The organism is Sphingomonas sp. H160509 (assembly GCF_024124765.2).
Lineage (GTDB): Bacteria > Pseudomonadota > Alphaproteobacteria > Sphingomonadales > Sphingomonadaceae > Sphingomonas.
Genome location: NZ_JAMXSR020000002.1, coordinates 254,712 through 716,084 on the forward strand (window position 1 = coordinate 254,712; position 461,373 = coordinate 716,084).

Genomic DNA, 461,373 nt, shown 5'->3' on the forward strand with positions numbered 1-461,373 from the left:
GAAGAGCTTCGACACGTTCGACTTCAACGCCATTCCCAGTCTGAACAAGATGATGGTGGTCGAGCTCGCACGGTCCGAATACATCATGCGCCGCGAGAACGTCATCGCGCTCGGCAACAGCGGTACGGGCAAGACGCACGTGGCCCTCGCACTCGGCCTGGCGGCTTGCCAGAAGGGCTTCACGGTCGCCTTCACTACCGCGGCCTCGCTGGTGAACCAGCTGATGGAGGCACGAGACGAGCGACGCCTGCTCAAGCTCCAGCGTGAGATGGCGGCGGTGAAGCTGCTCGTAGTCGACGAACTCGGCTACGTTCCGTTGTCCCCGACTGGCGCCGAACTGCTCTTCGAGGTGCTGTCGCAGCGTTACGAGCGCGGCTCGACCATCATCACCTCGAACCTGCCATTCGAAGACTGGACGCAAGTGCTCGCCTCCGAGCGTCTGACCGGCGCGCTGCTCGACCGGTTGACCCACCACGCCACCATCCTGACGATGAATGGCGACAGCTACCGTCTCAAGCAGTCTACCGGACGCCGACGCCGCGGGGCGGAGCAAAACCAGGCCAGCGTCCTGTCCGACCCGGACACCGGCAAGATACTATCGTCCTGACCGCCTTACCGAGAACGGCAACGATATGAAAAGGGCCCCGATCGGGGCCCTTTTCATATCGTCAGCACGGGCCTCAAGTGGCCTGCTTTTACTCCGCCCCGCTGGCCTACTTTTTGCTCCGCCGTTGACAGTCAGCCCCGTAGCATAGGCAAGCGTGGCACCGTCGAACGGATCGAACGCCAGACCGGCGATCCAGCCGCCAAACCCGCCCTTGTCGAGCCGGAGCCAGGGCACCGGCGAGAGATCGCGTGAACTCCGCTCCCGCAGGCTCGACCAGTGCGCGCCACTGTCGGACGACAGCCAGACGGTATCGCGATGGTTCCAGCGATCGACCGTCGACACCGCCAGCCGGCCGGGATGGAGCCGATCGAGGCTGAGCCCCATGTAGCCGCCCTCGGCCTCGTCACCGCGCGCAGGCGTGATGTTCGTCCATCCGCCCGACCTCGGGTCGAGCTTCCAGACCTCCCCTAGTGCGACCCCGTTCGGACCGATGTCGGAGCAGTAATCGATGTAGAGCATGCCCTGTTGGTCTACTGCCGCCTTGACGGGCAGCATGGTCGAGGCCGGACCTCCGGCGACGGCGCTCCAGCTTCGACCGGCGTCGGTCGAGCGGTACAGGTGTTGCACCGTTGCGTCTGCGACGCCGGCATACATGGCGCGCGACCGGCCAAGGGCAGTTTCGCCCGGCGGGCCGAAGACGACGAAGGAGACGCCGCCATGGGTGTGGTTCGCGGCGGGACGGCCAAACCCCTTCCACGGGAAGCTCTCGACCTTGTGCCACGTCCGGCCGCTGTCCTTACTGTCCCAAAGACCGTCGTGCCGCGATCCGAAGAACAGGTGCGTCCGCCGATCCGGATCGATCGCGAGGCGCTCGCCCAGACCGCGACCGTCCTCGTTGCCGCCCATGCTGAAGGGAACCGGCGTTATCTGCCAGGAAGCGCCGCGATCGGCGCTCCGCATGATCGCCGCAGGCTGGCCGGCAGTACATGCCTGCGGCGAGGTAAATGATGTCTGGGTCTACCGGGTCCGGCGCGATGCTTTCGACGCCCATGTAGCTGTTCTGCGCTTGGCCGTCCTGAAGCGCAATCCAGCGCTGCGTAAGGGCATCCCAGCGATAGGCGCCACCCACATCGGTGCGCAAATATGCAAGGTTCCTTTCAGCGACGCTGAACACGATGGCGGGCGAGAACCCGCCGCCACCAATCACGACATTGTTCCATTGGTACGGCAGTTGGGAGGGAACAGGCAAAGTGGGAGCGGCAGCGAGCGAAGCCGCCGCGAGTCCAAGAAGCCGGATAACAAGTCTCACGCGGTCACCCTCTCCGATGTGACCATGTTAGCGAAGCAGGATCGGAACGGATAGTCGAGTCGTCTCACATATCGGCCTAGCCCCGCCAGAAACGCTACACTTGGTTCAGGTGCTGATTCGTGGTTCGAAAACAACTGTGAACTGGTTCGTATCGTCGGATTAACGTCCGTCCGTTTTTGGGCGCGGTACGATCGATCACGAACGGCCGTATGTGGGTCTACCCGGAAGCCGGAGGGCAGCGCGTGTTTCGTCAGCTATCGATCATCCATTAGGTGCTTCCCTGTCCCAACTTCGGCAGTTTGTTCTTTTCGCTTCATAATGGCAGAGCGCGATCAAGTTCAGCCATTTGAACGGATCAAATTGGTTGATCCACGTCGTTACCGCATCGCGCATAGTTTGGCGCTGTGAGACATGCGCGTTCGCTGGCCGCCAGCAGGCAGGCACCACCGTCGGAACGGCGGATAGCAGGTCCATACTGCCTGCTCGGCAGTTGACAGATAACTCTACTTAGGTTGAGTAGGAGCATGGGCCGTAATCGTCGACCATCGAAGCAAATGCTGATCTTGTTGGAAGCGCTGGCGGCGCATACGCAGCAGTGGCGCCACGGCTACGATCTGATGAAAGAAACGGGGCTTCTGTCTGGAACGCTGTACCCGCTACTGATCCGCATGACCGACCAGGGGCTTGTCGAGGCCGAATGGCGCGAACCGGAACAACCCGGCCGTCCTGCTCGACATGCGTACCGTTTGACGAATGCTGGAGTGGCATTTGCGCGGACGGCAACATTCGCCGGCCCAATGACCTTCACCAAGTCCGCGTTCGCGTGACAGCAGCTGTGTCGCGGGCTTTGCTGGCATTGGCCAGTCGGTCTCTCGGCTCGAATCGCCGAACCTGGGCGATGGCCATGGAAGCGGAGTTCGAAGCCGCGGTCGAGGATCGGCGTCCATTCCTGTTCGCTCTCGGCTGTCTGTTTACGGCGTGGCGCGAGATCGGGAAGCACAGCGAAGGGCGCCTGATCCTTGCGAACTACGCGCTTGCCCTAGGGTTACTCATCCCGGTGGCAGCTCTGCAATTCCAGCAGGCAATCGGCTTCCTGTCCTTAGCAGAGGGTCCGCCTTTTGGCATCCCAAGCGCCGGCGACGGACCGAATCTCTATCTGATTTGGTCTCAGAACAGCGCCATCCCGATCTTGCTGGTCACGTGGCTTCTGCTCGGTATAGCGCACCTTTGTCTTGCGTGGATGCTCGTGGAGGGGGATTGGCCGCGCATCGTGAAGTGCGGCACGCTGATCGGAGCGGCAACGATTACGCTGTCGCTATTCATGGGCGTATTGATGCTCGATTTGTCATCCTTGAGGGCGCAAGTCGCGGAGCTGGCGATCGAATTTGTGGCGGTAGTATCTATTTCGCGGTGGCATATGCGAGTTCTTGCAGGCGCCTCGCGCGATTTGCTTGCCTGGTAGCTTGTAGGCCCCGCAACGACCCACGCGACTGGCTGAGCCTCTGAAGACCTACTTGACTGATAAATCTACATATGTTGTGGTGTGTCTCGCACAAGGAGCGTGAGGCCCAAAGTGGAGGGGCGACGAATTGCCGAGGCCGTGTACGGGCCGAGAGGAAAGAGCGTCCGACACGCAAAGGGGAAGCGAAGATGAGACGTGTAATTAGCATAGGTGTCGTTGCAACCGGTACTGTATTGCTTGTTGCTTTATTTCTTTATCTTCGTAAGCCTGTTGTTGATGCCAGCGCGAACGGCTTGTTCGCAAACGACTTCTGCGGCACGATAAAGCTCGTCGACGGCGAGATGCTGCTGAACAATCGGCAAACCATATCATACATTGTCGGTAGAGATGCAGAGGGGCCGTACATCCTCCCACGCTTTGACGTCGGCGCCGTATCCGATCAGGGGCTCGACGTGGACGGAACGCGCTCGGTGCGCAAGCTGCGGCTCGACAGGCTACCTTCAGCGACAAAGCTTACGCTTCATGAGGGTTTGACACCCTATGTCTTTAAAAGGCTGGCGTCTGTTAATTCGCATGAATGATCTGGTCCCAACCAACATAGTTTGACTCTTAAATCTACATATGTTCCGATAGCGCGGAGCGAGGGCTGCCGAATGCCACCAGCGGTAGTTCGGCAGCGAACGGTGGAAAGACTTCGGCATGGCATACCGGCGTGCTGCACAGTGAGGAGGTGGAGCAACGATGAAAGCCATGACTGATATGTTCTGGGTGTCCCCCATACGGCTATTAACAGCCCTGCTTTTGCTTCCCGCGACAGCCATCGTGGGCGGCATAGACGCCCAGTCACAGGCAGCTGTCGGCAAACCTTCACCGAACCGCCTTGGCTTGGCTGTGCCCGGGCCGATGGCCATCAATGTTCGCATTTCATCCGAACCGGACGTTGTTCTGGCGGGAACGCTGTACCTCCCGGCAGGCCACGGGAAAGGTCCCTATCCCTTGGCCGTGATGATTCAGGGGAATGGACCCAATAAACGTGGCGGCTTCTCCGAGCTAATCAAGCGACTTTCGGCCGACGGTATAGCTGCTCTGGAATATGACAAGCGCGGGGTCGGGCAGTCGACCGGCACCTGTGAGGAGGATCCCGAGCGGCTGACCGCAGACGCTGCCGCCGCTGTTGCGGCGATGCGCCATCGCGCAGATATCGCTGGCAGCCGCATTGCATTGGTCGGCCATAGCGGGGGGCGGTGTAATCGCGCCCGCGGCGGCGGCTGCCGATCCAAACATTGCGGCCGTGGTGACGCTCGCGGGCAATGTTGGCGACGGGCTGCCTTACGTTAGGAAGGGGCTTTACAGGCAGATGATGAAGATGGTTGTCGGCGGCCGTGACACCCTCGTCGGCCCGGCGGCGGATGCGGCTATGACTTTGCTCCAGGCTCGCGTGGACAGCAGAGATGCGACTACGATCTCACGCCTTCGCGCAAACGCTATCGACCGGTTCGAGGCAGCGGGGTTCCCGCGGGCGCAGGCGGAACAAGCGCTCACGATGATCGACGTTCCAGATGCCTGGAAAGGGAGCAAATTACGCTCGGCCTCTGATCTCAAGGCTCTGCATATACCCGTTCTAGCGGTCTACGGGACCAAGGATACGGTGGTGGATGACGCACCTGCGGCACGTGCCGCTTTGGCGAGCAACCACCTCGCTCGAGTTGTGATGCTGGACGGACTCGGGCACTCGTTCCAGGAAGGCGCAGTCACAGGCGCGCCGGATGAGGCGTCGAAGTTAGGCCCGTACCTCGGATCACCTCGCGTTGTGGCAGTCGTTGGCGACTGGCTTCGAGATGCGCTGTCGTCGAAAAGTCCCAGGGGGATGGGAAAAGCGCGATAACGCGCACCTTCTCGCCGCTCGACGACTAATCGCCTGCTGCTTCTGGGCGCCGGTTCTCAGCCTTTTAAGGGCGCTTGACGGCGCTAAATCGCCATCCGCTCTACACGAACGATCATCGGCTATTGTGCCTATTCTGACTCGAACAGCAGGCGGTTTGCTTTCCTATCCCATTGCGACAGTCGCGAGCGGATAACCGGGTGTTAAAATCTGTCATTCGTAAAGATGAACCAGCGTCGGAAGTTGGGAAGCGAAGGAAGAGGCGTTAGCGTCCGTTTGGGGGTCTTCCCGGGGGTTAGACCTAGGCGGGTGGGCACGGTCCGTACAAAGTATCGATTTGGGCGGCGTTTTGCTTGAGCGACCCGAGTTTTGCCTTCGCGCGCAAAGCGTCAGTGACCGCATTAGTGTTCGCCAGTGGTAGCGGCACGCGGTTGCCGCGGTTGCAGGACCATTGCGTACCGTATCGCTGTTTACCGGAGAGCTTGAGCTCGACGCGGTCCGTTAACATCGCAAAGTTGCGCGGATCAATCTCGTCTTCAGAGGCCAGCGGTGCCATGAGACGCAAGGCAGTCAGCTGGAAGGCTGGATTGGCATCCGCGTGTTGGACAAGCAGCCAAGCCGCGCTGGATGCGTCGTCACCCACCTTTGAACGCGTTGGCCAGCCTTCATGAGCCACCTTGGTCGAAAGCCATGCCGTATTACCTTGATCGCGGTCGTCTAGGGCACGCAGAAGAATGCCTTCGTACACGATCCGTTCGAGCGACGAATAAGCTGCAGTTTGCCCCTCATGACGCTGGCTTTCGACCCATGCGAAACGCAAGGTCTGCTCGCCAAGTGGTCGGGTGCGCAGTTGCTCGGCATAGTTGCCTTGATCGATCACCTGCTGCTCTTGAAGCGCAGTCGCACGAATAATGCCGAGTGCATATGGCCGGACGCGATCGAGCGCAGCGGAAAACGCTGGCCATGTCACATCCGCTGGTATGGGGAGCTGTACGAACTGACGGCACGGTGCAGGCCGCGTATAGACGTCCTTACCAGGATCAAAACTTTGGCCCATCGTGGCCAGCAGGCCTTTCATCGCCGTACGCGACTGGTTCTCACACTTTTCATTCCACTCCAAAGCAGCGATGAATACCTGCTTGTCCACAGCTGTCGCATCAGCAAACCGCCCGCGTAACCATCGGTAGTCGCCGGGTTCGACGATGTCGTTGTGCAAGAAAGAGGTGAGGGCGGTTGGGACACCGGGGACACTCTGCGGCTGAGTCCTCGCACTGGCGGAAGCCGATCCGAGGAGTATGGCACTCAAACCCAGTTGGAATGCCCGCACCGATATTCTCCGTCAGCATCAAGTGATTGATGCGACGGGCCGCTTGAAAAGACAACAGCGGCAATGATGTTCGATCTCAGTTCCGGCGTGCCCTCGGAAGGTAGCTCCGCTGGGTTCTCCGACTTATACTATCCAGCTAGCAAATCCCTTTCGAAACCGGTCTTTGACCGATTAACGAATGATCCAATCTGAAAAGCTTAAACAAGGCTGCGAATTTCTGGAATTGGGGCTCGCACTCCAAGCCGTGGCCGTGCGCGTGTAGCAATTCCCTGTCTTAGGAGATTGAGCGAAGTCTCGAGGCAGTTGAAAGACGCAACCGCTTCTCGGCGCGTGAGCGGTTGCATCTCATGAGGTAAGCTTGTCGGTCTGCCACTTGTAAGATCAGGGGAGGGGGTGTGCTCGGCGGCGCGATGAACCCTCCGGCCATTCTTCCATTCGCGTCTAGGAAAGCAGACATCAATACTCCACCGTTGGCGAAGACCAGATTGTAGACGTCGTCTCCCATTCTACCCTTTCCTTTGTAAGTGACCGATCTCAACTCGCCCATGGATTTGAACATAGGTTGTGACATCGGCATATCGCTCCGCACCAAATCACCGAATTTGGGGGCAAGTTTGTCGTAATCTGGCGAGCCACTCGCCAGGCCAGCAACAAGGTGCCTCACTGCAGCCTCAGTGCCAGGTGATGGCATCTCTGCAGAAGGGATGCGGTTGCCTGGTTGCATTATGCCGCCCGCCATTCTGCCCTCGGAATCGAGCGCGGCCGACATCAGCACCTGACCGTTGGTGAAGACGAGGTTGTAGATGTCATCATTCTTCATGCCGCGTGAGCGAAACGTCACAGATCTCAGCTCTCCGAGGGCCTTGAACATGGGGTGTGTCATGGGGAGATCGCGTTGAACGACCTTAGCGAACCCAGGCGAAAGTTTTCCGTAATCGGGTGAGCCGCTCGCGAGGCCGGCGACAAGCTGACGCAGCATAGCTTCGGTGCCTGGGCTTGGTGCTGCGTTCGATGATGTTGCTAGCGCCGCATCGGCAACGGCGGGTGGAATTGCATGTTGGCCGCCAGTGCCAGGGGCCTGGAGCCAGAGGGTAAGGGCGGCTGCCGAGACTAAAATCATAAGGAACGCTCCTGAAATCACGTAGATGGAGGGTCGCCGCTCACCTCGCGTGGTCAACAGGTGCGGAATGGCGGCAGCGACATCCTCAACGATCGCGTTGGTTCCCGAAAGTCCGGACGTTTGGGGTACTAGTCGGTTGACCTCTTCGGCTGCTTCCACCAGCTTTGCCGCCTCAAGCGAGGACGTCACGCCCAGCGTGGCACGCGCCATCTTAAGACGCTTTTCGACAGCGTGAGGAGAGACGCCAAGATCCAGCGCCATCTCCTTGGCCGTCTGATGACCCAGACAACGCTTCAAGCATTCCCGCTCACCTATCGTAAGGCGCAGGATCGCGGCCTGCATGCTGTCGTCTATCTCGTCTTTCTTCATGCCAGCCATGGTAGCGCTTAAGGAGAAAGTACCAACTATGCCGTCTGGTACCGCTCTAGTACTCCGATTGGGTACCAACCCGTTCCGGCGGCGTTCCGAGTCCGCATTTTGGCGAGATCGATTAGCTGATCGGCATTCGAGAGCCGATGATAGGTCGGTGTCGTGCTGCAAAACCAACCGTTCCGATAAACCTGGGCAGTCGTAGCTCTCCGTGTTGATAAACGGAGCCTAAGGTACGTAACTTGACACGTAACCTGTTACCGAACATCCTTTGAAGATGGCCGACTTTATCGAGTCACATGGAAGCGCATTCCTAGCGCATCGACTGCGCCGCTCGTCGGATCGTATCGTCGATCAGATAAGCGGTGTTCTTCTCCAGCTAGGCCTCGACGTCCCACCGCGCGGCGCTTCAATGCTGTTGCTGATCGTTGAGCACCAACAGATCGGGGTAGTAGAAATCGCGCGACGCCTGCGATTGTCTCACCCGCTTATCGTTCGCATGGCACGGGAGTTCGAAGAGCGCGGCTTGGTCGAAGTCAACGCTGATCCGTCCGATGGCCGGCGACGGGTCTTAAGCCCGACGGACAAGGCACGTTACGAGGCTGCCGCGCTCAGCGCTTTCAACGCGGACCTCAACGCCCTGTTTGATGGCCTGTTTGCGGACATCGACGCTTCTCTGATCTCAGTTCTCGATCGCTTTGACGCCCAGCTTGATGCGTCATCGATCCCAATGCGCCTCGTCGCTCTCAAGTTGACCAAGGAGTAATCGATGTCCCCCCGTCGCCATGCCCTCGTGATGCTCCTCCCTCTGTTAGCTTTGACCGTGCCACCGTCTGCCGGCGCTCAAACGGCTACGGCTTCGGCCACGCCTGCACGGACTTCGAACCTCGACGCGGCCGCTCGCACAGCTATTGTGGCACAACTGGCGGCCGAGTTGCGCAGCCGATACGTATACCCCGAAGTTGGCGAGCGGGGCGCCACCGCGATTACCGCCGCCGCAACGTCGGGCGCCTACGATCGGATTGTGGATCTGCCCGCACTCGCCACGCGACTGACCGAGGACCTCCGCGGCGTCATGGCCGACAAACATCTGATGGTGTTCGATACATCCAACCGGCCAGCGCCGGGCGTCGCATCGATGCCATCCGGCGAGGCCGGGATCGTCCGCGCTGATCGGCTGCCCGGCGGGATCGGCTACCTCCAGATCGATGGGTTCGCTAATCCCTGGGCGTTCAAACCCGCGCTCGACCGCGCGATGGCGGGGTTGAAAGGCAGTCGCGCCTTGATCCTCGACGTGCGCGGCAACGGTGGCGGCGATCCCGCGTCGGTAAGCTACCTGGTCAGCTATCTCGTGCCTGCGGGCAAGCGAACCGAGATCAACAGGATTGTCGAGCGTAAAACAGCGACCACCGAGTTCAAGCGCGATTCCTTCTTCAGCGAGCCGACCCCGGTCAGCTTCGCCGGTGTGCCTGCCTATGTCCTTACGAGCGGCAATACCTTTTCGGGCGGCGAGGAGCTCGCCTACGACATGCAGACGCTGAAGCTTGGCACCGTTGTCGGAGAGGTGACCGGTGGCGGCGCGAACCCCGGGGAGCGTGTTTCCATTGGACACGGTGTCATGGCGTTTATCCCGACTGGTCGCGCGGAGAGCCCCGTTACCGGATCAAACTGGGAAGGACGTGGCGTCCAGCCCGATCTCAAGATCCCCGCCGCGGATGCATTCGCCACGACGCTGCGCCGCCTAGGCCAAATGCCTGCTGCCGCCACGATCGAGGCGGCGTCCCCCGTCTCGGTCTTCGCGCCGCGGACTGTAGCGCTCAAGGGCGGGGAGGCGATGCTGCGCCGCCTCTTTGCCGGCCGTGCTGCGTCCGAGCCTGATTACACGTTGATGAAACCGGACGCCTCAGAGGCAGGCCGCGCAGCGCTTGCGGCCACGCACCGCCGCTTGCAACCACTCGGCATTCCGCAGGCCATCCGCTTTCGACGGCCCGATGGGTTCGGGTTCGACGAGTTTACGCTCGTCTATCCCGATCGCACCCTTCTCATCGGAATCATGCTCGACTCAGACGGCAAGTTTATTGACCTCATCGGCCCTGATCCCAGCAAGTGAGTTTCGCGCTGTGCCTTTTCTCAAAAGGGAAGCGCAGACCGTGCGAGAACTCGCCGTCACATGAGCACGGACGTCTTTTGTTAAACGGTGGAGCTGGGCGCAAATATTTTTGAGTTACTGCCGTGGTGGCGCTCTGGTGGCGCTGTGGTGGCTTCAAGGGGAAGCCATTGAGCGCTGCGCAGCAGATTTGGCGAGCTTGATCAGGCCTGTACGGCCCTGATCAACCCCGGCACGCCGATGAGGGTAATGGCTCTTCTTAGATTGTAGGCGAGCGCGGTCAGACTGAACTCGGCGCGAACCTTCTCCAGCCCGCGCATCAGGAATGCGCCCTGGTTCATCCATTGCTTGATCGAGCCGAACGGGTGTTCGACCGTCTCGCGGCGAACGGCAAGAATATCAGGGCGCGCAACCAAGCGCGCCGCCATGCGGTCCAGCACCGCCTCGTTTTCCCAACGGTTGATGCGCCGCCAGCGACTGCTGGTACAGTTCAACTTGATTGCGCAGTCCGAACAGGCGGCGGGGTTGGAATATTGGATGTTGGCGTGGCCGCGCGTCACCGCGCGATAGCTGATGTCGAGGGTCCGGCCACCCGGGCAGTGGTACGCGTCCGCCTCGGCATCGTAACGAAAGAGATCCTTAGAGAAACGGCCATTGGCGATGGCGCTGCCCCGTCTCGGCCGGGCGACGAAGGGTGTGATACCATTCGCCTCGCATGCTTCGATGTCCTCGCCTTTGTAATAACCCATGTCGGCGACCACATCGATCTGCTCGACGTCTAGCGCGTCTTTCGCCGCCCCAGCAGTGGGTGCCAGCAGACCCATGTCGGTGCCGGCGTTGGTAACGTGCTGCTCGACGATCAGCTTGTGTTTCGCATCCACCGCTACCTGCGCGTTGTAGCCGACCGTGGTCTTTCGACCCGTGACCATCGCGCGCGCATCGGGGTCGGTTAGCGATATCTGGCTCTCGCCGCTGGCGTTCAGCTCGTGCAGCATCGCCTCCTGGGCCTGACGCCGCTCGCGCACCCTGGCGATCTTCGCGGCCAGTGCCCCGCTGCGGCCAGGCGCATGGCCATCCTCGCCGCGGTCGATGGCGTCCATCTCGGCAATATACCCCTCAAGCCGCTCGTCGGCCGCGGCAATATACCTGGCCAGCTTGTCACGGGAGAAGTTGCGTGCCGGGTTGTTCACCGCCTTCAGCCGCGTGCCGTCCACCGCCAGCAGCTCGCGCCCGAACAGGTCGAGCTTGCGGCATAGGACGACGAAGGCGCGGAACACTGCCTTGAAGGCGCTCCGGTTGTCGCGCCGAAAGTCAGCGATGGTCTTGTAGTCTGGCCGAAGCCCACGCAGCAGCCAGATCAGCTCGAGGTTGCGTGCCGCCTCGGCTTCCAGCCGTCGGCTCGACCGCACCCGGTTGAGATAGCCGTACAGGTACAGCTTGAGCATGTCGCCCGGGTCATAGCCTGGGCGCCCCGTCGCCTTCGGCCGCGACCGATGAAAACCGGCCTCGCCCAGATCGAGGTCATCAACGAACGCGTCTATGAACCGAACCGGACTATCCGCTGCCACATAATCCTCTACCGATGCCGGCAGCAGCAGCGCCTGGTCGCGCGCATGACCCTCGATATATGCCATGATTACAGCATACGCCCGTCAGCAACCTTGTGGAATCACCCAGCGAGTTTTCGCACGGTCTGGAAGCGATGATTGGGAATGGAGGGGTGGATTGCGAACGACATAGACCACTGCTTTTCCCCCGCCAGCCATGTTGTTGTCCAAATAATGTGAAAATTGAACCGGCACGGTCGCCATTGGAGCGGCCGATAAGTATTACCTTGGCAGGAGATGAAGCTGTGCTCGTACGGAATGCTTCATGGTAATGGCCGCAGCTGTGGCTGCCTTTTTTGCAGCGTCTGGTGCTCAGACTACCATCACGCCGCGGATGGCCGAATTCGATCTTGAGAAGGTTCATCATAAAGAAGCGACATGCGCAGACCGCAGCCCGGCCGATGAAATAATAGTTTGCGCTCCCAAGAACATGAACATCTGGATTTCTGACGCGGATAAGGCAAAATTTGCCCCGAAGCCGCTACGCGGTGAGTTCACCGGGCCGCTTAACGCAGAAACGAAGCTTCATGTCATTCAAAGTCAAAACCCTGCAGTTGTAACACCCGCTGCGGTCGTAACCCTTAAGTGGCGCTTCTAGCCCTTTTTGCCCCCCGCTTTTACGTGAACGAACGACCGGTTTCAGTACAATGGGAAGAGGCTGTCAGTGTCTGCTCGTGGGTCTGATCGGAAGCAGGGGCAATTACTTCCGCCCCGTGACTGACGTGCTTAGCTAAGCTCCCTTAGTGGCTTGGGCCCCCATCTAGCAGCAAGCATCGCTTGCAAAAGATCAACGTAGCTCCAGCCCTTGGCGCGGGCGGCGATCGCGGAGAGGCAATCTTGATCTTCGCGCCCCGGGCGGCCCGGCCCCGTCATGTTGGGCTTCATGTTGAGGTCGAACAATTTAAACAGACCATCACGATCGGCCCGGCAATCGATCCGGATCGCGGTGCGGGCGTCGACCAGCGCGGCTGCCGTTACGCAGCTGTCGATCATCGCCACGATGGCTAGTTCGAGTAGCCGCTCGGGAGCGATTGCGACGCTGTTGGCGGTGACCGGAACGTCGCCGTTATACGGTGCTACTCCGCCGCGCTGATCGAAGCGGTACACGGGTGGCAACGCCCAGTGCGTCGGTGCACGCGAACCGTCCGGACGCGGGGACGCGGGCGGCATGACGGTGACCGTCATCTCGTCACCATCGAGAAACTCCTCCACCATCAGCATGTCGCCGAAGGTGGCGGCTTCGATCAACGTAGTCGCGGCATCGCGCAGGTCGCCGAGGCTTTCCACCAGGGTGACGCCTTGGCTGCCACGTCCGCGCACCGGCTTGACGATCATCGGCAAGGACATGTCGCGGGACGCGCAAGCGTGCTCGACATCGGCCAGTGCGCAGACGTTCTCCTTCGCCGTGCCGGACAGCAGAAACGACCGCGCTACCGGCAGGCCAGCCTCGGCCAGGATTTGGTTGGTCTCGAACTTGTCGTCGAACGCCTGCATTGCCGCGGGAAGCTGCCCGACGATGTCGAAATCGGCCATGGCCGTCTCGAGCGGATGTCCTTCGAACAGGACCGTGTTCGCCCACAGGACCGCTGCGCCGGCTTCGCCTGCGCTACGGATGCCCTCGGCCGTGTCCGGAAAGACCCAGTCGAGTGCCTTGGCAGGGTCTGGCGAGGAGGTGGGCGTGACCACATTCACCCCGGCCGTCCGCAAGGCGAAAGCAATGTCGGCGCCGCCATCTGAATATCCGCCCGGTTTTGCGTCCTTTCGTAGTCCGTCGATCAACGGTGGTGGAAGCGCTTGGTAGAGCAGGGCGACCGGCGCAATTTTCATGAATAATCTCCTACGCACCGCGCCTTAGCCTGGCGCGGCGCGCGCGTGAAAGGGCATAGATTGCGGTCATGCGGCAGTGATACCTCCTGCATCGGCTTGATCCTGACGGTGGCGCCATTTGCGCTGGGGTACCCTGATGGATCGGACCGGCTAACACCCGGCAATCCGCTCGACGATGGTCTTGATCGCATCGCGCTCGAGGGGGGCGCGATCGATTGAATTGTGGATGCCGATACCCTCGATCAGCGCGTCAAGCGCGCGCGCCGTGAGCGGGTCGAAGAAGCGGCCTAGGGCGCCTCTGCTGTTGTCCATCCAATTTTGCATGACCGCGCTGACCGGTGGGTGCCGGGCCGCGAAGGCATAGAGTTCGTAGCTCAACAACAGGGTGCGCGGGTCCGCCCAAATCTGGTTCGCGATGATGTCGATGACTGCCGTACACGCCGCTGTCCTGTCGGTCGCAGCGTCCAGGCGGGCGCGGAAGGCAGCCGAGGATTCCGCGGCCAGTTGCAGGAAGGCCGCCGTGAGCAGGTCCTCCAGCGTCGCGAAATAATAGGTTACCGAACCGAGCGGCACCTGTGCCGCCTCGGCGATGCGGCGATGGGTCGTTGCGGCGGTTCCATGATCCGCAACGACCACCAGAGTCGCATCGATAATGCGCTGCCGCCGTGCCGGATCGTTGCGCCGGGACTGTTGGGTCATCGCCTCTTTACCTCGATCTCGGTATGTGTACATATGTACATAACATCGCGAATGGTGGAAAGGCAGCGGTTATGACGGAGGATCGGGTGACCAGGCGGACGGTGATCGGTGGTGCTGCGGCGCTGACGATCGTGCGCAGTGCCGGCGTCGCAACGGCGCAAGGCTCGGGAACCTCAGCGCTTGGGCGCCGTGACGGTCGCTGGCTGAATGCGCCCAACTCCTGGAAGGTCGCACCCGGCGGAGACCTGACGCTTGTCACCGACAAGGGCAGCGATTTCTGGCGCGAGACACATTACGGCTTCACCCGGGACAGCGGTCATTTCCTCGGCTTCACCGCGCCTGCAGCGTTTACCGCCCAGTTGCGCATTCGCGGCCAGTATCAGAAACTCTACGATCAGGCCGGCATCATGGTGCGGGTCGACGAACGACGCTGGGTCAAGGCGGGGATCGAATTGTCCGACGGGCGCGCCATGCTGAGCAGCGTGCTGACCGACGGAAAGTCCGACTGGGCCACCGGCCCCTATGAGCATGGCGCGCAGGATTTCTGGATGCGGGCGACGGTCGCCAAGGGCGTTTTGCGGTTGCAGGTCTCGGCGGACGGCAATACGTGGCCGCTGGTCAGATTGGCTCCCTTTCCAATCGCCCCCCGCCTATCAGGTTGGACCGATGGCCTGCACGCCCGAGCGTGCCGGGCTGGACGTGCACTTTTCAGACCTGAGCATCACCGCCCCGTTGGGCAAGGACCTCCACGACCTGAGTTGACGGCGATGACACAGAAGGAGCGGATGCTGGCGGGCCAGCTCTACGTCGCCGACGATCCGGAACTCGTCGCGGACGCGGCGCGCGCCGCGGCGTGGCTCGACCGCTACAACCGCGCATCGACAGCTACCGGGGCGGAGCGTCATGCGCTTTTGGTAGAAGGGCTTGGTCACGCGGGGCTCGGTGCGACGATCCGACCGCAGTTTCACTGTGACTATGGCTATAACATTCATCTGGGCGAGGGGCGCGTTTCTCAATTTTGGATGCACGGTGCTCGACGTAGTGTCGGTGCAGATCGGTGCGGGCACGCAAGTCGGTCCGGGCGTGCAGATCCTCACCGCCGATCATCCGCGCGATCCGGTCCAGCGTGGCCGGATGCTTGAGTTCGGTCGGCCGGTCATCATCGGCCGCAATGTCTGGATAGGCGGTGGTGCGCTGATCCTGCCCGGCATCACCGTCGGCGACAATGCGATCGTCGGCGCAGGCAGTGTCGTGACGCGCGATGTTCGCGCTGGTGCGACCGTGGCGGGAAATCCTGCTCGCCTGAGATAGTGGCAGATCACTCAAATACGCCGGACTTCGGAGGGACATGAATGAATGTCCGAAGTTCGGAAGGTCGGAAGCGGCCGCGAACGTCCGGAACTGGGTCAGGTTAGATCGGCAGACAAAAAGGGGACGACTTAGGAGCACTAAGTTCGCTGGACTAAACGACGAGTTCCAGGATGCCATCGTGCGCTAGGAGGGGGTCGTGACGCGGTACAATTCGCGGTGCAAGCGCTGACATCTCTTCCGTGTGAACCTCAAAGCGGATGAGCCGCGCCCAGCCAAAAGCGGTGGTAAGGGCGGTATCAGCTGCGTCGCGGCCCACTGCCATCAAGATGCGGCCGGTACGCGGGATGCGATGCCGTGCATCGTATGCATGCCAGGAATTGCCGAGATAAACCTCGAACCAGGCATGGAAATCCATTGCGGCGTCGACGGGCGGTACGCCGATGTCGCCGAGGTAGCCGCTGCAGTAGCGCGCCGGGATATTCATGCAGCGGCACAAGGCGACTGCTAGATGGGCGAAGTCGCGACAGACGCCAACCCGTTCCCCATACGCCTCGTAAACGGTCCGTGTAGCGCGAGCGTAGCAGTACCCGTAGGTGATATGCTGATGAACGAAGTCGACGATCGCGCGGACGCGCGAAGCCCCTGGTGTGGTTCCGCCGAACAGGCGCCAGGCCTCCGTCGTCAGGCGGTCGGTGTCGCAGTAGCGACTGCCCAATAGATATGTAAGTATCTCCGCCGGGAGTTCCTCAACCGGTTGTTGGTCAGCGGGATACTGAGGATCGGGTTTGCCGCTATCCTCAATGACGAAGTCGCAGGACAGCGTCGTCACGCCGGTTGGCAGCATCAGGCGGGTGCAAATATTACCGAACGCGTCACGGTAGTCTTCCCGATCCGTCGCCGCGCCGATGGACATTTCGTACGGTGATCGCAGATCGACCAGTCGCGAAGGGTGAAGATTGAGCATGGCGATGACCGGCGTCGGGGCATTGCAGTCGAAGGTCAGGGTATAGCCAGCGTGGATGAGCATAGTGCCTCGTCGAGAAAGCACCCGCGATGAACCGGACCGGCCGCCGATGATGTTTACTATAAACCAGCAGCGGGCTTGGTGGTTGCCTGTTCCCGCGTAATGAGCCTGTGCTCCCACAACGTTTCCCCCGCGAGAGGTGCACGATCTGGAGCCCGCCTGGTTTTGGCCACGGAAAACACCGCAGCGAAGTTCGCCCTTCTTAGGCCATCCTCGCACCAGGAAGGAACCAGTAGTCAAACCCATTCGCTCCGGGCGCTACCACTGAGGAAACAGCGATGGATGAGTTTGCGCGCATGATGAGTATGGAGGGTGTGCGTCCTCTCAACACCCTGAAAGAAAACCCCAGCCGTATTGTCAAACAGCCGTCGCCAGTCCCCAGCCAACCCCAAGTAACGCCGCTGGAATTGGGTTCGGGCGGATATGCATGGGTTACAGGAAAACGTGCGCGCACTGCGCTCGAGACGGCCTTGGAGCGCCTTGCTAACGAGATCCGCAATGGCCGCCGTGGCTGGGCAACCGGTATTCTACAGGATGGCAGGACGGTCACATTGCCGGCTTCGTCAGGAGCGGCATCGCTGCTTGGCACCGCAGATCGTCAATCGCTGCGCCTTATGATCGTCGGCGGCGACGGCTGGACCTTCGTCATGCATCCGTTGATGGGGGTCGCTACGCTCGATGACGATCCTGCCGAGTCCGAACGAGTGTCCAAAGTTGGGAGGCGGGTAGAGGCACGTGGATGACCGTTTATGGGTCCAACGGCCCGCCGGTCGCCAAGCTTAAATCCTCGGTATGAAAGCAAACGCTATCACGGCAAGAAGGACACCGTCGTCATAATCGAGCATTTCGCACCTGACGCTTATGGCCTCCTTATTCTAGCACCTGAGATTGCGCTTGGCAGTGGCTGGCTTGGCGGCGACAGGGTCGTCGGTCGCGCAGCCATCCGTGACCTTTTAAAGAAGGCCGATCGTTTTCACCAAGACGAACGGCAGAGACTAACTATCCATTTGCCCAGCAGAGCGCTCACGCTCCGGTTGGATGAGGTCGAACGATACTACGGAGCGTAACACTGCTCCGCGATGGCAGCTGAATGGATGCTCGGGTCCGAATAGCACTTTAGTAGGCTAAGCGGCCGCATTTCGGTCAAGGGCGGCGGAGGGCAGGGTAGCCATTGGTAATTGGGTCGTGTCTGTTCAAAGCAGTGGGGCGCCAGCCGCCCGATCGCGCCGTAGACCAATGATCACGCTCCACCTAGAAGCTGGACTTGTAGCTTGGGGGGCGAAGATGCAGGCGATGAAAAGCACACTGTCTGACCGACAGGCTGTCTGGGCCTTCGTGTTGGGCTGTCTCGCCGTGACTGCGGGCGTGGCCGCGCATTTGCCAATGTTCGCGATGGCGCAGTCGATGCACTATCATCTGGCCGGCATGCCGATGGACACCATGATGGTGGCCGGTATGGCGCTGATCGTGCTGGGTACTCTGGTGGCGGCCTATGGTCTGCTGCCGCGCGATGTGGCGGCCCGGCGCGCGGCAGCGGCTGGCATCGTGATCGCGGCGCCGGAAGACGCGGCGCTCAGGCCAGCGCATTGGGGTTTGATGGCGGTGTTGGTCATTGCGCTCGTGATCGACGTGATGAAGCCCGCTTCGCTCGGATTTACCGTGCCCGGTATGATCAGCGAATACGGCGTGCCCAAGAAGACGGTGTCGCTGGTGCCGTTCTTCGCGCTGGCCGGAACGGTGACTGGATCGGTGCTCTGGGGCTGGATCGCCGACATCTACGGCCGCAAGGCTTCGATCCTGTTGTCGGCGGTAATGTTCGTCGGCACGTCGATCTGCGGCGCGATGCCAAGCCTCGCCTGGAACATCGCCATGTGTTTCATGATGGGTGCCGCGGCGGGCGGCATGTTGCCAGTGACCTATGCACTGCTTGCCGAGATGATGCCGAGTCGCCACCGCGGCTGGAGCCTTGTCCTGGTCGGTGGGCTGGGCGCCGTCGGCGGATATTTCGCGGCGAGCGGCTTGTCGGCGGTGCTGCAGCCTATCTTCGGCTGGCGCATCCTTTGGCTCGCCAATCTTCCTACTGGGCTGACCCTGGTCGTCCTCGGCGCGTTCATACCCGAATCCGCCAAGTTCCTGCTCGCGCGCGGGCGGGTCGACGAGGCTGAGGCGGTGATGCGACGGTTCGGCGCGCAGGCGCAGCGACCTAGCACGGGGGTCATCGCTGAAAAGCGTACCTCGCATGCGCCGATCGGCGTGAAGCTCTACGGCAAGCTGGCCGCCCTTAGCCTATGCGCCCTGTCGTGGGGACTGATCAACTTTGGGCTGCTGCTCTGGCTTCCGGCCGATCTGGTCGCCAAGGGCTATTCCGTGGGCCTCTCAAGCAGGCTGCTCGCGGAAAGCGCGCTCATCGCCTTTCCTACCGTCTTCGTCGCGGCCTTTCTGTACAGCCGATGGAGCACGAAATGGGCGCTGGCGACGATGATCGCGGTGACCCTAGCGGGCTTGCTGCTGGTACTGCGTTTGGAATTTGCAGGTAGTGGCAGCCCCGTGCTGCCAGTGGCGCTGCTGATTGTCGGGACCAACGGCATGATTGCGACCGTGCTACCGTATGCGGCGGAGAGCTTTCCGCTGCGAGTTCGCGGGCGCGCCACCGGCTGGGTCGCGGCCTGCACGAAGGGTGGCGGACTGCTGGCCCAGGGACTGACGATCAGCGGCATCGTCCTGTCGATGGGTATATCATCGTTGCTGGTGATGGTGCCGACCGCGCTTTCCCTGATGCTGATCGCGTGGTTCGGCCACGAAACGCGCGGCCGCGATCTGCGCGATCTTGATGCCGACAGCGGTCAACTTGGTCACGCAGCGTTATAGGTCTCCCGAATTGCAGCGATTGACGTCTGCTTCGCTGTACCTTGACGGCTCAAGGGGCAATTGCTTGCCCGTTCCCATAGCCGTTCCGTGGTCAGCCTGCCCCACAAAGCGGTTTCGCCTTCAACATGAACAAATGGCAGAAGTTGAGAAACGAAAAACGCGCCGCAAATGGCCGGGTATGGGTCGGCGCGGATGTCGACTGATTCGGTAATCAGACGATCCACCTATCGAGATGCGCGCAGCCCTGCGATACCGCCAAAAACGGCGATCACGGTTCATCCCCGTTCAGCGCTCGTAATGAGATGTTGAGGACGGACGGCTATCGATTGGCTATGGCGTGTCGTTCATCAAAACCCCAACCGTCTAGGCTGGCGTAGGACGAGCGAACGGACGTTCGCATTGCCGTTGATTGAGCTATGACAATCACCGCGGGCAAGTTTGGCAACAAAACTGGTCGGGTCAAAACTGCACGAGTTTGGGGTGCGGAATTGAAACGCGCCTTGGGGTGACCATCGGCACATTCGTACACATTGCAATCCCATATTTTGCCGACGTTTCCGGCTGGGTCGCCTGGAGCAGTCTGGAAGCAATTGATATCGATTTTTGCAATCCGATACCGACTCGTGTTCTCGAATATATCGTTGATCAGAACATCGCAAATTTCGCGTAACAGTAACACGGCTCAGACTGCGTCATTCGATATCTGCACTGGCGTCATCCATACGCTACTCAAAACAGGAGCGCCGCTTACGTACGCCCCTGTTTTGTAACAGTCCGGACTTTAGAACGCGAAAGTAGCACCTGCACGGAAGGTGCGACCTACCACGCCTGCGTAGTGCCAGCTTGGCAGATAGTTGACGCCCGAGTAAGACGCAGGTGCAAGTGGGGGCTTTCTCGTTGGTGAAGTTGCCGACGTTGACGTAGAACGAGAAGTCTTCATTTACTTTCACCGTAGCATTAAGATCGGCATAGATGAACCGCTTTACGTTGCAGTACTTAGCCTGCGACTCAGCTGTCGGATATGCATAAAGACTTCCAGCCGCCGTAGCGCACGAAAGATCAATGTTGCCGTTGGCATCCGCCGCCTCTTCGTCCGCTGCGACCTGGCGGATCTTTGAGACGTAATAGGCCGTTGCGGTGAGCGAAAGCGGCCCCAGCTCCAACGTGTTCTGCCAGTTGCCACGCCACTTCGGAGTACCTGCACCCGACGACAGCTCGTACGGTCCAAGCGTCCCGACGTACTTGCGGACGACGCCATCGCCAAAGTCGACGTTAAACTTCAGCACCTGGGTCACGTCCAAGCGACTGGTGAACTTGACGTCGTCGTTGATGGGTATAGCCGCGGTCGCGGAGTAGTCGATTCCCTGCGTCTTGAAGTAGCCTGCGTTGACGTATGGACCGTTGATCACGAGCACGCGGGGCAGCGCGTTCGGGAACAATGGATCTATCGCATCGACGGCACCCACCGAGTAGCCCGGAATGGCGGCGACGGCCGCGGTCGCAGCAGCAAGGTTGGTCTGGGAGTAGTACGCGGCACGTGCGTCACCGGCGTTCGGGCCCGCCACGATCACATCCGACTTTTTGACGTTGTAGTAGTCAACCGTGAGGCTGAACACGCGGTTCGGTGCGAACACTAGCCCGCCGGTAAAGCTGCGCGACTTTTCAGGCTTCAGGTCTGGGTTGCCCGAGAAGCCACCACCCACGCTGTAGGACTGAGCATAGGGATTGGAGCTGCCGCCATGCGCGAGCACGAATGAAGCTGGCGGTGCGAAGGTTACGAAACCCGGATAGCTCGAACGCGGGTTGCTTTCGGCGAAGGTGGGCGCGCGGAAACCGTTGGAGTAGGTACCACGGACGGAAAGCTGTTCGATCGGCGTGAACTTTGCACCAATCTTCGGCGAGAAGTGGCTGAAGCCTTCAGAATAATGATCGTAACGTCCGGACGCGTTGACTTCGAACTGCTTGACGATCGGCGCGTTCAGCTCGAAATATCCGGCTGAGACGGTATGCTTGCCGAACGCGGCAGCGGTGTTGCTGTAATTCAACAGGTCCGGGTTGGTGCCGGGGTTGTCCAGCGTCTCGCGACGCACCTGTCCGCCGACTGCAAGCTGCAACGGACCGCCTGGCAACTGGAACAGTTCCTTGCTGACCGATGCGTCGAGCGACGCAAGCGAGGTGGACGAACGCGCCAGGATGTTTGGCGCAACCAGCTGCCGGACTGCCTCGGTGTTCAGTTCCGGATTCACGAAATTGTACGCACCCGTGTTCACGGCCTGCTGCAGGCCGGCAATGCTTGGCGTGCCAAACTGCTCGATCTTCAGGTTGTCGCGTGCGCCGACGGCCTCGACACGCCAGTCCCAGCCGCCGTCGAAGGTGCCGTTGAAGCCGATCGCGCCACGGATGACCTCGTTGCCGCGGTTGGATCCGGTCAGCAGGTCACCGAACAGGTAGTAGATGCGTGCCGCACTGCCCTCGGCGGCGAACGGGTTGTTGGGGTTCAGCGTACGGGTCGCCGACGTCGCGCAGTTAATGCCCGATGCGCAGATGTACTGCGGCAGGACGATGCCGGGATTGTTCGATGCGGTCAGCGGCGATGCGCCGTAGGGCTGGCGCTGGCGGATCGCGCTCGGCGAGCTGGTCGGGTAGATGATGTTGACCTGGCTATGGGAATAGCTTCCCAATACGTAGGCTTCGACGTTGTCGCTGATCTTCAGGCTGAGACGGCTGGTGAAGGAGAACTTCTCCTGCAGCGGCTGAACCTGGCTGTAGTCGCTTGTGATGTTGCGCGAGCAGCCGGTACCACGATTGGTGCCGGTGGTCAGGGGTGTAGGTGCCGTTCGGGCAGTTCGCGTTCAGCAGTTGGAAGTTGTAGAACGGGTTACCGTTAGCCTGCAGGCCACTCGGGGTGTTCGCGATCGAGCCTGCGAGCGGATTGTTCAGGTCGGTCTGCCCTGCGCGTACCACCACCGCGTTGGTTGTTGCGGTAGTCAGCGAACTGTCGGCCGCGTTGTTATCGGCCAAGCCGAGCGAGGACAGGTCGTTGGTATTGTACGGGAAGCCCACGTCACGACCGGAGATGCGTCCGTCGCGCTGATACTCGCCGTTGACGTAGAAGTTAAAGTTCTGCGTATCGTAATCACCGACGCCGGCGGTCATGTTCGCGCGGTAGCGCGAGCCATAGCCGTGCTCGGCGATGCCGCCTTCAACAGTACCGGTGACGCCCGTGAACCGCTTCTTCAGGATGACGTTGACCACGCCGCCGATCGCGTCCGCGCCATAGGTCGACGAGGCACCGTCCTTGAGCACTTCGACGCGCTCCACCGCGCTAAAGGGAATGGAATTCAGATCGGTGTACGAATTGTGCCCATCGTCGTTGATAGGGAACGCGGACGAGCGGAGGCCGTCGATCAGGATCAACGTCGAGGACACGCCGAGACCGCGGAGCGAAACGGCCGACCCGCCAGCCGAAAACCCGCCCTGGAAACCTGTTGGGATCGAGCCGGCGCTGTCGGCGGAGACCGAGCGGAGAGCATCGGCGATCGTCGTTACACCTGCACGTTGCAGCGTCTGGCTTGTCAGGACCGTGACCGGCGAAGGGGTCTCGGTGTCGGTGCGGCGGAACAGCGAACCAGTGACAACGATCTCGTCGCCGGCCGTCTGCGCGGCCGCGGGATCAGTCTGGTCGGTAGTGGCGTTCACCGCGTTTTGAACGGGAGTAGCGGCCGGCGATTCTTGCGCCGGCGCGGACGCCGTCGCGTCCTGCGCAAACGCTGCCGTCCCTGCGAATGCAAACGGCGTAGCCGCAGCAAGCAGAAGTGCTTTGGTCGTGAGCGAAATGCTTTTCATCGTTATCCCCTACCTGAACCAGTTGACCGCACTGCGATCCCCGGATGCACCGCCCATTTTCATCACGCCTAAGCGCGACCCCTGAAGGACGCATCGAAAGGTAGGTGAGACTGTCGCAATTTGTAAAGATCGTAAAAATGCAGGCTGACTTTGGCAGCAGGCTGTTACTCAAATGACACGCCGAAAGTTGGGAACGTATATTTGCGGCAAAGCCTATGGCGTTAACCGGACGCAGACGGCTGGAGTTTGGCGCCTAAAACGCCTCACACATTCAAATGCAGATGCGGGTTGCACTAATGGGGCAGTTAACTTAACCTAATCTCTGCGTGTCGTTAGTCCCTTTTCGACAGCGTACCCTCGGGCGGCTTCGGTCGCCCTTTTTTGTACCGGCTGGTGTCACGTGAGCTCCGTGGTCCCTCCTACTGAGACCCTCGCGCACCGAGGAACTCCAGCGCTGAAGCGGAAGTCGGCGCTGAAGTAGCCTGTTCTGCCGTTGCCGTAATGATCACCACGCCGCAGTTGGAAGCTGGCGGGGCAGCGGGCAGTGCCAAGGCTCTGAACCTTCTCCGCGGGAAAACTGAACGGATGGCAAAAGTTGGGGAGCCAGAAAGAGGCCGCGAATGACTGCAAGTGGGTCTGCATGCTTGGGGCGTTGCTCGCACATAAACGACACGGGGATTGCGGCGGGGCAACCTTGCGGCGCTACAGATTGAAGCGTATATGGGTCGGGCTACGATGTTCTATGTCTATAGGTCATCCCCTGAGCCCCGAGCGTTCCAGCGTTCGGGGCTCAAACTTTTAAGGACGCCCCAGCGTTCCAGCGCCGGGACGTCCCCAACTCGGCCTAGTGGCGCGACAGCTCGATGATTTTCACTACCAAGCTGAGGAGCGCGACGACGAGCGTCGCGACGCCGAGTACCAGTGCTACGATTGTTGCGGTGTCTATATGTATCACCTCCCTTGACCGCCCGGGTTGGGCGGCCACGGGCCGGATAGGCTCTCTGGCATTGATAGACTAGCCTTCCGACGCGGAGAAGGTGGCAACCCTAGGCGACGATCATCAATGATCTACAGCTCGGAAGTGATCTGCGGCAACGCGAGTGAGTGCGAGAATCCGTGCGCCCGGACATCGAAGAGCAACTGAACAAACGGCCGAAGTTGAGGAGGGAGAAGAGGACCGTGAATGTCTGCTTCTGGGTCGCTTTGCCGCCGACTGTCTGATCGGAGCCGTCTGCCGTATGCCAACGCCGCCAATTTCGAGAGGTTGAGCCGCTGTCGGTAGAGCAGTCGCATACCAGCGTCGCTCGCCCACAAAGGTCTGGCTGGCGCTGGCTTGTTCCCGCGCTACAAGAACATGAGCTGTTGGGAGGAGTACACGATGAAGGCCGTTGTTCGGGTAATTGCCGCCCTATTTTGCCTCGTTATGCCTTCCACAAGCTGGGCCGAGGATCAGTTCAAGCTGCTCGTGATCGCGACACCCAGCAAGTACCATTACGAGTATATACCTGTGGCGCGGGAAAACCTCGAGCGTTTGGCGAGGCTCCACTCGTTCGGGGTCACTTGGACGAGTGACCCTGCCGTCTTCGACGACGACCTGCATCAGTATGCAGCGGTGCTCTTCCTCAACACACCAGCAGAGCAGTTGAGCCAGGCGCAGCGCAGCCATTTCGAGCAGTATATGCGGTCGGGTGGGAATGCCATGGTAGTGCACCGGGCAGCGATCATTCCGCCCAATGCCTGGCCGTGGTACGAGAAGTTAATCGGCCGCTCCTTCATCAACCATCCGATGGTCCAGACTGCGGTCGTCACCATTGCGGACAACGGATTTCCCGCGACATTTGGCTTGCCGGACCGCTGGATTTGGAGCGACGAATTCTACGTCACCAGCAACCCATATAGCATCACGATCAATCCCGTGCTGAAAGTGGACGAGGCTAGCTACGATCCGACCAGGATCTGGCCTGGCCAAGTGGGCAAACGGATGGGCGGGGACCATCCAGAGGCGTGGTTCCAGCAGTACGAGAAAGGGCGCGTGTTCGTCACCCTGCTCGGGCACAATGTCGAGATGTACCGGGACGAGCGGTATCTACAGCACCTGCTAGGCGGCATATACTGGACGGCTACGGGGTTAGGGCGACGGGGTTGACCCGTCAGCGATACGGCGTTGAAGCCTGTCGAACGTAAGATCTGAAGCCGACCGAACGGCTGGTGAACAAACGACCGTTTACGGGTGTCCTTGATCGGCTGCGGACGTCCGCCTCTGGGTCACCACGCTAATCGTTCGATCAACTGGTCGAAGGCGAGAGAAAAAGCGGCAGCGGCTTCCGATTAGGCACGGTTCACTCCGCGCACATGCTCCCAGACGTTGGAAATGACGACTGATCCTTCTCCTACCGAGGACGACACGCGTTTCACCGACCCGGCGCGGACGTCGCCGACGGCATAGATGCCTGCGCACGACGTGGCGAAGGGCGACATCGCGCCAGCCGCCTCGCCGGTGAGCACGAAGCCCTTGCCGTCGAGAGCGACCAGTTCTGAGAGCCAGCCCGTATTGGGTGCCGCACCGACCATCACGAAAACGGCGCAGCTTGCCACGGTGCGGTCGCCGTCTCCGTTGCGGATCGTCACCGCCTCCAGCCTGTCCCCGCCATGGAGTTCGACGGCATGGGTGCCGTATTCGATAGTGATCGCAGGGTCCGCCTCGAGCCTGCTCGACAGATAGCTGGACATGGACGAGGCCAGAGTGTCGCCGCGTACCAGCAGGCGAACGTGCCGCGCCGTACGGCTGAGGAACATCGCGGCTTGCCCGGCCGAATTACCGCCGCCGATGACCAACACCTCCGTATCCCGGCAGAAGCGCGCCTCATTCTCGGTCGCCGCATAATAGATGCCCGTGCCCTCGAACTCGGCAAGGCGTGCGATCGGCAGGCGTCTGTACTGGACCCCGGTGGCAACGACGACAGAGGCGGCGAGTACGCGCCGACCATTGGCGAAGGTCGCACAGAAGGCGCCATTGTCGAGCTGGTCCAGCGACTCGATCCGCCGGGGCATGACGAAGCGCGTGCCGAATTTCATCGCCTGCACCTCGCCGCGCCACACAAGATCGGCGCCTGAGATGCCGGTGGGAAAGCCCATATAGTTTTCGATCCGGCTGGACGTGCCGGCTTGGCCGCCGATCGCGGTCTCGTCGACCACCAGCGCGCGCAACCCTTCGGCTCCCGCATAGACGCCCGCCGACACGCCGGCGGGGCCGGCCCCGACGATGAGCACGTCGAATGCCTCGTCCTCGGGAACATCCTGATCGAGTCCGAGCAGCCTTGCCACCTTCTCCGGCGTCGGATCGCTCACCACCACGTCGCGGCCGAACACGACGACGGGCTCCAGCGGTGCGGTTCCGCAACTGCTGGCGACATGCGCGGCCTCGTCGCTGCCAAGCGGGTAGGAGCGGTAGGGCAGGCGGTTGCGCGCGGCGAACTCGGCCACTCGTCTGACGGCCTTGTCCCCCCTCTTCGCCAACCAAGACCAGCATGCCATCGCCGGCATCCAGCTGCCGCCGACGGCGTGCCGCCAGCACCGTGATGACGATGTCTGACATCTCCGGTATCGCCGCCATCAGGCGAAGCATTGCGGATCGCGGGACTTCGACCACGGTCGTGTCGCTCGCGGCGCGCATCGGTAGCGACCATGTGCCGCCGGACAGCAGCGAGATCTCGCTCATGAACTGGTTGGGGCCAAGCGTCGAAGGCACCAGTCGATCGCCCGTGAACGGGTTGACGACCTCGATCTCCCCATCCTCGACATAGACGAAGCGGTCGGCCGGCGCGCCGATCTCGGCCAGCATCGTTCCCTTGCAATACTGCGTGCGTGTTCCCGCCGCTAGGATCGCGGCAATATGCGCAGGCTGCAGTGGAACCCGCTGCATTTCCCGCAGGTCACGGCCAATCGTTTCCATGAACGCTTTCCCCTATGCACCCCGACATTAGCCCGTCCAACGCGGCGACGGCAATCGCCCAGGAACGGTGTAGCCGGAATACGGGCGCTACCCGATACGCGCCCCGATCGCATTGACGCCGTTCGGGACAGATTGCAGGACCATCGGACGGGCAGGAAAAGGGACGGCTTTGTGCATCCAGCGGCGAACTTCGAGCTGATCATCCTGATGTTCCTGGTGGTGCTGGCGCTTCACTATCTGGCTCGCCGTCTGTCGCTGCCACCAGCAGCGGCGCTGATCGTCGGCGGGTGCGCGGTGGCCTTCGTACCGGGTGTGCAAGGGATCGCGATCGATCCGGAGCTGGTGCTTGTCCTGTTTCTCCCACCCCTGCTGATGGACGGCGCGTGGTTCACCGCGGTTGCACCGTTCCGGAGGCACATGGCCGGCATTCTCTCGCTGGCGGTCGGCGCCGTCTTCTTCACCACGGCGGTCGTGGCGATCGTGACCAGGCTGCTGATGCCGCAGCTGCCCTGGGCCGCCTGCGTCGCGCTGGGCGCGATCCTGTCGCCGCCCGACGCGGTATCCGCCCGCGCCGTGTTGCAGCGCGTGAAACTCCCGCGCAGGCTAACCACGCTGCTCGAAGGCGAAAGCCTGCTGAATGATGCCGCGGGTCTCGTGCTGTTCCGTTTCGCGGTGGCGGCGGTGCTGACCGGCAGCTTCCATCTGGGGGGCGGCGACCGGAACGTTTTTCGTGCTGGTGGCGGGCGGCATCGCGGTCGGCGCGGCGATCGGCGGGCTCTGGGTAGTTCTGCTACGCCGGCTCGGCGATGATACGCTGATGATCGCAGCAACCGTGCTGGTCTGCTGGAGCGCCTATATCGCGGGCGAATTGCTGCACGTGTCCGGCGTCATTGCCGTCGTCACCGCGGGCCTTGTCTGCGGCTGGTATCAGCATGTCGTCTTCACCGCCCGCGTGCGCATCCGGGCGATGGCATTCTGGCAGGTGCTGGTGTTCCTTCTCGAAGCCACCGTATTCCTGCTCATCGGCCTGTCCTTGCGGGGACTGCTGGACCGGGTCGGCGGGCTCGACATCGTCGTAGACACGATGGCGCGGCCCGTGCTGCTCATCGTCCTCGCGGTCGTCGCTGCGCGGTTCCTGTGGATATTCGCCGTCGATGCCGGCGTCGCGACCGGTCGCCGCATCGGGTGGACGCGACAGCAACCGCTCCGGAACGCGGGCGGCGGTGGTGATGAGCTGGGCCGGGATGCGCGGCGTGGTGACGCTTGCGGTTGCGCTCTCGCTGCCCGAGGCGATGCCAGCGCGGGATCTGATGCTCGTCACCGCCTTCGTCGTGATCCTCGTTACCGTCCTGGTGCAGGGCACCTCGCTCGGCTGGGTTATCCGGGCCGTGAAGCCGCATGATGACGGCAGCGCGCGACCGCCGCTCGATCTGCACGCCGCCGAGATGATACTGTTCCAGGCGCAGTTGGCGCTTGTCGAGCGCGAGGCGGTGGCGGTCGATGGCACGGTCATCCACCCGCAGCTCCTGCGGCGCTACCGCACCCGGGCAACGGCAGCCGATGCGTTTGACGGTACGGTGGAGGAGCGCAACGTGGCGATCGCGAGCCATTTCGACGTCATCATCGCCGCGGTCGCGGCCGGCCGTGCCGAGCTGGTTCGCCTGCACCGTGGGGGCCGCATCGATGACGAGACGCTCCACGATCTCGAGCACGATCTCGACCTCGAGGAACTGGCCGCAGCGGCAGCGAAGGGGTGAACGCGCTCGGTTACTCGGCGCCGCGATGAAGACGCGCGGACGGCGGCCGGATCAATAAGGCGGGTCGAGCCGCTCGCGCTGGGCGCGGGCGGCCTGCGTCCACCAGCCGAGATCATCGGCGAAACGCGGGAAGGCGCGGGTGAGGGGCGGCACCGCCGTCGCCCGCCGGTTCTCCGGTCGCATCGAAGGCATGGCCGATCCCACCCACCGCGATCGTGCTCGACACCACCACCATGCCCATCTCGGACAGGATGCCGTGCCATGCGAGGCCGGCGCGGGCACCGGCGAAACGTCCGGCCGAATAGCTGACGATCGCTGCGGGTCGCCAGTACCATTCCTCGAGGAAATGGTCGGTGAGGTTCTTGAGCCCGGGCTGCACGCCCCAGTTATATTCGCCGGTCACGAAGACGAAGGCGTCGGCCGTCCTGATTTTTTCTGCGAGTGCCTCAAGCGCGGGCGGCGCCTCGCCGCTGGGATGCTCCTTGTACATGCGGTCGAGCATGGGGAGGTCGACCGCCCTCGCGTCGATGAGCTCGGCCGATGCTCCGCGCTCGGCAAAGGCGCGGACGAGCCACTCGGCGAGGCGAATGCCCTGTCGGTCGGAGCGATAGGAGCCGTAGAAGATCAGGACCCGATCGGGCATCGCGGCAATTCCTCGTTAAGCGTGTCGTGCAGAAGCACGGAGCGCCCCATCGCTCCGTGCCCTGCCATGGATCAGCCTTCGATGAAGGCGAGCAGATCGGCGTTGATCCGATCGGCATTGGTAACCGGCATGCCATGGGGAAAGCCGGGGTAGGAGATGAGCCTGGCGTCCTTCACGATTTCGGCTGACATCTTGCCCGTGGTCGCGAACGGAACCACCTGGTCGTCCTCGCCGTGAAGGACCAGCGTCGGCACGTCGATCGCCTTGAGGTCGTCGGTGAAGTCCGTCTCGGAGAAGGCCTTGATGCCGAGCGTATGGGCAAGCGCCGAGCCCATCATGCCCTGGCGCCACCAGTTGAGCCGCACCGCGTCCTTCACCTCGGCGCCGTCGCGGTTGTACCCGAAGAAGGGGAGCGTGAAGTCATAGTAGAATTGCGAACGGTTCGTGGCCGTCTGCTCGCGCACCATGTCGAATACGTCCATCGGCACGCCGTCGGGGTTGGCGTCGGCCCTGACCATGATCGGCGCGACCGCACTGACCAGCACCGCCTTCTTGACCCGGCCCGGCTTGGCGCGCGCGACATAGCGGGCGACCTCGCCACCGCCGGTCGAGTGGCCGACATGGACTGCATCGCGCAGATCGAGCGCGTCGGTCAGCGCGATGACGTCGGCGACATAGGTGTCCATGTCGTGACCATTCGCCGACTGCGTCGAACGACCATGCCCGCGGCGATCATGCGCGATGACACGGTAGCCCTTCTGGACGAAGAACATCATTTGCGCATCCCAGTCGTCCGAGCTGAGCGGCCAGCCGTGGTGGAACATGACGACGGGTGCATCCGTGCTGCCCCAGTCCTTGTAGAAGATTTCGGTCTCGTCGGCGGTGGTGATGAAGGGCATTCGAGGTCTCCTCGGGCTTGGTTGGGTACGCAGCACGCTACGGGTCGAAGGTGACAATCAGGCGGCGTCGACGAGGACGATCTCTGCGTCTTCGATGGCGGTCACGCGCAGCACGGCCTCGTCGGCGATGGCGGCGCCGTCTCGCGTCTCCAGGCGGGTGCCGTTGACCTCGATCGTGCCGATCGCCGGCACGAGATAGCCGTGGCGGTCGGCCCCGAGCGGATATTCGGCGGTTTCTCCGGCCTTCAGCGTGGCGGCGACGATGCGGGCATCGGTACGGATCGGCAGAGCGTCGCCATCGTCTGCAAAGCCACTGGCGAGCGTGACGAACTGGCCCGACCGGTCGCCTTTGGGAAATGGCTTGGCCCCCATGACGGCGCTTCGCCGCGCGTCTTCGGTTCGATCCAGATCTGGAAGATGCGGGTGGTGCCCGGCTCCCTATTGTATTCGGAGTGGCGGACGCCCGACCCCGCACTCATGACCTGCACATCGCCCGCCTCGGTACGGCCGACATTGCCGAGCGAGTCCTGATGCGTGATCGCACCTTCGCGGACATAGGTGATGATCTCCATATCGTTGTGCGGATGCGGGGGGAAACCGGTACCGGCCGCGATCGTATCATCGTTCCACACGCGAATCCCACCCCAACCCATCCGCGCTGGATCATAGTAGCTCGCAAACGAGAAGTGATGCTTGGCATCGAGCCAGCCATGGTTGGCACCACCAAGGCTGTCGAAGGGGCGACGGTCGATCATGTTCGGTCTCCTGGGGAGCGCTGCTGCTCCGATGACCTAAAGATGCGCCATGATGGGGCTTGACGAAACGGCAAGATTGGCATTTCAATCTTGCCGAAAATGACGAAGCGCCTTCCCGATCTCGAAGCCTGGGCGATCTTCGCCATGGTCGCCAAACATGGCTCCTTCTCGCGTGCAGCACGCGAGATGGGCATGTCCGATCCCACCGTCTCCAAGGCGATCGCGCGACTTGAGGCGCGCCTGGGCCTGACGCTGATTGCCCGAACGTCGCGGCGCGTAGCGCTCACCGATGCCGGCCGCGCCGCGTTGGCGCGCGCATCGCGCATCCTGAGCGAGGGCGAGGCCGTAGAGGACGAGGCTGGCGAGCAATCGACCGTGCCCCGCGGACGCGTGCGGATCAGCGCGCCCTTGTCGTTCGGCATCGCGTATCTCGGTGCGGTGCTGCCGGCTTTCTTGCAGGCCTATCCCGAAATCACCGTCGATTTCGCGCTGAGTGACCGCAAGGTCGATCTGGTGTCAGAAGGGTTCGACCTGGCGCTCAGGATCGCAAGCCTGAACGACTCCTCACTGCTGTCGCGTCGGCTCTGTACTGTCCGGTTGCTGCTGGTAGCGTCGCCCAACTATCTCGAACGCCAGGGCATGCCGACGCACCCGGCCGAGCTGAGCCGGCATTGTGCGCTGGCCTATACGGGGGTGCATCCAGAGCGTGGCGTTTCACGCATCCGACGTTCGGGGAGGGAGGCAATCGAACCGCCGGTGCGCGTCTGGACCGACAATGCCGATCTTCTGAATCCGGCGCTTGTTGCGGGGCAGGGGCTTGCGATCCAACCCGAGTTCCTGGTCTGGCGGGAACTGCGCGACGGCAAACTGATGGTGGCGATGCCGGAATGGTCGGTGACCCCGTTGGGGCTACACCTCGTCATGCCGCCAAGCCCGCTGCGACCACTTCGGGTCCAGGCTCTCATTGATTATCTTGCCCGCGAATTGGCGAACGCGCCTTGGGGCGGCGGGTAAGAGGGGGGGTAAAATAGCAAATACTTCCTTTCGACAGGTGAGCTTCGGACCGGAACGAAGACCCAAGTTGGGATTAACGAACGGCAGAAGTTCGGAAGCCCAAAAAACGTCGTGAATGACTGCAAATGGGTCCCCTTCAAGGCCCACGTCCGTCGCAATCGAGGTCTGACACACCAGAAGGCACAACGCTGGTGCTAGATCGGCGCTAAGTGCATCACCTTGGCGGCCCCGCCGGGTAAAGCAGGGGTGAAACGTTCGATCCAGCCTTGCCGTTGACGACAGCATAATAACCAGCAAGCCCAACACCGCTCGAAGCGACCAAGCCGATCGTGAGCTGGATACCGGAGATGGCCGCAGACCCCCCACCACCAGGCCGGATGCACTTGGCCGTTGCGGCGCCGATCAGCGGCCATGCCGACAACAGGAAAGATCATGACCGCTGCGAACACCGCCCAGGAAGCCCAGGGGATCAGCAGCGGCAGCGGAAGCAAGCGCCCGAATGCCGGCCCGGTCAGGATGGCCATCCCGCAGATCAAGAGGCGGCGGTGCCATGCGGTCCGTCGGCGCATTACGATGGCCGCGGCCGTCAGGCCCCCGAAGCCGATGACCGTCAGCGAGTTCATGTATAGGAAGTAGGATGGTGTGAAGAAGAACGGAGCGGCGCCTCGACCGACCATCATCACCGTCGTGTAGAGCCCGAGCATCACGACGGCTGTGGCCCAGACCGCTCCCACCCACCCCAGGCGCTTGTGAATGCGTGCAGACGAACGGCCGACCAGCGCGGTCTGTACCACGAAGAGTACGGTCCAGCCGAAGAAAACCAGTGCGTGAAGATGCAGCATGAAAGGCACGGCAAAGGTCGACCGGCCCATCGCCAGCTGAGTGGAGAAGCCGAGGACGATAACAATGGCCATCGCGATCGCCGTCTTCATGAAAAAGCCGTGATCAGGCTTGGGTGGCGCGGTGTAGATGGTGGCCATTTGCCAGTCCCCTTATGCTCAAGCACTACATCTCATAGCTGACATCGTCGCGCCAGATGGTGGAATCGCGACGGTATATCTGTCCACTGATGTGGACAGAGCCGACATGAAGCAAAAACAATTATAGAGGGACCTGCGCCTGCAGGTCAGCGATGCGATTTAGCCGACCAAACTACGGCTAGGCTGCGATGAATAAGCGTCCGCTTTCGAGAACCAGCTAATAGCGTTTGAGTGGCCGGAAGTGGGTCGCCGCAGCCGCAGCTGCTGAATGTCACGTTGTTGAGCCGACGTCCGATACTGGAATGGGGAGAGCACGCTAGCTAAGCCCCAGCTTAAATCGTTGCGACGATTGCAGATCCTGTACGGTCCGGATCGCTTTGCAAGCGGCTGTCCCTTCCAGCTAAGCTGTGCCAGCCCGTCGCTGACTAGCTCGTCGATAGCTTCGTGGACTGTAGGCATTGCGCTGCGCCAATCTTGTGCAATCGAACGGGCCACTTCGCTTGGGCATATCGTCGCCCCCGGTGCGCGGCGTTCGAGCAGGGAAAGTGTGACTGTCTTCGGATCCGTCATTTAGACTGCGTCGACCGCGCACTTTTGCTGGTCAAGCTGCTGTTGGCATTAGGTGCCTTACTCAAGCAGCTCCGTCCTACGCGATTGTCAGGTGGATAAGCAGGGACGCGGGACCACTTGAATGACGGCCCGCTTATCAAAATCGTCAATATCGGTTTGTACGGCATTTTTGGGGTCACCGCTGATCATCGATAGCCCGCAGCCTGAAGCTCGAACAGTTCGGCATAGCGGCCTCCGGCAGCGAGGAGATCGTAATGGGTACCCGATGCCTCCACCCTGCCGTCGCTGAGCACCAGGATGCGGTCCGCCATGCGCACGCTGGAGAAGCGGTGCGAGATCAGCACCGCCGAACGTCCCGCACTCAGTTCCCGGAAGCGCTGGAACACCTCGTACTCGGCACGCGCGTCCAGCGCGGCCGTGGGTTCGTCGAGGATCAACACCTGGGCATCGCGCATATAGGCGCGAGCGATCGCCATCTTCTGCCATTCGCCACCCGACAGGTCGACGCCGTTCCTGAACCGCTTGCCGATCATCTGGTCATAGCCATTCGGCAGCTTGGCGACGACGCCGTCGGCGAGCGCTGCCGACGCTGCCGCCTCGATCCGCCCGCGATCGCCACGCGCCTCGATGCGACCGACCGCGATGTTGTCCGCAGCAGGCAGGTTGTAGCGCACGAAATCCTGGAAGATCACGCCGATCGCGGCGCGCAGGCCGTCGAGATCGTATTCGCGCAGGTCGCGTCCATCGAGCAGGACCCGGCCCTCTACCGGATCGTACAGTCGGGCCAGCAGCTTCACGAGCGTGGTCTTGCCTGCGCCGTTCTCGCCGACCAGCGCCACCACCTCGCCCGGCGCGAGCGTGAAGGACAGGTGCCGCACCGCCCAATGCTCGGCGCCCGGATACCGAAAGCCTACATCCTCGAAGACGAAGCCTTGCCGGACGGGATTTGGGAACGGCAGTGCTTCGTCGGGTGAGCGGATGCCGGGTTCGGTCCGGAAGAAGGAGAACAGATCGTCGATGTACAAGGCCTGGCCAGCGGTCGACGAAAAGCCGGTGAGCAGTCCTTCCAGCAGCCCGCGGAGCCGCAGGAACGAGGCCGCCAGGAAGGTGAGGTCGCCGATGGAGATCGATCCGGTTACCGCGCGCCAGGCGATGTAGGCGTAGGCCGCGTAATAGGCGATCGTGCCGAGAGCTGCGAAGCCCGAGCCCCAAATCGCCCGGCGCAGCGCCAACCGTCGGCTCGCGCTATAGGTGTCGCGTGAGATGGTGCGATAGCGGTCGATCAGGAACGGGCTGAGGCCGAAGATCTTGACTTCTTTGGCCGTGTCCGCGCTGGCGGCGACTTGGCGGACGTAATCTAGTTCGCGCCGCTGCGGCGTGCGCATGTAGCTGAGCGCATAGCTCAGCGCGTTGAAGTGCGCTTCGCCGAGGAACGAGGGCACCAGGGCGACGGCCAGCAGCACGATCAGCCACGGCGCGTAAATGACCAGGCCCGCGGCGAAGGTCACGACCGTGATGATGTCCTGGGCCTGGCCGAACAGCTGCCCCATCAGCGACATACGGCCGCTCGCCTGCATGCGCGCGCGATCCATGCGATCCTGGAAGGCCGCGTCCTCAAAGTCCGCGAGATCCAGGGTGGCCGCGTGCTCCATCAGCCTTACGCTCGCGTCGTTGCTGACACGGTCGGAGAGAAGCCCGTCGACTAGCGACACTATCCGGCCAAGAAGGTCGGAGGCGACCGCCAAGGCGAACTCGGCCAGCAGCAGTGCCTCCAGCCGATCGAGCAAGCCGGAGCCCAGCCATCCCGTGAGTCCAGCCGGACGGGCCGTTAAATGAGTGAGGTGGACGACTTCGTCGATGATGAGCTTGCCCACGAACAGCGTGACCACAGGCAGAAGCGCTCGCACCAGCCGCACGGCGACCGTCGTGGCCGTAAGACTCCGGCTGCTACCCCATACCATGGCGAGGAAGGGTGGTAGATTGCGCAGGGCGCCCAGCCGTTCGCGCCAAGTGGTTGGACGGCCGGGTACGCCGCCGCGCCCTTGTCTCACGCCGTCTGCCATTCAGCTGCTCCGAGGTGACAGGCTGTCGCCCGTTTCGGACCTGAGGGCTGGAGGTGATGAGGTCAGCTGCATGACCCCCGATACACAGTCGGTGGTATCAGGGGTACTCGCGGTTTCGTCTCAACGTTGCGAACTGAGCTGTGGTCGTACCTGGCGGATGAATGAGTGTCTGAAGTTGGGAAACGGGGAAGGGCGCGCCAATGGCCGACTATGGGTCTGTGTCCTGTGGTTCGCGTAAATTCGCGATCGTGTCGTGGCGCGGTGTGATCAATCGCAACACCGCCAAGACGGCGTTGATGATTGCGTGAGCCAACGCGCTAGTTGGTAGCTCGGACCTGCTTGAACAGGATCGGTAATTTTGGGAACCGATACCTTTTTTGGTACGAGGAACGTGATATGTGGTAATTTATGTCCTGGTGATTTGATACAATTGTTGGATTAAAAGTACGGGTAGGCGGGGCATGGTGTTCAGCCAAAAAGCGGCATCGGGAATTTCACGTTGTTGTGTTAGCTCAGGACGGCGAAGAGTTCTTCTAAGGGTAAGTTAAATGACCTCGGATGCGCTCTTCAGAGGTGAAGGTTGACATAGGCAAACCTGCGGCATTGTAGAGGCTGCCGGGTACAACGTTGCTCCAATTGTAGCGAACGTAGCTGGGCTTCGATACCGCACCAGTTACGACCACGCTCTCGCCATCGATCCGCGCTGTAGCCGTAACAAATCTTCGATCGGGCCCGGCGATTTCGAAGCCCACGACGGCTGCGCCCCGGCTCGTCAGGCCTTCAGCATGATCGAACCAGATGCGCTTTCCACCCGGTTCGCCACTTACTTGGCGGAACAGCGGGCTTTGATATGCGACGCGCTCGCCATACGCGACGCTGCGGGCCGCGAGTGCAAGTCGGGCGGCGACTGTCTGCTTGTCGCCCGGATGGACGTTGCCGGGATCGCCGACGTCGGTCGTCACCACCATGGCGGTGTCGGTCAGCACAAGCGCACGACGTTGCGCATCGCGTACCAAACCCCATTCTTCCTCGGGTGAGTTAAATGAAGAGATCTGTGCAAAGAGGAATGGGAAAGCACCTTGCGCGAAATTGTGTCGCCAGTCGGTGATTAGTCCTCGGAAGAGGTCGGCATAATATGGCGCCCGCGCGACATTGCTGTTCGTCTCGCCCTGGTACCAGATGACGCCCTTGATGCCGTAGCCGGTGAACGGCGCAACCATTGCGTTGTACAGCGATGACGGCCGGTACGCATCCTCGGGGGGTGCCAAGGGTGTGGGGGAGGCTTGCCGCCCGACGCAACGATGGCAGCATCCTCGCGCGCTTCGGCAATGGTGGCGAGGTCGGCGTCGGTCTGGTCCTGCTGGAATCGAGCACGGGCGTCGACGGCCGGCGCCAGCGCTGCGTCGGACGCGAGCGCGTCGGTCGACACCCAGCTGTCAGCAGGTGTGCCGCCCCAGGTCGAGTCGATGACGCCTACCGTCACGTGTTCTCGCGCCGCGATCTCGCGCGCAAAGAAATAGCCGATCGCCGAGAAGTCGATGGCGGTCGCGGGCGTGGTGGTCGTCCAGTTTGCATCGATGTCACGTAGCGGGATGGAGCTGCTCTTGTGCTCGATCCGGAGAAGCCGAACTTGCGGGTCGGTCGCTGCCGCGATCTCCGCAGCGGCATTCTTTAGCGGCGCGCCGTCGAAGCCCTTGAGCGGGAACTCCATATTCGACTGGCCCGAGGCGAACCAAACGTCGCCGAGCATCACATCCTGTACCTGGACCTTACCCTCTGCCGTGCCTCCATCGACGACGAGGACATAGGGTCCGCCAGCAGCTTCGGGCTTCAACCACGCATTCCATCGACCGAGGCGGTCGGCGACTGCCACTACGCGTTGGTTATGCAGCGACACGGCAACGTTCGCGTCCGCACGCGCCCAGCCCCAGACGTGCAGTGGCCTGTCACGCTGCAACACGCTGTGGTCGCTGAACAGACGAGGCAGCTTAAGCTGTGCGGCCGCAGGTGACGTTGCCGTGGCAGCGAGGAGGGCGGTGTAGAGCAAAAAGCTTCATGATCGGCATTATCCCTGACGTGCGGCGCTGACTGTCGCGACGTCTTAGCCACAGAATATCATCAAAGAAGCGCATGACCAGTTGGCATGAAGCTAGCAGTCGCACCTGCCCTGATGCGGTGGCAACGGCGTGACGCTTCGGCAACCGTGACATGCGTATTGTCGCAGCGAACGGTCTTCAGCTTCGAGGGAACCGACGCTAGAAGGCGGCGAGGAGAGCCGGTTATGACGATTCACGCCAAGGTCGATGAAATCGGCCCGGTCGATGCGGCCCAGTTCGCAGACGAAATCGCAACGCGGGACCGGCCTATCGTATTGCGCGGTCAGGCGAAACGGTGGCCTGCCATTGCGGCTGGGCTTCGATCCGACGAGGTACTGGTCGATTACATGAAGGCGATGGACCGCGGACGGCCGGCCGAAGTGCTGATCGGTCCCCCGGAGATCGATGGTCGCTTCTTCTACGATGCGTCGATGCAGGCCTGCAATTTCCAAAAGCGGTTCGGCTCGCTCAGCGGACTTCTCGACAAGCTGCTGTCGCTTCGTGGAGAAAAGGAGCCCGTTGCGTTATATGCCGGCGCTGCTGCCGCGGACGATCACCTGTCCGCCTGGATCGCAGACAATCCCCTGTCGTTCGATTTGCCGGGTGCCAAGCCGCGGATTTGGGTCGGCAATCGCACGCATGTTGCGACGCATTTCGACGAGGCGAGCAACGTCGCGGTGGTCGTGGCGGGCCGGCGGCGTTTCACGCTGTTCCCGCCTGAACAGGTCGGCAACCTTTATGTCGGCCCGTTCCACTTCACGATCGCAGGGCCGCCGGTCAGCATGGTGGATCTCGATGACCCGGACCTTGAACGCTATCCCAAATTCGCAGACGCCATGGGCCACGGGCTCGTGGCCGATCTCGACCCCGGCGATGCGCTCTTCATTCCGCCGATCTGGTGGCATAGCGTGAGGGCGACCACCGCGTTCAACGTGATGGTCAATTACTGGTGGGCCGAGCCGCATGCGCTTTCGCCGATGGGCGCGCTGAGCCATGCCGTCCTAGCGATCCGCGATCTCGCGCCCGCCCAGCGTTTGGCCTGGCGGCGCTGGTTCGACCATTACGTGTTCGACGACGCGGCGCCGGACGCCGGCAATCACCTCCCGGCGCATGCGCTGGGCGTACTCGCGCCGCCGTCCGAAATGCGGAATGCCCACTTTACGGCGCAGATCGCCGAGGCGCTAAGTCCGTCGCCAACGCCCGCAGCGCGCAAAACCCGCTAACGCGCGCTATTAGCCAGGCCGCCGATGGGTTGACCCAGCGTGCGAGGTCGGCGCAACCGAGGTTGCGCCGACAGGTCGCTATTGCGTCTTCCCGGTACCGCCGTTTTGGGGGAGAGCGTGATGAAGCGATTCGACTGCGCGACGTTCCATCCGCGCAGCGTCAGCGCGGCCGCCGTCTGGCCGGTGGCTTTGGGATAGCGAATTTCGATGCGCTTTTCCTCGCCGGGCAGGAGCGCGACGTAATTATCGCTGTAGAAGGCCGGCAGGACACGTTTGCCCTGTGCATCGACCAGCGTCAGCTTGGCGTTCAGCGCGGGAACCGCGGTTCGATTGGCCAGCGTCACCGTCACGACGTTGTCCGCGCCGTCGACCGCCTGAGCTACGACGGAGCCGGTCAGCGCGACGCTCTGCAGCGTGTTCAGCGTCCGGTAGGCGGCTTCGTCTTTCCCGCGCCAGTAGAAATTGTCGGCAACCGTCTTGCCCGCTCGATCGATCAATTCGAGCTTGACCAGGAGCATCGCGTTCGACGCGAACAACCGGTCGAGCGGCACCGCTGCAAGCGGCGTCGCCATGTTGGCACCCGCATCGACGAGATCCTCACGCTTGAAGAGTTCGGCGTTGTCGAGCCCGACGACACGCGTGCGGACTTTTAGTCCAGGTTGCGCCTCGCGAGTCGTATTGAGCACGACCAGTTCGTTGCCCGGCAGGTTGAGCTGAACGTGAAGCGGTTCCGCAGCCTTCTTCGCACCGTAATAGGAGGCTTGGGTGTCGTAGTCCCAGCTGTAGATCTGCCACGTATTCGACGGCCATGCCGGATGCGTCATCCACAACAGTCGACCAGAGTTCTTAGTCCACAAATGACCGAGAAACCCTTCGTACATCGCCTTGTGGGTCTCAAGGTTCATCATCTGCGCCTTGCGCTCGAAATCGGCGAAGCTGGTCCCCGCCCCGAACATGGTGTCGAGCGTGGTCATGAACGTCTTGGTGTCGCCGTTCCCCGCAAAATGCCAGTCGTGATAGGCCAGCGTGTCGCTGAGCGGCCAGGTTTCGCTGTCAGGCATGTTGGCGCGTACAGATTCGAACGTGGAGAGCGACGGCGTTCCCGTCTCCACCGAGAAACCGGTGGCGAGGCCGGTGAAATAGCCGACCGGTGGACGATAGTTGTACGGTCCCGACCCCTGCAGGTTGACGACGTTGGAGCTGCCCGTGAACCAACGCGTGCCATCTTCGCGCGCGATCAGGTCGTCGAGGCCTTCGTTCAAGGCTGGGTAGGGCACCCCCTCATTGCGACCGAACCACAGGATGATCGACGGGTGGTTGCGGTAGCGGCGAACCACGTCGTCGGCGTTCTTCAGGAACAGCGCCGGATCTTCCGGCTCGACCTGGAAATTCTGCGTGGATTGCCAGAAGTCGTTGAGGATCATCATGCCGTTCTCATCGGCCAGGTCGTAAAACTCCTCTTCGGTATTGTTGCCCATCCAGTTGCGGATGACGTTCATGTGCGCCTCCTTCTGGAGACGGAAATAGGGAGCGAGGCGTGCGCGTCCGATGCGCTTCATCGCATCGTCCATGCCCCAATTGCCCCCGCGCGCGGCGATCTGCACGCCGTTCACCCGGATCGTCATATGCGGTTCGGGCATCGTCGCTTCGACCGATGTTACCGCCGGGGAACGTTCGCCCCTGCAATGTCAGCGATTCCGCCCAGCCATTGGGCGACTGCTTGATGGCCTGATGGCGAACATCGATCAGTCGCTCTCCGCGCAGGCTGCCATCCGTGAACTGGAGGTTGACCCGGCGCAGGGCCCCTGCCGCATCGAATAGCGACAGGTCGTAGCTGACTTCGCGAATACCGAACTTGTCGGTGCGCGTATCCGAGATCTGGCCGTCAGCCAGCGCTTCGAGCGACAGTTGGTAGAGAGCCTGCTCGCCATAGCCGTTCGGCCACCAAAGTTTTGGATTGGCGACGTGAAGCTGCGCGAACTCCTTAGGGTTGAAGACGACCTTCGTCTCACCGGGCGGCGCGATGACCGTCTTCTCCACTCGGACGCCGCCAAACGCTGCACGCACGGTCACGCTTGCAGCTGTCGCACCAGCGTTATGGACCGGTACGGTGATATAGACGTCAGCACTGTCAGTACGCGGCAGAGGGAGATCGGTAACGATCTTGGGATCGAGCAGCCGCACGGTCCCATGCGCGAGTAGTTCCACTGGCCGCCACAGCCCCGTGTTACGGTCCCGAATACCCGGTATCCAGTCCCAGCCTTCGGTTGCGACGAAGGTTGGGCCGTCGATCGCGAGCTGGCCCCCGTTCTCGCCGACGCCGCCGCTGATCGACTGCTCGTGCGGGATGCCGGGATGGGGAGGCGGCGAAACGCGGACCGCGACCACATTCTCGCCGGCGATAGGTACGAGATCGAACTGGCCGCGGATGAAGGCGCCGTGGGTGTCGCCCAGCTTGCGGCCGTTTGCCCAGACGTCAGCGGCGTAGTTGATGCCGCCGAAGACCAACGTCAGGCGCTTGCCCGCGGCGGCTGCCGGCACCGTAAAGCTGGTGCGGTACCAATAGTCCTGACGTGCCAGACTCTCAGGAATCTTGAGGTTGTTGAGCCCGTAATAGGGATCGGGATAGACGCCGCGGTCGACCAGCGTCGTCAAGACGGTGCCCGGCACGGTCGCCGCACGCCACGTGCCCGTGGCAGGGCCCGGACGCGACAGGGTCGCGGCATCTTCGCGGACCTCGGGAGCTGCGGCGAGCTGCCAGCCATTGACCAGCCAGCGACCGTCGCTTTCGCGCGCCAGTCCCGTCGGGGGCAGGGGCAAGTGCGCGATCGGCGCCGTGGTCGCGCTCACGCGCGCCTTCGGCAAGGTCCAGGCATCCTGCTGCTGGGTGAGGCCGATATTGGCCTGCTTCTGGAACGGCCAGCCGACGCCGACCTGCCAGAATTGCACGAGATCGAAATCCGGCCGCGCTCGGATGGCAGCCGTGATCTCGCTGGCGCTCAGCGCCGCGCCGTTGAACTGCGCCGCAACCAGCGATCCGCCAAAATGGCGCTGCACTTTAGTGCCGTTCGTCACCGGTGCGACGGCGAGGCGAGCGACGACTTCGCTCGGGCGGCTCGCGGCGGACGCGACGACGCGACCATCGACATAGAGGGTCAGTGTCCGTCCGTTCGCCACAGCGGCGACATGCGTCCACTTGCCTGCCGCCAACGCGGGGCCGCCGGTTATTCGTGTCGCTCCATCCACGGCGGTTGCACGCCCATTGGTAAGGTCGAGGCAGCGACAGGTTTGCAGCGGATTACCGATGGCCAGCAGTAAACCGTCCGCCCCGGCTTTGCTTGGGCGAATCCACGTGGACAGCGTCCAGGGGGGAATCGGCTTGGATAGCTGCGTCGGCGCCGGTCAGATCACGCTCCACTCCGGTCCCGCCTTCTAAGACGGCAACATTGTAGGGGCCGGCATTCGCGATTGCCGGCCGCATGGTCGGCACCACGGCTTGTGCAGCCAGCGAGGAGGAAAATGCTGCACCGAGCAGCAGCGCGGCTGTTAGTGGAAACGATCGCATGGATAGATCTCTCCTGAGTTCCTGGCTCGATATTCTACCGGCCGGTTGGTTCTTATGTTTATCGTGCCAGACCTTGGGTCGGTCAGGCGTCCCTCGTCCATAGTCGTGCAGCACCACGCACACCGGATGCATCGCCCCAGCGCGCGGGCACGATACGACCCTCCCATAGGTCCGAGAAGGCATGGCGACGGACGATAGCGGGAAGTTCTTCATAGATCTCGGCGACGTTCGACATGCCTCCGCCCAATACGACGACTTCGGGATCGAGAAGGTTGGCAACCATGGCCAGTACGCGTCCCAGACGGTCAATATACGCATCCAGTGCAACTCGGGCGGCGGGATTTCCGGCGCGGGCGGCTGCAACGATCTCGGGGGCGCTGAGCGACAGACCATGTTCTGTCCTGGCCGCACGCGCGAGACCCGTGCCGGAAACCCAGCTTTCGATACACCCCGTCAGGCCGCACCAGCATGGCGGCGGAGACAGTTCGTCGCTGCGCGGCCAGGGTAGAGGTAAGTGCCCAATCTCGCCGGCAATGCCGTGGGCGCCGTCGAGACACGCACCCGAGAGTACGATGCCGCCACCGACGCCCGTACCGATCACCAGCGCGAACACGCTGCTCGCACCGGTCGCTGCGCCATCGGTGGCCTCGGACAGCGCGAGGCAGTTCGCGTCGTTTACCAGCCGCACCGGTCGGCCGAGAACAGCGGTGAGGTCTTCGGAGAACGATCGACCGTTCAGGTAAAGAGAGTTGCTGTTGCGCATCACGCCGGTACGTGGCGACGGCGATCCGGGTGCGCCGATACCGACGGTACATGCCGTGCCCCCCCGCGATGTCGGCAGCCACGACGAACTCGGCGATAGTGGCTACCGCGGTATCATACGTGCCGGGATTGGGGACCCGCTGCTGCCACAGCGTCTCACCGTTTGCGCCTAGCAAGACGGCCTCGATCTTGGTGCCACCAAAGTCGATACCTAAAGCCGGTAGAGGTGCTGGCTGCGGCTCGATAGCCCGAGCAGCGATACTGTTTTGCAAGGCAATCTTCCTCTCTTAAGTCGCGTGACCGCTGCCCGGCCATCGTCAAGCAAACATGCCAGCGATTGTTATAAACGCAAATTGATTTTGTTATTGACCGGATCCACCGGACCATTAAACACGCGATGTCGAGACAACGGAAAGTTGCGACTGGCAGGCAGGAGAGGGTGGGGCGATGAGTCGCCGATCGGCTCGATCTTAGCATGCTAAAACGTTCGCCAGTTTCTGGCGATTTCGGGTGCTGAGGGAGACGGTCGAAATGTTGCGTGCACGTTCCAAGAATATGTTGATGGTCGCGGCCTCCGTGACGGCGCTGGTGAGCAGTGGCACCGCACTCGCCCAGCAAACGTCCACGACGCAGGGGGTGCTGCAGAACGCACCTACCGATCAAGCCGCATCGCCGTCAGCGGCTGCTGCCGATCAGACAAGCGAAGCGCAGTCCCCAACCACTCCCGCTAGCGACGCCGCTGCTGAAACGCAGGACATCGTCGTTACCGGCATTCGCGGATCGCAGCAGCGTGCGGTCAACCTCAAGCGGGATGCCGCGTCGGTCACCGACTCCATCTCGGCCGAAGACATCGGCAAGCTGCCCGATGTGACGATCTCGGACTCGCTTCAGCGTATCCCCGGCGTGCAAATCCGCCGTGATGCCGGTGAGGGCGCGGCAATCAACATTCGTGGCCTGCCGCAGGTTACGACGTTGCTCAACGGCGAGGCCTATCTTGGCGCTCAGTCGATCACGACGATCCAGCCGAACTTCAACGATATCCCGTCGCAGTTGTTCGCGGGCGCGGACGTCATCAAGTCGAGCACGGCCGATCTGCTCAACGCGGGCATCACCGGCACCGTAAACTTGCGCACGCGCCGTCCGTTCGATCTGAAGAAGGGCTTCACCGTCGCTGCCGCTGCCGAGGGCGCTTATGGCGACAAGACCAAGGAGTTCGATCCGAACCTGAACGGGCTGTTCGGCTTCCGGGGCGAGAAGTTCGGGTTCCTGGTGTCGGGCGCCTATTCGAACCTGCATCTTTCGAACTCCCACAACGGGATTCAGGAAGGCTACGGGGCCGCGCTGCACAACGAGCAGTTCAATACTGCGGCCAACCCGACTGGCGACGTCAACCTCAGCAACGGCTTCTCACCCGCGAATCGTCCCAAGGGGACGATCGTGGGGACGGGCCGCGACGTAAATGGTGACGGCGATGCCAACGATGCTTTCATCGTTCCTCAGGGCTTCACCGCCTGGGACAAGGTCAACCAGCGCGAGCGGATCGGCATCAATGCCTCGGCGCAGTGGGAGATCAGCGACGCCCTGACGCTGAATGCCGATGCATTCTTCACGCGCCAGAACGAGAATGATCGCACCGCCGGCATCCAGATGCAGAACGTCAACTGGCAGGCCGGTGAATTCGTGCCAGGTCAGTCGCGTAACACCGGCTCGACCGTGTCGCTTAGCAACGGTGGCGTGACGCGCGATTATGATCTGAACACAACGCAGGTCTATAATTATGACCTGGGAAATTTCGATTCCTACGCACAGAATGACAAGTTCAAGTCTCAGTCGCAGAACTACAATGCAGAACTGAAGTACGACAATGGCGGCCGGTTCAAAGCCAGCCTGCGCGGTGTCTACGGCAAGGCCTATTCGAACTACGATCAGAGCTATCTGCAGTTCAGCCCATCGAACGGCGCGCAGTGGCAGCCGGGCGGGATCGGTCATTATCCGACCGGCGACGTCGCGTTCAATCCGGGTGGTTATGCGGTCAACACGATCGCGGGTACGGCATCGTTGCCAGCGACGGTCGACTTCACCGGGAACCAGCCGGTGTTCACCCTGCCGTCGCAGCTAACGACATCACTTGGCAACATCGACAACTACGCGATGAAGACCACGTCTTCGGAGGGTAACTATCGCCGTAAGGGCGACTTGAAGATCATCCGAGGTGACGTTTCGTACGAGGCCAACGACAATGTCAGCCTGAGCGCCGGTGGCCGGTACAGCGAGCGCACGGTCGATGACTTCGAGTTCGATCGGGCGGCACCGCTGTATGCAGGGCAAGCGTCGCAGCCGGGCGGTTGCCTGGTCAAGTGGAAGGCGTTCGACGTGCCTTTGAGTGATAAATCCTGCTACGCCGGCTCCGGCACATTCGATACCCCAGGCTTCAGGCCCTACACATCGGGCGTGGTCCGCAAGGCCAGCGACCCGATCTTTAACGGCCAGGTAAAGCAGTTCAATCTGCCGGGGGCCGGGCTGCCGCCAATCTACGTGCTTGATCCCAAGGTCATGGACAACGCGCTGGCGTTCCAGAACAGCTTCTACCCTGGCAATGTCGAGATTCAAAACCCGGGTGCGTCCTTCAACGTCGGCGTAAAGCAGATTTCGGGCTACGCACAGCTCAACGTCAAGGGTGACGTGTTCGGCATCCCCGTATCCGGCAACGCCGGCCTCAAGGTCATCAACACCAAACTCGACATCACCCAGTTCGTGACCGGTTCGCCGCGCCCCCTACGGCGTCGCAAACACGGTCAACGGCACGGTCGAGACCAAGCGGAGCTTCACCGACTTCCTGCCGGCATTCAACCTGGCGTTCAGCTTTGCCGACAACCTGAAGCTGCGCCTCGCCTACTCCAAGACGATGACGCTGTTGGATCTCAACCAATGGGGTGGCGGGCTCAATCCGAACTACGCGATCGACACAAGCAACCCGGGATCGCCCGTCTTCCGCGTCACTGGCGGCAGTTCGAACGGCAATCCGCAGCTCGATCCCTGGCGCGCCACGAACGTTGAAGGCTCGCTCGAATATTATATCGGACGCAGCAGCCTGCTGAGCGTGGGCGCCTTCTACATCGACGTCGCCAGCTTCATCCAGTCTGGAAACATCGTCCGAACCGACCTGCCGGACAATGACGGCGTGGTTCGCAACCGGACCGTGTCGATCAGCACCCCGGTTCAGGGTGACGGCGGTACGCTCAAGGGTGTCGAAGCCGGTGCAAAGCTGTCGTTCAACGACTTCGGCTTCATTCCGACAGTTCTCTCCAACTTCGGCATTGACGCGAACATCACCTATTCGCCTTCCGATTCAGGCGCGGTCGATTTGAAGGGCGACTCGATCCCGTTCCAGGACAATTCGAAGATCCAGACCAATCTTGCCGGCTTCTACCAGGACAATCACTTCCAGGCTCGCGTCGCCTGGAATTACCGTTCGAAGCGCGCGGTCCAGCAGGATTTCGGCGGCATCCGGGGCCTCGAACTGTATCAGCAGCCGACGAATTATATCGATGCATCGATCAGCTACGACTTCACGCCGAATCTGACGCTGTACGCGCAAGGGTCGAACCTGACCGGCGAGTATGAGAAATACTATCTGACCTTCCCGGATGAGAAAGCGTACAACAACATCTATGAACGCCGGTTCATGGCGGGCGCGCGTTTCAAGTTCTGATCTGCAGGTGAGACTGTAAGCGCCCGCCACCCTGTTGCGGGGTGGCGGGTGTTTGCATGACAACGCACGGGATGGGTAGTCGAGCGTGACAGATGGAGCAGGAACAACGCGTAACTCAGGACCGCTACGCTCGATCGTGATTGTGGGCGGCGGCACTGCGGGGTGGATGGCAGCGACGCTCCTCGCGCGCAGGCTCGATCGTCAGTCCGTGACAATCACGGTCGTCGAATCCAGCGATATCCGCACGGTGGGGGTCGGTGAGGCGACCGTTCCCGGCATTCGGGATTTCTTTAGGGAGATCGGCGTCACCGAGCAGGACGTCATGGCGGCTGCGCAGGGCACAGTGAAGCTCGGGATCGAGTTCGTCGACTGGAAGCGCGAGGGTGAGCGATTTTTCCACCCATTTGGTCTGTACGGGATGCGATCGCGAGGGGTGGCGTTCCATCATTACTGGCGCAAACTGAATGCAGCGGGGCGACCTACGCCGTTGTCCGAATTCTGTCTAGCAACCGCGCTTGCCGAGCGAAACCTGTTCATGCGACCGACCGACAGTCCGGTGCATGACCTGCTGTTCTTCGACTGGGCCGTACATTTCGACGCAGGCCTGTTTGCCAAGTTTTTGGCAAAAAAGGCGGGCGAATGGGGCGTCAAGCACATCGACGCCACGATCACCGATGTTCTTGTCGATCAATCTACGGGATTCATATCCAGCGTCGATACCGAGTGTGGCAAAACGATCGCGGGCGACTTCTTCATCGATTGCTCGGGCTTTAGGTCGCTATTGCTCGGCGACGCGCTGGGCGTACCGTACGAGGATTGGACGAACCTGCTTCCGTGCGATCGCGCGGTCGCTATGCCGTGCGAACGAGCAGAACCGCTTACCCCATATACGCGCAGCACGGCACTGACTGCCGGATGGCAATGGCGGATTCCGCTGCAGCACCGGGTCGGTAACGGCTATGTCTATGCGAGCCGCCACATTTCGGATGACGAGGCCGTTGCGACTTTGAAAGGTCGGCTCGAAGGCGAAGCGCTGGCCGAGCCTAATATGATTCGTTTCCGTACCGGTCGTCGGACCGCATTCTGGCAAGGGAACTGTGTCGCACTCGGACTCGCCGCGGGATTTATGGAACCCCTGGAATCGACGAGCATCACGCTCATCCAGACCGGCTTGGAGAAGTTACTCGCCTTGCTGCCTGATAGGAGTTTTGATCCGGCGCTGGCGGATGAGTATAATCGGACCACGGGCCTCGAATATGCGCGGATCCGCGATTTCCTGGTCCTGCACTATTTTGCCAATGGTCGGCAGGGTGAGCCGATGTGGGATCGCTGCCGAGGCACCGCGCTCCCAGAGCAGCTGGAGCGCAAGCTGAAATTGTTCAAGGCTCGTGGACACCTCGTGCGCTATGAATGGGAATCGTTTCAGGACCCAAGTTGGCTCTCCATGTATGCCGGATTTGGCATTGATGCCGCTGCGCATGACCCGCTGGCGGATCATTTCTCCCTGTCAGATCTCGAGGCAGCGTTCGAACGGATGAAGGGTTCGATACGTGACGCCGTTGCGCTTGCCGAACCGCACGAGACGTTTCTCAAGTCCTTTGCCCCCGCGTCAGCTCCTCCCGCATCCCGGTCAATGAACTTTGCCGCGAATGGATAAGCCCTCGAATTTCAAAGTTTCAGGAAGATCGGCTAGCGGCAGCGTTACCGCAGACGACCGATCTGTCAGGCTTGGGCCAAGCCTGTCGGGCACAAACCTGGAACGTGCGGGTGACTATAATCAGCGCGTCGTCACGCAGATCATTCGGCGTAATCCTGACATCACGCGAAACGAAATCGCGGTGATGACCAATTTAACCGCGCCGACGATCGCCAACATCGTAGGGCGATTATTCGAGAACGAACTCGTGATCGATGCCGGACGACGCTTGGGCGGTCGAGGGCAACCGGCGACCCGCCTCCGGATAAATCCGGAAGGGGGGCTTCGCCATTGGCCTCAACATTGATCGCGATCATGTTACGTTGGTATCACTCGATCTAGCTGGCACGGTGCGCTCTCGATTTACCCAGCAGATCGCATTCGCGTCGCCCGACGACGTCGTACGGGTCGTCGAAAAGGGGATCGCGGCAATCGTTGGTACCGATGCGATACGCTTGGATCGGGTGCTTGGGATGGGTGTGGCACTTCCCGACGACCTCGGGCGTGTCGACCTGCCGCATCGCCCGGCCGGGTACGAGCAGTGGAGCGATGTCGATATCCAGGCGATGCTCGCACCTATCGTCCCCTGGTCGATACACATCGACAACGATGCCGCGGCAGCAGCCATCGGCGAGGCACAGTTCGGCGACGGGCACCATGCGAACTTTTTCTATATTCTCGTCAGCGCGGGGCTAGGCGGTGGAGTCGTGATCGACGGCGCCTATTATCGCGGGGCAAACGCCCGCGGCGGGGAAATCGGGTTCTTGCCGCTCGCCAGGGGATCCAAACAAGATCCTGCAGGACGTCGTCTCCCTGTCGGCTTTGTCGAGCTATCTGGAGACTGCAGGACTGGACCCGGCGGGTATGGATCCAACGCAACCGTTTCCCGCAGCGTTCAAGCCGCACGTTGCCGCTTGGCTCGACGACGCATCGGACGCGCTCGTGCCAGCGCTGACGGCCGTGAACTGCCTAGTCAATCCAGCGATTGTTCTCGTTGGAGGGCGGCTGCCGGACGATATCCTCGATCAGCTCGCTACGGATACCTACCGAAAACTGCGAACGGCAGCACCCAATATCCCTATAATTGCGCCGATCGCTCGGGCGAGTCTCTCGCGAGATAGTCCGGCAATAGGCGCCGCGATCCTTCCTTTTCTCGACCGCATCCTGCCGTCGGACGGGATACTCATCAAGACGCAATCGGCATAGCCAAACGAATGATCTGACGTATTGCTCTAATTAGGAAGTACTTTTGAAAAAGCTGGCGCATCTAGTTGTACTTGCCTTTCTGCCGTTTGCGGTCGGCGTGGCGCGCGCCCAGGATCAGTTTGTCGATCCAAACACGCTGCGTCCTTCGTTGGACCCGAACCGCAAGGCCAATGGGTTGGCACGAACGCCGCAGATGGGATGGAACAGCTGGAACAAGTTCGGCTGCAACATCGATGAGAAGACGGTGCGTCGCATCGCCGACACCATGGCGACGAATGGCATGCGCGATGCGGGGTACGAGTATGTCGTCATCGACGACTGCTGGCACGGTGAGCGCGATGCCACCGGCTTCATCACGGAAAGTCGAGAAAAGTTTCCATCGGGCATGAAGGCACTGGCCGATTACGTCCACGCTCGCGGCCTCAAGTTCGGGATATACTCCGATGCCGGCGCCAAGACCTGTGGCGGAAAACCCGGCAGCTTGGGACATGAATATCAGGACGCGCTTACATACGCTCGGTGGGGCGTTGACTACCTAAAGTATGACTGGTGCTCGACTGGCACGTTGAATGCCGAGAGCGCCTACGCGCTCATGTCGGATGCCCTCAAAGCCACGGGGCGGCCGGTTCTTCTGGCGATGTGCGAATGGGGCAACAATCGTCCGTGGGAATGGGGCAAGAAGATCGGCAACTCGTGGCGCACGACCAGCGATATCCGCGATGCCTGGAAGGGGCGGGACAAATGGTCGATCGGTATGGTCGACATCGTTGACGCGAACGAGCCGCTTTATCCGTATGCGGGGCCCGGGCACTGGAACGATGCCGACATGCTCGAGGTCGGCAACGGCGGAATGTCCGATACCGAGTACCGCTCCCATTTTAGTCTGTGGGCGATGATGACTTCACCACTGATTGCCGGCAACGATATCACCAACATGAGTGCAGCAACGCGCGACATTTTGTTGAACAAGGAGGTAATCGCGGTCAATCAGGACCCTCTGGGTCAGCAGGGTCGTCGTATACGCGATGATGGCGATCTGGAGGTCTGGTCGAAGCCGTTGAGCGATGGAAGCCGGGCCGTGATACTATTCAACCGCTCCGAAAGTCCTTCCAAGATCGAGGTCAATTGGCCGGAAATAGGTCTGACCCGCTCGGTCCGTGCAGACGTACGCGACGTGTGGAGCCATCGCTCGATAGGCAAGGTTACTGACCGATACGCCGCACTGGTGCCAGCGCATGGGGTGATCATGGTTAAGGTTACCCCCTGATCGCGCCACCGGGTTCTATCACGCGTCGTCGGGCAGACGAACACCGGATGCTAGTTTGCGGCGAATCTGCCGTTCGAGAGGTTGCGTTAAGCCCAGCAGCAAAGCCGTCAGTTTGACCGTTTATTAGCGTTGCTGGGCAGTTGCGAACCATGAACGAATGTCCGAACTTGGGAAGCACAAGAAGGACGCTGAGCGTCCGCTTCTCTATCGCGGCCTGAGTCAACAGGCGCAGACCACTCTCCGCCGCCGCGAGTGCGCCGGTTTGAGGAATTGGTAGGCGACGAAAATACAAATACTGTTTTTCTACCGGGCTTGAGATCGCCACACGGGGTTCGTGCTTCTCTCCGGGGTCGGCACGTAGCCGCCCCATGATGGGGTAAGAGAAAGCGGTGTGGATCAATCTTTTGGACGCCCTTGTCGCTGGCGACAGGGCTGCGGACGCTACGATCTCATACCACCTTCGTCCCCGTGAGGACCTCTTCCTGCCGAGGCAGAACCGTGAAAGCTCCTTTCTGAGATCGTATCAGGCGACCGCGATCGCGGTGCCGGGTTCGCTTCCCCAGCGGAAGTCGGTGCCGTCCGTCCACATGCGGTGGAGGACGACGGCCAGGCGGCGCGCAACGGCAACAATGGCGCGCCGCATACCCCGGCGCTGGGCGACCTTCATCCCCCAGGCCTTAAGCCACGACCAATGCCGGCTCTGGGTCATCAGAATCTGCGCCGCTTCGTACAGCATCGTTCGCAGCATGGTGTCGCCGGACTTGGAGATGCCGCCGTCATAGTCGACCTCGCCCGACTGATGTCGCCGGGGCGTCAACCCGAGATGGGCGCCGACCGCTCTGGAATGAACGAAGCGCTGAGGTTGGTCGATCGAGGCACGGTAGGTGAGAGCCACCACCGGGCCGACGCCGGGCGCGGTCATCAACCGTTTGCAGACCGGATCATGCCGGACCGTGTCGAGCAGCATCTTGTGGAGGGTGGCCAGTTGCTGGCGCATCACCCGCCGCACCGTCAGCAACGGCTCGACGATCACCGCCAGTCTCGGAAAGCTCTCGACCAGCTGACGAATCCGGGCCTCGTAACCGATCGTACTGACGACACCGACCTTGAGGCCGAAGTTGCGCAACGTGCCGCGCATGTCGGACTCGATGTCGATCAGCTTGCGCTGCACCAGCTTGCGGCTGGTCAGCAGCATCCGCTGTTCCTGCGCGGCCAGCGTCTTCACGTGCACCGGCTTGAACAGGCCGACCCGCATCATCTGGGCGATCCCGCGGGCATCGTTGCGATCGGATTTGTTGATCTGCTGCGCCTGCAACAGCGCCTTCATGTGGCGGGTCTCGACGCAGATAACCGGCAGCCCCGCCTCGCTAAGGCCATTGACCAACCACTGCGACAGCGGCCCGGCCTCGATCCCGACCCGAACATAATCGCCACCGACCGACGTCAACAGCACGGCAATGTCATCGGGTTCGGTCGGTACCTTGCGCTCGCACACCACCTTGCCCGCATCGTCTACCACGCACACCGACGTCTCCTTCACCGAGACGTCCAGACCCACGAAATGCGTCATCGCTCTCACTCCTTCCCTCGATGCACGAGGTCAGGTCGACCCCGATCCAGGCATCGTACGTGAAGGGGCTGCAAATCTCATCTGCTGTCGAAATGCAGCCGCCGCGATACACCATCTTTAGCTCGTGATGCTGGCAGCGCGTGCTGTATCATGGGCCATTGGCGTTCGATTGCCTCTCGCTGATATTCTTCTCCGCAGGGGGTAGGCACAAAGATTAACGGTTGACGCGATAGGTGCGGATGTCGGTCAAAAAGCGGGTTGCGGCGTCAGTGGCGATTTCCGCTTGGTCCTTCGCGATATCGATGCCGTGCGCCGCTTCATTCAGGCTCCTTACGATCGCCATGAAGGCCTCGGTAGAGGGTAGAGCGCGCACTGCTTCGCTCGCGCGGACAAGCTCCTTCAGCTCCAACGGGTGGTCGTTTGGAAAACTGTCCTCGTCGGCGAGCGCTCGGAGTTCCCGCTCGATGTCGATCCGAAGCTTCACAAGTGACATCAAAGGAAATTCACGGGCCAGATCCTCAGCGGTCGGCAAAGCCGCCTGTAGTGGAGCCGGGAGAGCCGTGGAAAGAGTGTATCCGGCGACAGCCATCGGCTTTACAGAGTCTCGGAGTGCATATTCGACTACCACCGCATTCTTGCCTTGGCAGAGGATGATCCCGATCGTTGGAGCGTCGTCGGTATGGCGCAACAGATCATCGACTGCCGATAGGTAAAAGTTCATTTTGCCAGCAAACTCGGGCTTGAACTCTTCGATCTTAAGCTCGACGACGACGAAGCAGCGCAGCTGGAGGTGATAGAAGAGTAGGTCGAGATAATAATCCTGCCCCGCGACCTCAAGGTGGTATTGGCTGCCGACGAACGCAAAGCCCTTGCCCAGCTCGAGGATCAGGGATCGCAGATGATCTAGCAGGCTGCGTTCCAACTCGCGCTCCAAAACGTCGGGGCCGAGCCCCAGAAAGTCGAAGCTGTAGGGGTCTTTGATAAGCGCCTGCGCCAGATCCGATTGAGGGGTGGGCAGGGTGCGTTCGAAATTGGTAAGAGCCTTGCCTTGGCGCGCGAATAGGTCACTACCGATCTGGAACGCGAGAACCTTGCGGCTCCAGCCATGCTCTCGCGCCTGCTTGCCATACCAGATACGCTGGGTTCGATCCTTGACTGCCTCAACCAGCGTGATGGCATGCCCCCAAGGCAATTGTGCAATGACCTGTTGCACGATTTCGCGGTTGGGAAAGGCCTCGGCCAGCGCCCGCATATATTTGAGATTCCGCGGCGAAAAGCCTGTCATCTCTGGGAAGTCGTGTTTCAGGTCCGTTGAAAGTCGGTCGACGATCTTGGCGCCCCACCCAGCGCTGTCCTGCCTGTCCAGGATGTCGCGGCCGATTTCCCAGTATAGCAGGATCAGTTCCTCGTTGACTGCCAACGCCGCTCGCAGCCGAGATGTCCGGATCCGCTCCTTCAACGTATCGAGAAGCTGGACGTAATCGTTCGAATCAGAAGGCGGTACGAGGTTCATCGCGACAGCGTGTAGCATCGCGCGACGGCTGTGACAGGTAGAGACGAACCGAAGGTAGGTGAAGGTCTTCCCGATAACCGATTGCCGCGAGGCCGATGAACGGCCAGCATGATCCGATGAAGGGTATTTTCGAGATCAGCGGCGCGTCGCGCTATGACGACCTTATCGCCGAGCGATACCATTTTCCGCGGATCTATCTGCGCGCAGCGGAGGCGTGTATCGGCGACTGGATTGTCTACCGCGAGACCGGCTCGGGAGGCGGCCGCATGGCTTACATTGGAGTGGGCCGCGTACGTGAGATTGATGCGGATCCCGCTGACAGTCGTCTCTTTTATGCGCGTATAGATGACTTTCTCGAGTTTGATCGTCCCGTGCCATATCGAGATCCGGACGGCCGCTTTCTGGAGCGCATGCTGCGTGAGCTGGACAGCCCTGCGATTGCTGGGCGGGCTCTGCGGGGGAGATCGGTTCGCGCCCTCGACGACACCGACTTCGCGATCATCGTGGACCGGGGCCTAACTGACACGTTGTCCCCGGAGGCTGCCGTGAGGCTAGAGCTGGATTCGCGATATCTCGATGAATCGACAGCGGCCTTGCTTGCCGAGCCGCCCGGGGAGCGTCGGATTGCGCAGCTTCTCGTGAACCGCAAGGTGCGTGATGCCGCCTTCCGAGGTCACGTGTTGGACGCCTATGACAGCCGTTGCGCCGTTACAGGCTTGCGAATGGTCAATGGCGGCGGGAAGGCCGAGGCGCAGGCTGCGCATATTTGGAGCGTTGCCGAAGGCGGTCCCGACGTCGTTCAAAACGGCCTCGCGCTTTCCGCAACCGCCCACTGGTTGTTCGATCGCCATCTCATCAGCCTGGATAATGAGTATCGGTTGCTGGTCTCGCACAACAAAGTGCCTTCCGAGCTGATCCGGCTATTCCCTGCTCCAGGAGAGCGCGTGCACCTGCCTACGGATCCACGCCTGCATCCGCGCCAGGATTACATTGCGCGGCATCGCGCACGCTTTGCCGGACTTGATTGATGGCGGCAGGGACCGATGTGATATCCAACTACGACGAGCATGCAGATGCATTGGCGGAGCGCTATGAGGCAGTATCGTCCGAAGCGATGTTGGCCGACGTGCTTTCGACCTTGCCTCGACCCGCGGAAGGTCGGATCGCCCTTGATATTGGCGCAGGTACCGGACGCGATGCCGCTTGGCTCGGTGAGCTAGGCTATCAAGTGGTAGCAGCCGAACCCGCAGCTGGCATGAGGCGGTTTGCCGCGGAGCGACACGGTGATGCCGGTATCCGCTGGGTCGACGACGCGTTGCCCGGGCTTGAGCGGACGCATGCGCTCGGGCTTTCCTTTGACCTCGTCCTGCTGTCGGCTGTCTGGCAACACGTTGGGCCTGCAGACCGGACCCGTGCCTTTCGCAAGATATCTACTCTGATGAAGCCTGGCGGAACGCTCATCATGACGCTTCGCAACGGGCCGGCACCGACGGGCATGGAGATGCACCCTACCTCGACGACGGAGGTTGAAGGCCTTGCACGATCGTACGGGCTGGAGGTGCTGCGTGTGTCGCGATCAGCGGACCAGGGCGGCAGGCCCGAGGTAATATGGGACGTTATGGCAATGCGCATGCCGGACGACGGCACGGGCGCACTGCCACTTGTCCGCGGCATCGTGCTGTCGGATGGGAAGTCGTCGACCTACAAACTGGCTCTGCTCCGCGCGGTCACTCGTGTTGCCGAGTACGCCCCCGCCGCGGCGACGCCAGCGCCGGACGGCCGGGACGCTGTCGAGGTGCCGCTTGGCCTCGTGGCACTAAACTGGATCCGAATGTATCTTCCGCTCGTGCGTGGCGGATTCCCTCAAGCACCGGGTAACCGCGGTACGGTCGGCCTGAGCTTCGCCAAGGATGGCTTTGAAGCATTGTTGGCGCGCAACGCTGCTCAAGCGGATTTACGCGTGGGCGCGACGTTCGACGCGGAAGGGGCGCTCGCGGTGATGTCTGCGATATCGCACGCAGCTGACACGATCGCGAAGATGCCCGCCAACTTCACGCGCTATCCAAATGGCGGTGCGCCTGTGTTCGGTGTGACCAAGGCGCGTCCGGGGCGAACGGTCTCGACAATACTCGACCTTGAAACGCTGCGTGGATGGGGACTGCTCGAGATCCCCGGGCATCTCTGGCGCGCGATGTCTCGTTTTTCGTCATGGATCGATCCGATGCTAGTTGCCGAATGGAGCCGGCTTACGCGCAGTTACGGCGATCGGATGGGCTTGGAAGTCGGTCCAGGGGCGGTCGAGGGGGCATTGGCCTGGATCGAACCGGGGCGGACGACAACCTTCGGTCGAGACCTTGTGCGCAAGCTTATTGAGCAGGGCAAGAGTGTCCGCTGTGTCTGGACCGCTGAGCGATTGCGTATCCGTGGCTACGACGTTGATCATTGCCTGCCGTGGGCAGTCTGGCCGTGTGGGGACCTATGGAACCTCATGCCAGCCCAGCCGCGGATCAACCGCCATGAAAAGCGGGACCGGCTACCGTCCGCGGCCGCGATGAGAGGTGCGCGCGCAAGCATCATCGGATGGTGGGAAATGGCATACCTCGAGAATGAAGCGTTGCGATCGCGGTTCCTTCGCGAGGCGGCCTCTGCGCTTCCAGTAGCCGGAGAAACCAGCGCAGCTGCGGTGTATGATGCGCTAGATTGGCGGCGACTTCGGCTTCGCCAAGACCAGCAAGTTCCGGAGTGGACGCCTTCGACGACGAGCCGTGCGTCAGTGATCGCAGAATAGTCGTAAGACGTCTATTCGCAGCCGATTCCATCACCGTCGCGGTCGAGCCTTGGACTATAGCCGGGATCGCCAGCGCGGACTGGCGCAGCGCCTGCAGCTCGTGCTGCGCTGCAGTTGGCGTATGCCCTTCCGCTTCCGCCGCTGGACAAGAGTCCGAGCGAACGCCGCGGAGTTCCGCTTCCGCTCGGCGATGGTCCGCGGTGGCAGTGATAGCCTGTCCCGCCTTTACGGTCATTGTGGCACCCCTGGGCGTTCAATCCGCCGGATGTCGCGTAGCCGGTCGACGTCGCGCTAATCCCGAGTAGTACAGCGAGTGCCGCTCCGAGTTTCATGTTCAAGACCGTTCCCCCTAGAATGACGCTATCGGTCGTACAGCGAAGGGCAACAGCGACTGGGATCATTCTCGATCATTGTAAAAATGGTTCGTCATAAATGCGCCAGCGTGGGCCGAGGCCCGCATCAGTCGCAGTCGAGTTACCTGACGCTTGCCGTGTCGCTCGCTATAGAAGTTTTGTCCGGATCAGGGCCAATGGCCTGAGAATGTGGGCTGCCGTTGACGTTGTTCGTTACCGTTGTGGCGCTCACGGTCTCGAACATTAGGCCGGCGATAACTACCAACCATATCGTAGATCCAGGCATTCATATCTATGTATTTATCAAGCATACGATTGGAGTGCGTAGGACACAGGCGCGCATCACGTCTCAGTCTACGATAGCCGTTTCATTCATTTTGGACATGTATTTGTCGTTGACCGCGAGTGACTTGGGCGACAGGCTTCGACGATCGGCCTGGGGAGGTCGAATCAGGAGGGGGTTATCTTATGAAATTTACAATTGGCGCGCTCGCGTGCGCGCTTACTTTCGCTGCGCCTACGGTTCAGGCGCAGACTGGTCCAATCGCGACCGCTGCTACCACGTCCGGAACGCTTCGTGCTGGAACCTCGGTTCCGCTGAAGATGGCCGAAGGACTGACCACGAAGGGCAAGAAGCTCAAGGTAGGCCAGCGTTTCCAGATGGAGACCGCCGAAGCCGTCATGATCGACGGTAACGTCGTTATCCCGGCCGGCAGTCCTGCCACGGGCGAGATCACCGAAGTGCGCAACAAAGGCATGTGGGGCAAGTCCGGCCGCATCAACGGACGCGTCCTGTATGTACGCGCTAATGGCCGGCAGATCCGCATGAGCGGTTCAATCGACGACAAGGGCAAGACTGGGACCGCCGGCGTCGTCGGCGCCGCAGTGCTGATCCCGGTCGCTGGTTTCTTCATGACCGGAACGAGTGCCGACATTCCGCTCGGCTCGCCGGTGACCGCATTTATCGACGAGGACGTATCGGTGGCCGTCGTTCCAGCTGCGGCGCCAATGGTCGTTGTGGCCCCGGCTGCAAACGCGCTGGTCCCGACCAAAAGGTAAGTCTGAGGCGCCGGCCGCCCAGCCGGCGCACCATCAGCAAGAGCGTGGACGACAGACGGATTGAGGAGGAACTTCGCTGTGACGCGCTCAAGCGAGAAACTGGCGGGAGATTGGGAAGCGCGGATCGCCGCCGCTGCCCCCCGATCGATTGGCATAGGATCGCACGGCGAGCCGCTATCCTGGGCCTTCTAACGTTAGTCGCGGGGACCGCACTATTCGGTTTCGGTTGAAGGCTTCCCGGCTCATCAATGCGTAGCGCGGCTCTCGTATGAAACGGTGGGCTTGACGGAGGTAAGTCGAGTGAGCGCTCCGTCAAGTTGAATGCCGACGTCGGACAGGCCTAGCTCATCGGCCAAGGTCAGTGCTCGTGAGACCGCATTTTCCAGTTCTGATCGCTTTGCAGCATGATGCTCTTCAAGTGTCATGTGCAGTCCCAGAACACCTTGTACCTTATCAAACCATGAACATCGATGCGCTCAAATCGCTAACCCCCGGCAGCGGGAATGTCTCCGGCTCGTCAAAAAAAGACATGTCGACGAAGGAGATTGCACGAGAACTGGGGATCAGCCCTCAAACCGTAAGCAATCACCTCAAGGCAGCGATGGGGGCGCTCGGCATCAGCTCCCGGTTCGTTGCCGCCCGAGCGTTGCGAGAGTTTGAGCTACCTGACCTGATAGAGGCTAGCCCCCCGCAGGCTATGGTTCCCGATCTGGAATACCGCTTCTTCACCCCCATACCGGTCGACGGTGTGCAGGAGGAACGTGGGATCTATGAACCGCGTCAGGCACCTCGATCGGTAGGGGAGGACTTACATCGCTATCCACTAACGGTCATCCAACGCTTGCTGTGCATAGCGCTGCTCACCGCGACAACCGCGGTCATTGCAGTTGCGGCACTGCCGATGTCGGACTCCGTGCAGCGCTTGGCGAATTGGCTCGAACCGACCGTCCACCGTTAACGCCGCGCGCCCTGACCGCCCGGTGAGGAAACGATCATGCTGAACGAACGTCGTCTAGCCGTCGAAACGGTTGCTGCCGCATTTCTTCCCACGGAGCACGCTGCCGAACAGACGGCGATTCTGGGAGCTCGGTGCATTGCCGCAATGATCGAGCAACGCGTCGCGGCTGGGCTACCGCTTGACACCGGGGCCGAAGCCTTCGCGCTAGTTACCGATGCCACCTTTCACGCGCTGAAGGCCAGAGCTGCTTTGATAAACGCGCACCAACTGCTCGCTACAATCCCCGCGTCGATCGGCATCAAGTCCTATGGCGGTGACGAATGTCCTCCGAACGAGCCATTTACGAGCGCCGTATTAAAGTCGGTTGCTTGACCATCATCCATCAGAATGTTCAATTTGGCGATGCAGTGGAAGCTTGCAATATTCTGGCTACTTCTGATCACGGCTTGTGTCTGCGCGCGCTGGCGAGGCGGCTTGCCCGAAAAGCAAGCCGCATTGTCTCTGCTCGTGGCGGCACTCCCTCACTATCGCATATCGTTCGAACGCAGCGGTGAGGTACTCTTCGCTGGATATCGGCGTCGTACTTATCGACGTCGGCCTCCTTTCTGCTTTGGCCATCATCGCTGTACGAGCGGATCGAGGTTGGCCCATTCCGCTTGCAGCGCTTCAAGCAATCACCGTGCTCGGGCACTTCTGCAAGCTGGTAAATCCTGACTTATGGCGGTTGGGATACGCCCTGATCACAACCGCACCGGCCTACCCAGGCCTGGTGATCCTGCTCGTCGGAATTTATCGGCATCGTCATCGGGAGCAACGGGCCGCTGCCGGTGCCTGCTAGAACGCATTCTCGAGCCGTTGAGCGACGAGCATGTCTTGCAGGCAAGCGCGTTGATGGAAGAATTCGGCTCTCTTTAAGCTGCGCTCTCGGGCGGTCGTGTCCGTCAACTACGTGCAGTTGGCGGGGATCAGCGGGTTGTCCGTCACCTGCAGACGATAAGAGCAGTGACGCTTCACGTCTTGAAGGTGCAAGCTATGTCCGGGCCGCTGTTCGCAAATTGGTCCAGCGTACTCGACTACCTTCGCATCGACATCGGCTACGACACGACCGAACAGTTCCGCGCTCTATACCTGAACACGCGAAACAGTCTGATTCGCGACGAGATCCTATGGCGGGGAACCGTCGACAACACGCAGGTCCACGTCCGGGAGGTTATTGCCCGCGCGATTGAGTTGGGCGCTGCGGCGATGATCTTGGTGCACAACCATCCTAGCGGCGACGCTGAACCGAGCGCCGCGGACCTCGCCCTTACGAGATCGATATGTCGCGCCGCTGCGCCAATGCAGATTGCCGTCCACGATCATGTGATCGTTTCGAAGGCAGGGTGTGTCAGCATGCGCTCGGCCGGGTTGATCTGATGGCTTCCCGTTCGCTCCTTCGACCATCGACCACGCTTTCGGACATACGGGAGCTGATCCTTCAACTGCCGCGCTCCGCATTGATTGACCTGGTCGAGGCTATTATCGATCACCTCGATGCTCTTGATGGAGAGGACGATCTTGAACCGGAAGAAGACGTCCAAGCTGAGGATTATGGCGGCGCGTTGTAGGTCCAGAGCCGCGCCGCCATTGGATTCAGACGGGCTTCGCGCCCGGCGTTCCGCACTTCGCGAACTTGCCGTTGGCAGCCTTGCACCGAACGGTCTTAGACGGTGCTTTCGGGGGGGCATTTGGTGAAGCGCCCCTTGGCGTCCTTGCACGGTGCGGCCGTCGAGGGGCGCCCCGACGAGCAAGGACAGCGAAGCGGCAGCGAACATCAGTTTACGCATCTGGCATTCTCCTACCCGGGGGCCGGGCTGCGTGAAACTGCGGCGTCCTATGCCGCTCGTCAACGGTTGCTTCATGCCGCCCGTTGAAAGTGAATTCGCTGGTCGGTGCGGGTGAGGCGGGACAGCTCCCCCTAAGCCAAGCACTGATTTACAAAGGGCTGGTCGATGCTCGCCGCCACCACGCCCTCGCAGCTTTGTGCTTGGGCTGCTCTAGTATCAGCTGTAGCCCCTCACAGCGCTGTGGATCAGATCGGCGTTCGTTTCTGCCATCTTGTGGGCGATGTAGGGCGCGCGCGGTTGAGCCTTTGCCCCTTCGCGTGCTTCGCCGTTGGCAAGGTGGCCACATGCTCACCGCCGGGCTAATCACGCTCCACCTCATCACAGCTGTCGTGATCTCACTGGTGCTGAGGTTTCAAAAGCCGCCAGTCGGCTCTCCTCTCAGTTCTGAAAAGGTCGCGCCCCATCTTTGGACTGAAACGCGATCAGTTTGGCACATTAACGAATGGCGGAAGTTGGGAAGCCGATAGTCGCACGGGAATGACCGGTTGTTGGTCAATGCGCCGACATTCGTCAGGCCTTCGCGAATCCCTCCTCGGCCACATGCGATCTACAGGTCGTTTTGCCCGCGCTGGAGAGCTGGTCTCGCCAACGCGGGTTATCTTCCGACCCGCAGGGTCGCCACTGGCTTCGTGTCATCTTCGTTGTCCCGATCCCGCCCGTTCTGGAACGATAGGTCGAGATCGACCAGTTCCTGCGCCTCGCTAGCGCGCGCGAAGTTGCGTTGCAGGCGGATCAGCACGTGACCGGGGCCGTTCGGATTGATCCGGTCGGCGTCGTAGCCATTGATGCGCACCCGGTACGGACCGGCCGGGGCGCGGCGGATGGCGTATTCCTCCGGCCCATAGCCGTCGGTCATGTCGTTGGATATCTGTCCACCGGCGCTGCTCCGCTTGTTCGAATACATGACGCGCTCGCCATTGGGCTCGTCGATCCAAAGGTCGATGTCGGCGTCGTCGGCTGTCCATTCGATCACGATGCGCGCATCGGTGTCGGTCAGGCCGACGAGGCGCTTATCGAGCGTCCAGCGCCCGCCTGCTGCCTTGATCGGCACGACCAGCGCGTTCGCCTCCATCAGAGCGATCACCTCTATTCCGTCGAAGTCGCCCGACGCGGGGGTTCAGGGCGGTGTCGACCAAAAGCTGGAATGCGCGCTCCAGGTCGCCTCGTCCCGCTCGGCCGGCAGCCCGGCCACGGGCAGCGAGCGCCAGCGCGAGGTCGCGGTCCGGCTGGGGCCGGAACTCCGCATTGGCGGCGGCGAGCTGCTCCGTGAGCTCGACGGCGCGATCGAAGGCACGGTCGCGCTCGAGGCGGAAGGCAACGATCTGACGCGTCTCGTCGTCGCTGCTTGGCAGTTCCAGGGCGGACAGCAGCAGCAACGCGGCGGTGGCCGCATCGCCCTTCAGCCGGAACCACTCTGCCGTATCGAGGTAGAAAGTCGGCACGGAACCGTACTGACGTTCCTGCTCGAGGAGCACGGCAAATCGCTCGGCGGGGGGCGCCATTGTCGAGCGCAGCGATATAGGGGCGCCTAGCAATCAGGTCCGCCATGTCGAGCTTTATCGCAACGGGAGGCGGCTCCTGCGCGGTCGAAAGCAGATCCTGGCGGACGGCGCTGGTGACGACGATGTTGCCTGATCCGCTTTTCTCGGCGACAGGCGGGGCGGGTGCCGCGATCATGCGCGGCGGCGTCATGACAGCCGGCTGGCCCGGTTCGGACGTGGGCGAAGGAGGCGACGGTGCTGGCGGCGGAGGCGGCGGAGGCGGGGGGCGGAGGAGGGGGCCATATCGCCTACCTCGTCGCGGCGCATGCGTTTCGCCTGATCGCGGGAGGCCGGCACGAAGCGTGTGTTCCACCAGGCGCGTCGGTCGCGCCACTGGCCGAGTACGAAGTCGAGCCGCGCTTGCCGGGCATCGCGACGCGCGTTGTCCCGACCCCGCTTGGCCTCACCATATTGCGCCAGCCATTCCTTGCTGAAGCCGTCCGGCGGGGTCAGGTCGGCGCGCAGATACTGGTCGGGGCGCTCCAGCACCAGAAACGACATGCCGGGGCCGGCGACCTGATAACGGCGTGCAGTGTTCGCCATGGCGGGGTGTTGTGCAGGGTCGTCCGCGAGCTCTGCGACACGCGCCGCGGCCCAGAGCGCCGCGGGTCCCTCGGTGGCGATCGATGCAGCCCCGACACTGTAACGCCGCTCGCCACCGCCGCTGAGCCGCACCACCACGTCCCCCGCAGCCGGCATTAGCCCCACGAGAAGCCATTGGCCCGGACCAGTCGGCATGGCGCGTGCGTCGATCCGCCGTCCAGCCGCGTCGCGGACAGAGACGGGAGTCGCTTCGCCCGCGCTGAGGCTGTCCAGGGCCTTGTCCTCGCCGCCGGCGGCCAGGCGGACGACGGCGCCGCCCGTGCGCTGTGTTAGCCGCCCGAGCCGTGCGCCGTTTGCGCTTGGTGCGGCGGTAAGGGCTGCGAGCCGACAATCGGGCACAAAGGTGGCGCCGCGATCGATCGTGACCTCTCCGTCGGACACCAGCACGCATCGCGTCGCCGCGGGCAGTGCCAGCGCATCGAGCTTGGCGAGCGAGGTGCCGCCGCGATAGGTGACGCGAGCAAGCGCCGCCCGCAGAGCCGCAGCGTTCGCGATCGTTGCGACCTGCGGCCGGTCGCTCGCGAAAGTGATGAGGTCGATGGCAGCGGGCGCGGTCCGTTCGGCAAGGCGCACCAGCACGTCGACCTCCAGATCGGTCCGGGCCGCGCGGTGGGAGAGCGAGCGGTCCCAATAGACGCGCAGCCGTCCGCCACGCGCCGACGGCTTAGGCTCGCCCGTTGCGCGGTCGGCGATCGCGAAAAAAGCCTGCCCGCCCGGATGGTGCGTGACAACCATCGGTGCGGTAACCGTGCCGCCGGTAATCGTCAGCCCCTCACGCACCACCGCACGGCCGAGCATAGCTTCCCCCCGCCAGCTCTCACCGCTCCGCGTCAGGCCGAGTGGCTGGCCGGCGAAGCGGACGGAGGGCGCAGTGGCATAACGGTCGGCATTGACCGCCACCGTTACCCGCCCGATCGCCGTGTCGCGCGCGAACGGCAACACCAGCCCCACGGCCGGGTCGAACGCCGCGACGAAGGTCAGTCGGAAGCGGCGGGAATGCGCAGCGTCCACGGGAAAGATGCGCGTGGTGAATCGGTTGCCGACGACCTCCGCCAGCCCGGGATCAATGCCCGCACGCACCTCGTCCTCATAGACGTTGCGTGCCTTCGGCGCCTCGAGCAACTGGCCGGGGATCATCCTGCCGCCGACGTCGAGCGCATAGCCGGTAACGACAGCATCGGCGGGAAGCGTCAGTGCGAGGTTCGCCTCATGCCCGTCCGCGTCGTCCGAGCCGATTAGCATCTCGACCGAAACGTCGGCGATGCGGCCGACGAGGTGCGTGCGCACGTCGAGTGCGTCAATGCGCAGGTGGACCGCCGGTCCATCGTCGCGCCGGATACCGCGCTCCGCCTCGCTCAGCGTCGGATTGCTCTGTGCCCAGGATGCAGAGGGACAGGGTGGCGATGGCGACCGCCAGCATCATGAAACGAGACACGGTGCTGCTCTCCCTCAACCTAACAGCGAGACTGGCAAGCTTTGCACCTGGGAGCAACCAGGTGAGCAGTTAAACTGAACGGCTGGACATGAACGAGTGTCTGAAGCTGGGAACGCTGCAGCCGTCGCCGAACGACCGCTTCTGGGTCTGGCCGGAAGGTCTCAGGCGGGGCACGTTCGCCCAATCATGGACGTTGACACCGCACTTCTAACTGCCCGATAACGGACGTTGATCGTGTGTCCGGTGACGCACACCGTCAGTGCAGGGAGATTGTCGTGAAGCGTCGACTTATCTTAGCCGCCTGTACTTCGATGATGTTCGCGCCGTTCGCAGCTAACATCTATCTCATGGAAAACCGTCCGGTGGTGGCCGTAGGCCCCCGTTGGCGGCCATTCCTGCCGATTGGCTTTGCGGGCGCGTGTATTCGGGACCTTACTGCGTCGAAATAACCGAACGCGACAGGCATCTCGAAAGGTGGTCAATCCTGTTGTTGGTCCTTTTGGGTTTGCCCGCCCTTCTTTGTCAGATACCCGACGTGTTGAAACGACAAAGATCGAGCGCGGCATCTCACGCGTCGGAACGTCGGATTTTCAAACAATAGGCGGCCATTCCGTTATTCTTCCCACATCACGACATTCGCGAGCGGATAGCCGGGCTTTAAAACCGGTTATTCGCAAGATGAACCAACGTCCGAAGTTGGGAAGCGCGGGAAGAGGTATGAGTGTCCACTTGTGGGTCTGGCCGGAAGCCGGAAGGCAGGGTGCCTTCGCTCAAAAGCTGTCGTTCGATGAGCAAACCCAAAGCCAGAAGGTGCCGTTCGTTCAGCTCGAACGCTGATGTGGCAGTCGTAGTCGCTCGACTGCCACGCCCATTTTATATCGAGAGAACCTTTAGAGCCCTCCCGATAACAGATCAGACAATCACGACGATCTTGCCGATCTGCTCGTTGGACTCGAGGAAGCGGGTCGCTTCCCTGAATCTGGTCGAACGGGAATGTCCGCGAGACCAGTGGGTCCAGCTTGCCGCTTTCTAGACCCTCGGTGATAAACGCCTTTGCTCGCGCAAGCGCGTCGTCATCGCCGACAATCTCGGTGTAGAGGTAGCCCTTGATCGTCAGGCTCTTGCCCAGCACTGCGAATTGCGGAAACGGCCCGTCGTCCGGGCTTAGGGCACCGTATTCCAGCAGAATGCCACCCACGGCCATGACCTCGGCGAATTGGGCGATGGCAGGACCCCCGATCGGATCGAACACCACGCGGGCACCCTTTCCGCCGGTGATCTCCTTTACACGCGCTGCGAGGTCGCCGTCGGCGGTGGCGATCACATGATGAGCACCGGCATCAGTCAGCGCCTGCGCCTTGGCGTTCGTACGGGTAGTCGCAATCACCGTCGCCTTGACGCTGCGAGCCACCTGGATCGCCGCGATGCCAACGCTACTCGATGCGGCTGACACGATGACGAATTCCTCTGCGGTGACCTTCGCCTGATCGATAAGCGCACCCCAGGCGGTGACATACTGCATCCAGGAGGCTGCTGCCTTCTCGAATGAGAGGGCGGCGGGGTGCTTGACGACGTAGCGCGCCGGGATGTTGATGATCTCGCCGTAGGTCGACCAGCGCGACATATCGAGCGTCGGGATGACGCTGACGGCGTCACCCTCCGCGAAACCAGACACGTCGCTGCCAATGGCCTTGACCGTGCCTGCGGCCTCGTAGCCCAGCCGCGAGGGGAACTCCGCTTCTTGCAGGTAAGCGCCGTTGCGGAACATTACCTCTGCGCGGTTCAAGCCGATCGCTCTGACTGCGATCTGCACCTCATCAGCGGCAGGTGCAGGAACCTCGATGTCATCGATGCGCAGCACGTCTGCGGGGCCGTATTCGTGAAAGCGTACAACGCGGGTCATGGTCTGATCCTCTGGTAGATGATGGCTATTGAAATGAAGCGGTTCGGCCGGCGTTTACATGTTGATGGCGCGGACGAGGCGAACGCCCCAGTCCTCGTCAGGGTTCGTGGTTCCGTCACCCAAGCGCTCTTGCATCACCGCGACCGCCAGGTCCCGGCGCTTGGGGAGCCTGTCCTTCTCCGCAGCGTCGAGAGCCGCAGGAATCTCGGCAAGGGTCAGGTCGGTGCAATAGACTGGCGCGCCGGCTTGCTGACGCCACGAGGCCGCCAGCGAGCCGGCATCGAAGGCATCCAGGCCGGTATCGCTGACCAACTCCATCGTGACCTGCCGATCGCGCTCACGATCCGCTGCAACGGGGATGGCGATCCGATCCGGTGTCCCTGCCGACTTGCCCTTCTTGGCAAGAGAGGCGGAGCCGATCGCATTCCATGCCTTTGCGATCGGGCGGCCAAGTTGCTCAGCCACCCACAGGCTTTCGACCTGTCCGTCCTCGATCGCCTGGATCTTGGAGTCCCGGAACGGGTAATAGTTGGAGGTGTCGATCACGACCGTCTCGTCAGGCAGGCGAGCCACCAACGGTGCAATTGCGGCAATACGGTTGAGAGGTATCGAGAGGATGACGACCTCGACATCGGTCAGCGCATCCTCCGTCGTTACGGCGCGGGCGCCGGCTGACAGGAGCTCGGGATCGATCGTCTCGGGCCCGCGAGAGTTGGCCACCTTCACCTCATGGCCCGCCTCGCTCAACCTCGTGACGAGTGTCTTGCCGATATGCCCTGTCCCAAGAATGCCAATCTTCAAGTGTCGTTCCTCTGCGATCATTGCCTCGCACCGGAAATTATGGTCAGGTACCAGAAGCGACAAGAACCTACCGAAAGGTGGGTTACCCACCAAAAAGGTAAGTGGCCTATGCAGCGTGACTGGCAATGCGAGGACCCACAGCAGCAGCTTGTCTGGGCTGCGGCGACCAGCGAGGCCCTCCGCGTCCTGGAGGGAAAGTGGAAGATGGTGATCATCTTCCAACTGTTTGCTGCACGGGCCCCTTTGCGCTTCTCCGAGCTGGAACGACGTGTCGAAGGCGTGAATCAGAAGATGCTTATTCAACAGCTAAAAGAACTTGAGAAGGACGGGATCGTCACCCGGACGATCTATCCCCAGGTTCCACCCAGGGTCGAATATGCGCTGAGCGAGATCGGCCTGGCACTCGGGCCGTCTATTGAAGCCCTGATTGATTGGACGTTCATGCGACGTGAGGCCGAGACGTCGGCTAAATCGGGAGAACAAGGATAAGTGTAGCTTAGACGGCTGCTAATTCGATTGAAGCACTAAAAGCGGATGGCCGCTTTCCTCTCCCATCACGACATTCGCGAGCGGATAGCCGCCCTCCGAAATCGGTCATTCGCAAAGATGAACCAGCGTCCGAAGTTGGGAAGCAAGGGGAGGGGGCGTGAGCGTACGATTGTGGGTCTGCATCAAGATCGCCGCTAGGGATCGAGCGCTAAACTATGATCGCGGGCACGCTTAGGCACGAAGCTTAAGCCTTTTGTTCAAGACTCGACGGCACCGCCTGTGCGGTAATTCAGCGGCCCGCCAGATAATGCGCCAGCGGATCGATCATATCCTCGGGGATGCGGCGGGCGATGACCGGCATCGTCGACTGGGACTTCCGCGCGTCGACCACCGTCTCGTCGCCGCGCCAGTTGCGGAGGCGTTGGGCGATGTAGCTGGCGCGCTGGCCGGCGAGGACGGGGTAGGGCTTGCCGGGAGAATGGCAGCTTGCGCAGGCGGGGGAGCTGCACCTTCGGCAACCCCTCGCGGTTGATCTTCGCGGCATCAGCCGAGCCCAACGGCGTTGCGCGGCCGATGCCTGGCATCGCGGCGAAGTGATCGGCGAGCCGCGTCATGTCCTCGGGCGTCAGCGTCGCGGCGGCGTTTGCCATCACCGCGCTCTGGCGCTTGCCGGTTGCGTAGGCCTCCAGTGCGGCGCGCAGATATGCCGGGCTCTGCCCGCCGAGCACGGGCATGTCGGACTGGCCGCGGCCACGTCCGTCGGCACCGTGACAGCCGGCGCAGGTCGCGATCCTGGCATCGGTGACGCCCGACACTTCGGTCAGCGAGCGATAGGTCGCAGGCGTCATTTCGGGGAGCATGCGGACGAAGGCGACCATGCGGCGGAGTTCGTCGTCGCGGTCCTTGGCGGCCCAGCCGGGCATGCCGGTGTATTTTACGCCGTGCTTGAGGATCCAGAAGATCTGCTTGTCGGTCCACTCGCGTGCGTTGACCGACAGGTCTGGGGCGGGCGGGGTCGCGGCCTGCATTACGGGGAGCGGGCGGACGCCGGGGGCGCCGTGGCACGAGGCGCAGCTTGCCTTGAACAGGCCGGCGGCACTGACGAGACCCTCGTTCGCCTTGGGATCGTCGGGGGCGGTGACGGCGGCGTAGGTGCGGACCGAGTTGCGCATCGTCCAGTGGAGGAACCAGTCGGTGATCTTCCAATGGCCCGACGACGCGGCGATGTTGAACACGCCCGACCAGGCGAACAACAGCCCGGCAAGCGCCAGTCCGACGATGGCGGCGGCGGCGCGCGCCCAGGTAATCCGGATCGTCATGCGGTCGCGCTCCGTGTCTTCAACAGTCCGCCGAGCATTGCGAGCCCGCCGATGAAATAACTCGCCGCGCCGACCATCAGCATGACGACGCCGCCGAGCTGCTGGTCTTCGAGCGCGTCGAGGCCGTGTGTTGCCGGGTGCATGGCCATCATTGCGTAGAGCGGTCGCGGGGCGAGGCCGATCAGCGCTCCGAGCAGGGTCATGTGCATCGATGTCAGCAGCAACGCGGCAACCCCCGACGCGCGACGGTCGGTGGCGCCGCCAATGCGGGTGCCGAGCACTGCGCTCCAGAGAAGGACGCCGGCGATGAGGAAGCTCGCCTGTTCGATGAGTAGCGCGAGCGGCTGCATGTCGACGCGGAGCCTCAGCGCGGGGAGGTGCCAGAGCCAGACGATAACGAGTTCGACGAGCGACATCGCGAGCGGGGTCACCACCGCGGGCCAGCGCTCGGCGGGATCGAAGTTGCTCCCGGCAACCCCGTACGTCAGGAACGGCGCGGTGACGGCGACCGCGATCATGTGACCCGCCATGTGGCCGACCATCCCGAGCGGCGCCGCGGCGAATGCCCAGCCGAGCGGGACTAGCGCGGCGCCCAGGACGAGGCTCGCACGCCTCATCGACAATCGCCGAACATGATGACGGGCAGCGCCGTGAAGATCACCGCGACGAAGCTCAGCCCGGCCAGCAACCGCGTCGATAGCGCGAGGAAACGGAGGCGGTCGATCGCCGTGCCCTGTTCGTGCGGGGCCGGATCGCCCGGCGTCTCCGACTGGACGCGCGCGATATAGCCCGCCGCGACGATCCCCAGCAGCGCGAAGATCGTCGCGATCAGCGTCGCAAGCGGGAAGCCGGTCAATGCCGTTCCCGGGGTCGGCGATTTCGCGCAGGTCACTGCCACCCACAGGTAACAGAAGAGGAAATGCACGGCCCAGATCGTCGGCGGGACGATCAGCGTCCACAGCGTCACCTTCAGATCGCGCGCCCAGTGCTTCCGGTCAGACTTGGGCTCTGTCATGCGACACCCGGGAACAGGCCGATCGTGCAGAACGTCACGATGCCCGTCAGCGCGAGGAAATGGTGGTACACGGTGATGTTGCGCAGGTCCGCGTCATAGACCGGCGTCATCTTCCCCGCGAGGCTGCGCGCCAGCGTATAGGCCTGCATGATGACTCCGATCGCGGCATGCACCGCGGTCCAGATCGCCAGCGTCCAGACAATCGCGGGATAGACGTGAAGTTCGGGATCAAGGTCCGAATACCACGGCCCGGCGAGCCCGGCGAACAAGCTCGACAGCGTCGCGACGATCCCGACCACCAGCAGCGCGCGGCCCGCACCGACGTTGCCCCGCCGATGCACTTCGCGCGCGCCGACAGTGGCGGCCCAACCGGCAAGCGTCAGCGCCAGCGCGACCATCGGCCAGAACACGCCCGGCCCGTTGAGCCCGACTCCACTCGGCGGGAAATCATTGTGGATCGTCCAGAAGAAGAAATAGCCGAACACCAATCCTGAGAACGCGGTCGCGTCCGCCATCATCGTGATGAACATCGCCCACCAGCCCGGCGCCGACGGCCCCGACGTGTAGAGCGGCACCTCGATGCCGTGGCCGATATGCTTGGTCGGCTTTTCGGGGGATCTCGGCGGTGCCGGTCCATAGCCACCACAGCACGCAGGCAAGCGTCGCGACGCCGCTGACCGCCGACCAGATATACTGATGGTAGGTCGTCAGGATGAAGACGCCCGCGAGCGCGACCGCGGTCATCATCGGCTTCACGCTCGGCGTGCCGAGACGGATCACCTGCACCGGACGTGCGTCGAGCACGGTGGTGATGATCGACTCGCGCCGCATCTCCTCCGCGTCGGGCAGGAAGAAGCGTCCCTCGTCGACCTTCTGGACGAAGTTCTTCTGGTCCCAGATCGGATAGCGGCTCTCGATCAGCGGCACCGATCGGATACCCCAATCCTCGTCGTCCGGATGCGCGAGCCACTCCAGCGTGCCCGCGTTCCACGGATTGCGCGGCGCCTTCGGGCGACGCGGTGACAGCGCGAGGTCGATGCAGACGATCAGCACGCCAGCTGCGAACATGTACGAGCCCGCGGTCGAGGCGAGGTTGAGCCCGCCGATGCCGAGCTCTTCCGGATAGGTGAACACGCGGCGCGGCATGCCGAGCAGGCCCGACAGATGCATCGGGAAGAAGGTCAGGTTCATGCCCACGAACATGATCCAGAACGCGATCCGCCCAAGCCGGTCAGACAGCTTCTTCCCCGTGACCAACGGCCAGTAATAATACAGCCCGGCGAACAGCGGCAGCAGCGTGCCGCCGATCAGCACGTAGTGGAGATGCGCGACGATGAAATAGGTGTCGTGCGCCTGCCAATCGAACGGCGCGACCGCGACCATCACGCCCGTCAGGCCGCCGATCACGAACACGGCCAGGCTGCCGGACGCATAGAGCAGCGGTGTCGATTTCTTGACGTTGCCCGCCCAGAGCGTCGCGATGAACACGAAGATCTGCACCCCGGTCGGGATCGCCACCGCTTCCGACGCTGCGGCGAAGAAGGCGAGGCTGATCTTCGGCAGCCCGGTCGTGAACATGTGGTGGACCCACAACCCGAAGCTCAGGAAGGCGGTGCCGACCGCGGCCAGCACGATCCACGGATAGCCGAGCAGATGCCGCTGCGCGAAGGTCGGGATCAGCATCGCGAACAGCGCGATCGACGGCAGGAAGACGATGTAGACCTCCGGATGCCCGAAGATCCAGAACAGGTGCTGCCACAGCAGTGGATCGCCGCCCTTCTCAGCGTTGAAGAACGGCCAGTTGAGCAGCCGTTCCATCTCGAACAGCACGTCGCCCGCTATCAGCGGCGGGAACGCGAACAGGATCATCACCGCGACGACCAGGATGTACCAAGCATAGAGCGGCATCAGGTTGAGCCGCATGCCCGGCGGACGGCATTTCAGCACGCCGACGATCAGCTCGACCGCCGCAGCGACCGACGACACCTCGATGAAGCTCAAGCCCAGCATCCAGATGTCGGCGCCAAGCCCGCTGAGGTCGGTCCGCGTGGTCAGCGGCGGATACATGAACCAGCCGCCATCGGGTGCCGCATCGAAGAAGATCGAGCCCGACACGAAGACGCCGCCGATCAGGAAGCTCCAGTACCCGAACCCCGACAACCGCGGAAACGGCAGGTCGCGCGCGCCGAGCAGCTGCGGGAGCAAGATGATCGACACCGCCTCGAACATCGGCACCGCGAACAGGAACATCATCATCGAGCCGTGCAGCGTGAACAGCTGGTTGAACGTGTTCGCCGTGACGAGGTCGTTGTTGGGCACCGCCAGCTGCGTCCGCATGATCAGCGCCAGCACGCCCGCGAACAGCATGAAGCCGAACGCGGTCAGCGTGTACCACACGCCGATCCGGTTGTTGTTGACGTCGGTCCAGCGGAAGAACCAGCCCGAGGGCGGCTTCCAGACTTCACGCAGGCGATCCTCTTGGCCCTTGCGGACCGCGGGATCGTTCTGGTCGGGCGCGATATATTGGGTGCTCTCGGTGGTCATTTGAGCCCCTGAAGGTAGCTTGCGATCTGGTCGGCTTCGGCGGCCGACATCTGCGGGAAGGCCGGCATCCGCACGCCGGGCTTGGTCTTGCCCGGATCTCGGACGAACCCGGCGATGTTGGCGTGGGTCATCGGCAGCACACCCGCAGCGAGCGTCGGGCGCGACCCGAAGTGCGTCAGGTCGGGGCCGATCTTCGCGACCGGGCCGATGCCGCGGACACTGTGACAACCGCTACAGCCATAGCTCGCGAAGGCGCGTGCGCCCGGCGATGCGATGACGACGGCGGGCTTGCGCTGCTCGGCGAGCCAGCGCTCGAATGCGGCCGGCTCCATCGCGATCACGTCGAACGCCATCAGCGCGTGGCCGAGCCCGCAGAACTCCGCGCAGACGCCGCGGTACGTCCCCGCCTTGGTCGCGCGGACGACGAGGCGGTTGGTGCGGCCGGGGATCATGTCCATCTTGCCCGCCAAGCCCGGCACCCAGAAGCTGTGGATGACGTCGGGGCTGCGCAGCGACAGTTCGACCGTGCGGCCGACGGGGAGGCGCAGTTCGTTCGCGGTCTCGACCACCGATCCGCCCGGCGGCGCATAGCGCACGCGCCACCAGAATTGCTCACCCTCGACACCGATGCGGAGATCGTTGTTTGCGACTTCGCGCGGACGCATTGCTGGGAGAGCGTAGAGCAGCAGGCCCAGCAGCAGGATCGAAGGGCCGATGCCGCCGAGCCACAGCACCAGCTTCATCCCGCCCTTGTGCGTCAGCCGACCTTCCGGCGCGCGCATCGCGTGGCGCATCAGCAACGCTAGCCCGCCCGCGAGAATGATCGCGCCGATGACCAGGACGATGGTGATCGAGAGGACCTTGTCCGCCTCCTCGCCGAACGGCGCGAGCGTCGACTGGTGCCGGTTGCACGCCGCCAACAGCGGCAGGCACGCGCCCACGGAAAGAAAAATAGCCTTCCGCATCATCACCTTGCCACCCTTCAGAAGGGCGTCCCCTAGACGGAAGGGCGGGCGGGCGTAAACCCAAAATGACAGAAATGTCATGTAGGCCTGTCAGCTTGGGCGATCGTGTAGGCATGCCCGACCTAGACGTTCGGTTCGTGCCGCCGGAGCAGCCGAGTAAAAAAAGGTCGGCTGGCGATAGTCCGTCCGGCTTTCAGCGACGAGCCGGCGGCGCCGGCCGCTGAACGGCAACGTTAGCGGCCTCACTTCCCCGCAAATGCCGACGTGTTCGCGGCTTGCGGTAACCAGCGGCGTGGCGCCGCGTTCTAGCGCTTGCTCCAGTTATCAGAACAGTGCCTTGCCGGGCCTGATCTATTTAGTCTGAACGTCGCTATGTGGGGCCGTGCGGCCCTCCCAAAACCCCGCTGTCAAGGAAGCCCGGGAGCAGTAGGGCAGGGTGCGTTTGCCCCCTTGCTATCATTCCAATTGATCCGCTACGTTAGTGAAATGGCATTGCATCCGGATGTCACTCGGCTTGCTGAAACACTTGAAGCCATGACGATATTGCTGAAGCTGCACGGGGACAACGGATGGGCCGAGCAGATCGAGCGGTGTAGATCGAGTATCGCGCAATCCGACTATCACGGCGTCGACCGGCTTTTGTGCCTCTACGGTGGAATGGGATCGCTGAACGACGTGATTCTGCAATCCGGTGGAGTTGCCCCGGCAGAAGACAACGAGCGGTTTGACGCGCTTCGAACCGATGCTTGGAAAAAGACGAATGCACTGGCGCGCGACGGAGCGCGCGGGAACGGCAACTGACTTTGCATTCATGTGATTCTGGTCGACCGAAACTAGCGTTGACGCGGAGGTTGTCACCGCAAGAAATAGTCCTTGCGGCGCTGCCGATTGATGGCCGCGGCTGGTCTGGCACGTCACGCAGGTCCAAGGCGCAGCAGACTCATGACGTTGACCTTCGGCGATGTCTTCGCCGCAGACTGCACAGTTTCAGGCATCGGATATGTTCTGAGACGCGCGATGGGTTGCCCGTGGCGCGCCGATCAGCAACCAACGCCAAAATCTGACGTCAAAGCCAGATAGGTTCATTGTCGATCGATCCACTATACATCAGGACTGAGCGTTTAGCTGGTCCTGGAGCGTAGATTCGAGCGATACTGTGGTTACCGGCGGGAATCGAACCTCTCTGAACGAGCATAAAAGTCGTTCCTGCTATTGGACGAGCAGGGTCTGATAGAGTTGCGCATAGGCACCGATGATCGTGTCATGGTCATAGTCCCGGCGCACCCGTTCGCGAATCGTTTCGCCCATCGCTAAACGCATCGCGGGATCGCCGGCAATCGCTAAGATCCCCGCCGCGGTCGCTGCCGGATTGACCAGCGGCGTGACGATACCGCCGTGTCCCGAGTCTGCGCCGCCACGTCCTTGGATCATCTCGCGACAGCTGCCGACGTCGGGTGCCACCACCGGGATGCCACACACGCCACCCTCCAGGATCACCAGCGGCTGCGCTTCCGACAGGCTGGTGAGCACGAGCAGGTCGATCTTCGCCATCCAATCCTCGATCCGCACCCGTCCGGCAAAGCGAAAGACCTGCGACAATTCCAGATCTTCGACCAGCCGGGTGCATTCGGCGGCATATTCGGGATCCTCATCCTCCGGGCCGAGCACGACGAAGCGAATGTCGGAGCGTTCGGCATGCGCGATCGCGGCCGCGCGGATGAATGTCTTTACGTCCTTGATCGGCACCACGCGGCCGAGTAACGCGACCAGCGGATGCGCCGGATCGCGCTGGTCCGGGAGTGCTGCAAACCGTTTCGGATCGATGCCGTTCGGAATAACGCGGACCCGGTCGGCGGCAGCCCCAAGCCGGCGCTGGACCGCCGTATTCTCGCCGTACAAGGCGACGATGGGATCGCAGCTGTCGTAGCAGGCGGTGGCATAGCTGGTGAACGCGCGCACCCACAGGTCGCGTAAGTCGCGGACGCTGCGTTCGAGCTCGAGCCCGGTGTCGACTTGATCGCCGATCCAGTCGGCCATCATCACTTCGATCTGACGTTCGAGCAGGTAGATGCCATGCTCGGTAATGAACGCCGGGCGCCCGGTCTGGCGCGCGGCGCGGGCGGCGAGCAGGCCTGCGAATCCGGTAGAGATCGTGTGATACGCGCGCGCGCGGGGCAGGGGCGTCGTCAGCACCGAGAGCAACCCGCCCAGTAGCACGCGCATCGCCCAGAAATAATGATGGAACGACGCCTTGGGCAACATCGCTTGGTAATGGCGCTTCAGCCGCGCAAACACTGCGGGGTGCGACAGGATGTCGCCGGGCGCGAGCGGCCGGGCGTTGCCGCCGATCAGGTCGATGAGCGTCGTGAGCCACTCCGCGCCACCGGTCGCGACGAATGCAACCAGCGCATCGGCGATCGGTACTGCTACCCGGTCGGGGATCGCGCGGGGTACGGCAGGCTCGGGCGCCAAACCGATCTCGACTACCGCGACGACGTTGGGCGGTGGCGTCAGCTGGAACGGGAGGAGTCCGGCGCCCGGCTTGATCGCGGCAATCACGAACCGGACGTCGGGCAGGTGGGTAATCAGATCCTGCAACCAGCCGGACACCCCGCCGATCACATAGGGATAGGCGCCCTCGACGATCAGGCAGATGTCCGCGTCCGGTATATCGATCGACGTTTGCCCGGACCGTTCGGCGAGCGCCGCAACCCGGATCACGCCGTAGCCCCCGTCAGCCACCAGTTCGCCAGCGCCCTCGCGCTACGATCTCCTGTGTCGATGGGGGGATCGAGCCGTTCCGACGACGCCTCGATCGCGGCCGCCGTGCGGTCGATCGCGTCATAATCGCCGGCTGCCCACAATGCCTCCATCGTCAGTGCGTCGCGCGTCGCCGAACGCGGATCATCTGCCCCGCGAGATATCGCGGCGGCCATCGTCGCGACCGCATCTTCACGAAGGTGCAGGCGTTGGGAATCGGAGAGCAGCACGTCCGAGCGTGCGTGATCCGCGAGCAACTTTGCCAAGCTCGTTGCGGCGTCGGGATCGACCCCATCGGCAACGCGCGCCGACAGCCGCGCTCGCGCCAGCACGAGGTTCTCCGCGACCCGGGCGGAAGCCGCCGCCGCCAGCGCGCGGATCGTCTGGTCACCATCGGTCAGCGCCAATGCAATGAGCGGCGACAGCGCCGGCTCGAACGATCGCACCACGGTTTCCAACGCACGCCGCCGCTCGGCAACCCCACCGTGACGCATGATCGTGACCAGTGAACTCAGCGTATCGGGCGTCGCATGATGAACCCGCCCGTCGAGCATCCGCGCAACGGCAAGACGCGCCCCACGCTGGGTCGAATGCCCTGCTACCGGACCGAACATCTCGTCGTCGCTGCGTTGTACCGAGGGCCGAAATATGCGCGCGAGGGGAAGCGCGGCGAGCAGACCGAGCGGCCCCAGCACGCCGAGCATGGCGGGCGCGAAACCGGTTGTCGTGTCATGGCGCAACCACGTGACGAACCCGATTGCGCTCGATGCCGCATGGACCGCGAGGGCCCAGCCGACCGCAATACCGGCCATCCAGCAGGCGGTGAGGATGGTCATCTCAAGAACCGCGAGCGCGATCAGGCGGCGGATCACGCGATCAGCCCGGCGGATCGCAAAGGCCGCTGCGTCGCGTGGAGCGTATCGGCGAGCAGCGGCGTCAACCAGGCGGCGATTTCCGCGAGTTCGGCGGTACGGCTCGCATTGAGTGTTTCGAACGGCAGCGCGTGGAGGACCAAACAGCCGACGATTTCGCCCGTATCCCGATCAGGCAACGCAATCGCGGCAACGCCGATTCCGTCGAGCACGCGGCGATCGCTGCGCTTTGCGACATGCAAGAGACCGTGGTGTCGTTCGACCCGCTCCATCAGCGACACGGGCAGGACGTCGCGTCGCCCTGCGGTGACTGGTCCGCTGATCCACGCGCGCGCGTCGTCGCCGGTGACCCGGTAGCATGTGAAATCCGGGGTCCGAGCCGCCAGAGCGATCAACTCGCCGATCACGCTACGTCGCACGGCCGGTTCCTGCGAGCAAAGCCGTACCGCCGTCTCGATTGCATGGCCGACGGTATGCGCTTCCGTCGCGATCTGGACCTGCAACTGCCGATTGGTCTGCGACAGCGTAGCGAACGCGTCGGTCAGGCGTGCCAGGTTGCGCGTTGCGACACGGCCGCGCTTTTCCAGGCGATCGTGACGCCCGGTCCGCATGATCGTTACTTCGCCGATGATCCCCGCGGCGACGAACCACATCAACGGCTGAAGCGAGAGATGGAACAGATGGTCGAGATAGTCGCGTTCGCCTGCGCTGTCCTGCACATGTGCGAGCCACAATCCCGATGCGACGGCCGCGGCGAGGACGCCAGGGCCCGTGCCGTAGGCGAGCGCCATCATCAGCACCGGCACCCAATACGGGTTGGGATGGACGTGCGCGAAGCCGGATCCGCCGGTCAGCCACCAGTCGAGCACGATCAGCGCGGCGAACGCGATGGCGATCTCTGCGGCGATCCTCGCGGAGCGTCGCCACCTGGTGTGCCACTTGGCCGCCTGTTCGTCGTGCGTCACTGCGTATCCCCAAGGCTGCGGGTCAGCAGCGCCCGTGCGTAGAGTTGGCGACCCGAGAAGCCGGGGCGTGCGATCGATGTGATGCCGCCGCTGCCCTCGACCCGCCAGGCGACGCCGATCGGAGCGGCGATGCCAAGGCTGGCGGTCGGGCCGTCGCCACCGAACCGGTCGACGGTCCAGCCTGCCAGTGCGGTCATCTGCACCGTGCCCAGCGCGCCGCTGAGCAGGCCCTGGACGGTATGGTTCTCGCGCGTGGCGAGTGGGATGATGGCCAGGCTGTTCGCGCCGAACTGCATCCGCTGGACGTACTCCGCCTCGAACCGATAGGTCAGGCCGAGTGAGGGAAACTGGCGGCGGATGAGATAATCGACCCCGCCGCTCGCGACGATGGTGTCGCTCGCGCCGCTGCTCCCGGCTAGCCCGTACCGGTTCGCGCCGATATCGCCTTGCACGACGAGACCCGGAGTCAGCCGATAGGTCACCCCGAGCAGGGCACGCGACATATACCCGCCTGCCAGAACCTGCGCCGGCGTCGAGTAATCGGGCATATGCCGGGTCAACGTCACGCGAAACTGCGCGTCGGCGGACCCCGCGACGGCCTTGGCGCCGCCCCCCGTGACGCCATCGTCGAGCGCTGCGGAGGCGAGCAGTTGTACGCGGACTGCGCCGTCGAACGCTGCGGCCAGCGACGCATCGACGATCGTGTCGCCGGTTCGCACGGTCCGTGCGTCGGCGCCGACACGACTGGTGACATGGCGGATACCGCCACCGGCGGTTAAGGTATCGCCGACCGCCGCGTCGATCCGTGCGGCAAACTCCGCCTGCGACAGGTCGCTGCCGTCGCGCGCGGTGACGCCGATGCTGGCGGTCCCCGGTGCGGCAGCGATGGCGCGCCTTGCAGTCAGGTCGTCGGCTGCGAGCTCACGGTAATCGCGCGCCGCGCCGCGCACGTCACCGTCGGCGAGACGCGTGTCGGCGAGCATGCGCGCCGCGCGTGGGTCGGTCGGATAGCGTTTCGCCAATTGCGTCGCGGCGCGTCGTGCCGGCCCCGGATACCCGGCCGCGGCGTCCGCCTCGATCGCGGTCAGCGCGGCATCGGATGCGGTATCGTCGGCAGTCTCGGCGAGCGGTTCGGTCGAGGGCGGCGGCGAGAAGGTTACCGCGACCGTTGCGCCCGCCTGCCGCCATTTCATTGTCCAGCCGTCAGCGGGACGCAGGACGAGGCTGTCGTCGTTCCAGCGAAGATCGCCGATCGCATGGCCCGCGGCTTCGCGAAATGCCGCGATCCGGTCGGACGTCATCACCTGGTCGAACCGCGCGACCAGTTCGCCATCGCGGTCCTCGATCCGGACGACGGCTCGGTCGGGCCAGGCGAGCACGGATTCGGGCACCACTACCCGGCTATCCGCGAAGACCGTACGGGGAACGGTCAGCGCCGGCGCGTCCGTCAAGCAAAGGAGCAGCGCGATCATTGTGCCAGCACCGTTCGGGCACGCCCGGCTTGGCCCTGCGCGATCAGCAGGCGGGCATGCAACGCGGCGAGCGATCGGTCGCGCGGGGTCTCGGCGCGCAGCGTCTCGACCAGCGCGACGGCCTCGGCCCGACGACCGAGCTTTTCCAGAATTTCCACGCGAGCCTTGCTCGCGGCGGGTGTCTGGACGAGCGCGCGGTCCAGCCAGGGGCGTGCCGCACGCTCTCCCCGATCCGCGCCTGCACGTCGGCCATCAGCCGCAGCGCCGGGAGGTCGGTCGGATCGCTCGCCAGATGCTGGTCGAGCCACTTCGCCGCACCCTTGGCATCCCCCGCGTTCCACGCCGTCCAGGCAAGGTCGAGCCGATCCCGCGGCGCCGCGACCCCGGCTGCAACGCGCCGTTTCGCAATCGCCGCCGCTTGTGCCGGGTCTACCTTTGTGGGGGCTGCGGCGGACAGCGCGGCGATCTGCGCCGGATCGAGCGAGCGGCCGTCCAGCAACGACGCCAGCAGCGCACGACCGGCGGTATCATTGCCCGCCGCGCGGGCCAGTGACAGCCGCATCAGCATCACGTCGGTCTGGCTCGCGAGCGGATGCCGCGACAGGAACGCCAGCGCCTCGCCCGGTCGATCGCGCTCGGCATAGCGCGTCAGCCAGGCGCGCTGCTGGTCCGCGCTACCCTGCAAACTTTGCTGTTTAAGCCAGGTGAGATCGTCGCCCCCCGGCCGCGGCCCCATCAGGTACAGCAGGCGCTGAGCGGCTGAGGCGGTCGGTGGCTGGCCGGTCGCTGCTCGCCGCAGCACCGTCATCGCATCGCTGCGGTACCCCGACGCGAGCAGCCGCTCCGCCTCCCGCTCGGGTTGCACGCCCGGCGCCTCGGCGCGCGCCAGCAGTTCGGTACGCAGGCCATCTCGGTCGCCGGCCTCGGTCAGGATCGTCTCGCGCGCGGTCGCCCGCTGCTCGACCGGCAGATAGTCGGCTGCCCTCAGCCCTGCCGCGGTATCCTTCGCGCGCGCCGCGACACGGATCGCCAGCCAGGGATCCGCCGCCCGCCAGTTCGCGGTCGTCGCCTTGTCGAGCAATGCGATCAGGTCAGTGCGCCCAGCCTTGTCGGCACGCCGCGCTAGATCGAGCGACAGCGCGGCATCGGGCGGCGGGATGACGCGGTTCGCCGCTGCCACGATCACGAGGTCGGGCCGATCGATCGCATAGGCCGCTGCAACGATATCCGCAGCTGCCACCGCCCCGCGCGTCTGCGCCGCCTGCGCGACGAGTGCAGTCGCATCCGTAGTTTGCCCGGTTTGGCGAAGAAGGTCGACACGCAGCGGCCACGTCGCTGCCGCCCCGCCGTCGGGCCGTGCCGCCAGATAGCCGAGCGCCACCGCCGGCCGCTTCGCTGCGACCAGGTCATAGGCGACCTGTAGCGTCGACACCGACTGACCCTCGGCGATCAGTTGCGCGGTCAGCGTGGCGAGCGTCGCTGCATCGGCAGTCGCGATCTGCGCCGCGATCGCCGGGTGCGCAGGCGGCAGCGCAGGCGGGGATGCCGGCGCGGAAGGCATCGAACTGCTCGCCGCTGGCACAGGCTGCGCACGGCGCTCGGCGTGGCGGATCTCTCGGTCGTTCGGCAACAGCATCAGCCCGCCCGCAAGCAGGCCGAGCCCCGCCAATGCGGGCAGGACGATCGCGAGACGTCCGCGTCGGCGGTCGATCCTCATCAGCTCGGCTCCGGGACCAGTCGGTCGAGCGCCAGCGTCGCGACATAGGGGCTGAACCCCGCCGCGCGCTCGCGCGCATACAGCGCCGCGACCTGCTTCGTGTCGGCCGGATCCCAGTAATCGAGCGTCATCAGGTTCAGCGCCGGGTTCCGGGCCCTGGCCGCACGCAGGCGACCGGCCTGCCACGCCCAGTCCGAATCGCTGAGCAGTTCATGGCGCTTGGCAGCAAAATTCCACCGCGACGCCATCGCTTCGCCGAGCAGGTAATCGATCTTCGGCGCGACGTCGGGCAACAGCGCATAGCCGCGGTTGAGCATGATGCGCATCCTGGGAAAGCGGGCACGTACGGCGGCGATCAGCGTCACGCCGGCGGCCACCATGCCCTTGTTGGCCACCGGATCCTGCCGCTCCATCGCTTCGGCGTTGTCCATCGTATCGATGAAGATGCCGTCATAGCCGAGCGCCAGGATCGCGGGGACGAGCCGGTCGAGCACCGCCGCGCGCCACGCCGGATGGCGCAGGTCGGCAAGCCGCGCATCAGGCCAGTTGGGATTGGCGGCCCTCAGCGCGCCGGCCTTTTCGAGCCCGGCGAAATACGGCCGGCCGCGCTCGACTTCGCCGAAGCTGACATAGCCGAGCAGGACGCTGCCGGGCCCCCGGAGCGGCGCGATCGGGCGCGCATGATGCGGCTCCAGTACCAGCAGCGCGCACATCCTCGCCAATACCGGATCGGTCGCTGCACCGTAATCGACGCCCCAGCGCAGCGCGGTGTTCGCGGACGGCTTTGGGGTGGCATCCGACCGAGACCGCATGCCCAGCGTCAGGGCAGCTGCACCTAGCGCCAGCATCCGCTGCATGATCTTCCTGCGCGGCATATCCATGATTCCCGTCACAACAGACGCCCTCCGTGCCCCACGACCGAGGGATTGTTGCCGACGAACAGCAGGTAGGTGAGGTTGACCGTGGCCTCGGCAACCAGCGCCATGCCGACCGACGCACCGACCACCGCGCCCGCCATATAGCCCCAGCCGAATGCGGCAAACCCCGCATCCCATTGCAACAACGTCGCGACGCCGCTGCCGATCGCGAACGCCGTCCACGTCAGCAGAATTCGCCCGAACAGGTCGTAATAGGCCAGCACGACCGTCGTCGCGATCACCACGAGGTGGAAGACGGTGCCGAGCGAGGTCTGGCGGAACGCGAAGATCGCCCGCGCGTCCGCGCCGATCAATTCGAACAGCGGCACCGCGAACACCCAGGCGAGCGCGGCGACGAGCGCCTGCACCAGCAGCATGATCCGTAGCCCGTCGAACATCGTTCGCGCGAGTTCGCTGCGCGCCTCCTCGATCCGTTGCAGCGTCGACGTGCCGGTACACCGTACGATCATGTCGCCGAACGCGCGATCGAACCGCGTCTCCGTGACGATCAGCAACAGCGTCAGGCCCGGCACCATCGTCAGTAGCCCGAGAAAGCTGCCCTGGTCGTTGATCGGATTGAGCCGCAACAGCCCGATCGCGCGAATGCTGTCGTGGCCGGCCCACAACAGCCATTTGTCGGTCCAGATCGCGGCGACCCCGGCAATGCCCGCCGCCGCGACGATCCACGCCAGCTGCGGCGTCATCGAATCCCGCGTCGGCAGGGCGGGCGGGGTGGAGAAATGCCGACGGATCACGGTCACGATCGCGGCCAGTGTCAGTCCGATGCCCCCGGCGATCACCGCGAGCACGGTGATGACGTCAGGCCTCGGCAACAGCGTCAGCAGCAGCGTCGCAAAACCGATGCCGAGCAGATAGGCGAGGGGGATCGCCCGGTAGCGGCGCAGGGCCGTAAGTAGCGGAGCAGCGATCCAGACCTGCGTCAGCCACGCGAGGATCAGCGTCGCGAGTGCCGCCTCACCAAACGGAAGCTTTCCAAGCGTCCCGAACACCACAGCTCCGATGCCCAGCGCGATCGCGCCACCGATGGCGAGGGCGACCAGCATGATCCCCGATACGCCGCCAGCATCGCGTGCGAAGATTCGATCCGCCACCATCCGGGTTGCGAGAATGCCGACCGGTGCCGCGGCGAGCGCGGACAGGCTGAACGCATAGACCAGGATCGTCTGGACGGTCCGCGCGCCGCTCGCACCGAGATGCGCGCCCGACCAATGATTGAGCAGCGCCATCGCGACCGCGGTGATCAGCCACGGCCCGGCGCTGATCACCGCACCGAATGCGGCGGCGCCGACGATCCCGCCGACACCGCCTTCACGCGCAGTTCTCGCTAACTGGAAGCCTATACCTGCCATAACACCGGCGGCCTATGCCGTGGACTACATGAACAAATCGTTCGCGGTCAGGACGAGTTGGCCGGTCAGGGCGATCATGCAATCGCATGCCGAACCGCGGTCGGCATTGCTCTTAAGACGGTAGATTCCTCCCCCGCCGATCATATGGTAGCTGTAACCAAGCTGCCGGTGCGGTAAACTTCGCCGGTCGTGCGATGAGGTGAACGCCAGGTCGCCGCGTGCAAACAGCGTCGTGTTTGCCTCGATCATTCACAGGTCGATCTTGTCCTCACAAATAGCGAAATCGGTGTTCACGTCGCGCGACGACCATGCAGCCCGTCCCCCCTCTAGCTCGAACCGGCCTCTATCGGCGTACGCGCCGGCATCCAGCGTCCGGTGATCGTTGAAATGGGTGTCGGCAGTAAAGAACAGAGGTATGCCGGTCACAGCATCTCGAGCGGGCGGCGGCTGCGCGGGGCGGGGAAGGCGGCATCGAGCGCGGCCAGTTGTTCGCCAGACAGGGAAAAATCGACGGCAGCACGATTGTCGCGGACGTGCGCGACGCTGCCCGCCTTGGGTATGGCAATCACGTTGCCCCGCCGCAGTGTCCAGGCGAGGGCGACCCGTGCGGGCGTAGCGCCGATCGTCTCAGCGATCCTACGAAGTGTCTGGTCGGCGAGGAGGCGGCCCTGTTCCACCGGGCTATACGCCATGGCCGGAATGCCGTGAGTTTCCAGCCATGGGAGTAGATCATGCTCGGGGCCGCGGCGGGTAAGATTATAGAGGATCTGGTCGACGGCGCAGCCGCCGCCGCGAGCCGCCAGCAGTTCCTCCATGTCGCTCGTATCGAGATTGCTAACGCCCCATTGGCGGATCTTGCCTGCCGTTCGTAGCGCCTCCATCGCATCGACCGTCTCGCCGAGCGGCACTGATCCCCGCCAGTGAAGCAGGTAGAGATCGAGCCGGTCGGTGCCGAGCCGCTTCAAGCTTGCCTCGCAGGCAGCATGTAGGCGAGCATGGGACGCGTTTTGGGGATAGGCCTTGCTTACGAGGAAGAGCTTGTCGCGAACGTCACCCAACGCTTCGCCGATCAGCTCCTCGGCAGCGCCGTCACCGTACATCTCTGCCGTGTCGATCAACGTCATGCCGAGATCGACTCCCAGACGCAGCGCAGCGATCTCCTCTGACCGGCGATCGGATCGCTCCCCCATCATCCAGGTGCCTTGACCCAGTGAGGGTATCTGTTCGCCGCCCGGTAACGATACTGTTCGCATGCTTTGCCTCGGCTAACCCCGTGATACCCAACAAACGAATGAACGTAAGGTCAGATGCATGCTGAGCGTCTGAAAAGAAGGTCGATCGACCGATGAACAGGGGGGCCACTCAAAGCCGGGCGGTACGAACTGGACGGGCTGACTTATGCTGGTCACGCAGTCGCGGATCATCGGCGGTTGACGAGATGAACAAGCGCCTGAAGTCGGAAAGCGGGGAGCCGGGTGTAAATGACCGGCTATGAGTCAACCCGATGAGATTGCGGATATTCACAGCCGCATGAACCCGGCTGCCGCTGTTGCATGATCCCCAGTGACTAAATCATGCCGGAAGGGGTTGGATACCTTTCGATAAACGCCGCCTTAGCATTTCGGCATGCGTAGTTTCCGAGGGTCACTTCGATAGCTTTCGGCGCATACCCTCCTCGACCAGAACCCTGTACGACAGCGCCGCTCTTCGCCGCAGCCTGCAGGGATCGTGACACTCGGGCGAGGATGAACGATGGTGATTGCCGAACATGGTGTGACGGGAGGTCGGCATGCCGTTATTTTGTGTCACCCCGATCCGTCGAGCTTCAATCACGCGATCGCGGGCGCCTATTGCGACGCGGTTCGTGCGGCGGGGCAGGAGGTTGTGCTGCGCGACCTGTATGCGGTCGGCTTCGATCCCGTGCTGAAGGCGGCGGAGCGACCCACCAACGTCGCCGCTGTCTATGGCGCAGATGTGCTGGCCGAAATGGACGTGATCAAAGGCTGTGATGTTTTTGTGCTGGTCTATCCGATCTGGTTCGGGACACCGCCGGCGATGCTGAAGGGCTATGTGGAGCGCGTGTTCGGTGCCGGCGTCCAGCCGGAATCGTTGCAGGGGCGGGTGCGGACCGACCTGCTCGGCGGCAAGCGCCTGCTGAGCTTTTCGACCTCGGCGGCGAGCAAGATCTGGCTCGACGAACAGGGGCAGGGGCAGGGACTCAACAGCGTCTTCGACCAGTATATCGTCCACGCGTTCGGGATGCGGTCGCAGGAGCATCGGCGGTTTGCGCACATCGTGCCGGGGCTGAACGCGCGCTTTGCCGACCAGTATCTCCGTGACGTCGCCGTCCAGGCGCAGCGGACCTGTGCGCAGATCGCATTCGGGGACGAGGCTCTGCTGGCCGATCCCGCGCTCGTCGCCCGGATGGCACGCTGATCCATCCGCATCTTCAAGGAAATTCCATGACCCGTATGATGCACGCCGCCGTCGTCGAGGCGTTCGGCAAACCCCCTGACCTTGCGCGAATGGCCGATACCGGTCGCAGGGCCCGGACAGATCGTCGTCAAGACCGAAGCGTGCGGGGTGTGTCACACCGACCTGCATGCCGCGCACGGCGACTGGCCGGTCAAGCCGACGCCGCCGTTCATTCCAGGGCATGAGGGGATCGGCATCGTTGTCGAGGTCGGCGCGGGGGTGACGATCGTGAAGCTTGGCGACCGGGTCGGTGTGCCGTGGCTATACTCCGCGTGCGGGCATTGCGAATACTGCCTGTCCGCCTGGGAGACGGTGTGCGCCGAGGCGGAGTTCGGCGGCTACACGCGCAATGGCGGGTTCGCGGAGTATATCCTCGCCGACCCGAACTATGTTGCGCATATTCCCGCCGGACTGTCCGCGGTCGAGGCGGCGCCGATCATCTGCGCGGGCATCACCACCTACAAGGGCATCAAGGAAACTGGCGCGAAGCCGGGCGAGTGGGTCGCGATCTCGGGCGTCGGCGGGCTGGGGCATCTCGCGGTGCAATATGCCAAGGCGATGGGGTTGCGCGTTGCCGCGGTCGATGTCGACGAGAGGCAAGCTCGCCCATGCCGAGGCGCTGGGCGCGGAACTGTTGATCGACGCGCGAAAGCCCGATGCGATCGCGGCGCCGAAGGACGGGACCGGGGGGCGCGCACGGCGTGCTGATCACCGCGCCGTCGCTGACCGCGTTCAACCAGGGCGTGGCGATGACGCGGCGCAAGGGGACGTGCGTGCTCGTCGGCCTGCCGCCGGGCGATTTTCCGATGCCGCTGTTCGACGTCGTGGCGCAGTGCATCACGGTGCGCGGGTCGTTCGTCGGGACGCGCAAGGACATGGCGGAGGCGCTCGCCTTTGCCGCGGATGGCAAGGTGAAGGCCGACATCGAAGTACAGCCCTTGTCGGCGATCAACGACATCTTCGACCGGCTCCAACACGGGCAGGTCGCGTCGCGCGTCGTCCTCGATTTCGGGAGCTGAACATGGCCGATTCTGCAACGCTGACGCCGACCAAGGCACACCCGCTGTCTCACGACATGCTGCGGCGGATGGACGCCTATTGGCGGGCGGCGAATTACCTGTCGGTCGGGCAGATCTACCTGCGCGACACCGCGTTGCTCGATCGGCCACTGACGATCGCCGACGTGAAGCCGCGGCTGCTCGGGCATTGGGGGACGACGCCGGGGCTGAACTTTCTCTACGTTCATCTGAACCGGCTGATCGTCGAGCATGACCTCGACATGATCAATATCATCGGGCCGGGGCATGGCGGGCCGGGGCTGGTCGCGAATACCTATCTGGAGGGCTCGTACACCGAACGCTATCCGGCGATCGAGCGGAGCTCCAGCGGCATGCACCGGCTGTTCCGGCAATTCTCGTGGCCGGGCGGTATCCCGAGCCATGTCGCACCCGAGACGCCGGGGTCGATCCACGAGGGCGGCGAACTCGGCTATTCGCTCGCACACGCGTACGGCGCGGCGTTCGACAATCCCGACCTGATCGTCGCGTGCGTGGTCGGCGACGGCGAGGCGGAAACCGGCGCGTTGGCGACGAGCTGGCATTCCAACAAGTTCCTCAACCCCGCGCGCGACGGTGCGGTGTTGCCGATCCTGCACCTCAACGGCTTCAAGATCGCCAACCCGACGATCTTTGCGCGGATCGAGGGGCATGAGCTCGACGCGTTGCTGCGCGGCTGTGGGCACGAGCCCTATTATGTCGGCGGCAGCGATCCGGCGGCGGTTCACCAGCAGCTTGCCGCGGCGCTCGACAAGGCGCTGGCGAAGATCCAGGCGATCCAGGCGGCGGCGCGTGTCGAGGGTGTGAAGCCCGAGCGACCGCGCTGGCCGATGATCGTGTTCCGGACGCCGAAGGGCTGGACCGGGCCGAAGTTCGTCGATGGCAAGCCGGTCGAGGGTACGTGGCGCGCGCATCAGGTACCGATCGCGGACTTCAAGGACCCCGAGCATCTACGCCAGCTCGAGGCGTGGATGCGGAGCTACCGGCCCGAAGAGCTGTTCGACGCGACCGGCAAGTTCCTCGAGGAGTATGCGTCGCTCGCGCCGACCGGGCATCGGCGGATGGGGGCGAACCCGCATGCCAATGGTGGCGAGCTGATGGTGCCGTTGTCGCTGCCCGATTTCCGTGAGTTCGCGGTGGCGGTGGACGCGCCGGGCAAGGTCAAGGCCGAGGCCACGCGCGTACTCGGCCGGTATCTGCGCGACGTGATGAAGCTCAACCTCGCGACCGTGAACTTCCGCCTGTTCGGGCCGGACGAGACCGCATCGAACCGGCTCGCTGACGTGTACGACGTGTCCGGCAAGGTCTGGATGGCGGAGATCGAGGCGGTCGATGAGCATCTCGGGCCCGACGGTCGGGTGATGGAGGTGCTGAGCGAGCATCTCTGCCAAGGCTGGCTTGAGGGGTATCTGCTGACCGGGCGGCACGGGCTGTTCTCGTGTTACGAGGCGTTCGTCCACATCGTCGATTCGATGGTCAACCAGCATGCCAAGTGGCTGAAGACGACCAGGACGATCCCGTGGCGGCGGCCGATCGCGTCGCTCAATTACCTGCTGACCTCGCATGTGTGGCGGCAGGATCACAACGGGCTGTCGCACCAGGATCCGGGATTCATCGATCACGTCGCGAACAAGACGGCGGACGTGGCGCGGATCTACCTCCCGCCCGATGCGAACTGCCTGTTGTCGGTCGGCGATCACTGCCTGCGCAGTCGCGGCTATGTGAACGTAATCGTCGCGGGCAAGCAGCCGGAGTGGCAATGGCTCGGGATCGACGCGTCGGTGCGGCACTGCACCGCGGGCGCGGGGGTCTGGGCATGGGCGGGCGACGATCCGGACCCCGACGTGGTGATGGCGTGCGCGGGCGACGTGCCAACGCTGGAGACGCTGGCGGCGGTGACGATGCTGCGTGCGTACGTGCCCGATATCCGCATCCGGGTGGTCAACGTGGTCGACCTGATGGTGTTGCAGCCGCGCTCCGAACATTCGCATGGGCTCGACGAGCGCGAGTTCGACGCGATGTTCACGGCGGACAAGCCGGTGATCTTCGCGTTCCACGGCTATCCGGCGATGATCCACAAGCTGACGTACCGGCGCGCCAATCACGCCAATATCCACGTCCGCGGGTACAAGGAGATGGGGACGACGACGACGCCGTTCGACATGGTCGTGCTGAACGATCTCGACCGCTATCGGCTGGCGCTCGACGCGATCGAGCGCGTGCCTCGGCTGCGCGATTGCGTGCCCCGCGAGACGGCGCGCTATTGGACGACGATGGAGCGGCACAAGCTCTACATCGCCGAGCAGGGCGACGATCTGCCGGAGGTGCGTGACTGGCAATGGTCGTAGTTCTTGCGCTCAACAGCGGTTCGTCGTCGCTGAAATACGGGCTTTACGCGGTTGGCTCAGAGCCGGTCCTGCTGGTCGGCGGGACGATCGAAACGGCCGACGACCATGCGCGCTTCTTCGACACGATCGAGACCGCGTTGACGGGGTGGCCGACGCCGACGGTGATCGGTCACCGGATCGTCCACGGTGGCCCGCACCGCGACGCGCACTGTCGGATCGACGATGCGGTGATGGCGGATCTGGAGGCAGCCTGTGCGTTCGCGCCGCTGCACGGACCGGCTTCGCTGGCGCTGATCCGGGCGGCGGAGGCTCGCTATCCGGCCATACCGCAGGTCGCGTGTTTCGATACCGCGTTCCATACGGGCATGCCCGACATCGCCCGGACGCTGCCGATCCCGCGCGAATACCAGGCGACCGGCGTGCGGCGCTACGGTTTCCACGGCCTGTCCTGCGAGTCGATCGTCCGACAACTCGGTGACGACAGGCCGGACCGACTGGTGATCGCGCATCTCGGCAACGGTGCAAGCGTGACCGCCGTCCGCGATGGGCGATCGATCGATACCAGCATGGGGCTGACCCCGTCCGGTGGCGTGATGATGGCGACGCGGACGGGCGATATCGATCCGGGCGTGTTGCTCTACCTTGCTCGCGAGGCCGGATTGGATGGAGACGCGCTGGCAAGATTGGTCGATCACGGATCGGGCATGGCAGGCGTCTCCGACCTGTCCGGAGACATGCGCGTCCTGCGCACTGCCGGAACACCGGACGCCGACCTCGCCCTCCGCATGTTCGAGCGCTCGGTGTGCAAGCAGGTCGCGGCGATGATCGCCTCGCTAGGGGGTGCCGACATGCTCGTGCTGACCGGCGGGATCGGCGAGAACGATGCGCCGACCTCTCAGGCGATCCGTGCAGGTCTCGCCTGGGTTCCTGGGCTCGACATCCGCATTCTGCCTTCGCAGGAGGACGCGCAGATCGCGCGCCACGCCGCCGTGCTCGCCTGATCGAGCCCGCGCCTACGTGCTTTCCGAGTCCCTACGTCGCGCCGGCCGCGCGCTACCATCCCATCATCGATCGGCTCGGACCATGTCTGCATCGTGCGGCATGGGGGCGGACGGGGGAGTTGGTGATGAACGCTATCCGCACCGAGATGCTGTATTTCCAGCGCCGCCTGGCCGCCACGCAGGTCATGGCCGCCGCAGCCGCGGGACCGTGCGCGCGGGTCGCGCATGAGGCGCTCGCGGATCTCTACGCCGATACTCTGGCGGCGCTTGCTGCGCAGCTGGCGTGTCTGATCGCGGAGCCGCCGCTGACATTCGCATCGCGCGCGCTGCGACCGGACCGTTCGGTCGGCTTGCGCGTCCTGCGTCCGGCAATGCCGCGATCGCGCCTGACGCTGAAGCTCGCCTCCTAGGCGCGCCGTTGCGCGGCTTTATCCCGCAGCGCGCCTCGGATCAGGACGAAGCCGGGGACGAGCGGCAGCCAAAGGGTGACCACGCGCAGCAGCAACGTTGCCGCGAGCGCTGCCTCTACCGGCACCCCCATCAGCGCCAGCATGCCCGTCGCGCCCGCCTCGAACGTGCCGAGGCCGAGCGGGATCGGGCCGAGGGTCGCGATCATCGATGCGGTCATCACCGCGACGAACGCGACCGGGAGCCCGACCGGGTGGCCGAGCGCGAGGAAACACACCATCAGGCTGCCCGCGTCGGCGAGGAAAACGAGGCCGTTGACGCCCGCGACGCGGACGATCAGCCGACGATCGACCAGCAACCGCTTCGGCGCCTCGCCGACGATGGCGAGGAGTGCGCGGATGCTTGCGAGCCGGACGAGGGTCGGCGAGACGGGGCGTCGTCCGTGTCGGCGGATCCACAGCGCCAGCCTGGGTATCGCGATCGCTACGACCAAGAACACGAGCACGAATCCAGCGATCCAGATCGACGCCAGCCCCTTGATCCACAGCACCGCCAGCATCGCCAGCGCACAAATTCCATACACCGCGTAGAAGCCGATCATCGCCACCAGCAGCGTCGCGACGGCGTTACCGCGACCGACGCCGAGCGCGCCCAGCCGGTCGACGAGGAACATGTTGCCACCCATCCCCGCGACCGGAATGACCTGGTCGGCGAACAGCTTCCCGACCGCAATCGCATAGAGCCGGCGCAGCGGTTGCGGCGTGTCGGTTTCGGCGAGCACCATCTTCCAGCCCGCCGCGACGCTCGTATAGGTAGTCGCCTGCAAGGTCATTGCGACCAGCAGCCAGCCGGGATGCGCATCTTCGAGCATCGTCGCGAACGCGTGCAGGTCGCCGATCCGCAGAACCGCGCCGACCACGATCGCGATCACCGCGAGGCCCAACACCCAGCCGATATGGCGCAACACCCCGCGCCAGAGTGCCGCTACGCTCATTCAGCGCTCGACGCGGTTGTTGCGGCGGTGGTCGAACAGGAACGTCTTCAGCAGCTCGGCGAGCATCAGATAGGCGAGCGTCAGGCCGCCGATGCTCGCTACCACGACGAGCGGCGGTGCGGCGAACCCGAACCAGCCGCCGACCGGCGTGAATGGCAGCACCATCGCCACCAGCAGCGCGCCGAGCGACGACAGCGCGAGCGCGGGTCGCGGCAGGTCCTCCCATGGTCGTCCGTTGGTGCGGATCACGAAGATCACCAGGATCTGCGTCGCCATCGATTCAAGGAACCAGGCAGTGCGAAACTCTGGCGCCGCGACATGGAAGACCAGCGACAACCCCGCGAACGTCAGCAGGTCGAACGCCGACGACAATGGGCCCATCACTGCGGCGAAGCGGATCAGCGCCGGCATGCTCACACCTGCGGCCTTGCGACTGCTTCGGGGCGGACGCCGTCGAACGGGATGCCGATCTCCGACACGTCGTAGAGCAGGTTGTTGAGCAGGATCTGCGTCGGCAGCATCGGCAGGAAAGGCAGGATCAGCGACCCCGCGGCCATCGACAGCATGTTGCCGAAATTCGAACTCGCCCCCATCCGGACGTATTTGAGGATGTTGGCGAACGTCCGCCGTCCTTCCTCGACGCCATCCGCTACCACGCCGAGATCGTTGTCGAGCATGATCATGTCCGCCGATGCCTGCGCGACGCTTGCCGCGCCGGCGACCGACAGGCCGATATCGGCGAGCTTCAACGCGGGCGCATCGTTGATGCCGTCGCCGAGATACCCAACGATCGCACCGCTCGCCTGGAGCGCGCGCACCAGCCGCGCCTTCTGGTCGGGGGGGCGAGCCGGCCATAGGCATCGACGTCGCGAACCTGCACCGCCAGCGCGTCGTCGCTGAGTTTGGCGATGTCGGTCCCGGACAGCACGCGCGAGGTGGCGAGACCAACGAGGCCGGCAAGGCGACCGACAACGACGGGGTCGTCGCCCGACAGGATCTTCAGCCGGATACCCGCGGTTTGCAGACGCGCGACCGCGGCGGGGGCGGTATCCTTCGGCGGATCGGCGAACGCACAGAGGCCGGCATAGACGAGGTTGGTTTCATCCTCTGGCGTGGGCGCGTGGATCGGGCCAGTCCAAGGTCGCGAGGCGATCGCGATGGCGCGCAGGCCCTGTTCGGCAAGCGCATGGACCTGCGCGAGGACCGCCGTTCGATCCGCTTCGGTCAAAACGCATCCGGCGAGCACCGCTTCGGGAGCGCCCTTGGTGATAAGGATCGTGCCGCCCTCGCTGGTCGCCAATACCGTCCCGAGCCGTCGATCGAAGTCGAACACGCTCTGCGCGGCCAGGGTCCAGCCGGTGGCGGCGTCCGGCGACGCGGTTACCAATGCAGTATCGAGCGCCCCGTGATCGCCGCCGAGTGCCGCCGCGATCGCGCCCAACCGCCCGGCGTCGGGATTGTCCGCCCCAGTACGGCCGATGCTCCGCGCGAGGCTGATCTGCGCGGAGGTCAGCGTGCCGGTCTTGTCGGTACATAAAATCGTCATCGCGCCGAGATCGTGAATCGACGCGAGCCGCTTCACGATCACCTTGCGCTTCGCCATCCGCATCGCGCCGCGCGACAGCGTGACGGTGGTGATCATCGGCAGCAGCTCGGGGGTGAGCCCGACAGCCAGGGCGACCGCGAACAGGAGCGACTGGAGCAATGGCCGACCAAGGAATATGCTCGCGGTCAGTACCACGACGACCAGCGCCAGCGTCAGCCGCGTCGTCAGCAGCCCGTACGCATGCAGATCGCGCTCGAACGGAGAAGGTTCGGCCGCGGTTGCCAGCGCTGCGGCAGCCGAACCGAACAGTGTCGCGCGGCCGGTGCCGAAGACCAGCGCGGTCGCCGTCCCGGTCTGCGCGATCGCGCCGCGGAACAGCGCGTTCGAGGCTTCGGCGGCGGTAGTTGCGGTGACCACGCTCGCGTGTTTGTCGACCGGATAGGGTTCGCCGGTCAGTGCGGCCTCGTTCGCGGTGAACGCGTTGCTGTCGAGGATCAGCGCGTCGGCGGGGATGATGTCGCCTGAGCGGACTTCGACGATGTCGCCGGGCACGACCGCCTCGATCGCGACCGCGACGAACGCGCCGTCGCGGCGGACGCGCGCGGAAACCGCGACCGACTGGCGCAGGATCGCGGCCGCGTGGACCGCCTGGCCCTCCTGATAGGTGTCGAGCAGCACCGAAAAGCCGAGGATCACGACGATGATCGACCCGCCGACCGCATCGCCAGTCGCCGCCGACACCAGCCCGGCGGCGAGCAGGATCAGCGACAGCGGCTCGAGCAGACGTCGCGCGATCGCCCGTGCGGGGCCGGTGTGCGTCTCTGCGCTGTCGCTGTTCGGACCATAGCGGGCGAGCCGCTCTATCGCCTCCGCCGCGGTGAGGCCGTCACGCGACGTCCGGAGATCGGCGAGCAGCGCATCGGCCGAACGGGTCCAGAACGGCGGTTCGTCCTGCGTCAGGCGACTGGCTCGGCAATCGGCAACTCACCGGTCAGTTGCGTATGCGGCGACGCATTGCCGTGGTCATGGTGGACCGTGATACGGCGCGGGCTGAGCGGTTCGAGCACCAGCTTGGCGCTCTCCATTTCCGCCTCGCTACCATGCGCCATGACGAGGAACCCGTCGGACACGATATCGGTCTCGTAGGTGACGATCGAGTCCTCCGGAATGCCGAGGCTGGCAAGCGCCGCGACCAGCGCGCCGGTGCCGCCAAGCACCACCGCGCCCTCGATCGCCGCGATCACCGTCGCGGCCAGATGCCCGAGCAGCACGACCCCGCCGACGACAGGAACGGTCGCGTAGAGTCCGCCCATGAACAGCCCCCCACAGGCCGCCCCAAAGCGCGCCGCGCGAGCCCCAGAAGCGGATCCGGTCACCGCTATTGTAGAAGCCCGTTGCGGTCTGGTCGCTGTGATAGCCTTTGCCGACGATGCTCAACCGCCGCAGCCCAAACCCCGACGCGGCAAGCGCCTTCACCGCGGCATCGGCCTGGGCGTGGTCGTCGAACACGGCGACGATCGAATGGCTGAACTTCATGGCGTGATCCCTCTGCAAGGGAGCGTTGCCAAACCGTACGATCGGGGTGCGGCGGCACCAGCGTCGGGAACTACCTACCGTGCGTGCCGGCGGGTGCGAGATCGTGGAGCGCGAGGAACGCCTTGAACAGCACGCGCGGATCGAAGATCCCCTTGTAGACTGCGGGCGGCGATCGACGCAGGCCGAGCAGCGCGTACACTGCGGTCTGCGCTGACCGCACTGAATATTCGACGGTGAAGACGCAGTCGTCGGGGAGCTCGCAATATTGGCCGATGACCGCGAGGTTGGCGGTGTCGGCCGGTATCACGTCCGGCCGATCGCCGTGCCCTCTCGGCATGAACTGGCTGGTGATGAACGGCATCATGCAGGGGATGCAGGTCGCGCTGGCGAGGATCGTCTCGGTCTCCGCGACGATGCCGAGATGGCCGAGAATCTCGATCATGATCTCGCGTCCAGTGCAGTCCGCCATTGGTTTTCGTACGAAATCGCCGGGTGCATCGACGGTAAGCCCATATCCCCAGAACACCGCGACGTCGTCGGGCTGGCCGAGGAAATGCGGCTGGTAGGGGATGACGATCGAGGCGAGCCAACTCGACTCGGGGAAGGTGATGAGCCCGCCTTCGCCGGGAACGTTGCCGGTCGCGTCGCGAATCAGCGCGATCAGGGTCGCGTCGTGGAGCGTGGTCGTGAACGATACCCATTTCGAGCGGTCGACGTTGTCGGTGAAGACCGCCGGCCTGCCGAACTGCGGTCGCCCGTCCGCAAGTTTTTCCCACAACGCCCACCCGCCGCCGGCGTTCGCGCCGAGCAGGTCCGGCGCTGCGTCCATCGATCCGAGGCTCGAGCCTTCGGTCATCGAGCCTAGCGTGAGCAGCACGTAATCGTCCGTATCGACACGGATCTCGCTGGTCTTCGTACCTTCGGCGATGCGGATGCCACGAACGACGGTCATTCCCTCGTCGTCGGCGAGGCGCAGATCGGTGACGACCGTTTTCATCCGGAAGCGCACGCCGCGCGCGACGAGCCAGGCGTGCAGTGGGCGGACCAGAGAGTCATATTGATTGAGCCGTGTCCGCATGATCCCTTCGAGCCGGTTGAAGCCGCCGACCATGTGCGCGAAGCGGAGCAGATAGCGCTTGAACTCGACCGCACTGTGCCACGGCTGGAACGCGAACGTCGTGCACCACATCAGCCAGAAATTGGTCTTGAAAAAGTCTGCGTCGAACTGGTCGGCGATGGTCGAGCGGTCGAGGATCGCCTCGGGCGTGATCGCGAGCCTTTCGAGCCCGTGGATATGGTGGCCGGTCAACCCGAATTCCGGAGCGACATGGCGTTTGCCGCCCGAAAACAACCGGGAATGCGACGAGGTCTTCATCACTGCGTTCCAGTCGAAAATCTCCTCCGTCACGGTCTTGTCGCCCTCCAGTGTCGGGATCGAGGCGAACAGGTCGAAGGTGCATAGATATTTCGATTCCAGCATCCGCCCACCACGCAGCGAATAGCCGCTTTCCGGCGATCCACCGCCATCGAGGCTGCCGCCGAGCAGCGCACCCTCGTCGATGATCGTGATATCCGCCCCGCGCATGTCACCGTAGCGGATCAGGAAGGAGGCCGCCGCAAGCGATGCAATCCCGCCGCCGACCAGGAAGGCCCGTCCCTCGTCGCGCGGGACAGGCGCGGTGTCGGGGTCTTCATGGAATGGGTCAGTGGTGGGCATAAGAACGTCCTTGGCAAAGAGGGGGGCGGCCAGCTCAACCGTCGGCGTTCCAGCCGGACCAGCCGCGGTCGATCGAGGCGGCGATCGCGGTGAGCAGGGGGCCGTCGCCGGTGGTGCGGTCGAGGATGCGATCGCCGTGTCGCTCGGCGGCATGGATCAGCGCAGGCGGCGGAACGGAGCCGTCGAGCAGGATCGCTTTACCACGCCAACCAGATGCGCGCATCGCGCGGAGGGTTTCCATGCCGCTGCCGTCTGCGCTTTCGATGTCGACGATTATACACGGGAAATCACGCGAGCGCGGATCTGCGAGCAGCGCCGCGCTGGTCGCGTAGGAGCGCACGTCGTACCGTTCCGACAACAGCATGATCTGGCGGGCGCGACGGATCGCGGGATCGCCATCGACGAGCGAAACGCCGATGCCGTCATGCGATTGAATAGATTGGTCGGTCATCGGGTGGTCCTCGTTGCGACCTTCGATGACACGCGGGCAATCCCGCGTCTGTACGTAGAAGACGAGGGGCGTGGGCGCTGCTCAGACCGGTTCGGCGGTTTCGCCCAGCCCGGCCGAAAATGCGATGCGCAGGACGTCGGACAAGCTGCGCGCGGAGAGCTTTTCCATCAAATTGGCACGGTGGACCTCGACCGTGCGGGTGGCGATGTCGAGGTCGTAGGCGATCAGCTTGTTGGGGCGACCCCGCACCATGCCGTCGAGCACGTCGCGTTCGCGCGGGGTGAGGGCGGCGAGGCGGACGAGCGCGTCGGCAGCGGCGAGATGCTCGCGGTCGGACCGTGCCGCGTGCGCCAGTGCTGTCTCGATCGCGGCGAGCAAGACGCTACGCTCGAACAGTTTTTCGAGGAACTCGATCGCGCCCGCCTTGATCGCGCGGACGGCTAGCGTGACGTCGCCGTGGCCGGTCAGCATGATCACGGGCAGCGCGATGCCGTTTTGCGCTAGGCGAGCTTGTACCTCCAACCCGTCGAGGTCGGGCATGCGAACGTCCAGCAGAACGCAACCGCGTGTCTCGCGACTCACGGACTTCAGGAAGTGCGTGCCCGCGGGGTAGGTTTCGACCGCATATCCCGCCTTGCGCAGCAGGAACCCTACCGACTGGCGGATCGCCTCGTCGTCGTCGACGATATGAATCGTGCGATTTGGGTCAGTCATCGGTGTCGCCTTCCTGAAGGGTGGCAAGCGGCACGGTGAAGTGGAATGCAGTGCCTCCGCCCGCGACGCCGTCTGCCCAGATCCGACCGCCATGCGCCTCGACGATCGTCCGGCAGATCGACAGACCGAGGCCCATGCCGTCCTCCTTGGTGGTCGCGAACGCCTCGAACAGGCGCGCGCGGACGTCGGTGTCGATACCGGAGCCGGTGTCCGCGACGGTGATCTGCATCCAACCCTCGCGTTCGGGTGCTGTGGCGATCGACAGCGTCCGGACCGGCGCCGCGGCCATCGCATGGATCGCGTTGCGGATGAGGTTGACCAGCACCTGCTGGATCTGGATGCGGTCGACGCGGACCATGACCGAGCTCGGTGCGGTTGTATTGACGACGGTGATGCCGGCCTCGTGCGCGCCGAGCAGGCCAAGGCTGGTGGCCTCCTCGACAAGCAGGTCCAGGCGTTCGTCACGGAACCCGGTCTCACCGCCATCGACGAACGCGCGCAGCCGGCGAACGATCGTGCCCGCCCCTCAGCGATTGCGCCGCCGCCAGGTCGAGCGCCTCGGCGATATCGGCCAGCAACGGGTCTGCGCTGTCATCGATCATCGCGCGCGTCGCCTCGAGGTAATTGGCGATCGCGGTCAGCGGCTGGTTGATCTCGTGCGCGAGCGTCGAGGCCATCGTGCCCATCGCACTGACGCGGGAGACGTGGATAAGCTCGGACTGCAGCTCCTGCACGCGGCGTTCGGTCGCGTGGCGGTTGGTGAGGTCGCGGATGAAGCCGGTGAAGATGCGTTCGCCCGCGATCGACGCCTCGCCGACCGCGAGTTCGATCGGAAACGTCTCGCCGCCCTTGCGCATCGCGCGTTCGAGCCGGACGTTGCCGATCACGTGGCGCTCGCCGGTGTGGCGGTATTTCCGCAGGTGCGCGTCGTGGTCGCGCGCTTCCACCTGCGGCATCAGCATCGCGACGTTCTGGCCGATCACTTCACGCGCCGCATAGCCGAAGACCAGTTCGGCGGCAGCGCTGAACGAGGCGACGATGCCGTTCTCGTTCATCACGATCATCGCGTCGGGGACGGTGTTGAGGATAGAACGCAGATGATGTTCGCGCCGCACGATCGCGGCCTCGGCGGCCTTCTCGTGGGTGATGTCGCGGATCACCTTGCCAAACCCGCGCAGCGCGCCGGCGTCATCGTGGAGTGCGGTGATCGTCACGTGCGCGAGGAATTCGGAGCCGTCCTTGCGGACTCGCCAGCTTTCCTCCTCAATCCGGCCATCGCAGTGCGCGCGGGCGAGGTCGGCTGCGGGTTTGCCCGCCGCGATATCGTCGGCAGGATAGAAGATTGCGAAATCACGGCCGATGATCTCCGTCTCGGCCCAGCCCTTGATGCGTTCGGCACCGCGGTTCCAGATCGTCACCCGGCCGCGGGGATCGAGCATGTAGATCGCATAGGTCGTTGCGCCATCGATCAGCAGTCCCAGTTCCTCCGCCAGCGCCGCATCGCCGCGCGCCACCGCCTGGGGGTCGGTATCGTGCGGGGACTGCGCCGCGATCATGCGGGCGGTGCGGTAGCTCGGGGGGCGCAGAGGCAAGTCATTGAGACGCGGGCCTTGTTCGACACACTGGTCCGATCCGGCAGGGGGCAATGATATGACGCCCTCGTTCGGAACATGACGCATGTTAAGCCAAAGACTCGCTATATGCTAATAGTCCTTCGATGATCGCGATCGTCGACAGAATCGTGGCGCCGACGACTAGTCTTCGGTTCGCCTTGGCAACCGAGCCTAGATACTTGCGGATCGCGGCACCCGTCATGGCTCAGTGCGACAACAACGTGCAGCGCCGGTCGCGCAGCAGCAGGTCGCGGGTGACGCCGCCGAACGCCCATTCGCGGATCCGACTGTGGCCATAGGCGCCCGCGACGACGAGGTCGGCCTCGACGTCGTTCGCGATGCCGGCGAGCGTGTCGATGCTGGTGCCCTTCATCCGCGCGACGATCTTGTCCGCACCCACGTCGTGGCGCGCAAGCCAGGCGGTGACGTCGTCGATCGGTTTGCGCGCCTCGATCGCGTCGATCGCGACCTCGACGATCACGACGCGGTCGGCGGCGTGGAGCATCGGCAGCGCATCACTGATCGCGCGCCGGCATTCGCGCGTGTCGGTCCACGCGATCATGATGGTCTCGAAGGTTGCGGTGGCGGCGCCGTCGGGAACGACCAGCACAGGGCGGCCCGCGCGCAGGATCAGGTCGCCGGTGTCGGCATGCGTCGCGAGGTCGGCGAAGCCGGGCCCGGCGCTGGTGATGACGAGATCGGCGGCGCGCGCATTCTCCGCGACGACGTGCGCGATGTTGGCGAGCGTCGGGATCGATCGCCATTCACGCACGTGCTTCGCGAGCCGTTCGTGCGCGTGGAACTCGGTCTTGGCGCGGGCGAGTTCGTCGGCGACGATATCGCGTTCGATCACCGCATATTCGCCGCCGAGATAGCCATCGCACGTACCGATCGGCACCGGCTGGCACGCGGCGATGCCGATCACCGCTGAGCCGTACTGATCGGCGAGCGTCGCGGTGACGTCGAGCAGGGTCGCGTTGGCGCGGCCGCCGTCGAGATGCACCATCAGGGTCGAATAGGTCATGCGCGGTCTCCCTCTTTCACCAAGCTGTCGGCGTTCGGGCGGGTTCGGGAAACTATCGGGAACTACGCATAAGCACGGGCTGCGTAGTTCCCGACGGTGTCGGCGATCGGTCGCGGCGATAGGCTGCGGTCATCGGCTCGGGCCTCTCCGCGCTGTCTCCAGGAGAGTGTCATGTCCCACGACGCCAGATTGCAGAAAGCCGTGCTCGCCGAACTGAACTGGGATCCGAGCGTCCCCGCCGGGCACATCGGCGTCACCGCGAACAACGGCGTCGTCACGCTGAGCGGCCACGCCGGCAGCTACGCCGCGAAATACGCCGCCGAACGTGCCGCCGCGCGGGTCGATGGCGTCAAGGCGGTCGCCGAGGAGATCGAGGTGCAGCTGGAGGACCGCTTCAAGCGCGGGGACGAGGCCATTGCCAGCGCGATCGTCGAGCGGTTGTCCTGGGATACCACCGTGCCGCACGACAGCATCAAGGCACAGGTCGAGGACGGCTGGGTCAGCCTGCGCGGCGAAGTGCGCTGGCATTTTCAGAAGGACGCGGCAGAGGCGGCGGTACGGCCGCTCGCGGGTGTGGTCGGCGTGATCAACCACGTCACGCTGAAACCGCGCGTCGACGTCACCGACGTCAGCAACGACATCCGCACCGCGTTGCACCGCTCGTGGTTTTCGATGGCGACACGATCAAGGTGTCGGTCGACGGCGGCACGGTGCGGCTCACCGGCTCGGTCGACTCGCCGCACGATCGGATGGTTGCCGAGCGTACCGCCTGGGCGGCGCCGGGCGCGGTGAAGGTTGAGAACATGCTCGAGATCGCCTGACATGGGCGCGCTTTCGTCGCACCGCGAACGTCACGTCGCCGACCGGATCGGCTGGCTGCGCGCAGCGGTACTCGGTGCCAATGACGGGATCGTATCGACCGCGAGCCTGATCATCGGCGTCGCCGTCGCCGGTGGTCAGGTCGGCGCGATCGCCATCGCGGGAACGGCCGGGCTGGTCGCGGGCGCGATGTCGATGGCGGCTGGTGAATATGTATCGGTCAGCGCGCAGGCGGATACCGAGACCGCCGAACTCGCGCGCGAGCGGCGCGAACTGGTCGACGACCCGCACGGCGAACTGGCCGAACTCGCGGCGATCTACGTCGCGCGGGGGGTGGATGGCGCGACTGCCATGACGGTCGCTGCGCAACTGATGGCGAAGGATGCGATCGGGGCGCATGCGCGTGACGAACTGGAGATCACGGTGGGGACGCGGGCGCGGCCGGGCCAGGCGGCGTTTGCGTCGGCGGCGAGCTTCACGGCTGGCGCTGCGCTTCCGTTGCTGACCATCTTCATCGTGCCGCCCGCGTTGCTGGTTTGGGCGGTAACGGGCGGATCATTGGTGTTCCTCGCGCTACTGGGAGCGATCGGTGCGAAGACTGGCGGTGCGATCGTCTGGCGCGGAACGGTCCGCGTCACCTTCTGGGGTGCGTTCGCGATGGCGGCGACCGCGGCGATCGGGCTCCTGATCGGTGGCGTGGTGTGACGGACAGCCGACCCGACGATCCTCCCCCGCCAGGGGGAGGTGGCTGGCTCTTGCCAGACGGAGGGGCGGAAAGGGTAACCGAGGTTCCGTGTCCTCCCCCTCCGTCAGGCTACGCCTGCCACCCTCCCCTGGCGGGGGAGGATCGTAGGAATCCGATGCGTAGTTTCCGATGGTGATGCGGGGGCGGCGCGATCGATAGCGTCTGGTCGACCGCCCTGTTCGGCGACACCTCTTCGATCGGAACCATTATGACGACGCGCTGCCTGACGTGCCGCCTCGCGCTCGCGCTGACGTTCGCTACGACGGCTTTGGCGCAGGTGCCGCCGAGCGTCGACGGTCAGACCGAGCACCTCAAGCCCGGCGAGTATCTCTGGGCACCCGAGATCGCGCCGGCCGGCCCGGTCACGGTGATCGTCAGCCTCGCCACGCAAAAAGCCTATGCCTATCGCAACGGCGTGCCGATCGGGGTTTCGACCGTGTCGACCGGCAGCGATGGTCATGCGACGCCGACCGTGGTCTTCACCGTACTCCAGAAAGACGCCGATCACGTGTCGAACGTCTACAAGGATGCGCAGATGCCGTTCATGCAGCGGCTGACCTGGGGCGGGATCGCGATGCATGCGGGCAATCTGCCGGGCTATCCCGCGTCGCACGGCTGCATCCGCCTGCCGCCGGCGTTCGCGAAATTGCTGTTCGGGATCACCCGGCTGGGTATCACCGTTGTCATTACGCAGGACGCGCGCGTTCCAGTAGTCGCCGCAACGCCAAGCCTATTGGCGGCGACGAGCGCTGCGCCGAAAGCGGGCAAGGATTATGTCTGGAACCCGACGCTGTCACCCAAGGGGCCGGTATCGATCGTGGTCAGTGGACGAGACCGGCGCGTGGTCGTCCTGCGGAACGGCATCGAGATTGGATCGAGCGGGATCGCGGTCGATGTCACCATTGATCGGACCTCCGCATTCACGCTGCAATCTATCGATACGGGCGGCGAGCATTGGCTGCGCCTGCCGCTGCCGGGCGACCCGAGGACCGGCGAACTTAGCCCCGAGGACCGCACCAAGGGGCATCTTCCGGACGGCTTCCGCACCGCGCTCGCGACCGTGATGACGCCCGGCACCACGTTGCTGGTGACGCGTGAGACGCTGGCGAGTGCCGGTACCGGCACGCCCGTGACGATCATCGAGGCGACCGGCCAGTGATCGCCGAGCGACCGATCGACAAGGCGCGCGCTTCCGTTACGGCATGGCACGCGACGTCGATCGACCGGGTGGCGGCGTTGCTCGATACGGGACGCGGAGGGCTGAGCTCCAAGGCCGCAGCGGCGCGGCTGATCGCGGACGGCCCGAACGAGCTGGCGCCACCGCCGGTGCCGTCCGTCCTGCTGCTGTTCGTGCGGCAGTTCAACAGCCCGCTGATCTACCTGCTGATCGCGGCGGCTGTGGTCTCGCTTGGCCTCGGCCATCGCACCGATGCGGGGTTCATCGCGGTCGTCCTGCTCGTCAACGCGGCGATCGGCACGGTGCAGGAGAGCAAGGCCGCGAGTAGCCTCGCAGCGCTCGGGCAGATGATCGGCCAGACCGCGATGGTCCGGCGCGACGATGCGGTATCGGTGATCGATGCGCGCGATATCGTCGTCGGCGACGTCGTCGAACTCGAAAGCGGCATGGCCGTCCCCGCCGACATCCGCCTGTCGTCGAGCAGCGCGCTCAGCGTCGACCAGTCGACCTTCACCGGCGAATCCGTCGCGGTCGTGAAGGACCACGCGGCGCTCGTCCCCGACCGGACGCCGCCGGGCGAGCGCGCGACGATGGCGCTGGCGGGGACGATGATAGAGCAGGGGCGTGGCTCCGGCATCGTCGTCGCGACGGGCGCGGATACCGCACTCGGCGCGATCGACGCGTCGTTGCGGACCGCCAAGCCGACCCCGCCGCCGCTCGTCATTCGGCTCGATCGGTTGGCGCGGCAGATCGGCATCGGCACGATCGCGCTGATCATCCCGTTCGCGCTCGTCCTGCTGGTGCAGGGGCGGCCGGGCGACCAGATTCTGTTTCTCGCGGTGGCGCTGGCGGTGTCGGCGATCCCCGAAGGCCTGTCGATCGCGGTGACGGTGGCGTTGGCGGCGGGGACCAGGCGGATGGCGGCGCGCAACGTGATCGTCCGCTCGCTGCCCGCGGTCGAGGGGCTCGGTGCGTGCACGATCATCGCTAGCGACAAGACGGGGACGCTGACGCGGAACATATTGTCGGTGGAGAAGATACTGCTGGCGAATGGACGGACGTTCGCGAGCACCGACTGGCATGATGGCGATCTAGCCGACATCCGCCGCACCGCTGCGCTCTGCAACGAGGCGTCGATTGGGCCTGATGGCCAGCCGGTCGGGGACTCGGTCGACGTCGCGCTGCTGCAGTTCGCGAGCGATGGTGGCGAGGATCTGGCCGCGCTTCATGCGGTCGTACGCACGGCGGCGCTGCCGTACGAACCGGTCCGCAAATTCTCGACCGTCGCAGTTGCGGAAGGAGCGGGCGTGCGTGTGTTTGCCAAGGGCGCTCCTGAAATCATCCGGCAGATGTGTCGCGCCATCGATCCCGCCGCGCTCGCCGCCGCCACCGCGATGGCAAGCGCAGGCTACCGCGTGATCGCCGTAGCCGTGTCGGACGGCGAGACCACAACCGATCCGATGGCACCTAGCGACCTCGTGCTGCTCGGCTGGATCGGACTGATCGACCCGGTCCGTCCCGAAGTCCCCGCCGCGATCGCGCGCTGTGCCGAGGCGGGGATCGGCGTACGGATGGTCACCGGCGATCATTCCGGCACCGCGCTCACCATCGCCCGCGGGCTGGGGCTTGAGGTCGCGCCGGAACAGGTCGTCACGGGCCATCAAATGACGGAGCTTGCAGAACAGCCCGAGCAGCTCGCGGCGCTCATCCTCGGCGGACGCGTGTTCGCGCGGATCGAACCGGTGCAGAAGCTCGAGATCGTCCGCATCCTCGCCGCGAGTGGCGAACTTGTCGCGGTCACCGGCGACGGCGTCAACGACGCGCCTGCGCTCCAGGCGGCGCATATCGGCGTGGCGATGGGCGTTGCCGGCACCGACGTTGCGCGGGGCGCTGCCGACCTGGTGCTCGCCGACGATAATTTCGCGTCGATCGTTGCAGGCGTCGAGGAGGGCCGCGTCACCTATGCCAATGTCCGGCGGATTGTCATCATCCTGCTCGCGACGGGGGTCGCCGAGATCGGGATGTTCATCGGTGCGGTCGTGTTCGGCCTGCCGATGCCACTGACCGCTGTGCAGTTGCTGTGGCTCAACCTCGTCACCAACGGCGCGCAGGACGTGATGCTCGGCTTCGGTCGAGGCGAGGGCGATGAACTGCGCCAGCCGCCGCGTCCGCCTAGCGCGCCGATCCTCGACCGGAGCGCGATCGCACTGATGATCCCGCCCGCTTTGCTGATGATCGGGCTCGCGCTGTATCTCGTTGCGGACATGCAGCGCGAGGGGGCGCCCGCTCGCCGAGATACAGAACGCGGTGCTGCTGATGACCGTGCTGTTCCAGAACGCCTATGTGCTGTGCATGCGCAGCGAACGCCGCTCGATTTATCGCGAGCCTGTGCTGTCAAATGCTTGGTTGCTGCTCGGCATAGGCATTGCGCTCGCGTTGCAGGCGACTGCGATGCTCTGGCCGCCGCTCTGGCAGCGTGCTTGGGACTGCACCGGTCTCTGCCCCGACGCTGCGGTTCTGCGTTGCCGCGGTATTGGGGACAGTTTTGGTCACCGAGGCGACAAAGCAAGCCGTCGTTATCTGGCAGCAACGCCGATGATCGCCTTCATCCCGAAGATCGTCACAACGATGCGCGAAGGCTATTCGCTTGCCACGTTGCGCGCGGATGCGATCGCGGGTGCGACGGTCGCGGTCGTCGCGCTGCCCTTGGCGATGGCGCTGGGCATCGCCAGCGGCGCGTCGCCCGACAAGGGGCTGATCACCGCGATCGTCGCGGGCTTCCTCGTGTCCGCGCTCGGCGGATCGCGCGTCCAGATCGGCGGACCCACCGGCGCGTTCGTCGTCGTGGTGTTCACCGTCATCGCGCGACACGGCTATGACGGCCTGATCCTCGCGACGTTGCTGGCGGGCGTCATCCTGATCGTTGCGGGCTATGCGCGGCTCGGCACGCTGATCCGGTTTATCCCCTATACCGTCGTTACCGGCTTCACCGCCGGCATCGCGGTGATCATCGCGTCGAGCCAGGTCCGCGACTTTCTCGGACTTGGCATGGCCGCGGTTCCAGCCGACTTCCTGCCGAAATGGCTAGCCTATGTCGGAGCGATCCGAACCATCGATGCCCCGACCGTCGTGGTCGGCATGGGCGCACTCGCCGTCATCCTGATCCTCAAGCGGATTGCACCGCGCGTGCCGGGGTTCCTGGTCGGGGTCGTACTAGCATCGGTCGTCGTCATCGCGAGCGGCGTGCATGTCGCGACGATCGGTTCGCGCTTTCCGGCGATGCCGAGTGGGATCGCGACGCCGGCTTTCCCCATTTGGACGATGGCAAAGCTCCAGGCGGTACTGCCATCGGCGTTCACGATCGCGTTTCTCGCCGGCGTCGAGGCGCTCCTCTCCGCGGTCGTCGCGGATGGGATGATCGGATCGCGCCATCGGTCGAACCAGGAACTAGTCGCGCAAGGCGTCGCCAACATCGCCTCGGCACTGTTCGGCGGGCTGCCCGCGACCGGTGCGATCGCGCGCACCGCGACCGCGATCAAGGCCGGCGCGCGGACCCCCGTCGCAGGCATGCTCCACGCAGTGTTCGTCCTGCTGTTCGTGGTGTTCGGTGGGCGACTGATGGCGTTCGTGCCGATGGCGGCGCTGGCGGCGATCCTGTTCGTCGTCGCCTGGGGCACGAGCGAGCAGGAGCGCTTCGTCGGCCTGTTGCGGATGCCGAATAGCGACCGCGCGGTGTTGCTGCTGACGTTCGTGCTGACGGTGCTCGTCGACCTCACGGTGGCGATCGGCGTCGGCGTGACGCTCGCCGCCTTGCTGTTCATGGCGCGGATGAGCGAGACCGTCGCGATTACCGGGCCCGACGACGATGCGCTATCCGAACGGGGCGCGCTGCCGGAGGGCGTCGAGATGTTCCGGATCGACGGCCCGTTCTTCTTCGGCGTCGCGGCCGGGTTGATGGATACCTATCGCCGGTTGGGCAGTGTGCCGCGCGTGCTGATCCTGAGATTGGAGCGCGTGCCGATGCTCGATGCGAGCGGTGTCGCCGCAATCGCCGAGCTTCTGCGGCGAGCCGCGACCACACAAATCCGCGTGATCCTGTGCGGTATGGCCTCGCAACCGGCCGCCATGCTCGCCCGCGCCCGGCTCGGGTCGATCGTCTGCACCGCGACCTATGTTGAGGCGTTGGAGATGTCAGCGTCAGGCTGACAGCGTCATCCGCAGCATCATGGACGTCGGATCGCCCAGACAGGCGGATGCGACCCAGCCGCGTTCGCGTTCCAGGTCGATCGCCTGGTGGTTGTCGCGGCTCTCGATCGACTCGAGCATCGTGATCCCCTTTGCACGGGCGAACGCCGCAACATGATCGAGCAGCGTCCAGCTTACCCCGCGGCGTTTGAAGTCGGTGCGGATCGCGATGGCGACTTCGGCGCGGGTGAGGCTCTCGTCGGCGGCCAGCATCGCGGTTGCGACGATCCGGTTGGTGGCGGGATCGAAGGCGAGGAAATTTTCGGTATGTTCGTGATCGACCGTGACCAGCGCGCGGAGCTGGTCGTGACCGACCTTGTGGATCGCGCTGAGGAACCGGAACCGGAGGTCTTCCTTGTCGACATGCTCGAAGAACTCGCCGAGCGCGGGTTCGTCGGTGGGCGACGCAGGGCGGACGTGGAAGACATAGCCGTCGCGCGTCGTCAGGTCGGCGCTCCACGACACGGCCGATGGTGTATGCGCGACGTCTGCACGCTCGCTGACGAGTTCGATCATCGTGATGTCCTTTGCGATTGTGCGCCACCGATGGCGATGCACTCCTTGTCTAACTCCAAGGCCGGCGCCCCCCGCAGCGTCGGGAAACACGTAGTTTCCGACGCTACCGACACAATTGGCGGAGGCTAGGCTGGCTTCGAAGGGCGATCTCCGCCCGTGAGGAGACCGCATGACAATCGACATTCAGCGGATGCAGGATCTCGCGCACGAGATCGTCCGGCTCCAGGGCGAACTCGACCGCGAGATCGAAAGCCGGCGGCGTGCGCTCGGCATCGAGCTCACCGGCCGCATCGTCGGGTTCGAACACGGCGTGCTCGATGCGCAACGGCGGTTGAAAGTATCGGTGTTGCGCTTCGTAGCGCGCTCAGATCTGGTCTCGATCGTGACTGCGCCGGTAATCTATTCGCTGATTGTGCCGCTGCTGATCGTCGATGCGTGGGTGAGCCTGTACCAGGTGATCTGCTTTCGCGCGTACGGGATCGCGCGGGTCCGGCGCGGCGACTACATCATGTTCGATCGTGCGCATCTGGGCTACCTGAACCGGATCGAGGCGCTGAATTGCGCCTTCTGCTCCTACGCCAACGCGCTTGTCGGGTTCGTCCGCGAAGTCAGCAGCCGGACTGAGCAATATTGGTGCCCGATCAAGCACGCGCTGCGCGTCAGCGATCCGCTCCACCGCTATTACGAGTTCCTCGAATATGGCGATGCCGACGGCTATCGCTCACAATTGACGGAGTTCCGCGACCGCCTTCGCGAGCCGGAGGCAGCGGAGCGATCGGCTTGATTGACCGTCGTCAATGTCATGCGCGGGGGGACATGTCATTGAGGTTCAGGGAGAGCCTCGATGACCGAGCATGACGAGTTTGCCACGCGCGTCGTACCGTTCTCCGTGCGCCGGCAGTTCATCCGCGAACTCGACCTGGAACCACTACTGGCCGCTCATGCCAGGCTTTGGGTCATGTGCAACCGGCTGGAGGGATACGCCGATGCGTTGCCCGGTCGATTGCCAACTGCCGACGCCGATGCAATCTGCTGCGACCTGCGCGCCGTTGTGGTCAGTCACGCGCGCGATGAGACTGCGGTGATCGATGCGCTGTTCGCGCGGGCCGTAGGCGATCCGCTCACGGCTGCAGTGATGAGGCGCGTGCGTGCGCGCCATATCAGCGATGCGATCCAGGCTGACGACATACTTGCCGCCTTGTCCGGCGTTTCGACACCGTGTGCGGAAGCGTTCGGCTATATGTTGCGCAATTTCTTCGACGGGGCTCGGCAGGCGATGGACTTTACCCAACTCGCGATCCTGACACTTGGCGCGGGGCGGCTGACGCAGGGCGCGCGCGACATGCTCGTGCGTGGGCTTGGCGAGCGGAACGCGGTCTAGGCCGCCTCGGCTAGGCCTTGCAGCGCATCCGGGTCCGAGATCGTGATCGCGCGGCCGCCGGGCAATGCGATCACGCCGGCGGTCTTGAGCCGGGTCATCTGGCGGCTGACCGTCTCGATCGTCAGCCCGAGAACGTCGGCGATCTGTCCGCGTGTGAGCGGCAGGTCGAACGTCATCGGCCCGTCCGGCGTCGCGCGACACCCCGTCGCAGTGGCGCGCACGGCCATGTCTAGTAGGAAGCCGGCGATCTTCTCCTGCGCGGACTTGCGCGCGAGCGACAATATCCGCGTGCGGGCGACGCCGAGCGCGGCCAGTGTCCGCTGCAGCAACTGCCGCTCCATCCGTACATGATCTTCCAGCACGCGTTCGAACGCGTCGCGCGGGAATATGCACAGTTCCGACTCGGTCAGCGCGGTGATCGTGAAGTCGGCTTGCCCCGCATAGGGCTGGCCGACGAAATCGGCGGGATACAGCAGCCCGACGATCTGCTCGCGACCATCGGGCGTCGCCGCCACCAGCTTGAGAACGCCCGACAACAGGTTCGCGCAAATGATGCTTTCGTCGCCTGCCCAGATCAGCGTCTGGCCGCGCGCGATCTTGCGACGGCGGCCGAGCGTATTCAGTGCGCTCAGCTCGACGTCGCTGAGGCTGCTGCATAAGGCTTGGTCGCGTACGGCGCAGTCCGCGCAGATGTCGTGGTGAGCCATCGATCGAGTATAGTATGAAGGTCCACGATATCCGCGCGAATTCTTTACGCCAGCGTTATGAATTCGCAGGGGCGTCCGCGTCGTCCTCGATCGGCAAATGAAACTCGTGCCAGATGCCGTTGAGGATGCCAAAGCCGACCGCGAGCCCGAGGCCGAGTACCCAGGTGAAATACCACATGATCAGATATCCTTAGCGTTCGGAATCAGTAGAAATCGGGGTTGGTCGCGACTTCTTGCGTGGTCACGCGGCCGAACATCACCTTGTAGGCCCAGGCGGTGTAGGCGACGACGATCGGCAGCAGCACGACGGTGACGAACAGCATGATGCCGAGCGTCTTGGCGCTCGACGACGCGTTCCAGACGGTGAGGCTGGAGTGCGAGTCGATGCTGGACGGCAGGATGAAGGGGAACATCGACAGCCCGACGGTCGCGATGATGCCAACGGCCGACGCGGATGATCCCGCGAACGCCGCGCTCTCCGATCCGCGTCGGATGCCGAACAACGCGAGTGCCGCTCCGCCGAAACCGAGCACGGGGGCGATCATCATCCACGGATACAGGGCGTAATTGGCGAGCCAGCCGCCGCGCGCGAACTGGCTGGTGGTGCGCAAGGGATTGGACGGGCCCGACGGATCGATCGCGCCGACGATGCGGTAGCCGATGTCGCCATAGGCGACGAACGCCCAGCCGGCTGCGAACAGCGCGAGCGAGGCGAGTCCAGCGACCGTGCCGAACTTGCGCGCGCGATCGTGGACCGGGCCATGCTCGACTTTGATCGCCAGCCACGCGCTGCCGTGCAGCACCAGCATCGCTACCGATAGCAGGCCGCATAAAAGCGTGAACGGCGTGAACAGGCCGAGGAAGCTGCCGTCGAAGAACGCGCGCAGGTCGCTGTCGAGGCGGAAGGGGGCGCCCGACAGGACATTGCCGACCGCGACGCCGAACACGAGTGCGGGGACGAACCCGCCGACGAACAACGCCCAGTCCCAGCGCGAGCGCCACGCCACGTCGGGGCGCTTCGAGCGGTATTTGAATCCCACCGGGCGCAGGATCAGCGCCGCCAGGACAAGGAACATCGCGAGGTAGAAGCCGGAAAAACTGATCGCGTAGACGAACGGCCACGCTGCGAAGATCGCCGCACCGCCGACGATGAACCACACTTGGTTGCCCTCCCAGGTCGGCCCGATCGCGTTGATCACCATGCGCCGCTCGGCATCGGTGCGCCCCACGAACGGCAGCAGTGCTGCGACACCGAGATCGAAGCCGTCGGTCAGCGCGAACCCGATCAGCAGCGTGCCGAGCAACACCCACCAGATCAGACGCAGCGTTTCATATTCGAACATCGTCGTGTCTCCTGTCAGGCGGTGATGGCGGCGGCGGGGATCGGGCCGGGCGCCGGTTGTGGATCCTCGTCATGCTCGAATGGCCCCTTGCGGATCGTCGCGAGGATCAGCCGCACCTCGATCACCGCCAGCGTGCCGTAGATCGCGGTGAAGCCGATGATCGTCGTCCTCAGCACGCCGCGGGTCAGCGACGATGCGGCCAGGAAGGTCGGCAGCACGCCCTCGATCGCCCAGGGCTGGCGACCGATCTCGGCGAGCATCCAGCCGAGCTCGATCGCGATCCAGGGTAGCGGGATCGCAATGACCGCGAGCTTCAGGAACCAGCGCGTCTGCGTGTGCATCCGCAGTGAGGTCAGCACGAACGCGGTGCCGAACAGCGCGATCATGAAGAAGCCGATGAACGCCATGATCCGGAAGCTCCAGAACATGAGCGGCACATTCGGCACCACGTCCCATGCGGTCGCCGCGATCAACTGCGGGCTCGCCGCGCGCGGATCCGCGACGTGGCGTTTGAGCAGCAGCGCATAGCCGAGGTCACGCTTGTGCGCCTCGAACCGCGCACGTTGCGCGACGTCGGTGCGGTCGACCTTCAAATGCTGGACCGCGTCATAGGCGATGACGCCTGACGTAATCCGTTCCTGCGCCTTCAGCACCAGTTCGGACATGCCGGTTACCTCCTTGTCGAGGCTGCGCGTGGCGATCAGGCCGAGGACCCAGGGCACCTGCACCTCGTATCGCGTCTCGCGCAGGGCGACGTTGGGCATCCCGAACAGCGTCAGCCCGGCAGGGGCAGGGGCGGTATGCCAGGCGGCCTCGATCGCGGCGAGCTTCATCTTCTGGTTGTCGGTGAGTGCGTAGCCGCTCTCGTCGCCGAGCACGACGACCGACAGCGATCCGGCGAGCCCGAATGCGGCGGCGACCGTCATCGAACGGCGCGCAACCGCGGTGTAGCGTCCCTTGAGTAGCCAGAACGCCGAGATGCCGAGCACCACGACCGAGGCGCAGACATAGCCCGCGCTGACGGTGTGGACGAATTTGGCCTGTGCGATCGGGTTGAACAGCACAGCGCCGAAATCGCTGACCTCCATCCGCATCGTGTCGGTGTTGAACTCCGCGCCGGTCGGGTTCTGCATCCAGCCGTTGGCAACGAGGATCCACAGCGCCGATAAGTTGGTGCCGAGCGCGACCATGCACGTGACGGTCAGGTGGCCGAGCTTCGACAGCCGCTCCCAGCCGAAGAACATCAGCCCGACGAACGTCGCCTCGAGGAAGAACGCCATCAGCCCCTCGATCGCCAGCGGGGCGCCAAAGATGTCGCCGACGTAATGCGAGAAATACGACCAGTTGGTGCCGAACTGGAACTCCATCGTCAGCCCGGTGGCGACGCCCAGCACGAAGTTGATCGCGAAGATCCGCCCCCCAGAACCGCGTGATGACGCGCCAGATCGGCCGGTTCGTCATCACGTATACTGCCTCCATGATGACCAGCATCATCGACAGCCCGAGCGTCAGCGGCACGAACAGGAAATGGTACAAGGCGGTCAGCGCGAATTGCAGCCGCGACAGATCGATGACCCCAAGGTCCATGATTATGCTCCCCACACGGCCGTCGACGGTCGTGTCTGGGTGACGGGCTAGGCGCGGGCGGCGACGCGAACATTGACCGCGGTCAAAGACGCGCGTGGGCGCTCCGTCGATTGCGGGGGCATGAATAGTATCGCCAAGGACCGGACGCTGGCGTCACGCACTTATCTGAAGGCTGTCGTCGCGGACGGTGGCGGCGTTCGGGTTTCGACGAGCCTGTTGCTGCTCGACACCGTCGCGGCAATTGGGTTCGCCGCAGGGCTGGCGGGTGGGGTCGTTGCGGTCCCCGAAGGCGTCGTGGTGATGGCGCCGTGGGTTTTGCTGGCGAGCGCTTCGGCGATCGCGCGCGGTGCGTTTTCGATGCTGGCGACGCGCGTTGGCGCGAGCGGTGCGTACCGGGCGAAGACGTGGTTGCGGCGGCGCATCGTCGACGCCGCGCTGCACCGCACGCCTGGATCGGACGCTACCACCGGCACGCTGATGAGTGCCGCGGTGGACGAGGTCGACGCGATCGACGGCTATGTGTCGCGCTTCCTGCCCGCGCGGATGGCGGCGTCGATCGCGCCGCTGATCGTGCTCGGCGCGACCGCTGTCGCCAGCCCGATCGCGGCCACCATCCTCGTGGCGACGTTCTTTCCGTTCCTGGCAGCAATGGTCCTGGCGGGCGGCGCCGCCGCGGATGCGTCACGCCGCCAGTTCATCGCGCTCGCCCGGCTGTCGGGGCTTTTCGCGGACCGGATCGGTGCACTGCCGATCGTGCTGGTCTTTCGGGCGGAGGAGCGCGAGGCCGCCGCGCTCGGCGACGCCGCGGAGGATCTGGCACGGCGGACGATGCGCGTGTTGCGCGTCGCGTTCCTGTCGTCGGGTGCGCTCGAGTTCTTCGCCGCGCTGTCAGTTGCGCTGGTCGCGGTGTGTGCCGGGTTCAATCTGCTGGGCCTGCTCCCGTTCCCTGTGCCCGAAAAGCTCGACCTCGGCCGCGCGTTCTTCGTGCTGGCGCTCGCTCCCGAATTCTACGCGCCGATGCGCCGATTGGCGGCGGCGTATCACGACCGACAGGCAGCGGAGACCGCGACCGAGCGGCTGGCAGCGGTCGAGCGGGACAAGGGAACGCGGTCGTCGGTCGAGCCGGTCTGGTGCGACGCCGCGCCGTCGATCCGCTTCGATTCCGTTACGATCCGCTATGCCGAGCAGGACAGCGCTGCGGTATCCGGCGTTTCTTTCGAGGCGCGCCCCGGCATGATCGTCGCGCTGGTCGGCCCATCGGGCAGCGGCAAAAGCAGTCTGCTTCACCTGCTTCTCGGTCTTGCCCCCTTATCCGAGGGCAGCGTCACCATTGGCACTCCCCCCTCCCTGCAAGGGAGGGGCGCGGGGGTGGGTCGGCTTCCGCATGTTCGAACGGCAGTGACACAAGCCGACCAACCTACCCCCAACCCCTCCCTTCCAGGGAGGGGCGCAGCAGATGCCGGGACGGTTCTCGACCTATCCAAGATCGGCAGCATCGCGCCGATCGCCGCGTGGATGGGGCAATCGCCGCTGATCCTGCCCGGGACGATCGGCTCGAACATCGCTCTGGCCGACCCAAGCGCGTCGGTCGAGCGAATCGCGGAGGTCGCACGGACCGCGGGGCTGTCACCGATGCTGCTAGCCCGCGGCGGATTGGACGCAGCGATCGACGCCCGTGGTAGCGGATTGTCCGGTGGAGAACGGCGCCGGATCGCACTCGCCCGCGCGCTGTTGAAGCCAGCGCCCGTGCTGTTGCTCGACGAGCCGACCGCGCACCTCGACGCCGCATCCGAAGCGCACCTGATCGATGCGATCGCGCGCGCCTGCGTAGGGCGCACCACGATCATCGCGACGCACAGCGCACGGCTGGCTGCGATCGCGGACATCGTCATCGACCTTGGAGAGCGGCCATGACCGGGTTCGACACCCTCATCGCCGACGAGCGTCGACGGCAACACTACGGCCTGTGGCGCGCGAGCGGCTATGCGGCGGTCGTCGCGATCGCCTCGGTCGTGTTGCTCGGGCTGTCGGGCTGGTTCATCACTGCCGCCGCGGTTGCGGGGCTCGCCGGGACGATCGCCGCGCAGGGCTTCAACTACATGCTCCCGAGCGCAGGTATCCGCCTGCTCGCGATCCTTCGGACCGCCGGGCGTTACGGCGAGCGGCTCGCCAGTCACGACGCGGCGTTCGGCGCGCTCGCTCGCATCCGCCCCGCGCTGTTTCTCGGTCTCGCGCGCGGGCCCGCGGAACACGCGCTCGCGCTGACACGGGGCGAGGCGACCGCCCGCATCGTCCAGGACGTGAACGTCGTCGAGGCGCAGTTCGTCCGGCTCTCCGCCATGCCCGGCATGATCGCGGCGCTTGCGAGTGGCCTGTTGTTATGTGCCTTGGGAGGGTGGCGGCCGGCGTCTGCGCTCGTGCTGTGCCTCGTCGGTCTGCTGGCGGTTGCAAGCGTCCTGGCCCGCCGCCTCGATGCACCTGGGCGCGAGGTGCAGCGTGCGAGCGGGGCGCTCAAGAACGCCTTTGCCGGTGTCGCCGATGCTGCGGCCGAACTCCGCTGCTATGGCGTCGAGGCGGAAGCGATGAACGCCGTCCATGCGTGCAGCTTGCGCCTCGCGGAAGCGCAACGCGCGCAGGCCGGCGTGGCCGGTTGGTTCGAGTTCATCCAGGCGATCGCCCTCGGCGTGGCAGGCGTTGCGGCGCTGATCCTCGCTGCACCCGCGGGCGCACCGATCGCGGCCTTGTGCGCGCTGGCGGCGGTCATGGCGATCGACGGCGCCGGACCGGTGTTGCGCAGCCTGGCCCAGCGAAGCGCTGTGCGCGAGGCAACAGCGCGGCTCGACGATCTGCTGCCCTGCGAGACGACGGAGGACGAGCCGACAGCGTGCCGTGGCGCCGCGCGATCGCTAGATCTGCTCGGAACGCACTTCACTATGGGCATCCGCGTCGCGCTGGTCGGGGCATCGGGGACGGGCAAGACCACGCTCGTGGAGAGCCTGCTCGGCCTGCGTGCCGCGAACCCGGGCACGGCCTTCATCGACGGCAAGGATATCGTCGACGTCCCGCTCGCCGTCCGCCGCGCGACGTTCGGCTGGGCACCGCAAGACGCGGCGCTCTTGGCCGGCACGATCCGCGACACCCTCGCGCTCGGCGACGCGCAAGCCGATGATGCCGCGATGTGGGCGGTGCTGGCCGACGCTGCGTTGACCGACGTGATCAAAGCCCTGCCGAACGGTCTCGACACCTGGATCGGAGAACACGGCGTGCGCCTGTCGGGTGGCGAGCGCCGGCGGCTTGCACTCGCCCGCGCCTACCTCGTTCGCGCGCCGTGGCTGTTGCTCGACGAACCGACTGAAGGGCTCGACGCCGCTACCGAGCGCTGCGTGGCCGAACGCCTGTCCGCCCGGCTGGCTAGAACCGGGCAGGGGCTGGTCATGGTCAGCCACCGTCCGGCGATGGTCGCGCTGTGCGATAGGCAACTCGCGGTCGCTCCGGCGTCGGACGCGATCGTCGCGCTACCCACGGGTACTGCTTCGCGACCGCGTCGGTATAGCCGAGATTGAAAACCGTCGGACTCTTTGCCGGCCGTTCGAGCCGGCGATAGAGCGTCCCGAACACGCGGTCCCACACGAAATTGGTAATCCCGAAATTGCCCGTCTCGTCGTGGAAATGATGCTCCATGTGGCGCGCCTTCATCACCGCCAGCCATTTGACCCGCGGCTTGTACGAAAGATGCTGGATGCAGTGGAAGAACTCGTAGACGCAGGTGCACAGCAACCCGGTCGCGAACCCCGCGGCCGCGCCGCCGAGCCCGCCGATCAGCCAACCCGGCACCACGGCGACCAGCATCAGCGTCGGCAGCGTCGTGTAAAGTGCGCCGAACAGCACTTCGAGATGGTTGGGGTCGCGGTGATGATCGTAATGGATCCGCTTCCAGGTGCTTGCGAGCAGCGGCGTCTTGAACATCCACTGCGAGTGCAGCACCCAGCGGTGCAACGCGTACCAGATCAGCGGATAGGCGAGCACGACCAGCGCGATGGTCGAGATGGTCGGCACCACCTCCGCCGGACGCCACGCGAAGACGCCGACCGACGCTATGACCAGCGCCAGATACGCGACGATCGCATGATGCTGCAGATACGCGATCGTCAACTCACGCAATGTCATTCGGTCGAGGTGATGCGAGCGGCCCCAGAACGGATCTGCTCGCTTCGTCGTCCCGGTCGTCACAGCCGAATACCGAGCCCGATGCCGAACACCAGCGGATCGAGACTGATCGCGACCCGCTGCGTGCCGGCCGCCGTGGTCCGCAACCGCGCGGTCGTTTCGATGTCGATATATTTGACGTCGAGGTTGAGGAACACTTTCGGCGTGATGTCGATATCGACGCCGGCCTGAGCCGCCCATCCGACGCTGTCCTTCATGCGGACGTCGGTCGGTCCCACGGCTGCGACGAGACCGTCCGACGCCTTCTCGTTCCAGAAGATCGTGTAGTTCACGCCGGCACCGACATAGGGGCGGACCTTGCCGGTGGGGTTCAAATGATATTGCGCGGTCAGTGTCGGCGGCAAGACCCAGGTCGACGCGAGCCTGCCGATCGATCCGGTCGTGCCGGTGCGACCATCGGCGTGATGCTTGGTAGTCGACGCGATCAACTCGAAGCCGATGTGATCGGTCGCCATGTAGGTGACGTCGACCTCGGGCATGAAACTGTCGTTGACGCGGACATGCTCGCCGGGAAACGCGGGCAGGACGCTGCCGGATTTCTCGTTCGGCGCGACCAGGATAGTCCGCACGCGCAGCAGCACGTCACCGGCGGCATTGCCCTGGCGCGGTGCCGCGTCGGTCTGCGCGAACGCTGGCGCGGCCACGGCCATACCCGCACATGCCGCACCGATGGCGAGGCTCTTGATCGACACGTTCATTGTCCGGCTCCTGTAATCCAATGCCGTCGAGCTACGCGCGCGGCACGGCGCCGGCGTTGATCGCGGACAAGGATCGGGTTGACCGCGGTCAAAGACGTCACGCCGGCCGCCGCCCATTTGGCGGTCATGTGGACCTATCATCCAGAACTGCTCGCGGTGCCGGTGCCGCGCTACACTAGCTATCCGACCGCCGCGGAGTTCACCGACGCCGTCGGCCACGCGGACATGCACGCCGCGCTGACGGGAATCGCCACCGATAAAACCGCCTCGCTCTACGTGGACATCCCCTATTGCCAGCAGATCTGCTGGTATTGCGGGTGCAACACCGGCGCAGCCACGGCGTTAATTGGTCCGTAGAGGAGGCCGGTCAGCACATCGGGGGCGCTACACGATACTGGAAAGCGTTAAGAATTAAGCGATGATCCCGCCGCCACGTTGTCGTTCATTGCGGCGTGATCGACCCGGCCATGCCGGAAGATCAAAGCGGCTACGCGGCTGGAGCTACACCACGCGGTGGGACACGATCGTCATTTTAAGAACGCAACGTTGGGCGAGACGATTGTACCGCCTGTCGGGTGGAACCAAGTTCAACAGCGACCAAACCGGTCCTCGTAACCAACTTGTAGAACTCGACATTTCGCCGCGCTGACGGGCGATGTAGTCGTTTGTGGCAAACGCCAACAGTCCGACATTCCCGCCACCAGTTCAGCCTCCGGGCCATACTCGTCGTACGGATAGATCGTTAAACTGGTTTGACGGCGAAACGTGCGGTGAGGCTCCGCCTTAAGAAGCCCGATGTTACCGGATTTCTGCAATGCCTATTCGGAAACCGTTGACCGCACTGATGAAGACGAAGGCGCCATGCAGTCCTCACCTGTTCAATCCTGCGGGCTGAGGCATTTTTCGTAACACAAGCTTCATGTTTGATCGTTACGGCAACAAAATGAAACTACCTTCGTCGCCTCGAGCGATGCCGCCAGTTCAGCGCTGGCATGATCGTCTGGACGCTCTGATCGCTTGGTCGACCGCGCTTTCGGTCGCCCAGGCACGCACCGTGACCGCTGCAGCCGTCGTAGTCGCAGGACTTGCCGATTTTGCGACCGGCGATGCCTTATGGTTCGGCCCGATCTACCTGCTGATCATCTGCGTGCCCGCGTGGACCCTGGGCTGGCGCGAGGCTGCGCTGACTAGCGCCACGTGTGTGGCGGTATCGCTCGCCGCGAACGGACTGGAGGCTTATCCCCTTGGTCGCACGGCGATCGCCTGGAACATGGCCATGCGGATTTTGGCGGTGACGATCATCATCGTTTTGATGTCCGGCACGCGCCGCTCGCACGATCGCGAATGGAACCGCGCGCGTAGTGATCCCTTGACCGGGCTCGTCAACGAGCAGGCCTTTTACGACAATGCCACGGCGGCCGCGAAGGGTCAGCTGTGGGGGATACTCGCCTACGTCGACCTCGACGGCTTCAAGCAAATCAACGACCGCCATGGCCACGCCGCGGGGGACGAAGCGCTACAGGCCTTCGCCAGCGGGGTGCGCGACTTGATCCGATCGGACGATGTGTTCGCCCGCATCGGGGGCGACGAATTTCTGTTGTTTCTGCCGGTCGATAGCGAAGCCGAAGGCTATGAGCTTGCCACCACGCTGCATCTGCGGATGAACTGCCTGCAGACGACGTTGGTGCTGGGCTGTAGCATCGGCGCCCTGGTGTTGGACCTGAGCGAAACCGCGATCCACAAGGACCATGTCAGCCTCGCCGACCGGCTGATGTACGAAGCCAAGAACGAAGGAGGCGCCATCTGGATTCGTACTGCCGGTGTGCCGGAAGATGGCGGCTGGACGGGCCCGGGAGCGCCTCTCGACCACCGAGAGGTCTTCGGCGTCATCCCTGCTCCCAGCGCCCTGCACTGAGGTGGCGGAAGTGGACGCGTGATGACCGCAACTGGGCATGGCCGGACGCCGTAGGGTACTTACCGATAGCCTACGGATTGCGCTTACGGCGATGACCTGTTCCGATTTCGCCGTTTGTCATGCGTCCGACCGCGGCATTCGTGAATGCTAAAAGCCCGTAATTATTTACAACGCCTTTACCATATGTGCGAATATACGAAACTGACCCGCAATTCGTTATGATCGCTCGCATATGAAGCGCATGATTAGCGGACGTGAATGCCACCTCCAAGAAGTAGCAGCACGCAACCGGGAGAATGCAGGGTGGATTCGAGCAATCGACGCCGCGTACAGTGTATCTATATCGTTGGCGAGAAAACCGGCCAAACGTTCAAGGAGATATCCAGGTTTGTTCTAGGCAATGCGAGTTACACTATCACCAGCATTCCCGATTTCGACGAATTCGTAGGCGACATCGAAAATATCGAGCCGGGGTGCGTCGTCGTGAAGGCGAGCGCGGTCCAACTCGCGCAACTCGCCCTTGCGCGCGTAGAGAGCGCTCGATCGCCGCCGTTGTCGTTGATCCTGCTGGGGGACACACTCGACGTGGCGACCGTGATCGAGGCGATGAAAGTGGCGTCGATCCAGTTTCTCGCACGCCCTTTCGATGCATCGCATCTGCTCGCTGCGTTGGCGGAAGGGTTCGATAGCCTGGATCGGGAGTTGCAGACCACGACCGCGGATCGCGCGGGCGTCGATCAGTTGGCGTCGCTGACGCCGCGCGAGCGCAACGTGTTCGAAGGGCTGATCGATGGCCTGTCCAACAAGGAGATCGCGAAGCGGTTGGCGATCAGCCACCGGACGGTCGAGGTGTACCGCGCCAATCTGGCAGTGAAGCTGCATTCCAAGAAACCGACCGACTGGGTTCGGCTGAAGTTGGGGCTTTCGCCGGGAACGGCAAATCGGCGGCGCGACGACACGTCGGTGGAGGAACCGGTCGTCGACACCCCGGAGATCAGGGCGACACGTCGATCGTGATCGTGTCGCTGTAACGCCCTGACGGCATGCCTGCCACCTCGCCGACGGTGACGCGGAGTTCGAGCGCGACGCCGTCGATCGTCAACGGCGGGGCGATCGTGCGCGACGATGGCCCTGCCAGATCGACGGGTGTTCCGTCGATCGCAAGGCCGTAGGGGATACGGGCCTGGCCTGAGTCGCTGCCGACCAGATGACCCGTGTTCGCCGATACGACGAGCAGATGCGCGACGGTGTTTGCCCGAACCTGAAGCATCGCGGTGCGCTGTTCGCCAGTGGTGAGCGTGCCGAGATCGATCGCCTGCGCCGACGTTCCGCTAGCAAAGCCACTGCTGGTCCCCGCGAAGTTCGCCTGGGCGCGAGCGATGCTCCGCAAGAGGAGCGTCGACCGCGCGGAAAAGCCGTCGGCAGCATCGGGCGTCCGGAGCATCGCCTGGACGATCCGGGAATATTCGCCGGCTGCGATCAACGAATCCTGGTCGACCAGTAGTCTCCAGACGATCGTGACGCGGGGCCGCGCGGTCGTCAGGCGGACGGTCGACAGATCGGGGAAAGTCCGGTCACGACGCCGTCGCCGGACTGCACCTCGATCCGATATACAAGCGGGCGTGTCGCGTCGCCGAACCGGATCGTGCGCAACGGTGCCGACGCATCGTCAACCAGTGCGACGGTCGCCTCGCAATCCGTACCCTCGACCAGATCGACGGTCGTTCGCAGCGATCCCTCGCCGGGGGTCATGCCGAACGGGTCGTAGGCGATGGGGCTCGCGACCAACGTGCCGATCCGGACATCGCACGCGAATGCGGTGACGGGCATCGCCAACCCCAGCACGAGCGCGGCGCCGGGAAGCCAGCGGCTAAGGGCGGACTGCATGAAGCGTACCGACATCGACTATTCCCTTCGAGAGTTCTGAGACGGCGAACTCGACCGTGGCCACGGTTTCGATCGTCACGCGGTAGCGACCGGGCGAGAGATGGTCGGCCGCGAACCGGCCTGCGTCGTTGGTGAAGATCGGCCGTTTGCCGAACGCCTGGTCGCCGATCTTCTCGATGACGCCGGAGTAGTTCGACACCGGCCCGCTGGCGGTGACGATGAACCCCATCGCGATCCGCGACGCTGCCGATCCGACGGCGACTCGGTAGCCCGACGCGGAGCCCGGAAAGGCGAGCAATTGCCCATCGCCCAGATCATAGCCGGCGGGCAGCGGATCGACGTCGTAGATGTCGAGGATCGGGCTGAAGACCCGGTTGAGCGGCACCAGTGGCGCGCCAAGCCAATCCTGTCGGCCGACCACGTAACCCGCCTCGTCCTTGATCGTGACCGCCGCGCCGTCGAGCGTGGCGTGTCGATCGAAGATCGCGAAATTGCCGACGCCGGGGCGACCGATCGAGACCTTGCCGTCGGCAAAACCGAGAAAGGTCGATGCCCGCAGCCGCGTCTCGCGCGCGCCGATGCCGGTCGGGGAGCGGGCATATTGCAGGTCCTGCTCGATCGACGCGATGAACCGGTTGCCGAAATAGCGCGCATCGCCGGATACGCCCGCACGCTCGTCGCTGCGACCGAGCTGGATCCGGCCCGACAGGTCACCGACCTGGTCGATCGGACTCCGGCTGGCCTCGATCACCCCAGTATTCTGGCGGGTGTCGACTCGTGCTGCGATTGTATCGCGTCGCCCGGTGCGCATCGACAGGCCGAGCAGGCCTTGCGGATGCCAGCCGCCCGGCAGGTTGCGCTCGATACCGAGGGTGGCCGTCCAGACGAAGCGACCGCGCGTGAGATAGCCGTTCAGGTCGAGGCCCTGCCGTCCGGTGTTGCTGCGCGTGCTGCCGTAGCTTGCGATCGCGGCGAGACCGTAATTGCCGCGTCGCCAGTCGGCACGGGCATCGATATGCCAGCGCTCGTCGTTGATCCGTCCGTCGCGATCGAAGGGCGAGGGAGAAGTCCTTGCTGTAGCGGCTCGACAGGACCGTGAAATTCCAGGTGTCTCGGTCGAGCGTCAGCGTCTGGAGCCAGTCTATGCTGAACGCGGTCCCCTGCTTTCCGTCGAACCGGCTGGTGCTGGCCTGACCACGGAACAGCCCGATCGGCGTGCCGACCACGCCTTCCCCGCTGACCTGCCAGTTGCTGTCCGCATATTGCCCACCGGTGCCGAGCGTGAAGCGGTTGGCGAAGCCGTGCCGGATATAGCCGGTGGCGGTCATCGGACCGCCATAGCGTCGCTCGCCATTCTCCTGCCGGCCGAGCGCGGCGCCGAAATCGGTGAGCCCGCCGGCCAGCATCGCGGTCGCGGTGAAGAAGGCTGCGGATGCCACCTCGTGACGGCCAAGATCGTCCTCGACGATCAGCCGGACGTCGTTCGCGCCGAACTGCGACGATAGATCCGTCAGCTGATATCGGCCCGGATCGAGGCGCAGGCGGCGCGTCTCGACGCCGTTGGTCTCGACGATGATCGTCGATGGCCGGTCGAGCGTCACACCGCCGCGCCCCGAGGGACGGATATTCTCGAACGGCCGGATCCCCTGATAGTCGCGCGCAACCGCGATGCCGAGGATCGTGTTGCTGCCTTGGAAGCCCGTGATGCGCGGTGTCAGTTCCCCTGCAGCGTAGCGGATGGCCGAGTCGAAATCGTCATAAGTCAGCCGCGTCACCGCTCGATCGAACCCGTAATGCCCGCCGTCATGCTCGGCGAGGACACCGCCCGACCGGAGGGTAACGCCTGGAAACGCGCCGAACGTGACGAACCCGTCCGCCGTCACGCGCAACGGCGACCGTCCGCGGTCGGGCCCGCTGTCGATAAATCCCTGATCGATCGCCAACCCGACACCGCCCGCAAGCCGTGCCTGCTGCATGTAGCGCGAAGGATCGGGACGAACGTCGCCGCGCATGCTGAGCGACTGGAGCGCGAGCGCGCTCGCCGGCACGGTAACGGCGACCTCGAGCGTCGCCGGATCGTAGCGGACACCGATCGGCGGGACGTCGAGCGCATCGAAGCGTGCCCGGAGAGCCGGTCCGACTTTCGCCTTCAGCTTGGCGAATAGCGGGGCATCGATGCTGGGACCAAGCAGCGCCAACAGACGGACGGCGTCGATATCGCCATTGCCCGCCGTATCGACGCGAACGCCGATCTCACCAATCAGGCGCCCGTTCACGAGTAACGGCGCATCGAGGTCGACGAGGCCGCGCGGAACCAACGGCGGTGTCACCAGGGGGTGCCGTCGGAGGCGATATTGCCGAGGGCGGCGGTATCGCAGGCTGGACATCCTGGGGGAGGGTGGGGGGACCGCGCCCGTTCTCCTGCCGGGCCTCACCGGCGCCAGCGACGGCATCGTCGGCCGCGATTAGCGCGGCGACGTCCAGCGTCGCGAACGGGACAACGGCTGCACCCGCGGCCGAACCGCAGGACAGTGCGAAGAGGCTGACCGCCGATCGCCTTAAGTACCGTTGGGCACGCCAAGGAGACCGTCGTGCGCGGTCATAGGCCGCGGCCACCTCGCTCCTCCGGAAGAGCGCCGATGATAAGCTGGGCAGGCCCCTTGATCGTGTCGACAAGGGACATTTCACGCGACGCGCCAGGCATCACGAAGACGGCGTCGCCGTAGCGGATCTGGTCGAGCGCCAGCGGTTCGACCTTGTCACCGCGTTTCAACTGCCAACTGTACAAGGTCAGGTCCGCGACACCGGCGCCGCTGTTGGTCATTCGTCCGTGCAGCGCGCCGTCCTTTCCGAGCACGAGATCGCCGGTCATCGCCAGCGCGGGCTTCAGCGAGTCCGGCTGGACGATCGCGGTGGTGTTGAAATTGAGCGACATCGCCAGGTGGCTCTGCATCGCCGCCGCTGCGTCCTGCTTGACCATCTCGGTGGAATTGGTCTGCTTCACGCGGAGGACGAAGACCTTGCCCTTGTCCATCGTCGGCGCACCGACATAGCGTACCTGCATCAGCTGCGACTTGTCGCCGGCGATGCTGGCTTGCGGCGGGAAGATCAGGAAATCATTGGGCGCCGGCGTGAAGGCCCGCTTGCCGGCTTCGTCGACCGTAACCGAGAACGGCTGGAGCTCGACGTTGAGGACTTCGGCGCGGGTATTGGTCACCGTGATCCGGGCCGTCGATCGCGCGCCGCTAGGCGTCAGCGTGTAGATCATCGGTTGTACGCTGTAGGCGAAGGCGAGCGTCGAGGTTAGGGCCGTAAGGGCGAGGCTGGCGATGACGCGGCGCGATGTTCTCAGCACGATGTTTCCCCGGAAAAAAGGAGGTGGACGCCACCGGATTGCAGCGTCCACCCCAGTAGTATCAGCCGACCGTCACATCCCAGCTCTCGCTATATGCACCAGCGAGGAAAGGCAGCGTCTGCAGCGTGACCGAGAAGTTGCCCGGCAGGCCGTTGGCGACGGTCGCATCCGGTGCGCCGATACCCGACGAAATCGCTGCGCTGGTCATGTTGACGTTGTTGAACGGCAGAAGGTTGCCGTCGAGATCGAGCGTCAGGTTGTAGTGAACCTGCGACGAGGACGGACCTGCGAAATAGCCGTTGGCGGCATCGACGGTGATCGCCTTGTTGCCAGCTTTGTTGCAGGTGACCAGCACGCCAGCGATGTTCTGCAACGTCTGGTGCGAAGGATCGAACGAACGTGCGGTCATGTCGACCTTGCAGACCGGCGCGATCGTGCCCGTCGTGGTCAACGTAGCAGCGCTGGCAACACCTGCAAATGCGGTCGAAGCAACGATGGCGATGGAGAGAACCTTAAATCCGTTCATGATGAATTCCCGTGCTGTTGATCGACTGGATCGCCGATGGCCTTTGTCTACACACCAGCCTTCGTTCACAAATCGTTCAGTTGAATAGGTCTGATTGACTATCGCTATGGTGTAATTTGCGTTGAACATGCACGGAAAGCGACAAGGCTATTCTTTGTGCCTGGGGTGCCCCGCTGACATTCATCTTTGCATAGATCGATCGCAGATGGGCGCGCACCGTGTTCACGGAGATGTTGAGCGTCCGCGATATCTCCTTCGGGCAGACCGCGTCGGCCACGCCCTGGAACACCGGCAGTTCGGACGGCGTCAGGCCGAACATCGCGCCCGCTATGCTTGCGTCGATCAGCGTACGCGAACTGATATCGTCGAGCGTGACCAGCAACACCCAGGTTGTTGTTGCCCCCCTAAAGGCCTGACAGGGCCTCGCAGGTTTGCGCGATGAACTCGCGGGGTGATCGATAGCGCAAAGCGCGGTGCGGATGCACCTCGTTATAGTGGGCGAACCAGCCAGGCAGTTGGTCGATGACGCTCTGCGCATTTGGCCTGGGGTTCACACGGACATAATCGCGCTTGAGGGTGCGAACGAACGCCTCAGCCATGCCATTCGATTGAGGACTGCTGACCGGGGTCGTGCGCGGTATCAGCCCAATGCCCCGGGCGAACGCACGTGTGTTGCGAGCGGTGTAGCAGCTGCCGTTATCGGTGAGCCACTCGATCGGTTCGGGCACGCGGTTCACCTGGCCGTAGCGATGCTCGACCGTGGCGACCATCAGGTCCTGGACGTCCTCGGCGGTGATGCCGCCCGTCGTCGCCACGTGTCCCATGGCTTCACGGTCACAGCAGTCGAGCGCGAAGGCGACACGCACCTTCTCGCCATTGTCGCAGGTGATCTCCAACCCATCGGAACACCAGCGGGTGTTGCGGAGGTCGACGGCGACCCGGCCGTCGTGACGACGTTCCTCGCGGCGTTCGCCGCCTCGCTGTAGGAGCAGCCCGTGCACCTTCATGACGCGGTAGACGCGTTTCGGATTGGGCGCTTCGCGCCCGGTCTTTTCGGCCTCCCGGCGCAGCAGAGCATGAACGCGGCGATAGCCATAGGTTGGCAGATCGGCGACGAGCGCGCGGATGTCGTGGACCAGCTCAGCATCCGGCAGTGGTGGTCGTCCGCGTGGCCGGGGCGCTGGGCGATGGCGCATTGCGGACAGGTGTGGGCGAGCAATGCCGACCGCCTCGGCGACCGCGCTCACCGTCCATCCCGTGGCAACGAGGTCGAGCGCAACAGCAGTTTTTTTGGGCCTGCGGCCCGGGACACGGCCTCGCGGAGTAGCTCGTTCTCCATGGCCTTCTTGCCGAGCAGCCGGTGTAGTTCACGCACCTGCGCCTCGAGCGCACGGTACTCGGACGCCGGCACCACTTCCTCGCCAGCTGCCGCGGCGGTCAGCGCACCCTGCGCCATCAGGCGCCGCCAGGTGAAGATCTGATTGCCGCCGATGCCGTGCCGGCGGGCGACGAGCGACACGCTCATCCCCGGTAGATACGTCTCCTCGACGATCCGGACCTTTTCCTCCGGTGTCCACCGCCTCCGGCGCTGAACACCGGAGAGAACCTCGCCATCGTTGTAACGCCTGGTCGTACCGTCAGTCATATGCCTCACTCTTATCTAAGAGCGGGGCCCTGTCAGGTCATTTAGGGGGGCCACCTCACAGGTTCCATCGACGATGGTCTTGAGAATCGTCACCGCGACCCAGCGCGATACGCCGAAAGGCAGGATCAACGCCGCTACCGCCTCGTCGCGCGACAGCGCGAGCGCCGCCTGCTGCTGGAACAATCGATTCGACGCGGGTTCGGCAAAGCGCAGGCGGTGGCCGACATGCGGAGCGACCATGCCGACATCGAGCAATCGCTGTCCTGCCTGGTTCGTGCGCTGCAGCCGCAGCGCATCGTCGAGCACCAGCCGGGCCTGCGCATCGAGTTCGAACCAGGCCACGCTCCAACGCTGCGCAAGTGCGCTCGGGCTGGGCCGCGATAGCATATCCATTCTGTCGATGACGCTCATAGGACCCCTTGGAATGTGCCGCTGTCAGAGTTGCAGATATTCCGTGCTTCGATCTCGGGATGAATGCGTCTTGTCGATCGCCCACCCTCTCCTACCCCTACATCCAACCAATCTAACCGAAGTTAAAGTACGTACGGCAACTTAGGTAATGCCCCTTAGGTAATAGTCCTTAGTCGATCTTGATGTTGGCTAGTCGGGGAAGGTGCTGGATGATGACCCAACGGATTCTTGAATATTATCGACGTAGTAGGCGATGCTTCAAACAAATCCGAGGGATGGGGATAATTGCGAGATGCACGCGGATTGCGAGCGCGAACCGATCACGTTTCCCGAACGCATCCAGAGTTTCGGCTTTCTGCTTGCGGTCACCAACAACTGGGTGATCGAGAGGGGCATCGGCGAACCTGTCCCAGTTTCTCGGGATGGAGGCCCAGTCCGCCATCGGGATGCTTCTCGACCGCGTGATCCCGCAGCCCGCGATGCATCACCTGCGATACCGCGTTGCGATGCCCGGCGCGGGCCGGGGATCGACCGGATCTTCGGCTTGCGCTTGAGGCCGGGGGGAGATCTTTACGACCTCGCCTTTCACCTGAGCGGCAATCTCCTGATCATCGAAGGCGAGCCCTGCGGGAGCGACCAGCCGGCCAGTGCGGCGACCCTGGTGCGTTCGATGATGGGGCAAGTTCAGTCGCAGGCTACGATCGATTCGCTCTATATCGACGCCGCGCGCCAGGTCCGCGCGATTACCGGCTTCGACCGCGCGCTCATCTATAGGATCGGCGACGACGGTACCGGGCAGGTGATCGCCGAGTCCGCAAAGGCCGATGTCGATCCGCTGCTGGGACTGCACTTTCCCGCGACCGACATCCCCAGCCAGGCGCAAAGCCTGTATCTCCGTAACCCGTTCCGGATCATCGCGAACGTCGCCTCGGCGCCCGTTGCACTGGTCTCGTCGGGCTCGGGCCGGACTGCGCCGCCGCCGCCACTCGACCTGACACTGGCAGTCACCCGCGCGGTATCGCCGGTCCATATCGAGTATCTGCGGAACATGGGCGTCGCGGCGTCCTTGTCGATCTCGATCATCATAGACAACGCGCTCTGGGGCCTGTTCGCCTGCCATCATTTCACGCCGCGGCTGCCGAGTTTCGTCATGCGCAGCGCCGCCGAACTCTTCGGCGCGATGTTCTCGCTGACGCTAGAGAACCGGCTGCATGCCAGCGCCGCCGCGGACGATGCACGCAACCGTATCGCGATCGAGGAGATTGCCGCCGCGGCAACGGCAGACCCGACGCGGCTGGCCGACCCCACGTGGTTGAGCACGACCATTGCGAAGGTCATAGACTGCGACGGCATTGCGCTGACGAACAACGGCGCGCTCACCACTGCCGGGACAGTGCCCGACAAGGCTGCGATCATGACGCTGGTGGAAAGCCTCGACAGGGCGGATATCGACCGCGTCTGCGCGACGGACTGTCTTGGCCATTCAGAGCGAGTGGCAGGCGTGCTCGCCATTCCCATCGCCCGGTCGCCTCGCGACTATCTATTGCTGTTCCGGCAGGCGCGCGTCGAACAGAAGCGCTGGGGTGGAGATCCCGACCCTGTCGTCGTCGTCGAGATAAGCGAACCACCCAACGCAGCGAGCTTGCCGCATCCCAGAACCAGTTTCAGTCCGTTCGTACGTGGCAACCTCGGTCAGTCTTCGTCGTTCACCGATGGCGATTGCCGTGCCGCGGAGATGATCCGAACGGCATTCGACCGCATCCTCCTGAAGCTGCTGGTAACCAAGACGAATCACGCCGAGCAAGGATCCGCGCGACAGGACATGGTGATCGCCGAACTCAACCACCGGGTCCGCAACATCCTGACGCTGATCCGCGGCTTAATCGGCCAGACCGCGATCGATGGTATCGGCACCGAGGATTACGTCGCGGCGCTTGGCGGTCGCGTCCAGGCCTTGGCGCGCGCGCACGATCACGCGACACGGGGCGATGGCGTCTCCGGCACGCTCGTCGCGTTACTGGATGACGAGATCGCCGCGTTCGTACCGACCCGGCGCGATCGGTTTCAGATGTTAGGGCCCGCCGTTCGGTTCGACGCGCAGGCGCTGGCGACATTGGCGCTCGTCATCCATGAACTCGTCACGAACAGCGTCAAGCACGGCGCGTTCTCGACCAGCGGGACGGTCGAGTTGCACATTACCAACGATACCGACGGCGTGCGCATGGCGTGGCGCGAGCGCCAGGGGCCGACGCCCTCCGGGCCAAGGGAACGAGGGTTCGGTTCGGTCATCATCGAACGCATGATCCCGTTCGACCTGCAGGGTCTCGCGCGGACCCGCTATCCGCCCGCAGGGTTCGAAGCCGACTTTTTCGTCCCCGCGGCGCATGTCGTGGCGGAGCCCGAATTGCTCGTAGCGATTCCCATAGGAACGGCATCGTCCGACGCACCGTCGGAACGCCCCCTGGCAGGACTATCCGTGCTCTTGCTCGAGGATAACATGATCGTGGCGCTCGAGGCGGAGGACCTGCTTCATCAACTGGGTGCCGCGAAGGTGGAGATAGCGGCTGACCTTATCGGCGCCGAGAAAGCAATCGATCGCGGTGGCGTCGACATCGTCATGCTCGATATCGGCATAGGCGACCTCAACAGCGCACCGCTGGCACGCCGCCTCTCCAGCGTGTCGATCGCCTTCTTCTTCGCCAGCGGCTACGACGAACGCCCCGGCCTGGCGTCCGAATTCGCCGACATACCGATCGTCGGAAAGCCGTACAGCCTTACCAATCTGCGCATGGCGGCCACCCAGTCCTTGATGCGGTAGATCCCGTTTCCATTGCCAAGCTCCGGCAGGCACTGATCTCGGTGACGCCAGCGTTGCAGGAACGCGAACTCGCCACGATCGCAGCCCTGTCCGATGCTATTGCCGGAGCGCTTGAGGACCGCGGCGTTCCACCGCTACACGCTGCGCTGGCTGCGCAGGTCGGCATGACGGCGATCGCCCATGAGCAGATTGAGTGGCTGAACGACAAAGCATAGGGCTTGGCGAGCGGTTCGCGATAGCGGCAAGCCCTGCGAGAATTGCGGTAGCGGAGACCCGAATGAGAATGGAAGTACGCGCGACGTTCATTCGTGGCGGCACCAGCAAGGGGGCTGTTCTTCGATCCCGCGGATCTGCCTGCCGACCTTCTGGCTCGAGACAGGCTGTTGCTTCGCGCTATCGGCAGTCCCGATCCTTATGGTCAGCAGATCGATGGTATGGGCGGGGGGAAGCTCGAGTACCAGCAAGGCTGCGCTCGTCAGCAGGAGTGCCCGCCCCGGGTACGACCTGGATTATTACTCGGCTGCGCTACCCATCGATGCCGCGTTCGTGGACTGGAGCGGCAATTGCGGTAACCTCGCAGCGGCGGTGGCTCCGTTCGCGTTTTATCGCGGCATGTTGGAGGTGCCCCGCGACGGCATCGCTCGCATCCGGATCTGGCAGGTCAATACGGCAAGGCTGATCGTGGCACACGTTCCGTTCCGCGGAGGTCAGGTACAGGAGCATGGCGACTTCATTCTAGACGGCGTTGCATTCCCCGCGGCCGAAATTCGACTGGACTTCGAAAGCGGACCAGATGGCCCCGATCTCTTTCCGACTGGGTCTCCGACCAGTGTCATCGAGTGGTCGGGCGGGGTACCCTTCGAAGCAACGCTGATAGATGCCGGAAGCCCGACGATCTTGGTCCACGCAGACGCTCTGGGGCTGACTGGCGTGGAGACCGCGGCGGAGGTGAACGCCAATCCAGAACTGCTTGCTAAAGCCGAGCAGATGCGAGCCCATGCCGCGGTTCGCCTGGGCCTTGCCGCGACACCCGAGGAGGTTACCGCGCGGTATCGGCAGAGCCCCAAGCTCGCGTACGTCAATCGCGCTCGGGATTATGTCACGGCCAGCGGAACGCACGTGGACGAGGCCTCGATCGATTTGGTGGCGCGTACATTCTCCATGGGCAAGCTTCACCACGCCATGACGGGGACAGGGACGGTGGCAATCGCAGCCGCGGCGGCGGTTCCAAATACCATTGTGAGCACGATCACCGGCGTTCGCAGCATGGTGCGCATAGGCCACGCCTCCGGATCTGTTCCGGTTGGGGCCGAGTCCGAAAACGAAGGCGGCTGGCGGATCAGACGTACCTCGTTCAGCAGATCCGCTCGCATATTGATGGACGGTGTAGTGTTCATTCCTGTTCAGGCACCGGGCCTTGGAGGGCAATCGACGAGCCATGAAACCGATATTGCATGAGGGTGCCTCCGAGATTGGCCAACACAAATATGAACGTCTAAAGGTGCAGGCGACGAAGGCACCAGAACGGCGACCTATGGGTCTCGTTGGACACAAACTGAGTTAAAGAGGCGGCGTTCCGACGCGCGTTTTAAGCTCGATCCTTATAATCGGATATCGTCAGCCAAGCGGTTTCAGTTTGGCCGCTATGGTAAGCAATGCGCGCAAGCCCGCCGGCACTTGTCGCCGTCCGGAGTAATAGAGGTAGAAGCCTGGCCCCATCGTCGCCCAGTCGGTCAGCACGAGGCAGAGACGGCCATCGGTAACATGCTCGGCAAACAGGGCCTCAAGACCAAATGTCAGACCCGCACCGTTCAGTGCCATCGCCAATGTCGAGCGACTATCGTCCGCAGTCATGGCGCTTCTGATGGGCACATCGAAGTCACCGTCCGGCCCCCTCGAACTCCCAACGGTAAATGCTGTCGTCGCCGAGCCGGACGCCCAGGCAGCGGTGATGTTTCAGTTCGTCCGGGTGCGTCGGCGTGCCATGCTCCTTCAGATAACCGGGGGATGCGGCAACCACCCATCTGAGGTCGGCTGAAAGACGCTGCGCGATCATGTCTTCGGGCACGGTGCCGCCATAGCGCACGCCTGCGTCGAACCCTTCGCCGACGACATCGACGATACGGTTGCTGGAGACGAGATCCACTTCGATGTCGGGGTGACGGCGAGCTAGTTCGGCGAGCACGGGGCCCAGGACCAACGTTACCGCATCGACCACCGCGTTAATGCGGATCTTGCCGCCAGGAGTGGCACGAAGCTGATCTAGGTTTTCGAGTGCGGAGCCGATGTCGGCAAATGACCCGGAGACCGACTGCTCGAGCGTCTTGCCGGCCGACGTCAACGTCACGGATCGGTTGGTTCGGTTGATCAGTCGGACGCCAGCGCGGGCTTCGAAATTCTTCAGTGCATGGCTCACCGCGGAGGCGGACACGCCAAGCTCAAGACCGGCCCGACGGAAATTCCGGTGCCGCGCGATCGCCAGGAAATAGGCGAGGTCGGTGAGGTTGGTTCGGGTGACGAGCATCTTGCGATGTTGAAGCGAATTCATCCTTGCATCAACCACCGTGGCGGTAACCGTCTCCGTGCAAAAGCGTTTAATAAGCCTGATCGGCGCCCCTTGGCCCGCCCAATAAGGATCGCCGATGGCCAGCGAGAGTTTTCAATTGTCCCGAAGGGAGATGCTGATGAGCAGCGCCACTACTGCGGCAGTATCCGCCATCGTGAGCGAAACGGCCGACGCCGCGCTGCCCGCGCAAGCCCTACCGACGTACGAGGTCGCTTTGACCGTGAACGGCAAGCCCTGTGCGCTGACGCTCGACCCGCGCACGACCTTGCTCGATGCGCTGCGCGAACATCTGCACCTGATCGGTACCAAGAAGGGCTGCGACCACGGGCAGTGCGGGGCCTGCACGGTCATTGTCAACGGCGAGCGGATCAACGCCTGCCTCAGTCTCGCGGTCCAGCATGACGGCGATGCCGTGACCACGATCGAAGGGCTCGGCGCGCCCGACCGCCTGCACCCGATGCAGGCCGCCTTCGTGAAGCATGACGGATACCAGTGCGGTTACTGCACCCCGGGGCAGATCTGTTCCGCGGTCTCCGTGCTGGAGGAGATACGGGGTGGCATTCCCAGTCATGCCCAGGTCGATCTGATGGCAGCGCCGCAACCGACTGGCGCGGAGATGCGCGAGCGGATGAGCGGCAACATCTGCCGCTGCGGTGCCTATTCCAACATCGTTGAGGCAATGGCCGACGTTACAGGAGCGAGCGCATGAGAAGCTTCACCTACGAGCGGGCTGGGACGCCTGCGGACGCGGCACGTATGGTCGCGAGCCATCCCGGCGCGCGATTCCTGGCCGGCGGTACCAACCTGCTCGATCTGATGAAGCTCGAGATCGAGACGCCGACTCATCTGGTCGACGTGCAGGACCTTAAGCTCGACCGGATCGAACCGACCGACGCTGGTGGGCTGCGGATCGGCGCGTTTGTCAGCAACACCGCGTTGGCGAGCGACGAGCGGGTGCGGCGGGATTACGGCGTCCTCAGCCGCGCAATCGTCGCAGGTGCCTCGGGCCAGCTACGCAACAAGGCGACGACCGCGGGCAATCTGCTCCAGCGGACGCGGTGTCCGTATTTCTACGACACCAACCAGCCCTGCAACAAGCGCAAGCCAGGGTCGGGGTGTGCTGCGATCGGCGGCTATTCGCGCCAGCTTGCCGTCATCGGATCGAGCGAGGCGTGCATCGCAACCTATCCGGGCGACATGGCGGTCGCGATGCGCGTGCTCGATGCGACGGTCGAGACGGTGAAGGCGGACGGGGAGACGCGATCCATCCCGATCGGCAGCTTCCATACGCTACCGGGTACCACGCCCGAGCGCGATAACGTGCTTGATCACGGCGAACTCGTCACCGCGGTGACGTTGCCGCGGCCGGTTGGTGGTACGCATGTCTATCGCAAGGTGCGTGACCGCGCGTCCTATGCCTTCGCACTCGTTTCGGTCGCCGCCATCGTTCAGCGCGACGGCAGCGGACGCGCAGCGTTCGGTGGTGTCGCCCATCGGCCTTGGCGCGTGGAGGCTGCGGAGGCAGCGATGCCGAGTGGCGCGGTCGAGATGGCGAAAGCGGTCTTTGCCGACGCCCGGCCGACTGACGACAACGCATTCAAGATCCCACTCGCGACGCGCACCCTCGCGGCGGTCATTGCAGAGGTGAAGCCATGATCTTCGACACACCCGCAGGCGCCAATCCGACCGACCGGATGAAGGTGCTCGGCAAGCCACTCGATCGCTACGAAGGGCATCTGAAGACCACCGGCACCGCCACCTATGCTTATGAATGGCAGGATGTCGCGCCCGGATTTGCGTACGGCTACATCCTGGGCGCTGCGATCGCGAAGGGGCGGATCACGAAGATCGACACGCGTGATGCCGAACGTGCGCCCGGCGTGGTCGGTGTCGTCACGTACCTCAACGCCGGCAAGCCCGGGGTCGGCAAGTTCTACGTCCAGAAGATGCTCGCCGCGCCGGAGGTCGACCATTACCATCAGCCGGTCGCGGTCGTCGTTGCGGAGACCTTCGAACAGGCGCGTGCGGCAGCGGCGCTGGTGCGGGTCGACTATCAACGGACGGCAGGCCGGTTCGATCTGGCCGCGCAGAACGGCAGCGCCCCGGTTCCACCGGAAGGCGAGTTTGGCGGTCCCAACGAGAAGCAGGTCGGCGACTTCGCCAAGGCGTTCGCCGCGGCACCGGTCAAGGTCGACGAGACCTACACCGTGCCCGACCAGGCCCATGCGATGATGGAGCCACACGCTTCGATCGCAAAGTGGGATGGCGACCGCGTGACGTGCTGGACGTCGATCCAGCAGATGAACTGGGGAACGCGCGACCTCGGGCTGATCCTCGGTATCCCCAAGCAGAACGTCCACCTGATCTCGCCCTATATCGGTGGCGGCTTTGGCGGTAAGGGGACCGTGCAGATCGATCTGGCGCTGGCGGCGATCGCGGCGCGCGTGGTCAAGCGTCCGGTGAAGATCGCGCTGCAACGTCCGATCATGTTCAACACCACGATCCACCGGCCCAAGACGATCCAGCGTGTGCAGCTGGGGGGCGGGCCATGACGGGCGGCTGACCGCGATCGGTCATGACAGCCTGTCGGGCAACCTCGTCGGTGGGCGGACCGAGCCTACCGTCACCTCGACGCGGACGCTGTATGCGGGTGCGAACCGGCTGACCCGGATGCGGCTGGCCACGCTCGACCTCGCCGAGGGCAACGCGATGCGGGCGCCCGGCGAAGCACCTGGCCTGATGGCGCTGGAGGTCGCGATGGACGAGCTGGCGGAAAAGCTGAAGATGGATCCGATCGAGCTGCGGGTCGTGAACGATACGCAGGTCGATCCCGAAAATCCGAACAAGCCTTTCTCGACCCGAGCCTTTGTCCGTTGCCTGCGGGAGGGTGCCGAACGCTTCGGCTGGGACAAGAGGCAGAGCAAGCCCGGTGCGGTCCGCGACGGCCAGTGGCTGATCGGCATGGGGATGGCAGGAGCGATCCGAGGCGGCAAGATCGCCAAGGCTGGCGCGCGGGCCCGGCTCGATCGGCACGGCACGGTGACGATCGAGACCGACATGACGGATATCGGCACCGGCAGCTACACCGTCGTCCAGCAGACTGCGGCCGAGATGATGGGCGTCACGCCCGACCGGATCGTGGTCAAGCTCGGCGACTCCACCTTCCCGGAAACGCCGGGATCGGGCGGGCAGCAGGGCGCGCCTTCCGTAACGGCGGGCGTCTACGCGGCGTGTATGAAGCTGCGCGAGACCGTCGCCCAGCGGCTCGGCTTCAACACCGCCGACGTCGACTTTGCCGATGGCGAGGTGCGCAGCGGCAACCGTTCGGCGAAGCTTGCCGACGCGGCAAAAGACGGCGACCTCGTGGTCGAGGACCTGATGGAGTTCGCCAAGCTCGCGGATCAGTTCCAGCAGCAGACCTTCGGGGCGCATTTCGTCGAGGTTGCGGTCGACGCCTATACCGGCGAGGTCCGGGTGCGGCGTATGCTCGCGGTCTGCGCGGCCGGACGCATCCTCAACGCCAAGACCGCGCGCAGCCAGGTGATCGGCGGCATGGTGATGGGCGTCGGTGCGGCGCTGATGGAGGAGATGGCGATCGACAAGCGCTTCGGGTTCTTCGTGAATCACGATCTCGCCGGCTACGAGGTGCCGGTGCACGCCGATATCCCGCATCTCGACGCCTTCTTCATCGACGAGGTCGATCCGACGATCTCGCCGGTAAAGGCCAAGGGCGTCGGCGAGCTGGGTCTGACCGGGGTCGCGCCAGCGGTCGCCAACGCGATCTATAACGCGACCGGCGTCCGCGTGCGCGAGTATCCGATCACGCTGGACAAGCATCTCGACGCGCTGCCGGCGCTGACGTGATCGCCCGACCAACGCTGACACGCGCAGCATTCCTGATCCAGTTCGGCATCCTGCTCGCGCTGATGTTGCCCGTCAGCTCTGTTCAAGCACAAAGAGGAAGTTTCGACATGACCATCGCACGCAAACCAGAAATGAAGACCGTCGACGGACCGGAGGACTATTTCACCGGCAAAGTCACGATCACCGGCCAGTTCCAGCGCGACGAACCGTCCCGTGTTTCCGGCGCCATCGTCCACTTCGAGCCTGGCGCCCGCACTGCCTGGCACACGCACCCCGCCGGCCAGACGTTGATCGTGACCGAGGGCGTCGGCTGGACGCAGATCGCGGATGGCCCGAAGCTGGAGTTCAATGCGGGCGACATCCTGTGGTGCCCCGCTGAGCACAAGCACTGGCACGGCGCAACACCGTACCAAGGCATGACTCATGTCGCCATCCAGGAGTCGGTCGACGGCTCGCCCGTGACCTGGATGGAGAAGGTGACGGACGACGAATATCTCGCGCCGCTTGGGTCTGAATGATCGACCGCCGTACGCATAACCGAAACTAGGAAGTCACTTCATGTCCACTACCCATCGCTTCTCCGACAAGGTCGCATTTGTCACCGGCGCGGCTAGCGGCATCGGCCGCGCTACGGCTGTTGCGTTCGCAACTGAGGGCGCCCGTGTCGCGATTCTCGATCTTACCGAAGATGCGCTTGCCGAAACCGCCGATGCCGTCAGGAATGCGGGCGCACAGGTGCTGGTCATCGCTTGCGACGTGTCGAAGCCGGAACAGGTCGAGGCGGGAATCCGTCAGGTCGTCGAGACCTTCGGTCGGCTCGACATCGCCTTCAACAATGCCGGCGTCGAGAACAAGGCCGCACCCGTCGCCGAGATCGCGCTCGACGAGTGGGACCGCATCCTCGACATCAACCTTCGGGGCACGTTCGTGTGCATGAAGCACGAACTGGCACAGATGGTCCGGCAAGGTAGCGGCGTGATCGTCAACACGTCGTCGGGCGCCGGCGTCCGGGGTGTGGCGGGCGGTGCATCCTATGCGGCCTCCAAGCACGCCATCATCGGTCTGACGAAATCGGCAGCGCTCGACTATGCCAAGCAGAATATCCGCGTGAATGCGATCCTGCCGGGCAACATCGAGACGCCGATGATGGATCGCTTCACCAACGGTGACATCCAGAAAGCTATCGATCTCGAGCCGGTCGGTCGCCTGGGCAAGCCCGAGGAAATCGCCGACGCCGTGCTATGGATGAGCGCAGACCTGGGCGGATTCGTCACCGGCGCCGCCATCTCCGTGGACGGCGGCTGGTCGCTGTAACTACGCGAACATCCATTCAGTCGCCGCCATGCATCGGTGACTGAATGGAGCGGCGTCGCGAATGGAAATTGGACAGACGGCTGAAGGGAAAGGGCGCAGACAAAGCTCCGAGTATCCGTGTATAGGTCGACTCGTCGTCGATTCCGGTCAGCGACACTCATCTCGTTGTGCCGGACCGAATGCTGCTGCAAGGCCGGCGGATCCGGGCAAAGTCGCCGACCGCCCCGTGCACCGACACGAGCGGCATCATACCCCCGCCGCACACGCTAACCGTATGTAAACGAACACGCGCTACAATCTCGCTGATCCTCAGGGACGAATGTCCCTGGAAGAGAAAACGAGGGAGGCGATGGCCACCAGAGCAACTGTCCACGCCGCGGCAATCGCGCTCGCGCTCGCCGCGACACCCGCCGCCGCTCAGGTCCGCGTCGAGATCGGAGGACAGATCCAGGATGTCCCCGCAAACACCGTGCGCACCGTCACCACGGTCAACGGACGTACGCGCGTTGTCGATGCCGCATGGCAGGGGGGCGTCGGAACGCCTGGCATGGCGACGATCACCACCACCGAGACCACGGACGAGGACGGCGACGGTCACGTGCTGTCGCGTACCGTCGTCACCTGCATCGAGCCACAGCGCACGACGGTCGCCATCGTGGCGTACGCACCGCCACCCGTACCCCATATCGAGATCGATCCGGCCGACCTCGACGATCCGGTCGCCCTTGGGACGCCACGCGTCCTGCGGATCAATCGCGATTCCTGGGGGGGCATTTCGTCGCGTCTATGATCGTCAATGGCATACCCATCCGTGCGATCATCGACACCGGCGCCGCATATAGCGTCCTCTCGGCCGAAGACGCGCGCGAGACCGGTGCCGACCGTGCAGTGCAGCGCGAGGAGGTGGCGGTCGGCATTGGCGGTTACACTCGGGTCGGCGTCGCACGCGTCGTGTCGGTCGAGATCGGCGGACAGAGCCTCGGCCGTATGACGATGCGTATCGGCCAGCCCGGCATCCCCTATACGCTGCTCGGACAGCCCGAGATCGCTCGGTTAGGACGCGTCACGATCGAGGACGGCGTGATGACGATCACCCCGCGCGGGACGCCGACGCAAGTAGCCATGCGCTAGTCCGGCCAGGAGAAGACAAGTTTGCAATGGACTAGTCCCCTATCGCCTGTTTCGAGGCGTGTCGGTCAAGACCGGGATGATAGATCAGGTCTCGCTGATCAGCGCGGTAGAGGCAATGGCGATAAAGTCGCCTGTTCAGCGCTCACCATTAGGGTGCTAAACCGGTAGCCGGCCGAGAGCTGCTGCCAGCGCGTCCATGTCTGCCATCGTGTTGAACAGGGCAGGTGTCACTCGCACGCAGGATCCTGCTGCAGGACCGTCACGGTGAACGGTGAAGATGCCGAACCGATCTAGCAAGGTCTTCGCGATCGCCACGTTATCCACCGAACTCGTCTTTCCAACGACGCGGAAGGCGGTGATGCCGCCATGGAGCATGGGGTCTTCAGGGGTCAGTACCTCGATTCCAGGGATCGCGCGGGCCTGCGCGACCCATCGATCGCGGAGTGCGGCGAGACGGTTGGCGCGGCGCTTGCTGCCGATCTTCTCCTGAAACGCCAGCGCGGCGGGCACTGTTAGCGGCGCGGCGAAATCTACCGTGCCGGTATGGATGCGCGCGTTTATGGTGTCGCGGTCGGTCGCAGGATTGGCGGGATCCCGGTCGATCGCCGACAGCGCGGACCGTCGGATATGGATCGCGCCGACACCCAAGGGGCGCGCCCAGCCATTTGTGGCAATTGATCCCGACATAATCGCAGTCGAGATCGGCCAGTGTCATGTCGAGCTGGCACCAGCTGTGGGCCGCGTCGACGATCGTGGCGATTCCCCGCGCGCGAGCCATCGCCGCGATCTCGCGCACCGGCAGGACTAGCCCGGTACGGTGGCTCAGATGGGTCAGCAGGATCAGCTTCAGCCGCGGATTGGCCTCCATCGCGGCGGCATAGGCGTCGATCAGCGACTGGCGCGTCGCCGGTTGGGGTAAAGTGATCTTCACGACCGACACGCCGCGTCGTGACTTCAGGCTGTCCATGCACGCCTGCATGCTGTCGTAATCGAGATCCGCGTAGAGCACGGCGTCGCCAGGCGTCAGCGCATTGTATCCCAGGATCAGCGCCTTCAGCGCCTCGGTCGCGTTGCGCGTGAAAGCGACCTCGTCCGCCGCGACTCGTAGCGTGGCGGCCAGCGCATCGCGTGCCGCCATCCAGTCCTTCACCATGCCGCGCCGGGTGTAATAGCTCGTGTCGCGGTTGACCCGTTCGAGATTGCTTTCATAGGCTTGAAGGACGGGGCGCGCCATCATGCCCCAATTGCCGTTTTCGAGATGGATCACCGCGCGCGTCGGGTCGTATTGCGCCGCCACCTCTTTCCAGAACGCCGTGTCGTCGGTCGCCGACGGGGATAGAGTCGCCCCCGCCGGAGCCGCCGTCATGGCGGCGGCTCCGGTCAAGAACAGCCGGCGATCGATCGGCGTCGTCATCAGAAGCTCATTCCCACCCGTACGTAATATTGGCCGCCATCGGTATCGTATGGCGCATTGCGCGAATAGATCAGGCCGCGGACAGCTTGGTTGGTGGCTTCGGCGGGATAAGTGTTGGCGACGTTCTCCGCACCGACCCGCAGCGTGAAATGATCGTCGAACTTGTAGGCGGCCGATACGTCGAATAGCGCGATGGAACCGAAGCGCTGGAACAGTTCGCCCGTCGCGTTGCCGGTGACGTCGGTCCAGGCGCCGTAATACCTCGCCCGTGCGAGCAGCGCGACGGGGCCGATATCGTAGCCGAGCGTTGCGGTTCCATTATGCTTGGGCAGCCGCTCCTCGAAGATCCGTCGCTGGGTTTCGTTGGGAATTGCGGCGCTCGTGCCGCTTCGCACTTTCGTCTGGTTGTAGTTGTAAGCCAGGCTCAAATTTGCACGGCCTGGCCCGACGCGGTGGCCATAGCCGATCACCGCATCGATGCCGCGCGTGCGGGTATCGAAGTCGTTCGTGAAGTAGCTGACCGCAGTGAAACGCTGCGGATTGGCGAAGCTGGCTGGCACCGCGAAGGTGCGGGACTGGCTGAACCGGTTGTCGACGTCGATCTGGTAGATATCGACGCTGGCGGTCAGGCCGAAGCGGCTCTGGAAGGTCAGCCCGGCGGTTGCGGTCTTCGATGTTTCCGGCGTCAGGGGGCCGCGCCCAATGCCACCGCAAGCGGATCACTTGGTGACAGTCGGCCTTGGTTGAACACTTGTAGCGTGGTGGTGTCGAGCCCCTGCGTGGTCTGCGACGTGTTCAGCTGGGCAGGCGTGGGCGCGCGGAACCCAGTCGAATACGTGCCGCGTGCGGCAATGCCCTTGATCGGCTCGAACCGAGCTGAAAGCTTGTAATTGAAGGTGTCGCCGAATTCCGAAAAGTCTTCGTACCGGCCTGCCGCACCGAGCGTCACCATATCGATCGGCTGCCATTCGAGATCGAGATAGCCGGCGTAGCTGGTCTGGTCGAACGTACCGGCCAGGCTTGGGCTGAAACCCGGAAAGCCGTTAGAAGTGGGTGCGAGGCCGGACGCCGCGCCTGCACCGATCGCGTAGGATGCCGGATCGCCCGCCGACACCTGGTAGGTTTCGCGACGGCGTTCTGCACCGAACGCGACGTTGACCGGCGCCGCCGTGCCGACTGGCAGGCGATAGACGAAATCGGCGTTCAGGTTGAACTCGCGCTGTTCGAGGCGGCCGAGATAGAAGCTGGTCGGGCTAGCAGGTCCGAGCGAGGCGTTGAGGCTCTCGTTCAGCGTATAGTCGATCCGGCTGCGGCCGAAGGCCGCGCTCAGATCATAGCTGAACCGGTCGCTCAGATCGCCGCGCAGACCGGTATCGCCCTGATAGTCACTATAGGTCGTGCCGAAACGCGGCGAGAAACCGACCGGATAGATGCTCTTGAACGAGAAGCCGGGAAAAACCGAACTCGCGCCATAGACGCTGCTGGTGCCCGCGGGGTTGCGCCAGTTGAAGTCGGTCACGCCTTCGCCACTTTGCGCGGTGCCGAAGACGTAGAATTTGGCGGCATCGCTAAAGGCATAGTTCGCGTCGAGCGCGCCGCGAATACGCTCCTCGTCGGGCTGGCCCCAGCGTTGCACTGGATTGGGCACGACCAAGGTAGGATTCGCCGCCTGGAACGCGATCGCGTCGGGCCGCTGGCGCGTGCGTGAGGTCGCTTCGCTGTGGTCGTATTCGCCGGTGACGACGAGCGTGCCGCGGTCGCCGAGAGCGATGCCGCCGCGTGCGCCGGTCTGATACTCCTTGCCGTCGCCCTTATAATATTGGGAGAACTGGCCGAACGCATCCATCCCGGCGGTGTCGTCGAGGATGATGTTGACCACCCCGGCGATCGCGTCTGAGCCATATTGTGCGGACGCGCCGTCGCGCAGCACCTCGATCCGCTTGATCGCGAGCGATGGGATGCCCGCCAGATCGGGCGCTTGCGCGCCCCGCGTGCCGAGCAGGGGCTGAACGGTGATATCGCTTGCCGTTGATCAGCACGAGCGTCTGATCCGCGGACAGACCGCGTAGGGTGGCGGGGCGTACGAAGGCTTGGCCGTCTGCTGCGGGCAGACGCTGGACGTTGAACGAGGGCAGCAGCTGCGCCAGTGTATCGGAGAGATCGCCCGATACGCTCGAGCGTACCGCGTCGCCGGACAGGACGTCGACGGGGGCGAGCGTATCGAACTGCGTGCGCGATCGGTCGCGCGTGCCGGTAACGACGATCTGGTTCTCGTCGTTCGGCTGGGACGCGTTCGCGGGAAGGTCCTGTGCGGTCTGAGCGAGTGCAGGCGTGCCTGCGAGCAGCGCGACGAGCGCGCTGCTGGTGATGAATTTCATGATGCCCCTAGAGGTTGCCGGTTTGGTTCCACCGGTTCGAGGGGCAGCTAGCCCGTGCGTTTTTCGTGGTGATGACGGAACAGCGGCACTTCGATGACACTGCGCCGGAGCGAGGCACGGAGGATTTAAGGTAGATGAGAGGCTGAAGGTGGGGGGCGGGAAGGGCGCACGAACGTCCGGTTGCGGGTCTGCTAACTTCGCGCTGCCGGATGACGCCCTCCCAATAGCAAAGTCCCCGCCCCGGGGGCAGCGAGCGTCGCAAATTGGCCGCATTTCGTGTGCTAGCGGGTCGTGCATGAACTATCTCATGCTCGCAATCGCGATCGTCTCCGAGGTTTGTGCTACGACTGCAATGAAGCAGTCGCAAGGTTTCACCCGCATGCCTTGGACCGTCGTTACGGTCGTCGGCTACGGTATCGCCTTCTACTTCCTCTCACTGACCCTCCGTACGATCCCGACGGGCGTTGCATACGCTATTTGGTCGGGCGTCGGTATTGTTCTTATCTCGACGGCTGCATGGGCATTCCAGGGTCAAAAGCTCGATACCGCTGCTATCATTGGCATGGGCCTGATCGTCGCCGGTGTCGTTGTCATGAACGTTTTTTCGAACGCGTCGGGCCACTGAGGCGGGCTGCGGCTTTCGTCTCGTTTTCAGCCCTGGCGCCAGTTGATTTGGCTGCCGCAAGCTGCGGTCCAACCAAAAGACGAATTTGCCGAGACGTAAAGGGCGTTCGGGAGGCCGAGTATCGGTCTGGCGAGTACAAATTGATACCGCCGCGAATATCACCGCGCGACCGCCTCCGCACCTCTGGAAGGGCGTGAGCACCCCGGCGGTTTGGATGAGGCCGTCTACTGCGACAGATGCGTTTCCGGAACGGCTGCGAATAGCTTTGCCCCCCGATAGCGTCGAGTGCGCAAAGACCGAGCGTGCAACTATCGGGGAACCAGCGAACCTATCACAGGTTGCCCTGGGTACGAGGCGTCGCGATTTTGCGGGAAGGTATCGGGTGGCACAGGAAGTTGAACTGAAGTTGGTATTGGACGCCGCGGCGGCCGATGCCTTTGCAGGGGGTGACCTGTTCGATGTCCCGGCGAGTACGCGGCAAATGCGCGCGGTCTATTTCGACACGCCCCACCTAGCGCTTTCGCAAGGTGGCGTCTCGTTGCGCATCCGCCAGTCCGGCGACACGCTGACACAGACGATCAAGGTCGCGGACGCCAAGGCGGCGGGTCTCTTCGCGCGGTCCGAATGGGAAATCGAGGTGGCCGATATGCATCCGGTCGTTGACGACCGGACGCCCATTCCCACGCTGCTCGGCGACGAGGCAGGCACCGTCACTCCGATCTTCACGGTCGCGGTCGAGCGCCTGACTTGGATGGTCGATTGCGGCGAGGCGTCGATCGAACTGGTGTTGGATCGTGGGTACGTCGCCGCGGGTGACCGCCAGTCGCCGGTCTGCGAGATCGAGCTGGAGTTGAAGCGGGGAGAGCCCGCCGCCTTGTTTGCGCTGGCCAAGACGATAGCGGCGGAGTTTCCGGTTCGCCTGGGCGTCGTGACCAAGTCCGAGCGCGGCTACGACCTGCTTCGTCCCGCATCCAAGGCGTTCAAGGCGGAGAAGGTCGCGTTGAACCGGACTGCATCCGCAGCGGACGCTTTCAAGGCAGTCGTGAGCTCGTGCATACGTCAGTACCGCCTGAACGAAACTGTTCTGCTCGACCAAGCCGACGCCGAGGCACTGCATCAGGCGCGCGTGTCGTTGCGTCGGCTGCGGTCTGCATTGTCGATCTTCAAGTCGTTGCTCGACGGCGACGAAGTGCCGCATTTCCAAAGCGAATTGCGCTGGCTGAGCTCGTTGCTGGGCGAAGCGCGCGACTTAGACGTGTTGCTGGCGAAGGCGAAGCCCGGCGTCGCGCTGTTTCAGGAACTCGAGCGGGCCCGCAATGCTGCCTATGCTACGGTCGGCACCGCGTTGGGCTCGGACCGGGTTCGCGCGTTGATGCTCGATCTGACGGAGTGGCTGGTATGCGGGGCATGGCGCACCGCGCCGTCAATGCGCGATGCTCGGGACGCGCCGGCAAGGCAGTTCGCGGCGGAGACTCTTCACGCGCTGAGGCGGCGCGTCCGCAAGCGTGGTAAGTCCCTTGCCTCCCAGACGGACGAGGAGCGGCATGAAGTCCGCAAGGCCGGCAAACGGCTACGCTATGGCGCGGAGTTTCTCGGTTCTCTCTTCCCGAGCAAGAAGCGTGCACGTCGCTACGGGAAGTTCGTTAAATCACTGGAGAAGCTGCAGGATCAGCTCGGCGCGCTGAACGATATGGCGACGGCGCCATCGGTTCTGGACCGGCTGGGCCTGGGGGACGATCCCGATGCCAAAAGACTGTTGGCGCATCGGAAAAAATCGAAGATCATCGATGCCGCGGCTGGAGCGTACGCCGATCTTCTCGATCGCAAGACTTTCTGGGGTTAGGGCGGGAGGATAAGCGCCCGGTCGACCGATCGAGCGTGGGCCCGATCGGTTGATCACCCCTAGTAAGTCCAATGAAAGGCAGCACCGGTCAGGCCGTTCGACATAGCTGCCAGCGTAGGGTTAGATTGTCGTGCATCTGCGAAGATGCCGTTGCCTTCCACTACACGCTGCTTCGAGGGTGTCCTAGAGTCCCTTGGACGAGGGGGCGGAAATGCTGCGACAATTTGGCAAAGAAATATGGACGGCGGACGGGCCAAGTGTTTCCGTCGCTGGCGTCGTCTTTCCGACGCGGACGATCGTTATACGGCTGTCCGATGGCTCTTTATTCGTTTGGTCGCCCATAGCACTATCCAGTGAACTTAAAATCGCGATTAATTGCCTTGGGCCGGTGCGTCACATCGTCGCTCCGAACACGTTGCATCATATGTTCGTTGGCGAGTGGCAAAGCGCATACCCGGCAGCAAAGTCATATGCCGTGCCGGCGTTGCGCGCCAAACGGCCGGACTTGAAGTGGGATCATGACCTTAAGGACGCACCTGCCAAGGAATGGTCGGGTGAGCTTGATCAGATCATGGTGGAGGGAAACAGTATCACGACGGAAGTCGTCTTCTTCCACCGCCAAAGCCGAACGGCGATCTTCACCGACCTGATCCAGCACTTTGAGCCCGGTTGGTTCAGAGGATGGCGATCCATCGTTGCAAAGCTCGATTTGCTTACCGCGACCAGGCCAACCGTTCCCCGGAAATTCCGAATGTCGTTTCGCAATCAGCAGATCGCGCGAACTTCGGTGCAACGCATTATAGCATGGCCGACTTTGGGAGTACTGACAGCCCATGGTGCACCGATTACGCATGACGGTCGCGACGCGATTACCCATGCTTTTCTGTGGTTGCTCCGAAAATAACGCGTGTTCACGATCCCGGTCCCTGCAAACACGCTTGGCCCTGACGCCTGTCATAGCAAATACGGCGAAGTAATCGTCCCGATTGCAGGACTTGGCACCCAGATGATCCGCTAGACCACCCCGTTCTGCGCCGAACTCGTGGCCCTCGGCTACCGGGTGGTGCGCTTCGATAATCGGGACGCCGGTTATTCACCGCATCTCGACTCGCACCCGGCCGTGGATTTCGGCGCGCTGGTTGCAGCGCTTCAGGCGGGGCAACGACCCGAGGTGCCGTAGACGCTCTACGACATGGCGGCGGACGCGATCGGACTGATGGACGCGCTGGGGATCGGGCGAGCTCACATCGTCGGACGGTCTACGGGCGGCATGATCGCTCAGATCATGGCCAGCGAACACAAAGATCGCGTCCTATCGCTCACTTCGATCATGTCGAGCACGGGCAATCCAGCACTCCCGCAGGCTGCGCCGGATGCCATGGCGATGATGATACAGCCGATGCCCGATCCTTCCTCCGATCGACCCGGCTTCCTGTCGCGAAGTTCAGCCTTCGCCAGACGCATCGCCGGCACAGGCTACGCTTTCGACGAGGGCGCTCACCATGCGCTGGTTTTGGAAGAGCTCGACCGTGGTTATGATCCCGCCGGACAGACCGTGCGCTGATCTTTCATCTCGTTAGCCCCGAGCGGGAAAGCCGAGCGGCAAACTTCGTTATACTACAAGAATGGATTGGCGTCCGAGTTAAGTTGCGTCGAGCCTTCCCTGTGGAGAGCATGACGACCAGTGTGACGGTGAATGGCTTTCAATCAGCCAGGACTTGGCTGGATTGAGCTTGGCTGATGATCCTGTCTGCGTCCTCGTCGCGGAGCCAACCGGCGGCGCGCTGTCGCGCCGCGGCCGCGCGGACTTTCGCGACGAAACCGGCGTGATCGCCGTAACGCTCTGCGAGGGACAAGCGAGGATCCCCGACCGCCATCCGCTCGGCCCGCGTCTTGGCGAACGGTATGAATCCCCCGAAGAATCCGCATCCGCCGCCTTTGCCGAACCCAGCGGACTGAACGTTCCAACCTAGATAGGTCCCGATCGGCACCTGTAGCTGGACGGAGGGCACGCCGGCGGTCTCGTTACCGTCCGCATCGACCCGGGGGACGCGCGACGGTACCGTCCCGCGGATCGCCGGTGGCTGGCGCGTGATTGCGCCGCTCACGTCGCGATAGCGAAATCCTTCCCCCATGTCGTAGTCGAGAAAGGCGTTCAGCTTGCCATCTGGCCTGGGTGCTCCGGGCCAGGATGGAAATCCGATCGCCGCCGCGTTCGCCTCGACGAGATCGCCCGCGGCCAATGTCGGGTATCGGCTGGGGGGCGGGGTGGTGCCGTCGCGCACCCAGGCGACCAGCATCATTTGGGCCGCACGCAGGCTGTCCATCGAAGGGTTTGGATTGCCCGGTAATGCGCAGATTGGTAACTTGGGATCGCCACCGACCGGAAAGCCCCCGGTCCAGGATCCGCCATGCGTGGTCGCCGGGAAGTAATAGCGTCGAACGCTGGCCGGCAGCGGGAGATCGGTCGACGCGGCGGTGCCGATCAACCCTGGTGACATGCGCAATCCCCAGAACTCGGCCGAGCCGAACGTCTCGATCACCTTGGGGCAGGTCTTGGTCGCGGTGCAGCGGTCGAGCAGGCTGCTGACGCCTCGGCCTCGGGCGACATCATCGTACCGGCCCCACCACAGCGTTCCCTCGCTCCCCGGCTCGTACAGCGTCGCGGCACCGCCAGGCACGGCGAAGCGCAGGTTCAACGGGACCTGGCGAGCGGCGATGTTGGGATTGACCCCGTCGAACACGCGGCGCCCATTCTCATCCGCGTTGAAGCCCAGATTGACGAAGCTCTTCAGGAAATTGCCGGATTGCGAGGTACCGCTGGCCACCGTCCAGCGAATGCGTCCGGCCGGGTTGGCGTTGCCCGTATCGTCCGACTTGCCACTGCGGAGATATGGCGACAAGGTCACGGGTCGCGGCAAAACCGATCCCCTGGACGAGTGGATCCTTGCCCTCGTAGATCAGCGTATAGGCGTAGGCAGGGGTCGAACCCGCCTCGCAGGCAAAGTTTCGCCGGGTCGGGCTTGCCTGGGAACGGCGTCGTCGCACAATCGGCAAAGGCCCAGTCCCCGGGCTTCACGTCCACGGGCGGTGCCAGATCGGCGGTTTGGCGGAACAGCCGTGCCTTCGTCGTATCGAGTGTCACGGGCACTGGCCGCGCAGTCGGTTTGCCGATGCTGCCGGTGATCGCGATCGACCGCGCACCGGCAGGCATATCGGTGAAGCGGGCCAGGACGGGGCCTGTCAGCGGCTTTCCGTTCTTGCCGTGAGCGACCGGGACACTGGCGGTCTGGACATCCGGCCCGGGCGGAAGGTCGCCTTGCCAACCACTGATGACCCGGACGTATCCGTCTGCATCCGCACCGATCAGCGAACCGCCGCGATTGGGTACGTCGTAGAACAATACGCCAGTGGCGCGCGATCGATCGACGGGTCTGGCGATCGCGAACGTCGCCGAATACTGGACGCGTTCCTTCGCATCGTGGGGCGCACCGTCGATATCGGTAATGACGTGATTGTGTGCGTCCGCAGGATCGAGCGTACCGAAGAACCGACCACGTACGATCTCATACGGTATCGGCAGCGTCGAGGTAGGCGCGGTGCCGACCGGTGCGGGCGTGATGCTGTCGACCTGTATCCGCACCAAGCGCGCAGGGGCAGGGATCGCCAGTGCGCCGAGCGCGGACGTTGCCAGAAGCACAAATAACTGGCGCATTCGCGTCTCTTTCATTGAGTATCGATTGCGAGGTCGAGCAGCTGTGCGCCGAGCGTCTTGCCGTGCGCGTCGAGTGCCAGCGACCGTGTGACGCCCCCACGCAGCGCACCCTCGAGCACGAAGTTGAGCGCACCGAGGCCGGGCAATCCGAACCGCGTGATCCGGCGCACCGAAAGGTCGGCCAGGTGCGCGACGACGCGCTCTTCGGTCACTGCGCTGGCCAACAGCGCGAAGTCTTCGCTGCGATAGGCGATGACTGCAATCTGGGAAATGTCGCCTTTGTCGCCGGTGCGAACATGGGCGAGGTCGCGCAGGATCATGTCAGGCGACCTCGTACTGGACCGAAGGGACGATCTGCGTCCGGTCCAGCAAGGTCGACGCGACCGCGAGCACCTCGCGGACGCTGGACACGGCACCTCCGCCACCGAACGGACCGTTCGTATATAGCGCTTCGACTTCGGCGCCGATCCGTTCGGCGGCGGCGCGGGTCGGCGTCCGTCCGGCCACCCGAACGCGCACTTCGCGGGGTTCCGGCCCGTCCGACTGTCCCGTCCGGTCGATGGCGTTCAGTCCGATCAGTTCGCAGCGGAGATCCGATATCGGCACGCCGGTCATCCGCAGGCGCTCGCGTACGACGTCCAACGCCAGTTGTCCGCGCGCTACGGCGCCCGGGCCGGCGTAGGAGATCTGACCTTCGCCGACGAAGCCGTCTTCGTATCCGATCGAAACCTTGACCGTATCCGGCCTCGGTCGACCGGTGCCGCCACGCACGTGTACGCGATCGGGTGCCATCAGCTCGAAGGAAACGCCGGTGAAGTCGGCGACGACGTCCGCCTGCAGATACCCGGCCGGATCGAGGATCTCGTACAATAACTGTTCCTTGCAGGTGGCACAGGTCAGGCAGCCGCCAGATCCGTCAACCTTGCCCAGGACCGCGCTGCCGTCTTCCGACACATCCGCGAAAGGGAAGCCGAGCCGCGCAAGATCGGGCACGTCCTTGACGCCCGGATCGGCGAAATAGCCGCCGGTCACCTGGCCCGCGCATTCGAGCAGATGACCCACGACGGTACCGCGGCCAAGCCTTTCCCAATCGTCCATCGCCCACCCGAATTCGTGGATGAGCGGTCCGAGGAACAGCGCTGGATCGCCGACCCGTCCGGTGATGACGACGTCGGCGCCGCCCGCTAGCGCTTCGACGATGCCGCTTGCGCCCAGATACGCGTTTGCGGAAACGATCGCGTCACCCAGATCGCGACTGCGGCCGGGTCGGTCGATCAACGGGAAATCGCCTGCGCGAATGACATCCAGGACGTCGTCGCCCATGACTGCTGCCGTCCGCAGTCCGGTCAGGCCCAGCTCGCGTGCGATCCGCGTGACCAGACGCGCCGCACCGATCGGATTGGCCGCGCCCATATTGGTTACGATCCGAACGCCGCGGGCATGCGCAGCGGGTAGGACGGCGCGCATGCGATCTTCGAGCAACGGATCGAACCCGGCATCTGGGTTCGTTCGACGCGCGGCTTGGGCAAGCGCGATCGTGCGCTCCGCCAGGCATTCGAACGCCAGATAGTCGAGGGCACCGTGTTCGACCAGTTCGAGCGCCGGCTCGATCCGATCACCGGAAAAGCCGGCTCCGGCGCCGATGCGGATGGTTCGACCGGTCATAACGAGAATATTCCAAAGGCGACTGCCGCCAGCGTCATCACGATCGATGCGGCGAACAGCCAGGGGATCGCGAAACGCTGATGCGCGCCGAGTTCGACGCCGCTCAGCCCGGCGACGAGGAACGTGGCTGGGGTCAACGGGCTGACGGGAAAACCCGTCGTCATCTGACCTAGTAAAGCGGCCTGCGCGACCTGGACCGCGGGTACGCCGAAATGCCCGGCGACTTCGGCAATTACTGGCAGCACACCGAAATAGAAGCTGTCGGGATCGAACAGCAAGCTCAGCGGCATGGCGATCATGCCAAGCAGAACGGGGATGCGTGGCCCGATCGCGTCGGGAACGTGCGAGACGGATGCCTGGGCCAAGGCCTTGATCATGCCGGACCCCGTCATGATGCCGGTGAAGGCGCCCGCTGCGAACAGGATGCCGGCCATCATCAGCGCGGTTCGAGCGTGCGCATCGATCCGCTCGCGCTGTTGCGCTGCCGAAGGATAGTTGATGATCAGCGCCAGTGCCGTGCCCGCCATGAACACGACGACGGGTTCGATCAGCCCGGTGATCATCGTCGCCACGACCACCAAAGTAATTGCGACGTTGACGATGAAAAGCCGCGGCCGTCGCAGTGCCAGTTCGGCGTCACTGTCGCTCGGCGTGACACCGAGAGGTGCCGGAGTCTCGGCGCTTGCGACCCGGCGTCCGAGGCCAAGCCGCCGTTCCTCGCGCACGCCCAGCCACCAGGAGACGACGAAGACGAAGACGAGACCGACGACCTGAACCCCGATCATCGGTGTGAAGATGGTCGCGACAGGCAGCTTCAGCGCTGCCCCAGCACGCAATGTCGGACCGGTCCAGGGCAGGAAGTTGACGCCGGCGGCCATCGATGCGGTGCAGGCGAGCACTCGACGATCCATCCCGAGCCGGTCGTACAAGGGGGCGCAGTGCCGGGATAGTGATCAGGAAGCACACGGCGCCCGAGCCATCGAGATGGATCAGGAGCGCCAACAACGCGGTACCGACCGTGATACGCGAAGGGCGTTCGCCGACCATGCGCAGGACGGCATTGACCAGCGGCGCGAGCAGTCCGGCATCGGTCATGATCCCAAAGAACAGGATCGCGAAGACGAACATGCCGGCGACCGGCGCGATCTTGGCAAGGCCATCGACGATGTAACCGGGGATGCCGGGCGCTACGCCGGCTGCGATCGCGCCCGCGATCGGGATGAAGATGAGTGCTGCCAGCGGCGATACCCGGTTGGACAGGATGACAGCGAGCAACGACAGGATGGTCGCTGCGGCGACAAAAGCCAGTATGATCCCCTCCCGTATCTGTTCGGTGTCTACGGATAGATATTGCCCCGCAAAGACCTATTCATCAATTACCATTATCTTATAGATCTATCAGCTAAAGCTATCGTCTTTTGCGGGAGGGGTTAGCGTTGCTGCCAATCGGAGCGCGACGGAAATGGCTCCCCGCCACCCGCGAGTACGCATACGACACGCCCCCTCCAGTATCGACGATGTCATCGGCAGACGCTGCGGGTCAGCGCGCCGCCGCACTTTCAAGCGGATGCCACGCAGCGGGCAGAGACCGTGCGCCGAGCGTAACGGTAACGGGTTGCCCAAGCGCGTCGGACGCCCCGCCCAACATGACTCGATAAACGCCTTTGGCAATCCGCCAACTACGACTGGTCTCATCGAAATTGGCGAGGAGGCGGGGGGTCTATCGTCACGGTGACGGTGGTCGTAGCCGACGGCGCCAGCATGACCGCGGCGAACCCGCCCAGCCGCTTGGGAGCTTCCCAGCCCTCGCCAGCGACATAAATCTGCGGAACGGCCTTGCCCGCGACCTTGCCCGTGTTGCGAACGGTGAAGCTGGCTCGCAAGCCCGCGCCGTCCTTGGCCACGCGCAAATTCCCGTACTCGAAGCTGGTATAGGACAGGCCGTGACCGAAGGCGAAGGCCGGGCGTAACTGCTGCCGGTCGAGCCATTTATAGCCGACCGCTGCGCCCCTCGGTATATCGGACGTCGCCCGGTGTCGGCACGGCGGGACGAGGCAGTTGCGCCAACTCCGCCGGGAAGCTGATCGGCAAGTGACCCGAAGGATTGATACGGCCGAACAGCACATTGGCAATCGCCGTGCCCCCCGCCGTTCCGGGAAACCATGCGGCGACGATGCCGGCGACGTCGTCGCGCCACGGCGTCAGCACCGCGCCACCCGACTCGAGCACCACGACGGTGCGCGGGTTGGCGGCTGCGATGCTCTGGATCAGCGCGTCCTGACCGTCGGGCAGGACGAGCGATACGTCGAACGCTTCACCGGCCCATTGCGTCGCGAACACGATCGCCACCTCGGCACCGCGTGCCTGCTCCGCTGCGGCACGCGGGTCGCTGCCATCGACGAAAATGATCCGCGCGTTGGGCGCCTGACGCCGGATCGCCTCCAACGGCGACGACGGATAATACATGACCGGCCCGGGCCAGTAGGTCGGCGCGATACCGGGCACCGCATTGCCGCCCTTGGGATAGACGAGCGACGATCCGCCGCCGGCCAAGACGCCCTTGTCGGCATGGCCACCGATCACGACGATCGACTTGATCGTCGACGACAGCGGCAGAATGGCATCCTGGTTCTTGAGCAGCACCATGCTCTGCGCCGCGGCTTGTCCCGTCACGGCTGCGTGATCGGCGAGCATGGCGTCGGGCAGGTCAAGCGGCGCTGCGGCGATCGGGTGGTCGAACAGCCCCTTGTCGAACATCGCGTGCAGGATATGCCCGACCATGCGATCGAGCTGCGCGTCCTTGACGGTGCCGGCGGCAAGCGCCGCCTCCAGATTGGCGCCGAAATACGGTTCCTTGTCGAACGGATAGCCGGATTGCTGATCGAGCCCGGCGGCGATGGCGGGACCGGTCGAATGCGTCCCGCCCCAATCCGACATCACATAGCCCTGCCAGTTCCAGTCGCGGCGCAGCACCTCGCCGAGCAGCCAGGGATTCTCGCAGGAAAACGGGCCGTTGACGCGATTATAGGCGCACATCACCGACCCGGGATTGGCCTTCTCGATCGCGAACTGAAAGGCGAGCAGGTCCGACATGCGTGCAGCCGCTTGGTCGATCACGGCATTGCCCGCATTGCGATCGGTTTCCTGATCGTTGATCGCGTAATGCTTGATCGTCGAGATCACGTGGTTCGACTGGATGCCGTCGATCTGCGCCGCCACCATCGTTCCGGCCAGCAACGGATCCTCGCCGCCATATTCGAAGTTGCGGCCGTTACGCGGCTCCCGGGTCAGGTTGACGCCGCCGGCGAGCAGCACGTTGAACCCCGAGGCACGCGCTTCCGCGCCGATCATAGCGCCGCCCCGCCGAGCGAGCGCGATGTCCCATGTCGCTGCGATCGCGAGGTTGGAGGGGAGAGCGGTCCGTTCGCGCTTGCGGGGCGCACCGCCCTGGCTTGCCACGCCGATCCCGGCATCCGCCTGCCATTGTGGCGGAATCCCCAGCCGCGGCACGCCGGGCACATAGCCGGCGGATCCGTTGCGCGCTTCCGCCGGCGCCTTGAACTTTTTGGGTGGGAAATCGGTCGCGAAATATCCCATCACCATCTGCCGCTTTTCCGCGCGGGTCATCTGCGGCAGCAGCAGCGCGACGCGGCGCGCCGGGGCGATCGACGCGTTCATCCACGGCTGCGCGCTGGTCGAGGCGGATGGTGCCGCGGCCGGTGCCTGGCCGACCACCGGGGTGCTCGACAGCATGAGTGCGGCGATAACGGCGCCGGTGCGTAGCGTCCTGCCGGTACGTGGTTCACTCATGGTTGGCCTCCCCCTGTGTTCGGCTGATCATGGTACAGCCGCGCGGCGATCCTGAATCGGACACCTGTCCCCCTCAACAAGAAGGATCAAACCCGCGACGTCCAACAGAAAAAAGTGATCGCTCGATCCATCTTCGTCATAGGTCCCAAGCAAGTATCTATGTCCGGGATGAATAGGTCGATCGGAAAATTGTATTTTTCTATTGGCTTGGCGCGCCGCATGCAGAGGCATCGACTGTCGATCCGACGCGACACCTCATCCCATGCTGGCCTGCCGGCATGACTCGACGTCCCGCAGCGCGAACGAATGGTTGGTTTAGCACGGGGCGGATTAACGACCCCGGCAAACAAGGGGGGATGTCATGAATCCGAACATACGCCTGGTCCACCGCGGCGCCAGCATACTCGCACTGGTCATCGCCGCGCAGGCGGCGCCGGCCTTAGCGCAGCAGGCCACCACCGGATCGACCGAAGCGACGCAGGCGACCAGCGACGTGCCCGTGGCGCCTGCACAGGCGACTGCCGCCGATCAGGCCGACGCGACCACTGGCGCGAAGGTCACCGCCGCCGAACAGCCAGCGGCCGAGAGCGCCGCTGACGTCGCGAGCGACAAAGACATCATCGTCACCGGCACCAACATCTCGGGCGTCAAGCCGGTCGGATCGCAGACGTTGGCGATCGATCGATCGCAGGTGCTCGCCACCGGCTACACCAACGTCAATGACGTGCTGCAGACGCTGCCACAGGTACAGAACAATCCCAATTCAGGCGGCTCCGGCCCGGTCTACAGGCAGGGCGGCACGTCCGGCTATGGTGGGAATTCGACTCAGGGCAACGCGATCAATCTGCGCGGGCTCGGCACCTCGGCGACGCTGACGCTGGTCGACGGCCGCCGTGTCGTGCCGAGCGGTGCCGCCAGCACGTTCACCGAATCCATCCAGATCCCCGTCGCGGCGCTGGAAAGGATCGAGGTCGTCAGTGACGGCAACTCCGCGATCTACGGCTCCGACGCGGTCTCCGGCGTGATCAACTATGTGCTGCGCAAACGGTTCGACGGGCTCGAAGTCTCGGGTCGCGACAGTGTCGATCGCTATCACAACACCTGGGGTGTATCGGTGACCGGCGGCAAGAGTTGGGATACGGGCAATATCATCCTGACCTACGATCACGAGGATCGTCGACCGTTCGTCAACGGTCGGTCGAAATTCCTGCGGCGCGATCTCAGCCCGCTTGGGGGTATCGATTGGCGCGCGAACAACGCCACGCTCGGCGTCACCAGCCCGGCGCTGATCGTCGGCGGCAACGGCGTCCCGTACAGCTATTTTACGGTGGCACCCGACGCGCGTCCCGGCGTCGCGTTCGGACAACTGACGCCGGGCGCCGCCCTTGCCGACCAATCCGACTACACCGATTTCCTGCCGCGACAGAAACGCGATCAGGCGGCTTTGTTCTTCAACCAGGAACTGGCACCGTCGATCTCGGTCTACCTCGAATCCTTCTACACCAAGCGTCAGACATCGAGCCGAAGCTATGGCAACTCGCGCGTCGGCAACAACCTGCTCGTCTGCCAGGGCAGTCCCTATTACATCAGCGGCGCGCCGGCCTCGGCGTCGGCCGCCAACGCCGATTGCGGCGGTGGGCTCGCCCAGACGGTAGCGGTCAACCCGATCACGTTCTTCGGCGGCCCGTCGGTCACCAAGAACCCGACCGAGACGATCAGCGTGACCGGCGGCGTGACCGGTCACCTGCCCAATCGGTGGAACATCGATACCTATTTCACCTACGCGCACGATACGACCTGCGGCATCTGCAATTTCGACAACAACGCCAATGGCGCGGCGCTGGCATCGCAGATCACGGCGGGAGCGATCAATCCGTACCAGTCGACGCCGCTGACTGCCGGGCAATATGGAAGCTTCCTGGGCACCAACACGCAGTTCTCGTACAACACGTTCATCGATTCCGTGGTCAAGGTCGATGGTCCGCTATTCTCGCTGCCCGGCGGCGAGGTGCGCACGGCGATCGGCGGAGAGCTCGCCTACAACCGCCAGCACCTGCTGAACGGCAGCAACAACGCGTTCGAGCAGGACCGCACCAACAATAATTTTGCGGTCACCAACGACAGCACGACGCATCGCAGCACCGCCAGCGTGTTCGCCGAGCTGTTCGTGCCGCTGGTCGGCGAGGACATGAACGTTCCGCTCGTGCAGGCGCTGAACATCGACGCGGCCGTACGCTACGACAATTATTCCGATTTCGGGGGCACGACCAATCCCAAGATCGGCGCGACCTGGACCGTGAACGATTTCTTCTCGATCCGAGGGTCCTGGGGCACGTCGTTCCGCGCCCCGGCGCTGACCGATACCAATCCCGAGAACTATTCGTCGGCGGTGATCGGCCTGCCATTCGCCAACGCGTCGGGGCGGAACGATATCGCGCTGTTATACCCGGGGTTCAGCAGCACTTATCTGTTGCTGGGAGCCAATCGGAACCTGCGACCGGAGACGGCCAAGACCTGGTCGGCGGGTTTCGACGTCAAGCCGGTGGGATCGGGTTTCCGGTTCTCCGGGACCTATTACAAGACGCGCTATGCCAACCAGATCGTCGGCCAGAATGTCGGACTGTTCCTATCGAGCCCGCAGAATGCGGCGCTATATAGCCCGTACATCACGCCGGTGAACAATCCGGCGAATTGCGTGAACGGCAGTCCCGCGACCTATGATCCGGTACTGGCGAATTTCATCGCCGCCAATCCCGCGCTCTACAATACGCCCGTGCTCAGCGCCTGCACGGTCGGGGTCATCCTGGATGCACGCAGCGCCAATGCCGCGACCACTTCGCAGGACGGGCTGGACTTCCAGACCTCCTACCAGTTCGATACCGGGATCGGAAAATGGAATGTGGGCGTAAGCGTCACCAAGATCCTGAACCAGTCGCTGCAACAGGTCTCCGGTGGTGCGAAGCAGGATGTGCTCGACACCTATTACTACCCGGTGAGCCTGCGCGGCCGTGGCCAGTTGGGCTGGACGCTGGGGCGGGTCGGGGTCAACGCCTTCCTCAACTATACCGGATCCTACGACAACACGATCCCGATCACCGGTCGACCGCAAACCAAGGTGCCGTCATGGAAGACGCTGGACGTCGGCATCACCTATTCGGTACCGCGGTCGAGCGGCGTGCTGGGTGGCGTCCGTTTGAGCGCCAATTTCCAGAACGTGACGAACGAGGATCCCCCGCTGGTGCTGACGCAGGCGGGCAACAACTACGGAGCGTATGATCCGTCCAACGCCAACATCTTCGGACGTATCGCCACGTTCCAACTGACAAAGGCCTTCTGATCCGGTCATCCTGGCCATATTCCTGCTCGTTCGGAGATTTACCGCTCATGATTGCACACCGTCTATTTCTGACTGCCGCCATCGTCGCCTTGACGAGCCCGATCGTCGCGATCGCCCAAACCACCACTGTCGTCGCCACCGACCGCGGCCAGGTCCGCGGCGCGAGCGCCGACGGCGTTGCCAGCTGGAAGGGTATCCCCTTCGCCGCCGCCCCGGTCGGAGCGCTGCGCTGGCGCGCGCCTCAGCCGGCTGCGGCGTGGAAAGGCGTGAAGGACGCTACCGCCTACTCGTACGACTGCATGCAGGTCCCGTTCCCCAGCGACGCCGCACCGCTCGGGACGCAGCCTGCCGAGGATTGCCTGTACGCCAATGTCTGGAAGCCGGCGGCGGCGAGTGCGTCGGCCAAGCTGCCGGTGATCGTGTGGATCTACGGCGGTGGTTTCGTGAACGGCGGCGCCTCACCGCCGACCTATTCCGGCGCCAACCTTGCCAAGCAGGGCGTGGTGTTCGTCAGCTTCAACTACCGTGTCGGACGGTTCGGCACGTTCGCACTGCCGCCGCTTACCCAGCAGAATGCGGATGATGGCATGCTCGGCAATTATGGCATCATGGACCAGATCGCGGCGTTGAAGTGGGTGCGGGCGAACATCGCGTCGTTCGGGGGCGATCCGGCGAACGTGATGATCATCGGTGAAAGCGCCGGCGGTATGTCGGTGCACATGCTCAACACCTCGCCGCTGGCCCGCGGCCTGTTCAGCAAGGCCTTCGTGATGTCGGGTGGCAATGGCCAGTCGGACAAGCGCACGCTCGCCGACGTCGAGCAGATCGGCGCCAATTTCGCTCGGTCGAAGACCATCGATCCCGCCGCCCCGCGACGCGCTTGCCAAGTTGCGCGCGCTGAGCGCCGAAGAGGTTACCGACGGACTCAGCATGATGCAGATGTTCCGCCCGAAGGCGGGCCCGCCGACCAATACCGGTCCGTTCGTCGACGGCAAGGTCGTCGTCGATCTGGGCGGCGCCTATGCCGCGAACCGCTTCGCGCGCGTGCCGACGGTGATCGGCGCGACCAGCGCCGACATGGGGGCAAGTCGGGCTTCATGATCGCTGGCGCGCGCGAGGCGTCGGCAGCGATCGCCAGCAAGGGCGTACCGGTGTGGGAGTATCGCTTCTCCTACGTCGCGGATTCGGTCGGTCAGCCCGGCGCGCAGCATGCCACGGACATCCCGTTCTTCTTCGATACCACGCAGGTTAAGTACGGCGACAAGACCACCGCCAAGGACATCGCGGTCGGCAAGACGATCAGCGGTTATGTCGTCAACTTCGCCAAGACCGGGAATCCGAACGGAAGCGGCCTGCCGTCCTGGCCTGCCTACACCGCCGCCGGCGACCAGCTGATGGATTTCGGCGCAGGCGGCAAGGCTGTGGCGCAGAAGGATCCGTGGGGCGCCGATATCGAAGCCGGCAAGGCCCGTTTGGCCAGTGCGCAGGCCTCGGGTCACTACACCTCGATCACCACGCCGCTCGGCAAGATGCTCGACGATCCCGCGGCGAAGGCGGTGCTCGAACGCCAGATCCCCGACGTGATCAAGAGCGAACAGATCGGCATGGCGCGCGGCGTGACGCTGGAGGCGCTGCAATCCTACGTCCCCGCACTGACCGATGCCAAGCTGAAGGCGATCGACGCCGATCTCGCCAAGGTGCCGATGCGTCCGTGAGTTATAGGCATGGTCGACGTGCCAAACAGGCGCGCCGACCATGCCTAAACCTTGGACTTGAACGTGATGCGTTGGGCATGCGGCCACGTTGGGAACGTCGCCGGTGGTTGAGTTCAAGTAACGCCAGCAGCACGACCAATGTCGGCCAGGCGACCAGCGCTATCATCCCGCCTTCACCGGCGCCAACCATAGAAAGCGCGCGGCGTTGTTGCAGAGAATATCGCGCTTCTGCTCGCTCGACAGATAGTCTGCGTTCTGGATGATGCCGACCGAATAGCGCATCAAACTTGGCCAGATGAGTTCGTCGGTCCCGAACATGACGCGATCCTCGAACCCTGCATCGACCAACCGCTCGATGTACCGGTCGACCTTCTTCAGCGGATAGCTCGAGACCCAGGCGGCACGCTCTCCGCGGTCGTCGTGCTCGGCTGCGCCTGCCAGATCGACAAGCTCATGCTAGGCAAGGCGCCAGTCAGTACGGCCGCCGCCACCATCGCCGCCCCGACGGCAGGCGCTGGGCGGCGGCGGATGCTCGGCATAGCGCCTTAGAACCGGAACCCGGTTCGCACGCCATAGGTGCGCGGGTCTTGCAACGTCACGCCGCTATAGGCGCCCGACGACGCGCCCGACACGACGAGGCTGTTCTCGAGGTTGCGCACGAAGCCCTGCAGATACCAGCGCTCGCCCGCTGCGTTGTAGGTGAGCGACAGGTCGGTCTTGGTGAAGCTCGGCTGGCGAAACTGGTTGAGCGTCCCCAGCGCCGACAGGTAATAGCTGTCGCTCAGTCGCGTCCGCGCCGACGCCTGGATGTTCGCGCCGCTGGCGAGCGGGACGGTCTGCGTGATCCCGGCGGTCACCGTCCATTCGGGCGACCGATCGAGCTTCCTGCCGGCAAAGCTGACGGCAGGGGTCGGGAAGAAGTTCGTATACCTCGCGTTCAACCATGAGGCCGACGCATCGAAGCGCGTGTTCGGCCCGGGGTTCACCACGGTCTCGAGCTCGACGCCGTCGACCTTCGCGTGGCCGGCGTTAGTGGTCACCTGGCAAGGGCCGCCGCAGATCGTCGAGAGCTGGCTCAACTGGATGCCCGCGAAATCATAGTGGAAGCCCGACAGGTTCACGCGCAGCACGTTGCCCGCCAGATGCGTCTTGATGCCACCCCTCATAGGAGGTGATCGTCTCCGGGTTATAATAGAGGGCGCTTGCGCTCAGCGTACAGCCCGCTCCGGTTCCGGCTTCGCAACCATCGTTGAACCCGCCTGCCTTGTAGCCGGTCGAGACGACCGCGTAGAGCAGGCTGCGCGAGTTCAGGTCGTAGTCGACGCCACCACGATAGGTGACTTTCGAAAACGTCCTCGCCGCGTTGTTGACCGTGCTCGTATCGCGCGCGCCGGCGCAGGCGACCGCTCCGCAGATGACCGTCGCCCCGATCCGCGCCTTTTCGTCGTGCGAATAGCGGACCCCGCCGGTCACGCGAAACCGGTCGGTCAGCTTCAGCGTCGCCTGGCTGAAGCCAGCAAGCGATTCCGATTTCACATAGCGTTGCGGAAAGCCGAAGACATAGCCGGGTGCGCCGGGCGTGGCGTTGAGCAGGCCGAAAATGTAGTAATTCTGGAACCCGGTCTCGTGGAAATAATAGCCACCAGCCTGGATTGAGAGTGGTCCGAGGTCGGTCGAGAGACGCAGTTCCTGGCTGTTCTGCTTGTACGCCGCATCGTCGCGCGACGGGAATACGGTGGCACCGGTACCGGGCGTCAGGCTCAAATCCTCGCGACGCTCGAACTTCCGGTAGGATCCGAGATAGTTGAGCGTCACTCCGCCAAAGTCATAGCTGAAATCGGCCAGCACGCCGTAGACGTCGTTGTCGCGACCGAGCTTGGTCGTATACGGCGCGACCACGGTACGCTGCGCCGTCTTCCCCGAGACCGGATTATAGACGGGGTCGACCCCGACGGTGTTGAACCCGGTGTAGAAATTGCTCGTCAGGACGCTGTTCACGGTCTGCCCGCCGACATGCGAATAGTCGCCGATGATCAGCAGCTTGGCCGGGCCGCTCGACCAGGAGGCGGACAAGCGCCCAGACACGTTGTCGCGGAACGGGCTGAGGTCGGTACGGACTCGCGGCCCGGACTCGAGGAAGCTGTCGCGGCGATCGTAGTTGAACGCCGCGCGGACGGCGATCGAACTGGAGATCGGCACGTTGATCATGCCGGTCAGCAGGCGGCTGTCGTAATTGCCGTAGCTCGCGTCGACCGACGCTTCGAACCGGTCGACCGGATGGTTGGTGATGACGTTGACGAGGCCGGCGGTCGTGTTGCGGCCGAACAACGTACCCTGTGGACCGCGCAGCACCTCGACGCGGGCGATGTCGTAGAAGCTCACTTCCTGCGTCTGCGGTCGCGCGATGTAGATGCCGTCGGTCATGAAAGCTGCCGACGGATCGCCCTTTTCGGTGCCATCCGAGCTTGTGATGCCGCGGATCGTGATCTGCAGGCCGTTGCCCCGATCGATCGAAAGGTTCGGCACCTGCTCGCCCAGCGTGGTCGGATTGGTGATGCCTGCCGACAACAGCGCCGTCCCGGTGATCGCGGTCAGCGCGATCGGCGTCTTGGATGCGAGGGATTCATTACGGTTGGCGGTGACGACGATATCGCCTTCGGATGCCTGCAACGCGCTGTTCGATTCCGCCTCGGTGGCGGAGGCCGGAGCTTCGCCGACCTGTTGCACGCTTTGGTCGGGAAGCGTCGACGGCGGTCCGATCTGCTGCGCTGCGACCGGTGTCGCGAAGACCGCGAACGCGGAAACCCCACATGCCAACAAACGCTTGCTCATCGTTTTCCCCTCCTAATCGCTCCACCTGTCCGCCGTTCGTTTTCGAAGGGTCGGAACGGTCGAGCGTCTCCGCCTCGTATTCTTGAGAAAGCGTGATCGACGATTAATCTCGATCAGTAAAATACAAGTTTGTGATCGATCGATACAATGCCGTTATGCTCGTGGAGAGGTTTGGTCGGGTCTACATCGTCCGGGCGTGATCTCGTCACGAACAACGCCGATAGATCACGTTCACCGTCAGGCCTTCCAAGCAACGCTCACGCGACGTCCGAAGTGCTCGTTGGGACCTGGCCCGACGTCGATGCGGCTGGGAAAGTTTGTCCCGGCAGGCGTGTCGGCGTCGATCATCGCCTGAGGCGCACCGCACCCATGATCCCGGCACCAACGGCATAGAGTGGCTTGGCGGAATCGTCCGGTACCGCCGGATCTTGCGCGCTGACGTCAGCCATCGACGATGGCAGTTCGAACGGCAGCCGGCCCGACGCGCTAGCGCGCCCGGTCAGCACATCCATCAACGCGACGTCGCTCACCCCGAAATTGGCGAGCAGCACCGCGGCCTTGTCGCGAACATTGGTCAGGATCGCCGGCCGGTCGAGATAGACCGAGACGATCGTCGGGACATGCGCGCTAGCCGCCTTTAACGCCTCGTAGCCGGCGTCGCCGTTGCGGAAGTCGAGCCGGCCTTCCTTCTGACGGCTGCCGAAGAAGTTGTTCGGGTGGAGCCTCTCGCTCGGCGCTTCCAGGCGGATGATCGCGACGTCTGCATCTTCCGGGCGGGCGACGACGGTAAAGCCCTTCGCGGCCACCGCGTCGGGTGAAAGTCCGTAGATGAAGACCCTGCGCTTGCCCGTGAGGGGGCAGGACGCCCGACCGGTTCTCGAGGAAGACCTGCGACCGGCGCTGTGCGGCGTCCGCCATGCGCTGATGCTCGGGACGCGCGGCGAAACGTTCGGCTGCGGCGGGATCGACATAGGGATCGTCGAACAGCCCCTGTTCGAACTTGGCGATCATGATCCGTCGGACGGAGTCGTCGATCCGCGCTTCCGGGATTCGACCCGCCCGCACTGCGGCGATGATCGCGGCGGGTTTGTCGACGCCGCCAAACTGGTCGAGCCCGGCGACGATGCCCTTTTCGAAGCGTTGCGCCTCGCTCAGCGTCTCGACGCCCCACGGCATCGCAATGTCTCTTACGCCTTGCGGTTTGTCGGGCGCGCGGCATCCGGGGCCGCAATCGTTGGTAATCGCCCAATCCGACAGGATGATCCCGCGATAGCCTTTCGTGCCGCGCAACAGCCCGGTCAGCAGCTGGCGGTTGAAGCCTGCGCCGACCTGTTCGAGCGGGGTGCGGTCGATCGTCACGCCCTCGAGGATCGGATAGGTCGGCATGACGCCTGCGACGTTCGCCTTAAACGCGCCGTCGAACGCGGCGACGTGCTCGGCGAAACTGCGATCGTCCAGGCGTGCGATGCGGCCATAATAGTTATGCGCGTCGAACCCGTTCGGCTCCGCGCCATACCCGACCCAGTGCTTGACGATCGCCATCACGCCGTCGCGCGCGACACCGTTCGGGCCGTGTTGGAAACCCTCGACATAGGCCGCGACGAGAGGCGAGACGAGTGCCGGGTTGGACCCGAACGTGCCCGTCATCCGCGACCAGCGCGGTTCGGTGGCAAGGTCGGCCTGCGGTGACAGCGCCTCGTGGATGCCTACCGCACGATATTCCTGCCGCGCGATATCCGCGAACGCGCGCACGACCCCGGGATCGCCGATCGCGCCGAAGCCGAGCGGATCGGGCCATTGCGAAAAGCCCTTCGATTGCGCGCTGGCGCCCAGCACATATTGGAAATGGTTGCGCGGATCGGTGCTGATCGTCACCGGAATGCCGAGCCGCGAGTCCTCGCCGAGCAACTGGACCGCGTTGTTCGCTTCGGCGAAACGGCGCGGGGGCAACGCCAGCCGGGTGATGAAGCTGGTTATACCGCGCTGCCCGATCATCTCACCAACGCGCGCCAAGTCATAGCCTTCGGCGGAGACACCGATCGCCGTATTGGCGCCGCTGCCCGCGCCCGGCAGCGACGCGTGCATCATCGTGCCCGCCTTTTCCTCCAGCGTCATGCGACGGAGCAGATCGTCGGTCCTCCGCTCGGGCGAAAGTCGCCAATCCTCGTACGGATCGAGCCGTCCGTTACGATCGAGGTCACGATACTGCCTGCCCTCGACCGTCAGCATCGTACCCTTGCGGCTCTTCACCTGCGGATCGGCGGCCGCCGGTTGGGCCAGCAAGGCGACCGCCGGAAGCGCCGCGCCGATCAACCAGCGCCACGACGGCGACGACGGCGTCGACGACCGCACGGTCATGGCTTGATGGCCTGCGCCGCCACTTGCATCGTGCCCGACAGGACCGCGTCGCCCGCCTGGCGCCCGACCGTGATCGGCACGGCACCGGCCGCGACCGACCAGCCGGGCCGTGCCGTGTCGTAGCGCGCGATCAGACGCGGATCGATCGTCACGCTGACCTGCTTGGTCTCGCCGGGTTGCAGCATGACGCGCTGAAATCCGACCAGCCGGCGCATCTGCCCGGCGGGCGCTGCATAGACCTGCGGCACGTCCGCGCCCGCGCGCTTGCCGGTGTTGGTGACCGAGAAGCTGATCACGTCGCCAACCACCTTGAGGTCGCGATAGCCGAACTTCGTGTACGACAGGCCATGACCGAACGCGAAGAGCGGGGCGGCTCCCTTGCGCTGATACCAGCGATAGCCGACGTCCGCGCCCCTCGGGATACTCGACCGGGAACGAGGGTACGCCACCGGTCAGGTCGACCGTGCTGAGATCGAGCGTCGTCGCCTTGGGCTTGGCGGCGTTGCGCGCCTCCGCTGCCTTCACGAGCGTCAGGCCGGGGATCGTCGGTCGCGGCGCCTGCGCGGCGTTGGCGGGGAACGTGACGGGCAGGCGGCCCGACGGGTTCACGTCGCCGACCAGGATCGACGCGATCGCCTCGCCGCCCTTCTGGCCGGGATACCACGCTTCCAGGATCGCGCCGACGCGACCTGCCCATGGCATCGTCACGGGGCCGCCGGTCTCCAGCACCACCACGGTCTTCGCATTGGCGGCGGCGACCGCGTCGATCAGCGCGTTCTGCGTCCCCGGCAGGTCGAGAGTCTCGACGTCCTGCGCTTCGGTGCGCCACTGCTCGCCGAACACGATCGCGATATCGGCCGCGCGTGCGGCGGCGGCGGCGGCCCTGACGTCGTTGCCGTCGAGATAGGTCACCTGAGCCTGAGGCAGGCGCGCCTTGATCGCCGCGAGCGGCGACGATGCGTGATAGGTAATCTTGATGAAGCTGCTGAGGGGCCCGCCGCCGGGCATCGGCAGCTCGAGCGGCACGCCGCCGACCGAGCGGACCTGCGACGATCCGCCGCCCGACAGTACACCGACATCGGCGTGGCCGCCGATCACGACGATCGTCTTGGCGGTCGCGGCCAGCGGCAACAGGTCGCGGTCGTTCTTCAGCAGGACGATCCCCGCCTCGGCCGTCGCCTGCGCGACCTTCGCGTTGGCGGCGTAGTCGATCGGCTGCGGCGTTGTCGGGGTCGGGCGATCTACCAGCTCATGCGCGATCATCGTCCGCAGGATCCGGCGGACCATGTTGTCCAGCCGCACAGCCGGGACGGTGCCGGCGGCGACCGCGGCCTTCAGCGGCGCACCGAAGAACACCTGCTTGTCGAGTTCCTGGCCCGATTCCTGATCGAGTCCTGCGGTTGCCGCCTTGACGGTCGAGTGCACCGCGCCCCAGTCCGACATTACCCAGCCCGTATAGCCCCAGTCCTTCTTCAGGACGGTATTCAGCAGGAAGTCGTTTTCGCAGGCATAATGCCCGTTTACCTGGTTGTAGCCGCACATCACCGAACCGGGTTTGCCCGCCTCGATCGCCATCTCGAATGCCAGCAGGTCGCTCTCGCGCATCGGCGCTTCGGCCATCTGCGCGTCGAGCACGTTGCGGCCGCTCTCCTGCGCGTTCAGCGCGTAGTGCTTGATCGTCGAGACGATGCCGTTCGATTGGATGCCCTTGATCGCCGCGCCTGCCATCACGCCGGTCAGCAGCACGTCCTCGCTCAGATATTCGAAATTGCGGCCGTTCCACGGATCGCGGACCAGGTTGGCGCCGCCCGCCAGCAGCACGTTGAAGCCCTTTGCGCGGGATTCGCCGCCGATCATGCGCCCACCGGCCTCGGCGATGGTCGGATCGAAGGTGGACGCGGTCAACAGGCTGCCGGGCAGGGGCGGTCGCGACATCGCCCTTGCGCATCTCGCCGCCGTTCGCGACGCCGAGACTCGCGTCGCTCTCGTACAGATCGGGAATACCGAGCCGCGGAACACCCGGAACATGCCCCGCGCCCGTCCGCGTCTCGTGCGGATTGTCCCTCTTCAGCGCCGATCCGAACGTCCCGTTGACCATCGCAATTTTCTCGTCGAGCGTCATCTGCGCGAGGATCTCAGCGGCTCGTTCGTCGGGGGTACGGCTTGCATCCATCGACGCCTTTGCCGGGGCGGTCTGCGCCGCCATGGGTGCGCTCGTCATGAGCGCCGCTACAGCCACGCTGGCCCGCCACATCGTTCTCGTCATATGCCTCTCCCGCTTTTTTCTCGCTTGCACACTTATCGAAGGCGCGCGATGATTTAAGAAATAGAGATTACGCATAGATCAATTCGTATTTGTGATTGCTCGCGACCAACGCCGTATCGATGAAGAGGTCAGCATGTCGAAGTCCCCCAGCATGTCTAGCCTTCGCCTGTTCATGCAGATCGCGCATAATCTGAGCTTCAGCGAGACCGCGCGAATGACGAACGTCTCGCAACCTGCGCTCAGCCGTACGATCCGCCTGCTCGAAGAGACGCTGGACGTTCGCCTGTTCGACCGGAATTCTCGCAACGTCACCTTGACGACGGCGGGGGAGACTCTTCTGCCGATCGTCGAGCGTCTAACCGCAGACTTCGACCACGCCTTTACCTCGGTGCGTCAAAATTTCGCTGGAGAGCGAGGCCGCGTGGTCGTCGGTGCGCTGCCGTCGGTCGCGGCGGGGGCACTCCCTGGTATGATCGCGGGTTTCCAGGCAATTTACCCGTTGGTCGAGATCATCCTGCACGATCATCTCTCGGGTACGCTCTATCAGGAAATGCAGGATCGACAGATCGATCTCGCCATCACGACGCCGCCCGACGAGGACAATTTCCAGTTCGAACCGTTACTCGAAGACGATTACGTGCTGGTCTGCCGTACCGGCCATGCGGTCGATCTGCCCGGTACGGCCGACTGGTCGATCTTCGCGGAAAATCCGTTCATCGCGATGGCAGCGCGGAGCAGCGTGCGTGCCCTGACCGATACGGCCTTCATCAAGGCGGCCGTCAGCGTGAAGCCACTGTACGAATGTACGCAACTGGCGACGATGGGCGGGTTGCTCGCGGCCGGTCTCGGGATCAGCGCGCTACCCCAATCGACGCTCGCCATGCTGGGGCAGGTTACGCTTGTCTCCCGTCCGCTGACGGCTCCTATGATCAGCCGGACGATCGGCATGGCGTGGCTCGCCGATCGCACTTTGCCACCAGCCGCGTCGGCATTCCTCCAGCATGTTCTGGCCCGTTGGCCACGTCTCGCGGTGAGTTTGGCTAGTTAACGATTCAAAGAACTGATCCGGCGAATAGCGGATGCCAGTAGAATACTCTGTGAGTCCGTCGTGCATTCTGCCTCGTCGCGCGTCCTCGTCTAATTATAGTTTGGAGGCCGCCTTGCTTGACAACAGTTTCGCTGGCGATCCGCCGAACGAGCGTCAGAAGTTAACCGACGAAGCAGGGGTGACGAAATATCCGCTTCTGGGTCCAAACCCCCGAGGCGAGGAACCCGACCGATCGGCGGTCTCGTCGTCGGCAATCATCGCAGCAGCATTGGCCTCAAACGCAAAGTATCCAAGCTTTTTCGTCAACCGTTATCCCACGCGGTCCCAGTTTGGCAGCAAGCGAGCGGGTCAGCGCTTCGAGCCAACCCTTGGAGGCGGCACTGGAAGCGTCACCGCTCGCACGAGATCAAATAGCGCGACATGGTTCACTTCAAGCGGCGGTCGGGAGGCGGACGGTCGCGTTCCGCGAGCGGTCGGCGATCGCGCCAGATTTGGCAGACGATCTAGACGCGCACGCCAGGAATGGCGCGACGCCGACCTTCGGGGATACTGTCACCGCACCCGATTACTTCGGCTTCATGAACTTCAGTGTCATTCGGTCGCTCTCGCCAATGGCAGCGTATCGCGCGCGATCGTGATCACCGTCCGCGAAGCCCGGCGGCAGTGTCACACACCCCTTGGGGTAGTCGTGCGTATCCTTGGGATTGGAATTGATCGCGCTCTCGCCGGCGAGTCTGAAGCCGGCTTTGGTCGCATAGGCGAGGACGGACGAACGCTTCATGTAACCGCTGCGCGCCTCCTCGATCGTACCGGACGCCTCGGGCAAGTGATGCTCGACGACGCCCAGCGTGCCGCCCGGTTTCAGCATTGCGAACATCTGATCGAAGGCCGCTTGCGTCCGGTCGGTCGCACCGAAGCGCCAATTATGGACGTTGCGGAAGGTCAGGACGACGTCCGCGCTGCCCGCTGGCACCGAGGTCGCGCCCGGTCCGGCCGGGAATGTCGCAAATCTCACGGAGCCGTACGCAGACGGCGCTGCGGACTGTTTGGCCTTGACGGCAGCAAGCCCTTTGTCGTCCGGCCCGGCCGCATACAGCGTCCCATGCCCTGCCAAATACGGACCGAGGATTTCCGTGTACCACCCCCCGCTCGGCCAAATTTCGACCACGGTGTCCGTGGGTTTCACCCCGAAGAAGCGCAGCGTCTCGACAGGGTGGCGATAGCGATCGCGCGCAACGTTGGCAGGTGAGCGCGTTGACGCCTTTACCGCTGCCATCAGGGCAGGCGACGATGCCGGCCGAGCGGCAGCGACGGAGCCGGCGGTAAGCACCAAGGCGAGGAGGGCAGGGCCAGAACGCATAACGTACCTTTCGCGAGGGAGGTGCAGTGTTACCCGATCACGGCGCGCAACAGAAGTCCGCTATCTGGTACCCTCAAGATGATACGCAGGCATTTCTCGCGTAGTGCGCGAGGGCGACAAGTGTGTTTAATCATAGCAATAGGCCATTACCAGGCTTCAAATAGTAATGCTTGAGCGGCCAAACGGGGCGGCTCGAAATGCACTCTGAATGACTAGTTATGGGTCGTCGTTGTCGATAGGGCGGCTGCCAGACTTCGATATGAAGCCATAACTGCCATGCAAAAAGACGTACGCCACGTCGTTGCCCCCGGATCGGGTAGTACAATCAGGTAGTACAATTTGGGCAAACGCCTGACCGATCGGCAGATTGCGCCTCGCGAATACCGCAAGGAGGACGGCGCCGCCAAACAGAGGCAACGTGAGACGGTCGTGGTCGCGCGAACGTGGCTGGAGGGCCGCCCGGGACGCTAACGGATCGTCGACAGCCGCGCGGCATCCTGCAACGGCGCAACGACGGGTCGACATCGCGTTCCAGCCGAGCCGGCGCATCCCGGCGAGCGCATCGTCGAACCCGTGGCGCGGCAGGAGTGCGGCAAGCGCGACGGCCATCCAGAACAGAACCCAGCCGAGGAAGCTTGGATCGTCGACCAAAACCATCGCCAATCCGGCAGCGGCAATCAGCGCCAGTCGCGCCGATCCATCATGCCAGATCGCCCGTCGCGTCAGCAACAGGGCGGTGATCCAGGCGAACGCGAACCCACCCACAACCGCGCCGTTGCCGTCGTCGATCAATATCTCCGCCAGGACGATCAGCGCCAAGGCAGCGCCGATCTTGGCCATCAGTCTTCCATTGCGGTTCATCTTCGCACTCCCCGATTGTCGAGGATCGGCTTTGCCGCGGTCCCGTGAGCGTCGGATCGCGAGGTCCGTGTGCGGTCCGTTCGCTTGTCGTGCAGATCCTGTGCAGAGGATGAATCCAAACCCGGTCGGTTTCCCTCAACCTGCGTTGCGAATGCCTCGGCGCGAGGGTAGCCTCGCTCCGGGGAGTATCGACACATGGCGTGCAAAGACCGGATCGGCCGGCGTTTCGTAACGAAGCGTTGTCGTCTGTCCGTTACCCGTTCGCCGATGCAGAACCAGAGTTCTCACCAGCGCTACGGCCGATGTTAGCGATCTTCCTGACGCCCGCCTACGCGCCGTTCGCGATCGCGTTCGTCATTATGATCGGAATCGGGCTGATCGAGGCGATCGGCCTTGGGCTCGGGCATCTCGATCTCCACGCAGACGTTCATGCCGAAGCGGATGGCGGTGGCGTGCTCGACTGGCTCGGGCTTGGCCACGAACTGCCGATCCTGATCTGGCTCACCTCTTTGCTCGGCTGCTTCACGCTTTCAGGGATTGCCATTCAGCAGGGCGCGACCGCGCTGGCCGGCGCCCCGCTGCACTGGGGCCTCGCCTCGGGCGGCGCATTAATCGCCGGCGGCCTGCTCAACACGCTAGCCGCCAACGGCCTCGCCCGGATCATGCCCGGCTTCGAGACCAGCGTGATCTCGACCGACGATTTCCTGCGCCGCCGCGGCACGATCCCTCGAAGGCACCGCCCGCCGCGGATCGCCCGCCCGCGCGAAGATCGTCGACCAGCACGGCCAAGCGCATTTCATTATGGTCGAGCCGCATGACGAGGCCGGCGCCATCGCCGCCGGCGAGACCGCGCTGATCGTCCGCCGCGACGGCAAACTCTTCTACGCACTGCCCGAAGCCAACGCGCTTCTGCGGTCGATCTAACCAACGCATAACCGGGGAGGGTTTCATGCCCGCACAGCTTCTGAACGTCCTGATCTACGCCGGCATCGTCCTGTTCGCCTTGGTAGTGATCGGCATCATCCTGACCCGGCTCTACCGCCGCGCGACCAAGGACGTTGCCCTGATCCGCACCGGCTTCGGCGGTGAGAAGGTCGTGCTCAACGGCGGCATCATGGTGATCCCGGTGCTCCACGAACTGATGCAGGTCCGCCTGACGACCGTGAAGCTGGAGGTGTCGCGCCTCAACAAGGATGCGCTGATCACGCTCGACAAGCTGCGTGTCGACGTCGTCGGGCTGTTCCATATCAAGGTGAAGCCCGACGCGGAATCGATCGCCGCCGCCGCGCAGACGCTCGGCGATTCGGTCAACAGCCCCGACGCGGTGAAGTCGCTGCTGGACGGCAAGCTCGTCTCCGCACTTCGCTCGGTCGCCGCGACGATGACGATGGAGCACCTCCACGCCAACCGCGCCGACTTCATCCAGAAGGTGCAGGAGGCGCTGATGACCGATCTGGACATGAACGGCTTCCAGCTCGAGTCCGTCAGCATCACGCATTTCGACCAGACCGCGTTCGAGCACTTCAACGAGAACAACGCGTTCGATGCCGAGGGGCTGACCGTGCTCACGCGGACGATCGAGGAGCGCAAGAAGATCCGCAACGACATCGTCGCCACCAACCGCGTCGAGATCGAGCAGCGTAACCTCGACGCGAACAACCAGTCGCTCGAGATCGCGCAGGCCGCAGAGCAGGCGCGCCTGACGCAGGAGCAGACGCTGTCCGCCCGCCGCGCCGAACAGGCAACGGCCATTGCCACCGCCGAAGCCGAGCAGACCCGCCTCGCCGAGATCGCCCGCATCACCGCCGGCCAGGCGCAGACCGTCGCACAGACCGAAGCCGACAAGGTGATCCAGACCGCCACAATCGCGCGTGACGGTGCGATCCAGACCGCTACGATCGAGCGCGACCGCACCATCGAGATCGCGCGGATCACGACCGCTGTGCAGACTGCGCAGAAGTCCGAGGAGGAATCGACCGCCACCGCCGCCGCCAACGAAGCGCGCGCACTCGCCGTCCGGGCGGAGGAAAGCGTAGCCACCGCCAAGGCGACCGAGATCGCCAACCGCAACAAGAACGTCGCCGTGATCGCCGCCACCCAGCGCGCGCAGGAAGAGGCCGTTGGCATAACCGTCGCCGCAACCGCTGAGAAGGAGGCCGCCGAAGCGCGCGCGAGCGCCCTGCGCACCGAAGCGACTGCCGAAGCCGACGCCGAAAAGGCGCGTGCCGAAGGGCGCGAGGCGGCGTTCAAGGTCGATGCCGCAGGTCAGGCATCGCTCAACGAGGCGACCAACCTGCTGAGCGACGCGCAGACCGCGCTGCTGATCCGCCGCGCGATGCTTGAAGCCCTCCCCCGCGATCATCGCTGCGGCCAGCAAGCCGATGGAGAACATCGACAAGATCAGCATCCTCGATGCCCGAGGGCTACACGGTGACGGCGGTAGCGACGGCGCGTCCGGCGGCGGTCAGGGCAATCTCGCCGATGCCGCGGTGGCGGCCGCCATGCGCTACCGCGTCGGTGGCCCGCTGATCGATGGCCTGATGGCGGAACTGGGGATGACCGGCAGTTCGTTGAACGGCATGCTCGCCGGCAGCGGCGCTGACGCGACGCCTGCCCGAACCACCTCCACCGATGCTCACAAACATCCCGCTGCACTCAACGGCGGATCGGGTAACCCTCCGGCCTGATCGGGTAGGTGCGGTCGCAAGATCCTACGAAATCAATCTATGCGCCGCTAGGTTCGGCAATGGATCTTCAAGCATGAGAATTTGGGCGAGGCGGCATATCCCATTGGAACGCCATCCTCGCTAACCGCGGGATTAAGCTATCGTTCGCTTGCAACTACGGTCCACCGAGCGTCGATCACTCGACCCTATTGGGCTTCCCGACTAGGGGGCTACCGGTGGACAATGAGATCGTCGTGACGTGCTTAAAGGACGCTGCCGGCTGCCGGCGTTATCGATGTGTGGGACGTCGAAAACTTTGATGCCCACCTCTTCGACACGCCGGCCGTTCATAGCGAACTGCTAGTCGCAATCACCGCAGTGAAATGGTCTTCGGCGCTTGTCCGATCGCCACCTGCCGTCCTTCCAAGTGCACGGCGCCGGAAATATTCATTGGTGGAATGACCAAGGTCGACGTTCCAGTTGCTGCGTCTTGAGCGACATTGGTCTGCCTACCCTTTATCCTGGCAGTGCCGGCGCCGTCCCAATCATGGACGGTGATCGCAATGCTCTTCCACCATGGCTTGAAACCGCCCTCGGGCTTGGCGAAGTCGATCGACAGGCCGGTGGGGGGTGATCGTGCAGCGCACCGTCTGGCGGAAATAGCCACGGCGCGTGTACGCCAAGGTGCGGCCGTCGTCCTCGTAGAGCGTTCCCATGCAGTCTGCGCCGGGATAGACGTCGAGCCGTAGCGGGCCGTTCGGGGTTTCGCTCGTGCTCTGGACCAAGGGCTGGCGGGGCAGGATGGTGCCGGCGCGGACGAACACGGGCAGGCGATCGAGGCGCGGTGTTTCTGTCACGCGGTCGCCGAGCGTGCGCGCGGTCGGCACGGCTTGCGTCGCCGACTGGATCGGGCCGGCGGCCGCTGGTTCGGGCGTGCCGACGCGCTGGCCGGTCCAATAGTCGTACCAGCCACCTGCGGGGAGGCAGACGTCGTAGGTCTGCGGCGATTCCGGCTTGGGCGGCGGCGCGATCAGCAGCGACTTGCCTAGCGTGAACGCCATCGACTGGTCGCAGGATGCGGTCGCGGCGGCCGGGTAATCGTAGAACACCGGGCGCATGATCGGATCGCCGAACCGCGCGTTCTGGTCGGCCAGCGCGTAGAAATACGGCATCAGGCGATAGCGCTCCTCGATGAAGCGGCGACGAATCGCGAGATGGTCGGGGCCATCGACCCAGGGCTCGACGCGCGGGGTGCCGGTCGCCGAATGGTTGCGGAACACCGGCGTGAACGCACCGATCTCGGTCCAGCGCGTGAGCAGGTCGGGGCTCGGGCCACCCGCGAACCCGCTGACGTCGGCGGCGCTGTAGCCGAAGCCCGACAGGCCGAGGTTGATGATCTGCTGCACCGAAAGCTTCAGGTGATCCCAGGTCGCGCTGTTGTCGCCGGTCCAGGTGACCGCGTAACGCTGCCCGCCGGCATAGCTCGCCCGGGTCATCACGAACGGGCGCTCGTCGGGGCGCAGCTTGAGCAGGCCGTCATACGTGGCACGAGTGTTGAGCATGCCGTAGACGTTGTGCGCCTCGCGGTGATCGGTGATGCGCGCGGCGAAATCGTCGCTGTCGATGCGGTGGCGGGTGTCGAGCGGCATCGTCTTGGTCGGCGTCTCGAAGATCGCTGGCTCGTTCATGTCGTTCCAGAAGCCCGCGATCCCGGCGTCTAGGAAGCCCTTGTACTGCGTGCCCCACCACGCTCGCGCGGCGGTCTTGGTGAAGTCGGGGAATACAGACGGACCCGGCCAGACCGGCGCGACATAGGGGCTTCCATCCGCGTTCTTGATGAACGCGTCGGCCTTGATCCCGCTCTGGTAGGGCGCGTAGCCCTGCTCGACCGCGGCGATGTGGAGATCGGTGATCGCGACCAGCTTTATGCCATCCGCCTTCATCTCGGTGGCGAGCTTGGGGAGGTCGGGGAAGGTCTTGGCGTCGGTGGTGAAGGGGCGGTTGCGATCCTGATAGCCGATGTCGAGCCAGATGACGTCGGTCGGTACGCGATCGCTGCGCAGGCGCGCGGCGATCTGGCGGACCTCGTCGGCGCTGCCATAGCTGTAGCGCGACTGCTGATAGCCGAGCGCCCATTTCGGCGCGAGCGGGGCGTGGCCGGTCAAGTCGGCATAGCGCCGCGTGACCTCCGCCATCGATGGTCCGGCGATGAAGTAATAGTCGATCGGGCCGTCTGGGCCGCCGAACGAAAGCGTCTCCGCATCGCGGTGGCCGAAGTCGAACCAGGTGCGATAGGTGTTGTCGAGCAGGATGCCGTAGCTGCCGCCCGCACCGCCGGTGCCGATGAAAAAAGGGGATCGACTTGTAGATCGGATCGTCCGCGCTGCTGAACCCGAACGCGTCGGTGTTCCAGTCGACGAAGCCATGGCCGCGGCGGTCGAGACCTTGGGTCTTGTCGCCGAGGCCGTAGAAATGCTCCGCGATCGGCAACGTCTTCGTGATCGTGAATGCCTTGCCGTCGGTCGCTACGGGGGCGGCGTCGGCGGAGATGATCTTGCCGTCGAGCGTCTCGAAGGTGATCGCGCCGCCGGCACCGATCCGTACGCGGACGCTGGCGGTGGTGAAGCCGTCGGGGGCTGCGTTCACCTTGGCAGTCTGCTTGCGGGTCGCCGCCGTCACCGCCCAGCTCGCATCCTCGGCGAACGCGCCGTTCTTGGCGACGCGCACGCGGACGAGGCCGTCGGTCATCGCGGTGATCCGCATGGTCGTCGCGCCCGCACGAACCTCGACGCCGTCATTGCGCGGGGTGAGCGTGGGGGGGGCGAGCGTGGTCGTCTGGGCCTGGACGGGTGCGCTGCAGATGGCGGCGGTGGCGGCGAGCAGGAGGGCGATGCGTTTCATACGTGATCCTTGTGGTCCGCGGCGGCGCGGAGGCGAGAGGCGTGCGACCCGAAATTCGATGCGCAACGGTTCAGGAAATCGTCGATCTTGGCCAAGTCGATGGAATCGATGTCGGCGCCGGGCTGGAGGAGCCGCGCGGCATTTGGAAAGGTGCCGTAGCCCGCGAACAGGCAGTGCCAGCTGGTCGCCGAATAATAGCGGCCGAGCCCGGCGCGATCGATCGCCGCGACCATGTCGGCGCCGGTGAACCAGGTGGACATCAGCATCTTGAGGTCGTGGGACAGGGCTTCGACCCCTCGCGCTTCCGCCCAATAGCCGGTCGGATCGTCGTGACGCTGGTTCAGCCGGTAGTGCGCGACGATGTAGTCGCGGACGCCGTCGTAGCGCGCTGCGATGCGCGTGTTGAACGCGGTGCGGACGGCGTCGGTCGCGCCGTCTTGGTCGACCATGTCGAGGAACGCTTCTACGGTGGCAATGACGAGGTGTAGTGCGGTCGCTTCGAGCGGTTCGAGGAAGCCTTGCGCGAGTCCGACCGCGAGCGCGTTGTGCGACCAGCTGTCGCGGACGCGGCCGACGCGCATCCTGAGATGGCGCGCTTCGCCGGCCTCGGCGCCGATGTGCGCGCGCAACTCCGCTTCGGCCTGTGCTTCGGTCAGGTGGCGGCTGGAATAGACATAGCCGTTGCCGTTTCGGCTGGTCAGCGGGATGTGCCACGCCCAGCCGGCCGACAACGCGGTCGCGCGGGTCTGGCTGGGGATCGGTGCGTCGGGGGCATGAGCGGTCGGCATCACTACCGCGCGGTCGTTGAACAGTGCGTCGGCGTAGCTGACGAACGGCACGTCCAGCGCACCGAAGATCGTGCTGCGAAATCCGCTGGCGTCGATGAAGAATTCGCCCGCAATACGCTCGCCATCGGTATCGATCAGTGCGGTGATGTCGCCGGTCGAGGCACGCTCGACGCTGGCGATACGGCGCTGGAGATGGAAGACGCTCAACGTCTCGGTCGCGTGCGCGGCGAGGAACGCGCTGACCTTGTACGCGTCGAAATGATAGCCGTAGCTGACCTCGAACGGGAAGTTCGCGGCGGGCTGCGGCGCGCGGTGTGCGGCGGCCAGGCGGGCGGGGGAGCAGGAACTGGTCGGGATGCGCGTCGACATTACGCCCGGTGCGGCGTGCCCGCGAGTTGTAGAAGAATTGCGGTGCGGTATGGCCGTCGAGCGCGGTGGGGAAGGAATGAAAATAGCGCTCATACCCCTCGCGGTCTGACCATCCCCTCAAAGCCGATCCCGAGCTTGTAGGTCGCGTCACACGCCGGCATCCACTCGGCTTCGGCGATGCCGAGCGTGTCGAAGAAATGCTTCAACTGCGGCGTCGATCCTTCGCCGACGCCGACGATGCCGATCTCCGGGCTTTCGACCAACGTCACGCGCATGCCGCGATCCCGCCAGCGATGCGCGATCAGGCACGCGGTCATCCACCCGGCCGTGCCGCCGCCGAGGATGACGATGTGCTGGCCGAGTCCGTCGATCACCGCTGCAGCACCAGCCCGGACAGCGGCGGCAGCGTCGCCGTGTCGGCGCCATCGGTCGCGAACAGATTATCGCCGTCGGTCGCGATGCCGGTCGGCCAATCGCGCGCGTCATCGCCGAGATTGAATACGCAGAGCAGCGTTTCGTTCTCGGACTCACGCTCGAAAGCGATCACCGCGTCGTCGCTGTGGACGATCCGCAAGCTACCCAACCGCAACGCCGGATGCGCTTTCCGCGCAGCGATCAGCGCCCGCGTCCAATGCAGCAGCGATGTGGCGTCCGCCTCCTGCGCGTCGACCGCGATCGCGCGGTGATCCCTCCCCGAACGGCAGCCAAGGCTCGGTGCTGCCGAACCCGAGATCGGGCGCCGCGCCGATCCACGGCATCGGCGTGCGTGCGCCGTCTCGCGACAAGGTGAGCGGCCAGTTCGCGATCGCTTCCGGGTCGAGCAGGTCGTCGAACGCGATGTCGACCTGCGTCAGGCCCAGCTCCTCGCCCTGGTACAGGAAGATGTTGCCGCGCAACGCGACGAGCAGCAGGATCTTCATCCGCGCGAACGCCTCGCGCTGGTCGGGCGTGGTCCAGCGCGACACCGCGCGCGGCGCGTCGTGGTTCTCGAACGCCCAGCTCGGCCAGCCGAGACCCGGCGTATCGGGCCAGTTGCCGACCGCATCGACGATCAGCTCGGGCGTGAGCCGGTCCGCGTACAGGAAGTCGAAGCCGTACGCGCTGTTGAGCCGGCCGTTGCCGCCGGTGAACAGCTTCATTTCGCGGTCGCTGTCGTCGCCGCCGACTTCGGCGACCGTGAACCCGGCGCCATATTCGTCGAGCAACGCGCGGATCCGTTCGATGAAGCCGACGATGTCCGGATGGCTCTGGTTATGCAGCTTCTGCTGGAAATCGAACGACCGTGTGCGTGCGCGATTGGTCGCGGGCGCGGGCGGATTGTCGGTCAGCGCCGGGTCGTGCATCGCGAAGTTGATCGCATCGAGGCGGAAGCCGTCGACGCCGCGATCGAGCCAGAACCGTGCGGTCGCGATCAGCTCGTCCTGCACCGCGGGGTTATGCCCGTTGAGTTGCGGCTGGTCCTTCAGGAAATTGTGCATGTAATATTGCCCGCGCCTGGCATCCCAGGTCCAGGCGGGGCCGCCGAACACCGACTGCCAGTTCGATGGCGGCGTGCCGTCGGGCTTGGCGTCGGCCCAGACATACCAGTCCGCCTTGTCGCCGCTGCGCGATGCGCGGCTCCGGCGGAACCAGTCATGCTCCTCCGAGGTGTGCGAATAGACCTGATCGATGATGATCTTCAGCCCCAGCGCATGCGCGCGCGCGATCAGCGCGTCAAAATCGTCGAGCGTGCCGAAAATCGGATCGACGTCGCGGTAGTCCGACACGTCGTAGCCGAAATCCTTCATCGGCGAGGTGAAGAACGGCGACAGCCACACCGCGTCGACGCCGAGGCTGGCGACATAGTCGAGGTGCGCGGTAATACCCGGCAGGTCGCCGATCCCGTCGTCGTTCGAGTCCGCGAAACTCCGTGGATAGATCTGGTAGATCGTCGCGCCCTTCCACCAAGGGAGGTCGGCGACGGCTTCAGGCAATCGTGCAGGCATCAACGAGTCTCCGCGGCGCAGACGGCATAGCCGAACGCGGGCAGGGTTATGGTGACACTGCCGGGGGGCGGCAGCGCGAGGAGCGCATGTGCCGGCGAGCGTAGCGAAGCGCGTCGAGCCGGTCTCGACCTGCACCGCCTGCGTGATCGGCTTGGCTGACGTGTTGAACGCAAGCAGGATTTCCGCACCCGTCGTCGGATCGAAGCGCGAAACGGCGAGCAGGCCCGGTGTCTCGCTGCGGCTGCGGATGACCGTCCGGCCGCGGGTTAGCGCGGGATATGAGACGCGCACCTTCGCCAGTTCGGCGATCTGGCGGAACAGCGGATTGGTCTCGCCGAAACTCTCGGTCGCGGTCGTCTTGGTCGTGCCGAGCAGCCGGTTATCGTTGTAGATCGCGACCTTCGACGCGAACATGTCCTCGCGCGCATCCTGGTCGTTGCCGTCGCCGACGAAGCCCTGTTCGTCGCCCGAATAGATCGTCGGCACGCCGCGCAACGTCAGCAGCATCGCGTTCGACAGCAGGACTCGCCTCAGCACCTCCTCGTCGGATGCCTGCGGGAACGCCTTCCGTACGAACGTCGCGAAACGCCCGTCGTCGTGGTTGCCGGTAAAGGTCGGCAGGATCGCCGCGGTGTCGGCGCCCCTTCGCATACAGCACGTCGCCGTCGAACAGAGCCTCGAATGCATCGGTGCCACGTGTGCCGGCGACCGTCTCGACCACCGCCTGGCGGAACGCGAAGTCGAGCACCGCGGGTAGCTTGTCGATGATCGTGTGCTGCGCGAGCACCGCGGGGCGGACCTCGTGGTCGGAGACTTCGCCGAAGATGTGGAAGTTCGGGATGCCGTTCGACTTCGCCCGCGTCAGCATCGCGGGCACAAACTGTGCCCAGAATTCGGGGTTCACGTGGCGCGCGGTATCAATGCGGAAGCCGTCTACCTTGAACCGGTCGATCCACGATCCGAAGATGTCGATCATGCCCGACACGACGCGCGGGTTTTCGGTCATCACGTCGTCGAGACCCGAGAAGTCGCCCATCGTCGAGCTCTCGTTCATGAAAGTCGTGTCGCCGCGATTATGGTAATAGATCGGGTCGTTGAGCCACGCCGGCACCTTCACATTGCGCTCGGCGGCGGGCACGTAAGGAGTGTAAGCATAGGTCGTGTCGGTCAGCCTGGCGAAGTTCGCCGCGGTCTGCACGCCGTCGCCGACGAACCCCGGATTGATCGCCTTGCCGCCGACGCCGCCCTTGCGCTGGTACGGATACGTCGCGCGGTCGCGGTACGGGCAGGGCATGCCGACCGCGCATTCGCGGTACTGGATCACGTCGGCGGTATGGTTGATGATGATGTCCATATACACCTTCATCCCGCGCTTGTGGGCGGCGTCGACGAAGGCGGTCATGTCGGCGTTGGTGCCGAGATGCGGGTCGACCTGCGTGAAGTCGGTGATCCAATAGCCGTGATAGCCAGCGGACTCGTGGCCCGGCGAACCCTGCACCGCCTTGTTCTTGAAGATCGGCCCAAGCCAGATCGCGGTCGCGCCGAGATGCTGGATATAGTCGAGCCGCTTGGTCAGGCCCTTGAGGTCGCCGCCGTGATAGAAGCCCTTCGCGGTCGGATCATAACCGGTCTTCAGCCGATCGCCGGCGATCCCGCCGCGATCGTTGCTCGGATCGGCATTCTCGAACCGGTCGGGCAGGACGAAATAGATCACCTCGTCCTGCGGCGCGCGCGCGCGGTAGTCGGCGGGCGGCACGGCGGCCGCGCCGGACAGCGCGAGCAAGATGGCGGCGGAAATGCTCATGCGCCGAGCCCTGCCGGTGACGCGCAATGCTGCGCGACGAACGCCGCGTGATCCTGCATCTGGCCTGCTTCGCGCGCGTTCAGCTTGTCGATCGTGTCCATGAATTCCCCCAGGTCGCTCGTCGATATCGCGTCCGCCAATGGATGGTGGCCCGTCGGCATGATGCCTTGTCCCGCCAACACCTGAAGCCAGCCGACTTCGGTGAACAGCTCCTCATGCTCGCGGACGATGTGTCCGTTGCCGCGCCACAGGTCGATCTTCGCGGCGAGCGTATCGGGCACCGCCATGTCGCGGCACTGGCGCCAGAACGGGGTGTCGTCGCGCGCCGTCGCCTTGTAGTGGAGGATGATGAAGTCGCGGATGCGTTCGTATTCGAAGTCGCTCTGCCGGTTGAACTCGGTGCGGTCGGCGTCGGCGATGACGCGGCCCGGCAGCAGCTTGAGCAACCGCGAGATCGCCGACTGGATGAGATAGATGCTGGTCGATCTCGAGCGGTTCCATAAACCCCGCGGCGAGCCCGAGCGCGACGACGTTGCGGTTCCACATCCGCTTGCGGCGACCCGTGCGGAACGCGATCGTCCGCGGATCGGCCATCGCCGGAGTGTCCAGCCCGGCGAGCAACGTCGCGGTCGCCTCGTCCTCGCTCATGTGCGCGCTGGAGAAGACGACCCCGTTACCGGTCCGGTGCTGCAACGGGATCCGCCACTGCCAGCCGGCGGCATGCGCGGTCGATCGCGTGTACGGCGTGAACTTTTCGCTCCGTGCCGATGGCACCGCGATGGCACGGTCGCACGGCAGCCAGTGCGTCCAGTCCTCGTACCCGGTGCCGAGCGCCTCCTCGATCAGCAGCCCGCGAAAGCCGGTGCAGTCGATATACAGGTCGGCGGCGACGGTCGTGCCGTTCTCCAGCACGAGGCCGGAGACGTCGCCGCTTTCGCCGTCGCGCGTGACCTGGACGATCTTGCCCTCGATCCGGTTGACGCCGCGTGTTTCCGAGTAGCGTCGCAGGTACCGCGCATAGAGTCCGGCATCGAAATGGTAGGCGTACGGCATCGACGGCAGTGTCCGCGCGGTGCGGGCAGGGCCGCGCTGCATCCGCTCGGCAAGCGCCGCATGCGTGTTGAGCGAATAGGCGCCGAGATCGCCGGCCAGCCCGAGCGACCGCGCGCGCAGCCAATATTGGTGAAACGGCAGCAAGCCGACATCGCGACCGACATCGCCGAACGCATGCATGTAGCGATGGCCCGGCTTGAACCAGTCGACGAACTCGATGCCGAGCTTGAGCGTGCCCCCGGTCGCGCGGAGGAACGCGTCCTCGTCGAGCCCGAGCGCGTCGTTGAACAGATGGATCTGCGGGATCGTCGCCTCGCCGACCCCGACCGTGCCGATCGCATCGGACTCGATCAGGTCGATCTCGTATCCCGTCTCCAGGAACCGCGCGAAGGTCGCCGCCGCCATCCAGCCGGCGGTGCCGCCACCGGCGATCACGATACGCAAAGGGTGATTGGCCATCGTCCGCGTCCCCGCTTCGAAACCGTCAGGTGCCGCCATCGGGGCAAATGCGGGGCGGCGTCAACCGCCCCGCCATCGACATCAGAACTTGTACGTAATGCCGACATAATAGTCGCGGCCATAGCGCTGGTAGTCGATCACCTGGCGCGGATCGTCGTTCTGGTAGGTCACGAACGGCCGGTCTGTCAGGTTCTTCGCCTGTGCCAGGATGGCGAAGTTCGCGAGCGGACCGCTCTGGAACTCATACCCGATCTGCGCATCCAGGATGCCCTCGGATCGCGCGGTGCGATAGGTCGGGTTGGCGGACAGGCCGGCGACCTCGGCGAGGAAGCTGGAGCGGTAGCGATAGTTCGCGCGCGCCTGGAAGCCCCATTTCTCGAAGTAGATCGTGCCGCTGCCGGTCCACTTGGACAGGCCGGGCAGGGTGATCGCCTCGGTTGGGTTGCTGCCGTACTTGATCGTCGACTGCGTGTAGTTGCCGCTTGCGAAGATGCCGAAGCCGTCGAGCGCCGACGTGATCGCCTTGAACGGCAGCGACACCGTGCCCTCGACGCCGAGCACTTCGCCGCGACCGGTGTTGGCGGGCGACGACACGTTGCCGATCGTCTGTCCGGCGGCGATCACCTGCGCCTGCTGCGCCGCGGTCAGCGCCGGCAGCAACGCCGAGAAGTCGTAGGGCAGCGAGTTGTTCGGGTCGACGAAGTCGGTGAGGTGCTTGAAATACCCCGACAGCGCGACATAGCCGCCACCGTTGAAATACTTCTCGAACGACAGATCGATGTTGGTCGACTGGTACGGCTTCAGATTGACGTTGCCACCCGTCGACGTGAACACCGGGAACAGCCCGGCGGGCGTCTGGCCGATGTTGGTCAGGTTGATCGCCACGTCCTGCGTCACGCGTTCCTGGTCGAGACGCGGACGGACCATCGTCTGCGACGCGCCGACCTTGACGAAGCCCAGAGGGATCAGTTCGACCGACATCGTCGCCGAGGGCAGGAAGTTGGTGTATTTCAGCGACTGCTTCACGGGTGCGATCGTCACCGCGCCGCCGACGACGCTGGCGATCTGGCCGGTCGAGCTCTGGTCGGAATGCGCCACCTGCGCACCGATCGAGCCCTTGAGCGGCTTGTCGCCGACCAGGCCGTCGATCGTGACCTTGGCATAGCCGGTCCAGACCTTCTCAAGCACGATATTGTCGCGCACCAGCGCGGACGGACGGCCATCGAACGCCGCGTTGAGCGAATTATTATAGAGATACAGCGGATCGAGCGTCAGCATCTGCGGGATGCCGAGATAATCGAGCGCCACGTTCTTGCCGAGCAGCGCCTCGGTGGGAACGTTGCCGCTCAACGGCGAACCGCTCGCCACGGTGCAGTTGGTGCCGCCGCCGGTCGGGCACAGGAAATAGGACGTGTACGCGCTGGTCTTCTTGCGCTGGCTGTAGTTGCCGCCGGCTTCCCAGCCCTTGACGACGCTGTCGGAGAACTCGCCGTTGAGGCTCGCGCGGAGCGACTTCAGATCGTCCTTGAAGCTCGGCCGGTTGAGGAAGCCCGATTGGACGACCTGCTGCGTGCCGTTGTTGCCCCACCCTTGCGGGTCGGTCAGCTTGAAGATGTTGGTGTTGGTGTAGTCGAGCGTCGGCGAGAAGGTGTACGTGCCGTTGCCGTTCTGCTTGACGGTGACGGTGTCCGCCGCGCCGCTCTTGGCGAAGCCGGTGCCGGTGTTGGTCTCGAGCAGGAAGTCGGTGCGCTTCGCGCGGCTCCAGCTCGCATCGACGTTGAGGTGAACCGACTCGGTCAACTTGAGGTCGTTGTTCCAGCCGAGCGAGAAATTGTCCGCCTTGCGCTGGTTATAGTCGTTGCGCTGCACCGCGAAGACGTTGCCGAACGTCGCGCCGGTCGCGAAGCCGTCGGCAACGGTCACCCCGGTAGCGGTCGTGCCGCCAGGCGAGGTCGGTGTCGTCAACTGACCAGCCAGCGGGAATTCGATGCCGCGCAGGATCTGCGTTTCCTCGAAGTGCGAATACAGCGCATCGAACGTCGAATGGAAGCTGTCGGACGGCTGCCACTCGATCGTCGCGACGCCGCCGTACCGCTTCAGTTCGTTCGACTGGACATACGGCTTGGCGCCGTTGAGCAGGAACGGGCTGGCTGCGGTGCCGGCGCCGCTATAGCCCCACGCGTTGTAGCGCTCGTCCTGCGACGGCGTCTGCGTCGCCGACACGCCGATCGCGATGCCGAGCGTGTCGTTGGCGAACTTGTCGACATAGGTCGCCGACGCACGATAGCCGTAGCGATCGCCATCCGGGTTCAGCTTGTCGATGCCGTTCATCTGCGCGCGGGCGCTGACTGCGATGATGCGGTGCGCCTGGTCGAGCGGACGCAGCATGCGCAGGTCGACCGTACCGGCGACGCCGGCGGCGATCAGCGACGCGTCGGCCGACTTGTAGACGTTGACGGTCTTGAAGAACTCGGACGGATACTGGTCGAACTCGACGCCGCGGTTGTCGCCGGTCGTCACCTGTTCGCGGCCGTTGAGCAATGTGGTCGAGAAATCTGGGCCGAGGCCGCGGATCGACAGGCGCTGGTCGCGGCCTTCGAGACGCTGCGCGGTCACGCCAGGCAGGCGGGCGAGCGAGTCCGCGATCGACACGTCCGGCAGCTTGCCGACGTCTTCAGCGGAGATCGAGTCGACGATCAGGACCGACTGGCGCTTGATCTTGGCGGAGGATTCCAGGCCGGCGCGGATACCGGTGACGACGATCTCGTCACCGCCAGCGGCATCTTCCTGCGGTGCAGGCGGCACGGCATCGGCGGGCTGCGGCGTTGGTGCGGCGACGGTCGGCACCGCGTCGATCTGCGCGGGTGCGGTCGGATTGGCATTCGCGGTACCGGGCTTCGCTTGCGCGAACGCAGCCTGACCCGGCAGCATCAGAGCAGCGGCGAGCGCGGTCGCGCTGACGTGCAGCGCGAGGCGGCCATGCGCGGAGATGCCGGACGCGACGCGCAGGCGGCACGGAATAGACTGGCTCATGAAATCCCCTTCAGGCGAGAATAATCCCGCGCATCCTCAATTGCTTGTTTTGGTATCCCCGACGTCGTGCTGACGCGTCGGGTGTCGCAACACGGCGATATTTCGGGTGGAGGCGTTGCAAAAGGGACGGGCATACGTATTCACTGTTTCATGCAAACCGTGTCTCTTCAGGACCACGCCCGCCCACAGTGGCGCCGGCAAGGGCGCTGACGATGGGTCGCCGGCCGACATCGTTCGACATCGCGCAACTCGCCGGCGTGTCGCAGCCGACGGTGTCGCGGGCGTTGCGCGGATCGAAGTCGGTCAACGCGCAGACCCGCCAGCGGATCGAGGCGATCGCGCGCAGCCTGCACTACGCGGTCGACAAGCACGCGTCGTCGCTGCGGAGCCAGTCGGCGAACACGCTGGCGCTGCTGTTCTTCGAGGAGCCGGCCGAGGACGAGTCGACGATCAACCCGTTCTTCCTATCGATGCTGGGCTCGATCACGCACGCCTGCGCCCGCGCCGGCTACGACCTGCTGATCTCGTTCCAGCAATTGTCGGGCGACTGGCACGTCGATTACCAGGACAGTCGCAAGGCCGACGGCATCATCCTGCTCGGCTACGGCGATTACGAAGCATACCGCGCGCGCCTCGATCACCTCACCGAACAGGGGACCAAGGTGGTTCGCTGGGGTGCGGTCGGTACCGGGCCGGCGGGAATTACGGTCGGTTCGGATAACCGCGGCGGTGGCGAGGCGGCGACCGCGCACCTGATCGCGCAGGGTAGGCGGCGGATCGCGTTCCTGGGCGCGGCGGACGGGCGGTATCCCGAACTTGAGGATCGGTACCGGGGATATCTCGACGCGCTGGCGGCTGCGGGGCTGACGGCGGACGGCGCATTGCAGGTCGATGCGATCACCACCGAAGATGCCGGACAGGACGCGATCGCCGAACTCTCGCGACGCGGCGCCAACTATGACGCGATCTTCGCGGCAAGCGACAGCATCGCGATCGGCGCGATGCGTGCGCTGGCGGCCGCGGGGCGATCGATCCCGGACGACGTCGCGATCGTCGGCTTCGACGATATCGCCTCTGCGCAACTCACCAACCCGCCGCTGACGACCGTGACGCAGGATGCGCGCCGGGCAGGGGAGGCGCTGGTACGGACGCTGCTGGCGAAACTGCGCGGCGAAGTGTCCGACGACTCGCCCTTGCCGACCCGACTGGTGATCCGGGCGAGCAGCGGAGCCTAGCGACGACAACCCTCTGCCGCGACGGGGTGGTAGCGCCACAGGCGACGGGCGGGGGGCGCGAAACAGCCGTGACGCCGACGATCACCACCTCCCCGGCGAAGGCCGGGGTCCAGTTGGGAAACGGCGCTGATAAAGACGGCGATCCCTTACTCAGTGCTCTCCGACTGGGCCCCGGCCTCCGCCGGGGAGGTGCGGGTGTAGGAATGAAGCGGACTCACTATCCCATCGCGCAGGCTTGGCTCAGTCGTCGAACAGGAACAGATTGAGCGTCAGCCGCCCGGCCAGCGGGTCCGAACTCAGCACCACCTCAGGCGGCAGATACGCACAGTGCAGCGTATTCCCCGCATAGATGAGCGCTCGGTCGAAGCGCGCCGGCTGGACCGCGATGCGTTCGTACAATGCCGTGTCGCCGGCGATGTAGGACGCCTCGGGCATGCCGTGCGCCTGCACGCCCGCTTCCAGTTCCGCCCCTGAATCGATCGAGGCGCGACGCATCGACGGTCTCGAACGCTGTCGATCGCTGGCGGTAGAACGCAGTGCCACCCTGTTCGCCGTGACCGAGGAATAGCAGCACGGCGATCCGCCCCCGCTCGACGCCGTCGAAATGTGGCAATCGCTGGATCGGCGCGAGATCGCCAGGCGCCGTGGTGACGAGTGAATAATAGGCCTCCGACACCGCCGGCGCCGGATCGAGCCCGAAATGCTCCGCCAACAATGGCGCGATCCGGCGTCGCATCGTCTCGGCGAGGCGCGGCGGCACCTCGGCGCGGACGCCGGGATAATGCGGGCCGATCGGCGCCATCCGCAAGCTCGCCGCATCCTCGCGCAGCGCGTCCGGGTCGGGCCAGAAATCGTCGATCACGATCAACGGGCGCTGCTCCTCGCCCTGGAGGTGAAGCGTGGTTTTCGGCGTTTGGGTCATACCGGCCTTCATGCCGCCGGGCGGCGCGGCGGGGCAAGGTATTCGTATGCATAGTTGTTTTGCCGGTCGCTTGAGGTCAAGCCGGTTCGTCAGATCGCCACGCAGACAAGTGGCGACCGATCAGGAGAGCCGCGTTTTGACCGAGAAACCAGTCCAGGGCTTTGCCGGCTTGTGGAACATCAGCTTCGGCTTTTTCGGCATCCAGATCGGCTTCGCGCTACAGAACGCCAATATGAGCCGGATCTTTCAAACGCTCGGCGGATCGCTCGACGACCTTTCCTATCTGTGGGTCGCGGCGCCGCTGACCGGGTTGCTCGTCCAGCCGATCATCGGCCATTACAGCGATCGCACCTGGACTCGCTTCGGCCGTCGCCGCCCGTATTTCTTCGCCGGTGCCGTTCTCGCAGCACTCGCGCTGTTCGTGATGCCCGAGGCGAAGATGCTGTGGCTCGCCGCGCTGACGCTGTGGGTGCTGGACGCCTCGGTCAACGTGTCGATGGAGCCATTCCGCGCGTTCGTCGGCGACATGCTGCGCAAGGATCAACACACCGCCGGCTACGCGCTCCAGACCGCGTTCATCGGCGCCGGGGCAGTTGTCGGCTCGATCTTTCCGTTCGTGCTCGCGCATTTGGGCGTATCGGGCGATGCGCTGGCGGGCGTTCCCGACACCGTGCGCTACAGCTTCTGGTTCGGCGGCGCGGCACTGCTGCTCGCGGTCCTCTGGACGGTCGGCAACACGCGCGAATACAGCCCCGAACAGATGGCATCGTTCGCCGAGTCCGACCGCGATGAAGCACACAGCGCTCCGGTCCGCGCGCTTGCCAGCCGCGGCTTCGCGACCAGCATCGCCTGGATCGTCGCCGGGATCGCGGTCGTCGTCGCGGTGCCCGAACTGGCGTTGCAGAAGGAAGTGTACCTGCTCGGCGGCCTGCTCGTAGCCTATGGCGGCGCCAGCCTCGCGGCCATACTCCTCGCGCGTGGCGGCAATGGCGACAATGCGCTGAGCCAAATCGTCGGCGACTTCGCCGCGATGCTCCGCGTCATGAAGCGCCTCGCGCTCGTTCAGTTCTTCAGCTGGTCCGCGCTATTCATCATGTGGATCTTCACCACGCCCGTCGTCGCCCAGTACATGTACGGCTCAAGCGACGCGACGAGTGCCGCCTACAACGCGGGCAGCGATTGGGTCGGCGTGCTGTTCGCAGTCTACAACGCCGTCGCCGCTCTGGTCGCGTTACTGATACTGCCGCGCTTGGCCAGACGGATCGGCCGGGTCAAAACGCATATAGCCTGCCTGCTGTGCGGCGCCGCGGGATTTGCGAGCTTCCTCATGGTGCGCGATCCGACGATGCTGATCGTCAGCGAAGTCGGCGTCGGCATCGCCTGGGCGTCGATCCTCGCCATGCCCTACGCGATCCTCGCGTCGAGCCTGCCGCAAGCCAAGCTCGGTATCTACATGGGGTTGTTCAACATCTTCATTGTTCTTCCGCAGCTGCTGGTTGCTACGTTGATGGGATCGGTGCTGAAAGCGTTCTTCCCGACCGAACCGATCTGGACGATGGCGTTCGCCGCCATCGTGATGATCCCTCGCAGCCCTCGCGATGCTGCGCGTCCCCGAGATCCCCGATAAGTTCTCCTGATGCGAGAAGCAGCAAACCGGCGCTGGACGGCTAGAGATAGGGCCGCGCGATGTGGGCGACGTATGCGACGTCTTCGGTGCGCGCGTCGCTGGACATCGGCGATCTGTCTGGTGCGCTTGCCATCGCTGAGGACGAAACCTTAATCGGACTTTCTTAAGCGGCGATTTCTCAAGACCCGATGCGGCATGTGACAGCCTGGATCTTCAGAGTGCCCCGCTGATTACTCGGGGCTCGGATGGCACACAAGAGTCGCATGGCCGCCTTCGGCAGGTAACAATAAATAACTGCGCAGTCCGAGCTTTATCATTCGAGCAAGGTTAAGGACGTTTGCCCCCGTTTAATGAGGGTCGAAAGATGCGAACCCGAACATCCTTAGACCTGGGGTTTGTCGGTCTTCCGGTTTAATCGCCGTGTTCAAACCATTCATCAGTCCCATTCGCTTTGATTGCTCAGCTGGTCGGAACGGAAGGAACATTGCCCTCGAACCGTGTGTTGCCGGGGAGAGAATGGGTGAGGCTGAGATCGCCATTGTGCCCTCGGAAGATTTGCCGGGCCAGCGCCAGACCCACGCCCGTGCCCTCGGTCTTGGTAGTGAAGAAGGGGCGGAAGATGTCGACCCGGTTTGCGACGGGGATACCGGGGCCGGTGTCCGTCATCGTGAACTGCGTTTGGCCGACAAGGGCGGAGATGGTGAGCGTGACCTGCGCATCGAACGAGCCGTGCAACGCCTCGGCTGCGTTCTGCAACACCGCCCAGAGCGCCGCGGTCAATTGATCCGGGTCGGCCAGCAGATGGGCCGGTGCGTCCAGGAGGTCGGTCGTAAACGCGATCCCCGGCCATCTCGTCGTAAACAATGCCGCCAGATCGCTGACGAACCCGGCCAGAGGGATACGCTCCATCGAGGGGGCGGGCAGCTTCGCCAACGCACGGTAGCTTTCGCCGAACCGGTGCAGGCTGGCGGCGCGGCGCGCGACGGTCTCGACCGCGTCGCGTACCTTGGGCAGCATCGGGTCCGGATCGTCGAGCATCGCCACCGCGGTCTCGGCGAGCGAGGCGATCGGGGTGAGGGCGTTGACGATTTCGTGGCTCAGGACCTGGACGAGCTCGCGCAACGCGGCGGCCTCGGCGGCCTTCAGTTCGGCGTCGATGTCGATCAGCGCGCCGATCCGCGTCATCCGCCCTGCCAGCGCAAGGTCGCCGGTGGCCAGCGCGAAGCTCCGGATGTCGGTGTCATGCCCGATCTCGATCGTGGCGGTGCGGCCGGGGCGGGTGTCGGCGAGCGCTGTGACCAGCCCCTCGGGCGGATCGACGACCAGATCGCCTGCGCCGAGCAATCGCCGCGCGGCGCGGTTGACTGCGCGCAACCGGCCGTCTTCGAGCGCGACCAAGGGCGCAGGCGACAGATCGAGATAGGCGTTCAGACGGCGCCGTTCCTCCTCTCCGACGGACGCGGCCGGGATTGGTGGCGCCGGCATCGGCGAGCGCTGACCAGCGTCGACCAGGTCGAGTGCAGTGATCCAGATCGCGATCATCGCCGCGAGGAGCGCGGTGGCGTACAGACCGCGTGTGGCTGCAACCGCCCCACCGGCGCCGGCCGCAGCTATCGCCAGCGCGCGTACCACCGCGCGCGTCCGGTCAGAGGCCATAGCGCGCCATCCGGCGATAGAGCGCCGCGCGGGTCAGTCCGAGCTGTGCGGCGGCGCGGCTGACGTTGAAGGCGTGACGCTCGAGTGCCGCGGTGATCAGCGTTTCCTCGTTGCGCGCGAGCGACAGATCGGGGGGCGAGCGATAGCGGCTCGGCGGTGCCGGGTGAACGCAACACGTCGCCGATCGCGTAAGTCTCGCCATTGCCGAGCAGCACCGCGCGTTCCATCGTCTGGCGCAGGCCGCGGACGTTGTCGGGCCAGCGATCCGCCGCGATCGCCTGCACCGCGTCCGCATCGAGTGGTCCGAGGGGCTTGCCGTGGCGGTAGGCGAACAGCGCAAGGAAATGACGAGCGAGCAGCGCCGCATCGCCCGCGCGATCGACGAGCGGCGGGAGGTTGATTTCGATCGTTCCGACCCGGTCGAGCAGGTCTTCTCCGATTGCCCCCGAACGCGGGTGCGATCCAGTCGCGTGGTCGCGATGACGCGGATGCCGTCGAGCGCGGACAGCAGAACGCCGTTGAGCGTACGAGGTAAGCGGTCGATATGGTCGATCACCAGCAACCCGCCAGCGGCCGCCGCCGTTTGCTGGGCGATGACGGCGGCGTCCGCGGCTTCGGAGTCCAACGTGATGAGCGGCAGGGCGGCGTGGGGCGACGCCTGATGAACCAGTCGGGCGATCAGCGTCTTGCCGGTACCCGCAGCGCCGTGGATCAGGATCGGGGCACTGGTGGATGCGACGCGAGCGACCAGGTCGCGGGCGCGTGCAATCCCGGCGCTTTCGCCGAGCAGGATGCCGTCATGGACCGGCGGTGTCGCCGCTGTCTCCAGCTTCGCGCGGCGCAGCGCAAGCCCGCGCTCCACCGTGGTCAGCAGGCGTTCGTTGTTCCAAGGCTTGATCACGAAGTCGGTCGCGCCGCTGCGCATCGCACGGACGGCGACCGCGATCCCGCTATGCCCGGTGACGACGATCACGACGGCGCGCGCGTCTGCCGCGATCAGCCGGTCGAGCATCGCGAACCCCCTCCTCGCCGGTGGTCCGTCCGCGCGCGAAGTTGAGATCGAGCAGGATGACGTCGATCGGTTCGCCGGCGAGCAGCACCCAGGCCGCCTCCGGGTTCGCTGCGGTCGACACGCGCATGCCGTGCCGTTCGAGCAGCAGCTGCGCGGCCTTGGCGATGTCGGGATCGTCGTCGATCACCAGGATATGTGATTCGGTTGACATGGCCGTCATAGTGTCCGGAAACGGACAGTTGGTACAGTAGGGGTGAGCGCTTCAGCTGCGGAGCACGGAATTATGCAGCTTTGGCAGTAGCTTAGGATCTGGTCGATCCGTCCCGTACACTGTCCGCATGACGGAGACGACCCTGCCAGGAACTGGCGCCGCGATGGATCGGCGTATCGAGCGTCCGCACGCCAAGCGGCGCAAGCGGATCGTGCGCGGTGCGCTTGCGCTCACGGTGGTGGCTGCGGCGGTGCTGCTGTGGGTGCTAATGCCCGGCGCCAATGCGCTGACCGTCGACGCCGCCGCGATCCGTACCGGCGATATCGTGCGCGCGCCTTTCCGCGATTTCGTGCCGCTCCGCGCCGAGGTGGCGCCGTTGCGGACCGTGTTCGTGACCGCGATCTCGGGCGGGCAGGTCGCCGACCTCGCCACCAGCGACGGCGCGATGGTCGCCGCCGGCACGCCGCTCGCACGTTTGTCCAATCCGTCGCTCGAACTCGACGTGGCCAGCCGCTCGGCGGAGATCGTCGGGCAGTTGAGTGCGATCAGCGGCCAGCGGCTGTCGGTCCAGAACACCCGGCAGGACGGCGCGCGCGATCTGGCCGAGGCACGCAATGCGATGTCCAAGGCGCGGACGTTGCTCGCGCAGAAGCAGGTGCTGTTCGACCGGGGAATCATCACGCGCGCCGCGATCGATCCGGTACGCGAGGATGTCGGGTATCAGCAGGCGCGGGTTGCCGCGCTCGATCGCGGGACGGCCGAAGCCGGCGTTACGCTGGCGGATCAATCCGAGGGGATCGCCGCGACCGCGCGGCAGTTGCGCGAGAGCCTGGCGATGGTTCGGGCGAGTCTCTCCGCCCTGATGCTGCGCGCGCCGGTCGCGGGACGGCTTACCGCCTTCACGTTGCAACCCGGGCAGACGCTCAAGGCCGGCGATCCGGTCGGGCAGATCGACTCCGAGGGACAGTGGAAGCTGACTGCCGATGTCGATCAATTCTATCTCGGGCGCGTCCGGGTCGGGCTTGGCGCTGGGGCCGATATCGACGGTCGGAGCTATGCGATGTCGGTCATCAAAATCCTGCCGCAGGTGACCGAAGGCCGGTTTCGCGTCGAACTCGGCTTTCGCGGTGCGGCACCCACGGGACTGAACCGCGGCCAGACGCTCGACGTCCGCCTCGTGCTCGGCGCGGACCGGCCCGCGGTGGTCGCGCCGTCGGGCGGTTGGCTCGATGCGGGCGGCACCAACGCGTTCGTTCTGGACGGCGACAAGAAGGCCGTCAGGCGGGCGATCGTCACCGGCCGACGCAATCCGGACCAGGTCGAGATCGTCTCCGGCCTCGCACCCGGCGAACGGATCGTGACCACCGCGCTCGGCACCTACACCCCCCTTCCAGACCCTCCCTCATCCGATAGGATTCGATATGATCCAGTTACAGGACCTCAGCCGCACCTATGCCTCGGACGAGGTCGAGACGACTGCGCTCGGCGGCATCGACCTCGCGGTCGAGGCGGGCGAGTTCGTCGCGATCATGGGGCCGTCGGGGTGCGGCAAATCGACGCTGCTCAACATCATCGGCACGATCGACCGTCCCACGGACGGACGGTATCTGTTCGAAGGGGCCGATATCGCGCGCGCGCCCGAAGCCGAACTCGCCAAACTGCGCCGTGATCGACTGGGCTTCGTGTTCCAGAGCTTCAACCTGATCGACGAACTGACGATCGCCGAGAACGTCGCGCTGGGTCTCGCCTATCGGACGATGCCCGCGCGCGAGAAGAAGGACCGCGTGGCGGCGGCGATGGATAGGGTGGGCATCGCCCACCGCCAGCGCCACCACCCGCACCAATTGTCGGGCGGCCAGCAACAGCGCGCCGCGATCGCCCGCGCGATCGTCGGCGAGCCGCGGCTGATCCTCGCCGACGAGCCGACCGGCAACCTCGATACCGAGAACGGCGCGCAGGTGATGGACATCCTCGGCCAGCTGAACGCCGAGGGCGCGACGATCGTGATGGTCACCCACAGCCCGTCGCACGCCGATAGCGCCAAGCGGACGGTGCACATGCTCGATGGCCGCATCCTGTCGTCGGCACGGCGCGCCGCCTGATGCGCCGCTCGCTCCAGATGCTCGTGCTGATGCTGCTCTTGGTGGTCCTCGTCCGCCATCTCGCCGCGACCAAGTCCGGCCCCAAGCCCGGCCCCGATGCCGCAAGCGACGTCTGAAGGAACTGCCATGTCCGCACTCACCAGCCTCTATCGTTCGCTCGCGCATCACCGCCTATTCGCCCTGCTCAACATCGGCGGCCTCGCACTGGGGATTGCGACGTTCCTCGTGCTGTTCCTCTTCGTCCGGTTCGAGACCGGGTACGACCGCGTATTGCCGCAGCAAGATCGGTTGTGGGTGATGGAGGAGCGCTATGTGATGCCGGGCTATCCGGCGGACACCAATCCGAACACGATGGGCAGCGAACTCAAGATCCTGCAGGCGGATTACCCGCAGCTGGTCGGCACGCGCTACATGAACATGGCGGCGACGGTGCAGCAGGGCGGGCAGGCGACGGCCGAGGATTTGGGCACGGTCGACCCGAACTTCTTCGATCTCATGCGCTTTCCCGCGGTCGAGGGGAATCCAGCGGCCACGCTCGCCGATCCGAACGGCCTGGTGGTCACGCAGAAGACCGCGCGGAAATATTTCGGCAGCCAGTCGGCGATCGGCCGGACGTTGCAACTGTCTATCGATGGGACGACCTATCCCCTACAAGGTCGGGGCGGTGCTACGCGACATGCCCGACGACGTCACCTTCAAGAGCGAGATGTTCGCGCAAATCTCGCGGACCCGCTTCGGCAACGAATGGTGGGAGCATTGGGGCAGCGCGTCGCTGACCACGTTTTTGCGGTTTCCCGATGCGGTGGCGGCGCGGACGTTCGAGGCGCAATTGCCAGCCTTTCTCGATCGCCACGCTTATGCCGGCGGCAATCTGAAGAAAGGCGAGTATTTCCAGTCGCTGCGGCCGCTGACCGCGATGCATCTGTATAGTCCGGGTGATCGCGCGATCGTCACGACTCTGGGTGCGGTCGGGCTGCTGACGCTGCTGATCGCCATCGTGAACTACGTCAATCTGGCGACCGCGCGCGCCGGGCTGCGTGCGCGCGAAGTGGCGATGCGCAAGGTGCTGGGCGGCACGCGGCGGTCGCTTATCCGCCAGTTCCTGGGCGAGGCGCTGGCGACAGTCGCCGTGGCGGCGCTGATCGGGCTCGCGCTGGCCGAGATCGCGCTGCCTTTCATCAACGCGCTTGGCGGAACGACGCTGGCGATCCGCTACGTCGGATGGGACGGCGTCGTCCTGCCGCTGGTCCTGCTGGTCCTGGGCATCGCTTTGGTCGCGGGGCTGTATCCCGCGTTCGTGCTTTCGGGGTTTCGCCCTGCCGCGGTGCTAGCCTCGACGCGCGCGCCCGGCGGTGGGCGTAGCGGCACGAGGCTGCGAAGCGCGCTCGTCGTCGTGCAGTTCGCGATCGCGATCGCGTTCGCCATCGCGACCGGAGTCATGCTGAAACAAACCGAGCATATCCGTGACGCCGATCTCGGGTTTCGCCGCGACGGGTTGATGATCGTGCGGTCGCTGATGACCGGTGGGATCGACTCCCCACAGCGCGCGGCGATCCTGCGCAGCCTCGCGGCGGCACCGGGCGTCACCGGCGTGACGGTCGCCAACAACGCGCCGGGCGACCAGAGCACGACCAATTTCTCGGGATATAGTCGCGCAGGAGCGTCCGGCAGCAAGATATCGTTGATGGATGTCGGCACCGGCCGCGACTATTTCCGCGTGTACGGCGCGCGTCTCGTCGCGGGGCGCCTGTTCGACGTCGCGCATGCCGACGACCGCGGCCTGTTGACGCTTGCCGAACGCAAGCGGGCAGGGCCCAATGTGGTGATCAACCGGACCGCGGTGACCGCGCTGGGCTTTGCGTCGCCGGCCGCAGCACTGGGGCAGGCGATCAACGACGGCGAGCGGGACTCGACCATTATCGGCATAGTCGACGACCTGCGCTTCAGAAGTCCGCGCGATGCCGTCACGCCGGTCGCCTACACCTACAACACCGTCGATATCCTCTCGCCGTTCGCGGCGGTACGCTACGCCGGCCGCGATGCGAAGACGATGATGGCGGCACTCGAGGCGGCGTGGAAGCGCGTCGTTCCCAGCGTTCCGTTCGAGGCGCGCTCGGTCGAGGACAATCTGTACCAGCGCTATTACAAGGCGGATGCGCAACGCTCGCGGCTGTTCACGATCGGTGCGGTGCTGGCGATCCTGATTGGCTGCATCGGGCTCTACGGGCTGGCGGCGTTCGACACCGCGCGGCGCGTCAAGGAAATCGGCATCCGCAAGACGCTCGGTGCCTCGACTGCCGAGGTGTTGCGGCTGCTGATCGGCCAGTTCCTGCGCCCCGTGATCCTCGCCAACCTCGTCGCGTGGCCGCTCGCCTATGTCGCGATGCAGCGTTGGCTCGGTGGGTTCGACGACCGCATCGCGCTGTCGCCGTTGTTCTTCGTTGGCGCGTCGTTCGCCGCGGCGCTGATCGCGAGCGGCACCGTATTCGGGCAGGCCTGGCGCGTAGCCCGCGCCGAGCCCGCGCGCGCGTTACGCCACGAATAGGGGCCGGTGGATGTCCTCAGCCTTCCCGACGTTGTACCGTTCGCTCGCCCGGCATCGGCTACACGCCCTCCTCAACATAGGCGGGTGGGCGCTCGGCATCGCGTGTTGCCCCACCAGCCGTCAGACGGCGCGCGCACGCTCCTCGACGATCCGCTCGAGCATCGACAATGGCATCGCACCGGCTTCCAGCACGTCGTGGAAATGCTTCAGGTCGAAGCGATCGCCGGCGATCGCCTTGGCCTTCTCGCGCGCGCGCAGCCACGCCGCATGACCGATCTTGTAGCTGCATGCCTGACCCGGCGAGACGCAATAGCGCTCGACTTCGCGCTGCGAGCGTCCGGGGGCGAAGCCGACCGTATCGACAAGATACTTCGTCGCCTGGTCATGCGTCCACCGCTTGGTGTGGATGCCGGTATCCACGACCAGCCGTGCGGCGCGGAACAGGAACGACTGCAGATAGCCGGCGCGTTCCACGGGCGAGGCATAGCCCCCGAGTTCGTCGGCGAGTTGTTCCGCATAGAGCGCCCAGCCTTCCAGATAGGCGTTGAAGAAGGCGATCTTGCGCAGCGGGTGTGTGGGCGCACGTTGCGCGGTCGATATCTGGAGATGATGCCCCGGCACGCCTTCGTGATAGGTGAGGCTCGGCAGCGTGTATTTCGGCCAGTCGTGCACGCTCTTCAGGTTGATCCAGTAGATCGCGGCACGCGAGCCATCGAGCGGCGCGCGGAAGTAATAGCCGTTGGGTGCACCGTCCTGGATCTCGGGCGCGACGCGGCGGATCTCGAGCGCGGCGTTGGGCGGGTTCGTAAATGCCTTAGGCAGCCGTGCCTGCATTGCCTGGACGCCTGCGTTGAGGCTGGTGAGCAGTTCGGCACGGCCGGCGTCTGTGTTCGCGAACAATTGCGCGGGCAGGCGGTTGAGCTGGTCGAGGCGGGCACCGACGCTGCCCTGCGTGAGGCCCTGTCCACGCAGGATCGGATCGAGCTGCGCGGTGAGTTCTGCGACCTGCTGCAGGCCCATGCGATGGACTTCGTCGGGCGACAAGCTGGTGGTGGTTGCCTGCGCCAGCGCGGCGGCGTAGATCGCATCGCCGTTGGGGATCGCCCAGATGCCGGCGGCGCTGCGCGCCGAGGGCCGCAGCGACCGCAGCAAAGCGATCTGGCGATCGAGCGCCGGATAGACCTGGGTCGCGACGATCCGGGCAGCGCGTGCCTGCCAATCCCCGGCGATCTTTGCGGGGCCGGTGCGGCTGGTCAGCGCCTGGACGAGCTGGTTGTCGGCCGGGCTGGGTGACCGCAGGTTTGCCATTTGGCCTAGCGCGAGATCAAGGGAGAAGTCGGGCGCCAGCCTGCCCTTGGCGGCCTCGCGACGCTGAACCTCGGTTTCGTTATCCAGCTGCCGGCCCATCATCGCCAATCGATCCAGATAGGCTTCGGCATCATCGGCGGTCTTCACCGGGTGGGTCGAGGCCAGGAAGTCCGGCATGGAGAAATAGACGCCGTCCTGCTGCGTGATCGGATAGGGCCCCTGCGGCGTGGAGAGGCCGAACTTCTCCGGGCCGACCATGTTCGACTGGATGCTGTAGAGGACGACTTCGCGATCGATGCGCGCCTGCGGCGACAGCGAGGCGGGATCGACGGCGGTGACGAGCGCCTGTGCCTTGCGGTTTCGTGCCAGGTCCTTCGCGATGGCGGCGTAGCTGTTGTCGCCCAGCATGTGGCGCAGATCGGCATCCTTGCCAGTATCGAGCCCCAGCGAGGTGGCGAATTCCGGCGATTGGCGAACGGTTTCGTGCAGTACCTGATCGAAGGCCGCGTTCAGCCGGGCGTCGCCTGGCCATGGTGCCGCTGCTGTTCCCGCTGACGTCTGCGCAAACGCGGATCGTGCGGGTAGCACGCTCAGCGTGGCGGTAGCGGCACTGGACATGATAAAAGCGCGACGATCCATGCCGATGTTCCTGACTGTGAAGCTGATGGCGCCACGCTAGGCGACAGTAGGGCAGCCGCGCAACCCTACTGCATTGGACAGCCCCAGCAGTACAGCCTCACGCATCGTGCAGTCAGGCCAATGCGCAGCCAACCCCGCTCTGTGACGTCCGTACATCTTCCTGAACTTCGCCCGCTAAAGAGGGAAGCGTTCGCAGCTTTCCGGATTAATACGAGGCATCGATAAGCTCAGATGTAGCGCAGTAGCCGATCAAACTCCCTCTCCGAGTGTTCCAACTTCTTGACGATATATGTGCCCCGCGTGACAAGGGCGATAGTGTCCTTAAACGGTCAATCAGCCGGCCTACGACGTGCGTATAATGATGAGAGGATCGACCTGTGACGCCACGGCTATTAGCGTTGGCATGCGCCGCGACTGCACTGATGGGGGCCAGGCCACCTGAGGCTCGACCCGCAATCACGGGGATCTCGCATCTCGCTGTCTACTCGCGCGACATGGCCAAATCGGAGCATTTCTACACGCACGTACTCGGCGCACGGAAAGGTATGGACCCGGAGAACGCAGCCGGCGTCCGCTTCTATTTCAGTTCTCGTCAGTTCGTCGAGGTGCTGCCCGCGCCTACCGGACACGGCGCCAGCTTGCTCGCCCATGCGGCCTATCTCACGACGGACGCAGCGCGCCTGCGCTCATGGTTCATGGGGCAGGGCATGACGGAGCTTGGTCCGGTCCAGGGCGTGGCTGGCGGCGATCGTTGGTTCGTTACGCACGATCCGGAAGGTAACGAGGTCCAGTTCGTTCAATCCGCCAGTCCGGATGCCAACGCGGTACCTGGAGCGATAAGTAGTCGCGTCATTCATGTCGGCTATGCGGTCCATGATCGCGCTAAACAGGACAGCTTCTATCGCCGCCTGCTCGGCTTTCGACCCTATTGGTTTGGTGCGTTCGAGCCGACAAAGGTCGACTGGGTATCCCAGCAGGCGCCGGATGGGCGTGACTGGATCGAATACATGATGGTCGGGCCGGGATCAGACGTGCCGATCGCCAAGGTGAACGCCAACCAGCTTGGCGTCCTCAACCATCTTTCGCTTGGCGTGTCGAACATGCAGGCAGCCGTCACGACCTTGTATCGGGAAAGCCGCTTGAGCCCGCGTCACGATGGACCCCAGATGGGGCTGGACGGCAAGTGGCAGGCCAACTTCTACGATCCGGACGGGACCCGGGTCGAGTTGATGGAGTTTCAGCCGGTCACCAAGCCGTGCTGCTCCGCCTTCACCGCCGAAAGCCCCACGGACTGAAGCCAATGTGATCCTCCGGCGCGTATCGCGTCACCGCGCCGCCGAAACCCGCCAAACGACGTTGCCGGTATCATCGGCAACGAGGACCGCGCCTGTTCGGTCAACAGTAACGCCGACGGGACGACCGCGAACCTTGCCGTCGGGCGACACGAAGCCGGACAGAAAGTCCTCGGCCTTGCCGCTTGGGCGCGCGTTGCTGAACGGTACGAACGCAACCTTGTAGCCATTCAGTTCGTCGCGATCCCAACTGCCATGCTCGCCGATTAGCGCACCGCCGCGGTAGCGGGGCGGAAGCGACGACCCGGAATAGAATGTGAGTCCAAGCGCCGCGACATGGCTGCTCAGCGCGTAGTCCGGCACGATTGCGCGCGCGACCAGATCGGGTCGCTGCGGCATGACGCGTGGATCCACGTGACGGCCGTAATAGCTATAGGGCCAACCATAAAAGCCGCCATCGCGTACCGAGGTGAGATAATCCGGGACAAGGTTCGGCCCCAGTTCATCGCGTTCGTTCGCGACGACCCAAAGCGTGTTGGTCCCTGGGTAAAAGTTGGGGCTGTTCGGATTGCGCAGTCCCGTGGCGAACACGCGGGAGCGGCCCGATGACCGATCGATTTCCCACACCGCCGCACGGTTCCTCTCGGCCTCCATGCCGTTCTCGGTGATGTTGCTGTTCGATCCAACCGTCGCATAGAGCAGTTTGCCATCCGGGCTCAGCGTCAGGCTCTTCGTCCAGTGATGGTCGATTGGCCCCCCGGGCAATTCGGTCAACCGCACGGGGGCGGCCGTGATCCGGGTCTGACCCAGCGTATAGGGATATCGCAGGACCGCGTCGGTGGCGGCGACGTACAGATAATTGTCGGCAAAGACGACGCCGAACGGCGAGAAGAGATGGTCGACCAGAACCGTACGCAGTTCGGGTACACCGTCGCCATTGGTGTCCCTTACCAACGTGATCTGATTGGTCCCGCCCTTTGGTTTCGCACCGTTCTGGCCGGTCGCGTACTTCTGGACCCATGACACGATAGGATTCTTCGGCCGCGTGATCGGATCGAGGTTCGGGCCTTGGGACTCGACGATGAGTACGTCGCCGTTTGGCAATGCCAGAATGTTTCGCGGATGATTCAGATCGCGTGCCAGCGCCTGTACTCGTAAGCCAGCCGCAGCGGTGGGTGCTTGGCCTGCACTCCAACCCACGACCTCGGCGACGTGGATGGGCGGAACAAGATATTGCTTTGGGGCAGGCAAGACGGGATTGGACCCGATCTGCGAATTGCGATCGAACTCTGCGCCGCCATCGTTGCAGCCGGCAAGCGCGATCGCCGATGCCACCGCAACACCCGCGAGAAGGTTCCGGGCGCGCGCCGTTGCGACGATCACGACCGCACCCCGACGCGATGCTTGTAGACGAGCGACCCACCTAGCCACGCACTGACCCCGAGCAACACCACCGAGATGACCGATAAGGTCAGGCCTGTCGGTACCACGCTCGTCCAACCATCGCGGCTGTGAACGAATGCGTTGAAAAGCTCGATCACGAACACCCCGAGGTTGATGATCATATGCGGTGTCGCCGGACGTGCCGCGCGCACTCGCCGGTCACCGGCATAGTCGATCATCCCGGTCACGGCAGCTAGTCCACCCATCACCAACCCGGCGGTGATCAGCCAGATAGAAAAGTTGCTCCACATGATGTTTGCCGACCCTAGATAAGCAAGATCAGTTAGCAGTGCGCCTATGAAGCAAACGATCGGGAACGGTACCAGCATGGGATGGAGGGGGTGGCCAAAAAAGCTTGGCCGTGGACCTTGGGTTTCCCCGTCGGTGCGATGCTCTTCAGATCGAATGCTCATACTGTCTAAGCGTTAAACTGGGCAGTGAGTTCCCGGCAATAAAGTATCCGAGCAAGTATCGATCGTATTTAAATGTAGATCAGTACGTTTTTCCCCAAATTAACCGCCGTTCTTCGGACATACTAACGACGATCGTACACGAGGCTAAGTAACATGAAACTTTTGACATGTTGTCGTGGCGCGCGCTTCGCGTGGTCCGCAATTGCCGTGCTGGCGTCCATCGATGCGTCAGCGCAGTCGGTGCCGACGATCGATACCGAGGATGCGACGTTAGGGTCGGCCAAAATATCCGGGGGCGGCGACCTTCATCCTCAACTGGCGTTCGACGTTCGCAATGGCGACTTCGCGCGAGGCAATTACGATGACGATCGTGCGGACCCTAGACCGGCTGCCTGTCCACGCGCAGCTCGGCATCGCGATCGATCTGTCGCACGGCTCGGATGGCGCGGCGACTACCTGGCTGGTGTTGCGCTCCTCCAATGGTTTTCATGCGCCGTCGACGGGAGAAATGTCGACACCGCGGATATGGTACGAGAGCAACAATCTCGCGGCTCTGGTGTTCACGCCGCTGAAGGGGCTGAGAGCCGCCGGAGTCTATACGATCAAGACGAGTCCCAACGGCGTGTCGGCCACGACGCACGAGGCGAGTCTGTCGCTTGCCTATGACGGCGATGACGTGGTGGGCAAATTGTCGCCGACCTTCGCCGTCACGATGCGACCGAAGGGAGACAACGGGGTCTTCACGCTGGCGGCGATCGAGCCGGGTTTCGACCTTTCCGAGCGCAAAGACGGGCCGAAATTGAGCATACCGGTCGCGATCGGGCGAGGATGGAGCGGCTTCTATGGTTCGGGAAGTGGCAGCCGTAGCTACCTCAGCGCCGGCGCAGCCCTCGAGCAGCCATTTCTGCTGGGCGCCATGCAGTGGAGTACGCGCCTTGAGGCGCTGGCAGTCGTACGTGACGATCGCCTTGCCGCGCTGAGCGGTCCGCGCGGGGAAACCGGTACCGTCGTGCCGCTGATCACGTGGTCAGTTTCCACGGCATATTAGTCCACGATGGCTATCGGGAACCAATACGCCGCCGATAAACGACGCCGCCGGCCGCGGCTGCTGAAACCGACGCCCGAACGACATTCTAAGGCCAAGGCGACAGCAGCGACCGCACGGGATAGTGCCTAAATCAGCCATTCGAAGGCACGCTTCAATCGTGCCGCACCATCGCTGTCGAACGGGCGCCCGTGCGCGAAGATCACCCGGTCAGGCTCGAGCGCCACGATCGCCTGCACGGCCTTCTTGGCGTCCGCTCCACCTAGCCGTACCGGTAGGCGCAGGTACCGTGCGGTCGTGCCGCGCGTCGCAGCGGAGGCCTGCATCATCAGTCGCGTGATGGGCGGAAGCTTTTCAGGATCTAGGTTTTCGATGAGGTCGACGAGAACGAGCGTCTTGGTTTGCCGGTGGAAGAACCAGACCTCATTGAAACCGGCACCGCCCTGCACGATGCCCTGATCGAGCGTGCCCGACCATTCGGCGGGGGGGCGTCTCACCCAGTACCGCATCGAACCGGACGGACGATGCACGGACCGGCGCCCGGTCCCGTAGCCCCGGCGCGGCCCAAGTGGTCGCTTCGGGGTAGGCGCGTTGCCAGTCGGCAAGGAAAGTCCAGTGGGCCACGTTGGGTGCGACGAGATGCCGTACGCGACCCAGCGCGTCGACGGCCTGGGCCACCTTGGTCGAAAAGGGGGTGGGCGAGTGTAACAGCAGATCGCCGTTCTCGAGCCTAAGGATCGTCATCCGTACAGGTAATGTGAAACCCATCGCATCGATCGGTCCGCTGTCGACGATCCACACACCCTCGGCAACTGCTTTGGGGACGTCGAGTGGCGGGTAGGTCGCGCGCCGCCGGGCCTCCGGATCGTGCGAGCGTAGGCTACCGCCTGCCAGTGCCCAGAGGCCTAAGGCGGCGACGCCAGCGAGGCCAGCCGCGCCGATCAGCCGATGGCGTCTGCCCCTCTGTGAGGATGCTTGGTCCGCGAAGAAGCGTCGCATATCGGCCAGCAGGAGTTCGGGCTGTTCGAGTGCAGCAAAATGGCCGCCGGCCTCCATCTCGTTCCAGTGGACGATGTTGTAGGTCTTGCGTGCGTGTGATCGTGGTGGCGGCGGGAAGACGGGGTCTGGGAAGGCGGCGACGCCGGTCGGCACCTTTATGCGGCTGCCGGCCGGAAATTGGCCCGACCCCTCCAATACGCGACCGCGATACATCCAGGTCGATGTGATGAAGGACCCCTCGACAAGGTAAAGCATGATGTTGGTGAGGAGCGTGTCCTCGTCGAAGGCTTGCCAAAGATCGGGCCGGCCCTGTTCGTCGCGCGGCACGTCCGCCCATGCACCGAACTTTTCCAAGATCCAGGCGGCAACGCCGACGGGGCTGTCCGCCATGGCGACCCCGAGCGTCTGCGGACGCGTGCCCTGCTCTTGCGAGTAGCCGGTCTCCTCCTTGGCCAACGTCGCGCGTCGTGCTGCCCAGGCGAGTTCGTCGGGTGTCTTCGGCGATACGTCTGCAGCCTGGATGAGAACCATGTTGAGGTGCAGCGCGTCGATGGTTTCAGGATGATCGTGCGCCATCCAGCTTCCGATTGCTGCGCCCCAGTCGCCGCCTTGCACAAGATAGCGAGCATCCCCGAACAGTTCGGTCATCAGGCCATGCATGATCTCGCCAGTTCGACGCGGTCCGATCGGCGCGGCAGGACGCCCGGAGAAGGCGTAGCCCGGGAGCGAGGGTACGACGACGTCATGGCCGTCGGCGACCAGCGGAGCGATCAGCGCTTCGAATTCGATGAACGACCCCGGCCAGCCATGCAGCAGGAGCAGCGGTGCGCGTGAACCATCGCCCCGCGCATGAACGAAATGAAGCTTCTGGCCGAGTACTTCGCTGGTGAAGTGGGGTAAAGCATTCAACCGACGTTCCTGCGCACGCCAGTCGAACCTAGTACGCCAATAGTCCACGAGCCGCTTGAGGTCTGCTAGGCCGACGCCCGACTGCCAGCTTCCGGCGTCCGGCAGCGCCCCCCAGTCGAACGAGGCGACTTTGGCATTGATGCCGGCGAGCCGCTCGTCGGGTACTGCAATCGTGAAGGGCTTTACCATGTCGTATCCTCGCGCTCCGAGGCGACGTGCCCCTTCTCGATCCACAACGCGCTCGCGTACCTCACGTTCAATCATTCGATAGCCACGGGCAAAGTCGAGAGACGGCGGAGGTTGCGTCAACGTCTGCACGGCAAATCGCCAACGGAACTCGATCGCTTCGCATCAAGCCATGACAAGCTCGATGTTCCGATGATCGCTGAAGATCTCCACGACGATCTCGAAATAGGTTTGCCCGGTGCCACGCTCGAGCGCGTCCAGCTGGCGACCAATCGCAACCACGTCGAAGCCGGCTGGTCGCTGCAACTTTCTGGCGAGGAACGCCCGGGTCGTCTCGACACCGAGCGCCGTCCTGCTGGCCGCAACGTCCTGCCAGACGATACGAGCCCGTTCCCGCCCCTCGATCGCGCCGTAGCCGCCATAGAGCAGATCGTTCAGCGCATCGAGGCTTTCGCCCAATTGCCAACTTTCCTTGGCCATAAACACCCGGTTTATCTCGACGTAGAAGGTCGGGATATCGCTGATATTCCGGCCAATGATGGTCAACGTCTTCATCAAATCACTCCCGGACCATGCCGTCGATGGGTAGCAACGAGCTTCGCCAGATCTGCGCCTCCCGCTTCAGTTGCCGTCGAAGGCCCAGCGCAACGTTTTCGCCATCTGTCGCGTACCGGACCGAACGACCGGTCTCATCAAGACCGGCGACGCATGCAGGCCATGCATCCGACGTGCCCAGCTCGGGAGAAGGTCTACTGCCGCCTGGGCGATGGTTCGTTGAAGCGGTATTGCCAGTGGGTTGCTCGGCGTCTGATTGAGTACCAACCGCGCGACCTCGCGCGTGCGACCGTCTGCGATCAACGCCGGCTGCATATTGCGAAGCGCCTGATTTGTGCCCGCACGGTTCCGCGGGAGGGGCGTCGGCACCCAGTGCCGATCCTATGCTCGCGAACTCGGCGTAGTAGAGATCCTCCTGCGCGAGCGTCAGTCGACGATCTCCGTAGTGTTGCCACGCCGCGAGGAAGGACCACGCTTCGGATACATGGACCCACGCCAATAAACTGGGGTCGTCGGCACGGTAGGGCGTACCGTTGGGAAGCACGCCGCCGATGTGCGAATGGACCGCGCGGACTCGCGCTATTGCCGCCTCAGCCTCCGCGCGCTCGCCATAGGTAGTCGCAGCGATGAATCGGGCAGTGCGCCGCAGCCTGCCGAGCATATCGGTTCGGAAGTTCGAATGGTCCCAAACCCCGGCTAGAACGGCTGGATGCAGCATCTGGAGCAGCAACGCGGACACGCCGCCTACCATCATGCTGACAACGTCGCCATGCACACGCCAGATCATGGAGTCGGGCGGAAACAGTGCAGTATCGCTCCGCTTCACCGGCTCCTCGCCACGAGCCTGGTCATTAAACAGAGTCCGCACCTGTCGCACGATGCCGGTCTTGGTCTGGTCGCGGATCGATAGCAGGCTGTCGTTCATGCCGTCACGAACGCCCGAGCCCGTATTTAGCAACGGCGGATCGGTCGTCGACATACTGGAACCTATCCTCGATGCCGTCTTATGTTGACGGCCGCTCCCATCTGAGACCATCGCGTTGCCCATGACAAAGAGCAAGGGACGCACCGGCGCGCATGCACGCGCCAATATCCAGCCTGCACCGACGGCGACCGAGCTCGATGCAGCCAAGCGAGAGGTCGCGCAGATCGAGGGGCGGCTGATCGGCCTCGCTGCCGGACATCCCTCGGTCAAGATCTGGAAGGCGCGTCTTCGTGTCGCTCAAGCCGTGATCGCCCGCGCCCCGCGCGACGGTTAGGCGCTGCGACTACGGTGTCTGACGGAGTCGGCTTCGGTGGACGGACGCTGTAATGACGCGGGCGCTATCAACCCCTTGAACTCGCTCACGGAGCCAGCGAAGATCGGTCATCAGCACCGGGAGCGTCCTCTATGCGTCGTCGAACTTTCATTGCCGCCTTGCCTGGGGCCGCTTTGCTACCGGGGATCGGCATGGCGCAGGGCGGTCAGGCCGGACCCGGCGTTCCAGGCAAGCAGGGGGCACCGGGGCCCGGACAAGGTGGTGCGCCGCAGCCAACGACGGCAACTCTTCCCCCGCGCTGGATAGCCGGCGAGGATCGCTTCCTGCGTCCTGACGTAGCCGCGGGCGATCGCCCGGTCGGCGCGAGTTTCGCCTCGCGCACCGCTGCCTATGGCCTCAACGGCGCCGCGGGGACCGCACACCCGCTGGCGACGCAAGCGGGGATCGACATCCTGCGCCGAGGCGGATCGGCGGTCGACGCTGCGATCGCGATCAACGCGTGTCTCGGTTTCCTCGAGCCGACGTCGAGTGGCATCGGCGGCGACGCCTATGCGATGATCTGGGATCCGAAGCAGCGCAAGGTCGTCGGGCTGGCCGGGTCGGGCGCGTCGCCGCGCGGGTTGAGCCTGGAAACAGTGCGGTCGCGGGCGCGCGGCGGGGCGCTGCCCCCGCTGGGTGCGGTGTCCGTATCCGTGCCAGGTGCAGTGGATGCCTGGTGGACGATGCACCAACGCTATGGTCGGCTGCCTTGGGCGCAGCTGTTCGAGCCGGCGATCGCGCATGCCGAGGCCGGCGCGCCGGTGCCGGACATCATTGCCTATTATATCCGGCGCAGCATGGCGGCATTCCGTCGGCCGGGTAACGGCATCGAGGAAACCGCGAACGCCCTCAGGACCTATGGCCTCGCCGACGGCAAGGGCCCGGCGATCGGGCAGGTGTTTCGCAATCCCGATCTCGCCCGCACCTATCGCGCGATCGCGGCGGGCGGACGCGATGCGTTCTATTCCGGCGAGATCGCGCGTGTCGTCGATCGCTACTTCAAGCGGATCGGCGGCTGGCTGCGCTTCGAGGGATCTGGCCGCGCATCGATCGGAATGGATCGAGCCCCATAAGACAGGCTATCGCGGCGTGGACGTGCATGCGCTCGGCGCCAACACGCAGGGCATCGCGACGCTGCAGATGCTGAACATCCTCGAGACCTTCGATCTCGGCGACGCAGGCTTCCAGTCGCCGCTGTCGATCCATCTGCAGGCGGAAGCCAAGCGGCTCGCTTACGAAGACCGGGCGCGGTTCTATGCCGATCCACATTTCAGCAAGGTCCCGGTCGAGTGGCTGGTCTCTAAGGAATACGCCCGCGAGCGCGCGAAACTGATCCGCCGCGACCGGATCCTCGATCCCGTCCATCCCGGCCAGGCGCCCAGCCACGGCGACACCACCTATTTCAGCTGCGCCGACAAGGACGGCATGATGGTGTCGATGATCCAGTCGAACTTCCGCGGCATGGGATCGGGGCTGGTCGCCGATGGTCTCGGCTTCATGTTCCAGGATCGCGGGCAGCTGTTCAGCCTCAGGGACGGTCACCCCAACATCTACGCGCCCGGCAAGCGGCCGTTCCAGACGATCATCCCCGGTTTCGCGACGCGCGGGAACGATCCCTGGATGAGCTTCGGCGTGATGGGCGGCGACATGCAACCGCAGGGGCAGACGCAGATCATCGTCAACCGCGTCGACTATGGCCTCGAGATCCAGTCGGCGGGCGATGCGCCACGCTGGCACCACGAGGGCTCGTCGCAATCGATGGGGGAAGACAGCGCCGGGCTCGGCCCGCGCGGATTGCTGCGGCTGGAATCGGGCGTGCCTGACGCCACGAAGCAGCAATTGGCCGACATCGGCTGGACGATCGGCGAGCCCGACGGAGGCTTCGGCCGCTACGAATGCGTCGAGCACCGCATGGACGGCGCAACGCGGGTCTATGCCGCCGCGAGCGAGATGCGCGCCGACGGCTGCGCTCTGGCCTATTGAGGGGGATGACGATGCGCTACCTGATCCTTGCCGCTCTGGCTTCCGTGGCTATGCCCGCGGATGCCGAAACCTACGAATTGAAGGCGACGCCACAAACGGTCGCCTGGGGGCATTACGATGCCACCGACAAGCCGGTGCTGACGATCCGGTCGGGCGACACGGTGGTGATCCATACGCTGCTGACCAACAGTCCGGCGGGCCTGGAAAAGGCCGGCGTCGCGCCTGCGCAGGTCGAACCGGCGCTGCGGGCGGTCTATGACGGCGTCCCGGCCAGCGCACGCGGACCCGGCGGTCATATCCTGACCGGACCGATCGCGATCACCGGCGCGGAACCCGGCGACATGCTGGAAGTGCGCATCCGGAAAGTCGATCTGGCGATCCCCTATGCCTATAACGCGTTCCGCTACGGGGCGGGGGTTTCTCACCGACGATTTTCCTTATGCGCGGATGAAGATCGTGCCCTTGGATGCCAAGCGCATGGTCGGCCTGTTCGCGCCCGGCGTCGAGGTGCCGCTGGCGCCGTTCTTCGGTAGCATGGGGGTTGCGCCGCCCCCGGCGTTCGGGCGCTACGACAGCGCGCCGCCGACGATCAACGGCGGCAACATGGACGACAAGGCGCTCGTCGCCGGGACGACCTTGTTCCTCCCCGTCTACGCGTCCGGCGCGCTGTTCCAGGTCGGCGACGGCCATGCCGCGCAGGGCAATGGCGAGGTGGATATCACGGCGCTGGAAACCTCGTTGACCGGTACGTTCGAGTTCGTACTGCACAAGAAGGCGGCAATCACCTATCCGCGCGCCGAGACGCCCAAGGCCTATATCGCGATGGGCTTCGACGACGATCTCAGTCATGCGACCCGCAAGGCGTTGCGCAACATGATCGATTTCCTCGTTGCTGAAAAAGGCATGACGCGCGACGATGCCTATATGCTGATCAGCGTCGCTGGCGACGTTGAGATCACCGAGCTCGTCGACCGCAACAAGGGTGTCCACGTCGTCCTACCGAAGGCGGTGTTCACGAAGCGCTAGCGGCGGACTCTGCCTGGGAAGCTCACGGTAACGCCGCGGCGACGTCCGCGGCGAAGCGGGCGATGTCGAACCGCGCAGCGCCGGGGTCCTCGCCCCGCCTGACCACCACCAGATGCCGGGACGGGATCACCATGACATACTGTCCCCGGTTGCCTTGCGCGGCGTAGCTGCCCTCGGGCAAACCCTGCGTGGGGCCGAACAGCCACATCGTCGCGCCATAGCCCGGTCCGCTCAACGGCTGCGGTCCACTCGGCGTCGTCATCGTCCGCATCCAGCCAGCCGGCAGCAGGCGCTTGCCCTGCCAGACGCCGTCTTGCGACCAGAACAGACCCAGCCTCGCCAGGTCGCGCGCGGTCGACCAGACTTGGCTAGAGAGGATGTAATTGCCGTGCCAGTCGGTCTCGGCAACGGTATGCGCCATACCGAGCGGACCGAACAGGCTGGCCGGCAACGCACGGTACCGCGCCTCTCCGATCGCGTTTCGGGTGGCGTAGACCGCGAGCAGGATATCGGTGTTGGCGTAGCGGAAGCGTGTGCCGGGCAGGGCCTCCAAAGGCCATGACACCGCCTGTTCGTCCACCGTGGTCCCGCCGAAATAGATGGCATCGGTGCGATTGCCGGCGGTATCGCTGTGCAGGCCGGATCCCATGCGCAGGAGATTGTCGAGCGTGATGGCCTGCCGTGGATCGCCGACCTTCCATTGCGGCACGGACGCGGGGGCTTTCAACGCGCCTGCATTGGTCAGGCCGATGAGCGTGCCGGCGATCGACTTACCGACCGACCAGGTGCGATTGGACACGAACGGCCCGAAACCGGGGCCATATTGCTCGGCAAGAACTTCGCCGTCCTTCACGACGATTACGCCGACCGTCTTGGTGCCGACGCCGTAGCTGGTCCCGAATGCCTGGCCGACGGCGCTGGTCAGCGTGCCCGACGGACGCGATGCGATGCCGGCGTCACCTTGCGGCCAGCGACGAGGATCAGCGGCCGCAATCGAAGGTGCCGCCGTCGCCTTGCGGCCAGTCGGTGCCGTACTGCCGATCGGCAACGTCACGCAACCATGCCCGCTAGTCCACTCCGCGCGTCTCGGAGGTAGCTTTGGATCGAACCCTACGGAGACGGATTGGCGGGCGCGGTCGACGTTCGCCGTGAGCCTCAGCACGATCTTCTCATAGTCCGGGTAGATGCCGGCCAACTCATCGGCATCGATCTGCTCCGGCGTGCGGCCTGCATTGAAGATGCCTGAGCAATAGAGCGCGGCCTTGTAACCGGCCGCGACGGCGCGCTGGTATGTTCCTGCCGAGGGTTGTGCGACGATCTGTGCACTGGCGGGAACTGACGCGAGGAGGGCGAGACCGGCCGCTTTAAGTATCTGCATGACCGCATTCTTCCATCACGCAACCAGATCGGCAATCCGTTTCTCGGTCATGCGCGTAAAGAGAGGGGGCGCGGTCAAGCGCATCCAGCGGAGACCGGCACGGCAGCGATGACTTGCCGTGCAGGTCCCTCAGCAAGCGCCTAGTCCCGCATGAATTCCGCAAAGACATCGCGCCAATCCGCATGCCAGCGGGACAGGGCGGGGCGGTTTTCGATCAGGTCCCCCGCCGCCCACGCTATCCGCTTCGCATCCTGTTCGGACGTCGTCTCGTTGTCCGGGCACAAGATGTAGAAGTCGCCCGCTGCCACGCGGTCCATCATCAGCGCCACGACCTGTTCGGCTGTCCACGCGCCGGGCGGTTTCTCGGCCAGTCGACCACCCGTCATTCCGGTCCAGGTGAAGCCGGGCACGAGCAGATGGGCACTGACCCGGCTTCCGGACCGTTCGCGCAAGCTGTGGGCGAGGCCTTCGGTCAGCGCTTTCACCCCAGCCTTGCTGACGTTGTAGGCGGTGTTGCCGGGCGGCTGCGTGATGCCCTGTTTGGAGCCGGTGTTGATGACGAGGGCAGGGGCCTCGCCTTCGACCATGCCCGGGACGAAGGCCTGGACGCCGTGGATCACGCCCATCAGGTTGACGCCGAGCACCTCGTCCCACTTTGATGGGTCGGCAAACACATCACCGCCCCCCGCCAATGCCGGCGTTGTTCATCAGCACCGAGACGGGACCGTGACGGTCGACCACCTCCTTCGCCAGCGCGGCCATCGCGGCACGATCCGCGACGTCGGCGGACAGCGCAACCGCGCCGTCCATGGAGGACGCGGCCTGCTCTAGCGCCTCACCGGGACGGTCGACCAGAACCACCCGCATGCCCGCGTCCGCAAAGGCGCGAGCAGCGGCCAGTCCAATGCCGCCGGCCGCTCCCGTGACGACCGCAAGCTTGCCCGGTGCGATCGCTGCGAAAGACGGAACGCTCACGCGTCGATGCTCGCCATCGAGGCGTCTGGGTAACGTGTCCCCTGCGCCGCGCCGGGCGGGAGAATGTCATCGATACGGGCGAGATCGGCTTCACTTAGCTCCACGTCGAGGCGCGCCTAGATTATCCTCGAGATACTTGCGGCGCTTGGTACCCGGGATCGGCACGATATCCTCACCCTGGCGCAATACCCATGCAAGCGCCAGTTGGGCCGGCGTGCAGCCCTTGTCCGCCGCCATAGTGCCGATCGCGGCGACGAGGTCGAGGTTCTTCTGGAACGCCGCGCCCTGAAAGCGCGGGTGGTTGTGGCGCGTGTCGCCGGCGTCGAGATCGTCGGGTGTCTTGAACTGGCCTGTAAGAAAGCCGCGGCCAAGCGGGCTGTACGGCACGAAGCCGATCCCCAGTTCGCGCACCGTCGGCAGAATCTGGTCCTCGACGTCACGGCTCCACAGCGAATATTCGGTCTGCAACGCGGTGATCGGGTGCACGGCATGCGCTCGGCGGATGGTCGCGGGGGCAGCCTCGGACAGGCCGAGATACTTGACCTTACCCGCGCGGACGAGGTCGGCCATCGCGCCGACGGTTTCCTCGATCGGCACGTCGGGATCGACGCGGTGCTGGTAGTAGAGATCGATGACATCGAGCCCGGTCCGCTTCAAGCTCGCGTCGCAGGCCGACCGCACATAGTCGGGGCGGCCGTTGATCCCCTTGAAGCTGCCATCCGACCCGCGGACGTTGCCGAACTTGGTCGCGACCACGATCCACTCGCGCCGCTCGCGCACGACGCGACCGACCAGCTCTTCATTAGCGCCAACGCCGTACATGTCGGCGGTGTCGAGAAACGTCACGCCGAGGTCGAGCGCGCGGTTGATCGTCGCGACGGACTCCGTCTCGTCGCGGCTTCCGTAGAAGTCGGACATGCCCATGCAGCCGAGACCCAGCGCCGAGACTTCGAGGCCTTGCTGGCCCAGTTTGCGGGTTTCCATCAGATCAGTCCTTGTTGGCGGGCAATATGATTGGCGGTTGAAGGGTTACGGCCTGCGGGATTGTGAAGGTTCATCCCAAACGTCGGCGGCCGTGAGCAGGACTGGGGGCTCCCCGCCCAGCCGGCTGACAAACTCGCGTCGCGCGATACGATGTATGTCGGACTCGAATTCTCCATACGTCTCGATCGCGGTATCGCTGTCGATGCCGTCGAGGTCCGGGTCGATGAACTCCGCCAACGCCTCGCTCGTGATCAGGAACTCGACCATGCCGAGGTCCGTGTGGCCGAGGAACAGGACGCCGTGCCGTTCGGCAAGCCATTCATACTCGCCAGGCTCGAAGCGAACGCTCGCAGACGCCATGGCTCAGCCCTCGTCGTTTGCGCTAGGCAGCCGCTCGGCCAGCGCGGCGATACCGTCGCCGGCGAGGGGTTGCATGGGCCGCACCGTCGATTTGCAAAGGGTGCTCCGGCGTAAGCACGGCAGCGTCACGATGCTCGGAATCGAGCGTCATCCACGTACGAACAGCGCCCTCCAGGCTCGTTACCTCGGCGAGGTTCTCGTTCCCACGCGGCACGTTCTCTAACGCAGCACTCATCCGCCAGTCGATATCCGGCGTCTTCGCATCGTCGCCCCAGGTCGCTTCCGTCATGCTCAAATCCCAAATTGACCGGGAGTGCCGGCTTCCTGATGGCTAAAGCGCTCACCTTCGAAGGCTGGTTCCAGGTTAATTCGCATATCGGTCGGACGGTTCACCTTCGCGGGAGGCCCAGGCCACGACGGGGTTCAGCATGAGCTATCAGGACCCGACGGCGGCGGGTGTCGCCTTCTGGCCGACGCAGTGGACCGATGGGAACAACTGAGCGGCTATTGCTGTGCCTCGTCCGACGCGACCGTACCCATCGTCATCGCCAGCAACGACATGCCGCGGTGTTCGTGATCCAGCTTCAGAAGCCTGACCCAATGCGCGATATGCTTCCCGGCTGCCTCACCGGCCTTTCGCAGATGCTGCGGGGTCGAGAGATCCGTGTCGTTTTCGATCACCGCGGCGATCGACAGCGCGAAGAAATCGATGATGTCATCTGCAATCAGTGCTCGATCCGGGGAATTCGCGGCGAGATACTGCATTACGATGGGCGCGATAACCTGGAACAGGTCGATCTTGGCTTGGTCGTCTACCTTCATCGTGTTTGCGGTCATGCTCGTCTCCTCCGTTCCTGACCTGTATCGTTCGAGACTGGGGGGCGAAAGGCGCAGGCCAACGGTCCCGCCAAGATCGAAGGCGCGATGATTCACCCACAAGAGAATAGCTTTGCCGCAAAGTCTTAGCGATTGGCCGGACGCCTCGAACCTGGAACGGTTCGGCGATCATCGTTTCCGCAACCGCGATCGGCGTCGTTGTCGAGCACGTAGAAATCGCCGAACCAGTGGAGCGTCGCTACACGGGCGTCAGTAGATTGCCGCTCAGTTGGAGTTGCTCGATGTCACGACGCGGAGGAGCGCCGAACAGGCGCGCATATTCGCGGTTGAACTGTGACGGGCTTTCATAGCCCACGGCAAAACCTGCGCCGCTTGCCGTCGTGTTCCCTGACAGCATCAGGCGTCGTGCCTCCTGTAACCGCAATTGTTTTTGATACGCCAACGGCGTCATTTTCGTCACTGCCTTGAAGTGTTCGTGGAGTGACGACGGGCTCATACCCGCGGCGGTGGCGATGTCCCCGATGCGGAGCGGCCGATCGAATCCGGTGCGGATTGTTGCGATAGCGCGGCTGACCTGATTGAGGTGGCTGTCGGCGACTGCCATGTAGCGAAGTGCAGCCCCGTGGGGACCCACGAGCAAACGGTACAGGATCTCCCGTTCGATCAGCGGCGCTAGCGCAGCGATGCTGTCGGGCCGATCCAGCAGCCGCATCAGTCGGCACGCCGCGTCGACCAGATCGTCGTCGCTGCGATATACCGCGAGCGCCGGCAGATCGGCTTTCGGCGCCCGGCCGCCTTCCGCCAGGATGAGGTCCGCCAGCACGGACTGGTCGATGTCGATCTTGCAGCAGAGGTACGGCGCGTCACGATCCGCCTGGACGACGTGTCCGACGAGCGGCAGGTCGACCGAGACCAGCAGGTAATGCGCGGCATCGTAGAGCAGGCTCTCTCCGCCGAGCGAGACCCGCTTGGCACCTTGGGCAATTATGCAAAGCGACGCGTCATACACGGCGGGCAGGGGCACGGTCGGCTGATCGGCCCGGAACAGCGACAGTCGATGGATTGGCGTGCTGACCATGCCGGTTCTCGGGACATGGCGCGCAACCAATGTGGCGAGGTCTGCGATCGTACTCATCATGGGACTGTGTCCGCTGCCAGCCATTGTCACAAGCGGAGTTGAGGTCGTTTTGGAGGATCGTGCAAGGATTGCGGGGGGATCGGTCTCACGCTGGTCGGCAATCCGGTTCCATCTGTGCCCAGCCTTCGAGGCGACACGAAAGGAACCATCATGAACGACGTCATCGACAAGACAGTGCTGATCAGCGGCGCCTCAAGCGGTATCGGCGAGGCCACCGTGCGCGAACTGGCGGCCAAGGGCGCGCGCCTTTTCATCGGTGCGCGCAGGACCGATCGCCTCGAAGCGCTGGCGGCGGAACTCGGCAACAACGTCGCGTGGAAGGCGCTGGACGTAACCGACGCCGCGAGCTTCGCCGCGTTCGCCGATGCGGCGGAGGCGCGGTTCGGACGCGTGGACGTGCTGATCAACAATGCCGGCGTTATGCCGCTGTCGCCGCTCGCCGCGCTGAAGCAGGACGAGTGGACGCGGATGATCGACGTCAACGTTCACGGCGTGCTGAACGGGATCGCTGCCGTGCTGCCGCGATTCATCGCGCAGAAGGCGGGCCACGTCGTCAACGTCGCATCGATCGCTGCGCATTTCGTGATGCCGAGCGCAGCGGTCTACTGCGCCACCAAATACGCGGTCTGGGCGATCACGGAAGGATTGCGCCAGGAGCATGACGACATCCGCACGACGATCATTTCACCTGGGGTCGTGGCAACCGAACTGGGCAACGACATCACCGATCCGGATATTGCCACTGCGCTGACCACATGGCGGCAAAAGTCGCTGACCCCCGACGCGATCGCGCGAGCAATCCGCTACGCTTTGGAGCAGCCCGAGGGAGTAGACATCAACGAGGTCATCGTCCGCCCGACCGCAGCCGGCATGTAGGCGACGGTGCCAAACTCAGTCCGGGCGGACTTTCTGTCCCCCGGACTGGTCAGGTGGACGACCGTCTCGTGAATAGGTCAGCGAGAACCATACATGACAGTCCGGGTTGGAGAATGCGGATCGTCACCCGGCATGATCGGCCCCAAAAAACGAAAATATCCGTGCCTCATTTCGCAGGTCGGGGCGAAAGCCAGCCGCCATCCGCTAGCCAGTCTTGCAGGCGATCCGGCCAGTGCAGGATCGAGATCCGGTTCGACTCGTCGAGATTGAACGCGTGGCCACTGTCGGCATACATGTGAAGTTCCGCCGATACGCCACTCTTGCGCAACTGTTCGTAGAGCGTGACCGTCGGTGCCGCGCAGCAAAGGATCGCGGCTGCCGGCGACCAGGAACGCTGGGGGCGCGTTGGCGATGGCGGTCGCTGGGATGCCTCGTGGCCCGGGGAAGACCAACACCTGGAAATCGGGGCGAGCGGACTGACGGTCGATCGGATCGGCAGGTCGACGCTCGACAGGCTCGGGATTGTCCGCGATCAGCGACACGAGTTCGCCGCCTGCCGAAAAACCCATCGCACCGACGCGCGACGGATCGATGCCATAGTCTACGGCATGCGCGCGGACCCACCGCATCGCGCGCCGCGCGTCGTCCGCAGCATCGCCTTCGACCGAATATTTCGAGCCGGGCTCGTTCGCGAGGCGATATTTGAGCACGAACGCTGTCACCCCCATGCGGTTCAGCGCGGTCGCAACCTTCGTGCCCTCGTTCGTCCATACGAGTAATTTGTGCCCACCGCCGGGCATGATCACGATCGCAGCTCCGTTGCGGTTCGCTACGTCGGCGGGAAAGGCGAGCAGCGACGGATCGTGGATGTTGCGGACCCAATAGTCGCGGCCGATCTCCGCCTCGCCGCGGCGTGCCGCCGACCCGGGCGCGCCGTTGGGCCACAGCTTGATCGCGGTGTAGCGGGGCAGGTGTTCTGGCGCCGGATCCTGTCCAGCCAATGAAGTGGTTGCGACGGCAGCCGAAGCCAGCAGCGCAATGGCGGTAAAAAGGGTGCGCATCACTTCACCTCCGCAGTCACCGCCATCGCCGCGAAGCGGATCGGGCTGAACTGGTTCTGGCCGACGATGACGCTCAACCCCTTCGTATCAAGCGTTTCGGCAGGGCTCATCGGCAGCGATTGCGCGTATGTCGTGCTGGAAAATGCACACCGGCTCACGGAAGCGAGGGCGGTGGCGATGCTTTTGCGAGACACACGTCTCTCCTATTGATATCTTGACCGGTAGCGCGCTGGTTTGCGCGGCTCTCCGGCGGAAATGTCATAAAACTCGTGAGAGTGAGTTTACTGCGCCGGTTTCAGCCAGCCGTGCATCGCCATCCAGCGCGTGAATTCATCGAACCAGCCCGTGCTCGTGGTGGTCTTCGGGTACATGCCGAAGCCGTGACCGCCCTGTTCGAACAGGTGGAACTCGACCGGGCGCTTGGCCGCACGCCAGCTGTCGATCAGCCCATAGCCGCCATTGCCGAAGAAGGGATCGTCCGCCGCGAGCGCAACGAACATCGGCGGCGCGTCGGACGGCACCGTCATCGCGGCAAGCGGACCGTAGATGTTGCCGATGAAGGCCGGCTTCGCGTCCTGCCCGGCGACGGTCGTCGCCATCGTCAGCATCGCACCTGCCGAAAATCCGACCATGCCGATGCGGCTGGGATCAACATGCCATTCGCCCGCACGGTTGCGGACCGTGGCGAACGCCGCCCTCGCATCCGCGATCTGCGGCGCAAGGCCTGCCATCATCGTAGCGGCGTTCGGACGTGGCGGGCGCATACCCTGCGGCACCGGTCGCGCGAATGTTCCAAGGTCCTGCGGTGTCGGGTTCAGGCGATACTTCAGGACGAACGCAGCGACGCCTCTGGCGGCAAGCGCACGCGCCACGTCCCAGCCTTCGTTCTCCATCGACAGCGTCTGGAATCCACCGCCCGGTGCGACGATCACCGCTGTACCGGTGGCCTTGGCGGGATCCGGCAGGAAGGGGGGTTAGGGTTGCGACGGTGACGTTGCGGGCGAACACGCTGCCATATTGACTGTGCCACGCCTCCGGTGCGGTCGCCCCCCGGGAGTTTACCGGTATCAAGCGCGATGGCGTCGGGCTGCGCCGGAGTGGCGATAGACGCCATCTTGTCGTTCTGTGCCAGTGCCGGCGTGGTCGAGGCAATCATCAGGCTGGACAGGCACAGAAGCGGGTGTCCCACCCATCGACGAACGGCGTTTATGCGGAACCCGAATCCCATAGTCGCTCTCCCATTTTATCGTTCTTTTCGTGACGATATCGATAGCGCTACCACAGTACAATAGGTTCTGAACAGGTTTCCCCGGTAACCCGTCTACCCTGAATACTAACGAGAGTTAGAGTGCTCGGGATGACATGATCGCCGCCATGGGAGCCGTCCAGATAGCAGGACTTGGAAGGCATCAAAGGTCTACTGAACATCTCTCCCGAGGTCATTGCGCTTTGCAAACGATCTCCGGTTCGGCTCCAAGTATTCGGCAGTGTTGATCATTGCGGTGACGCAAGGCGGCGGCTAGCGCTGGTCCGGAACCGATAGAAAGACTCTGGAATGCTCACCAAGCGCGCGTTTGTAGGAATGCTGATGGCGGGCGCCGCTCTGCCGCTGATCGACCCACAGATCGCCATGGCGGCAACCGGGACCGCCGATGACGACGCCCGGCTCCTGCGCTTTCTCGATGCCGCGTTCGATGCGAGTGTCGCGCTCAGTCCCGAAACACAGACCAGCCTCGGCCTGAAGACCAACTACGACAGGCTCGACGATTATACCGACGCTGCCGCACGGCGCGCGCAAGCTTTGCAGGATGCGCAACTCGCCGACCTGCAACGCAGCTTCGCGGTGGATCGGCTCGGGCCCGATGCTCGGCTGAGCTATCGATTGTTCGAAGCGCAGGTCGCCACGGATCGCCGCCAGTTCGCGTTCCGCGACTATGCCTTCCCGGTATCGACGAACGGCAGCCCGGCGGGCAACATCCCGGTTTTCCTCATCAACCAGCACCGCATCGCCACGGTAGCCGACGCTCACGCCTATGTGGCGCGATTGCGTGATTCCCTGCGCGTCATGCGCGAGGTCGCCGCAACCATGCGCAAACAGGCGGCGAAGGGTATCGTGCCGCCAAAGATGGTTTTCACGCCTGCCCGTGGCGATGCTCGCCAAGTCATCACCGGAGCGCCGTTCGATAGTGGCGCGGACAGCAGCCTGCTCGCCGATTTCAAGGCGAAGGTCGGCAAGCTTGGCGTGTCTGAGAGCATCAAGGCGGCGCTGATCGCGGATGCGGTCGCGGCATTGAAGGGGCCGTTCCGCCAAGGCTTCGACATACTCTTTGCCGCGCTGGACGAGATCGAGCCACTCGCCAAGGGCAATGACGGCGCGTGGAGCCTGCCGGGCGGCGACGCCTATTATCAAGCGCGGCTCGCCTATTACACGACCACCGACATGACTGCGGAGCAGATCCACCAACTGGGGCTGGATCAGGTACGATCGATCCATGCCGAGATGACGGCGGTGATGAAACGGGCGGGCTTCACCGGATCGTTGCAGGATCTCTTCGTGGCGCTGCGGTCCGATCCGAAATTCAAATACCCCAACACCGATGCCGGCCGTCAACTCTATCTCGCTGACGCACGTGCCGCGATCGCCCAGACGATGGCCGCCGCACCTCGCTTCTTTCGCCGACTGCCAAAGGCGCCGCTGGAGGTGCGCGCGGTCGAGACGTGGCGACAGGAAACTGCCGCGGTGGCCTTCTATGATCAGCCTGCCCCGGATGGCTCGCGGCCAGGCATCTTCTACGTCAATCTTGCGGACATGACGCAGGTGCAGAAGACTCAGGTCGAGGGGATCGCCCATCACGAAGGCGCGCCGGGGCATCACTTCCAGATTGCTCGCGCACAGGAGCTGACCGGTGTGCCGAAGTTCCGCCGCTTCGGCTATTATGGCGCGTATACCGAGGGCTGGGGCCTGTACTCGGAACGGCTCGCCAAGGAGATGGGCGCCTATCGAGATCCGTATTCGGAACTGGGGATGCTGGCGTTGCAAGTGTGGCGCGCGTGTCGCCTGGTGCTCGACACGGGCATGCACGCCAAGCGTTGGAGCCGCGATCAGGCAATCGCTTATTTCACCCAGAATGCGCCACTTTCGGCACGCGACGTGGTCAAGGAGGTCGATCGCTACATCAACAATCCTGGCCAGGCGACGAGCTACATGGTGGGCCAGCAGCGTATATCGGCACTCCGGCATAAAGCGGAGACCGCATTGGGCGCGCGCTTCGACATTCGCGATTTTCACGAGGTGGTGCTGGCGCATGGCCCGCTGCCGCTCGGGGTGCTGGCGGAACAGGTCGATGCCTGGATCGGGGTGGCCTGAGACCTACGCCAAGGCTATCACGCGACGAGGGGCGGATCGACGAACCTCGCCGCTTGGTTAGCAGTCCAAAGGTCAGAATTTGGTGAGGCCAGATCAGCACGCGAGTTCTGGGACGAGTGTCTGAACGCCTGTATTTGAACACGCGTTGACTACGATCAATGGAGCAAGCGTAGTGGGTTACCCCGCAAAATCGAGCTATCGCTGCTCGCCTGCATGCTGATAGTAAGCGGTCAAACGAGACGGCGACGGAAAGCTCCACGGCATTGACGGTCAATCGGCGACATATCGCCATCATCGCGCCGCCAACGGCCGGGCACATCAATCCGCTGGTGGCATTGGGAACATCGCTCGTCGAAGCAGGGCGTAGAGTTACCATAGTCCATCTGGCCGACGTCGCCGCGCTAGTGCCCAACGGCAGTGTCGGTTTTGCGGCGCTCGACCACCCGGCGGACTGCCAAGGCTTGTTGGCGGCATATTACCGGAAGCTGGCGCAGCCATCGGGCCCTGTCGGACTGACGAGGATGATCCGCGGCACGGCGTCCATGACGGAACTGCTATTGGAGGCTCTTCCGGCGGCACTGTCGACGCTCGGGGTGGATGCGGTACTCGCCGACTCCGTCGAGCCGGCCGGTGCGCTGGTGGCACGACATCTCCGACTGCCGTTCGTGACCGCCGTCACCGGCTTGCCCTTGCTCAGAGAGCCGATGGTCCCGCCACCGTTTCTCGGGTGGGAATATCGTCCCACTGCGGCTGGCCTTCGTCGCAACAATGGTGGGTACGTCGTCAGCGACCTGCTGATGCGGCCGATCGCGAAAGTCGTGTCGTCCTATGCGCGCCGGTGGAAGCTTGACCCCGACCCTAGGCAACAGTGGTCGGACCGCCTGCACGTCGCACAATGCCCGGCAGGTCTGGATTTCCCCCGCGCGGCATTGCCACAGAGCTTCCGATACGGCGCGCCGTGGCGGCTGGACGAACCTTACGTCGATCTTCCGAAAGACGACGGCCGACCCCTCATATTCTGTTCGCTGGGGTCGTTGCAGGGCGCGCGCCGATCGTTGTTCGCCGCGATGACGGCTGCCTGTGCCGCGGTTGGCGCTCGCGCGGTGGTCGCGCATGGTGGCGGGCTCAGCGAGGCCGAAGTCACCTCGCTACCCGGGAGGCCGCTGGTGCGGGCATTCTGGTTTCAGACCCGTATCCTGCCAAAATGTTCGGCGGCGATTTTGCACGGCGGGTTCAACACGGTGCTGGACGCACTGGCCGCCGGCGTTCCGATCGTTGCGGTACCGCTGGCATTCGAACAACCCGCTACAGCCGCGCGACTGAAGCGGATCGGGGCGGCTCGTATCGTATCGCCCGCCGAAGCAGACAAGGGCGGTCTCGAAGCGGCGTTACGGCTCGTGCTGTCGGATCCGTCGTACCGCCACGCGGCAAATTTGCTCGCCGCCGAAATGGCGGGGGCCGGGGGCGCTGCCGAGGCTGCCGCGATGGTCGATTCGGCGCTCTTCGACGACGTCGACGCTATGCCGGCAGGGCTGAGTCCATTAGATGGGGAGCCCGCCTGCGCCGCGTGATGTGGCGGCTTGCAATGATGGCAGGCGGTGCGAGAAACAGCCCCATGATGACGTCGACCCCGTAGTGACCGCCGAAGACCGGCGTCGCGACGATCGTAAGTACAGCCCATACCCGGCCCGGAACCGCAAGCCGCGGCATCGCGCCGAACGCCCAGATGAAGATGGCGGCGAGCGTCGCATGGAAACTGGGAAAGCTGACGATCCCCATGAGCATGGTGAGATCGAGCACGCGTAGCGACCCATCGCGAAGCCCGGATATCAGCCCCTGTTCAAGCCAGGCTATGGATGGCCAGAGATGTGCGTACCTGGACGGATCGAATAGATTGCCCATGGCCGGAGTAAGGCCCGAAATCAGTATCGTGACGAAACCGGACAGGATCGCGGCACAGGCCATCGTCCTCAGGGTGTCGAATTTCCCCATGCCGCTCAGCGCTACGATGACGACGATCATCTGCAAGGTGAGACTGTGATACGCCAGTCCAAGCAGCCAAATCAAAGGAGGGGATTTGTCGAGCAACGCCAACACGATCGGCCAGTTGAAACCGATCGCGCGGTCGGCGGCGGCTAGGCGGGCATCCCACAACTGCCCTGCGTCTGCTGCCAGGGCATACGCCAGAACGACGCCGAGCACCGTGAACAGCGTCATTTGAAGGAACGCTCGCGCGCCGGCAACGAGACGCGGCCGCGCGGTGTACTTGCCGATTGCCAGCGCGATGGCGAGTGCCGTCACCGCTGCCATCGCGGGAGCCGCTCGGATCGGATCCACAGTGAAGCGGTGATGATATTGGGCGACGAGGAAGCTCATCAACATGGCCCCGATCAAGACCCAGGAGGGAGTCTCTCGGTGGTCGGCGCGGAACAACGGGGCAATCATACCGGTCGAACGCAGCGTGCCGCCATGCGGTGCCCAGGCAGGTCGATTTCGACCACATTACATGGACATCACGCGATTCAAAGGCGACGTGGTCCGAAGCGGAGAATGGCTTCGACGCCACCGGCTCGGGATATTTTGTCGCGGAGCGCCCTCGCATAGCCGGCGGGTAACGGTTATGTGTGCATCATGCTGAATTCGCTGCACCCGTCCACCGTCAATTCGTGCGATCGCGCAAAGTGACCTGGTTCGAGAAACTCGCGATCGTCGTCTTCATGGTTCTGTTCATGGAGTGCTTCGCGTGGGCGGCGCATCGGTATGTCATGCACGGCTGGGGCTGGGGCTGGCACAAGTCGCATCACGAAGATCATGAGGGCTGGTTCGAAAAGAACGACCTGTATGCGGTCGTCTTCGCGATCGTGCCGATCGTTTTGTTCGTCGTCGGGCTCTGGTGGGAGCCGTTATGGTGGGCAGCGCTCGGCATCACGGTGTACGGCGGCATCTATGCCTTCGTGCACGACATGCTCGTGCATCAGCGCGGCGGCTTTCGCTGGGTACCCAAGCAGGGGTATTTCAAGCGCCTGTTGCAAGCGCACCGCCTGCACCACGCGGTCGAGGGCAAGGACGGCACCGTCAGCCACGGCTTCCTGTTCGCGCGCAAGCCGGCGGTGCTGAAGGCGCAGTTGCGCGCGAACGCCGATCCGCAGCGACGAGCGGTACGTGCTGACAAAGCCGGAAACCTCGTCTCGGCAGATGCAAAGAAGTGAGCGTGACGGTTCGCCAATCGGAGGCCCTGCGGCATCAGACCCGTGTCGGCGTGTCGTTGTCCGCCGCGATCGTCGTGGCGTGGCTGGCGATCCACGTAACCGGCATCTTCTTCTGGCGGTGGAGCGCGGATACAATTCCCTTGGCCATCGTGATGGTCATCGTCCAGACTTGGCTGAGTACCGGACTGTTCATCGTCGCGCATGACTCAATGCACGGCGCGCTGGCGCCCGATCGACCACGGTTGAACCGGGCGATCGGCGCGACCTGTCTTTCGCTCTATGCCTGCCTGTCGTACGCATCACTGTTGCCGCAGCATCATCTGCATCACAAGGAAACCGGACGGGCGGGAGATCCCGATTTTCACGGTGGCGATCCAAGTCTCGGCGGCTGGTTCCTGCAGTTCTTCAAGACCTATTATTCGCACGGGCAGATCATCCGGATCACCGTGGTCGCGCTGATCTATACGCTGCTGCTTGGGGCACCGCTCGGCAACATCGTCGTCTTCTGGGCTCTGCCGGCCTTGGGTGCCGTGGCGCAGTTGTTCGTGTTCGGGACGTGGCTGCCGCACCGGGAACGCGAGACTCCTTTTGCGGACGCTCACCGCGCGCATAGCATCGACGTGGGCCCAGTATTGTCGCTGCTGACCTGTTTCCACTTCGGCGGTTATCATCACGAGCACCATCTTTCGCCGGGAACGCCGTGGTGGGGGCTTCCGTCGCGGCGCCGCGCCCTTGCCGGGCGAGCCGCCGATCGCCGGGTCGTCGAGGATCAAGCATGACGCTCGCCATCATCCTCTCCGCCGTCGCGATGACCGTCATCGTCGGCGTTCGCTATCTCCTTGTGTCGGGCGCGTTCGCCTGGATCACGGTCCGCAAGCATCCGGGACTGTACCTCGGGTTGGACCCGCAGGTCCGCCGTGAGATCATCTGGAGTCTTGCGTCCGCAGCGCTCTACGGGATCCCCGCAGGCGTCGTCGCCTGGGGATGGCAGCATCATGGCTGGACGCAGGTATATTCCGACATCTACGCCTATCCGCTCTGGTACCTGCCGGTCTCGGTTTTCCTGTATCTGCTGCTGCACGATGCCTGGTTCTACTGGACGCACCGCTGGATGCATCGTCCCAAACCGTTCAAGCTTGCGCACGCGCTGCATCATGCCAGCCGCCCGCCGACGGCCTGGGCCGCAATGGCGTTTCACCCGATCGAGGCTTTGACCGGCGCGGTGGTCATTCCGTTGCTGGTGTTCTTCGTCCCGATCGATATCGCCGGTCTTGGCATCGTGCTGACGATCATGACGGTGATGGGGGTCACGAACCACATGGGATGGGAGATCTTCCCGCGTTTCATGTGGTCGGGGCCCTTGGGCGGGTGGCTGATCACGGCCAGCCACCACCAGCGGCACCACGAACTCTATGGCTGCAACTATGGCCTGTATTTCCGCCATTGGGACCGGTTGTGCCACACCGACCGCGGTGTCGGCGATTTCACGAAAGAGCATGCGCGCGCGGCGCGGCGCGTTGAAGTGGCGAACTCTTAGGCCGACGATGAACGGGCGCCGAAGCGCCCGTTTGTTCGTCAGTTGATCGGCACACCACCGGTGACTGCGATCACTGCACCGGTCATGTAGCTCCCCTCCGACGACGCGAGAAGGACATACGCCGGAGCAAGTTCGGCCGGCTGTCCTGCGCGACCGAGCGGCGTATCCCGGCCGAGTTTTTCTAGTTCCTCCAGCGACTTCGCGATGGGCTGGATCGGCGTCCAGATCGGGCCCGGCGCCACGGCGTTGACGCGGATGCCCTTCGCGACGAGCAGGTTTGAAAGCCCGACCGTCAGGCTGGAGATCGCGCCCTTGGTCGCGGCGTAGACGATCATGCTCTTGGTCGCGACCTTGGCCTGCTCGCTGGTGGTGTTCACGATCGCCGACCCCGGCTTCATGTGCGGCGCCGCGGCCTTCGCCAGACGGATCATCGCGAACACATTGGCCGCGAAGGCGCCCTGCATCTCATCGTCGTCGATGCTGTCCAGATCCTCGTTCATCGTCTGCGCGGCGGCATTGTTGACCAGTATGTCGATCCCGCCAAGGTCGCCGACGGTGCGCTCCACCATCGTGACGCAGTGATCCCGGCCGCGAATGTCGCCCGGCAGCAATACGCATCGCTGTCCCGCCTTTTCCACCCAGGCACGCGTATCTTCGGCATCCTCCTGCTCGACGGCGAGATACGAGATCGCGATATCCGCGCCTTCACGCGCATAGGCGATGGCCACCGCCTTGCCGATGCCGGAATCACCCCCGGTGATGAGCGCGACCTTCCCCTTGAGAAGCCCCTTGCCGACATAGCTTTCCTCGCCGTGATCGGGCTTGGTCTTCATGTTGGCGACAAGCCCGGGGCGGGGCTGCTGTGGTTCACCGGGAAAGCTCGTCGGGTGGCTGGTGCGCGGATCATCGGTCATGGAAAGCGTCCTGCTGTTCGGGTCGCTGAAGGAACGGTCCTCCGATCGTTAAGTGCCGCTGACAAAAGACTGTTGCCGATGACGATCTCTCGGCGAGGCCGGTGCACTCAGCGGATATCGGCGCGGCGGGTGGGGGGCGTGAAAGTCCGCGGGCTTGTCGGCGATCCAGCGCAGGAAGCGACTTATATCCGGGCGCGCTTTCAAGACATCGAGGTCCGCGAACGGCGTCGCCAGATCCTGATTCGAGACGCTGGCATGGATGATACGGTGACAGATCGGATGAACCGGGATGACCTCCGTACCACCCCGGCTTTTCGGAATGCGGTGATGCCATTCCACCTTTCGCCCCAAGGGCCGCTCGCACAGCCCGCATCGCCCGGTGTCTTCGGCAGCGATCGTCCGCGCCTCCGCCTCCAACAATCCTGCCATCCGCTTCACACGTCCGCCCATGGTTCGAATATGGTGTATCGTGGAGGAAAGACCAGCAAGTCGAGAGGCTTATCGGATGAAACGTGACATGTTTCGGCGGAGGGCGACCCACCAGAAGTAGACCAAGCCCCGGGCCTTATGGCGCAGCCGGAACCAGTAGAACCGCTTGATACCGGCATGCGTGTTCACAGGCCGCGTCCAGTCGAAGCGAACGGCAAGGATATCCTCGACGACGGCACGAAGCGCGCGCCGGTCGGAGACGAGATACTTGGCGTACAGCGCGCCGTCGCCGAAGCTGTAGCCTGCCAGTAATCGAGTCTCGTCTTCAATATCACGGCGCCCATGGTGATGATCGACGACCATCAGCGGGCTGTAGAGTATAGCGACGCCGACGCCTGCTGCACGAAACAGGAAATCCGTATCCTCCGCGGACACGAAGGGCGCGCCGGCCCCGAACCGTTCGTCGAAGCGTCCCGTCAACCGGAGGACATCCGCGGTGAACGCCAGATTTGCCCCCATGATGAACCCGCCCGGAAACCCGCGCGACGGTGCGACCATGGGATGGTCCTCGAGCTTGATCGTGACGGGGAGATCGGCCGGGTTGCCGAGCAGAATACGACCGCCGATGATCGCCGGTCCGCTGGCCCTTTCGAATGCGGCGCAGACGTCGGTGAAATAGTCTTGATGCAGGACACAGTCGTCGTCCGTCATCGCGATGATGCGTCCGGCGCAGTGTGCAAGCCCGGTGTTGCGCGCGCGGGCGAGCCCGGGGTGCGGTTCGTGGACGAGGTGGACCGGGAAAGTCTGCTGCGCGCGCCATTCCGTTAGTCGCTGCGGCGTGCCGTCAACCGAGCCGTTGTCGACTAGGACGATTTCCACGGTCGTGTTTCCGGCATACGCTGCCGCACGATCCACGGACTCTAGCGTAGCCGCCAGCGACCCGGCGCGATTGCGCGTGCAGACGAGCAGGCTGACGTCGATGGCGGCAGTCACCGCGCGCCGACGAGCTGCTTGGCAAGAACCATGGCGTGTTCGATCGTCTTGGCCCCTCGTCACGATTGGTTCCGCATCGGGCCATGCGTCGAGATACGCGGCGATCTTGCCGTAGTCGTTGTCGAGAACGACGTGCGGAATGCCGAGTAGGTCGGCGAGGATGTGACCGTGAAGTCGGTCCGTCACGACGACCCGGCCTCGTGCGAGCAGCCGCAGTCCACGGTCGACGCGGGCGACGGCTTGGGCTTCGCATGCTTTGGCATTGATCCCGACAGGTAGATCGGCATCGTCCTCTAGCCAATCGACGACGGTCGCGAGATCGGCCGACGGCAGCGCATAGCCTTGCCGTTCGTCGTCGGTACGCATGAGCATCAATACGTCGCATTGCGGCGCATCGCGCGATTGCTCGCCCAGCGCATACGCCGAGTCCGGGGCGAGGTGCGACGCGCAGGCCAGATGCTCGCGTGCAAAGTCCAGGCTGCGCGTATCGCGGACGTACAGGACGAAGTCCGGATGGTCGGCGACGAGCGCGGCGAACCGATCGACCTGCGCCGGCACGCGAAAATGGATCGACTGCGGTAGCTGCACGACCGATCGATCGCGGACACGCGCCAGTATGTCCTCGCGGAACCGCTGGTGATGCGGCCAGATGTCGCCGAGGTTGCCGCCGCCATGCAGGAACAGCACGCCGTCGCGGCAGGCGCTACGAAAGGCATCGAGATCGAAATCGTGCCAGGTCGAAACGTAGCACGGATCGCGCCCCGTCACCTTTCGCAGCATGGCGAGTTCGCCGAGCCAGATCGCGCTGTCGCCGACGTTCGCATGATCCGGAAAGTCGACCAGCGCATAGCGAGAACCAAGTGCGACATGCGTCCGGTATAGTACGGTGAGCAACGTGCGCTGCTCTCCCAGATGGTCGCTGGTCGTCATGCGCGCTGCCCTTGTTCGTGATCGACTACGTCACGGTAAAGGTCCTCGCATCGATCGAGCCACCGATCACGTGTAAAGGCCGTCTCGACCCGCTCGCGTTGCAGAGCACGAGGGCGTTGGATAGCCGCCGTGATCGCTTCGGCAAGCGCGGAAACATCTCCGGGTGGTGCGAAACACCCTGTCTCGCCGATGACCTCGCGTAACGCGCCGCGGTCGAATGCCGCCACGGGCAGACCGCAGGCCATTGCCTCGACCGCGACCAGCCCGAATGGTTCGTCCCAGCACGGTGTGAACACGAACACCGAGGCGCGGCCCATCTCCGCCGCCAGTGCCGCCGCGTCCAGATGCCCGCCATATCGGATGCTGCCGTCCAGCAGCGGCGCGACGTCGGCGTCCCAATAGTCGCGATCCTCGATCGGTCCGAACAGCGTGAGCGGGACGCCGGCCAGCCGCGCCGCCTGCGCTGCCAGATGGGGCGCCTTGTCGGGCGTCATCCTGCCGCACCAGACCGCGCTGCCATCGCCTTGCGCGACGAACGGCCATGCGTCGGGGTCGATGCCATTGTGCAGTACCGAGGATTCGCGTGGCGGGCCATCCGGCCACCATGCGGCGAGCTGGTGTGCCGAGGTCGCGGTCAGGCGGTGGGTCGGCGTGACGCTGGCGTGCACGAACCAGCGGAGCGCGTCATAGGGCGGAACGTGTAGCGACGTGATCGTCGATACCCCAGCGGTCCGCGCCGGCTCGAGCGGAAAGCGATGCAGGCTGTTATTGTGCACCACATCGAAACCACCGGCGGCGATCCGGTCGCAGGCGGCGGCATAGCCATCGTCGAGATGCGTGATCAGCGGCGCGAAACCGCGGTGCTCGGCGCCCGGAAAGGTGCGTTCGTAATGCTCCGGGACCACGGTATCGATCGTGAAACGCGGGTCGCTGTCCCCTGAAGCGAACAGTACCACGTCATGGCCGCGCGCCTGAAGACCCGCCGCCAGATGCCAGCATTGCGATTCCATCCCGCCAGCGAACGGCTGCGCGATGGGTTGGCGGACATGGCAGAGGACCGCGATCCTCATTCGGCCGCCGCAGCTCTCAAAGTCGCCGCCAGCCGGTCTTCGAGCAGCCGGATGACGGTCGCGGTATTGGCATAGGGCTGGTGGCTCTGCTGCCCGGTCAGCGCGAGATCGGCGGCATCCGGACGCCGCAGGATGCGGATCGGCCGACCCGGGGTCGGATCGATCAGCCCCATCAGGCGGAAGGCCTGGAGCCAATGGCCCATCGTCCGATAGCCCCATTTGGTCTCGAACAGCTCGGCATTGCGCACGACGCTGTCGAGATGGTGCACCGGCGGCATGTGGTGCGGATGATATTGGTGATAGGCCAAACCGCCCTTGATCCACGCGATCTGCACGCCGGCCTCGTCGAGCGCCTTGCCGAAATCGGTATCCTCGCCGCCATAGCCGACATAGCGCTCGTCGAACCCGCCGAGACCGAGGAACGTCGTCCGCCGCATTGCGAAATTAAGCGACCAGAAACAACGATAGTCGGTGCAGATCTCGATGCCCTGCGGCGGGGGACCGCGACGGTCGGAGTGCTTCACCGCGATCTCGGCGAACCGGTCATACTGCCAGTCGCCGTCGGTCGCGCCGCCCGGCAGGTACAGGACCTCGCCCATCAGCAGCCCGTCGAACGTGTCGAGGAACCCGGCATAATCGGCCAGCAGCGTGGGCGTCGGGATACAGTCCATGTCGAGAAAGACGATGACGTCGCCGGTCGCCGCGCGGGCCGCGACGTTGCGTGCGGAGGCGAGGGGAAGGGCGTCGGCGACGACCTGCATCTGGCGGATCGGAAACGGCGCCTCGGGCAGGTCGTACAGGTCGTCCTGCATCACCGCGACGATAAGCTCGGTCGGCATCAGCGTCTGGCGCATCAGCCCGCGGACAACGTTGACGAGATGGTCGGGACGCCCCTTGCCCAGGGTGACGACGGAAACTTCGGTCATGATGATGGCTCTGCTTGGAATTGGGGACGCGCGGCGGTGGTGGCCGGTCGATCAGAACGCTTAGAGGGGGTAAAAACGTTCCTCGGTGATGCGCTCGGTCCGTTCGGTCATCGCCTCGACCCCGCCGAACTGGAAGCCGAGTTGCGACGTGTACGCGGCACAGGCGGCGATCCGGCGCGCGCGTGTCTCTGCCGTTAGGTGTTCGATCACCGCGGGCATGGCGGCAACGCGGTCTTCGCGATCGGCATAAGGCCAGTCTTCCCACAGCAATACGGTATGATCGGCACAGGATCGCCGAACCGCTTCCAGAACGACGTGATGGTCGACATGGTTGCCGAGACACAGTGGTCCGAGGACGAGATCAGGCCGTTCCGCCACGAGAAGCTCAGCCAGCGCCGCCGCAACATCGTCGACAATCCGGTCGTTGGGTAAGCGTGCCGCGAACAGCATTTTTGCGGATGCGTAACCACGGTGCGGCGCCTCCAGGAACGGCAAATGCGTCGCGCGCGCGCCAAGGGCTTTGCACGCCGCGAGATCCTCGGCACGGCGCAGCGCCATGTAATCCACGTCTGCGTCCAAGCCCTTGTCGAGTTGGCACGCGAGCGCGAACCCGGTCGGCTGCGCGACGTTGCCGGTGAAGCACGTCGCCACCGTGACCTCCCAGCCCTGGTCTACACGCGACGCCAGCAGCCCGCCGGCGGAGAAGGCTGCATCGTCCAGATGCGGCGATATTGCGAGCAGCTTCACCGGTCGCTCACAGCAGATGCGGGTCGCTGCGGAAACGGCAGGGCGTGATCGGCAGGTCCGTGTCGAAGGCGGCTTGCGGCTGGTTACGCAGGTCGCGGTAGATGCCGACCATCTGCTGCCCGACCGCGTCCCAGCTATACACTCGGCGGCATTCTTCCAGCGCGGCAGTCGCCAAGCGCGTGCGGAGGTTCGTATCGGTGATGACGCTGGTCAGCGAGGCGGCCAGCGCCGGTACGTCGCCGGGATCGGTCAGCAGGCCGTTCTCGTTATCCCGGACGCAGTCGACGACGCCGACGGCGTGGCACGAGACGACCGCGAGGCCACACGCCATCGCCTCGAGGATGGTGTTCGAGAACCCCTCGGCATAGGTCGGCGACACGAACACGTCGTGCGCGCGGTAGAGTTCGGGGACCGCGTCATAGTCCGCACAGCCGCTGAACGTCACGCGGTCGGTGAGGCCGAGTTCGGTCGCGAGCGCCTGCGCCGGGTCAACGTCGGGACCGATGCCGGAGATGGTCGCGTGCCAGTCCCCGCGCACGTCCGGCAGCGCATGGAGAAAGTCGAGCACGCCTTTGCGGCGATCGACGCGACCGTGATAGAGCAGGCGGACCAGTCCGGGCGCGACGATCGCGTGAGATGCTGGCGTGAAATGGTCGGTATCGACGGCCCCCGGAACGATCGTGAACCGGTCTAGCGGCGTGCCGAGCCGGTCGTGGACTTCGCCCGCGAAACTTTTACCGCCGATCAGCAGCGCACCGGCATGGTCGAGCACGCGGACCATCGCGAGCCGGTGCGTTTCGCAGCACGAGCCGACCCAATGCCCGTCACCGCCCTGTATCGACACGACGCAGGGCAAGCCTAGGCGGTAGGCCGCGATCATCGTTGCCCAGCCGGTCGGATAGCCATATTGCGCGTGGAGCATGTCGAACGGATTGACGGCGTGGTCGCGCGCGATGGCCTCGACGATTGCGTCGATATCGCGCTCGAAATCACCGCCATCCTGTTCGCCCAGTGCTTCGAGGCCGACGACGCGTACGCCCGACACCGGTGGCGGGGGGCCGCCGCCATAAACGCGCGCGCGTGCCGGATCGCCATAATATTGGCTGATCATCGTCACGTCGTGGCCCGCCGCGACGAGCTGGCGCAACAGGTTGATCGCGTAGATCGACATCCCCGATATCGCCGGAAAGAAGCGACGCGAGACGAAGCATATCCGCATCAGGACAATGCCGCCCGGAGATAGGCGATCGATTCTGGAATCGCCTGATGCGCGCGGGGGCTCTCTCGCGAGAGTTCGACGCAGACTAGCTTGTCGAAGCCGATCGACTCCAGCGCGGCGAGGATGGAGGGAATGTCCATGTCGCCCTGACCGAAGGGGAGGTGCGTATGGTCGCCGCGGCGCATGTCCTCGACCGCGACGGTGCCGAGGCGATCGGCATAGGCGTGCACCGCGGCGTCGGGGGGCGATATCCTGCGTGACGAGGCAGTGCCCGGTGTCGAGCGCGAGCCGCAGGTCGGGATGGCGCTCCGCAAGCCGTGAATAGTCGGCGACTGTTTCGATCAACATGCCGGGTTCGGGTTCGAGGCTGACCGGAATGCCGGTGCGAGCGGCATGCTCGACGACCTTGCCGAGGCCCGCGTCGAGCCAGTCGAGTGCGTCTTCACGCGCGATACCAGGCTTCGGTACGCCCGCCCAGAACGATACGGTCTCGGCATTCAGAATCGCTGCGACTTCGAGCGCGCGGGCGAGGAACGCAACGCGGCGGTCTCGGCCCTCTGAGTTTGCCGTGACCAGCGTCGGCTCATGCTTGTCGCGCGGGTCGAGCAGGTAGCGCGCACCGGTCTCGATCACCGAACCTAGTCCGAGCGACCGCAGCAGCGTGCCGACGCGCTCCGCCTCGCGTGCCCAATCGTCGGCGAAGGGATCGAGGTGGTGATGATCCAGCGTCAGCGCGACGCCGTCATAGCCGGCGTCGGCGATCAGGTGCAGTGCATCGTCGAGCCGGTGGTTAGCCGCGCCGTTGGTGTTGTAGGCGAACCGCAGCGTCATCGTGCCGCCTCCGTCTCGAGGCTCTGTTCGGACCAGGCAACGTGATGCGCTTCGGGCTCGCGGTAGAGCGGATAGAGCGGGCCGACGATTTCGTCCGCCAGCGCGGTATCGAAGAACGGCTGGCCCCCGAGCCGCGCGACTGCTTCCTCGGTGAGGCGGACGGGCAGGCGCGTCGCGCTTTCTTCGCCGCCGAAGCTGACCAGCGGGCTGTCGAGCGCGACCAGCTTGGCGACGTTGCGCTCGCCGATCCGGTAATAGCTCATCGTCTCGACTTCCATGCCGGGCACGATCACCTTGACGACCGCGACGCTGGCATCCGCGGGGGACATGTCGACGTAGAGAATGTCGAACCCGGCCGTCTCGACCGCCTCCCTCGCCAGTCGCCCGCGCGCGCGCATCGGGGACATCCGCGCGCGGCAGGTGGGAAAAGGCGCGGCGGCTGCGCTCGGCGAGCATCGTCTCGGCGAGCCACTCTCTGAGCGTCGCTGCATCGACATCGGTCCAGCGTTGCATTTCCGAAAAGGCGCGGCCGTCGCTCGATTTGGCGGCACCGCCGGCTTGCGCCATGAACCGGTCGATATAGCCGCGCGGCGCGATCGTCTCGGCGAGTGCCATCGGGCCATGCGCGAAGGCTTTCCGCGCGCGGCTCGCGGCGTATTCGGCAATCGCCTTGGCCAGCGCCTGCGCCGTGTCGGGATGCGCCGCCTCGCCGCACGCCGTCGCCATGATCGGCACGGCGGGCTCGCGCGCATCGACACCGACGCAATAGACGTTGGCCATGCCGAATTCGTCGGTCGCGAATTTGGGGATCACGCGGATGTCGGCGGCGGCGAAGCGGTTGATCAGGTCGCCGATCTCGCCGGGAAGGCTCTCCGGCAGGTCGATCGCGACGCCGCGGTCGAGCGCGCGGAACAGCAGCCCGTTGCCGTCGCGCTGAAGGATCTCGCACAGCCCGTGGCCGATCGCCCAATCAAGGTCCGGCCCGGCGCCCATCCCGTTCGAGATGATCGTCGTGAACGGCACATAGCCGGGGTCGAGTTCCTTGGCCGAATAGGCGGCGAGGTCGATCGGCACGAGGACGCTGGACCCGTCCGCCCAGCGCCGGGCCTCGACCCAGTCGAGCGGCGTATTGTGGTCGACCGGGGATCCTGCGGGAAGGCACAGCGTCAGCGGATCGGCGATCCCGCGCTCGCCGCGTTCGCGGACGAGGTCGGCATAGCTGCCATTCGTCTTGCCGCGTGCGGACAATGTCAGCGTCGGCCAGACCATCTCGGCGATCTCGCCCAGCGCACCCAGGATCGCGGCCTCGTCGGTCGCGCCATAGCCGACGCCGTACGGCATGATGCCGTCCAGGTCCGCGGTCTCCGGGAACAGCGCGACCACCCAGACCGGGATGCCGACGCGGTCGATCCCGTCGATCGAAAACGCGACGATGTCGCCGGCTGGAAACGCGTCGAGATACAGATGGCAGGCTGCGCCCAATTGTTTGGGCAGGCCGGTGATAGTGCGGGTCATAACGGGATCCCTCTTCACGCCCGGCGCACGGGCCAGCGCTTCGTCGAGCACGGCGACGGCGACGTCGCGACCGACTTCGGGGGGCATATTCGAACGGAGTCAGGACGGCATCGAACGCCAGCGGAGCGATCACGTCGCGGTACTGGCGGATCTCGCGGTGGGTCAGCGGGATGTCCTTGTGGAACGCCTTGTGGCTCGAGATCGCGTGGCTGACGCCCGCCGCGTCCTGGTCGATCTTGAACATGTCGCCGCAGAACAGGCGCCTGCCGACCGCATCGTGGAGCGCCGCCTGGCCTTCGTAATGGCCGCCGACGTGATGCAGCGTATAGCCGGGCGCGATCTCCAGCACGTCGTCATACGGCGTCGTGACGCGGAACGCCTTGGTCATGCCGAGGTCGTCCTTCTGGATCGCGAGCATCTCCGGCGCGCAGTCGCGCTGAAGCTGGAACAGCGCGCCATAGCCATGCGCGTGACTGGCCGCGAGATAGCGAATCCCGCCCAGCCGTTCGATCTGTTCGAGCATCGCGGGCGAGTAATAGGGCGCGGCCTCGAAGGCGATGTTGCCACCCTCGCGGACGATCAGCCAGCCGGTACCGCCCAGCCCGAGATGTGGTGTCGTGGCGAAGGCCCAGAGATCATCGGCAACCTGTCGCCAGCTGCCGTCGTGGGTTGCGGCGACGTCCTGTTCGGGAAGGAAGCGCCAGCCATCCTCGGGCAGGTCGTTGCGCGTATCGTTGCAGACCGGACAATCGGCGGGCGCGAAATGACGCTGCCAGAAGCCGCAATGCGCGCAGGCATACCAGCTCAGAGGCATGATCGCGCCTCCGTATAGGCGGCGTCGAAAAGGCGCATCAGCGACAGGTCCCGGTCAATGGAGAAATCATGCGCGTCGCCGCGGACGGCGGCGGCGAACGCGGCGGCCTGCGCGGTGAACGGCGAGAGCGCGGTGTCGAAGGATAGGGCGGTCTCCTCCCCGGTGCGGGCGCAACGCCGGATCACGGTGCCGCCCTCGGTCTGGCCCATCGTATCGGTGGCGACGAGCAGCCCGTCCTCGCCGAGAATCTCAAGCCGGCGGCGGGGCAGCACTTCGGGGCAGTTATAGGCGACGTGGCTCTGGACCAGGATGCCGCCTGCGGTGCGACCCGACAGGATGCCGCCATCGTCGACCGGATAGTCGTGGATGCGCCGTTGCAGGTCGATATGCAGGCGCGCGAGCGGCTCGCCGACCAGCATCGCTGCGAGATCGAGGCCGTGGAGCGCGAGGTCGATGACTGCGCCGCCGCCCGCGGCCGCCGGATCGGCGCGCCAGTTGCAGCCGCCGCCTTCGCTGGACGGCGACCAGCTCGGGTCGACCCAGCAGGCGTAGACGATCCGTACCGCGATCGGTCGGCCGATGGCGCCGTCGCGGATCGCCTGCGCCATCGCGCGATGTGCGGGGTGATGGCGCTGGTCGAACGCGGTGCCGTAGAGGTGTCCTGCGACGGCCGATCCGATCGTCTCGGCATCGTCCAGCGTCGCGGCGATCGGCTTTTCGCACAGCACCGGCACGCCCGCCGCCACGGCCACGCGGACCGGGTCGGCGTGAAGATTGTTGGGCGTGGCAACGTAGAGGCAGTCGAGCGCGGCATCGGCCAGCATCGCCTCGGCGGTATCATAGGCGAGGATTCCGCCCGACATCGCGCTGGCCTGCGCCATCGGCGAGGGGTCGGCGATGGCGACGAGCGTCCCGCCTGCCGCGGCGATGCCGGGCGCCATATAGTCGCGTGCGACCCAGCCGAAGCCGACGATGCCCCAGCGCATGCTCACCACCGCGCCGGCAGGTCTAGGATACGGCGGTTCCGCGCCGCATCACCGGTATCCGACAGCCACGTCGACGCCTCACCATATTCCGCGCGGTAGCGATCGGAGGGCCAGTGCGGGGTATTGCCATCGAGCAACGGGTTCGCTTGCAGGACCGCATCGGCAGCCGGCATTGCTAGTCCGCCGTTCAGCGGACGTGCCGCGCCGCCATTCGCCTCGACGATCGACCATGCCTCGATAGCGGGATCGTCGGACCATCGTGTCGATGCGGGTGCATCCCCTGCGAGAAGCGCACGACGCAACTCGCGCTCGTCATGCACTACGGCATCTGGAAACAGCGCTGCCCATTCGGACGACGCGCGTGCCGGTCCCATTGCTCCGCCAGAGACGGCAGCGTTGTGAAGATGGCTTACCGCAAGCACGCCGCCGGGTGTGACGGCTTCGCGCAACAGCCCGGCGATCCGCGGCTGGTCGGGCAGGAAATAGAAGGCGTCGTGACAGGCAGCCAAGTCAAACTTCTGCGTTTCCACCGGCCACAAAGCGGCGGCGTCGAACACGACATACTCCGCGGCCGGCGCGACCCAGTTCTTCGCCAGCCAGCATTTCGCGAACACCACGTCCGCGCCGAGGCACGCGACACCGCGCGCCGATAGTTCACGGAGATAGTGGCCGATCCCGCACGCCAGTTCGAACGCAGTATTCGGCTGCCGCCAATGCGCCTCGACCAGCGCGAGCCCGGCGAGATACGTCGGATCGCTCCAGCGATGCGCGAAGTAATCCGCCACGGGCCCCATCCGCAGCAACGCCATCGCCGCGCGCAACGACAGCGTGTCACGCTCGCGCACCAGCTGCTTCAGCTCGCCGAGGTCTGTCGCGGGGCCAGTCCACCACGCATCCTGATCGGTCAGCAACGCAACCAGTGCATCGTCCGGGCAGCCTGCGTCGAGATGGTCGAGTGCCACCGCCACCAGCCCCTCGCTGTCGGTCCGCAGATACGGGATGCCGTCGACCACCGGCCAGCGTTCGCCGGGTGCGGCCAGCGAATACGGCGTGTCGGCGACGAGCAACCGTCCGGTGACGGGCGAGCGGTAGCTCACAGCAGGCCAACATCCGCCAGAACGCGGTCGTGGAACGTCTTGACCGGGCCGGCATGGACCAGTTCGTAGGTGTGCAGCACGGCGTCCATCGTCGCCGACGCAGCACGCAGATGCTGTTCGATCTCCAGCACCCGGTCGAGCACGTCGGCTGCATGAAATGCGCGCGCCGCCGGCGTCGTGTCGCTGGCGATCGGCGCGATCGCCGCGCGAACCTGCGCCGCGACCGCCGGGTCGAGCATCGCCATCGCCTGTTCGCGCGCCGTGTCGATCACGCGGTCAAGCAGGTCGCCGAGCAGCACCTCGCCGGTGAACCCCGCGTCGGGCATCGCCGCATTATGGAAATGATGCGCCATCGACGCGAGGAACACCTCCGCCGGGTCCGCGCCGTAACCGGGTGCCGCGAGCACGCCGTACACCGCGACGATCAGGCAGTGCTCGGCATGGTTCTCCGGCGGCTGGAGCAACAGGCGTGGCCGACCCGGGCAGGTGACGCCCGCACGCGGTTGTGTCGCGAGCTGCATGACGAACCGCGGCACCGGCCCGGCCGCCGGTGCGCCTTCCGGCAGTGCATTGCGGAGATCCGCCGCGAGCGCCGGGTCGAGCAACACCGCTACCTCGTCGAACCCACGTTCGAGCACCGTGCACGCTTCCGCATCGGACAGGCCAAGCTCGGCTAGCGTGGTGCGGTCGAGGTCACCCAGTCGTGCCGCAGCAAGCGCAGCGGCGACCGTGCGCCGCATCACCGCCGCCGGCGCATCGCCCGCCGCCAGCGCCGCCCAGCCACGCGCGAACAATCGCTCGGCGATCGACCCGTCGCGCTCCGCCGACCGGATCCGCTTCAGGTCGCCGAGTTCGCGCAACAGCGGCAGATGCGCCGCACCCAGCGTCACCGGCGGTCGAGCCAGGTGTCGAGGATCAGCTGCTGCTCGCCGAACGCGTGGATCGGCTCGCCGCCGTCCGCGGTCTGCGGCATCTTGAAGAAGATTCCCATCTGGTCCTGCACGCCGCCTTCGCCGCGCGTCTGCGCCAGTGCCAGGCAGCGCGCGATCTCGATCGCCAGCGGCGCGGCGAGCACCGAATCCTTGCACAGGAAATTAAGCTTCAGCTGCATCTTCTGGCCGAGGAAGCCGGTGAGGTCGATGTTGTCCCACGCTTCCTTGTTGTCGCCGCGCGGCTTGTAATAATGGATCATGATGATGTGATCCTCGACCGGATAGCCGAGAATCTGGTCGAGCACCGACTTCTTGGTATCGACCTTCGACGCGAGGCTCTTGGGATCGTCGAGCGCGAGGCCGTCCGAATTGCCGAGGATGTTGGTCGAGAACCAGCCGTCGACATGCAGCGCACGATCACGCAGCGCCGGCGCGATCACCGTCTTGAGAAGCGTCTGCCCGGTTTTGCCGTCCTTGCCGGCGATCGGCACGCTGCGCTGGCGGGCGAGTTCGGCGAGCGGTGCGACGTCGGCGGCGACCGACGGCGTGAAATTGGCGTAGGGCGTGTCGCTGGCGATCGCGGCATAGGCGTAGAGCATCGCCGGGCTGATCGCTGCGTCATCGCTGTCGAGCCCGCGTTCGAAGCCCTCGACGCTGGTCAGCGCGTCCGCACCGAGATCGGCCTTGCGCTCGGTCGAGGCGAGATTGATCATCACGACGCGGTCGAGATTCTGCTCGGTCTTGAAGCGCGCGAGATCGTCTTGGATGTGCTGGACCGCGGCGCGGTGGCCGGGCGCGGCGATCTTATTGGCGCCGTCGATGTTCGCACAGAAGTCGGTTGAGCCGACGGCGGGCCATGGCCGCATGTCCGACAGGCTGGACGCCCCGTTGACAAGTTCGCTCTCGCTCAGCACGCCGTGCTTCAGCGCGGCGGTCGCGAGGTCGTCATGGCTGAGGTCCCAGCCGCCGAAATGGAGATCGCGGTATGCCGCCATGCCGTCGACGTCGCGGCTGGCGAGCGGCAGGCCCGACAGGTCGTTTGATCCTGCACGGATCATTGCGATCCCCGCCGCCGCGGTGGTGGCCACCGCGCCATTCAGTCCGATCACTGCGATCCCGACCCGTTCGCCCATAATTACGTCCTCTCAAAACTGAGCGCGTGGCTAGCTGTCCGTAAAGTAAAGTCCACCGAAGTCTGCGGAAATTGCCGCTAAACTGCTCCGGGAATTACATATGTTGCTGTCGCGAGAGGGGAAGACGATGAGGCCTCGTCGGGGCGCTACCTTGTCAGGAAGAGCCCAGTTGGCTTGATCGGATTCCTGATACCTAGTCTTGAACGAAAACCGCCAGATTGAACGTCGGGTCCGCTATCCGCCAGGGGCCGCAATCACGCCATCGGGATCGATGCCGTCGAATAGGTCGACAAAGTTTCCCATCCCGAGGTCCGATACAATGCCCGGCCAACCGCTGTTGCGATGAGCAGTTCGTGCAGGTTTAGATCACGACGCGCCTCGCGCAGGGCGGTCATCAGCGCCCGGCCAAGCCCTTTCCGGCGGTGGTCGAGAGCTGTCAGGACTCGGTCGAAAACAAACGCTTCCGCGGTGTCGGCCGCAAATCCGCTCGTCGGGACTCTCCAACTTTCGCAACGACGCACCGTCGTCATGAAGTCCCCGGCAAGGTCCACGTGCCACCTTCCGGGGAGCGCTGACCGCAGAGCATCGGGTGGACTGCAGACCTTGAGCAGATGGCCTGGGCGGCTAACCCGTTGAGCCAATTCGACAAGGACAGTACGATTGGAGATTCCGTACGGTCTGTTCACTGCGATCGGTGGCCGATTGGGCTTCTGCTTGATCACGGATCGACCAACGAGCCCACGCCTTTCCAGCGCTAAGCGGGGGCACTGTCGCATTGCCCTTCCGATCCGACCGCGTCATTGTCGCGCACTCAGGGGAGAATGGTGTGCGCGACAACATCTGGCGAGCGTATGGGCTGGCAATGCTGCTCGGGTCGACGGCGGCGAGCGCCCAACAACTGCCGCCCCCCGCCGACTCGCCGACCGCGGGTAGCGCGCAGGGGGACGTGTCGGTCACCATCTACAATAACGACATCGCGCTGGTGCAGGACGTACGGTCGCTGGCCCTGGCAGACGGGCGGGTGCGGCAGAGCTTTCCCGACGTGAGCGCGTCGATCAGGCCGGAGACGGTATCGCTGACGGTGCCCGATGCCGCGATCGTCGAGCAGAACTTCGACTATGATTTGCTGAGCCCGTCGAGCCTGATGGAGAAAGCGGTGGGCGAGACGATCACCCTGGTGCGCACCAACCCCGCTACCGGTGCCGAGACCCGCGACCGTGCGAAAGTGTTGGCGGTCAATGGCGGCGTCGTCATCGAGGTGAACGGTCATGTCGAGGTGTTGCGCGACGACGGGCTGCCCGTGCGCGCGATCTTCGACCGGGTGCCCGATGCGTTGCGAGCCCGTCCGACATTGTTGGTGACGCTGGCCAGCACGCGTGCGGGATCGCGCCCGGCGACGCTGTCCTACCCGGAGCCGTGGGCTAGGCTGGAGTGCCGACTATGTCGCTTTGTTCGACGACAAGAGTGGGACGGTGGACGTTCAAGGCTGGGTGACGTTGAAGAACACCAGCGGCACGACGTTCGGCAACGCCAGAACGTTGCTGGTCGCTGGCGAGGTCGGCAGCACGGATGATAACGGGGACGGCAATTACACGCCGCGCCGCCGCCGCATGACGACGACTCTGCCTGGAACCGAAAGTACCGCGCGCGGGCAGCTCGGCGACTTCTATCTGTATCCTTTGCCCGAGCGCACCACGATCGCCGACAAGCAGACCAAGCAGGTCAGTTTCCTCGACGCAAAGGGCGTTGCGGCAAGCGCGGGCTATCGTTTCGATAATGGCTGGCTGGGCAGCTCAGACGAGCCACGAAGCGCGCAGTCGGTGCTCCGTTTCAGCAACTCGGGCGCGGCCGGCCTGGACGACGCGCTGCCGGCGGGCGTAGTCCGGGTCTATGTCCGCGACGCGCGTGGCCAACCACAGTTCACGGGCGAGAACCGTATCGAGCATACTCCACAAGGATCGACGATCGCGCTGCCAACAGGCGATGCCTTCGACGTGAAGGTGCAGCCGACCACCGTATCGCGTACGCGGCAGGGTGACAGTCGATGGCGTACGGCGATGCGGTATACGCTGACCAATGCACGCGGCCGACCGGTGACGGTCGAGCTCGTGCAGGGCGGTCTCGACGGGGGCGACGTACGCGTCGTTGCGGATAGCGCGAAGGGCGAGCGTCGCGACGCCGGCACGATGACGTGGCAAGTCTCAGTGCCGGCCAACGGCACCGCGACGGTGACTGTGACCTTCGACACCCGCTACTGATGCGGCGTATGCTGCTCCTCGCGCTGCTGGCGGGCGTGTCGTTGTCGGGAGGGGGCGGAAGCGCAGACTCGGACGGCCATCGTTACGTCGTCCGCGCCCGATCACGTCGCCTTGACGGTATACCGCTCGCCTTACGGCAAGGGCGCGATGAACCTGCGGTATCTCGGTGGCTTCGCCCTGGTGACGGAGACCCGGCGCGTACGCTTGCCGCGGGGATCCGCAGTGATCCGGTTCGAGGGCGTGGCGGAGGGGATCGTCCCGGTCAGCGCGATTGTCGACGGCCTACCTGGCGGCACGATCGAAAAGAACCGCGACGCCCGCCTGCTGTCGCCCGCCTCGCTGGTCGATGGCACGCTTGGTCGCGAGGTAACGCTGACCCGCACCGACAAGGCGAGCGGAAGGTTGGTGAGCGAACCCGCGACGATCGTTGCCGGCCCGACACCGGGGGTTATCCTGCGCACGACTGCCGGGATCGAGGCGTTGCGCTGTTCGGGTCTGGACGAGCGGTTGAACTTCGCGCGGGTGCCAGCGAGGCTGTCGAGCAAGCCGGTGCTAAGCGTAACGACGACCAGCCCGACGGCGCGCACGGTCACGGTGCGACTCTCCTATCTGTCCTCGGGCTTCGACTGGCGAGCGAGCTACGTCACGTCGCTTGCCGCCGACGGTCGCACGGTCGACCTGTTCGCTTGGCTGACTCTCGCCAACGGTAATCCGGAAATCTTCGCGAACGCGGACGTTCAGGCTGTCGCAGGCCGGCTCAACCGCGTCGCGGTTCCGGCGATCCCTGCGACGGCTGGTGCGCTGCGATTGGTCTGCTACCCGCTCGGCACGACGACCTCCGACCTACGGCAAAAGCAATTCGAGCTGGCCGAAGAGATCGTGGTAACCGGATCGCGAGTCATGGAGTTCGCGCTATCTGCGCCGGTTCCGGCACCACCACCGCCACCGCCACCGCCACCGCCACCGCCACCGCCGCCGCCACCCGAGGACCTGGGCGACCTCAAGCTGTACCGCGTGCCGATGCCGACCACCGTCGCGGCCAGGGGACAGAAGCAGGTTGCCCTGATCGTTCAAAAGGCGGTGCCGGTCGAACGGCGCTACCGGCGCGCAGTGTATCCCGGGCAACAACTCGACGGTGTGCCGACGTCGATCGTGCTGGTGCTGAAGAATGATAAACAGCACAGCTTGGGCGTGCCGCTGCCCGCCGGCAGCACTGCGCTCTACGCGGAGCAGGCAGGCGGGCGATTGCTTCTCGGTTTGGGAACGATCGGCGACCGCACAATTGGCGAGACGGTTCGTCTGGGCGCCGGCGTTAGTAGCCGTGTGACGCTAACCCAGGCAGTCGCCGTGCTGAGGCCCGCCGGGGGCGCTGGCATCAGGAACCGCGGGTTCGCACGAGGCCGTCGTGACGGCGAGCAACGGCAACTTGTTTCCCGTGATGCTAGACGTGGCGATTGGCGCCGCGGGCCAGGCGATCGAAGCCGACGGCGAGGAGGTTCGTCGTATCGACGGAATTTCTACTTGGTCGCCGCTGCTGCCACCGGGTGGCAAGGCCGTATTGCGTTACCGCTACTGACGTCCTGAGCTGACCAGCACGAAGGCCGTTGTCTTGGGCGGCAATGTTGGCCTTGAGCGAACACTGTGCCGAACGACTCAACCGGTAATGAGATGGAGGGTGCGGGTGGCGGGGGGCGATGGTGACGCCGCGGCCCCAGTCGAAGGCGAAGAAGTCCTGTTCGACGCCGTCCGCGAAGATCACCCCGCCGTCGTTCATCCGCGACGTGACCGCGAGTGGCTGGCCCGCGAGCTTGCCGGCACGAAGCGAGGTTGCGGTCGCCACGCTGGGGAAGGGTTCACGCACGAAGAACCCGACTGCGCGCTCCTGCGGATCGAGGGGGAGGGCGGCATGCGTCGCCTCCATGATCGAACGCGCCCAGCCCGTCGCGCCGGTCCCCGATGCGACGATCAGCCCGCTCGATGAGTGGTCCTCGGCCTGGTCGCCGCAGGTGATCCGGTAGCGCGCAGACTGGTGGCTGCGATGACCGACGAACACCTCGTTCAGCGCCAGCAGCCGCTCGCCGGTATCCAGCCGCGCCTCGACCATCGTCCGTTGCTCGGCCGGCGCTGCACCTGCAACGCTTGCAGGTAGCAGCGCCGCCAGGCGGGCAAGCGGCACGCGCACCAGGACGCCGTCGTACAAATCGGGAGCGGGGTTGAGCCCGAGCACGGGCTGCCCATCGAGATACTTCGCGACGTTGGCGACTAGTCCGTCCTGCCCGACGGCGACGATCACGTCCTCCGGGCCGAACAGGAAGCGGTCCAGGTCGGCACGAGCGACACTCGCCTGGCGCCAGTCGTTGGGGACGAGCGAGCGGGCTTCGTGCAGAGTGGCGTGGAACCGGCGGTGCCGATCCTCGATCACGTCGATGTCCTGGCCCCGCGTATCGAGAAAGAACTTCGCCTGCCCACGCGTCGCGTGCCGCGCGAGCAGGAGGTCATAGTCGGTCTCGCGGGTGACGAAGACCGCGCGCGGGGCGTTGGTCGCCATCAGCGGGGCAGCGCAGTCTGAGCCGTCGGGGTCGGCTGTGCATTGCGGAATTCGCCGAGCACGGTGGCGAGCAGATCGGGCGTTATGTTCAAATGCTCGATCGTATCGAGCTTGCCCGCCAGTTCACGCGCGGCGAGTCCGAGCATAACCCCCGGCGGCAGGTCCCGGTAGATCGTCATCCGCGCCTGCTCCGCTTCCGCCTTGGCACTCTCGACCGTGCGGATCCGCTCGGCCTCCGCCCCCCGCCTCGACCTGCTGCGCCTCGGCCAGACCGGTGGCGCGGTTGCGTGCGTTCTCGGCCTCCTGCGTAATGAGCAGCATCTCGCGGCGTGCAAGCTCGGTGCGGTTGGCGAGTTCGTTCTCGGCGATCGCGCGTTCCTTCTCGACCGCGAGCGCGCGGCGTTCGAACGTCGCCTGGTCGGCCTTCTGTTGCAATGCCTCGAACGTCGGAGTCTGGAGCGCGCGTTCGAGTTCGCTCGATGGCGCGAGGTTGGTCAGGCGAACCGCAGTGACCGCGATGCCGATTTCGTTCAGTGCCGGATCGTTGGCGAGCGCAGCCTCGAGCTGGTGGCGCAGCGGCTCGGGACCGGCATCGAGCAGCGCCCGCACCGAGCCCTGCGCGAGATATTGCAGCGCCGCCTGGTTGACCAGCCCCGCGAGCCGGGTCTCGATCCGCTGGATCGGTTCGCTCTTATAGGCACCGGTGAGCAGGCCCAGGCTGAAATCGACGCGTGACGCGAGCAATTCGGGATCGGCGACGTGCCAGGTCAGAGTTCCCTGGATCGCCACGCTCTGGAAGTCCTGGCTGCGGCCCTTCACGAAGATCGCCATCTCGCGGTCGTCCATCGGCAGTTCGGCGATGCTCGCGGTCTCCGGACGGAACCAGAAGACCAGCCCGCGCCCGCTCTGCTTCACCTTGCCGCTGCGGTAGCGGATCACGTGGTTGCTCGCATCGCTGCGCAATTGGGCGAGGAAACCGAGGTTCTTGATCGAGGCCATGACGGTTACTCCTGTGTCGAATGGTGGCGGAAGAGTTCGGCGGGACGGAACGATGCACCGGTCTCGCGTTCGCCGGTCGCCACCAGCGTGTTCGTGGCAAGCATGCGGCGGCGAAAGGCGGGCTTGTTGAGCGATTTTCCCAGGATCGTCTCGTGGACGTCCTGAAGCGCCCGAAGCGTGAAGCGTTCGGGTAGCAGTGCGAAGGCGACATCCGAATAATCGAGCTTGCCCCGTAGCCGCAGCATCGCGAGCCCGAGCATGTCGGCATGGTCGAACGCCAGTGGCAGCGCGCCTCCGTCCTGCGATCGTGCCGCGACCGGACCCCCGGTCTCGCCGGACCAGGGGACGATAAGTTCGGCCAATGTCAGGTCGGGCGCCGCCTTCAGCGCGGCTGCGAAGCGGGCAGGGGGAAGCAGTGCGAAGTACGCTACGCTGATCACCCGGGTGCGCGGGTCGCGGTCGACCGTGCCGAACGTATAGAGCTGTTCGATATAGGCGTCCGCCATCCGCACTTTCCTTTCGAGCACGCGGTGTGCCGCGGCATCGAGGCTCTCGTCGATGCCGACGAACCCACCGGGCAGCGACCACGCACCAAGGCAAGGATGCTCGGAACGCTGCATGAGCAACGCGGCGGGCCTGCCGTTGACGACGCTGGCCAGGATCAGATCGACTGCAACCGATGGGCGCTCGTACCGGTGTGGATCATACCCATCGAGAAACGCAGTCTCGTTCATCTCACACCCATATATCCTTCTGGCGTATTAGTAATATGCCAAAAGGATATATGTCAAGGTGGTCGGGCGCGGGTTGATGAAGGTTTAGGCCTAGACAAGGGGGTTCAGCGTATTCCTGCAAGCGCCGTCAAAGATGACGATCAGAAGGCACCGGCGGGATCTCGCCTAAGTGCGGTTCACCCGAACATGGCGAGGGGCCAGGGCCGCGATATCGTTCACGCCTGCCAGGGTCATCGTGCGCTCGAACTCCTCCGTGAGCAGGGTCAATACGCGGTCGACGCCTGCCTCTCCGCCTGCCGCCAGGCCGTACAGATAGGGGCGCCCGATCGAACAAGCGGTCGCGCCTAGCGCCAGCGCCTTCACGATGTCTGCGCCGCGCCTGATGCCGCCGTCGCAGATGACGTCGGGCGCACCGCCGATGGCATCGCGCACTGCCGCGATCTGGTCGATCGGCGCAGGCGTGCCATCGAGCTGGCGACCGCCGTGATTGGATACCATCACGCCGGTTGCGCCCGACGCGATCGACCGGCGCGCGTCCTCCGGCGTCATCACGCCCTTGATTGCGAGCGGCCCGTTCCACTCGCGTGCGAGCCATTCGACGTCGCGCCAATTGACCGAGCGATCGAACTGGCCGCCGATATAGTCGAACAGGCTCATCGGCCCCGATGCGAGCGCGTCGATCTTGTGGCTGACGTTCGCGAGATCGAATTTCGACCCCGTCAGCGCAGGCAGCGACCATGAGGGGATGACGTGCAAAGCTAAGGAGGGACTTGAGCGTCAGCTTGGGCGGCAGCGACAGTCCGCTGCGCCGGTCTCGCTCACGGTTGCCGGCGACGGGCGTGTCGACGGTCAGCGCGAGCCCGTGGAAACCTGCATCCCGGCAGCGCGCGACGAACTCCGCTGTCAGGCCGCGGTCCTTGAAGATGTAGATCTGGAAGACCTTCGGCCCAGAAAATGCCTGGGCAAGGTCTTCCAGCCGCGTCGTTCCCATCGTCGACAGGCTGTAAAGGATGCCATGCCGCGCGGCAGCGCGCGCGACGGCGAGTTCGGCGTGGCCGTGGAACATCCGGGTAAGCCCGGTCGGCGCCAGCATCAGCGGCCAGCGCGATGACTGTCCGAACAGCGTCGTCCCGGTCCGGATTGCCGAGACGTCGTTCAAGACGTCCGGCACCAGCTCGTAGTTCGAGAAAGCGCCGACGTTTCGGTGCAGCGACACCTCGTCGTCGGCGCCACCATCGATATAGTCGAAGATCGGGCGCGGCAGCCGCTTGCGCGCCATCAGGCGCAGGTCGGCAACATTGTTCGCCCGTCGAAGTCGCGTCATGGTTTTGCGCTCATTTGCGTGCCTCGCCCATTACAAGATGAAGTCCCGCGACGTTAACGCGATGGTGCCGCTCAGCCGGATGATGGAATCGGGTAACAGGTCGCCGTCGAGGTTGACCATCACCAGCGTAGCACCGTCTTCGAACGCTATGCGGACTTGGCCCGGTCCGGTGAACGGCGCTGTGCCTATGAACTTGAGTGGCAGCACGGCGAGCGCCGACAAGTCGATGCGATCGCCCTCGGACTGCGAGAAGTCGGTGATACGATCTTCGCCGTCTGGCGAGGTGCCGCTATCGTTGCGATCGAGATAGACGAAGCGATCGGCGCCAGCCCCGCCTGTCAGCACGTCGCCGCCGCCATGGCCGATCAGCCGGTCTGCGCCCGCCAGTCCCGCGACCCATTCGGCCTTGCCGCTGCCGTCGACCGTCAGCGGCATACCGCCCGCCGGTCCGTAGGTGGGGGAGATCGAATCGCCCGTCTTGAACTGTGCGCTGAGCGCGCGTGTTGCCGCCTTCTGGTCGGCCGCCGACAGCCAGTCGGGCAGGCCGAGCGCGGCGGCGTAGGTGGTCGGCCAGTGCGCGCCAATGACGTCGATCGCGGCGCCGAGGCCGGGCAGCCCGGTGAACGCGGGCAAGTAATTGTTGATGCCGATCCGTACCACGCCGTTCAGCAGTACCGGATCGTTCGCGGCGGTGAAATCGACCATGCGCGTCGCCGCCAACTCCGGGTCGACCCCGAAGTGCGCTGCGGCCGAGGCGAGCCAGTTGGGCGCGCCGAATGCGAGGAAGTCGGACCGCGCGTCGGTTGCGACCACGCCGTGGGTCTTGAGCGCATAGGCCAGGATATATTGGGTATAACCGGTGCCCAGCGAATGCCCGGTGACGTGAATGCGCGCATTGGCATAGCGCGGATCGTTCAGCAGCCGCTCGTAGACCTGCGTCGCGCGTGTCGCCTCGTCGAGGGGAATGCCCGCGAGTACCGACTCGCCCTGGACGGCGTCGAGCCCCTGCGCGCCCGCGAAGGCGAGGATGACGTCCGTGACCTGACCATTGCCGTCAACCTTGTCGACGATGCCGTCGAAGAAGTCGCCGTCGCTGGTCCGTTCGACGCGCGCGTTGACGTAGCCGCCGCCGAGGACGATCGGCGTGGTGAGCAACTGCCAATAGGCTCCGAACCACACGCGATCCTGCAAGGTTACATGGCTGGGTAGACCGCACTTGGTCGTACCTGGTGCGGGTTCGGTCGAGCCGGCGGAGCTGGTGAGCGCAGTGCAGGGTTCCGGGGCTGATGCGGTCGAGGCGGGGGGGTGACGGCGTGGCTACCGATGCATCGACGGCGCCGCTGACGATACGAATTGGCGCCGATCCCGACTCAAGTCCCGATCGTGCGGACAGGCTCAGGGTCCCCGCCATCGCCAATCCGGCGCCCGCCACGATCGCTACTGGTAGCAGAAGCTTTATCACCATCGCTCTCCCACGCCATACCGCCTCGCCGATGTTCGGGATGGCAAACGCGGCGGGATGACGTCGTCCCGACGCGTCTCCCCGCAATGATTCGGATCTCAGGGGAGCGCTCGCAATCTGCGCGCGTTCGGCACAAGCGGCGAAACCATTTGCTGTGCCCGTCCGCTGCATGGCTGTGCCCACCGAGAAGCATACGGCGCGGCAAAACAGGTTTTCGCGTACGCTTGCGAAGCGGTGATCGGCGGCAGGGGAATAAACGCGTGGGTGTACGTCATCGACTGATCGGCAAGGCGGCGCGGCTGGTCTGGCGTATCGGCAAGCCGCGCACGATCGGTGTTCGCGCGCTGCTGCTGGACCGGGACGGGCGGGTCGCGCTGGTACGGCATACCTATGCCGATCACTGGTATCTTCCGGGCGGAGGCGTGAAGAAGGGCGAGAGTATAGCCGCCGCGCTGTTGCGCGAGCTTGCCGAGGAAGTGGCGATCGCCGATGCGGTGATCGAGCGGGTGCTCGGCGTCTATCACAGCCGCGGGGGAGGGCAAGGACGACCACATCGTGATCTTCGTCGTACGAACCGCGGCGAGCGGTGTTCTCGCCCTCGCCGACTTGCGGGAGATCGAACAGGCGGGCTGGTTCCCGCTGGGCGACCTGCCGGAGACAACATCGCCGGCGACACGACGGCGCATCGCCGAATACCAGCAGGGCGCGACCGGGACCGGGGCCTGGTAACGCGGGCGCTGGTCGGCCCACCGGACTGCACGATAAAAGCAACGATGCGCATAACGTGAGTTCGCGACGTACTTTGCCGGACTGCTACCTTAGTCCTCCGACCGCGGCTGCGGATCGGGAGGAGAGAACATCGTGAGCCAACCCATCGTCTCGACCGCCGACGGTATCGTGCAGGGGAGTGCCGCGGGCGACGTGCGGCGGTTCCTCGGCGTGCCCTACGCCGCGGCGCCGGTGGGCGCGAACCGGTTTGCGCCGCCACAACCGGTCGTGCCGTGGCAAGGCGTGCGCGACGCAACGGTGACCGGCCCGAATGCGCCGCAGCGGACCAAGGCGTTTCCCGGCCTCGATACCGTACCACTGATCGGCGAGGGCTGGGCCCCGGGCGACGACTATCTGACGGCGAATGTCTGGCGGCCCGATGACCACCGGACGGGCCTGCCGGTAATGGTGTTCATCCACGGCGGCGGTTTCGTGATCGGCAGCAAGGATGCGCCGGTGCAGGACGGCAGCACGTTCGCGCGAGACGGCGTGATCTGCGTCGCAATCAATTACCGGATGGGCGTGGACGGCTTCCTGCCGATCCCGGGCGTGCCGACCAACCTGGGTTTGCGCGATATGATCGCGGCGCTGACATGGGTACGGGAAGGGATAACCGCGTTCGGCGGCGATCCGGGCAACGTCACGGTGTTCGGTGAGTCCGCGGGTGCCATGGCGATCGCCGACCTGATCGCCTCGCCGCTCGCCAGGGGATTGTTCCGGCGCGCGATCGTCCAGAGCGGCCATGGCGGGATGACGCGCTCGGTCCCGGTGATGCAGCGGCTGGTGAAGAAGCTCGCGAAGATCCTGAAGATCACTCCGGACGCGACCGGCTTTAGCAGCGTGCCGTACGGCGCATTGATCGACGCGGTCGAGGCGGTATCGGCACCCACTGCGCGGATCGACCTGCGCGATGAGGCGGGCCACGAACCCGTGTTCGGGATCAGCCGCTTCGTCCCCGTCCACGGCGACGACGTGCTGCCGGAACGTCCGCTCGATGCGCTGGCGAACGGCGCGGGCGCGGAGGTCGATCTGCTGATCGGCACCAATGCCGAGGAGATGAACCTGTATCTCGTTCCCACCGGCGTGCGTGACAAGATCGGGCGGTTGTTGGCGACCTATGTTCTCCACAAGTCGCAACCGCATGCGCGCAAGGTGCTGAAGGCCTACGGGATCGGGACGAAGGGCAGGAAGCCGGGGCAGGCGCTGACCGATGCGATGAACGACCTCGTCTTTCGCTGGCCCGCGCGGCGGTTTGCCGAAGCGCACAAGGGGCGCACGCACATGTACGAGTTCGACTGGCGCTCGCCAATGTTCGGCGGCGAGCTAGGCGCGTCGCACGGCATGGAACTGCCGTTCGTGTTCGACGCCTTGGCGTGTGCGACCGGCGAGCAGGGTCTGTGCGGACCCAATCCGCCACAGGATCTGGCCGAACGGATGCACGCGCTGTGGATCCGGTTCGCGACCGACGGCCGCCTGCCCTGGGTCGAATTCGATGCCGAGACGCGGCAGGTCTATTCGCTTGTCCGGCAGGAGGCGCGGCATGAGGCCGTCATGCCGGCCGCACCCTTCCTGCCCTGAGGACCGACGATGTATCTCGAACGACTGAAACTGACCGGCCGCCGTGCGCTCGTGACGGGTGGCGCGGCGGGGATCGGCCTCGCCTGTGCCGAAGCGCTGGCGGAGATGGGCGCGCACGTGACGATCGGCGACCGCGACGAGGCGGCGATTGCAGCCGGACAGGCGGCGCTCGCGGACAAGGGCTATGCGGTCGACGGTATCGCGATGGACGTGACCGACCCGGCACGCGTCACCACCGTCGCGGACCAGCTCGGGGCGATCGACATCCTCGTCAACAATGCCGGCATCGCGCGCAGTGAAACCCCAGCGGAAGACGTCGCCGACGAGCATTGGCTGAACGTGCTCGACGTCAATCTCAACGGCACCTTCTGGTGCGCGCGCGCCTTCGGCCGGCACATGCTGGCGGCGGGGAAGGGCGCGATCGTCAATGTCGGGTCGATGAGCGGGTTCATCGTCAACCGGCCACAGCCGCAAAGCTATTACAACGCATCGAAGGCCGCAGTGCATCAGCTGACCAAGAGCCTCGCCGCCGAATGGGCGCCGCGCGGCGTCCGCGTCAACGCGGTTGCGCCGACCTACATCAACACCGTCCTCAACAGCTTCGCGGATCGCGAGGGCGAAATGTACAAGCGCTGGATCGACGGCACGCCGCAGGGCCGTCTCGGCGAACCCGAAGAAGTCGCGTCGATCGTTGCATTCCTAGCGTCGGATGCGGCGAGCCTGATGACTGGCAGCATCGTCCTCGCCGACGGCGGCTATAGCTGCTGGTAACGCACCGATCGGCGAACTACACGAGCCGGACGGCATAGCGCGCAACCTTTCATACAGGTAAGCTATCGGATAGCTCTGACTGTAGAAGTAGCCGGCGATGGATCGGCGCTCTAAAGGGATGAGGATCCAATGCGCTTCAAGACATTGCTCGCCGCAGGATGCGCCGCCGCCGCCTTCACTACCGTGCCAGCCGTCGCTCAGGACGCTGCCGTATCAGCGACGCAGGACGCCGCCGATACGGCCAAGACCGCAACGTCCGTCAGCTCCGATGACATCGTCGTCACTGCCCGCCAGCGCCAGGAGTCGCTGAAGGACGTGCCCATCGCGGTGACCGCGATCACCGGCGATCGGCTGGAAGGAACTGCAGGTCAACACGGTAAAGGACATCGCGTCCTACACGCCGGGCCTCAACATCAATTCGGACAGCGTGGGCCGCGCGTTCGTCTCGATCCGCGGCATCGGTACGACGCTGATCGACACCGTACAGCCGGGCGTCGGCATCTTCATCGACGGCGTCTATCAGCCGAACACCTCCTACCTCAACTCGCCGATCGTCGACGTCGCGCGGATCGAAGTGCTGCGCGGACCGCAGGGGACGCTGTTCGGCAACAACACGCTGGGTGGCGCGATCAACGTCATCACACGCCAGCCGGGCAACGAGTGGGAAGGGCGGTTCGACGCCGCGGTCGCCGGCACGGACAATTACGCGTCGGTCTCGGGCTCGGTCAGCGGCCCTATCGTGCGCGACCTGCTGCAGTTCCGCCTGGGCGCGTCCTATCATGAGCAGGACGGCTTCATGCGCAACACGCTGACGATCGGCGACATGAACCCGCTGAAGCAGCAGAGCGTCGGCGGCACGCTGCGCTTCACGCCGGCGGATTGGGCGGTGTTCACCGTCAACGGCAATTACGACCAGACCGCGGGCGGCAGCACGTCGTATATCCATGTTGCCGGGCCGACCGATTACCGCCTCGACGGCGCGACCAACGTCCTGAACCGCGCGGTGATCGACTATTACGGTGCGAGCGTGAAGGGCGAGTTCGACGCCGCCTCGCTCAAGACCAAGATCACCGCTATCGGTGCCTACAACCAGAAGAACGTCGCCGGAATCAACGACGGCGATTTCGGCCCCGTCGACCTTCTCCGCACCCGCGGCGGTTCGACCTTGAAGACCAAGACCGCCGAACTGCGCTTCGATACGCAGTGGAGCGACGCGTTCTCGACGTTGATCGGGCTGTACGGCAACCGCTACACGCAGACGAGCGACCAACTGACGACGATCGATTTCCGCGCGCTGCTGGGACCGACCTTCCCGGCGCCGGCCTCGACCACGCCGTCGTCGACCTATGTCCGCAACGACACGCGCGCGATCTTCGCCACCGCGTTCCTGAAAGTCGGCACGCTCGATCTCGCGGTAGGCGGCCGTTACGATCACCAGAAGCTGGTCGCGAGCCAGGTCAACGGCATCACGCCGTATACGGCGCCCGAGTACAAGAAGGACCAGTTCCAGCCGCGTGTCACGCTGACGCAGCACTGGACGTCGGCTGTGATGAGCTACGCCTCGATCGCCAAGGGTATCCGCGGCGGTGGCCAGAACGGTCCGGGTACGCGGCCGGAGGATGCGACCTACAAGGGTGACAATGTCTGGACCTACGAACTCGGCACCAAGTTCGATGCGTTCGACCGTCGCCTGACGATCAACGCCGACGTGTTCTACAACGACTATAAGGACTTCATCGGCCAGAACTCGCTGGCACCCAACACCAGCGGGGGATTCGTCGCGATCAACCTCAACACCGGCACCGTCGAAAGCTACGGCGCCGAAGTGGAGGCGCATCTGCGCGTGACGAACCAGTGGCGGATCGATGCCGGCGCATCCTATCTCCATGCCCGCATCACCGACGACAGCCAGTATTTCGCGACCACCGGCGTCCACGTATCGAGCGACCGGATCATCTTCACACCCGATTACAACTTCAACTTCAACACGACCTACACCGTGCCGGTCGGCGCCAATGCGGTGCTGCTCGATGCTGGCATCTTCGGCAAGGGCAGCCGGATCGGCTCCTCGCTCGACCCCAATGTGGCGCCGAAACTATCGGCCTATGCGATCACCAATGCGTCGCTCGGCTTTCGTTTCTCCAGCGGCCTGACCATCACGGCGTTCGGCACGAACCTGTTCAACACCAAGTTCATCGAGAGCTATATCGACAAGTCGGCGCTGGTGCGGGCCGGGCTCGCGCCGCTGGCGTCGAACCTCGCCATCCAGGGCGACCGCCGCCGCTACGGCGTGCGCGCGAGCTTCCGGTTCTAGGATGACCATGCATTTCGACCCCATAGAGCGCGCACCGCTCAACCCGGCGTTCGTCGCGGCGCTCAAGCAGCGGTTCGGCGATGCGCTCCAGATGAGCGACGCGATGCGGCTGCACCACGGCAGTAGCGAGGCGCATTTCGCACCGATGCTGCCCGACGCGGTCGTCTTTGCGCGATCGACCGAGGAGGTGGTCGATCTCGTCAAACTGTGCACCGCCGCCAAGGTGCCGATCGTTGCGTTCGGCGCGGGCACCTCGATCGAGGGCAACACGCTGGCGGTGCACGGCGGTGTCTCAGTCGACCTGTCGGAGATGACGCAGATCGTGTCGATCAACGCCGAGGACTTCGACTGCACGGTGCAGGCGGGGGTCCGCCGCGAGCAGCTGAACGAGCATATCCGCGACCTGGGGCTGTTCTTCCCGATCGATCCCGGCGCCAATGCGACGATCGGCGGGATGGCCGCGACGCGGGCGAGCGGGACCAACGCGGTGCGCTACGGCACGATGCGTGAGGCAGTCTTGAGCCTGCGCGTGGTGACGCCCGACGGCCGCGAGATCCGCACCAGCCGCCGCGCGCGCAAGTCGGCGGCGGGGTATGACCTGACCCGGCTGTTCGTCGGCTCCGAGGGGGACGCTCGGCATCATCACCGAGGTGACGCTGCGGCTGCACGGCATTCCCGAGGCGATCTCGTCCGCGGTGTGCAGCTTCGACACGCTGAACGGCGCGGTCGATACGGTGGTGCAGGCTATCCAGATCGGCGTGCCGCTCGCTCGCGTCGAAATTCTCGACGACATGCAGATGAAGGCGGTCAACGCCTGGTCGAAGCTCGATTACCCCGAACTGACGACGCTGTTCTTCGAATTCCACGGCTCGCCGCGCTATGTCGACGAACAGGCCGAGACGGTGCGTGAGCTGGCGGCGGCAAACGGCGGCGGCGATTTCCGCTGGTCGAACCTGCCCGAGGAACGTTCGAAGCTGTGGAAGGCGCGGCACGAGGCGTATTACGCGGCGGTCAACCTGCGCCCCGGCGCGGTCGGTTGGGCGACCGACGTGTGCGTGCCGATCAGTCGCCTGGCGGAGTGCATCGGCGAGACCAAGGCCGATTTGCAGGCGTCGTCGGTCCCCGCAACGATCCTGGGGCATGTCGGCGACGGCAATTTCCACGTCGTCTTCTCGATCGATCCGGAGTCCGAGGCGGAGCTCGCCGAGGTGTCGGCGATCAACGCACGGATGGTCGAGCGTGCGCTGGCGATGGATGGCACCTGCACCGGCGAGCACGGCATCGGCATCGGCAAGCAGGATTGGCTGGTCGCGGAACTGGGCGATGCGGTCGATCTGATGCGGACGCTGAAGCATGCGTTGGATCCGCACAACCTGTTCAATCCGGGCAAGATCTTTGCGTTCTGAACTACTCCCCTCCCTGGAAGGGAGGGGGCTGGGGGTGGGTCGGCTTATTGGCAGGCGCTAGAGTGCGCCCGAGCCGACCCACCCCCGACCCCCTCCCTTCCAGGGGGGGGGAAGAAGGACTTGATATGGACAGCCTGCACCTCGTCGACCCTACGCTCCGCCCACTGCTGGATATGTTGCCGCGGATATCGCTCACAGACGACATCCTGCCGGCGATGCGTGACCGGCCCTCGATGTTTCCCCGGCCGACGAGTCGCTGGCGACGCTGGAGATCCATACGGTTCCAGGGCCTGCCGGAGCCCCGGATATCGACCTGCACGTCTTCCGCCCGGTGGGCGTCACTGGCGTCCTGCCCTGTATCTATCACATCCACGGCGGCGGCTATGTGATGGGCAAGGTCAGCGATTACGATCCGCTGGTCCGTCCGCTGATTGCCGACCTGCAATGCGTCATGGTGTCAGTCGAGTATCGCCTCGCGCCCGAGACGAACTTTCCGGGGCCGATCGAGGATTGCTATGCCGGGCTCGCCTGGACGATCGCCCATGCCGAGGACCTCGGAATCGATCCGACCCGGCTCGGCGTGATGGGGCAGAGCGCAGGTGGCGGGTATGCCGCGGCGCTGGCGCTGATGGTGCGCGACCGTGGTGAGTATGCGCTCGCGTTCCAGCACCTGATCTACCCGATGCTTGACGACCGGACCTGCACCGCCGCGCCGCATCCGTACGCCGGCGAGTTTATCTGGACCGCGCAGAGCAATCGCTTTGGCTGGACCTCGCTGCTCGGCCACGCGCCCGGTGGCGACGACGTTTCGCCCTACGCCGCACCTGCGCGTGCGACCGATCTCGGTAACCTGCCGCGGGCCTATATCGCGACCGGCGCGCTTGATCTCTTCGTCGACGAGGACATCGACTACGCGACGCGGCTGATCCGCGCGGGCGTGCCGGTCGAGCTTCACGTCTATCCCGGTGGCTATCACGCCTTCGATGTCTTCGCCGACGGTCCGGTATCGCAACAGGCGCGCCGCGACAGCCACGAGGCACTGCGCCGTTCGCTTGCATAAGGATCTCCCATGACCGATTTCGCCCGACCGATCGAGGCAACCTCGCCGCCGTTCGCAAGGACGCTGTTGCCGTTGCTCGCGCTCGCGCTGGCGATGGCGGTCGGCTTCACGATGATGGGCTCGTTCGGGACGGTGCAGGAGGGCGCGAAGGCCGAATTGCACCTCAGCGATTATACGCTGAGCCTGATCCAGGGCTTGTCGGCGGCACTGCCGCTCGCGATGTTCTCGATCCCGATCGGTATTCTGGTCGATCGCTACAACCGCGTGCGGATGATGATCGCGCTCGCGCTCGTGTGGACGCTGGGGACGGTGCTCACCGCGTTCGCGCAGGGCGTGCCCGTGCTGTTCGTCGCGCGCATGCTGACCGGGATCGGCACGACCGGCGCCTTGACCGCAGCGCTGTCGCTGTGCGCCGACTTCTGCGTTCCAACGCAGCGGGGCAGGGGCCATGCTGATCGTCAACCTCGGCAAGTCGCTCGGCGTTGCGCTCGCTTTGGGCTTGTCGGGCGAGCTGTTCGGCCTGTTCGCGCATGGCGGCGCACCGACATGGTTCGGAGGCATGATGCCGTGGCGCAGCGTCCATCTGGGCCTCGCGGTCATCAGCGTGATCGCGATCCTGCCGCTGTTCCTGCTGCGCGAACCGGCGCGGCAGGAGGTCGCGGCGGGCACGCACGCACCGTTCAAAATCGTGGCTGGCGAACTTTGGGCACGTCGCGTGTTCCTGATCCCGTTGTTCATCGGCCAGATCAGCGTGGTGATGGCCGATGCCGCCGCGGGGATCTGGGTCTCGCCGGTCCTGTCTCGCAATTTCCACCTGCAGCCCGACCAGTTTGCCGGATGGATGGGCACGCTGCTCTTTGGCTCGGGCGTAGTTGGTGCGATTGTCGGTGGCCTGTCCGCCGACCGGGGGCAGAAGAGCGGACGGCGCGGTGGCCTGCTGATCGGTGCGATCGTTGCCGCGGCGGTCGGCGTGCCTGCAGCGTTGTTCCCGATCATGCCCTCCGTCCCGCTGTTCGGGGTCGCGGTCGGCCTGCTCGTGACGTGCGGCGCGGTGACGGGCGTGGTGACTTCGGTGGCGTTGACCGTGCTGATCCCGAACGAACTGCGCGGGTTGTGCATCGGCGCGTTCATCGCGATCGCCGGGCTGATCGGCTACGGCCTCGCACCGACGCTGGTCGCTGCGGCAAGCGGCATGCTGGGCGGCGAGGCGCATCTCGCGCAGGGCCTCGCGATCGTCGGCGTAGTGACCAGCGCGATCTCCGTCATCGCCTTCACGATGGCGATGCGTCGCGCGCCGGTATCGGCAACCGCCTGACCTGTAAGATAGCTGTTGCGCGAGCTATCCGATAGCTGCATGATCGACCCAATCCCGGCAATCGGGAACAGGAGATCGGTGTTGGGCGAGGGTAGCATGCAGAAGGAACGGGTCACGGTGTCGCCCGAGATGGCGGCCTTCATCGGCGAGGGCTTGGTCGACCCGGCGGCTGTTTCCGCCGACGCGGTGGTCCTGTGCTTTACGCTCGGCGAGGACATGCCGGCGCAAGTCACGGTCACTACCGGCACGGTTCCTTCGGAAGAGCGCGCGATCCTGGTCCTTGCGGTCGAACGTGGCGCCTGCCTGCGGGTCTTCGATTACGCGCCCGACGCGAACATCGCGTGCCATCTGCCGAGCGAGTTGCGGATGATGGTCGCCGCGATCCTCGATTGCACGCTGCCCGAACCCTGGCGCAGCACGCATCGTTCGGCAAAATGCATCGAGCTACTCTCCAGCACGTTCCAGCGGATCGTCGAGGACGACCTTGTCCCTCTCGCGGGTGCCGGGCAATTGTCCGCCCGCGACAGCCAGCGGATCGTCGCGGCGAAGCGGATGATCGACGAACGCTGGGGTGAGAAGATGACGCTCGACTCGATCGCGCGCGCCTGTGGCCTGAACCGTGCGAAGCTCACGCGCGGCTTCCGCGACATGTTCGCTTGTACGGTCGCCGACGCGCTGCTCGACCGGCGGCTTGGGGCGGCCCGTCAGCTGCTGATCGCGACCGACCTGCCGGTATCGTCGATCGGGTACCAGTGCGGCTATCTCAACAACGCCAGTTTCACGCGGGCTTTCTCGCGGCAGTTCGGCACGACACCGTCCTCGCTGCGCGCACCGCGGCTCGCGGCATGAGCGCGGCGAGCCTGCGGCTGGTCGAAGGCGGCTCGCTCGTCGACCAGGCGGTCCACGCGGTCCGCACGCATATCCGCGCCAATGACATGAAAGTCGGGGACACGCTGCCGTCCGAAGGGCATTTCGCGACCGAATTGGGTGTCAGCCGGCCGGTATTGCGCGAGGCGTTCGGCGCGCTGGCGGCGTTGCGGCTCATCGACGTGGGCAATGGCAGGCGCGCCCGCGTTGCCGCGATCGACGGATCGGTGATGGCGACATCGCTCGATCACGCGGTGGCGACGGCGCAGATCTCGATGGTGCAGATCTGGGACGTGCGCCGCACGCTGGAACTGCGCACCGCCGAACTCGCCGCGATCGAACGCACCGACGACGAGGCGCGGACGATCATTGGTTTAGCCGAGGCGATGGAAGCGGCGGGCACCGATGTCGATGCGCTGACCCGCCACGACATCGCGTTCCACCAGGCGATCGCACAGGCGGGGCGCAACATGCTGTTCCTGCAGATCGTCCGCTCGTTCGCACCGATGATGGTGCACGCCGTGCCCGCCGCCTGGGCAACGCGAACCACCGCACGGCAGCGTACCGCCGTGTTGGCGCACCATCACGACCTGGCAAGAGCGATCGCCGACCGTGACCCGAAAGCGGCGATCGCAGCAATGAGCACGCATTTCGTCGCGTCCATCGGCGATCTTTTCGCGCGTCTTTGAGGTGCGCCTAGCCGACATCGTTTTCTCCGGCGTCGGTAACTTTTGAATCTTTCGACTTCGGCGCGTACGCGCGGGCGTTGGCATCATCTACCGCATGGGACCTGATCGCAGCGGCCGCTGCCATGTCAAAAGCGACGGGTGGAAGAGCAAGAGACCGGACATGGCTGGCTTCGCTACCCTTCGCATGCCATTCGCCGTTGTTCGTTCCTCAGCGGCATGCAACATGATGCGTTCATGTTTTTCGGTCTAGCATCTCCACTTCGACGATGGACGACATTCAAGGACGACTGATGCGCGCACCTCGGCTTTCCTGCCTGTTTTTATCGAGCATCGCCGCTAGCCTCCTCGTTGCGACACCGGCGACCGCAGACTCGATTGCGCCTACCGGGCTCGAACGCGTGTTGAGTTTGCTGGTCGCGGAACGCTCCGGTGACTACGGCATCGCTGCCCTGGACCTTCGCGACGGCTCGACCGCGTCCGTCAGGGGTGACACGCCGTTTCCGATGGCGAGCACGGTCAAGATCGCGATCGCCGCCGCCTACCTTGCCGATGTCGATCAAGGTCGCCGCACCCTCGGCGATATGATCGTCGGTCGTCCCGCCGCGAAGGTCATGGAATTGATGATCGTCCATAGCGACAACCAGGCGACCGACCAGTTGCTTGCCGCTCTCGGGGGGGCCCGTCGCTATCCAGCAGTGGCTGTCGTCGCACAGGATTACCGGCATCCGAATGGACCGGACCATTGCCCAGTTGCTGAGGGAGCGTGGTCACCTTGCCGACAGCAAGGATGTTGCCACGCCGATCGCGATGGTCACGTTGTTGAACAAGCTGGACAACGGCACTGTCCTGGCGGCACAGAGCCGTCAATTTCTGCTCGAATTGATGAGCCGCTGCCAGACGGGCACGCGCCGTATCCGCGCCCTGCTTCCCGCGGGTACCAGGGTGGAGGACAAGACCGGTACGCTCGACGGTATCACCAATGACGTCGGGTTCATCACCATGCCTGACGGCCGCCGCGTCGCGATCGTGGTGTTCGCGCGAGGGGGACGCGACCGCCAGCCGGTTATCGCCGAAGTCTCACGCGCGATTTACGACTATTTTGCCGATAGCGCCCGCAACGCGCTCGCGCTCTTCATGCAAATGCGGTGACCTAGGTTTAGTTTCCGGACTGCTACGAACTGTGGGCGGCACAGTTTTGCCAAACCGCAAAGCATGTATCTTCCTAGGCGGAGGTGTCAGAGGGGCGACACCGATGCGCGTATGGTTACGCGCGTCGTTGCCACCGCACCGAGCACCATCAGCGCGCCGCCGAGGTACAGGATGTTGCGCGGTTCGCCGCCCAACAGCGAGTGGTAGAACAATGGCACGGTCAGGCTCTCGATGATCATCGGGATGACGATGAACATGTTGAAGATGCCCATGTAGACGCCGTTGCGCTCGGGCGGGATCATGTCGATCAGCATGATGTACGGGTTGCCCATCATGCTCGCCCAGCCGATGCCGATGCCGAGCATCGCGACGAACAGCGCGGGCTCGGTGCGCAGGCCGGGGATTGCCAGCATCGCCACGCCCGACGCGAGCAGGCACGCGGCATGCGCGTTCTTTGCCCCCAGCGGCGCGCGACCGGCACCAGCGCGATCGCGGCGACAAACGCGACGGCGTTGTAGAACGCGCCGAGCTGGCCGACGGTGAGCACGGTATCACGGAAAGCCTCGCTCTTGGCGTCCGACGTGCCGTGCAGCGACCGTGCGACCGCGAAGGTGATGAACTGCCAATAGGCGAACATCGCATACCATTGGCACAGCATCGCCAGCGCGAGCTGTCGCATCGGCTTGGGCATCTCGACCAGCGCGGTCTTCAAGTCTCGCAGCGTGCCGCCGAGCGTCAGCGGCTCCTTTGCGAGGCGCATCTTCTCTTCTTCAGGCAAGGGCAGTTCGGGCACGCGAACGACCGACCAGACGATCGTCGCCAACGACAGCACCGCGCCGATGAGGAACGCGATGCGCGTGATGTCGGGAATGCCGTTGCCGTCGATCGCGTCCTTGTTGAAGCCGATCCACACCAGCAGCGACGGCGCCAGATACGACAGCGTCTGCGCGAGGCCGGTGAACGCCGACTGCGTCAGGAAGCCGGCGGCGCGCTGGTCGTCGGGCAGGCGGTCGCCGACATAGGCGCGGTATGGCTCCATCGTCACGTTGTTCGCCGCGTCGAGCACCCACAACAGGCTCGCCGCCACCCACAAAGTCGGGCTGTACGGCATTGCCAGCAGGCACAGGCTGCACAGTATCGCGCCGATCAGGAAATAGGGGTGCGGCGGCCGATCCGGGTCGAGGTCCGGTCGCTCATCGCGCCGATCAAAGGCTGGATCAGCAGGCCGGTCATCGGCCCGGCGAGCCATAGCAGCGGCAGGCTCGCCTCGTCAGCACCGAGATAGCCGTAGATCGGCGCCATGTTGGCCTGTTGCAGCCCGAACGAGAATTGCAGCCCAAGGAAGCCGAGGTTCATCTCGATCAGCCGCATCAGCGAGAGGCGGGGTTTGGTCATGAGGCCGAGGTTCATTGTCATGCCTTCTCTATCGACCCAAGACCGTTGCATTCCCGTTCCCCCCGCGAAAGCGGGGCCCAGGAGCCGCGGGCGCTGCGGCTTGGTACCCTGGGCTCCCGCCTTCGCGGGAGAACAGATGTGGTGGGGCGGTTCACGCGGCCGGGCCTGCCCAGACGACGCCCCAGGGTTCGACGACGAGCGTGGTCCCGCAAGACTGTTCCGACAACCGATCCTGCCAGCCGACCAGACCATCGACCCGCACGGGAGCGTCGGAGAAGTTCAGGAACACCCGGTCGTTGCCACAGCCGATCCCGAGCAGGGCGGCGTCACTCGTCGCGAGCGCCGCGGGCGAACCCGCACCGCCGCTCGCAACCCGCGCCACTCGTAGCGCTTCCAGATCGCCACTAATCCGCCGTGCGGCGGGGCCGTCGAGCGCGGCCCAGTCCATCTCCGGACGGTGCAGCCAGCGGCCTTCATGCGCGCGCTCGGCGTCGTCCAGATAGCTGGTGTCGTTGAGCAGTCCCGCCTCGTCGCCCATGTATGTCGTCGCCAGACCGCCACTTGCGATCGACAGCGCGTTGAGCAATGCGATCCGCCGAAACGCCATTTCGCGCGCGTCTTCGTTCGCCGCGGCCTCGAGCCCGGCCAGCGACGCCATCGTCCCGTTCGAGCCATGCAACACCGAACCGTCCGACTGGAACGGCGCGCCGCGTGCCCAGCTGCCGTCACCGCTTTCGAGGAAACGCGCCGCTATCTTGAGCCGCGCGACCGGATCGGGGTCGATCCCAGCGAGGTCGCCGATCACTGCGCCCCAGCCGATATCGTCGTGGCAGCGTGCGTAACTCAGCCAGTTGGCACCACGCGGCAGGCCGCCGCTCGCCTCGACGATCGCGTGGGGCAGGGTGGCCGACTGTTCGGCCAGCGCGACCCAGCCCGCGACCATCAGCGAATTGTTATAGACCAGGTGGCATTCGGGCTCGAACCCGCCGTCCCAGTCCGCGCCTTCGTCAGTGCCAAAATACGGCGGCACCAGCGCGGTCGGGACGATCGCCTCGGCCTTGAGCAACGTTGCCGGCGCGACGATGTCGAGCGCCGCGCGCAACGCGCGGACGATGAAATGCGCTTCCGGACGGTTGCGGCAATCGGTGCCGATCTGCTTCCAGAGGAACGCGATCGAGTCGAGTCGGAACGCCTCGAAACCGTGGTTCGCCAGCCGCAGCATCGTGTCGACGATCGCGAGCATGACTTCGGGATTCGACCAGTTCAGGTCCCATTGGAACGGATAGAAGGTCGTCCAGACCTGTCCGCCCAAGGCCGGCACGCGCGTGAAATTGCCCGGCGCGGTGGTCGGGAACACCTGGGGGAGGGCGGCTTCGTACGCCTGCGCCTTGTCCTCGCTCAGGACATGATAAAAGGCGCGGTAGTGTGGATCGCCCGCGAGCGCCGCCTTCGCCCAGGCGTGATCGTCCGCGGTATGGTTAAGCGCGAGATCGACGCACAAGCTGATCCGCCCGTCGCGCAGCCGTGCGGCGAGGCGTTCGAGATCGGCCATCGTCCCTAGCCGCGGCTCGATCGCGAGATAGTCCGCGACCGCGAACCCGCCATCGCTGTCGCCCTCGCGTGCCTTCAGCAACGCAAGCAAATGGAGGTAGCGGACGCCGAGCGATTCGAGGTGGTCGACCTTGTCGATCAGCCCGCCGACGGTGCCGGCGAACCGGTCGACATAGGTCGAATAACCAAGCATGTCAGGCGCGACGAACCAGTCGGGGTCGGCCAGCCGCGCTTCGTCGAGCGCGACCATCGAAGCTGGCCGTTCGGCCGCCCGGTCGCGGAGGATCGTTTCCATCCGCGGCCAGAGCTGCGCCAGCCGATCGGTGCCGTACAGGCGTTCGAGCTGGCGTTTGAGGAGGGGGGCGAGCGCGTCGAGACGGCGCTCGGTGGAGAAGAAAGTCACGCTCACCCGCCCTATCAGAAGCCGACGCGGACCGCGGCGGAGATCGTCCGGCCGGTGATCGATCGCGCGCGGACGATGCCGTTGGTCGGGATCGCGCCTTCCTCCGCTTCGGTGATGCCCTTCACGTCGAACAGATTGTTGCCGTTGATCGACAGCGTGACGTTCTCGGTCGGGTGCACCGACACGAACGCGTTGACCTGCGTATAGCCCGGCATCTTCAGCCCGTTATTGTCCTGCGCGAAGCTGTCCGTGGTGCCGATCACGTTCGCGCCGACGGTCAGTCGGCCGACCTCGACCTGCGGGGTCGCCTGGAAGATGAACTTCGCTTGGCGACGTGGGCGGTTGCCCTCGACCGCGGGGTTGAGCACGTCCTTGGTGATCTCGGCATCGGTGTAGGTGCCGCCCGCCGACAGCGAGAACGGCCCGCGTGCGATACGGCCCTCGAGCTCGACGCCCTTCGCTTCATATTCGCGGTTGAAGAAACGCTGCGTCGTCGCCTCGAAATTCTGCTCCTCGGTACGCGCCCAGAAGCCGGTGGCGTAGAGCGAGAGACCGTTCTGGCGGAACTTGAACCCGCCCTCGAGCTGGCGGACGAAATCGACTGCCGCGCCTTCGTCGGTCAGGCCGCCGGTGGTCGTGTTGATCGACGGGCCGAACAACAGGCGATCGGCGTTGGCCCGGCCGCCGCGGCTGTAGCGGGCGAACACCGCGGTGCTGTCGGTCAGGCGATAGTTCGCGCCACCCGAGTAGGACAGGTAATCATAGTTATAGTTGAGCGGCGAGCGGCGGTTCGGGATGATCGCGACCTGACGCTCGGGCGCCGAGATCACGCCGTCGCCGTTGATGTCGAACGTCGTGATGCCGCTGCCGAAGCCCGCACCCAGATCGGCGCCGGCGACGCTGCCACGGGCCCGACCGAAATCGTAGCGCAGAGAGCCGTCGATGTTGAAGCGGCCGATCTCCAGACCGAGCTGAGCAAATGGTGCGTAGGTCGTGTAGTCGAGATCGTATGACCGGCGGCAGCAATTGCCGAAGCCGAATGCCGAATAGCCCGGCGTGCCGTTCTGCGTGACAGGAACGCCCGCCGCGGTGCGGACGTCGACGAGCTGCGAGCGGCCGTCATTGGCGACGGTCTGGACGAACGAATTCCACAGCCAGTCGCTCTTGATGTCCTGGCGCGAGGCGTAGAAGCCGCCGGTGATCGCCAGCGTTCCGGTACCCACCGGCACCGAGCCGTTGAGGCGAATGTCGTTGGTGATGTTGTTGAGGCTCTTCAGGTCGACGTCGAACAGTACGACGTTGGCGAGCAGGCCGTTGCCGTTGAGCGACGCAGGGTTGGTGATCCGCTGACCGTTCTGCGGTCCGCTCGCGTAGAACAGCTGCGACCCTGCGCCGCCGATCCCGTTGGCGATGGTCTGCGCGGAGCCGACGGCCGCCGGGAACGGCGAGGTGAAGCCGCCCGAGATATCCGAATAGCGGAACCGCTCGACGATGTTCCAGCCGTCCGCGACCGGGATCTGCGTCTCGAGACCGGCCGAATAGACGACGGGGTGCTGGCCGTCGCGGATTGAGCGCGTGACGAGCTGGTTGTTACCGTCGAGCGTCTCGACGGTGCGGATGTCGGCGCTGTGCAGCGTGCCGTTGTTGATCGAGAAGTTGGTGATATTGCTGTAGGTCGGGTCGCTGTTCGTGCCGCTCACCTGTACCGGGTTGGGCAGGTAGCCGATCGCGCGGTCATCGAGATACTTGCCGTACAGGCGGACATAGCCGCCATTGCCGAACGACTTGGTGATGTTCCCCTTCAACTGGCCGCCCTTGACGCCATCGAAGCCGACTTCGCGCTGGCCGTCACCGATCCGGTAGAAACCGCCGAAATGATAGGTCAGCGTGTCGGACAGCTTGCCGCCCTGGTCGAAATCGACGCGGAACTCGCGGTAGTCGAGCCCGCTGCTGATCTGGAACGCGCCGCCTTCCTGTTCGCCGGTCTTCGAGAGGAAGTTGATCACGCCGCCTGGCGAGTTCGACGCGAAGGTCGAGGCGGAGCCGCCGCGGACCGACTCGACCGTCCGCACGTTGAAATCGGCGCGCAGGAAGATGTCGGCATTGCCGAACGTGATGTCGCCGAATTCCAGGATCGGAAGGCCGTCCTCCTGCAGCTGGAGAAACTTCGAGCCGCCCGATGCGACCGGCAGGCCGCGGACCGAGATGTTCGCGTTGCCGTCGCCGCCCGATGCCCTCGACCCGGATGCCGGGGAGGTTGCGGAGGAGTTCACCCGAGGTGCGCGGTGCGAGCTGGATCAGCGCATCCGAACTGATCGAGCTGGTCGTGATCGACGTGTTGAGCTTGTTCGTGCCGCGCGCGACCGCGGTCACCACGATGTCGTCCTGCGGGACATCGGCTGCGGGAGCAGCGGGCGTTGCAGCCGGATTGGCCTGCGGCGCGGTCTGCGCGGCACCGGCGGTGGCGAACGATGCGGCGGCGATGCCAGCCAGCAATGCGTGACGTACTTTCATGCGACTCTCCCTGCGCGACGGCTTTCTGAGAAGCCCAAGGCCGCCTCCTACTCGCGTCGCAATCGATTGCAAGAAATGTTTCACAATCGATTGCAGAAACTAGGCGGACTGTCTCTTTATCAGCGCAGGGGGGACGATCGCGGACTCGGCTGGCTCGCCGGCTATACGTTTTAACAGGCGGTCGACCATCAATTCCGCCCCGATCGCAAGATCTTGGCGGATCGTCGTCAAGGACGGTGACGTGTGTGCTGCCAGGGAGACGTCGTCATACCCAATCACGGCGGTTGCGGTAGGAACGTCGATCCCCGCCTCGGCCAGTGCGCGCAGCACGCTCATCGCTGCGACGTCCGATGCGGCGAAGATCGCGTCCGGAATTGTGCCACCCGCGAGATGCTCCGCCACCGCAGCGTGAACCGCCTCGGGGCTCATCGGCGTGGCGAGGACCGTGTACGCAACATTGGCTTGGTCGGCGGCCGCAGCGAACCCGGCGAGTCGGTCGGAAAACTCGGGCGGGGCAGGGTCGCCGACGAACAACAGCCGATGCCGGCCTTGCGCGATCAGATGCTCCGCTGCCAGTCGACCACCCGCGACATTGTCCGATCCGATCGTCAAATGATGCTGGCCGGGACGGTTCGCACCCCAAACGATCAGCGGGCGGTAGCGCTGCGAAACCCGCTCGATCGCCGCGAACTGGTCCGACTGGCCGACCAGCAGCAGTCCATCGATGCGGCCGCTGTCGACCAGCCGTTCGAGCCAGTCGTCGGCATCGGGAATCACCCGCGACAAGAGAATGTCATACCCTCGCTCGACCAGCAGGTCGGCGAGGAACCCGAGCAGCGACAGGAAAAACGGGTCGGTCAGGTGCTGCGTCTTCGCGTGCCCGAGCGGCAGGACCAGCCCGATCGCGCCGGTGCTCTTCATCCGCAGGTTGCGCGCAAGCTGGTTGGGCCGCACGTCATGCTCGCGCGCCAGCACGCGTATCCGCTCGCGCGTCTGCTCGTTCACGGAGGAATGTCCCGCCAGCGCACGCGATACGGTTGCAGTTGAAACGCCCGCGAGTGCGGCCAGGTCGGCGAGTTTCATTGTGGTGGAGTTCCTCGTCGGTACGCGCGTAGGCCACGTCGTACAGTCAGCACCGGGGGGCTGCAATTGTCGGGCGATTTACCGACGGACTTGTACGATCCGGTAATCGAGAGAGTGCCAACAGGCTATATGGCAATAGCATCGCTATGCGATCGAACACTGCCGTAGCGTCATCGTCCGCTTGCCGAATGCATCATCGTGGCGTTCGACGCGACCTAACGCATCCCATGCGAGGCGGTGACCGGGGCTACAAGGTAGCGATCCAGGAACTGCTGATGCGTCGGCATCCCTGCGACTGCGTCCGCGATCGTGCTGCGAATATTGGTCAAGACGCCGGCTAGCTGCGGGCCGCCCATGATGCTGCCAAGGCGGTGATGGTCGCGCGGAGTCAGGCGCTGGCCGAGCATCACCTGCACCCAGCTGGCGACACGGAACAGGTCATCGCCGCCCTGATATGCCTGCGCGCCCTCTGTGAAGAGCGTGATGCGCTCCACGAGCGTGTTGGGGATCGGCATATCCCGGCGCGCCGCCCAGAAGGGTTCGGGACGTTCGTTGAGGTGGTAGTGGAGGATGATGAAATCGCGGACGCGCTCGAGCTCGGCTTGTGCCTGATCATTGTACCGCTTCACCAGCGCGGGTGCGATTCCGCCGAACGGGAAGGTCTGCATCAGCCGCGTAATGCCCGTCATGATCAGATGGATGCTGGTCGACTCGAGCGGCTCGACGAACCCGCTGGCAAGGCTGAGCGCGACGCAGTTCCCCATCCATACCTGTCGCCGGCGACCCGTGCGGAACCGGATCAGCCGCGGCTCGGTAAGTGGTGCGCCGTCGATCGTGGCGAGCAACCGGGCATGCGCCTCGTCGTCCGACAGATGATCGCTGGCATAGACCAGCCCATTACCGACGCGGTGCTGCAACGGGATACGCCAGCGCCAGCCCGCGTCATGGGCTATAGCGCGCGTGTACGGATGCGCCGGGCCCGTCGCGGCCGTCTGCACGGCCAGCGCGCTGTTGGTGGGCAGCCAGTGCGACCAATCCTCGTAACCGGCGGCGTAGGTGCCCTCGATCAGCAGCCCGCGAAAGCCGGTGCAGTCGATGAACAGGTCGCCCTCGACGCGCTCGCCGGACTCCAGGACGAGCGCGCGGATGAAGCCGGTCTCGCCGTCGCGATCAACGCTGGCGATTCGCCCCTCGATCCGTTTCAACCCGTTCGCCTCGCTGCGCGCGCGCAGGAAGCGGGCGTATAGGCCGGCGTCGAGGTGATAGGCGTAGTTGATCTGGCCCTCGGAGGGGAGCGCGAACCGCTCCGCCTTGGCCGCCTGGAGTTCCAGGCAATAGTCGCCGATCTCGCTCGAATCCCCGTCGGCCTTTGCGGCAAGCCAGAAATGGTGGAAGTCGCCCATCCAGGTCGATTTGCCGATGTCGCCGAACGAATGGATGTAGCGATCGCCGTCGCGTGCCCAGTTCTCGAACGAAATGCCGAGCTTGAACGTGGCTTGCGTGGCGCGCATGAACTCGCGTTCGTCAAGGCCCAGGATCGTGTGGAAGGCCCGCATTGTCGGAATCGTCGCCTCACCGACCCCGATGGTGCCGATCTCTTCGGATTCGACCAGCGTGATGTCGAGCAACTGGCCCAATTGTCGCGACAAAGCCGCGGCGGCGAGCCAGCCGGCGGTGCCACCACCGGCGATGACGACTTTCCTGATGCGCTGCTCGGCCATGTTCGGCTCCTATCGGTTGATGCGCTGGAGGATCTTGGCGCGCAACCGGCGTGCCGCCATAGCGTCCAGCGGCGCAAGTTCGCCATGTGCGTGCTCGGGCAGGTGCTCCCTGGCGTGATCCGCAGAGCCGAAGACATAATGGTCGAACATCGCGCGCCATGCCTGCTTCTCGTGATCCGGCCGATCGCGCAGCGACAACAGGCCGTGGAGCAGGGTGTTCATGGGCGTATCCATGAACCGCGGCACCGCGTTCCACCAATAGTTGATCATCACGTTGAACGCGTCCAGCGCCTCGACATTATGCCACCACAACGCCGGGTAGAGCAGCACGTCACCCGGCTCGAGTTCGGCGACCTCGGCATGCGCCAGGGCCTCGGCAAAGCGTGGGTATCGGTCGAGATCGGGTGCGCGGAGGTCGACCATGCTCACCACCTGTCCGGCCGGCGTCGGCTCCAACGGTCCGGGGTAGAGGTTGGCGACCTGGTCCGGCGGGAACAGCGTGAAGCGTCGTCGGCCGACGATGCAGCACGCCAGATTGTTCGACATGTCGTAATGCGTCGAGGCGGTGGTACGATTGCCGATCCAGATGCTGACCAGGGGCGGGTTCTCGACGAGCTGCGGGTCTTCGAACGGCAGCGCGGCCTGCGCGCGAAGGCCAGGCAGGTACAGATCGATGTCGGTCGAGCCGATATAGATGGCGGGGGCTTCCGGATCGCCGAGGCCAGCAAGAAGCTGGTCGAGATAGCCGGACAGCGAACCGCTCTCTCGTTTGAAGTTCAGCGCGGTGCAATCGTCGGAATACCCGAAGCGGCCGCCGATCGCCGGATCGCCGACGTACGCCGTGACGGGACGGCCACCGTCGAACTGCTTGAGCCATGTCATCGCAGGCTCTGCACCTTCCAGCCCGACAGCCACCAGCGGCAAGTGGCTGGCGATCCCGCGCAGGATCACCGGAACGCCATCGGCGATCAGGTCGGCGATCGGCACGCTGATCGCGCTCGCGCCCCTCGATGACACGCGTACGGCGCGTGATACCTGCCACCACGATCAACCGTTCTGGGTAAGCAGAGACTGCTTGCGCGCAATCAACTGCTGAATGTTGCCGAGCGACGCTGCGGCCAGGATGGCGAGACGCAGCACGCCCGATCGATGGAGCCGATCGAGCGGTTCGCCATTCAGAGCGGCGAGATGCTCGAGGTCGACGACCAGCACGTCGGCTATGGTATAGCGACGCTCTTCGCTGACATCGACGGTGAGCGTTACCGGCGTGAGCAGGCCAGCCTCGTCAAGCGCGGTATAGGCAGCCGGCGCGGTTTCCAGTCCCTCGTACAGCAGGCGGAGCACGCCGGTGATATGTTCCAGGTACGGTGTGTTGCCGCCATGTTCCAGGAACAGCGGCAGGCCGGTGCTGTCGCCGACGCGCCCGTCGTCGAGATCGACGTGCAGCATAGGCTCGCCGACATCGTCTCCGGAGGGGGCGAACCATCCCGATCGAGAAGGGGCCGCGCTGGTGACTGGCGGGCACATAGCGGCTTGTCCAATAGTCGCCGGACAGGAACAGGTTCTCGTCGCGGTCCAGCCCCAACAGGGCATAGGCCTGCAATCCCTCGTCACGGCGGCGGAATATGATGGCGAATTCGCGCTGCACCGCCTCGAACTCCGCGGGGAATATCAGCGTCTGATTGGTCGCGTCGCCGAACGCGGCGCCAGCCCGCGGGCTTACGCGTAAATCGGCATGGTCGACATTGTTGATCTGTACGGGATTCATCCGCTCCGGTCCTGTTGTTGCCGCACGCTTATCAGCGCGACGGCGACCGACAAAGGAAAAGGCCGCTGCACGGCACGGCGGCGGCCTTCTTGGGAGGTCGGGAGTGGACCAAGATCCACTCCCGTCGTCATCAGAAACGATAGCGCGCGCCGAGATAATAGCGTGGCTTGAGTTCCTGCACATACACCAGGTTCGTCTCGGTGCGGGCATATTGGCGGAACGGTTCGCTGGTCAGGTTGACCGCTTCGAGCGACACCGAGAACGCCTTCGTGACGTCGTAGCTTATGCTGCCGTCCAAGGTACCGAACGCGGCCGTGAACAGCGGGTTGCGATTGCCGCCCTGGTTCGTAGCCGCGAGATACTTGTCGCGCCAGTTGTACGAGACGCGGGCCGAGATACCCCCCTTGTCGTAGATTGCCGTCAAGTTGGCGCTGTCGCCCAAACCGCTCAGCGCGAAGATGTTGACGTTCGGATCGGCATAGGGATCCACGTTCACGTCGCCACTGACCTTCGTGTAGGAAACCGCGAAACCGAAGCCGGTCTGACCGAAGAAGTTCGTCCAGGCGACTTCGAAGCCGTGGATATTGCCTTCCTTGTTGTTGACCGGCCCGCTGATCGCGAAGTTCACGAGCGGATCATTGGCGTCCCCGACGAGATCGACCGCAAGGGCGAGGGGATTGTAGACCGCATCGCTGATTTCACCCGTGGCGGGATTGAGCGCGCCGCGGAAGGCCGCCGTCGCCGCCGCCTGATTGCCGCCATTCTGCTGCAGCAGCGCCGCGTAGGCGAACAGATTTCGATCGGTCTGGGTAATGCCGTTGTTTCTGAGAAACGCCTGCGCAATACCCGAACGCGACCCTGGTGCGCCTGAACCCGGGTCGCGCAGCCCGAACAGGTTACCGTTGGTTATCTGGTTGCCGACGAAGTTGCGCACGTTCTTGTTGAAGAAGCCGACCGAGACGAAACTCGTAGGCTTGTAATACCACTCCAGCGATACGTCGAAATTGTCCGAGATCAGCGGCAACAGCGCTGGATCCTGCCGCGTGGCGGGAGCCGGGGCCGCACCGAGTGCTGTCGGACGGTTCGGAGCGTTTGCCGTCACGGATGCGAACAAATTGCCATAGTCCGCCCGGGCCAGCGTACGGCTGAACGAGGTGCGCGCCATGACGTTGTCGAGCACTTCGATATTGAAGTCGAGCGACGGCAGCAGGTTGTCGTACTTCGACTTCACGATCACCGCGGCGCCTGGAGGTCCGCCGATCACGGTGAAGTCATTGTCCGATTGCCAAGCCAAAGCCGTCGGGATCGACTGAAGCCCCACCGACTTGACCCGGGTCCGTTCGTAGCGAACGCCGATCAGCGCGTTTGCGCGGCGTCCGCCAATGTCACCGCCCCAGGCCATCTGGCCGTAGACCGCCAAGTTCTTCTCGCCGACGGTGTCGTCCGACGAACCCTGCAAAGCGTCGGGGCGTCCCAGCTTCGCATAATAGGGTGAGAAGATGTCCAGCAGGTCGACCGCATCGCCACGAAACGCGACCAGCGCCGACCCGGTCGAGTTCGGGTTATACTTGTCGAACTTGCAGGTCATGCAATAGGTCTTGACGAGATCTCCGGCGAGCTCCTGGACGCGGCCAGTGTCCGTAATGCTCCAGTCGCCGAGGATCTGCTGGTTATTGGAACTGGCCGAGCGGGTCGTTGCATCCACATAGTTGCTGCCGACCACGAAACGGCTATCGTTGCCGAGATCCCAGCCCAGTTCGCCACTGAACTGGTTGACCCTCGACTCCTGCTTGGAGAAGATTCGGCGCGCGACCTGCGTGCCCAAGTCGCCGATGTCGAGGATGTTGTTGCAATTGCCGCCGCGGCCGCCGTTGGTCGCGTTGCAATCGTTGAGCGTCTCCGATTGCTGTGGGAAGCCGCTGCTGAAGTCGACTTTGTGCGTAGCGCGAACCGGAGCGCCGATCGAGATCGTCGTCGCCGACGTGCCATTCGCATTGTCCGGGTTCGTGGTCGACTTCGAATGGTTTGCATCAAGCTTCAGCGACAGCACATCGGTGAAGTTCCACTTGATGTTCCCGCCAACCGAGTACAGCTCGGTCTTCGTGGCGAACCGTTGCTGCTCGTAGCCCTTATCCGCCTGCTTAGCCTCCGCCAAGATGATCGCAGTCTGCATCTTCTTGTTATCGTCGAAGGTAACGTCACTGAACGGCCGCTGGAACCAGTTGGTCTGCTCGCTACGCTCGTCGCTCAACTTGTTGCGCGCATACAGGCCATCGATCGTGATCTCCAGCCGATCCGTAGGCTTGAACTGGATGTTGGCCTGACCGTTGATGCGCTCGCGGCGGTTCTCGGAGAACTGATAGCGGCTGTCGTTCGGAATTTGCACATACGGTGTAGTAGGACGGTTCGTGATATTCGTCGCCGGCGTGATGTACGCACCCGCCGTATTCAAGAAGTCGGCCAGCGGAACGATATTCCAATAGTTCGGGTTCGACTGGATCGATGTCGACTCGCGTAACTGATAGCTGCCGAAGAGGTTGACGCCAAAGGTTTCGCTGGGGTTTTTCCAGTTGATCAGGCCAGAGAGTTCGGGCGTGACCTTCTTCAGGTTCGCCTCCGCATTCTCGACCGAGCTGTCGTACAGTGCCTTGGCGCCAATCGAGCCCGACAGGCCGTCTTCACGCGCGTCGAGCGGTCGGCGGGTGACGACGTTGATCGCAGCACCGATGCCACCCGTCGGAATGTTCGCTCGGCCGGTCTTGTAGACCTCCAGCGTGGCGACGCCTTCGGACGCTAGATTCTGGAAGTCGAACGAGCGACCGGTGCCGACCGCGAAAGCGTTGCCGGTGCTGGTATCGATGCTGGTCGACGCCAGCTGACGACCGTTCAGCGTCACGAGGTTGAAGCCGCCGCTAAAGCCGCGGACCGCGACCTGCGAGCCTTCGCCGTTGGCACGAGTGATCGACACGCCGGTGATCCGCTGCAGGGATTCCGCAAGGTTGGTATCGGGGAACTTGCCGATATCCTCGGCCGAGATGGCATCGACGACGCCCGCGGAATTACGCTTGATGTCGATCGCGCGATTGAGACTGGCGCGGATGCCGGTGACGACGATCTCGTTGGCCGGACCGGCCGTCCCTTCGTCGAGCGTGCTAGTCGCGGGCGCCGCGTCCGGTGCGGTCTGCTGCACGGTCGTCGTCTGAGTGCTCTGGCTGGTCGCGGCAGTGTTCGTCTGCGCGATCGCAGTGCTGGAAGCTGCCAGCCCGGTCACGACCGCGATGGTCGATACCGAATGCGCGAGCGTGCGCGAAAATTTCTTCATAAATCCTCCCCCATTCCCGGCCGCCCTGATCAGGCCGGATTGCACACGGTCGTTGCCGTGTATGATAGGGCTACCATCAGGGGCGCGGGTGTCAACTGCGGGAGGGAAGTAGACCCGTACGGTCCGTCAGAAGTTGATCGGCCGACGTTGCGAACAGCCCCTCATGGAATACCATTATTTACAGGGGGTTTACCTGATCGGATTGCTGCGTTTGGATATTCCGTACTGATTTCATCAGTAATGAACCTAATGGAATCTGTCTCAGCTGTGATAAATTGAGCACTATTACGATAGTGTTCGGGCAGTGTGCGGAAGGCCAGCGCTGGGAGGTCAAACTATCCCGGAATGCCAGTCTTTAAGGTCAGCCATTATTACCCAATTGATCCAATATCGGCATGGAGTACCTATCGACATGTAGGCCTACTTAAACGCGAGGCGGGTGGACTTGAAGTAGATTCGTGCAGTTGGATAACGGGCATATGATCCCGATCGTAAGCGATACCGGTCCTTGCGACACAGGCGACTTAAAGGGACCCTCAACGCGCGATTGAATCGATGAGGGAAGGTGAGGGGGCGCTAGCGGTTCGCCTGTAAAGGCGTGCGGCAGGCTAGTCGCAGTCACCGCTCAGTTCGACGAGGCGCGCCATCGTGGCGCGCCTCCCGTGGTTTACATCCGGAACGAGACCGAGGCGACGAACGTGCGGCCGTTCTTGTAGAACGCCGTCGGGCGATCGCGCGAGCCGCTATACTGCGTGTAGGTCGAGTCGAGCAGGTTCTGCGCGTTGACCGTCAGCGTGATCGCCTTGGTCAGGTTGAAGCCTGCCGAGAAGTCGAGCTGGCTGTACGGTGCGACCATGTCGATCGAGTTCAGGCGACCGATCGCGCGGAAATACGACGAGCGGTAGTTATAGCTCAGGCGCGCCTGGAACGGCCCGTTCTCGTAATACGGGATCACGTTGACGGTGTGCTTCGACAGATATGGCAGGTTCAGTCCCTCGTCGGTCGAGCTCTCGGCGTAGGAGTAGTTCGCCTGCAGGCCGAAGCCGTGCCAGATCTCGCCCTGTGCCGAGACCAGCGCGCCGTTGACGTTCGCCTTGCCGCCGTTGAGCGGCTGCGACACGAGATAGGACGCGTTGCTCTGCGTCAGCTCGTTGAAGAACGTCTGGCGGCTGAGGCCGTTGAGGATGTAGTCCTTCACCTCGCGGCGGAACAGTTCGAGCGACAACAGCGTACCCTCGCGCGGATAATATTCCGCCGACAGTTCGTAGTTGGTCGACTGGTACGGCTTCAGGTTCGGGTTGCCGCCGCTCGCGTCGAGCGTGATGTCGTTGCGACCGACCGAACCACCGAGCTGCTCGTAGCGCGGGCGGGCGATCACCTTCGCGACGCTGCCACGGAAGATCAGGTGCGTGCCCGCTTCATACGCGACGTTCAGGGCTCGGCAGGAACTTCAGATAGTCGTTCTCGACCTGCTGCGGCACGATCGTCGGCAGGCTGCCGTCGGTGCTGGAGACCTGATCGGCATAGTTCGACACGTTCTTGGTATAGACCAGACGACCACCGATGTTGCCGCGGAAGCCGCTTTGGTCGAAGTTCAGCTGGACGTAGTTCGCCGCGACCGTCTCGTCGACGATGTACGACGCGGTCGGCTTGGCGACGGGGATGTTGATCGAGTTCGCGAGGATGTCGATCACGGTCTGCTGCGACAGGTTGATGTACTTGGTCGCGTTGCCGGTGCCGCCGGTGCCGTCGAACGTGCCGTTCGGCGTCGTCATCGTGTCGACGCCCAGGCTCGCCAGCGTGTAGTTCGACGTCGAGTAGTTGTTGAAACCGCTGGCGTTGAGACGATTGCGGTGATCGGTGAACTTGCCGCCGATGCGGATTTCCTTGAACGGTCCCGCCTCGAACGGAATGACCGCGTCATAGCCCGCGTAGTAATCGCGATCGATCGTCTTGGAGAAATCGATCCCGCCTGCGCGCGCCGCATTTAGCTGCGTGCCGTTGACGATGACGGGGGCGCCGTCGATCGTCTGCAGCTGTGGGCTGTTGCTGCGGCGATAATTGGCCGGGTTGGTCAGGTCGCCAACGTAATCGACGTTCGCGCTGTCCGAGTTGAAGCCGTAGCTGTACGGAAGGTCGGTCCGCACATCGAGCAGATATTCGGGATTGCGCCCGCCGATCGCCTTGCTCCAGCCGCCGGTCGCCGACACGGTCGCGCCGTCGGGGCCTTCCCACTCGGCGACGAAGTTGAGGTTGTCGGTGGTCAGCTTGGTCTTGCGGATCAACAGATCGAGCTGCGCGCTCTGGCTGCCGGCCGAGGCCGCGCCGAAGCTCGCATTGGTGACGACGCCGTTCGCGACCGTTGCCGACTGGAGAACGTCGCCGCTCCACGCGCCGGGGATGACGTACATCGACTGGCTGCTGTTGTTGTAGTTGCCATCGATATGCAGCCCGTTGAGCGTCAGCGTGATGTCGTCGGTCGGCTTGGCCTGGACCGTGCCGACATAGCTGATGCGCTTACGCTCCTGCGTGAAATACGCGTAGTTGATGCCGAACGGCGACACCGCGTTGGCGAGATCCTGGCGTGTGCCGCCGGTCACGGTCGCGCCCGGGTTCTTCAGCACCGGCTGGCCGCTCGCATCGCGGATCAATGCGTTGTTGGCATCCTTCTGGAAAAAGCGGTCGCCGGCATTCTCGAACCCGAAAAATTCGACGCCTGAGCGGGTCAGGCTCTGCTTGTCGTAGGTGACGGCACCGAGCACGCCGAAGGTGCCACCTTCGTTGTGCCAGCTGTACAGACCCGACGCGCGGACGTTACCCTTGTCGGCGCGGTCGTTGTACGAATAGCCGCCCGATGCGAAGATCGAGTTGGCGGGCGTGTCGAGCGGACGGCGTGTGCGGACGATGACTGTGCCGCCAATGCTGCCTTCCTCGATGCGCGGCTCGGGCGACTTGTAGACTTCGAGGCGCTCGACGAGTTCGGGCGCGAGCAGCGAATAGTTGAAGGTACGGCTGGTCGGATCGTTGTCGTTGCCGCCCCAGTCCGCCGAAGCAACCGCGTGGCCGTCGAGCAGCATGCGGTTGAGCGCCGGATCGGTGCCATGGATCGCGACCTTCTCGCCTTCGCCGAAGCGACGATCGATGCTGACCCCGGGAACGTGCGAGAGGGATTCGGCGACGTTGCGGTCGGGGAACTTGCCGATCGCCTCGGCGCTGATGACATCGACGATCGCGTTGGCGTTGCGCTTGACTGCAATCGCGCTGCGCAGGCTGCCGCGGATACCGGTGACGACGATGTCCGTATCAGCGCCGTCCGCTACGGGATCAGCCTGGGTCGTGGCGGCGACGGGGGCGGACGATGGCGCGGGCGCCGACTGGGCGAGAACGGGTTGCGCGAAAACTGGTACCAGACCGAATATCGCCGCACCGGATGCGAGCAAAACCTGCTTACGAAGAACCATCGTCAAAAGCCCCTTCCCATCGACGCCGCAGCGTCACCCTTAGACACGGTCCTGCCCGCGTCGCTCGACTCACCTCACTGGCCGGACCTCTAAAGGGTACTGTCATCGCAGCGTGGTATTGGTAATATATAACCAATCTAATTCCTGACGCTATCGGAAAATTACAGTTCCGTGTCGGCCGATGCGTTTGCAAAGCCCGCAAAAATCTCATGATCGTTTTGGAGGTAGTCCGTCGACAAAATGCGAAGCTGGCCGAGACGACGCTACGATCTCAAGATGCTTGTGATCTAGGATGCTACCAATCTATAGCATAGTGCAAGCGGCACCCATCGTCCGCATAGTCGCGACGGACCGTCGAACTCGAAAACCGCCGGGCTAGTCATCCGGCACGTATATGCAGTTTATGGAATCGCGCCTGTTCGGCTAGATCGATTGGTCCGAAATGCGACCATCCGTGATCTGCGTATGACGATGCGCTGCGGATCGCGCGCGACCTGATGCCGAAAATCCGAGTTCGGTCCTGGTTTGGGTTGGAAGGCAGGCGAGATCCAGCGTCGCTGAGCGGCAATCTATGCCGAAGGGTAGTTCTCGCCGATCGTCTCCGACTCGTTCGAAGGCCCGCCGATCATGTAGAGGGGCCAGCAGCAGCAGACCGGCGAGGTGTTCCATCGAAACACCTCGCCAATTGGCGATCATCCGCGCGCGTGCGCTCGGTCGACCGATCGTTCTAACGTCTTAGAAGTTGATCCCTCACGCCGACGTTGCCGGCATAGGATCGTTGTTGCGAGGACAACACGCCGGTTCCGGTGGCGTAGAGGACCAGCGCGGAGGCGAGCGGCAGTTGGAGTCCGGCCTTGCCGACGAACGCGCTTTGCGACGGTCGAGCGCCTGCGATCGTGAACGAGGGATCGGCCAGCGCGACAAAATCGACGCCGATGTCGCGGTCGCGGCGGAACTCGTGGAGGTAGCTCGCTTCGATCATCGGCCGCAGCGCTAGGCCGTTCCCCTAACGGCACGCTGCCATCCATCCGCAACCCGACATTCACCGGGAGCGACGTCGTGGTCTGCTTGCCAGCCTGCAACGCCAGCACGCTGCCGCGCTCCGCGAACGCATCGGTGTAGAGACGCGCATATTCCACCGCCACGAACGGCGTCAGGTCGAACGCCTGCACCGCGATGCGCTGGCCGATTTCGCCGCGCAGGCGCAACTCCGCGGCGTCGTACCGTGCGATCTCGGTTTCGCTGGCAACGCTGCCGATCCCGCCCGCAGTCCGCGTCGTACGGATCGCATAATGGCCATAGCCCAGCGACCCGCGGACATACGTGCCCGTCGGCAGCGCATACGAGGTGTAGGCCGAGACGTGATAGCTCGACGCCTTGCCCTTGGTCGCGCGCGCTGCGGTGTTGAAGCGGGTGTCGAGCCCGCCCGCGACGAAACCGGCACGCCACCCGGTCGAGACTTCACCGTCGAGCCCGACCACGCCGCCCCAGCTGTTGCTGCGACGATCGACCGTACCGTCGCCGTCCCGGCCATCAGTCCATTCCCGACCACCCAGCGGCCCGCCCCAGAGGTGCATCTGCGTGTCGGTCAGGACCGCACGCTGCTGATCGGTCACGGCATCGCCGAATACCCGCCCGGCAAACAATGCTGCGCTGTTCGCGTCGGCAAGGCCTTCACCCGAGAGGGTGTCGAGCGCTGCAGTACCCGCCGCCGCCGAGCCCTGGCCCGTGGCATAGACTGTGTTGAGCAACGTTGCCGCGCCGGCACCGCTCGCCAACGGCATCGCGCTGGTCAGCGCCGCCGCGACGCGTTGCTGGTTCGCGGTGACCCCGAGTGGACGATAGTCGATATCGGTCCGGTTGAGGTTCAGGCTTGCCGCCGTCGTCGAATAGTCGAGCACAGCGCGCAGGTTGGCGGGAACACCCGTGACGTTGGCGAAGCTGCCCGACACTCCACCGGCTGCCGTGACCAAAGTGATGCGCGTGACCGGTAGCGTGCCGACCGAACCCTGGACGCGCACCGTGCCGTCGAGCTTAGCCGCGCCGGATACAACCGTGCGGCTTGCAAGCGTAGGCGATACCGTCTGCACCAGCGTCGCACCGCTGGCGAGCGTGAGCGGACCGTTGATCGTCAGCGTGCCGGGCGTGGTTCCCATGCCCGGCACCAGCGTACCACCGCTGTTGACCGTGACGGCGCCCGTGCTGCCCGTGCCACCAAAGACTGCGCCGGTGTTGACAGTCGTCGCCGAGACGATCGAGCCGGTGACGGCAAGCGTGCCGCCATTGACGATGGTCGGGCCGGCATAGCTGTTCTTCCCCGTCAGGGTCAGGCTGCCGGTGCCGTTCTTGGTCAGCCCGCCGGTCCCGCCGATGTCGTTGCCCCAGCTGTCGGCGGCTGCATAGCCACCCTGCGCGGCGTCCATCGTCACTGCGACCTGGCCGTTGAACGCGCCATAGCCGTCGTTCGCGGCATAGAGGTTCAGCTGGCCCCATCCGTCCAGCGTGTTGCCGGTGAGCACGGGATAGCCCGAGGGGAGGGCGGTGGTCGCGAGGATCTCGGTCCGCTGCGCATCGGTCAGATACCCGAACCGCGTCAGCAGCAGCACTTGCGCCTGCACCGGCACGTCCGCGGCCGTCATCGCCTTGACCGGACCGACCGGCGCGAAGCCGTAGGTCATCTCGGCAAGGTACGTCGCCTTGTTCTGTGCGACGTTGGCATACGGATCGGCTGCGGTTGCGCCAGACGCATTGGCGGCGGCAATGCACGCCGTGACGGTCGCGGTGCCGCAGGCGGACGCCAGATAAGACTGGGTCTGGGTATAGGCCTGGTAGACCGCATACGCGCTGGCGTTGGCGGGGTTGGTCCAGTCGAGGCGATTGCCCTTCGCGTCATACAAGGCCGCATAGATGTTGGTCGCCGACAGCGCCGTCGCCTCGATCCGCGCACCCATGATGTCGAGCGGCGAATGCATCCCGGCGAGGATCCGATTGGTACCCAGGTCCGCCGCGCGCGCGAGCAATTCCTGCCCTTGCTGCGGGATCAGGAACGCCGTGCCCAGCGCCTGCAGCATGCCCGGAATTGGTATGCCCGCTCGGATAGGCGCCGTCTGCATAGGGGTTGGACGAATTGATGATCTGAAGCATCGGGGTCGGTACGTTGACGTCGGTCGTCACGCGGTATGGCCGCGGCGAGGCACCGATGCCGGGAACATATTCGCCGACCTTGAACGTCGCCGCGGTGAACTTGCCCGCGGAATCGAACGTCCCGGAAATTGGGTGCGGTGATCGGCTTGCCGCCATTTGCCGCGACCATGTCCGCCGTCACGACGAACCCGCGTACCCACTGCGTCGTGGAGGCATAGGGTGTCGGCGTGGTGAAGCTCGACAAATACGACGGCACGATGATCGCCGCGGTGTCCGCCAGCGTCAGCGCGCCGCGATTGGTGTTGACGTTGTAGTTGGCGAACCGCGGATCGAGCGGATCGATCGGTGGGTTTTCGCCCTGATACCGCGCGAACGTCCGCTTGGCGGGCTCGGTCGACGAACTGGCGCGCACCGTGTTGTTGATGAACGCGACTGCGGCGGCCAACGGCGTGGCGGCACCGTTGCCGAACTTCTCGGCGCCCGGGCTGAAGCTGTTGCCGAGATTGATGTTGGCGACATAGTCGGCGAGCGTCGCGGTCGCATAGCTGGTCGGGGTAAGCGTGTTCGGCGCCGACCCGCTGGTCGAGGCACCGGCGCCCGCCATGTAAAGGTTGGTCAGCGCGCCCAGGCCATTCAGGATGCTGTAGGCCTGGTTGGTGCGATCGTCGTGGATCGCCGCGAGGGTCTGGCTTGGCGTCCGTGCGTTGGTCATCGTGACAACGGTCTTGTAGTTCTGCACCATCACTTCGGGATGGTCGCGGATCAGCTTTACATAGCTGTCGAGCAGCTTCGGAACGATGCTGCCGATCGCGGGATTGCTCTCGTTGACGTAGTTGACCGGTGGCGATGTCGGGATCGTCTGCGCCGCGATCGACAGCGGCGTCAGCATCGTCGCCGATGCCGCACAGACCATGAACTTACTTAAAGACACACCATTCCCCTTACGCGTTTCGAAGCGGGGCATGGCATCCTGCGGCGACGGTTTTATGCGACTTATGTTGCAGGTGCGTCATAAAGACGGGGGGCGGGGAGTGATCGCTTGGGCGGTCAGGCTGCTTGACGATAAGTCCGACATAACGGAAACTTTGACAAGTCGAGCGCCGCCAGAGCGGGTGCTTGCGGCACTCACATTATCTTCCGCAGTGCAGCGAAAAACTGCCCGATGGGCATGGGGACCCGCATCAGACCTTCCAGTCATGGCGGGGTTGGCCACGCTAGATTGTCGCGTCGGACCGGTCGCGAATGCGTGACCCCTGTCTCGCGACCGTCCCGCCGTTCGACGAGGGGCATCGCACCCTCGTCGAACGGCGCAGCGCTATCAGGCGGCCTTCGCGGCCATCCGTGCGGCCAGCTTTTCTTCCTCGGTCCAGACCTTACGCTCGCGCGGTGCCTTCGCCGGCTTGACCTGCTTGACCGGGCCGCCACCCAGCACGGGCGCGCGCTTGGTCGAATGGCGTGCCACTTCGCAGTGCCATTCGTGATCGTCCTGGACGGTCAGGGTGCGACCGATCTCGCGCTCGACGTCGTGCAGCCAGGCGCGCTGTTCGGCATCGCACAGCGTGATCGCGAACCCGCTGCGACCGGCGCGACCGGTGCGGCCGATCCGGTGGACATAGCTTTCCGGGAGGCTGGGCAGGTCGTGGTTGAACACGTGCGTCACGGTGTCGACGTCGATCCCGCGCGCCGCGATATCGGTCGCGACGAGCACCTGGACCGTACCGGCGCGGAAGGCGTCGAGCGCACGCTCGCGCTGGCCCTGCGACTTGTTGCCGTGGAGCGCCTCGGCGGTGATGCCGGCCTCGCCGATGAACGCGCAGACGTCGTTGGCGATGTTCTTCTGCAACGTGAAGACGACCGCCTGGCCCATGTCGGGGGTCTTGAGCAACGCGAGCAAAGCCGCCTTCTTGTCGGTCGCATCGAGGAACATCACCGACTGGTCGATCCGGTCGACGGTGGTCGAAGGCGGGGCGATCTCGACCTTCGCCGGATCGCGCAGCAGGCTCTCGGCCAGCGCCGCGATCGACTTCGGCATGGTCGCAGAGAACAGCAACGTGTGGCGATCCGTCGGCAGCGTCGCGACGAGCCGCTCGATCGGCTTGGCAAAGCCCATGTCGAGCATCTGGTCGGCTTCGTCGAGCACCAGCGCCTCGAGCTGCGACAGGTCGCAGAGTCCCTGATCGACCAGATCGAGCAGGCGACCCGGTGCGGCGACGATGATGTCGACCCCGGCTTCGAGCGCCTTGACCTGATGGAACTGGCTGACGCCGCCGAAGATCGTCATCACGCTCGGCTTCAGATGGCGACCAAAGCTCTCGAACCCGGCGGCGATCTGCGACACGAGTTCACGCGTCGGCGCGAGTACCAGGATGCGCGCGCCGCCCTTGGGTGCAGGGCGGGGGGTCGGCAGCGAGGCGGTGGAGCAACGGCAGCGCGAAGGCGGCGGTCTTGCCCGTGCCGGTCTGCGCCATGCCGAGCATGTCGCGCCCCTGCAGCAACATCGGGATCGACTGCGCCTGGATCGGGGTAGGGTGGGCATAGCCTTCCTCAGCTAGCGCCTGCAGCAAAAACGGCGCGAGGGAGAGATCGGCAAAGGTCATGGTCATGGTCACGCGGCGCCTCCAGCGCTGAGCTAAACTGCGCCTTGTAGGCAAGCATCTTGTGAGCGCGGGCTGGTAGGTGCGATGCTGCACTGCGTCAATGTTGAAAGCGAGACGCGAGTGGTCGCAGGGAAGCACTGCCCCAACCCGACCGCAGCGTCATTGGCCGGGTTGCTGATCCCGCCAGATCCAGCGCAGCACGTCAGGCAGGATCGATCCGCCGTCGGCGTCCGAATGCATACCTTCGGTCCAGGCATGGTTGATGTCGTACCGCGGCCCCGCGTGCTTTTCCGCGTCCGCATGCGCATTGGCCCATTCGAGCGCTTTCAGCATCTGCTGGTTCGCGAGGAACCAGTTGCCGTGCTCGTTATCCAGGTCGTTGCGTCCGTCCTGAAGGAAAACACGCAAGGGGCGGATTGCGCTTTTCCGGATCAGGCCGGGATAGGTATCCCCGCCATAGGCCAGCGGCGTTCCGTCCGGACCGAGTTTCAGACCGATCGAGGTATAGCTGCCGATGAAGCTTATCACGTTGCCGAACGCGTCCGGATGGCGCCATGCGACCGTCCATGCGGCGATCGCACCACTCGACGTGCCGCCGATCGCGCGCCGCTTCGGATCCGCCGAAAACCGCCATCGCCGCGCCACGGCGGGCAGTAACTCTTCCAGTGTCATCCGGGCATAGGCGTCGGAAACCGCGTCATACTCCTCCGGCCGATGGTCCGGGTTCTGCATGCCGAGCGTATCGGGATACCGGGCGGAGACATTCCCCGGCGTGACGAACACGCCCAGCGTCTGCGGAATGGCCTTCTGCACGATCAACGCATCGAGAACCGAGGGAAGCCTCAACGAACCTTCCGGATTGACCGCGCGCTGGCCATCCTGGAACAGCAGTAGATTAGGTGGCTTCGACGCGTCGTAGCCCGTTGGCACATACACCCAATAGCGCCTGACCGTGCCCGGATAGACCCGGGAATGGAGTTCGAACGGACCCTCGACCCTGCCGTGCGTCAACGAAGTTCGCGCCACGGCGTCGGCCACCCTGACGGCAGCTACCGACGTGGTACCCGATGCCAGCGCCAGCAACATCGTCGCCATGATGATCGTCCGCATCGCCGTACCCCATTGTCACAAGGGGTGTACCACAGAGGGAACGACAAGATAGACGAGGTAATCGATCGCGCCCTCGGACCTCCGCCACACTCGCTGCGGTAGCGTAGCGCCGTTAGCCGCGAATGGGTTAGGTCAGGGCGGTCCATACGACGGACGCGCGCTATCGGAACGCCTGGTGCAAGCGCCGCTTCAGCCCATCATTTGCCGTTGCCGCTGCGAGCGCTTCGGTTCAGGTCCCACGCCGCCATCGCGTGCCGGATGGCCGCGCGGATCGTTTCTGCAGGGATACCGTCGCGCGCCTGGATCGAAATTCCCAGCACGAGTCCATCGTACAACGCGACCAAGCCATCGATGTCGACGGCGGGATCGAGATCGCCAGCGTTCACGCCAGCGGTAATACACCGACGCAACGCTTGCCGTGTGGCATCGCGCTCGATCCGCGTCAGCGCACGCGTCGATGCACTGGCTTCCGACGAGATCGTCGCCGACAGCGTGACCATGCAGCCAGTGGGATGCGCGACGTCGGTCTGTACCGCTACCGACGCGATCAATGCTTGTTCGAGCCGCGCGCGGGGCGGCAGCCGTTCGTCATCGAGCGCGTCGATGATGCTGCCATGCCGGTCCAGGTACCGCGCCAGCGCTTCCCGGTAAAGCGCTTCCTTCGAGCCGAACGCCGCGTAGAAACTTGCCGACGAGATGTCGCCCATCGCGTGGCGCAGCGTCAGCAGCGACGCGCCCCTCATACCCGTGCTCCCAGAACAGGTGCATCGCGCTGTCCAGCGCCGCATCCCGGTCGAAACCACGCGGTCGTCCGCTCCGTGCCATAAGTCTCCGCTCCTGACGTTGTGGACTAATCGATCCATTATTCGTTGACAAGCCGCGTTCGGTCGTGGACTGCACTGGACCAGTCGATCCAGAAGTGAGTATTCCGTGCGTCCAAACCCTATTCCGACCGACGCCGGCGCGAGCGAGACGCTGCCGATCTCCGCCTTGCTGGCGCTGGCGATGACCGGCTTCACCGCGATCCTGACCGAGACGCTGCCCGCCGGACTATTGCCGCACATGGCAGCGGGATTGGGCGTATCGGAGTCGCTCGCCGGGCAGACGGTCACGGTCTATGCGGTCGGGTCGCTGCTCGCGGCGATCCCGCTCACCCTGTACACGCAAGGCTGGCGTCGCAAGCCGACGCTGCTGGTCGCGATCGTCGGGTTCCTGATCTTCAACTGCGTAACCGCGGTGTCGACCTGCTACGCGCTGACGCTGGTCGCGCGGTTCATGGGTGGCGTCGCGGCCGGGCTCGGCTGGGGGATCATCGCCGGCTATGCGCGGCGGATGGTCGTCGCGCCGTTGCGCGGCAAGGCGCTGGCGATCGCGATGGTCGGTACGCCGCTTGCGTTGTCGATCGGCGTTCCGCTGGGGGCGATGCTGGGCACCACGCTTGGCTGGCGCATGGCGTTCGGGCTGATGTCGATCACGACGCTGGTGCTGATCGGCTGGGTACTCTGGCAGGTGCCGGATTTCCCCGGACAGCCGGCGGAGGAGCGACTTTCGATCGCGCGCGTCTTCCGCACGCGCGGCGTACGCACCGTGCTCGTCACGCTGTTCGCGTGGATCACCGCGCACAACATCCTCTATACCTACATCGCGCCGGTCGCCGCGCTCTCGGGCGTGCAAGGCCGGCTCGACCTGCTGCTGCTCGGGTTCGGCGTTGCCGCGCTGGTCGGGATCTGGGTGACGGGCGTGCTGGTCGATCGGGCGTTGCGGCCATTGGTACTAGTGAGCCTGACGGTGTTCGCGGCGGTGTCGCTCGCGCTCGGGCTGTTTGCAGCCAGCCCCGTCGTGACGATCGCGGCGACGATCCTGTGGGGCCTGTCGTTCGGCGGTGCCGCAACGCAGCTCCAGACCGCGCTGGCCGATGCTGCGGGCGAGGGGCGTCGATCTGGCGAACGCGATGCTGACGACGACGTGGAACGGCGCGATCGCCGCGGGCGGGATCGTCGGCGGCGTAATGCTCGATCATCTCGGCGCCGGGTCGCTCGCCTGGGCCGTGCTGGCGCCGACGTTGCTGGCGCTCGTAATCGCATCGCGCGCCCACCGCCACGCCTTCAAGCCCGGTCCACGGGCATTCGATTGATGCACCGATCGTACGCCTAACTCAGGAGATTCCGATGAAAGCCTATCAAATCGGCGCGCAGGACGGCATCGACGCGCTCGTCGCGACGACCCGGCCCGAGCCCGTCGCCGGCCCCGGCGAAGCGCTGGTCGCACCGCGTCTCGTCGGGCTCATCAGCCGCGACGTACAACTCCTGCGCGGTACCTATGGTCCTCGCCAACCCGAGACCCGCATCCCGATGTCCGAAGGCGTCGGCGAGGTCGTCGCTATCGGGGAGGGCGTGACCGAACTCGCGGTCGGCGACCGCGTCGTCTGCGGCCATTTCGCAAGCTGGCTGGACGGCACGTTCCGGTCGGACGTCTTCGCGCACGATATCGGCATCACGCATGACGGCTGGCTGGCCGAGCGCATCGTCCTGCCCGCGGCGGCGCTGGATCCGGGTGCCCGACGCGCTGGCCGATGCCGATGTCGCCGGGCTTGCGTCCGCGGCGCTGACGGCCTGGAACGCGCTGGTCCAGATCTGTCACGTCGAGGCTGGCGACACCGTCCTGTGCCTGGGAACGGGCAGCGTCTCGCTTGCCGCGCTGAAGATCGCCAAGGCGCGCGGCGCCCGGGTCGCGATCACCTCGTCCCAAGCTGCAAAACTCGCGACGGCGCGAGCGCTCGGCGCGGACATAATTGTCAACTACCGGACCTCCCCCGATTGGGCAGCCGAGGTGATTGCCAAGACGGACGGCAAGGGTGCCGACATCGTGATCGACACCGGCGGCGTCGATACGCTGGGCCAGTCGATCGCTGCGGCCGCGGCAAATGCGCGTATCATCGTCGTCGGCGTGTCGCCGGGCGAGGGGCCGGCGATCCCCGATTATCTGTCGCTCATCGTCAAGAACGTGACGATCCGCGGCATCGCCAACGGCAGCCGCGCGATGTTCGTCAATCTGCTCGACGCGATGGTGGCGGACGGGATGACGACGGTGGTCGACCGGACCTTCGCCTTCGACGACGCGCCAGACGCCGTCCGCTACTTCGCCGCCGCCGGGCATCTCGGCAAGGTGATGATCGCGTTCTGACCGTGCCTGATCGCCGGCATCACGCGATCCTGTCGGCAAAGACGCGAGGCACGCGGACGACCGTGCCGTGGCGCGCGTTCTCGGGAAACCGGATGCGCGCGCTTTCGTCGGTCCAGTGGACAAAGTCCGTGGTCGATGCGCCGCCGAAGCGATGCTGCTCGTACACGTCGTAATAGACCATGTTGCGGTCGCCGAGCCGTATCGCCGTCGGTCCCTCCGTCATCGGTTTGGTGAACGGCGCGCTGACCGGCCCGAACGGACCGGTCGGCGAGGCCGCGGACCGGCTCACCAGCCACCGCCGCGTCTCGGTGTCGTGCGTCTCGTCCTTGTAGATCAGCCGCAACCCGCCGTCGGTCAGCCTCAGCCAGGTGAAGTCGATCGAGTCGGTACCGGGATCGAACAGCAACTTGGTCGGTGTGAACGTACGGAAATCCTTGGTGCGCGTATAATAAGGGGCGCAGCTTGATCCCTGCGAACTTCTCGCCGGCAGTCGCCCCGAAACGGCCGTCGATGCTGCTCGACCACATGATGACGAAGTCGCCCCGCGCGCGATCGTAGATCGCCTCGGGCGCCCAGCTGTTGCGGACGCCGACAAAGCCTTTCATCACCGGAATGGTCTGTTGCGGCGACCAGTGCATCAGGTCGCGCGACGTGGCGTGACCGATGACGGGGCCGAACCAGTCGCTCGTCCAGACGAGATGCCAGAGCCCATCCGGTCCCTGCACCAGGTTGGGATCGCGCATCAGCCTGTTCTCGCCGACCATCGGCGTCAGGAAGCCGCGACCATTGCCTAGCGCGCGAAAGACATACCCATCGTCGCTGCGGGCGAGCTTGAGCCCCTCGCGACCCTCATCCTTGTCGGTGAAATAGCTGAGCAGGAACACGTCGTCCGGCGCGGTACGCGCGGGAGACGGGCAGGGCGGCACACCAAATCGCAGCACCGATACCGGCAAGGGCGGTACGCCGGTCGATGAAGTCCATGGTCGAATGCTCCGATACGGCGCGCGCGCCCGAGTTCAGCGGTCAGTGTGACAGCTGAATCGGTCATGTAAAGCACGCAGCACTCGGAGCACTTCGCGGCGGGCATAGCCCTACCGCCGATCACGCCCGCATCGCGTACTGGCGGCAATGTTCCAGATACCCGGCCTCATGGCTTCCCGCCAACGACACAACGCTCTCCCACAGCCAGTTCGGCGCATCGATCGCGCCGCGACGGTCCGCATCGAGCACGCTTGCCCATTCGTGACGCGTGTCCGTATCCATCTGACGCGCGTGTGCCTTGCCGACCACGAACGCGAGATACCGCGCCGCCTTTACGGCCTGTCCCGCGCTGAACTGCTCGACCTCGAGCTTCAGGTCCTGCGGCGACAGTTCGCGAACGAACAGCGACCGATCGAGCGCACGCGCGGCGACCATCCGGCTGCCCAGGTGAGGAGACAGCGCGCGCGCAGCCTCAACGACGCGGGCCGCCTGGTCGGCCGGCATCTTCGCACCCTTTGCGGTAGGCGCGATCGGTGTCGTCGCTTCCTTCAGGTCGATCAGCGCATAGTCCGATCGCCCCTTCGCGTTCTTCAGCCCGACCAGTGCCGCAAACCGCAGCAGCCCAAGCGAGCTGCATCCCTTCATCCAGTAGGCGGCGTCGACCAGCCGGACGGTCCGGTTCCGGTCCTTCGCGTCGAGCGAGAGAACCAGCGCTGCGACCTCCGGCTCGGTGACCAGTTCGGCGAGCGCATCGCGTTCGGATTGCTCCAGCGGCCAGAACTTGTCGCCGAGCGGGATCATCGGCTCCTGCGTCGCGAACCGCTCCTTGGCGAGATGCCGCCAGCGGCGTCCCAGCGCGCGGCGCTTGACGCTGCGGACCGCCTCGGGCTCGGGGCCGGCATCGTTGCTCGCGGGATCGGCCATCGCGCTGGCATAACCGGTGACCATCTCCTCGATCATGTGAGCGGTCGTCACGCCGGGCAGATCGGAGCCTCGCGCCGCGGTCGCAAGCGACAGCCCGAGGCGGATCAGGTCGTGCGCCGGGTTGCCGATCACCGCCTGGTCGAGGTCGCGGATCTGGATCGCGATCCGCCCGCCACCATCGTTGATCGGGCCGAGGTTACCAAGATGGCAGTCGCCGCAGATCCAGATCGCCGGCCCCTGCGGAACGCGTCGCGACGCGGGTGACTCGTCGAGCCATTCGTAGAACTTGGCCGTGTTGCCCCTGACATAGGCATGGGTCGAGCGCGCCATTTTCAGTTGGCGCTTGGCGGCCAAGATAGCCGGTCGCTCGGCCAGTGTCGGTTTCGTCATATCGGTCCTTTATGCCGCGACGGACGGTCCGTCGGGCAGAATATGCTCGTTACGCTCGGTGGACTTGATGCGGCCAGAAAACGGTAGCCGGCCACAGATCGCTTACGAAAAACCGACGACCGCATGCGGGACATAGGGTTCTTCCAAGCGCGCGATCTCGCGGTCGGTAAGGCCCAGTTCGAGCGCCGCGATCGCATCGTCGAGATGCGCGGTCTTCGACGCCCCGATAATCGGCGCGGATACCTCGGGTTTCGCCAGCACCCAGGCGAGTGCCACCTGTGCCCTCGGCACGTCGCGCTCCTTGGCGATCGTCGCGACCGTCTGCACCACCTTGCGGTCCGCCTCGACGGTATGCGCGTACAGCGTCTTGCCGAACTCGTCGGTCTGCGACCGTCCGGTGGTCTCGTCCCAGTCGCGCGTCAGGCGCCCGCGGGCGAGCGGGCTCCAGGGGATCACGCCGACCCCTTCGGCGTCGCACAGCGGCAGCATCTCGCGCTCTTCCTCGCGGTACAGCAGGTTCAGATAATCCTGCATCGTCGCGAACCGCGTCCAGCCATTCGCTTCGCTGACGTGCAGCATCGTCGCGAACTGCCATGCGAACATCGACGACGCACCGATATACCGCGCCTTGCCTGCCTTCACGACGTCGTGCAGCGCCTCCAGCGTTTCCTCGATCGGCACGTCGTAATCGAACCGGTGGATCTGGTAGAGATCGACATAGTCGGTGCCGAGCCGCGAGAGACTGGCATCGATCTCGGCCATGATCGCCTTCCGGCTGAGACCAGCGCCGTTCGGGCCCGGACGCATCCGACCGTGCACCTTGGTGGCGATCACCACTTCGTCGCGGCGGGTGAAGTCCTTGAGCGCACGACCGACGATCTCCTCCGACGTGCCATCCGAATAGACGTTGGCGGTGTCGAAGAAGTTGATCCCCGCCTCGACCGCGGCGCGCAGGATCGGGCGACTGGTTTCCTCGTCCAGCGTCCACGCGTGATTGCCGCGATCGGGGATGCCGTAGGTCATGCAGCCCAGGCAAAGCCGCGAAACGTCCAGGCCGGTGCTGCCGAGTTTGGTGTAGTCCATGATTCGTCTACCCTCAGAGGTTCACGTGCCGAACGAACGGCACCGCGATGCGGTCCGGTATGATCGGCGCGATTGCGGAAACGCAGCGTCGCGGATCCCGACGTACGCGGTAAACGCGCGAAGAATGCAACGATCATGGTCGTCCGTCGTTCGCCCTGCATCCCCAAACTACACCGAAGGACCGATATGTTCGGACACAAGAAGAAGGTGCGCTATGCCGTCGTCGGCGGTGGCCAGATCTCGCAGCAGGCGTTCATGCCGGGCATCGGTCGGACCGACAATTCGGAACTCGCGGCGCTGGTCACGGGCGATCCGGTCAAGGCGGACAAGCTCGCCAAGCTCTACGGTATCAAGGCATGGACTTACGAACAGTATGACGAGCTGCTCAAGTCGGGCGAAATCGACGCCGTCTATGTCGCGACACCGAACTTCCTCCATCTGCAATACGCGGTTCCGGCGCTCGAAGCGGGCATCCACGTCCTGCTCGAAAAGCCGATGGCGTCCAGCGTTGCCGAAGCCGAACAGATCATCGGCGCGCAGAAGAAGGGCGGCGGCAAGCTGATGATCGCCTATCGCCTCCACAACGAACCGGGCACGGTCGAGATGATCACGCGCGCTCGCGACGGCGAGTTCGGCGAGTTGCGCAGCTTCGTTTCGGTGTTCGCGCAGAATGTCGCTGAGGCCAATTCGCGCGGTCATAACGGTTACTGGGGCGGTCCGGTGCCGGACATGGGGACGTACCCGCTCAACGCGGTGCGCAACCTGTTCGGGCAGGAGCCCATTGCCGTGCATGCGATCGGTACGAAGACCCCCGGGCGCGGCTTCAACTTCCACGACACCGTGGCGGTCACGCTGCGCTTCCCCGATGAACGCGTCGCCCAGTTCAGCGTGAGCTACGCCACTGCATCGGCCGAGTTCTTCGAACTTGTCGGCACCGAGGCCAGCATCCACGCGTCGCCCGCCTTCATGTTCGGGCCGAAGATCGGCATTACCTATGTCGAGAAGACCAGCGCCGGCAGCAAGACGCACAGCTTCAATCCGGTCGAACAGTTCGGCAACGAGACGCAGTATTTCTCGAACTGCATCCTCGAGGACCTCCAACCCGAAGCCGACGGCGAGGAAGGCCTGTTCGACGTGCGTGTCCTGGCCGCGATCGAGCGATCGCTCGACACCGGCGAGACCGTGACGCTCGAACCGGCTTCGCGAAGCCGCCATGTCGAACCGGACCAGGCGCTTAAGCTCAAGCCGGCGAAGGAACCGAGCGAGGACGAGATGATCAGCATCATCCCCCAATCGGCATGATCGACTCCGGCATCCGTCTCCTTCGCCGCGATGACCAGCGGGGCAGGGGACGGATGCCGAGCGATTGCCGTGGTGCTTCGGCAAAGGCCGTTTCCCGGTGACAGAGCCGACCTACGTCATCGGTACCGCCGGCTGGAGCATACCGGCCGCGGATCGGCCCAACTTCCCGGAAACGGGCACCGCGCTACAGCGTTACGCGGCGGTGATGCACGGTGTCGAAGTGAACTCGTCCTTCCACCGGCCACACCGGCAATCGACTTGGGCTCGATGGGCCGCCAGCGTTCCCGACGATTTCCGGTTCGCGGCAAAGATACCCAAGTCGATCAGCCACGATCTTCGCCTGCACGATGCCACCGCGCCGCTCGATCGCTTCCTCGACGAGGTGTCCGGCCTGGGTGGCAAGCTTGCGCTCCTCCTCCTGCAACTACCGCCAAGCCTCGCCTTCGATCATGCGACGGTCACCCGTTTTCTTGCGGACGTCGGCGAACGAACCGATACCAGCATCGTGTGCGAACCGCGCCACGCCAGCTGGTTCGAGCCCGATGCCGACAGCCTGCTAGCGGCCCAAAAAGTAGCACGGGTCGCTGCCGATCCCGCCCGGGTCCCGGCGGCGGCACGTCCGGGTGGTTGGCGTGGGCTCACTTATTACCGGCTGCACGGATCGCCGGAAATGTACCGAACCGCGTACGGACTCGACCGCCTACGCGACTATGCGCGCCTGATTGCCGAGGACCGCGCAGCGGGGCGCCTGGCATGGTGCATGTTCGACAACACGGCCGCCTCTGCGGCGCTGGGTGATGCGCTTCAGTTGATCGAACTGGTCGACGCATTGTCGGACGGCAGGGCGGGCTAAAACCCGATCTTCGCCAGCGCGGCGGACAATTCCGCATTCGACGCAGTGTCGTCCTTGGGAGAAAGCCGGTTCAGCACGGTCTGGACGCGCGTTTGTACGACCTGGAGCGTCTTGTGCCGCACCTTACGCGTGGCGTTGGTACGCCAGGATGCACTTTCGCCCAGCAACGCCGCCCATTTGGCTTCTTCAGCAGCCAAGATCGCCAGCGCCAGCCGCAACCCGTCTCGCCGGCCATGCGCATACTCGTCCGACATCAAGCGGTTTTCTCCCTGCGACCCGACACCATTCACCGTCGTCGCCAATCAATAGGCCGAGCGCCCCGTGAAGGGCTACCCGATACCGATGATCAGTCCGCCTTGATGCCGTAACGCGCATACCGCCTGTCGACGCTCGGTAGAAGCCGCCGCGCAATCGCGAATTCCTTCGTCGCTTCGGGTCGCCGGTTCGATTTCACCAACACGATTCCGCGCATGAAATGGCTTTCCGCCTGGTTGGGCGTCGACGCCAGCACCGCGTCGAGATCGGCAAGCGCCTGCTCGTACTTTCCGAGCCGATACCAGACCATCGCCCGGCTATCGAGCGGACCACTCGTGTCGGTGCTCAACTCGATCGCCCCCGTACAGTCCTTCAACGCGCTGTCGATCATGACCATGCGCGTTCCCTTGGCCCAGCATCGTCCGTTCATCAGTGACGGCGAACCCGGCTTGTCCGCGATCAGGCTGTCGAACAGCACGAGTGCTGCGGTGACGTCGCCATATTCTCCGAGCAGGCCGGCCTTGGCTTCGCGGAAGGCGTTGCGCATGCTGCCGCCCAGCGCGATGCGCTGATCGAGCAGCGCCAGCGCTCCGGGCATATCGCCGCCTTCGGCCTTCAGGTCGCTGAGCTGGCCGATCGCCTGTTGCGACGAAGGATCCAGGGCACGCGCTGCTTCCGCGTCCTTGAGCGCCGCCGCCATGTCGCCCAGTTCGTGCGACTCCGTCGAGCGTTGGAGATAGAGATCGATCGTCGGGGTGATCGCGATCGCGTGCGTGAGGTCGGCGACGGCACCGCGACGATCCCCCACGCCGCTTCTGAGCGACGCACGGCTGGTATAGCCGCTGGCTTCTTCGGGATCGTCGGCGATCGACTTCGCAAAGATCGCCTCGATCGCCCTCAGTTGCGTGGCACCGGGCGGGTCGATGGCGTTGATGTCCCAGCGACGCCGCGTGTCGACCGAGGCGACGATACGCGGTGCGCGCGCCTTCGCGGTCGTCAGGGCATCGCGCTCCGCCGGAATGCGGGCAACCGCGATCTCGCCGCCGACCGTGTCGATCCGCTCGTCGAGCGTGAACATACCGTTCGCCAGGCTGGCGCTGCGAACGATGTCATACCCGGCGATGTTCGCCTTGAGATCGGGTTCTCCCTCCAGCGCGAAGGCACGGCCACCGTCGGGAAGGCGCAACCGCAAGCGATAGCGCAGGCCGTCGGGCTGGTTGACCAGAACGGGGACGGCTGCCCAGGTCGCCTTGCTGCGGTCGGGATCGAAATTGACCTGATCGATCAGCCTGTCGACCGTGCGCTTGCGGCGACGGTCGTCGGTCGTCCAGATCGTGCTCGTCGCGCCGCGTGCCTTCAGCGTGACCGCACCGGTGATCGGATCGGACGTTATCGACGAACTGTCCCTCGCCCAGGAAGCCCTGCAGGAACTGCCCGACGGCCTGGCGCTGCTCCTTCTCGCCCAACTGGGTCTTGGCCATCGTCAGCATCGCCGCCGGTCGCCCGTGGACGATCGCCGTCGCCTCGAACGCACTCGGCAAGTCGACGCTGGCGGTTTCGTCCGCCTCGACGATCAAATCGATCACCGGACGCGCATTCGCGTGCGTCACGATTCTGAGAAGCGCGGCACCGTCGGCGCGGATCGGCAGGACATAGCTGACGTCGGGCGTGTCGTGGATATCCGCAAGCCTCGAACCGGCGCCCGTCCCATCGAGCCACAGGGTCTGGCCGCCGATCGTCGCCTTCACGAAGACGTGGTTGAAAGCCGCCGCGCTCGGCAGCCTCTCGGCCACGAAGTCGCCCGATCCAACGGCGGCGAGGACCGGCTCGGCATCGATGCCCATCGCCCGCAGCATCGACAGCAACAGTACGGTCTTCGCCTTGCAGTCGCCGTAGCGAACCTCCCACGTCCGCGCGGGTTTCTGCGGAACATAGTTTCCGCCATCCATACCGACGGCAAGATAGCGGATCTTGTCCTGGACGAGTTCCAGCGCGCGTTCGGCCCTGCCGATCGGCGTCGCATCCGCCTTCATGATCGCGTCGACCTCGACCCTCAGCGGGGAGCCGGGCGCGATGGCGTTGGCTTCCGCGCCATATAGCGGTGCGAAGGTCTTTGAGACGTCCGCCCAGTCGGCGAACGTGGCGAATTCGATCATCGGCGGATGCCGGAACCGACTTGGCGCATCCTGCGGCATCTCGACCGGCTTTGGCGCGGGCAGGGCCAGGTCGAGCACGGTGTAATGCCCGTCGCGGATCGGCACGGCCTTGACGCCGTCGGCCTCCAGCTTCCAGCGCGGTGGCGTCGCGGTCGGCCACGATATGCGTGCGCGGGCGAAGGCAACCCGCGCGGGTAGGGCGATCATCGGAACGACGTTCTGCACGCGCCCGCCCAACGCGGCGTCTTTCGATGTCGTCGACGCCCGCAGCCGCAGGATGTCGCCGACCTGAAGACCTTCGACCGCCAGCGTCGCCGTCAGGATACCCGTCAATTCGCGCTGTTCTAGCGCTTGCTCACGCCGCAGGACCGTGAACTTCTGTCCGTTCGCCAGCAGGTCGATACGCTGGCTCCCGCGCCAGATCGCCAGTTCGTGAACGATGATGTCGCCCTTGTCCGGCGCCCAGGGCAAGGCGAGCGACGTCGCCTGCGCCAGCATCTCCGGCGAGGTGATGTGCGACGCGACATCTATGTAGGACCACAGCCGCCCGTCCTCGATGCGTTGTTGCGTATCGAAGATCACCAGCGCCGGCGTATCTCCGCCTGTCTTCGCCGCGTCAGGCAGCACGGCCGGAATGATCCAGCCGGGCGCGGGCTGATACAAGGGAAGGTCGCCGGCCTGCGCCGCAGACGTCGCCACGCACCCCAGCGACACCGCTGCAACCACTATACTTCGCACAATTCGGCCCCCCGATGATCCCCCACGCAAACGATATCGGCAAATTCGTCCGCAAGCCCAGAGAAATCGCAGATCGATGATCGACACGCGCAAATCGCCGTCACTGTCGGTCAACTCTCGCCGCATCTCCGGAGACGGAATCGACCCGCCAGTTCTCTATTCCGCGGGCAAGCGATCGTTCTTGGGCGGCGCCGGATCGCCGATCGCGTCCAACATTGCCGTGATCCGCCGAAACTCGTCCCGCAGTGCCGGCACGGCATGGTCGATGAACGCGCGAACGACGCCCCGGCTTCCCCGGTCCGGATGGAACACGAGGTGCGCCGGCTGCGGTGGTGGCTCGAATGCTGTCAGAACGGTGACGAGGCGGCCTGTCGCCAGGTCTTCCGCCACCTGATATCCCCGGGTGCGCACCAGCCCGATGCCGCGAACCGCCGCATCGATACCCGCGCCCGCATTGTTCAGGCTCAGGCGGGTCCGAACCCGGATCGATCGGACGCGGGCGCGCTCGGTCTCCGATCCGAACGACCATAGTTCGCCATCGCCTTCGACGTTCAACCCGATGCAATCGAACCGGCCCAGATCCTGCGGCGTCGCCGGTATGCCGCACCGCGCGATATAGTCGGGCGAGGCACAGACGAGCGTGCGAACGTCGCCAAGCTTGGTCGCAGACATCGTCGAGTCGGGCAGCGGTGCGAGCCGAACCGCCATGTCCACGCCTTCGCCGATCAGATCGACGAGGCGGTTGACCAGCAACACGCGCGCACTGGTCGACGGCTCGCGGCGCAGGAACGTTTCGAGCACCGGCATCACCTTCAGCCGTCCGAAGAGCTCCGGGGCGGTCAGGACGAAACTGCCACGCATCGGGCCTTCAGACGGGGCGGGCGCGAAGTCGCCGAGCCGCAGCAGCACGTCGCGCCATACTTCCACGTGCCGTTCCCCCGCCGGGGTCAGGTGCAGCCGACGCGTCGACCGGAGCAATAGCGCTTCGCCGGCAATGCCCTCCAGCAACGCGATGGCCCGCGTCACGCTGGCCGCAGACCGACCATGCCGACGCCCGGCGGCGGCTAGCGATCCTTCGTCGACCGAGGCCACGAACAATTTCATCGCATCGAGCCGGTCCATCGTTGCGGATCCTGCAACTGAGCCTACCGGCATGCAAGCATTATGATCCGTGGTGAAACGATTATCTGGAGTATTCAACGAAGGACAACGCCATGAGAACGAACCTGACTACGCCGACCCGCCGAGGTGTCATGTCTGCCTTGGCCACGGGTCCTGCAGTCCTGGCGGCGGCGCGCTCGACCGTCGCGGACGCGTCGCGCGTCGCCACGTCACCGAAGAATGCGTCGGCGGCATCCGTCCGGTATCGCAGGCAGAAAGTCGGCGACGTCGACCTGTTCTACCGAGAGGCCGGGCCGGTTGACGCGCCGTTCATCCTGCTTCTCCATGGGTTCCCGACGGCGAGTCACATGTTCCGCGACCTGATCCCGCAACTGGCCGACCGGTTTCGGGTCATCGCGCCGGACCTGCCCGGGTTCGGCCAGACCAAGGCGCCGCCGCGCGGGACATTCGCCTATACGTTCGATGCCTTGGCGACCGTGGTCGGCGGTTTCGTCGAAGCGCTCGGCCTGACGCGGTACGCGCTCTACATCTTCGATTATGGCGCACCCGTCGGTCTGCGTCTCGCGATGCGCCATCCCGAACGCGTCTCGGCGATCGTTTCGCAGAACGGCAACGCGTACGTCGAGGGCTTCAGCGACCAATGGGGACCGTGGGAGGCGTATTGGCGCGATCCGAGCGCAAGCAACCGCGAAGCCTGCCGGTCTTCTCTCGCGCCGGACACGATCCGGAACTGGCAATACGGCACCGGTGCCGATCCGCTCCGACTATCACCCGACGGCTACGAGCTCGACATCGCCTATATGGCGCGACCGGGTGCGGACGAGATCCAGCTCGACCTGATCCTCGACTACCGGACCAACGTCGCACTCTACCCCGCCTTCCAGGCGTACCTGCGCAAACATCGTCCGGCCTTGCTGGCAGTCTGGGGTCGGCATGACCCAGCGTTCCTGCCAGCCGGCGCCACCGCGTATCGCAGCGATGTCCCGGACGCGGAGGTCCACCTTCTCGACACCGGCCACTTCGCACTGGAAACGCACCATGCCGAGATCGCGGCGTTGATGCGCGACTTCCTCGCACGGAGGACCTGAGACGATCCCCCAGGCGTGGCTGCAAAGTCAGCCGCGTTCGGGCTCGGCTGCCGTCTCGCGTTCCACAAGCCAGGTCGCGAACGGCGTGGCTTCCATCGGGCGCGCGAACCAGAAACCCTGCGCCTCCTCGCAACCGAGCTGCGTCAGGATCGCGGCTGCCTCTGCGGTCTCGATCCCCTCGGCCACCACGCGGTAGCCAAGCTTGTGCGCCAGCCCGATCATCGTCTCGACGAGGACGAAATCGGGCCCGGCCGCTTCGGTGAGGTTGCGCATGAAGGCCTGGTCGATCTTCACGATCCGCGCGGGCAGGCGCTGGAGATAGGCGAGGCTGCTGTGTCCAGTCCCGAAATCGTCGATGGCCAGGCAAATACCCGCTTCCGCCAGTTCGCGCAGCATCGCCAGCGCTTGGTCGGGCTGGTCCATGATGGCGCTTTCGGTCAGCTCGATCTCTAGCCGCTCGGGCCGCAGATCGCGCTTGAACAAGGCCAGCTGGATCCGGTCGATCAAGTCGGCCTCGCCGAGATTGGCGGCGGAGATGTTGACCGACAGGACCGGCGCGATCCCGGCGAAATTCCAGGCCGCCATCTGATCCATCGCCGCATCGATCACCCACTGCGTCGTCGCGCGCGCCAGCGAGGTCTCTTCGATGATCGGGATGAACTCGGCGGGCGATACCTCGCCCAGTCGAGGGTGCCGCCAGCGCAGCAACGCTTCCGCGCCCAGGCACCGTCCCGTCGCGAGCTCGATCCTTGGCTGGTACACCAGTCGCAGCTGGTCGCCGGCTTCGAGTGCGGCGCCGAAATCCTGCAACAGGCCATATTGCCGGCGGTGGGCGATATCGTTGGCGGGCGAATGCAGTGCAATCGCGCCATCGGCGTTGCGCGCGTCCTGTGCCGCGCTGGCCGCCCCCCTCAGCACGTCGTCGGCCGAAACGCTGCCGATGACGAACGACCGGACGCCGATCGCGACGTTCGTGACGAAGCGTACCGACGACGTGGCATGCATCGTCTCGAAGCTCGACCGGAGCAGCGAAACATAGGCCAACTCCTCGACACCCGGCGGTGAGATGAACGCGAACTGCGCGCTGCCAACCTGATAGGCGACACGACCGGGCCCCAGCGCCACGCGCAGCGCCTGCGACGCCTCCCGGATGAAATCGTCGACGCGAGCGACGCCCAACGCACGCACGATCCGGCTGATCTGATCTTCGCGCGCCATGTCGACCACCACCGCGAACCGGTGCTCGCCCGGATGGTCCCGCTCCAGGTCCATCAGGTCGTCGCGGAACTGGTTCCGGGTCGGCATGCCGGTGACCGGATCGATTCTTCCGAAGGCGTGCTGCAGCTCGATCTGCGCCATCACCATCGCCGCCAGATCGACCAGCGCGGCAAGCTCGGCCTCGGTCGCCTTGCGCGGTTCGGTCCCCAATACGCAGAGCGATCCGAGGCCGTAGCCCTCGCTGGTGACCAACGGCGCGCCGGCATAGAAACGCGTTCCGGCGCGACCGAGCACGCTGTCGGCGTAACAAGCGTCGGCTTGGAAATCCTCGATGACGAGCGGCTGGGTCGACTCGGCGACCTGCGCGCAGGGCGCCTTGTCGCGCGGGATGCTGCGATGCTCGACGCCGACGCGCGACTTGAACCATTGCCGGTCGCGATCCGTCAGCGACACCGCAGCCACCGGCAATCCGAAGATCTGGCTGGCCATCCGGGTTATCCGATCGAATCCCTCGCTGGCCGGGGTATCGAGCAACTTCAGCTGGTACAGGGCGTCCAGCCGAGCCTCTTCGTGATGGTCGCGCACACGATTCCTTTCACGTTCCCCTCTATAATCAAAACCTTAATGGTTTAATCCATGTCAGAGTAGATAAATGAAACCTAAGTTTATCTAGCGCTACTCGGGCGGGGCCCCGTTTAGTCTGGACTAGCGCCGCCCGGCCCCTATTCTGTTGGCGGGGAGAGCGGGCATGCGATTTGCGAGACTGTGGGCGGCGCTAGCGATCGTCGTCGCGCCGGTTGCCGCGTTCGGGGGCGATACGCCACACGTCACGCTTGCCACGCCCAACATCTCGGACGGCGCGATCACGCGCTTTACCGTGCGGTTCAGCGACGCGATCGTCCCGCTGGGCGATCCGCGCGCCGCCTCGCCGCTGAAGGTCGACTGCGCGGTGTCGGGCGAAGGGCGCTGGGTCGATCCGCAGACCTATGTCTGGGACTTCGCGCAAGGCCTGCCCGGCGGAACGCGCTGCACGCTTGCGACGCGCGAAGGACTCAAAAGCGCGGCGGGCTACGGCGTCGATGCGGAGAGCTTCACCGTCGATGCCGGCGGGCCGATCGCCCGCGCGGTGCTGCCCGGCGAGGGGCGATATCGAGGAGGACCAGGTGTTCCTGGTCGCCGCGAACATGCTTGCGACGCGTGAATCGATCGCCGCCAACGCCTATTGCGCGGTCGACGGAATCGGCGAGAAGATCGCGGTGGACGTGCTCGCGCCAGATTTGCCGGGCAAGCTGCTCGCCGGGTTGGGAAGCAACTACTCGGTCACCAATTTTCTCGAAAGCGCCGGGCTGCCCAAGACGGTCCCCGCCGACACCGCATCGCGCCAGCGTGCGCTGGCCGGCATTACGGCGGTAAAATGCCGGCGCCCCCTGCCGCCGGGCCGCGACATGGCGCTGGTGTGGGGCGCGAACATCGCCAGTGCAGGCGGCAAGCTCGCCGGCGCCGATCAGCGTTTCGACTTTACCGTTCGGAAACCCTTCACCGCGCGGTTCGAATGCTCGCGGGTCAACACCGCGGCGGGATGCAGCCCGGTCGAGAAGGCGTATCTGCGGTTCTCCGCGCCCGTGCCGATGAGTGCGGCGACGCAGGTTCGGCTGACGCTCGCCGATGGCAAGTCGATCGCGCCCGTGTTCAGCGACGAGGAGAAGACCCGCGCGACGATCGAGCAGGTCACGTTTGCCACACCGTTACCCTTTGCGACGCGTGGGACGGTTGCGATCCCCGCCGACCTCAAGGACGAAAGCGGTCGCATCCTCGCCAACCGCGAACGCTTCCCGCTCGAGGTGAAGTTCGACGAGGCCCCGCCGCTCGTCAAGTTCGCGGCTGATTTCGGGATCCTCGAAGCTAAACAGGGCGGCGTGCTGCCCGTCACCGTCCGCAACGTCGAGCCTTCGCTGCAAGGCCAGACCGCGGGCATCGGCGGTCAGCGGCTGCGCGTGGGCGGTACCGACGGCGAGATCGCCGCGTGGCTGCGGCGCGTCGAGGAGGCGGGCAAGACCGACTACCAGACGATCGAGCGCAAGGGTGCCGAGCCGCTCCAGATCAACCATACTGGCGAGAAGCCGCTGCTGTTCGGGAGCGGTGGCGGCGGGGCAGGGGGGGGGGGGGGGCAGGCGATCCGTTCAAGCTCGACCTGCCGGGCAAGGGCAAGGACTTCGAGGTCGTCGGCCTGCCGCTGGGCAAGCCCGGCTTCTACGTCGTCGAACTCGCCAGCCCGACGCTGGGCCGTGCGCTGCTCGGTCGCGACGTGCCGCGCTATGTTGCGAGCGCCGCGCTGGTCACCGACCTCGCGGTGCATTTCGAATGGGGGCGCGATCGCTCGCTCGCCTGGGTCACGCGGCTGTCGACGGGCAAGCCGGTGGTGAACGCCGTCGTGCAGGTCAGCGACAGTTGCACCGGCAAGCCGCTCGCACGCGGCGCAACCGACAAGAGCGGCGGACTGATGGTCGCGCGCGGCCTCCCCGAACCCGAGACCTATGGCAGTTGCAAGGGCGAGGGCTCGCCGCATCCGTTGATGATCTCGGCGCGCAGCGGCGACGATTTCAGCTTCACGCTGACCGACTGGGGTGAGGGCATCCGGCCGTTCGACTTTGACCTGTCCTATGGCTATTCGGCGGCGACCGACATCATCCACACCGTGTTCGATCGCGCTCTGGTCCGCCAGGGCGAGACGATCCACATGAAGCACATCCTTCGTCGTCCCGACGCGCGCGGCTTTTCGTTGGCGCCCGGCTTTACGGGCACGCTCCGGCTGTCGCATCGCGGTTCCGACACGCAGTTCGAGATGCCCGTGACGATCGATGCGAATGGCACCGGCGAAACCGTCTGGACCGCGCCGAAGGGCGCGCCAATGGGCGATTATGACCTCGTTTTCGTGGTGGGAGACAAAACGACGGAATCCGCGCAGTCGTTCAAAGTGGACGAATATCGGCTGCCGACGATGCGCGCGAGCGTGACCGGGCCGAAGACCGCACTCGTAAAACCGCGCACTGCGCAGCTCGATCTGTTCGCCGGCTATCTTTCGGGCGGTGGCGCACCTGGCCTGCCCGTCGATGTCCGCATCGGCTGGTTCGCACACAGCGCTACGCCTGACGGATACGACAAATACAGCTTCGGCGGCGAACCGATCACGGAGGGCGTCAAGCCGCTCGACGGCGAAGGCGAGGATGCGAAAACCCCGCTGCCCCCCACCCAGATGCTCCCCGCAACACTCGGCAGCGACGGCACGCGCCGGATGACAGTCGACATGCCGCGAACGCTGCCCGGCACGACCGATATGCAGGTCGAGATGGATTACCGCGATGCCAATGGCGAGACGCTGACCGCCTCGAAATCGATCCCGATCTACGCCTCGGGCGTGCAACTTGGCGTCGCTACCGATGGCTGGATGATGCGCGTGGACGATCTGCGGCTGCGCTTCGTCGCGCTTGATACCGACGGCAAGCCGATCAAGGGGCAGAAGCTGTCGGTCGCGCTCTACAGTCGCCAGATCCTGACCGCGCGGCGGCGGCTGATCGGCGGGTTCTACGCCTATGACAACCGGATGCGGACGACCAAGCTGTCGGCCTCGTGCAGCGCCACCACTGATGCGCAGGGGCTCGCGCAGTGCAAGGCGGATCCAGGCGTGTCGGGCGAAATCTACGCGGTCGTCACCACCACCGATGCCGAAGGCAACGTCGCGCGCGCGGTGAAGTCGGTGTGGCTCGCCGGGAACGACGACGGGTGGTTCGGCGGCGATAATGGCGACCGGATGGATGTCGTTCCCGAGAAGCTCACCTATGCGTCGGGCGAGACCGCGCGGTTCCAGGTACGGATGCCGTTCCGCTCGGCGACCGCGCTGGTCAGCGTCGAGCGCGAGGGGGTGTTGTCGAGCTTCGTGACCGAATTGTCGGGCAAGGACCCGGTGATCGAGGTGCCGATGGACGCCGCCTATGCGCCCGACGTCTATGTCTCGGTGCTGGTCGTGCGCGGCCGTGTCGAGAGCGGGTTCTGGAGCTGGATCCACCGGATCGCGCGGACGCTCGGGCTGTCGGATACGCCCGAGGACGCCGCCGAGCCGACCGCGCTGGTCGATCTCGCCAAGCCCGCCTACCGCCTCGGGATCGCCAAGGTGAAGGTCGGCTGGGAGGGCCATACGCTCGCCGTCGCGGTCAAGGCGGACCGCGAACGTTACGCGCCGCGCGCGACGGCCAATGTCGCGATCCAGGTGCGGAAGCCCGATGGCAGCCCGGCACGCGAGGCCGATGTCGCGTTCGCCGCGGTCGATCAGGCGTTGCTGCAACTCGCACCGAACGACAGCTGGAACATCCTTGACGCGATGATGGGCGATCGCCCGCTGTCCGTCCTGACCGCGACCGCGCAGATGCAGGTCGTCGGCAAGCGGCATTATGGACGCAAGGCACTTGAAGCGGGTGGCGGCGGTGGCGGCGGCGACCTGTCGGGGCTCAACCGCGAGAATTTCCAGCCGGTGCTGCTGTGGAAGGGCCATGTCCCGCTCGATGCGCAGGGGCGTGCGCGCGTGTCCGTGCCGCTGTCGGATGCGCTGTCGTCGTTCAAGCTGGTCGCGATCGCCACCGATGGTGCGCAGGCGTTCGGCACCGGCAGCACCGACATCCGTACCGCGCAGGATCTGTCGCTCTATGCCGGGATGCCGCCGCTGGTCCGCTCGGGCGATTTCTACGGCGCGCGGTTCACGCTGCGCAACGGATCGGACCGTGCGATGACGGTCACGGCGAACGTCGACGTCTTCCCACGGATCGCACAAGGCAAGCCGCTGACCGTCACCATTCCCGCGGGTGGGGCGGCACCGGTGGCGTGGAACCTCACCGCGCCGTCCGGAGTCGATACGCTGCGCTGGACGGTGCGCGCGAGGAGTAACGACGGCCGCGCGACCGATCAGGTTACGGTGACGCAGGACGTCATCCCCGCGGTGCCGACCGAGATCTGGGCGGCGACGCTCGCGCAGGTCGGGGAGAATACGCTGATCCCGATCGCGCCGCCGATGGGGGCACTGCCGGGTCGCGGCAGTGTCGACATCCGCCTTGCCGATACGCTGGCGCCGTCGCTCGCCGGGGTCCGCGACTATATGAGCCGCTATCCGTTCAACTGTTTCGAACAGCGGCTGTCGCGGATCGTCGTGCTTGGCGACATGGCGGGCTGGGCGACGCTGGCGGGCGAGATCCCGACCTATCAGGCGCCCGATGGGCTGCTCCGGTATTTCCCCGGCGACAGCCTGCAGGGGTCGGAGGCGCTGACCGCCTATGTCCTGTCGATGACGGGCGCGGCGAACCTGTCGCTGCCGCCGGTCCAGCGCGCGCGGATGATCGAGGCTATGAAGGCAGTGCTCGACGGGCGCTTGCGGCATGAGGATTATGGCGACGTCCGCCTGACCAAGGTCGCCGCGCTGGCGGCCTTGGCGCGGCAGGGCGAAGCGACGGCGGCGATGTTCGGCCAGATCGGCATGACGCCCGCGGAGATGCCGACCGCGAGCCTTGCCGACTATATCACCGCGCTGACGGCGATCCCTGGTGCGTGGACCGAAGCGAAGGCGCAGGCCGAGGCGGTGTTGCGCACGCGCCTCGTGTTCGAGGGCACGCGGCTCGATCTGTCGGACTCGGCCAACGCGTCGTGGTGGCTGATGTCGTCGGCGGACGAGGCGGCGAACAAGGCGACCGCGGCGGTGCTCGGGCGGCCGGGTTGGCAGGACGATGCGCCGCGCCTGATGGTCGGCACGGCGTTGCGCCAGTCGCGCGGGCATTGGGATACGACCACCGCCAACGCCTGGGGTGCGATCGCCGCGCGGCGGTTCGCGCAGGTCTATCCGGCGCAGGCGGTCACGGGCACGACGATGCTGTCCTACGCAGGGCGGAGCGTCGCACGCGGCTGGCCGATGGCGGAACCCGCGCGGACGGTATCGTTCCCGCTGGCCGCCGCCGGACCATTGCGGTTGGCGCAAGGCGGCGGGGCCGGGCCGTGGGCGACCGTGTCGATCTCGGCGGCGGTGCCGCTGCGGCAACCGCTGTTCGCCGGCTATCGCCTGACGCGCAAAGTCGATGTCGTGCAGGCGCGCAACCCAGGGCGGCTGACGACGGGCGACGTGCTCCGCGTGACGCTGTCGGTCGAGGCGAGCGCCGAGCGCAACTGGGTCGCGATCAGCGATCCGGTGCCCGCCGGCGCGACGGTGATCGGCGATCTCGGCGGCCAGTCGCAACTGCTCCAGCAGGGCGGCGCCAGCGACGGCGAGGGCGGCGGTCCGAGCTACGTCGAACGCGGACGCGATACGTGGCGCGCCTATTTCGCCTGGCTGCCCAAGGGGACCACTACCGTGACGTACACGCTGCGGCTCAACGGCGCCGGCCGGTTCCAGATGCCGCCTAGCCGAGTCGAAGCGATGTATTCGCCCGCAATTCGCGCGGCGGTGCCGAACCAGACGATGGTCGTCGCGGATCGATGAAGCAGCGCGCGGCGCTTGTCGGATTGCTGGTGCTGATCCTGGCCGCGGTCGGGTTCGACTGGGCGACATTCCCGCCGCCGCTGCCGGGCTATGCGCAGGTGCGCGCTGCGTGGAAGCCGTCGGAGGCGTGGCTGTACGATCGCCACGGCGTGCTGATCGACAGCGCGCGCGTCAATTTCGCCGCGCGTCGGCTGGCGTGGGTACCGCTCGACCAGATCGCGCCGGTCGTGCCCACCACCGTCGTCGCGGCGGAGGACGTCCGCTTCCGCAGCCATGGCGGGATCGATTGGCTGGCGATCCTCGGATCGATCCGGTCGCGCACGAAGGGCGAGCGGGGCAGGGGGGCGAGTACACTCTCGATGCAGGTCGCCGCGTTCCTGTCGCCGACGCTCGCAATGCCCGGTGCGCGCGGCTGGCGCGACAAGCTCCGTCAGATGCGCGCGGCCCGATCGCTGGAGATGACCTGGAGCAAGGACCAGATCCTCGAGGCTTACCTGAACCTCGCACCGTTCCGCGGCGAGGCGCAGGGGATCGGTGCGGCGGCGCTGTCGCTGTTCGGCAAGACCCCCCGCGGCGATGGCGCGCGACGATGCGCTGCTGCTGACCGCGCTGCTCCCCGATCCGCAGGCGCCCGCCCCTCGCATCGCCACGCGGGCCTGCCGATTGGGGGGGCGCGGGCGACTGTACGCGGTTCGCGAGCGAGGCCGCGTCGATGCTCGGGCCGGTGCGGACGCTGGCGCTCGATCCGGGCCTCGCGCCGCATCTCGCCGATCGCCTGCTGACCAAGCCCGGCCTGCGGATCACCACTACGCTCGATGCCGCACTGCAGCGCACGGTTGCCGCCGCGCTGCGTCGCCAACTGCTCGGGCTTGGCGGATCGCGCGCGCGCGACGGTTCCGCGGTGGTGATCGACAATGCGAGCGGCGACGTGCTTGCCTATGTCGGCGGGATCGGCGGCGCATCGACCGCCCCCCGCGGTCGACGCCGCCAACGCCTATCGCCAGGCCGGATCGACGCTGAAACCGTTCCTTTACGCGCAGGCAATCGAGCGCGGATACCTGACCCCGGCGTCGGTACTCGACGATTCCCCCGTGCAGCTCGATACCGCGTCGGGGCTGTACGTCCCGCAGAACTACGATCGCGGGTTCAAGGGACGCGTATCGGTGCGCAGCGCATTGGCAGGGTCGCTCAACGTGCCCGCGGTGCGGACGCTGCTGCTGGTCGGGGTCGAACCGTTCCGCGATCGGCTGTGGGATACGGGCTATCGTGGCCTCGTCGAGGACGGAGATTATTACGGGTTCAGCCTCGCGCTCGGATCGGCCGAGGTGACGCTGCTCGAACAGGCCGACGCATACCGGTCGCTCGCGAATGGCGGGCGCTGGTCGCCGCTGCGGCTCACCGCCGACGCTCCCCGCGGCACACCCCGCCCGGTCACGACCCAAGCCGCAGCCTGGATCGTCGCAGACATGATGGCCGACCCCAACGCCCGCGCCGCTACCTTCGGCCTCGATTCGGCACTACGCCTGCCGTTCTGGACCGCGGTGAAGACTGGGACCTCGAAAGGCATGCGCGACAATTGGTGCGTCGGATTCTCGCGCCGCTATACGGTTGCGGTCTGGGTCGGGAACGTCGAGGGCGACCCGATGCGCGCGGTCTCCGGCACCAGTGGCGCGGCGCCGGTCTGGCGCGACGTCATGCTGGCGCTCGGACGCGACGACGAACGCGGGCCGCCCATGCCCGCCGGCGTCGAACGCCGCCGCATCGCGTTTGCCGATGCGATCGAGCAACCCCGCATCGAATATTTCCTCCACGGTACCGGCCAGTCGCTGATCGCCGCCGCGCCAGCCACTGCGCGCCGCGCCCGGATCGTCAATCCCGCTTCGGGCAGCGTCTACGCGATCGACCCCGACATTCCCGCCGACCGCCAGCGCCTCGCGATCGAGACCACCGGCGACGTTCGCGCCCACCACGTGTTCCTCGACAACCGCGACCTCGGCCCCGCCGCTCAGCAACTGCTGTTCTTCGCGCCTCCGGGACGGCACCGATTGCGGCTCGTCGACGCAGCCGGTCGCGCCACGGACCAGGTGATCGTCACGATCCGCTGAGCGGGACCGTTCGTTTTTCTCCGCCAGGTCAGCGAACGGCGGTTGAGGACGGCAAGATCCACCTCTCCGGCAAGCGCTGCCTTGGCCAGCTCAATGGCGCGGTCCAACAGTGCGCGGTCGGCGTGCGCGTAGGCGGGGCGGGCTGGTATGCGGTCATACCATACGCCGTCGCACGCATTGTCGAGGAAGATGCGCTGGAAGCAATGATCCGCCACGACCGGCCAGCGGCGTGTACGCGCCACCGCCGGCAAGCTCTCGCGGGTAAGTTTCAGCCATCGAGCTTCGGCAGCAGAACGGTCTTCGGACTCCATTCGGTCGGAACGATCGAAACCCGAGAAGGTCGCGCCGTCCGCTACCGGATCGATCGGTCACCGCTCGGCGGCGGTCGAAGCGTTGCCGCTGCGGTCGAACACGATCAGCGTCGGCGCGTCGGCAACGAACGTGTCGAGCACCCCGTCGGCGATCTTGATTGGCCCGTCGAACCGCGTCGCGCCGGAAATGCTCTGGATCGCCGCAGCTTCGGCGGCCATCCGCTTGGCATCGGCGAAATACCGTCCCGCGGCGCTGCTGCCGTGATCGGCCGCGTCGAGGCCTGCCGCCGTCAACTGGAGCGCACGTCCCCAACGCTGCATCGCGTCCAGCCACGGCCGCGACTGTGCCGCGAAACCCGGATCGACCGTGCCGGACCGGATGATGTCAGGCGCATTCGTGATCTCGTTGGCACGCGCGGTCAGGTCCGCAATGGCTTTGCGCCGCGCCGCCGCATCGCCGCCGGCCAGCGCCTCCCGCACGCGGTCCAGCGTCGCCTTCAATCGCGGCGCCTGCTCCTGCCAGGGCTGGCTGCCGAAGGTCGGTGCCATGTGCTGCGTATCGAAGAACGTCAGCAGCGCCGCGGTTGCGCGCTCGTCGCCGCCCGCCAGTTCCCGCGCCGAGAAATGCCATGTCCGTTGCGCATCATACGCCTTGTCGTTCCAGCCGAACGCGGCGACGCCGGTCACCGCCGGGCGGCTAGGGGCCTCCTGGTTCATCGGGTTCGAAAGGATGCCGGTCAGCTCGCCCGACAGCCCCGCCTCGCGCCGCGTATAGGGCGCCATCAACAGCCGACCCGTGGTCTGCGCATAATCGTTGACCGGATAATTGTCCCACAACAGCGTCTTGCGACCGAACGCCTTGGTCGCTGCCTTGGCGTCGGGGATCGAGATCGCCGGCGGCACGACGTCGGTACCGGTCCACTGCACGACGATCCGCGGATCGAGATGCTTCCGGAGCGCCGCCTTGTACGGCGTTTCCTTGGCATCGTAATACTCCGTCGGCACCATGATTAGCGCCCGCGCCGACGGGTCCTTGGCCGCGAGGTTGGCCTGCACCGCATTCAGCAATTGCGACTGCGCGATGCCCGCTGCTTCCGCGCCCGACGGACCGAACGCCGCCTTGTCCTTCTCGCAATTCCACTTGGTGTATTCGATGTCGTCGAGCGCGACGTAGAAGCTGCCGACGCCGATCGATCGCATCGCGTCGAACTTGCGCTCCAGCGCCTGCACGTCCGCAGGATCGGAGAAGCAGACCGACGGCCCCGGCGAGACCGCATAGACGAAGTCGACATGGTTCCGCCGCGCCGCCGTCGCTAGCGTCCCGAGTGCCTTCAGCGTCGCGGCAGGATACGCTTCCCGCCAACGATCGCGCGCGTACGGATCGTCCTTCGGGCTGTAGACATAGGTGTTCGCCTTGACCGTGGCGAGGAAGTCGAGATGCTTGGTGCGGTCCGCCATCGACCACGGCGCGCCGTAGAATCCCTCGATCGTGCCGCGGATCGGCATTGCCGGATGATCCTGGATTACCAGCGCCGGGATCGCCGACCGCCGGGCAAGCTGGCGAAACGTCTGTGCGGCATGGAACAGGCCGTCCGCATCGTGCCCGGCCAGAGTGACGACGCCACCCGATGCCGAAGCAAGGCTCGCGATCGTATAGCCCTCCGTATGGCTGTCGGCCACCGCGCGGCTGCGGGCGAGCGCATCGCGGACGATCGGTGAGGCGGCGGTCCCGAGTACGACATACGTCCCGCCGATGACCGAGGGCAGACGTCGGGCGGTCATGATCGTCTCCACACCCGATGTCGTGAGGATGCTGCGGACGAGCGCGATCGTGTCGGGATCGACGCCCGGCGCTGCGATCAGCGATACCGAACGCCCGACCTCGATCGTCCCAGACCCGAGCTCGATCGAGGTCGGCATGGGGAACAGTGCGGGCATCGTCACTGGACCAGCCGAAGCCGATCCCGCGACGAGACTAGCCAGGCTCGCGGCAACCATCAGCGAGGGCACGAGGCCGAACTTGCCAATCTGTCGCGTCATGCTCGTCTCCGGTATCATAATGGTATTATGACCCAGGGGATACGATAGCGGCGGGACGACCGCAACCCGTACGGAAACCCCTCAGCGGCTGGCGAGCATCGCCGCCATCTTCGGCCGGACGCCGACCCCGTCGAGCTTGTAGCTGACCATCACGCCGATATGGTCGGACAACATGGTCTGGTCGCCAGCCCGACCGAATGGCGCACTAACGGCGGTTGGTTTCACCGACAGCGCATCCGACGCCCGGTACATCAGCCAGTCCTTGGCACGACCGGTCGAGGTCGCCACGTCGGCGGCTTGCGTCACCAGGCATGTCGGGGTCGACCGGCACCGCTGCTCGCCGCCCGTCAGCGGCATCGCCCCGCCGAACATGTGCTGCGCGAAATACGCGCGGCGCCCGATATCCTGCCCGACGTTGAAGTCGCCCGCCACGAGCAGCGTCTCGTGCGGCCGTTCCATCGAGCCGATGAACGCGCTCAACAGGTCGATCTGGCGCTTATACGCATAGAGCGCGCGGGGCTCGGATACGCCGGTGGCGCCGTTCGAGTTCAGGTGTGTGTCGATCACCGTGACCGGTCCGGCCAGTCCGGGAACCGCGATCATCGCCGCCATCGCGCCCTTGTTCGCGAGGCAGTCATAGCCGGCACAGACGGGATAGCTGATCCGCCGCACCGCGAGGATCGGATAGTCGGAGAAGATCGCGAGTCCGCTGTCGACATGCTTGCCGACCTGTTCGCCGCGGAACATGCTGCCGGCGGATACGAAGCTGCGATCGGTCGGCGTTTCGGCCGTCGCGGCGGCGTCGGCGGAAGCACCGAACGCGATGTAGCGATAGCCCGCGGCGGCACCGATCGCCTTCGCGTCGGGCACGAACGCTTCCTGCAACGCGACGATCCTCGGCTGGTGCCCGGCGGCTCGCATCGCCTTCAGTTGCGCGGCGATCGCCGACAGCGATGCTGTCCGATCCTCCGCGATCGGCCAGGGCAGGCCGTGCACATTGTAGGTCATGACCGACACCGTCGATTCCGCCCCGCTCGCGGTTGCAGACGATGCGGTTGCTGCGAGCAGCGCGAGGGAAGCGGCAAACCGACCGAGACGACGCGAAACCATTGGCGATCCAATTTCTGTATGTGCGGGGGAGACGCCACGGTCCGGCCGAAACCGCACCTGCCCGGGCATATTTATGACGATGTCAGCGCTTCAGCGGCGCGAAAGAGAACAGTCCGCTTCGGTAGTTCATCACCACCGTCGTCGGCGTGATGCCGGCATGCGCGACGACCCGCGCCGCCTCCGCGCTCGGTTTGGAATGGCCGAGGCCGCGGATTGCCGGCAAAACCGATGCCGTCGTGCAGGAGGCTGAACCCGTGACCGCCGCTGCGGGCATGGACGACGCTGAGCGCATACGCACCCTCGCCCGGAACGCGCAGGCACAGCCGTGCCGGACCTGATGCCGGAACCGGGATCACCGCGCGGCGGAACGTCTTGCCCTGCGCCACCAGCACATTGTCGTCGGCCAGGAACTCGCCTTCGACTGCGGGATAGATTTCGGCGCGCAAATTGCCCGCGCGATCCTTCAGCCCCCTCGACGGTCACGACGATCGCCGGGCCCGCCTCGTGCGGCCGGCACTGCGCCGCCGCAGTCCCCAGCGCAGGCGTCGACGCGATCTGCGTTGCGGCGAGGGCCAACAGCGCGACGATCATTGGTTATGCTCCGGATTGAGAAGTTCGACCGCGGTCAGCGCCGCGCCGAGAAGGAGGTGCGTGACCAGCCAGAGCGCGGCGATCATCGTCAGCATCGCGGCGACGTTGGAGGCCTGCCCGACGGTGAACGCGACGAGACCGGCAAAGACGATGTCCTTGTTCGGCAACAGCGGCAGGCGCGAGACGAGCAAACGCAACGTCGCCAGCACGAACCACCAGGCGAGCGGTGCCGCGGGCAGCGCGACCGCCCAGAGCGCGGCGGCGAAGACCGTCGTCGCGACGATCCGCAGCAGGTGGATGACCGCGATCCGGCCGAGCTCATCGCGGGGCAACGTGAAGAGCCGCTTGCGCATCACGAGCGCGACGACCGACGGCAAGGCGATGCTCGCGGCGGACACGATCATCACCTTGGCATCGGTGCCGAGGTTCAGCGCGACCAGCGACTGCCAGCTGACTGCGGCGAGTACCAGCGTGCAGACATTGGCGACGACCGCGGACAGGATCGACACATCCTTGATCGCGCCGAACGGGGTGCCGACCAGCGACGCGTGCCGCCGCGCCCATGCGTAGAAGTACAGCTCGCCGGAATAGCCCGCGATGATCTCGTTGCTGATCCGCTTACGCAACAGCGCGAGGAACCCGCGCGGCGGCAGGTTCCACAGGCGGCGGTAGATCACCCACTCGCTCGCCGGCAGCGCGAGATAACAGGCCGCGAACAGCAGCCAGAACAGCGGCGAGCGCGGCACCATCGCGATGACGCCGCGGACGTCGAGATAGCGCAGCTGCCACAACGCCGCGATCAGGATCACCGCGGACAGCAGCGGCGTCAGGCCCCGCGCGACGATCCCCTTGCGAACTTCGATCGTTTTCAGCGGAAGCTTGGGGGCGGGCAGGGCCGCGTGGTTGAGGGCGTTGCTCATGCCACCCTGCGCCGTACGGCGACCGGGACGGCAATCTGATTTCCATGACGCAGCGATGCCGCGACGGCGGGGGAGCCGGTATGTGTCATGGGGTCTGGACGTCACCGCATCGCAGCATCCGCAGCCCGAAAAATTCGTCACAAAAATTAATCTTGGCGGACTGCGGTTCGGATCCCGCGGTGCCGTCTCCGGGGCATGTGTGTACCCCAGCCCTTTGGATCTGCATCGTGACCGCCTTGATAAGGGGCGTGCGTCCGCCGTCACCGGAACGGCGCCTCATCGTGTCGATCCACGATGTCTCGCCGGCATTCGCCGACCCCATCGAGCGGCTCGCCGAGATGATCGGCGCGATCCTGGGCGAGCCGCGGTTCGCGATGCTGGTCGTCCCCGATCACTGGGGGGCGGCGCCGCTCGATCGGACGCCGGCGTTCGCGCGCCGGTTGCGCGAATGGGCCGATGCGGGTGTCGAGATGTTCCTCCACGGCTGGTTCCACCGCGACACCAGCGTGCACCGCAGCAAGGCGGCGTCGATGAAGGCACGCTACATGACCGCGGGCGAGGGCGAGTTCCTCGGGCTCAGCGCGGACGAGGCCGAATACCGGATGCGCGCCGGACGCGATATGGTCGAACAGGCGATCGGCGGACCCGTCGCCGGCTTCATCGCGCCGGCGTGGCTCTACGGCCCGGGCGCGAGGTCGGCGCTGAAGGCATGCGATTTCGCGCTCGCAGAGGATCATTTCCGGGTCTGGCGTCCGGCGAACGACGCGGTCGTCGCGCGCGGTCCCGTCATTACCTGGGCAAGCCGATCCCCCGCGCGCACCGCCAGCTCGCTCGCGGTCGCCGCCGCCGCGCGCACGCTCCCGGACTGGCTCCCGACGCTGCGCGTGGCCGTGCACCCCGGCGACGTCACGAAGGAGTCGCTGATGACCAGTATCGATCGGACCATCCGGTGTCTGGCGGGTCGCCGCACGGTTGCCCGCTATGCCGATCTGTTGCGGGGCGCAGCTATGTCGGAAGGGGAGGGCCGTCATGAAGATCGTTGATGTCTCCGCCTTCTACACGCCCAGCGGGGGCGGGGTCCGGACCTATGTCGATCGCAAGCTCGTCGCCTTCGCCGAACGCGGGCATGAGATGGTCGTCGTCGCACCAGGCGAACGCGACGGTGAGGAACGTCGCGGCCCGAACGCGCGGATCCGCTGGGTACGCTCGCTGCGGTTTCCCCTGGACCGATCGTACCGCTATTTCTCCGATCGATCGGCGCTGCACCGCGTACTCGACGAAGAAAATCCGGACCTCGTCGAAGTCTCGTCGCCATGGCGCAGCGCGTCGTTGGTTGCGGACTGGAAAAGCGAACGCGGTTCCGGGGCGCGGCTTGCGTTGATTGCACATGCCGATCCGCTGGCGGCCTATGCGTATCGCTGGTTCGGCGGCGTCGCCTCGACGCAGACAATCGACCGCGCGTTCGACTGGTATTGGCGCCACTTACGTCGCCTCGACCAACGCTTCGACATGATCGTCAGCGCAAGCGACAGCCTCAGCAACCGGTTGCGCGAGGGTGGACTGCAGAAGGTGCTGACCGACCCGATGGGCGTCGAGCCGGGACAGTTCTCACCGGCGCTGCGCGACATGACCGTGCGTCGCGAGATGTTGGCGCTATGCGGCCTCCCGGAAGACGCGATGCTGCTGATCGGCGTCGGACGCCACGCGCCGGAAAAGCGCTGGCCGATGATTGCGCAAGCCGCGACGATCGCCGGCGCGCAGGTACCGGTAGGTCTGGTCATCGTCGGAGGCGGATCACGCCAGCGTCCCGTGATCGAGGCGATCGACGGCAATCCCCACGTTCGCCTGCTCGAACCGACCACCGACCGTGCGGCGCTAGCGCTGATGATGGCGAGCGCGGATGCCTTGATCCACGGATGCGAGGCGGAAACCTTCTGCTTCGTCGCCGCCGAGGCGATCGCGTCGGGCCTGCCGCTGATCGCCCCCGACCGCGGCGGCGCCGCCGACCTCGCGCGCAAATCCGGTGGCGTCCTGTATCGGTCCAGCGACGCGCTGGCCGCGTCAGACGCGATCCTTTCGGTCGCCCGCAACAGTCGTACGCCACGCGCGGCAGCCCCGGTCCGCACGATGGACGATCATTTCGACGCGCTGCTCGCGCTGTACGCGAACGAGGATCTGGTGAGGGAGAGAAGGATCATGTCGATGACCGCGACCCATTTCGCCCTGCAACCGATACACGTCTCGGATCACGATCCGGTCTGGGGAGCCGAGCCGCCCGAAGCGGCGGTGCCGCTCTGCGATTTTCGGGGCGACGGACGCCTGATCGACGCCTTCGTACACCCACGCTCCGCCTGGAGCTGTCCGCTGTTCTACCTTGCCATTCCGGCGTATGCGGTCCTGGCCTTTGCTGCCGCGGCGATCCGCCTGTGGGACCGCGTCGGGATTGTACCGAACCACTCAGCGCGCTGACCTGACGCCGACGGTCTTATTTTTCAGGGCGACATCCCGGACGGGCAGGAGCAAGACGCTCTTCGAGCGACGATGAGCCTCGGAGGAATGCCGTAGACGACCCCGATACAGTGCAGCCCTCGGGTACGTCCCATGGCCTGTCCGCCGTACTCGCTGCCAACCGTGGCCGGCTCGTCCGGTTCTTTACGGCGCGGACGGGCAGCGTCGCGGAGGCCGAGGACGTCGTGCAGGAAATCTGGCTACACATGGCGCAGCCGTCGCTGGCACAGGCAACGGGACCGATCGCCAATCCGCTAGCGTATCTGCACCGCGTCGGCATGAACATCGTGCTCGACCGTGTCCGTGCGAATGGCCGTCGTCAGCGTCGCGACATTGGCTATGTCGACGCGACGACGTCGGTCGTCGGGGTGGAGGCGGTCGACGATGCGCCCTCCGCATTCGACGCGGTCGCCAGCCGCGAGCGGTTCGATCGGCTGGCCGCTGCGCTGTCCGGCCCTCCCGAGGGTGCGATGCGCGTCTTTCGTCGCCACCGTGTCGACGGCGTGTCCCACGCCGACATCGCCGCCGAACTCGGTATCTCGCGAAGTGCTGTCGAAAAACACATCGCCGTCGCTCTCCGACATCTGAGAAAGGCGTTGGATGAATGATTTAGAGGGGAGGGCTGCGGTTCGATCCGCGCCGCGGCGTCTATCAAGCGGTCCGATATTCATCGGGAGAGGTTTGCAGGATGGGCGCGGGTCGCGTCGATCCTGACACAGGCGGGGGGCATCCGCCGGAAAGGGGGACGCATGACTGACACGCACGCTGCGACGGATAGCGCGGTCGAAGACGCTGCGACGTGGCATTCGCGTCTCGACGCGCCGGATATGGACTGGGACCGGTTCGGCGAGTGGCTGGCGGCCGACCCGGTCCATCGCGCGGCCTATGATTCGATCGCGAGTCTCGATGCGGAGTTCGTCGCTGCCGCACCGGCGATCGCCGCATGCCTGCCGGCGAATGACGACAATGCGGACATTGCCGACCAAGACATCATACCCCGTGCAGTAGCGCGCGGTCGCCGGTGGCAGTGGGCGGCGCTCGGTTCCAGTGGAGCGCTTGCCGCGGGGCTGGCGTTTATGCTGGTCGCGCCGTCGGGCGACGATGCGGCACAGGCCTATGAAACGGGTCGCACCGAAACCCGGTCGGTGACGCTTGCCGATGGCAGTCGCATGCAGATTGATCGCGGCTCTCGCGTGTCCGTCAGTGGCGGCGGCAGTCCGGTGATCGAGATCGCACAAGGCGCGGCGAACTTTGCCGTCCGGCACGATCCTTCGCGCGTTCTGATGGTTCGCGCGGGCGGTTACGAAGTACGCGATCTGGGCACGACGTTCGATGTCGTCAGTGCGCGTGGACGGGTCGCCGTCACCGTCGCCGAGGGTATAGTGAGCGTCACGCCCGTCGGTGGCACGCCATCCGACGCAACGACGCTACATGCGGGCCAGACCTTGGATATTACTCCGGCCAAACAGACTGCCGAACGGCGGAAGGTCGATCCTGCGCGCGTGTCCGACTGGACCGACGGCCGCCTCGACTATGACGGCGCACCATTGCCACTGGTTGCGGCGGATATCGCGCGGTATGCGGACAGCCCGTTGACCGTTGACGCATCGGCGGCGAACCTGCGCTTTTCCGGGGTATTGACGATTGGTGACGGATCGCGGCTCGTCGATCAGCTACAGGCAGTGTTGCCGATACGCGTTCGTCGGGTTGCTGGCGTCGTGCATCTGGGTGCCGCCGGCGGACGCTGAACGGGCTCCACCGGCCAGGCGTTCGATTACGATCCCTGCGGGACCGTTACGGTCTGCGCTCGAGTCGCTTGCAAGCCAGACCGGGATCTCGATCGGGATGGCCGGCGGGTTGCCGGATCTCGTCGTCAAGCGGGTCGACCATTTAACCGACGTAGCGGAGGCCGTGCGCCGCATGTTGGCCGGCAGCCGGCTGCGCGCGGTGCAGGTCGATGCGACCACGTGGCGGATCGAGGCTATTCCGGCAAAACGACTGCGCGAGCCGGCGCGTCGCGGTGACGCCGCGGGGACGCTGATTACCGGCGATATCGTCGTCATCGCCAGCAAGCGCGACGAACGGCTGTCCGATCTTCCCGCTTCGATCAGCTTCGTCGGTGGACCTACCTTGGGTCGGCTGGCGGGGCGGCGTGGACTGACCGACGTCATGGCGACGACCGACGGCGCATTCTCTACGAACCTCGGTCCGGGCCGTGACCGGATATTTCTCCGCGGGGTTGCCGACAGCGCGTTCAACGGCACCAGCCAGTCGCTCGTCAGCCTGTATCTGGACGATGCGCGGATCGGCTATTCGTCACCCGATCCCGACCTGCGGCTCGTCGATGTGGACCGGATCGAGATATTGCGCGGACCGCAGGGCACACTCTACGGCACCGGTGCACTCGGCGGGGTCGTTCGTGTCGTAACCGCCGCGCCGGACCTGGATCGGCTCGCGGGCGGCGTCGCGGTCGAGGGAACGGGGATCAACAACGGTGCGGTCGGTGGCGCGGTCGAGGGGATGCTCAACCTGCCGATCGTCATCGGCACGGTCGCGCTTCGGGCCTCTGGCTGGATCGAGACGATGCCCGGCTGGATCGACGATACCGGGCGTGACCGGCGCAACGTAAACCGCACGCGGCGGGTCGGTGGCCGTGCCGCGCTGCGCTGGTCGATCGGCGGGGGTGGTCGGCGACCTTGAGCGGCGTCGCCCAACGCATCGCCGCGCGCGACAGCCAATATGCGACCAGTCGCCTGTCGCGCGCCACGCGGATCGCCGAGCCGCAGGACAACGACTTCACATCCGGGGCGCTGACGGTGCGGGGGCCGATCGGCAAACTCGAGGCGCAGGCCACGACGGCCTATGTCGACCAGGAGTTCGGCAGCACCTATGATGCGAGCATCCTCGCATCGTCGCTCGGCGTGGCATCACCGGTCGCGTATATCGAGGATCGCTCCGCGCGGCTGCTGTCGCAGGAGGTCCGGCTGAGCGACCCGACTGCGCGCCATCCCTGGATCATCGGTGCGACCATCCTGCATTCGACCAGCCTTCTGAAGGGGCGCTTCACGTCGGTCGGCGACGACACCATCGACGCGCGACGCGACGAGGGGAGGACGTCACGGACCTCGCCGTGTTCACCGAGGGTACGCAGCGCCTCTCAAGCGCGCTCGATTTCAAGCTCGGGCTGCGGGCCTTCTCGACGTCGAGCCATCTTGAGCAGCAGGCACCTGGCCGCGTTCGCGCCAACCGCATCGGTATTACCCCCCAGCGGGACGCTCAGCTGGCATCGCGACGATCTCGGCTTGGTCTGGCTTCGCTATGCCAGCGCCGTGCGTCCCGCGGGGATCAGCCGGACCGCCGATCCGACCAATCTCCGGATTCCTGGCGACGAACTTCAGAGCCTTGAACTCGGCTGGCGCATACGTGCTGCTGGCGATCGGCTGGCCTTGCACGGCGCGGTGTTCGGGTCGGCATGGCAGCATCTACGGAGCGATACTGTAGGGCCCGATGGACTCCTCGGAACCGTCGACGCGGGCAATGCAGTGAATTACGGCCTGGAGCTAGGCGGCGTCCTGAACCTGTCCCCGATCACGATCGATTTCGGGGCCACGCTGCAACGCGCGCGCCTGACTTCGCCGTCGTCGAACACCGGCCTCGATCGCGACGATCGGCGCCTGCCGGTCGTTCCCGACATATCGTCTCGACTGACGGCATCGCGAACCCTCGTCGCGTTCGGCTCGCCCGCCTCGGTTTACGGTGTCGCGCGCTATACCGGTCGCACGCGATTGAGCTTCGATCCGTTGCTGGATCGCCCGGCTGGGAACTATGCGACGATCGACGCCGGCGCGACGATCGACCGCGGGCCGTGGCACTGGTCGATCGCCGTCGACAACCTGCTCGATAGCCGCGGCAACAGTTTTGGCTTCGGCAATCCGTTCACGCTGGCCACGAGCACGCAGACCGTTCCCATCCGGCCGAGGACCATAACTCTGCGCGCCACGATCGGGCTGTGAAGTCTCGAAAGCACGACCAACCACCGCAATTGCCGACCGAATCGCAGCTTGGTTTTCGGATTCCGACGTAACCTTTTCGCGCAGCAGATCGCTGCTTGTAAAAAAAGGACGTCGCGATGACCTTCGAATATTCCCCCTCCATACCCTCCGAGAGGCACCAAGAGCTTCACGAGGCCTCAATTCATTCCTTGAGCGCGGTGCCCAGCCGGCGCCCGTTCGAGTTCGTCGACCTGGAAACGCATTTCGACAGCGAACTCGAAACCCTCTGGACCTACATGCGCCAACGCAGCCGGCCGAGCTTCAACCCTAGTTTGCTCGCCGAGTTCACCCAGTGGCAGAACGACATCGCAGCTGCACGGTCGTCGGCTACCATGCCGATCCGGTATGTCGTCCTCGGATCTCGTTTTCCCGGCGTATTTTCCCTCGGCGGTGACCTCGACCTCTTCTCGGCGCACATCCGCAACGGCGATCGGGCGGCACTCGTCCGCTACGGCCGTGCATGTGTCCATATCCTGCACCGCAACATGCTCAGCCTCGATCAACCGATCATCACGATCGGGTTGGTGGAAGGCGATGCGCTGGGGGGCGGGTTCGAGGCGCTGTTGTCGTTCAACGTCGTGATCGCCGAACGCGGCACGCATTTCGGCCTGCCCGAAACCAATTTCGGTCTCTTTCCCGGCATGGGCGCGCATTGCTTCCTGTCCCGGCGCCTGGGCGCGGCGCGGGCGGAACAGATGATCCTGAGCGGCCGGTCGTACACCGCCGAAGAGCTGTACGAGCTCGGCATCGTCCACGCGCTCGCCGATCCCGGCATGGGCCGTGCCGAAGTCGAGCGCTATATTCGCCAGAACCGTCGTCGGCATAGCGGGCACTGCGCGATCTACGAGGCGTCGCGGTCAGTCAATCCGCTGCCGCTCGTCGAGCTGCAGGCAGTCGTGGATCTATGGGCGGATGCCGCGCTCAGGCTTAGCGAGGCGGACCTCAAGTTGATGCGCCGCCTTGTTGGTGCGCAGACGCGGCTGTTGGACAAGGCAGCGTAGCGTCCCGCTCAGGAGCGGCCTAACGCCTTGACGTCTTTGCCGGCAAGCATCGTCATGACCATGCTTGCCGGCATCGGATGTGCCAGCAGAAAACCCTGCACCGCATCGCAGCGGGTACGGCGCAATTGTTCGAGTTGCGCCTGCGTCTCGACCCCTTCGGCCACCGTCTGCATACCCAGCTTAGCTGCCAGTTCGATCACGGTCTGGACGATCGCAACCGATGCCGGGCTCTGCTCGAGGTCCGTGATGAACGATCGGTCGATCTTCAAAGTCTGGAAGGGGAATTTGGTCAGGTAGCTGAGCGAGGAATAGCCTGTTCCGAAGTCGTCGAGCGTGGTCCGGACATCAAGGCGGTTGATCGCGTCCAGTGCCGCCAGCGACGCATCGATATCCTCGAGAAGGACAGATTCTGTCACCTCCAGCTCCAGGCGGTCCGCTGCCAGGCCACTGGCGGCCAGCGCGCTCATGATGACGGTCGGCATGTTCGCCGATCGCAGCTGGATCGGTGACAAGTTGACGGCGACGGTCACGTCCTTAGGCCAGTCGCTGGCGGTCCGGCACGCTTCCCGGATTACCCAGTCGCCGATCACGACGATCAACCCATTCTCCTCCGCGATCGGTATGAACTCGGCGGGCGAAATCGCGCCGTAACGGCGGTTGGTCCAACGCAGCAGCGTCTCGCAAGATAATATGCGCTGGCCAGTCAGGTCGAAGATCGGCTGGAACATGAGATGGAACTCGCCACGCTTCAGCGCACCCTGCATCTCGGCGCCCAGATCGCGCGTCCGTTCGATCTTCTCGTCCATCAGCGGCTCATAGAACCGCATCTGGCCACGGCCACTTTCCCTTTGCGCGGTACAAAGCGAGATCGGCATTCTTCAACAACGTGTCCGCGTCGATGCCGTCGGATGGTGCGACCGCGATGCCGAGCGATGCCCCGACGCACAACGCGCGACCGTCGTGATGGACTGGTTGCTCGACGAGCGCGATGATCCGTTCGCCCTTCGCGACGGCTTCTGTTTGCGAGACGACGTCGCAGATCACCGCGAACTCGTCGCCACCCAGCCGGGCTACGATCCCGGTTGCGCCGAATTCGGTGTCGAGCCGCTGTGCCACCCCTGCCAGCAGCGCATTGCCGGCCAAATGCCCGAACGAGTCGTTGATCTCTTTGAACCGGTCCAGATCGATCCAGAAGATGGCGAGGCGTCGGTCGCCGTGACCTAAAGCCTGCAACCGCGACTCGAACTGTTCGCGGAACGCCGTCCGGTTGGCGACGCCGGTCAGGTCGTCGCGGCGGGCGACGGCAGCATGATGTTCGGCGAGCGCCGCCTTCTCGCGAGATACCAGCGTTGCCTTCAGGATGACGCCATAAGTCTGCAGGGTGATGTCCATCATCGCGACGACGAACAGGACGATCACCGCAGCCAGTGCCATCTTCAGCGGCTGCATCGAAACGACCAGCCCGACGGTCAGGGGCAGCGAGGCGAAGCATAATTGGGACAGCGCTATCCACGGCCGTCCAGCGTTGCGACCCGCAATCCCTGCAGCGTATCCGATCGTCGTCGTCACCGCGAGCAGCTGAAGAACGCCGTCGTCGCTATGGACGAGCGTCAAAAGCCCGAACGTGCCGAGCAGCGCCGAATACCCCAGCGCCCCCGATCGATAGATAAATTCCTGCCGAGCCGCCCAGCCGTTTTTCAATGATCTCGTCCGGGCAGCCCGACCCGGTCGCTTCAGCGCGTCGATCATTCGTATTCCCGCAACCAACGCGATCGCCAACGCACAGACGACCAGCCAATGATTGCCACTGACGTAGGCGACGATGCCCGTGATACCGCTGCTGGTAATCGCGCCGATGATCAGCGATTGCGGGGATGCGTATAGCGACTCCAGCAGGGTGGCACGAACCGACGCGGCGATCGCTTGGTCAGAATGCCGTAGCTGTCTGAGACGAGAGATTAAGCCACTCATTCAATCGTCCATGGACGTCGAAGATTTAAAAGAAACGAATGAAGCGAGATTTGCCACCGTTCAGCACGTGAGTCAGGGATGTCGAAGACACCGTGATGAAGCCCCTGCGCGTCCGCAGAACACGCGTGGTCGAGCGGATCGTTACTGCGCTCCGCGCATACGTCAGACCGGTGAGCCAATGGCGACAATGGTCACCGACTCCGTTTGAAGTCGAACGACCGGTTCGGACAGCGACCCTTGACGCCCAACCACATCAGATCAGCCCCTCATGCTGCATTGCCGTCTGGACTGCGGGACGCGCTTTCATCCGTTCCCGGAATGCTTGCAGTGGCGCCGGCACGTCGACCTGGTTCTTCGCCGCCCACAACAGCATCACGAACAGATAGCAGTCGGCCACGCTGACGGCGTCCCCGAACAGATAGTCGCCCTCCATCGTATCGGCGAGATAGCCCATCCGCTTGACGATCGTCTCTCTGGCTTTCGCCTTCTCTTCGTCGCTCCCGCCGGAGAAGAACGGCTTGAAGCTCTTGTGGATCTCGGTCGAGATGAAGGCGAGCGCCATGAGAAGGTGCGTGTGCCCCATCGTTCCGCTTGGTTTCAGCGCGCTATCCTGATGCGCGATCCAGTCGAGGATGGCGATGTTCTCCGTCAGCGTCTCGCCCGAGTCCAGGGTCAGGGCGGGGACGTAACCTTTCGGGTTGATCTTTGTATAGTCGGCGCCGCCCTCGGTCCGCTTGGCCTTGAGATCGACCTTTTCGTGTTCGAACGAAAGCCCGGCTTCGTGCAGCGCGATGTGATCTGCGAAGCTGCAAGCGCCGGGGGAATAATAGAGCTTCATCGATGATCTCCGCGTTGATCTTCCTGAACGCGCAAGCGCGCCGATCGCTGCGACCGTCACCCGATCTCCGCTATTGCAGCACCGCCGCGCGCACCCATCTCCGGTCGATGAACGACAATCTGATCCGCCTCGGTCTCCTCGACGAGGACGACATCATTCTCGATGAGGCCGCGCTTTCGCTGGCGCTGCTCGATCATCCAGACACCGACCCGATACCCTATCGCGCTCTGATCGACGCCGTGGCAGCACGTCTCGAGACGGTCGGCCGAGGTGCCGATACGGCCGAAGAGCGCGCCGATATCCTGTCGGAAGTGCTGGGCGAGGAGTTCGGCTTCGTCGGCGACCGCGAAACCTATGACGACCCCGCCAACGCCGACCTGATCCGTGTCATCGACCGGCGCCGCGGCCTGCCGGTAAGCCTGTCCATTCTCTACGTGGGTGCGGCACGCCGGATCGGATGGACGGCCGACGCGCTCGATGTTCCCGGGCACGTATTGGTGATGGTGGGGGGCCGAAGCGGCACCCGTCATCGTCGATCCGTTTCGGGGCGGAATGCGCGTCGATCGCGAGACGCTGGCCGCTTTGGTACTCGCGTCCAGCACCGGACCTGCCGAAGCCGTGTCCCATATCGCGACGATGCCGAACCGCGCGATCCTGGTGCGGCTGTTGCTGAACCAGGCGACGCGCGCCGAGCAGGCGGGGCATGGCCGACGCGCGCTGGAACTCTATACGCGGATGACTTTGATGGCGCCTGCCTACGGGCACGCGTGGTGGGAGCGCGCGCGCCTGGAACTGGTCGACGGCGACGTGACGGCCGCGCGGGGCAGCTTGAGCGCGATGCTGGAGATCACCCGCGATCCCGAACTGCGACGGCGGGTGACGGATACGCTGGCGTCTCTGCCTCCAACCTAGCTCTCCTCTTTCGTGTCGGGGCACGGGGTCCCGACCTAACAAAGCTTGGCGTCGGCGCGCTGTCGGCGCTAACCGCGCGGTCATGGCCGCGTCATCGATCCTCGTTGTCCTTCATGATTTCGCGCTGGGCGGCACCGAACGCGTTGCCGTGCGGCTCGCTGAAGCGTGGGCGAAGCGGGGTGCCGCGGTCACGATCTTTGCCGGTTCGGACGCCGGGCCGCTTCGAGCATTGGCTGGCGAAGTGGTCGAGATCGTCGTTGCCGAGCCTTCGATCCTACGTAGATCGGGCTCGCGCAGGCGATTGGCGCAGGCCGCGCGCGCGTTCGTCGAGCAGCGACGGTTCGACGGCGTCTTCATTCCCGGTAATTTCCATTGGCCGGTCGCCGCCGCTCTGGCCGGATCGGGCATCCCCGTAGTCGCGCAGGTCAGTGCAGCGCTCGACAAGCCGCAGCGCGGTCGGCTGCGGCAATGGGCGTTCGAGGTTCGGATGCGACACCTTCTTCGCAAAGTGCAGGCCGTGGTCGCGCTGTCGGACGTCGCGCGTGATCAGGCGGACCGGATCCTCCGCCGTCCCGTGACGACGACGATCGCGTTGCCCGCGCTGAGCGACGACTCTGCGCCGCCTTTGCTGATCCCCGAAACGAAGCCGCCGATCGTGCTCGCTGCGGGACGACTGGTACCCGAAAAGGGATTCGCCCGGTTGATCGAGGCCTTCGCAAGACTACCCGAAGGCACCGCGCGGCTCGTCATCGTCGGGGACGGCCCGGAGGCGGATGCGTTGCGTCGGCAGAGCGAGGCGCTGGGGCTCGACGATCGGGTGGAGCTCGCCGGGTATGTCGCGGACATCCGGCCATGGCTGAATGCCGCGCGGCTGTTCGTGCTGGCGTCCGATTTCGAAGGATATCCGGCGGTCCTGGTCGAGGCCCTGGCAGCGGGCCGGCCGGCGGTCGCGACCGACTGTACCCCGGCGACACGGCTGCTCGATGCGCCGGGCGCGGGCATGGTCGTGCCGCTGGACGATAGCGATGCCCTGGCACGCGCGATCGCGGCAATGCTCGCGCAATCTGCGCCCGATCCGGAGGCACTTGCGGCATTGGTCGCACATCATCGAATAGGCGCGGTCGCGGCCGAGTATCTCGATCTGTTTGCAGGATTGCGCGCGTGAGCGATCGTCCGATGCGGATCGCCTATGTGATCAACTCGGTGGAGGGCGGCGGGGCCGCTTCGCCGGTACCCGCGGTGCTCGGCGTATTGCACGACGGCGGTGCGGAGGTTGCGGTGTTCGCACTGACCGCACGCGACCGCCGCGGCGAGACCGCGATGCGTGCCGCTGGGCTCGACGTGCATGTGCGCGATGGCGGCGAGACAGATCATGGCGCGGCACTCCGCTGGCTCGACACGACCCTCAAGGACTGGGCACCGACGCATCTCTGGACCTCTCTCACCCGTGCGACCCTGCTCGGCCAGATCGTGGGCGTGCGGCGGGGATGGCCGGTCGTGAGCTGGCAGCACGCTGCTTTCCTCAAGCCGGCCAACCGCGTCTTGCTGCGGGCGACACAACGGCTGTCACGACTGTGGGTCGGCGACTCCACCGCGGTGACGCGACTGACTGCGGAACGGCTGCACGTGCCCCCCGAGCGTCTTGTCCAATGGTCGATCTTCCGCGCGGATCCCGAAGCGCTTCAGGCGACGCCATGGCGGCCGGGCCAGCCGATCCGGATCGGTAGCCTCGGCCGGCTGCACCGCGTGAAGGGCTACGACGTGCTGATCGAAGCGCTGGCGTTGCTCGACACGTCGACGCCTTACGAGATGGTGATCACGGGGGACGGCGCCGAACGAGACGTTCTCGAAGCCCGCGCGGTCGCGCTCGGTATCAAGTCGCTGCGGTTCGCAGGCTATGCGGCTGACCCCGCGGTATTCCTGGCAAGCTGCCATCTCTACGTGCAGCCATCGCGCTCCGAAGGGCTCTGTGTCGCCGCGCACGAGGCGATGCAGGCGGGGCTGCCTGTGATCGCTTCGGCGGTCGGCGAACTCCCCGGTAGCATCATCGATGGCGAGACCGGCTTCATCGTCCCCCCGGGCGATCCGGTAGCGCTCGCCGCTGCGTTGTCGCGAGCGTTGGCCGAGCCGACACAGCTGGCAACGATGGGACAGGCGGGTCGCGAGCGCGTTCTCGCGACTTTCGGGCCGGACCGGTTCGCTGCGACCGGCCTCGCTATCCTCGAACGGATGCGCGCCTTCTAGGACGCAATTTTTTGATCTCTCGGATCGCTTCTATCGAGAGCCCGTGCAACGACAATTCAGTGCGTTTCATATCGACCAACGTCACCGGCCCCGCCGCCGATAGCGTGTGAAACCCTTCGACGAACGGCGCGGAAGAGGCCGGCGGGACCATCGCGTCGCCCACCTCAGCCTCGAACAGATCAGGCGTCAGGACCGTCATGGTCAACGGGCGGATCGCGCCACCATAGGTCCGGCTGCAATCCTGCACCGGCAGTACGATCCGGCCATCGATCACCAGCGGCATCCCGCCCGGTCGCGCGCTGGCGACATCGACCCGCACGGGGTTCCTCGGGTGCGGCGTCCACGGTCCCGCCAGCCGGTCCGCACAGGCGACGTGCAGCGCACTCATCTTGTCCGGCTCGCGGTCGGCCGAGGTGTAGAAGAGCCACCACCGCCCATCATGGAATACCGGCGTGGCATCGACCGCGACGTGATCGAGTTCGATGACATGCGCGGGCTCCCACCGGGTCGGGAAATCGACCGCGCGGTACAGCGTCAGCCGGTTCGAGCGATGCGCCTCGGGCAGCATCCACGTCTCGCCCTCCGCCTCGAACACCAGCGGATGGGACAGATGCCACGGCTCGTTGAGCACCGGCTGACGGTCGATCAGGCGGAAGTCCGCATTATAGACGAGCACTTCGATCGCGCCGATCCGGACGCGGTAATCATAGGTCTCGACGAACACGAACAGCCGCCCGTCGCGCCACAACCCGAACGGGTCGGCGAGAAACTGGAAGCTGCCCATCGGCGGCAGCCACATCAGGGGGAACCCCTCGATCGAGCCGCGCGCGACGATCGCCTCGGCGGTCGCCATCACGATCGCGGGGCGCCAGATATCCTTGCGTAGAGCCACGGTGGTCGATCGATCCCAAACGCCGCGCCAGACAGGGGCGCCTCGCGGGCCTTCTCGCGGCGGATCAGGCTACGCGCAACCCCTGCGTTCCGGCGACCGTTTCGAGTTCGCGTTCGGGTAGCACTGTCGGGACGGTATCGCCGAGCACGCTCATCACCGCGCGCGCCGCCCGCACCGCGGAGCGTTCCGCGGTTAGTTCGAAGCTGCGCTGGAATAGCGCGCGCTGGACCGGCCGATAGCGGTCATGCTGCGCCACCGCCCGGTCTAATGCATCGCTAAGTCGCTCGGTGCCGGTCACGACTTCGCCCGCCTGCCAGTGCGCATAGTTCGCGTCGCCGTCCCACGCCGTCGCGTGCGCATCGAGGAACAGGCACGGTCGCGGCGTGTGGAGGAACTCGTATACCTGGCTGCTGACGTCGCCGAGATAGATGTCCGCCGCCGCGGTATAGGTCATGTCCGTCGATGCGGCCGAACCAAGATCGACATGAATGTTCGGCGCGTCGAGAAAGCGCTGCTCGATCACGCCGGCGCGGTCGATCCGGAACTTGTCGATCGTCAGCACGAACTTGCGGTGGAACAGCATGACGTGCGGCGCGAAGATCAGATTGTAGCGGTCGTCGTGCAGAAAATGCTCGAGCACCGCGCGGCCCTGTGCGTACCAGGACGACAGATGCGGCGACGGATGCGGGTTGTAGAGCACGGTCGGTTTACCATTCGCCTGGAACAGCAGGCGCGGCGCGGGCTCCGGCATCAGGTCGAACTTGGGATAGCCGATCAGGCTCATCCGGTTGAACGGCACGCCGGCCTCGCGGTGCAGGCGCTGGCGGATCTTGCTGCCCGACACGAGGACGTGATCGAACGTCGCGCTGTGCTTGTTGAAGCCGATCGCCCGGTCGCCCGCACCGTGGCGCGTATGGATGATCTTGAGATCGTCGAGGCCATAGCGCGTCTTGAGCAGCAGCGACGTCTTCTCGGCGACCACCAGCGCGTCAAGCGACCGGAAGAAATCGAGATTGTCGCGGTAGATACCGATCTTGGTCACCGGCAGCGCCCATTCGAGCGAGCTCGCCAGCGCGCGCGTCGATGCGCGACGCAGGCCCAGTTCGACCAGGGGAACGGTGACGCCGAGCCGCGCGCACAGGCGCCGCACTTCGTCGGTTAGCCGTGCGTTGGTGGTCGCGACGACGATCTCCGCATCGGGATAGCCCTCCGCCATCGCCAGGGCAGTCGGGAGAGCGTGCGCGACCTGATGAACCTGGTCATGATTGAACAGAAAACCGATCTTCATGGCCGGTAGACGTTCCCGGCGCCAGGCATCCTCACTAAATATTTTGTCATCTGGCCGATCACGCGGAACTTTCTGTTCGTCGGCGCAACGCTCCGCGTCTAAGCGCTCGCGATGCGTTCGCTTTTCCACCGTATGACGTCCCGGCAGGCGGACTCCGCCAAAGCTGGGGCGGGACGCGGCGATCGGTCGGGGCTATGGCTGGTGCTGGCGAACCTCGCCCACCTGCTCGGCGGCAAGGCGGCGGCGGGCGTCATGAGCCTTGTGTACCTCGTGCTCGTGACTCACCGGCTGGGCGCGGCCGATTACGGCGTTCTGGTGCTGGTCAACGCCTATGCCGTGCTGATCGGCAGCGTTCTGGCGTTCTCCGGATTTCACGGCGTGGTGCGGTATGGCGGGCTTGCGCTGGAGGCAGGCGATCGGGCCGGGTTCGCGCGGATCGTCCGGTTCATGGCGGTGATCGAGCTCGGCTGCGGCGCGCTCGCGGTAGTCGTGGCGGCGCTGCTGGTGCCGCTGATCGGACCACGGCTCGGCTGGTCGCCCGACACGATCCGGATCGCCATTCCGTATTCGCTCGCGGTGATCGCGACGGTCCGCGCGACGCCGCAGGGACTGCTGCAGATCGCCGACCGGTTCGACCTGATCGGCATCCACCAGGCGGTGTCGCCGCTGATCCGCCTGGTCGGCGCTCTGGGAGTCTGGTTCGCGGGCGGGGGGCTGATCGGCTTCATCGCGGTCTGGCTGGTCGCCGCCGTCGCCGAGGGGGCTGGCGATGTGGGGCTTCGGCTGGGTCGCGTGGCGCAAGCTTGCCGCCGGCGAGCGGTTGCGCGGACCATGGCGCGGCGCTGCGCGCGATACCGAGGGGCTCAAGCGCTTCATCCTCATCACCAATTTCGACATCACGGTCCGGGAGCTCGCGACGAACCTCGCGCCGTTGACGGTCGGCTGGTTGCTCGGGCCGGCGGCGGCAGGATTGCTCGCATTGACGCAGCGCGCGACGTCGTTGCTCGCCCAGCCGACGGTGCTGCTGAGCCAGGCCAGCTACGCCGTGCTCGCCGCCCAGGTCGCGCGCGGTGATCTGAAGGCGTTGCGGCACACGGTCTGGCGCAGCGCGGGACTGGCGCTCGCAGTGGCGCTGCCGATCGTTCTGGTTCTCGCTTTTGCGGGCAACCGCCTGCTGGTGACGCTGGGCGGCGCGAGCTTTGAAGGCGGCACGGTCCTCTTGATCCTCATTGCCGGAGCACGAGCGGCGGGGCTCGCGAGCGCACCACTGGCCTCGGGACTGACAGCACTCGGGCTGCCGGGACGTTCGATGACCATCGGCCTCGTCACCAGCCTCGTGCTCTACCCGCTGCTGCCCGCGATGCTGTGGGCGTTCGGGACCGACGGGGCAGGGTGGCACGCGCTGCTCCAGAACGGCGTCGCGATCGTCGCGCTGGCGGTGCTGTTCCGCCGCGACGCAAAGGCCGACCCGGCGTGACCTTGGGCGGACTCCGTGCCGTGTTCCTCGCCGAGCGTGCGATGCTGCTGCGATTGCTCGTCGCGCGGTTGGGCAGCGTCGAGGAGGCGGAGGATGCGTTGCAGGATCTTTGGCTGAAGCTGGAGACGGTGACCGGCGGCCCGATCGCCGAACCGCTCGGCTATATCTGCCGGATGGCGAACAACATCGCCGTCGACCGCCGTCGTCGCGCGGCGCGGCGGGCGGATCGCGACACCGACTGGCTGGAAACGCAGGCGACCGCCGACGAGCATCCCGATGCCGAACGCGCGTTGATTGCCCGCGAACGGCTCGGGCGGGTCGAGGCGACGCTCGCCGGCCTGCCAGATCGCGTCGCGACCGCGTTCCGCCTCTATCGGTTCGAGGACCTGCCGCAGAAGGCGATCGCCGAGCAGATGGGGATCACCGTCAGTGGCGTCGAGAAGCTGCTGCACCGCGCGTATCTGCGAATTCACTTGCAACGGAGCAATTCCGGTGCGGATATCCCGCAGGCAGGACGTCTCACTCATGAGGAGGACCAGCGCGATGGTCGGTAAGTGGGGCAAGGACGGCGATTACGGCCCGGGTTACGGCGAAGACGCCGCGGCCGAGGCGGTCGCGTGGCACCTCCGCTTGCCGACTGCCGATGGTGGCGCATGGACGGCATTCGCCGACTGGATTGAGGCTGACCCGCAAAACGCGCGCGCCTATGACGCGCTGGCAGTCGCGGACGCGGAGCTGACCGACGCGCTGAGCCCGCCAGACTGGTCGCAAGCAATACCGCCGGTTGTCGCCAACGACGACCGACCGACGCCGCGGCGGCGGTGGGTGATGGGAGCCGTCGGCGGACTGGCGGCGGCGGGGATCGTCGGCGTCATGCTACCGCTCGAAAACCCGTCAAAGTTGGCGGCGCGGATCATCGAGACGCCGGCCGGAGTCCGCCGGAGCGTGACGCTCGCCGACGGCAGCCGTATCGACCTGAACGGCGGCACTAGGCTCGCGGTCGACGACGGCAATGCGCGGCTGGTCACGCTGGAACGCGGCGAAGCGATCTTCCGGGTCACGCACGACGCCGCGCATCCCTTCGTCGTCCAGTCGGGGACGATGCGGTTGCAGGACGTCGGCACCGTCTTCAACGTCGCTCGCGTCGGCACGCATCTCGGCGTCCAGGTCGCCGAGGGTGCAGTGATGTTCCAGCCCGAACAGGAACGCATCATGCTGACCGCCGGTGCGGCGCTGTCACACGTCGATGGCGGCGCGCCACGGATGTCGGGTATCGCGATCGACGACGTCGGCAGCTGGCGTAAGGGTCGGCTGGTCTTCCAGCAGACGCCGGTGCGGCTCGTTGCCGCGGCGCTGGAACGCAGCACCGGGACGGTCGTGCGCGTCGCTCCCGGACTGGCGGAAACGCGGTTCACCGGATCGATCGGCGTGACGGGCGGTGCCGACAGCCTGATCCCGCGCGCCGCAGCGCTGATCGGCGCTCGGGCGGAGCATGTTAATGGCCGCTGGCGTCTGGTCGGAGGCCATGCCGGTCCGTAAATTCAACCTGGCCGTATCGCTCCTCGCCGCCACCCTTCTTGCACCGTCGCTGTCTACGCCCGCTCGCGCAGCGGAGCGGCGGGCGATCGCCGTTGCGCCGGGGCCGCTCGATCGCGCGATCGCGGTGCTCGCACAACAGGCGGGTGTCGACATCGGCAGCGCGGAGCCTGGTCTGTCGCGGGTCATGACGGGGGGGCAAAGGGCCGACTGACCGCGGCCACAGCCCTCGACCAGATGCTCGCCGGCACCCCGTACACCGCGCAACGACTTGGCGGAGGCAGCTTTAGGATCGTTCGTCGCGCTGTCGTCCGGCAGCCAGTCGCTCGCGAACCCCAACCGAAACCGAGACACCCCCTGACGCCGCCGCCGGTCGAAGTGTCGCCCGAAATCACCGTTACCGCGACCAAGCGTGCAACGTCGCGACTTCGCTTTCCCGGTGCGCTCACCATTTTGCGGCCGGCAAGCGGGGTAAACATCCGCAACGATGCCGCAAACGGCATGGACGAAGCGATCGCCGCGACGCCGATCCTGCAGAGCACGGCGCTGGGTGCCGGTCGCAACAAGCTGTTCATCCGCGGGGTCGCGGACAGCAGCTTCACCGGCCCCACGCAATCGACCGCCAACGTCTATTTCGGCGAGGTGCCGGTCGCGTATAACGGTCCCGAACCCGGTCTCAACCTGTACGACGTTGATCAGGTCGAAGTCCTCGAAGGGCCGCAGGGCACGCTGTACGGCGCAGGCGCGATCGGGGGAATCGTCCGGCTGGTGCCGCACGCGGTCGATCTGTCGGGAGTGTCGGCCAATGTGTCGGGCGGCGTCAGCGCGACCAAGTCGGGCGATCCGGGCGGCGATATCGCCGGGATGGTCAACATACCGATAGAGACGGGCGTCGCTGGCGTACGCGCGGTCGGCTACCGGGTCGTCGAAGGCGGCTATATCGACGATATCCGCCGCAACCTCCGCAACGTCAACCGAGTGGCGACCACGGGCGGACGCCTAGACGTGCGCGTCGTTCCGGCGAGCGGGTGGACGATCGACGCGGGTGTCGTGATCCAGAATTTGACCGCCCCCGACCTGCAATATGCCGAGCGCGGTATGGGATCGCTCTCGCGCGCGTCCCTGCTCGCGCAGCCGTTCAGCCAGCAATATTTCCTTGGGCGTGTCGTGGTCGACAGGCGTTGGGAGGACGGGCTGCACCTCGTCTCGGCGACCGGGTTCGTCCACCGCGATGCGGAGAGCCGGTTCGATGCCACGCGGCCGATCCGTCCGAACGCGCCGATCGCCTATGACACCGACGAGCGCAGTCGCTTGTTCTCGCACGAGACACGGCTCTCCCGCGCAAAGCCGAACGGCGCCGGTTGGCTGGTCGGCGTCGCGCTTATTCACGCGCGTGATGCCTATGCGCGCAAATACGGCGCGCCCGACAACCTGCGCGACATCGTCGGCGTCACCAATCGCACACTCGACGCAGCGGTGTTCGGCGAGGCGGGGATCGCGATCAGCCCGGCGTTGACCATCACCGCAGGTGCACGACTGACGCATCAGCGCACCGACGGCGACCCGATCGCCAAGCTCAAGACGACGACATACATCCGCGGACTAAGTTCGACCCGACTTGATCCGACGCTCGGCGTATCCTGGCTGCTGACCCCGACGCTGGCGGCGTATGCGCGCTACCAATCGGGTTTTCGGACCGGGGGATCACCGTGGCGCCGGGCGTCGGCCGCGTTACCGATCTCGTTCGCGATACAATCCACGTCGGGGAGATCGGCCTGCGCAGGGAGCGCCATGGACCGCTCGGGCTTTCCGCATCGATCGGTGCATCGCTGACCGACTGGCGGCATATCCAGGCGGATCTGGTCGACAAATCCGGTTTTCCGTTCACCACCAATCTCGGCAACAGCCACATCTATGGGCTTGAGGCGAGCGCCAACTGGGTGCCGCTGTCCGGCTTGAAGATCGACATGGCGATGTTCCTCAACGATACGCGTGTCGCCGATCCCGATCCGGCATTCCGTCGGCAGGTCGGCGCACGGCTGCCCAACACGCCGCCGTTCGCGGTATCGGGAAGCGTCGGCTATGAATGGTCGCTCAGCGCCGATACGCACGCCAGCGTCGACGCGGGTTGGCGCTACGTCGGCCGGTCGACCGTCGGGACGCAGGCCCCGCTCGACGTGTCACAGGGGGAATATGGCAGCACGCACCTCGGCGGTACGTGGAGCAGGAACAACATTCGTCTGACCGCCACCGTCGAGAATGTGTTCGACGTGAAGGGAGACCGCTTTGCGGGCGGCAACCCGTTCGCGCTGGCGGCGCGTAACGAATACACGCCACTGCGCCCGCGCACGTTCCGGCTGGGCGGCACGGTCGGCTGGTGATCGATCAGCGGATCGGCTGCAGCGATCCGCCTTGCAGGTAGGTGAGGGTGACCGGCACGACCGTCGTGCCCGATCCGACACGCACCTGGACGATCTTCGGATCGGGTTTGCGCGAGAACAGCATGTCGAACAGCGTGACATGCGGGTTGCCCGACGCCCCGCCGCCGTCACTGCGGTCGGTCTTGTCATTGGCATTGATGTCGTGGCGCACATCGACCGCATACACGCCTGGCCGATCGACCGGCATGCAGATCGCGACCCGGCCTTCGCGCGGCGTCGGAACTTCGGTGCGCAACAGCGTCTTTTTCTTGTCGAAATAGGTCGAGGACGATCCTCCGAACGTGCGGACACGAACGGTTCCAGTCCTCGCCTTGAACCCTTCCACGACGACCAGCATCGCCGGATGGGTACTGCCTGCCGTGCATTTCGCAGCGTCGGGACCGGTCGGTTTCAAAGCGGGATTGGGCGTCATCGACAACGCCGCGAGATACAGGGCAATCATGGTTCGTGGCTTTCGGTTCTTTCGGATCGGGATGCAACGCCGGCGCGTCGTACTCGGATCGGTAGATGTGCCGCTCGTTACAGGACTACCGTATCTTCAATATCTTACGGCGGACAGTTCGTATCGTTCACGAGACCTTCGCACATGCAGAACATGACGAATTTCTCACGGAACACGGTGGCGGCTTGGACGGTATTTCAGGTCTTCATGCAGTGCTTTCAAGGATACCGCCATGCGCTTCATTACCCTGCTCGCTCTTCCGCTCCTCGCGATGACGGCGTCGCCCGTGTTGGCGAAGGGCTGCATCCGCGGCGCTGCCGCTGGCGGCGTTGGCGGGCATTTCGTCGGTAAGGGCCATGCGGTTGCCGGTGCCGCCATCGGCTGCGTCGTTGCGCATCACCACTACGCCAAGCAGGCACGCACACAGAAAGCCGCAGCGCGCGCCCACGGCTGATGATTAAGGGTCGCGGACGGTACGCCGCTCGCGACCCTTCTCCGCAGTCAGTGGCTATAACGTCCGATCAACGCGCGTCTCAGCATGCGATCCTCGAGCGAATAATATAATGCAATCCGGTCGCCTTCCGCGACGGTTGAGGCGGCGAACGCTATATCTGTCGCCTCGCGGCTCAGCGCAGGCGGCGGCACGAGCAGCGGTTCCAACCCGCGCCCCGTGACCCGCGCGAGATCCGGACTGAAGCTGATCCAGCCGATCCGCCACCGCGCATCATGCGTCGCGCCATTATAGAACATCACCGGGTCAGCGCCCTCCGCCTGCCAGATCGGCCCGGTCGACAGATGCCAATTGTCCCAGCTATCGTCGCGGATGCCGAACGGGTCAGGCAGCACGGTCCACGGTCCCTTTGCAGTGGGCCCACCCGCCATGCCGATCCGCGACGCGCCATCCGCGGCGTATTCGTAGAACAACCGCCAGTCGCCGGCGCTCGTCTGCACCAGCGTGGCTTCCTTGATGTTGCCCTCGCCCGGCGGCGCCTTGAGGACCAGGTCCTCCTTCATCAGCGCCGTCAGGTCGCGGCCGGCGGCGAGGATCATGCAGCCCTGCGAGCGGTCCGCATCGACGCCGGTGTAGTAGATCAGATACTCGTGGTCGGGCGTCTTTAAGACGGTCGGGTCCTCGCATCCACCCATGTCCTCCGCGCCGGGGCCGGGGGTGATCGCAAGGCCTGGATCCATCGTGAACGACAGGCCTTCGCGACTTTCGCCGCGGGCAATAATGCCTGTGGGATCGTGCGGCCCGAGCGGGTGCGGAACGCCGCGGACCATGATCCGGTACAGGTCGCCTTCCTTCCAGATGAACGGGCTCATCAGGTCCATGCCGTCGATCACCGAATTGGCGGAGATCGCGACGGTGTCGAGCTGCTCGACCGCGTAGGTGACCATCACGCGCCCTGCGCGACGGTCAACGACAGCGCGCCGTCGATCGTCACCGTCGTGCCGGTGATATAGTCCGCCGCGGGCGAAAGCAGGAACGTCACCAGCGACGCGACCTCGTCTGGTCGTCCGGCGCGCTTCCACGGGATCGCGGCCTCCTTGGCAGCGAGCTCCTGCGGATGATCGAGTGCTGACTGGTTCATCGGCGTCAGGATCATGCCCGGTGCGACGCCGTTGACCGCGATGCCCTTAGGCGCAAGTTCGAGCGCGAGCGTCGCCGTCAATTGCGACAGGCCGCCCTTCGCGGAGTCATAATCGACGCCGCCGGGTCGCGGCGCGCGTTCGTGGATCGACGAGATGTTGACGATGCGGCCCTTGGTATCCTTGGCTTCCAGAGCACGGACCATGCGGCGACACGTCAGGAACGGGCCGTAGAGGTCGGAGCGGATGACCCGGTCGAACTGCGCCAGTTCCATATCCACCAGCATGACGCCGCTCATGTTGAGGCCCGCGGAGTTGATGAGAAGCGTGACCGTGCCGAACGCAGCTTCCGCCTGTGCGAACAGATGTTCAATCGCGGTTTCGTCGCCGACATCGGTTTGCACGGCAATTGCGCGGTCGGCGCCGCCGATCGCCGCGCATACCGCCTGCGCCGCCGCCGCGTCCTTGAAATAGGTGACGACAACGCGCGCGCCGGCCTCGCCGAGCGCCTTGGCGCAGGCAGCACCAATGCCAGATTCACCGCCGGTGACGATAGCGATTTGATCGTTGAGGATGGTCATCCTTCCCCAACAGGCGATGCGACCCCCGAGTTGCAGTAAATGGCGGGATGACGCGCTTTTCACCTCGTCGTCATGCAATCCGAAGTCCGCTGGTCAGTGCATCGAGCAGCGCATCCACCTTCGGGCTGAGTTGACGTCGCCGGGGCCAGACCAGATGCAGCGGAAGCCCCGCCGTCGCCAGTTCGGGAAGGACCTCGACCAGGTCGCCACGCGCGAGTTCGTCCTCGATCAGCCAGGTCGCGAGTTGCGCGATACCGAACCCACCCTTGACCGCGCCGACCTGAGCCTCCGCGCTGCCAAGGACGATGCGGCCCTCCATCGCGCGCTCGTCGATGCCGCCAGCGCTGTCGGCAAAACGCCATTTGATCGTGCTGCCGTCGCCGCGCCCGTATAGGATGCAGTCGAACCGTGCGAGATCGTCCGCCGATGCCGGAGTCCCGCGCCGCGTGAGATAGGCGGGGGCGGCGCAGATTATGACGCGCTCGCTGCCGAGATAGCGGTGACCGAGATTGTCCGGCCACGGCTCCGACGCGCCGATCCGGATCGCGACGTCGATTCCCTCCTCGACGATGTCGATCTTCCGGTCGGTGAAGGTGATGCTCGGGCGTAGATTCGGATGGCGTTCGGCGAAGGCGAGCAACAGCGGCATCGCCTGCATCCGCCCGAACGCGATCGGCACGTCGACCTTCAGCCGCCCGACGATCTCCGACCGGTGCGCTGCCAGCACCGCTTCGGCATCGGCAAGATCCTCCAGCACGCGGACGCAGGTCTCGTAGAAGGCGGCGCCGACGTCGGTCAGCGTCAGCCGGCGGGTGGTCCGTTCGAACAACCGGCTACCAAGCCGCGCCTCCAGTCTCGCGACGCTCTTGCTGACCGCGGAGTTGGTCAGGTTCAGCCGCACGCCGGCCGCGGTGAAGCTGCCAGCGTCGGCGGTACAGACAAAAGCTTCGATACCTTTCAGGCGTTCGGAGGGGATCATGCGAGTCCATTCTGGAATTATTGTCCCGCCATACACGAAAACATGCCGCAGGACGTCGCTTTTCGTCGCGCGTAGAGACGGCAGTTACAGGAGTTTGCCAATGTCGTCCCCCGTTCGTCCTCTCAATGCCGCGACACCCAGCGCCAAGTCCGCAGGGCATGGCCTAGCCGTGCTGCTGCTGGCGATCTCCGCCTTCGTGATCGTCACGACCGAGTTCATCATCGTCGGCCTGCTCCCGAGCCTGTCGCGCGACCTCGGCATCTCGATCACCGTCGCCGGGCAGCTCGTGACCCTGTTCGCGTTCACTGTGATGCTTGCAGGACCGTTCCTGACCGCGATGCTGTCGCACTTCGAGCGCAAGCGGCTGTTCGTCGTGATCCTCATGATCTTCGCTGGCGCGAACGCACTCGCCGCGGCCGCGCCGGACATCTGGGTGCTGGGCCTCGCGCGGTTCCTGCCGGCGCTTGCGCTGCCGGTGTTCTGGGGGGACGGCGAGCGAAACCGCGGGCGAACTCGCCGGCCCCGAGAAGGCGGGCAAGGCCGTCGCCAACGTCTATCTCGGTATTTCCGGCGCGATGGTACTCGGCATTCCGCTCGGGACGCTCGCATCGACGGCATTCGGCTGGCGCGGTACGTTCTGGGGACTGTCGGGACTGTCGCTCCTGATGGCGGTGCTGTTGCTCGTCGTGATGCCGACGCTGGCCCGCCCCGCGCGCGTCAAGCTGGCCGAACAGGCACGCATCCTGAAGGACCCGTATTTCCTCGGCAACGTCGTGCTGTCGGTGATCGTCTTCACCGCGATGTTCACCGCCTATACCTATCTCGCCGACACGCTGGAGCAGATCGCGCACATTCCGGCGGGGCAGGTGGGCTGGTGGCTGATGGGCTTCGGCATCGTCGGTCTCGCTGGCAACTGGCTGGGCGGACAGTTCGTCGGTCGCGGGCCGTTGCTGGTGACGGCGATCACGTCGCTGGTGCTGGCGGTCGGCATGGCGGCGACGACTTTGGTCGCGGGCTCGCATGCCTGGCTCGCAGTGGCGCTCGCCGTCTGGGGCATCGCCAACACCGCGCTCTACCCGATCTGCCAGGTCCGCGTGATGCAGTCGGCGAGCCACGCGCAGGCACTGGCCGGTACGCTCAACGTGTCGATGGCCAATGCCGGCATCGGTCTCGGCGCGATCATCGGCGGTTCGGTGATCCAGCACCTCGGGCTCGGCGCGGTCGGCTATGTCGCCGCCGCGATCGCCATCCTCGCGGTGCTCGTCACGCCGATAGTCAACCGGCTGAAGCCCCGGAGCATCGCGTAACGATCGGGTTTCGTGCGGGAATTTACACACCCGCCGGACCCTGCATTCTGTCTTCGCGCGTTCGACCCTTCCGTCATTTGGAACCCAGTCATGCCCAAAGCCTCGACCACGACCGACTATGCACAGCGCGATGCCAGCATCGTCATCAACAGCTACACGACGGTATTGCGCCGCCCCCGCGTCCCGCACGAAGTTTTCGCGACCTATTGGCGCGACGTCCACGGTCCGCTCTGTTCGCGCATCCCGGGGCTCGGCTGGTACGTCCAGAACCATCTGGACCGCGAGCAGGACGCGCATCTCTGGCCGGCGATCGACGGGATCGCGCCGTTTGCGGACTATGAACTCGATGGCGGAGTCGAGATCGGCTTCGCCTCGAAGGCGGACCAGGACGTCTTCAACGCTGAGAGCCCCATCCTGTTCGCCGACGAACAGAACATGTTCGCCGCCACCGTCGCCTATGCGCTACCGAGCGGATCGCGCACATTGGTCGACCGGATCGCGGATCCGATCCCCAACGGCGACGACGGCTTCGACCGGATTCACGTCCATTTCGGCGCGGCGGGCGACGATGCGGACGCGTTCGGTACGTTCATGACGAGCTTTGCCGAAACGCTCGCGGCGGACTCAGCGGTGCTGAAACTGCGGCTACACTTGCCGGACCGCTACGACAATGCCGAACCCGCGCCGCCCGCACCCAACGTCGACCACCTCGTGCCGGCCGAGCGTGCGCTGATCGCGGTGATCGAATTGGCCTTCGAGAGTCCGCTCACCCGCCGCGCTTTCTTCGAGTCCGATATTTTCGTCGCGACGGAGGCTGCGCAGAAGGCCCACATCACTCATGTCCAGGCGTTCGCGGTCAGCGGCGTCTACACCTATGTCCGCGACAAGCAACTGACGACGGCAGGCCTGCGGGGCAGCCGTCCGGCGCAGTTGATCGAGCGGCTCGGCGCCAACAATCAGGTCGCGGACGACGTGCGTCACCTGATGCATACGGGCTCGACCGAGTAGCGGATCAAGCGTGCGGGAGGTCGTCGTTGATCGGCGCGCCGATGGTGACGCGGAGGCCGGGATCGTTGTCGGCCTCCTCGATCGTGCCGGACAGCCGCGCGACCATCGACATGAGCATCCGCGACCCGAACCCGGTCCCGGAACTCGCCTTGCCGCGACCGCGATCGGCAACGATCAGGCGAAAGCGGTTGCGATGCTGTTCTAGCGCGATCGTGATCGGCCCCGACGCGCCGGCATAGGCGTATTTGTTGGCGTTGATCACCAGCTCGGTCAGAATCAGCCCGACGCTGACCGCGCGATCGGTGGAGATCAGGATTGGCGCGAGTTCGAGTTCGATCTGGCCGCCCCATGACTTGTCCATCGTCGATTTGATCTCGGTACACAGGTCGCCAATGTACCGCGCTAGATCGACCGCCTGGACGTGCTCGTCGGAATGGAGTCGACGGTGAACCATCGCGACCGCGGAGAGCCGTCGCTGCGCCTCGGCGAGATGTGCGGTCAGGACGTCGTCGCCGACCGCTCGCGCCTGAAGGCCGAGAAACGCGGAGACGAGTTGCAAGCTGTTCTGGACGCGGTGATGGACCTCCTTGATGAGATAGTCCTTCTGCAGCAACAGGCTCTCATTGTCGGCGATCGTCGCGGTCAGCTCGCGGTTCACCTCGAACAGGCGACGGTTCTGGCGGGCGTCGAACATCGTCCGCTTCAACCGCCCGGCGGCCTCGATCTCGAACAAGGTCCACGGTACTGATCGGCCGCGAACCGCCTCGCTCCAGCTTTCGAACGACGCGCGTGGTGTTAACGGGATGTGAGGATCGACGCCCAGATCCTTGTGCGGATTGCCGGCCCAGTTCATCACCTCGATCTGCTCGGCACGAAACCAGATCAGGATCGTCGGCTCGTCGGTCGACATCGTCACCGCGAGAACGCCGCTGGCGAGATCCTGGAAACCGGTGGCTCCGGGCAGCTGTTCCGACAGCCGGTCGGTCGAGAAGGGGAGCGCCCGGCCGAGATCGATGACATGATCGGCGACCGCGCGGATGTCGTCATGGCGCGGCGAGCGGCCAGCGACGAACAATTCGGTCCCGCGAACCGCCGCGAAACTGTCGGCGCCCAGCATCCGGCACATGTCGTCGCCCGCGGTCGCGAAGAAGCCGGCGAGCGAGATGTCGCTGCCGAGCCGAAGCACGACCGCGTCCTCGGCGGTACGGAGGCGAATGCGCTCGCGGTAAAGCTCGGCATCCTCCTTCGCTCGGATCTGGCGGGCAAGGCTCCCGGCGAGCGCACGGCAGGCCATGCGGACATGCAGTGGCAGGAACTTCGGCGTCGGATGGTGGCAGGCAACAAGGCCCCACAGCGCGCCGTCGCGGACGATCGACACCGACGCCGACGCCGCGACGCCCATGTTGGCGAGATATTGCAGGTGGATCGGCGATACGCTGCGCAGCGCAAGATCGCTCATGTCGAGCGGCGTCGCGCCTGCGGGCCGGAGCAATGCGGGTTCATAGGCGATGTCGGGAATGATGCGGACACGGTTCCGAACGTACAGCGCGCGCGCCTGTTTCGGGATGTCGGACGCCGGGAAATGCTGGTTCAGGAAACTGCCGAGTGCGGGATCGCGGTCCTCGGCCAGAACGACCCCGGCGTCATCGTCGAGAAAGCGGTACAGCATCACCCGGTCGAACCCGGTCAATTGGCGAAACGTCCTGGCGGCGCGTTCGCACAGTTCGCGTAGTCCGAACGCCTGTTCGAACGTCGCCGCGGCTTCCTCCATCTCCACCAGGACATCGATTGGGGACGGCATCGCTATGGGGGGCGGGCTCGAGTTCGACGACGATTGTGTTCGATATGCGGTGTGCGATTGCGTCGAACGGCGTTTCGGTGCCGACGATCCGCGCGAGCACAACCGTGCTGGCGTTGGGCTTGGCCGCGAGTTGCGCCGAGACGGGTTGGCCGAGAAGGTCGTCGAGGTTCGCGCCGAGCCAATGCGGCGCCAGCAATTTTTCGATGTCGCCCGCGCCCGCCATGATCTTGAAGGTGCAGGCGTCGGCAACGAGGACGAGGCCGTGCGGTTGGATCGATCCTGGCCGGTGGATCGGTTCGCGGTCGCAGGCGGAAACGTCCGGGCCGTGCGACCGTGCACCGCCGTCTATCGCCTCGGGTAGAGAACCAGGCATGGCGTGTGCAATCCAGACGGAGGCGATCCGACACCGTAATGGGCCGTATCGTTACGCTAACGATACAGAAGCCGTCGGTAGGATCTTGTCAACGACCTGGATCAGCCGGAAGTAGTTATTGCGCTGTCGATACCCAACTAGCGCCACAGTCTTGAGTTTCTCTTATACGCCGGGATCGCTGGACTATCGTGCGAAGCAAGCGTTCATCGCCACGATCCGCGCTGCACCGTCGGTATGCGTGGCGTCACCGGGATAGTAGCGCATCGTCACGGCGAGCTTCGCCAGTTCGTCTCCGGTGAGCCAGCCCTGGATCTTGCCCTGCTGTACCGCCCAGCAATCCGCAGCGGCCTCACCCGGGCCAAAGATCTGGTGCGCGCATTCGTGCGTGTACCAGAAGAGTTGCTGTGCGCGCGGCAAGTCGAGGACGCGCGGGTGGAGGATGATGCGACCCTTGTACGCGGCGGCGATGTCGTTGATCGGCTGGATCATCGTGTCGACCGGCCCGCAGGTCGCGCGGTAGCCGGCGAGCAGGAGCGCGCCCGGCAATACCACCGTCTGCGCGGCTGAGGGTTGCGGGATGACTGCGAGCAACGCCGCGGCGGCGCCGGCGAGAAGATTTTTGAACATGACTATCCTGGCCCCGCGAGGCGCGAGGACGAGCAAGAGCAGAATGGGGGACGTCGGTGGGTCGGGGTGGCGTTCAGCGCGCGACCCGCGGGCGCCTACCGAAAGCGTTCGGTCTGCCGGTCCTTGATCCGCTGGGGGATGCGCTGGTTCTGCGCTTCGGTCGCGACCGCCAGGGTGGTGTGCCCGCCGGACCGAAGTCCAGCGCCCACGAGAAATCTCGGGTTCATGAATAGTCTCCGCCGATGTCGTTCAATCGCGTCACCCAGGGCTCACGCCGGCAGCGGAGCGGGGGATGTTCCCGAACTCTTCGGTAGGTGCGACTTATGCGCATCCATGAGGGCTGCGGTTCGCGATGTAGTCGCGCAACCAGCCTAACCTATGTTGGTCGTACAGGATAAACGTCGGTTATTTGATAAGGATGCACGTTGTACGAAACTTAACCTGCTTTATAGATTTAAGTCATAATCCATATCGTGATTCTTGTGAGTATTGCGGACTTTATGACTAATATTGAAAGCCTGTGCGCCAATTCGTACGCACGATCCACCGATCGTCGCGATGGTCAAAGCGAAGCGCTTGGCAGGGCGAACTCTGCCGAGCAGGTGCGCGATCGGATCCTGTGCTATCCCGGCGCGGTCCGGATGCCGGCCAACGGCACGGAGCTTTATATCGTTCGCGATTTTCTCACGCTTGACGAATGCGCCGCGGTGATCGCGCTCATCGAGGCCAATCGCGTGCCGTCGCCGGTCGTCGGCGATGCCCCGGTGTCTCCGCACCGCACCAGCGAGACGTGCTACCTCTATCCGGGCCCGGCGCCCGTGACTGCGGTCGAGACCAAGCTCGACCTGCTGACGGGGCTCGAGCCGCGCTACGGCGAAGCGTTGCAGGGGCAGCGTTATGGGGTCGGGCAGGAGTTCAAGCCGCATCACGACTTCTTCGATACCCAACAGCCTTATTGGCTCGACCAGGTAACGATGGGCGGCCAGCGGACCTGGTCGGCGATGACCTTCCTCAACGAACCCGAGGCTGGAGGGCGCACGAACTACCCGACCGCGGGGGTGATGATCGCGCCGAAAGCGGGCAACCTCGTGATCTGGAACAACATGGACGAGTATGGCGCGCCGAACTCGGGGTCGCTTCACCAAGGCATGCCGGTCGAGCAGGGCGTGAAGTACGTCCTGACGAAATGGTACCGCGAACGACCTTGGTGCCAGTGACGTAACGTTTGATCCTCCCCCGCAAGGGGGAGGTGGCGCCGAAGGCGACGGAGGGGGAGGGCACGATCAGGCCCGTTCCGTGTCCTCCCCCTCCGTGTGGCAAGCGCCAGCCACCCCCTGGCAGGGGAGGATCGAGAGTTCGGTCAATTAGCTCCGACCGGCACGGCGAACACGCTCCGCAACGGCTTAACCTCAGGCAGGATATAAATGATTCCGACGGTGCCGGTGAACAACGGCTTCACCACATCGTCGTAAAATCCCGGCGGCACGTTGACGCAGCCATATGAGATCCGGTTGTCGCTCGGTGTCGCCGATGCGAGCCGTCCGGCGCGATCGTCGACGCGGCGCCCTTTGATCACACGGTGCAGCGACAGCGCGGCATCATAGTCGATCCACAGGATATCCTGTTCGAAATCGCGCCCGAGCGAGGCCTGGAAGCGACCTGCCGGCGTGGTGCGCTCCGCGGGCGTAATCGTCGCTAGCTTGCGCTGGCCGATACCCGGCACGCTGGCGTCGCCGCGCGCCATCCCGAGCAACGCCGGCGCCCGCCCGCGCAAGATACCGCGACCGTCGAACGCGAGCACCACCGCGTTCACCTTGTCGATCACGACGAACGGCAGCGCATGATTGTCGTGCGACGTCGACACCCAGTTCACCGTGTCGCGCACGTCGTCGGACGTCGCCACGCCGCCGAACCGGCCAGCATCGTCTGGCGCAGCGGTCGCGACGATCGCAGCCGGCGCGGGGGACGCCGCCATGCCCGGTACGGCGGCGCCGCTCGCAACGATTCCCCAGCCTAGCAGTGCCTGCCAGCTCGCAAACCAGCGAGCGGGCGGCGAGACGCCGCGCCGCGCAGTCCCGATCATCTCAATGACGCGCCTGCTTCCGCGGATAATTCGGCACGGCTGGCGTGTTGGGCGGCGTAGGCTGCACGAACGGGCGTTCGACGACCGGTTGCACGACCTGCGGCGTTTCGGGCGTTTCGACGATCACGGTGCCGGGCCGTTCTGGCGCCGGATACGTCACGCCACCCTCGACCACCTCGATCGTCGGCGGCGTCGGTACGCGCACCGTCACCGGCGGAACCTCCAGAAACGGCCGCGTAGCATTGGGCAGGTTCGGAACAGGGGTAACGGGCGGTGTCACGGTTGGGGGCGGCGCGAGTACTGGCGGAGGCGTCGGGGTTGGCGTGGGCGTCGGCGTTGGTGCCGGTGCTGGAGCTGGAGCTGGCGCCGGTGCTGGCGCGGGTGCCGGAGCAGGCGCTGGTGCCGGAGCCGGAGCCGGAGCAGGCGCTGGTGCCGGGGCAGGCGCTGGGGCGGGCGCAGGTGCCGGGGCGGGCGCTGGTGCCGGAGCGGGCGCTGGTGCCGGAGCGGGCGCTGGTGCCGGAGCGGGCGCTGGTGCCGGAGCGGGCGCTGGTGCCGGGGCGGGCGCTGGTGCCGGAGCGGGCGCTGGTGCCGGGGCGGGCGCTGGTGCCGGAGCGGGCACTGGTGCCGGGGCGGGCGCTGGTGCTGGTGCAGGCGCGGGAGCAGGCGCCGGTGCGGCAGCCGTGATCGTCCCGGTCGTCCGGAACCCGGCGACGCAGCACGAACTCGCCAGCGCATATTGGTTCGCGTTCGCGCCGGTCAGCGTGTAGCCGCTGAAGCTGACGCCGATGCCCGTGCCTTCGCCGGTGCTGTCGAACGTCGCGGTCGCATTCGGGCCGGCGACCAGCGAAACCCCGGTCGGCGTCCCCGAGGTGCCGTTGGTGTTGAACCCGCTCAGCACCGCCGCATTGGTGCCGTCGGCGACCTTCTGCGCGGTCGGGAACAGCAGCATCCGCTGCGTGATGGCGGCGCCCCTCGGTCAGGACGAACTCGGTCGAGAAGTCGGTCGGCGTCGTGTACGAAACGGGGTTGTAGTTGATCGACACCGGCGCCGCGGTGACCGTGGTCGGCGGCGACAGCGCGGAGAACACGATCGTGCCGCCGTTGACGCCCGGCCCGGTACCGTCGGACCCTGCGATCAGCGTGAGACCGACTGGCAGGCCCAGGCTCTGCGCGGGGATTGTCGTGCCGCGGGTCAGCGTGACCGCCGCGTCGATCATCAGGTCATGGCCTGCGCACAAGGCGATGTTGCCGTCGGTCGTGGTGATCGCGTGGAACACCTGCACGTTGCGGCCGGCGTTGAGCAGGATGCTGCCGTTGGTCGTGGTCAGCGGCGCGTTGACGTTCACGTCGCGGCCACAGCAGGCGACGATGTTGCCGTTGGTGGCGGTGATCGGCGCGTTGATGTTGACGTCGCGAAACGCGTTCATCGTCAGCGTCGTCGGCACGCCCGACGCGGTCCACGCAACCGCGTCGTTGACGAAGATGTCACCGTTGCCGGTGGTCGTGTCGCCCGCCGCGGGGATCGTGCTGATCGTGATGCTGGTCGTCACGAGCTGTGCCGAAAGCGTAGCGCCCGAGATGTTGCCGCCCGCGCCGATCACGTAATCCTGCGGATCGATCAGCCACATGCCCGTCGCGCCGGACCGCGCGAAGGTCGAGACCTTGGCGCTATCGGCGACGTTGACGGTGGCCGCCGACGTCTCGATGAAGCCGCCATTGCCGCCGACCGGTGCACTTGCATCGAGCGTGCCGGCAAGGCTGACCGTGCCGGTCTTCATGTCGCCGAGCAGCATGATCGTGCCACCGCGGTTCTGCAACGTGCGGGCCTCGACGATGCCGGTGTTGTTGACCGCGGTGTGGAGCAGGTCGCCGGCCCCTTGCGCGGTCATCACGACCTTGCCGCCGTCGGCGCGGATCAGGCCGCCATTGCGGACCAGCGCGCCGACCGCACCCTTGTCTACCGCGACGTTGAGCAGCCCGTCGCCCGCCACGTCGAGCGTGATCGCCTCGCCGCCCGCCAGCACGACGGTGCCGAAGTTCGCCTTGATCGTGCCGCCGTTACCGACGTTCGCGCCGAGCAGCGCGACATAGCCATTCTTCGCGGTGATCGTCCCGTCGTTCTGAACGCTTGCGCCGCTCGTGCCCGCGAAACTGTTCTTGCCCGCGAGGAAGTCTGAGTCGGAAATGTTCAGCGTCGAGGCCACCAGGCCACCGACGTTCACGTTGGCGGTCTGGCCGAACAGGATGCCGTTCGCGTTGACCAGGAACACCTTCCCGTTCGCGGACAGGTTGCCGAGGATGACCGACGGGTCCGAGCCGAGCACGCGGTTCAGCGCGACCGAACTGCTGGTCGGCTGCTCGAAGACGACGCTCTTGCCCTTGCCGATCGAGAAGGACTGCCAGTTGATCGCCGCGCGGTCGCTGTTCTGTGTCACGGTCAGCGACTTGGTGCCGGTCGCAATGCTAGCTTGGCCCGCAACGACTTCGCCGCCGGTCGGCAGCGTCTGCGCCTCGACCGGGCGCGCTGCCATCGTGCCCGCGAGGCTGAACCCGATCAGCCAGGCGAACCGCGCGAGGCCGGTCGTGCCGAACAAGCCGCCGCGCTTGGTGCGCGTGACGGTGGGAGCGGGGCGACGGGTATTTCTAATCGACGAAGGGATGGGGGTCATGTGCGGTATCCTCGGTGGCGGCGGATGGCCGCTAAATTTTGGGGGTGCTGGTGCGCTCAGAATGTCTTCGAGAGCTGGAACCAGGCGCGGCCCGACTTGTCGGGGGCGGACGTCGCATCGGCATCGCCGAGCTTGCGTGCATAGGTCGCCTTGGCGGCGATCCCGTACGGTCCCGCCCAGCTCAGGCCGGCGCCGTACGCGCTGCGCTTCGCGTGGTTCGACCCGTCGAAATACGGGTGTTTGACGTAATCGACCTCGCCGACGTCGACGAACCCGAACAGCTGGAGCGCACCCGGAACGACCTGCGGCAAGGCCAGTCGCGCCTCGGCGGTGGCGACATAGCCCTGGTCGCCGTACGCCTCGCCCTCCGGATAGGCGCGCACCGCATAGGCGCCGCCCAGCTCAATCTTCTCGGAGATATCGAGGTTGCTGAACGCGATCTGCCCGCGGGCGGAGGCGAACAGCGACAGCGGGCCGGCGATCGTCTGCAACCGCGCGAAGCTGAACTGCACTTTCCCGTAGCTGCCGTCGGTGCGCGCGGTCAGCGCGTCGACCGAGCGCTCATAGGCGCCGCGGATGTCAAGATTGCCGACAGAATAGCTCAACGAATACGCGCTCCAGCCGCCTCCGAGCAGCGTGTCGTGCTCATCGCCACTAAGCCCTGCGGTGACGACCTGCGCGCGGCGGAAAGTGGTGACGTCGACGATGCCGATCTTGTCCTCGAACCATTTCACGTCGCCGCCGAGCGTCACGTACAGGTTGTTGTCGCGCGACCGGATCAGCGGATAACTCGCATAGACGCTGGCGACGTCGGCGTTGCCGCTGCCGTCCAGGCTGTCGAATTCCTTGCCCAGCGAATAGTCGAGATGCGCGAACGCGACGCCGAGCGTGACCTGGCCGATCGGTGCCTGGTACGACGCGCGGCCGTAAGCGAGCCCGGAGAACGAGGTCAGCGCGCGCAGGCTCAGCACGTCGCCCGAGCCCGTCGGGTTGTTCCAGTTGACGACGCCGCCGACGCGGTAGGCGCCGGTGTAGCGGTTGCCGGCATTGTCGGCCTCGACGCTGCCGGTGATGCTCTGGCCGGGGGTGATCGCGACCAGCAGGTCCGACGTGCCGACCGCGGTGCCGGGGCTCAGCGTCGAGGACACGCGCAGGCCGGGCAGGTCCGACAGCATCAGCAAGCGGCGCTCGAGCGGCGCGACCGCGACAGGATCGCCAACGTCGAGCCCGGCAAGGATGCCGTTCGCGACGCTGTCCGACAGTCGCGATTCATTCTTTACGCCGACCGCGCCGAAGCGTCCCTCGATGACGGCGATCGTCACTGCGCCGCTCCGTACGTCCTGTGCGGGCAGATAGGCGTTCGCGACGAAATAGCCGCGACTGGTGTAATAGGCGGTGATCCGCGCGGCGAGCGTCTTCAGGTCGGACAGGTCGAGCTCACTGTTCGGCGTGAATTGTGATGCGGCGATCAGGTCGGCCTCCGGGAACAGCGTCGCCCCGGTCACGCGCAGCGACCGGACGCGCGTCTTCGGGCCACCCGTGGCGGCAACGACGACGGGCGTCTTGCGCTCGAACCCGAAATCGGGCGCGGGCGTCTCGTTCAGCGGTACGGGCGGGATCTGCTGGAGCTGTCCACCGGCCCCGACGGGAACCTGCGCCTGCGCCGATTGCGTCGAAATCAGCAAGGCAGCCGGGCTCACAGCCGCAAGCGCGGCCGCCCAAAGGGTCGACTTGTACATGAACACCTCGAAAGTCACCGCGGATGGAAGGCACGGGTCTCCCATCCGCAGCAGCGGGAGCCATGTTCAATGAATGTGGGGAGAGCGTCCGAAGCAAGGACGAAGCCTTCGAAGATACTGGAGCCCGATTATGATCGGGTCTCAAGAATCTGTATGCAAACAGGCATCATGAGGCTGAAACGGTCCGTCGCGACGTTCGCAACGCTTGGCCTATTCCACCATACTTGATCTATGTATGTTACTAATATCAATTACAAGATAAATGTATGCTTAATTGATCATTAATTTACAACTATTGCAGTAGAGTAGCAGTCATGGGCGTGACTGGGGCCTGTTACGTGAGCGTGTAGATGACGTTGACGTAAAGAGCAGGGGGGATACTGTCAGTCGGGCCGGTAGGCAGCGGTATGCTGTTGCTGGAAGTGGTTAGGCTGCCGCAGGCACGCGTCGTAATCGGCATCCCTCGCACGCGGGGGCACGGTACGCCCGCCACCGACTGTCTCGCGGCCGTGGCGCAATCGCGCGCCGCAGCTATCCTCGATCGTTCCGCTATCGCCTCACCGCCGCGAGCAATACCAAGCGGTCGATCAGGAAGATCGCGATCACCGACATTCCCAGGATCGGGAATAGTACCCCGGCGAGAATCAGGATGGCGACCGCTCCCTTGATCCTCGTTGGGGAGACGCGCGCTGGCGCGGCAAGGCGGCCCGTCGGGCGGCGTTTCCACCACATCACGACGCCGCTGATCACGAGCAGCACGATCGCGATGCACGTCGTCAGCATCACGAGCTGGTTCGCGAGCCCGAAGTAATTCCCCATGTGCAGCTGGACGCCGAGCTCGATCGCCTTCGCCGCCCAGCCGTAATCGGGGTAGCCGACCTCGCGGATCAAGCCGCCGGTCCAGCGATCGAAATACAGCGTACGCTGCCCCTGCGGCTGATCGGGATAGGTGTAGGCGGTATAGACGCCGGTCGGTCCGCTCGGCAGGAACAGGCGATACGCACCCGCGACGTGATGGTCGCGCGTCACGGAGGTTGCGATCCGGTCGATCCCGGCCACCGCCGCATCGTCGCGGACCGCCATGGTCATCTCGTGGCCGGCATGACCGGCATGTTCGGAAGATGCCGTCGATGTCGGCATCGGTGCGAGTTCCATCGTCCATGGTGCCTCGCCGAGCGCGGTCTTCATCGGCACGCTTGCGGGCGCATTGTGCGTGCGGTTCGATGCCGGGTAGCCGATGCCGAGCGCCGCGGTACCGCGGTTGAGCAGGTCGCCCTGGATCCCCGCCCAGGGGAGGCCGGTCAGCAGCAGGAACGCGATGAACGCGACGGACCAGACGCCGATCACCGCGTGCAGGTCGCGCCAGAACAGGCGTCCCCTCGCGCCCAACCTGGGATAGAGGATACCGCCGAAGCCTCCGCGACCACGTGGCCACCACAGATACAGGCCGGTGACGATCAGGACCAGCGCCCAGCACGCAGCAAGCTCGACGATCCGGTCGCCGACCGTGCCGAGCGTCAGCGATCCGTGCATCTCGTCGGCGAACCCGACCAGCGTGCGGGCATAGATCGTCGAGCCGAGCACGCGGCCCGTTCCCGGATCGACGGCCACGCGGAGCGGCTCGCCGTGATCGGGGGTGACGAAGACGACCGCCGAGCGATTGGGCGCGCCCGGCAGGTCGATCCGCGTCGCGGCCCCCGGATGAGCCTTCAGCGCGGCATCGATCATCCGCGACGGCGGTACCTGCGTTGCATGGACCGCGACGAAGCGCTGCGCCGGATACAGCGCATCGTCAATCTCGTCGTTGAACAGATAGATCGAGCCCGTGACGGCGAGGATCAGCAGGAAAGGCGCGACGATCAGGCCTGCATAGAAGTGCCAGCGCCACAGCGCGCGATACGCTTTCGGATCGACCGAACCGGTGAATGCCATCTGGAAACCCCTGCTCAGAAATGCGTGGAAAGCGCGATTTCGACGCTGCGTGGCGCGCCGATATAGACGTTGGTCGTCGGGTATCCCGAATACTCGCCGTAGAACGCGTCGGTCAGATTGCGGCTGCGGACCGAGACCGAGGCTTGCGGTGCGACCTGATAGCTGATCGACGCATCGATGGTGGTATGTCCGCGGATGAAATAACTGTTGGCGGTGTCGGTGTAGAAGCCGGACACGTGCCGGACGAACCCGCCAAGTGTCACCGGAATTGCCTTGATCGTGTAGAGCGCCGAGCCGCTGACGGTGGTCGAGGGCGTGTTGATCGGCCTGTTGCCGGCGCGGTCGATGCGTGCGCCGGCGATCAGCTCGCTCAACTGGTCGTACTGCGCGTCGGTATAGGCGGCACCCGCGGACAGCGAGAGCGTGTCGGTGACCGCTGCGCCGATGTTGAGCTCGACGCCTTGCGACGATTGCTCGCCGCCTTGAATGGCTTGCTGCGGATTGTTCGGATCGCGCGTGAGGATGTTGGTCTGCTCGATCCGGTATGCGGCGCCGGTCATCGTCAACCGCTTGGCGAACGCGGCGGCCTTGAAACCGACCTCGTACGAGCGACCTTTGGTCAGCGTGTAGGTCGTGTTGACAATCGACTGGAGCAGGATCGAGGATACCGGCGTGACGGCGGTCGTGTATTGGCCGTACACGGTTATGTCGGGCGTCACGGCGTAGGTGGTGCCGATCCGCCAGGAGAACGGATCATAGGTCGGCGTGCCCCGCGTGACCGTACCGTTCGCGTTGAGGTTGGTGATGACGCGGGTCAGGTCAATGTGATCGTAACGCGCGCCGCCGACCAGAAGCCAGCCCGGAGTCAAGTTGAGCGCATCCTCGGCGAACACCGACGCCGTCTTGAGCTTCGAGTCATAGACGACGTTGGTCGTCGAATACGCGGCATCTCCGGTCGGGAAGACGCCGACGATCGGCGCGAACGGATCGACGTTCGCGATCCGCACGGCCGCATTGCCACCGACCGGGCTTTGCTGGCGCGGGTTGACGAAGTTCGTGTAGTTATATTCGCCGCCCAGGCTGAACCGGTTGCGCAGTCCCGCGATCACGCTGTCGTTGGCGATCACCAGCCGTTCGTTCCAGAACCTGTGGTCGTGGTAGATGCGCTGGACCGACCGCGCGAAGCTGCCATTGGGGAAGGCGGCGGTGGGGGCGGTGAAGTTCTGATCGCCACTCAGCACGAAGTCGCGCTTGGCGTGATACCGAGTGAAGTCGTTCGCGACCGACCAGCCGCCGCCGATCGCATAATCGATCCGCGACCGCAGCGTCGTGTCACGTGCGCCGGAATAGGCGCCGTACGGATTGTAGTTGCGACGGCGCAGTGCCTTGTCGAGCACCATGCCGTTCTCGCTACGCAATGCATCGCTCGGATCGCGTGCGACGGCGGCGGAGACGAACGGCAGCCCCTGATAGCTGCTGTCGTACCGGTCCTCGTAATGGTCGACGGCAAAGAGCAGGCTCAAATCGGCCGACGGCTTGAACAGGATGCTGCCCGTCAGTCCGACCGAGCGCGTCGCATTGTCGTCGACGTCGTACAGGCTGTCGGAATGCATATAGCTCGCGTCTGCGCGGACCGCGACGGTGTCCGACAGTTTCAGGTTCACGCCGCTGGCCGCGGTCGCCGTGTCGAAGCTGCCGATGCTCAGCAAGCCATCGAGATGGTCGCCGTCGAACGTCGGCTTGCGCGTGACCTTGTTGATGACGCCGGCCAGCGCGCCTTCGCCGTACAGCACCGAGGCTGGCCCCTTGATCACTTCGATCCGGTCGAAATGCCACACATTGGTATCGCGTTGAACCACGGTCGAGGTGGAGATACGGACGCCGTCCTGCAGGATCGAGACGGCGCCGCCCGAAAACCCGCGCAACGTCACGACCGCGGGGTTGCCGGGGACGTTGCCCGCGATCGCGCCGACGACGCTGTTGAAAGCCTCGCGTGCGGTGCGCAGCCCCTGCACCTGCATGTCCGCCTGCGTCAGCGTCTCGACGGTCGCAGGCGTCTCGCGGACCGAGAGGCCGAGGCGACTGCTGGTATCCGATTTGCGATCGAGCTTCAGCTGGTCGCGCTGGCCGGTGACGACGATCTCGGCCTTCTTGTCGATCGCGTCGTCCTTGTCAGACGCGTGGGCGGTCCCCGAGAACGCGACGATCGATGCCGACGCGAATAATATGGTTTTGAACATGTGAATCCCTGCTGGACCCGTCCGCACATCGAGGTGCGGATCGGATACCTTCATCCCCGCGGACTTGCCGCGCGTGTCGAAACCGGTCCACCGACGTGGTGGACCAGCCGAAGCATCGTGATCGCGCGCGGTCCGAAGACCGACGGATCACGCGGCCGGGAAGGGCGGGGGGCCTCGCAAGGGTGGCCGAAGATAGGCTTGCGCGGCGATCGGTACCGCGGTTCTCACGTGGCGGACGAGACCGACGATGAACGCGATGGCGATCGCCAACAGCACCGGATCGACCGCCGCCAGCGACGGTGCGGTCAGGCCGGAAAACGCGCAGGGCATCTCCCGCTCCTGATGATCGGACTTGCCCGAATGATGCGCCATGCCCGGCATCGTCATCGTCATCGTCATTGCCATCGCAGTCATCGGTGCCATCACCGTCTGCGCGGGCGCGATGCCGCCGCAGATCTCGATCGTCACGCGCCCTCCGGAGACGACCGGCATGAACCCGGCGGGCACCAGGATCTTCATTACCAGCGCGCACGCAAGCACCCAAGCAGCTAGCTGGCGATGGTCCAGGAGAAGGCGACGGAGTGCTGCCACAGCGCAGGATTACGCGCTCGCGGTGGCGCTGTCACGTGGGCGAAACGTCTTGTTGAAGCCTGGATCAGCCGCGTCGCAAACGCTTCCAGCCAACCCAGATGCCGCTGACCGACGTCACCATGCCAACCAGCGAGAACAGCCAGATCAGCAGGTCCCACGCCGGCCGGTGCCGCGTCAGTATGGTCAGATCCCATTTGTGCAGCAGGTCGAACGCCCAGCGATAAGCCCGCCTGCGCCGATCGATCTTGGCCAGCACGTCGCCGGTGGCGGGGTCGATATACAGCCACGTCGCGGCGGGATCGTCGAAGCGCAATCGGAGCATCGGCAGGCGAGGGAGACCACCGGTATCGTACCAATATGCGTCGGGCTCGGTCAGCCGGTCGATCGCGACCGGCTGCGTGCCGGCGACGAGCACCCGTGCAGCGGCAACGATCGCATTTGGCTTCGGTTGAGACGGCGCAAGCGTCGCGGCGTCGAGAATCTGACGTCGACCATTCGGATACTCAAGCACCACGAGGGGGCGTCGCCGCATAGTCGGTAATCCTCGCACGGACGGCTCCCGCGCCGACATGGCGCAACCGGTCGAGGGGGGACGGCCGGCATCACGCCAGCAGAGGCATAGGCGCGCACCGCCCGCGCATCCGGTTCCGCACTTCGGAACAGGTGCCAGGGATCGACCGACAGCCATCCGCTGAAGATCCACGCGATCAGGAAACCGCCGCCAATTAACCCCGCGACATGATGCCAGAGCATCCACCCGCGATACGGCGTCATCCGCCCACCCTTGAACCGGCGTGTGCCGATGCGTGCGCGGAGGATACCGATCCAGATGCCGGCGAGTGCCGCGGCGCTACATGGCCCCGAAACCCACATGACGACCTGTCGCCAGGCGGCGTTGTCCTGGCGCAGGACGGTCGGATACAGCCAGTGCGGCACCGATCCCAGCCAGTTCCAGAACCGCTCGGTCCGGTCGGTCGACTGGACGATCCCGCCGGTGGACGACGACACGTAGAGGTTGGTGCCGCCCTCGTCCTCCAATGTCGCTTTCCACAGCGGGCGATGCCGGTCGAAACCACCCGACACCGTCCACTGGTCCCGCATGATCCGCTCGACATTCAGGACGCGTGCTCGCCCGAAACGGCTTGCGACGCGGACGGCATAAGCCGCGTCCACCGAGGCGAGATGCCGGCCCTCGCTTGCGGGAACGGTATGCCACCCGTCGTCCCAGCCCTGGCTCCGCCAGACCGGTACGCCGTCGCGCATCTCGAGCAACAGGTCTTGCGGCAATCGCCCCCCATCGAGCGGCGGCGGCACGGTCACGGCGGACCAGTCGATCGCCTGGGCTCTCGCCAGCGTTTCGGCTGGCGAGAGCGAAGGATAGGGCACGTACAGCATCACCAGGCCCGACCCGAACCACATCGCGAAGAACAGGCAACTGGCGATGCCGACCCATCGGTGCACGAGGTACAGCCACCGGCGCGCGTGCCTGCCGGCGTTAGAAACCGGCACGAAGCGACACGTCCAAGGCGCGCGGCCGCCCCAGCACCCATTGCTGCGCGCCGTAGCTGTTGATCGCATAATCCTCGTCGAACAGATTATAGACATGCACGTCGACCGCGACCCGCGGCGTCACCGCGTAGGACAGCGTCGCGTCGACCGTCGCATAGCCCGGAATGCGGAAGACATTGGCGTTGTCGGAGAATCTTCGCCCGACATAGCGAAGTCCGGCACGCGCCTGGACCGCCGGTGTCGCGGTCCAACTAAGCCACAGGTTTGCCATCGTCTCGGGGACGTCGGGTGGCGTGTTGCCGGCAAAACTCCTTTCGCCCGAGACGAAGTCGTCGAACCGCGCCTCCAATACACTGCCATTGGCATCGATCCCGAACCCTGCCGGCAACTCCAGCGACACCGCGGCCTCGATACCCTTCGCGGATCGCTGCCCGACCTGCTCGATCGGGCTCGTCGGGGTTAGTTGCGACAACAGCCCTTTCTTGACGATGCGATAGGCGGCGATCGTCGCGGTGCCGCGGCCACCCAGGAACACGGCCTTGGCGCCCGCCTCGACCTGGTCGCCCTTCGCATTGCTGAACTGGACCTGCCCGGTCGTATAGGTCGTCAGCGTCCCCAGCGGATCGACGCCCGTGGCATATTGCGCGTAGAACGAGACCGTCGGGACTGGCTGATAGACCGTCCCGACCCGCCATGTCGTGTTGCCGAGCCGCTTGTCGAGCGCGAAGCTTTCGGTTGGCACGGCGGCAGTCGAATCGATCGTCCAGCGCCGTATCCGATCGCGCTCATAGCGAATGCCGCCGACGATCGAGACATGCTCGCCAAGCTTCAGCCGATCCTCCGCGAAGATCGCATATTCGTTCGTCCGTGTGCGATACCGCGGTGCGATCCCCTGCGTATCGACGATCACGCCAGGATCGAACACGAACGGATCGACCACCGAGACCTGCGGGTCGGCGCCGAAATTGTGCGAATAGGTGAGCTTGACAAGGTTCACGTCGAAGCCCGCGACGACGTCGTTGGTCACGCCGTCCGCGATCCGCGTCTTGAGCGTCACGTTACCCTGGTCGCCCCATTGCGTCTGATCGTGAACGATCCCGGTCATATCGGTGCGATAGATGCCCCCCGGCGTGGCGCGCACGTCATTCGCGCCACTGGGACAGAAGCCGTCCGCCGCCACCCAGCAATAGCTTTCGAGGTTGAGCCACGCGCGCTTGGAGGTGAGCCGATAGGCTTGGTTGCTGACGGTGAGCGTCTCGCTCGGCTGCCAATCGACCTGCAGGCTGGTCCGGTTGTCGCGGTAGCGGACATGGCCGTCGCGCGTGTTGTAGTTGCGGTCGCGATTGTCGTGGTCGAGCCGTCCGTCGATCAGCGGCGTGCCGAAATAGCGCATCGGGTTCTGGTTACCGTAATCGTCGCGCACCGTGACGGTGAACCGATCGCTCGGTGCCCAGCGCAACGTCCCCGACAGCGCGTAGCTTCGTGATTGCCCGCGATCGACATACCCGTCCGACCGCCGGTAGCTGGCGTCGACGCGATAGGAGAGATGCTCGTCGAGCGGTCCACCGGCACCGGCCGCGACGTGGAAACTGTCCTGCGATCCATAGCCGATCTCGCCGTCCACATCGGTATGCCGCGTATTCGGCTTGCGCATCAGCACGTTGACCGCGCCGCCTAGCGCACCTTGACCGTACAGGACGGAAGCCGGACCGCTGAGCACGTCGATCCGCTCGACCATCCACGGGTCGCTCGGAAAGGTGATCGTGCCGGCTGCTGGAAAGAGGCGGATACCATCGATCAGTTGCAGCACCGAACCTTGACCGCTGAACCCGCGCGCGGCGAGCGCGGTGCCACCATTGCCGAGGTTGGCGACGCTGGTGATGCCGGGCGCGCGGCTGGTCGCGTCGTTCACGGACACGTCGCCGCGCGCCCGGATCGTATTGCCGTCGATCGTCGACAGCGTCGCCGGCGTTTCGAGCGGCGACAGGTTCAGGCGGCTGCCGGTCGAGTTCGGAACCGTCAGGTCGGCCTGATGGCGGCCGGTTACGAGGATATCGTCGGCGCTACTCGCCGAACGATCCTCACTGGTCTGCGCGCTGGCCAGGGATGGTAGGAAGGTGACGAGCAACGACGCGGCAAACGCGGCATACGGTGATGGAAACGACATATAAAAGCCCCCGAGGCGTCGGACGAACCGGCAGGGGGCCTGTCACCGAGCACGAGGCTCGAACGTGCGCCGTCGAGCGCGCCACGAGCGGATTGCCCGAGCACGTCCAAGCGAACGGGAGCAGTCGTACCCGACGGACGCCATCGCGACCGGCACGCCTGCCCATGCGGTCCCCACCGCACACATCGTCGCTCAGACGGAGTACCGTGCCTCGGCCATCCCCTGGACCAGGCAAGAGCGACCACACGCCGGCAGGTCTCCTGGCTCACGGGTCAACGCCCGATGCACAACCTTCCCAGACCGATCGGTCCAGTGGCTGGTGACCGGGGACTTTGCCCGATCACGCACGTGCATCACGCTCGCCGCTTACAGTTGCAGGGACAGCCTCGGCATCAGGTAGTCGAAGCCACCCTCACCGCGTTCCCTATTAAGCTCCTTGCGGAGCACCGGTTGCGATCATGCCGACCCATCCGAGAACGGGCCGACGGGCAAGGTGTAGCGTGACGTTCCGACGCGGGCAATCGACGATCGCGTAACGATCTCGGCGTTTGGTCGACCTAGCGCCCCCGCGTCGCGTCCAGGAACGCGGCGGTCCACCACGTTTGTGGTGCGCACCCCTTCGTCGGACCGGTGGGGGGTGCGGGATAGCGCTTGTCCGCCGCAGCGGCCCAGAAGCGGTGGTGCGGATGCTGCACCGGGCGCGTGCCGATTCCGGTGACGTAGGATCGGTCGGGCGGATTGCGGCCGAGGATATAGTCGAGGCTCGCCACGACCGCATCGCGGTAGGCTGGCTATCGGTGCGTCCACATCTCGGGATGCGCGTCGATATAGCCGGACAAGGCGGTCGTGATCCGCGCATCGTCGGCGGTCGACGGATGCGAATGGCACCCCGTGAACGCGAGCCCGGTGACGGGCACGAACGCGATATTGCGCTGCCCTTCCGCCTTCAAACGCGCGGCGACCTTGCCCACCTCCGCCGCGATCTCGCCCCCGGCCATGTCGGTCGCCCACAGGACGACATGCGCGTCCGGATCGCGGGCCCGGAGGCGTTTGACGAAATCGACATACCGCTGCTCGTAATCGGCATGGAGCGCCTCGCGCGTCTTCCACGGCTCGCCGGGGTGGAGCGGCGTCGTGAAGTCGTTGGTACCAAGCGCGATCACGAACAGGCGCGGGTGCCACGCCGGATCGACGTAGCGCGTCGCCTTGTCGAACAGCGTGAAGGGATAGGCGACGGTAAGCGTGTCGGCCGCCATGCCATTGTAATTGCGGACGATCCCGCGACCCGAGATAGCGTTGACCTGATAGTCCGCCCCGTATCGCCTCGCGGCCAGCGCGGGCATGGCTTGCGAGGTGTCGGTGGTCGCCCACACCTCCGCTTCGGTGCAGTCGCGCTTGGTCGAGACGTTACCATAGCCGACCGTGTGGGAATCGCCGATAAACTCGATCTGCCGCGCTCGGGCAGGGGCGGGCAACGCGCGCGTTCCGGGCGCCGCATAAAATCCGGCGAAGACGGTCGGTGCAGCCTGGCTCTCGCTGGCGACGTCGACGCGTATTGCGTGACGCCCGTCGGCGAGGCCGGTGACGCGGTAGAGCCCTGGCTTGGGCTTGAAGAGCGTCGTCGGGGGAGGATGCGTCCACGGTGATACGCAGGATGACATCCCCGACGCCGATCTTCAGCAGGATGCCTGCGCCCCGAAAATTCGCTTCGAAATAGGTGCCCGGCCATTGGCGTCGATAACCGTCCAACGTCCGCTCGACCCGGCCGCCGATATGCATCGGAAGCGCGGCGCCGGGCTTGCTCGATACCGCGGTGACGGTGATCGGCGTCGCGACCGCCGACGTCGACAACAACGCTGCACCGAGCAGGCCCAGGACCGTACGCATACCATGTGCTCCAGTTCGATCCGACAAGGCGGGCATCACAACGCCGCCATTGCTGCGGCATGCGCCCGGATCACGTTTTGCGTCGAGGCGTCGCTGTCGAACACGCCGTACCAACCCTGCGGCTCGTGCGGCGGGTCGCCCATATAGCCGAGGTCGCCGCGCTGGAACCGGTGATCGGCATGCGGCGTGCGAGCCTCGCCGTTCCACGCCCAGAAGTTCGAGCCCGCGAGCGGTCCGCCGGACTTGGCATCGGCTTCGATCGCCGCATAGATCTGGCGGTAGAAGCGATCCTTATACACCGTCGTGATGGTCGGATCATAGGCGGTCTTCCCGTCGCGCGGGTAACCGAACTCCTCGATCACCAGCGGCTTGCCGAGCGTCGTCGCGAGTCGGATATGCGCGTCGATATAGCCGGCGACCTTGGCCGCGCCCGCGTCGTAGGTGCCGGCGAGATCACCTGCGTCCATCCAGGTCCAGTTGTTGGGCCAGATATGCGTCGTGAGGTAATCGATCGACGGCGAGCGGTGCGCGGCGAGTACGACGTCCTCGCGCTCGATCGAACCCTTTTGAGTCCCTCCGAACCGGTCGAGACGAGGTGGTTGGGATCGAGCATCTTGATATACCGCGCGGTCTGATCGATCCAGCGGTAGAAAGCGGGCAGGTTGGGTATGGCTACCGCAGCGCCGCCGCCCGGACGCGGCTCGTTCGCCAACTGCCACGCCATGATCGTCGGATCCGCGGCGTAGGCGACGCCCGTCACGGTGTTCGTCCGCGAGACGACCGCGCGGATATAGTCGCGGTACATCGCCTGCGCCCGGCCGTTGGCATAGAACGCGGCGTTCCAGTCGGCGAACTCGGGCCACGGATGTGCAGAGTCGTTCATGTTGATGTACTTGCCGCCGTTGACCCACGACAGATACGTCATCATTCCGCCCGACCATTCCCAGAAGTTGGTCAGGTAGATCACGCCGGTCATGTCGCGCTTCGCCATCTCGGCGAGCATCCAGTCGAGGCCCTTGAGCAGATCCCTCGTTGTAGGTCGCGGTCTTGTCGCGGAAGCCGGGCGTGATCGAGTTCTTCAGCGGCGACATTTCGGCCGAGCCGAGGATGCGCAGGTTGCGCACGCCGAGCGCCTTCAAGCGGTCCAGTTCGCGGCCGAGACGCGCGCGGTTGCCGTATGCGGTCTCCGCGCCGAGCCACGCGCCGTACCAGATGTTGGCGCCAGCATAGCGGTAGGGCTTGCCGCCGCGCCGGAATTGGGTTCCGTCGACCGTGACGAAGGCCGGCATTGCTGGCAATCCAGTCAGCCGACCGTTGTTCGTGCAGCCAGCGGCCAGGGCAACGCCCCCCAGCAACGCCGCACGTCGACCGATCATCGCGTCGTCCACGCCATCCCCCCTTCATACCGCCACCGCGTGAGCGTCCCCGCCGAACAATCGTCGACCGGTCGGGTTGCCCAGCGCCAGAGCCCTCGTCTTTAGGTTTGCATGACGCGGCGCGCTACCAGGATTTATCATACTTGAAGTCGAACACGTCGGATGTTCGCGCTGGGGGGATGATGCACCTGCATTCCTTGCATCCCAATCGCACCAGAACGCGTTTGTCCTCTGCCGTCTCGCTAGCCGAGTTGGGTCGCCATCACTGCCGGAGTTGCTCATGTCCAAGACCATCATCGCCGACCTGTTTGCCGAGACGCTGCACTTGGCAGGCGTCGAGCGGATCTACGGTGTCGTTGGCGATAGCCTCAACGGCTTGACCGACAGCTTGCGGCGACAGGGCAAGATCGAGTGGATCCACGTTCGCAACGAGGAGGCCGCCGCCTTTGCGGCGGGTGCGGAAGCGCAACTAACGGGCAAGCTCGCGGTGTGTGCCGGGTCTTGCGGCCCCGGCAACATGCACCTGATCAACGGACTCTACGACTGCAACCGGACGCGCGTGCCGGTGTTGGCGATCGCGGCGCAGGTGCCAAGCGGGGAGGTGGGCTCGAACTATTTCCAGGAGACGCGGCCGGAAGCGCTGTTCCGCGAATGCAGCGTCTATTGCGAGACGATCTCCGATGCCGACCAGATGCCGCGGACGCTGGAAACGGCGATCCGGGCGGCGGTCGGGCATCGCGGTGTTTCGGTCGTCGCGATGCCGGGCGATGTTGCGTTGCGATCGACGACGGGTACGCTGGCACGGTCGAAGGGCGCACTCTTGCCGCCGCCCTCGAGTGACGATACCGGCAGAGGCGGACATCGCCGAACTCGCCGCGCTGTTGAACGGTGCGCAGAAGGTGACGATCCTGGCAGGGCGGGGGTGCCGCACCGCGCATGCCGAGCTCGTCACGCTCGCTGGCGTGCTTCAGGCGCCAATCGTCCACGCGCTGGGGGGCAAGGAGTTCGTCGAATACGACAACCCCTATGACGTCGGCATGACCGGGCTGATCGGCTTTGCGAGCGGCTACGACGCGATGATGGCGTGCGACGTACTGTTGATGCTCGGCACGGATTTCCCGTATCGGCGATTCTATCCGGAGAAGGCGAAGGTCGCGCAGATCGACCTGATCCCCGAAAATCTCGGTCGGCGGACGGCGATCGATATCGGACTGGTCGGCGATGTCGGCGCTACTCTTGCGGCGCTGATACCGCGAGTGAAGACCGGGCGCGATGGCAGCTTCCTCAAGTCCGCGATCGAGAATTACGCCGAGTCCCGCAAGGGGCTGGACGATCTTGCCGGCGGGACGCCCGGCAGCGGTGTGATCCATCCGCAGCACGTCGCCCGCGTCCTCAGCGAGCAGGCGGCGGACGATGCGGTCTTCGCCTGCGACGTCGGCACGCCGACCGTGTGGGCTGCGCGCTACCTGAAGATGAACGGGCGGCGGCGGTTGATCGGATCGTTCAACCACGGATCGATGGCGAACGCGCTGCCGCAGGCGATCGGCGTACAGGCGGCGTACCCGGAGCGGCAAGTCGTGACGCTGTCGGGCGATGGTGGCCTGGCGATGCTGATGGGCGAGTTGCTGACGGTGCGCCAACTCGGGTTGCCGGTGAAGATCATCGTATTCAACAACGGCACGCTCGGGTTCGTCGAAATGGAGATGAAGGCGGCGGGCCTCGTCGAGACCGGCGTCGCGCTCGACAACCCCGACTTTGCGGCGATGGCGCGGGCGATCGGGATCCACGGCGTGCGCGTTACCGATCCGGGTGACGTCGAGGCGGGGATCCGGGACGTCCTCGCGCATCCGGGGCCGGCGTTGCTCGATGCCGTCACCGCGCGCACCGAGTTGTCGATGCCGCCCAAGATCACGTTGGAGCAGATGAAGGGCTTCACGCTTTATATGGCGAAGGCGATCATCAGCGGGCGCGGGGACGAGGTGGTCGAGCTGGGCAAGACCAATGTCGGCTTGCTCAAACGTCTGTTCTGAGCGAGCCGAGATCGGTCGGTGCCGGGTCCGTCAGAGCGAAAGACGGGCCCGCGCCGCGCGGTATTCACGTTCGAGACGATCGACGCGATCGGCAACGCTCTCGACCTCGGTGACCGCGCCGATGCCCTGGCCCGAGCCCCAGATGTCCTTCCACGCCTTGGGCTTGGAACCGTTGCCGCCGCCGAAGTCCATCGTCTTGAGGTCGCCCTCGGGAAGGTTGTCGGGGTCCATGCCTGCCGCCTGGATCGACGCGCGCAGGTAATTGCCGTGTACGCCGGTGAAGAGGTTGGAATAGATGATGTCGGACGCCTTACCGGCGACGATGCCGTCCTTGTACGCCTGATCCGCGTTCGCCTCGGTGGTCGCGATGAACGGCGAACCGATATAACCGAAGTCCGCGCCCATCGCCTGCGCGGCGAGGACGGCGTCGCCGGTCGCGATCGAGCCCGACAGGGCGAGCGGGCCGTCGAACCACTGCCGGATTTCCTGGATGATCGCGAACGGCGACAGGCGACCCGCATGACCGCCGGCGCCGGCTGCGACTGCGATCAGGCCGTCGGCGCCCTTCTCGATCGCTTTGCGCGCGAAACGGTCGTCGATCACGTCGTGGAGCGTGATGCCGCCCCAGCCATGCACCGCGGTGTTAAGGTCTTCGCGCGCGCCGAGCGAGGTGATGACGATCGGCACCTGCCACTTCGCGCACGTCGCGAGGTCGCTTTCGAGCCGATCGTTGGATTTGTGGACGATCTGGTTGACCGCGAAGGGGGCTGCCGGGCGGTCGGGATTGGCGCGGTTATGTGCGCTGAGTTCCTCGGTGATGCGGTGCAGCCACTCGTCGAGCATCGCCTGAGGCCGCGCGTTGAGCGCCGGGAACGAGCCGACGATGCCCGCCTTGCACTGCGCGATCACCAAGTCTGGGCCGGAAATGATGAACAGCGGCGAGCCGATGACGGGCAGGCGCAGGTTTTTTAGAATGGCGGGTACGGTCATGCCAGTTTTCTAGCGCAACCTATTCGCGCGCGCCAGAGCCGGTTTTGCCCTCCACCCAGGCCGCTGAGGCGGCCGGGTGGAGGGCAGGGTATCAGGCCATCTTGCCGATGACCTTGTCGAGGGTCAGCGGGTATTCGCGGACGCGGACGCCGCAGGCGTTGTAGACCGCGTTGGCGATCGCCGCGCCGACGCCGCACAGGCCGAGTTCGCCAATGCCCTTGGCCTTCATCGGCGAGGACTTCTCGTCGAGTTCGTCCATGAAGAACACGTCCTGCATCGGAATGTCGGCATGTGCGGGCACGTGATATTCTGCGAGGTCGTGGTTGACGAAATAGCCGAACCGCGTGTCAACGATCGCGTCCTCCATCAGTGCCGCACCGACGCCCATCGTCATCGCGCCGATCACCTGGCTCCGCGCCGATTTCGGATTGAGGATACGACCGGCTGCGAACGCGCCGCTCATCCGGCGGACACGGATCTCACCGGTCGCCGAGTCGACGCCGACCTCGACGAAGTGCGCGCCGAACGTTGCCTGCGCGTACGTCTTGGTCAGGTCGCCGAACTCGATCGAGTCCTCCGCCGAGAGGCCGGCATCGCCTGCGGCTTCCGACAGCGAGACGCTGCGGTTGCCCGACTTTACCTTGCCGTCCTCGAACACGACGTCGGTCGAGTTGAAGCCGAGCTTCTGCGCGACCCGCTCGCGCAACGCCATGCACGCCGCATAGACGCCCGCGGTCGAGCTGTTGCCGCCCCACTGGCCGCCCGAACCCGACGAGGCCGGGAAGCTGCTGTCGCCGAGCAGGACGATGACCTTGTCCATCGGTACGCCCATCATCTCGGCCGCAGTCTGCGCGATAATCGTGTAGCTGCCGGTACCGATGTCGGTCATGTCGGTGGCCACGGTGACGACGCCCTTCTTGTCGATCCCGACGCGCGCGCCTGACTTCATCGTGACGTTGTCGCGGAACGCCGACGCCATGCCCATGCCGACCAGCCAGCGGCCGTCGCGGACTTGCCCCGGGACGGGGTTGCGCTTGTTCCAGCCGAAGCGTTCCGCGCCGGTCTTCAGGCAGCCGACGAGATCGCGCTGCGAGAACTGGCGCGACGGCTTTTCCGGATCTACCTGCGTATCGTTGATGATCCGCAGCTGGACCGGATCCATCTTCAGCTTCTCGGCCAGTTCGTCCATCGCCGCTTCGAGCGCGAGCAGACCGACCGCCTCGCCGGGTGCACGCATCGCATTGCCCTCGGGGAGATCGAGCACGGCGAGACGCGTCGCGGTCATGCGGTTCGCACCGGCGTAGAGCAGGCGGGTCGCATTGGGCGCAGTCTCGGGACCGCCGCCGGGCAGATCGCCAGACCAGCTCTCATGCGCGATCGCGGTGATCTTGCCGTCCTTCTGCGCGCCGATGCGGAGGCGCTGGATCGTCGCGGGGCGATGGGTCGTGTTGTTCATCACCTGCGGACGCGCGAGCGCCAGCTTCACCGGACGCCCGCCGATCGCACGCGAGCCAAGCGCGGCCATGACCGCATCGCTACGGACCCACAGCTTCGAGCCGAAACCGCCGCCGACATAGGGCGACATTACGTGGATGCTTTCCTTCGGCAACAGCAGCGTCTCACTCATGTCGCCGACCGCCCAGTTGATCATCTGGTTCGACGTCCACAAGGTGAGCTTACCGTCTTTCCACGCCGCGGTGGTGGAGTGTGGCTCCATCATCATGTGGCTCTGGTCGGGCGTGGTGTAGCGCTCATCCAGCTTGACCGGCGCCTTGGCGAACGCACCGGCAAAATCGCCGACGGCGGTGTCGGGCGTGCCGCTCTTCGGCTTGGTCGCCGAGGATTGCGATGCGGCGAGATCGAACCGGCCGGCGGTGCGCGCGTAGTTGACGCGGAGCAGCTTGGCACCGGCGCGGGCCTGCTCGAACGTCTCGGCGACGACGACGGCGACGGCCTGGTCGTAATGCTGGACGTCCGGGCCAGCGAGCATCCGCGCAGTGTGGTTCTTGGCTTTGCCGAGCTTGCCGGCATTCTGGTAGGTGACGACCGCGAGCACACCGGGAGCGGCCTTCGCGTCGGCGTCGTCGATGCTCTCGATCCGGCCCTTGGCGATCGCCGAGCCTACAATGTATCCATAGGCGGCGTTCGGCGCAGCATCGTTGCGCTCATAGGCGTAGTGCGCGGTGCCGGTGGTCTTCAGCTTGCCGTCGACGCGGTCGAGCGGCTTGCCGAGCACCTTCATCCGGTCGGTCGGGTTCGCCGTGGCGGGGGGTATCGAACTTCATGGCGATCAGGCCTTTGCGTCTTCGAACACGGCGCCGATGGTGCGTTCGACCAACGGCAGCTTGAACGCGTTCTGTGATGTGGTGCGGGCGCCGGCGAGGACTGCCGATGCGGTCGCCCTTGCGCCGTTAGGCATCTGTGCTTCGGCGGCTTCGACGCGCCACGGCTTATGCGCGAGTCCACCGAAGGCGAGACGGCCGCGACCGCCTGGCTGGATCACGGCGGCAACCGAGATCAGCGCGAACGCGTAGGACGCACGATCACGCACCTTCTGATAGATGTGCGTCCCGCCGATCGGCTTTGGCAACGTCACCGCTGTGATCAGCTCACCGGGCGCGAGCGACGTCTCGATGTTCGGCGTCGCACCGGGAAGGCGGTGGAAATCCGCGATCGGGATTGCGCGCGTCTGACCAGCAGAGTTCACCGTCTCGACCGTAGCATCGAGTACGCGCATCGCCACGGCCATGTCGCTCGGGTGCGTGGCGATGCACGCCTCGCTTGTGCCCATCACGGCAAGGTTACGATTGAAGCCGCCGATCGCCGCGCAGCCGCTACCAGGCTGACGTTTGTTGCAGGGCTTGGTGGTGTCGTAGAAATACGGGCACCGTGTCCGCTGGAGGAGATTGCCCGCGGTCGTCGCCTTGTTGCGTAGCTGGCCCGACGCGCCGGACACCAGCGCGCGGCTGAGTACGCCGTAGTCCTTTCGCACGCGCGCGTCGGCCGCGAGGTCGGTGTTGCGGACGAGCGCACCGACCCGGAGGCCGCCCTCCGACGTCGGCGTGATCTTGTCGAGGCCGAGGCCGTTGACGTCGATCAGATGCTGCGGCGTCTCGATCTGGAGCTTCATCAGGTCGAGCAGGTTGGTGCCGCCCGCGATGAATTTCGCGCCCGGCGTACGGACTGCCGCGCTGGCCGCTTCCTTGGCGGAAGTCGCGCGCTCGTAGGTGAAGGCCTTCATGCGGTGCGCTCCGTACCGGCGACGTCGTGGATCGCGTCGATGATGTTGGCATAGGCGCCACAGCGACAGATATTGCCGCTCATCCGCTCGCGAAGTTCATCGGTCGAGACCGTGGGCTGTGCCGCAATATCCCCAGTCACGTGACTGGGAATGCCCGCCTTGATCTCGCCGAGCGTCGCGACCGCCGAGCAGATCTGGCCGGGGGTGCAATAGCCGCACTGATAGCCATCATGCTTGACGAACGCGGCCTGCATCGCGTGCAGCTTCTCGGGCGTGCCGAGGCCTTCGATCGTCGTGATCTCTTCGCCTTCGTGCATGACCGCAAGCGTCAGGCAGCTGTTGATGCGGCGACCCTCGACGATGACCGTGCACGCGCCGCACTGGCCGTGATCGCAGCCCTTCTTGGTGCCGGTGAGCTTCAAATTCTCACGCAGCGCGTCCAGCAGCGTGGTCCGCGTATCCACGTTGATCTTGGTCGTGCGACCATTCACCTTGAGCGTCACGGGCATGGTCGGCGGGGCCGACTGAACAGTGCCCTGAGTTTGAGCCTGAGCAGCGGGAGCCGCGACCAACGTAGCCGACGCGACACCGCCGGCGATCACGCCACGGCGCGACACCGGAAAACCTTCATCCTGATGCATATCAAATCCCTGTATCTGCTAGCGTAACGGGCGAGAGCGGGCAAAGTTGCGCTGCTTCACAATTGGTTCCGTGAATTTTACGTCATAAAAATCTGCAATAGGGTATTGAAATGCGGACAGTTTCTTCCAGCGTGTCGGTGCGGCTGTATCACCTCGACGACAGCGGCGAGGGCGGGGCGGCAACGACACTGTTCTATGGTCCGCTCGGGGAGGCCCTGACGATCGCAGCGCAGCAGGAAGAGGATGTGCAGGCGGGGCTGTATCTGGCCACGGAGAACGACGTCGTCGCGTATCTCGATCTGGAGGAGTAGCACTCCCCTTGCAATCCTCCCCCGCGAGGGAGAGGTGGCTGGCGCTTGCCAGACGGAGGGGAGGTAAGGGAAAACCTTTGCTCCGTGTCCTCCCCCCTCCGTCACCTTCGGCGACACCTCCCCCTAGCGGGGGGAGGATCGAGTATTACGTCCCCGGCGTGAACCCGTCATCGCGATCCGGAGGCGTCGGCGCATGCACTTCGCTACAGATCGACCGTAGCGCGCCCTTCATCCCTTCCTCGAACGTCGGATGATAGATCGGCAGGTCGAGCACCTCGGTCGCGGTCCAACCGCTTTGTATCGCCCACGCAATCAGGTGCGCGCTATGCTCGACCGCGGGCCCCGCCATAGTCGCGCCGGTCAGACGCCCGTCGCGGCGATCGGCGTAGAACCGGACCAACCCCGCATGGCATGCCTCGACCTTCGCCCGGCCCTGATCGTCATACGACGCGGTACCGATGACAGTGTCGGCATCGTCATCCTTGGCGATCTTGCCGATGACCGCGACGTTAGGATGCGTAAAGGTGATCGCGAACGGCACGGTACGCTTGCCCGGCGTCACCTCGGGATAGCTCGCCGCGTTCCGCCCCGCGATCATACCCTCTGCCGATGCCTCGTGCAGTACCGCGCGGTCATGGTCCGCGTCGCCAGCGATGAAGATAGGCGCGGTGCCACACTGCATCGTCTCGCAGTCATAGTCCGGCATGCCGTGGTCATTGAGCGCAAGTCCGGTCGTTTCCAGTCCGATGCCCTTGATTCTTGGCGGACGCCCGGTCGCGACGAGCAGATAGTCGAAGCGCTGCTCGCCCGATGCAGAACCGCTCCAGGCCAGCTTGACGCCATCGCCGTCAGGCTCGACCGTGAGTTCGACACCCAGCAGGATCGGCATCTCGCGCGACAGGATCGCGTGATAGGCCTCGGCGACGTGGCGGTCCTTCAGTCCGCCAATCGTCTCGCCCGTATCGAACACCATCGTGTCGACGCCAAGCCGTGCCATTGCCTGCGCCATTTCCAGCCCCAGCGCGCCCGCGCCGATGACGCCGAGCGACTTCGGAAGGTCCTTTAGCTCGAAGATGCTTTCGTTTGTTAGCACGCGGTCGCGTACGCCATCGAACATTTCGGGGATCGCAGGGCTCGATCCGGTCGCGATCACCACCGACTTCGCATGGACCTCGCGGCCGTCACTCAACGATAGGATCGTCGCACCCGCAAATTTTGCGCGTGCTTCGATCCTCACCTCCTCGGGCAGCTTATCGATCGATTTCTCGACACCCGCGACGAACGCATCGCGCTCCTTACGTACCCGCGCCATCACCGCGACGCCGTCGACCTTGCCCGACGCCTCGACACCGAAAACCGCCGCGTGCTCGACCGCATGCATCGCGTTACCGGCCGCGATCAACAGCTTGGAGGGCATGCATCCCACGCTCGCGCAGGTCGTGCCGCCGAAGCCTTCGTCGATCAGCAGCGTCTTGGCGCCGTTGCGTCGGGCGCTGCGCTCGGCGGCGAGGCCAGCGGTTCCGGCACCGATGATTGCCACGTCGCAGGTCAGCTTGGTCATAAGTCTCTCCGTTGCCGGAGAATTCCGGGGCCGCGGTCAACGAAACCTTCGATGCCGCCCAGCCGTTCCGCGGTGCAGCACATTCCTAGTCGAAGGACGCTTATGTTAACGCTCCACCACCTGAACTACTCGCGCTCGATCCGCGTGATCTGGCTGCTCGAAGAGCTCGGCATCGAATACGACCTCGTCAAATACGAGCGTGACGAGAATTTCCGCGCGCCGGCAGAGCTCAAGGCGATCCATCCGCTCGGCAAGGCGCCGGTGCTGGTCGACGATGCGCTGACGCTCGCCGAGAGCGCGCCGATCCTGTCGTATATCGACGAGCGCTACGGCGACCGCCGCTTCTCGCCGCCGGTCGATAGCGATGCGGCGGCCGTGCACGACGAATGGCTGCAATATGTCGAAAGCTCGGCGTCGTTGCCGATCATGATGACGTCGCTCGGCAAGCGGATGGGCGGGCTGCCCGACGGCCTCGCCAAGTTCACCGGCCCCGAAGTGACCAAGACGCTCGACTATATCGGCGCGGGCGTCGGCGATGGCCCGTATCTAATGGGCGAACAACTCATGCTGGCCGATATCCAGATGTGCTATATCCTCGCGATCGCCGAGAGCGCCGGCTTGCTCAAGGAGCATCCCGACGTCGCGGCGTATCTGGATCGACTGCGCGCCCGTCCCGCATTCATCGCCGCGACCGAAATCGGTGGCCCGCTGATGCCGGCCCGCCGCTAAACCCGGCGAGAGGGGGGTAACGGCCGCGTTACCCCCCGAAGCTGCGACCCCCAAAGCCGCCACCGAACCCGCCACGCGAGATCACCGAACTGCGCGACTGGACGCGGGCAGGCGCCCGTGCCGTGGTCGGCGTGAAGGCGTCGGACCCTACGCGAGTCCGGCCCGTCACATAGTCCCGGTTGATCCGACCGCCAGCGCCGCCGTAGTAATTGCCGTCGCGGTCGCGGTACATCGGCGCGCCGCGGTTGCCGAAGCCACCGTTGAGCGCCTGCCCGACGAGGAAGCCGGTCAACAGCGGCGTAAAGAAGCTCCCGCCGCTGCCGTTGTTACGCGGTTCGCACTGCGCGGCGCCGTATTGCTCTTCGCAAGTCTGTCGGTCCTGGAACCGTGGCGCAGTCTTTGCCGCATCGGCCTTCGCCTGCTCGAACGCGGTATCGCACTGGACTGCCGACAACGCACCGGCCGCGCGGCACTCCTGTACCGACGCATAGCTCTGCGCCTCGACGGGCTTGCCGCCGACATCGCCATCGCAGGCGGTGAGTGAGATGCCCGATCCTGCGATCAGGCTGGTGAGAACGATCGATCTGGAACGCTTCATCGCTATGCCTCTCAGTTCGTCATGCAGGCGGCGTTGAGGATGCCGACGCACAGCGAGATGCTGCCCATATAGGTCGCTGCCGCGATTTCACCGCGGACGATCCGGTCGTTGAAATCGCGCATCACGAAATGCTGGACCACCAGGAACGTCACGATCTGGATAACGCCCGCGAGCAACGCCCACACCGCGAACTCGACCAGCGAAACGGTATGCGTCAGCGCGGATGCGAGCGGCAGGACATAGCCGAGCAGCGCCGCGCCGAGCGTGATCGCGGCGGCGGTATTGCCTTCGCGGATCAGCGACTTCTCATGATACGGTGTCGCGACCTGATAGACGATCTTGAACAGTATCGTGAACGCCCCCGCCGCGACGAACGCGATCAGGAAGGCGAGCGCGCTGGCGCCGAAGCTGTATTGGTCAATCATGCTGGTTCCCCCGAAGCCGTTCGTGGCAGACGCTAGGCGCGGAACTCGCCGAGTTCCAGTGCCACGCCGAGCATGATCTCGAACGAGACGTCGCCGGACTCTGTCTCCATGTCGATCGCGAGTAGCAGTTCGCGCCCATCGTCGCCCGGCAAGTCGCGGCTGAACAGCATGCACGTCTGGAAGATGCGACGATCGACGATCCCGTCGCGATCGTCGTGCAACTCCTCCCAAAACGTCACGGGCTCCTGCTCGCTCGCTTCGGGGCCGAACCATGCGCGGCTGTATTCGGGCAGCCCTTCGGCGGTGAAGGTGCGTGCCTTGAGCCGGCTTTTCCACGCTGGGCGCTCGGCGGCCGACGACGGATAGCTGCTGTCCCACGGCGCGAACAGCGTGACGTCCGTGACGTCCTGCCCGTCGCGGTCGTTCGACACCGCCTGGAACATGATGTCGTCGTCGGTGTAGAACCGGTGGACGAAGCCGCCTTCGTTGAGGTCGATCAGCCCCTGCGCGACGATCACCAGCGTATCGCGGTCGAACGGGAACAGGAGTTCCGATCCGAACCGGCGCCATGCGAGGGGATCGACCGTCACCGTCCGCCCCAGCGTGACGTTGCGGACGACGGGCAGGGCGTTGCCGTCAAGCGCTGGCTTGCGGCCGAACAGGCGATCGAACATGCAATCCTCGCGTCTCTGTGGTTGGCGTGCCTCTTAGGCCAAAGCGCGGGCCGTCGCAAAGCGCCATTGGCGTGCCTTCCGCCTGCGCCTATGTGTCTGCGCGAGCGACAAGCACGGGAGTTCTTGCATTGACCGACATCTGGACCGTCCGCAGCCTGAAGGCCGCGCTCGACACGTCCGAGCCTGCGAAAGCCGGCGAGTTTTCCGCACGGATCCTGGAGGGCGCGGACCCGGTGCTGCTCGTGACGATGCACCACCACGGCGACCTCGAACTGTTCGTCAACGTCAGCGAGGCGCAAATCGCATGCTCGACTTTACTATGGCCCTGCGATGAGCAGGAGGATCAGTTGGCGTTCAATACCTTCCTGCTGAAATCGCAGAAGCTGGTGCCGCTGTCGAACTTCGGGATCGGCACGGTCGATGGCCGCGATTATTACGAGTTGTTCGGCGAGCTCGCGACGTCGAGCCGGCTCGATACCGTGATCATCGAACTGCGCACGCTTGCCGAGAATGCGATCGATGCGGCCACCGACCTGCGCCACGCGCAGATCCCGGCTGTCTGACATCGCCGCCTGATTTAGATACAAACGGAGAGACTGGCATGGCCATCTGGAGCAAGCTTTTCACCCTCGGTCGCGCCGGTGCGCACGAAGCGGGTGCGGCGGTCGTCGATGCGAACGCGCTACGCATCCTCGACCAGGAAATCCGCGATGCCGACAAGGCGCAAGGCAAGGCACGCGACGATCTCGCGGGGCTGGTAGCGCGTCGCCGCATCCTCGAAACCGAAGTCGAGAGCTTCCGCGCTCAGGCGACCAAGTACGAGGCCTCGGCCCGGATCGCGGTCGAGAAGGGCAACATGGATCTCGCGCGCCAGGTCGCGCAGCGGATCGCCGATCTCGAACAGGACATCGCGCTGAAGTCCCCGCAGGTCGAGGATATGCGTGCCGCCGAGGAGCAAATCCACACCGCCGTCGCGCAGACCGATCGGAAAATCGAACAGCTCCGCCGCGAGGTCGAGGTCGTCAAGGTCAACGAGTCGGTGCAGAAGGCGCAGGCTTCGGTTGCGTCGGGCAGCATGGGTGCGGGCAACAAGCTCGGCTCGGCAGCCGACAGCCTCGCGCGTATTCGCGAGCGACAGGCTATCCGTGGCGAACGGATCAAGGCGGCAGGCGAGTTGGAAGACCGTCGCACTGGCGCCGATCTCGACGAGAAGCTGCGGCTGGCCGGTATCGGACCCGGCCAGTCTTCAGCCGATGACGTGCTTGCGCGCCTGACCGCTCCGAAGACGCCGGAACTCGGCCAGACGTTGCAGATCGAGCAGCGCGACGACTCCAAGACGTCGGACTCCTGATGCGCCGGATCGCGGTCGACCCGCGCGGCGACTGGCGCGAGCGGGCCGACGCGATCGGGTTCGTCTATCACGACACGGATGGCGAACCCTATTGGGACGAGGGCGCGGCCTACGCCTTCACCCTGGCGGAGATCGAGGACGACCTCGAGCCCGCCGCGGAACAGCTGCACGCGATGTGCCTCGATCTGGTCGACGAGGTGGTCCGCGACCAGCAACTGATGGAACGCCTCGCGATCCCGCGCGAGCAGTGGAACTATGTCGCGGAGACGTGGCGGACGCGCCAGCCGTCGCTCTACGGGCGGTTCGATTTCGCGTACGACGGCACCGGCCCGGCCAAGCTCTATGAGTATAATGCCGATACGCCGACGTCGGTGTTCGAATGCGCGACGTTCCAGTGGATGTGGCTTGAGGACCTGCTCTCCAGCGGTGCGCTGCCGGCGGGAACGGACCAGTTCAACAGCCTGTTCGACAAGCTGCGCGAGCGGTTCCGCGCGCTGTTCCCGAGCGGCGGCTTCGTCCATTTCGCGGCGGATGCGTCGGCGATCGAGGATCGCCAGACGGTCCGGTTCTTCGAGGATCTGGCGTCGCAGGTCGGGATCGAGCCGAAGTTCGTCGAGATGAAGGATATCGGCCTCGCCGCCGACGGCCACTTCATCGATACCGACGGCTTCGAGGTGCAGGCCGCGTTCAAGCTGTATCCTTGGGAGTTCATGCTCCGCGAGCCCTACGCGCCGAACCTGTCGCGCGCCGACGTGCGCTGGATCGAGCCCGCGTGGAAGTCGATCCTGTCGAACAAGGGCATCCTCCCGCTGCTGTGGGAACGCCATCCCGAGCATCCGAACCTGCTCCCGGCGTTCTTCGACGACGACCCCGCCGCCAAGATCCTCGGGCCTAAGTATGTCCGCAAACCGCTGTTCTCGCGCGAGGGTGCGAACGTCGAGGTGATAGGCGAGAGCGGCCACGCGGTGCTCGATCAGGGCTACGGCGCGGAGGGCGCGATCCGCCAGGCCTATGCACCGCCACCGGTGTTCGACGGTCGCCATCCGGTGATCGGCGCGTGGATGGTCGGCAATGAAGCCGCCGGCATCGGCGTTCGGGAAGACGACACGGTCGTAACGCGCAATCTCGCGCGGTTCGTGCCGCATATCATCGAGGCGAATGATGACTGACGTGCGAGACCTCCCCCCGTTGCCGCCGATGGAGCGGCTGGTCGAACTGATGTTCGACGCGGCACGGACGGGGCGGGACGAGATGATCCCGGCGTTGTTGCAGGCGGGCGTCGATATCGAGGTGACCGACGCGAAGGGCTACACGCCGTTGGTGATCGCCAGCTACAACGGCCAGGCGGAGGCGACCGCGGCGCTCCTCGCGGCCGGTGCGCAGGTCGATGGCGCAGCAGATGCTCGCGGCAATACCGCGCTGATGGGCGTCTGCTTCAAGGGCTATACCGAGATCGCGCAGATTCTGCTTGATGCCGGGGCCGACGTGAACCGGCGGAATGGCGTCGGACAGACGGCGCTGATGATGGCCGCGCTGGTGAACAAGACGGCGATCATCGACCTGTTGCTGGAGCACGGCGCGGACCCGGCGATCGTCGATGCGGCAGGGAACACCGTACACTCGCTGGCGGTGTCGCAGGGGAATACGGCTTTGGCCGAGCGCTTCGCAACGACTGGTTAGTCCCTACGCTACCACCCCGGCGAAGGCCGGGGTCCAAATGGAAAGGTCGCAGTAACGGAATACTGCGCTTCGTGAGCACCGTTCCCCAATTGGACCCCAGCCTTCGCCGGGGGTAAAAATTCGTGAAGGTCCTGCGGATCAATCCCCCCATGCGCTTTCGGCAACACCGCCCCGACATGCGCTTCGCCCCGAGCCTCCGCCAACCGCGTTTGCCGCTCGCGCTCGGCATACCCCGCCCGCTGCGACTCATCGCGCGCATCATGACACGCCGGGCAACTGATCCCCTCCACGTATAACGGCGATGAACGGTCCGCGACGCTCACCGGCATCCGGCACGCATGGCACAGCACATGACTTCCCAAGGCAAGCCCATGTCCTACCGCAACCCGCTGATCGAACACGAAACACTCCCCCTCCCAAAGGCTCTCCGCCGCGGGCACGGTCTCCAGATACTTCAGGATGCCACCCTTGAGATGATACACCTCATCCAGCCCCTCGGCCTTCAGGAACGCGGTCGACTTCTCGCAGCGTATTCCCCCGGTGCAGAACATCGCGATCTTCGGCGGCGGGCCGTCCCCGACCAGTTCGTCACGATGCTCGCGAAACCACGCTGGAAAATCGCGGAACGTGCGAGTCTGCGGATCGACTGCGCCAGCAAACGTTCCGACCGCGACCTCATAGTCGTTGCGCGTATCGATCACAATCGTCCCCGGCTCGGCGATCAGCGCGTTCCAGTCCTTCGGCTCGACATAATGCCCGACGCCCTCCAGCGGATCGATCGCAGGCTCGCCCATCGTCACGATCTCGCGCTTCAGCCGAACCTTCATCCGGTGAAACGGCATCGTTTCCGCGCGCGATTCCTTGACGTCGAGATCCGCACATCCCGGCAGCGCGCGGATATGCGCAAGCACTGCGTCGATCCCCTCTTCGGACCCAGCGATCGTCCCGTTGATCCCCTCGGCGGCGAGCAGCAACGTCCCCTTCACCCCGTTGGAGCAGCAGGTGAGCGCGAGCGGCGGCTGCATCGCGGCGATGTCGGCGAACGGCGTGAAGCGGTACAGCGCCACGACGCGGATGGGCAGGGTTTCGGTCATCGGTTCATCGTGCAGGGGAGGAGGTGCGCTCCCTTAGCGCAAGTCGCCCGCCCCGTCAGCCTGCCGTGACGATCATCCCGTCGACCACCGCGACGGGCCATGGCGTCAGCCGCGTTCCTCCGCACGGTCCGCCGACGCACGCGCCACTGTCGATCTCGAACAGCGCGGAGTGCCAACTACAAGCGATCAGGTCCCCGCGCGGCGTGAGATACTCGTCGAGCACCTGCGCGAGCGGCAGGCCCATATGCGGGCAGCGATCGACATAGCCGAACACCGCATCGTCCTTGCGTACGACGAACCCGTGGAAGCGACCGGCGCGCATCTGGAGTACGAAGTTCCGCGCCTTGCCGTCGATGATTGCATCGAGCGGCGCGAGTTTGATCCCGCCGGGCGTCGCGGTCAGCCGTTCGCTATCGCTCATGCGCGGTCGGCGTCGGGCTGGCGGTCCGGATGTGCAGCGGCGAAGGCGGGGAGGGCGCGGGCTTTGTCAGCGGCGGCTATGAGGCGGGGGGTAGGGCGAAAGATCGACCGCGAACCGCTCGGCCGAATAGACTTGCGGCACGAGATGACAATCGGCGATCGTCGGTGTCGCACCGAACGCGAATCCGTCACCGTAGCGCGCGATCAGCGTCTCGAGCGCAGCGAACCCATCGCCGATCCAGCGCGCGATCCAGCGGTTCACCGCAGCCTCGTCCGCCCCGAACTCGGTGCGCAAGGCGCTCAGGATGCGGAGATTGTTCACAGGGTGGATGTCGCAGGCAACCGTCGCCGCCATAGCGCGGACAATCACCCGGTCATTCGCGCCAACGGGAAGCAGCGGTGGATCGGAACAGGTCTCGTCGATCCATTCGAGGATCGCGGGGCTCTGAGTCAGGATCGCGTCGTCAGTCTCCAGCGCCGGCACGAGTCCCTGCGGATTAAGCACGCGATACCCCGCCTCGCGTTGCGCACCTGTGCGAAGGTCGTGCGTTACCTGCGCATACGCCACGCCCTTCAGGGCCAGCGCGATGCGGACGCGGTAGGCGGTGGTCGAGCGCCAGTAGCCGTGCAGGGTCAGGCTCACTTCGGCAGGATCGCCTTGGGAAAATCCGACCAGACCGCATCGTAATCGAGCTGCGAATGCTCCAGCGCATAGGCGGTCGGCTTATACGGCCAGCAGCTCTCCAGCATGAACGCCATCGTCCCGTCGATCTTGTGCGGCTTCAGGTCGACCGCGCTCGCACCCTGCCAACTCGCCAGATCGGGGCCATGGCCCGACATCAGGTTGTGCAGCGAGATGCCGCCCGGCGCGAACCCTTCGGCCTTAGCATCGTACGCGCCGGTGATCAGCCCCATAGCCTCGGACATGACGTTGCGGTGGAACCAGGGCGGCCGGAACGTGCCCTCGGCGACCATCCAGCGCGGCGGGAAGATCACGAAATCAGCGTTCGCGCGCCCGGCCACGTCGCTCGGCGAGGTCAGCAGCGTGAAGATCGAAGGATCGGGGTGGTCGAAGCTGACGGTGTTGATCGTGTTGAACCGCGACAAATCGTAGCGCCACGGCGCGAGATTGCCGTGCCACGCGACCACGTCGAGCGGCGAGTGATCGAGCGTGGTGGTCCACAGCGACCCCATGAACTTCTGGACGACCTCGACCGGCTCATCGCGGTCCTCGAACCAGGCGACCGGCGTCTCGAAATCGCGCGGGTTGGCGAGGCCGTTGGCGCCGATCGGGCCGAGATCTGGCAGGCGGAACAGCGCGCCGTGGTTCTCCGCGACATAGCCGCGTGCTTCGCCATCGGGGAGTTCGGCGCGGAAGCGAACGCCGCGGGGGATCAGCGCGATCTGGCCCGGCGCGATGTCGATCCTGCCGAGTTCGGTCAACAGTCGGAGCCGTCCGGCCTGGGGGATGAACAGCAGTTCTCCGTCGGCATCCATGAAAACGCGTTCGGTCATATCGGTGTTGGCGGCGTAGACGTGGAGCGCGACGCCTTCGAGATCGGCGGGATCGCGGTTGGCGAGCATCGTCGTCATGCCGTCGATCAGATCAGTGTCTGGGGCAGGTGCCTCGATCGGATCCCAGCGCAAGCGGTTGGGCGCGAGCGGCTCGTCGGTGGTCCCGGGCGCGAACCGCTTTGCGCCGGTATAGCGCTCGAACGGCGGATGCTCCGCGGTCGGGCGCATCCGGTAGAGCCAGCTGCGACGGTTCTCGTGCCGGGGGGCGGTGAAGGCGGTACCTGACAACTGCTCGGTGTAGAGGCCGAATGCGGGGCGCTGCGGTGAATTGCGGCCGATCGGGAGCGCGCCGGGGATCGCCTCGGTCGATACGTGGTTGCCGAAGCCGGGCTGGTACGCTCCGCGGTCTTCGGTCTGGCCGGCGGTCTCGCCTGCGGCATTGGTCGGCTGGTGGATTGTCATGGCTTCCTCTCCGTCACCTGTTCCGATCAACGCCCGAACCGCCGGCCGTTCAAACTCTTTTTGAACCGCGACCCCGTCGGTCACGGCGAAGCCGCGCCCTATGGGGCGGCTCCGTCCGCGCCGGCCGGTCGACGGCAGCGCCTGCGCGCTGCATCTCGACCGAAGCTACGCTTCGATCCTCAATCACGCGTCAACCGTGATCACGCCACGCCGGATCTGGTCCAACTCGATGCTCTCATACAACGCCTGGAAATTGCCGTTGCCGAAGCCCTCGTTCCCCTTGCGCTGGATGATCTCGAAGAAGATCGGCCCGAACATGTTCTCGGTGAAGATCTGCAGCAGCAACCCCTCCTCGCCGACATTGCCGTCGATCAGGATGCGGTTGCGGCGCAGGCGTTCGAGGTTGTGGCCGTGGTTCGGCACGCGCTTGTCGACCAGTTCGTAATAGGTCTCGATCGTGTCCTGCAGCTTGACGCCGCGCGCGCGCAGCTTCTCGACCGTCTCGAAGATGTCGTCGGTGGTCAGCGCCAGGTGCTGGATACCCTCGCCGTTGTAATCCTTGATGAATTCCTCGATCTGGCTCTTGTCGTCCTGGCTTTCGTTGAGCGGGATGCGGATCGCGCGGTCGGGCGCGATCATCGCCTGGCTGAACAGCCCCGTCGCCTTGCCCTTGATGTCGAAATACTTCTGCTCCTCGAAGCCGAAGATCTGGCCATAGAACTCCGCCCAGGTCCGCATCTGGCCACGCTTCACGTTGTGCGTGAGGTGATCGAGGAGGTCGAGGCCGACGTTGTTCTCGGCTTCCGCTTCGGCCGCACCCGGAACCTGGTTCCAGTCGTCGTACAAGCTGCCGGCCGCGCCGTGCTTGTCGACAAGATACAGCAGCGAACCGCCGATCCCTTCGAGAACGTAGCTGCCCTCACCGAGCGCACCCGTGCTCGCGTCAGCCGCCTTGGCACCACGTGCTAGCGCCGCGTCGAACGCTTGCTTGGCGTCGTGAACGCGGAACGCCATGCCGCTCGCCGACGGGCCATGATCCGCGCGGAACGCCGCCGCGTGGCCACCGTCTTCGCGGTTGAGCAGCAGGTTGATGCGGCCCCTGCTTGTAGCGCGTGACTGCCTTGGTCGGGTGGGTCGAGGCGGCGACGAAGCCGAACTGCTCGAACTGCGCGGCCATCCGGTCGGGATCGGGCGAGGTGAACTCGGCGAACTCGAACCCGTCGAGACCCATCGGGTTTACGTCCATATGGTCCATCATCACATCCTGACAGTTGGTATCCGTTGTTACCAATCTGGCGGGTTGAACAACTGGTGTCAATCGTTACGATTTCTACATGGCTGACCGCGCACTCGTCCTGGACGATTTCATCCCGTATCGCCTCTCGATCACCTCGAACCTCGTCAGCGAGGCGGTGGCGGATACGTACGAGGCGCTGTTCGGGCTGACGATCCCGGAGTGGCGGCTGGTCGCTGTGGTCGCCGAAGCTGACGGAATCACGCAGCAGCAGGTCGGCCAGCAGACCCGGATGGACAAGGTGACCGTCAGCCGCGCGGCGATCGCGCTGGTCGAACGCGGGCTGATGCAGCGGCATGCGAACCCGGAGGATCGCCGCTCGCATCTGCTGAGGCTGACCGACGACGGTCACACGCTCTACGCGTCAGTCGCACCGAAGGCACTCGATCTCGAACGCCGGATCTTCGCCGGGTTCTCAGGCGCGGAGGTCGAGCAGTTCGTCGCGATGCTGCGGCGGATCGATGCGGTGACGATCGACCTCGTTCAGGACTCCCACGGCGGCGTTGGCGACCAGAGACCACGCAGGTAATCGAGCAGTGCAGCGGTACCCGACGACACCGGGCCGCGCGCATGCACTGCATAGATTCCGACGTCCGCAGACCCGGCCAGTTCCGGCAGGATGCGGACGAGGCGGCCACTCGAAAGGTCCGCGCTCACGTCCCACAGCGAGCGCAGCGCAATGCCGACGCCAGCCAGCGTGAGTTCGCGCACGACTTCGCTGGAGTTGGTCGCGACGTAGCTCGGGCGATCGATCGTAACGTCGCCATCTGGTCCGGCTAGGCGCCAAGGCATCTGGCCCTTCGCTGCGAGCAGGCGGTGTTCCGTAAGATCGGCCGGGTTGCGCGGCGCTTTATAGCTCGGAGCAGCGCACAGAACGCGACGGCTGTCGGCAAGGCGATGGCCGGTCAGGCTTGGCGGCACCGCTGGCGCGATTCGGATCGCGAGATCGAGCCGGTCGCCGATGACGTCGGAGAACCCATCCGACAGGTCGAGATCGAGTTCGATCCCCCGGATACGCGTCGAGGAACGGCTTCAGGTGCGGCGCGATGTGGAGGCGGCCGAACGACGTGGGTGCGCTGACCCGTAATGGTCCGGTCGGCGTATCCGTACGGTCCGACACGCGAGCCTCAGCGTCGCGGATCGCTGCGAGGATCTCCACCATGTCACGGTGATAGGCGGCGCCGCGCGCGGTGAGGTCGAGCCGGCGCGTGGTGCGGTTGAGCAACCGCACGCCGAGCCGGGCTTCCAGCCGCGCGATCCGCTTCGACACCATCGCCGGCGAGATACCCAACGAACGCCCCGCCGCACTGAGGCTGGCGGTGCGGACGACTTCGGCGAAGAGGACGATGTCGGGGTCCATTCGTTCTCCAGGCGATCAACAGCTTTCGGTTTATGATGTCTAGTGGCGAAGGTGGCGGGCGTCTATCGTGCTGCTAGAGCATAGGAGAGCAGCATGGCCGAGATGATCGAAAACGCGGGTCTGAAGATCGCCGCATCGCTGGTGGACTTCATCGAGACACAGGCGTTGCCGGGGACGGGTCTCGATGCGGCCGCGTTCTGGCAAGGCGTGTCCGACATCTACGCTAGGTTCGCGCCGGAGAACGCGGCGCTACTCGCGGTTCGCGACGACCTTCAGGCCAAGATCGATGCCTGGCACGAGGCCCGCGCCGGCAAGCCGATCGATCAGGCCGAGTACCAGGCGTTCCTGCGCGACATCGGCTATCTGGTCGACGAGCCTGCGCCGTTCTCGGTTGCGCCCACCAACGTCGATGCGGAAGTCGCCGCGCTAGCCGGCGCGCAGTTGGTGGTGCCTATCCTCAACGCGCGTTTCCTGCTGAACGCGGCGAACGCGCGGTGGGGGAGCCTGTACGATGCGCTCTACGGCACCGATGCGATCCCGGGCGCTGCCGGCAAGGGGTATGACGCGGCACGAGGCGCACAAGTGATCGCGTGGGCGAAGGCGTTCCTCGACGATGCGGTGCCGTTAGCGAACGGATCGTGGACCGACTGGACCGGTGGCACGCCTCAGCTAGTCTATCCGGAGCCAGCTCGTTGGCCATGCGGGCGACAACATCCTGTTGCGTCACAACGGCCTGCACATCGAACTCGTGATCGATCCTGAGCATTCGATCGGTCGTAACGACCCCGCGAACCTCGCCGACGTCGTCCTCGAATCCGCGCTCAGCACGATCGCCGATCTCGAGGATTCGATCGCCGCTGTCGATGCCGAGGACAAGGTTGCCGCCTACGCCAATTGGCTCGGGCTGATGAAGGGCGACCTGACCGCCAGCTTCCACAAGGGCGGCCGCACGGTCACGCGCGTGCTCGAACCGGACCGGCAGTACACCGCCCCCGGTGGCAGCGCGTTCACGCTCCCCGGCCGCAGCCTGATGTTCGTGCGCAATGTCGGCCACCTGATGACCACGCCTGCGATCCTTCTCGCCGACGGGGGGCAAGCGCCGGAGGGCATTCTCGACGGCATCGTCACGTCGCTGATCGGGCTGCACGACCTCAAGAGCACGGGCCCGATCCGCAATAGTCGCGCGGGCTCGATCTACATCGTCAAGCCGAAGATGCACGGCCCCGACGAAGCCGCCTTCACCAACCGGCTGTTCGACGCGATCGAGGACCTGCTCGGTCTCGCGCGTCACACGATCAAGGTCGGCGTGATGGACGAGGAACGCCGCACCTCCGCCAATCTCGCCGCGTGCATCGCCGCGGTGAAGGACCGCGTCGTGTTCATCAACACCGGCTTCCTCGATCGCACCGGCGACGAGATGCATACCTCGATGCGGGCCGGGCCGATGATCCGCAAGGGCGACATGAAGACGTCCAGTTGGATCAAGGCGTATGAGGATCGCAACGTCCAGATCGGGCTCGCCTGCGGGCTCAGCGGAAAGGCGCAGATCGGCAAGGGCATGTGGGCCGCGCCGGACCGGATGGCGGACATGCTCGAGCAGAAGATCGCGCATCCGATGACCGGCGCGAATACCGCCTGGGTGCCGTCGCCGACCGCGGCCACGCTGCACGCGACGCACTACCACCGCGTCGACGTGTTCGCGCGGCAGGCGGAGCGCAAGGCCGAGCCCGTCGCCTCGCTCGATGCGCTGCTGACGATCCCGGTGGCGACCGGCCACAACTGGCAGCCCGACGAAGTTCGCGAGGAACTGGAGAACAACGCGCAGGGTATCCTCGGCTATGTCGTGCGCTGGGTCGATCAAGGCGTCGGCTGTTCTAAGGTGCCCGACATCCACGACATCGGCCTGATGGAGGACCGCGCCACGCTCCGGATCAGTTCGCAGCACATGGCGAACTCGCTGCTCCACGGCATCGCCACGCCCGACGAGGCGGACGCGGCGCTGCGACGAATGGCGGCGAAGGTCGATGCGCAGAACGCGGGCGATCCGCTGTACCGGCCGATGGCGGGGCATGAGGAGGAAAGCCTAGCGTTTCAGGCCGCCCGCGCACTCGTGTTCGATGGTCTCACGCAGCCGAGCGGCTATACCGAGCCGCTGCTCCACGCGTTCCGCGCGCGGGCAAAGAAAAGGGACGCTGCCTGATGCCGCTGTACGAGATCGAGGGTAAACGACCGACGCTGGCCGACGACGCCTGGGTGGCGCCATCGGGCGACGTCATCGGCGACGCACGGTTGGGGGAGGGCGCGAGCGTCTGGTTCGGGGCGGTGATCCGCGCGGACAACACGCCGATCCTCGTCGGCGCGCGAACCAACATCCAGGAGGGCGCGATGCTGCATTCCGATCCCGGTGCGCCGCTGACCGTCGGCGAAGGCTGCACGATCGGCCATCACGCGATCCTTCATGGATGCACGATCGGCGACAACGTGCTGGTCGGGATGGGCGCGACGATCCTCAACAACGCGGTGATCGGCAACGATTGCCTGATCGGTGCGAATGCTCTGGTGACGGAGGGGAAGGTGTTTCCGGCCGGGAGCCTGATCGTCGGGGTGCCGGCAAAGGCAGTGCGCGAACTCTCCCCCGGAGGCGATTGCCGGACTGAAGGTGTCCGCGGCGTCGTACGCGGCCAAGCAGCGCGTTTACGCCGACAGTTTGAGATTGGTCGAGGTATAAAATCCTCCCCCGCGAGGGGGAGGATCGTGAAGGCGGAACCCTTAGAAGCTCAGCCGGCCACCGAGCGACAGCACGACTGCTGACGCATTGCGCAGTGCGCCCGAGGTCAGGATGTTCGTCTGTGCGGCGGTGTTGACATAGGCAGCCGTCCTGCGGTCGATCGTGGTGTTTTCGAAATCGACATACTGCGCAGCGGCGTCGAGTGCGATGCGCGAGGTCAGCTGGTACGACCCACCTGCCGCATAGGTCCAGCGGTCGGCGTCGGGTACGCGGGCATCGCGCAAGCCGTCCTGCGTCGGCGTCTTGGTGCGCTGGACACCCGCGCGGATCGTCGCCTTGGGGTTGACGGCGTAGTCGAAGCCGCCTGCGAGGCTCCAGCTGTCCTGGTAGTTTTCAGGGATCGCGGTGTTCAGCGGGGCACCGAGATCGATCGTGTCGAACTTGCTCCAGTTGTACGCGACGACCTGCGCATTGAGCGTCAGCGCGTTGGTGGCACGGATACGACCGGCGACGATCACCTGGCCCGGCGTGTTGAAGCTCGCCTTGGCGCCGTCGATCGAGACGTTCGAGCTCGCCAGCGGGCCGACCAGCCCGGTGATGTTCAGGCTGCCCTTCAGATTGTGGCGGATGCTCGACTTGTAGCTGACGCCGACGGTCGCGAAGTCGTTGTGCAGCTGAACGCCTGCAGTCCAGCCGAAGTCCCAACCGTCACCCTTCAACTCCTGGAAGCCATCGGGCAGCGCCGCAGACAGGTTGGGGAGCGCGTTGTTCAGCGTCGCATCGGTATATTCGACGTTCAGCGCACCACCGACACGGAGCCAGTCGGTCACCGCAACGCCGATCGACGGCTGGATGTCGATCGTCCGCAGCCGCGTCTTGTCCGCGCTATAGCGTGCCCAGCTGTTCGCCTCGTAATTGGTGGTGAAGCTGAACGGCGACGTCACCGCGACGCCGATCGCGATCCGGTCGGTCAGCGGATAGGCGATTGCGCCCGACGGAACGACACCCTTGTTGATCGGATCGCTCGACGTACCGTTGCCGCCGACCGGCGCGTAATTGAACCCGGTTGGACGGCCGGTCGTGGGCGAGAAGGTCGGGCGGCCGATGAGCGTGCCGGTGTCGACGACGTCGCCCTTGGGCAGGATCGCGCTTGCACTCAGTGTCGCGCTGCCGTCGCGGATACCGGCGATCGCGGCCGGGTTCCACCACAGCGAGTCAGGGCCGGTATCGGCGCCTTCACCCGAGAATGCGCGACCGGCGCCGCGTGCGGACTGTGCCTGGAGATAAAAGGCATCAGCACAGGCGGTGCTGGCAAATCCGAAAGCGGAAACGAGTGCTGATACCGCCAGAAGCGGAGCTTTGGTGCGAAGCGTCATGGGTAAGGTCCTGAAAGCTATACTGATAATAGGGAGATGGAAGCCGCGTCTCAGCGCACACGCGTCCAGGTCTGGGTCTTGCAGAGCGGGAAGAAGACGCAGCCGCGCAGCTTGAGCTGGTTCGCACCGAGCGGCGTGATCTTGCCGCTATACGTCTTGCCGTCCTCGGCATTGTAGACTTGGCCACTGCTCCAGACACCGTCTGAGTCCGACTTGAAGCCGCTGAGCATCTGCAGGCCCTGGATCGGGCGATTGCGCAGCGCGGTGTTGGAATTGTTCGCGTCCTTCATCGAAGGATTGGCGCGCAGCGCGTCGGAGGTGAGGATCTTGCCGCAGATCGAAGGGCCGCAACGAGCGATCTCGACGATGGCGTTGTGAGTCTCGGTCTTCCAGCGGCCGATGACGGTCTCGGGCGTGGCAGACGCGCCGGCGAGCAGGGCGGTGGCGATCAACAGGGACATCTTCTATCCTCTCCTAGTGTCGTTTGGCGCGCCGTATGCGTACGGTCGCTAAAATCTCGTAAAGCCGGCGACGTTATCGCGACCTCGTTGCCGTATACGGCAGTTATCGCTCCCGACTAGAATTGTACGAAGACAAGTCAAGTCTTCTTACTGATTTCGGGCGGTGAAAAAGTGTTCATGCGCACGGTGTGCCCCCGCGCAAGCGGGGGCCCAGGTTCACGAACGGAGCGCTGCTTGACCCTGGGCCCCCGCTTTCGCGGGGAACAGTCTTAGTTCCGCAGGGGCTTGCCGGTTTGCAGCATGTGCACGACTCGCGCCTGCGTCCGCGGGTCCTTGACGCTCGCCATGAACGCGGCGCGCTCGAGGTCGAGCAACTGGTCCTCGGTCACGGTGTCGACAAGATCGGCCTCGCCGCCGGTCAGCACCTCGGCAAGGCGATCCGCGACGACGAGATCGTAGTCGGTCGCCATGCCCTTCTTGTGGAAGTCCGCCACTGCCATGTTCAGCCCCGTCCGGCCGCTCGCGCCCGCCAGTCGGAAGGTCGGCTTCTCCGGCGCGACATAGCCGTCGACCAGCGACAGCGCCTTGGCCTTCGCATCCGCCAGCAACCGGTCGCGGTTCATCGTGATGCCGTCCGCCTTGCGCAGGATCATCATCTCCTTCGCCTCCGCCGCCGACTTGGCGACCTGCGCGGTGGAGACCGCCTGGAACACCTTGGTCAGCACCGGCATCGGCCCGTTCGGCAGCGTCCGCGACTTGGTCCAGCGATCGAGCATTTCGCCATTGCCGCCCCAGCCGGGGACGAGCCCGACGCCGCACTCGACGAGCCCTGCATAGGTCTCGGCATGCGCCTGCACCGCATCGGAGTGGAGCAGGATCTCGCACCCGCCGCCGAGCGCGAGCCCGGCCGGCGCGCTGACGACCGGGAAGGGCGCGTATTTGAGCGCCTTGTACGCCTGTTGCCCGCCCGAGACGCTGGCCTCGACCATGTCCCACAGGCCGGCGCCGACCGCGAACATCGCTGCGCCCAGGTTCGCACCCGCCGAGAAGTTCGACGCCTCGTTATACACCACCAGCGCCTTGAAACGCTCGCGGACGACCGGGATCGCCTCGTTGATGAGCGCCACGACCTGATCGTCGAGCGCGTTCATTTTGGTGTGGAACTCGAGCGCCGCGACGCCGTCGCCGACATCCCAGAGCGACGCCGACAGGTTCGTGAGGATCGGCTGCGAACGGAGCTTGATGTCCTCCAGCAGCTCGACACCGTCCGCACGCGGCACGTCGGCATACTCGCCGCCAGCCGTGAGATACTGACGCTGGCCGTTCTCGACACGGTAGAACGGACGATCGCCCGCGGTAGTCAGGATCGCCGGAACATCGCGACCTTCGGCAGCAAGGCGCGCGGCGAGCACACCCGGTCCCATCCGGTCGATCAGCTCAAACGGCCCGTACTTCCAGTTATAGCCGAGCTTCATCGCGTCATCGATCGCGACGATATCGTCCGCCGCCTCGCCGACCAGCATCGCCGCGTAGGACAGCGTGTTGCCGAGGATCGTCCACGCATAGGTACCGATCTTGCCGGGCTCCGCGATCAGCGCGGCGAGGTCCTTGCCGGTCTTGCCGGGCAACTCAGCGGGCTTCGCCTCGGGGCGGTACTCGCCGGTTGCGAGGTCGAGAGACAGCTTGGTCCGCGTCGCCTTGTCGAGATCGATAGAATCCACCCTTTCCTTTGCGGCCGGTGAACCCTTCCGCGATCATCTTGTCGACCAGCGGCAACTCGCGGACCGTATCGAAATACGGATCGCCTGCGGGCAGCGTGGACGAGAGGCTCTTCGACAGCAGCGGCATCAGATCGACGCCGACGAGGTCGACCAGCCCGAAGATCCCGGTCTTCGGCACGCCCATCGGACGACCGCCGATCTGGTCGGCTTCCTCGACGGTCAGCCCCTGGTCCATCGCCGCGTTGATCGCGATCGCCAGCCAATAGGTGCCGATGCGGTTGGCGATGAAGCCCGGCGTGTCCTTTGCCCGCACGATCCGCTTGCCCATGAAGCGATCGACGAAATCCTCGACCTTCTCGGCGACCGCGACGTCGGTGTGCTCACCGCGGACGATCTCGACCAGCCGCATGTAGCGCGGCGGGTTGAAGAAGTGCGTGATCAGGAAGTCGGCCTTGAACTGGTCCGAACGTCCCTCGACGAGGTTGCCGAGTGGGATCGTCGAGGTGTTCGACGACACTGCGGTGCCCGGACGCTTCAACGCCTCGAGCTTGGCGTAGAGCGACTGCTTGATATCGATTCGCTCGACGATTGCCTCGACGATCCAGTCGCACTCGGCGACTCGACCCAGATGATCGTCGATGTTGCCCGTCTCGACCAACTTGGCCGCACGCTTCGACATGAAGGGGGGCAGGGTCGGTCTTGAGCATTTTCGCGACCGCGCCCTTGGCCACCGCATCGCGGTCGTCACCCTCGGGCAGGTCGCGCGGTACGATGTCGAGCAGCAGTACCGGGATGCCGGCGTTCGCGACTTGCGCCGCAATCCCTGCGCCCATCACGCCTGCGCCGATGACGCAAACCTTCTTAACCTGATCAACCATCATGCGCGCTCCAGCACCGTTGCGATGCCCTGACCGCCGCCGATGCACTGGGTGGCCAGCGCGTAGCGGCCACCTTCACGCGACAAGAGCGCAGCCGCCTTGCCGACGATCCGCGCGCCAGTCGCACCGAGCGGATGGCCGATCGCGATCGCACCGCCATCGAGGTTGATCGTCTTGTCCTTCAGGCCGAGGTCGCGGATGCAGGCGATCGCCTGGCTCGCGAACGCCTCGTTGATCTCGACCACGTCGAGGTCGGCGACGGTGATCCCGGCGCGCTCCAGCGCCTTCTTCGATGCACCGATTGGGCCAAGGCCCATCGTCTCGGGCGCGCAGCCCGACACACCGATCGACTTGATCCGCGCGAGGATCGTCAGGCCGTGCTTCTTCGCGAATTCTTCCGAGGTGACGAGCACCGCGGACGCGCCATCGGTCAGCGGCGACGACGTGCCGGCGGTCACAGACCCGTCCGCGCTGAACGCAGGCTTCAGGCCGGCGAGCGCTTCGGTCGTCGTGCCGGCGCGGATCGTGCCGTCCTGGCTGACCGGGCCCGCCTTCGTCTGGATCGTCACGATCTCGTCGGACAAGCGGCCATCGGCACGCGCCGCAGCGGCCTTGTCCTGGCTTTTCACTGCAAACGCGTCCTGCTCGGCGCGCGTGATCTGGTAATTGCGTGCTACGTTCTCGGCGGTCTCGCCCATGCCCATGTACGCGCCGGCGCTCTTCTTCGCGAGCTCGGGGTTGGGGGAGGGGGGTTGTAGCCGCCCATCGGCACGCGGCTCATCGATTCGAGGCCCGCGCAGATGAACGCCTCGCCGGCGCCCACCGCGATCTGGCCGTAGGCGATGTGGATCGCGCTCATCGACGAGCCGCAAAAGCGGTTGACCGTCATGCCACCGACCGAGATCGGCAGGTCGGCGATCTGTGCGATCAGCTTGGCGACGTTGAGGCCCTGCTCGCCCTCGGGGAACGCGCAGCCGAGGATGATGTCCTCGATCTCGGCGGGATCGACGCCGGTCTTGTCGAGCAACCCGCGAGATCGTCTGCGCGGCGAGATCGTCCGGACGGACGCGGGCGAGCTCGCCCTTGCCGGCGAGGTGGAACGGCGAACGGGCGTACCCGGCGATGACGACGTTGGTCACGATGATCCTCTCATATTGCGGTCGACCCGGTTAACGCTTGCGGGTTACCCTTAAGGTGCGATACCTCACCTTTACGTCAAGGTGAAGCGGCCGACAATATGGCTTACGCACACTGAGCAATGGAGAGCGAGATGCAGGACACTTCCGGGGGCAAGGCGATCGGCGTTCCGCTGCTGGGCGAGCCGCGGCTGCTGGGCGACATGCTCGACCTGTCGGTGCAGCGGTTCGGGTCGCGCAACGTGCTCGACTTCATGGGCCGGACGCTGACCTATGCCGAGCTGGGCGAGTCGGTAGATCGGGCGGCGCGGGGACTCCAAGATCTCGGCGTCGTGAAGGGCACGCGCGTCGCGCTATGCCTGCCGAACACGCCTTATTATCCGATCCTGTTCTTCGCGATCCTCAAGGCGGGCGGCGTCGTCGTCAACGTCAACCCGCTCTATGTCGAGCGCGAGCTGGCGCACCTCCTCGAAGATTCGGGCGCGACGATCATCGCCACCTGCGACATCGCCGAGATCCACGCGCGCGTACTGAAGGTCGCGGGGCAGATGGGCGTGAAGCACGTCATCACCTGTCCGATCGCCGGCGCGTTGCCGACATTGAAGTCGATCGCCTACCGCATCTTCAAGCGCGCCGAGATTGGTCATGCGCCCAGCGACGCACGGCATTCGACGTTCGATGTGCTGCTCAAAGCGAAGGGCGCGCCTGCTCCGGTCCCTGTCTCCCCGGACGAGGTTGCGGTGCTGCAATATACCGGCGGGACGACCGGCGAGCCCAAGGCGGCGATGCTCAGCCACGCCAATCTCGTCGCGAACGCCGATGCGATGGTCGTGTTCGTCGGCGGCGAGCAGCCGCACCAGGACCGCGTGCTTGGCGCGCTGCCGCTGTTCCACGTCTTCGCGCTGACCACCGTGCTGACCTATTCGATCCGCACCGGCGCGGAGATGATCCTGCTGCCGCGCTTCGAACTGCAGCAACTGCTCAAGACGATCGAGCGGACCAAGCCGAGCTATTTCCCCGCGGTGCCGACGATCTACGCCGCGATCACCACCGCGGCCGAGACCCAGAAGATCGACCTGTCCTCGATCCACGCCTGCATTTCGGGCGGTGCGCCGCTGCCGGCAGAGGTGCGGATCGCGTTCGAGGCGGCAACCGGTGCGAAGCTTTGCGAGGGGTATGGCCTGTCGGAGGCTTCGCCGATCATCACCTGCAATCCGATCGATGGTCTCAACAAGCCAGGCTCCGCGGGGCTGCCCTTTCCCGGCACGACGATCGAGATTCGTGACCGCGAGGACCCGACCCGGCTGCTGCCCGTAGGCGAGAATGGCGAGATCTGCGCGCGTGGACCGCAGATCACGCAGGGCTATTGGCACAAGCCCGCCGCCACTGCCGACCTGTTCGCGGACGGCGCGCTGCGCACCGGCGACGTGGGGCACCTCGATGCGGACGGCTACCTGTTCATCGTCGACCGGATCAAGGATTTGATCCTCGCCGGCGGCTACAACGTCTATCCGCGCGTGATCGAGGAAGCTTTGTACGAACACCCCGCGGTTCTCGAAGCGGTGGTGATCGGCGTGCCCGACAAGTACCGCGGCCAAGCGCCGAAAGCGTTCGTCGTACTGGCCGAAGGTGCGGTCGCTACCCCGCTCGAACTGCGCGATTTTCTGCGCGACAAGATCAGCAAGATCGAGCTTCCCCGCGAGGTCGAAATCCGCGACAGTCTCCCCAAGACGCTGATCGGCAAGCTATCCAAAAAAGGAACTTGTCGCTGAAGAGACCGCAAAGGCGGCGGCGTCGGAGGCGAGGGGAGTGGACGCGTGAACGACCGACAGGACGATCTTACCGGCATACAGGAAGTCTCGCGCATGCTTGGCGTGAGCGCGCGGACGCTGCGGTTCTACGAGGACAAGGGGCTGATCGAGCCCTGCCGGATCGGCACGACGCGGGTCTACACGCGGCGCGAGGTCGCGCGGATGCAGCTGATCCTGCGCGGAAAACGTCTCGGTTTCACGCTGCGCGACATCGAGGGAGTTCCTCGATCTTTACGACGCCGACCCGCAGCATGTTGAACAGATGCGCGCGCTGGCGGAACGGTGTCGCCAGCGGATCGACCTGCTCGACGCGCAACGCGAGGCGATCGTTCAGACGCGGGATGAGTTGGAGAAGATCGAGCAGGAGGCTCTCGCGCGGATTCCGGCGGGGACGGTCTAGGGCCTACGAGACGCGACCGCCCTGAAACTGCACCACCCTTCGAAACTGCACCACCCTCGAAACTGCACCACCCCGGCGAAGGCCGGGGCCCAGTTGGAGAGGTGGCAATAACGAGGCGCATCGCGGGTCAGCAACGTCCCCAACTGGACCCCGGCCTCCGCCGGGGCGGGGTTTGTCGGTGTGATCGAGGAGCGTGTAGAATCCTCACCCGCCAGGGGGAGGTGGCTGGCACTTGCCAGACAGAGGGGGAGGACACGGAAACTGATGTTCCGTGTCCTCCCCCCTCCGCCACCTTCGGTGCCACCTCTCCCCTTGCGGGGGAGGATCGGGAGTCCGCCCCCGAAGCTTAAAGCCCCACCACGCCGCCATCGGTCTTGGTGATCACGATCGTCGCGGACCGCGGCCGTGACGGCGTCGTCACCGCGCCCGCCTGGTTGGCAGGCCAGCTGCTCGTGATGTTCGTCGGCCCGCCATTCTCGCCGGGATGCTGGATGTTCACGAACAGCGACCGGCCGTCCGGCGTCGTATGGATACCGGTGATCTCGCACTCCTTGGGCCCGACCAGGAAGCGGCGGAGCGCCGCCCCCGGAGCCTTGCCGACGCGCGTCGTCACTGAGCCGGTTGCCGCACCAATCGTGTTGGTCACCGTCCGCGTGCCGCCATCGTTGACGATCCCCGGCACCGACGCGAGCAGCATGCAGTTGGTAACGTCTGTGAATGCGCCGTCGTCGGTCTCGATCCACATCACTGGTGCGATCGTCCCCGAGGCGTTGCTCGGCAGGCCGAACCACAGGCCGTCCGGCGACGAGAAGTCGTTGGTCGCATCGAGACCCGACAGGTTGATGTTGGTCGCATCCAGATCGGAGCCGGCACCGAACGCATAGATGTCCCAAGCGAACGTCGTTGCCTCGGATGTGTCACCGGTCTCGCGCAGGCGGATGATGTGGCCGTTGGCGTTACCCGTGGTCTGGCCGCCCGTGGTCTTGGGATCGACATAAGCGCGCGGGTTGGGGGCGTCCGCGGTAGCCACCGTCCGCGACGAGTTGTTGGTGAGCGTGCAATACATCTCGCCGGTCGCCGGGTTCACCGCCGTCCATTCCGGACGATCCATCCGCGTCGCACCCAGCGCATCCGCTGCCAGTCGCGTGTTGATCAGCACATCGACCTGGCTCGAGAACGGATAGGCTGCGTTGGCCGAGGTGAGGGGCCCCTGGCCGAACACCAGTGGGAGCCACTGACCGCTGCCATCCGCCGCGAGCTTCGCAACATAAAGCGTTCCTGCGTCGAGATACTTGTCACCGATTGCGAGACGGTTCGCGGCCGTCGCATCCGCAGCCGACCAGGGCGTCGCCGATACGAACTTGTAGATATACTCGTTCTGCGCGTCGTCGCCCATGTAGAAGGCCGGCTTCACGCCCGCGATCGTCCGGCCGATTTGGCAGCCTTCGTGGTTCATGCGACCGAGCGCGGTCCGCTTGCGCGGCGTCGAAGCTGCGTCGAACGGATCGATCTCGACCACCCAGCCGTACTGGAAGATCTCGTTGCGGAAATCGCCCGTGCCGTCGGCCGGCGCGCTGGCCTGTGCGGTGATGTTCCAGCGCGAATAGATCGTGCTGGTCGTGTCGGCTGGCGTGACCGTCGACCAGCCATAGTTACCGCCGGTGTTGCTCTCGCCCTTGCCGTAGCGCGTCAGCGAGGTGTTCGCCTTGACGCCCACGGGACCAGTTGCCGCGCGCCGCGCCGCGTCGCCGACCTCACGCTTGAAATAGCCGACCCAGTTCTCTTCGTTCGTCAGGTACGTGTGCCAAGGCATTGTACCGTTGGCGCAATTGTTGATCGTGCCGCGGCCCGTGGTGGCGTCGGGCGAATAGCGCGTCTTGAGGCTGTCGGCGCCACGCACCGGCCCCGAAAAGCTCATCGGCGTCAGTGGTGTGATGCGGCGATTGAACGACGAGGCAGTCGTGTAGCTCCAAGCGGCGGCGCGGTTGACCTCGATCACCGAAACGCCGTGGCACTCCATCTCCTTCAGCGCTTCCGCCTCGGGACGGACGCCGGCGGTGGTGGTCGGGCCGTTCGGATGCAAATAGGCCTGGGTGATGTTCTCGTGGTTGAGCACGAGCAGGCCGCGCGTGTTGCCGTTGGCGTCCGGCGTACCGGTGGCGGACATGCCGAAATAGCTCATGCCGTCATGATGATCGCCCGCGCGCTTCGAGAAGGTCGCATCGGTACCGTCATTGGCATACGCGCCAACGCCGCTGCCGATCGGATCGCCGAGCCGGTACAAGACCGTCACCGCATAACCCGCAGGCACTGCAACGACATCAGCGAGGCTCTTCGCAACGGCCGTGAAGCCTAACGAGGCCCGCGCCGACGGTCACGCTGGTCGTCGCGCTGACCGAACCGCTGGCTGATACCGCGGTGAACTGGAAGCTGAGGACGGTACCGGCAGCAGCACCCGGTACGACGAAGGTCGCGGTGGCGGTCGAGGCACCGGCGAGCGTCACGGCGGGGCCGGCAGTCTGGGTCCAGGTTACGCTGTCGACCTGGCCGATCGCTGCGCCGGTCAGCGTCGCGACGCGGCCCGCGGTCGAGCTGCCGCCGGCGGTCGCCGTCACCGTGACGGGGCTCGAGCCGTTGCCGTCATTGTCGTCGTCGCAGCCGGTCAGCAACATGCCGCCGAACACCGCCGCGGCGGTTGCGGACATGCCGCCCATCAAGGTCTGGCGACGCGAGTAACGCGACTCGATCAGGTCGTTGATATGCGGATTGGCTGTCGGGTTGGTATCGATATCGCCGTCGGTATAGATGGTCTCGAACGTCATGCTTGGTCCCCCCGGGGATGGTTGCGTGGTGTGTAACGGTGCGTGGAAATCAGAATTTCGCGCCCAACTCGACGCCGTAGAAGCGCGGCTCGCCGGCGATGTAGGTCGGGATGCCGAAGCCGCCGCCGGTGTTGCCCGCGTCGATCAGGTAGCGCTTGTTGGTCGCGTTCCGGACGAAGCCGCCGACGCTGTAACGACCTTGCGCGAACTCGACCCCGGCGCGCGCGTTGACGAGCGTGTAGCCAGGCGTGCTGATGGCCGGGTTGTTCGGCAGCTCGAAGAACGCCTTGGTGCGGTAGGTAACGCTCGGCGTGGCGTAGACCGTCGCGCCGCCGACCGGGAGGCGGAGGATCACCCCGCCCGACGCGGTCGTGTCCGGCTGAAGGCGGAAGCGGTTGCCAGCGAATACGCCGTTCGCCGCTTCGTCGCCGATACCGCCGTCGATGTACGCAAATGTCCCGAATACCGAGAGATACGAGGCGAGCTTCAGATTACCTTGAAGCTCTACGCCAAGGTTCTTGGCCGATCCGGCGCTCTGCGTCGTGGTCACGCCGTTGTTCGTCACCGACACCTGGAAGCCGTCATAGGTCTGGTAGAAGACCGACGCCGCGCCGCTGAACGGGCCGACGCGTCCCTTGATGCCGCCTTCGTAGTTCCAGACGTTCTCCTGCGGGACGACCTGCAGGTTGGGGCCGACGCCGAACGCGGTGCGCTGGGCGGCGAGCTGGACCACCGGCGAACGGCGCCCCTTGCTGATCGTGGCGTAGAGATTGACCGCGTCGTTGAGCTTCAACAGCGCGTTGAAGCGCGGCAGGATCGCGGTGAAGCTCTTCTCCGCGACGAACTTGTTGCCGTTGGTGTTGGCCGTGCCGAGCAGGCTGGTCTGGGTACCAAGCCCTGCAAGGATCACCGAGTTCGGCTGGATCGACGAATAACCCGACTGGCGGTCCTCGATCAGGATGCGTGCGCCTGCCGTCAGTTCGAGCGCAGGCACCGGAATGTACGTTGCGTCAGCGAATACCGAGTAGGTGTCGTTGTTGCCATTGTTCGTGAACTCTGCCGCGTAAGGTATTGCGGTAGCACGACCACCGGTCAGTACTCCAGTAGCGCGGGTTGCCGGAATTGTGCCGTTGGGTGCGACGCATCCGGTCCCGGTCGGGATGCCCGCGCCGTTCAGTGCCGCGCGGATCGGGGCATAGGCGGGCGTGACCGAGCAGGCGAGATACGTACCCTCTTCGGTCGCGAACGGGACGCGCTGGAAGCCGTTCTCGAAGAATGCGTTCCAGCCGACCGAGGCGCGGTACTTAGGCCCTTCGAAAGCAAAGCGGCTCTCATGACTCCACTGGTCGCCCTTCGCGTCCTCGGCGAACTCGAGATACGCGGCAGGGCCACCATCGGCGTCGAACACTTCGAGCGCATCGAATTTGCGATACCCGTTGACGGTGGTGAAGGTGATGCCCGGCGACAGGTCGGCGGTGATCGTCAGGTTCGCGTCATAGACGTTGCGGTCGAGACCGAGCTTCCGCGCGCCGAGCACCGCCGCACTGTACGGAGAGCCGGAGAGTTCCGCGTAGCCATAGTCGCCGGTCTGGCCGCCGGTCGGGGCATGCGCGCGGCTCTTGAATGCGGTGCCGGGGTTGCGCTGTCCGTCATAGGTCAGGACGAGGTCGGCGGTGATGCTGTCGCTCGGGCGATAGCGGAGCGAGCCGCGGATGCCGCGCTGGTCCTGGCCGTTCAGATCGTCCTGGTCGACGCCGCCCTGGTTCTGGTTCGGCACGTTCGCGTCGCCCGCGATGTTGCGGACGTAACCCTTGCGATATTTATACGCGAAGGCGATGCGGCCGGCGAGGACGTCGTTGCCCGCATTCAGGAAGCCCGACACCTGGGTGCGGTCGAAATTACCGTACGTGCCGTTGATCGCGCCCGATACGCCGGGCTCTGGCTTGGCCGAGACGAGGCTGATCGCGCCGACCGCAGCCGCGGTGCCGAACAGGGTCGCCTGCGGGCCCTTCACGACTTCGATCCGCGAGAGGTCGAACAAATCCTGATACGCGCCGCGCGAACGGCTGATGTCGATGCCGTTGTAATACAGCGTGACGCGCGCGCCCTGCTGCGACGATCCGTTGTCCGAGGTGATGCCGCGGATCACGAAGCCGGGGTTGTTGGCGCTCTGCTCCTGGATTTGGAGACCGGGAATATAGGCGGCGACTTCGCTCAGCGAGTTGACGCCGATCGACGCCATGCGGGCGCCGGTCAGCGCGGTGACGGTAATGGGGACGTCTTCGATCCGCTGTTCGCGCTTCTGCGCGGTGACGACGATCTCGTCATCCGACGTTGCGGCCTCGGTTTCGGCTTGGGCAGTGGCTGGGGTGCCGGCTTGTGCGAGCGCCATGGTCGAGCAGGTCGTGGCGAGCGTCGCAACTGCGAGCCGCGTGAAGATACGTGTCATTAAGTCCCCCGTGTCGTTGCCGTCGCACTACGGGGACGAGGTGACGTTTCGATGGCGTCTTCATGAAAGCAAAATGACTATTCCGTAACGGCGCTGTCACATCGTTGCCGCCGGGGTGTCTTCGATCGCGGCTAGCAGGCGGGCAACACCCGTTACGAAAGCCCGAGACGATGACGATCAACCGCCGCGATGCGCTTAAGAATGCCCTGAAACTTGCGGGCTCGGGTGCGACCCTCGCGCTCCCCGCAGTAGCGTCACAGGCAGCGGGCGCGGTGAAAGCTCGGTTCGATCACGGGGTGGCGAGCGGCGATCCTTCGGTCGATGGCGCTATTCTCTGGACGCGCGCGACACCGGTCGATGCGACGCAGGCCGGCGACATCGCGCTGACCTGGCACGTTGCGGAGACCGAAGGCGGCAAGCCGATCCGCTCGGGCACGGTCAAGGCCCGCGCGGCGCGCGACTTCACCGCCAAGGTCGAGGCGACCGGGCTCCAGCCGGGGCACGAGTACCGCTATTGGTTCGATGCCGCGGACGGCACGCGCTCGCCGGTCGGCCGGCTCCGGACGCTGCCGAAGGGCAAGGTCGCCGACGTCGTCATGGCAGTCGTCTCGTGCCAGCTCTACGCGGGCGGGCTGTTCAATGCTTATGACGCGATCGCCAAGCTCGACCGGCTCGACGCCGTCCTGCACCTCGGCGACTATATCTACGAATACGGCGCCGATGGGTACGGCGCTGACATCGCCAAGAAGATCAATCGTCTAGTCGAGCCGCGTCACGAGATCGTCAGCCTCGCCGACTACCGGATGCGCCACGCTCAGGTGAAGCGCGACGTCGACATGCAGGCCGCCCATGCGCGCGCTGCGTTCATCTGCGTCTGGGACGATCACGAGGTCGCCAACGACGACTGGATGCACGGTGCCGAGAACCACGATCCCAAGACCGAGGGCGACTGGGACGCGCGCAAGGCCGCCGCGATGCAGGCGTATTTCGAATGGATGCCGATCCGCGATCCCAAGCCCGGCCAGCCTTGGGCGGCGATCAACCGGAGCTTCGATTTCGGCGATCTGGCCACGCTGGTGATGGTCGAGACGCGGTTGCTGGCGCGCAGTCATCAGGTCGTGTCGAAGGGCGAGGCGATCACACCCGCCGAGTACGCACCGATGCTGGCCGAACGCGCGCGGCCCGACCGCGAACTGCTCGGGCCGGCACAGCTTGCCTGGGTCGAGAAGACGATGGCGGCATCGGTGACGGCGGGAAAGCCCTGGCAGGTGCTGGGCAACCAGATCGTGATGGCGAAGGTCGCGGGGCCCGACATTGAGCGGCAACTCGGCCCGGTGAAATTCGGCGAGACGATGGCGAAGCTTCCGGCGATGTGGCGCCAGCGACTTGCGGCAGGCATTGCTTCGTACCGTGCCGGCATGCCGTTCGGCCTCGACAGCTGGGACGGCTATCCGCCCGCCCGCGAGCGCCTGTACGCGGCGTTCCGACGTGCGAAGTCGCGGCCGATCGTGCTGTCGGGTGACAGTCATGCCGCCTGGGCGAACGATCTGCACGACGACGCGGGCAAGCTGGTCGCGGTCGAATTCGGCTGCACCGCGATCACCAGTCCGTCCTACGGTTCGTTGTTGCCAGGTATCGGTGCTTTGATCGCAGACGCGAACAAGGGTGAGGTCCGGTTCTGCGACCAGGACGCCAAGGGCTTCACGCTGCTGGCGCTCACGCCTGAGCAGGCGACCGCCGATTTCGTGACCGTGTCGACGGTGTTTGCCAAGCCGTTCACCCAAGCGACCGTTAAGCGGTTTCGTGCACAGGCTGCTCGGCCCGACCTGCCGCTGGAAGAGATCGCCTAAAAGGATCCTCCGTTCGGATAGGATCGGAAACCGGTCGCCGATCGCTTGGATCACCGCTGACAATCAAAGTTTTTCCGCCGCAAAGTTCAATCGACTGTCAATTCCCATTGAGCGAGGGGATATTCGTCTCCTCGGACGGAGATGGGAATGCAGCGAGAGGCTTCGAGTTCGACGGTAGGATGGCCGACCGTCCTTCTGGCAGGTATCGTGTACGGCGGATGGATGGTCGCGACGGCATGGCATGCGGTCATTCCGGCACCGTTGCTGGTGCTGATCGGCGGATGGCTGCTCGCCTGGCAGGGATCGCTGCAGCACGAGGTCATTCACGGGCATCCCACGCGGATCCGGTGGATCAACGACGCGATCGGGTTTGCCCCGCTGTCGTTGTGGCTGCCCTATCGCCTGTATCGCCGCAGCCTGTCGCGCATCACCGCGCGGAGGTCATCACCGATCCTCGCCATGACCCCGAGTCCCGCTACCGCGTGCAGGCGCGTGGTTTCGCCGCAGTCCTCGGCCGGCTCCAATCCTCGCTTCTCGGTCAGACGGTCTTCGGACCTGCGATCTCGGTCGGCCGGCTCTTCCTGCAAGAGTCCCGCCGACTGGCGCGCGAACCGGCGTGCGTAGCGCGCGACTGGGCGCCGCACCTCGTCGCGGTCGTGCTGGTGCTCTCGTGGCTCGACCATGTCGGTCTTGGCGTCGGCCGTTACGTCCTCTGCTTCGTCTATCCGGGCATGGCGCTGACCATGGTGCGCTCCTACGCCGAGCATCGCGCCGATCTCGCAAGCCCCGGTCGCGCCGCCAGCGTCGAGCATGGCGGGCTGCTCGGGCTGCTGTATCTCAACAACAATCTGCATGCCGCGCATCACGAGCGGCCGTCGCTCGCCTGGTACGACCTGCCAGCGTACCACCGCCGTAACCGAGCGCGGTTCGCCGACGCGGGGGCACCGATCTATCGGGGATATGGCGAGATCGTCCGGCGGTTCGCATTCAGCGCGCATGACGACATGGTCCACCCCCTCCACCGCGAGCCCGTGTCGTGACGGACCGGATTGCTTCGCTCGGAATGTACGATCACCCCGCGCAGCATGATGCCAACGACCGGCTGTGGTCGGCGATTGCCGCCGTCCTGCGCGAACGCGGTGTCGCGCAGGTGCCCGATCGGCTCGATCGAACGCGCGACGTCCATGCGATCTGGCGTGATCCGGCGCTGCTGTTCGGCCAGGCCTGTGGCTATCCGTTGATCGCCGATCCGGCGCTGGATCTGCGCGTGATCGCATTCCCGATCTATGCCGGGCAAGAAAGTGGCAGCGTGATCGTGGCGAGGGCGGACGATCCCCGTGGGGCGGTCGCGGCGTTTCGCGATAGCCGCGCGGCCATCAACGATCGCCAGTCGAACACCGGCATGAACCTGTTCCGCGCGACGGTAGCGCCGTTTGCGGGGCAGGGGGGCGTTCTTTGCCGAGCTGGTCGAAACCGGCGCACACCGGGCCAGCATCGTCGCGGTCGGGACGGGCAAGGCGGATCTCGCGGCGATCGACCGCGTGACCTATGCGACCATCGCACGGTTCGAGCCGGCGTTGGTGGCGGACCTGAAGATCGTCGCGCTCAGCCCTGCATCGCCGAGCCTGCCCTTCGTGACCGCGGCCGAGACCGATGCCGAGACGGTGGCGGCGTTGCGAAGCGCGCTCGATCATGTCGCTGCCGATCCCGCGCTCGCGGCGGTACGCGAAACGCTGTTCCTCGCCGGGATTATACCCGCCGAGCCAGACGCGCTGACTCCGATATCGACGCTGGAAGCCGAGGCCGTCCGGGCCGGCTATCCCACGCTCCGCTGACATGAAGGACAACGCCGTGTCATCAGCATCCGACCCGATCGACCTCGCCACGACGATCGAAGAATTGCGCAGCGCGCGTCACGCCTGGCGGCAGGAGCAGGACGGCCGGCATAGCGTCGCGCGCTTCCCGTCGCTGGACGAGACCGGTCGCGCGCTCGACGATCTCGTCGCCGCGCTGTTTCCCGGGCGGCTCGGCATGTTCACGGGTCCGGTCGAGCGCGAGGATGCGTTCGTCGAGACGCGGCTGCGGCAGGCGCTGGAACGGCTGCAACGGCAGGTCGAACGCGAATTCGCCTATTGGCAGGAAGAGGCGGTGCTGTCGTTCGACGTCAGCCATGCGAGCATGATCATCGGCCTGTTCTGTGCGGAACTCGGACCGATCCGCGAACTGGTCGACGACGACGTCCGCGCGGCATTCCTGGGCGATCCGGCGGCCCGCAGCGCGGACGAGATCCTGATCTGCTACCCCGGCATCGTTGCGATCCTGTATCACCGGATCGCGCACGCACTCTACGGCCTCGGCGCACCGATCGTCGCGCGGATCATCTCCGAACTCGCCAACAACCGCACCGGTATCGACATCCACCCGGGCGCGACGATCGGCCGCAGCTTCTTCATCGATCACGGCACCGGCGTCGTGATCGGCGAGACCGCGATCATCGGCGACCGGGTGCAGATCTACCAGCACGTCACGCTCGGCGCGCGCAGTCCGCTCGGCGTGACCGACGTGTCGGCGCGCGAACGGCTCGCGCGGCATCCGATCGTCGAGGACGACGTGGTGATCTATGCCGGCGCGACGATCCTTGGTCGCGTGACGATCGGGCAGGGCGCGACGATCGGCGGCAATGTCTGGCTGCTCGAGGACGTGCCCGCGGGGAGCGTGGTGGCGCAGCCGACCGCGGTGATCCTGGCGGGCGATGCTGCGGACCAGCTGCACGAGACGCTGCGGGGTCGAGCCGCATGATGCGTTTTGCCTGTTGTCGGCGCGAGGATGGGCCGCCCAAGCCGGTGATCGGCGTGCTGTGCTGCAACGAAGTAGTCGATCGCCCGATCCAGGCGGTCGCCACCCGCTTCGTCGAGCCGCTGGTACGGTACGCCGGCGCCACCGTCCTACTGGTGCCGGCGGTGGCGGATGCGATGGACACGCGGGCGCTGGCCGGACGGCTCGACGGCCTGTTGCTGACCGGATCGCGGTCGAACGTCGCGGGTGCCCGCTACGGCAAGTCGGACGCGGCCGACGACGCTCTCGATCTGGACCGCGATGCGGTGGCGCTCGAACTCGCGGGCCGGATGATCGAGGCGGGGCGGCCGGTGTTCGGTATCTGTCGCGGGTTGCAGGAGCTGAACGTGCTGTTCGGCGGTACGCTGACCGATGCGCTGGACGATGGCCATCATCGATCGACCGACGATGTGACCGCGTACGAGACGCTGTTCGACCATGTCCACGACGTGAGACTTCGATCGGGCGGGATGCTCGCCGCAGCGATCGCCGAGCCCAGCATCTCGGTCACGTCGGTCCACCGCCAGGGTATCGATCGGCTGGGCGAGGGGCTCAGCGTCGAGGCGCATGCGGTTTCGGACGGGCTGGTCGAGGCGTTCTCGGCGCGCCCGTGCGGCGGCGACGTGCTGGCGGTGCAATGGCATCCCGAATGGGACGTTGCAGCCAGCGCATCCAGTCGCGCATTCTTTTCACTTATCGGCCAGTCGCTTGGGACCTATCGGGACCGATGACTGCGACCGCTCGTTTGGTTCGCACGGAGATCGTCGCAGAGCGATCCACTGACAGGGACACTATTATGACTGCCTATCGTACCGCGTTGACGCTCGCCGCCTCGACCCTCGCCTTTGCTAGCGCGCAGGTAGCCCATGCGCAGGACGTGCCCGCGCAAACGGCGACGGCGCCTGCCGCAGACCCCGCTGCGGTGCCCGACACGGGAGACGATATCATCGTCACGGGCACCCGCGCGGTCGGTAGGTCGCGGCTCGACAGCGCGTCGCCGGTCGACGTGCTGAGCTCGGCCGCAATCCAGCGCCAGGGGACGACCGAACTGGGCGCGGCGCTGTCGGCGATCGCGCCGTCGATCGATTTCCCGCGGCCGTCGGCGGTCGATGGCACCGACGCGATCCGCCCGGCGACCTTGCGCGGCCTGTCGCCCGACCAGACGCTGGTGCTGGTCAATGGCGTGCGCGGCCATACTGCGGCACTGCTGAACGTCGGCGGGTCGGTCGGGCGCGGCTCGGCTGCGGTCGATCTCAATACGATCCCGACCGTCGCGCTCGACCGTATCGAGGTGCTGCGTGACGGGGCGTCCGCACAATATGGCTCTGATGCGATCGCCGGCGTCGTCAACCTGCGACTGCGCGAGGCCCGGTCGGGCGGTGGCATGACCGTCAACTACGGCTTCTACAACACCGATATCGACACGGCGCGCGGCAGCCGCAGCACGAATGGCGAGCATGCGCTGACCGTGTCCGGCTGGCAGGGCATCGGCTTTGGCGAGGACGGCTTTCTAACCGTCTCGGGTGAGTATCTGGATCGCCAGGCGACCAACCGCGCCGACTTCGACACGCGCGCGCTGGTCAAAGTCCCCGGGACGCCGGGTCGTGTGACCGGCCTCTTCGGCGACCCCAAGGTCGAGCAATACAGCATCTTCGCCAACGCCGGCACGACGCTGACCGGCACGTGGAAGCTGTACGGCTGGCTCGGCTATCAGGACCGCGACACGCGCAGCGCGGCTTTCCCACGGTTGCCGCTCGCGTCGGACCAAGTCGCCGTCGACCGACTGACCTTGGCAGGGCTGTCCGATGGTTTCCTACCGCTGATCAATACCAAGTCGCGCGACATCAACTCGGCCATCGGCATCAAGGGCGTGGTCGCCGACTGGAACGTCGACCTGAACGCGAGCTATGGCCGCAACAAGATCGGGTTCCGCACGCTGGACTCCGCGAACTATGCCTATGGCCGCACAACGCAGCGCGACTTCTCCGACGGTGCGCTGATCTACGACCAGTACATCGTCGGGCTCGACGTCGATCGCAAGTTCGACGTGTTGCAGGGCGTCAACGTCGCGTTCGGGCTCGAAGGGCGCCGCGAGGGATTCAAGATACAGTCTGGCGAACTCGCATCCTATGGCTATCCCGCCGCTGGGACCGTGACCGGCGCACTGCCGACCGCACCCCCAGGCGCGCAGGGTTTTGGCGGGTTCTCGCCGGACAACGCGATCGAGCGGAGCCGTCGCAACGGCAGCGTCTATCTCGACGTAGAGGCGCAGGTGACGGACAAGTTACTGCTCGGGCTCGCCGGACGCGGTGAGGATTATTCCGATTTCGGCTCGACCGGCACCGGTAAGGTCTCCGCGCGCTACGACTTCGCGCGCTGGTTTGCGCTCCGTGGAACGGCATCGACGGGCTTCCGCGCGCCGGCTCTGCAGCAACAGTATTTCACGTCGGTTGCAACCGTCATTCAAAACGGAAACCCAGTTCAGACCGGCACCTACCCATCGGTAAGCCCCATTGCGGCTAGGCTCGGAGGCCTTCCTCTCGAGCCCGAGAAGTCGACCAATTTTTCGGTCGGTACCGTCATTCGCTTCGGCGGGTTCGACCTGACCGTCGATGCGTACCGCATCCGCATCCGCAACCAGATCGGTCTTTCGGAAAACATCACCACGTCGTCGACACAATCCGCCGCGGTCAATGCGCAGATCCTCAACTTGCTCGCAGGATCAGGGGCAACGGCGGCACGCTTCTTCGTCAACGGTATCGCCTCGACCACAAAGGGCATCGACGCGGTCGCGCATTACCGGCTTCCGACCGACGCCGCCGGGACGTTCGACCTGACGATCGCCGGCAACGTCAACGACGTGAACGTGACGCGCGTGCCGACATCGACCTCGACGCTCAACCCCGCACCGACGCTGTTCGCCCGCAACCGCATCGAGTCGCTGGAGAACGGTACGCCGGGCGAGAAGGTCACTGGCTCGATCGATTGGTCGCTCGACCAGCTCGGCGCACTCGCCCGCGTCACCTATTATGGCGACGTGACTCAACCCGGCACGACCGCGGCCGGCGACGTGCACAGCGGCAAGCACCTGATCACGGATCTCGAACTTCGCTACCAGGCGAAGAAGGGCGCACAGATCGGGCTTGGCGTCAGCAACCTGTTCGACGTCTATCCCGACGCGACGAGCATCGCGAACAACCCGACCGGGGTGATCGGCTATCCCTATTACTCGCCGTTCGGGTTCAACGGCCGCTACGTCTACGCACGCGCTGGCCTGAGCTGGTGATTAAATCATAGTCGTGCGATAGGGTATTGCGTTCGATCGCATCGCTGGGTAGCTTTCGGTTCCAGGATCGATTTCGCGCATTGCGATCGTAATTCTGCACTAGTCATCACGGAGACCATTCAATGAAGAAGATCACGATCGTGCCAATGATTGCAGTCCTGGCACTTGGCCTCGCCGCCTGCACGAAGCCCGCAGCGACCGAGAACGTTACCGACATTCAGTCGAACACGGTCGTCGAAGAGTCGGACGCGAATCTTTCCGCGGTAGACGGCATCGAATCGAGCAACTCGGCCGATCTCGAGAACTCGGTCGATTCGAATTCGAGCGGCAACGCGCTCTGATCGATGACTTGAAAATGTAACGGATGGTTTGGTTCGGTAATCGAACCATCTGTTCGAAGACTCGAAAGGCGACGTACTTTCCGTTTTAGGGAAGTCGTCGCCTTTTTGTATTTTTGATCCATCGAAGTACGCTGCAGAGCCGATGCATTTCGGCGTAATTTATACTCTACTCACCGAGGGTAGTGAATAACTCTATTCCTATTTGATAAGTGGGTATTACAACGGGGCAACGTCAAGGCGAAGTGAAGCTCCCTAGACGGAACCTCGTGGTCCAGCGGAACCCCTCTGCTGGGCCACCATTTTTGAGCGCGAGGTTTGGAGGAGTTCGCGGCGTGCCGGCATCTGGCAGGGACCGTACTCTCGAGTATTCGCTATTAGTCAGCTGGTCTTCGGTACCGCGTTGGATCGACGTCCGCGCCAATAACGGATCGCGGTCATCACCACCGCGACGACGACTGCGAGGATCGCAACGCCGGCCAACTTGTGCTTCGGCATGATGTTGTGGACCGCGTCGAGCAGCGTATCCCCGAACAGATAGCCGATGCCGGTGAACATCACGCCCCAGACCGCCGCGGAGATCGCGTTGAGCAACATGAACGTGCGTGCGGGGACATGCGACGTGCCGATCGCGATCGGACTGATCGTGCGCAGGCCGTAGAGGAAGCGGAAGCCGAGGATGAAGACCGTCGGGTGGCGTTCCAGCGTGTCGAGTGCCTTGGCGAAGGCCGGCTTGGCGGCGATCTTGCGGACGCGGGCGGTGTCGCGGTAGCGTCGCCCGGCAAGGAAGAAGAGCTGGTCCGCGGCAAACGATCCCGCGACTGCCGCCGCGGCGCTGCCCCAGAGCGGTAGCAAATGCTGATGCGCCAGAACACCGCCGGTCACCACTGCGGTTTCGCCTTCGAGCCCCGCACCCAGGAATATCGCGGCGAGGCCGTATTGGGCGATGAGCGTTTCGATCGACATCGCTCGCCCTTGCCGCAGCGCGGAGTTCTCCGCCAGTATCATTTATCCGCCTCGCTACAGGCGGTTATCGACGTCGATGCGGGCTGCTACCGGCCGAGATAGTCCATCTTGCCGATCGGTACGCCGCGCATCCGCAACAGCGCGTAGGCGGTCGTGATGTGGAAATAGAAATTGGGCAGCACGAACCCGAGCACGTAGTTCTGCCCCGTAAAGTCCAACGTCCGGCTGGGCGTGACGATCGTGACGACAGCATCCTCCTTGCCGTCGATCGCCTCGCGCGGCACGCCCTCGAGGAACGCAACCGTTGCGGCGATGCGCTGCTGCAGCGCTGCGAAACTCGTTTCGTCGTCGGCCATCGCGATCGTCGGGACGCCGCCAAGCCGGACCATCGCGCCCTTGGCCGTGTCGCTGGCGCGCTGGACCTGCGCGGTCAGCGGCGCCATGTCGGTGATCAGGCGCGTGCCAAGCATGTCCGCCTCGGCGATGCCGTGCTCCTGTGCATAGGCTTCGCCCGATTTCAGGATCGCCGAAAGACTGGCGAAACCGCGGCGAAACGCGGGGACGGTGAGGTCATAGAGCTGGGTCATGCACGCAGGCGTAGGCGCGCAATCACGTCCGGTCGAGGAGGAACGCGGCAAGCTGGTTCCAGGCGGGCTGCTTTGCCGCGACGCCGATCGTGTGCAGCGGGCTGCTGGAGGGAAGCGCGACGATGGTCGGTCTAGCCAAGTTCGGTCCGAGCAGCTTCAGGCCCTGCTTGAGCGCGGTACCGCCGTTGAAGGCGACTGCGCGAAGCTTCGGTAATCGTCCGATGAGCGCGACGATGTCGTTGCCTTCGGCATCGAGGATCGCCGCGTCGCTGCTTCCACTCCGCCGCGCCGAGCCGATTACGTCCCACAGCGCCACGCCGCTCGCCCGCAACGCCGACAGCCGATCCTCATAGTCGAGCGTAACGAGATCGCAGCCGACGACCGGCGACATCAGCTGCCAGAACTGGTTCTGCGGATGCGCATAATAGCGCTGCGCGGCAAGCGACCGGTCGCCCGGCAGGCTTCCCAGAACCAGCACCCGCGCTTCAGAATCGAAAATCGGCGGAAACGAGTGCTTGAGCGACATTAAGATCCCCGGACTGTCACGACCGCAAGACTATGCGATACGCCGGTTATAACCTAGGGTCGGCACATATGGTCGCACCACGCGCGGTACGATCACAGGAAGGACTGCCACTTGGCACTGAACGGACAATTACCGGCGCTCGCACGGACCGGTATCGACGGGCTCGACGACATTCTCAATGGGGGGGCTGACACCGGACCGGATGTACCTTGTCGAGGGTACGCCCGGCACAGGCAAGACGACGCTCGGGCTTGGCTTCCTGCTCGCCGGCGCGTCGGTCGGCGAGGCAGGGCTGTATATCACGCTGGCCGAGACCGAAGTCGAGTTGCGCGCGGTGGCGCAGACGCATGGCTGGTCGCTGGACCCGCTGACGCTGTTCGAGATGGTACCGGCCGACGGCCTCGGCGAAGACCATGAACAGACGTTGCTGCATCCGAGCGAAGTCGAACTCGGCGAGACGATCCGCGACGTGATGGCGAAGGTCGATGAGCTTCGCCCCAAGCGCGTCGTGATCGACAGCCTGTCCGAACTGCGCCTGCTCGCGCAGAGCCCGATCCGCTATCGCCGCCAGATCCTCGCGCTCAAGCACTTCTTCTCGACGCGCGCCTGCACCGTGCTGTTCCTCGACGACAAGAGCGGCTCGGGCAGCGATCTCCAGTTGCACAGCATCGCGCACGGCGTCGTCTCGCTCGAACAGACCTTGTCCGGGTTTGGCGCGCAACGTCGACGCCTGCACGTCGTCAAGATGCGCGGCGTGCGGTATCGCGGCGGCTATCACGATTTCGAGATCGAGCGTGGCGGGCTGTGCGTCTACCCACGCCTCGTCGCATCCGAACACGTCATGAAATATTCGGACGAGGCCGTTTCTACCGGGTCGACCGAACTCGACACGTTGCTGGGTGGTGGCTTGATTCCGGGCACCGCGACGTTGCTGACGGGGCCGGCCGGTGTCGGCAAGACGACCGCGTCGGTCCAGTCGGTTATCGCAGCGCTGGAGCGGGGCGAGCGCGCCGCGTACTTCCTGTTCGACGAGCGGTTACCGACGTTGCTGAAGCGGAGTGCGTCGCTCGGCATGGACCTGATGCCGTTCGTCGAGAACGGTCAGCTCGAGCTGCGGGCGATCGATCCCGCCGAGATGTCGCCAGGCGAGTTCTCGGGCGCGGTGCGGGCCGCGGTCGAGCAGCATAAGGCGAAGATCGTCGTGATCGACAGCCTCAATGCTTACCTCCAGGCGATGCCGAACGAACAGTTCCTGATCCTCCAGATGCACGAGATGCTGACGTATCTCGGTCAGAAGGGGATCGTCAGCCTGCTTATCCTCGGCCTGCACGGGATCACCGGCGACGTTCGCTCTGACGTCGACCTCAGCTATCTGTCCGATACGATCGTCCAGCTCCGCTATTTCGAGGCGCATGGCGAGGTGCGGCAGGCGATTTCGGTCATCAAGACGCGGACGGCACGGCACGAACGCACGATCCGGGAGTTTCAGATCGGTAGCAACGGATTGCTGGTCGGCGAGCCCCTTCGCGAATTCCAGGGCGTGTTGACCGGCGTTCCGACATTCTCGGGCGAAGGAAAGACGTTGATGGCCAGTCGGATGGGGATGCAGGACTCGCGCGTCTGACATGGACGATCGCGTCCTGATCCTGGCGCCCCGCGGGCGCGATGCAGCAATAGCATCGGACCTTCTCGGGCGGAATGACATCGTCGCCTATGTGTGTCGCGACCAGATGGACCTGATCGCCGAACTCGCCAAGGGCGCGGGCGCGGTGATGCTCACGGAGGAAGCACTCGCGACCGAGGAAGTCGCACCGCTGGCGGAATGGGTCGCGGCGCAACCCAATTGGGCGGATATCCAATTCGTCGTGCTGGCCAACGGAACGCGGACGCCGCGCACGCCGCGGGCCACGCAACGCCTTACCGACCTGGGCAATGTACTGCTGCTGGAGCGCCCGTTGCATGCCGAGGCCATGCTGGGTGCGATCCGGTCGGCGCTCACGGCGCGACGGCGGCAATATGAGTTGCGCGACGTCGCAGTGACGCTCGAACGCGCAGTGCTCGACCGCACCAGCGAACTACGAACCGCGCGCGAAAGCTTGGAGATCGCGCTCGAAGCCGCCGGCATGGGAAGCTGGGACATCGACCTGACGACCGGCGAGATCCCGGCGTACGCTGCGGCACGACGCGATCTATGGCTATCCGGAGGGCCGACCCGACTGGACCATGGAAACGTTCCTTAGCCATATCGACGTGAAGCAACGCGGTATCGTCACGCGCGCGATGACCGAGGCGACCCGAACCGGCGTTATCGACGTCGAGTACCGCATCGATGCGGCCGACGGTGCGTCACGGTGGCTCGTCGCCAAGGGGGCGGGTTCAGTATGACGATGCCGGCAAGGCCGCGCGGATGACCGGCGTGGTCTCCGACGTCACCGATCGCAAGGAAGCCGACGCGCAGCTCGCGCAGGCGCAGAAGATGGACGCGATCGGTCAGTTGACCGGCGGCGTCGCGCATGACTTCAACAATCTGCTGACGCCGATCGTCGGCAGCCTCGATTTGTTGCGACGGCGGCACAAGGACGACGAGCGTACGCAGCGGATGATCAGCGGCGCGTTGCAGGCAGCAGAGCGGGCCGCGACGCTGACCCAGCGGCTGCTCGCATTCGCTCGGCGGCAGGCGCTGCAACCGCGCGCCGTCGATATCGGCGCGCTGATCGACGGATTGGTCGACCTGATGCGACGCTCGCTCGGGCCGTCGATCACAGTGACGCTCGAGATCCCGCGGCATTTGTCGTCAGCGCGGGTCGATCCCAATCAGCTTGAGCTCGCGCTGCTCAATCTCGCGATCAACGCGCGCGATGCCATGCCCGGTGGCGGCAAGCTGACCCTGACGGTCAGTGAGGTCGTCGTCGACGATCGCAACGTGGTCGGCCTTGCGCCGGACCGCTACGTACGGATCGCGGCGATCGATACCGGCGTCGGTATGGACCGAGCGACGCTAGCCCGCGCGACCGAGCCATTCTTCTCCACCAAGGGGGTCGGCAAGGGCACCGGGCTCGGGCTGTCGATGGTCCACGGCCTCGCCGCGCAATCGGGCGGCACGCTCCGCCTGACGAGCGAACCCGGCTCCGGCACGACGGTCGATCTCTGGCTGCCGGCAACCGAGGAAGCGGCGACCGAGGCGGTTGAGAATACCGCGGAGCCGGTCATCGCGCGGCGTGCGGCGAAGGTGTTGCTAGTCGACGACGAGGATCTGGTACGCGCGGCGACCGCCGACATGCTGCGCGACATCGGCTATGTCGTGGTCGAGGTCCCCTCCGCCAGTCAGGCGCTGTCGGCAATCCGATCCGGTGTCGATGCGGACATCCTCGTCAGCGATTATCTGATGCCGGGGATGACAGGTGGGCAACTCATCACCGAACTCTGGTCGTCGGGCAATCGCATCCCGGCTTTGCTCGTGACCGGCTATGCCGCCGCGGGCGAGGACGTGCCCGAGGGGGTCACCCGTTTGTCGAAGCCGTTCCGCCAGACCGATCTCGCCGCGCGGGTCGACGAACTGCTGCGCCAGTCGCCTCCGGGCCGTCCGAAGCTGCGCGCGGTCGAGTGAGATCGGACCGGGCGGATAACGCCCGGCCCGATCTTCTTCCGGGTTTCAGAAGCCCTTCTTCAACGACACGAAGAACTGGCGTGGTGCGCCGGCGAGCAGCGTCTGGTTGTCGCCGCTCGCGGTGAAGCCGTTCGAGCCGATCGTCGAAATATACTTCTTGTTCGTCAGGTTGGTGACGTTGCCCTCGATCGCCACGCCGTGGAGCGCGCCGTCACCGTCGAAGCGGTAGCCGATGCTGGCGTCGACCAGCACGCGGCTCGGCACCGACTGGTCGTTGAGGTAGGTGAAGTAGCGCTTGCTCATGTAATCCGCGCCGACCCGGCCGGTGAAGCCCGATTGTTCGAGCACGATCTCGCCCTTGACCATGTGCTTGGGCGTATCGACGACGGTGTCGCCCTTGCGGACCTGGACCGAGCCGGACGCGTCTGTGACCGTGTCCTGATATTCCGCGTTGGTGTAGGAATAGCTGGCGAACAGCGAGAGCGGGCGGAACACGCGGTAATTGGCGGAGACTTCCGCGCCGTACGTGCGCACGCTGCCCGCGTTGTTGAGCGTCGGCGCGTTGCCGAGGATGCCGACACCGTTCGCAAAGGCGAGCAGGCGGTTCGAGAAGTCGACATAATAGCCGACCGCCGAAGCCTGGAACGGTCCGCTGTGGAGACGGACGCCGCCTTCTGCGGTCTTCGAGCGCTCGGGCTTGAGGCGCCCGCGGACAGCGTTGAAGCCGGCCTGCGTCGCGGCGAACGGTCCAGTGGTTGCCGACGAGACGAACGCACGCATGTTCTCGGTATAGTCGGCAAACACTTCCGCCGCCGGGGTCAGCTTGAACAGGATACCGGCTTGAGGCTGGAACCAGTCCTTGGCCGAGATACGGCCGACCGACAGCGGCGAGCTCGTATCGGGCAGCATCGTCGCGCTGTTGACGACATAGGCGCCCTTCCACCCGGCGTTGACGATCAGGCGGTCGTTCATGAGCTTCAGCGTGTCCTCGACATGATACTGCATCGTGTCGGTGCCGTATTTGCCGTCCCACTGCGTCGCGTAGGAATTCTTCTGGAATTTCAGCACGTCGCGGTTGGGCGTGGCGCTGTCCGTCATCCCATAGAAGCGCCGCGCCTGCGTGAAGGTGTTGGTCTCCAGCCAGCCACCAATCTCCAAGGTGTTCGCGCCGGTCTCATACGCGATGTTGCTGAGCGCTCCGCCACGCTTGATGCTGTATTCGGTCGTGCGGAAGCCGAGCGGGCTGGGCGCAGTGATGGCGCTGCCGTCCTGGTTCAGCGCGCCGGCCAGGGTCGGCGAATAGGGCGTGATCCACGACCCCTGACCCTTGTTGTTGTGGTAGTAACCGGTCGTGGTCATCGTCAGCTCGGGCGTCAGGTTAGCATCGAGCGTGACGCCGCCGAGGTAATCGCGCCGGACGCCACCTGCATCGAAATACGCATCGTCGACGGTACCGAACCCGGTCGGGAAGGTCGTGCCGACGCCGGCCCATGGCGCGACGAAGCCGACCGACGAACCGTTGTTCGCCTTCGTATACGTCGCGAGCGCTCCCTGGTTCTGGTAGGTTTTCGCGATCTGGAGCGCGAGCGGGTAGTTGTCGGCAATGTTGTCGTTGCGCAGGCCACGACGGCGAATGATGTCGTAGCTGAGATCCTGGTAATCCTGCTCGCGACGATCGGAGAAGTTCACGAACGCGGATAGGCTGCCGAAGCTGCCCAGATCCTTGACGATCTTGCCGTTCGCCTGATGCTGGCGCTGGACGCCGTCGCCCTTCCACTTGTCGGTCGTCAGATAGCCGTAGCTGAGATAGCCCTTCAGCCCGCCGCCGAGATCGCCGCTATCGATGCGCGCATAGCCACGGTACGTGTTGTCCGAACCATAGGTCCCACCGCCGGTGACGTTGGCGGTGTCGCGGGGCTTGTCGCTGAAGAACTGGATCGTGCCGCCGAGATTGCTGGTCGATGCGGTGCCGAGCGCGCCGGCGCCCTGCGCGACTTCGGTGCGGGCGACGTTCTCGGAGATGATCGCGCGGCTGATGTGCAGGCCGTTGACGTTGCCGTAGCTCATGTCGCCGAGCGGCACGCCGTCAAGCGTGAAGCCGAGCTGGTTCTGGTTGAACCCGCGCAGCGAAATCCGGACCGCCCATTCATACGCGCCGAACGGGTCGGACGCTTGGAAATTGACGCCGGGAAGCTTTTCGATCGCCTTCAACGGGCTCGACCCGGGGGTGAGGCGCGCGAGGTCGACGGCGCTGACGCTCTGGACCTGGCGGCTCTGGCCAAAGCCGAGCACGACGATGTCGGACGACGTTTCGGGTGCCGGATCGGCCTGGACCTCTGCCGGCGCAGCTACCGGGGTTTCCGGTGCGGCCTGGGCAAACGCGGCAGGCGTGGCGAGCGCCGCGAGTGCGACACCGGCGAAAAGCGACGATATGGTCTGCATGATGTCCCCTGAAGCGCGACGGCGCTCAGCGGCCCTTTGCCGATCGACGTGACGCGTCGGCGACAGATCGAAGACGAATTCAAGACGGTCGGCGATATTGTTACGGTAGTGACCCGAATGCCTCGCCCAACGGGAGAGAGAAGGGGCCCGCGGCTACTTTGCCGTGGGAAGGGTGAGGGCAGGTGTGCCAGTAACGAAGGCCATCACCCCCCCATCATCCGCGCGATCGTCTTCGCCGCCGCCGCACCATAAGGCGGCTTGAGCCCGGCAAGCTTGGCCACATCGAGCTTCGATTGCTCGTAGACCGCCCGCGCATGGCTGAACGTGCGGAAGCCGTCGATGCCATGATACGCACCCATCCCCGACGGTCCGCTGCCGCCGAAGGGCAGGTCCTCCATCGAGACGTGGAAGATCACGTCGTCGAGCGTCACGCCGCCCGAAATCGTCCGGTCCATCACGCGGCGGCGCTCCGTGTCGTCGGTGCCGAAATAATAGAGCGCGAGCGGCCGGTCGCGGCGATTTACCTGCGCGATCGCGTCGTCGATCCCGTCGTAGCGGCGGATCGGCAGGACCGGGCCGAAGATCTCCTCCTGCATCACGATCATGTCGTCGGTCGCGTCGCGGACGATGTGCAGCGGCATCTTCCGCGAATTGGCGGCGCCGAAATCCTCGTTGGCGGGGTTCACGACCTCGACGGTCGCGCCCTTCGCACGGGCGTCGGCGATCCAGTCGGTAAGCCGCTGGTGGTGGCGATCGTTGACCACCGACGTGTAATCTGCGTTGGCGAGCAGCGTCGGGTACATCGCACTGGCCGCCGCCTTGATGCCGTCGACGACCTGCGCCTCGTTTGCGGAGGGCACGAGGAGGTAATCGGGCGCGAGGCAGATCTGCCCCGCGTTCATCATCTTGCCGAGCGTCACGCGTTCGGTCGCCCGCGCGATATCCGCCGATGCGCCAAGAATGACGGGCGACTTGCCACCGAGTTCCAGCGTGACGGGCGTAAGATTATCGGCGGCAGCGTGGAGGATGTGGCGACCGATCGCAGTCGCGCCGGTGAAGATCAGGTGGTCGAACGGCAGCGCTGCGAACGCCTTCCCGACATCCGCACCGCCCGAGATGACGGCGAATTCGTCCTGCGCGAAATACTTCGGCACGAGGTCGTCGAACAGCGCGGCCGTCGCGGGCGTGTACTCGCTCGTCTTCGCCATCGCGCGATTGCCCGCGGCGAGCACGCCTGCGAGCGGCGCCATCAGGAGGTTAACCGGAAAATTCCACGGCGCGATGATGCCGATGACGCCCCTTGGGCTGGTATTCGACCCACGCCCTCGCGCCGAGCAGCCCCAGTGGGAACTGAACCGCGCGCCGCTCCCGCCGCATCCAGCGGTCGAGATGCTTGGCGGCGTGTGCGATCGGCGCGAGGGAGGCGCCGATATCAGTAATCATCGTCTGCTCGCGGCTACGGTGCCCGAAATCCTCCGATACCGCGTCGCAGAACGCCGCAGCATTGTCCCGCACCATCGCCGCCGCGCGCTTGAGCCGGTCGAGGCGCACCGCTTTGGTGACGGGAAGCTCGGCCATGAAGGCGTCGCGTTGCGTGGCGAGGATCGTCTGCATATCGGTCATTGGCGGTCCTTCAGGGCACGAGCACGATCTTGCCGATATGCGTTGCGGCGGCCATTACGGCAAACGCGTCCCGCCATTCGGCCAGGGGATATATGGCATGGACGCGGGGGGCGGAGGCGACCTTCGCCCGCCATCGCCCATATCGCATCGAGGTTCTCGGTGCCGAGCCGCGGGAAGCGGCGGGCATATTCACCGGCGCGTACGCCGATGACGGCAAACGCGATGTTGGTCGGCAGCGTCGCGATCCGGCCCGAGACGAACCCGACGACCATCAGGCGTCCGCCGAATGCGATGCAGCGGGTCGACTCGTCGAACACGTCGCCGCCCACGGGATCGACGACGATATCCGCGCCCCCCGCCGGTCAGGTCGCGCACCGCGTCGCGAAAGCCGGGCGCGGGCAGGGTGGCGAAGGGCGCGTAGGTGTCGGCGACGATCCGCAACTTTTCCGGCGAGCGCGACGTGGCGATCACGCGCGCACCCAGGGCTTGCGCGAGATCGACCGCGGCAAGCCCGACGCCACCGGTAGCACCGTGGACCAACACCCAGTCGTCGGTCGCGAGCGTGCCCAGACGGACGAGCGCGACATAGGCAGTCAGGTAGGCGACGCCGATCGAGGCTGCCGTCGCATAGTCGAGGCGCGGGGGAATAAGGCGGGCGGCGCTGGCATCGCACGCGACGATCTCCGCGAACGCGGCGAGCCGCGTGCCGCACACCACCCGGTCACCGGGAGCGAAACCGTTAGCTGCATCGGCCTCGATCACGTCGCCCGCGACTTCCCTGCCCGGCACGAACGGGAGCGGCGGTTTCAGCTGATACTCGCCGCGCGTCATCAGCAAGTCCGGATAGTTGAGCGAAGTCGCACGCATCCGCACAAGCAACTGGCCCGGCGACCGCTTCGGCTCGGGTATGTCGTCGAGCGCCACGCCCGACAGGTCCGCCGACAGCGCTGAGACGCGTACCGCTCTCACGCGCCGACCGGGAGGTCCCGGAACGCCTGGTCCTTGTCGACGCGGATTTCGCCGGGGGAGGCCGAGGACGCGTTCGGCGATGATGTTCTTGAGGATCTCGTCGGTGCCGCCGGCGATGCGCAGGCCTGGTGCCCACATCGTCGCGGCGTGGAACGCGCCTTTCAGCGGCGTGAGCGCGGGGTCGGATATGATGCCGTATTGATCGCCCGCCTCGACCGCGGTGTTGCCGATCGCCTGCAACTGGTTGGCGGCGACGATCTTGCCGATCGAGCTTTCGGGACCGGGCACCTGGCCCTTCGACAGCGCGGTGATCGTCCGCATCCGGGTGTTGCGCAAGCCTTCCGATTGCACCCACCAGTCGGCGAGCGTCTGACGGAACGCGGCGTCCTTCAGCAGCGGGCCGTCTGTACCGTTGGCCTGGGCGGCGAAGGCGAGGATGTCCGCGGGGCCGACGCCACCGCTCGTGCCGATCGCGAGGCGTTCGTTCATCAGCGTGAACAGCGCGACCTTCCAGCCGCCGTCGATGGGGCCGAGCCGTTGCGCGTCGGAAATCCGGACGTCCTCGAACCAGACTTCGTTGAAGCTCGACCCGCCGGACATCTGGTGGATCGGGCGGATCTCGATGCCCGGCGCTTTCAGGTCAAGCCAGAACATCGTCAGGCCCTGGTGCTTCGGCACGTCCGGATTGGTGCGGACGAGGACGATGCCGTAGTCGCTGTAGTGTGCGCCCGAGGTCCAGACCTTCTGGCCATTGATCACCCAGTCGTCGCCGTCGCGGACTGCGCGCGTACGGATCGCCGCCACGTCGGAGCCGCCGGCGGGTTCGGAGAAGAGTTGCGACCATATTTCGTCGCCGCGGACCGCAGGGCCGACGAAGCGGTGCTTGGTCGCGTCGTCGGCATAGGCCATCACGGTCGGCACGCACATCCCGAGGCCGATCGTGAAATAGCTGCCGTCGACCGCGTGTTTTGCCTCTTCCTGGCCGAAGATGACGCTTTCGATCGGGGTGCCGCCACCGCCGCCCCATTCCTCCGGCCAGGTGATACACGCATAGCCACCGGCCGCTTTCCGCGCCTGCCACGCCTTCGCCTTGGTCATGTCGTCGGGGTAGTGGCCGGCGTCGTGCTCGGCGATGTTCGCGTCGAGCCAGTCGCGCGCGGCAGCGCGATAGGTGGCTTCGGCGTCGCTGTCCTTGAAGTCCATGTGCTGCTCCGATCAGGCGGCGTTGCGCATTTCGAGTTGGCCGACAAGGCGTTCCCGCCACGCCGCGGGGCTGCCGGCGACGAGCGCGAGCTGGCGCGAGCGGCGGTAATAGAGGTGGCAGTCGGACTCCCAGGTGAAGCCCATCCCGCCATGCGTCTGGATGTTCTCCTTCGACGCGAACCAGTATGCGTCGGACGCGGCGACGCGCGCGGTCGCGGCGGCGAGCGGCAGTTCGGCCGCGCCTGCGTTCAGCGCCCACGCGCCGTAGTAGGCGTTCGAGCGCGCGAGCTCATTCTTCACATACATGTCGGCGAGCTTGTGCTTGATCGCCTGATACCCGCCGATCTGCCGCCCAAAGGCGTAGCGATCGAGCGCGTAGCCTTTCGCCATCTCAAGACAGCGATCTGCACCGCCGAGCTGCTCGAACGCGAGGAGGACGGCGGCGCGGTCGAACACGGCCTGCATCGCGGCGATGCCGTCGTCTGTGCCGAGCTTCTCGCAAGGGGCGTCGGCGAAGGTGAGGCGGGCCGCGCTCCGGGTCGGGTCGAGGGTTTCCAGGACTTCCGCGGTGACGCCTGCGCCGTTCTCGACGAGGTAGAGGCCGTCGCACGCGAGGACAACGATCAGGTCGGCGACGTCGCCGTCGGTGACGGGGATCTTGTCACCGGTGAGCTTGCCGCCGGAAACGGTGGTGCGGATCGAGCGTGCGGTGACCGGGCCGGCGCCTTCGGAGGTGGCGAACGCGGCGATGACGTCGCCCGCCGCGATCCTCGGCAGCCACTTCGTCTTTTGCTCGGCGTTCCCGTACAGCATCAGCGCTTCGGCGACAAAATAGACGGTCGAGACGAACGGGATCGGGGCGCAGGCTCGCCCGAGTTCTTCCGCGATCGCGCAGAGTTCGATGTGGCCGAGTCCGAGCCCGCCGAACTCCTCGGGGATTGCGGCACCCAGCCAGCCTTGGGCGCCGACCGCTTTCCACAACTCATCGTCATAGGCTTTGGTGGCGTCGTCGAGCACCGCGCGGACACGGTCGCTGCCGCAGTGCGCCGCCAGGAACTTGCGAGCTTCGTCCTTAAGAAATTTCTGGTCGTCGGAATAATCGAAGTTCATGCGGACTCCTTAGGCTTCGCCCAATATTCGTCGCGGAGCAGGCGCTTGTAGAGTTTGCCCGTCTCGTGCCGGGGCAGCGTGTCGCGGAAGTCGATCCGGCGCGGCGCTTTCACATGACTGAGGTTCGCGCGGGCGAACGCGCTGAGTTCGGCGGCGAGCTGCACGCGGTCTTCGGACGGGTCGGCAGGGCAGACGATCGCCACCACCTGCTCGCCCATCTCGTCGTCGGGTGCGCCGATCACCGCGACATCGGCGACTTTCGGATGCGTGACGAGGGAGGTTCTCGATCTCGGCCGGGTAGATGTTCACACCGCCCGAGATGATCATGAAGCTCTTGCGGTCGGTGAGGTAGAGATAGCCCTCCTCGTCGAGCCAGCCGACATCGCCGAGCGTCGTCCAGCCATGCGCGTTGGCGGCCTCGGCAGTCTTGGCGGGGTCGTTGTGATATTCGAACGCCCCACCGCCCGCGAAATAGACGTCGCCTTCAGCGCGTGGCGGCAGAGCGTTGCCCTCCTCGTCGCAGATCATCGTCTGCGCGGTCAGGTTGCGGCCGACCGAGCCCTTGTGCGTCAGCCACTCCGCGCTGGAGATCGCGCAGAACCCGTTGCCCTCGGTGCCGGCGTAATATTCGCCGATGATAGGGCCCCACCAGTCGATCATCGCCTGCTTGACCGGCAGCGGGCAGGGGGCGGCGGCATGCCATACCGCCTTCAACGACGACACGTCGTAGCGCGCGCGGACTTCGGGCGGCAGTTTGAGCAGGCGGATGAAGTGGGTCGGCACCCATTGCGCGTGCGTGACGTGAAACCGTTCGATCGCGGCGAGCGCGGCTTCGGGATCGAAATGCTCCATCACGACGACGGTGCCGCCGACCTGATGCACCGCCATCGACCAGCGCAACGGCGCGGCGTGATAGAGCGGCGCGGGCGAGAGATAGACCATCTCGGGGGTGAAGCCGTACAGCCCCTTGCCGAGCATCACGAGCGGCGAGACGTTGGTCCCGAACGGCTCGTCCGACAGTGCGTGTTTGACGCCCTTGGGCTTGCCGGTGGTGCCCGAGGAATAGAGCAGGATACCGCCGGGTGAGGGGTCTGCGATCGGCGTGGTGGGCATCGCATCGCGTGCGGCTTCGTAGGCCGCGTACCCGTCGATTGGGCCGTCGACGACGTAGCGGCGCACGTCGTCAAGCATCGGTATTAGCGCGGCGGCAACCTCGGCGCATCCCTTGCTCACGATCAGCGCCCGGCAATCGCCGTCCCGGATGATGTACGCGGCCTCGACCGCAGTCAGTTTCGACGAAAGGCAGGTGCAATAGACGCCGGTGCGCTCGGCTGCCCACATCACCTCCAGATAGCGCGGCGAATTGTCCATCAGCACCGCGATCCCGTCGCCGCGCTTCAACCCGAGCGCCCGGAGCAGATGCGCGCCCCGGTTCGCCCGTTCGTCCAAGTCGCGATACGTCACCGTCTCGCCCGTCGCCGCCATGATGTAGGCGGGTTTGTCGGGCGTCGTCAGCGCGTGCGCGACGGGGTGCATCAGACGCGCTCGATGATGATCGCCGGCGCCATCCCGCCGCCCGCACACATCGTCACGAGCCCGCGCTTCAGGTCGCGGCGTTCGAGCTCGTCCAATATCGTGCCGATCAGGATCGCTCCGGTCGCGCCGATCGGATGGCCCAGCGCGATCGAGCCGCCGTTGACGTTCACCTTGTCGCGGTCGAGCTTCAGGTCGCGGATGAACTTCTCGGCGACCACCGCGAACGCCTCGTTGATCTCCCAAAGGTCGATATCGTCGACGGTGAGCCCAGCCTTCGCGAGCACCTTCCGCGCCGCGGGGACGGGAGCGTTGAGCATCAGCGTCGGGTCGTCGCCCATGTTCGCCATCGCGACGATCCGCGCGCGGGGTTTCAGCCCGTGCTTAGCGGCGTAGTCTGCGCTGGCGAGCAGCACGGCGGCGGCGCCATCGACCACGCCCGACGAATTGCCGGCATGATGGACGTGCTTGATATCGACGTCGGGATAGCGGCGATTGATCTGCTTGCGATACGTCGTGCCCTTGTCGTCGAGCGGAATGTCGGCGATCCCAGCGAACGAGGGGCGCAACGCCGCAAGGCCCTCTGCGGTCGTGTCGGGCCGTGGGTATTCGTCCTTTTCGAGCACTAGCGCGCCGATGTCGTCGGTGACGGGGACGAGGCTGCGATCGAACCGCCCTTCCGCGATCGCCACAGCGGCGCGGCGCTGGCTCTCCAGCCCGAGTGCTTCGAGCGTTTCGCGGTCGATCCCCTCGATGCTGGCGATCGCGTCGGCGCAGATGCCCTGGTTCGATTGCGGATGCGCCGCGTCGAGCCTGGCGTTGCCCGAACCGATCCCAAGCGGCCGCTTCCCCGCCGCCATGTCGTCCTGCATCATCGTCGTAGTCAGCGACATCATCTCGGTACCCCCGGCGATGACGAGGTCTTCCATCCCGCTCATGATCTGCGCAGCGGCGAAGTTTACCGCGGTAATCCCGCCGCCGCAGAACCGGTCGAGCGTCGTCCCGCTCGCCTTGACGTCATACCCCGCATCGAGCGCCGCCATCCGCCCCAGATCGCCGCTCTGCTCGCCGCGCTGAGTCGAGGTCGACCAGATGATGTCGTCGACATCGGCGGTATCTAGCTTGTTTCGCTCGGCAATCGCCTTCAGGACGGTCGCGGCGAGATGTTGGGGGGTGCATGTGCGCGAGCGCGCCCTTGCCGGTCTTGCCGATCCCGCGCGGGGTACGGACGGCGTCGATGATCAGTGCCTCGGCCACATCGCTCTCCTGTTGCACCCGCCGGTTTCGATCGTGGTGCCTGATGCCGGATTGCGTCCGGCTTCGGTACGACGTAACATTCGTTATGGGGGAATGGCTTGTCAAGCAGGGTATTGTTGGAAGACGGGGCGGCACCACGCGCAGATCTGGCGCCGCGCGACTGGTTGGAAATCGGCTTGCAGTTGCTGAAGAATGGCGGGCTTCGCGCGCTCAAGCTTCGCGGCCTGGCGCAGGCGCTGGGGGCGTCGACGGGAAGCTTCTATCATCATTTCAAGGACTTCGACGGGTATCATGCGGCGCTCGCAGGATATTTCGTCGAAGCGCATATCGATCCGTTGATCGTCGCGCTGTCCGCGTCGGAGCTTCCACCGGTCGAGCGGATTCGTGCGTTCGCGGATCATGTTCGCGACCACGACATGGCCCAGCTGGCCTTGGCGATGCGCGCCTGGGCAAAAAGCGACGCGCGGGTGGCCGCGGCGATCCGCGAGCATGACGACACGGTGATGGCGTTCCTCGTCGAGCAACTCGTGGCGCATGGGTTCGCGCCTGCCGAGGCGGGGATTCGTAGCTATGCGCTGTTGGCGATCGGTCTTAGCCAGGTCCATGCCGCCGAAGGGATTGAGCGCAGCGTCGTTCGCGAGGGATTGCTGACACTGCTGTGCGAGCGCTAGCGTAGTGGACTGACGCGACTCCGTAAAAAAAGCGGAGCGCGAACAAGAGGATGCGGGCATGCAGACGTATGACTACGTGATTATCGGCGCGGGCTCGGCCGGCTGTGTGCTCGCCGCCCGATTGACCGAGGACCCCGACGTGTCGGTGCTCTTGCTCGAGGCGGGCGGGCGCAACGACGGCGTACTGGTGCGAATGCCCGCAGGCGTCGGCGAGCTCATCAAGAGCAAGAATGCGAGCAACTGGGGCTTCTCGACCGAGCCCGAGCCGCATCTCGACAACCGTCGCCTGTGGTGGCCACGCGGCAAGGGGGTTGGGCGGCAGCTCGTCGATCAACGGCATGATCTACACGCGGGGCCATCCGCAGGACTACGACGAGTGGCGGCAGATGGGCTTGCCCGGTTGGTCGTTCGACGACGTGCTGCCGTATTTCAAGCGGCTCGAGGGCCATCATCGCGGTGAGTGCGACCTACACGGTGGCGCGGGCCCGCTGACGATCTCGGGCGGGGAGTCGGACAGCCCGTTCTACGACGCGCTGGTCGAGGCGGGACGGCAGGCGGGCTATCCGGTGACCGAGGATTTCAACGGCGCGAGCCAGGAGGGCTTCGGGCGCTACGACCTGACCGTCGCGGACGGGAAGCGCTGGAGCACCGCGGCGGCGTATCTGCGGCCGGTGCTGTCTCGGCGCAACCTGACCTGTGTCACGGGCGCGCGGACGACGCGGATCCGGATCGACAAGGGGCGTGCGACCGGCGTCGATTACGTGCTCGACAAGGGCGGGCGGAAGGAGAGCGTGACGGCGACGCGCGAGGTACTGCTGTGCGCGGGCGCGGTGCAGTCACCGCATATCCTCCAGCTGTCGGGGATCGGCGATCCCGATCGGCTGACCGCGGCGGGGGTCGGCGTGGTGCACGCGCTGCCCGGCGTCGGCGAGAATTTGCAGGATCATCTCGACGTCGTGATGAACTGGAAATCGCGCGGGCTGCGGACCGGGTACGCGATGACCAAGGGCGTGGGGATGATCGGAGTCGGGCTGAACTACCTCCTGCGCGGCAAGGGGGGCGGGGCGGCAGCAGTTCCTCGAGGCGGGTGCGTTCGTGTCGTCGCGCGAGGGTCTCTCGCGGCCCGACGTGCAGATCCACGCGGTGCTCGCGATCATGCAGGATCACGGCAAGGTCAAGGCGACCGAAGACGGCTTCACGCTGCACCTTTGCCAGTTGCGGCCAGAGAGCCGCGGGCGGATCGGACTGCGCTCGGCCGATCCGTTCGCCGATCCGGTGATTGCGGCGAATTATCTCGCGACCGCGGAGGATCGGCGAGTGATGCGCGCGTGCGTCGGGATCGGGCGCGACGTTGCGCGGCAGGCGGCGCTCGATCCGTACCGCGCGGGGGAACTGTCGCCGGGCGAGGATGTGCGGACCGACGACGAGATCGACGCCTGGGTGCGGCGGACGGCCGAAACGATCTACCACCCGGTGGGCACCTGCAAGATGGGCGCCGCGGACGACACGATGGCGGTGGTCGACGCGACACTGGCGGTGCGCGGGTTGCAGGGGCTGCGGGTGGTGGACGCCTCGGTGATGCCTACGCTGATCGGGTCCAACACCAACGCGCCGACGATCATGATCGCGGAAAAGGCGGCGGACATGATCAAGGGGCGGCAACTGGCGCGCGCGGCTTGAGGGCAACCGCTCTTCAGCTTGCCGCCACCCCGGCGAAGGCCGGGGCCCAGTTGGAAAGGTCGCAGTAACGGAGCGCAGCGCCTCGTTACCAACGTTCCCCAACTGGGCCCCGGCCTTCGCCGGGGTGGTGGTTTTGTGAACCAATGTTCAGCCGCGTTACCGCGGCGCCATCCGGATCGCGCCGTCCAGCCGCACATCCTCCCCATTGAAATACCCGCATTCGATCATCGTCAGCGCCAGCGCCGCAAACTCCTCCGGCCGCCCGAGCCGCTTCGGAAACGGCACCGAAGCCGCCAGCGCATCGCGCACCTGCTGCGGCGCGGCGGCCAGCAACGGCGTGTCGAAAATCCCCCGGCAGGATCGTATTCACCCGGATCCCCTCGCTCATCAGGTCGCGCGCGATCGGCAGGGTCATGCCGACCACGCCGGCCTTCGACGCCGAATACGCGGCTTGCCCCATCTGGCCGTCCTCCGCCGCAGCACTCGCGGTGTTGACGATCGCCCCGCGCTCGCCGTCCTCGCCCGGTTCCAACGTCAGCATCCCCGCCGCCGATTTCGCGAGACAACGGAACGTGCCGACCAAGTTGATCTGGATGATCCGATCAAACGCATCGAGCGGGAAATGCTTGATCGAGCCATCCTGCTTCGATCGCCCCGCCGTCTTCGCCGCGTTCCCCGTCCCCGCGCAATTGACCAGGATCCGCTCTTGGCCGTGCGCCGCACGCGCCGCCGCGAACCCCGCATCGACGCTGTCGTCGGACGTGACATCGACCTTGCAGAACACCCCGCCGATCTCCCCGGCAAGCGCTTCGCCCTTGTCCGCCTGGAGGTCGAAGATCGCTACCTTCACCCCCTTGGCGGCCAGCGCACGCGCCGTGGCGGCACCCAGGCCCGACGCGCCGCCGGTCACGACGGCGGCAGTGTTTGCGAGGTCCATGCATCTCTCCTGTCAAAGCCCCGGGATCCGCGCCCGGTTGCAGAACAATAGTTATGCCGGTATTCGAGGCTTGCCAAGCCGGCATGTCGCTGAGGATCCGTCCATGAGCCACGCCATGTTGCAGAACGCCAGCCCGCACTGGCTTCCGCGCCAGCCCAAGGGCGCGCTCGATCATATTCCGGGGAGCAACGGCCTGCCGTTCGTCGGCAACACCTTCAAATTGCTCGCCGATCCGATCGCATTTTCGGAAGGCATGGCGGCGCGGTACGGCCCAATCTATCGCAATCGCGCGCTCGGCGGCACCGGCGTGAACCTGCTCGGTCCCGATGCGAACGAACTGGTGCTGTTCGATCGCGACAAGATCTTCTCGTCCGAACAGGGCTGGGGGCCGCTGCTAAACATGCTGTTCCCGCGCGGCCTGATGCTGATGGATTTCGACAAGCATCGCGCCGATCGCAAGGCGTTGTCGGTTGCGTTCAAGCCTGAACCGATGCGGCATTACGCGACCGAACTCGATGCTGGGATCGAGTCCGCGATCGGCGGCTGGGCGGGGCAGACCTTGCGCTTCTACGATGTGGTGAAGAAGCTCACGCTCGATCTCGCCGCGACCAGCTTCCTCGGCGTGCCGCTCGGCGCGGAGGCGGACCGGATCAACCAGGCATTCGTCGACGAGGTCCAGGCGAGCGTCTCGCCGATCCGCAAGCCCTGGCCCGGCACACAGATGCGCAAGGGCGTGCGTGCCCGTGCCTATCTGGTCGACTTCTTCGAGCGCGAAATCCCCCCGCGCCGGACCGGCGACGGCCAGGATTTCTTCTCGCAATTTTGTCGCGCGACCGATGACGACGGCGCGCCGCTGACCGCGCTGGCGATCGCCGACCACATGAATTTCCTGATGATGGCGGCGCACGACACGATCACGTCCTCCGCGACCAGCCTGGTGATGCTGCTCGCGCGCAACCCGGAGTGGCAGGAGCGGCTACGCGAAGAGGTCGCCGCGCTCGACCCGCATGTGCCGCTGACCGAGCAACTCGATCGCCTCGTCCTCACCGAATACGCGTTCAAGGAATCGCTGCGGATGATGCCGCCGGTCCCGTCGATCCCGCGGCGTGCGCTCAAGGATTTCAGCTTCGGCGGCTTCGATATCCCGGCGGGTACAAGCGTCAACACTGCCATTACCTACACGCACCGGATGGTCGAGCACTGGCCCGATCCCGACAAGTTCGACCCGCTGCGCTTCACGCCCGAAGCATCGAAGGGCCGCCACCGGTTCGCGTGGGTGCCGTTCGGCGGCGGCGCGCACATGTGCATCGGGCTGCATTTCGCGACGATGCAGATGCGGCTGCTGATCGCGCATCTGCTCACGCGCTACCGGATCGAGGCGGCGGCGGGCAGCGGCGACGCGTGGCAGGTCTTCCCGATTCCGCGGCCGAAGGATGGTTTGCCGGTGACGTTCGTACCGCTTGCCACCCCGTAATAGTGTGTCATCTTCGCGCGGTTCATTCGAAGGAGCCGTTCGTTGCGCTTGACCCTTGCCCTCCTCCTGCTCGCGGCGACGCCGGCCTTTGCCCAGCAACAACCGGCCGCGCCGGTACCCGACGGCCCGACGCGCAGCTTCACCGGGAGCGACCTGTTCGGCCTGACGATCGCGGCCGATCCGCAGATCAGCCCGGACGGCAAGACGATCGTCTATGTCCGCCGCACCGGCGACGTGATGACCGACAAGATGCAGTCCTCGCTCTGGCTGATCGACGTCGCCAGCGGGCGGCAGACGCCGTTCGCCACTGACGGCAGCAGCCCGCGCTGGTCACCCGATGGGGCAAGGATCGCCTATGCCGCGCGCGACGGCGAGGGATCGCAGCTGTTCGTCCGCTGGATCGGCGGGGCATCGAGCGCGCGCGTAACGAGTTTCCCCGGCGATCCGCAGGCGCTCGCGTGGTCGCCCGACGGCACCAAGCTCGCCTATATCGCTACGGTAGCAGGCGAGGGGACCAAGCTCGGCACGCAGCCGCCCAAGCCCGAGGGCGCCAAATGGGCCGAGCCGCTGACGATCATCGACCGCGTCAACTACCGCAACGATGGGCCGGGCTACGTCAAGCCGGGCTACGACCACCTGTTCGTGGTCGGCGCCGACGGCGGCGCCGCGCGGCAGCTGACATACGGCAAGTTCGACGATGGCGGCCCGCTGTCGTGGACGCCCGACGGCCGCAGCATCGTCTTCGCGGCGATCCGTGGGCCCGCCGCCGACCGCCAGGTGATGAATTCCGACGTGATCGCGGTCGATGCGACGAGCGGCACGATGCGGACGCTGACCACGCGCGACGGCCCCGACGCGCAGCCGCGCGTATCGCCAGACGGCAGCAAGATCGCGTGGCTCGGCTTCGACGACAAGCGCCGCAGCTACGAGAACACGCAGCTCTATGTCGGCGATCGCGACGCCGCCTCACCCCGCTCGCTCACCGCCACGCTCGACCGCGCGATCGAGGACGCGGTGTGGTCCGCCGATGGCCGCAGCCTCTATGCAAGCTATGACGATCACGGCCAGCGCCGCGTCGCGCGCGTCGGTGTCGATGGTCGCGTCACGCCGCTGATCGACAACGTCGCGGGCGGCGGGCTCGACCGGCCCTATACCGGCGGCGAGTTCTCGGTCTCGAAGGGCGGCACGATCGCCTATACCGGCGGCGACGCGAGCGCGCCCGCCGACGTCTGGGTGCTGGCGGGCGGGAAGCCGCGTCGCCTGACGACGCTCAACGCAGTGCTGACCGGATCGAAGGCTCTCGCACAGGTCCGGAAGATCGCAGTGACCGCGCCCGATGGTCGGCCGATCGACGCCTGGCTCGCGACCCCGCCGGGCCGTGTCGCAGGCCAGCGCGTCCCGCTGATCCTCGAGATTCACGGCGGTCCGAACGCCGCCTACGGCCCCGGTTTCGCGACCGACATGCAGCTCTACGCCGCCGCCGGCTATGCGGTGCTCTGGACCAACCCGCGCGGCTCGACCTCCTACGGTGCCGAGTTCGCCAACCTGATCGACAAGACCTACCCTGCCGCGGATTACGACGACCTGATCGCCTCGGTCGACGCGGCGATCAAGGACGGTACGGCCGACCCCGACAACCTGTTCGTGACCGGCGGATCGGGCGGCGGGCTGCTGACCGCGTGGATCGTCGGCAAGACCGACCGGTTCAAGGCCGCTGCGACGCAGAAGCCGGTGATCAACTGGATCAGCGAGGCGCTGACGATGGACAACACGCTGTTCACCTCGCGCTACTGGTTCACCAAGCTGCCGTGGGAGGATCCGATGAGCTATTGGAACCGCTCGCCGCTGAGCCTGGTCGGCAACGTCAAGACACCGACGCTCGTGGTGGTCGGCGGCGACGATTACCGGACGCCGGTCAGCGAATCCGAGCAATATTACGCGGCGCTGCAGATCCGCGGCGTGCCGACCGCGCTCGTGAAGGTGCCAGGCGCGAGCCACGGTGGCCTCGCCGCTCGCCCGTCGCAATCCGCGGCAAAAGCGTCGGCGATCATCGCCTGGTTCGATCGATACCGGAAGCCGGCAGGCGCAACGACGCCGGCACAGGGAGCAGCACAATGACGATACGGTACATGATGCTGGCCGGCGTAGCGCTGGTCTCGACCGCGGCGGTCGCACAGGTCCAACCACCGCGTGTCGCGAAGAAGCCGTTCCAGGTGACGTCGCCCAACGGCCCCGCGCGAGGACGATTATTACTGGCTGCGCGACGACACCCGCAAGAACCCGGAGATGCTCGCCTATCTCGCCGCAGAGAACGCCTATGCCGATGCGCAACTTGCGTCGCTGAAACCGCTCCAAGCCAAGCTGTACGAAGAGACCGTCGCGCATATCAAGCAGGACGACAGCTCGGTCCCGTATGCAAAGAACGGCTATTACTACGGCTCGCGGTTCCAGACCGGGGCGGATTACCCGATCCTCGAACGCCGCAAGGGCAGCCGTACCGCGCCCGCCGAAACGCTGTTCGACGAGCCGGCGATGGCAAAGGGCCACAGCTTCTTCGCGCTGAGCGACTGGGCAGTGAGCCCCGACAACGCCCGCGTTGCCTGGGCCGAAGACACCATCGGCCGTCGCCAGTATGTCCTCAAGGTGAAGGACCTCGCGACCGGCGCGACGATCGCCGACGCCCTCTCAAACATCGAGCCGAACGTCGTCTGGGCGGACGACAACAAGACGTTGCTCTACGTCGAGAAGGACCCGGTCACGCTGCGCGGCTACCGCGTGAAGGCGCATGTCCTCGGCACGCCCGTCGCCAGCGATCGGTTGCTGTACGAGGAGAAGGACGACACCTATTCGATGGGCGTTTCGCGCACCGCCGACGACAAGTTCGTCTGCATCGGCGTGAGCAGCACGGTCAGCGACGAGCAACGCTGCGCGCCGGCCGCGGCACCGACCAGTTTTACGATCGTCGCACCACGCGCGCGCGAGTTCCGCTACAGCGCGGATCACATCGGCAACCGCTGGATCATCCGCACCAACAAGGACGCGAAGAACTACAAGCTCGTCACCGTCGTCGACTCCGATCTGGCCAAGGGCACAGCCGCATGGCGCGACCTGACGCCAGCCAGCGACACCGTCTTCATCGAAGGCTTCAAGCCGTTCGACGGTTTCGTCGCGATCGACCAGCGCGAGGGCGGCAACCGCATGATCCGCGTCCTCAGCGATGCGGGCAAGTCGACGCCGGTGACCGTGGACGAACCCGCCTATCGCATGTCGCTTGACGTCAACGAGGAGACCGCGACACCGTGGGTTCGCTACACCTACGGCTCGCTGGTCACGCCGACGACGACCTACGAGGTCAACGCGAAGACCGGCGAGCGCCGCGTGCTGAAGGTCGCACCGGTGCCAGGCTATGATCCCGCGAAATACGTCACCGAGCGGGTCTGGGCGCCAGCGCGCGACGGCACGCGCATTCCGGTCTCGCTGGTCTACGCCAAGGGAACCAAGCGAGACGGCACCGCGCCGCTCTTCCAATACGCCTATGGCAGCTACGGAATCTCAAGCGATCCGGGCGTCGACCCGGGTCGCATCGGCCTGCTCGATCGGGGCGTGGTCTACGCGATCGCGCATATCCGCGGCGGGCAGGAGATGGGCCGCGGCTGGTATGACGACGGCCACCTGCTCAACAAGAAGAACAGCTTCACCGACTTCATCGACGTCACCCGCTATCTCGTCGCGCAGAAATACGCCGCCAAGGACCGCGTCGCGGCGATGGGCGGCAGCGCGGGCGGGCTGCTGATGGGCGGCCTCGCGAACATGGCGCCAGCCGACTATAAACTGATCATCGCGCAGGTGCCGTTCGTCGACGTGGTGACGACGATGCTCGACGCGTCGATCCCGCTGACGACGTTCGAGTATGACGAATGGGGCAACCCCGCGCAGAAGGCCTCGTACGACTACATGCTGAGCTATTCGCCGTACGACAACGTCAAGGCGAAGGCCTATCCCGCACTGTATGTCGGCACCGGGCTATGGGACAGCCAGGTGCAATATTACGAGCCGACCAAGTGGGTAGCGAAACTCCGCGAGCTCAAAACCGACAAGAACCCGCTGCTGTTCCGCGTCAACATGGAGGCAGGCCATGGCGGCAAGTCCGGCCGGTTCGAACGCTATCGCCAGAATTCGGAATGGCAGGCGTTCCTGCTGCAACAGCTTGGCCTGGCGAAATAGCGCGACCGTTGGCACGCGACCCAAAGCAGGGTACCGATCGTGCGGGACGCGGCTTCCAGCCGTTCCCCGTGATCGCGTCGGTGCCCGGAAGGGCTTGATTGGGAATGCGGTGCGGACGGTTCGCCGTCCCATGCCGCGGCTGTCCCTGCAACTGTAAGCGGTGAGCGAGACGCACGAGCCCTTTTCGCGAGGGCAGCCACTGGGTCGACGACCTGGGAAGGCGTGGCGAGGAGCTTTGACCCGCGAGCCAGGAGACCTGCCGGCGTCTGGTCGCTCTTGTCCCGGTCCAGGGGGTGACCGAGGCACGGTGAACGCCGCCGGCGTGACACTGGCTGAGCGACGACCATGTGGCGGGGGCCGCATCGGCGTCGTGCGTCGGTCGCTCATGGCGTCCGGTCGTCGCATGGCCCGGCCGTTCGCGGCAGGCCCCGGTCCTCGTCGGACGCTGCGGGGTTTGTGCATGACGACTTTGATGATGGAACGACCGACACGGGGTTCGACACGAAAGCGCATCGGCTGGATGTTCGCAGGCTTGGTCGCGGCCAACATCGCCGCGTGGTGCTGGGCGTTCTCGCTGTTCCACGCGCAACCGCTGATGCTCGGCACGGCCTTGCTGGCCTGGGGGGCTGGGACTGCGCCACGCGGTCGATGCGGATCATATCGCGGCGATCGACAACGTGACGCGCAAGCTGATGCAGGACGGCCAGCGACCGATCGCGGTCGGCTTCTGGTTCGCGATCGGTCATTCCGGCATCGTACTCATCGCGGCGGTCGCGATCGCACTGACCGCCAATGCGCTGTCGCAGTTCGAGGCATTCAAGCAGGTCGGCGGGGTGGTCGCGACCGTCATCTCCGCCGTGTTCCTGTTCACGATCGCCGCGATGAACCTGATCATCCTGCGCTCGGTGTGGCGCACCTTCGGCCATGTCCGCGGCGGCGGCACCTATGTCGAGGAGGACCTCGACCTGCTGCTCGGCAACCGCGGCCTGCTCGCACTTCTGTTCCGCCCGATGTTCCGGCTGGTCACGAGGAGCTGGCACATGGCGCCACTCGGCTTCCTGTTTGGCCTGGGTTTCGACACGGCGACGGAGGTCGCGATCCTCGGCCTCTCCGCAAGCCAGGCCACCGACGGTCTCTCGATCGGTGTCATCCTCGTCCTCCCGGTGCTGTTCGCCACCGGCATGGCGTTGGTCGATACCGCCGACGGCGTCGTCATGCTCGGCGCCTATGAATGGGCGTTCGTGAAGCCGATCCGTAAGCTCTACTACAACATCACCATCACCTTGATCTCCGCGATCGTCGCGATTGCGATCGGCGGGATCGAGACACTCGCCCTGCTCGGATCGAAGCTCGGCTTCACCGGCGGCATATGGGACGTCGCAACGGCGCTCGGCGAGAACTTCAACGGCCTCGGCTTCGCGATCATCGGCCTGTTCGTGCTCTGCTGGGTGCTGAGCTTCGCGATCTACCGCTGGAAACGCTTCGACGAGATCGAAGTCGTGCACGGATAGCAGGCGCCATCACCGAGTTGGACGCGCTCTCGATCCTCCCCCGCAGGGGGGAGGTGGCGCGAAGCGACGGAGGGGGAGGACGGCGATCACGTGTGTTCCGTGTCCTCCCCCCCTCCGTCTGGCAAGTGCCAGCCACCTCCCCCTGGCGGGGGAGGATTCGAAACTAGCGATATGCGAATTGGCACGCTCTCGGAATTACTCTAACCCACCCCCCAAGGCTCGGTTTCACCGAACCTCACAGATCGCGCCGGTGCCCTTCGGGGCTTGAATGGGAATGCGGTGCGGGAGTTCCTCCCAATGCCGCGGCTGTCCCTGCAACTGTAAGCGGTGAGCGAGACGCACACGCCCTTCGCGAGGGGGGGCAGCCACTGGGTGAAAACTTGGGAAGGCGTACGTCGAGCCTCGACCCGCGAGCCAGGAGACCTGCCAGCGCATATGGTCGCTCTTGCTACGATCCAGGGGGATGGTCGCGGCACGGTACTCCGTCTGAGCGACGAACGCGTGCGGCCCTATGGTCGTGCGTGCGTGTGCTCGCAGGAGAATACCAATGCCCGATCTTTCAAAGGTCCCCGTCACGATCGTCACCGGTTTTCTTGGCGCCGGCAAGACCACGCTCATCAGCCATCTGATCCGCAACGCGAACGGCCGCCGTCTCGCCGTCGTCGTCAACGAATTCGGCACGCTCGGTATCGACGGCGATATCCTGAAGGGCTGCGCAATCCCCGATTGCCCGGCTGAGAACGTCGTGGAGCTGGCGAACGGCTGCATCTGCTGCACGGTCGCGGACGACTTCATCCCGACCGTCGAGGCGCTCCTCGCGCTCGACCCGCGCCCCGATCACATCCTGATCGAAACCTCCGGCCTCGCGCTGCCCAAGCCGCTGCTGAAGGCGTTCGACTGGCCCGCGATCCGCTCGCGCATCACCGTCGACGGCGTCATCGCGCTCGCCGATGCGGAAGCCGTCGCCGCGGGCCGCTTCGCCCCTGACGTTGCCGCGCTCGATGCACAACGCGCCGCCGACCCGAGCGTCGATCACGAAACTCCTCTCTCGGAGGTATTCGAGGATCAGCTCGCCTGCGCCGATCTCGTACTCCTGACCAAGGTCGATCTCGCCGGCCCCGAGGGCGTCGCCAAGGCACGCGCGGTCATCGCCGCCGAGGCCGCACGGCCGCTCCCGGTCATCGACCTCACCGATGGCATCATCGATCCGCGCGTGATCCTCGGCCTCAACGCCGCCGCCGAGGACGATATCGCCAGCCGCCCGTCGCATCACGACGGCGAGGACGACCACGAGCATGACGATTTCGACAGCGTCGTCGTCGAACTCGGCGAAATCGCCGACCCCGCCGACCTGACCGCGAAGATCGAGGCGCTCGCTCGCAGCGCCGACATCCTCCGCGTGAAAGGCTACGCAGCCGTCACCGGCAAGCCGATGCGCCTGCTCGTCCAGGCCGTCGGCGCGCGCGTCCGTACGCAGTACGACCGCCCTTGGCGTGCCGACGAACCGCGCCGCACGCAACTCGTGGTCATCGCCGAGCACGACCGGATCGACGAGGCCCGCATCAAGGCCGCGCTGGACGGCTGAGGCCTACGATGCACGTCGTCTTCCGCGAGACCCACGGGCTGGAGGAAAGCGCGGTCCCACAGGACCTCGCCCAATCCCCCGCGGACCTCGTCGTCCTCTCGTTCTCCGACGGTGACCTCGGCGCGTTCGCGGCGGGCTGGAAACGTGCGGATGTCGCTGGAAGCCGGTTGCCGTCGCTGCGCCTAGCGAACCTGACCGCGCTCCAGCACCCGCTCTCGGTCGACACCTACATCGAACAGACGCTGGCCGGCGCGAAGGGGCATCCTGATCCGGCTGATCGGCGGACGCTCGTACTGGAGCTATGGCCTGCAACAGGTCGAAAACCTCGCGCGGGAGAACGGCATCGCGCTAGCCGTCCTCGCCGCAGACGGCCGCATCGACACGCGCCTCGACGCCGCCTCGACGATCCCGCTCTCGACGCTCCGCCGCCTGGCCCATCTTTGCGACACCGGCGGCGCCGTCGCGGCGCAAGCGGCACTGGCGCAGTTCGCGCTCGCGGCAGGCATCTACGCCGGCCCGGTCACCGGCGTCCGCGCGATCGCCGACGTCGGCGGCTGGCAGCCACATGACGGCGTGACCTGCCCGGCCGCGTTCGCGCTCAACGCGACACGCCCCCGCATCCTGATCGTCTTCTACCGCTCATACCTGACCGCCGCTGACCTCCATCCGATCAAAGCGCTCCACGCCGAACTTTCCGCGAGAGGGTTCGACGTCATCTGCCTCTTCGCACCCTCGCTCAAAGCGCCGGACGCGGCCGGCTGGCTGAGCCGCTGGGTCACAGCGCTGACGCCGGCGGCGATCGTCAACGCCACGGCCTTCTCCGCACGAGGCGCCACCGACGCCACGCCTCTCGACGGCGCGGACGTCCCAGTATTCCAGATCGCGCTAGCCACCTCCGACCGCGCCGCCTGGGCCGGCGCCACCCGAGGCCTGTCGCCCGCCGACCTCGCCATGCACGTCGTCCTGCCCGAAGTGGACGGCCGCCTCTTCGCCGGCGTCGCCAGCTTCAAGGAAGCCGCCGCCCGAGATGGCGACCTGGAATACACCCGCCGCGAACACCGCGCCGACCCAGCCCGCATCACCGCCATCGCCGCGCGGATCGAAGCCTGGACCAGCCTGGCCAGCAAGCCCGTCGCCGACCACCGCATCGCGATCATCCTCTCGACCTATCCGGGCAAGGCATACCAGATGGCGCACGCCGTCGGCCTCGACGCGCTGGCTTCCACGCAAGCGATCCTCGCCGACCTCACCGAAGCGGGCTACGCGATCACCCCCGACGCAACTGATCTCTCTACCTCACGCATTCACTGGCCGATCGCCGAGTACCGCAAAGCCCTCGCGCACCTCCCCGAAGCCCTGCGGAAAGACCTTCAGGAAACCTGGGGCGACCCAACGGAAAACTTCACGTTCACCGCGATCGACCAAGGCGGTGCCCTCGTCGCCCTCCAACCCGAACGCGGCCGAACCGAGAAACGCGCGGAGGAGTATCACGACCTCTCTCGCTGTCCCTGCCACGCCTATGTCGCCTTCTACCTGTGGCTCCGGACACGAGGCACCGATGCGCTGGTCCATGTCGGCGCGCACGGCACGCTCGAATGGCTCCCCGGCAAGTCGGTCGCGCTGTCCGACGCCTGCTGGCCCGAAGCCCTCATTGGAGCGATGCCCGTCATCTACCCATTCATCGTCAACGACCCCGGCGAAGCGGCCCAAGCCAAGCGTCGTATCGGCGCGATCACGCTCGGCCACGTCCCGCCGCCGCTCGAACGCACCCGCACCGGCGCAGGTCTCGGCCGCATCGAAGCGCTGCTCGACGAATTCTCCAACGCCGACGGCCTCGATCCCGCCCGCCGTGACCGCCTGCAACGCGACATCCGCGACGAAGCCACCGCCACCGGCCTCGCCGTCACGCTCGGTCTCGACGACGCGCGGTCGCAGGCCGACGCGATCACCCGCATCGACACGTTCGTCTGCGACGTGAAGGAGAGCCAATATGGCGACGGCCTCCACATCTACGGCCGAGGCGAACACGGCGAGGCGGAACGCGCCGGTCTCCTGTCGGCGCTCCAAGGCAAGCGCGTCGCGTCCGGCCCGTCCGGCTCCCCGTGGCGAGGCCGCGCCGACGTCCTCCCGACCGGCCGCAACCTCTACACCACCGATACCCGCGCGGTCCCGTCGCGCGCCGCGCATACCCAAGGCGTGAAGCTCGCCGACGAACTCGTCCGTCGCCACCTCCAGGATCACGGCGACTACCCCCGCAACCTCGTCGTCGACCTATGGGCCTCCGCCACGATGCGGACCGCGGGCGAGGAGTTCGCGATGGCACTCCACCTCCTCGGCGCGGAACCGGTATGGGACATGCAGTCCGACCGCGTGACGGGCGTCGAGATCCTCCCGCTGGCGAACTTCGACCGCCCCCGCATCGACGTCACCCTGCGCGTCTCCGGCCTGTTCCGCGACGCCTTCCCGACGCTCTGCACGATGTTCGGCCAGACAGTCCGCGCCCTCGCCGGACGCGACGAACCGGCCGACTGGAACCCCTTCGTCAGCAAGCCAGTCACCGCCCGCGTGTACGGTCCCGAACCCGGCCGCTACGGCCTGAGCATGGGCGACGCGGCCGAGACCTACACGCCGGAAGCGCGCCTGACCGCCGGCCAAGCGTGGCTCTCCGCCTCCAGCCACGCGCTCGACGCCGATGGGGAAGGGGGGCCAGGACAGCTTCGACCCCACCGGCATCCGCGCCCGCGTCGCCGCCGCCGACGCCTTCGTCCACGTTCAGGATTTGCCCGAAACCGACCTCCTTCTCGCCGCCGACTACGCCGCCCACGAAGCAGGCTTCGCCGCCGCGCAATCGGTCGCCGGGGGTAACGCCACCCTCTACCATCTCGACGCACGCGATCCGAACCAGGCCAAGGCCCGCCCGCTCAACGAGGAGATCGCCCGCGTCGTCCACGCCCGCGCGGCAAATCCGGCCTGGGTCGACGGCATGATGCGCCACGGCTTCCGCGGCGGTGCGGAGATCGCCGCCACGCTCGATCACCTCGGCGCCTTCGCGCATCTCGCCAGCGCAGTCCGCCCCGAACTGATCGACCTCTATTACGACGCCACGCTGGGCCGCGACGACGTCCACGCCTTCCTCGCCGAAGCCAACCCCGGCGCACTCGCGGCGATGCAGGCGCGTTTTGCCGCGCTCCACGCAGCCGACCTCTGGCCGACCCGCCGCAACTCGATCCTCGCCGCGCTGGACCTGCCGGCATGACCGCATTTGTCGTCAAAGGCTGGTGCCCCGACGCATGGCGCCCGATGCTGGCCGGGGACGGTCTGCTGGTCCGCATCCGCCCACCGCTCGGTCACCTGACGCGGGAGCAAACGCTCGGCCTGTGCGACGCAGCGGCGACGCACGGCAACGGCCTGATCGACCTGACCAGCCGCGCGAACCTCCAGATCCGCGGCGTCCGCGAGGAAAGCTGGCGTCCATTGATCGACACGCTGCTCGACATTAGCCTCATCGATCCCGATCCGATCCGGGAGGCGCGTGCGAACATCCTCGTCGCGCCGGAATGGCAGACAGGCGACGACACCCACCGCATCGCCGAACTCTTGCGCGCGCGTCTGGCGGACTTGCCCGAACTCCCTGGCAAAATAGGCTTTGCGATCGACGCGGGTGAGACGCCGGTGTTGCAAGACGCCCCCCGCCGACTTCCGCATTGAGCGCGCTGCATCGGGAACTCTCATCCTCCGCGCCGACGGCCGGACCTTTGGTGCGCCGGTATCGCCCGGCACCGAAGTCGACCGGTTGATCGCCCTCGCGCACTGGTTCGTCGACAGCGGCGGCACTGCCAGTGGCCGCATGGTACGCCACGGCGCGCTTCTCCCGGACTGGGCAGCCCCAGCAGCCCCTCCTGCCGCAAGCGCGCCACCGCTTCACATCGGACGGCATTCCCTAGGACTCGCGCTAGGCCTCCCCTTCGGTCGGATCGCAGCGAGCGCGCTGGCACGCTACGTCGAGACCGAGCGAGCAATTCAAGCGATCCGCATTACCCCTTGGCATATCGCAATCTGCGAAGCCGACGCGGCGCGAACGATTGAACCCGACCCGGTCGCTTTCATCACCGACCCCGCCTCGCCAACGCTTCACGCGGACGCCTGCGTCGGCGCGCCAGCCTGTCCGCAAGGCACCGTCGAGACGCGCTCGCTCGCCCTACGCCTGGCGCCGCACATCGCCGGCCGCCTTCACGTCTCCGGCTGCGCCAAAGGTTGCGCCCGCGCCGCCCCCGCCGACGTCACGCTCACAGGCCGCGAAGGCCGCTACGACCTCGCCTTCCACGCGCGCGCTGGCGCACCACCCTCCCGCGCAGGCCTCGACGTCGCGCAAATCCTCGCCCAGTTCGGAGCCGCCTGAATGCCGTACGCCTATGAAACCGACGGCGCAGCGATCTACCGCCAGTCCTTCGCGATGATCCGCGCCGAAGCCGATCTCGCCCGCTTCTCGCCCGACGAGGAACCGGTCGCGGTTCGCATGATCCACGCCGCCGGGCTCGTCGGCCTGGCGCAGCACATCCGCTTCACGCCAACGTTCGCCAGCGAAGCCCGTCGCGCGCTACAGGCCGGCGCCCCGATCCTGTGCGACGCCCGCATGGTCACCGAAGGCATCACGAAGGCCAGATTGCCCGCCGACAACCGCATCGTCTGTACCCTCCACGCGCCCGAAACGCCCGAACTCGCGCGGACGATGGGCAACACGCGATCCGCCGCAGCACTCGAACTCTGGCGCCCGCATCTCGCTGGTGCCGTCGTCGCGATCGGCAACGCGCCAACCGCATTGTTCCACCTGCTCAACATGCTCGAAGACCCCGATTGCCCGCGTCCCGCGGCGATCATCGGCTGCCCGGTCGGCTTCGTCGGCGCGGTCGAATCCAAGGCGGCGCTGTGGGCCGACCAGCCCGTGCCTTGTGTCGTCGTGGAGGGCCGGATGGGCGGCAGCGCGATCACCGTCGCCGCGATCAACGCGCTAGCGAGCGGCACCGAATGACACCCGTACGAACTGGGGGGCACGATCCACGGCGTAGGCTTGGGTCCCGGCGCGCAGGACCTGATGAGCGTCCGCTCGGACCGCCTCGTCCGTGGCGCGCGCCACATCGCGTATTTCCGCAAGGCCGGACGCCCCGGCCAGGCGCGAAAGATCGTCGACGGCATGCTCCGCGACGACGTGATCGAATTCCCGATGGAATACCCCGTCACCACCGAGATCCCGGTCTCGGACCCGCGCTACAACGACTGCGTGTCCGCCTTCTACGCCACCTGCATCGACCGCCTCGCAACGCTGGCAAACGCAGGCGAGGACGTCGTGGTCCTCTGCGAAGGCGACCCGTTCTTCTACGGTTCGTTCATGCACCTCTACACCCGCCTGCAGACGATCGCGCCGGTGAAGGTCGTACCCGGAATCACGGGCATGTCCGGCGCGTGGACGGCCAGCGGCGCGCCGATCACCTGGGGCGACGACGTCCTGACGGTGCTGATGGGCACGCTCCCCGAAGACGATCTCGTCCGCCGCATCCGCGATACCGACGCGCTGGTGGTGATGAAGATCGGCCGCCACCTCGCCAAGCTCCGCCGCGCGGTCGCCGCTGCGGGACGCGAATCCGAAGCGTGGCTGGTCGAATACGCCGCGATGGCCGACCAGCGCGTGACGCGGCTGTGCGACGCGGAGGCGATCACGCCCTATTTCTCGATCCTGCTGATCCACGGGCAGGGGCGGCGACCATGACCGGCTGGCTTGCCATCGCTGGCCTTGGCCCCGGCGACGAAGCGCTCGTGACGCCCGAAGTCACCGCCGCGCTCGCGGACGCGACCGATGTCATCGGCTACATCCCCTATGTCGCGCGCGTCACCCCGCGCGAGGGCCTCACGCTCCATCCCACCGACAACCGCGTCGAACTCGATCGCGCCACGCACGCGCTGCAACTCGCAATGCAAGGTCACCGCGTCGTAGTGGTCTCGTCGGGCGACCCCGGCGTGTTCGCAATGGCGGCGGCAGTGTTCGAAGCCCTCGAAGCCGGTCCGACGGAATGGCGCGACATCGATATCCGCGTCCTCCCCCGGCATCACCGCGATGCTCGCCGCCAGTGCACGTGCCGGCGCACCGCTCGGCCATGATTTCTGCGCGATCAACCTTTCGGATAACCTGAAACCCTGGGGCGTGATCGAACGCCGCGTGCGCCTCGCCGCCGAAGCCGACTTCGCGATCGCCTTCTACAATCCGCGATCGAAGGCGCGCCCCGACGGGCTTATCCGCATCTTCGAAATCCTCCGCGAAACCTGCGCCGACGACCGCCCCGTCCTGTTCGCCCGCGCCGTCTCCACACCCGAGGAAACGCTCCGCATCGTACCCCTGACCGAAGCCCGCGCGGACATGGCGGACATGCGGACGATGATCATCATCGGCTCCAGCCTGACGCGCGTTATCGATCGCCCGTCGGGACCGATCCCTCTACACCCCCCGGTCGGCGCCATGATCGAGCCAGCGCATCACATCCGCCACCGCGTGCACCTCGCGTCGAGCGGGCAGGGCAGGCCGATCGATCATGATCACCGAGAGGCCAAGCGCGCGCGCAGCATGCAGTTTGGCCGACGCCCCCGTGCCACCGGCGTTCTTGCAGACCACGACTTCGATGCCGCGCGACGCCATCAACTGCCGATCGCCCTCGACATCGAACGGCCCGCGGTCGACGACGAGATGATGACGCGGCAACCCCGGCGGCTGGTCGGGCACATCGACGAACCGCAGCAGATAGTCGTGCTGCGGTTGCTCCGCGAAAGCATCGACATGCATCCGCCCCAGCGCCAGCATCACGCGCCGCGGCGGTCCGTTGAGCGCCGCAACCGCAGCGTCGATATCGGCCACGCGCGTCCACCGATCGCCCGCGACCGGCAACCAAGCCGGCCGCGTCAGTGCAATATATGCGACACCGGCGCGCTCCGCCGCGACGACCGCGTTCGCGCTCATCCGGGCCGCGAAGGGGTGCGTCGCGTCGACCATATGAATCACGCCCTGCTCGCGCAGATACGCGACCAGCCCGTCGACGCCGCCAAAGCCTCCGACGCGCACCGGGATAGGCTGCGCCTTCGGGTTGGCGACGCGTCCGGCATAGCTCAGCACCGCATCGTTGCCTCGCGCAGCCAGCGCTGCGGCAAGCGCGCTGGCCTCGGTCGTGCCGCCCAGTACCAGGATGTTCGACATGGCTGACACTCCCTGGCTGACGATCATCGGTATAGGCGAAGACGGCGTGGACGGCCTGTCCGCGTCGGCGAAGGCCGCATTGGCGCAAGCCGAACTCGTGACCGGCGCCACCCGCCACCTCGCGTTGCTCCCGGACCTTAAGAGCGCGGTCGAACCCTGGCCAGTCCCGTTCGGCGACGGTGTCACTCGGCTGCTCGCGCACCGTGGCAAGCGCGTCGCGATGCTCGTGTCCGGCGATCCGTTCTGGTTCGGTGCGGGTACGTCGATCACGCGTCACCTCGATCCCGGCGAATGGGTAGCGCACCCCGCGCACTCGACATTTGGTCTCGCCGCCTCGCGCCTAGGCTGGCCTATCGAGAAGACCAGTTGCCTGGGTCTCCACGCCGCACCTTTTGCCCGCCTCCGCCGGCATATCGTACCGGGTCGTCGCGCGATCGTGCTGGTCCGCGACGGCGCAGCGGTTGCCGGATTGGCACGGTATCTCTCCGACCTCGGGTTCGGACCATCGCGCCTGCACATCCTCGAAGCGCTCGCGGCGCCCCGCGAGCGTGTTCGCGACATCGCAGCAGCCGACCTCGATGATGACGACATCGTGCATCCCGTCGCAATCGGGATCGTCTTTGCGGGGGCAGGGCCAGGTTGTGCCTCGCACATCCGGCCTTCCGGACACTTGGTTCGATCATGACGGCCAGCTTACTAAACGCCCGGTTCGCGCGCTGACGCTGTCCGCGCTCGCACCGAAACCTGGTGAGACGCTGTGGGACATCGGCGCGGGCTCTGGCTCTATCGGCATCGAATGGTTGCTCGCTCATCCGTCGACGCATGCCACCGCATTCGAAGCCGACCCCGTCCGCGCCAGCCGAGCCGAGAATAACGCCGCAGCCCTGGGCGTCGATCGACTTCGTGTAGTCCGGGGCCGTGCACCGGAGGCACTCGAAGGTTACGCCGCTCCAGATGCGGTCTTCGTCGGCGGTGGGCTCTCCGAAGCCTTGCTCGAAACATTATGGGCGAGGCTGCCAGCTGGCGCACGCCTGGTCGCCAACGCAGTGACGCTCGAATCCGAGGCGTTGTTGTCGCGCTGGCATGGTCTGAAGGGCGGCACCCTGCTGCGCGTCGAACTGTCGGAAGCCACCCCGCTCGGCACACGACGCGGCTGGCGCGCGAGCTATCCGGTCGTCCAGTGGAGCGTCACGCTGTGATCGTCGCCGGCTTCGGGTTCCGCGCGGAGGCAACGCTGGCATCGCTGCAAGATGCGCTTGCCAGTGCGCAGCACGGCCAGGCGCAAGTCACGCGGCTTGCCACTCCTCGCGACAAGGCTCCGCTGGTCGAACGGCTTGCCGAAGCGCTGGATCTGCTCCTGATCGCTATCGACCCAGATGCGCTACGCGCTGCACAAACGGCCACGAAGTCGGCTTTTAGCCTGAAGATACGCCAGACTGGCAGCGTCGCCGAAGCTTGCGCACTTGCTGCGGCAGGACCCGGCGCGCGGTTGCTGACACCGCGCCACATTTCCCACGACCGCATGGCGACGTGCGCCATCGCAGAAGGATTCGCATGACCGTCCACTTCATCGGCGCAGGCCCAGGCGCGCCCGACCTGCTTACGCTCCGCGGGCGCGACCGGATTGCCGGATCGTCCGTATGTCTCTATGCGGGCTCGCTTATTCCTGCGGCGATGCTCGATCATTGTCCACCGGGCGCGCGGATCGTCAACACTGCGCCCTTGTCCCTCGACGAGATCATCGCCGAGATCCAGACCGCGCACGACGCAGGCCAGGACGTCGCCCGGCTCCACTCCGGCGACCTGTCGATCTGGTCGGCGATGGGCGAGCAACTCCGCCGCCTTCGCGCGCTCAACATCACGTTCACGATCACCCCCGGCGTACCAGCCTTCGCCGCCGCCGCCGCCGCGCTGGAGGTCGAACTGACGCTGCCCGAACTTGCGCAGTCGGTAGTGCTGACTCGAACGCCCGGGCGCGCTAGCACGATGCCGCCGGCCGAGACCTTGGCAGCCTTCGCCGCAACCGGTGCGACGCTCGCGATCCATCTTTCGGTCCACAATCTCGCACAGGTGATCGCGGACCTGACGCCGTTCTACGGTACCGATTGCCCAGTAGCGATCGTCTGGCGAGCAGGCTGGCCGGACCAGCAGATCGTGCGGGCCACGCTAGCGACGATCGCCGAAGCCGTAGCGGGCAAACCCGATCGCACAGCCCTGATCCTCGTCGGCCAAGCCCTCGCCGCACAGGATTTCGCCGAGAGCAGCCTCTACGCGCAAGGCTATGACCGCCGCTTCCGGCCACAATCGGCGGACTCGAAGTTCGCTGGAGGGGAGGCGTGACGCCCGGCCTGATGGTTGCCGCGCCCGCATCGGGCACCGGCAAGACCACCGTCATGCTCGGCCTCCTCCGCGCACTCCGTGACGACGGCGTTGCGGTGCAGCCGTTCAAGAGTGGCCCCGACTATATCGACCCAGCCTTCCATCGCGCTGCCAGCGGTCGCGCATCGTTCAACCTCGACAGCTGGTCGATGTCTGCGACGATGCTCGAAACCCTCGCCAACAAAGCCGACGATGCGGACTTCGCGCTTGCGGAAGGCTCGATGGGCTTGTTCGATGGGGTCGCTAAATCGGGCGCGACCGGCAACGGTGCCAGCGCCGACATAGTCCGCCGGATGGGCTGGCCGGTCGTGCTGGTTATCGACGTTTCTGGCCAGGCGCAGTCAGCCGCCGCTACCGCGCTCGGCTTCAGCCGTTACGACCCCAGCGTGCACATCGCCGGCGTAATCCTCAACCGCGTGGCCAGCCCCCGCCACGAACGCCTCGTGCGCAGCGGGGTGGACGCTGTCGGCATACGCGTGTTCGGCGCACTTCCACGGCGCGGCGACCTGAAGCTACCCGAACGCCATCTTGGATTGGTGCAGGCGGTCGAACATCCCGATCTCGATGCGCGGATCGCCGAATATGCGGACTTCCTCCGCGCGCATGTCGACATCCCCGCGCTTCGCGACGCCGCGACCGCCAGCACCAGGCCTCCAAGCGCGGTTAGCTGGATAAGCCCCCCTGCTCAGCGGATCGCCCTCGCGCAGGACGCAGCCTTCTCGTTCACCTACGCGCACGTCCTCGAAGGCTGGCGGCGCGCGGGGGGCGGAAATTCTACCCTTCTCCCCGCTCGCCGACGAACCTCCCGCTGCGGATGCCGATCTCGTATGGCTTCCTGGCGGCTATCCCGAGCTCCACGCGGGCAAGCTCGCTGAAGCCCACCGGTTCCAGGCAGGCCTGACGGAGTTCGCCAAAACCCGCCCGATCCACGGCGAGTGCGGCGGCTACATGGCGCTGGGCAAGGCGCTAATCGATGCGGACGGCGTTCGGCACGAGATGGCAGGCCTGCTCGGCCTCGTCACCAGCTACGCCCAGCGGAAAATGCACCTCGGCTATCGGCGCGCGACTCTTCTCGCACCGATGGGCGGCGTCGAAGCGGGCGCCGCGCTGACCGGCCATGAATTCCACTACTCCACGATCCTCGACCAGCCCGACGCTCCGCTCGCGAACGTCACCGATGCCGAGGGCACCGCCGTTCCCGAAACCGGCTCGTACCGCGGCCGCGTCTCGGGCAGTTTCTTCCACATGATCGCTGCCACCCCATGACCGGTTTCGTCTCCTTCGTCGGCTCCGGTCCTGGCGACCCTGAACTCTTGACTCTGAAGGCGGTCGCGCGGTTGCAGGCCGCCGACGCGGTGCTGTTCGACGACCTGTCCTCGACCGTTCTCGACCATGCTCGCCCAGGCGCCGATCTCGTCGCTGTCGGTAAACGCGCCGGTCGCCCATCGCCTAGTCAGGCGCACGTCTCGCAACTCCTGGTCGAGTACGCTCAAACCGGCATCCGCGTCGTCCGCCTGAAATCCGGCGATGCGGGCATGTTCGGCCGCCTTGAGGAGGAGATCATTGCGCTCAGGGCAGCAGGCATAGCCTTCGAGATCATCCCCGGCATTAGCGCGGCCAGTGCTGCAGCGGCCGCAGCGCAGATCCCGCTGACCCGCCGGCTCAGCGCGCGCCGAGTCCAGTTCGTCACCGGCCATGATGTTACGGGCGGCCTCCCCGAACAACGCAACATGGCGGCGCTTGCCGATCCCGATGCGACCACGGTCGTGTTCATGCCCAAGCGCACATTTCCAGCGCTTGCCTCATCGTTGATCGGGCACGGGCTTTCGCCGGATACGCCGGCGCTGATCGCGGAGAATGTCGGCCATCCCGACCAGTCCCTGACGCGCTCGACGATCGCAGACGTGGCCGCGCAGCTGGGGGGCAGGCTTCTCCAGCAAGCCCGCGCTGATCCCTCTACGGCCCGCTGATGGATGCCGAGGCCGGTAAATGATCGACCTCCACCTCATCGGGATCGGCACCGGCAACCCCGATCACCTCACGCGCGCTGCGATCGCGGCGATGAACGCCGCCGACCTCATCCTCCTGCCGCGCAAGGGCGATACGAAGTCGGACCTGATCGACCTGCGCCGCACCATCTGCGCAGACGTCCTGACCGGTGCCACGCGCGTCGTCGAGTTCGACCTGCCCGAACGCAACACTTATGCGCCCTATCTAAGCGCGGTCGACCAATGGCACGACGCGATCGCGCTCGGCTGGCGGGACGAGATTACACAGCATTTGCCGAAGGGCGGCCGCTTGGCGTTGCTCGTATGGGGCGATCCCTCGCTCTACGACAGCACGCTCCGCATTGCAGACCGGCTATGCGCGGCAGGTCTGGCGATCACCGTGACGGTCGAACCCGGTATCACTAGTCTCCAAGCGTTGACAGCCGCGCATGCCATCCCGTTGAACACAATCGGCGCGCCGGTGCTCATCACGACGGGACGCAGGTTGAGGGCAGGGGGGTGGCCAGCGGGAGTCGATACGATCGCGGTCATGCTCGACGGCGACTGTGCGTTCCAGACGATGGATTCGCGCGGTATCGAAATCTGGTGGGGTGCCTATCTCGGCATGGCGCAGCAGGCGTTGATCGCCGGTCCGCTGGACGACGTGGCCGATGAGATAGTCCAGGCTCGGGCCATCCTTCGCAGGCGTCATGGCTGGATCATGGACATCTATCTTTTGCGTCGAGCCGCCTTGGTCAATCGGCTGGGGTTACCCTGAACCTCCGATTGCTAGCGCGTTCAGGGAGGATCCGGGGTGTGCGGCGTCAGCGCCGCGCAGCGAAACAGGTTTGGAGGCCGGCCATGATGAAGATCGTCATAATCGCCTTCGCGGCGATATGGGGAGCGTCGATGCTGTTCGGCGTGACTCTGCTGGTTGGCAGTCGCTACTCGACCCGTATCCGTCGGTTCGTGACCGGCGACTGAGTGCGTTCGAAAGAGGCGATCGGCGCGTTCGAGACGGCGCCGATCGCCGCTAAACTGCTGATTATTCGAGATCGTCTTCGTCGACGATGATCGTCGATGCATTCGGCTTACGCTCGATGGCTGCGAGGCAGGCGTCGACGATGTCGTCGTTGAAGCGATTGAACAGTTCGATGCCGTCGTCCTCGGGCTCGTCGCCGCTCAGCTCCTTCAGAACCGCGTACTTGACCGCGAACTCATACTCGTCGCCGTCGAATTCGCCGGAGAATTCGATCTGCTTCTGGATGTCGTTGTCGACGACGCTCGCCTGATCGATTTCAAGGGTATTTGCCATGTCGGAACTCCTGGGGTTTGACCGCCTACTGCCTGCGAGCGGGCGGCAGTGCAAGCGCTCAACCGGGTGGTTTGCTAACCGATTGTAACAAGGGCCAGGGCAGGGCAAGGATAGGGGCATCACTCCTGCCATTGTGAGTCGTCAATGTCGCGTTCCAGCCTGCTTCGTTCCGCCGCCATCCTCTGCTGCATCGCCAGCGCCGCCTCTGCGCAAACCCCGGCCAAATCGTCGCGCGTCAATCCGCTGACCGTCCCCAGCACGCTGCCGTTCCAGGCGCCGCGCTTCGACCAGATCAAGGACACCGATTACCAGCCCGCGCTCGAGCAGGGCATGGCGGAACAGATCGCCGAGATGAAGGCGATCGCGAACAACGCCGCAGCACCGACCTTCGCCAACACGATCGAGGCGATGGAGCGCTCCGGCCGGACGCTCGACCGCGCGAGCCAGGCGTTTTTCGGCGTGTCGCAGGCGAACACCAACGATGCGCTCGACGCGGTACGGTCTGTCGAGGCGCCCAAGCTCGCGCAGCATAGCGATGCGATCTATCTCGATCCGAAGCTCTTCGCGCGCGTCCAGGCGCTCTACGCAAAGAAGGACTCGCTAGGTCTCGATGCCGAGCAGAAGCAGGTCCTCGAGATCTATCACAGTGACTTCCTCCACGCCGGCGCGCAGCTGAACGACGCCGACAAGGTCAAGCTGCGCCTGCTCAACACGCAGATCTCGACCGCGACGACCGATTTCCAGCAGAAGCTGCTCGCCGGCACCAAGGCTGGCGCGCTGGTAGTCGACGACAAGGCCAAGCTCGCGGGCCTCAGCGACGCTGAGATCGCAGCCGCTGCCGAGGGCGCGAAGGAGCGCGGCATGCCCGGCAATTACGTGTTGTCGCTCCAGAACACGACGCAGCAACCGGCGCTCGCCTCGCTCTCCGATCGCGCGACCCGCGCGGCGCTGTTCGAGAAGAGCTGGAACCGGTCGCAGCGTGGCGACGCCAACGATACGCGCGCGCTGATCCGGACGATCGCGCAGTTGCGCGCGCAGAAGGCGCAGCTGCTCGGTTATCCGAACTACGCCGCCTATTCGTTGTACGACCAGATGGCGAAGACCCCGGCGGCGGCGAAGGGCTTCATGACGCAGCTCGTCCCCGCGACCGCAGGCGAGCAGCGTCGCGAGGCGGCCGAGTTGCAGAAGACCATAAACGCGACCGGCGCCGCGTTCCCGCTCGCACCGTCCGACTGGGATTTCTATTCGGACAAGGTGCGCAAGGCCAAGTACGACCTCGACCAGAACGAGCTGAAGCCGTATTTCGAGATCAGCCGCGTACTGACCGACGGCGTGTTCTTCGCCGCGAACCAGCTCTACGGCGTCACCTTCAAGGAACGCCGCGATATCCCGACCTACCAGCCGGACATCCGCGTCTTCACCGTCTACGACAAGGACGGCTCCGAGCTGGGCCTGATGTATTTCGATTACTGGAAGCGTGACAACAAGGCGGGCGGCGCCTGGATGTCGAACTTCGTCGGCCAGTCGAAGCTGCTCAAGACCAAGCCGGTCGTGTATAACGTCGGCAACTTCACCAAGCCCGCGCCGGGCCAGCCCGCGCTGATCACGTTCGACGACGTCACGACGATGTTTCACGAATTCGGCCATGCGCTGCACGGGCTGTTCGCGAACCAGACCTATCCGCTCGTCTCGGGCACCAACACCGCGCGCGACTGGGTCGAGTTCCCGTCGCAGTTCAACGAGCATTGGGCGCTCGATCCCAAGGTTTTCGCGAACTATGCCAAGGATTACCGCACCGGTGCGGTAATGCCGCAGGCGCTCGTCACGAAGATCAAGAATGCGGCGAAGTTCAACCAGGGGGTATGAGCTTGGCGAGCTGGTCGCGGCGGCGACGCTGGATCAGGACTGGCATTCGCTGCCGGCGTCAGCCGGGCCGCAGGACGTCGACGCGTTCGAGACCAAGGCGCTGAATTCGATGGGGCTGGACACGAAGGACGTGCCGCCGCGCTATCGCACCAGCTATTTCGCGCACATCTGGGCGGGTGGCTATGCGGCCGGCTACTATGCGTATCTGTGGACCCAGATGCTCGATAACGACGCGTATGCGTGGTTCATGGCGCATGGTGGGCTGACGCGCGCGAACGGCCAGCGCTTCCGCGACATGATCCTGTCGAAGGGCCATACCGAGGATTACGGTCCGATGTTCAAGGCGTTCTACGGCAAGGACCCGGATATCGGCCCGATGCTCGAGGACCGCGGCCTGACGGCGACCGCGAAGTAATATGGTGCGGTGCAGCGGCCTTTGGGACCGCTGCACCGCACCATATTAAATCTGTAGCGTAACGGTCATCCGACTGTCTCGTCGTGCCAATAGGCGCAGCCCCGGGAGTGACGATCGATCGATCTCGCTAGGGGTTTTCAAGAATGACGATGTTTAATCGTACGGCCGCGCGGCTGTTGTGCGGCGCTATCGGTTTTGTCGTGGTCGGCGTGCCAGTCACCGCAACGGCGCAGTCGCTGGTTTCCAAGGACGTGGAGCCGGGTTCGCCTGCTCCGGTGGCCGATCCAGCCACCCCGCCCGCCGGGCAGGATGACACGATCGTCGTCACCGGCGCGAACACGCGATCGGTGACGCAGGTCAGTGGCGTCGACATGCAGAAGATCCTTCCCGGCGTCAGCCCGTTGAAGGCGCTCCAGACGCTCCCCCGGCGTTACCTTCCTTACTGCCGATCCTTGGGGCAACAACGAGCAGAACATCTCGCTGTTCGTCCACGGCTTCAACGCGCAGCAACTCGGCTACACGCTCGACGGACTGCCACTGGGCGACCAGAATTACGGCAACTACAATGGCTTGTCGCCACAACGTGCGATCATCTCGGAGAACATCTCGCGCGTCACGCTGGCCAGCGGCGCGGGCGATCTCGGTACCGCATCGACCAGCAATCTGGGCGGTACGATCGATACCTTCTCGAGCGATCCACGAAAGGACATGGGCGTCCAGGTCGACCAGACGCTCGGCAGCCATTCTACCTCGCGACTGTTCGCGCGGATCGACAGCGGCGATCTGGGCAACGGCAACGCGTTCTACATCTCGGGCTCGCGCCAGAAAGCGAAGGCGTGGGATTTCAATGGTATCCAGGGCGGCTATCAGGCCAATGCCAAGTTCGTTCATGACGACAGCAATGGCAAGCTGACGCTCTACGGCGCGTTTTCGGACAAGACCGAACCGAACGAGGATGCGACCGTCGTCACGACGGCGACGCAAGGCACCGCGCCGTATGTCCGCCCGTTCGTCTATCCCAATTTCAACGAGATGCTGACCTATCTCAACTCCGGCGCGTACAAGGCGGACGGGTCGAACTACCGCAATTACTACGGCGTCGCGGCCCGCACCGACTATCTCGGCTACGTCAAATACGACTGGAACGTCAGCGACCGCGTGACCTTCTCGAACCAGGCCTATTATCATCACAACGACGGTGTCGGTGTCATCGGCGGTCCAATTGACGTCGCCGGCCTGCCCAAGCTGTTCTCGTTCTATTATCCCGGCCAGAACCTCACCCAGGTGTTCGGTGGCTCAGGGCTCGCGACGCGCACGACAGAATATCGCATCGACCGCGGTGGCCTCGTCTCCACCGTCGCGCTCGATCTCGACGCGCATCATGTCGAGTTCGGCGCCTGGTACGAGCATCAGAGCTCGTCCGCGTATCGTCGCTGGTATCCGTTCCCGGTCAACAATCCGAGCACGCCGTACCAGCGCCCGCGTGAGGAACTGACACCGCTGATTACGCAATATCATAGCGAAGTTCGCGTCGACGAATACCAGGCGCACATCCAGGACAGCTGGAAGGTCCTGCCAACGCTGACCATCCAGGGCGGCGTCAAGAGCACGTTCCAGAACGCGTCGCAGCGCGTGCCGACGCAGCCTATCCCGGGCTCGTTCACCGGCTCGGTTGCGCTGCCGGTCGGCAAGATCGACACGCACAAATACTTCCTGCCGCAGCTTGGTGCGCTATGGGATGCGACCGACAACGAGCAGGTGTTCGTCAACGTCCAGAAGAACATTCGCCAGTTCCAGACCAGCGCAGCCGCCGGCCTGTCGCCGTTCGCGCTCGGCAGCCAGGCGGCGTTCGACCTGTTCAAGCAGGACGTCGAGCCCGAGACGAGCTGGACCTATGAGGCGGGTTTGCGTTCGCACCACGCCCTGAACCTTGGCCCGCTGACCGGCTTCGATGGCCAGATCAGCGTCTATCACGTCGACTTCAGCGACCGCCTGCTCGGGATCAGCCCGAACCCGGTTGTGACTGCGGTCGTCAGCGGCGCGGCGATCCTGCAGAACGTCGGTGCGGTGAAGACCGACGGGTTCGATGTCGCGGGCACGTTCCGGTTCGGCTCGCACTTCTCGTTCTACGATGCGCTGTCGTACAACAACTCGCGCTACGAGGAGAACTACATCAGCGGGACGAGCACCGTCGCGACCGCAGGCAAGAAGGTGCCGGGGAGCCCCGACTGGCTCAACAAGTTCACCGCCTCGGCCAATTACGACATCTTCGACGTGCAATTCGTCGGCGACTATATCGGCAAGCGGTTCGCAACCTATACCAACGACCTGTCGGTGCCGTCCTACTTCACGCTGTCCGGCCGCATCGCCGCGCACGTACCGCTGTCGGAAGGGCAGGTCGTCAAGACGGCGACGGTCAGCCTCAACGTTACCAACATCACGAATAAGCGCGCCGCCTCGACGCTCAGCATCGGCGCGGCGAGCGGGACGTTCAACCAGTTCCCGGTCGCACCGCGCCAGATGTTCGGGACGATCAGCGTTGGCTTCTGACGCGGGCAGGGGGGCCTCGGTCTTGCCGGGGTCTCCTACTGTGCGTCCGTCGTCGGGAATATGATCGGAGGATCGCCCGGTTGCCAAGGCGCCGGGCGTATCATGACCCGAGCGAACAACGCCGACGCGAGGTGCCCCGCTAGCCATGCTTGCAGTCGCTCAAACGGCAGGCCGTCGAAATAAGATCGATCGGTTAGCGCGAACTGGCGGACGAACGGCATGATCGCGAGATCGGTCATCGACTGGGGACTGCTGCCAAGACTGCCGGTAGCACGCAGCCGCTCGTCCAGATCGCGAAGCAAAACGGTCGCTGCATCACGGTGCTCGACCGGATCGACATCGTAGCGATCGGCATATTTGTAGCGGTCGAGATGGTGTTTGAAGGCGCCGTCGTTCGTCGCAATCAATGCGGCGTCGTTATCGGTTGGCCAATCGACGTCGGGCGTACGCGCGCAGGCCCAGCGCATTATGTCGAGGCTCTGGTCGATCACCGTCCCGTCCGGCAGCACGAGCACCGGCACGGTTCCCTTGGGCGACGCGTCGAGCATTGCCACCGGCTTGTCCCGCAAGACGATCTCACGCAGTTCGACCTGACGATCGGCCGCCGCGATCGCGAGACGCGCGCGCATCGCGTACGGGCACCGTCGGAAGCTGTAGAGGATCGGCATCATCGGACCTGCATAATGCGAGCGAGCGCTCACGTCGCCTGATCCTGAAAACAGCCGGTGCGACCGCGATCGATACCGTGGAGCGGCATCGATCGCGGCAAGGCCGTCAACTCAGAAACGATAGCCGATCATCGCCTGCACGGTCCGGCGGTTGCCGTACCAGCACCAGTTATAGTTGGCGAAGCACGACGTCAGATACTTCTTGTCGAGGATGTTGGCACCGTTGACGGCGAGGCTGAGGCCCCGCAGCGATGGCGCGAACTTTTCGAGGTCGTAGCGGATCAGCGCATCATAAACGGTGTAAGACGGGCTGTTGCGGCCCGCGGTCTCGCCCGGCGTTACTCCCGCATAAACTTGGTCGACGTGACGCACCGCGCCGCCGATCGTCAGCCCTTCGAGGCCACCACTGCGTGGCGCCCAGTCGAGATAGGCTGACGTCCCGCCACGTCCGACGGTTTCCAGCCCACGACCGACACGCGCCGGCGCGTCGGCATCGCTGGTAACCTTGACGCGCTGCCGGCTGAACGCGACGCGCGCGTTGAAGCCGTAGGGCAGGGGGGGCACTCCCCTCAAATTCGACACCCTGCGAACGAACGCCGCCGGTCTGCCGAGATACGCTGAAATTGGGCGTCGATGTCAGGACGTTGGTCTGGTCGATACGGAACCATGCACCGGACAGCAGGATCTGCGTTCCCGGAATGCTGAACTTCGCACCGGCCTCGATCTGCTTGCCGAGCGATGGGTCTGCCAGCCCGGGCTGGCCGTTGCTCTGCGTGATCGGATTCGCTTGCTGTTCGAACGACGTCGAATAGCTGACGTACGGCGCCAGACCGAACGGCAGCGTATAGAGGGCGGCCGCACGATACGTGAATTTCTTGTCGTGTTTGACACGCCCGTCCTGTTGCGCGCGCGCCCAATCCTGCCGCCCGCTCAAGACTACGCGAAGGTCGCCGAGCGCCATCTGGTCCTGTGCGTAGATGCCCTGCTGACGCTGCTGTACGTTGATCGAAAACTGGCCGCCGATCTGCTCCGGCGTCGTCGGAACCGGCACCGTACCGTAGACCGGGGCAAAGCCGTTAAGGGGAGGCGCGACGCCGAACGCGGCAAGCTCGCGCGAGTGCGCGACCTGGCGATCTACGCCGAACAGGAGTGTGTGCTTGATCGGGCCGGTCTGGACGGTGCCGGAAAGCTGGTTGTCGAACGTCCAATTGTTGAGCTGCTCGCGGGTCGCATAGGATGCGCGGCTGAAAGTCTGCTGCGTCGGGTCGGTCGTGTTGAGGCCGCCTGCGGTATAGATGAGCCCGAGCGCCGACTTCACATATTGATAGCGACCCGACGAGCGGAATGCCCAGCCACCACCGAAATCATGACGGAAGATGTAGGTGAGTGCCGCCTGCTCCCGGCTGAAGCGGTTGCCCGCCTCGCCGCCGTCGAAGCTGGTCGGCAACTTGCCGTTGGGGTTGGCAAGCAACGTGCCGCTCGCGGGGAACACGCCGTAGTCGCCGTTGTACGGATCATGCGAATAGGCCCCGAGCAGCGTGAAGCTGGTCGAGCTGCCCGCGCCCGCCGTTACTGCACCCGAGATCGTCTGGCGCTCGCGCTTGCCGAACTTCTGCTGCGTGTCGGCACCGTTCGCACTGCCGTTGATCCGCCACAGGACGCCTTCGCCGGCTCGGCCACCGATGTCGGCATCGACGCGGTAGAGATCGTAGTTGCCATAAGTGCCGCTGATCGCCCCGTATAGCGCCTGGTCGAGCGGGAGCTTACTCGATTCCGCGACAAGGCCGCCGGGGCTCGACTGGCCGTACAATACCGATGCGGGGCCCTTGATGACTTCGATCCGGTCGAGCCGGGAGACGTCGACCTGCGGCACCGCGTAGCCGGACGGGCTGCCGAACTGCTTCAACCCGTCGAGATAGACCGGGGCATCGAAGCCACGCAGCTTGAACTGATCATAGACCTCGCCGCTCGACCCACGCGTTTCGGGGGTCACGCCGGCGACGAACCGGAGCGCCTGGTTGAGGTTCTGCAAACTGCGTCCGGCAATGTCGTCGGCGGTGATGACGGTGATCGACTGCGGCGTCTCGGCGAGTGGCGTATCGGTCTTGGTCCCGGAGGATGCCTGGTCTCGCGGATGCTGTCCGGTCACGACGATCACGTCCGAGGCGTCCTCGTGCAAAGTCTGTGCATAGCCCGGCGCGACGGCGAAAGCCGCGGAGCCCAGCAAGATGGCGATGCCAAGACGACGTGTCATATGATTCCCTTTACGTTATCGCGCCCCGCTAATGTTTTTGATAACTATTATCAATAGCCGCGTTCCGACCGAGCCAGATAGCGCTTGCCTCTGCGGCAATATGGCAACACCAGCCACGGAACGTAACGTGATGGACGACAGACATGAGCGGCAAGATACTAGCGGTCGAGATTGCGACGGCGGGGGACGCATCCTGGTTCGAGAAGCATCCCGATCGCCGGCTACGGATCCGCAACATGGTGATGGGCGAGTTCGGCGACGTGAGCGGCGAGCCTCCGGTCGGGATGGCGTGGCGAACGATCGTCCTGGAAGCTCAGCCCGGCGCGCGTAGCCGCCAAGCGATCGCACTCCCGATCGGCACGGATGTCGACTCGTTCGACGACGACGATCTCTTCGATCTATTCCGGCGCGTGGCTCCGTCCGGCGCACGGAAAATGATTGCAGCATTGCGCCAAGTTAAGTTGCCTGGCACACCCAAAACCTGAGTCCGTCTCGCGCAGTTCAACAACATGATTATTGGAACAAATATCGGGCAAAGCGAGGCTTTCCCGTGATGGACTGCGCTTCTAACTTCGCCGCCGCCTGCTAGCTTGAGTGACAGTGACGCGCTGCCGAAAGGCGCTGCGTCCTCGGTGCCCCTGCCCGGATACGAGAGTGTCGCACGGACGGGCGGGGCACCTCGTTCATTTCTAATTCACCTTCGAACGGCATATCGCGAAGTAGAGGCATCGCCCAAGTAACGCGTACCTTCAGCGCCCCGTCGGTTTCAGTCACACGGACGGACGGGGCGCTATTTCGCTCCGGTTAAGCCAAGCCCTGCCGCGACAACCGCGCATCGATCAGGTCGAGCTCGCGCCCGAGTTGCTCCGCCAGTTCCACCCCGATCTCCCGGCGCCTTGCAAGGTCGAAGATCGCGTTGCGCTCAGCACGTACCGCCGCAAGCCGCATGTCCCGTTCGATCTTGACGTCGCCTTGCCGCGCGCGGTCCTCCGGCCGCGACGACAGGCTGTCGATGCGTTCGCGGTACTGGTCCATCAATCGCGCCGCGACATCGGTGAAGCGATCGGGATCGTCGCGCCCCCTCGGCCATCCGGTGTTGAACACGGTCGAGTTCGGCGATCGCCGCATTGGCCGCAACAAGCCGAGCCTGATCGCGTGCGGCACCGATGCCGGTTTCGGGCGGCAGGCTGAGGCCCCGCAGCAGCAATGGCAGCGCGACGGCGGCAATGATTAGCGACGACAGGATGACGCCCGACGCAAGGAAGATAACGAGATCGCGCGCCGGGAAGGGCGTACCGTCGGCGAGGCTCAACGGAAGCGTGAGCGCGCCTGCCAAGGTGATGGCACCACGCGCGCCCGCGCACGACATCGCCGCGATGATACGCCGTGGTGGGCTTTCGCCCGCGGTCGTATCGTTGCGCCGCCGTGCGCGAAGAAGCGTGAACTGGAGCGAAACCCAGACCCAGCCGTAGCGAAGGATCGCCAACCCGGCGACGACGGCAATGACATAGACGGCCAACCACCACGGGCTGACGTGCCCGGTCGACGTCACGGTGTCGCGGGCGCGAACGAACACCTCGGGCAGTTGCTCGCCGAGCAGCACGAAGATCACGCCGTTCAGGGTGAACTGGAGCATGTCCCACACCGCGCGCCTGCGGATGCGCGTACCGGCGGCGACCGCCGTGGTCGCGTCGGTAAAGGTCATCGCAATACCCGCGGCGGCGGCAGCGAGAACGCCAGACGCGTGGATGTGTTCGGCCAGTAGATAGGCGGCGAACGGGATCAACAAGCTGACGAGGATGTTCGAGCCGGCCTCGTCACCGAACCGTCGTGCGAAGGCGCTCTTGGTCGCGACGATACCGAGCGCGACACCGACGCCGATCGCAACCCCGGCGACCGCCATCCACGCGAACGTCGCCGCGGCATCGGCGAACGAGAAGGTGCCGGTCAGTACGGCGGCGATCGCAAAGCGGACGCAGACCAGGCCGGACGCGTCGTTCAGCAACGCCTCGCCTTCGAGGATATGCATCATCCGCTTCGGGATCGGCGCGTTCTGGGCGACCGCGGAGACGGCAATAGGATCGGTCGGCGACACCACGGCCGCGAGCGCGAACGCGACCCCCAGCGGCATCGCCGGGATCAGCCAATGGACGAAGAGGCCCATGCCAAGGACGGTGAGGAAAACGAGGCCGAGCGCGAGCCCCAACACGGCGCCACTATCGCGAAAGAGTTCGTCCTTGGGAATGCGCCAGCCGTCGAGGAACAGGAGCGGCGGCACGAGCAGAGAAGGAAGAAGAGTTCGGGATCGAGTTCGACCCGGACATGCGCGACCATGCCGATGAGTGCGCCGAGCGCGATCTGTACGAGCGGACGTGGCAGCGCCGACGGCAGCATGCGCGACGCGATGCCGCTCACCACGACGGCGAGCAACAGGAACAGGCACAAGGTCACAATCTGCAAACCGGACTCCCCAAGGTTTTGGACGCGCAGCAAGCACGCAGGCGCGCGATCAACAGGACCGGCAGGTAGTCTCGATCAGATAGCAGTAAATCGGAAATTTCGGAAGCGTGCGCTACCTCTTCCCGCAGCGTTTACCCCGGCCGGAGCATCACGAAGCCGCCGCGGACGTCGTAGTGGTAAACCCGAAACCTCGATCCGCCGATCGAACCGGCGCCAAGTCCGGTCGCCATCTCCGCTCATGGCGTACGTGACGATGTGGCGGTTGTTGGTCACGCGGATCAACATCGAACGGCCATGCGGGTTGGCGGGGCGGCCGCGCTGGGCGCCACATTGATGCGTGACGAAACGATCCCCGTCGAGGCCAAGACCGCAATAAAGCTTGTCGTCGTAGAACAGGAGGAGCCCAGCAGTGGTGCCGGGAGTCGCAGTCGAAGCGGTATCGCGTATCCCCGGCGATCAGCTACAGCGGAGATGAGTTCACGGGCGCGGAGCCGTTAGCGGCGAGGGTCAGCGTGTTGCCGGTGATCGATGGGCGCTTTGCCTCGTTTGGACGTGGGCGAAAAAACTCCATCTCGTGCCAAGCGCGAGCTTCTCAAAATTGTCGGATTCGCTTGGCCGTGCGAGACTGCGGCGCCACCCTTTGGCTTGGTGAGCGGCGTCCAGAGGTCGCCGCCCTTCATGCTGAACCAGCCGTATGCGGTCCTTTCGGGGCCCTCGGATGAGAAGCCGTCGACGATCCAGTCTTCTGGGTAGCCCAAGGATCATTGATTTTTTTGACAGAGCCGACCGTCGAAAGGCCGTCGGCCGCAAGGCGGATACGATCGCCGCCCGAGAGGAAAAGCCACATCCTCGCCGTCGATGGCGGCTGGCTCGCTCGGTGACGTTCGTCCCGGCACGGAAGCGGGGGGCCAGTCTCACGCTAACGGGAAGGGGCTTCCGCTGGCGTATCCATCGTGGCACGCACGCTTCACCACGACCAAGCAAGGCCGTCCTCCCCGTGCTGGGCGGATCAGACGAAGGGGCAATATGACGAAATTCCTGGCGTTCGGCGAGATCATGTTACGGCTTTCCCCGCCGGGTCGCGAGTTGCTGTTGCAGACGCCGAAGCTCGACGTTTGGGTCGCAGGCGCAGAGGCGAACGTCGTGACGCAGCTTGCACGGCTCGGTCACGACGTCGGGATGGCAACGATGGTCCCCGACAACGATCTCGGCCGCGCGGCGATAACGACGTTGCGTGGTCATGGTGTCGACACGTCGACGATCACACTGGGCGGCGACCGGATGGGGCTGTATTTCGTGACGTCGGGCGCAGGCCTTCGCGCCACCGAAGTCATCTACGACCGGGCCTGGTCGTCGTTCGCGGAGGCACCTGCTGACACCTGGGACTGGACTTCGCTGCTCGACGGCGTCGATCGCCTGCATCTGTCCGGCATCACCCCGGCGCTCGGCCCGGTCCCGGCGGAAGCGGCGCTGACCGCGGTTCGTGCCGCGACCGAACGCGGAATTGCGGTCTCGTTCGACGGCAATTGGCGCGGCAAGCTGTGGGAACGGTGGGACTCGAACCCGCGCGCGATCCTGACGCAACTCGTCGAGCATGCGGACCTGATGTTCGGCAATCACCGCGACATCGCCCTGCTGCTCGATCGCGACTTCTCCGGCGAGGCCGAAGATCGCCGCCGCGAAGCGACGGAGGCGGCGTTCGCCGCGTTCCCTCGCTTGCAGACGATCGCATCCACCGCGCGTCATGTCGAACACGTCGATCTCCACCGCCTTTCCGCGAGGATCGATACGCGCGACGCTAGCGTTCAGACCGACGAGGTCGTGCTGGCCGGTATCGTCGATCGGATCGGCGGCGGCGACGCGTTCGCGGCGGGTATCCTGCATGGCCTGCGGTCGGGCAAGGGCATCGCCGAAACCGCGCGCGTCGGCTTGGCCCCTCGCGGCGCTGAAACATTCGTTGCCGGGCGATGCGAGCCTGTTCCGCCAAGCTGATATCGACGCATATCTCGCCGGCGGCCTCGATGTCCGGCGATGACTGGACGCCTAGGGCGGCGATAGGTGCCGGTGCCGAACTGGTCCTGGCCAGTGGCGCCAGGGCGAATGCGTCGTGCTCGGTGCGTTGCCGAACACGACGCGCACGGCAACGCTCTACGGCCTGTCGAAGCGCGCGTAGAACGGTACGCTCTATTACGACGACAAGAAGTTCAGCGCGCGCGGGTCCGTCAGCTATCGCGGCCCATACATCGACGGCAGTTCAGCGACGGGCAACGTCGGTTTAGTCTGGATCCGAAAGCGACCCGGTGGCGCACTCCTGGCCAGAGTGCGCCACCGGTCAGATCTCGTCAGGGCTGAAACCGAGCGCTGCGGTCAAGGCCGAGTGGCCACGGAGGCACTGCTCCCAAAGTCGGGGATTGCCCAGATCATCGGGCGCAATCGCTTCGGGCCATTCGCGCGCAATGACCGCTTCGATTCGGTTGCAGGCCGCATCATCGAGCAGGAAGCGGCGATCGATCGCAGCAAACGCTTCCGCATCGACCTGAACGCGAAGCCGGAGACACGCGGGACCGC

At 65.0% G+C, this 461,373-nt stretch carries 365 protein-coding genes, 76 pseudogenes and 3 riboswitches (2 of these 444 running past the window's edge); of the genes and pseudogenes, 196 read left to right on the top strand and 245 right to left on the bottom strand.

Annotation, left to right across the window (positions count from 1 at the left end; all coding sequences use genetic code 11):
* On the top strand, positions 1 to 607 hold the 3' portion of the coding sequence (gene istB / locus NHF48_RS02910; RefSeq protein WP_274705113.1) for an IS21-like element helper ATPase IstB. Its footprint begins 245 nt before the window's first position; only the last 607 of its 852 coding nucleotides appear in the window; its start codon lies beyond the left edge, outside the window; it ends in the stop codon at positions 605 to 607.
* Here the strand turns inward: istB and NHF48_RS02915 are convergent.
* Positions 596 to 1,513 carry a hypothetical protein gene (locus NHF48_RS02915; protein ID WP_253070167.1) on the bottom strand — a complete coding sequence of 306 codons (918 nt, stop codon included), beginning with the start codon at positions 1,511 to 1,513 and terminating at the stop codon, positions 596 to 598. The two genes, istB and NHF48_RS02915, sit on opposite strands and share 12 nt — an antisense overlap.
* Here NHF48_RS02915 and NHF48_RS02920 point away from each other — a divergent pair.
* The 6 genes from NHF48_RS02920 to NHF48_RS02945 all read left to right on the top strand — a co-directional run bounded on the left by NHF48_RS02920 (position 1,512) and on the right by NHF48_RS02945 (position 5,263).
* On the top strand, positions 1,512 to 1,970 hold the full coding sequence (locus NHF48_RS02920; RefSeq protein WP_253070168.1) for a hypothetical protein: 459 nt from the start codon (positions 1,512 to 1,514) through the stop codon (positions 1,968 to 1,970). The two genes, NHF48_RS02915 and NHF48_RS02920, sit on opposite strands and share 2 nt — an antisense overlap.
* Before the next feature lie 500 nt (positions 1,971 to 2,470).
* Positions 2,471 to 2,743 (top strand): PadR family transcriptional regulator, encoded by a 273-nt coding sequence (locus tag NHF48_RS02925; protein ID WP_253070169.1) that lies wholly within the window; start codon positions 2,471 to 2,473, stop codon positions 2,741 to 2,743.
* Positions 2,744 to 2,820: 77 nt separating this feature from the next.
* Positions 2,821 to 3,378, top strand: a complete 558-nt coding sequence (locus NHF48_RS02930; RefSeq protein WP_253070170.1) for a hypothetical protein — start codon at positions 2,821 to 2,823, stop codon at positions 3,376 to 3,378.
* Positions 3,379 to 3,566: 188 nt separating this feature from the next.
* Positions 3,567 to 3,959: a hypothetical protein gene (locus tag NHF48_RS02935; protein ID WP_253070171.1), complete on the top strand. Its 393-nt coding sequence runs from the start codon at positions 3,567 to 3,569 to the stop codon at positions 3,957 to 3,959.
* 424 nt (positions 3,960 to 4,383) lie between these two features.
* Positions 4,384 to 4,716, top strand: a complete 333-nt coding sequence (locus tag NHF48_RS25715) for an alpha/beta hydrolase family protein (RefSeq protein WP_446741194.1) — start codon at positions 4,384 to 4,386, stop codon at positions 4,714 to 4,716.
* A complete protein-coding gene (locus NHF48_RS02945; protein ID WP_263816671.1) occupies positions 4,670 to 5,263 on the top strand; it encodes an alpha/beta fold hydrolase in 594 nt (197 codons plus the stop codon). Before NHF48_RS25715 ends, NHF48_RS02945 begins: the two co-directional genes overlap by 47 nt.
* 298 nt (positions 5,264 to 5,561) lie before the next feature.
* On the opposite strand, the gene NHF48_RS02950 is transcribed toward NHF48_RS02945, so the two are convergent.
* Entirely contained in the window at positions 5,562 to 6,476 is a 915-nt protein-coding gene (locus NHF48_RS02950) for a DUF6624 domain-containing protein (protein WP_253070174.1), read from the bottom strand.
* Between the two features lie 385 nt (positions 6,477 to 6,861).
* Positions 6,862 to 8,076, bottom strand: a complete 1,215-nt coding sequence (locus tag NHF48_RS02955) for a helix-turn-helix transcriptional regulator (protein WP_253070175.1) — start codon at positions 8,074 to 8,076, stop codon at positions 6,862 to 6,864.
* Between the two features lie 277 nt (positions 8,077 to 8,353).
* Between NHF48_RS02955 and NHF48_RS02960 the strand changes: the two genes are divergently transcribed.
* On the top strand, positions 8,354 to 8,842 hold the full coding sequence (locus tag NHF48_RS02960) for a MarR family winged helix-turn-helix transcriptional regulator (RefSeq protein WP_253070176.1): 489 nt from the start codon (positions 8,354 to 8,356) through the stop codon (positions 8,840 to 8,842).
* Between the two features lie 30 nt (positions 8,843 to 8,872).
* Positions 8,873 to 10,186: a S41 family peptidase gene (locus tag NHF48_RS02965; RefSeq protein ID WP_263817012.1), complete on the top strand. Its 1,314-nt coding sequence runs from the start codon at positions 8,873 to 8,875 to the stop codon at positions 10,184 to 10,186.
* Between the two features lie 200 nt (positions 10,187 to 10,386).
* Here NHF48_RS02965 and NHF48_RS02970 read toward each other — a convergent pair whose 3' ends face one another.
* A complete protein-coding gene (locus NHF48_RS02970; RefSeq protein ID WP_253070079.1) occupies positions 10,387 to 11,817 on the bottom strand; it encodes an IS1182 family transposase in 1,431 nt (476 codons plus the stop codon).
* 244 nt (positions 11,818 to 12,061) lie between these two features.
* Between NHF48_RS02970 and NHF48_RS02975 the strand changes: the two genes are divergently transcribed.
* The gene (locus tag NHF48_RS02975) at positions 12,062 to 12,388 is read left to right on the top strand and encodes a hypothetical protein (RefSeq protein ID WP_253070178.1); all 327 of its coding nucleotides are present in this window, start codon (positions 12,062 to 12,064) and stop codon (positions 12,386 to 12,388) included.
* Positions 12,389 to 12,516: 128 nt separating this feature from the next.
* Here NHF48_RS02975 and NHF48_RS02980 read toward each other — a convergent pair whose 3' ends face one another.
* Together NHF48_RS02980 and NHF48_RS02985 are read right to left on the bottom strand one after the other, a co-directional pair.
* Positions 12,517 to 13,617, bottom strand: a complete 1,101-nt coding sequence (locus NHF48_RS02980) for an ATP-binding protein (protein ID WP_253070179.1) — start codon at positions 13,615 to 13,617, stop codon at positions 12,517 to 12,519.
* 150 nt (positions 13,618 to 13,767) lie between these two features.
* Positions 13,768 to 14,349: a TetR/AcrR family transcriptional regulator gene (locus NHF48_RS02985; RefSeq protein WP_342454552.1), complete on the bottom strand. Its 582-nt coding sequence runs from the start codon at positions 14,347 to 14,349 to the stop codon at positions 13,768 to 13,770.
* Positions 14,350 to 14,387: 38 nt separating this feature from the next.
* Between NHF48_RS02985 and NHF48_RS24250 the strand changes: the two genes are divergently transcribed.
* Both NHF48_RS24250 and NHF48_RS24255 read left to right on the top strand, forming a co-directional pair.
* On the top strand, positions 14,388 to 15,458 hold the full coding sequence (locus NHF48_RS24250) for a DUF1349 domain-containing protein (RefSeq protein WP_274705114.1): 1,071 nt from the start codon (positions 14,388 to 14,390) through the stop codon (positions 15,456 to 15,458).
* Positions 15,400 to 15,627 (top strand): DapH/DapD/GlmU-related protein, encoded by a 228-nt coding sequence (locus tag NHF48_RS24255; RefSeq protein WP_342454553.1) that lies wholly within the window; start codon positions 15,400 to 15,402, stop codon positions 15,625 to 15,627. The genes NHF48_RS24250 and NHF48_RS24255 overlap by 59 nt, the downstream gene beginning before the upstream one ends.
* A 151-nt stretch (positions 15,628 to 15,778) precedes the next feature.
* Here NHF48_RS24255 and NHF48_RS03000 read toward each other — a convergent pair whose 3' ends face one another.
* Positions 15,779 to 16,654, bottom strand: coding sequence for a transglutaminase-like domain-containing protein (locus NHF48_RS03000; protein WP_253070181.1), 876 nt, complete (start codon positions 16,652 to 16,654; stop codon positions 15,779 to 15,781).
* 275 nt (positions 16,655 to 16,929) lie between these two features.
* On the opposite strand from NHF48_RS03000, the gene NHF48_RS03005 reads away from it, so the two are divergent.
* Both NHF48_RS03005 and NHF48_RS03010 read left to right on the top strand, forming a co-directional pair.
* Positions 16,930 to 17,394, top strand: a complete 465-nt coding sequence (locus NHF48_RS03005) for a hypothetical protein (protein ID WP_253070182.1) — start codon at positions 16,930 to 16,932, stop codon at positions 17,392 to 17,394.
* Between the two features lie 541 nt (positions 17,395 to 17,935).
* The gene (locus NHF48_RS03010; RefSeq protein WP_263816674.1) at positions 17,936 to 19,519 is read left to right on the top strand and encodes an MFS transporter; all 1,584 of its coding nucleotides are present in this window, start codon (positions 17,936 to 17,938) and stop codon (positions 19,517 to 19,519) included.
* Between the two features lie 725 nt (positions 19,520 to 20,244).
* On the opposite strand, the gene NHF48_RS03015 is transcribed toward NHF48_RS03010, so the two are convergent.
* Together NHF48_RS03015 and NHF48_RS03020 are read right to left on the bottom strand one after the other, a co-directional pair.
* On the bottom strand, positions 20,245 to 22,200 hold the full coding sequence (locus tag NHF48_RS03015; protein ID WP_253070184.1) for a TonB-dependent receptor domain-containing protein: 1,956 nt from the start codon (positions 22,198 to 22,200) through the stop codon (positions 20,245 to 20,247).
* Positions 22,181 to 23,365, bottom strand: a complete 1,185-nt coding sequence (locus tag NHF48_RS03020; protein WP_253070185.1) for a TonB-dependent receptor plug domain-containing protein — start codon at positions 23,363 to 23,365, stop codon at positions 22,181 to 22,183. Before NHF48_RS03020 ends, NHF48_RS03015 begins: the two co-directional genes overlap by 20 nt.
* Positions 23,366 to 24,743: 1,378 nt before the next feature.
* Here NHF48_RS03020 and NHF48_RS03025 point away from each other — a divergent pair.
* Positions 24,744 to 25,511 carry a ThuA domain-containing protein gene (locus tag NHF48_RS03025; RefSeq protein WP_253070186.1) on the top strand — a complete coding sequence of 256 codons (768 nt, stop codon included), beginning with the start codon at positions 24,744 to 24,746 and terminating at the stop codon, positions 25,509 to 25,511.
* A gap of 182 nt (positions 25,512 to 25,693) precedes the next feature.
* On the opposite strand, the gene NHF48_RS03030 is transcribed toward NHF48_RS03025, so the two are convergent.
* Complete coding sequence (locus NHF48_RS03030) at positions 25,694 to 26,848, bottom strand: NAD(P)/FAD-dependent oxidoreductase (protein WP_342454554.1); 1,155 nt, start codon at positions 26,846 to 26,848, stop codon at positions 25,694 to 25,696.
* Positions 26,849 to 27,032: 184 nt separating this feature from the next.
* Positions 27,033 to 27,317: pseudogene (locus NHF48_RS24570) on the bottom strand (cyclic nucleotide-binding domain-containing protein); the annotation flags it as partial.
* Positions 27,318 to 27,488: 171 nt separating this feature from the next.
* Between NHF48_RS24570 and NHF48_RS03035 the strand changes: the two are divergent.
* From NHF48_RS03035 to NHF48_RS03050, 4 genes and pseudogenes are all read left to right on the top strand, one after another.
* On the top strand, positions 27,489 to 28,127 hold the full coding sequence (locus NHF48_RS03035; protein ID WP_253070187.1) for a cation:proton antiporter domain-containing protein: 639 nt from the start codon (positions 27,489 to 27,491) through the stop codon (positions 28,125 to 28,127).
* Positions 28,054 to 28,437, top strand: a pseudogene (locus NHF48_RS03040) (cation:proton antiporter domain-containing protein); the annotation flags it as partial. The gene NHF48_RS03035 and the pseudogene NHF48_RS03040, both read left to right, overlap by 74 nt.
* A gap of 124 nt (positions 28,438 to 28,561) precedes the next feature.
* A pseudogene (locus NHF48_RS24575) lies at positions 28,562 to 28,642 on the top strand (hypothetical protein); the annotation flags it as partial.
* Positions 28,643 to 28,648: 6 nt separating this feature from the next.
* Entirely contained in the window at positions 28,649 to 29,074 is a 426-nt protein-coding gene (locus NHF48_RS03050; protein ID WP_263817047.1) for a hypothetical protein, read from the top strand.
* 51 nt (positions 29,075 to 29,125) lie between these two features.
* On the opposite strand, the pseudogene NHF48_RS03055 reads toward NHF48_RS03050, so the two are convergent.
* The 3 genes and pseudogenes from NHF48_RS03055 to NHF48_RS03065 all read right to left on the bottom strand — a co-directional run bounded on the left by NHF48_RS03055 (position 29,126) and on the right by NHF48_RS03065 (position 31,371).
* Positions 29,126 to 29,717, bottom strand: a pseudogene (locus NHF48_RS03055) (NADPH-dependent FMN reductase).
* A gap of 71 nt (positions 29,718 to 29,788) precedes the next feature.
* Entirely contained in the window at positions 29,789 to 30,616 is an 828-nt protein-coding gene (locus NHF48_RS03060; protein ID WP_253070189.1) for an alpha/beta fold hydrolase, read from the bottom strand.
* 57 nt (positions 30,617 to 30,673) lie between these two features.
* Positions 30,674 to 31,371, bottom strand: a pseudogene (locus tag NHF48_RS03065) (pirin family protein).
* A 99-nt stretch (positions 31,372 to 31,470) separates the two neighbouring features.
* Between NHF48_RS03065 and NHF48_RS03070 the strand changes: the two are divergent.
* Positions 31,471 to 32,385 (top strand): LysR family transcriptional regulator, encoded by a 915-nt coding sequence (locus NHF48_RS03070; protein ID WP_253070190.1) that lies wholly within the window; start codon positions 31,471 to 31,473, stop codon positions 32,383 to 32,385.
* Between the two features lie 194 nt (positions 32,386 to 32,579).
* Here the strand turns inward: NHF48_RS03070 and NHF48_RS03075 are convergent, their stop codons facing one another.
* The 5 genes from NHF48_RS03075 to NHF48_RS03095 form a co-directional block, all read right to left on the bottom strand.
* The gene (locus tag NHF48_RS03075) at positions 32,580 to 33,365 is read right to left on the bottom strand and encodes a hypothetical protein (protein WP_253070191.1); all 786 of its coding nucleotides are present in this window, start codon (positions 33,363 to 33,365) and stop codon (positions 32,580 to 32,582) included.
* 159 nt (positions 33,366 to 33,524) lie between these two features.
* Complete coding sequence (locus tag NHF48_RS24580) at positions 33,525 to 33,935, bottom strand: DUF3253 domain-containing protein (RefSeq protein WP_342454555.1); 411 nt, start codon at positions 33,933 to 33,935, stop codon at positions 33,525 to 33,527.
* A gap of 185 nt (positions 33,936 to 34,120) precedes the next feature.
* Positions 34,121 to 35,824, bottom strand: a complete 1,704-nt coding sequence (locus NHF48_RS03085) for an ABC transporter ATP-binding protein (protein WP_263816675.1) — start codon at positions 35,822 to 35,824, stop codon at positions 34,121 to 34,123.
* 707 nt (positions 35,825 to 36,531) lie between these two features.
* Positions 36,532 to 37,218, bottom strand: coding sequence for a sialate O-acetylesterase (locus NHF48_RS03090; RefSeq protein WP_253070193.1), 687 nt, complete (start codon positions 37,216 to 37,218; stop codon positions 36,532 to 36,534).
* The gene (locus NHF48_RS03095) at positions 37,107 to 38,045 is read right to left on the bottom strand and encodes a hypothetical protein (protein WP_253070194.1); all 939 of its coding nucleotides are present in this window, start codon (positions 38,043 to 38,045) and stop codon (positions 37,107 to 37,109) included. The genes NHF48_RS03090 and NHF48_RS03095 overlap by 112 nt, the downstream gene beginning before the upstream one ends.
* Positions 38,046 to 38,279: 234 nt before the next feature.
* Between NHF48_RS03095 and NHF48_RS03100 the strand changes: the two genes are divergently transcribed.
* Positions 38,280 to 39,317 carry a cupin-like domain-containing protein gene (locus NHF48_RS03100; protein WP_253070195.1) on the top strand — a complete coding sequence of 346 codons (1,038 nt, stop codon included), beginning with the start codon at positions 38,280 to 38,282 and terminating at the stop codon, positions 39,315 to 39,317.
* Here the strand turns inward: NHF48_RS03100 and NHF48_RS03105 are convergent.
* The 3 genes from NHF48_RS03105 to NHF48_RS03115 form a co-directional block, all read right to left on the bottom strand.
* Positions 39,314 to 40,816 (bottom strand): glycoside hydrolase family 2 protein, encoded by a 1,503-nt coding sequence (locus NHF48_RS03105; protein WP_253070196.1) that lies wholly within the window; start codon positions 40,814 to 40,816, stop codon positions 39,314 to 39,316. The genes NHF48_RS03100 and NHF48_RS03105 overlap by 4 nt on opposite strands.
* On the bottom strand, positions 40,752 to 42,692 hold the full coding sequence (locus tag NHF48_RS03110) for a glycosyl hydrolase 2 galactose-binding domain-containing protein (protein ID WP_342454716.1): 1,941 nt from the start codon (positions 42,690 to 42,692) through the stop codon (positions 40,752 to 40,754). The genes NHF48_RS03105 and NHF48_RS03110 overlap by 65 nt, the downstream gene beginning before the upstream one ends.
* A gap of 272 nt (positions 42,693 to 42,964) precedes the next feature.
* The gene (locus tag NHF48_RS03115) at positions 42,965 to 43,645 is read right to left on the bottom strand and encodes an ROK family protein (protein ID WP_253070197.1); all 681 of its coding nucleotides are present in this window, start codon (positions 43,643 to 43,645) and stop codon (positions 42,965 to 42,967) included.
* Here NHF48_RS03115 and NHF48_RS24585 point away from each other — a divergent pair.
* Complete coding sequence (locus tag NHF48_RS24585; protein ID WP_342454556.1) at positions 43,632 to 43,817, top strand: hypothetical protein; 186 nt, start codon at positions 43,632 to 43,634, stop codon at positions 43,815 to 43,817. The two genes, NHF48_RS03115 and NHF48_RS24585, sit on opposite strands and share 14 nt — an antisense overlap.
* Here NHF48_RS24585 and NHF48_RS24590 read toward each other — a convergent pair.
* Positions 43,779 to 43,916: pseudogene (locus NHF48_RS24590) on the bottom strand (hypothetical protein); the annotation flags it as partial. The gene NHF48_RS24585 and the pseudogene NHF48_RS24590 sit on opposite strands and share 39 nt — an antisense overlap.
* A 289-nt stretch (positions 43,917 to 44,205) precedes the next feature.
* On the opposite strand from NHF48_RS24590, the pseudogene NHF48_RS03120 reads away from it, so the two are divergent.
* The 7 genes and pseudogenes from NHF48_RS03120 to NHF48_RS03150 form a co-directional block, all read left to right on the top strand.
* Positions 44,206 to 46,365 (top strand): annotated as a pseudogene (locus NHF48_RS03120) (TonB-dependent receptor plug domain-containing protein); the annotation flags it as partial.
* Positions 46,366 to 46,480: 115 nt separating this feature from the next.
* Positions 46,481 to 47,356, top strand: coding sequence for a TonB-dependent receptor domain-containing protein (locus tag NHF48_RS03125; RefSeq protein ID WP_342454717.1), 876 nt, complete (start codon positions 46,481 to 46,483; stop codon positions 47,354 to 47,356).
* 142 nt (positions 47,357 to 47,498) lie between these two features.
* The gene (locus NHF48_RS03130) at positions 47,499 to 49,013 is read left to right on the top strand and encodes a tryptophan halogenase family protein (RefSeq protein ID WP_263817013.1); all 1,515 of its coding nucleotides are present in this window, start codon (positions 47,499 to 47,501) and stop codon (positions 49,011 to 49,013) included.
* A 184-nt stretch (positions 49,014 to 49,197) separates the two neighbouring features.
* A complete protein-coding gene (locus tag NHF48_RS03135) occupies positions 49,198 to 49,359 on the top strand; it encodes a hypothetical protein (RefSeq protein WP_253070198.1) in 162 nt (53 codons plus the stop codon).
* Positions 49,360 to 49,402: 43 nt separating this feature from the next.
* Positions 49,403 to 49,768: pseudogene (locus NHF48_RS03140) on the top strand (ROK family protein); the annotation flags it as partial.
* A gap of 106 nt (positions 49,769 to 49,874) precedes the next feature.
* Positions 49,875 to 50,258 carry a hypothetical protein gene (locus NHF48_RS03145; protein ID WP_263817048.1) on the top strand — a complete coding sequence of 128 codons (384 nt, stop codon included), beginning with the start codon at positions 49,875 to 49,877 and terminating at the stop codon, positions 50,256 to 50,258.
* 43 nt (positions 50,259 to 50,301) lie between these two features.
* Complete coding sequence (locus NHF48_RS03150) at positions 50,302 to 51,525, top strand: alpha-galactosidase (protein ID WP_253070200.1); 1,224 nt, start codon at positions 50,302 to 50,304, stop codon at positions 51,523 to 51,525.
* 523 nt (positions 51,526 to 52,048) lie between these two features.
* Here the strand turns inward: NHF48_RS03150 and NHF48_RS03155 are convergent.
* Together NHF48_RS03155 and NHF48_RS03160 are read right to left on the bottom strand one after the other, a co-directional pair.
* Positions 52,049 to 53,095: an IS110 family transposase gene (locus NHF48_RS03155; protein WP_056059438.1), complete on the bottom strand. Its 1,047-nt coding sequence runs from the start codon at positions 53,093 to 53,095 to the stop codon at positions 52,049 to 52,051.
* Between the two features lie 214 nt (positions 53,096 to 53,309).
* Entirely contained in the window at positions 53,310 to 54,608 is a 1,299-nt protein-coding gene (locus NHF48_RS03160) for a PDDEXK nuclease domain-containing protein (RefSeq protein WP_253070201.1), read from the bottom strand.
* Positions 54,609 to 54,703: 95 nt separating this feature from the next.
* On the opposite strand from NHF48_RS03160, the gene NHF48_RS03165 reads away from it, so the two are divergent.
* The gene (locus NHF48_RS03165) at positions 54,704 to 55,636 is read left to right on the top strand and encodes an HNH endonuclease (protein ID WP_263816676.1); all 933 of its coding nucleotides are present in this window, start codon (positions 54,704 to 54,706) and stop codon (positions 55,634 to 55,636) included.
* An 86-nt stretch (positions 55,637 to 55,722) separates the two neighbouring features.
* The gene (locus NHF48_RS03170; RefSeq protein WP_253072321.1) at positions 55,723 to 57,396 is read left to right on the top strand and encodes a methyltransferase domain-containing protein; all 1,674 of its coding nucleotides are present in this window, start codon (positions 55,723 to 55,725) and stop codon (positions 57,394 to 57,396) included.
* 11 nt (positions 57,397 to 57,407) lie between these two features.
* Here the strand turns inward: NHF48_RS03170 and NHF48_RS03175 are convergent, their stop codons facing one another.
* Entirely contained in the window at positions 57,408 to 57,797 is a 390-nt protein-coding gene (locus NHF48_RS03175; protein WP_342454557.1) for an excalibur calcium-binding domain-containing protein, read from the bottom strand.
* A 420-nt stretch (positions 57,798 to 58,217) separates the two neighbouring features.
* Between NHF48_RS03175 and NHF48_RS03180 the strand changes: the two genes are divergently transcribed.
* The 5 genes and pseudogenes from NHF48_RS03180 (at position 58,218) to NHF48_RS03200 (ending at position 61,373) form a co-directional block, all read left to right on the top strand.
* Positions 58,218 to 58,808: a hypothetical protein gene (locus NHF48_RS03180; RefSeq protein WP_253070203.1), complete on the top strand. Its 591-nt coding sequence runs from the start codon at positions 58,218 to 58,220 to the stop codon at positions 58,806 to 58,808.
* A 460-nt stretch (positions 58,809 to 59,268) separates the two neighbouring features.
* Positions 59,269 to 59,766 carry a helix-turn-helix domain-containing protein gene (locus NHF48_RS03185; protein WP_253070204.1) on the top strand — a complete coding sequence of 166 codons (498 nt, stop codon included), beginning with the start codon at positions 59,269 to 59,271 and terminating at the stop codon, positions 59,764 to 59,766.
* Positions 59,767 to 59,802: 36 nt separating this feature from the next.
* Complete coding sequence (locus tag NHF48_RS03190) at positions 59,803 to 60,138, top strand: hypothetical protein (RefSeq protein ID WP_253070205.1); 336 nt, start codon at positions 59,803 to 59,805, stop codon at positions 60,136 to 60,138.
* A 609-nt stretch (positions 60,139 to 60,747) separates the two neighbouring features.
* Positions 60,748 to 61,182 (top strand): annotated as a pseudogene (locus NHF48_RS03195) (JAB domain-containing protein); the annotation flags it as partial.
* Entirely contained in the window at positions 61,182 to 61,373 is a 192-nt protein-coding gene (locus tag NHF48_RS03200) for a hypothetical protein (RefSeq protein ID WP_253070207.1), read from the top strand. The pseudogene NHF48_RS03195 and the gene NHF48_RS03200, both read left to right, overlap by 1 nt.
* An 874-nt stretch (positions 61,374 to 62,247) precedes the next feature.
* On the opposite strand, the gene NHF48_RS03205 is transcribed toward NHF48_RS03200, so the two are convergent.
* Positions 62,248 to 62,736 (bottom strand): YfaP family protein, encoded by a 489-nt coding sequence (locus NHF48_RS03205; protein ID WP_253070208.1) that lies wholly within the window; start codon positions 62,734 to 62,736, stop codon positions 62,248 to 62,250.
* Between NHF48_RS03205 and NHF48_RS03210 the strand changes: the two genes are divergently transcribed.
* Entirely contained in the window at positions 62,693 to 63,184 is a 492-nt protein-coding gene (locus tag NHF48_RS03210) for a hypothetical protein (protein WP_253070209.1), read from the top strand. The genes NHF48_RS03205 and NHF48_RS03210 overlap by 44 nt on opposite strands.
* A gap of 156 nt (positions 63,185 to 63,340) precedes the next feature.
* Here the strand turns inward: NHF48_RS03210 and NHF48_RS03215 are convergent, their stop codons facing one another.
* From NHF48_RS03215 to NHF48_RS03225, 3 genes are all read right to left on the bottom strand, one after another.
* The gene (locus tag NHF48_RS03215; RefSeq protein WP_253070210.1) at positions 63,341 to 65,083 is read right to left on the bottom strand and encodes a VIT domain-containing protein; all 1,743 of its coding nucleotides are present in this window, start codon (positions 65,081 to 65,083) and stop codon (positions 63,341 to 63,343) included.
* An 815-nt stretch (positions 65,084 to 65,898) separates the two neighbouring features.
* The gene (locus NHF48_RS03220) at positions 65,899 to 67,134 is read right to left on the bottom strand and encodes a zinc-dependent alcohol dehydrogenase family protein (RefSeq protein WP_253070211.1); all 1,236 of its coding nucleotides are present in this window, start codon (positions 67,132 to 67,134) and stop codon (positions 65,899 to 65,901) included.
* Positions 67,135 to 67,188: 54 nt separating this feature from the next.
* Entirely contained in the window at positions 67,189 to 67,956 is a 768-nt protein-coding gene (locus NHF48_RS03225) for an NADPH-dependent F420 reductase (RefSeq protein WP_263817015.1), read from the bottom strand.
* A gap of 87 nt (positions 67,957 to 68,043) precedes the next feature.
* Between NHF48_RS03225 and NHF48_RS03230 the strand changes: the two genes are divergently transcribed.
* Complete coding sequence (locus tag NHF48_RS03230) at positions 68,044 to 68,424, top strand: winged helix-turn-helix transcriptional regulator (protein WP_056485754.1); 381 nt, start codon at positions 68,044 to 68,046, stop codon at positions 68,422 to 68,424.
* 257 nt (positions 68,425 to 68,681) lie between these two features.
* Here NHF48_RS03230 and NHF48_RS03235 read toward each other — a convergent pair whose 3' ends face one another.
* From NHF48_RS03235 to coxB, 5 genes and pseudogenes are all read right to left on the bottom strand, one after another.
* Positions 68,682 to 69,743, bottom strand: coding sequence for a c-type cytochrome (locus tag NHF48_RS03235; protein WP_253070213.1), 1,062 nt, complete (start codon positions 69,741 to 69,743; stop codon positions 68,682 to 68,684).
* Positions 69,740 to 70,360 (bottom strand): cytochrome c oxidase assembly protein, encoded by a 621-nt coding sequence (locus NHF48_RS03240; protein ID WP_253070214.1) that lies wholly within the window; start codon positions 70,358 to 70,360, stop codon positions 69,740 to 69,742. Before NHF48_RS03240 ends, NHF48_RS03235 begins: the two co-directional genes overlap by 4 nt.
* The gene (locus tag NHF48_RS03245; protein ID WP_253070215.1) at positions 70,357 to 70,758 is read right to left on the bottom strand and encodes a hypothetical protein; all 402 of its coding nucleotides are present in this window, start codon (positions 70,756 to 70,758) and stop codon (positions 70,357 to 70,359) included. The genes NHF48_RS03240 and NHF48_RS03245 overlap by 4 nt, the downstream gene beginning before the upstream one ends.
* Positions 70,755 to 73,302 (bottom strand): annotated as a pseudogene (gene ctaD / locus NHF48_RS03250) (cytochrome c oxidase subunit I). Before ctaD ends, NHF48_RS03245 begins: the two are co-directional and overlap by 4 nt.
* A complete protein-coding gene (gene coxB / locus NHF48_RS03255) occupies positions 73,299 to 74,267 on the bottom strand; it encodes a cytochrome c oxidase subunit II (protein ID WP_253072323.1) in 969 nt (322 codons plus the stop codon). The pseudogene ctaD and the gene coxB overlap by 4 nt, the downstream one beginning before the upstream one ends.
* Positions 74,268 to 74,753: 486 nt before the next feature.
* Between coxB and NHF48_RS03260 the strand changes: the two genes are divergently transcribed.
* Positions 74,754 to 75,068, top strand: coding sequence for a DUF6966 domain-containing protein (locus NHF48_RS03260; protein WP_253070216.1), 315 nt, complete (start codon positions 74,754 to 74,756; stop codon positions 75,066 to 75,068).
* A 408-nt stretch (positions 75,069 to 75,476) separates the two neighbouring features.
* Here NHF48_RS03260 and pelF read toward each other — a convergent pair whose 3' ends face one another.
* From pelF to NHF48_RS03310, 10 genes are read right to left on the bottom strand one after another with little or no spacing between them, the layout of a single operon-like run.
* A complete protein-coding gene (pelF, locus tag NHF48_RS03265) occupies positions 75,477 to 77,009 on the bottom strand; it encodes a GT4 family glycosyltransferase PelF (protein ID WP_253070217.1) in 1,533 nt (510 codons plus the stop codon).
* Positions 76,985 to 77,899: a hypothetical protein gene (locus NHF48_RS03270; protein WP_253070218.1), complete on the bottom strand. Its 915-nt coding sequence runs from the start codon at positions 77,897 to 77,899 to the stop codon at positions 76,985 to 76,987. The genes pelF and NHF48_RS03270 overlap by 25 nt, the downstream gene beginning before the upstream one ends.
* On the bottom strand, positions 77,896 to 78,864 hold the full coding sequence (locus NHF48_RS03275; RefSeq protein WP_253070219.1) for a hypothetical protein: 969 nt from the start codon (positions 78,862 to 78,864) through the stop codon (positions 77,896 to 77,898). Before NHF48_RS03275 ends, NHF48_RS03270 begins: the two co-directional genes overlap by 4 nt.
* Positions 78,861 to 80,336, bottom strand: coding sequence for a hypothetical protein (locus NHF48_RS03280; RefSeq protein WP_253070220.1), 1,476 nt, complete (start codon positions 80,334 to 80,336; stop codon positions 78,861 to 78,863). Before NHF48_RS03280 ends, NHF48_RS03275 begins: the two co-directional genes overlap by 4 nt.
* 43 nt (positions 80,337 to 80,379) lie before the next feature.
* Positions 80,380 to 82,053: a hypothetical protein gene (locus NHF48_RS03285; RefSeq protein WP_253070221.1), complete on the bottom strand. Its 1,674-nt coding sequence runs from the start codon at positions 82,051 to 82,053 to the stop codon at positions 80,380 to 80,382.
* Positions 82,053 to 82,946 carry an endo alpha-1,4 polygalactosaminidase gene (locus tag NHF48_RS03290; protein ID WP_253070222.1) on the bottom strand — a complete coding sequence of 298 codons (894 nt, stop codon included), beginning with the start codon at positions 82,944 to 82,946 and terminating at the stop codon, positions 82,053 to 82,055. The genes NHF48_RS03285 and NHF48_RS03290 overlap by 1 nt, the downstream gene beginning before the upstream one ends.
* Positions 82,943 to 84,340 (bottom strand): exopolysaccharide Pel transporter PelG, encoded by a 1,398-nt coding sequence (pelG, locus tag NHF48_RS03295; RefSeq protein ID WP_253070223.1) that lies wholly within the window; start codon positions 84,338 to 84,340, stop codon positions 82,943 to 82,945. The genes NHF48_RS03290 and pelG overlap by 4 nt, the downstream gene beginning before the upstream one ends.
* A gap of 24 nt (positions 84,341 to 84,364) precedes the next feature.
* A complete protein-coding gene (locus tag NHF48_RS03300; RefSeq protein ID WP_253070224.1) occupies positions 84,365 to 84,589 on the bottom strand; it encodes a hypothetical protein in 225 nt (74 codons plus the stop codon).
* A complete protein-coding gene (locus tag NHF48_RS03305; protein ID WP_253070225.1) occupies positions 84,590 to 84,766 on the bottom strand; it encodes a hypothetical protein in 177 nt (58 codons plus the stop codon). It abuts the gene before it with no gap.
* Positions 84,763 to 85,593: an aldo/keto reductase gene (locus NHF48_RS03310; protein ID WP_253070226.1), complete on the bottom strand. Its 831-nt coding sequence runs from the start codon at positions 85,591 to 85,593 to the stop codon at positions 84,763 to 84,765. The genes NHF48_RS03305 and NHF48_RS03310 overlap by 4 nt, the downstream gene beginning before the upstream one ends.
* Before the next feature lie 499 nt (positions 85,594 to 86,092).
* Between NHF48_RS03310 and NHF48_RS03315 the strand changes: the two genes are divergently transcribed.
* The 5 genes and pseudogenes from NHF48_RS03315 to NHF48_RS03335 all read left to right on the top strand — a co-directional run bounded on the left by NHF48_RS03315 (position 86,093) and on the right by NHF48_RS03335 (position 91,629).
* Positions 86,093 to 86,776: an NAD(P)H-dependent oxidoreductase gene (locus tag NHF48_RS03315; protein ID WP_253070227.1), complete on the top strand. Its 684-nt coding sequence runs from the start codon at positions 86,093 to 86,095 to the stop codon at positions 86,774 to 86,776.
* 26 nt (positions 86,777 to 86,802) lie between these two features.
* Positions 86,803 to 87,834, top strand: a pseudogene (gene adhP / locus NHF48_RS03320) (alcohol dehydrogenase AdhP).
* A gap of 2 nt (positions 87,835 to 87,836) precedes the next feature.
* Positions 87,837 to 90,218, top strand: a complete 2,382-nt coding sequence (locus NHF48_RS03325) for a phosphoketolase family protein (RefSeq protein WP_253070228.1) — start codon at positions 87,837 to 87,839, stop codon at positions 90,216 to 90,218.
* On the top strand, positions 90,209 to 91,219 hold the full coding sequence (locus NHF48_RS03330; RefSeq protein WP_253070229.1) for an acetate/propionate family kinase: 1,011 nt from the start codon (positions 90,209 to 90,211) through the stop codon (positions 91,217 to 91,219). Before NHF48_RS03325 ends, NHF48_RS03330 begins: the two co-directional genes overlap by 10 nt.
* Before the next feature lie 125 nt (positions 91,220 to 91,344).
* Positions 91,345 to 91,629, top strand: a complete 285-nt coding sequence (locus NHF48_RS03335; protein ID WP_253070230.1) for a hypothetical protein — start codon at positions 91,345 to 91,347, stop codon at positions 91,627 to 91,629.
* Here NHF48_RS03335 and NHF48_RS03340 read toward each other — a convergent pair.
* The 6 genes and pseudogenes from NHF48_RS03340 to NHF48_RS03365 all read right to left on the bottom strand — a co-directional run bounded on the left by NHF48_RS03340 (position 91,626) and on the right by NHF48_RS03365 (position 95,480).
* On the bottom strand, positions 91,626 to 92,621 hold the full coding sequence (locus NHF48_RS03340) for a lysylphosphatidylglycerol synthase transmembrane domain-containing protein (protein ID WP_253070231.1): 996 nt from the start codon (positions 92,619 to 92,621) through the stop codon (positions 91,626 to 91,628). The genes NHF48_RS03335 and NHF48_RS03340 overlap by 4 nt on opposite strands.
* The gene (locus tag NHF48_RS03345; protein WP_253070232.1) at positions 92,622 to 93,032 is read right to left on the bottom strand and encodes a cation transporting ATPase C-terminal domain-containing protein; all 411 of its coding nucleotides are present in this window, start codon (positions 93,030 to 93,032) and stop codon (positions 92,622 to 92,624) included. It lies immediately after the preceding gene.
* 2 nt (positions 93,033 to 93,034) lie between these two features.
* Positions 93,035 to 93,439 (bottom strand): HAD-IC family P-type ATPase, encoded by a 405-nt coding sequence (locus NHF48_RS03350; protein ID WP_253070233.1) that lies wholly within the window; start codon positions 93,437 to 93,439, stop codon positions 93,035 to 93,037.
* Positions 93,367 to 94,908, bottom strand: a complete 1,542-nt coding sequence (locus NHF48_RS03355; protein WP_253070234.1) for an HAD-IC family P-type ATPase — start codon at positions 94,906 to 94,908, stop codon at positions 93,367 to 93,369. The genes NHF48_RS03350 and NHF48_RS03355 overlap by 73 nt, the downstream gene beginning before the upstream one ends.
* Before the next feature lie 54 nt (positions 94,909 to 94,962).
* Positions 94,963 to 95,127 (bottom strand): annotated as a pseudogene (locus NHF48_RS24595) (cation-transporting P-type ATPase); the annotation flags it as partial.
* Positions 95,124 to 95,480, bottom strand: coding sequence for a hypothetical protein (locus NHF48_RS03365; protein ID WP_263816678.1), 357 nt, complete (start codon positions 95,478 to 95,480; stop codon positions 95,124 to 95,126). The pseudogene NHF48_RS24595 and the gene NHF48_RS03365, both read right to left, overlap by 4 nt.
* A gap of 107 nt (positions 95,481 to 95,587) precedes the next feature.
* On the opposite strand from NHF48_RS03365, the gene NHF48_RS03370 reads away from it, so the two are divergent.
* Positions 95,588 to 95,710, top strand: coding sequence for a hypothetical protein (locus tag NHF48_RS03370; protein ID WP_263816679.1), 123 nt, complete (start codon positions 95,588 to 95,590; stop codon positions 95,708 to 95,710).
* Positions 95,711 to 95,773: 63 nt separating this feature from the next.
* On the opposite strand, the gene NHF48_RS03375 is transcribed toward NHF48_RS03370, so the two are convergent.
* The 5 genes and pseudogenes from NHF48_RS03375 to NHF48_RS03395 all read right to left on the bottom strand — a co-directional run bounded on the left by NHF48_RS03375 (position 95,774) and on the right by NHF48_RS03395 (position 101,222).
* Positions 95,774 to 97,420, bottom strand: a complete 1,647-nt coding sequence (locus tag NHF48_RS03375) for an oleate hydratase (RefSeq protein ID WP_253070236.1) — start codon at positions 97,418 to 97,420, stop codon at positions 95,774 to 95,776.
* Positions 97,421 to 97,454: 34 nt separating this feature from the next.
* A complete protein-coding gene (locus NHF48_RS03380) occupies positions 97,455 to 97,871 on the bottom strand; it encodes a response regulator (RefSeq protein WP_253070237.1) in 417 nt (138 codons plus the stop codon).
* 81 nt (positions 97,872 to 97,952) lie between these two features.
* Positions 97,953 to 98,585, bottom strand: a complete 633-nt coding sequence (locus tag NHF48_RS03385; RefSeq protein WP_253070238.1) for a response regulator transcription factor — start codon at positions 98,583 to 98,585, stop codon at positions 97,953 to 97,955.
* A pseudogene (locus NHF48_RS24605) lies at positions 98,578 to 100,024 on the bottom strand (PAS domain-containing sensor histidine kinase). The gene NHF48_RS03385 and the pseudogene NHF48_RS24605 overlap by 8 nt, the downstream one beginning before the upstream one ends.
* A gap of 379 nt (positions 100,025 to 100,403) precedes the next feature.
* On the bottom strand, positions 100,404 to 101,222 hold the full coding sequence (locus NHF48_RS03395) for a universal stress protein (protein WP_253070239.1): 819 nt from the start codon (positions 101,220 to 101,222) through the stop codon (positions 100,404 to 100,406).
* 171 nt (positions 101,223 to 101,393) lie between these two features.
* On the opposite strand from NHF48_RS03395, the pseudogene NHF48_RS03400 reads away from it, so the two are divergent.
* The 7 genes and pseudogenes from NHF48_RS03400 to NHF48_RS03425 all read left to right on the top strand — a co-directional run.
* A pseudogene (locus NHF48_RS03400) lies at positions 101,394 to 101,657 on the top strand (BON domain-containing protein); the annotation flags it as partial.
* A gap of 275 nt (positions 101,658 to 101,932) precedes the next feature.
* Positions 101,933 to 102,043, top strand: coding sequence for a hypothetical protein (locus tag NHF48_RS24610; protein ID WP_253070240.1), 111 nt, complete (start codon positions 101,933 to 101,935; stop codon positions 102,041 to 102,043).
* Between the two features lies 1 nt (position 102,044).
* Positions 102,045 to 102,746: a VIT1/CCC1 transporter family protein gene (locus NHF48_RS03410; protein ID WP_253070241.1), complete on the top strand. Its 702-nt coding sequence runs from the start codon at positions 102,045 to 102,047 to the stop codon at positions 102,744 to 102,746.
* A gap of 248 nt (positions 102,747 to 102,994) precedes the next feature.
* Entirely contained in the window at positions 102,995 to 103,945 is a 951-nt protein-coding gene (locus NHF48_RS03415; RefSeq protein WP_253070242.1) for a L,D-transpeptidase, read from the top strand.
* A pseudogene (locus NHF48_RS03420) lies at positions 103,942 to 106,209 on the top strand (cation-translocating P-type ATPase); the annotation flags it as partial. The gene NHF48_RS03415 and the pseudogene NHF48_RS03420, both read left to right, overlap by 4 nt.
* A 106-nt stretch (positions 106,210 to 106,315) precedes the next feature.
* Positions 106,316 to 106,393 (top strand): annotated as a pseudogene (locus NHF48_RS25720) (hypothetical protein); the annotation flags it as partial.
* Between the two features lie 282 nt (positions 106,394 to 106,675).
* Entirely contained in the window at positions 106,676 to 108,169 is a 1,494-nt protein-coding gene (locus tag NHF48_RS03425; protein WP_253070243.1) for a SulP family inorganic anion transporter, read from the top strand.
* Here the strand turns inward: NHF48_RS03425 and NHF48_RS03430 are convergent.
* Positions 108,161 to 108,724 carry a GNAT family N-acetyltransferase gene (locus NHF48_RS03430; RefSeq protein ID WP_253070244.1) on the bottom strand — a complete coding sequence of 188 codons (564 nt, stop codon included), beginning with the start codon at positions 108,722 to 108,724 and terminating at the stop codon, positions 108,161 to 108,163. The genes NHF48_RS03425 and NHF48_RS03430 overlap by 9 nt on opposite strands.
* 169 nt (positions 108,725 to 108,893) lie before the next feature.
* Here NHF48_RS03430 and NHF48_RS03435 point away from each other — a divergent pair, with 169 nt between their 5' ends.
* Positions 108,894 to 109,508, top strand: coding sequence for a hypothetical protein (locus NHF48_RS03435; RefSeq protein ID WP_253070245.1), 615 nt, complete (start codon positions 108,894 to 108,896; stop codon positions 109,506 to 109,508).
* 60 nt (positions 109,509 to 109,568) lie between these two features.
* Positions 109,569 to 110,105, top strand: a complete 537-nt coding sequence (locus NHF48_RS03440) for a hypothetical protein (RefSeq protein WP_253070246.1) — start codon at positions 109,569 to 109,571, stop codon at positions 110,103 to 110,105.
* Here the strand turns inward: NHF48_RS03440 and NHF48_RS03445 are convergent.
* From NHF48_RS03445 to NHF48_RS03460, 4 genes and pseudogenes are all read right to left on the bottom strand, one after another.
* Entirely contained in the window at positions 110,102 to 110,812 is a 711-nt protein-coding gene (locus NHF48_RS03445; protein ID WP_253070247.1) for a Crp/Fnr family transcriptional regulator, read from the bottom strand. The two genes, NHF48_RS03440 and NHF48_RS03445, sit on opposite strands and share 4 nt — an antisense overlap.
* Positions 110,813 to 110,867: 55 nt before the next feature.
* Positions 110,868 to 110,990, bottom strand: a complete 123-nt coding sequence (gene cydX / locus NHF48_RS03450) for a cytochrome bd-I oxidase subunit CydX (RefSeq protein ID WP_082470763.1) — start codon at positions 110,988 to 110,990, stop codon at positions 110,868 to 110,870.
* Positions 110,991 to 111,015: 25 nt separating this feature from the next.
* Positions 111,016 to 112,155, bottom strand: a complete 1,140-nt coding sequence (gene cydB, locus NHF48_RS03455) for a cytochrome d ubiquinol oxidase subunit II (protein ID WP_253070248.1) — start codon at positions 112,153 to 112,155, stop codon at positions 111,016 to 111,018.
* A gap of 14 nt (positions 112,156 to 112,169) precedes the next feature.
* Positions 112,170 to 113,742 (bottom strand): annotated as a pseudogene (locus NHF48_RS03460) (cytochrome ubiquinol oxidase subunit I).
* A gap of 120 nt (positions 113,743 to 113,862) precedes the next feature.
* On the opposite strand from NHF48_RS03460, the gene NHF48_RS03465 reads away from it, so the two are divergent.
* Together NHF48_RS03465 and NHF48_RS03470 are read left to right on the top strand one after the other, a co-directional pair.
* On the top strand, positions 113,863 to 115,656 hold the full coding sequence (locus NHF48_RS03465) for an ABC transporter ATP-binding protein/permease (protein WP_253070249.1): 1,794 nt from the start codon (positions 113,863 to 113,865) through the stop codon (positions 115,654 to 115,656).
* A gap of 1,019 nt (positions 115,657 to 116,675) precedes the next feature.
* Positions 116,676 to 117,083: pseudogene (locus NHF48_RS03470) on the top strand (ATP-binding cassette domain-containing protein); the annotation flags it as partial.
* A 97-nt stretch (positions 117,084 to 117,180) separates the two neighbouring features.
* Here the strand turns inward: NHF48_RS03470 and NHF48_RS03475 are convergent.
* Positions 117,181 to 117,909, bottom strand: coding sequence for a sterol desaturase family protein (locus NHF48_RS03475; protein ID WP_253072324.1), 729 nt, complete (start codon positions 117,907 to 117,909; stop codon positions 117,181 to 117,183).
* 59 nt (positions 117,910 to 117,968) lie between these two features.
* Positions 117,969 to 118,661, bottom strand: coding sequence for an OmpW/AlkL family protein (locus NHF48_RS03480; protein ID WP_253072325.1), 693 nt, complete (start codon positions 118,659 to 118,661; stop codon positions 117,969 to 117,971).
* 132 nt (positions 118,662 to 118,793) lie between these two features.
* Here NHF48_RS03480 and NHF48_RS03485 point away from each other — a divergent pair.
* The 3 genes and pseudogenes from NHF48_RS03485 to NHF48_RS24615 form a co-directional block, all read left to right on the top strand.
* Positions 118,794 to 119,003 (top strand): annotated as a pseudogene (locus NHF48_RS03485) (coproporphyrinogen III oxidase); the annotation flags it as partial.
* A 583-nt stretch (positions 119,004 to 119,586) separates the two neighbouring features.
* The gene (locus NHF48_RS24265; protein WP_274705116.1) at positions 119,587 to 120,582 is read left to right on the top strand and encodes a GGDEF domain-containing protein; all 996 of its coding nucleotides are present in this window, start codon (positions 119,587 to 119,589) and stop codon (positions 120,580 to 120,582) included.
* 303 nt (positions 120,583 to 120,885) lie between these two features.
* Positions 120,886 to 121,599: a response regulator transcription factor gene (locus NHF48_RS24615; protein ID WP_253070250.1), complete on the top strand. Its 714-nt coding sequence runs from the start codon at positions 120,886 to 120,888 to the stop codon at positions 121,597 to 121,599.
* Here the strand turns inward: NHF48_RS24615 and NHF48_RS03500 are convergent.
* From NHF48_RS03500 to NHF48_RS03540, 9 genes are all read right to left on the bottom strand, one after another.
* Positions 121,577 to 122,065, bottom strand: a complete 489-nt coding sequence (locus NHF48_RS03500) for a hypothetical protein (RefSeq protein ID WP_253070251.1) — start codon at positions 122,063 to 122,065, stop codon at positions 121,577 to 121,579. The two genes, NHF48_RS24615 and NHF48_RS03500, sit on opposite strands and share 23 nt — an antisense overlap.
* A 56-nt stretch (positions 122,066 to 122,121) precedes the next feature.
* A complete protein-coding gene (locus NHF48_RS03505) occupies positions 122,122 to 122,484 on the bottom strand; it encodes a hypothetical protein (RefSeq protein ID WP_253070252.1) in 363 nt (120 codons plus the stop codon).
* The gene (locus NHF48_RS03510) at positions 122,453 to 123,220 is read right to left on the bottom strand and encodes a hypothetical protein (RefSeq protein WP_253070253.1); all 768 of its coding nucleotides are present in this window, start codon (positions 123,218 to 123,220) and stop codon (positions 122,453 to 122,455) included. The genes NHF48_RS03505 and NHF48_RS03510 overlap by 32 nt, the downstream gene beginning before the upstream one ends.
* Complete coding sequence (locus NHF48_RS03515; RefSeq protein ID WP_253070254.1) at positions 123,180 to 124,799, bottom strand: fimbria/pilus outer membrane usher protein; 1,620 nt, start codon at positions 124,797 to 124,799, stop codon at positions 123,180 to 123,182. Before NHF48_RS03515 ends, NHF48_RS03510 begins: the two co-directional genes overlap by 41 nt.
* A 269-nt stretch (positions 124,800 to 125,068) precedes the next feature.
* The gene (locus tag NHF48_RS03520) at positions 125,069 to 125,824 is read right to left on the bottom strand and encodes a fimbria/pilus periplasmic chaperone (protein WP_253070255.1); all 756 of its coding nucleotides are present in this window, start codon (positions 125,822 to 125,824) and stop codon (positions 125,069 to 125,071) included.
* A gap of 61 nt (positions 125,825 to 125,885) precedes the next feature.
* Positions 125,886 to 126,350: a hypothetical protein gene (locus NHF48_RS03525; RefSeq protein ID WP_253070256.1), complete on the bottom strand. Its 465-nt coding sequence runs from the start codon at positions 126,348 to 126,350 to the stop codon at positions 125,886 to 125,888.
* 76 nt (positions 126,351 to 126,426) lie between these two features.
* On the bottom strand, positions 126,427 to 126,732 hold the full coding sequence (locus tag NHF48_RS03530) for a helix-turn-helix transcriptional regulator (RefSeq protein WP_253070257.1): 306 nt from the start codon (positions 126,730 to 126,732) through the stop codon (positions 126,427 to 126,429).
* 22 nt (positions 126,733 to 126,754) lie between these two features.
* A protein-coding gene (locus NHF48_RS03535; protein WP_253070258.1) for an IS3 family transposase occupies positions 126,755 to 127,995 on the bottom strand; the annotation gives its coding sequence in 2 pieces (ribosomal slippage) (positions 126,755 to 127,648 and positions 127,651 to 127,995; 1,239 coding nt in all).
* 15 nt (positions 127,996 to 128,010) lie between these two features.
* Positions 128,011 to 128,406 carry a hypothetical protein gene (locus NHF48_RS03540; protein ID WP_253070259.1) on the bottom strand — a complete coding sequence of 132 codons (396 nt, stop codon included), beginning with the start codon at positions 128,404 to 128,406 and terminating at the stop codon, positions 128,011 to 128,013.
* Positions 128,407 to 128,698: 292 nt separating this feature from the next.
* Between NHF48_RS03540 and NHF48_RS03545 the strand changes: the two genes are divergently transcribed.
* The 4 genes and pseudogenes from NHF48_RS03545 (at position 128,699) to NHF48_RS03560 (ending at position 132,682) form a co-directional block, all read left to right on the top strand.
* Positions 128,699 to 131,224, top strand: a complete 2,526-nt coding sequence (locus NHF48_RS03545; protein WP_253070260.1) for an HWE histidine kinase domain-containing protein — start codon at positions 128,699 to 128,701, stop codon at positions 131,222 to 131,224.
* 41 nt (positions 131,225 to 131,265) lie between these two features.
* A complete protein-coding gene (locus NHF48_RS03550) occupies positions 131,266 to 131,439 on the top strand; it encodes a hypothetical protein (protein ID WP_253070261.1) in 174 nt (57 codons plus the stop codon).
* Between the two features lie 93 nt (positions 131,440 to 131,532).
* Positions 131,533 to 131,604, top strand: a pseudogene (locus NHF48_RS24620) (hypothetical protein); the annotation flags it as partial.
* A gap of 49 nt (positions 131,605 to 131,653) precedes the next feature.
* Positions 131,654 to 132,682 (top strand): PrpF domain-containing protein, encoded by a 1,029-nt coding sequence (locus tag NHF48_RS03560; protein ID WP_253070262.1) that lies wholly within the window; start codon positions 131,654 to 131,656, stop codon positions 132,680 to 132,682.
* Between the two features lie 159 nt (positions 132,683 to 132,841).
* Here the strand turns inward: NHF48_RS03560 and NHF48_RS03565 are convergent, their stop codons facing one another.
* Together NHF48_RS03565 and NHF48_RS03570 are read right to left on the bottom strand one after the other, a co-directional pair.
* Positions 132,842 to 133,078: a LysR substrate-binding domain-containing protein gene (locus NHF48_RS03565; RefSeq protein WP_263816684.1), complete on the bottom strand. Its 237-nt coding sequence runs from the start codon at positions 133,076 to 133,078 to the stop codon at positions 132,842 to 132,844.
* Between the two features lie 25 nt (positions 133,079 to 133,103).
* Positions 133,104 to 133,772: a LysR family transcriptional regulator gene (locus tag NHF48_RS03570; protein ID WP_253070264.1), complete on the bottom strand. Its 669-nt coding sequence runs from the start codon at positions 133,770 to 133,772 to the stop codon at positions 133,104 to 133,106.
* Positions 133,773 to 133,866: 94 nt separating this feature from the next.
* On the opposite strand from NHF48_RS03570, the gene paoA (NHF48_RS03575) reads away from it, so the two are divergent.
* From paoA (NHF48_RS03575) to NHF48_RS03605, 7 genes and pseudogenes are all read left to right on the top strand, one after another.
* Complete coding sequence (paoA, locus tag NHF48_RS03575; RefSeq protein WP_253070265.1) at positions 133,867 to 134,499, top strand: aldehyde dehydrogenase iron-sulfur subunit PaoA; 633 nt, start codon at positions 133,867 to 133,869, stop codon at positions 134,497 to 134,499.
* The gene (locus tag NHF48_RS03580; protein ID WP_253070266.1) at positions 134,496 to 135,446 is read left to right on the top strand and encodes an FAD binding domain-containing protein; all 951 of its coding nucleotides are present in this window, start codon (positions 134,496 to 134,498) and stop codon (positions 135,444 to 135,446) included. Before paoA (NHF48_RS03575) ends, NHF48_RS03580 begins: the two co-directional genes overlap by 4 nt.
* Positions 135,443 to 137,654: pseudogene (gene paoC / locus NHF48_RS03585) on the top strand (aldehyde oxidoreductase molybdenum-binding subunit PaoC). The gene NHF48_RS03580 and the pseudogene paoC (NHF48_RS03585) overlap by 4 nt, the downstream one beginning before the upstream one ends.
* The gene (locus tag NHF48_RS03590) at positions 137,651 to 138,172 is read left to right on the top strand and encodes a (R)-mandelonitrile lyase (RefSeq protein ID WP_253070267.1); all 522 of its coding nucleotides are present in this window, start codon (positions 137,651 to 137,653) and stop codon (positions 138,170 to 138,172) included. Before paoC (NHF48_RS03585) ends, NHF48_RS03590 begins: the two are co-directional and overlap by 4 nt.
* 40 nt (positions 138,173 to 138,212) lie before the next feature.
* Positions 138,213 to 138,968 (top strand): SDR family NAD(P)-dependent oxidoreductase, encoded by a 756-nt coding sequence (locus NHF48_RS03595; protein ID WP_253070268.1) that lies wholly within the window; start codon positions 138,213 to 138,215, stop codon positions 138,966 to 138,968.
* 349 nt (positions 138,969 to 139,317) lie between these two features.
* Positions 139,318 to 139,758 (top strand): hypothetical protein, encoded by a 441-nt coding sequence (locus NHF48_RS03600; RefSeq protein ID WP_253070269.1) that lies wholly within the window; start codon positions 139,318 to 139,320, stop codon positions 139,756 to 139,758.
* Complete coding sequence (locus tag NHF48_RS03605) at positions 139,755 to 140,099, top strand: retropepsin-like aspartic protease (protein WP_253070270.1); 345 nt, start codon at positions 139,755 to 139,757, stop codon at positions 140,097 to 140,099. Before NHF48_RS03600 ends, NHF48_RS03605 begins: the two co-directional genes overlap by 4 nt.
* 156 nt (positions 140,100 to 140,255) lie before the next feature.
* Here NHF48_RS03605 and NHF48_RS24625 read toward each other — a convergent pair whose 3' ends face one another.
* From NHF48_RS24625 to NHF48_RS25725, 5 genes and pseudogenes are all read right to left on the bottom strand, one after another.
* Entirely contained in the window at positions 140,256 to 140,474 is a 219-nt protein-coding gene (locus NHF48_RS24625; RefSeq protein ID WP_342454560.1) for a hypothetical protein, read from the bottom strand.
* A 7-nt stretch (positions 140,475 to 140,481) separates the two neighbouring features.
* Positions 140,482 to 141,513, bottom strand: a complete 1,032-nt coding sequence (locus tag NHF48_RS03610; RefSeq protein WP_342454561.1) for an aminotransferase class V-fold PLP-dependent enzyme — start codon at positions 141,511 to 141,513, stop codon at positions 140,482 to 140,484.
* Positions 141,513 to 142,217, bottom strand: a complete 705-nt coding sequence (locus NHF48_RS03615) for a TonB-dependent receptor domain-containing protein (protein ID WP_342454718.1) — start codon at positions 142,215 to 142,217, stop codon at positions 141,513 to 141,515. Before NHF48_RS03615 ends, NHF48_RS03610 begins: the two co-directional genes overlap by 1 nt.
* The gene (locus tag NHF48_RS03620) at positions 142,199 to 143,530 is read right to left on the bottom strand and encodes a TonB-dependent receptor plug domain-containing protein (protein WP_446741195.1); all 1,332 of its coding nucleotides are present in this window, start codon (positions 143,528 to 143,530) and stop codon (positions 142,199 to 142,201) included. Before NHF48_RS03620 ends, NHF48_RS03615 begins: the two co-directional genes overlap by 19 nt.
* Positions 143,526 to 144,188 (bottom strand): annotated as a pseudogene (locus NHF48_RS25725) (TonB-dependent receptor plug domain-containing protein); the annotation flags it as partial. The pseudogene NHF48_RS25725 and the gene NHF48_RS03620, both read right to left, overlap by 5 nt.
* On the opposite strand from NHF48_RS25725, the gene NHF48_RS03630 reads away from it, so the two are divergent.
* The 5 genes from NHF48_RS03630 (at position 144,187) to NHF48_RS03650 (ending at position 147,923) form a co-directional block, all read left to right on the top strand.
* Positions 144,187 to 144,516, top strand: coding sequence for a DMT family transporter (locus NHF48_RS03630; RefSeq protein ID WP_253070273.1), 330 nt, complete (start codon positions 144,187 to 144,189; stop codon positions 144,514 to 144,516). The pseudogene NHF48_RS25725 and the gene NHF48_RS03630 sit on opposite strands and share 2 nt — an antisense overlap.
* Positions 144,517 to 144,898: 382 nt before the next feature.
* Positions 144,899 to 146,359: a CYTH and CHAD domain-containing protein gene (locus NHF48_RS03635; RefSeq protein ID WP_253070274.1), complete on the top strand. Its 1,461-nt coding sequence runs from the start codon at positions 144,899 to 144,901 to the stop codon at positions 146,357 to 146,359.
* Between the two features lie 193 nt (positions 146,360 to 146,552).
* Positions 146,553 to 147,263 (top strand): DUF4336 domain-containing protein, encoded by a 711-nt coding sequence (locus NHF48_RS03640; protein ID WP_253070275.1) that lies wholly within the window; start codon positions 146,553 to 146,555, stop codon positions 147,261 to 147,263.
* A gap of 138 nt (positions 147,264 to 147,401) precedes the next feature.
* A complete protein-coding gene (locus NHF48_RS03645) occupies positions 147,402 to 147,539 on the top strand; it encodes a hypothetical protein (protein ID WP_253070276.1) in 138 nt (45 codons plus the stop codon).
* A gap of 12 nt (positions 147,540 to 147,551) precedes the next feature.
* Positions 147,552 to 147,923 carry an alpha/beta fold hydrolase gene (locus tag NHF48_RS03650; RefSeq protein WP_253070277.1) on the top strand — a complete coding sequence of 124 codons (372 nt, stop codon included), beginning with the start codon at positions 147,552 to 147,554 and terminating at the stop codon, positions 147,921 to 147,923.
* Between the two features lie 139 nt (positions 147,924 to 148,062).
* On the opposite strand, the gene NHF48_RS03655 is transcribed toward NHF48_RS03650, so the two are convergent.
* The 8 genes and pseudogenes from NHF48_RS03655 to NHF48_RS03690 all read right to left on the bottom strand — a co-directional run bounded on the left by NHF48_RS03655 (position 148,063) and on the right by NHF48_RS03690 (position 155,549).
* Positions 148,063 to 149,268: an alpha/beta hydrolase domain-containing protein gene (locus tag NHF48_RS03655; RefSeq protein ID WP_263816686.1), complete on the bottom strand. Its 1,206-nt coding sequence runs from the start codon at positions 149,266 to 149,268 to the stop codon at positions 148,063 to 148,065.
* Entirely contained in the window at positions 149,265 to 150,074 is an 810-nt protein-coding gene (locus tag NHF48_RS03660; RefSeq protein ID WP_253070279.1) for a hypothetical protein, read from the bottom strand. Before NHF48_RS03660 ends, NHF48_RS03655 begins: the two co-directional genes overlap by 4 nt.
* Before the next feature lie 11 nt (positions 150,075 to 150,085).
* Positions 150,086 to 150,394: an AtuA-related protein gene (locus NHF48_RS03665; protein WP_253070280.1), complete on the bottom strand. Its 309-nt coding sequence runs from the start codon at positions 150,392 to 150,394 to the stop codon at positions 150,086 to 150,088.
* Between the two features lies 1 nt (position 150,395).
* A complete protein-coding gene (locus NHF48_RS03670) occupies positions 150,396 to 151,739 on the bottom strand; it encodes an acyclic terpene utilization AtuA family protein (RefSeq protein ID WP_253070281.1) in 1,344 nt (447 codons plus the stop codon).
* A complete protein-coding gene (locus NHF48_RS03675) occupies positions 151,736 to 152,668 on the bottom strand; it encodes an SLC13 family permease (protein WP_263816688.1) in 933 nt (310 codons plus the stop codon). Before NHF48_RS03675 ends, NHF48_RS03670 begins: the two co-directional genes overlap by 4 nt.
* Before the next feature lie 52 nt (positions 152,669 to 152,720).
* Positions 152,721 to 152,867, bottom strand: a pseudogene (locus NHF48_RS25730) (citrate transporter); the annotation flags it as partial.
* 563 nt (positions 152,868 to 153,430) lie between these two features.
* On the bottom strand, positions 153,431 to 153,643 hold the full coding sequence (locus NHF48_RS03685) for a fibronectin type III-like domain-contianing protein (protein WP_253070284.1): 213 nt from the start codon (positions 153,641 to 153,643) through the stop codon (positions 153,431 to 153,433).
* Positions 153,644 to 153,728: 85 nt separating this feature from the next.
* Complete coding sequence (locus NHF48_RS03690) at positions 153,729 to 155,549, bottom strand: glycoside hydrolase family 3 protein (protein ID WP_253070285.1); 1,821 nt, start codon at positions 155,547 to 155,549, stop codon at positions 153,729 to 153,731.
* A gap of 361 nt (positions 155,550 to 155,910) precedes the next feature.
* Here NHF48_RS03690 and NHF48_RS03695 point away from each other — a divergent pair, with 361 nt between their 5' ends.
* Together NHF48_RS03695 and NHF48_RS03700 are read left to right on the top strand one after the other, a co-directional pair.
* Positions 155,911 to 158,886, top strand: a complete 2,976-nt coding sequence (locus NHF48_RS03695; RefSeq protein WP_253070286.1) for a TonB-dependent receptor domain-containing protein — start codon at positions 155,911 to 155,913, stop codon at positions 158,884 to 158,886.
* 47 nt (positions 158,887 to 158,933) lie between these two features.
* Complete coding sequence (locus tag NHF48_RS03700; RefSeq protein ID WP_253070287.1) at positions 158,934 to 160,601, top strand: carboxylesterase/lipase family protein; 1,668 nt, start codon at positions 158,934 to 158,936, stop codon at positions 160,599 to 160,601.
* A gap of 162 nt (positions 160,602 to 160,763) precedes the next feature.
* Here the strand turns inward: NHF48_RS03700 and NHF48_RS03705 are convergent, their stop codons facing one another.
* A complete protein-coding gene (locus NHF48_RS03705; RefSeq protein ID WP_342454719.1) occupies positions 160,764 to 161,042 on the bottom strand; it encodes an amidohydrolase family protein in 279 nt (92 codons plus the stop codon).
* Between NHF48_RS03705 and NHF48_RS03710 the strand changes: the two genes are divergently transcribed.
* Positions 161,022 to 161,150 (top strand): hypothetical protein, encoded by a 129-nt coding sequence (locus tag NHF48_RS03710; RefSeq protein ID WP_263816691.1) that lies wholly within the window; start codon positions 161,022 to 161,024, stop codon positions 161,148 to 161,150. The genes NHF48_RS03705 and NHF48_RS03710 overlap by 21 nt on opposite strands.
* Here the strand turns inward: NHF48_RS03710 and NHF48_RS03715 are convergent.
* The 5 genes and pseudogenes from NHF48_RS03715 to NHF48_RS03735 all read right to left on the bottom strand — a co-directional run bounded on the left by NHF48_RS03715 (position 161,147) and on the right by NHF48_RS03735 (position 168,045).
* Positions 161,147 to 161,767 carry a TonB-dependent receptor domain-containing protein gene (locus NHF48_RS03715; RefSeq protein ID WP_253070289.1) on the bottom strand — a complete coding sequence of 207 codons (621 nt, stop codon included), beginning with the start codon at positions 161,765 to 161,767 and terminating at the stop codon, positions 161,147 to 161,149. The two genes, NHF48_RS03710 and NHF48_RS03715, sit on opposite strands and share 4 nt — an antisense overlap.
* Positions 161,697 to 163,433 carry a TonB-dependent receptor gene (locus NHF48_RS03720; protein ID WP_253070290.1) on the bottom strand — a complete coding sequence of 579 codons (1,737 nt, stop codon included), beginning with the start codon at positions 163,431 to 163,433 and terminating at the stop codon, positions 161,697 to 161,699. Before NHF48_RS03720 ends, NHF48_RS03715 begins: the two co-directional genes overlap by 71 nt.
* 344 nt (positions 163,434 to 163,777) lie before the next feature.
* Positions 163,778 to 164,239 (bottom strand): glycoside hydrolase family 3 C-terminal domain-containing protein, encoded by a 462-nt coding sequence (locus tag NHF48_RS03725; RefSeq protein ID WP_253070291.1) that lies wholly within the window; start codon positions 164,237 to 164,239, stop codon positions 163,778 to 163,780.
* A 262-nt stretch (positions 164,240 to 164,501) separates the two neighbouring features.
* Positions 164,502 to 165,791, bottom strand: a pseudogene (locus tag NHF48_RS03730) (glycoside hydrolase family 3 protein); the annotation flags it as partial.
* Positions 165,788 to 168,045: pseudogene (locus NHF48_RS03735) on the bottom strand (beta-glucosidase). The pseudogenes NHF48_RS03730 and NHF48_RS03735, both read right to left, overlap by 4 nt.
* A gap of 145 nt (positions 168,046 to 168,190) precedes the next feature.
* Here NHF48_RS03735 and NHF48_RS03740 point away from each other — a divergent pair.
* Positions 168,191 to 169,105, top strand: a complete 915-nt coding sequence (locus NHF48_RS03740; RefSeq protein ID WP_253070292.1) for a LysR family transcriptional regulator — start codon at positions 168,191 to 168,193, stop codon at positions 169,103 to 169,105.
* Positions 169,106 to 169,670: 565 nt separating this feature from the next.
* Here the strand turns inward: NHF48_RS03740 and NHF48_RS03745 are convergent.
* Positions 169,671 to 170,465 carry a class I SAM-dependent methyltransferase gene (locus NHF48_RS03745; RefSeq protein ID WP_253070293.1) on the bottom strand — a complete coding sequence of 265 codons (795 nt, stop codon included), beginning with the start codon at positions 170,463 to 170,465 and terminating at the stop codon, positions 169,671 to 169,673.
* 216 nt (positions 170,466 to 170,681) lie between these two features.
* A complete protein-coding gene (locus NHF48_RS03750; RefSeq protein ID WP_263816692.1) occupies positions 170,682 to 171,257 on the bottom strand; it encodes a hypothetical protein in 576 nt (191 codons plus the stop codon).
* A 371-nt stretch (positions 171,258 to 171,628) separates the two neighbouring features.
* Between NHF48_RS03750 and NHF48_RS03755 the strand changes: the two genes are divergently transcribed.
* The 3 genes and pseudogenes from NHF48_RS03755 to NHF48_RS03765 all read left to right on the top strand — a co-directional run bounded on the left by NHF48_RS03755 (position 171,629) and on the right by NHF48_RS03765 (position 174,013).
* A complete protein-coding gene (locus tag NHF48_RS03755; protein ID WP_253070295.1) occupies positions 171,629 to 172,144 on the top strand; it encodes an OB-fold-containig protein in 516 nt (171 codons plus the stop codon).
* Positions 172,095 to 172,250 carry an OB-fold-containig protein gene (locus tag NHF48_RS03760; protein ID WP_253072328.1) on the top strand — a complete coding sequence of 52 codons (156 nt, stop codon included), beginning with the start codon at positions 172,095 to 172,097 and terminating at the stop codon, positions 172,248 to 172,250. Before NHF48_RS03755 ends, NHF48_RS03760 begins: the two co-directional genes overlap by 50 nt.
* Positions 172,251 to 172,275: 25 nt before the next feature.
* Positions 172,276 to 174,013: pseudogene (locus NHF48_RS03765) on the top strand (flotillin family protein).
* 524 nt (positions 174,014 to 174,537) lie between these two features.
* On the opposite strand, the gene NHF48_RS03770 reads toward NHF48_RS03765, so the two are convergent.
* The 8 genes and pseudogenes from NHF48_RS03770 to NHF48_RS03805 all read right to left on the bottom strand — a co-directional run bounded on the left by NHF48_RS03770 (position 174,538) and on the right by NHF48_RS03805 (position 186,384).
* The gene (locus NHF48_RS03770) at positions 174,538 to 176,418 is read right to left on the bottom strand and encodes a TIM-barrel domain-containing protein (RefSeq protein WP_342454563.1); all 1,881 of its coding nucleotides are present in this window, start codon (positions 176,416 to 176,418) and stop codon (positions 174,538 to 174,540) included.
* Positions 176,387 to 176,893 (bottom strand): annotated as a pseudogene (locus NHF48_RS03775) (alpha-glucosidase); the annotation flags it as partial. The pseudogene NHF48_RS03775 and the gene NHF48_RS03770, both read right to left, overlap by 32 nt.
* The gene (locus NHF48_RS03780) at positions 176,890 to 178,050 is read right to left on the bottom strand and encodes a tryptophan 7-halogenase (RefSeq protein WP_253070297.1); all 1,161 of its coding nucleotides are present in this window, start codon (positions 178,048 to 178,050) and stop codon (positions 176,890 to 176,892) included. The pseudogene NHF48_RS03775 and the gene NHF48_RS03780, both read right to left, overlap by 4 nt.
* A gap of 89 nt (positions 178,051 to 178,139) precedes the next feature.
* Complete coding sequence (locus NHF48_RS03785; RefSeq protein WP_253070298.1) at positions 178,140 to 178,424, bottom strand: tryptophan 7-halogenase; 285 nt, start codon at positions 178,422 to 178,424, stop codon at positions 178,140 to 178,142.
* Positions 178,421 to 180,035, bottom strand: a pseudogene (locus NHF48_RS03790) (alpha-amylase family glycosyl hydrolase). Before NHF48_RS03790 ends, NHF48_RS03785 begins: the two are co-directional and overlap by 4 nt.
* Positions 180,035 to 181,839, bottom strand: a pseudogene (locus NHF48_RS03795) (alpha-amylase family glycosyl hydrolase). The pseudogenes NHF48_RS03790 and NHF48_RS03795 overlap by 1 nt, the downstream one beginning before the upstream one ends.
* Positions 181,836 to 183,351, bottom strand: a pseudogene (locus NHF48_RS03800) (tryptophan halogenase family protein). The pseudogenes NHF48_RS03795 and NHF48_RS03800 overlap by 4 nt, the downstream one beginning before the upstream one ends.
* A gap of 81 nt (positions 183,352 to 183,432) precedes the next feature.
* Positions 183,433 to 186,384, bottom strand: a complete 2,952-nt coding sequence (locus NHF48_RS03805; protein WP_253070299.1) for a TonB-dependent receptor — start codon at positions 186,382 to 186,384, stop codon at positions 183,433 to 183,435.
* A 212-nt stretch (positions 186,385 to 186,596) separates the two neighbouring features.
* Between NHF48_RS03805 and NHF48_RS03810 the strand changes: the two genes are divergently transcribed.
* Positions 186,597 to 187,619 (top strand): LacI family DNA-binding transcriptional regulator, encoded by a 1,023-nt coding sequence (locus NHF48_RS03810; RefSeq protein WP_253070300.1) that lies wholly within the window; start codon positions 186,597 to 186,599, stop codon positions 187,617 to 187,619.
* 240 nt (positions 187,620 to 187,859) lie between these two features.
* Here the strand turns inward: NHF48_RS03810 and NHF48_RS03815 are convergent, their stop codons facing one another.
* On the bottom strand, positions 187,860 to 188,114 hold the full coding sequence (locus tag NHF48_RS03815; RefSeq protein ID WP_342454564.1) for a DUF6445 family protein: 255 nt from the start codon (positions 188,112 to 188,114) through the stop codon (positions 187,860 to 187,862).
* Between the two features lie 34 nt (positions 188,115 to 188,148).
* A pseudogene (locus NHF48_RS03820) lies at positions 188,149 to 188,553 on the bottom strand (DUF6445 family protein); the annotation flags it as partial.
* 97 nt (positions 188,554 to 188,650) lie between these two features.
* Between NHF48_RS03820 and NHF48_RS03825 the strand changes: the two are divergent.
* Positions 188,651 to 190,178: pseudogene (locus NHF48_RS03825) on the top strand (MFS transporter).
* Between the two features lie 449 nt (positions 190,179 to 190,627).
* Here the strand turns inward: NHF48_RS03825 and NHF48_RS03830 are convergent.
* The 5 genes and pseudogenes from NHF48_RS03830 to NHF48_RS03840 all read right to left on the bottom strand — a co-directional run bounded on the left by NHF48_RS03830 (position 190,628) and on the right by NHF48_RS03840 (position 193,047).
* Positions 190,628 to 191,824 carry a sensor histidine kinase gene (locus NHF48_RS03830; protein WP_253070302.1) on the bottom strand — a complete coding sequence of 399 codons (1,197 nt, stop codon included), beginning with the start codon at positions 191,822 to 191,824 and terminating at the stop codon, positions 190,628 to 190,630.
* Complete coding sequence (locus NHF48_RS25735) at positions 191,814 to 192,119, bottom strand: helix-turn-helix domain-containing protein (protein ID WP_446741196.1); 306 nt, start codon at positions 192,117 to 192,119, stop codon at positions 191,814 to 191,816. The genes NHF48_RS03830 and NHF48_RS25735 overlap by 11 nt, the downstream gene beginning before the upstream one ends.
* A pseudogene (locus NHF48_RS25740) lies at positions 192,064 to 192,264 on the bottom strand (sigma-54-dependent transcriptional regulator); the annotation flags it as partial. The pseudogene NHF48_RS25740 and the gene NHF48_RS25735, both read right to left, overlap by 56 nt.
* 89 nt (positions 192,265 to 192,353) lie before the next feature.
* Positions 192,354 to 192,836 (bottom strand): annotated as a pseudogene (locus NHF48_RS25745) (sigma 54-interacting transcriptional regulator); the annotation flags it as partial.
* Complete coding sequence (locus tag NHF48_RS03840; RefSeq protein WP_253070304.1) at positions 192,775 to 193,047, bottom strand: response regulator; 273 nt, start codon at positions 193,045 to 193,047, stop codon at positions 192,775 to 192,777. The gene NHF48_RS03840 and the pseudogene NHF48_RS25745, both read right to left, overlap by 62 nt.
* 862 nt (positions 193,048 to 193,909) lie before the next feature.
* Between NHF48_RS03840 and NHF48_RS03845 the strand changes: the two are divergent.
* The 4 genes and pseudogenes from NHF48_RS03845 to NHF48_RS03860 form a co-directional block, all read left to right on the top strand.
* A pseudogene (locus NHF48_RS03845) lies at positions 193,910 to 194,152 on the top strand (HlyD family efflux transporter periplasmic adaptor subunit); the annotation flags it as partial.
* 316 nt (positions 194,153 to 194,468) lie between these two features.
* Complete coding sequence (locus tag NHF48_RS03850) at positions 194,469 to 195,149, top strand: ABC transporter ATP-binding protein (RefSeq protein ID WP_253070305.1); 681 nt, start codon at positions 194,469 to 194,471, stop codon at positions 195,147 to 195,149.
* Positions 195,150 to 195,275: 126 nt separating this feature from the next.
* Entirely contained in the window at positions 195,276 to 196,079 is an 804-nt protein-coding gene (locus NHF48_RS03855; RefSeq protein ID WP_253070306.1) for an ABC transporter permease, read from the top strand.
* Positions 196,066 to 197,694 carry an FtsX-like permease family protein gene (locus tag NHF48_RS03860; RefSeq protein WP_342454720.1) on the top strand — a complete coding sequence of 543 codons (1,629 nt, stop codon included), beginning with the start codon at positions 196,066 to 196,068 and terminating at the stop codon, positions 197,692 to 197,694. The genes NHF48_RS03855 and NHF48_RS03860 overlap by 14 nt, the downstream gene beginning before the upstream one ends.
* A 120-nt stretch (positions 197,695 to 197,814) precedes the next feature.
* Here the strand turns inward: NHF48_RS03860 and NHF48_RS03865 are convergent, their stop codons facing one another.
* Positions 197,815 to 199,641, bottom strand: coding sequence for a DUF885 domain-containing protein (locus NHF48_RS03865; protein ID WP_253070307.1), 1,827 nt, complete (start codon positions 199,639 to 199,641; stop codon positions 197,815 to 197,817).
* 422 nt (positions 199,642 to 200,063) lie between these two features.
* On the opposite strand from NHF48_RS03865, the gene NHF48_RS03870 reads away from it, so the two are divergent.
* Positions 200,064 to 200,936, top strand: a complete 873-nt coding sequence (locus NHF48_RS03870) for a VOC family protein (RefSeq protein ID WP_263817017.1) — start codon at positions 200,064 to 200,066, stop codon at positions 200,934 to 200,936.
* Positions 200,937 to 200,966: 30 nt separating this feature from the next.
* Here NHF48_RS03870 and NHF48_RS03875 read toward each other — a convergent pair whose 3' ends face one another.
* Together NHF48_RS03875 and NHF48_RS03880 are read right to left on the bottom strand one after the other, a co-directional pair.
* Entirely contained in the window at positions 200,967 to 202,316 is a 1,350-nt protein-coding gene (locus NHF48_RS03875) for a PQQ-dependent sugar dehydrogenase (RefSeq protein ID WP_253070309.1), read from the bottom strand.
* Complete coding sequence (locus NHF48_RS03880) at positions 202,313 to 202,789, bottom strand: DUF2231 domain-containing protein (protein ID WP_342454566.1); 477 nt, start codon at positions 202,787 to 202,789, stop codon at positions 202,313 to 202,315. Before NHF48_RS03880 ends, NHF48_RS03875 begins: the two co-directional genes overlap by 4 nt.
* A 334-nt stretch (positions 202,790 to 203,123) precedes the next feature.
* Between NHF48_RS03880 and NHF48_RS03885 the strand changes: the two genes are divergently transcribed.
* Entirely contained in the window at positions 203,124 to 203,837 is a 714-nt protein-coding gene (locus NHF48_RS03885) for a hypothetical protein (RefSeq protein ID WP_253070311.1), read from the top strand.
* 125 nt (positions 203,838 to 203,962) lie between these two features.
* On the opposite strand, the gene NHF48_RS03890 is transcribed toward NHF48_RS03885, so the two are convergent.
* From NHF48_RS03890 to NHF48_RS25750, 4 genes are all read right to left on the bottom strand, one after another.
* The gene (locus NHF48_RS03890) at positions 203,963 to 204,283 is read right to left on the bottom strand and encodes a DUF4336 domain-containing protein (RefSeq protein ID WP_253070312.1); all 321 of its coding nucleotides are present in this window, start codon (positions 204,281 to 204,283) and stop codon (positions 203,963 to 203,965) included.
* Entirely contained in the window at positions 204,258 to 205,931 is a 1,674-nt protein-coding gene (locus NHF48_RS03895) for an alpha/beta fold hydrolase (protein ID WP_253070313.1), read from the bottom strand. Before NHF48_RS03895 ends, NHF48_RS03890 begins: the two co-directional genes overlap by 26 nt.
* A 162-nt stretch (positions 205,932 to 206,093) precedes the next feature.
* Positions 206,094 to 206,483: a barstar family protein gene (locus NHF48_RS03900; RefSeq protein WP_253070314.1), complete on the bottom strand. Its 390-nt coding sequence runs from the start codon at positions 206,481 to 206,483 to the stop codon at positions 206,094 to 206,096.
* 4 nt (positions 206,484 to 206,487) lie between these two features.
* Complete coding sequence (locus tag NHF48_RS25750) at positions 206,488 to 207,462, bottom strand: oxygenase MpaB family protein (protein WP_446741106.1); 975 nt, start codon at positions 207,460 to 207,462, stop codon at positions 206,488 to 206,490.
* A gap of 67 nt (positions 207,463 to 207,529) precedes the next feature.
* Between NHF48_RS25750 and NHF48_RS03910 the strand changes: the two genes are divergently transcribed.
* The 4 genes and pseudogenes from NHF48_RS03910 (at position 207,530) to NHF48_RS03930 (ending at position 210,790) form a co-directional block, all read left to right on the top strand.
* Positions 207,530 to 207,742 (top strand): hypothetical protein, encoded by a 213-nt coding sequence (locus NHF48_RS03910; protein WP_253070315.1) that lies wholly within the window; start codon positions 207,530 to 207,532, stop codon positions 207,740 to 207,742.
* Positions 207,743 to 207,873: 131 nt separating this feature from the next.
* A pseudogene (locus NHF48_RS24640) lies at positions 207,874 to 209,764 on the top strand (gamma-glutamyltransferase family protein).
* Between the two features lie 11 nt (positions 209,765 to 209,775).
* Positions 209,776 to 210,297 carry an acetamidase/formamidase family protein gene (locus NHF48_RS03925; RefSeq protein WP_253070318.1) on the top strand — a complete coding sequence of 174 codons (522 nt, stop codon included), beginning with the start codon at positions 209,776 to 209,778 and terminating at the stop codon, positions 210,295 to 210,297.
* Positions 210,227 to 210,790: an acetamidase/formamidase family protein gene (locus tag NHF48_RS03930; protein ID WP_263816694.1), complete on the top strand. Its 564-nt coding sequence runs from the start codon at positions 210,227 to 210,229 to the stop codon at positions 210,788 to 210,790. Before NHF48_RS03925 ends, NHF48_RS03930 begins: the two co-directional genes overlap by 71 nt.
* Positions 210,791 to 210,812: 22 nt before the next feature.
* Here the strand turns inward: NHF48_RS03930 and NHF48_RS03935 are convergent, their stop codons facing one another.
* The 8 genes and pseudogenes from NHF48_RS03935 to NHF48_RS03970 all read right to left on the bottom strand — a co-directional run bounded on the left by NHF48_RS03935 (position 210,813) and on the right by NHF48_RS03970 (position 216,459).
* The gene (locus tag NHF48_RS03935; RefSeq protein ID WP_253070320.1) at positions 210,813 to 212,168 is read right to left on the bottom strand and encodes a serine hydrolase domain-containing protein; all 1,356 of its coding nucleotides are present in this window, start codon (positions 212,166 to 212,168) and stop codon (positions 210,813 to 210,815) included.
* A 140-nt stretch (positions 212,169 to 212,308) separates the two neighbouring features.
* Entirely contained in the window at positions 212,309 to 212,812 is a 504-nt protein-coding gene (locus NHF48_RS03940) for an SDR family NAD(P)-dependent oxidoreductase (RefSeq protein ID WP_263816697.1), read from the bottom strand.
* 31 nt (positions 212,813 to 212,843) lie between these two features.
* A complete protein-coding gene (locus NHF48_RS03945; protein WP_253070322.1) occupies positions 212,844 to 213,143 on the bottom strand; it encodes an SDR family NAD(P)-dependent oxidoreductase in 300 nt (99 codons plus the stop codon).
* Positions 213,140 to 214,127 (bottom strand): annotated as a pseudogene (locus NHF48_RS03950) (aldo/keto reductase). The gene NHF48_RS03945 and the pseudogene NHF48_RS03950 overlap by 4 nt, the downstream one beginning before the upstream one ends.
* A gap of 45 nt (positions 214,128 to 214,172) precedes the next feature.
* Entirely contained in the window at positions 214,173 to 214,487 is a 315-nt protein-coding gene (locus NHF48_RS03955) for a DUF1488 family protein (RefSeq protein ID WP_056481339.1), read from the bottom strand.
* Between the two features lie 22 nt (positions 214,488 to 214,509).
* A complete protein-coding gene (locus NHF48_RS03960) occupies positions 214,510 to 214,776 on the bottom strand; it encodes a hypothetical protein (RefSeq protein ID WP_253070323.1) in 267 nt (88 codons plus the stop codon).
* A 215-nt stretch (positions 214,777 to 214,991) separates the two neighbouring features.
* Positions 214,992 to 215,324 carry a hypothetical protein gene (locus NHF48_RS03965; RefSeq protein WP_253070324.1) on the bottom strand — a complete coding sequence of 111 codons (333 nt, stop codon included), beginning with the start codon at positions 215,322 to 215,324 and terminating at the stop codon, positions 214,992 to 214,994.
* A gap of 238 nt (positions 215,325 to 215,562) precedes the next feature.
* Positions 215,563 to 216,459: an AraC family transcriptional regulator gene (locus NHF48_RS03970; RefSeq protein ID WP_253072330.1), complete on the bottom strand. Its 897-nt coding sequence runs from the start codon at positions 216,457 to 216,459 to the stop codon at positions 215,563 to 215,565.
* Between the two features lie 153 nt (positions 216,460 to 216,612).
* Between NHF48_RS03970 and NHF48_RS03975 the strand changes: the two genes are divergently transcribed.
* The gene (locus tag NHF48_RS03975) at positions 216,613 to 217,338 is read left to right on the top strand and encodes an SDR family oxidoreductase (RefSeq protein WP_253070325.1); all 726 of its coding nucleotides are present in this window, start codon (positions 216,613 to 216,615) and stop codon (positions 217,336 to 217,338) included.
* A gap of 77 nt (positions 217,339 to 217,415) precedes the next feature.
* Here NHF48_RS03975 and NHF48_RS03980 read toward each other — a convergent pair whose 3' ends face one another.
* Both NHF48_RS03980 and NHF48_RS03985 read right to left on the bottom strand, forming a co-directional pair.
* The gene (locus tag NHF48_RS03980; protein WP_253070326.1) at positions 217,416 to 218,399 is read right to left on the bottom strand and encodes an alpha/beta hydrolase; all 984 of its coding nucleotides are present in this window, start codon (positions 218,397 to 218,399) and stop codon (positions 217,416 to 217,418) included.
* A 281-nt stretch (positions 218,400 to 218,680) separates the two neighbouring features.
* Positions 218,681 to 219,555, bottom strand: a pseudogene (locus NHF48_RS03985) (alpha/beta hydrolase).
* Between the two features lie 426 nt (positions 219,556 to 219,981).
* Between NHF48_RS03985 and NHF48_RS03990 the strand changes: the two are divergent.
* On the top strand, positions 219,982 to 221,766 hold the full coding sequence (locus NHF48_RS03990; protein ID WP_446741197.1) for a DUF885 domain-containing protein: 1,785 nt from the start codon (positions 219,982 to 219,984) through the stop codon (positions 221,764 to 221,766).
* Between the two features lie 263 nt (positions 221,767 to 222,029).
* Positions 222,030 to 223,337: a glycosyltransferase gene (locus NHF48_RS03995; protein WP_253070329.1), complete on the top strand. Its 1,308-nt coding sequence runs from the start codon at positions 222,030 to 222,032 to the stop codon at positions 223,335 to 223,337.
* On the opposite strand, the gene NHF48_RS04000 is transcribed toward NHF48_RS03995, so the two are convergent.
* The gene (locus NHF48_RS04000) at positions 223,285 to 224,142 is read right to left on the bottom strand and encodes a phosphatase PAP2 family protein (protein WP_253070330.1); all 858 of its coding nucleotides are present in this window, start codon (positions 224,140 to 224,142) and stop codon (positions 223,285 to 223,287) included. The two genes, NHF48_RS03995 and NHF48_RS04000, sit on opposite strands and share 53 nt — an antisense overlap.
* A gap of 305 nt (positions 224,143 to 224,447) precedes the next feature.
* Between NHF48_RS04000 and NHF48_RS04005 the strand changes: the two genes are divergently transcribed.
* Genes NHF48_RS04005 through NHF48_RS04015 form a run of 3 tightly spaced genes read left to right on the top strand, consistent with a single transcriptional unit; the run spans position 224,448 to position 226,512 of the window.
* A complete protein-coding gene (locus tag NHF48_RS04005) occupies positions 224,448 to 224,975 on the top strand; it encodes a sterol desaturase family protein (protein ID WP_107953011.1) in 528 nt (175 codons plus the stop codon).
* A gap of 2 nt (positions 224,976 to 224,977) precedes the next feature.
* Positions 224,978 to 225,754, top strand: coding sequence for a fatty acid desaturase (locus NHF48_RS04010; protein ID WP_263816703.1), 777 nt, complete (start codon positions 224,978 to 224,980; stop codon positions 225,752 to 225,754).
* Entirely contained in the window at positions 225,751 to 226,512 is a 762-nt protein-coding gene (locus tag NHF48_RS04015) for a sterol desaturase family protein (RefSeq protein ID WP_253070332.1), read from the top strand. Before NHF48_RS04010 ends, NHF48_RS04015 begins: the two co-directional genes overlap by 4 nt.
* Positions 226,513 to 226,550: 38 nt before the next feature.
* Here the strand turns inward: NHF48_RS04015 and NHF48_RS04020 are convergent, their stop codons facing one another.
* The 14 genes and pseudogenes from NHF48_RS04020 to NHF48_RS04075 all read right to left on the bottom strand — a co-directional run bounded on the left by NHF48_RS04020 (position 226,551) and on the right by NHF48_RS04075 (position 241,599).
* Complete coding sequence (locus NHF48_RS04020; protein ID WP_253070333.1) at positions 226,551 to 227,426, bottom strand: SDR family oxidoreductase; 876 nt, start codon at positions 227,424 to 227,426, stop codon at positions 226,551 to 226,553.
* Positions 227,427 to 227,474: 48 nt separating this feature from the next.
* Positions 227,475 to 227,855, bottom strand: coding sequence for an HNH endonuclease (locus NHF48_RS04025; protein WP_253072331.1), 381 nt, complete (start codon positions 227,853 to 227,855; stop codon positions 227,475 to 227,477).
* 69 nt (positions 227,856 to 227,924) lie between these two features.
* Positions 227,925 to 229,778, bottom strand: a complete 1,854-nt coding sequence (locus tag NHF48_RS04030) for a polysaccharide pyruvyl transferase family protein (RefSeq protein WP_253070334.1) — start codon at positions 229,776 to 229,778, stop codon at positions 227,925 to 227,927.
* Entirely contained in the window at positions 229,775 to 230,848 is a 1,074-nt protein-coding gene (locus tag NHF48_RS04035) for a glycosyltransferase (RefSeq protein WP_253070335.1), read from the bottom strand. Before NHF48_RS04035 ends, NHF48_RS04030 begins: the two co-directional genes overlap by 4 nt.
* Complete coding sequence (locus NHF48_RS04040; protein WP_253070336.1) at positions 230,845 to 231,774, bottom strand: galactosyltransferase-related protein; 930 nt, start codon at positions 231,772 to 231,774, stop codon at positions 230,845 to 230,847. Before NHF48_RS04040 ends, NHF48_RS04035 begins: the two co-directional genes overlap by 4 nt.
* A 60-nt stretch (positions 231,775 to 231,834) precedes the next feature.
* The gene (locus NHF48_RS04045; RefSeq protein WP_253070337.1) at positions 231,835 to 232,521 is read right to left on the bottom strand and encodes a PIG-L deacetylase family protein; all 687 of its coding nucleotides are present in this window, start codon (positions 232,519 to 232,521) and stop codon (positions 231,835 to 231,837) included.
* A 7-nt stretch (positions 232,522 to 232,528) separates the two neighbouring features.
* Positions 232,529 to 234,571, bottom strand: a complete 2,043-nt coding sequence (locus NHF48_RS25755) for a glycosyltransferase (protein ID WP_446741198.1) — start codon at positions 234,569 to 234,571, stop codon at positions 232,529 to 232,531.
* Positions 234,568 to 235,194 carry a YcaO-like family protein gene (locus NHF48_RS25760; protein WP_446741199.1) on the bottom strand — a complete coding sequence of 209 codons (627 nt, stop codon included), beginning with the start codon at positions 235,192 to 235,194 and terminating at the stop codon, positions 234,568 to 234,570. The genes NHF48_RS25755 and NHF48_RS25760 overlap by 4 nt, the downstream gene beginning before the upstream one ends.
* Positions 235,097 to 236,173: pseudogene (locus NHF48_RS25765) on the bottom strand (YcaO-like family protein); the annotation flags it as partial. The pseudogene NHF48_RS25765 and the gene NHF48_RS25760, both read right to left, overlap by 98 nt.
* Positions 236,174 to 236,890: 717 nt before the next feature.
* The gene (locus NHF48_RS04055) at positions 236,891 to 237,886 is read right to left on the bottom strand and encodes a Gfo/Idh/MocA family protein (protein ID WP_253070339.1); all 996 of its coding nucleotides are present in this window, start codon (positions 237,884 to 237,886) and stop codon (positions 236,891 to 236,893) included.
* Positions 237,887 to 237,888: 2 nt separating this feature from the next.
* On the bottom strand, positions 237,889 to 238,983 hold the full coding sequence (locus NHF48_RS04060) for a class I SAM-dependent methyltransferase (RefSeq protein ID WP_253070340.1): 1,095 nt from the start codon (positions 238,981 to 238,983) through the stop codon (positions 237,889 to 237,891).
* Positions 238,980 to 239,873: an HD domain-containing protein gene (locus NHF48_RS04065; protein WP_253070341.1), complete on the bottom strand. Its 894-nt coding sequence runs from the start codon at positions 239,871 to 239,873 to the stop codon at positions 238,980 to 238,982. Before NHF48_RS04065 ends, NHF48_RS04060 begins: the two co-directional genes overlap by 4 nt.
* Positions 239,870 to 241,048: an inositol-3-phosphate synthase gene (locus NHF48_RS04070; RefSeq protein ID WP_253070342.1), complete on the bottom strand. Its 1,179-nt coding sequence runs from the start codon at positions 241,046 to 241,048 to the stop codon at positions 239,870 to 239,872. Before NHF48_RS04070 ends, NHF48_RS04065 begins: the two co-directional genes overlap by 4 nt.
* Positions 241,049 to 241,302: 254 nt before the next feature.
* On the bottom strand, positions 241,303 to 241,599 hold the full coding sequence (locus NHF48_RS04075) for a GNAT family N-acetyltransferase (protein WP_253070343.1): 297 nt from the start codon (positions 241,597 to 241,599) through the stop codon (positions 241,303 to 241,305).
* 311 nt (positions 241,600 to 241,910) lie between these two features.
* Here NHF48_RS04075 and NHF48_RS04080 point away from each other — a divergent pair.
* Both NHF48_RS04080 and NHF48_RS04085 read left to right on the top strand, forming a co-directional pair.
* Positions 241,911 to 243,306: pseudogene (locus NHF48_RS04080) on the top strand (DUF4139 domain-containing protein).
* Between the two features lie 111 nt (positions 243,307 to 243,417).
* Entirely contained in the window at positions 243,418 to 244,890 is a 1,473-nt protein-coding gene (locus NHF48_RS04085; RefSeq protein ID WP_253070344.1) for a DUF4139 domain-containing protein, read from the top strand.
* Positions 244,891 to 245,853: 963 nt separating this feature from the next.
* On the opposite strand, the gene NHF48_RS04090 is transcribed toward NHF48_RS04085, so the two are convergent.
* From NHF48_RS04090 to NHF48_RS04115, 6 genes and pseudogenes are all read right to left on the bottom strand, one after another.
* Positions 245,854 to 246,000, bottom strand: a complete 147-nt coding sequence (locus NHF48_RS04090; protein WP_253070345.1) for a hypothetical protein — start codon at positions 245,998 to 246,000, stop codon at positions 245,854 to 245,856.
* Entirely contained in the window at positions 245,978 to 246,853 is an 876-nt protein-coding gene (locus NHF48_RS04095) for an SPFH domain-containing protein (RefSeq protein ID WP_253070346.1), read from the bottom strand. The genes NHF48_RS04090 and NHF48_RS04095 overlap by 23 nt, the downstream gene beginning before the upstream one ends.
* 5 nt (positions 246,854 to 246,858) lie before the next feature.
* Positions 246,859 to 247,587 (bottom strand): NUDIX hydrolase, encoded by a 729-nt coding sequence (locus NHF48_RS04100; protein ID WP_253070347.1) that lies wholly within the window; start codon positions 247,585 to 247,587, stop codon positions 246,859 to 246,861.
* Positions 247,588 to 247,752: 165 nt separating this feature from the next.
* On the bottom strand, positions 247,753 to 248,343 hold the full coding sequence (locus NHF48_RS04105) for an alpha-hydroxy acid oxidase (protein ID WP_253070348.1): 591 nt from the start codon (positions 248,341 to 248,343) through the stop codon (positions 247,753 to 247,755).
* A 25-nt stretch (positions 248,344 to 248,368) separates the two neighbouring features.
* Positions 248,369 to 248,911: pseudogene (locus tag NHF48_RS25770) on the bottom strand (alpha-hydroxy acid oxidase); the annotation flags it as partial.
* Between the two features lie 30 nt (positions 248,912 to 248,941).
* Positions 248,942 to 250,102, bottom strand: coding sequence for a M10 family metallopeptidase C-terminal domain-containing protein (locus NHF48_RS04115; RefSeq protein WP_253070350.1), 1,161 nt, complete (start codon positions 250,100 to 250,102; stop codon positions 248,942 to 248,944).
* 531 nt (positions 250,103 to 250,633) lie between these two features.
* On the opposite strand from NHF48_RS04115, the gene NHF48_RS04120 reads away from it, so the two are divergent.
* The 3 genes from NHF48_RS04120 (at position 250,634) to NHF48_RS04130 (ending at position 253,490) form a co-directional block, all read left to right on the top strand.
* The gene (locus NHF48_RS04120; RefSeq protein WP_253070351.1) at positions 250,634 to 251,161 is read left to right on the top strand and encodes an NUDIX domain-containing protein; all 528 of its coding nucleotides are present in this window, start codon (positions 250,634 to 250,636) and stop codon (positions 251,159 to 251,161) included.
* A gap of 73 nt (positions 251,162 to 251,234) precedes the next feature.
* Positions 251,235 to 252,719, top strand: a complete 1,485-nt coding sequence (locus tag NHF48_RS04125) for a carboxylesterase/lipase family protein (protein ID WP_253070352.1) — start codon at positions 251,235 to 251,237, stop codon at positions 252,717 to 252,719.
* 9 nt (positions 252,720 to 252,728) lie between these two features.
* Positions 252,729 to 253,490 (top strand): SDR family NAD(P)-dependent oxidoreductase, encoded by a 762-nt coding sequence (locus NHF48_RS04130; RefSeq protein ID WP_253070353.1) that lies wholly within the window; start codon positions 252,729 to 252,731, stop codon positions 253,488 to 253,490.
* Positions 253,491 to 253,703: 213 nt separating this feature from the next.
* Here NHF48_RS04130 and NHF48_RS04135 read toward each other — a convergent pair whose 3' ends face one another.
* On the bottom strand, positions 253,704 to 253,877 hold the full coding sequence (locus NHF48_RS04135; protein WP_253070354.1) for a hypothetical protein: 174 nt from the start codon (positions 253,875 to 253,877) through the stop codon (positions 253,704 to 253,706).
* 25 nt (positions 253,878 to 253,902) lie between these two features.
* Here NHF48_RS04135 and NHF48_RS04140 point away from each other — a divergent pair, with 25 nt between their 5' ends.
* From NHF48_RS04140 to NHF48_RS04180, 9 genes and pseudogenes are all read left to right on the top strand, one after another.
* Positions 253,903 to 255,804 (top strand): TonB-dependent receptor, encoded by a 1,902-nt coding sequence (locus NHF48_RS04140; protein ID WP_253072332.1) that lies wholly within the window; start codon positions 253,903 to 253,905, stop codon positions 255,802 to 255,804.
* Between the two features lies 1 nt (position 255,805).
* Positions 255,806 to 257,210 (top strand): annotated as a pseudogene (locus NHF48_RS04145) (FAD-binding oxidoreductase).
* A gap of 331 nt (positions 257,211 to 257,541) precedes the next feature.
* A complete protein-coding gene (locus NHF48_RS04150) occupies positions 257,542 to 258,270 on the top strand; it encodes an alpha/beta hydrolase (protein WP_253070355.1) in 729 nt (242 codons plus the stop codon).
* Positions 258,271 to 258,384: 114 nt separating this feature from the next.
* Positions 258,385 to 258,654: pseudogene (locus NHF48_RS04155) on the top strand (MFS transporter); the annotation flags it as partial.
* Between the two features lie 64 nt (positions 258,655 to 258,718).
* Positions 258,719 to 259,585: an MFS transporter gene (locus NHF48_RS04160; protein ID WP_253072522.1), complete on the top strand. Its 867-nt coding sequence runs from the start codon at positions 258,719 to 258,721 to the stop codon at positions 259,583 to 259,585.
* An 81-nt stretch (positions 259,586 to 259,666) separates the two neighbouring features.
* Positions 259,667 to 260,434, top strand: a complete 768-nt coding sequence (locus NHF48_RS04165) for a helix-turn-helix transcriptional regulator (RefSeq protein ID WP_263816706.1) — start codon at positions 259,667 to 259,669, stop codon at positions 260,432 to 260,434.
* The gene (locus tag NHF48_RS04170) at positions 260,431 to 261,141 is read left to right on the top strand and encodes a FadR/GntR family transcriptional regulator (RefSeq protein ID WP_253070357.1); all 711 of its coding nucleotides are present in this window, start codon (positions 260,431 to 260,433) and stop codon (positions 261,139 to 261,141) included. The genes NHF48_RS04165 and NHF48_RS04170 overlap by 4 nt, the downstream gene beginning before the upstream one ends.
* 290 nt (positions 261,142 to 261,431) lie before the next feature.
* Positions 261,432 to 261,758 (top strand): annotated as a pseudogene (locus NHF48_RS04175) (serine hydrolase); the annotation flags it as partial.
* Between the two features lie 112 nt (positions 261,759 to 261,870).
* The gene (locus tag NHF48_RS04180; RefSeq protein ID WP_253070358.1) at positions 261,871 to 262,290 is read left to right on the top strand and encodes a serine hydrolase; all 420 of its coding nucleotides are present in this window, start codon (positions 261,871 to 261,873) and stop codon (positions 262,288 to 262,290) included.
* An 86-nt stretch (positions 262,291 to 262,376) separates the two neighbouring features.
* On the opposite strand, the pseudogene NHF48_RS04185 reads toward NHF48_RS04180, so the two are convergent.
* The 3 genes and pseudogenes from NHF48_RS04185 to NHF48_RS04195 form a co-directional block, all read right to left on the bottom strand.
* Positions 262,377 to 263,685, bottom strand: a pseudogene (locus NHF48_RS04185) (MFS transporter).
* Positions 263,686 to 263,836: 151 nt separating this feature from the next.
* Positions 263,837 to 265,639: an alpha-amylase family glycosyl hydrolase gene (locus tag NHF48_RS04190; RefSeq protein WP_253070359.1), complete on the bottom strand. Its 1,803-nt coding sequence runs from the start codon at positions 265,637 to 265,639 to the stop codon at positions 263,837 to 263,839.
* A gap of 14 nt (positions 265,640 to 265,653) precedes the next feature.
* Complete coding sequence (locus NHF48_RS04195; protein WP_342454568.1) at positions 265,654 to 267,912, bottom strand: TonB-dependent receptor domain-containing protein; 2,259 nt, start codon at positions 267,910 to 267,912, stop codon at positions 265,654 to 265,656.
* 5 nt (positions 267,913 to 267,917) lie between these two features.
* Here NHF48_RS04195 and NHF48_RS24645 point away from each other — a divergent pair, with 5 nt between their 5' ends.
* On the top strand, positions 267,918 to 268,142 hold the full coding sequence (locus NHF48_RS24645) for a hypothetical protein (RefSeq protein WP_253072523.1): 225 nt from the start codon (positions 267,918 to 267,920) through the stop codon (positions 268,140 to 268,142).
* Between the two features lie 110 nt (positions 268,143 to 268,252).
* On the opposite strand, the gene NHF48_RS04205 is transcribed toward NHF48_RS24645, so the two are convergent.
* The 14 genes and pseudogenes from NHF48_RS04205 to NHF48_RS04265 form a co-directional block, all read right to left on the bottom strand.
* Positions 268,253 to 269,236, bottom strand: coding sequence for a LacI family DNA-binding transcriptional regulator (locus tag NHF48_RS04205; protein WP_253070360.1), 984 nt, complete (start codon positions 269,234 to 269,236; stop codon positions 268,253 to 268,255).
* 215 nt (positions 269,237 to 269,451) lie between these two features.
* Positions 269,452 to 270,957, bottom strand: a complete 1,506-nt coding sequence (locus tag NHF48_RS04210) for a tryptophan halogenase family protein (RefSeq protein WP_253070361.1) — start codon at positions 270,955 to 270,957, stop codon at positions 269,452 to 269,454.
* A 9-nt stretch (positions 270,958 to 270,966) separates the two neighbouring features.
* On the bottom strand, positions 270,967 to 271,974 hold the full coding sequence (locus NHF48_RS04215) for a cupin-like domain-containing protein (RefSeq protein WP_253070362.1): 1,008 nt from the start codon (positions 271,972 to 271,974) through the stop codon (positions 270,967 to 270,969).
* A 30-nt stretch (positions 271,975 to 272,004) separates the two neighbouring features.
* Positions 272,005 to 272,406, bottom strand: coding sequence for a SapC family protein (locus NHF48_RS24650; RefSeq protein WP_342454569.1), 402 nt, complete (start codon positions 272,404 to 272,406; stop codon positions 272,005 to 272,007).
* Between the two features lie 100 nt (positions 272,407 to 272,506).
* Positions 272,507 to 272,935: pseudogene (locus NHF48_RS24655) on the bottom strand (SapC family protein); the annotation flags it as partial.
* Positions 272,856 to 276,047, bottom strand: coding sequence for a TonB-dependent receptor (locus tag NHF48_RS04225; protein WP_253070363.1), 3,192 nt, complete (start codon positions 276,045 to 276,047; stop codon positions 272,856 to 272,858). The gene NHF48_RS04225 and the pseudogene NHF48_RS24655, both read right to left, overlap by 80 nt.
* A gap of 667 nt (positions 276,048 to 276,714) precedes the next feature.
* Complete coding sequence (locus NHF48_RS04230; protein ID WP_253070364.1) at positions 276,715 to 277,425, bottom strand: TonB-dependent receptor domain-containing protein; 711 nt, start codon at positions 277,423 to 277,425, stop codon at positions 276,715 to 276,717.
* A 40-nt stretch (positions 277,426 to 277,465) separates the two neighbouring features.
* On the bottom strand, positions 277,466 to 279,508 hold the full coding sequence (locus NHF48_RS04235; RefSeq protein ID WP_253070365.1) for a TonB-dependent receptor: 2,043 nt from the start codon (positions 279,506 to 279,508) through the stop codon (positions 277,466 to 277,468).
* 692 nt (positions 279,509 to 280,200) lie between these two features.
* Positions 280,201 to 282,579 (bottom strand): autotransporter domain-containing protein, encoded by a 2,379-nt coding sequence (locus NHF48_RS04240; protein ID WP_253070366.1) that lies wholly within the window; start codon positions 282,577 to 282,579, stop codon positions 280,201 to 280,203.
* Positions 282,549 to 283,541 (bottom strand): hypothetical protein, encoded by a 993-nt coding sequence (locus tag NHF48_RS04245; RefSeq protein WP_263816709.1) that lies wholly within the window; start codon positions 283,539 to 283,541, stop codon positions 282,549 to 282,551. Before NHF48_RS04245 ends, NHF48_RS04240 begins: the two co-directional genes overlap by 31 nt.
* A gap of 429 nt (positions 283,542 to 283,970) precedes the next feature.
* A complete protein-coding gene (locus NHF48_RS04250; RefSeq protein ID WP_253070368.1) occupies positions 283,971 to 284,990 on the bottom strand; it encodes a DEAD/DEAH box helicase in 1,020 nt (339 codons plus the stop codon).
* A gap of 4 nt (positions 284,991 to 284,994) precedes the next feature.
* On the bottom strand, positions 284,995 to 285,255 hold the full coding sequence (locus NHF48_RS04255) for a DEAD/DEAH box helicase (RefSeq protein WP_342454722.1): 261 nt from the start codon (positions 285,253 to 285,255) through the stop codon (positions 284,995 to 284,997).
* Between the two features lie 153 nt (positions 285,256 to 285,408).
* Positions 285,409 to 286,359 (bottom strand): alpha/beta hydrolase, encoded by a 951-nt coding sequence (locus NHF48_RS04260; protein WP_253070370.1) that lies wholly within the window; start codon positions 286,357 to 286,359, stop codon positions 285,409 to 285,411.
* Between the two features lie 197 nt (positions 286,360 to 286,556).
* On the bottom strand, positions 286,557 to 287,102 hold the full coding sequence (locus tag NHF48_RS04265; protein ID WP_253070371.1) for a TetR/AcrR family transcriptional regulator: 546 nt from the start codon (positions 287,100 to 287,102) through the stop codon (positions 286,557 to 286,559).
* A gap of 187 nt (positions 287,103 to 287,289) precedes the next feature.
* On the opposite strand from NHF48_RS04265, the gene NHF48_RS04270 reads away from it, so the two are divergent.
* The 3 genes and pseudogenes from NHF48_RS04270 to NHF48_RS04280 all read left to right on the top strand — a co-directional run bounded on the left by NHF48_RS04270 (position 287,290) and on the right by NHF48_RS04280 (position 289,542).
* Entirely contained in the window at positions 287,290 to 288,513 is a 1,224-nt protein-coding gene (locus NHF48_RS04270; RefSeq protein ID WP_253070372.1) for an MFS transporter, read from the top strand.
* A 14-nt stretch (positions 288,514 to 288,527) separates the two neighbouring features.
* Positions 288,528 to 288,842 (top strand): annotated as a pseudogene (locus NHF48_RS04275) (alcohol dehydrogenase catalytic domain-containing protein); the annotation flags it as partial.
* 16 nt (positions 288,843 to 288,858) lie between these two features.
* On the top strand, positions 288,859 to 289,542 hold the full coding sequence (locus NHF48_RS04280) for a zinc-dependent alcohol dehydrogenase family protein (RefSeq protein WP_253070373.1): 684 nt from the start codon (positions 288,859 to 288,861) through the stop codon (positions 289,540 to 289,542).
* Here the strand turns inward: NHF48_RS04280 and NHF48_RS04285 are convergent.
* The 3 genes from NHF48_RS04285 to NHF48_RS04295 all read right to left on the bottom strand — a co-directional run bounded on the left by NHF48_RS04285 (position 289,494) and on the right by NHF48_RS04295 (position 292,920).
* Positions 289,494 to 290,483: a hypothetical protein gene (locus tag NHF48_RS04285; protein WP_253070374.1), complete on the bottom strand. Its 990-nt coding sequence runs from the start codon at positions 290,481 to 290,483 to the stop codon at positions 289,494 to 289,496. The two genes, NHF48_RS04280 and NHF48_RS04285, sit on opposite strands and share 49 nt — an antisense overlap.
* A gap of 160 nt (positions 290,484 to 290,643) precedes the next feature.
* Positions 290,644 to 291,837, bottom strand: coding sequence for a DUF2252 family protein (locus NHF48_RS04290; RefSeq protein WP_253070375.1), 1,194 nt, complete (start codon positions 291,835 to 291,837; stop codon positions 290,644 to 290,646).
* A 102-nt stretch (positions 291,838 to 291,939) separates the two neighbouring features.
* Entirely contained in the window at positions 291,940 to 292,920 is a 981-nt protein-coding gene (locus NHF48_RS04295; RefSeq protein WP_253070376.1) for an aldo/keto reductase, read from the bottom strand.
* A 186-nt stretch (positions 292,921 to 293,106) separates the two neighbouring features.
* Here NHF48_RS04295 and NHF48_RS04300 point away from each other — a divergent pair, with 186 nt between their 5' ends.
* Positions 293,107 to 294,222, top strand: coding sequence for a Gfo/Idh/MocA family protein (locus tag NHF48_RS04300; RefSeq protein ID WP_253070377.1), 1,116 nt, complete (start codon positions 293,107 to 293,109; stop codon positions 294,220 to 294,222).
* A gap of 97 nt (positions 294,223 to 294,319) precedes the next feature.
* Entirely contained in the window at positions 294,320 to 295,075 is a 756-nt protein-coding gene (locus tag NHF48_RS04305) for a DUF72 domain-containing protein (RefSeq protein WP_253070378.1), read from the top strand.
* On the opposite strand, the gene NHF48_RS04310 is transcribed toward NHF48_RS04305, so the two are convergent.
* The 4 genes from NHF48_RS04310 to NHF48_RS04325 form a co-directional block, all read right to left on the bottom strand.
* Positions 295,072 to 295,329: a hypothetical protein gene (locus NHF48_RS04310; RefSeq protein ID WP_253072333.1), complete on the bottom strand. Its 258-nt coding sequence runs from the start codon at positions 295,327 to 295,329 to the stop codon at positions 295,072 to 295,074. The two genes, NHF48_RS04305 and NHF48_RS04310, sit on opposite strands and share 4 nt — an antisense overlap.
* 92 nt (positions 295,330 to 295,421) lie before the next feature.
* Complete coding sequence (locus NHF48_RS04315; RefSeq protein WP_263816713.1) at positions 295,422 to 296,516, bottom strand: tetratricopeptide repeat protein; 1,095 nt, start codon at positions 296,514 to 296,516, stop codon at positions 295,422 to 295,424.
* Positions 296,440 to 298,224 (bottom strand): DUF3857 domain-containing transglutaminase family protein, encoded by a 1,785-nt coding sequence (locus NHF48_RS04320; RefSeq protein WP_263816715.1) that lies wholly within the window; start codon positions 298,222 to 298,224, stop codon positions 296,440 to 296,442. Before NHF48_RS04320 ends, NHF48_RS04315 begins: the two co-directional genes overlap by 77 nt.
* 156 nt (positions 298,225 to 298,380) lie before the next feature.
* Positions 298,381 to 299,328 carry a LysR family transcriptional regulator gene (locus NHF48_RS04325; RefSeq protein ID WP_263816716.1) on the bottom strand — a complete coding sequence of 316 codons (948 nt, stop codon included), beginning with the start codon at positions 299,326 to 299,328 and terminating at the stop codon, positions 298,381 to 298,383.
* 110 nt (positions 299,329 to 299,438) lie between these two features.
* On the opposite strand from NHF48_RS04325, the gene NHF48_RS04330 reads away from it, so the two are divergent.
* On the top strand, positions 299,439 to 300,434 hold the full coding sequence (locus tag NHF48_RS04330) for an alpha/beta fold hydrolase (protein WP_253070382.1): 996 nt from the start codon (positions 299,439 to 299,441) through the stop codon (positions 300,432 to 300,434).
* A gap of 27 nt (positions 300,435 to 300,461) precedes the next feature.
* Here the strand turns inward: NHF48_RS04330 and NHF48_RS04335 are convergent, their stop codons facing one another.
* Complete coding sequence (locus NHF48_RS04335) at positions 300,462 to 302,237, bottom strand: putative bifunctional diguanylate cyclase/phosphodiesterase (protein WP_253070383.1); 1,776 nt, start codon at positions 302,235 to 302,237, stop codon at positions 300,462 to 300,464.
* Between the two features lie 163 nt (positions 302,238 to 302,400).
* Here NHF48_RS04335 and NHF48_RS24660 point away from each other — a divergent pair, with 163 nt between their 5' ends.
* The 4 genes and pseudogenes from NHF48_RS24660 (at position 302,401) to pbpC (ending at position 310,268) form a co-directional block, all read left to right on the top strand.
* A complete protein-coding gene (locus NHF48_RS24660) occupies positions 302,401 to 302,853 on the top strand; it encodes a hypothetical protein (RefSeq protein ID WP_342454570.1) in 453 nt (150 codons plus the stop codon).
* Positions 302,816 to 304,075, top strand: coding sequence for an Ig-like domain-containing protein (locus NHF48_RS24665; RefSeq protein ID WP_342454571.1), 1,260 nt, complete (start codon positions 302,816 to 302,818; stop codon positions 304,073 to 304,075). The genes NHF48_RS24660 and NHF48_RS24665 overlap by 38 nt, the downstream gene beginning before the upstream one ends.
* Positions 303,958 to 308,163, top strand: a complete 4,206-nt coding sequence (locus NHF48_RS04340) for an alpha-2-macroglobulin family protein (protein WP_342454572.1) — start codon at positions 303,958 to 303,960, stop codon at positions 308,161 to 308,163. Before NHF48_RS24665 ends, NHF48_RS04340 begins: the two co-directional genes overlap by 118 nt.
* A pseudogene (pbpC, locus tag NHF48_RS04345) lies at positions 308,160 to 310,268 on the top strand (penicillin-binding protein 1C). The gene NHF48_RS04340 and the pseudogene pbpC overlap by 4 nt, the downstream one beginning before the upstream one ends.
* A 368-nt stretch (positions 310,269 to 310,636) precedes the next feature.
* On the opposite strand, the gene NHF48_RS04350 reads toward pbpC, so the two are convergent.
* From NHF48_RS04350 to NHF48_RS04365, 4 genes are all read right to left on the bottom strand, one after another.
* Entirely contained in the window at positions 310,637 to 312,619 is a 1,983-nt protein-coding gene (locus NHF48_RS04350) for a beta-N-acetylhexosaminidase family protein (protein WP_253070384.1), read from the bottom strand.
* Between the two features lie 81 nt (positions 312,620 to 312,700).
* Complete coding sequence (locus tag NHF48_RS04355; RefSeq protein WP_253070385.1) at positions 312,701 to 313,729, bottom strand: endonuclease/exonuclease/phosphatase family protein; 1,029 nt, start codon at positions 313,727 to 313,729, stop codon at positions 312,701 to 312,703.
* Between the two features lie 71 nt (positions 313,730 to 313,800).
* Complete coding sequence (locus tag NHF48_RS04360) at positions 313,801 to 314,175, bottom strand: hypothetical protein (protein ID WP_342454573.1); 375 nt, start codon at positions 314,173 to 314,175, stop codon at positions 313,801 to 313,803.
* 141 nt (positions 314,176 to 314,316) lie between these two features.
* On the bottom strand, positions 314,317 to 315,240 hold the full coding sequence (locus NHF48_RS04365; RefSeq protein ID WP_253070386.1) for a hypothetical protein: 924 nt from the start codon (positions 315,238 to 315,240) through the stop codon (positions 314,317 to 314,319).
* Positions 315,241 to 315,521: 281 nt separating this feature from the next.
* On the opposite strand from NHF48_RS04365, the gene NHF48_RS04370 reads away from it, so the two are divergent.
* The 7 genes from NHF48_RS04370 to NHF48_RS04400 all read left to right on the top strand — a co-directional run bounded on the left by NHF48_RS04370 (position 315,522) and on the right by NHF48_RS04400 (position 322,801).
* Complete coding sequence (locus NHF48_RS04370) at positions 315,522 to 316,283, top strand: DUF2334 domain-containing protein (RefSeq protein WP_253070387.1); 762 nt, start codon at positions 315,522 to 315,524, stop codon at positions 316,281 to 316,283.
* Complete coding sequence (locus NHF48_RS04375; RefSeq protein WP_342454574.1) at positions 316,270 to 317,709, top strand: glycosyltransferase; 1,440 nt, start codon at positions 316,270 to 316,272, stop codon at positions 317,707 to 317,709. The genes NHF48_RS04370 and NHF48_RS04375 overlap by 14 nt, the downstream gene beginning before the upstream one ends.
* Positions 317,710 to 317,819: 110 nt before the next feature.
* Entirely contained in the window at positions 317,820 to 318,356 is a 537-nt protein-coding gene (locus tag NHF48_RS04380; RefSeq protein WP_253070388.1) for an RNA polymerase sigma factor, read from the top strand.
* 141 nt (positions 318,357 to 318,497) lie between these two features.
* Entirely contained in the window at positions 318,498 to 319,496 is a 999-nt protein-coding gene (locus tag NHF48_RS04385; protein WP_253070389.1) for a FecR family protein, read from the top strand.
* Between the two features lie 97 nt (positions 319,497 to 319,593).
* The gene (locus tag NHF48_RS24275; RefSeq protein WP_274705119.1) at positions 319,594 to 320,448 is read left to right on the top strand and encodes a TonB-dependent receptor plug domain-containing protein; all 855 of its coding nucleotides are present in this window, start codon (positions 319,594 to 319,596) and stop codon (positions 320,446 to 320,448) included.
* Positions 320,445 to 321,761 carry a hypothetical protein gene (locus tag NHF48_RS04395; RefSeq protein WP_253070390.1) on the top strand — a complete coding sequence of 439 codons (1,317 nt, stop codon included), beginning with the start codon at positions 320,445 to 320,447 and terminating at the stop codon, positions 321,759 to 321,761. The genes NHF48_RS24275 and NHF48_RS04395 overlap by 4 nt, the downstream gene beginning before the upstream one ends.
* Before the next feature lie 197 nt (positions 321,762 to 321,958).
* On the top strand, positions 321,959 to 322,801 hold the full coding sequence (locus NHF48_RS04400; protein ID WP_253070391.1) for a crotonase/enoyl-CoA hydratase family protein: 843 nt from the start codon (positions 321,959 to 321,961) through the stop codon (positions 322,799 to 322,801).
* A gap of 8 nt (positions 322,802 to 322,809) precedes the next feature.
* On the opposite strand, the gene NHF48_RS04405 is transcribed toward NHF48_RS04400, so the two are convergent.
* The 3 genes from NHF48_RS04405 to NHF48_RS04415 form a co-directional block, all read right to left on the bottom strand.
* Positions 322,810 to 323,628 (bottom strand): putative bifunctional diguanylate cyclase/phosphodiesterase, encoded by an 819-nt coding sequence (locus tag NHF48_RS04405; protein WP_263816718.1) that lies wholly within the window; start codon positions 323,626 to 323,628, stop codon positions 322,810 to 322,812.
* Complete coding sequence (locus tag NHF48_RS04410) at positions 323,615 to 324,772, bottom strand: GGDEF domain-containing protein (protein ID WP_253070393.1); 1,158 nt, start codon at positions 324,770 to 324,772, stop codon at positions 323,615 to 323,617. The genes NHF48_RS04405 and NHF48_RS04410 overlap by 14 nt, the downstream gene beginning before the upstream one ends.
* A 253-nt stretch (positions 324,773 to 325,025) precedes the next feature.
* On the bottom strand, positions 325,026 to 325,610 hold the full coding sequence (locus tag NHF48_RS04415) for a glutathione S-transferase family protein (RefSeq protein ID WP_253070394.1): 585 nt from the start codon (positions 325,608 to 325,610) through the stop codon (positions 325,026 to 325,028).
* 107 nt (positions 325,611 to 325,717) lie between these two features.
* Between NHF48_RS04415 and NHF48_RS04420 the strand changes: the two are divergent.
* From NHF48_RS04420 to NHF48_RS04435, 4 genes and pseudogenes are all read left to right on the top strand, one after another.
* A pseudogene (locus NHF48_RS04420) lies at positions 325,718 to 326,059 on the top strand (transglutaminase family protein); the annotation flags it as partial.
* A gap of 103 nt (positions 326,060 to 326,162) precedes the next feature.
* Positions 326,163 to 326,522 (top strand): tetratricopeptide repeat protein, encoded by a 360-nt coding sequence (locus NHF48_RS04425; RefSeq protein ID WP_253070395.1) that lies wholly within the window; start codon positions 326,163 to 326,165, stop codon positions 326,520 to 326,522.
* A gap of 82 nt (positions 326,523 to 326,604) precedes the next feature.
* Positions 326,605 to 327,687 carry a glycosyltransferase gene (locus tag NHF48_RS04430; protein ID WP_253070396.1) on the top strand — a complete coding sequence of 361 codons (1,083 nt, stop codon included), beginning with the start codon at positions 326,605 to 326,607 and terminating at the stop codon, positions 327,685 to 327,687.
* Positions 327,688 to 327,698: 11 nt separating this feature from the next.
* The gene (locus NHF48_RS04435) at positions 327,699 to 328,766 is read left to right on the top strand and encodes a glycosyltransferase (RefSeq protein ID WP_253072334.1); all 1,068 of its coding nucleotides are present in this window, start codon (positions 327,699 to 327,701) and stop codon (positions 328,764 to 328,766) included.
* Here the strand turns inward: NHF48_RS04435 and NHF48_RS04440 are convergent.
* Together NHF48_RS04440 and NHF48_RS04445 are read right to left on the bottom strand one after the other, a co-directional pair.
* Positions 328,738 to 329,658 carry a glucosamine inositolphosphorylceramide transferase family protein gene (locus NHF48_RS04440; protein ID WP_253070397.1) on the bottom strand — a complete coding sequence of 307 codons (921 nt, stop codon included), beginning with the start codon at positions 329,656 to 329,658 and terminating at the stop codon, positions 328,738 to 328,740. The two genes, NHF48_RS04435 and NHF48_RS04440, sit on opposite strands and share 29 nt — an antisense overlap.
* A gap of 64 nt (positions 329,659 to 329,722) precedes the next feature.
* A complete protein-coding gene (locus tag NHF48_RS04445) occupies positions 329,723 to 330,946 on the bottom strand; it encodes a hypothetical protein (protein WP_253070398.1) in 1,224 nt (407 codons plus the stop codon).
* 111 nt (positions 330,947 to 331,057) lie between these two features.
* On the opposite strand from NHF48_RS04445, the gene NHF48_RS04450 reads away from it, so the two are divergent.
* The 6 genes from NHF48_RS04450 to NHF48_RS04475 all read left to right on the top strand — a co-directional run bounded on the left by NHF48_RS04450 (position 331,058) and on the right by NHF48_RS04475 (position 335,792).
* On the top strand, positions 331,058 to 332,020 hold the full coding sequence (locus tag NHF48_RS04450) for a lipopolysaccharide biosynthesis protein (RefSeq protein WP_253070399.1): 963 nt from the start codon (positions 331,058 to 331,060) through the stop codon (positions 332,018 to 332,020).
* Positions 331,917 to 332,423: a lipopolysaccharide biosynthesis protein gene (locus tag NHF48_RS04455; RefSeq protein ID WP_253070400.1), complete on the top strand. Its 507-nt coding sequence runs from the start codon at positions 331,917 to 331,919 to the stop codon at positions 332,421 to 332,423. The genes NHF48_RS04450 and NHF48_RS04455 overlap by 104 nt, the downstream gene beginning before the upstream one ends.
* On the top strand, positions 332,420 to 332,977 hold the full coding sequence (locus NHF48_RS04460) for an RNA polymerase sigma factor (RefSeq protein WP_253070401.1): 558 nt from the start codon (positions 332,420 to 332,422) through the stop codon (positions 332,975 to 332,977). Before NHF48_RS04455 ends, NHF48_RS04460 begins: the two co-directional genes overlap by 4 nt.
* Complete coding sequence (locus tag NHF48_RS04465; RefSeq protein WP_253070402.1) at positions 332,967 to 333,962, top strand: FecR family protein; 996 nt, start codon at positions 332,967 to 332,969, stop codon at positions 333,960 to 333,962. The genes NHF48_RS04460 and NHF48_RS04465 overlap by 11 nt, the downstream gene beginning before the upstream one ends.
* Positions 333,949 to 334,173 (top strand): hypothetical protein, encoded by a 225-nt coding sequence (locus NHF48_RS04470; RefSeq protein WP_253070403.1) that lies wholly within the window; start codon positions 333,949 to 333,951, stop codon positions 334,171 to 334,173. The genes NHF48_RS04465 and NHF48_RS04470 overlap by 14 nt, the downstream gene beginning before the upstream one ends.
* Positions 334,174 to 334,337: 164 nt before the next feature.
* The gene (locus NHF48_RS04475) at positions 334,338 to 335,792 is read left to right on the top strand and encodes a TonB-dependent receptor (protein ID WP_263816720.1); all 1,455 of its coding nucleotides are present in this window, start codon (positions 334,338 to 334,340) and stop codon (positions 335,790 to 335,792) included.
* A 552-nt stretch (positions 335,793 to 336,344) separates the two neighbouring features.
* Here NHF48_RS04475 and NHF48_RS04485 read toward each other — a convergent pair.
* Positions 336,345 to 336,842 (bottom strand): DUF2141 domain-containing protein, encoded by a 498-nt coding sequence (locus tag NHF48_RS04485; RefSeq protein ID WP_253070405.1) that lies wholly within the window; start codon positions 336,840 to 336,842, stop codon positions 336,345 to 336,347.
* Between the two features lie 232 nt (positions 336,843 to 337,074).
* On the opposite strand from NHF48_RS04485, the gene NHF48_RS04490 reads away from it, so the two are divergent.
* The gene (locus tag NHF48_RS04490; protein WP_253070406.1) at positions 337,075 to 337,296 is read left to right on the top strand and encodes a hypothetical protein; all 222 of its coding nucleotides are present in this window, start codon (positions 337,075 to 337,077) and stop codon (positions 337,294 to 337,296) included.
* A 47-nt stretch (positions 337,297 to 337,343) separates the two neighbouring features.
* Here the strand turns inward: NHF48_RS04490 and NHF48_RS04495 are convergent, their stop codons facing one another.
* The 3 genes from NHF48_RS04495 to NHF48_RS04505 all read right to left on the bottom strand — a co-directional run bounded on the left by NHF48_RS04495 (position 337,344) and on the right by NHF48_RS04505 (position 339,992).
* Positions 337,344 to 338,240, bottom strand: coding sequence for a glycosidase (locus NHF48_RS04495; RefSeq protein ID WP_253072336.1), 897 nt, complete (start codon positions 338,238 to 338,240; stop codon positions 337,344 to 337,346).
* Positions 338,240 to 339,013, bottom strand: a complete 774-nt coding sequence (locus NHF48_RS04500; protein ID WP_253070407.1) for an SDR family NAD(P)-dependent oxidoreductase — start codon at positions 339,011 to 339,013, stop codon at positions 338,240 to 338,242. The genes NHF48_RS04495 and NHF48_RS04500 overlap by 1 nt, the downstream gene beginning before the upstream one ends.
* A gap of 70 nt (positions 339,014 to 339,083) precedes the next feature.
* A complete protein-coding gene (locus NHF48_RS04505; RefSeq protein ID WP_253070408.1) occupies positions 339,084 to 339,992 on the bottom strand; it encodes a LysR family transcriptional regulator in 909 nt (302 codons plus the stop codon).
* A gap of 100 nt (positions 339,993 to 340,092) precedes the next feature.
* Between NHF48_RS04505 and NHF48_RS04510 the strand changes: the two are divergent.
* From NHF48_RS04510 to NHF48_RS04520, 3 genes and pseudogenes are all read left to right on the top strand, one after another.
* A pseudogene (locus NHF48_RS04510) lies at positions 340,093 to 340,416 on the top strand (MFS transporter); the annotation flags it as partial.
* Positions 340,417 to 340,456: 40 nt separating this feature from the next.
* Positions 340,457 to 341,299 (top strand): MFS transporter, encoded by an 843-nt coding sequence (locus tag NHF48_RS04515; protein WP_253070409.1) that lies wholly within the window; start codon positions 340,457 to 340,459, stop codon positions 341,297 to 341,299.
* A 90-nt stretch (positions 341,300 to 341,389) separates the two neighbouring features.
* Entirely contained in the window at positions 341,390 to 342,307 is a 918-nt protein-coding gene (locus tag NHF48_RS04520) for a hypothetical protein (RefSeq protein ID WP_253070410.1), read from the top strand.
* A 4-nt stretch (positions 342,308 to 342,311) separates the two neighbouring features.
* Here the strand turns inward: NHF48_RS04520 and NHF48_RS04525 are convergent, their stop codons facing one another.
* The 4 genes and pseudogenes from NHF48_RS04525 to NHF48_RS04540 all read right to left on the bottom strand — a co-directional run bounded on the left by NHF48_RS04525 (position 342,312) and on the right by NHF48_RS04540 (position 345,335).
* A complete protein-coding gene (locus tag NHF48_RS04525) occupies positions 342,312 to 344,108 on the bottom strand; it encodes a histidine kinase dimerization/phosphoacceptor domain -containing protein (protein ID WP_263816722.1) in 1,797 nt (598 codons plus the stop codon).
* A 70-nt stretch (positions 344,109 to 344,178) separates the two neighbouring features.
* Positions 344,179 to 344,481, bottom strand: a pseudogene (locus NHF48_RS04530) (hypothetical protein); the annotation flags it as partial.
* Positions 344,482 to 344,664: 183 nt separating this feature from the next.
* On the bottom strand, positions 344,665 to 345,108 hold the full coding sequence (locus tag NHF48_RS04535; protein ID WP_253070413.1) for a hypothetical protein: 444 nt from the start codon (positions 345,106 to 345,108) through the stop codon (positions 344,665 to 344,667).
* A gap of 95 nt (positions 345,109 to 345,203) precedes the next feature.
* A complete protein-coding gene (locus NHF48_RS04540) occupies positions 345,204 to 345,335 on the bottom strand; it encodes a hypothetical protein (protein WP_263816723.1) in 132 nt (43 codons plus the stop codon).
* A gap of 273 nt (positions 345,336 to 345,608) precedes the next feature.
* Here NHF48_RS04540 and NHF48_RS04545 point away from each other — a divergent pair, with 273 nt between their 5' ends.
* On the top strand, positions 345,609 to 346,325 hold the full coding sequence (locus NHF48_RS04545) for a prolyl hydroxylase family protein (protein WP_253070414.1): 717 nt from the start codon (positions 345,609 to 345,611) through the stop codon (positions 346,323 to 346,325).
* Positions 346,326 to 346,468: 143 nt separating this feature from the next.
* Here NHF48_RS04545 and NHF48_RS04550 read toward each other — a convergent pair whose 3' ends face one another.
* From NHF48_RS04550 to NHF48_RS04610, 13 genes and pseudogenes are all read right to left on the bottom strand, one after another.
* Positions 346,469 to 347,191 (bottom strand): L,D-transpeptidase, encoded by a 723-nt coding sequence (locus NHF48_RS04550; RefSeq protein WP_253070415.1) that lies wholly within the window; start codon positions 347,189 to 347,191, stop codon positions 346,469 to 346,471.
* Position 347,192: 1 nt separating this feature from the next.
* The gene (locus NHF48_RS04555; RefSeq protein WP_253072337.1) at positions 347,193 to 348,140 is read right to left on the bottom strand and encodes a YDG domain-containing protein; all 948 of its coding nucleotides are present in this window, start codon (positions 348,138 to 348,140) and stop codon (positions 347,193 to 347,195) included.
* 877 nt (positions 348,141 to 349,017) lie between these two features.
* A pseudogene (locus NHF48_RS24670) lies at positions 349,018 to 349,860 on the bottom strand (two-partner secretion domain-containing protein); the annotation flags it as partial.
* A 56-nt stretch (positions 349,861 to 349,916) separates the two neighbouring features.
* Entirely contained in the window at positions 349,917 to 351,599 is a 1,683-nt protein-coding gene (locus tag NHF48_RS04565; RefSeq protein ID WP_253070416.1) for a ShlB/FhaC/HecB family hemolysin secretion/activation protein, read from the bottom strand.
* Positions 351,600 to 352,148: 549 nt separating this feature from the next.
* A complete protein-coding gene (locus NHF48_RS04570; RefSeq protein WP_253070417.1) occupies positions 352,149 to 353,531 on the bottom strand; it encodes a PepSY-associated TM helix domain-containing protein in 1,383 nt (460 codons plus the stop codon).
* 14 nt (positions 353,532 to 353,545) lie between these two features.
* The gene (locus tag NHF48_RS04575) at positions 353,546 to 355,825 is read right to left on the bottom strand and encodes a TonB-dependent receptor (RefSeq protein ID WP_253070418.1); all 2,280 of its coding nucleotides are present in this window, start codon (positions 355,823 to 355,825) and stop codon (positions 353,546 to 353,548) included.
* A 93-nt stretch (positions 355,826 to 355,918) separates the two neighbouring features.
* On the bottom strand, positions 355,919 to 356,362 hold the full coding sequence (locus NHF48_RS04580; RefSeq protein ID WP_342454576.1) for a DUF2946 family protein: 444 nt from the start codon (positions 356,360 to 356,362) through the stop codon (positions 355,919 to 355,921).
* Between the two features lie 64 nt (positions 356,363 to 356,426).
* Positions 356,427 to 356,777, bottom strand: coding sequence for a hypothetical protein (locus NHF48_RS04585; protein ID WP_253070420.1), 351 nt, complete (start codon positions 356,775 to 356,777; stop codon positions 356,427 to 356,429).
* Positions 356,735 to 357,823 (bottom strand): PepSY domain-containing protein, encoded by a 1,089-nt coding sequence (locus tag NHF48_RS04590; protein ID WP_253070421.1) that lies wholly within the window; start codon positions 357,821 to 357,823, stop codon positions 356,735 to 356,737. Before NHF48_RS04590 ends, NHF48_RS04585 begins: the two co-directional genes overlap by 43 nt.
* A gap of 34 nt (positions 357,824 to 357,857) precedes the next feature.
* Positions 357,858 to 360,038 carry a TonB-dependent receptor gene (locus tag NHF48_RS04595; protein WP_253070422.1) on the bottom strand — a complete coding sequence of 727 codons (2,181 nt, stop codon included), beginning with the start codon at positions 360,036 to 360,038 and terminating at the stop codon, positions 357,858 to 357,860.
* 232 nt (positions 360,039 to 360,270) lie between these two features.
* Positions 360,271 to 360,504: riboswitch (cobalamin riboswitch) on the bottom strand.
* A gap of 91 nt (positions 360,505 to 360,595) precedes the next feature.
* A pseudogene (locus NHF48_RS04600) lies at positions 360,596 to 360,814 on the bottom strand (glycoside hydrolase family 9 protein); the annotation flags it as partial.
* 15 nt (positions 360,815 to 360,829) lie between these two features.
* Positions 360,830 to 361,699: an SGNH/GDSL hydrolase family protein gene (locus NHF48_RS04605; RefSeq protein WP_253070424.1), complete on the bottom strand. Its 870-nt coding sequence runs from the start codon at positions 361,697 to 361,699 to the stop codon at positions 360,830 to 360,832.
* Between the two features lie 261 nt (positions 361,700 to 361,960).
* Positions 361,961 to 363,313, bottom strand: coding sequence for a hypothetical protein (locus tag NHF48_RS04610; protein ID WP_253070425.1), 1,353 nt, complete (start codon positions 363,311 to 363,313; stop codon positions 361,961 to 361,963).
* Between the two features lie 268 nt (positions 363,314 to 363,581).
* Here NHF48_RS04610 and NHF48_RS24675 point away from each other — a divergent pair.
* Together NHF48_RS24675 and NHF48_RS24680 are read left to right on the top strand one after the other, a co-directional pair.
* Positions 363,582 to 363,869, top strand: a pseudogene (locus tag NHF48_RS24675) (thiamine pyrophosphate-binding protein); the annotation flags it as partial.
* Positions 363,870 to 364,137: 268 nt separating this feature from the next.
* Positions 364,138 to 365,331 carry a thiamine pyrophosphate-dependent enzyme gene (locus NHF48_RS24680; RefSeq protein ID WP_253070426.1) on the top strand — a complete coding sequence of 398 codons (1,194 nt, stop codon included), beginning with the start codon at positions 364,138 to 364,140 and terminating at the stop codon, positions 365,329 to 365,331.
* Positions 365,332 to 365,361: 30 nt separating this feature from the next.
* Here NHF48_RS24680 and NHF48_RS04625 read toward each other — a convergent pair whose 3' ends face one another.
* From NHF48_RS04625 to paoA (NHF48_RS04640), 4 genes and pseudogenes are all read right to left on the bottom strand, one after another.
* Positions 365,362 to 366,321: an NAD(P)H-dependent flavin oxidoreductase gene (locus NHF48_RS04625; protein WP_056059001.1), complete on the bottom strand. Its 960-nt coding sequence runs from the start codon at positions 366,319 to 366,321 to the stop codon at positions 365,362 to 365,364.
* 91 nt (positions 366,322 to 366,412) lie between these two features.
* A pseudogene (paoC, locus tag NHF48_RS04630) lies at positions 366,413 to 368,606 on the bottom strand (aldehyde oxidoreductase molybdenum-binding subunit PaoC).
* Between the two features lie 5 nt (positions 368,607 to 368,611).
* A complete protein-coding gene (locus NHF48_RS04635) occupies positions 368,612 to 369,562 on the bottom strand; it encodes an FAD binding domain-containing protein (protein WP_253070427.1) in 951 nt (316 codons plus the stop codon).
* Complete coding sequence (gene paoA / locus NHF48_RS04640) at positions 369,559 to 370,203, bottom strand: aldehyde dehydrogenase iron-sulfur subunit PaoA (RefSeq protein ID WP_253070428.1); 645 nt, start codon at positions 370,201 to 370,203, stop codon at positions 369,559 to 369,561. The genes NHF48_RS04635 and paoA (NHF48_RS04640) overlap by 4 nt, the downstream gene beginning before the upstream one ends.
* A 110-nt stretch (positions 370,204 to 370,313) precedes the next feature.
* Between paoA (NHF48_RS04640) and NHF48_RS04645 the strand changes: the two genes are divergently transcribed.
* Positions 370,314 to 370,514, top strand: coding sequence for a hypothetical protein (locus NHF48_RS04645; RefSeq protein ID WP_253070429.1), 201 nt, complete (start codon positions 370,314 to 370,316; stop codon positions 370,512 to 370,514).
* Between the two features lie 145 nt (positions 370,515 to 370,659).
* Here the strand turns inward: NHF48_RS04645 and NHF48_RS04650 are convergent, their stop codons facing one another.
* Positions 370,660 to 372,075 carry a dihydrolipoyl dehydrogenase gene (locus tag NHF48_RS04650; protein ID WP_253070430.1) on the bottom strand — a complete coding sequence of 472 codons (1,416 nt, stop codon included), beginning with the start codon at positions 372,073 to 372,075 and terminating at the stop codon, positions 370,660 to 370,662.
* Between the two features lie 102 nt (positions 372,076 to 372,177).
* Here NHF48_RS04650 and NHF48_RS04655 point away from each other — a divergent pair, with 102 nt between their 5' ends.
* Positions 372,178 to 372,804, top strand: coding sequence for a glutathione S-transferase family protein (locus tag NHF48_RS04655; protein ID WP_253070431.1), 627 nt, complete (start codon positions 372,178 to 372,180; stop codon positions 372,802 to 372,804).
* Positions 372,805 to 372,832: 28 nt separating this feature from the next.
* Here the strand turns inward: NHF48_RS04655 and NHF48_RS04660 are convergent, their stop codons facing one another.
* Genes NHF48_RS04660 through NHF48_RS04670 form a run of 3 tightly spaced genes read right to left on the bottom strand, consistent with a single transcriptional unit; the run spans position 372,833 to position 374,501 of the window.
* Positions 372,833 to 373,402 carry a DUF1190 domain-containing protein gene (locus NHF48_RS04660; RefSeq protein ID WP_056049223.1) on the bottom strand — a complete coding sequence of 190 codons (570 nt, stop codon included), beginning with the start codon at positions 373,400 to 373,402 and terminating at the stop codon, positions 372,833 to 372,835.
* A gap of 11 nt (positions 373,403 to 373,413) precedes the next feature.
* Entirely contained in the window at positions 373,414 to 373,827 is a 414-nt protein-coding gene (locus tag NHF48_RS04665; protein ID WP_093397599.1) for a DUF350 domain-containing protein, read from the bottom strand.
* Between the two features lie 32 nt (positions 373,828 to 373,859).
* Positions 373,860 to 374,501, bottom strand: coding sequence for a DUF2491 family protein (locus tag NHF48_RS04670; RefSeq protein WP_056481639.1), 642 nt, complete (start codon positions 374,499 to 374,501; stop codon positions 373,860 to 373,862).
* A gap of 128 nt (positions 374,502 to 374,629) precedes the next feature.
* On the opposite strand from NHF48_RS04670, the gene NHF48_RS04675 reads away from it, so the two are divergent.
* From NHF48_RS04675 to NHF48_RS04690, 4 genes are read left to right on the top strand one after another with little or no spacing between them, the layout of a single operon-like run.
* A complete protein-coding gene (locus NHF48_RS04675) occupies positions 374,630 to 375,064 on the top strand; it encodes a YjfI family protein (protein WP_253070432.1) in 435 nt (144 codons plus the stop codon).
* A 38-nt stretch (positions 375,065 to 375,102) separates the two neighbouring features.
* Positions 375,103 to 375,852: a PspA/IM30 family protein gene (locus NHF48_RS04680; RefSeq protein WP_056058968.1), complete on the top strand. Its 750-nt coding sequence runs from the start codon at positions 375,103 to 375,105 to the stop codon at positions 375,850 to 375,852.
* Entirely contained in the window at positions 375,852 to 377,021 is a 1,170-nt protein-coding gene (locus NHF48_RS04685) for a glutathionylspermidine synthase family protein (protein ID WP_253070433.1), read from the top strand. Before NHF48_RS04680 ends, NHF48_RS04685 begins: the two co-directional genes overlap by 1 nt.
* Positions 377,014 to 377,532, top strand: a complete 519-nt coding sequence (locus NHF48_RS04690) for an ankyrin repeat domain-containing protein (RefSeq protein ID WP_253070434.1) — start codon at positions 377,014 to 377,016, stop codon at positions 377,530 to 377,532. Before NHF48_RS04685 ends, NHF48_RS04690 begins: the two co-directional genes overlap by 8 nt.
* Before the next feature lie 8 nt (positions 377,533 to 377,540).
* Here the strand turns inward: NHF48_RS04690 and trhO are convergent, their stop codons facing one another.
* The 5 genes and pseudogenes from trhO to hppD form a co-directional block, all read right to left on the bottom strand.
* Positions 377,541 to 378,626: an oxygen-dependent tRNA uridine(34) hydroxylase TrhO gene (gene trhO / locus NHF48_RS04695; protein WP_253070435.1), complete on the bottom strand. Its 1,086-nt coding sequence runs from the start codon at positions 378,624 to 378,626 to the stop codon at positions 377,541 to 377,543.
* A 55-nt stretch (positions 378,627 to 378,681) separates the two neighbouring features.
* A complete protein-coding gene (locus NHF48_RS04700) occupies positions 378,682 to 379,047 on the bottom strand; it encodes a Rieske (2Fe-2S) protein (protein WP_253070436.1) in 366 nt (121 codons plus the stop codon).
* Positions 379,044 to 379,689: pseudogene (gene maiA, locus NHF48_RS04705) on the bottom strand (maleylacetoacetate isomerase). The gene NHF48_RS04700 and the pseudogene maiA overlap by 4 nt, the downstream one beginning before the upstream one ends.
* Complete coding sequence (hmgA, locus tag NHF48_RS04710) at positions 379,686 to 381,023, bottom strand: homogentisate 1,2-dioxygenase (protein WP_253070437.1); 1,338 nt, start codon at positions 381,021 to 381,023, stop codon at positions 379,686 to 379,688. The pseudogene maiA and the gene hmgA overlap by 4 nt, the downstream one beginning before the upstream one ends.
* A gap of 183 nt (positions 381,024 to 381,206) precedes the next feature.
* Positions 381,207 to 382,278: pseudogene (hppD, locus tag NHF48_RS04715) on the bottom strand (4-hydroxyphenylpyruvate dioxygenase).
* A gap of 79 nt (positions 382,279 to 382,357) precedes the next feature.
* Here hppD and NHF48_RS04720 point away from each other — a divergent pair.
* Positions 382,358 to 382,846 carry a MarR family winged helix-turn-helix transcriptional regulator gene (locus NHF48_RS04720; protein ID WP_253070438.1) on the top strand — a complete coding sequence of 163 codons (489 nt, stop codon included), beginning with the start codon at positions 382,358 to 382,360 and terminating at the stop codon, positions 382,844 to 382,846.
* Here the strand turns inward: NHF48_RS04720 and NHF48_RS04725 are convergent.
* Positions 382,801 to 383,677 (bottom strand): annotated as a pseudogene (locus NHF48_RS04725) (LysR family transcriptional regulator). The gene NHF48_RS04720 and the pseudogene NHF48_RS04725 overlap by 46 nt on opposite strands.
* Positions 383,678 to 383,770: 93 nt before the next feature.
* Between NHF48_RS04725 and NHF48_RS04730 the strand changes: the two are divergent.
* Together NHF48_RS04730 and NHF48_RS04735 are read left to right on the top strand one after the other, a co-directional pair.
* Positions 383,771 to 385,877, top strand: a pseudogene (locus NHF48_RS04730) (malate synthase G).
* Positions 385,877 to 386,488, top strand: coding sequence for a gamma carbonic anhydrase family protein (locus tag NHF48_RS04735; protein WP_446741107.1), 612 nt, complete (start codon positions 385,877 to 385,879; stop codon positions 386,486 to 386,488). The pseudogene NHF48_RS04730 and the gene NHF48_RS04735 overlap by 1 nt, the downstream one beginning before the upstream one ends.
* Here the strand turns inward: NHF48_RS04735 and NHF48_RS04740 are convergent.
* From NHF48_RS04740 to NHF48_RS04755, 4 genes and pseudogenes are all read right to left on the bottom strand, one after another.
* Complete coding sequence (locus tag NHF48_RS04740) at positions 386,447 to 387,781, bottom strand: OmpP1/FadL family transporter (protein WP_253070439.1); 1,335 nt, start codon at positions 387,779 to 387,781, stop codon at positions 386,447 to 386,449. The two genes, NHF48_RS04735 and NHF48_RS04740, sit on opposite strands and share 42 nt — an antisense overlap.
* Before the next feature lie 50 nt (positions 387,782 to 387,831).
* Positions 387,832 to 388,242 (bottom strand): DUF2147 domain-containing protein, encoded by a 411-nt coding sequence (locus NHF48_RS04745; protein WP_056058937.1) that lies wholly within the window; start codon positions 388,240 to 388,242, stop codon positions 387,832 to 387,834.
* A 269-nt stretch (positions 388,243 to 388,511) separates the two neighbouring features.
* Positions 388,512 to 390,841, bottom strand: a pseudogene (locus NHF48_RS04750) (3-hydroxyacyl-CoA dehydrogenase NAD-binding domain-containing protein).
* Positions 390,841 to 391,980 (bottom strand): annotated as a pseudogene (locus NHF48_RS04755) (thiolase family protein). Before NHF48_RS04755 ends, NHF48_RS04750 begins: the two co-directional pseudogenes overlap by 1 nt.
* Positions 391,981 to 392,111: 131 nt before the next feature.
* On the opposite strand from NHF48_RS04755, the gene NHF48_RS04760 reads away from it, so the two are divergent.
* Complete coding sequence (locus tag NHF48_RS04760; RefSeq protein ID WP_342454577.1) at positions 392,112 to 393,749, top strand: long-chain-fatty-acid--CoA ligase; 1,638 nt, start codon at positions 392,112 to 392,114, stop codon at positions 393,747 to 393,749.
* 93 nt (positions 393,750 to 393,842) lie between these two features.
* Positions 393,843 to 394,188: pseudogene (locus NHF48_RS04765) on the top strand (MerR family transcriptional regulator).
* A 346-nt stretch (positions 394,189 to 394,534) separates the two neighbouring features.
* Here the strand turns inward: NHF48_RS04765 and NHF48_RS04770 are convergent.
* From NHF48_RS04770 to NHF48_RS04775, 3 genes are read right to left on the bottom strand one after another with little or no spacing between them, the layout of a single operon-like run.
* Positions 394,535 to 396,481 (bottom strand): PhoX family protein, encoded by a 1,947-nt coding sequence (locus NHF48_RS04770; RefSeq protein ID WP_342454578.1) that lies wholly within the window; start codon positions 396,479 to 396,481, stop codon positions 394,535 to 394,537.
* Between the two features lie 28 nt (positions 396,482 to 396,509).
* Positions 396,510 to 397,010 (bottom strand): hypothetical protein, encoded by a 501-nt coding sequence (locus NHF48_RS24685; protein WP_342454579.1) that lies wholly within the window; start codon positions 397,008 to 397,010, stop codon positions 396,510 to 396,512.
* Between the two features lie 49 nt (positions 397,011 to 397,059).
* Positions 397,060 to 399,459 carry a TonB-dependent receptor gene (locus NHF48_RS04775; RefSeq protein ID WP_253070440.1) on the bottom strand — a complete coding sequence of 800 codons (2,400 nt, stop codon included), beginning with the start codon at positions 399,457 to 399,459 and terminating at the stop codon, positions 397,060 to 397,062.
* A gap of 170 nt (positions 399,460 to 399,629) precedes the next feature.
* Between NHF48_RS04775 and NHF48_RS04780 the strand changes: the two genes are divergently transcribed.
* The 7 genes from NHF48_RS04780 to NHF48_RS04810 all read left to right on the top strand — a co-directional run bounded on the left by NHF48_RS04780 (position 399,630) and on the right by NHF48_RS04810 (position 407,771).
* The gene (locus tag NHF48_RS04780) at positions 399,630 to 401,309 is read left to right on the top strand and encodes an alkaline phosphatase D family protein (protein WP_253070441.1); all 1,680 of its coding nucleotides are present in this window, start codon (positions 399,630 to 399,632) and stop codon (positions 401,307 to 401,309) included.
* Between the two features lie 281 nt (positions 401,310 to 401,590).
* A complete protein-coding gene (locus NHF48_RS04785) occupies positions 401,591 to 402,349 on the top strand; it encodes a fatty acid desaturase (protein ID WP_253072338.1) in 759 nt (252 codons plus the stop codon).
* 393 nt (positions 402,350 to 402,742) lie between these two features.
* Entirely contained in the window at positions 402,743 to 403,144 is a 402-nt protein-coding gene (locus NHF48_RS04790; protein WP_253070442.1) for a phosphate/phosphite/phosphonate ABC transporter substrate-binding protein, read from the top strand.
* A 1-nt stretch (position 403,145) separates the two neighbouring features.
* Positions 403,146 to 404,108 carry a serine O-acetyltransferase EpsC gene (epsC, locus tag NHF48_RS04795; protein ID WP_253070443.1) on the top strand — a complete coding sequence of 321 codons (963 nt, stop codon included), beginning with the start codon at positions 403,146 to 403,148 and terminating at the stop codon, positions 404,106 to 404,108.
* Complete coding sequence (locus tag NHF48_RS04800; protein WP_342454580.1) at positions 404,108 to 404,875, top strand: gamma-glutamyl-gamma-aminobutyrate hydrolase family protein; 768 nt, start codon at positions 404,108 to 404,110, stop codon at positions 404,873 to 404,875. Before epsC ends, NHF48_RS04800 begins: the two co-directional genes overlap by 1 nt.
* 65 nt (positions 404,876 to 404,940) lie before the next feature.
* The gene (locus tag NHF48_RS04805) at positions 404,941 to 407,430 is read left to right on the top strand and encodes a TonB-dependent receptor plug domain-containing protein (RefSeq protein ID WP_253070445.1); all 2,490 of its coding nucleotides are present in this window, start codon (positions 404,941 to 404,943) and stop codon (positions 407,428 to 407,430) included.
* A gap of 122 nt (positions 407,431 to 407,552) precedes the next feature.
* Entirely contained in the window at positions 407,553 to 407,771 is a 219-nt protein-coding gene (locus NHF48_RS04810) for a hypothetical protein (protein ID WP_253070446.1), read from the top strand.
* Between the two features lie 378 nt (positions 407,772 to 408,149).
* Here NHF48_RS04810 and NHF48_RS04815 read toward each other — a convergent pair whose 3' ends face one another.
* The 3 genes from NHF48_RS04815 to NHF48_RS04825 form a co-directional block, all read right to left on the bottom strand.
* Positions 408,150 to 408,734 (bottom strand): DedA family protein, encoded by a 585-nt coding sequence (locus NHF48_RS04815; RefSeq protein WP_253070447.1) that lies wholly within the window; start codon positions 408,732 to 408,734, stop codon positions 408,150 to 408,152.
* An 86-nt stretch (positions 408,735 to 408,820) separates the two neighbouring features.
* Positions 408,821 to 409,321 carry a DUF1993 domain-containing protein gene (locus NHF48_RS04820; RefSeq protein WP_056481712.1) on the bottom strand — a complete coding sequence of 167 codons (501 nt, stop codon included), beginning with the start codon at positions 409,319 to 409,321 and terminating at the stop codon, positions 408,821 to 408,823.
* A 22-nt stretch (positions 409,322 to 409,343) separates the two neighbouring features.
* A complete protein-coding gene (locus NHF48_RS04825) occupies positions 409,344 to 409,847 on the bottom strand; it encodes a DNA-deoxyinosine glycosylase (RefSeq protein WP_253070448.1) in 504 nt (167 codons plus the stop codon).
* A gap of 178 nt (positions 409,848 to 410,025) precedes the next feature.
* Here NHF48_RS04825 and NHF48_RS04830 point away from each other — a divergent pair, with 178 nt between their 5' ends.
* Genes NHF48_RS04830 through NHF48_RS04845 form a run of 4 tightly spaced genes read left to right on the top strand, consistent with a single transcriptional unit; the run spans position 410,026 to position 413,454 of the window.
* Entirely contained in the window at positions 410,026 to 411,471 is a 1,446-nt protein-coding gene (locus tag NHF48_RS04830; protein ID WP_253070449.1) for an ATPase domain-containing protein, read from the top strand.
* Position 411,472: 1 nt separating this feature from the next.
* Positions 411,473 to 412,087: a hypothetical protein gene (locus tag NHF48_RS04835; RefSeq protein WP_253070450.1), complete on the top strand. Its 615-nt coding sequence runs from the start codon at positions 411,473 to 411,475 to the stop codon at positions 412,085 to 412,087.
* Positions 412,071 to 412,232 (top strand): hypothetical protein, encoded by a 162-nt coding sequence (locus tag NHF48_RS04840; protein WP_253070451.1) that lies wholly within the window; start codon positions 412,071 to 412,073, stop codon positions 412,230 to 412,232. The genes NHF48_RS04835 and NHF48_RS04840 overlap by 17 nt, the downstream gene beginning before the upstream one ends.
* Complete coding sequence (locus NHF48_RS04845; RefSeq protein ID WP_263816727.1) at positions 412,189 to 413,454, top strand: ATP-binding protein; 1,266 nt, start codon at positions 412,189 to 412,191, stop codon at positions 413,452 to 413,454. Before NHF48_RS04840 ends, NHF48_RS04845 begins: the two co-directional genes overlap by 44 nt.
* Positions 413,455 to 413,499: 45 nt before the next feature.
* On the opposite strand, the gene NHF48_RS04850 is transcribed toward NHF48_RS04845, so the two are convergent.
* The 7 genes and pseudogenes from NHF48_RS04850 to NHF48_RS04880 all read right to left on the bottom strand — a co-directional run bounded on the left by NHF48_RS04850 (position 413,500) and on the right by NHF48_RS04880 (position 423,591).
* Entirely contained in the window at positions 413,500 to 415,896 is a 2,397-nt protein-coding gene (locus NHF48_RS04850) for a TonB-dependent receptor domain-containing protein (protein WP_253070453.1), read from the bottom strand.
* A 203-nt stretch (positions 415,897 to 416,099) separates the two neighbouring features.
* Positions 416,100 to 417,510: pseudogene (locus NHF48_RS04855) on the bottom strand (coniferyl aldehyde dehydrogenase).
* Between the two features lie 5 nt (positions 417,511 to 417,515).
* Positions 417,516 to 417,848 carry a hypothetical protein gene (locus NHF48_RS24690; RefSeq protein ID WP_342454581.1) on the bottom strand — a complete coding sequence of 111 codons (333 nt, stop codon included), beginning with the start codon at positions 417,846 to 417,848 and terminating at the stop codon, positions 417,516 to 417,518.
* A 436-nt stretch (positions 417,849 to 418,284) separates the two neighbouring features.
* Positions 418,285 to 419,691: pseudogene (locus NHF48_RS04865) on the bottom strand (acyl-CoA dehydrogenase family protein); the annotation flags it as partial.
* Between the two features lie 12 nt (positions 419,692 to 419,703).
* Positions 419,704 to 420,801, bottom strand: coding sequence for an acyl-CoA dehydrogenase family protein (locus tag NHF48_RS04870; RefSeq protein ID WP_253070454.1), 1,098 nt, complete (start codon positions 420,799 to 420,801; stop codon positions 419,704 to 419,706).
* A pseudogene (locus tag NHF48_RS04875) lies at positions 420,798 to 422,337 on the bottom strand (acyl-CoA synthetase). The gene NHF48_RS04870 and the pseudogene NHF48_RS04875 overlap by 4 nt, the downstream one beginning before the upstream one ends.
* Positions 422,337 to 423,591 (bottom strand): annotated as a pseudogene (locus tag NHF48_RS04880) (acetyl-CoA C-acetyltransferase). The pseudogenes NHF48_RS04875 and NHF48_RS04880 overlap by 1 nt, the downstream one beginning before the upstream one ends.
* Before the next feature lie 98 nt (positions 423,592 to 423,689).
* Here NHF48_RS04880 and NHF48_RS04885 point away from each other — a divergent pair.
* Both NHF48_RS04885 and NHF48_RS25775 read left to right on the top strand, forming a co-directional pair.
* Entirely contained in the window at positions 423,690 to 424,262 is a 573-nt protein-coding gene (locus tag NHF48_RS04885) for a TetR/AcrR family transcriptional regulator (protein ID WP_253070455.1), read from the top strand.
* Positions 424,263 to 424,320: 58 nt separating this feature from the next.
* Positions 424,321 to 425,942 (top strand): annotated as a pseudogene (locus NHF48_RS25775) (choline dehydrogenase).
* A 156-nt stretch (positions 425,943 to 426,098) separates the two neighbouring features.
* On the opposite strand, the pseudogene NHF48_RS04905 reads toward NHF48_RS25775, so the two are convergent.
* Positions 426,099 to 426,879 (bottom strand): annotated as a pseudogene (locus NHF48_RS04905) (SDR family NAD(P)-dependent oxidoreductase).
* A gap of 103 nt (positions 426,880 to 426,982) precedes the next feature.
* On the opposite strand from NHF48_RS04905, the gene NHF48_RS04910 reads away from it, so the two are divergent.
* The 11 genes and pseudogenes from NHF48_RS04910 to cobJ all read left to right on the top strand — a co-directional run bounded on the left by NHF48_RS04910 (position 426,983) and on the right by cobJ (position 442,185).
* A complete protein-coding gene (locus NHF48_RS04910) occupies positions 426,983 to 428,353 on the top strand; it encodes a cytochrome P450 (protein WP_253070456.1) in 1,371 nt (456 codons plus the stop codon).
* Positions 428,354 to 428,395: 42 nt separating this feature from the next.
* Positions 428,396 to 430,471 carry an alpha/beta hydrolase family protein gene (locus tag NHF48_RS04915; RefSeq protein ID WP_253070457.1) on the top strand — a complete coding sequence of 692 codons (2,076 nt, stop codon included), beginning with the start codon at positions 428,396 to 428,398 and terminating at the stop codon, positions 430,469 to 430,471.
* A gap of 168 nt (positions 430,472 to 430,639) precedes the next feature.
* On the top strand, positions 430,640 to 432,577 hold the full coding sequence (locus tag NHF48_RS04920) for a S9 family peptidase (protein ID WP_253070458.1): 1,938 nt from the start codon (positions 430,640 to 430,642) through the stop codon (positions 432,575 to 432,577).
* 61 nt (positions 432,578 to 432,638) lie between these two features.
* Positions 432,639 to 432,855: riboswitch (cobalamin riboswitch) on the top strand.
* Positions 432,856 to 433,049: 194 nt separating this feature from the next.
* Positions 433,050 to 434,088: pseudogene (locus tag NHF48_RS04925) on the top strand (HoxN/HupN/NixA family nickel/cobalt transporter).
* 231 nt (positions 434,089 to 434,319) lie between these two features.
* A riboswitch (cobalamin riboswitch) is annotated at positions 434,320 to 434,533 on the top strand.
* Between the two features lie 102 nt (positions 434,534 to 434,635).
* Positions 434,636 to 435,673 carry a cobalamin biosynthesis protein CobW gene (gene cobW, locus NHF48_RS04930; protein ID WP_253070459.1) on the top strand — a complete coding sequence of 346 codons (1,038 nt, stop codon included), beginning with the start codon at positions 434,636 to 434,638 and terminating at the stop codon, positions 435,671 to 435,673.
* A gap of 8 nt (positions 435,674 to 435,681) precedes the next feature.
* Positions 435,682 to 438,929: pseudogene (gene cobN / locus NHF48_RS04935) on the top strand (cobaltochelatase subunit CobN).
* On the top strand, positions 438,926 to 439,381 hold the full coding sequence (locus tag NHF48_RS24700; RefSeq protein WP_342454583.1) for a hypothetical protein: 456 nt from the start codon (positions 438,926 to 438,928) through the stop codon (positions 439,379 to 439,381). Before cobN ends, NHF48_RS24700 begins: the two are co-directional and overlap by 4 nt.
* Positions 439,335 to 440,072 (top strand): hypothetical protein, encoded by a 738-nt coding sequence (locus NHF48_RS24705; protein WP_342454584.1) that lies wholly within the window; start codon positions 439,335 to 439,337, stop codon positions 440,070 to 440,072. The genes NHF48_RS24700 and NHF48_RS24705 overlap by 47 nt, the downstream gene beginning before the upstream one ends.
* Entirely contained in the window at positions 440,073 to 440,702 is a 630-nt protein-coding gene (locus NHF48_RS04945) for a precorrin-8X methylmutase (protein ID WP_253070460.1), read from the top strand.
* A 12-nt stretch (positions 440,703 to 440,714) separates the two neighbouring features.
* Positions 440,715 to 441,437, top strand: coding sequence for a precorrin-2 C(20)-methyltransferase (gene cobI, locus NHF48_RS04950; protein WP_263817019.1), 723 nt, complete (start codon positions 440,715 to 440,717; stop codon positions 441,435 to 441,437).
* Positions 441,434 to 442,185 (top strand): annotated as a pseudogene (cobJ, locus tag NHF48_RS04955) (precorrin-3B C(17)-methyltransferase). The gene cobI and the pseudogene cobJ overlap by 4 nt, the downstream one beginning before the upstream one ends.
* Here the strand turns inward: cobJ and NHF48_RS04960 are convergent.
* Positions 442,161 to 442,910, bottom strand: a complete 750-nt coding sequence (locus NHF48_RS04960) for a cobalt-precorrin-6A reductase (RefSeq protein ID WP_253070462.1) — start codon at positions 442,908 to 442,910, stop codon at positions 442,161 to 442,163. The pseudogene cobJ and the gene NHF48_RS04960 overlap by 25 nt on opposite strands.
* On the opposite strand from NHF48_RS04960, the pseudogene cbiE reads away from it, so the two are divergent.
* From cbiE to cobF, 6 genes and pseudogenes are all read left to right on the top strand, one after another.
* A pseudogene (cbiE, locus tag NHF48_RS04965) lies at positions 442,909 to 444,109 on the top strand (precorrin-6y C5,15-methyltransferase (decarboxylating) subunit CbiE). The gene NHF48_RS04960 and the pseudogene cbiE sit on opposite strands and share 2 nt — an antisense overlap.
* Positions 444,106 to 444,468: a cobalamin biosynthesis protein gene (locus tag NHF48_RS04970; RefSeq protein ID WP_446741200.1), complete on the top strand. Its 363-nt coding sequence runs from the start codon at positions 444,106 to 444,108 to the stop codon at positions 444,466 to 444,468. The pseudogene cbiE and the gene NHF48_RS04970 overlap by 4 nt, the downstream one beginning before the upstream one ends.
* Entirely contained in the window at positions 444,465 to 445,250 is a 786-nt protein-coding gene (gene cobM / locus NHF48_RS04975; RefSeq protein WP_253070464.1) for a precorrin-4 C(11)-methyltransferase, read from the top strand. The genes NHF48_RS04970 and cobM overlap by 4 nt, the downstream gene beginning before the upstream one ends.
* Before the next feature lie 11 nt (positions 445,251 to 445,261).
* Positions 445,262 to 446,555, top strand: a pseudogene (locus tag NHF48_RS04980) (cobyrinate a,c-diamide synthase).
* Positions 446,556 to 446,602: 47 nt separating this feature from the next.
* Positions 446,603 to 447,259 carry a uroporphyrinogen-III C-methyltransferase gene (gene cobA, locus NHF48_RS04985; RefSeq protein WP_263816728.1) on the top strand — a complete coding sequence of 219 codons (657 nt, stop codon included), beginning with the start codon at positions 446,603 to 446,605 and terminating at the stop codon, positions 447,257 to 447,259.
* A 19-nt stretch (positions 447,260 to 447,278) separates the two neighbouring features.
* Positions 447,279 to 448,055, top strand: a complete 777-nt coding sequence (cobF, locus tag NHF48_RS04990) for a precorrin-6A synthase (deacetylating) (protein WP_253070466.1) — start codon at positions 447,279 to 447,281, stop codon at positions 448,053 to 448,055.
* 267 nt (positions 448,056 to 448,322) lie between these two features.
* Here cobF and NHF48_RS04995 read toward each other — a convergent pair whose 3' ends face one another.
* On the bottom strand, positions 448,323 to 448,592 hold the full coding sequence (locus tag NHF48_RS04995; RefSeq protein ID WP_056058830.1) for a DUF1488 family protein: 270 nt from the start codon (positions 448,590 to 448,592) through the stop codon (positions 448,323 to 448,325).
* 144 nt (positions 448,593 to 448,736) lie between these two features.
* Here NHF48_RS04995 and NHF48_RS05000 point away from each other — a divergent pair, with 144 nt between their 5' ends.
* Together NHF48_RS05000 and NHF48_RS05005 are read left to right on the top strand one after the other, a co-directional pair.
* The gene (locus NHF48_RS05000) at positions 448,737 to 450,458 is read left to right on the top strand and encodes a M3 family metallopeptidase (RefSeq protein WP_253070467.1); all 1,722 of its coding nucleotides are present in this window, start codon (positions 448,737 to 448,739) and stop codon (positions 450,456 to 450,458) included.
* Positions 450,430 to 450,873 (top strand): M3 family metallopeptidase, encoded by a 444-nt coding sequence (locus NHF48_RS05005; protein WP_253070468.1) that lies wholly within the window; start codon positions 450,430 to 450,432, stop codon positions 450,871 to 450,873. The genes NHF48_RS05000 and NHF48_RS05005 overlap by 29 nt, the downstream gene beginning before the upstream one ends.
* Before the next feature lie 127 nt (positions 450,874 to 451,000).
* Here the strand turns inward: NHF48_RS05005 and NHF48_RS05010 are convergent, their stop codons facing one another.
* Positions 451,001 to 451,246: a hypothetical protein gene (locus NHF48_RS05010; RefSeq protein WP_253070469.1), complete on the bottom strand. Its 246-nt coding sequence runs from the start codon at positions 451,244 to 451,246 to the stop codon at positions 451,001 to 451,003.
* A 101-nt stretch (positions 451,247 to 451,347) separates the two neighbouring features.
* On the opposite strand from NHF48_RS05010, the gene NHF48_RS05015 reads away from it, so the two are divergent.
* A complete protein-coding gene (locus NHF48_RS05015; protein WP_253072340.1) occupies positions 451,348 to 453,423 on the top strand; it encodes a TonB-dependent receptor domain-containing protein in 2,076 nt (691 codons plus the stop codon).
* Between the two features lie 35 nt (positions 453,424 to 453,458).
* Here the strand turns inward: NHF48_RS05015 and NHF48_RS05020 are convergent, their stop codons facing one another.
* The 3 genes from NHF48_RS05020 to NHF48_RS24715 form a co-directional block, all read right to left on the bottom strand.
* Positions 453,459 to 454,124, bottom strand: coding sequence for a glutathione S-transferase (locus NHF48_RS05020; RefSeq protein WP_342454586.1), 666 nt, complete (start codon positions 454,122 to 454,124; stop codon positions 453,459 to 453,461).
* A gap of 78 nt (positions 454,125 to 454,202) precedes the next feature.
* Positions 454,203 to 454,463 (bottom strand): hypothetical protein, encoded by a 261-nt coding sequence (locus NHF48_RS24710; protein WP_342454587.1) that lies wholly within the window; start codon positions 454,461 to 454,463, stop codon positions 454,203 to 454,205.
* Positions 454,381 to 456,345, bottom strand: coding sequence for a TonB-dependent siderophore receptor (locus NHF48_RS24715; protein ID WP_342454588.1), 1,965 nt, complete (start codon positions 456,343 to 456,345; stop codon positions 454,381 to 454,383). Before NHF48_RS24715 ends, NHF48_RS24710 begins: the two co-directional genes overlap by 83 nt.
* 143 nt (positions 456,346 to 456,488) lie before the next feature.
* On the opposite strand from NHF48_RS24715, the gene NHF48_RS05035 reads away from it, so the two are divergent.
* Positions 456,489 to 456,830, top strand: coding sequence for a hypothetical protein (locus tag NHF48_RS05035; RefSeq protein WP_253070471.1), 342 nt, complete (start codon positions 456,489 to 456,491; stop codon positions 456,828 to 456,830).
* Positions 456,831 to 457,149: 319 nt separating this feature from the next.
* Here the strand turns inward: NHF48_RS05035 and NHF48_RS05040 are convergent.
* Positions 457,150 to 458,739: pseudogene (locus NHF48_RS05040) on the bottom strand (Na+/H+ antiporter).
* Between NHF48_RS05040 and NHF48_RS05045 the strand changes: the two are divergent.
* Positions 458,668 to 458,874, top strand: coding sequence for a hypothetical protein (locus NHF48_RS05045; RefSeq protein ID WP_253072524.1), 207 nt, complete (start codon positions 458,668 to 458,670; stop codon positions 458,872 to 458,874). The pseudogene NHF48_RS05040 and the gene NHF48_RS05045 overlap by 72 nt on opposite strands.
* Positions 458,875 to 458,880: 6 nt before the next feature.
* Here NHF48_RS05045 and NHF48_RS05050 read toward each other — a convergent pair.
* Positions 458,881 to 459,649: pseudogene (locus NHF48_RS05050) on the bottom strand (hypothetical protein); the annotation flags it as partial.
* 182 nt (positions 459,650 to 459,831) lie between these two features.
* Here NHF48_RS05050 and NHF48_RS05055 point away from each other — a divergent pair.
* A pseudogene (locus tag NHF48_RS05055) lies at positions 459,832 to 460,840 on the top strand (sugar kinase).
* A gap of 297 nt (positions 460,841 to 461,137) precedes the next feature.
* Here the strand turns inward: NHF48_RS05055 and NHF48_RS05060 are convergent.
* On the bottom strand, positions 461,138 to 461,373 hold the end of the coding sequence (locus NHF48_RS05060; RefSeq protein ID WP_263816730.1) for an N-succinylarginine dihydrolase. Its footprint extends 1,093 nt past the window's final position; only the last 236 of its 1,329 coding nucleotides appear in the window; its start codon lies off the right edge, out of view — the gene reads right to left on this strand; it ends in the stop codon at positions 461,138 to 461,140.

Bases quoted from the DNA above. Each gene is read 5' to 3' on its own strand.
- NHF48_RS04605 (WP_253070424.1), bottom strand. From the start codon at position 361,699: ATGTCATCCTGCGTATCACCGTGGACGCATCCTCCCCCGACGACGCTC.
- NHF48_RS03105 (WP_253070196.1), bottom strand. From the start codon at position 40,816: ATGAACGTCATCCGCAACTGGATGGGCAACAATACCGAAGAGGAGTTT.
- NHF48_RS03565 (WP_263816684.1), bottom strand. From the start codon at position 133,078: ATGACTGCGGACGATAGTCGCTCGACATTGGCGATGGCACTGAACGGT.
- NHF48_RS04385 (WP_253070389.1), top strand. From the start codon at position 318,498: ATGACTGACACGCACGCTGCGACGGATAGCGCGGTCGAAGACGCTGCG.
- NHF48_RS04805 (WP_253070445.1), top strand. From the start codon at position 404,941: ATGACTGCCTATCGTACCGCGTTGACGCTCGCCGCCTCGACCCTCGCC.
- NHF48_RS04665 (WP_093397599.1), bottom strand. From the start codon at position 373,827: ATGATTGACCAATACAGCTTCGGCGCCAGCGCGCTCGCCTTCCTGATC.
- NHF48_RS03965 (WP_253070324.1), bottom strand. From the start codon at position 215,324: ATGACCGCAAACACGATGAAGGTAGACGACCAAGCCAAGATCGACCTG.
- NHF48_RS03340 (WP_253070231.1), bottom strand. From the start codon at position 92,621: ATGAGCGTAGCGGCACTCTGGCGCGGGGTGTTGCGCCATATCGGCTGG.
- NHF48_RS04070 (WP_253070342.1), bottom strand. From the start codon at position 241,048: ATGGGCGAACGGGTCGGGATCGCAGTGATCGGACTGAATGGCGCGGTG.
- NHF48_RS04550 (WP_253070415.1), bottom strand. From the start codon at position 347,191: ATGATCGGGACTGCGCGGCGCGGCGTCTCGCCGCCCGCTCGCTGGTTT.
- NHF48_RS04350 (WP_253070384.1), bottom strand. From the start codon at position 312,619: ATGACGCGACAGATTGGCAAGTTCGGCCTCGTGCCCTCGCTGATGGTT.
- NHF48_RS04235 (WP_253070365.1), bottom strand. From the start codon at position 279,508: ATGGTTCTTCGTAAGCAGGTTTTGCTCGCATCCGGTGCGGCGATATTC.
- NHF48_RS03335 (WP_253070230.1), top strand. From the start codon at position 91,345: ATGAACGCTATCCGCACCGAGATGCTGTATTTCCAGCGCCGCCTGGCC.
- NHF48_RS04375 (WP_342454574.1), top strand. From the start codon at position 316,270: ATGAAGATCGTTGATGTCTCCGCCTTCTACACGCCCAGCGGGGGCGGG.
- NHF48_RS04405 (WP_263816718.1), bottom strand. From the start codon at position 323,628: ATGCGGTTCTATGAGCCGCTGATGGACGAGAAGATCGAACGGACGCGC.
- NHF48_RS04485 (WP_253070405.1), bottom strand. From the start codon at position 336,842: ATGATTGCCCTGTATCTCGCGGCGTTGTCGATGACGCCCAATCCCGCT.
- NHF48_RS04645 (WP_253070429.1), top strand. From the start codon at position 370,314: ATGCGGACAGTTTCTTCCAGCGTGTCGGTGCGGCTGTATCACCTCGAC.
- NHF48_RS03700 (WP_253070287.1), top strand. From the start codon at position 158,934: ATGATTGCACACCGTCTATTTCTGACTGCCGCCATCGTCGCCTTGACG.
- NHF48_RS04700 (WP_253070436.1), bottom strand. From the start codon at position 379,047: ATGAGCGATAGCGAACGGCTGACCGCGACGCCCGGCGGGATCAAACTC.
- NHF48_RS02970 (WP_253070079.1), bottom strand. From the start codon at position 11,817: ATGGCATATATCGAGGGTCATGCGCGCGACCAGGCGCTGCTGCTGCCG.
- NHF48_RS04760 (WP_342454577.1), top strand. From the start codon at position 392,112: ATGCAGGACACTTCCGGGGGCAAGGCGATCGGCGTTCCGCTGCTGGGC.
- NHF48_RS04490 (WP_253070406.1), top strand. From the start codon at position 337,075: ATGCGCTTCATTACCCTGCTCGCTCTTCCGCTCCTCGCGATGACGGCG.
- NHF48_RS03505 (WP_253070252.1), bottom strand. From the start codon at position 122,484: ATGTCGGTACGCTTCATGCAGTCCGCCCTTAGCCGCTGGCTTCCCGGC.
- NHF48_RS04595 (WP_253070422.1), bottom strand. From the start codon at position 360,038: ATGTCGTTTCCATCACCGTATGCCGCGTTTGCCGCGTCGTTGCTCGTC.
- NHF48_RS03230 (WP_056485754.1), top strand. From the start codon at position 68,044: ATGCAGCGTGACTGGCAATGCGAGGACCCACAGCAGCAGCTTGTCTGG.
- NHF48_RS03850 (WP_253070305.1), top strand. From the start codon at position 194,469: ATGATCCAGTTACAGGACCTCAGCCGCACCTATGCCTCGGACGAGGTC.
- NHF48_RS02920 (WP_253070168.1), top strand. From the start codon at position 1,512: ATGCTGAAGGGAACCGGCGTTATCTGCCAGGAAGCGCCGCGATCGGCG.
- NHF48_RS04635 (WP_253070427.1), bottom strand. From the start codon at position 369,562: ATGAAGGCCTTCACCTACGAGCGCGCGACTTCCGCCAAGGAAGCGGCC.
- NHF48_RS25760 (WP_446741199.1), bottom strand. From the start codon at position 235,194: ATGGCCCGATGGCACTCGCCGAGACGATCGCGCCGCGCGGCTATATCG.
- NHF48_RS03570 (WP_253070264.1), bottom strand. From the start codon at position 133,772: ATGAATTCGCTTCAACATCGCAAGATGCTCGTCACCCGAACCAACCTC.
- NHF48_RS24265 (WP_274705116.1), top strand. From the start codon at position 119,587: ATGTTTGATCGTTACGGCAACAAAATGAAACTACCTTCGTCGCCTCGA.
- NHF48_RS03020 (WP_253070185.1), bottom strand. From the start codon at position 23,365: ATGAAAAGCATTTCGCTCACGACCAAAGCACTTCTGCTTGCTGCGGCT.
- NHF48_RS03300 (WP_253070224.1), bottom strand. From the start codon at position 84,589: ATGATCGAGGCAAACACGACGCTGTTTGCACGCGGCGACCTGGCGTTC.
- NHF48_RS04100 (WP_253070347.1), bottom strand. From the start codon at position 247,587: ATGAACGAGACTGCGTTTCTCGATGGGTATGATCCACACCGGTACGAG.
- NHF48_RS03605 (WP_253070270.1), top strand. From the start codon at position 139,755: ATGATCGTCAATGGCATACCCATCCGTGCGATCATCGACACCGGCGCC.
- NHF48_RS03165 (WP_263816676.1), top strand. From the start codon at position 54,704: ATGAACGGCCAGCATGATCCGATGAAGGGTATTTTCGAGATCAGCGGC.
- NHF48_RS03780 (WP_253070297.1), bottom strand. From the start codon at position 178,050: ATGTCGACGCGCATCCCGACCAGTTCCTGCTCCCCCGCCCGCCTGGCC.
- NHF48_RS25735 (WP_446741196.1), bottom strand. From the start codon at position 192,119: ATGCGGACGCGGTGCAGGCGATCGCGGCGGATCGCTGGCCCGACAACG.
- NHF48_RS05005 (WP_253070468.1), top strand. From the start codon at position 450,430: ATGCGGCGAAGTTCAACCAGGGGGTATGAGCTTGGCGAGCTGGTCGCG.
- NHF48_RS04650 (WP_253070430.1), bottom strand. From the start codon at position 372,075: ATGACCAAGCTGACCTGCGACGTGGCAATCATCGGTGCCGGAACCGCT.
- NHF48_RS03900 (WP_253070314.1), bottom strand. From the start codon at position 206,483: ATGAAGACGTTGACCATCATTGGCCGGAATATCAGCGATATCCCGACC.
- NHF48_RS03990 (WP_446741197.1), top strand. From the start codon at position 219,982: ATGCTGATGGCGGGCGCCGCTCTGCCGCTGATCGACCCACAGATCGCC.
- NHF48_RS04310 (WP_253072333.1), bottom strand. From the start codon at position 295,329: ATGTCGGACGAGTATGCGCATGGCCGGCGAGACGGGTTGCGGCTGGCG.
- NHF48_RS04225 (WP_253070363.1), bottom strand. From the start codon at position 276,047: ATGAAGAAATTTTCGCGCACGCTCGCGCATTCGGTATCGACCATCGCG.
- NHF48_RS03475 (WP_253072324.1), bottom strand. From the start codon at position 117,909: ATGACATTGCGTGAGTTGACGATCGCGTATCTGCAGCATCATGCGATC.
- NHF48_RS02915 (WP_253070167.1), bottom strand. From the start codon at position 1,513: ATGGGCGGCAACGAGGACGGTCGCGGTCTGGGCGAGCGCCTCGCGATC.
- NHF48_RS03895 (WP_253070313.1), bottom strand. From the start codon at position 205,931: ATGGTAAAGCCCTTCACGATTGCAGTACCCGACGAGCGGCTCGCCGGC.
- NHF48_RS24660 (WP_342454570.1), top strand. From the start codon at position 302,401: ATGCGATTTGCGAGACTGTGGGCGGCGCTAGCGATCGTCGTCGCGCCG.
- NHF48_RS03805 (WP_253070299.1), bottom strand. From the start codon at position 186,384: ATGAGCCAGTCTATTCCGTGCCGCCTGCGCGTCGCGTCCGGCATCTCC.
- NHF48_RS03465 (WP_253070249.1), top strand. From the start codon at position 113,863: ATGAATAGTATCGCCAAGGACCGGACGCTGGCGTCACGCACTTATCTG.
- NHF48_RS03925 (WP_253070318.1), top strand. From the start codon at position 209,776: ATGCGCTACCTGATCCTTGCCGCTCTGGCTTCCGTGGCTATGCCCGCG.
- NHF48_RS04435 (WP_253072334.1), top strand. From the start codon at position 327,699: ATGCGGATCGCCTATGTGATCAACTCGGTGGAGGGCGGCGGGGCCGCT.
- NHF48_RS03810 (WP_253070300.1), top strand. From the start codon at position 186,597: ATGGGTCGCCGGCCGACATCGTTCGACATCGCGCAACTCGCCGGCGTG.
- NHF48_RS04280 (WP_253070373.1), top strand. From the start codon at position 288,859: ATGACGGCTGGCTGGCCGAGCGCATCGTCCTGCCCGCGGCGGCGCTGG.
- NHF48_RS05010 (WP_253070469.1), bottom strand. From the start codon at position 451,246: ATGTCGACGCCACTGACCTGCGTCACCGATCGCGTGTTCGCGCCGGTG.
- NHF48_RS03870 (WP_263817017.1), top strand. From the start codon at position 200,064: ATGGGGGCCAGGCCACCTGAGGCTCGACCCGCAATCACGGGGATCTCG.
- NHF48_RS03955 (WP_056481339.1), bottom strand. From the start codon at position 214,487: ATGGCGTCTGCGAGCGTTCGCTTCGAGCCTGGCGAGTATGAATGGCTT.
- NHF48_RS03365 (WP_263816678.1), bottom strand. From the start codon at position 95,480: ATGGGCGGACTCTACGCGACCGTTCCTGTCGTCGGCGGGGTCGTGCTG.
- cobM (WP_253070464.1), top strand. From the start codon at position 444,465: ATGACCGTCCACTTCATCGGCGCAGGCCCAGGCGCGCCCGACCTGCTT.
- NHF48_RS03375 (WP_253070236.1), bottom strand. From the start codon at position 97,420: ATGCCCACCACTGACCCATTCCATGAAGACCCCGACACCGCGCCTGTC.
- NHF48_RS04210 (WP_253070361.1), bottom strand. From the start codon at position 270,957: ATGGCCGAGCAGCGCATCAGGAAAGTCGTCATCGCCGGTGGTGGCACC.
- NHF48_RS03135 (WP_253070198.1), top strand. From the start codon at position 49,198: ATGACCAATTTAACCGCGCCGACGATCGCCAACATCGTAGGGCGATTA.
- cobW (WP_253070459.1), top strand. From the start codon at position 434,636: ATGCCCGATCTTTCAAAGGTCCCCGTCACGATCGTCACCGGTTTTCTT.
- NHF48_RS04365 (WP_253070386.1), bottom strand. From the start codon at position 315,240: ATGAGCAACGCCCTCAACCACGCGGCCCTGCCCGCCCCCAAGCTTCCG.
- NHF48_RS02985 (WP_342454552.1), bottom strand. From the start codon at position 14,349: ATGTACACATACCGAGATCGAGGTAAAGAGGCGATGACCCAACAGTCC.
- NHF48_RS04660 (WP_056049223.1), bottom strand. From the start codon at position 373,402: ATGAAGCGTTCCAGATCGATCGTTCTCACCAGCCTGATCGCAGGATCG.
- NHF48_RS02960 (WP_253070176.1), top strand. From the start codon at position 8,354: ATGGCCGACTTTATCGAGTCACATGGAAGCGCATTCCTAGCGCATCGA.
- NHF48_RS04205 (WP_253070360.1), bottom strand. From the start codon at position 269,236: ATGAAACTCGCCGACCTGGCCGCACTCGCGGGCGTTTCAACTGCAACC.
- epsC (WP_253070443.1), top strand. From the start codon at position 403,146: ATGAAGGACAACGCCGTGTCATCAGCATCCGACCCGATCGACCTCGCC.
- NHF48_RS02965 (WP_263817012.1), top strand. From the start codon at position 8,873: ATGCTCCTCCCTCTGTTAGCTTTGACCGTGCCACCGTCTGCCGGCGCT.
- NHF48_RS04835 (WP_253070450.1), top strand. From the start codon at position 411,473: ATGGACGATCGCGTCCTGATCCTGGCGCCCCGCGGGCGCGATGCAGCA.
- NHF48_RS04670 (WP_056481639.1), bottom strand. From the start codon at position 374,501: ATGTTCGATCGCCTGTTCGGCCGCAAGCCAGCGCTTGACGGCAACGCC.
- NHF48_RS03525 (WP_253070256.1), bottom strand. From the start codon at position 126,350: ATGAACGGATTTAAGGTTCTCTCCATCGCCATCGTTGCTTCGACCGCA.
- NHF48_RS04540 (WP_263816723.1), bottom strand. From the start codon at position 345,335: ATGAACCCGAGATTTCTCGTGGGCGCTGGACTTCGGTCCGGCGGGCAC.
- NHF48_RS25750 (WP_446741106.1), bottom strand. From the start codon at position 207,462: ATGTCGACGACCGATCCGCCGTTGCTAAATACGGGCTCGGGCGTTCGT.
- NHF48_RS04565 (WP_253070416.1), bottom strand. From the start codon at position 351,599: ATGTACAAGTCGACCCTTTGGGCGGCCGCGCTTGCGGCTGTGAGCCCG.
- trhO (WP_253070435.1), bottom strand. From the start codon at position 378,626: ATGACCGAAACCCTGCCCATCCGCGTCGTGGCGCTGTACCGCTTCACG.
- NHF48_RS04945 (WP_253070460.1), top strand. From the start codon at position 440,073: ATGCCGTACGCCTATGAAACCGACGGCGCAGCGATCTACCGCCAGTCC.
- NHF48_RS04055 (WP_253070339.1), bottom strand. From the start codon at position 237,886: ATGCGCTGGGGCATCGTCGGCTTCGGCTGGGTCGCACGCGACTATATG.
- NHF48_RS03410 (WP_253070241.1), top strand. From the start codon at position 102,045: ATGGGCGCGCTTTCGTCGCACCGCGAACGTCACGTCGCCGACCGGATC.
- NHF48_RS04685 (WP_253070433.1), top strand. From the start codon at position 375,852: ATGCGCCGGATCGCGGTCGACCCGCGCGGCGACTGGCGCGAGCGGGCC.
- NHF48_RS04000 (WP_253070330.1), bottom strand. From the start codon at position 224,142: ATGAGCTTCCTCGTCGCCCAATATCATCACCGCTTCACTGTGGATCCG.
- NHF48_RS03545 (WP_253070260.1), top strand. From the start codon at position 128,699: ATGCACGCGGATTGCGAGCGCGAACCGATCACGTTTCCCGAACGCATC.
- NHF48_RS04775 (WP_253070440.1), bottom strand. From the start codon at position 399,459: ATGACACGTATCTTCACGCGGCTCGCAGTTGCGACGCTCGCCACGACC.
- NHF48_RS03395 (WP_253070239.1), bottom strand. From the start codon at position 101,222: ATGACCTATTCGACCCTGATGGTGCATCTCGACGGCGGCCGCGCCAAC.
- NHF48_RS04920 (WP_253070458.1), top strand. From the start codon at position 430,640: ATGCTCGCCTATCTCGCCGCAGAGAACGCCTATGCCGATGCGCAACTT.
- NHF48_RS02980 (WP_253070179.1), bottom strand. From the start codon at position 13,617: ATGAAAATTGCGCCGGTCGCCCTGCTCTACCAAGCGCTTCCACCACCG.
- NHF48_RS04820 (WP_056481712.1), bottom strand. From the start codon at position 409,321: ATGACCCAGCTCTATGACCTCACCGTCCCCGCGTTTCGCCGCGGTTTC.
- NHF48_RS03885 (WP_253070311.1), top strand. From the start codon at position 203,124: ATGGCGACTTCGCGCGAGGCAATTACGATGACGATCGTGCGGACCCTA.
- NHF48_RS04555 (WP_253072337.1), bottom strand. From the start codon at position 348,140: ATGCTGCTGTTCCCGACCGCGCAGAAGGTCGCCGACGGCACCAATGCG.
- NHF48_RS04030 (WP_253070334.1), bottom strand. From the start codon at position 229,778: ATGACGACCAGCGACCATCTGGGAGAGCAGCGCACGTTGCTCACCGTA.
- NHF48_RS03070 (WP_253070190.1), top strand. From the start codon at position 31,471: ATGACGAAGCGCCTTCCCGATCTCGAAGCCTGGGCGATCTTCGCCATG.
- hmgA (WP_253070437.1), bottom strand. From the start codon at position 381,023: ATGACAATCCACCAGCCGACCAATGCCGCAGGCGAGACCGCCGGCCAG.
- NHF48_RS03225 (WP_263817015.1), bottom strand. From the start codon at position 67,956: ATGATCGCAGAGGAACGACACTTGAAGATTGGCATTCTTGGGACAGGG.
- NHF48_RS04655 (WP_253070431.1), top strand. From the start codon at position 372,178: ATGTTAACGCTCCACCACCTGAACTACTCGCGCTCGATCCGCGTGATC.
- NHF48_RS04910 (WP_253070456.1), top strand. From the start codon at position 426,983: ATGAGCCACGCCATGTTGCAGAACGCCAGCCCGCACTGGCTTCCGCGC.
- NHF48_RS04995 (WP_056058830.1), bottom strand. From the start codon at position 448,592: ATGGCAAATACCCTTGAAATCGATCAGGCGAGCGTCGTCGACAACGAC.
- NHF48_RS24625 (WP_342454560.1), bottom strand. From the start codon at position 140,474: ATGCTCCATGGCGGCATCACCGCCTTCCGCGTCGTTGGAAAGACGAGT.
- NHF48_RS24650 (WP_342454569.1), bottom strand. From the start codon at position 272,406: ATGCTGCACGTCGATCTCGACGACGGGCGCGTCGGCGACAGCACCGGC.
- NHF48_RS24685 (WP_342454579.1), bottom strand. From the start codon at position 397,010: ATGACGTTCGAGACCATCTATACCGACGGCGATATCGATACCAACCCG.
- NHF48_RS05045 (WP_253072524.1), top strand. From the start codon at position 458,668: ATGCGCGACCATGCCGATGAGTGCGCCGAGCGCGATCTGTACGAGCGG.
- NHF48_RS04180 (WP_253070358.1), top strand. From the start codon at position 261,871: ATGGACCGGACCATTGCCCAGTTGCTGAGGGAGCGTGGTCACCTTGCC.
- cydB (WP_253070248.1), bottom strand. From the start codon at position 112,155: ATGTTCGAATATGAAACGCTGCGTCTGATCTGGTGGGTGTTGCTCGGC.
- NHF48_RS04740 (WP_253070439.1), bottom strand. From the start codon at position 387,781: ATGACGCTTCGCACCAAAGCTCCGCTTCTGGCGGTATCAGCACTCGTT.
- NHF48_RS03690 (WP_253070285.1), bottom strand. From the start codon at position 155,549: ATGAGTGAACCACGTACCGGCAGGACGCTACGCACCGGCGCCGTTATC.
- NHF48_RS03695 (WP_253070286.1), top strand. From the start codon at position 155,911: ATGAATCCGAACATACGCCTGGTCCACCGCGGCGCCAGCATACTCGCA.
- NHF48_RS03670 (WP_253070281.1), bottom strand. From the start codon at position 151,739: ATGACCGGTCGAACCATCCGCATCGGCGCCGGAGCCGGCTTTTCCGGT.
- NHF48_RS04290 (WP_253070375.1), bottom strand. From the start codon at position 291,837: ATGACGAAACCGACACTGGCCGAGCGACCGGCTATCTTGGCCGCCAAG.
- NHF48_RS03660 (WP_253070279.1), bottom strand. From the start codon at position 150,074: ATGCGCCAGTTATTTGTGCTTCTGGCAACGTCCGCGCTCGGCGCACTG.
- NHF48_RS03855 (WP_253070306.1), top strand. From the start codon at position 195,276: ATGTCCGCACTCACCAGCCTCTATCGTTCGCTCGCGCATCACCGCCTA.
- NHF48_RS24250 (WP_274705114.1), top strand. From the start codon at position 14,388: ATGACGGAGGATCGGGTGACCAGGCGGACGGTGATCGGTGGTGCTGCG.
- NHF48_RS04330 (WP_253070382.1), top strand. From the start codon at position 299,439: ATGAGAACGAACCTGACTACGCCGACCCGCCGAGGTGTCATGTCTGCC.
- NHF48_RS03235 (WP_253070213.1), bottom strand. From the start codon at position 69,743: ATGACGATCCGGATTACCTGGGCGCGCGCCGCCGCCGCCATCGTCGGA.
- NHF48_RS04410 (WP_253070393.1), bottom strand. From the start codon at position 324,772: ATGAGTGGCTTAATCTCTCGTCTCAGACAGCTACGGCATTCTGACCAA.
- NHF48_RS03960 (WP_253070323.1), bottom strand. From the start codon at position 214,776: ATGACGGAAGCGACCTGGGGCGACGATGCGAAGACGCCGGATATCGAC.
- NHF48_RS04325 (WP_263816716.1), bottom strand. From the start codon at position 299,328: ATGAAATTGTTCGTGGCCTCGGTCGACGAAGGATCGCTAGCCGCCGCC.
- NHF48_RS03170 (WP_253072321.1), top strand. From the start codon at position 55,723: ATGTTGGCCGACGTGCTTTCGACCTTGCCTCGACCCGCGGAAGGTCGG.
- NHF48_RS04430 (WP_253070396.1), top strand. From the start codon at position 326,605: ATGGCCGCGTCATCGATCCTCGTTGTCCTTCATGATTTCGCGCTGGGC.
- NHF48_RS04260 (WP_253070370.1), bottom strand. From the start codon at position 286,359: ATGCGGACGATCATCATGGCGACGATGTTGCTGGCGCTGGCATCGGGT.
- NHF48_RS02955 (WP_253070175.1), bottom strand. From the start codon at position 8,076: ATGAAGAAAGACGAGATAGACGACAGCATGCAGGCCGCGATCCTGCGC.
- NHF48_RS04720 (WP_253070438.1), top strand. From the start codon at position 382,358: ATGGCTGACCGCGCACTCGTCCTGGACGATTTCATCCCGTATCGCCTC.
- NHF48_RS04870 (WP_253070454.1), bottom strand. From the start codon at position 420,801: ATGAACTTCGATTATTCCGACGACCAGAAATTTCTTAAGGACGAAGCT.
- NHF48_RS03720 (WP_253070290.1), bottom strand. From the start codon at position 163,433: ATGAGCAAGCGTTTGTTGGCATGTGGGGTTTCCGCGTTCGCGGTCTTC.
- NHF48_RS04160 (WP_253072522.1), top strand. From the start codon at position 258,719: ATGCTGATCGTCAACCTCGGCAAGTCGCTCGGCGTTGCGCTCGCTTTG.
- NHF48_RS04810 (WP_253070446.1), top strand. From the start codon at position 407,553: ATGAAGAAGATCACGATCGTGCCAATGATTGCAGTCCTGGCACTTGGC.
- NHF48_RS03325 (WP_253070228.1), top strand. From the start codon at position 87,837: ATGGCCGATTCTGCAACGCTGACGCCGACCAAGGCACACCCGCTGTCT.
- NHF48_RS03815 (WP_342454564.1), bottom strand. From the start codon at position 188,114: ATGCGTCGCGCCTCGATCGATTCAGGGGCGGAACTGGAAGCGGGCGTG.
- NHF48_RS03025 (WP_253070186.1), top strand. From the start codon at position 24,744: ATGAAGGCCGTTGTTCGGGTAATTGCCGCCCTATTTTGCCTCGTTATG.
- NHF48_RS03650 (WP_253070277.1), top strand. From the start codon at position 147,552: ATGGCGGCGGACGCGATCGGACTGATGGACGCGCTGGGGATCGGGCGA.
- NHF48_RS04295 (WP_253070376.1), bottom strand. From the start codon at position 292,920: ATGGACTACACCAAACTCGGCAGCACCGGCCTGGACGTTTCGCGGCTT.
- NHF48_RS24580 (WP_342454555.1), bottom strand. From the start codon at position 33,935: ATGACGGATCCGAAGACAGTCACACTTTCCCTGCTCGAACGCCGCGCA.
- NHF48_RS04415 (WP_253070394.1), bottom strand. From the start codon at position 325,610: ATGAAGCTCTATTATTCCCCCGGCGCTTGCAGCTTCGCAGATCACATC.
- NHF48_RS03315 (WP_253070227.1), top strand. From the start codon at position 86,093: ATGGTGATTGCCGAACATGGTGTGACGGGAGGTCGGCATGCCGTTATT.
- NHF48_RS03155 (WP_056059438.1), bottom strand. From the start codon at position 53,095: ATGACGCATTTCGTGGGTCTGGACGTCTCGGTGAAGGAGACGTCGGTG.
- NHF48_RS03580 (WP_253070266.1), top strand. From the start codon at position 134,496: ATGAGAAGCTTCACCTACGAGCGGGCTGGGACGCCTGCGGACGCGGCA.
- NHF48_RS03345 (WP_253070232.1), bottom strand. From the start codon at position 93,032: ATGCCGGCGCTGATCCGCTTCGCCGCAGTGATGGGCCCATTGTCGTCG.
- NHF48_RS03880 (WP_342454566.1), bottom strand. From the start codon at position 202,789: ATGAGCATTCGATCTGAAGAGCATCGCACCGACGGGGAAACCCAAGGT.
- NHF48_RS03000 (WP_253070181.1), bottom strand. From the start codon at position 16,654: ATGCTCATCCACGCTGGCTATACCCTGACCTTCGACTGCAATGCCCCG.
- NHF48_RS03090 (WP_253070193.1), bottom strand. From the start codon at position 37,218: ATGGTTGCGCCGTTCACCGGCTACGGCATCAAGGGCGTCATCTGGTAC.
- NHF48_RS02975 (WP_253070178.1), top strand. From the start codon at position 12,062: ATGGCCGCAGCTGTGGCTGCCTTTTTTGCAGCGTCTGGTGCTCAGACT.
- NHF48_RS04850 (WP_253070453.1), bottom strand. From the start codon at position 415,896: ATGCAGACCATATCGTCGCTTTTCGCCGGTGTCGCACTCGCGGCGCTC.
- NHF48_RS03385 (WP_253070238.1), bottom strand. From the start codon at position 98,585: ATGACTGACCCAAATCGCACGATTCATATCGTCGACGACGACGAGGCG.
- NHF48_RS24715 (WP_342454588.1), bottom strand. From the start codon at position 456,345: ATGACACGTCGTCTTGGCATCGCCATCTTGCTGGGCTCCGCGGCTTTC.
- NHF48_RS04815 (WP_253070447.1), bottom strand. From the start codon at position 408,734: ATGTCGATCGAAACGCTCATCGCCCAATACGGCCTCGCCGCGATATTC.
- NHF48_RS25755 (WP_446741198.1), bottom strand. From the start codon at position 234,571: ATGACGCTGCGGTTCGCCTACAACACCAACGGCGCGGCTAACCACCGG.
- NHF48_RS04735 (WP_446741107.1), top strand. From the start codon at position 385,877: ATGCCGCTGTACGAGATCGAGGGTAAACGACCGACGCTGGCCGACGAC.
- NHF48_RS04780 (WP_253070441.1), top strand. From the start codon at position 399,630: ATGACGATCAACCGCCGCGATGCGCTTAAGAATGCCCTGAAACTTGCG.
- NHF48_RS03600 (WP_253070269.1), top strand. From the start codon at position 139,318: ATGGCCACCAGAGCAACTGTCCACGCCGCGGCAATCGCGCTCGCGCTC.
- NHF48_RS03010 (WP_263816674.1), top strand. From the start codon at position 17,936: ATGCAGGCGATGAAAAGCACACTGTCTGACCGACAGGCTGTCTGGGCC.
- NHF48_RS04445 (WP_253070398.1), bottom strand. From the start codon at position 330,946: ATGAAGATCGGTTTTCTGTTCAATCATGACCAGGTTCATCAGGTCGCG.
- NHF48_RS04690 (WP_253070434.1), top strand. From the start codon at position 377,014: ATGACTGACGTGCGAGACCTCCCCCCGTTGCCGCCGATGGAGCGGCTG.
- NHF48_RS04015 (WP_253070332.1), top strand. From the start codon at position 225,751: ATGACGCTCGCCATCATCCTCTCCGCCGTCGCGATGACCGTCATCGTC.
- NHF48_RS04505 (WP_253070408.1), bottom strand. From the start codon at position 339,992: ATGATCCCCTCCGAACGCCTGAAAGGTATCGAAGCTTTTGTCTGTACC.
- NHF48_RS03075 (WP_253070191.1), bottom strand. From the start codon at position 33,365: ATGGCCACCATCTACACCGCGCCACCCAAGCCTGATCACGGCTTTTTC.
- paoA (WP_253070428.1), bottom strand. From the start codon at position 370,203: ATGCATCAGGATGAAGGTTTTCCGGTGTCGCGCCGTGGCGTGATCGCC.
- NHF48_RS04095 (WP_253070346.1), bottom strand. From the start codon at position 246,853: ATGGCCTCGATCAAGAACCTCGGTTTCCTCGCCCAATTGCGCAGCGAT.
- coxB (WP_253072323.1), bottom strand. From the start codon at position 74,267: ATGCGGAAGGCTATTTTTCTTTCCGTGGGCGCGTGCCTGCCGCTGTTG.
- NHF48_RS03280 (WP_253070220.1), bottom strand. From the start codon at position 80,336: ATGATCGCGCTGCTCCTTTGCTTGACGGACGCGCCGGCGCTGACCGTT.
- NHF48_RS03980 (WP_253070326.1), bottom strand. From the start codon at position 218,399: ATGCGCACCCTTTTTACCGCCATTGCGCTGCTGGCTTCGGCTGCCGTC.
- NHF48_RS04840 (WP_253070451.1), top strand. From the start codon at position 412,071: ATGGAAACGTTCCTTAGCCATATCGACGTGAAGCAACGCGGTATCGTC.
- NHF48_RS24275 (WP_274705119.1), top strand. From the start codon at position 319,594: ATGGCCGGCGGGTTGCCGGATCTCGTCGTCAAGCGGGTCGACCATTTA.
- NHF48_RS04800 (WP_342454580.1), top strand. From the start codon at position 404,108: ATGCGTTTTGCCTGTTGTCGGCGCGAGGATGGGCCGCCCAAGCCGGTG.
- NHF48_RS04425 (WP_253070395.1), top strand. From the start codon at position 326,163: ATGCGCGTCGATCGCGAGACGCTGGCCGCTTTGGTACTCGCGTCCAGC.
- NHF48_RS03540 (WP_253070259.1), bottom strand. From the start codon at position 128,406: ATGAGCGTCATCGACAGAATGGATATGCTATCGCGGCCCAGCCCGAGC.
- NHF48_RS04785 (WP_253072338.1), top strand. From the start codon at position 401,591: ATGGCTGCTCGCCTGGCAGGGATCGCTGCAGCACGAGGTCATTCACGG.
- NHF48_RS03430 (WP_253070244.1), bottom strand. From the start codon at position 108,724: ATGATCGAACTCGTCAGCGAGCGTGCAGACGTCGCGCATACACCATCG.
- NHF48_RS04545 (WP_253070414.1), top strand. From the start codon at position 345,609: ATGACTAATATTGAAAGCCTGTGCGCCAATTCGTACGCACGATCCACC.
- NHF48_RS03005 (WP_253070182.1), top strand. From the start codon at position 16,930: ATGGATGAGTTTGCGCGCATGATGAGTATGGAGGGTGTGCGTCCTCTC.
- NHF48_RS04680 (WP_056058968.1), top strand. From the start codon at position 375,103: ATGGCCATCTGGAGCAAGCTTTTCACCCTCGGTCGCGCCGGTGCGCAC.
- NHF48_RS05000 (WP_253070467.1), top strand. From the start codon at position 448,737: ATGTCGCGTTCCAGCCTGCTTCGTTCCGCCGCCATCCTCTGCTGCATC.
- NHF48_RS03445 (WP_253070247.1), bottom strand. From the start codon at position 110,812: ATGGCTCACCACGACATCTGCGCGGACTGCGCCGTACGCGACCAAGCC.
- NHF48_RS03185 (WP_253070204.1), top strand. From the start codon at position 59,269: ATGAACATCGATGCGCTCAAATCGCTAACCCCCGGCAGCGGGAATGTC.
- NHF48_RS24700 (WP_342454583.1), top strand. From the start codon at position 438,926: ATGACCGCATTTGTCGTCAAAGGCTGGTGCCCCGACGCATGGCGCCCG.
- NHF48_RS03380 (WP_253070237.1), bottom strand. From the start codon at position 97,871: ATGACCGACCAATCTATTCAATCGCATGACGGCATCGGCGTTTCGCTC.
- NHF48_RS03755 (WP_253070295.1), top strand. From the start codon at position 171,629: ATGTTAGCGATCTTCCTGACGCCCGCCTACGCGCCGTTCGCGATCGCG.
- NHF48_RS03285 (WP_253070221.1), bottom strand. From the start codon at position 82,053: ATGAGGATCGACCGCCGACGCGGACGTCTCGCGATCGTCCTGCCCGCA.
- NHF48_RS03840 (WP_253070304.1), bottom strand. From the start codon at position 193,047: ATGTCAACCGAATCACATATCCTGGTGATCGACGACGATCCCGACATC.
- NHF48_RS03865 (WP_253070307.1), bottom strand. From the start codon at position 199,641: ATGGATCGTCGCGCTTTTATCATGTCCAGTGCCGCTACCGCCACGCTG.
- NHF48_RS03860 (WP_342454720.1), top strand. From the start codon at position 196,066: ATGCATCTGTATAGTCCGGGTGATCGCGCGATCGTCACGACTCTGGGT.
- NHF48_RS03310 (WP_253070226.1), bottom strand. From the start codon at position 85,593: ATGCGAACAGTATCGTTACCGGGCGGCGAACAGATACCCTCACTGGGT.
- NHF48_RS03240 (WP_253070214.1), bottom strand. From the start codon at position 70,360: ATGAGGCGTGCGAGCCTCGTCCTGGGCGCCGCGCTAGTCCCGCTCGGC.
- NHF48_RS04960 (WP_253070462.1), bottom strand. From the start codon at position 442,910: ATGTCGAACATCCTGGTACTGGGCGGCACGACCGAGGCCAGCGCGCTT.
- NHF48_RS03440 (WP_253070246.1), top strand. From the start codon at position 109,569: ATGACCGAGCATGACGAGTTTGCCACGCGCGTCGTACCGTTCTCCGTG.
- NHF48_RS03970 (WP_253072330.1), bottom strand. From the start codon at position 216,459: ATGAGTACGATCGCAGACCTCGCCACATTGGTTGCGCGCCATGTCCCG.
- NHF48_RS03665 (WP_253070280.1), bottom strand. From the start codon at position 150,394: ATGATCCTGCGCGACCTCGCCCATGTTCGCACCGGCGACAAAGGCGAC.
- NHF48_RS02935 (WP_253070171.1), top strand. From the start codon at position 3,567: ATGAGACGTGTAATTAGCATAGGTGTCGTTGCAACCGGTACTGTATTG.
- NHF48_RS03425 (WP_253070243.1), top strand. From the start codon at position 106,676: ATGGCGCTGGGCATCGCCAGCGGCGCGTCGCCCGACAAGGGGCTGATC.
- cydX (WP_082470763.1), bottom strand. From the start codon at position 110,990: ATGTGGTATTTCACCTGGGTACTCGGCCTCGGGCTCGCGGTCGGCTTT.
- NHF48_RS03715 (WP_253070289.1), bottom strand. From the start codon at position 161,767: ATGAGGGGTGGCATCAAGACGCATCTGGCGGGCAACGTGCTGCGCGTG.
- NHF48_RS04470 (WP_253070403.1), top strand. From the start codon at position 333,949: ATGCCGGTCCGTAAATTCAACCTGGCCGTATCGCTCCTCGCCGCCACC.
- NHF48_RS04745 (WP_056058937.1), bottom strand. From the start codon at position 388,242: ATGTCCCTGTTGATCGCCACCGCCCTGCTCGCCGGCGCGTCTGCCACG.
- NHF48_RS04450 (WP_253070399.1), top strand. From the start codon at position 331,058: ATGCGTTCGCTTTTCCACCGTATGACGTCCCGGCAGGCGGACTCCGCC.
- NHF48_RS04625 (WP_056059001.1), bottom strand. From the start codon at position 366,321: ATGACCGTACCCGCCATTCTAAAAAACCTGCGCCTGCCCGTCATCGGC.
- NHF48_RS03245 (WP_253070215.1), bottom strand. From the start codon at position 70,758: ATGACAGAGCCCAAGTCTGACCGGAAGCACTGGGCGCGCGATCTGAAG.
- NHF48_RS04465 (WP_253070402.1), top strand. From the start codon at position 332,967: ATGGTCGGTAAGTGGGGCAAGGACGGCGATTACGGCCCGGGTTACGGC.
- NHF48_RS04300 (WP_253070377.1), top strand. From the start codon at position 293,107: ATGTTCGGACACAAGAAGAAGGTGCGCTATGCCGTCGTCGGCGGTGGC.
- NHF48_RS03630 (WP_253070273.1), top strand. From the start codon at position 144,187: ATGAACTATCTCATGCTCGCAATCGCGATCGTCTCCGAGGTTTGTGCT.
- NHF48_RS03745 (WP_253070293.1), bottom strand. From the start codon at position 170,465: ATGCGTTCTGGCCCTGCCCTCCTCGCCTTGGTGCTTACCGCCGGCTCC.
- pelG (WP_253070223.1), bottom strand. From the start codon at position 84,340: ATGGCAGGTATAGGCTTCCAGTTAGCGAGAACTGCGCGTGAAGGCGGT.
- NHF48_RS03595 (WP_253070268.1), top strand. From the start codon at position 138,213: ATGTCCACTACCCATCGCTTCTCCGACAAGGTCGCATTTGTCACCGGC.
- NHF48_RS03115 (WP_253070197.1), bottom strand. From the start codon at position 43,645: ATGCGCAACAGCAACTCTCTTTACCTGAACGGTCGATCGTTCTCCGAA.
- NHF48_RS03190 (WP_253070205.1), top strand. From the start codon at position 59,803: ATGCTGAACGAACGTCGTCTAGCCGTCGAAACGGTTGCTGCCGCATTT.
- NHF48_RS04090 (WP_253070345.1), bottom strand. From the start codon at position 246,000: ATGCTCGGACTCGCCGCGCGTGAACTGGCGGGCAAGCTCGATACGATC.
- NHF48_RS03910 (WP_253070315.1), top strand. From the start codon at position 207,530: ATGACAAAGAGCAAGGGACGCACCGGCGCGCATGCACGCGCCAATATC.
- NHF48_RS04245 (WP_263816709.1), bottom strand. From the start codon at position 283,541: ATGCTGACGCCGCTGTCGATCGCGGCGCAGACGATCCCGACATCGCCA.
- NHF48_RS04130 (WP_253070353.1), top strand. From the start codon at position 252,729: ATGTATCTCGAACGACTGAAACTGACCGGCCGCCGTGCGCTCGTGACG.
- NHF48_RS02930 (WP_253070170.1), top strand. From the start codon at position 2,821: ATGGAAGCGGAGTTCGAAGCCGCGGTCGAGGATCGGCGTCCATTCCTG.
- NHF48_RS03260 (WP_253070216.1), top strand. From the start codon at position 74,754: ATGGCATTGCATCCGGATGTCACTCGGCTTGCTGAAACACTTGAAGCC.
- NHF48_RS03935 (WP_253070320.1), bottom strand. From the start codon at position 212,168: ATGCAGATACTTAAAGCGGCCGGTCTCGCCCTCCTCGCGTCAGTTCCC.
- NHF48_RS03200 (WP_253070207.1), top strand. From the start codon at position 61,182: ATGGCTTCCCGTTCGCTCCTTCGACCATCGACCACGCTTTCGGACATA.
- NHF48_RS03560 (WP_253070262.1), top strand. From the start codon at position 131,654: ATGGTATGGGCGGGGGGAAGCTCGAGTACCAGCAAGGCTGCGCTCGTC.
- NHF48_RS03220 (WP_253070211.1), bottom strand. From the start codon at position 67,134: ATGACCCGCGTTGTACGCTTTCACGAATACGGCCCCGCAGACGTGCTG.
- NHF48_RS04830 (WP_253070449.1), top strand. From the start codon at position 410,026: ATGGGGGGGCTGACACCGGACCGGATGTACCTTGTCGAGGGTACGCCC.
- NHF48_RS04255 (WP_342454722.1), bottom strand. From the start codon at position 285,255: ATGACCATGACCTTTGCCGATCTCTCCCTCGCGCCGTTTTTGCTGCAG.
- cobF (WP_253070466.1), top strand. From the start codon at position 447,279: ATGATCGACCTCCACCTCATCGGGATCGGCACCGGCAACCCCGATCAC.
- NHF48_RS03830 (WP_253070302.1), bottom strand. From the start codon at position 191,824: ATGGCCTCTGACCGGACGCGCGCGGTGGTACGCGCGCTGGCGATAGCT.
- NHF48_RS03975 (WP_253070325.1), top strand. From the start codon at position 216,613: ATGAACGACGTCATCGACAAGACAGTGCTGATCAGCGGCGCCTCAAGC.
- NHF48_RS04020 (WP_253070333.1), bottom strand. From the start codon at position 227,426: ATGACCGATGATCCGCGCACCAGCCACCCGACGAGCTTTCCCGGTGAA.
- NHF48_RS04575 (WP_253070418.1), bottom strand. From the start codon at position 355,825: ATGAAGGTATCCGATCCGCACCTCGATGTGCGGACGGGTCCAGCAGGG.
- NHF48_RS02925 (WP_253070169.1), top strand. From the start codon at position 2,471: ATGCTGATCTTGTTGGAAGCGCTGGCGGCGCATACGCAGCAGTGGCGC.
- NHF48_RS03160 (WP_253070201.1), bottom strand. From the start codon at position 54,608: ATGAACCTCGTACCGCCTTCTGATTCGAACGATTACGTCCAGCTTCTC.
- NHF48_RS03740 (WP_253070292.1), top strand. From the start codon at position 168,191: ATGTCGAAGTCCCCCAGCATGTCTAGCCTTCGCCTGTTCATGCAGATC.
- NHF48_RS04525 (WP_263816722.1), bottom strand. From the start codon at position 344,108: ATGCCGTCCCCAATCGATGTCCTGGTGGAGATGGAGGAAGCCGCGGCG.
- NHF48_RS25715 (WP_446741194.1), top strand. From the start codon at position 4,384: ATGATTCAGGGGAATGGACCCAATAAACGTGGCGGCTTCTCCGAGCTA.
- NHF48_RS04535 (WP_253070413.1), bottom strand. From the start codon at position 345,108: ATGTTCAAAAATCTTCTCGCCGGCGCCGCCGCGGCGTTGCTCGCAGTC.
- NHF48_RS03610 (WP_342454561.1), bottom strand. From the start codon at position 141,513: ATGACGACGCCGATCGATCGCCGGCTGTTCTTGACCGGAGCCGCCGCC.
- NHF48_RS04035 (WP_253070335.1), bottom strand. From the start codon at position 230,848: ATGAGGATCGCGGTCCTCTGCCATGTCCGCCAACCCATCGCGCAGCCG.
- NHF48_RS03100 (WP_253070195.1), top strand. From the start codon at position 38,280: ATGACGATTCACGCCAAGGTCGATGAAATCGGCCCGGTCGATGCGGCC.
- NHF48_RS05035 (WP_253070471.1), top strand. From the start codon at position 456,489: ATGAGCGGCAAGATACTAGCGGTCGAGATTGCGACGGCGGGGGACGCA.
- NHF48_RS04520 (WP_253070410.1), top strand. From the start codon at position 341,390: ATGCCCAAAGCCTCGACCACGACCGACTATGCACAGCGCGATGCCAGC.
- NHF48_RS04025 (WP_253072331.1), bottom strand. From the start codon at position 227,855: ATGGCAGGATTGTTGGAGGCGGAGGCGCGGACGATCGCTGCCGAAGAC.
- NHF48_RS03770 (WP_342454563.1), bottom strand. From the start codon at position 176,418: ATGGCTTCGTCGACTGGAACACCGACGCGTTCGGGTTCAGCAGCGCGG.
- NHF48_RS03180 (WP_253070203.1), top strand. From the start codon at position 58,218: ATGAAATTTACAATTGGCGCGCTCGCGTGCGCGCTTACTTTCGCTGCG.
- NHF48_RS03330 (WP_253070229.1), top strand. From the start codon at position 90,209: ATGGTCGTAGTTCTTGCGCTCAACAGCGGTTCGTCGTCGCTGAAATAC.
- NHF48_RS03415 (WP_253070242.1), top strand. From the start codon at position 102,995: ATGACGACGCGCTGCCTGACGTGCCGCCTCGCGCTCGCGCTGACGTTC.
- NHF48_RS04495 (WP_253072336.1), bottom strand. From the start codon at position 338,240: ATGGTCACCTACGCGGTCGAGCAGCTCGACACCGTCGCGATCTCCGCC.
- NHF48_RS04500 (WP_253070407.1), bottom strand. From the start codon at position 339,013: ATGACCATCCTCAACGATCAAATCGCTATCGTCACCGGCGGTGAATCT.
- NHF48_RS04265 (WP_253070371.1), bottom strand. From the start codon at position 287,102: ATGAGGGGCGCGTCGCTGCTGACGCTGCGCCACGCGATGGGCGACATC.
- NHF48_RS03175 (WP_342454557.1), bottom strand. From the start codon at position 57,797: ATGATCCCAGTCGCTGTTGCCCTTCGCTGTACGACCGATAGCGTCATT.
- NHF48_RS04825 (WP_253070448.1), bottom strand. From the start codon at position 409,847: ATGTCGCTCAAGCACTCGTTTCCGCCGATTTTCGATTCTGAAGCGCGG.
- NHF48_RS03060 (WP_253070189.1), bottom strand. From the start codon at position 30,616: ATGCCCTTCATCACCACCGCCGACGAGACCGAAATCTTCTACAAGGAC.
- NHF48_RS04240 (WP_253070366.1), bottom strand. From the start codon at position 282,579: ATGCTGCAGGCGCTGGGCACGGCGTTCCTGATCCCGCAGCAAGGGCAG.
- NHF48_RS03435 (WP_253070245.1), top strand. From the start codon at position 108,894: ATGACAATCGACATTCAGCGGATGCAGGATCTCGCGCACGAGATCGTC.
- NHF48_RS04135 (WP_253070354.1), bottom strand. From the start codon at position 253,877: ATGTCCTTTACCGTGTTGACCTGCAGTTCCTTCCAGCCGATCGCCGGT.
- NHF48_RS04040 (WP_253070336.1), bottom strand. From the start codon at position 231,774: ATGACCGAAGTTTCCGTCGTCACCCTGGGCAAGGGGCGTCCCGACCAT.
- NHF48_RS04170 (WP_253070357.1), top strand. From the start codon at position 260,431: ATGAGCGCGGCGAGCCTGCGGCTGGTCGAAGGCGGCTCGCTCGTCGAC.
- NHF48_RS04355 (WP_253070385.1), bottom strand. From the start codon at position 313,729: ATGGTTTCGCGTCGTCTCGGTCGGTTTGCCGCTTCCCTCGCGCTGCTC.
- NHF48_RS04570 (WP_253070417.1), bottom strand. From the start codon at position 353,531: ATGGCATTCACCGGTTCGGTCGATCCGAAAGCGTATCGCGCGCTGTGG.
- paoA (WP_253070265.1), top strand. From the start codon at position 133,867: ATGGCCAGCGAGAGTTTTCAATTGTCCCGAAGGGAGATGCTGATGAGC.